At 59.9% G+C, this 451814-nt stretch carries 434 protein-coding genes, 6 tRNA genes, 2 pseudogenes and 3 riboswitches (2 of these 445 running past the window's edge); of the genes and pseudogenes, 264 read left to right on the top strand and 178 right to left on the bottom strand.

Annotated features, from left to right (window positions below; genetic code table 11):
• Positions 1–1600, top strand: the 3' portion of a protein-coding gene (locus AOZ07_RS14000; protein ID WP_060702539.1) for a sarcosine oxidase subunit alpha family protein. Its footprint begins 1298 nt before the window's first position; only the last 1600 of its 2898 coding nucleotides appear in the window; the start codon falls outside the window, past its left edge; it ends in the stop codon at positions 1598–1600.
• Positions 1593–2195: a sarcosine oxidase subunit gamma gene (locus AOZ07_RS13995; protein WP_060702538.1), complete on the top strand. Its 603-nt coding sequence runs from the start codon at positions 1593–1595 to the stop codon at positions 2193–2195. The genes AOZ07_RS14000 and AOZ07_RS13995 overlap by 8 nt, the downstream gene beginning before the upstream one ends.
• On the opposite strand, the gene AOZ07_RS13990 is transcribed toward AOZ07_RS13995, so the two are convergent.
• On the bottom strand, positions 2192–2425 hold the full coding sequence (locus AOZ07_RS13990; protein WP_060702537.1) for a hypothetical protein: 234 nt from the start codon (positions 2423–2425) through the stop codon (positions 2192–2194). The two genes, AOZ07_RS13995 and AOZ07_RS13990, sit on opposite strands and share 4 nt — an antisense overlap.
• Positions 2426–2429: 4 nt before the next feature.
• Positions 2430–3608: a S8 family serine peptidase gene (locus AOZ07_RS13985; protein ID WP_060702536.1), complete on the bottom strand. Its 1179-nt coding sequence runs from the start codon at positions 3606–3608 to the stop codon at positions 2430–2432.
• A 223-nt stretch (positions 3609–3831) separates the two neighbouring features.
• Between AOZ07_RS13985 and AOZ07_RS13980 the strand changes: the two genes are divergently transcribed.
• The gene (locus AOZ07_RS13980; RefSeq protein WP_060702535.1) at positions 3832–4434 is read left to right on the top strand and encodes a TetR/AcrR family transcriptional regulator; all 603 of its coding nucleotides are present in this window, start codon (positions 3832–3834) and stop codon (positions 4432–4434) included.
• Here AOZ07_RS13980 and AOZ07_RS13975 read toward each other — a convergent pair whose 3' ends face one another.
• The gene (locus AOZ07_RS13975) at positions 4435–5271 is read right to left on the bottom strand and encodes an alpha/beta fold hydrolase (RefSeq protein ID WP_060702534.1); all 837 of its coding nucleotides are present in this window, start codon (positions 5269–5271) and stop codon (positions 4435–4437) included.
• A complete protein-coding gene (locus AOZ07_RS13970; protein ID WP_060702533.1) occupies positions 5264–6259 on the bottom strand; it encodes an NADP-dependent oxidoreductase in 996 nt (331 codons plus the stop codon). Before AOZ07_RS13970 ends, AOZ07_RS13975 begins: the two co-directional genes overlap by 8 nt.
• A gap of 199 nt (positions 6260–6458) precedes the next feature.
• On the opposite strand from AOZ07_RS13970, the gene AOZ07_RS13965 reads away from it, so the two are divergent.
• Entirely contained in the window at positions 6459–7670 is a 1212-nt protein-coding gene (locus AOZ07_RS13965) for an NAD(P)/FAD-dependent oxidoreductase (protein ID WP_060702532.1), read from the top strand.
• 31 nt (positions 7671–7701) lie between these two features.
• A complete protein-coding gene (locus tag AOZ07_RS13960; RefSeq protein ID WP_060702531.1) occupies positions 7702–8130 on the top strand; it encodes a universal stress protein in 429 nt (142 codons plus the stop codon).
• Here AOZ07_RS13960 and AOZ07_RS13955 read toward each other — a convergent pair.
• Entirely contained in the window at positions 8127–8450 is a 324-nt protein-coding gene (locus AOZ07_RS13955; RefSeq protein WP_060702530.1) for a CHY zinc finger protein, read from the bottom strand. The two genes, AOZ07_RS13960 and AOZ07_RS13955, sit on opposite strands and share 4 nt — an antisense overlap.
• Before the next feature lie 170 nt (positions 8451–8620).
• On the opposite strand from AOZ07_RS13955, the gene AOZ07_RS13950 reads away from it, so the two are divergent.
• Positions 8621–10000, top strand: coding sequence for an MFS transporter (locus AOZ07_RS13950; protein ID WP_060702529.1), 1380 nt, complete (start codon positions 8621–8623; stop codon positions 9998–10000).
• Positions 10001–10056: 56 nt separating this feature from the next.
• On the opposite strand, the gene AOZ07_RS13945 is transcribed toward AOZ07_RS13950, so the two are convergent.
• Positions 10057–10320: a hypothetical protein gene (locus tag AOZ07_RS13945; RefSeq protein ID WP_060702528.1), complete on the bottom strand. Its 264-nt coding sequence runs from the start codon at positions 10318–10320 to the stop codon at positions 10057–10059.
• A gap of 200 nt (positions 10321–10520) precedes the next feature.
• Between AOZ07_RS13945 and AOZ07_RS13940 the strand changes: the two genes are divergently transcribed.
• The gene (locus AOZ07_RS13940; RefSeq protein WP_060702527.1) at positions 10521–11069 is read left to right on the top strand and encodes a P-loop NTPase family protein; all 549 of its coding nucleotides are present in this window, start codon (positions 10521–10523) and stop codon (positions 11067–11069) included.
• Here the strand turns inward: AOZ07_RS13940 and AOZ07_RS13935 are convergent.
• Positions 11035–11958, bottom strand: coding sequence for a LysR family transcriptional regulator (locus AOZ07_RS13935; RefSeq protein ID WP_060702526.1), 924 nt, complete (start codon positions 11956–11958; stop codon positions 11035–11037). The two genes, AOZ07_RS13940 and AOZ07_RS13935, sit on opposite strands and share 35 nt — an antisense overlap.
• A gap of 139 nt (positions 11959–12097) precedes the next feature.
• On the opposite strand from AOZ07_RS13935, the gene mmsB reads away from it, so the two are divergent.
• From mmsB to AOZ07_RS13910, 5 genes are all read left to right on the top strand, one after another.
• Positions 12098–13021, top strand: a complete 924-nt coding sequence (gene mmsB, locus AOZ07_RS13930; RefSeq protein WP_060702525.1) for a 3-hydroxyisobutyrate dehydrogenase — start codon at positions 12098–12100, stop codon at positions 13019–13021.
• A 1-nt stretch (position 13022) separates the two neighbouring features.
• Positions 13023–14117: an alcohol dehydrogenase catalytic domain-containing protein gene (locus AOZ07_RS13925; RefSeq protein ID WP_060702524.1), complete on the top strand. Its 1095-nt coding sequence runs from the start codon at positions 13023–13025 to the stop codon at positions 14115–14117.
• A 16-nt stretch (positions 14118–14133) separates the two neighbouring features.
• Positions 14134–15198 carry an ROK family transcriptional regulator gene (locus AOZ07_RS13920; RefSeq protein WP_060702523.1) on the top strand — a complete coding sequence of 355 codons (1065 nt, stop codon included), beginning with the start codon at positions 14134–14136 and terminating at the stop codon, positions 15196–15198.
• A gap of 68 nt (positions 15199–15266) precedes the next feature.
• Entirely contained in the window at positions 15267–16076 is an 810-nt protein-coding gene (gene ppgK, locus AOZ07_RS13915) for a polyphosphate--glucose phosphotransferase (protein ID WP_060702522.1), read from the top strand.
• 7 nt (positions 16077–16083) lie between these two features.
• Entirely contained in the window at positions 16084–16899 is an 816-nt protein-coding gene (locus AOZ07_RS13910; RefSeq protein WP_060702521.1) for an HAD family hydrolase, read from the top strand.
• Between the two features lie 22 nt (positions 16900–16921).
• On the opposite strand, the gene AOZ07_RS13905 is transcribed toward AOZ07_RS13910, so the two are convergent.
• From AOZ07_RS13905 to AOZ07_RS13895, 3 genes are all read right to left on the bottom strand, one after another.
• Entirely contained in the window at positions 16922–18088 is a 1167-nt protein-coding gene (locus AOZ07_RS13905) for an amidohydrolase (protein ID WP_060703483.1), read from the bottom strand.
• 71 nt (positions 18089–18159) lie between these two features.
• A complete protein-coding gene (locus AOZ07_RS13900) occupies positions 18160–18879 on the bottom strand; it encodes a hypothetical protein (RefSeq protein WP_060702520.1) in 720 nt (239 codons plus the stop codon).
• Positions 18880–18901: 22 nt separating this feature from the next.
• Entirely contained in the window at positions 18902–19642 is a 741-nt protein-coding gene (locus tag AOZ07_RS13895) for a DUF5058 family protein (RefSeq protein WP_060702519.1), read from the bottom strand.
• Positions 19643–19863: 221 nt separating this feature from the next.
• On the opposite strand from AOZ07_RS13895, the gene AOZ07_RS13890 reads away from it, so the two are divergent.
• The 3 genes from AOZ07_RS13890 (at position 19864) to AOZ07_RS13880 (ending at position 25501) form a co-directional block, all read left to right on the top strand.
• Positions 19864–21318, top strand: a complete 1455-nt coding sequence (locus tag AOZ07_RS13890; protein WP_060702518.1) for an amidase — start codon at positions 19864–19866, stop codon at positions 21316–21318.
• A 236-nt stretch (positions 21319–21554) separates the two neighbouring features.
• A complete protein-coding gene (locus AOZ07_RS13885) occupies positions 21555–22496 on the top strand; it encodes an Lrp/AsnC family transcriptional regulator (protein WP_060702517.1) in 942 nt (313 codons plus the stop codon).
• A gap of 263 nt (positions 22497–22759) precedes the next feature.
• Positions 22760–25501 (top strand): aminotransferase class I/II-fold pyridoxal phosphate-dependent enzyme, encoded by a 2742-nt coding sequence (locus AOZ07_RS13880; RefSeq protein WP_060702516.1) that lies wholly within the window; start codon positions 22760–22762, stop codon positions 25499–25501.
• 60 nt (positions 25502–25561) lie between these two features.
• Here AOZ07_RS13880 and AOZ07_RS13875 read toward each other — a convergent pair whose 3' ends face one another.
• The 5 genes from AOZ07_RS13875 to AOZ07_RS13855 all read right to left on the bottom strand — a co-directional run bounded on the left by AOZ07_RS13875 (position 25562) and on the right by AOZ07_RS13855 (position 32796).
• Positions 25562–26794 carry a serine hydrolase domain-containing protein gene (locus AOZ07_RS13875; protein WP_084793270.1) on the bottom strand — a complete coding sequence of 411 codons (1233 nt, stop codon included), beginning with the start codon at positions 26792–26794 and terminating at the stop codon, positions 25562–25564.
• Complete coding sequence (locus tag AOZ07_RS13870; protein WP_075972505.1) at positions 26784–28409, bottom strand: biotin carboxylase; 1626 nt, start codon at positions 28407–28409, stop codon at positions 26784–26786. The genes AOZ07_RS13875 and AOZ07_RS13870 overlap by 11 nt, the downstream gene beginning before the upstream one ends.
• A gap of 217 nt (positions 28410–28626) precedes the next feature.
• Positions 28627–30030: an NAD-dependent epimerase/dehydratase family protein gene (locus tag AOZ07_RS13865; RefSeq protein ID WP_084793269.1), complete on the bottom strand. Its 1404-nt coding sequence runs from the start codon at positions 30028–30030 to the stop codon at positions 28627–28629.
• A gap of 163 nt (positions 30031–30193) precedes the next feature.
• Positions 30194–31699 carry a sodium/proline symporter PutP gene (gene putP / locus AOZ07_RS13860; RefSeq protein WP_060702515.1) on the bottom strand — a complete coding sequence of 502 codons (1506 nt, stop codon included), beginning with the start codon at positions 31697–31699 and terminating at the stop codon, positions 30194–30196.
• 134 nt (positions 31700–31833) lie between these two features.
• Positions 31834–32796 (bottom strand): LysR family transcriptional regulator, encoded by a 963-nt coding sequence (locus AOZ07_RS13855; protein ID WP_060702514.1) that lies wholly within the window; start codon positions 32794–32796, stop codon positions 31834–31836.
• A 224-nt stretch (positions 32797–33020) separates the two neighbouring features.
• Between AOZ07_RS13855 and AOZ07_RS13850 the strand changes: the two genes are divergently transcribed.
• Positions 33021–36539 (top strand): proline dehydrogenase family protein, encoded by a 3519-nt coding sequence (locus AOZ07_RS13850; RefSeq protein WP_060702513.1) that lies wholly within the window; start codon positions 33021–33023, stop codon positions 36537–36539.
• Between the two features lie 73 nt (positions 36540–36612).
• Here AOZ07_RS13850 and AOZ07_RS13845 read toward each other — a convergent pair whose 3' ends face one another.
• The 5 genes from AOZ07_RS13845 to AOZ07_RS13825 form a co-directional block, all read right to left on the bottom strand.
• Positions 36613–37212, bottom strand: a complete 600-nt coding sequence (locus tag AOZ07_RS13845; protein WP_194943679.1) for a hypothetical protein — start codon at positions 37210–37212, stop codon at positions 36613–36615.
• A 59-nt stretch (positions 37213–37271) separates the two neighbouring features.
• Complete coding sequence (locus AOZ07_RS13840; RefSeq protein ID WP_060702511.1) at positions 37272–38444, bottom strand: ABC transporter permease; 1173 nt, start codon at positions 38442–38444, stop codon at positions 37272–37274.
• Complete coding sequence (locus AOZ07_RS13835; RefSeq protein WP_060703479.1) at positions 38441–39322, bottom strand: ABC transporter ATP-binding protein; 882 nt, start codon at positions 39320–39322, stop codon at positions 38441–38443. The genes AOZ07_RS13840 and AOZ07_RS13835 overlap by 4 nt, the downstream gene beginning before the upstream one ends.
• A 79-nt stretch (positions 39323–39401) precedes the next feature.
• On the bottom strand, positions 39402–40067 hold the full coding sequence (locus AOZ07_RS13830) for a response regulator (protein WP_060702510.1): 666 nt from the start codon (positions 40065–40067) through the stop codon (positions 39402–39404).
• Positions 40064–41434, bottom strand: a complete 1371-nt coding sequence (locus tag AOZ07_RS13825) for a sensor histidine kinase (RefSeq protein ID WP_075972504.1) — start codon at positions 41432–41434, stop codon at positions 40064–40066. The genes AOZ07_RS13830 and AOZ07_RS13825 overlap by 4 nt, the downstream gene beginning before the upstream one ends.
• Before the next feature lie 148 nt (positions 41435–41582).
• Here AOZ07_RS13825 and AOZ07_RS13820 point away from each other — a divergent pair, with 148 nt between their 5' ends.
• Positions 41583–42134 carry an acyl-CoA thioesterase gene (locus AOZ07_RS13820; protein ID WP_060702508.1) on the top strand — a complete coding sequence of 184 codons (552 nt, stop codon included), beginning with the start codon at positions 41583–41585 and terminating at the stop codon, positions 42132–42134.
• 3 nt (positions 42135–42137) lie between these two features.
• Here the strand turns inward: AOZ07_RS13820 and AOZ07_RS13815 are convergent, their stop codons facing one another.
• Together AOZ07_RS13815 and AOZ07_RS13810 are read right to left on the bottom strand one after the other, a co-directional pair.
• On the bottom strand, positions 42138–42749 hold the full coding sequence (locus AOZ07_RS13815) for a phosphoribosylanthranilate isomerase (RefSeq protein ID WP_060702507.1): 612 nt from the start codon (positions 42747–42749) through the stop codon (positions 42138–42140).
• Positions 42746–43732, bottom strand: a complete 987-nt coding sequence (locus tag AOZ07_RS13810) for an acyl-CoA thioesterase (RefSeq protein WP_060702506.1) — start codon at positions 43730–43732, stop codon at positions 42746–42748. Before AOZ07_RS13810 ends, AOZ07_RS13815 begins: the two co-directional genes overlap by 4 nt.
• Positions 43733–43821: 89 nt before the next feature.
• Here AOZ07_RS13810 and AOZ07_RS13805 point away from each other — a divergent pair, with 89 nt between their 5' ends.
• The 3 genes from AOZ07_RS13805 to AOZ07_RS13795 are packed head-to-tail and all read left to right on the top strand — an operon-like array spanning position 43822 to position 49127.
• A complete protein-coding gene (locus tag AOZ07_RS13805) occupies positions 43822–45564 on the top strand; it encodes an ABC transporter ATP-binding protein/permease (protein WP_060702505.1) in 1743 nt (580 codons plus the stop codon).
• Positions 45561–47321, top strand: a complete 1761-nt coding sequence (locus AOZ07_RS13800) for an amino acid ABC transporter ATP-binding/permease protein (RefSeq protein ID WP_060702504.1) — start codon at positions 45561–45563, stop codon at positions 47319–47321. Before AOZ07_RS13805 ends, AOZ07_RS13800 begins: the two co-directional genes overlap by 4 nt.
• Before the next feature lie 39 nt (positions 47322–47360).
• Positions 47361–49127 (top strand): FMN-binding glutamate synthase family protein, encoded by a 1767-nt coding sequence (locus AOZ07_RS13795; protein ID WP_060702503.1) that lies wholly within the window; start codon positions 47361–47363, stop codon positions 49125–49127.
• Here AOZ07_RS13795 and AOZ07_RS13790 read toward each other — a convergent pair.
• The 4 genes from AOZ07_RS13790 to AOZ07_RS13775 all read right to left on the bottom strand — a co-directional run bounded on the left by AOZ07_RS13790 (position 49124) and on the right by AOZ07_RS13775 (position 52066).
• Entirely contained in the window at positions 49124–50188 is a 1065-nt protein-coding gene (locus AOZ07_RS13790) for an enoyl-CoA hydratase/isomerase family protein (protein ID WP_060702502.1), read from the bottom strand. The genes AOZ07_RS13795 and AOZ07_RS13790 overlap by 4 nt on opposite strands.
• A 55-nt stretch (positions 50189–50243) precedes the next feature.
• Positions 50244–51149, bottom strand: a complete 906-nt coding sequence (locus AOZ07_RS13785) for a LysR family transcriptional regulator (protein WP_060702501.1) — start codon at positions 51147–51149, stop codon at positions 50244–50246.
• 46 nt (positions 51150–51195) lie between these two features.
• Complete coding sequence (locus AOZ07_RS13780) at positions 51196–51456, bottom strand: hypothetical protein (RefSeq protein WP_060702500.1); 261 nt, start codon at positions 51454–51456, stop codon at positions 51196–51198.
• Positions 51457–51592: 136 nt separating this feature from the next.
• Positions 51593–52066 (bottom strand): Lrp/AsnC family transcriptional regulator, encoded by a 474-nt coding sequence (locus AOZ07_RS13775; protein ID WP_171920380.1) that lies wholly within the window; start codon positions 52064–52066, stop codon positions 51593–51595.
• Between the two features lie 210 nt (positions 52067–52276).
• Between AOZ07_RS13775 and AOZ07_RS13770 the strand changes: the two genes are divergently transcribed.
• Positions 52277–53548, top strand: a complete 1272-nt coding sequence (locus tag AOZ07_RS13770) for an MFS transporter (protein WP_236995196.1) — start codon at positions 52277–52279, stop codon at positions 53546–53548.
• Positions 53549–53599: 51 nt separating this feature from the next.
• On the opposite strand, the gene AOZ07_RS13765 is transcribed toward AOZ07_RS13770, so the two are convergent.
• The 3 genes from AOZ07_RS13765 to AOZ07_RS13755 all read right to left on the bottom strand — a co-directional run bounded on the left by AOZ07_RS13765 (position 53600) and on the right by AOZ07_RS13755 (position 56731).
• Complete coding sequence (locus AOZ07_RS13765; protein WP_098945515.1) at positions 53600–54592, bottom strand: LLM class flavin-dependent oxidoreductase; 993 nt, start codon at positions 54590–54592, stop codon at positions 53600–53602.
• Positions 54593–54712: 120 nt separating this feature from the next.
• Positions 54713–54916, bottom strand: coding sequence for a cold-shock protein (locus tag AOZ07_RS13760; RefSeq protein WP_028268826.1), 204 nt, complete (start codon positions 54914–54916; stop codon positions 54713–54715).
• Between the two features lie 297 nt (positions 54917–55213).
• Positions 55214–56731: an MFS transporter gene (locus AOZ07_RS13755; RefSeq protein ID WP_060702499.1), complete on the bottom strand. Its 1518-nt coding sequence runs from the start codon at positions 56729–56731 to the stop codon at positions 55214–55216.
• Between the two features lie 130 nt (positions 56732–56861).
• On the opposite strand from AOZ07_RS13755, the gene AOZ07_RS13750 reads away from it, so the two are divergent.
• A complete protein-coding gene (locus AOZ07_RS13750; RefSeq protein ID WP_060702498.1) occupies positions 56862–57419 on the top strand; it encodes a TetR/AcrR family transcriptional regulator in 558 nt (185 codons plus the stop codon).
• A gap of 14 nt (positions 57420–57433) precedes the next feature.
• Entirely contained in the window at positions 57434–58690 is a 1257-nt protein-coding gene (locus tag AOZ07_RS13745) for an MFS transporter (protein WP_060702497.1), read from the top strand.
• Positions 58691–58717: 27 nt separating this feature from the next.
• Here AOZ07_RS13745 and AOZ07_RS13740 read toward each other — a convergent pair whose 3' ends face one another.
• Both AOZ07_RS13740 and AOZ07_RS13735 read right to left on the bottom strand, forming a co-directional pair.
• Complete coding sequence (locus AOZ07_RS13740; RefSeq protein WP_060702496.1) at positions 58718–59374, bottom strand: trimeric intracellular cation channel family protein; 657 nt, start codon at positions 59372–59374, stop codon at positions 58718–58720.
• 63 nt (positions 59375–59437) lie between these two features.
• On the bottom strand, positions 59438–59977 hold the full coding sequence (locus AOZ07_RS13735) for a DUF1697 domain-containing protein (RefSeq protein ID WP_060702495.1): 540 nt from the start codon (positions 59975–59977) through the stop codon (positions 59438–59440).
• An 81-nt stretch (positions 59978–60058) separates the two neighbouring features.
• Here AOZ07_RS13735 and AOZ07_RS13730 point away from each other — a divergent pair, with 81 nt between their 5' ends.
• Positions 60059–62002: a S9 family peptidase gene (locus tag AOZ07_RS13730; protein ID WP_236995195.1), complete on the top strand. Its 1944-nt coding sequence runs from the start codon at positions 60059–60061 to the stop codon at positions 62000–62002.
• 19 nt (positions 62003–62021) lie between these two features.
• On the opposite strand, the gene AOZ07_RS13725 is transcribed toward AOZ07_RS13730, so the two are convergent.
• Both AOZ07_RS13725 and AOZ07_RS13720 read right to left on the bottom strand, forming a co-directional pair.
• Positions 62022–62423 carry an RNA-binding S4 domain-containing protein gene (locus AOZ07_RS13725; protein WP_060702493.1) on the bottom strand — a complete coding sequence of 134 codons (402 nt, stop codon included), beginning with the start codon at positions 62421–62423 and terminating at the stop codon, positions 62022–62024.
• A gap of 40 nt (positions 62424–62463) precedes the next feature.
• A complete protein-coding gene (locus AOZ07_RS13720; RefSeq protein ID WP_060702492.1) occupies positions 62464–62820 on the bottom strand; it encodes a hypothetical protein in 357 nt (118 codons plus the stop codon).
• 93 nt (positions 62821–62913) lie between these two features.
• Between AOZ07_RS13720 and AOZ07_RS13715 the strand changes: the two genes are divergently transcribed.
• The 3 genes from AOZ07_RS13715 to AOZ07_RS13705 all read left to right on the top strand — a co-directional run bounded on the left by AOZ07_RS13715 (position 62914) and on the right by AOZ07_RS13705 (position 66788).
• The gene (locus AOZ07_RS13715; RefSeq protein ID WP_060702491.1) at positions 62914–65331 is read left to right on the top strand and encodes a Tex family protein; all 2418 of its coding nucleotides are present in this window, start codon (positions 62914–62916) and stop codon (positions 65329–65331) included.
• Between the two features lie 144 nt (positions 65332–65475).
• On the top strand, positions 65476–65976 hold the full coding sequence (locus tag AOZ07_RS13710) for a ferritin (RefSeq protein WP_060702490.1): 501 nt from the start codon (positions 65476–65478) through the stop codon (positions 65974–65976).
• A gap of 122 nt (positions 65977–66098) precedes the next feature.
• The gene (locus tag AOZ07_RS13705) at positions 66099–66788 is read left to right on the top strand and encodes an SH3 domain-containing protein (RefSeq protein ID WP_194943678.1); all 690 of its coding nucleotides are present in this window, start codon (positions 66099–66101) and stop codon (positions 66786–66788) included.
• Here the strand turns inward: AOZ07_RS13705 and AOZ07_RS13700 are convergent.
• The gene (locus AOZ07_RS13700) at positions 66785–67450 is read right to left on the bottom strand and encodes a response regulator transcription factor (protein WP_060702488.1); all 666 of its coding nucleotides are present in this window, start codon (positions 67448–67450) and stop codon (positions 66785–66787) included. The genes AOZ07_RS13705 and AOZ07_RS13700 overlap by 4 nt on opposite strands.
• Positions 67451–67853: 403 nt before the next feature.
• On the opposite strand from AOZ07_RS13700, the gene AOZ07_RS13695 reads away from it, so the two are divergent.
• The 5 genes from AOZ07_RS13695 (at position 67854) to AOZ07_RS13680 (ending at position 74600) form a co-directional block, all read left to right on the top strand.
• A complete protein-coding gene (locus AOZ07_RS13695) occupies positions 67854–69923 on the top strand; it encodes a choice-of-anchor G family protein (protein ID WP_335334222.1) in 2070 nt (689 codons plus the stop codon).
• 7 nt (positions 69924–69930) lie between these two features.
• Positions 69931–70617: a hypothetical protein gene (locus AOZ07_RS13690; RefSeq protein WP_060702486.1), complete on the top strand. Its 687-nt coding sequence runs from the start codon at positions 69931–69933 to the stop codon at positions 70615–70617.
• Between the two features lie 67 nt (positions 70618–70684).
• Positions 70685–72634 carry a hypothetical protein gene (locus AOZ07_RS18870; protein ID WP_194943676.1) on the top strand — a complete coding sequence of 650 codons (1950 nt, stop codon included), beginning with the start codon at positions 70685–70687 and terminating at the stop codon, positions 72632–72634.
• Between the two features lie 146 nt (positions 72635–72780).
• The gene (locus AOZ07_RS18865) at positions 72781–73536 is read left to right on the top strand and encodes a DUF5819 family protein (protein ID WP_146276095.1); all 756 of its coding nucleotides are present in this window, start codon (positions 72781–72783) and stop codon (positions 73534–73536) included.
• Positions 73527–74600 (top strand): HTTM domain-containing protein, encoded by a 1074-nt coding sequence (locus tag AOZ07_RS13680; protein ID WP_084793265.1) that lies wholly within the window; start codon positions 73527–73529, stop codon positions 74598–74600. Before AOZ07_RS18865 ends, AOZ07_RS13680 begins: the two co-directional genes overlap by 10 nt.
• A gap of 81 nt (positions 74601–74681) precedes the next feature.
• Here the strand turns inward: AOZ07_RS13680 and AOZ07_RS13675 are convergent, their stop codons facing one another.
• From AOZ07_RS13675 to AOZ07_RS18860, 3 genes are all read right to left on the bottom strand, one after another.
• Positions 74682–76064: an NAD-dependent succinate-semialdehyde dehydrogenase gene (locus AOZ07_RS13675; protein WP_060702483.1), complete on the bottom strand. Its 1383-nt coding sequence runs from the start codon at positions 76062–76064 to the stop codon at positions 74682–74684.
• A 271-nt stretch (positions 76065–76335) separates the two neighbouring features.
• Positions 76336–77382 carry an L-glyceraldehyde 3-phosphate reductase gene (gene mgrA, locus AOZ07_RS13670; RefSeq protein WP_060702482.1) on the bottom strand — a complete coding sequence of 349 codons (1047 nt, stop codon included), beginning with the start codon at positions 77380–77382 and terminating at the stop codon, positions 76336–76338.
• A gap of 332 nt (positions 77383–77714) precedes the next feature.
• Positions 77715–77852, bottom strand: a complete 138-nt coding sequence (locus AOZ07_RS18860; RefSeq protein ID WP_171919718.1) for a hypothetical protein — start codon at positions 77850–77852, stop codon at positions 77715–77717.
• Positions 77853–78010: 158 nt separating this feature from the next.
• On the opposite strand from AOZ07_RS18860, the gene AOZ07_RS13665 reads away from it, so the two are divergent.
• Both AOZ07_RS13665 and hrpB read left to right on the top strand, forming a co-directional pair.
• Entirely contained in the window at positions 78011–78796 is a 786-nt protein-coding gene (locus AOZ07_RS13665) for an alpha/beta fold hydrolase (RefSeq protein WP_060703475.1), read from the top strand.
• Complete coding sequence (hrpB, locus tag AOZ07_RS13660) at positions 78793–81363, top strand: ATP-dependent helicase HrpB (protein ID WP_075972502.1); 2571 nt, start codon at positions 78793–78795, stop codon at positions 81361–81363. Before AOZ07_RS13665 ends, hrpB begins: the two co-directional genes overlap by 4 nt.
• Before the next feature lie 67 nt (positions 81364–81430).
• Here the strand turns inward: hrpB and AOZ07_RS13655 are convergent, their stop codons facing one another.
• Together AOZ07_RS13655 and AOZ07_RS13650 are read right to left on the bottom strand one after the other, a co-directional pair.
• Positions 81431–82663 carry an acyl-CoA dehydrogenase family protein gene (locus AOZ07_RS13655; RefSeq protein ID WP_060702480.1) on the bottom strand — a complete coding sequence of 411 codons (1233 nt, stop codon included), beginning with the start codon at positions 82661–82663 and terminating at the stop codon, positions 81431–81433.
• A gap of 98 nt (positions 82664–82761) precedes the next feature.
• Positions 82762–83451 (bottom strand): TetR family transcriptional regulator, encoded by a 690-nt coding sequence (locus tag AOZ07_RS13650; RefSeq protein ID WP_060702479.1) that lies wholly within the window; start codon positions 83449–83451, stop codon positions 82762–82764.
• Positions 83452–83610: 159 nt separating this feature from the next.
• Between AOZ07_RS13650 and AOZ07_RS13645 the strand changes: the two genes are divergently transcribed.
• Together AOZ07_RS13645 and AOZ07_RS13640 are read left to right on the top strand one after the other, a co-directional pair.
• The gene (locus tag AOZ07_RS13645) at positions 83611–84042 is read left to right on the top strand and encodes a hypothetical protein (protein ID WP_084793264.1); all 432 of its coding nucleotides are present in this window, start codon (positions 83611–83613) and stop codon (positions 84040–84042) included.
• Positions 84043–84146: 104 nt separating this feature from the next.
• Entirely contained in the window at positions 84147–84329 is a 183-nt protein-coding gene (locus AOZ07_RS13640; protein ID WP_060702478.1) for a hypothetical protein, read from the top strand.
• 88 nt (positions 84330–84417) lie between these two features.
• Here the strand turns inward: AOZ07_RS13640 and AOZ07_RS13635 are convergent, their stop codons facing one another.
• Entirely contained in the window at positions 84418–85863 is a 1446-nt protein-coding gene (locus AOZ07_RS13635; RefSeq protein ID WP_060702477.1) for a DHA2 family efflux MFS transporter permease subunit, read from the bottom strand.
• A gap of 61 nt (positions 85864–85924) precedes the next feature.
• Positions 85925–86923, bottom strand: a complete 999-nt coding sequence (locus AOZ07_RS13630) for a PhzF family phenazine biosynthesis protein (protein ID WP_236995194.1) — start codon at positions 86921–86923, stop codon at positions 85925–85927.
• Positions 86924–87151: 228 nt separating this feature from the next.
• On the opposite strand from AOZ07_RS13630, the gene AOZ07_RS13625 reads away from it, so the two are divergent.
• Positions 87152–88246 carry a mechanosensitive ion channel family protein gene (locus AOZ07_RS13625; protein WP_060702475.1) on the top strand — a complete coding sequence of 365 codons (1095 nt, stop codon included), beginning with the start codon at positions 87152–87154 and terminating at the stop codon, positions 88244–88246.
• Positions 88247–88331: 85 nt separating this feature from the next.
• On the opposite strand, the gene AOZ07_RS13620 is transcribed toward AOZ07_RS13625, so the two are convergent.
• A complete protein-coding gene (locus AOZ07_RS13620; protein ID WP_236995193.1) occupies positions 88332–88976 on the bottom strand; it encodes a YqaJ viral recombinase family protein in 645 nt (214 codons plus the stop codon).
• 64 nt (positions 88977–89040) lie between these two features.
• Entirely contained in the window at positions 89041–89301 is a 261-nt protein-coding gene (locus AOZ07_RS13615) for a glutaredoxin family protein (RefSeq protein ID WP_060702473.1), read from the bottom strand.
• 129 nt (positions 89302–89430) lie between these two features.
• On the opposite strand from AOZ07_RS13615, the gene AOZ07_RS13610 reads away from it, so the two are divergent.
• The 3 genes from AOZ07_RS13610 to AOZ07_RS13600 all read left to right on the top strand — a co-directional run bounded on the left by AOZ07_RS13610 (position 89431) and on the right by AOZ07_RS13600 (position 92744).
• Positions 89431–90171 (top strand): ABC transporter ATP-binding protein, encoded by a 741-nt coding sequence (locus tag AOZ07_RS13610; RefSeq protein WP_060702472.1) that lies wholly within the window; start codon positions 89431–89433, stop codon positions 90169–90171.
• Positions 90168–91493 carry an FtsX-like permease family protein gene (locus tag AOZ07_RS13605; RefSeq protein WP_060702471.1) on the top strand — a complete coding sequence of 442 codons (1326 nt, stop codon included), beginning with the start codon at positions 90168–90170 and terminating at the stop codon, positions 91491–91493. Before AOZ07_RS13610 ends, AOZ07_RS13605 begins: the two co-directional genes overlap by 4 nt.
• Positions 91494–91685: 192 nt before the next feature.
• On the top strand, positions 91686–92744 hold the full coding sequence (locus tag AOZ07_RS13600) for an ABC transporter substrate-binding protein (RefSeq protein WP_060702470.1): 1059 nt from the start codon (positions 91686–91688) through the stop codon (positions 92742–92744).
• Between the two features lie 3 nt (positions 92745–92747).
• Here the strand turns inward: AOZ07_RS13600 and AOZ07_RS13595 are convergent, their stop codons facing one another.
• Positions 92748–93542: an MBL fold metallo-hydrolase gene (locus AOZ07_RS13595; protein ID WP_060702469.1), complete on the bottom strand. Its 795-nt coding sequence runs from the start codon at positions 93540–93542 to the stop codon at positions 92748–92750.
• Between the two features lie 20 nt (positions 93543–93562).
• Here AOZ07_RS13595 and AOZ07_RS13590 point away from each other — a divergent pair, with 20 nt between their 5' ends.
• From AOZ07_RS13590 to AOZ07_RS13580, 3 genes are read left to right on the top strand one after another with little or no spacing between them, the layout of a single operon-like run.
• Entirely contained in the window at positions 93563–94612 is a 1050-nt protein-coding gene (locus AOZ07_RS13590) for a FecCD family ABC transporter permease (protein WP_060702468.1), read from the top strand.
• 26 nt (positions 94613–94638) lie between these two features.
• Positions 94639–95697 carry a FecCD family ABC transporter permease gene (locus AOZ07_RS13585; RefSeq protein WP_236995192.1) on the top strand — a complete coding sequence of 353 codons (1059 nt, stop codon included), beginning with the start codon at positions 94639–94641 and terminating at the stop codon, positions 95695–95697.
• Between the two features lie 3 nt (positions 95698–95700).
• Entirely contained in the window at positions 95701–97605 is a 1905-nt protein-coding gene (locus tag AOZ07_RS13580; protein WP_060702467.1) for an SIP domain-containing protein, read from the top strand.
• A gap of 81 nt (positions 97606–97686) precedes the next feature.
• On the opposite strand, the gene AOZ07_RS13575 is transcribed toward AOZ07_RS13580, so the two are convergent.
• Positions 97687–98163, bottom strand: coding sequence for a MarR family winged helix-turn-helix transcriptional regulator (locus AOZ07_RS13575; protein ID WP_060702466.1), 477 nt, complete (start codon positions 98161–98163; stop codon positions 97687–97689).
• Positions 98164–98266: 103 nt separating this feature from the next.
• On the opposite strand from AOZ07_RS13575, the gene AOZ07_RS13570 reads away from it, so the two are divergent.
• A complete protein-coding gene (locus AOZ07_RS13570; protein WP_060702465.1) occupies positions 98267–100111 on the top strand; it encodes an ABC transporter ATP-binding protein in 1845 nt (614 codons plus the stop codon).
• Here the strand turns inward: AOZ07_RS13570 and AOZ07_RS13565 are convergent.
• Positions 100108–100593: a MarR family winged helix-turn-helix transcriptional regulator gene (locus AOZ07_RS13565; RefSeq protein WP_060702464.1), complete on the bottom strand. Its 486-nt coding sequence runs from the start codon at positions 100591–100593 to the stop codon at positions 100108–100110. The genes AOZ07_RS13570 and AOZ07_RS13565 overlap by 4 nt on opposite strands.
• 204 nt (positions 100594–100797) lie before the next feature.
• On the opposite strand from AOZ07_RS13565, the gene AOZ07_RS13560 reads away from it, so the two are divergent.
• Positions 100798–101919: a glutathione S-transferase C-terminal domain-containing protein gene (locus AOZ07_RS13560; protein ID WP_060702463.1), complete on the top strand. Its 1122-nt coding sequence runs from the start codon at positions 100798–100800 to the stop codon at positions 101917–101919.
• On the opposite strand, the gene AOZ07_RS13555 is transcribed toward AOZ07_RS13560, so the two are convergent.
• A complete protein-coding gene (locus AOZ07_RS13555) occupies positions 101916–102221 on the bottom strand; it encodes a hypothetical protein (RefSeq protein ID WP_171919142.1) in 306 nt (101 codons plus the stop codon). The genes AOZ07_RS13560 and AOZ07_RS13555 overlap by 4 nt on opposite strands.
• A 117-nt stretch (positions 102222–102338) precedes the next feature.
• Here AOZ07_RS13555 and AOZ07_RS13550 point away from each other — a divergent pair, with 117 nt between their 5' ends.
• Positions 102339–103262 (top strand): RNase H family protein, encoded by a 924-nt coding sequence (locus tag AOZ07_RS13550; protein WP_060702461.1) that lies wholly within the window; start codon positions 102339–102341, stop codon positions 103260–103262.
• Positions 103263–103339: 77 nt separating this feature from the next.
• On the opposite strand, the gene AOZ07_RS13545 is transcribed toward AOZ07_RS13550, so the two are convergent.
• Positions 103340–104791, bottom strand: coding sequence for an APC family permease (locus AOZ07_RS13545; RefSeq protein ID WP_060702460.1), 1452 nt, complete (start codon positions 104789–104791; stop codon positions 103340–103342).
• A gap of 263 nt (positions 104792–105054) precedes the next feature.
• On the opposite strand from AOZ07_RS13545, the gene AOZ07_RS13540 reads away from it, so the two are divergent.
• The 10 genes from AOZ07_RS13540 (at position 105055) to AOZ07_RS13495 (ending at position 118972) form a co-directional block, all read left to right on the top strand.
• Positions 105055–106215, top strand: coding sequence for a serine hydrolase domain-containing protein (locus AOZ07_RS13540; RefSeq protein WP_060702459.1), 1161 nt, complete (start codon positions 105055–105057; stop codon positions 106213–106215).
• A 48-nt stretch (positions 106216–106263) separates the two neighbouring features.
• Positions 106264–107052, top strand: a complete 789-nt coding sequence (locus AOZ07_RS13535; RefSeq protein WP_335334221.1) for an SGNH/GDSL hydrolase family protein — start codon at positions 106264–106266, stop codon at positions 107050–107052.
• Positions 107053–107153: 101 nt separating this feature from the next.
• Positions 107154–107251: riboswitch (glycine riboswitch) on the top strand.
• A 165-nt stretch (positions 107252–107416) separates the two neighbouring features.
• Positions 107417–110263 carry an aminomethyl-transferring glycine dehydrogenase gene (gcvP, locus tag AOZ07_RS13530; RefSeq protein ID WP_194943675.1) on the top strand — a complete coding sequence of 949 codons (2847 nt, stop codon included), beginning with the start codon at positions 107417–107419 and terminating at the stop codon, positions 110261–110263.
• A 12-nt stretch (positions 110264–110275) separates the two neighbouring features.
• On the top strand, positions 110276–111403 hold the full coding sequence (gene gcvT, locus AOZ07_RS13525) for a glycine cleavage system aminomethyltransferase GcvT (RefSeq protein ID WP_060702457.1): 1128 nt from the start codon (positions 110276–110278) through the stop codon (positions 111401–111403).
• A 60-nt stretch (positions 111404–111463) separates the two neighbouring features.
• Positions 111464–111844 (top strand): glycine cleavage system protein GcvH, encoded by a 381-nt coding sequence (gene gcvH, locus AOZ07_RS13520; RefSeq protein WP_060702456.1) that lies wholly within the window; start codon positions 111464–111466, stop codon positions 111842–111844.
• The gene (gene glyA / locus AOZ07_RS13515; protein ID WP_060702455.1) at positions 111844–113166 is read left to right on the top strand and encodes a serine hydroxymethyltransferase; all 1323 of its coding nucleotides are present in this window, start codon (positions 111844–111846) and stop codon (positions 113164–113166) included. The genes gcvH and glyA overlap by 1 nt, the downstream gene beginning before the upstream one ends.
• A 186-nt stretch (positions 113167–113352) precedes the next feature.
• Positions 113353–114762: an L-serine ammonia-lyase gene (locus tag AOZ07_RS13510; RefSeq protein WP_060702454.1), complete on the top strand. Its 1410-nt coding sequence runs from the start codon at positions 113353–113355 to the stop codon at positions 114760–114762.
• A 411-nt stretch (positions 114763–115173) separates the two neighbouring features.
• Entirely contained in the window at positions 115174–116532 is a 1359-nt protein-coding gene (gene mgtE / locus AOZ07_RS13505) for a magnesium transporter (RefSeq protein ID WP_060702453.1), read from the top strand.
• A gap of 59 nt (positions 116533–116591) precedes the next feature.
• Complete coding sequence (locus AOZ07_RS13500; protein WP_060702452.1) at positions 116592–117701, top strand: NADH:flavin oxidoreductase/NADH oxidase; 1110 nt, start codon at positions 116592–116594, stop codon at positions 117699–117701.
• Between the two features lie 215 nt (positions 117702–117916).
• A complete protein-coding gene (locus AOZ07_RS13495; protein WP_060702451.1) occupies positions 117917–118972 on the top strand; it encodes a baeRF2 domain-containing protein in 1056 nt (351 codons plus the stop codon).
• A gap of 103 nt (positions 118973–119075) precedes the next feature.
• Here the strand turns inward: AOZ07_RS13495 and AOZ07_RS13490 are convergent, their stop codons facing one another.
• The gene (locus AOZ07_RS13490) at positions 119076–120248 is read right to left on the bottom strand and encodes a CPBP family intramembrane glutamic endopeptidase (RefSeq protein ID WP_084793263.1); all 1173 of its coding nucleotides are present in this window, start codon (positions 120246–120248) and stop codon (positions 119076–119078) included.
• Between the two features lie 135 nt (positions 120249–120383).
• Here AOZ07_RS13490 and AOZ07_RS13485 point away from each other — a divergent pair, with 135 nt between their 5' ends.
• The 3 genes from AOZ07_RS13485 (at position 120384) to AOZ07_RS13475 (ending at position 123859) form a co-directional block, all read left to right on the top strand.
• Positions 120384–121637: a YibE/F family protein gene (locus AOZ07_RS13485; protein ID WP_060702449.1), complete on the top strand. Its 1254-nt coding sequence runs from the start codon at positions 120384–120386 to the stop codon at positions 121635–121637.
• A 69-nt stretch (positions 121638–121706) separates the two neighbouring features.
• Positions 121707–122720, top strand: a complete 1014-nt coding sequence (locus AOZ07_RS13480) for a metal ABC transporter solute-binding protein, Zn/Mn family (protein ID WP_060702448.1) — start codon at positions 121707–121709, stop codon at positions 122718–122720.
• 20 nt (positions 122721–122740) lie between these two features.
• Positions 122741–123859 (top strand): CDP-glycerol glycerophosphotransferase family protein, encoded by a 1119-nt coding sequence (locus AOZ07_RS13475; RefSeq protein WP_194943674.1) that lies wholly within the window; start codon positions 122741–122743, stop codon positions 123857–123859.
• Between the two features lie 8 nt (positions 123860–123867).
• Here the strand turns inward: AOZ07_RS13475 and AOZ07_RS13470 are convergent, their stop codons facing one another.
• The 5 genes from AOZ07_RS13470 to AOZ07_RS13450 all read right to left on the bottom strand — a co-directional run bounded on the left by AOZ07_RS13470 (position 123868) and on the right by AOZ07_RS13450 (position 129726).
• Positions 123868–125358: a gamma-aminobutyraldehyde dehydrogenase gene (locus AOZ07_RS13470; protein ID WP_060702446.1), complete on the bottom strand. Its 1491-nt coding sequence runs from the start codon at positions 125356–125358 to the stop codon at positions 123868–123870.
• A gap of 20 nt (positions 125359–125378) precedes the next feature.
• Complete coding sequence (locus AOZ07_RS13465) at positions 125379–125747, bottom strand: cupin domain-containing protein (protein ID WP_060702445.1); 369 nt, start codon at positions 125745–125747, stop codon at positions 125379–125381.
• Positions 125747–127192 (bottom strand): NAD(P)/FAD-dependent oxidoreductase, encoded by a 1446-nt coding sequence (locus tag AOZ07_RS13460; protein ID WP_084793262.1) that lies wholly within the window; start codon positions 127190–127192, stop codon positions 125747–125749. The genes AOZ07_RS13465 and AOZ07_RS13460 overlap by 1 nt, the downstream gene beginning before the upstream one ends.
• A 184-nt stretch (positions 127193–127376) precedes the next feature.
• Complete coding sequence (locus AOZ07_RS13455) at positions 127377–127829, bottom strand: hypothetical protein (RefSeq protein WP_060702444.1); 453 nt, start codon at positions 127827–127829, stop codon at positions 127377–127379.
• Complete coding sequence (locus tag AOZ07_RS13450) at positions 127804–129726, bottom strand: primary-amine oxidase (RefSeq protein WP_060702443.1); 1923 nt, start codon at positions 129724–129726, stop codon at positions 127804–127806. Before AOZ07_RS13450 ends, AOZ07_RS13455 begins: the two co-directional genes overlap by 26 nt.
• A gap of 123 nt (positions 129727–129849) precedes the next feature.
• Here AOZ07_RS13450 and AOZ07_RS13445 point away from each other — a divergent pair, with 123 nt between their 5' ends.
• The 4 genes from AOZ07_RS13445 to AOZ07_RS13430 all read left to right on the top strand — a co-directional run bounded on the left by AOZ07_RS13445 (position 129850) and on the right by AOZ07_RS13430 (position 134453).
• On the top strand, positions 129850–130437 hold the full coding sequence (locus tag AOZ07_RS13445; RefSeq protein WP_060702442.1) for a TetR/AcrR family transcriptional regulator: 588 nt from the start codon (positions 129850–129852) through the stop codon (positions 130435–130437).
• Positions 130438–130548: 111 nt separating this feature from the next.
• Positions 130549–131472, top strand: coding sequence for an AraC-like ligand-binding domain-containing protein (locus tag AOZ07_RS13440; RefSeq protein ID WP_060702441.1), 924 nt, complete (start codon positions 130549–130551; stop codon positions 131470–131472).
• Positions 131473–131586: 114 nt separating this feature from the next.
• Entirely contained in the window at positions 131587–133017 is a 1431-nt protein-coding gene (locus AOZ07_RS13435; protein ID WP_060702440.1) for an APC family permease, read from the top strand.
• Positions 133018–133040: 23 nt separating this feature from the next.
• Entirely contained in the window at positions 133041–134453 is a 1413-nt protein-coding gene (locus AOZ07_RS13430; protein WP_060702439.1) for an aldehyde dehydrogenase family protein, read from the top strand.
• An 82-nt stretch (positions 134454–134535) separates the two neighbouring features.
• Here the strand turns inward: AOZ07_RS13430 and arr are convergent, their stop codons facing one another.
• A complete protein-coding gene (arr, locus tag AOZ07_RS13425; RefSeq protein ID WP_417935220.1) occupies positions 134536–134958 on the bottom strand; it encodes an NAD(+)--rifampin ADP-ribosyltransferase in 423 nt (140 codons plus the stop codon).
• A gap of 127 nt (positions 134959–135085) precedes the next feature.
• Between arr and AOZ07_RS13420 the strand changes: the two genes are divergently transcribed.
• Entirely contained in the window at positions 135086–135898 is an 813-nt protein-coding gene (locus AOZ07_RS13420) for a shikimate 5-dehydrogenase (protein WP_060702438.1), read from the top strand.
• 99 nt (positions 135899–135997) lie between these two features.
• Here AOZ07_RS13420 and AOZ07_RS18855 read toward each other — a convergent pair whose 3' ends face one another.
• The 5 genes from AOZ07_RS18855 to AOZ07_RS13400 form a co-directional block, all read right to left on the bottom strand.
• Positions 135998–136162, bottom strand: a complete 165-nt coding sequence (locus AOZ07_RS18855; RefSeq protein WP_194943673.1) for a hypothetical protein — start codon at positions 136160–136162, stop codon at positions 135998–136000.
• A 56-nt stretch (positions 136163–136218) separates the two neighbouring features.
• Positions 136219–136695, bottom strand: a complete 477-nt coding sequence (locus AOZ07_RS13415) for an HtaA domain-containing protein (protein ID WP_060702437.1) — start codon at positions 136693–136695, stop codon at positions 136219–136221.
• A 350-nt stretch (positions 136696–137045) separates the two neighbouring features.
• Positions 137046–138407, bottom strand: coding sequence for an FAD-binding oxidoreductase (locus AOZ07_RS13410; RefSeq protein WP_236995191.1), 1362 nt, complete (start codon positions 138405–138407; stop codon positions 137046–137048).
• Between the two features lie 59 nt (positions 138408–138466).
• Positions 138467–139840, bottom strand: coding sequence for an aspartate aminotransferase family protein (locus AOZ07_RS13405; protein ID WP_060702436.1), 1374 nt, complete (start codon positions 139838–139840; stop codon positions 138467–138469).
• 7 nt (positions 139841–139847) lie between these two features.
• Positions 139848–141350 (bottom strand): CoA-acylating methylmalonate-semialdehyde dehydrogenase, encoded by a 1503-nt coding sequence (locus AOZ07_RS13400; RefSeq protein ID WP_060702435.1) that lies wholly within the window; start codon positions 141348–141350, stop codon positions 139848–139850.
• A gap of 118 nt (positions 141351–141468) precedes the next feature.
• Between AOZ07_RS13400 and AOZ07_RS13395 the strand changes: the two genes are divergently transcribed.
• Both AOZ07_RS13395 and AOZ07_RS13390 read left to right on the top strand, forming a co-directional pair.
• Positions 141469–142995 carry a PucR family transcriptional regulator gene (locus AOZ07_RS13395; protein WP_060702434.1) on the top strand — a complete coding sequence of 509 codons (1527 nt, stop codon included), beginning with the start codon at positions 141469–141471 and terminating at the stop codon, positions 142993–142995.
• Between the two features lie 92 nt (positions 142996–143087).
• Complete coding sequence (locus AOZ07_RS13390) at positions 143088–144833, top strand: HNH endonuclease (protein ID WP_060702433.1); 1746 nt, start codon at positions 143088–143090, stop codon at positions 144831–144833.
• 9 nt (positions 144834–144842) lie between these two features.
• On the opposite strand, the gene AOZ07_RS13385 is transcribed toward AOZ07_RS13390, so the two are convergent.
• The 3 genes from AOZ07_RS13385 to AOZ07_RS13375 all read right to left on the bottom strand — a co-directional run bounded on the left by AOZ07_RS13385 (position 144843) and on the right by AOZ07_RS13375 (position 147912).
• The gene (locus AOZ07_RS13385) at positions 144843–145901 is read right to left on the bottom strand and encodes an ImmA/IrrE family metallo-endopeptidase (RefSeq protein ID WP_060702432.1); all 1059 of its coding nucleotides are present in this window, start codon (positions 145899–145901) and stop codon (positions 144843–144845) included.
• Between the two features lie 167 nt (positions 145902–146068).
• Positions 146069–147448, bottom strand: coding sequence for an aspartate aminotransferase family protein (locus AOZ07_RS13380; protein ID WP_060702431.1), 1380 nt, complete (start codon positions 147446–147448; stop codon positions 146069–146071).
• Positions 147445–147912, bottom strand: a complete 468-nt coding sequence (locus tag AOZ07_RS13375) for an Lrp/AsnC family transcriptional regulator (protein ID WP_060702430.1) — start codon at positions 147910–147912, stop codon at positions 147445–147447. The genes AOZ07_RS13380 and AOZ07_RS13375 overlap by 4 nt, the downstream gene beginning before the upstream one ends.
• 215 nt (positions 147913–148127) lie before the next feature.
• Between AOZ07_RS13375 and AOZ07_RS13370 the strand changes: the two genes are divergently transcribed.
• From AOZ07_RS13370 to rpsN, 8 genes are all read left to right on the top strand, one after another.
• Positions 148128–149354, top strand: coding sequence for an ABC transporter substrate-binding protein (locus tag AOZ07_RS13370; protein WP_060702429.1), 1227 nt, complete (start codon positions 148128–148130; stop codon positions 149352–149354).
• Between the two features lie 43 nt (positions 149355–149397).
• A complete protein-coding gene (locus AOZ07_RS13365; RefSeq protein WP_060702428.1) occupies positions 149398–150534 on the top strand; it encodes an ABC transporter ATP-binding protein in 1137 nt (378 codons plus the stop codon).
• On the top strand, positions 150531–151433 hold the full coding sequence (locus tag AOZ07_RS13360; protein WP_060702427.1) for an ABC transporter permease: 903 nt from the start codon (positions 150531–150533) through the stop codon (positions 151431–151433). The genes AOZ07_RS13365 and AOZ07_RS13360 overlap by 4 nt, the downstream gene beginning before the upstream one ends.
• 1 nt (position 151434) lies before the next feature.
• Positions 151435–152232, top strand: coding sequence for an ABC transporter permease (locus AOZ07_RS13355; RefSeq protein ID WP_060702426.1), 798 nt, complete (start codon positions 151435–151437; stop codon positions 152230–152232).
• A gap of 148 nt (positions 152233–152380) precedes the next feature.
• Positions 152381–152881, top strand: coding sequence for a MarR family winged helix-turn-helix transcriptional regulator (locus AOZ07_RS13350; RefSeq protein WP_060702425.1), 501 nt, complete (start codon positions 152381–152383; stop codon positions 152879–152881).
• Positions 152882–153209: 328 nt separating this feature from the next.
• Positions 153210–153446 (top strand): 50S ribosomal protein L28, encoded by a 237-nt coding sequence (gene rpmB, locus AOZ07_RS13345; RefSeq protein WP_060702424.1) that lies wholly within the window; start codon positions 153210–153212, stop codon positions 153444–153446.
• A gap of 1 nt (position 153447) precedes the next feature.
• Positions 153448–153618 carry a 50S ribosomal protein L33 gene (gene rpmG, locus AOZ07_RS13340; protein WP_022874359.1) on the top strand — a complete coding sequence of 57 codons (171 nt, stop codon included), beginning with the start codon at positions 153448–153450 and terminating at the stop codon, positions 153616–153618.
• 3 nt (positions 153619–153621) lie between these two features.
• A complete protein-coding gene (rpsN, locus tag AOZ07_RS13335; protein WP_060702423.1) occupies positions 153622–153927 on the top strand; it encodes a 30S ribosomal protein S14 in 306 nt (101 codons plus the stop codon).
• A 68-nt stretch (positions 153928–153995) separates the two neighbouring features.
• Here rpsN and AOZ07_RS13330 read toward each other — a convergent pair whose 3' ends face one another.
• Positions 153996–154589: a DnaJ family domain-containing protein gene (locus tag AOZ07_RS13330; RefSeq protein ID WP_060702422.1), complete on the bottom strand. Its 594-nt coding sequence runs from the start codon at positions 154587–154589 to the stop codon at positions 153996–153998.
• A gap of 149 nt (positions 154590–154738) precedes the next feature.
• On the opposite strand from AOZ07_RS13330, the gene AOZ07_RS13325 reads away from it, so the two are divergent.
• From AOZ07_RS13325 to AOZ07_RS13275, 11 genes are all read left to right on the top strand, one after another.
• Positions 154739–155707: an SDR family NAD(P)-dependent oxidoreductase gene (locus tag AOZ07_RS13325; protein WP_060702421.1), complete on the top strand. Its 969-nt coding sequence runs from the start codon at positions 154739–154741 to the stop codon at positions 155705–155707.
• Positions 155708–155881: 174 nt separating this feature from the next.
• Positions 155882–156166, top strand: coding sequence for an HU family DNA-binding protein (locus tag AOZ07_RS13320; protein ID WP_028268375.1), 285 nt, complete (start codon positions 155882–155884; stop codon positions 156164–156166).
• Between the two features lie 272 nt (positions 156167–156438).
• A complete protein-coding gene (locus tag AOZ07_RS13315; protein ID WP_013349906.1) occupies positions 156439–156723 on the top strand; it encodes an HU family DNA-binding protein in 285 nt (94 codons plus the stop codon).
• A gap of 152 nt (positions 156724–156875) precedes the next feature.
• Complete coding sequence (locus tag AOZ07_RS13310) at positions 156876–157484, top strand: hypothetical protein (protein ID WP_194943672.1); 609 nt, start codon at positions 156876–156878, stop codon at positions 157482–157484.
• 55 nt (positions 157485–157539) lie between these two features.
• Complete coding sequence (locus AOZ07_RS13305; protein ID WP_194943671.1) at positions 157540–158121, top strand: copper resistance CopC family protein; 582 nt, start codon at positions 157540–157542, stop codon at positions 158119–158121.
• 88 nt (positions 158122–158209) lie between these two features.
• Complete coding sequence (locus AOZ07_RS13300) at positions 158210–158740, top strand: copper chaperone PCu(A)C (RefSeq protein WP_084793260.1); 531 nt, start codon at positions 158210–158212, stop codon at positions 158738–158740.
• Positions 158721–159896, top strand: coding sequence for a Dyp-type peroxidase (locus tag AOZ07_RS13295; protein WP_060702418.1), 1176 nt, complete (start codon positions 158721–158723; stop codon positions 159894–159896). Before AOZ07_RS13300 ends, AOZ07_RS13295 begins: the two co-directional genes overlap by 20 nt.
• Before the next feature lie 102 nt (positions 159897–159998).
• On the top strand, positions 159999–162053 hold the full coding sequence (locus AOZ07_RS13290; protein ID WP_060702417.1) for a bifunctional copper resistance protein CopD/cytochrome c oxidase assembly protein: 2055 nt from the start codon (positions 159999–160001) through the stop codon (positions 162051–162053).
• Positions 162046–162789: a hypothetical protein gene (locus tag AOZ07_RS13285; RefSeq protein ID WP_060702416.1), complete on the top strand. Its 744-nt coding sequence runs from the start codon at positions 162046–162048 to the stop codon at positions 162787–162789. Before AOZ07_RS13290 ends, AOZ07_RS13285 begins: the two co-directional genes overlap by 8 nt.
• A 125-nt stretch (positions 162790–162914) precedes the next feature.
• Complete coding sequence (locus tag AOZ07_RS13280; RefSeq protein WP_060703467.1) at positions 162915–164819, top strand: NHL domain-containing thioredoxin family protein; 1905 nt, start codon at positions 162915–162917, stop codon at positions 164817–164819.
• Positions 164820–164939: 120 nt separating this feature from the next.
• Positions 164940–166190 (top strand): MFS transporter, encoded by a 1251-nt coding sequence (locus AOZ07_RS13275; RefSeq protein WP_236995190.1) that lies wholly within the window; start codon positions 164940–164942, stop codon positions 166188–166190.
• 19 nt (positions 166191–166209) lie between these two features.
• Here AOZ07_RS13275 and AOZ07_RS13270 read toward each other — a convergent pair whose 3' ends face one another.
• From AOZ07_RS13270 to AOZ07_RS13235, 8 genes are all read right to left on the bottom strand, one after another.
• Positions 166210–167232, bottom strand: a complete 1023-nt coding sequence (locus AOZ07_RS13270; protein ID WP_060702414.1) for a hypothetical protein — start codon at positions 167230–167232, stop codon at positions 166210–166212.
• 66 nt (positions 167233–167298) lie between these two features.
• Positions 167299–168840, bottom strand: coding sequence for a helicase HerA-like domain-containing protein (locus AOZ07_RS13265; protein ID WP_060702413.1), 1542 nt, complete (start codon positions 168838–168840; stop codon positions 167299–167301).
• 18 nt (positions 168841–168858) lie between these two features.
• Complete coding sequence (locus tag AOZ07_RS13260; protein WP_060702412.1) at positions 168859–169626, bottom strand: amino acid ABC transporter ATP-binding protein; 768 nt, start codon at positions 169624–169626, stop codon at positions 168859–168861.
• A complete protein-coding gene (locus tag AOZ07_RS13255) occupies positions 169613–170278 on the bottom strand; it encodes an amino acid ABC transporter permease (RefSeq protein WP_060702411.1) in 666 nt (221 codons plus the stop codon). The genes AOZ07_RS13260 and AOZ07_RS13255 overlap by 14 nt, the downstream gene beginning before the upstream one ends.
• An 83-nt stretch (positions 170279–170361) precedes the next feature.
• Positions 170362–171171 carry an amino acid ABC transporter substrate-binding protein gene (locus tag AOZ07_RS13250; protein ID WP_060702410.1) on the bottom strand — a complete coding sequence of 270 codons (810 nt, stop codon included), beginning with the start codon at positions 171169–171171 and terminating at the stop codon, positions 170362–170364.
• A gap of 87 nt (positions 171172–171258) precedes the next feature.
• Positions 171259–172188: an AEC family transporter gene (locus AOZ07_RS13245; protein WP_060702409.1), complete on the bottom strand. Its 930-nt coding sequence runs from the start codon at positions 172186–172188 to the stop codon at positions 171259–171261.
• 71 nt (positions 172189–172259) lie between these two features.
• Positions 172260–172330 (bottom strand) — tRNA-Gly (locus AOZ07_RS13240).
• A gap of 96 nt (positions 172331–172426) precedes the next feature.
• Positions 172427–172918, bottom strand: coding sequence for an SseB family protein (locus AOZ07_RS13235; RefSeq protein WP_060702408.1), 492 nt, complete (start codon positions 172916–172918; stop codon positions 172427–172429).
• 111 nt (positions 172919–173029) lie between these two features.
• On the opposite strand from AOZ07_RS13235, the gene AOZ07_RS13230 reads away from it, so the two are divergent.
• Positions 173030–174736, top strand: a complete 1707-nt coding sequence (locus AOZ07_RS13230) for a fumarate hydratase (RefSeq protein WP_060702407.1) — start codon at positions 173030–173032, stop codon at positions 174734–174736.
• 181 nt (positions 174737–174917) lie between these two features.
• Positions 174918–175259: a hypothetical protein gene (locus tag AOZ07_RS13225; RefSeq protein WP_194943669.1), complete on the top strand. Its 342-nt coding sequence runs from the start codon at positions 174918–174920 to the stop codon at positions 175257–175259.
• A 6-nt stretch (positions 175260–175265) separates the two neighbouring features.
• Here AOZ07_RS13225 and AOZ07_RS13220 read toward each other — a convergent pair whose 3' ends face one another.
• Positions 175266–176120 carry a M15 family metallopeptidase gene (locus AOZ07_RS13220; RefSeq protein ID WP_060702405.1) on the bottom strand — a complete coding sequence of 285 codons (855 nt, stop codon included), beginning with the start codon at positions 176118–176120 and terminating at the stop codon, positions 175266–175268.
• Positions 176121–176336: 216 nt separating this feature from the next.
• Between AOZ07_RS13220 and dcd the strand changes: the two genes are divergently transcribed.
• Positions 176337–176918 carry a dCTP deaminase gene (gene dcd, locus AOZ07_RS13215; protein WP_060702404.1) on the top strand — a complete coding sequence of 194 codons (582 nt, stop codon included), beginning with the start codon at positions 176337–176339 and terminating at the stop codon, positions 176916–176918.
• A gap of 67 nt (positions 176919–176985) precedes the next feature.
• Here dcd and AOZ07_RS13210 read toward each other — a convergent pair whose 3' ends face one another.
• Positions 176986–178308: an MFS transporter gene (locus AOZ07_RS13210; protein ID WP_060702403.1), complete on the bottom strand. Its 1323-nt coding sequence runs from the start codon at positions 178306–178308 to the stop codon at positions 176986–176988.
• A gap of 226 nt (positions 178309–178534) precedes the next feature.
• Here AOZ07_RS13210 and AOZ07_RS13205 point away from each other — a divergent pair, with 226 nt between their 5' ends.
• From AOZ07_RS13205 to mnhG, 6 genes are read left to right on the top strand one after another with little or no spacing between them, the layout of a single operon-like run.
• On the top strand, positions 178535–181504 hold the full coding sequence (locus tag AOZ07_RS13205; protein ID WP_060702402.1) for a Na+/H+ antiporter subunit A: 2970 nt from the start codon (positions 178535–178537) through the stop codon (positions 181502–181504).
• Positions 181501–181950: a Na(+)/H(+) antiporter subunit C gene (locus tag AOZ07_RS13200; protein ID WP_022874324.1), complete on the top strand. Its 450-nt coding sequence runs from the start codon at positions 181501–181503 to the stop codon at positions 181948–181950. The genes AOZ07_RS13205 and AOZ07_RS13200 overlap by 4 nt, the downstream gene beginning before the upstream one ends.
• Entirely contained in the window at positions 181947–183548 is a 1602-nt protein-coding gene (locus AOZ07_RS13195) for a Na+/H+ antiporter subunit D (RefSeq protein ID WP_060702401.1), read from the top strand. Before AOZ07_RS13200 ends, AOZ07_RS13195 begins: the two co-directional genes overlap by 4 nt.
• An 11-nt stretch (positions 183549–183559) precedes the next feature.
• Positions 183560–184192, top strand: a complete 633-nt coding sequence (locus AOZ07_RS13190; RefSeq protein ID WP_335334220.1) for a Na+/H+ antiporter subunit E — start codon at positions 183560–183562, stop codon at positions 184190–184192.
• Positions 184189–184455: an MrpF/PhaF family protein gene (locus AOZ07_RS13185; protein ID WP_060702400.1), complete on the top strand. Its 267-nt coding sequence runs from the start codon at positions 184189–184191 to the stop codon at positions 184453–184455. Before AOZ07_RS13190 ends, AOZ07_RS13185 begins: the two co-directional genes overlap by 4 nt.
• Complete coding sequence (gene mnhG, locus AOZ07_RS13180) at positions 184455–184859, top strand: monovalent cation/H(+) antiporter subunit G (protein WP_060702399.1); 405 nt, start codon at positions 184455–184457, stop codon at positions 184857–184859. Before AOZ07_RS13185 ends, mnhG begins: the two co-directional genes overlap by 1 nt.
• 52 nt (positions 184860–184911) lie before the next feature.
• Here mnhG and AOZ07_RS13175 read toward each other — a convergent pair whose 3' ends face one another.
• Positions 184912–185163, bottom strand: a complete 252-nt coding sequence (locus tag AOZ07_RS13175; RefSeq protein ID WP_060702398.1) for a DUF4235 domain-containing protein — start codon at positions 185161–185163, stop codon at positions 184912–184914.
• A gap of 73 nt (positions 185164–185236) precedes the next feature.
• A riboswitch (TPP riboswitch) is annotated at positions 185237–185360 on the top strand.
• A 63-nt stretch (positions 185361–185423) separates the two neighbouring features.
• On the opposite strand from AOZ07_RS13175, the gene AOZ07_RS13170 reads away from it, so the two are divergent.
• Together AOZ07_RS13170 and AOZ07_RS13165 are read left to right on the top strand one after the other, a co-directional pair.
• Positions 185424–186044 (top strand): ECF transporter S component, encoded by a 621-nt coding sequence (locus tag AOZ07_RS13170; protein WP_060702397.1) that lies wholly within the window; start codon positions 185424–185426, stop codon positions 186042–186044.
• Positions 186041–188368, top strand: coding sequence for an ATP-binding cassette domain-containing protein (locus AOZ07_RS13165; protein WP_060702396.1), 2328 nt, complete (start codon positions 186041–186043; stop codon positions 188366–188368). The genes AOZ07_RS13170 and AOZ07_RS13165 overlap by 4 nt, the downstream gene beginning before the upstream one ends.
• Here AOZ07_RS13165 and AOZ07_RS13160 read toward each other — a convergent pair.
• A complete protein-coding gene (locus tag AOZ07_RS13160; protein WP_060702395.1) occupies positions 188365–189240 on the bottom strand; it encodes an aminodeoxychorismate lyase in 876 nt (291 codons plus the stop codon). The two genes, AOZ07_RS13165 and AOZ07_RS13160, sit on opposite strands and share 4 nt — an antisense overlap.
• A 169-nt stretch (positions 189241–189409) precedes the next feature.
• Between AOZ07_RS13160 and cls the strand changes: the two genes are divergently transcribed.
• Positions 189410–190903, top strand: a complete 1494-nt coding sequence (gene cls, locus AOZ07_RS13155; protein ID WP_253917643.1) for a cardiolipin synthase — start codon at positions 189410–189412, stop codon at positions 190901–190903.
• Here the strand turns inward: cls and AOZ07_RS13150 are convergent.
• The 4 genes from AOZ07_RS13150 to AOZ07_RS13135 form a co-directional block, all read right to left on the bottom strand.
• Entirely contained in the window at positions 190890–192905 is a 2016-nt protein-coding gene (locus tag AOZ07_RS13150) for a chorismate-binding protein (RefSeq protein WP_060702394.1), read from the bottom strand. The two genes, cls and AOZ07_RS13150, sit on opposite strands and share 14 nt — an antisense overlap.
• Entirely contained in the window at positions 192892–193401 is a 510-nt protein-coding gene (locus AOZ07_RS13145; RefSeq protein WP_060702393.1) for a low molecular weight protein-tyrosine-phosphatase, read from the bottom strand. The genes AOZ07_RS13150 and AOZ07_RS13145 overlap by 14 nt, the downstream gene beginning before the upstream one ends.
• Positions 193402–193491: 90 nt before the next feature.
• A complete protein-coding gene (locus AOZ07_RS13140; protein ID WP_060702392.1) occupies positions 193492–194115 on the bottom strand; it encodes a LysE family transporter in 624 nt (207 codons plus the stop codon).
• Entirely contained in the window at positions 194112–194624 is a 513-nt protein-coding gene (locus AOZ07_RS13135; RefSeq protein WP_022874311.1) for a MarR family winged helix-turn-helix transcriptional regulator, read from the bottom strand. The genes AOZ07_RS13140 and AOZ07_RS13135 overlap by 4 nt, the downstream gene beginning before the upstream one ends.
• A gap of 217 nt (positions 194625–194841) precedes the next feature.
• Here AOZ07_RS13135 and AOZ07_RS13130 point away from each other — a divergent pair, with 217 nt between their 5' ends.
• The 4 genes and pseudogenes from AOZ07_RS13130 (at position 194842) to pulA (ending at position 203103) form a co-directional block, all read left to right on the top strand.
• Positions 194842–196893 carry an MMPL family transporter gene (locus AOZ07_RS13130; protein ID WP_236995189.1) on the top strand — a complete coding sequence of 684 codons (2052 nt, stop codon included), beginning with the start codon at positions 194842–194844 and terminating at the stop codon, positions 196891–196893.
• A gap of 288 nt (positions 196894–197181) precedes the next feature.
• Complete coding sequence (locus AOZ07_RS13125; protein ID WP_060702391.1) at positions 197182–198738, top strand: DEAD/DEAH box helicase; 1557 nt, start codon at positions 197182–197184, stop codon at positions 198736–198738.
• A 135-nt stretch (positions 198739–198873) separates the two neighbouring features.
• Positions 198874–199659, top strand: a pseudogene (locus AOZ07_RS18275) (amidohydrolase family protein).
• A 399-nt stretch (positions 199660–200058) separates the two neighbouring features.
• Entirely contained in the window at positions 200059–203103 is a 3045-nt protein-coding gene (pulA, locus tag AOZ07_RS13110) for a pullulanase-type alpha-1,6-glucosidase (RefSeq protein ID WP_060702388.1), read from the top strand.
• A gap of 75 nt (positions 203104–203178) precedes the next feature.
• Here the strand turns inward: pulA and AOZ07_RS13105 are convergent, their stop codons facing one another.
• Positions 203179–203496 carry a PLD nuclease N-terminal domain-containing protein gene (locus AOZ07_RS13105; RefSeq protein WP_084793252.1) on the bottom strand — a complete coding sequence of 106 codons (318 nt, stop codon included), beginning with the start codon at positions 203494–203496 and terminating at the stop codon, positions 203179–203181.
• A 164-nt stretch (positions 203497–203660) separates the two neighbouring features.
• On the opposite strand from AOZ07_RS13105, the gene dnaK reads away from it, so the two are divergent.
• The 6 genes from dnaK (at position 203661) to AOZ07_RS13075 (ending at position 209567) form a co-directional block, all read left to right on the top strand.
• On the top strand, positions 203661–205514 hold the full coding sequence (dnaK, locus tag AOZ07_RS13100) for a molecular chaperone DnaK (RefSeq protein WP_060702387.1): 1854 nt from the start codon (positions 203661–203663) through the stop codon (positions 205512–205514).
• A 13-nt stretch (positions 205515–205527) separates the two neighbouring features.
• Entirely contained in the window at positions 205528–206109 is a 582-nt protein-coding gene (locus AOZ07_RS13095; RefSeq protein ID WP_060702386.1) for a nucleotide exchange factor GrpE, read from the top strand.
• An 85-nt stretch (positions 206110–206194) separates the two neighbouring features.
• Positions 206195–207166 (top strand): DnaJ C-terminal domain-containing protein, encoded by a 972-nt coding sequence (locus tag AOZ07_RS13090; protein ID WP_060702385.1) that lies wholly within the window; start codon positions 206195–206197, stop codon positions 207164–207166.
• Between the two features lie 118 nt (positions 207167–207284).
• Positions 207285–207713: a heat shock protein transcriptional repressor HspR gene (locus tag AOZ07_RS13085; protein ID WP_075972499.1), complete on the top strand. Its 429-nt coding sequence runs from the start codon at positions 207285–207287 to the stop codon at positions 207711–207713.
• A gap of 1 nt (position 207714) precedes the next feature.
• On the top strand, positions 207715–208551 hold the full coding sequence (locus AOZ07_RS13080; protein WP_075972498.1) for an AraC family transcriptional regulator: 837 nt from the start codon (positions 207715–207717) through the stop codon (positions 208549–208551).
• A 26-nt stretch (positions 208552–208577) separates the two neighbouring features.
• Positions 208578–209567 (top strand): proline dehydrogenase family protein, encoded by a 990-nt coding sequence (locus tag AOZ07_RS13075; RefSeq protein WP_060702384.1) that lies wholly within the window; start codon positions 208578–208580, stop codon positions 209565–209567.
• Here the strand turns inward: AOZ07_RS13075 and AOZ07_RS13070 are convergent.
• Together AOZ07_RS13070 and trmB are read right to left on the bottom strand one after the other, a co-directional pair.
• The gene (locus tag AOZ07_RS13070) at positions 209564–210190 is read right to left on the bottom strand and encodes a GNAT family N-acetyltransferase (protein ID WP_060703460.1); all 627 of its coding nucleotides are present in this window, start codon (positions 210188–210190) and stop codon (positions 209564–209566) included. The genes AOZ07_RS13075 and AOZ07_RS13070 overlap by 4 nt on opposite strands.
• A gap of 51 nt (positions 210191–210241) precedes the next feature.
• Entirely contained in the window at positions 210242–211099 is an 858-nt protein-coding gene (trmB, locus tag AOZ07_RS13065; RefSeq protein WP_060702383.1) for a tRNA (guanosine(46)-N7)-methyltransferase TrmB, read from the bottom strand.
• A gap of 125 nt (positions 211100–211224) precedes the next feature.
• Here trmB and AOZ07_RS13060 point away from each other — a divergent pair, with 125 nt between their 5' ends.
• Complete coding sequence (locus tag AOZ07_RS13060) at positions 211225–211635, top strand: YccF domain-containing protein (RefSeq protein ID WP_060702382.1); 411 nt, start codon at positions 211225–211227, stop codon at positions 211633–211635.
• A 74-nt stretch (positions 211636–211709) separates the two neighbouring features.
• Here AOZ07_RS13060 and AOZ07_RS13055 read toward each other — a convergent pair whose 3' ends face one another.
• The 3 genes from AOZ07_RS13055 to AOZ07_RS13045 all read right to left on the bottom strand — a co-directional run bounded on the left by AOZ07_RS13055 (position 211710) and on the right by AOZ07_RS13045 (position 214158).
• Positions 211710–212894: a TerC family protein gene (locus tag AOZ07_RS13055; protein ID WP_060702381.1), complete on the bottom strand. Its 1185-nt coding sequence runs from the start codon at positions 212892–212894 to the stop codon at positions 211710–211712.
• Positions 212895–213166: 272 nt separating this feature from the next.
• A complete protein-coding gene (locus tag AOZ07_RS13050; protein ID WP_236995188.1) occupies positions 213167–213586 on the bottom strand; it encodes a GNAT family N-acetyltransferase in 420 nt (139 codons plus the stop codon).
• 74 nt (positions 213587–213660) lie between these two features.
• Complete coding sequence (locus tag AOZ07_RS13045; RefSeq protein ID WP_060702379.1) at positions 213661–214158, bottom strand: DinB family protein; 498 nt, start codon at positions 214156–214158, stop codon at positions 213661–213663.
• Positions 214159–214326: 168 nt separating this feature from the next.
• Here AOZ07_RS13045 and clpB point away from each other — a divergent pair, with 168 nt between their 5' ends.
• Positions 214327–216915 carry an ATP-dependent chaperone ClpB gene (gene clpB, locus AOZ07_RS13040; RefSeq protein ID WP_060703459.1) on the top strand — a complete coding sequence of 863 codons (2589 nt, stop codon included), beginning with the start codon at positions 214327–214329 and terminating at the stop codon, positions 216913–216915.
• Between the two features lie 66 nt (positions 216916–216981).
• Here the strand turns inward: clpB and AOZ07_RS13035 are convergent, their stop codons facing one another.
• A complete protein-coding gene (locus AOZ07_RS13035; RefSeq protein WP_060702378.1) occupies positions 216982–217650 on the bottom strand; it encodes a septum formation family protein in 669 nt (222 codons plus the stop codon).
• 222 nt (positions 217651–217872) lie between these two features.
• On the opposite strand from AOZ07_RS13035, the gene AOZ07_RS13030 reads away from it, so the two are divergent.
• Together AOZ07_RS13030 and AOZ07_RS13025 are read left to right on the top strand one after the other, a co-directional pair.
• Positions 217873–218091, top strand: a complete 219-nt coding sequence (locus AOZ07_RS13030; protein WP_060703458.1) for a DUF3073 domain-containing protein — start codon at positions 217873–217875, stop codon at positions 218089–218091.
• A 191-nt stretch (positions 218092–218282) separates the two neighbouring features.
• Positions 218283–219173 (top strand): Sir2 family NAD-dependent protein deacetylase, encoded by an 891-nt coding sequence (locus AOZ07_RS13025; RefSeq protein ID WP_060703457.1) that lies wholly within the window; start codon positions 218283–218285, stop codon positions 219171–219173.
• Here the strand turns inward: AOZ07_RS13025 and AOZ07_RS13020 are convergent.
• The 9 genes from AOZ07_RS13020 to AOZ07_RS12980 all read right to left on the bottom strand — a co-directional run bounded on the left by AOZ07_RS13020 (position 219170) and on the right by AOZ07_RS12980 (position 226807).
• Complete coding sequence (locus AOZ07_RS13020) at positions 219170–220270, bottom strand: sensor histidine kinase (RefSeq protein ID WP_060702377.1); 1101 nt, start codon at positions 220268–220270, stop codon at positions 219170–219172. The genes AOZ07_RS13025 and AOZ07_RS13020 overlap by 4 nt on opposite strands.
• On the bottom strand, positions 220267–220941 hold the full coding sequence (locus AOZ07_RS13015; protein ID WP_060702376.1) for a response regulator transcription factor: 675 nt from the start codon (positions 220939–220941) through the stop codon (positions 220267–220269). The genes AOZ07_RS13020 and AOZ07_RS13015 overlap by 4 nt, the downstream gene beginning before the upstream one ends.
• Positions 220942–220979: 38 nt before the next feature.
• Positions 220980–221555 (bottom strand): M15 family metallopeptidase, encoded by a 576-nt coding sequence (locus AOZ07_RS13010; RefSeq protein ID WP_075972497.1) that lies wholly within the window; start codon positions 221553–221555, stop codon positions 220980–220982.
• 62 nt (positions 221556–221617) lie between these two features.
• Positions 221618–222124, bottom strand: a complete 507-nt coding sequence (locus AOZ07_RS13005; RefSeq protein ID WP_060702374.1) for a VanZ family protein — start codon at positions 222122–222124, stop codon at positions 221618–221620.
• A gap of 77 nt (positions 222125–222201) precedes the next feature.
• Positions 222202–223341: a phosphoribosylformylglycinamidine cyclo-ligase gene (gene purM, locus AOZ07_RS13000; RefSeq protein ID WP_060702373.1), complete on the bottom strand. Its 1140-nt coding sequence runs from the start codon at positions 223339–223341 to the stop codon at positions 222202–222204.
• Between the two features lie 81 nt (positions 223342–223422).
• The gene (gene purF / locus AOZ07_RS12995) at positions 223423–224946 is read right to left on the bottom strand and encodes an amidophosphoribosyltransferase (RefSeq protein WP_060702372.1); all 1524 of its coding nucleotides are present in this window, start codon (positions 224944–224946) and stop codon (positions 223423–223425) included.
• A 105-nt stretch (positions 224947–225051) separates the two neighbouring features.
• Entirely contained in the window at positions 225052–225330 is a 279-nt protein-coding gene (locus AOZ07_RS12990; RefSeq protein ID WP_060702371.1) for a hypothetical protein, read from the bottom strand.
• Between the two features lie 52 nt (positions 225331–225382).
• Positions 225383–225763, bottom strand: a complete 381-nt coding sequence (locus AOZ07_RS12985; RefSeq protein WP_060702370.1) for a sterol carrier family protein — start codon at positions 225761–225763, stop codon at positions 225383–225385.
• 81 nt (positions 225764–225844) lie between these two features.
• A complete protein-coding gene (locus tag AOZ07_RS12980) occupies positions 225845–226807 on the bottom strand; it encodes an asparaginase (protein WP_060702369.1) in 963 nt (320 codons plus the stop codon).
• A 147-nt stretch (positions 226808–226954) separates the two neighbouring features.
• On the opposite strand from AOZ07_RS12980, the gene purD reads away from it, so the two are divergent.
• Together purD and AOZ07_RS12970 are read left to right on the top strand one after the other, a co-directional pair.
• A complete protein-coding gene (purD, locus tag AOZ07_RS12975) occupies positions 226955–228241 on the top strand; it encodes a phosphoribosylamine--glycine ligase (protein ID WP_060702368.1) in 1287 nt (428 codons plus the stop codon).
• Between the two features lie 14 nt (positions 228242–228255).
• A complete protein-coding gene (locus AOZ07_RS12970; protein ID WP_060702367.1) occupies positions 228256–229161 on the top strand; it encodes a phosphoribosylaminoimidazolesuccinocarboxamide synthase in 906 nt (301 codons plus the stop codon).
• A gap of 82 nt (positions 229162–229243) precedes the next feature.
• Here the strand turns inward: AOZ07_RS12970 and AOZ07_RS12965 are convergent, their stop codons facing one another.
• From AOZ07_RS12965 to AOZ07_RS12950, 4 genes are all read right to left on the bottom strand, one after another.
• The gene (locus AOZ07_RS12965; RefSeq protein WP_060702366.1) at positions 229244–231052 is read right to left on the bottom strand and encodes an ABC transporter ATP-binding protein; all 1809 of its coding nucleotides are present in this window, start codon (positions 231050–231052) and stop codon (positions 229244–229246) included.
• On the bottom strand, positions 231049–232884 hold the full coding sequence (locus tag AOZ07_RS12960) for an ABC transporter ATP-binding protein (protein WP_084793251.1): 1836 nt from the start codon (positions 232882–232884) through the stop codon (positions 231049–231051). Before AOZ07_RS12960 ends, AOZ07_RS12965 begins: the two co-directional genes overlap by 4 nt.
• A 161-nt stretch (positions 232885–233045) precedes the next feature.
• Entirely contained in the window at positions 233046–233999 is a 954-nt protein-coding gene (locus AOZ07_RS12955; RefSeq protein WP_060702364.1) for a metallophosphoesterase, read from the bottom strand.
• Positions 234000–234118: 119 nt separating this feature from the next.
• Entirely contained in the window at positions 234119–236455 is a 2337-nt protein-coding gene (locus tag AOZ07_RS12950; protein WP_060702363.1) for a transglycosylase domain-containing protein, read from the bottom strand.
• 37 nt (positions 236456–236492) lie between these two features.
• Between AOZ07_RS12950 and AOZ07_RS19285 the strand changes: the two genes are divergently transcribed.
• From AOZ07_RS19285 to AOZ07_RS12940, 3 genes are all read left to right on the top strand, one after another.
• The gene (locus AOZ07_RS19285) at positions 236493–236648 is read left to right on the top strand and encodes a DUF4177 domain-containing protein (protein ID WP_098945512.1); all 156 of its coding nucleotides are present in this window, start codon (positions 236493–236495) and stop codon (positions 236646–236648) included.
• A gap of 32 nt (positions 236649–236680) precedes the next feature.
• Positions 236681–237157: a RidA family protein gene (locus AOZ07_RS12945; RefSeq protein ID WP_060702362.1), complete on the top strand. Its 477-nt coding sequence runs from the start codon at positions 236681–236683 to the stop codon at positions 237155–237157.
• 61 nt (positions 237158–237218) lie between these two features.
• Positions 237219–238136 (top strand): NUDIX hydrolase, encoded by a 918-nt coding sequence (locus AOZ07_RS12940; protein ID WP_060702361.1) that lies wholly within the window; start codon positions 237219–237221, stop codon positions 238134–238136.
• A 75-nt stretch (positions 238137–238211) separates the two neighbouring features.
• Here the strand turns inward: AOZ07_RS12940 and AOZ07_RS12935 are convergent, their stop codons facing one another.
• Positions 238212–238889, bottom strand: a complete 678-nt coding sequence (locus tag AOZ07_RS12935) for a Crp/Fnr family transcriptional regulator (RefSeq protein WP_022874282.1) — start codon at positions 238887–238889, stop codon at positions 238212–238214.
• Positions 238890–239093: 204 nt separating this feature from the next.
• Here AOZ07_RS12935 and AOZ07_RS12930 point away from each other — a divergent pair, with 204 nt between their 5' ends.
• A complete protein-coding gene (locus AOZ07_RS12930) occupies positions 239094–240284 on the top strand; it encodes a MarP family serine protease (RefSeq protein WP_075972612.1) in 1191 nt (396 codons plus the stop codon).
• A 13-nt stretch (positions 240285–240297) separates the two neighbouring features.
• Here the strand turns inward: AOZ07_RS12930 and aroQ are convergent, their stop codons facing one another.
• Entirely contained in the window at positions 240298–240750 is a 453-nt protein-coding gene (gene aroQ / locus AOZ07_RS12925) for a type II 3-dehydroquinate dehydratase (RefSeq protein ID WP_060702359.1), read from the bottom strand.
• A 129-nt stretch (positions 240751–240879) separates the two neighbouring features.
• The gene (gene acs, locus AOZ07_RS12920; RefSeq protein WP_060702358.1) at positions 240880–242883 is read right to left on the bottom strand and encodes an acetate--CoA ligase; all 2004 of its coding nucleotides are present in this window, start codon (positions 242881–242883) and stop codon (positions 240880–240882) included.
• A 193-nt stretch (positions 242884–243076) separates the two neighbouring features.
• On the opposite strand from acs, the gene nth reads away from it, so the two are divergent.
• Together nth and AOZ07_RS12910 are read left to right on the top strand one after the other, a co-directional pair.
• The gene (gene nth / locus AOZ07_RS12915; RefSeq protein WP_060702357.1) at positions 243077–243853 is read left to right on the top strand and encodes an endonuclease III; all 777 of its coding nucleotides are present in this window, start codon (positions 243077–243079) and stop codon (positions 243851–243853) included.
• Positions 243850–244527 (top strand): NUDIX hydrolase, encoded by a 678-nt coding sequence (locus tag AOZ07_RS12910; RefSeq protein WP_060702356.1) that lies wholly within the window; start codon positions 243850–243852, stop codon positions 244525–244527. Before nth ends, AOZ07_RS12910 begins: the two co-directional genes overlap by 4 nt.
• 11 nt (positions 244528–244538) lie before the next feature.
• Here the strand turns inward: AOZ07_RS12910 and AOZ07_RS12905 are convergent, their stop codons facing one another.
• A complete protein-coding gene (locus tag AOZ07_RS12905) occupies positions 244539–246188 on the bottom strand; it encodes a bifunctional 3'-5' exonuclease/DNA polymerase (RefSeq protein ID WP_060702355.1) in 1650 nt (549 codons plus the stop codon).
• An 87-nt stretch (positions 246189–246275) separates the two neighbouring features.
• Here AOZ07_RS12905 and AOZ07_RS12900 point away from each other — a divergent pair, with 87 nt between their 5' ends.
• From AOZ07_RS12900 to AOZ07_RS12870, 7 genes are all read left to right on the top strand, one after another.
• Positions 246276–247397, top strand: a complete 1122-nt coding sequence (locus AOZ07_RS12900; protein ID WP_060702354.1) for a CpaE-like family protein — start codon at positions 246276–246278, stop codon at positions 247395–247397.
• Positions 247394–248644 (top strand): TadA family conjugal transfer-associated ATPase, encoded by a 1251-nt coding sequence (locus tag AOZ07_RS12895; RefSeq protein WP_060702353.1) that lies wholly within the window; start codon positions 247394–247396, stop codon positions 248642–248644. Before AOZ07_RS12900 ends, AOZ07_RS12895 begins: the two co-directional genes overlap by 4 nt.
• Positions 248638–249318, top strand: a complete 681-nt coding sequence (locus AOZ07_RS12890) for a type II secretion system F family protein (protein ID WP_060702352.1) — start codon at positions 248638–248640, stop codon at positions 249316–249318. Before AOZ07_RS12895 ends, AOZ07_RS12890 begins: the two co-directional genes overlap by 7 nt.
• Positions 249315–249851, top strand: a complete 537-nt coding sequence (locus AOZ07_RS12885; RefSeq protein WP_060702351.1) for a type II secretion system F family protein — start codon at positions 249315–249317, stop codon at positions 249849–249851. The genes AOZ07_RS12890 and AOZ07_RS12885 overlap by 4 nt, the downstream gene beginning before the upstream one ends.
• Before the next feature lie 141 nt (positions 249852–249992).
• Positions 249993–250175: a DUF4244 domain-containing protein gene (locus AOZ07_RS12880; RefSeq protein ID WP_060702350.1), complete on the top strand. Its 183-nt coding sequence runs from the start codon at positions 249993–249995 to the stop codon at positions 250173–250175.
• Between the two features lie 3 nt (positions 250176–250178).
• A complete protein-coding gene (locus AOZ07_RS12875; RefSeq protein WP_060702349.1) occupies positions 250179–250514 on the top strand; it encodes a TadE family type IV pilus minor pilin in 336 nt (111 codons plus the stop codon).
• Positions 250511–250906, top strand: a complete 396-nt coding sequence (locus tag AOZ07_RS12870; RefSeq protein WP_075972494.1) for an Rv3654c family TadE-like protein — start codon at positions 250511–250513, stop codon at positions 250904–250906. The genes AOZ07_RS12875 and AOZ07_RS12870 overlap by 4 nt, the downstream gene beginning before the upstream one ends.
• A gap of 14 nt (positions 250907–250920) precedes the next feature.
• On the opposite strand, the gene AOZ07_RS12865 is transcribed toward AOZ07_RS12870, so the two are convergent.
• Both AOZ07_RS12865 and AOZ07_RS12860 read right to left on the bottom strand, forming a co-directional pair.
• Entirely contained in the window at positions 250921–253251 is a 2331-nt protein-coding gene (locus AOZ07_RS12865; protein WP_060703456.1) for a DEAD/DEAH box helicase, read from the bottom strand.
• A 100-nt stretch (positions 253252–253351) separates the two neighbouring features.
• A complete protein-coding gene (locus AOZ07_RS12860; protein ID WP_060702347.1) occupies positions 253352–254008 on the bottom strand; it encodes a GNAT family N-acetyltransferase in 657 nt (218 codons plus the stop codon).
• Positions 254009–254164: 156 nt separating this feature from the next.
• Between AOZ07_RS12860 and trhO the strand changes: the two genes are divergently transcribed.
• Complete coding sequence (gene trhO / locus AOZ07_RS12855) at positions 254165–255064, top strand: oxygen-dependent tRNA uridine(34) hydroxylase TrhO (protein WP_075972611.1); 900 nt, start codon at positions 254165–254167, stop codon at positions 255062–255064.
• Between the two features lie 71 nt (positions 255065–255135).
• Here trhO and AOZ07_RS12850 read toward each other — a convergent pair whose 3' ends face one another.
• The gene (locus tag AOZ07_RS12850; protein WP_060702345.1) at positions 255136–255714 is read right to left on the bottom strand and encodes a GNAT family N-acetyltransferase; all 579 of its coding nucleotides are present in this window, start codon (positions 255712–255714) and stop codon (positions 255136–255138) included.
• A 73-nt stretch (positions 255715–255787) separates the two neighbouring features.
• Between AOZ07_RS12850 and AOZ07_RS12845 the strand changes: the two genes are divergently transcribed.
• The 6 genes from AOZ07_RS12845 to proC all read left to right on the top strand — a co-directional run bounded on the left by AOZ07_RS12845 (position 255788) and on the right by proC (position 263772).
• Positions 255788–257377, top strand: coding sequence for a DUF7059 domain-containing protein (locus tag AOZ07_RS12845; RefSeq protein ID WP_060702344.1), 1590 nt, complete (start codon positions 255788–255790; stop codon positions 257375–257377).
• Positions 257378–257400: 23 nt separating this feature from the next.
• Positions 257401–258051, top strand: coding sequence for an ArsR/SmtB family transcription factor (locus AOZ07_RS12840; RefSeq protein ID WP_060703455.1), 651 nt, complete (start codon positions 257401–257403; stop codon positions 258049–258051).
• Positions 258052–258199: 148 nt separating this feature from the next.
• The gene (topA, locus tag AOZ07_RS12835) at positions 258200–260989 is read left to right on the top strand and encodes a type I DNA topoisomerase (protein ID WP_060702343.1); all 2790 of its coding nucleotides are present in this window, start codon (positions 258200–258202) and stop codon (positions 260987–260989) included.
• Between the two features lie 32 nt (positions 260990–261021).
• On the top strand, positions 261022–262041 hold the full coding sequence (locus AOZ07_RS12830) for a Ppx/GppA family phosphatase (RefSeq protein ID WP_060702342.1): 1020 nt from the start codon (positions 261022–261024) through the stop codon (positions 262039–262041).
• Positions 262042–262100: 59 nt separating this feature from the next.
• Positions 262101–262925: a sugar phosphate isomerase/epimerase family protein gene (locus AOZ07_RS12825; RefSeq protein WP_060702341.1), complete on the top strand. Its 825-nt coding sequence runs from the start codon at positions 262101–262103 to the stop codon at positions 262923–262925.
• 4 nt (positions 262926–262929) lie between these two features.
• Positions 262930–263772, top strand: coding sequence for a pyrroline-5-carboxylate reductase (gene proC / locus AOZ07_RS12820; protein ID WP_060702340.1), 843 nt, complete (start codon positions 262930–262932; stop codon positions 263770–263772).
• 83 nt (positions 263773–263855) lie between these two features.
• On the opposite strand, the gene AOZ07_RS12815 is transcribed toward proC, so the two are convergent.
• On the bottom strand, positions 263856–264512 hold the full coding sequence (locus AOZ07_RS12815) for a potassium channel family protein (RefSeq protein ID WP_060703454.1): 657 nt from the start codon (positions 264510–264512) through the stop codon (positions 263856–263858).
• 7 nt (positions 264513–264519) lie between these two features.
• The gene (locus tag AOZ07_RS12810; protein ID WP_060702339.1) at positions 264520–265953 is read right to left on the bottom strand and encodes a TrkH family potassium uptake protein; all 1434 of its coding nucleotides are present in this window, start codon (positions 265951–265953) and stop codon (positions 264520–264522) included.
• Positions 265954–266160: 207 nt separating this feature from the next.
• Here AOZ07_RS12810 and AOZ07_RS12805 point away from each other — a divergent pair, with 207 nt between their 5' ends.
• The 5 genes from AOZ07_RS12805 to AOZ07_RS18270 all read left to right on the top strand — a co-directional run bounded on the left by AOZ07_RS12805 (position 266161) and on the right by AOZ07_RS18270 (position 270110).
• Positions 266161–267330 carry an acetoin utilization protein AcuC gene (locus tag AOZ07_RS12805; protein WP_060702338.1) on the top strand — a complete coding sequence of 390 codons (1170 nt, stop codon included), beginning with the start codon at positions 266161–266163 and terminating at the stop codon, positions 267328–267330.
• A gap of 99 nt (positions 267331–267429) precedes the next feature.
• Positions 267430–267861 (top strand): ArsR/SmtB family transcription factor, encoded by a 432-nt coding sequence (locus tag AOZ07_RS12800; RefSeq protein ID WP_075972610.1) that lies wholly within the window; start codon positions 267430–267432, stop codon positions 267859–267861.
• A 188-nt stretch (positions 267862–268049) separates the two neighbouring features.
• On the top strand, positions 268050–269393 hold the full coding sequence (gene gdhA / locus AOZ07_RS12795; protein ID WP_060703453.1) for an NADP-specific glutamate dehydrogenase: 1344 nt from the start codon (positions 268050–268052) through the stop codon (positions 269391–269393).
• Positions 269394–269647: 254 nt separating this feature from the next.
• Positions 269648–269872 carry a helix-turn-helix domain-containing protein gene (locus AOZ07_RS12790; RefSeq protein ID WP_022874253.1) on the top strand — a complete coding sequence of 75 codons (225 nt, stop codon included), beginning with the start codon at positions 269648–269650 and terminating at the stop codon, positions 269870–269872.
• A 139-nt stretch (positions 269873–270011) separates the two neighbouring features.
• Positions 270012–270110, top strand: a complete 99-nt coding sequence (locus tag AOZ07_RS18270; RefSeq protein ID WP_005504750.1) for a 30S ribosomal protein bS22 — start codon at positions 270012–270014, stop codon at positions 270108–270110.
• Positions 270111–270210: 100 nt separating this feature from the next.
• On the opposite strand, the gene AOZ07_RS12785 is transcribed toward AOZ07_RS18270, so the two are convergent.
• Positions 270211–271017, bottom strand: a complete 807-nt coding sequence (locus AOZ07_RS12785; protein WP_060702336.1) for an HAD family hydrolase — start codon at positions 271015–271017, stop codon at positions 270211–270213.
• 62 nt (positions 271018–271079) lie between these two features.
• On the opposite strand from AOZ07_RS12785, the gene AOZ07_RS12780 reads away from it, so the two are divergent.
• Together AOZ07_RS12780 and AOZ07_RS12775 are read left to right on the top strand one after the other, a co-directional pair.
• On the top strand, positions 271080–271325 hold the full coding sequence (locus tag AOZ07_RS12780; protein ID WP_075972493.1) for a glutaredoxin family protein: 246 nt from the start codon (positions 271080–271082) through the stop codon (positions 271323–271325).
• 66 nt (positions 271326–271391) lie between these two features.
• Complete coding sequence (locus tag AOZ07_RS12775; protein WP_060702335.1) at positions 271392–272027, top strand: redox-sensing transcriptional repressor Rex; 636 nt, start codon at positions 271392–271394, stop codon at positions 272025–272027.
• A 91-nt stretch (positions 272028–272118) separates the two neighbouring features.
• On the opposite strand, the gene AOZ07_RS12770 is transcribed toward AOZ07_RS12775, so the two are convergent.
• A complete protein-coding gene (locus AOZ07_RS12770; RefSeq protein ID WP_060702334.1) occupies positions 272119–272877 on the bottom strand; it encodes a hypothetical protein in 759 nt (252 codons plus the stop codon).
• A gap of 176 nt (positions 272878–273053) precedes the next feature.
• On the opposite strand from AOZ07_RS12770, the gene AOZ07_RS12765 reads away from it, so the two are divergent.
• The 5 genes from AOZ07_RS12765 to ccsB are packed head-to-tail and all read left to right on the top strand — an operon-like array spanning position 273054 to position 277793.
• Complete coding sequence (locus tag AOZ07_RS12765; protein ID WP_060702333.1) at positions 273054–273716, top strand: histidine phosphatase family protein; 663 nt, start codon at positions 273054–273056, stop codon at positions 273714–273716.
• A 4-nt stretch (positions 273717–273720) separates the two neighbouring features.
• Positions 273721–274344 (top strand): TlpA family protein disulfide reductase, encoded by a 624-nt coding sequence (locus AOZ07_RS12760; RefSeq protein ID WP_060702332.1) that lies wholly within the window; start codon positions 273721–273723, stop codon positions 274342–274344.
• 8 nt (positions 274345–274352) lie between these two features.
• Positions 274353–275108, top strand: a complete 756-nt coding sequence (locus AOZ07_RS12755) for a cytochrome c biogenesis CcdA family protein (protein ID WP_060703451.1) — start codon at positions 274353–274355, stop codon at positions 275106–275108.
• Complete coding sequence (gene resB / locus AOZ07_RS12750) at positions 275108–276736, top strand: cytochrome c biogenesis protein ResB (RefSeq protein WP_060702331.1); 1629 nt, start codon at positions 275108–275110, stop codon at positions 276734–276736. The genes AOZ07_RS12755 and resB overlap by 1 nt, the downstream gene beginning before the upstream one ends.
• A complete protein-coding gene (gene ccsB / locus AOZ07_RS12745; protein ID WP_060702330.1) occupies positions 276729–277793 on the top strand; it encodes a c-type cytochrome biogenesis protein CcsB in 1065 nt (354 codons plus the stop codon). The genes resB and ccsB overlap by 8 nt, the downstream gene beginning before the upstream one ends.
• A gap of 270 nt (positions 277794–278063) precedes the next feature.
• Here ccsB and AOZ07_RS12740 read toward each other — a convergent pair whose 3' ends face one another.
• Positions 278064–278507 carry a PLDc N-terminal domain-containing protein gene (locus AOZ07_RS12740; RefSeq protein WP_060702329.1) on the bottom strand — a complete coding sequence of 148 codons (444 nt, stop codon included), beginning with the start codon at positions 278505–278507 and terminating at the stop codon, positions 278064–278066.
• 53 nt (positions 278508–278560) lie between these two features.
• On the opposite strand from AOZ07_RS12740, the gene AOZ07_RS12735 reads away from it, so the two are divergent.
• A complete protein-coding gene (locus AOZ07_RS12735) occupies positions 278561–278851 on the top strand; it encodes a DUF4229 domain-containing protein (protein ID WP_060702328.1) in 291 nt (96 codons plus the stop codon).
• 108 nt (positions 278852–278959) lie between these two features.
• On the opposite strand, the gene AOZ07_RS12730 is transcribed toward AOZ07_RS12735, so the two are convergent.
• The 3 genes from AOZ07_RS12730 to AOZ07_RS12720 all read right to left on the bottom strand — a co-directional run bounded on the left by AOZ07_RS12730 (position 278960) and on the right by AOZ07_RS12720 (position 282039).
• Positions 278960–279844 carry a 1,4-dihydroxy-2-naphthoate polyprenyltransferase gene (locus AOZ07_RS12730; protein WP_060702327.1) on the bottom strand — a complete coding sequence of 295 codons (885 nt, stop codon included), beginning with the start codon at positions 279842–279844 and terminating at the stop codon, positions 278960–278962.
• A gap of 76 nt (positions 279845–279920) precedes the next feature.
• Positions 279921–281048 (bottom strand): AMP-binding protein, encoded by a 1128-nt coding sequence (locus AOZ07_RS12725; protein ID WP_060702326.1) that lies wholly within the window; start codon positions 281046–281048, stop codon positions 279921–279923.
• Between the two features lie 28 nt (positions 281049–281076).
• Positions 281077–282039 (bottom strand): 1,4-dihydroxy-2-naphthoyl-CoA synthase, encoded by a 963-nt coding sequence (locus AOZ07_RS12720; protein ID WP_060702325.1) that lies wholly within the window; start codon positions 282037–282039, stop codon positions 281077–281079.
• A 137-nt stretch (positions 282040–282176) separates the two neighbouring features.
• On the opposite strand from AOZ07_RS12720, the gene AOZ07_RS12715 reads away from it, so the two are divergent.
• The 3 genes from AOZ07_RS12715 to AOZ07_RS12705 are packed head-to-tail and all read left to right on the top strand — an operon-like array spanning position 282177 to position 285072.
• Positions 282177–283400, top strand: coding sequence for a thiolase family protein (locus AOZ07_RS12715; RefSeq protein WP_060702324.1), 1224 nt, complete (start codon positions 282177–282179; stop codon positions 283398–283400).
• 2 nt (positions 283401–283402) lie between these two features.
• Complete coding sequence (locus AOZ07_RS12710) at positions 283403–284197, top strand: enoyl-CoA hydratase/isomerase family protein (RefSeq protein ID WP_060702323.1); 795 nt, start codon at positions 283403–283405, stop codon at positions 284195–284197.
• Between the two features lie 2 nt (positions 284198–284199).
• The gene (locus tag AOZ07_RS12705; RefSeq protein WP_060702322.1) at positions 284200–285072 is read left to right on the top strand and encodes a 3-hydroxyacyl-CoA dehydrogenase family protein; all 873 of its coding nucleotides are present in this window, start codon (positions 284200–284202) and stop codon (positions 285070–285072) included.
• A gap of 79 nt (positions 285073–285151) precedes the next feature.
• Here the strand turns inward: AOZ07_RS12705 and AOZ07_RS12700 are convergent, their stop codons facing one another.
• Positions 285152–286054, bottom strand: a complete 903-nt coding sequence (locus AOZ07_RS12700; protein ID WP_060702321.1) for a serine protein kinase RIO — start codon at positions 286052–286054, stop codon at positions 285152–285154.
• 140 nt (positions 286055–286194) lie between these two features.
• On the opposite strand from AOZ07_RS12700, the gene AOZ07_RS12695 reads away from it, so the two are divergent.
• The 3 genes from AOZ07_RS12695 (at position 286195) to AOZ07_RS12685 (ending at position 291296) form a co-directional block, all read left to right on the top strand.
• A complete protein-coding gene (locus AOZ07_RS12695; protein WP_060702320.1) occupies positions 286195–286917 on the top strand; it encodes a tyrosine-protein phosphatase in 723 nt (240 codons plus the stop codon).
• Between the two features lie 143 nt (positions 286918–287060).
• Positions 287061–289184: a phenylacetic acid degradation bifunctional protein PaaZ gene (paaZ, locus tag AOZ07_RS12690; RefSeq protein WP_060702319.1), complete on the top strand. Its 2124-nt coding sequence runs from the start codon at positions 287061–287063 to the stop codon at positions 289182–289184.
• Between the two features lie 327 nt (positions 289185–289511).
• On the top strand, positions 289512–291296 hold the full coding sequence (locus AOZ07_RS12685) for a carbohydrate-binding module family 20 domain-containing protein (RefSeq protein WP_236995186.1): 1785 nt from the start codon (positions 289512–289514) through the stop codon (positions 291294–291296).
• A gap of 52 nt (positions 291297–291348) precedes the next feature.
• Here the strand turns inward: AOZ07_RS12685 and AOZ07_RS12680 are convergent, their stop codons facing one another.
• The 6 genes from AOZ07_RS12680 to AOZ07_RS12655 all read right to left on the bottom strand — a co-directional run bounded on the left by AOZ07_RS12680 (position 291349) and on the right by AOZ07_RS12655 (position 298040).
• Positions 291349–292089, bottom strand: a complete 741-nt coding sequence (locus AOZ07_RS12680; protein ID WP_171919354.1) for a nicotinamide mononucleotide transporter — start codon at positions 292087–292089, stop codon at positions 291349–291351.
• A gap of 192 nt (positions 292090–292281) precedes the next feature.
• A complete protein-coding gene (locus tag AOZ07_RS12675) occupies positions 292282–292899 on the bottom strand; it encodes a TetR/AcrR family transcriptional regulator (RefSeq protein ID WP_060702317.1) in 618 nt (205 codons plus the stop codon).
• A 32-nt stretch (positions 292900–292931) separates the two neighbouring features.
• Positions 292932–294251 (bottom strand): phenylacetate--CoA ligase family protein, encoded by a 1320-nt coding sequence (locus AOZ07_RS12670; protein ID WP_060702316.1) that lies wholly within the window; start codon positions 294249–294251, stop codon positions 292932–292934.
• 38 nt (positions 294252–294289) lie between these two features.
• Positions 294290–294730, bottom strand: a complete 441-nt coding sequence (locus AOZ07_RS12665; protein ID WP_060703449.1) for a hotdog fold thioesterase — start codon at positions 294728–294730, stop codon at positions 294290–294292.
• A gap of 114 nt (positions 294731–294844) precedes the next feature.
• Positions 294845–295858, bottom strand: a complete 1014-nt coding sequence (locus AOZ07_RS18450; RefSeq protein ID WP_060702315.1) for a GNAT family N-acetyltransferase — start codon at positions 295856–295858, stop codon at positions 294845–294847.
• 28 nt (positions 295859–295886) lie between these two features.
• Positions 295887–298040, bottom strand: coding sequence for a S9 family peptidase (locus AOZ07_RS12655; RefSeq protein WP_060702314.1), 2154 nt, complete (start codon positions 298038–298040; stop codon positions 295887–295889).
• 201 nt (positions 298041–298241) lie between these two features.
• Between AOZ07_RS12655 and AOZ07_RS12650 the strand changes: the two genes are divergently transcribed.
• The 9 genes from AOZ07_RS12650 to AOZ07_RS12610 all read left to right on the top strand — a co-directional run bounded on the left by AOZ07_RS12650 (position 298242) and on the right by AOZ07_RS12610 (position 305877).
• Positions 298242–299708, top strand: coding sequence for an amino acid ABC transporter substrate-binding protein/permease (locus AOZ07_RS12650; RefSeq protein WP_084793249.1), 1467 nt, complete (start codon positions 298242–298244; stop codon positions 299706–299708).
• Positions 299705–300460 (top strand): amino acid ABC transporter ATP-binding protein, encoded by a 756-nt coding sequence (locus tag AOZ07_RS12645; RefSeq protein WP_060702313.1) that lies wholly within the window; start codon positions 299705–299707, stop codon positions 300458–300460. Before AOZ07_RS12650 ends, AOZ07_RS12645 begins: the two co-directional genes overlap by 4 nt.
• A gap of 201 nt (positions 300461–300661) precedes the next feature.
• Entirely contained in the window at positions 300662–301111 is a 450-nt protein-coding gene (locus tag AOZ07_RS12640; RefSeq protein ID WP_060702312.1) for a DoxX family protein, read from the top strand.
• Positions 301112–301252: 141 nt separating this feature from the next.
• Positions 301253–302239 (top strand): 1,2-phenylacetyl-CoA epoxidase subunit PaaA, encoded by a 987-nt coding sequence (paaA, locus tag AOZ07_RS12635; protein ID WP_060702311.1) that lies wholly within the window; start codon positions 301253–301255, stop codon positions 302237–302239.
• The gene (paaB, locus tag AOZ07_RS12630) at positions 302205–302531 is read left to right on the top strand and encodes a 1,2-phenylacetyl-CoA epoxidase subunit PaaB (protein WP_084793248.1); all 327 of its coding nucleotides are present in this window, start codon (positions 302205–302207) and stop codon (positions 302529–302531) included. Before paaA ends, paaB begins: the two co-directional genes overlap by 35 nt.
• Positions 302528–303388 carry a 1,2-phenylacetyl-CoA epoxidase subunit PaaC gene (gene paaC / locus AOZ07_RS12625; protein WP_060702309.1) on the top strand — a complete coding sequence of 287 codons (861 nt, stop codon included), beginning with the start codon at positions 302528–302530 and terminating at the stop codon, positions 303386–303388. Before paaB ends, paaC begins: the two co-directional genes overlap by 4 nt.
• Positions 303389–303419: 31 nt before the next feature.
• The gene (gene paaD / locus AOZ07_RS12620) at positions 303420–303917 is read left to right on the top strand and encodes a 1,2-phenylacetyl-CoA epoxidase subunit PaaD (RefSeq protein ID WP_060702308.1); all 498 of its coding nucleotides are present in this window, start codon (positions 303420–303422) and stop codon (positions 303915–303917) included.
• Positions 303914–305074, top strand: coding sequence for a 1,2-phenylacetyl-CoA epoxidase subunit PaaE (gene paaE / locus AOZ07_RS12615; RefSeq protein WP_060702307.1), 1161 nt, complete (start codon positions 303914–303916; stop codon positions 305072–305074). The genes paaD and paaE overlap by 4 nt, the downstream gene beginning before the upstream one ends.
• A gap of 17 nt (positions 305075–305091) precedes the next feature.
• Complete coding sequence (locus AOZ07_RS12610) at positions 305092–305877, top strand: enoyl-CoA hydratase/isomerase family protein (RefSeq protein ID WP_060702306.1); 786 nt, start codon at positions 305092–305094, stop codon at positions 305875–305877.
• Between the two features lie 130 nt (positions 305878–306007).
• Here AOZ07_RS12610 and AOZ07_RS12605 read toward each other — a convergent pair whose 3' ends face one another.
• A complete protein-coding gene (locus AOZ07_RS12605; RefSeq protein ID WP_084793247.1) occupies positions 306008–306460 on the bottom strand; it encodes an Lrp/AsnC family transcriptional regulator in 453 nt (150 codons plus the stop codon).
• Between the two features lie 225 nt (positions 306461–306685).
• Here AOZ07_RS12605 and pdhA point away from each other — a divergent pair, with 225 nt between their 5' ends.
• From pdhA to AOZ07_RS12585, 4 genes are all read left to right on the top strand, one after another.
• A complete protein-coding gene (pdhA, locus tag AOZ07_RS12600; RefSeq protein ID WP_060702304.1) occupies positions 306686–307849 on the top strand; it encodes a pyruvate dehydrogenase (acetyl-transferring) E1 component subunit alpha in 1164 nt (387 codons plus the stop codon).
• 1 nt (position 307850) lies between these two features.
• Positions 307851–308933, top strand: coding sequence for an alpha-ketoacid dehydrogenase subunit beta (locus AOZ07_RS12595; protein WP_060702303.1), 1083 nt, complete (start codon positions 307851–307853; stop codon positions 308931–308933).
• Positions 308934–310370, top strand: coding sequence for a dihydrolipoamide acetyltransferase family protein (locus AOZ07_RS12590; RefSeq protein ID WP_060702302.1), 1437 nt, complete (start codon positions 308934–308936; stop codon positions 310368–310370).
• 239 nt (positions 310371–310609) lie between these two features.
• Positions 310610–311626: a DUF3093 family protein gene (locus AOZ07_RS12585; protein WP_171919761.1), complete on the top strand. Its 1017-nt coding sequence runs from the start codon at positions 310610–310612 to the stop codon at positions 311624–311626.
• A 17-nt stretch (positions 311627–311643) separates the two neighbouring features.
• Here the strand turns inward: AOZ07_RS12585 and AOZ07_RS12580 are convergent, their stop codons facing one another.
• Entirely contained in the window at positions 311644–312519 is an 876-nt protein-coding gene (locus tag AOZ07_RS12580; RefSeq protein WP_060702300.1) for a phosphatase PAP2 family protein, read from the bottom strand.
• Between the two features lie 80 nt (positions 312520–312599).
• Between AOZ07_RS12580 and AOZ07_RS12575 the strand changes: the two genes are divergently transcribed.
• The 3 genes from AOZ07_RS12575 to menD all read left to right on the top strand — a co-directional run bounded on the left by AOZ07_RS12575 (position 312600) and on the right by menD (position 317681).
• The gene (locus AOZ07_RS12575) at positions 312600–313595 is read left to right on the top strand and encodes an o-succinylbenzoate synthase (protein WP_060702299.1); all 996 of its coding nucleotides are present in this window, start codon (positions 312600–312602) and stop codon (positions 313593–313595) included.
• A 123-nt stretch (positions 313596–313718) separates the two neighbouring features.
• The gene (locus tag AOZ07_RS12570; RefSeq protein WP_060702298.1) at positions 313719–315830 is read left to right on the top strand and encodes a PhoX family protein; all 2112 of its coding nucleotides are present in this window, start codon (positions 313719–313721) and stop codon (positions 315828–315830) included.
• A gap of 147 nt (positions 315831–315977) precedes the next feature.
• On the top strand, positions 315978–317681 hold the full coding sequence (menD, locus tag AOZ07_RS12565; RefSeq protein ID WP_098945510.1) for a 2-succinyl-5-enolpyruvyl-6-hydroxy-3-cyclohexene-1-carboxylic-acid synthase: 1704 nt from the start codon (positions 315978–315980) through the stop codon (positions 317679–317681).
• Positions 317682–317768: 87 nt separating this feature from the next.
• Here the strand turns inward: menD and AOZ07_RS12560 are convergent, their stop codons facing one another.
• From AOZ07_RS12560 to AOZ07_RS12545, 4 genes are all read right to left on the bottom strand, one after another.
• Positions 317769–318551 carry an amino acid ABC transporter ATP-binding protein gene (locus AOZ07_RS12560; protein WP_060702297.1) on the bottom strand — a complete coding sequence of 261 codons (783 nt, stop codon included), beginning with the start codon at positions 318549–318551 and terminating at the stop codon, positions 317769–317771.
• Between the two features lie 14 nt (positions 318552–318565).
• Positions 318566–319357, bottom strand: coding sequence for an amino acid ABC transporter permease (locus tag AOZ07_RS12555; RefSeq protein ID WP_060702296.1), 792 nt, complete (start codon positions 319355–319357; stop codon positions 318566–318568).
• Positions 319358–319469: 112 nt separating this feature from the next.
• On the bottom strand, positions 319470–320258 hold the full coding sequence (locus AOZ07_RS12550) for an ABC transporter substrate-binding protein (protein ID WP_060702295.1): 789 nt from the start codon (positions 320256–320258) through the stop codon (positions 319470–319472).
• A 172-nt stretch (positions 320259–320430) separates the two neighbouring features.
• Positions 320431–321768 carry an isochorismate synthase gene (locus AOZ07_RS12545; RefSeq protein ID WP_060702294.1) on the bottom strand — a complete coding sequence of 446 codons (1338 nt, stop codon included), beginning with the start codon at positions 321766–321768 and terminating at the stop codon, positions 320431–320433.
• Positions 321769–322057: 289 nt separating this feature from the next.
• Between AOZ07_RS12545 and AOZ07_RS12540 the strand changes: the two genes are divergently transcribed.
• Positions 322058–323155: a polyprenyl synthetase family protein gene (locus tag AOZ07_RS12540; protein ID WP_060702293.1), complete on the top strand. Its 1098-nt coding sequence runs from the start codon at positions 322058–322060 to the stop codon at positions 323153–323155.
• A gap of 86 nt (positions 323156–323241) precedes the next feature.
• Here AOZ07_RS12540 and AOZ07_RS12535 read toward each other — a convergent pair whose 3' ends face one another.
• Genes AOZ07_RS12535 through AOZ07_RS12525 form a run of 3 tightly spaced genes read right to left on the bottom strand, consistent with a single transcriptional unit; the run spans position 323242 to position 325611 of the window.
• The gene (locus AOZ07_RS12535; protein ID WP_060702292.1) at positions 323242–323754 is read right to left on the bottom strand and encodes an HIT family protein; all 513 of its coding nucleotides are present in this window, start codon (positions 323752–323754) and stop codon (positions 323242–323244) included.
• Positions 323754–324188, bottom strand: coding sequence for a hypothetical protein (locus AOZ07_RS12530; protein WP_060702291.1), 435 nt, complete (start codon positions 324186–324188; stop codon positions 323754–323756). Before AOZ07_RS12530 ends, AOZ07_RS12535 begins: the two co-directional genes overlap by 1 nt.
• 19 nt (positions 324189–324207) lie before the next feature.
• Entirely contained in the window at positions 324208–325611 is a 1404-nt protein-coding gene (locus AOZ07_RS12525) for a PucR family transcriptional regulator (protein ID WP_060702290.1), read from the bottom strand.
• 114 nt (positions 325612–325725) lie between these two features.
• Here AOZ07_RS12525 and AOZ07_RS12520 point away from each other — a divergent pair, with 114 nt between their 5' ends.
• The 3 genes from AOZ07_RS12520 (at position 325726) to gabT (ending at position 329029) form a co-directional block, all read left to right on the top strand.
• The gene (locus tag AOZ07_RS12520) at positions 325726–327333 is read left to right on the top strand and encodes a sodium-dependent transporter (RefSeq protein ID WP_060702289.1); all 1608 of its coding nucleotides are present in this window, start codon (positions 325726–325728) and stop codon (positions 327331–327333) included.
• A gap of 2 nt (positions 327334–327335) precedes the next feature.
• On the top strand, positions 327336–327488 hold the full coding sequence (locus AOZ07_RS18255; RefSeq protein ID WP_075972492.1) for a methionine/alanine import family NSS transporter small subunit: 153 nt from the start codon (positions 327336–327338) through the stop codon (positions 327486–327488).
• A gap of 197 nt (positions 327489–327685) precedes the next feature.
• Positions 327686–329029, top strand: a complete 1344-nt coding sequence (gene gabT, locus AOZ07_RS12515; protein WP_060702288.1) for a 4-aminobutyrate--2-oxoglutarate transaminase — start codon at positions 327686–327688, stop codon at positions 329027–329029.
• A 99-nt stretch (positions 329030–329128) separates the two neighbouring features.
• On the opposite strand, the gene rarD is transcribed toward gabT, so the two are convergent.
• Entirely contained in the window at positions 329129–330067 is a 939-nt protein-coding gene (rarD, locus tag AOZ07_RS12510) for an EamA family transporter RarD (protein WP_060702287.1), read from the bottom strand.
• A gap of 261 nt (positions 330068–330328) precedes the next feature.
• Here rarD and htpX point away from each other — a divergent pair, with 261 nt between their 5' ends.
• Positions 330329–331207, top strand: coding sequence for a zinc metalloprotease HtpX (gene htpX / locus AOZ07_RS12505; protein WP_060702286.1), 879 nt, complete (start codon positions 330329–330331; stop codon positions 331205–331207).
• Positions 331208–331739: 532 nt separating this feature from the next.
• Here htpX and AOZ07_RS19280 read toward each other — a convergent pair.
• The 14 genes from AOZ07_RS19280 to AOZ07_RS12440 all read right to left on the bottom strand — a co-directional run bounded on the left by AOZ07_RS19280 (position 331740) and on the right by AOZ07_RS12440 (position 338612).
• The gene (locus AOZ07_RS19280) at positions 331740–332108 is read right to left on the bottom strand and encodes a phage terminase small subunit (RefSeq protein ID WP_470303231.1); all 369 of its coding nucleotides are present in this window, start codon (positions 332106–332108) and stop codon (positions 331740–331742) included.
• Between the two features lie 296 nt (positions 332109–332404).
• Complete coding sequence (locus AOZ07_RS12490; RefSeq protein WP_060702284.1) at positions 332405–333256, bottom strand: hypothetical protein; 852 nt, start codon at positions 333254–333256, stop codon at positions 332405–332407.
• 17 nt (positions 333257–333273) lie between these two features.
• Positions 333274–333471 carry a hypothetical protein gene (locus AOZ07_RS12485; RefSeq protein ID WP_060702283.1) on the bottom strand — a complete coding sequence of 66 codons (198 nt, stop codon included), beginning with the start codon at positions 333469–333471 and terminating at the stop codon, positions 333274–333276.
• Entirely contained in the window at positions 333468–333593 is a 126-nt protein-coding gene (locus AOZ07_RS19160; protein WP_257720408.1) for a hypothetical protein, read from the bottom strand. The genes AOZ07_RS12485 and AOZ07_RS19160 overlap by 4 nt, the downstream gene beginning before the upstream one ends.
• Before the next feature lie 8 nt (positions 333594–333601).
• Positions 333602–333919: a hypothetical protein gene (locus AOZ07_RS12480; RefSeq protein WP_060702282.1), complete on the bottom strand. Its 318-nt coding sequence runs from the start codon at positions 333917–333919 to the stop codon at positions 333602–333604.
• Between the two features lie 8 nt (positions 333920–333927).
• Positions 333928–334674 carry a hypothetical protein gene (locus AOZ07_RS12475; protein ID WP_194943667.1) on the bottom strand — a complete coding sequence of 249 codons (747 nt, stop codon included), beginning with the start codon at positions 334672–334674 and terminating at the stop codon, positions 333928–333930.
• 209 nt (positions 334675–334883) lie between these two features.
• Positions 334884–335207: a hypothetical protein gene (locus AOZ07_RS18850; RefSeq protein ID WP_194943666.1), complete on the bottom strand. Its 324-nt coding sequence runs from the start codon at positions 335205–335207 to the stop codon at positions 334884–334886.
• On the bottom strand, positions 335207–335404 hold the full coding sequence (locus tag AOZ07_RS12470) for a hypothetical protein (protein ID WP_060702280.1): 198 nt from the start codon (positions 335402–335404) through the stop codon (positions 335207–335209). The genes AOZ07_RS18850 and AOZ07_RS12470 overlap by 1 nt, the downstream gene beginning before the upstream one ends.
• 215 nt (positions 335405–335619) lie before the next feature.
• A complete protein-coding gene (locus AOZ07_RS12465) occupies positions 335620–336954 on the bottom strand; it encodes a YfjI family protein (protein WP_060702279.1) in 1335 nt (444 codons plus the stop codon).
• A 132-nt stretch (positions 336955–337086) separates the two neighbouring features.
• The gene (locus AOZ07_RS12460; protein WP_194943665.1) at positions 337087–337311 is read right to left on the bottom strand and encodes a hypothetical protein; all 225 of its coding nucleotides are present in this window, start codon (positions 337309–337311) and stop codon (positions 337087–337089) included.
• Positions 337295–337498 carry a hypothetical protein gene (locus AOZ07_RS12455; protein ID WP_060702277.1) on the bottom strand — a complete coding sequence of 68 codons (204 nt, stop codon included), beginning with the start codon at positions 337496–337498 and terminating at the stop codon, positions 337295–337297. The genes AOZ07_RS12460 and AOZ07_RS12455 overlap by 17 nt, the downstream gene beginning before the upstream one ends.
• 98 nt (positions 337499–337596) lie before the next feature.
• Positions 337597–338067, bottom strand: a complete 471-nt coding sequence (locus AOZ07_RS12450) for a hypothetical protein (protein ID WP_060702276.1) — start codon at positions 338065–338067, stop codon at positions 337597–337599.
• 27 nt (positions 338068–338094) lie between these two features.
• Positions 338095–338364 carry a hypothetical protein gene (locus tag AOZ07_RS12445; protein WP_060702275.1) on the bottom strand — a complete coding sequence of 90 codons (270 nt, stop codon included), beginning with the start codon at positions 338362–338364 and terminating at the stop codon, positions 338095–338097.
• Positions 338365–338420: 56 nt separating this feature from the next.
• Positions 338421–338612: a helix-turn-helix transcriptional regulator gene (locus AOZ07_RS12440; protein WP_060702274.1), complete on the bottom strand. Its 192-nt coding sequence runs from the start codon at positions 338610–338612 to the stop codon at positions 338421–338423.
• 97 nt (positions 338613–338709) lie between these two features.
• Here AOZ07_RS12440 and AOZ07_RS12435 point away from each other — a divergent pair, with 97 nt between their 5' ends.
• Entirely contained in the window at positions 338710–339342 is a 633-nt protein-coding gene (locus tag AOZ07_RS12435) for a helix-turn-helix domain-containing protein (protein WP_194943664.1), read from the top strand.
• Positions 339329–340441, top strand: a complete 1113-nt coding sequence (locus AOZ07_RS12430; RefSeq protein WP_060702272.1) for a tyrosine-type recombinase/integrase — start codon at positions 339329–339331, stop codon at positions 340439–340441. Before AOZ07_RS12435 ends, AOZ07_RS12430 begins: the two co-directional genes overlap by 14 nt.
• A 27-nt stretch (positions 340442–340468) precedes the next feature.
• On the opposite strand, the gene AOZ07_RS12425 is transcribed toward AOZ07_RS12430, so the two are convergent.
• Positions 340469–340957, bottom strand: coding sequence for a YajQ family cyclic di-GMP-binding protein (locus AOZ07_RS12425; protein WP_060702271.1), 489 nt, complete (start codon positions 340955–340957; stop codon positions 340469–340471).
• A 181-nt stretch (positions 340958–341138) separates the two neighbouring features.
• Here AOZ07_RS12425 and AOZ07_RS12420 point away from each other — a divergent pair.
• Positions 341139–341220, top strand: a tRNA-Tyr gene (locus AOZ07_RS12420).
• A 136-nt stretch (positions 341221–341356) separates the two neighbouring features.
• The gene (gene trxA / locus AOZ07_RS12415) at positions 341357–341731 is read left to right on the top strand and encodes a thioredoxin (protein ID WP_060702270.1); all 375 of its coding nucleotides are present in this window, start codon (positions 341357–341359) and stop codon (positions 341729–341731) included.
• Between the two features lie 22 nt (positions 341732–341753).
• On the opposite strand, the gene AOZ07_RS12410 is transcribed toward trxA, so the two are convergent.
• Positions 341754–342716 carry a DNA-3-methyladenine glycosylase family protein gene (locus tag AOZ07_RS12410; RefSeq protein ID WP_060702269.1) on the bottom strand — a complete coding sequence of 321 codons (963 nt, stop codon included), beginning with the start codon at positions 342714–342716 and terminating at the stop codon, positions 341754–341756.
• A gap of 138 nt (positions 342717–342854) precedes the next feature.
• Here AOZ07_RS12410 and AOZ07_RS12405 point away from each other — a divergent pair, with 138 nt between their 5' ends.
• Positions 342855–344219 (top strand): cystathionine beta-synthase, encoded by a 1365-nt coding sequence (locus AOZ07_RS12405; RefSeq protein ID WP_060703445.1) that lies wholly within the window; start codon positions 342855–342857, stop codon positions 344217–344219.
• A 25-nt stretch (positions 344220–344244) separates the two neighbouring features.
• Entirely contained in the window at positions 344245–345402 is a 1158-nt protein-coding gene (locus AOZ07_RS12400; RefSeq protein ID WP_060702268.1) for a cystathionine gamma-synthase, read from the top strand.
• Positions 345403–345483: 81 nt separating this feature from the next.
• Here the strand turns inward: AOZ07_RS12400 and AOZ07_RS12395 are convergent, their stop codons facing one another.
• The gene (locus AOZ07_RS12395; protein ID WP_146275769.1) at positions 345484–345900 is read right to left on the bottom strand and encodes a hypothetical protein; all 417 of its coding nucleotides are present in this window, start codon (positions 345898–345900) and stop codon (positions 345484–345486) included.
• A gap of 307 nt (positions 345901–346207) precedes the next feature.
• Here AOZ07_RS12395 and AOZ07_RS12390 point away from each other — a divergent pair, with 307 nt between their 5' ends.
• Positions 346208–348121, top strand: a complete 1914-nt coding sequence (locus tag AOZ07_RS12390; RefSeq protein WP_060702266.1) for a DEAD/DEAH box helicase — start codon at positions 346208–346210, stop codon at positions 348119–348121.
• A 115-nt stretch (positions 348122–348236) separates the two neighbouring features.
• Here AOZ07_RS12390 and thiC read toward each other — a convergent pair whose 3' ends face one another.
• Both thiC and AOZ07_RS12380 read right to left on the bottom strand, forming a co-directional pair.
• On the bottom strand, positions 348237–349979 hold the full coding sequence (thiC, locus tag AOZ07_RS12385; RefSeq protein ID WP_060702265.1) for a phosphomethylpyrimidine synthase ThiC: 1743 nt from the start codon (positions 349977–349979) through the stop codon (positions 348237–348239).
• Positions 349975–350084: riboswitch (TPP riboswitch) on the bottom strand. Its footprint overlaps the gene before it by 5 nt.
• 175 nt (positions 350085–350259) lie before the next feature.
• Positions 350260–350331 (bottom strand) — tRNA-Thr (locus AOZ07_RS12380).
• 522 nt (positions 350332–350853) lie between these two features.
• Here AOZ07_RS12380 and AOZ07_RS12375 point away from each other — a divergent pair.
• Positions 350854–350925: transfer RNA gene (locus AOZ07_RS12375), tRNA-Thr, on the top strand.
• A 47-nt stretch (positions 350926–350972) separates the two neighbouring features.
• Positions 350973–351046, top strand: a tRNA-Met gene (locus AOZ07_RS12370).
• 124 nt (positions 351047–351170) lie between these two features.
• Here AOZ07_RS12370 and AOZ07_RS12365 read toward each other — a convergent pair.
• Positions 351171–351902, bottom strand: a complete 732-nt coding sequence (locus tag AOZ07_RS12365; RefSeq protein ID WP_084793245.1) for a GTP pyrophosphokinase — start codon at positions 351900–351902, stop codon at positions 351171–351173.
• Positions 351903–352396: 494 nt separating this feature from the next.
• Between AOZ07_RS12365 and AOZ07_RS12360 the strand changes: the two genes are divergently transcribed.
• The 12 genes from AOZ07_RS12360 (at position 352397) to AOZ07_RS12305 (ending at position 362402) form a co-directional block, all read left to right on the top strand.
• Entirely contained in the window at positions 352397–352906 is a 510-nt protein-coding gene (locus tag AOZ07_RS12360; protein ID WP_207758453.1) for a helix-turn-helix transcriptional regulator, read from the top strand.
• A 194-nt stretch (positions 352907–353100) separates the two neighbouring features.
• Positions 353101–354150, top strand: coding sequence for an iron-siderophore ABC transporter substrate-binding protein (locus AOZ07_RS12355; RefSeq protein ID WP_060702262.1), 1050 nt, complete (start codon positions 353101–353103; stop codon positions 354148–354150).
• A 57-nt stretch (positions 354151–354207) separates the two neighbouring features.
• Positions 354208–355251, top strand: coding sequence for a FecCD family ABC transporter permease (locus AOZ07_RS12350; protein ID WP_060702261.1), 1044 nt, complete (start codon positions 354208–354210; stop codon positions 355249–355251).
• Entirely contained in the window at positions 355248–356348 is a 1101-nt protein-coding gene (locus AOZ07_RS12345) for a FecCD family ABC transporter permease (RefSeq protein ID WP_308219398.1), read from the top strand. Before AOZ07_RS12350 ends, AOZ07_RS12345 begins: the two co-directional genes overlap by 4 nt.
• Positions 356348–357160 carry an ABC transporter ATP-binding protein gene (locus AOZ07_RS12340; RefSeq protein WP_060702260.1) on the top strand — a complete coding sequence of 271 codons (813 nt, stop codon included), beginning with the start codon at positions 356348–356350 and terminating at the stop codon, positions 357158–357160. Before AOZ07_RS12345 ends, AOZ07_RS12340 begins: the two co-directional genes overlap by 1 nt.
• Positions 357161–357212: 52 nt before the next feature.
• Positions 357213–358154, top strand: a complete 942-nt coding sequence (locus AOZ07_RS12335; protein WP_060702259.1) for a DUF2797 domain-containing protein — start codon at positions 357213–357215, stop codon at positions 358152–358154.
• Positions 358155–358243: 89 nt separating this feature from the next.
• The gene (locus AOZ07_RS12330; protein ID WP_060702258.1) at positions 358244–358519 is read left to right on the top strand and encodes a hypothetical protein; all 276 of its coding nucleotides are present in this window, start codon (positions 358244–358246) and stop codon (positions 358517–358519) included.
• A gap of 97 nt (positions 358520–358616) precedes the next feature.
• On the top strand, positions 358617–359063 hold the full coding sequence (locus tag AOZ07_RS12325; protein WP_060702257.1) for a MaoC family dehydratase N-terminal domain-containing protein: 447 nt from the start codon (positions 358617–358619) through the stop codon (positions 359061–359063).
• 2 nt (positions 359064–359065) lie between these two features.
• Entirely contained in the window at positions 359066–359506 is a 441-nt protein-coding gene (locus tag AOZ07_RS12320; protein WP_060702256.1) for a MaoC family dehydratase, read from the top strand.
• Positions 359482–360711: an MFS transporter gene (locus AOZ07_RS12315; RefSeq protein WP_309245022.1), complete on the top strand. Its 1230-nt coding sequence runs from the start codon at positions 359482–359484 to the stop codon at positions 360709–360711. The genes AOZ07_RS12320 and AOZ07_RS12315 overlap by 25 nt, the downstream gene beginning before the upstream one ends.
• Before the next feature lie 53 nt (positions 360712–360764).
• The gene (locus tag AOZ07_RS12310) at positions 360765–361826 is read left to right on the top strand and encodes a UDP-N-acetylmuramate dehydrogenase (protein WP_084793244.1); all 1062 of its coding nucleotides are present in this window, start codon (positions 360765–360767) and stop codon (positions 361824–361826) included.
• A gap of 45 nt (positions 361827–361871) precedes the next feature.
• Positions 361872–362402 carry a GNAT family N-acetyltransferase gene (locus AOZ07_RS12305; protein WP_060702253.1) on the top strand — a complete coding sequence of 177 codons (531 nt, stop codon included), beginning with the start codon at positions 361872–361874 and terminating at the stop codon, positions 362400–362402.
• A gap of 85 nt (positions 362403–362487) precedes the next feature.
• Here the strand turns inward: AOZ07_RS12305 and asd are convergent, their stop codons facing one another.
• The 9 genes from asd to AOZ07_RS12260 all read right to left on the bottom strand — a co-directional run bounded on the left by asd (position 362488) and on the right by AOZ07_RS12260 (position 370906).
• Positions 362488–363606 carry an aspartate-semialdehyde dehydrogenase gene (asd, locus tag AOZ07_RS12300; protein WP_060702252.1) on the bottom strand — a complete coding sequence of 373 codons (1119 nt, stop codon included), beginning with the start codon at positions 363604–363606 and terminating at the stop codon, positions 362488–362490.
• Between the two features lie 112 nt (positions 363607–363718).
• The gene (locus tag AOZ07_RS12295) at positions 363719–363946 is read right to left on the bottom strand and encodes an NF038396 family protein (protein ID WP_060702251.1); all 228 of its coding nucleotides are present in this window, start codon (positions 363944–363946) and stop codon (positions 363719–363721) included.
• A gap of 7 nt (positions 363947–363953) precedes the next feature.
• On the bottom strand, positions 363954–364529 hold the full coding sequence (locus tag AOZ07_RS12290) for a dihydrofolate reductase (protein ID WP_060702250.1): 576 nt from the start codon (positions 364527–364529) through the stop codon (positions 363954–363956).
• Positions 364526–365329: a thymidylate synthase gene (locus AOZ07_RS12285; RefSeq protein ID WP_060702249.1), complete on the bottom strand. Its 804-nt coding sequence runs from the start codon at positions 365327–365329 to the stop codon at positions 364526–364528. Before AOZ07_RS12285 ends, AOZ07_RS12290 begins: the two co-directional genes overlap by 4 nt.
• 73 nt (positions 365330–365402) lie before the next feature.
• Positions 365403–365735, bottom strand: a complete 333-nt coding sequence (locus AOZ07_RS12280; RefSeq protein ID WP_060702248.1) for a GNAT family N-acetyltransferase — start codon at positions 365733–365735, stop codon at positions 365403–365405.
• A gap of 134 nt (positions 365736–365869) precedes the next feature.
• The gene (locus tag AOZ07_RS12275) at positions 365870–366874 is read right to left on the bottom strand and encodes an NUDIX hydrolase (protein WP_391549255.1); all 1005 of its coding nucleotides are present in this window, start codon (positions 366872–366874) and stop codon (positions 365870–365872) included.
• A gap of 2 nt (positions 366875–366876) precedes the next feature.
• Positions 366877–369093, bottom strand: a complete 2217-nt coding sequence (locus AOZ07_RS12270) for an RNA degradosome polyphosphate kinase (protein ID WP_060702247.1) — start codon at positions 369091–369093, stop codon at positions 366877–366879.
• An 84-nt stretch (positions 369094–369177) separates the two neighbouring features.
• Entirely contained in the window at positions 369178–370134 is a 957-nt protein-coding gene (gene mshD / locus AOZ07_RS12265) for a mycothiol synthase (RefSeq protein WP_060702246.1), read from the bottom strand.
• A 52-nt stretch (positions 370135–370186) separates the two neighbouring features.
• A complete protein-coding gene (locus AOZ07_RS12260) occupies positions 370187–370906 on the bottom strand; it encodes a winged helix-turn-helix domain-containing protein (protein ID WP_335334219.1) in 720 nt (239 codons plus the stop codon).
• Between the two features lie 75 nt (positions 370907–370981).
• Here AOZ07_RS12260 and AOZ07_RS12255 point away from each other — a divergent pair, with 75 nt between their 5' ends.
• The 3 genes from AOZ07_RS12255 (at position 370982) to ygfZ (ending at position 373676) form a co-directional block, all read left to right on the top strand.
• Entirely contained in the window at positions 370982–371722 is a 741-nt protein-coding gene (locus tag AOZ07_RS12255) for a hypothetical protein (protein ID WP_146275742.1), read from the top strand.
• 254 nt (positions 371723–371976) lie between these two features.
• Positions 371977–372591, top strand: coding sequence for a heme-binding beta-barrel domain-containing protein (locus tag AOZ07_RS12250; protein WP_060702243.1), 615 nt, complete (start codon positions 371977–371979; stop codon positions 372589–372591).
• A 2-nt stretch (positions 372592–372593) separates the two neighbouring features.
• Positions 372594–373676, top strand: a complete 1083-nt coding sequence (gene ygfZ, locus AOZ07_RS12245; RefSeq protein ID WP_084793242.1) for a CAF17-like 4Fe-4S cluster assembly/insertion protein YgfZ — start codon at positions 372594–372596, stop codon at positions 373674–373676.
• Between the two features lie 104 nt (positions 373677–373780).
• Here the strand turns inward: ygfZ and AOZ07_RS12240 are convergent, their stop codons facing one another.
• The 4 genes from AOZ07_RS12240 to AOZ07_RS12225 all read right to left on the bottom strand — a co-directional run bounded on the left by AOZ07_RS12240 (position 373781) and on the right by AOZ07_RS12225 (position 376931).
• The gene (locus AOZ07_RS12240) at positions 373781–374809 is read right to left on the bottom strand and encodes a 6-phosphofructokinase (RefSeq protein WP_060702242.1); all 1029 of its coding nucleotides are present in this window, start codon (positions 374807–374809) and stop codon (positions 373781–373783) included.
• Between the two features lie 256 nt (positions 374810–375065).
• The gene (locus tag AOZ07_RS12235) at positions 375066–375308 is read right to left on the bottom strand and encodes a PspC domain-containing protein (protein WP_060702241.1); all 243 of its coding nucleotides are present in this window, start codon (positions 375306–375308) and stop codon (positions 375066–375068) included.
• A 35-nt stretch (positions 375309–375343) separates the two neighbouring features.
• Positions 375344–375592 carry a LapA family protein gene (locus AOZ07_RS12230; RefSeq protein WP_060702240.1) on the bottom strand — a complete coding sequence of 83 codons (249 nt, stop codon included), beginning with the start codon at positions 375590–375592 and terminating at the stop codon, positions 375344–375346.
• Between the two features lie 13 nt (positions 375593–375605).
• Positions 375606–376931, bottom strand: a complete 1326-nt coding sequence (locus tag AOZ07_RS12225) for a PspC domain-containing protein (protein ID WP_060702239.1) — start codon at positions 376929–376931, stop codon at positions 375606–375608.
• A 126-nt stretch (positions 376932–377057) separates the two neighbouring features.
• Between AOZ07_RS12225 and AOZ07_RS12220 the strand changes: the two genes are divergently transcribed.
• Complete coding sequence (locus AOZ07_RS12220) at positions 377058–378323, top strand: ATP-binding protein (protein WP_075972491.1); 1266 nt, start codon at positions 377058–377060, stop codon at positions 378321–378323.
• Positions 378320–378988 carry a LuxR C-terminal-related transcriptional regulator gene (locus tag AOZ07_RS12215; RefSeq protein WP_060702237.1) on the top strand — a complete coding sequence of 223 codons (669 nt, stop codon included), beginning with the start codon at positions 378320–378322 and terminating at the stop codon, positions 378986–378988. Before AOZ07_RS12220 ends, AOZ07_RS12215 begins: the two co-directional genes overlap by 4 nt.
• Before the next feature lie 74 nt (positions 378989–379062).
• Here AOZ07_RS12215 and AOZ07_RS12210 read toward each other — a convergent pair whose 3' ends face one another.
• Entirely contained in the window at positions 379063–380262 is a 1200-nt protein-coding gene (locus AOZ07_RS12210; protein WP_060702236.1) for a pyridoxal phosphate-dependent aminotransferase, read from the bottom strand.
• A gap of 77 nt (positions 380263–380339) precedes the next feature.
• Between AOZ07_RS12210 and AOZ07_RS18845 the strand changes: the two genes are divergently transcribed.
• From AOZ07_RS18845 to AOZ07_RS12170, 9 genes are all read left to right on the top strand, one after another.
• Complete coding sequence (locus AOZ07_RS18845) at positions 380340–380483, top strand: hypothetical protein (protein ID WP_171918772.1); 144 nt, start codon at positions 380340–380342, stop codon at positions 380481–380483.
• A gap of 47 nt (positions 380484–380530) precedes the next feature.
• Positions 380531–380603, top strand: a tRNA-Trp gene (locus tag AOZ07_RS12205).
• Between the two features lie 117 nt (positions 380604–380720).
• Positions 380721–380969: a preprotein translocase subunit SecE gene (secE, locus tag AOZ07_RS12200; protein ID WP_060702235.1), complete on the top strand. Its 249-nt coding sequence runs from the start codon at positions 380721–380723 to the stop codon at positions 380967–380969.
• Between the two features lie 75 nt (positions 380970–381044).
• Positions 381045–381893 (top strand): transcription termination/antitermination protein NusG, encoded by an 849-nt coding sequence (nusG, locus tag AOZ07_RS12195; RefSeq protein ID WP_060702234.1) that lies wholly within the window; start codon positions 381045–381047, stop codon positions 381891–381893.
• 130 nt (positions 381894–382023) lie between these two features.
• The gene (gene rplK, locus AOZ07_RS12190) at positions 382024–382455 is read left to right on the top strand and encodes a 50S ribosomal protein L11 (protein ID WP_060702233.1); all 432 of its coding nucleotides are present in this window, start codon (positions 382024–382026) and stop codon (positions 382453–382455) included.
• A gap of 135 nt (positions 382456–382590) precedes the next feature.
• Entirely contained in the window at positions 382591–383295 is a 705-nt protein-coding gene (rplA, locus tag AOZ07_RS12185) for a 50S ribosomal protein L1 (protein ID WP_060702232.1), read from the top strand.
• Positions 383296–383840: 545 nt separating this feature from the next.
• Positions 383841–384365, top strand: a complete 525-nt coding sequence (rplJ, locus tag AOZ07_RS12180; protein WP_060702231.1) for a 50S ribosomal protein L10 — start codon at positions 383841–383843, stop codon at positions 384363–384365.
• A 72-nt stretch (positions 384366–384437) separates the two neighbouring features.
• Positions 384438–384812 (top strand): 50S ribosomal protein L7/L12, encoded by a 375-nt coding sequence (rplL, locus tag AOZ07_RS12175; RefSeq protein WP_060702230.1) that lies wholly within the window; start codon positions 384438–384440, stop codon positions 384810–384812.
• 202 nt (positions 384813–385014) lie between these two features.
• The gene (locus tag AOZ07_RS12170) at positions 385015–386130 is read left to right on the top strand and encodes an acyltransferase family protein (RefSeq protein ID WP_236995185.1); all 1116 of its coding nucleotides are present in this window, start codon (positions 385015–385017) and stop codon (positions 386128–386130) included.
• On the opposite strand, the gene AOZ07_RS12165 is transcribed toward AOZ07_RS12170, so the two are convergent.
• Positions 386084–386581 (bottom strand): aminoacyl-tRNA deacylase, encoded by a 498-nt coding sequence (locus tag AOZ07_RS12165; RefSeq protein ID WP_060702228.1) that lies wholly within the window; start codon positions 386579–386581, stop codon positions 386084–386086. The two genes, AOZ07_RS12170 and AOZ07_RS12165, sit on opposite strands and share 47 nt — an antisense overlap.
• Positions 386582–387208: 627 nt before the next feature.
• On the opposite strand from AOZ07_RS12165, the gene rpoB reads away from it, so the two are divergent.
• The 19 genes from rpoB to AOZ07_RS12070 all read left to right on the top strand — a co-directional run bounded on the left by rpoB (position 387209) and on the right by AOZ07_RS12070 (position 409903).
• Positions 387209–390715: a DNA-directed RNA polymerase subunit beta gene (gene rpoB, locus AOZ07_RS12160; RefSeq protein WP_060703441.1), complete on the top strand. Its 3507-nt coding sequence runs from the start codon at positions 387209–387211 to the stop codon at positions 390713–390715.
• A gap of 98 nt (positions 390716–390813) precedes the next feature.
• Entirely contained in the window at positions 390814–394704 is a 3891-nt protein-coding gene (locus AOZ07_RS12155) for a DNA-directed RNA polymerase subunit beta' (RefSeq protein ID WP_060702227.1), read from the top strand.
• A 602-nt stretch (positions 394705–395306) separates the two neighbouring features.
• The gene (gene rpsL / locus AOZ07_RS12150) at positions 395307–395681 is read left to right on the top strand and encodes a 30S ribosomal protein S12 (protein WP_013349694.1); all 375 of its coding nucleotides are present in this window, start codon (positions 395307–395309) and stop codon (positions 395679–395681) included.
• Entirely contained in the window at positions 395681–396151 is a 471-nt protein-coding gene (gene rpsG, locus AOZ07_RS12145) for a 30S ribosomal protein S7 (protein ID WP_022874142.1), read from the top strand. Before rpsL ends, rpsG begins: the two co-directional genes overlap by 1 nt.
• Positions 396152–396220: 69 nt before the next feature.
• Positions 396221–398335: an elongation factor G gene (fusA, locus tag AOZ07_RS12140; protein WP_060702226.1), complete on the top strand. Its 2115-nt coding sequence runs from the start codon at positions 396221–396223 to the stop codon at positions 398333–398335.
• Between the two features lie 241 nt (positions 398336–398576).
• The gene (tuf, locus tag AOZ07_RS12135) at positions 398577–399767 is read left to right on the top strand and encodes an elongation factor Tu (RefSeq protein ID WP_060702225.1); all 1191 of its coding nucleotides are present in this window, start codon (positions 398577–398579) and stop codon (positions 399765–399767) included.
• Positions 399768–399930: 163 nt separating this feature from the next.
• Entirely contained in the window at positions 399931–403740 is a 3810-nt protein-coding gene (locus AOZ07_RS12130) for a hypothetical protein (protein WP_060702224.1), read from the top strand.
• A gap of 418 nt (positions 403741–404158) precedes the next feature.
• On the top strand, positions 404159–404467 hold the full coding sequence (gene rpsJ, locus AOZ07_RS12125; RefSeq protein WP_013349689.1) for a 30S ribosomal protein S10: 309 nt from the start codon (positions 404159–404161) through the stop codon (positions 404465–404467).
• Between the two features lie 20 nt (positions 404468–404487).
• Positions 404488–405138: a 50S ribosomal protein L3 gene (gene rplC / locus AOZ07_RS12120; protein ID WP_060702223.1), complete on the top strand. Its 651-nt coding sequence runs from the start codon at positions 404488–404490 to the stop codon at positions 405136–405138.
• A 4-nt stretch (positions 405139–405142) separates the two neighbouring features.
• Positions 405143–405745, top strand: coding sequence for a 50S ribosomal protein L4 (gene rplD, locus AOZ07_RS12115; protein WP_060702222.1), 603 nt, complete (start codon positions 405143–405145; stop codon positions 405743–405745).
• Positions 405742–406044 (top strand): 50S ribosomal protein L23, encoded by a 303-nt coding sequence (rplW, locus tag AOZ07_RS12110; protein WP_060702221.1) that lies wholly within the window; start codon positions 405742–405744, stop codon positions 406042–406044. The genes rplD and rplW overlap by 4 nt, the downstream gene beginning before the upstream one ends.
• A 31-nt stretch (positions 406045–406075) precedes the next feature.
• Positions 406076–406915: a 50S ribosomal protein L2 gene (gene rplB / locus AOZ07_RS12105; RefSeq protein ID WP_060702220.1), complete on the top strand. Its 840-nt coding sequence runs from the start codon at positions 406076–406078 to the stop codon at positions 406913–406915.
• A 12-nt stretch (positions 406916–406927) separates the two neighbouring features.
• The gene (gene rpsS, locus AOZ07_RS12100) at positions 406928–407209 is read left to right on the top strand and encodes a 30S ribosomal protein S19 (protein WP_022874134.1); all 282 of its coding nucleotides are present in this window, start codon (positions 406928–406930) and stop codon (positions 407207–407209) included.
• 59 nt (positions 407210–407268) lie between these two features.
• Positions 407269–407631, top strand: coding sequence for a 50S ribosomal protein L22 (gene rplV, locus AOZ07_RS12095; RefSeq protein WP_022874133.1), 363 nt, complete (start codon positions 407269–407271; stop codon positions 407629–407631).
• Positions 407632–408414 carry a 30S ribosomal protein S3 gene (rpsC, locus tag AOZ07_RS12090; protein ID WP_060702219.1) on the top strand — a complete coding sequence of 261 codons (783 nt, stop codon included), beginning with the start codon at positions 407632–407634 and terminating at the stop codon, positions 408412–408414. It abuts the gene before it with no gap.
• Positions 408415–408831 carry a 50S ribosomal protein L16 gene (gene rplP / locus AOZ07_RS12085; protein WP_022874131.1) on the top strand — a complete coding sequence of 139 codons (417 nt, stop codon included), beginning with the start codon at positions 408415–408417 and terminating at the stop codon, positions 408829–408831.
• A 2-nt stretch (positions 408832–408833) separates the two neighbouring features.
• On the top strand, positions 408834–409097 hold the full coding sequence (gene rpmC / locus AOZ07_RS12080) for a 50S ribosomal protein L29 (RefSeq protein WP_022874130.1): 264 nt from the start codon (positions 408834–408836) through the stop codon (positions 409095–409097).
• Positions 409097–409384 carry a 30S ribosomal protein S17 gene (rpsQ, locus tag AOZ07_RS12075; protein WP_013349679.1) on the top strand — a complete coding sequence of 96 codons (288 nt, stop codon included), beginning with the start codon at positions 409097–409099 and terminating at the stop codon, positions 409382–409384. The genes rpmC and rpsQ overlap by 1 nt, the downstream gene beginning before the upstream one ends.
• 114 nt (positions 409385–409498) lie before the next feature.
• Positions 409499–409903, top strand: coding sequence for a RidA family protein (locus AOZ07_RS12070; protein WP_060702218.1), 405 nt, complete (start codon positions 409499–409501; stop codon positions 409901–409903).
• 36 nt (positions 409904–409939) lie between these two features.
• Here AOZ07_RS12070 and AOZ07_RS12065 read toward each other — a convergent pair whose 3' ends face one another.
• Positions 409940–410734, bottom strand: a complete 795-nt coding sequence (locus tag AOZ07_RS12065; protein WP_060702217.1) for an AraC family transcriptional regulator — start codon at positions 410732–410734, stop codon at positions 409940–409942.
• 68 nt (positions 410735–410802) lie between these two features.
• On the opposite strand from AOZ07_RS12065, the gene AOZ07_RS12060 reads away from it, so the two are divergent.
• Both AOZ07_RS12060 and AOZ07_RS12055 read left to right on the top strand, forming a co-directional pair.
• Positions 410803–411324: a VOC family protein gene (locus AOZ07_RS12060; protein WP_060702216.1), complete on the top strand. Its 522-nt coding sequence runs from the start codon at positions 410803–410805 to the stop codon at positions 411322–411324.
• 35 nt (positions 411325–411359) lie between these two features.
• Complete coding sequence (locus AOZ07_RS12055; protein WP_194943662.1) at positions 411360–412316, top strand: endonuclease/exonuclease/phosphatase family protein; 957 nt, start codon at positions 411360–411362, stop codon at positions 412314–412316.
• Between the two features lie 83 nt (positions 412317–412399).
• On the opposite strand, the gene AOZ07_RS12050 is transcribed toward AOZ07_RS12055, so the two are convergent.
• Complete coding sequence (locus AOZ07_RS12050; RefSeq protein ID WP_084793241.1) at positions 412400–412969, bottom strand: OmpA family protein; 570 nt, start codon at positions 412967–412969, stop codon at positions 412400–412402.
• On the bottom strand, positions 412966–413553 hold the full coding sequence (locus tag AOZ07_RS12045) for a hypothetical protein (protein WP_194943661.1): 588 nt from the start codon (positions 413551–413553) through the stop codon (positions 412966–412968). The genes AOZ07_RS12050 and AOZ07_RS12045 overlap by 4 nt, the downstream gene beginning before the upstream one ends.
• Before the next feature lie 681 nt (positions 413554–414234).
• Between AOZ07_RS12045 and rplN the strand changes: the two genes are divergently transcribed.
• The 18 genes and pseudogenes from rplN to rplQ form a co-directional block, all read left to right on the top strand.
• A complete protein-coding gene (gene rplN / locus AOZ07_RS12040) occupies positions 414235–414606 on the top strand; it encodes a 50S ribosomal protein L14 (RefSeq protein ID WP_022874126.1) in 372 nt (123 codons plus the stop codon).
• A gap of 2 nt (positions 414607–414608) precedes the next feature.
• Positions 414609–414953 carry a 50S ribosomal protein L24 gene (gene rplX / locus AOZ07_RS12035; RefSeq protein ID WP_060702212.1) on the top strand — a complete coding sequence of 115 codons (345 nt, stop codon included), beginning with the start codon at positions 414609–414611 and terminating at the stop codon, positions 414951–414953.
• Positions 414953–415522 (top strand): 50S ribosomal protein L5, encoded by a 570-nt coding sequence (gene rplE / locus AOZ07_RS12030; RefSeq protein ID WP_060702211.1) that lies wholly within the window; start codon positions 414953–414955, stop codon positions 415520–415522. Before rplX ends, rplE begins: the two co-directional genes overlap by 1 nt.
• 57 nt (positions 415523–415579) lie before the next feature.
• Positions 415580–415978, top strand: a complete 399-nt coding sequence (rpsH, locus tag AOZ07_RS12025) for a 30S ribosomal protein S8 (RefSeq protein WP_013349671.1) — start codon at positions 415580–415582, stop codon at positions 415976–415978.
• Between the two features lie 20 nt (positions 415979–415998).
• Complete coding sequence (rplF, locus tag AOZ07_RS12020; protein ID WP_060702210.1) at positions 415999–416535, top strand: 50S ribosomal protein L6; 537 nt, start codon at positions 415999–416001, stop codon at positions 416533–416535.
• 2 nt (positions 416536–416537) lie between these two features.
• A complete protein-coding gene (rplR, locus tag AOZ07_RS12015) occupies positions 416538–416909 on the top strand; it encodes a 50S ribosomal protein L18 (RefSeq protein WP_060702209.1) in 372 nt (123 codons plus the stop codon).
• Positions 416910–416938: 29 nt separating this feature from the next.
• Complete coding sequence (gene rpsE, locus AOZ07_RS12010; protein WP_171918424.1) at positions 416939–417616, top strand: 30S ribosomal protein S5; 678 nt, start codon at positions 416939–416941, stop codon at positions 417614–417616.
• 3 nt (positions 417617–417619) lie between these two features.
• Positions 417620–417826, top strand: coding sequence for a 50S ribosomal protein L30 (gene rpmD, locus AOZ07_RS12005; RefSeq protein ID WP_022874120.1), 207 nt, complete (start codon positions 417620–417622; stop codon positions 417824–417826).
• Between the two features lie 2 nt (positions 417827–417828).
• Positions 417829–418281 (top strand): 50S ribosomal protein L15, encoded by a 453-nt coding sequence (gene rplO, locus AOZ07_RS12000; protein WP_058254881.1) that lies wholly within the window; start codon positions 417829–417831, stop codon positions 418279–418281.
• 255 nt (positions 418282–418536) lie between these two features.
• Positions 418537–419841, top strand: coding sequence for a preprotein translocase subunit SecY (gene secY, locus AOZ07_RS11995; protein ID WP_060702207.1), 1305 nt, complete (start codon positions 418537–418539; stop codon positions 419839–419841).
• The gene (locus AOZ07_RS11990) at positions 419838–420410 is read left to right on the top strand and encodes an adenylate kinase (RefSeq protein WP_060702206.1); all 573 of its coding nucleotides are present in this window, start codon (positions 419838–419840) and stop codon (positions 420408–420410) included. The genes secY and AOZ07_RS11990 overlap by 4 nt, the downstream gene beginning before the upstream one ends.
• 121 nt (positions 420411–420531) lie before the next feature.
• Entirely contained in the window at positions 420532–421365 is an 834-nt protein-coding gene (gene map / locus AOZ07_RS11985; protein WP_060702205.1) for a type I methionyl aminopeptidase, read from the top strand.
• 228 nt (positions 421366–421593) lie between these two features.
• Positions 421594–421815 carry a translation initiation factor IF-1 gene (infA, locus tag AOZ07_RS11980; protein ID WP_013349662.1) on the top strand — a complete coding sequence of 74 codons (222 nt, stop codon included), beginning with the start codon at positions 421594–421596 and terminating at the stop codon, positions 421813–421815.
• A 127-nt stretch (positions 421816–421942) separates the two neighbouring features.
• On the top strand, positions 421943–422056 hold the full coding sequence (gene rpmJ / locus AOZ07_RS18250; RefSeq protein WP_071894985.1) for a 50S ribosomal protein L36: 114 nt from the start codon (positions 421943–421945) through the stop codon (positions 422054–422056).
• Positions 422057–422204: 148 nt separating this feature from the next.
• A complete protein-coding gene (gene rpsM / locus AOZ07_RS11975) occupies positions 422205–422579 on the top strand; it encodes a 30S ribosomal protein S13 (protein ID WP_022874115.1) in 375 nt (124 codons plus the stop codon).
• A gap of 43 nt (positions 422580–422622) precedes the next feature.
• Positions 422623–423024, top strand: a complete 402-nt coding sequence (gene rpsK / locus AOZ07_RS11970) for a 30S ribosomal protein S11 (RefSeq protein WP_022874114.1) — start codon at positions 422623–422625, stop codon at positions 423022–423024.
• A gap of 167 nt (positions 423025–423191) precedes the next feature.
• Positions 423192–424193, top strand: a complete 1002-nt coding sequence (locus AOZ07_RS11965) for a DNA-directed RNA polymerase subunit alpha (RefSeq protein WP_060702204.1) — start codon at positions 423192–423194, stop codon at positions 424191–424193.
• A gap of 83 nt (positions 424194–424276) precedes the next feature.
• Positions 424277–424738: pseudogene (gene rplQ / locus AOZ07_RS11960) on the top strand (50S ribosomal protein L17); the annotation flags it as partial.
• Positions 424739–424867: 129 nt separating this feature from the next.
• On the opposite strand, the gene AOZ07_RS11955 reads toward rplQ, so the two are convergent.
• Positions 424868–425308 carry a hypothetical protein gene (locus AOZ07_RS11955; RefSeq protein WP_060702202.1) on the bottom strand — a complete coding sequence of 147 codons (441 nt, stop codon included), beginning with the start codon at positions 425306–425308 and terminating at the stop codon, positions 424868–424870.
• Between the two features lie 347 nt (positions 425309–425655).
• Positions 425656–426096: a hypothetical protein gene (locus AOZ07_RS11950; protein WP_060702201.1), complete on the bottom strand. Its 441-nt coding sequence runs from the start codon at positions 426094–426096 to the stop codon at positions 425656–425658.
• Between the two features lie 285 nt (positions 426097–426381).
• On the opposite strand from AOZ07_RS11950, the gene truA reads away from it, so the two are divergent.
• The 5 genes from truA to AOZ07_RS11925 all read left to right on the top strand — a co-directional run bounded on the left by truA (position 426382) and on the right by AOZ07_RS11925 (position 431661).
• Positions 426382–427317 (top strand): tRNA pseudouridine(38-40) synthase TruA, encoded by a 936-nt coding sequence (gene truA / locus AOZ07_RS11945; protein WP_084793240.1) that lies wholly within the window; start codon positions 426382–426384, stop codon positions 427315–427317.
• A gap of 325 nt (positions 427318–427642) precedes the next feature.
• Positions 427643–428086, top strand: a complete 444-nt coding sequence (gene rplM, locus AOZ07_RS11940; protein ID WP_022874108.1) for a 50S ribosomal protein L13 — start codon at positions 427643–427645, stop codon at positions 428084–428086.
• Between the two features lie 38 nt (positions 428087–428124).
• Positions 428125–428625: a 30S ribosomal protein S9 gene (gene rpsI / locus AOZ07_RS11935; RefSeq protein ID WP_060702200.1), complete on the top strand. Its 501-nt coding sequence runs from the start codon at positions 428125–428127 to the stop codon at positions 428623–428625.
• A 171-nt stretch (positions 428626–428796) separates the two neighbouring features.
• The gene (gene glmM / locus AOZ07_RS11930; protein WP_060702199.1) at positions 428797–430143 is read left to right on the top strand and encodes a phosphoglucosamine mutase; all 1347 of its coding nucleotides are present in this window, start codon (positions 428797–428799) and stop codon (positions 430141–430143) included.
• 147 nt (positions 430144–430290) lie between these two features.
• Positions 430291–431661 carry a UDP-glucose dehydrogenase family protein gene (locus AOZ07_RS11925; protein ID WP_060702198.1) on the top strand — a complete coding sequence of 457 codons (1371 nt, stop codon included), beginning with the start codon at positions 430291–430293 and terminating at the stop codon, positions 431659–431661.
• 68 nt (positions 431662–431729) lie between these two features.
• On the opposite strand, the gene AOZ07_RS11920 is transcribed toward AOZ07_RS11925, so the two are convergent.
• The 5 genes from AOZ07_RS11920 to AOZ07_RS11900 form a co-directional block, all read right to left on the bottom strand.
• The gene (locus AOZ07_RS11920) at positions 431730–433256 is read right to left on the bottom strand and encodes an NAD(P)H-hydrate dehydratase (protein WP_060702197.1); all 1527 of its coding nucleotides are present in this window, start codon (positions 433254–433256) and stop codon (positions 431730–431732) included.
• A gap of 79 nt (positions 433257–433335) precedes the next feature.
• Complete coding sequence (locus AOZ07_RS11915) at positions 433336–433686, bottom strand: holo-ACP synthase (protein WP_060702196.1); 351 nt, start codon at positions 433684–433686, stop codon at positions 433336–433338.
• A 123-nt stretch (positions 433687–433809) separates the two neighbouring features.
• Entirely contained in the window at positions 433810–434949 is a 1140-nt protein-coding gene (locus AOZ07_RS11910) for a mannitol-1-phosphate 5-dehydrogenase (protein ID WP_060702195.1), read from the bottom strand.
• Positions 434946–436907: a PTS mannitol transporter subunit IICBA gene (locus AOZ07_RS11905; RefSeq protein WP_060702194.1), complete on the bottom strand. Its 1962-nt coding sequence runs from the start codon at positions 436905–436907 to the stop codon at positions 434946–434948. Before AOZ07_RS11905 ends, AOZ07_RS11910 begins: the two co-directional genes overlap by 4 nt.
• Positions 436908–436979: 72 nt before the next feature.
• Positions 436980–437702, bottom strand: coding sequence for a TetR/AcrR family transcriptional regulator (locus AOZ07_RS11900; protein ID WP_060702193.1), 723 nt, complete (start codon positions 437700–437702; stop codon positions 436980–436982).
• Positions 437703–437843: 141 nt separating this feature from the next.
• Here AOZ07_RS11900 and ptsP point away from each other — a divergent pair, with 141 nt between their 5' ends.
• On the top strand, positions 437844–439523 hold the full coding sequence (gene ptsP, locus AOZ07_RS11895; RefSeq protein WP_060702192.1) for a phosphoenolpyruvate--protein phosphotransferase: 1680 nt from the start codon (positions 437844–437846) through the stop codon (positions 439521–439523).
• Positions 439524–439569: 46 nt separating this feature from the next.
• Entirely contained in the window at positions 439570–439848 is a 279-nt protein-coding gene (locus tag AOZ07_RS11890; RefSeq protein ID WP_060702191.1) for an HPr family phosphocarrier protein, read from the top strand.
• An 85-nt stretch (positions 439849–439933) separates the two neighbouring features.
• Here the strand turns inward: AOZ07_RS11890 and glmS are convergent, their stop codons facing one another.
• The gene (gene glmS, locus AOZ07_RS11885) at positions 439934–441805 is read right to left on the bottom strand and encodes a glutamine--fructose-6-phosphate transaminase (isomerizing) (RefSeq protein ID WP_060702190.1); all 1872 of its coding nucleotides are present in this window, start codon (positions 441803–441805) and stop codon (positions 439934–439936) included.
• A 168-nt stretch (positions 441806–441973) separates the two neighbouring features.
• Between glmS and coaA the strand changes: the two genes are divergently transcribed.
• The 10 genes from coaA to AOZ07_RS11835 form a co-directional block, all read left to right on the top strand.
• The gene (gene coaA, locus AOZ07_RS11880) at positions 441974–442933 is read left to right on the top strand and encodes a type I pantothenate kinase (protein ID WP_060703439.1); all 960 of its coding nucleotides are present in this window, start codon (positions 441974–441976) and stop codon (positions 442931–442933) included.
• Positions 442934–443082: 149 nt separating this feature from the next.
• Positions 443083–443454, top strand: a complete 372-nt coding sequence (gene mscL / locus AOZ07_RS11875) for a large conductance mechanosensitive channel protein MscL (protein WP_236995184.1) — start codon at positions 443083–443085, stop codon at positions 443452–443454.
• 145 nt (positions 443455–443599) lie between these two features.
• Positions 443600–444799 carry an alanine racemase gene (alr, locus tag AOZ07_RS11870; protein WP_060702188.1) on the top strand — a complete coding sequence of 400 codons (1200 nt, stop codon included), beginning with the start codon at positions 443600–443602 and terminating at the stop codon, positions 444797–444799.
• Positions 444792–445370: a tRNA (adenosine(37)-N6)-threonylcarbamoyltransferase complex ATPase subunit type 1 TsaE gene (gene tsaE / locus AOZ07_RS11865; protein WP_060703438.1), complete on the top strand. Its 579-nt coding sequence runs from the start codon at positions 444792–444794 to the stop codon at positions 445368–445370. Before alr ends, tsaE begins: the two co-directional genes overlap by 8 nt.
• Positions 445363–446040, top strand: a complete 678-nt coding sequence (tsaB, locus tag AOZ07_RS11860) for a tRNA (adenosine(37)-N6)-threonylcarbamoyltransferase complex dimerization subunit type 1 TsaB (RefSeq protein WP_060702187.1) — start codon at positions 445363–445365, stop codon at positions 446038–446040. Before tsaE ends, tsaB begins: the two co-directional genes overlap by 8 nt.
• On the top strand, positions 446037–446516 hold the full coding sequence (rimI, locus tag AOZ07_RS11855; RefSeq protein ID WP_060702186.1) for a ribosomal protein S18-alanine N-acetyltransferase: 480 nt from the start codon (positions 446037–446039) through the stop codon (positions 446514–446516). The genes tsaB and rimI overlap by 4 nt, the downstream gene beginning before the upstream one ends.
• Complete coding sequence (gene tsaD, locus AOZ07_RS11850) at positions 446513–447583, top strand: tRNA (adenosine(37)-N6)-threonylcarbamoyltransferase complex transferase subunit TsaD (protein WP_060702185.1); 1071 nt, start codon at positions 446513–446515, stop codon at positions 447581–447583. Before rimI ends, tsaD begins: the two co-directional genes overlap by 4 nt.
• 432 nt (positions 447584–448015) lie before the next feature.
• Positions 448016–449491, top strand: a complete 1476-nt coding sequence (locus AOZ07_RS11845; RefSeq protein ID WP_060702184.1) for a glycoside hydrolase family 32 protein — start codon at positions 448016–448018, stop codon at positions 449489–449491.
• A gap of 58 nt (positions 449492–449549) precedes the next feature.
• Entirely contained in the window at positions 449550–450884 is a 1335-nt protein-coding gene (locus AOZ07_RS11840; protein WP_060702183.1) for an ABC transporter substrate-binding protein, read from the top strand.
• A gap of 70 nt (positions 450885–450954) precedes the next feature.
• Positions 450955–451814 carry the 5' portion of a carbohydrate ABC transporter permease gene (locus AOZ07_RS11835; RefSeq protein ID WP_060702182.1) on the top strand. The gene runs 22 nt beyond the window's last position, so only the first 860 of its 882 coding nucleotides appear in the window; the start codon lies at positions 450955–450957; its stop codon lies off the right edge, out of view.

Genomic DNA, 451814 nt, shown 5'->3' with positions numbered 1-451814 from the left:
CGCCACCGGAGCGGCGGCAGCCACCGCCGCCGGCTACAGCACCATCGCCCGCACCCCCGAGGCGCTGCCGGTTCCCGCCGGCGAAACCAGCCCGGTCTGGCTGGTGCCTTCGCGCTTCGGCGATGATGCCGCGAACTACAAGTTCCACTTCGTCGACCTGCAGCGCGACCAGACCGTGGCCGACGTGCTGCGCGCCACCGGGGCCGGCATGCAGTCGGTGGAGCACATCAAGCGGTACACCTCGATCTCCACCGCCAACGACCAGGGCAAGACCTCCGGCGTGGCAGCGATCGGCGTGATCGCCGCGGTGCTGGGCATCGAGAACCCGGCACAGGTGGGCACCACCACCTTCCGCGCTCCCTACACCCCGGTGGCCTTCGCGGCTCTGGCAGGGCGCAACCGCGGGGACCAGCTGGACCCGGCGCGCATCACCGCCATGCACTCCTGGCACCTGTCCCACGGGGCGCAATTCGAGGACGTCGGGCAGTGGAAGCGCGCGTGGTACTACCCGCAGGCCGGGGAGGACATGGAAACCGCGGTCTACCGCGAAGCCAAGGCCGTGCGCGACTCGGTCGGCATGCTCGATGCGACCACGCTGGGCAAGATCGAGATCCGCGGGGCGGATGCGGCCGAGTTCCTGAACCGCATCTACACCAACGGCTACACCAAGCTGAAGGTCGGCATGGGCCGCTACGGCGTGATGTGCAAGGCCGATGGCATGATCTTCGATGACGGCGTGACCCTGCGCCTGGCCGAGGACCGCTTCCTGATGCACACCACCACCGGCAATGCGGCCACCGTGCTGGATTGGCTGGAGGAGTGGCTGCAGACCGAATGGCCCGAGCTCGATGTCACCTGCACCTCGGTGACCGAACAGCTGGCCACCGTGGCCGTGGTGGGACCGCGCTCGCGCGAAGTGATCGCCAAGGTCGCCTCCTCGGTGGACGTGTCCAACGAGGCCTTCAAGTTCATGGCCTTCCAGGACGTGGTGCTGGATTCCGGGATCGAAGCGCGCATCTCGCGCATTTCCTTCTCCGGCGAGCTGGCCTTCGAAATCGCGATCCCGGCCTGGCACGGGCTGAAGGTCTGGGAGGATGTTTTTGCCGCCGGGCAGGAATTCAACATCACCCCGTACGGCACCGAAACCATGCACGTGCTGCGTGCCGAGAAGGGCTTCATCATCGTCGGCCAGGACACCGACGGCACGGTGACCCCGCAGGATGCCGGCATGGACTGGGTCGTCTCCAAGGTCAAGGATTTTGTGGGCTCCCGCTCCTACTCCCGTGTCGACAACCAGCGCGAAGACCGCAAGCACCTGGTCTCGGTCTTGCCGGTGGACAAGACTTTGCATCTGCCAGAGGGCGCCGCGCTGGTGTCGGTGGAAGAACTTGGCGCCGAGGGCATCACCCCGATGGAAGGCTGGGTGACCAGCTCGTACAACTCGCCGGCCCTGGGCCGGACCTTCGGGCTGGCGCTGATCAAGAATGGGCGCAACCGCATTGGTGAAACCCTGCGCACCCCGATCAACGGCCAGCTGGCCGAGGTCACCATCGCAGAAACCGTCCTCTTTGACCCGGAAGGAAGCCGTCGAGATGGCTAGCAACACCTTGATTGAAGCCCGCCGTTCGCCCGCCGCGCACCTGCAGCAGCTGATGGCCGAGGCCAGTGTCGCCGGGGGATTGAACCTGGGCGAAGTCGCCTTCACCACCCAGGTTTCGGTGCGCTGCGCGCCAGGCAGCGCCGGCTACGGCGCGCTGGCCGAGGCCACCGGCGTGGGCCTGCCGGAAAAGGCGGGCCAGGTCGCCGGCGAAGCAGGCGGCGTGGGGGTGCTGTGGCTGGGCCCGGATGAGTTCCTGGTGACCGCGCCGGAAGATGCCGCCCTGGCCTCCAGGCTGGAGGCGGCCCTGGGCCAGGAGCCGGGGCAGGTCGTTGACCTCTCGGCCAACCGCAGCGTGCTCGAGCTCTGCGGGGCCAACGCCCCGCTGGTGCTGCGCAAGAGCTGCCCGGCAGACCTGCACCCGCGCAGCTTCGCGGTGAACCAGGCGATCACCACCTCGCTGGCCGGCATTCCGGTGCTGCTGTGGCGCACCGGCGAGGAAAGCTGGCGGATCATGCCGCGCGCCTCCTTCACCGAGCACACCGTGCACTGGATGATCGACGCGATGCTGGAGTTCGCCTCCGACCCGGTGGACTAGGACGGATCGCCCAGCGCCCGATAGGTGCGCTGGGCATCCACCGAGACCACCGCGTCCAGGCCGCGCAGCTGCGCGGCAACCTGCTCGCTGCCCTCGCCAATGATTTGGCCCAGGGCAGCGAGCACTTGCTTAACCCGCAAGCCGTGGGCGGCCAGCTCATCGACGATGTCCTCGGGCTGGACATCGGCCACCAGGGTGATGACGTAGATGTGCACTTGGGCGCTGGACATGGCGCTAGCCTTCCGCGCCGGCCGGGGCTTGGGCCAGCCCGGCTCCTGCGTCCGCGGCGGGCAGCTGCACGTCGCGGGAATCGGCCACCAGCTTGTCCCACAGCTCCTGGGCGCGCAGCCCGGTGGATTCTGCCAGCAGGGCGGCTACGCCGGCCACATGCGGGGTGGCCATGGACGTGCCGCTGATGGTGTTGTAGCGCTGGGCGCCGGGCCACGAGGAGTAGACATCAACTCCGGGGCCGGCGATATCCACCTCGCCGCCCTCGGTGGCCAGCGCCTGCGCCGAGAAGTCGGCCACGGCCAGCTTCGAATCCAGCGCCGCCACAGCCATGATGTACGGGCTGTTGGCCGGGGCACCCACGAAGCCGGGGTTCCCGGCCGAACGCTGCGCATTATTGCCGGCCGCAGCAATGATCAGCGACCCCAGTTCCAGGCTGCGCCGCCCGGCGGTGACATAGGGCGGGTGTACGGTTTTCACGTCCGCGCCCAGGGACATCGAGATGATCTCGCACTTGTTTTCCAGCGCCCAGTTGATGCCGGCCAGGATCGTCGAGTCGGATCCCGAGCCATCGGTGCCCAGGACCTTGCCGGCGAAGATATTGGCTTGGCTGGCGACCCCGTAGCCCGGTCCTTGTTCCGGGGTGCGCGGTCCGCAGGCACTGCCGATGCAGTGCGTTCCATGGCCGTGGCCGTCGCTGGCATCTTCGCCCTCGACAAAGGACTTGGCAGTGATGGTCCGCCCGGCGAAGTCGGGGTGGGCGGCATCAAAGCCGGTGTCCAGCACCGCCACATTGATGCCCTGGCCGGTGAAGGAGCTCAAATCCGCGCCCACCGCCTGCAGACCCCAGGTGAACTGCTCGGTGTCCGCGTAGGAATCCTTGGCGCCGGCTTCGGGCAGGATCCGGTAGACCAGTTCCGGCACGACCGCCGGTGGCAAATGGTGCCCGGCACAGCGCTGGCGGAAGTCCTCGAGTTGATCGGCCTTGCTGGTGACTACCGCGATGCCCAGGGCCGGGTAGTACTCGCTGATCGAATAGCCCTGTTCGCGCAACAGCTGCGGAACTTCCTGCTCGCGCGCCTGGGCGGCGATGCCGGCAGTGGCGGCATCGGGGGCATCGAAGATGAGCACAAAACGGTCGGGAACTTCGGTGGCTGCCGTGCCGGGTGAGTGGGTGCTGAACATGGCTGGCTCCTTGCTGGTTCGGGGACGCGGCCCTTGCGGGTACTTCGCACTGTACAAGGGGCCCGGGACAATTAACCATGATCGGGCACAAACTCCAGCAAGCTTTTACCTGGCGCCGCCCAGCGGCTTGCCGGAGCGTCGCGCCAGGGGAATTCCCAACCCGCCAAATGGTGACTACAATCAGAAGTGAGTGTAGTCATCGTTTATTGCTGGAGGAACATCAATGCCTGTGGTGCCCCAACCCGCCGGGCGGCGCGAGCGCAACAAGCTAGAAAAGCTCGAGCGCATTACCGAAGCCGCCAGCGAGCTTTTTGCCCGGTACGGTGTCGATGAGGTCACCACGCAGCAAATAGCCGAAGCCGCCGATATCGGAACCGGCACGCTGTTCCTCTATGCCAAGACCAAGGGCGAACTGCTGCTGCTGGTGCAGAACATCCACTACGCGCAAGCATTGGAGCGCGGAGTGCAGGCCGCGGCCGCCACCACGAAGACCCTGGACGGGCTGATGGCGCTGCTGGAGCCGATCGTGGAGTGCAATCGGGTCCACACCGAGAATGGCCGCACCTACCTGCGGGAAATGGTGTTCGGCGACCCCAGCGAGCCGCGCCATGGAGAAGCGCTGGAGATTGTTGCGCAAACACAGCAGGCCATGACCGGCCTGCTGTGCGAACGCGAAAAGCTGGATGAGCGCGCGGCGGCCACCTTGGCCCAGGTCGTCTCGTCGATCATGTTCCTTTCCATGGCCGCATCCGCTAATGCTCCAGCTGCGGTTGGGGAGATTCTGCAGGGCATCCGGGCGCAGGTCGAAGCGATCCTGCCCGGCTAATCAGCCCGCGAGGAATTCCACGGCCCGAGGGGCGAACTTTTCCCAGTACTGGAAAACTCCGCCATGCCCCGAATCCGGGTAGATGACCAGCTCGGAGCCCTTGATCCGCTGGTGCAGATCCACCGAGAGGATCGAGGGGACCATCCGGTCCCGGTCCCCATTGGCGATCAGCGCGGTTCCGGTGAACACCGAAAGATCCGAGGGGGCGGAGCGGCCATAGCGCTCGATGGCCTTCAGCTGCGTGCGAAGGGCTTTGAGTCCGACCTTGGCATCGCGATGTGAGGTGCGCTCATTAATGCGCTGGATGAAGTCCTTTGCCGCCCGCTTTCCGGCCTGGTTGCGCTCAAAAAACAGGAATTCCTTCGGGTCCGCGCGGGCCATGGCTGAGCGGAGAATATCCAGCCAGGTCACTGCCGCAACCCTGTCGATATTGCGGCCGCCGCGAGGCCCTGTGCCCGTGAGCACCAGCTTGCGCACCAGTTTCGGGTGCTTGACGATCAGATCCTGGACGATGAACCCGCCCATGGAAAAGGCGAAAGCGTCAATCTGCCCGTATCCCAGTGCCCGGATGAACTCATAGGCATCATCGGCCGCGGCCTCGATGGTCCCGGCGACGCGGCCCGAAGAGGCCCCGATGCCACGCTGGTCGAAGGCAATCACATGGCGGTGCTGGGCGATGGCCTCAATGATTCGCGGATCCCAATTGTCCAGATTGGCGGCCAGATGGACAAAGAACACCACCGGAATCCCGCCCCGGGGCCCGAGCTCGCGGTAGGCGAAGCGCACGCCATTGGCCGAAACAAAGCTGGTTGGGGCTTCGGCGTAGCAGCTAGGCACCGGTGATCACCGCTTTTCCACGGAAGCCGCCCTGGGCCAGCGCGCTGAGGGCCTGTGGCGCTTGGCTGAAGCCAAAGGTCTTGCCCACGATCGGACGCAGCACCTCGGAATCAACGAGCGCGGCGATCTCGCGCAGCTGTTCTCCGCTGGCATCCATGAAGAGGAATTCGTAGCCCACGCCGAGCTTCTTGGCCTGCTTGCGGATCGTGGCGCTCATCGCGGCAATGGCCAATCGGGTGAGGGGATTCATCCCCGCTTTGCGGGCAAATGCCGGATCCGGCGGGCCGGTGATGCCCACGGCCTTCCCGCCCGGTGCCAGGATGCGCAGCGACTTTTCCAGGTTCTCGCCGCCGAGGCTGTCGAGGACCAGGTCAAATCCCGACAGTTCCTTTTCGAAGTCTTCGCTGCGGTAGTCGATCACCTGGTCGGCGCCCAGCTCTTGCAGGAATTCGGCATTTTTTGCCGAAGCGGTGGTGGCCACGTGGGCCCCGAGGTGCTTGGCAAGCTGGATGGCGATGGTCCCCACTCCGCCGGCCCCGGCATGGACCAGGACCTTCTGGCCCGGCTGGACCTTGCCGCGCACCACGAGCGCCTGCCACGCGGTCAGGGCGACCAGGGGCAGCGAGGCGGCCTCGGTGGCGCTGATGGTGGCCGGCGCCAAGGCGACATCATCCTGGTGGATCGCAATGCGCTCGGCGAAGGTGCCGATGCGGTGATCGCGCGGGCGGGCGTAGACCAGGTCGCCGGCCTTGAATCCATTGACCTTGGAGCCGACCTCCAGCACCGTCCCGGCGGCATCGTGGCCCAGGATGAAGGAGGGCTTGTAGGGCAAGATGGCCTTGAACTCGCCGTCGCGGATCTTCTCGTCGAGCTGGTTCACTCCGGCGGCCAGAACCTTCACAAGGACATCGTTCTCGCCCACGCCAGGCTCGGCGACCTCCGCCAGCTGCAGTGGTTCCTTGTACTTCCGGACAACAAAAGCTTTCATCGGCTGATCTCCTGCGAAAATTGGTGACTCAAGTCAATTATGAGTATGCTCAGATATTTAAGTCAAGCGTGGTTCCGGCCACGTTCCTCCATGGACGGTGAACGGCGCAAAAGCTGCTTGCCAAAGGTGGCCCGGGGGTGTGAGTATCAAAGGACAGGTACTGCCCATTGGCCGTGGACCAAAGCAAAGGGGTGTTCTCTTGGCTGAAGAATCGATCGTTGTCCTGGGTGCCGGGCTGGCCGGCGCCACGACCGTCACCGAGCTGCGCGACCAGGGATTTGCCGGGCCGATTACGCTGATCGGCGACGAAACCGAGCTGCCCTATGAGCGCCCGCCGCTATCCAAGGGGTTCCTGCAAGGCAACGAGGAGCCGGCAGGCTTCACGGTGCATGATGCCGCCTGGTACCAGGAGCACAACATCACCCTGAAGCTGGGGGTGGCAGCCATCAGCGTCGAGGCCGCCCGGCGCCAGGTGCTGCTCGCCGATGGCAGCTTCGTGGATTACGACCGGCTGGTTCTGGCTACCGGATCGCGGGCAAATCTCGGCGGCGATGCGCCCCTTGCCGGCTACGACCTGCCCGGGGTGCACACCCTGCGCAAGCTGTCCGATGCCAAGTCGCTGCGCGCGCACATCACCGACGGGGCACGGGTCTCCGTTGTGGGTTCGGGGTGGATCGGCATGGAAGTTGCCGCCAGCGCCCGCCAGCTCGGGGCGCGGGTGACCGTCTATTCCTCCTCCAAGGTGCCGCTGGCTTCGGTGTTCGGCGAGCGCTTCGGCCACCACCTGCTGGAGCTGCATCAGCGCCACGGGGTTGATGTGCGCACCGCCAAGGTCCAGGGCATCGAGCAGGTGGACGGGCACCTGCAGGTGCTCTCCGATGCCGGTTCCTCGCGGGCCGATGTGGTCCTGCTGGCCATCGGCGCCGTGCCCAATGTGCAGCTGGCTGAAACGGCGGGGCTCGACGTGGACCAGGCGGTGCTGGTAGATGCCGCGCTGCGCAGCAGCGACCCGCGGATCCTGGCCATCGGGGATATCGCGCAGGCCGCCCATTCGGTGTTGGGCCGGCGGGTGCGGGTGGAGCATTGGGACAATGCCATTCGCCAGGGCAAGCTGGCGGCCGCCACCTTGCTGGGCCAGGAGAAGTCCTATGACTGGCTGCCCTACTTCTTCACAGACCAGTTCGATCTGGGCATGGAATATGTGGGGTACAGCGATCCCGGGGACGAGACGGTGGTCCGCGGGGATGTCGAGAGCGGCCAGTTCGTGGTGTTCTGGCAGAACGGGCAGAAGATCACCGCGGCCGCCAATGTGAATATCTGGGATGTCAATGATGGCCTGCGGGAATTGGTGGGGCGGGAAATCCCGGCCGAGCGCCTGGCCGACCCGCAGATCGAGCTCGCTGACCTGTAATGCCGGCGAAGAGAAGGGGGAGGTGCGGCTGATGAGCACCGTTGTGGTGGGTGTTGAATTGGGAATGCCGTCGGGGGTGCTGGTCGCCGCCGCGGAGTTGGCCCGTGATCTGAAGGCCCGGTTGATCTGCGTTCACGCGCAAAGCGGCCGCTATGTGACCGAGAAGCTCGCCGAAGGGGATCTGCTGGACTCCGCCGATCCGGTCGGCGAGGACTTGGCGTGGGAGCTGTCGCTGTCGATTACCGGCACCAGCTTCGAAAGCTATGCCGTGGCTGGGGACCCCGCCAAGGTCCTGGCCGCGGTGGCCGAACAGCAGGAGGCGCGGATGATCGTGGTGGGCACCCGGCGCTCGGGATTGCGCCAGAAGGTCGCAGAACTGCTCGATGGCTCCATTGCGCTGGCCCTGGCCCAGAAGCAGCAGCGTCCGGTGCTAGTGGTTCCGCTGCGCGGTTCGCACTAGATCTCGAAGTACAGGTGCGCGTGGGCGGCGCAGCCCGGGTTGAACAGCGCCTGGCAGTGCGGGCAACAGGAGGCGCTGCGATACTCGTTGACGGTCAGCTCGCTGCGGCAGACGCCGCACAGCACCGCGGGCTGGTCAAATAATTGCGCTGGCCACGGCTGGGCCCGGTGGCCGGCCAATTCGGCATGGCACAGGTGGCACGGGTAGTAGGTGCCGCAGCAGAAGTGCTTGAGCGCAATCACGTCGCGCAGCTGGTGGTAGTGCGCGCAACGGGTTTGCCCGTCCATCTGCACCCCGCGCAATTTCACGCCTGTTTCCATGGAGCCTCCTGCCGAATTTGTTGCGCTTGTGCAAAAAAGCACGCCGAATGTGCACAATCTGTGTCCCACTATGCACCGTTTTGGGTATCTTTGGCGATGTGATCCGCGCCATACTCGCTGTTGAAGGCTAGTTCCACCGGGGCAACTAGCAAGGGCGGAAGGAACCCACTGTGGTCAGTGAAACCTCATCAAAGTCTGAGCGCAAAGGATTGCGCAGGGTCGTTGCGGCCTCCATGGCCGGCACCGTCGTCGAGTGGTACGAGTTCTTCCTCTATGCCACCGCTGCCACCCTGGTGTTCAACAAGATCTTCTTCCCGGATAACGGCAACGACCTGGATAACATCATCAAGGCTTTCCTGACCTACGCGGTGGGCTTCATCGCCCGGCCGATCGGCGGCATCGTCTTTGGCCACTTCGGCGACAAGTACGGGCGCAAGCACCTGCTGCAGGTGGCCATCGTGCTGGTCGGCGCCACCACCTTCCTCATGGGCTGCCTGCCCACCTTCAACTCCATCGGCTACGCGGCACCGGTCATGCTGATCGTCCTGCGCTTCGCCCAGGGTTTTGCCGTGGGCGGCGAATGGGGCGGCGCGGTGCTGCTGGTGGCCGAGCATGCGCCGAACAAGGAACGCGGCTTCTGGGCCTCATGGCCGCAGGCCGCGGTGCCGGTGGGCAACCTGCTGGCCACGATCGTCCTGCTGGTGCTCTCCTCGGCACTGAGCGACCAGGCCTTCCTGGCCTGGGGCTGGCGCGTGGGCTTCTGGCTCTCGGTAGTGATCGTGGTCGTTGGCTACTACATCCGCACCCGCGTGTCCGATGCCCCGATCTTCCAGGAGGCCAAGGCGGAGCTGGAACAGAATGCCGCCGCCGGATATGGCGTCAAGGAAGTCTTCAAGCGCTACCCGCGCGGCGTCTTCACCGCGATGGGCCTGCGCTTTGGCGAGAACATCATGTACTACATGGTGGTGACCTTCTCCATCACCTACATGGCCACGCAGCTGAAGATGGATACCTCCACGATTCTCGGGCTGATGCTGATCGCCCACGTGATCCACGCGATCCTGGTCCCGCTGGTGGGCCGGTTTACCGATACCCGCGGACGCCGCCCGGTCTATGGCACGGGCGTGATCCTCATGATGATCTGGGGCGTGGCGGCCTTCCCGCTGTTCAACACCGCCAACCACGCGATCATCCTGTCCACCATCGTGCTCGGCCTGGCGGTGCACGCCCTGATGTATGCCGGCCAGCCGGCGATCATGGCAGAGATGTTCCCGACCCGGATGCGCTACTCGGGCGTATCGCTGGGCTACCAGGTCACCTCGATCGTGGCCGGTTCCATGGCGCCGATCATCGCCACCTGGCTTCTGAAGGTCTACGGCTCGTGGGTTCCGGTGGCTGGATACATTGTCTTCGCGGCACTGGTCACCCTGGTAGCCGTGTACTTCATGAAGGAAACCAGGGGCGCCGATTTGGGTGCGATCGATGAAGCGGACCGCTTGGCCACCGGAGGCGATGGCGCAGCGGCACAGCAGATGAATGCGAAGAAATAGCTTCCCGCTTGCCGCAGAACAATGGCCAGTCCCTTGCGGGGCTGGCCATTATCGCGCTAATTGGCTCGCAGCAGTGCCCGCTCGGAGATGACGCCGCACAGCAGAAGAGTCTGGCAGGCCAGCATGCCTGGAATATATCGGGCGAAGCCTTCCGAGCTTTCTAGCAGACAGCTTGTTGCGAAATACATGATGTTGGTCAGCGTCAAGGATATGGCGATGGAAAGGAGTCGTTGTCGTTTCGTTACTCCCTGCCACAGCGGGATCTGACCTGTCTCAGAGTCGTCTTCGCTTTTGACCAGCCCAAAATACTTCAGCATCATGCTCCTGCCTGTGATCATTCAAAAGACTACTTAGTCATTCAGTTGTCTTATTTAGAGCTTAGCGAGGTGTCATAAGAAAATGAATCCTACTTTTGGAGGAGGGGCAATGTGCGCAGTTCCCTGCGTCGTACGCTCCTCCGTCTGCGATGGAGGAGCCGTAGAATCGTCGCCTGGGGCCACAACCCAAATAAGGAGTACCCATGCAACCGTGCAGACTGTATATTTTGGGTGGCAGCGGGAGCGGAACCACCACACTGGGCCGTTCCATCGCCGATGCCTGGTCTGTTCCCCATGCGGATTCGGACGACTACTTCTGGGTACCTACCGACCCGCCCTACACGCAGCAGCGAAACCCTGCCAGAAGGGTGGAATTGATGCTGGAGATTTTTGCGCGGCGTTCGGCCTGGGTGCTTTCCGGCGCGATGAGCGGCTGGGGAGAGAAGATCCTGCAACGATGCGATGCCGTGGTGTTCTTGACGCTCGGTACACCAGAACGCCTGCGGCGTATTAAGCAGCGAGAAATCATCCGACGAGCCGGCGAGGAGATCAATACCGGGGCTTTTGGCGAATTCCTGGCCTGGGCCAGCAATTATGACGATCCAGAATTCAGCGGGCGCAGCCGCGCACGGCACGAAGCTTGGCTGAAAACCTTGGATCGACCGGTGCTGCGCCTGGAAAGCTCGAGCAGCGTGCACGAGCTGCGTGACGCGGTGCTTAGCTGGGAACCTGGTTGCCGAAGGGGAGTATGAACCAATCCCCATGGGCGGCCGCATCATTCAGCGCCCGCACGGTTGCCTGGACCGCCTTGCTGCGCAGCGCCTCCTCGCGGCCCACGAGCCAATATTCGGAGAGGTAGCTGAACTGGTCATGCAAGACCGGAATCAGATTCGGATAGTGCTTGGAGAGGAAGACCGGAAGCAGCCCAAGCCCCGCATGGTTCATGGTTGCCGCGTACTGGACCGCAATGCTGGTCGAAGAAATCGCACGATGCATTGGCGGCAGGTGGCTGGTTGCCTCGTCCAGCTTGTCCACGGTCAACGCCGTATCAATGTAGTAATTCAAGCTGTGGCCTGCCAGTTCCGACAGCTGGTGCGGGGTTCCGTGGGCCTGAAGATATTCGGCCGTGGCGTACAGCCGCAATTCATAATCCATGAGCTTGGTGGAAGCTGCCTTGCGCACGCTGGGCTGCCCGATGACAATCTCCAGATCCATGCCGGTGCGCGTCTGCCGGGCGCGGGTGGTTTCCGAGACTATTTCGAACACCAGTTGCGGGTGCTTGGCCTGCAGCTTCGCCAAGGCGGGCGCCGCCAGATGCGCGCTGAAGGCATCGGGTGCTGCCAGCCGCACATGCCCGGTCAGCGTGGGGGAATCCTCTTCGGTGCTGATGGCGGCCACTGCCTGCTCGATGGCTTCGGCACTGGCCATGGCCCGGCGGCCCAAATCCGTCAGCTCCCAGCCATTAGGGGTATGCGCCAGGAGGTGGCCGCCCATGGCCTTTTGCAATGCGTCGATGCGCCGGGAGATCGTCGAGTGGTTCACCCCGAGAACCGCTGCCGCCGCGGTGTACCGGCCCAAGCGGGCCACGGTGAGCAAGGCAATCAGGGATTCAAGGTGGCGGTAATCGATCTGGCGGTCCATGGCACCAGTCTGCCATGCACGGTGTGCGCTGGCGCACACCGTGCATGCGCAATTGGCATGCTTCGGACCATTGAGCGCCCGGCATCCAGGAACCTACGCTGGCCTGAGAAGACAAAACTCGATGGCGAGGGGAAAACCAATGAGCAGCTACGCATGGATCGGACTGGGCAATATGGGCGGGCCAATGACCGCCAACCTGGTGTCGGCCGGGCACACAGTGAAAGGCTTCGACCTCAACGAACAAGCCTGCGCCGCGGCAGCGCAGGGCGGGGTTCAGATCGCCGGATCCATCGCCGAGGCCATGGAGGGCGTCGATGCGGTCTTCACCATGCTGCCCAAGGGCCAGCATGTGCGCGCGGTCTATGAGGGCGAAGCAGGGATCTGGGCCCACGCCACGGACCAGATGCTGCTGATCGATTCCTCCACCGTGGACATCGAAACCTCCCGGTACATCCACGAAGGCTCGGCGCAGCGTGGGCTGAACTTTGTGGATGCACCGGTGTCCGGCGGAATTTCCGGCGCGGCGGCAGGAACCCTGGCGTTCATGCTCGGCGGGGAGGCACAGCTCATGGAGCGAGCCACTGGCTATATCGCCCCGATGAGCGGGCGGACCATTGTCGCCGGGGCCGCCAGCATGGGCATTGCCGCCAAGATCTGCAACAACATGATGCTCTTCATTGACCTGATGGCCAGTGCCGAGGGATCGCAACTGGCCGAAAAGCTCGGATTGGATCCCAAGGTGTTCTGGGAGATCGCCTCGGTCTCCTCGGGACGGTCCTGGGCCCAGCAGACCTGGTACCCGGTCCCGGATGTCATCGATACCGCCGCGGCCAACAACAACTTCGAGGCCACCTTCCGCACCGATCTGGCGCGCAAGGATGTGGGCCTGGCGCTGGACGCGGGCGAAAGCACCGGGGTGCGCCTGCCCGCGGCAACCCTGGCCAGGGATCACTTTGATGAGCTGATCGCCCAGGGGCTGGGGGATAGGGACTGTTCGCTGATCGTCAAGAACCTGTTGCCCGATGAATTGGTTCGTGGGTGGGACCCCGAGAAGGCCAGCTAGCATGCGGATCCAGGCTTCCGTCCTTGAACAGCAGGAGAATCAGCGACCCTATGCCAAGCACCGGCCGCTAACGCTGCGCGAAGTGCAGCTTCAGGAACCGGGTCCCGGCGAAGTTCTGGTGCGGATCACCGCGGCGGGGCTGTGCCATTCGGACCTGTCGGTGATTGATGGCAACCGGTCTCGCCCGGTGCCCATGGTGCTCGGCCACGAGTCGGCGGGCATTATTGAACAGGCCGGGCCCGGGGTGGAACTCGCTCTGGGGCAGCAGGTGATTTCGGTATTCCTGCCGCGTTGCGAAAACTGCGCTGCCTGTGCCACCGGAGGCAAACTGCCCTGCACCGCCGGCACCGAAGCCAATACGGCAGGAACACTGCTCACCGGCGCTCGCCGACTGGTGATGGACGGACAGCCGGTCCACCACCATCTGGGGGTTTCGGCCTTCGCCAACTATGCGGTGATGGATGCGCGCAGCCTGGTGGCCGTCGGCAACGACGTACCGCCGGAAGTTGCTGCTGTGCTGGGGTGCGCGGTGCTCACCGGTGGCGGTGCCCTGCGCAATGCCGCCGGTGCCAGCGGGTCCGAAGATGTGGCCATCGTCGGGCTCGGCGGAGTGGGCATGGCCGCGTTATTAGTGGCCGTGGGGCAGCGCACCACCGGCAAGATCCTGGCCATTGACGCCAATGAGGACAAGCTGGCCGTGGCCCTGGAACTGGGCGCCGACGCGGCCTGCACACCGCAAGAGGTGGCTGGCCGCAGCGCAGAAATTGCCATAGAGGCCGCCGGGCACCCACGGGCCTTTGAAACCGCACTGGCTGCCACGGCCGTGGGCGGAACGCTGGTGACCGTCGGGCTGCCGGCGCCCGGGGCAATGAGCGCTATCGAGCCGCTGTCCCTGACCGCAGGGGCGCGAACCATCATCGGCAGCTATATGGGTTCGGCCCTGCCGGCCAACGACATTCCCTACTATGAGGGCCTCTGGCGGGCGGGCAGGCTCCCGGTGCAGAAGCTGGTGCGCACCCGGCCGATGGAACAGATCAACGAGGCGCTGGACGAACTGGCCGAAGGACGCTCGGTGCGCCAGGTGCTGCTGCCGTGACTAGTAGAATCGAGGGGTGACTGATTCGACCGCCGGCCCACGGGCACTGGCAACTCTGACCGATATCCGGGTGTTCGACTACCTGTGTGCCGCTCCTGCTACACGCACCCAGATTTCCGCGGACCTGGGAATTTCCAAGCCCACGGCATCCCAGGCGATCTCCCGCCTGCAGGAGAACGGGCTGGCGATCGCCATTGACCGTCCGGCGGAGACCAAGCGCGGTCGAACCCCTGAGCGGTACGCGCTGCGCAGCGAGTACGGGCATGTGCTGGCCTTGTGCCTGCAAGCAGAATCCCTGCAGGTTCGGGCCACCGATCTATCGGGAACGATCCTGGTTGATCGCCTCTACCCGTTGACCCCGCACATCAGTGCCGGGGAAGTGGAGAAGATGGCGGCCACCGAAATTGCCAGGGTGCACAAGCAGCTGCGCTCGCCGTTGCTGGCCGCCGCGGTCAGCCAGGCCGCACCGGTGTTGCGCGAGGATGCAGAACGCGTGGTTCCCACCGTGATTTTCCCTGCCTCTGGTGCCAACTTGGCCGGGCTGTTTGATGCCAGCGTTCCGGTGGTATTGGATAACGACGTGAACTGGATGGCCGTTGCCGAGGCCGAAAGCACCGATGGGTCGTTGATGATGCTGTACATCGGAGCTGGCTTGGGGGCCGGGCTGGTCATCGACGGAAAACTTCACCGCGGACGCCATGGCACGGCCGGCGAGCTGGAGAACCAGTTGCTCGGCGAGAAGAACCTGCGCGAGGTTCTGGACGAGCTGGGAATGTTCCAGACCCGGATTCTCTGGGAGAAACTGGCCGACCAGCGAACGTGGCCGGTCTTCTTGCGGCCGCTGGGCCAGGTCGTGGCCAATCTGGTCGGCTTCGTGGACCCGCAGCAACTGGTTGTCACCGGCCCGGCAGTGACCGAAGAACTATGCGCGGCGCTGGCTGAAGAGGTCAATGGCAGATTGCTGGTGCCAGTGACCGTGCGCCCCTCGTCCCTTGGCGTGCAGTCGGCCGCCCATGGTGCGGTGGCCGGAGCCCGGGACATCGCCTTGGAAAATCTTTGGGAAAACTACCGAGAACGTTGACCAAACGCCGGAAGCTATATATCGTAAAGAGTCCTTAAAATTTCTTTGCAACGTTGGGGAGAATCCTGATGGCATCATCTGCCGCACCGGCATCCAAGTCGCAGTTCGCTGCCATCGGCCTTGACATGGGCGGATCATCGATCAAGTACGCCTTGGTCGGAACGGACGGAAAACTTGTCGAAAGCACGCTGAACAAGGCGATCACCCCAGAGGGCGCGCATCCAGAGGCCGTCGCCGAAGTCATGGCGCAGATTGTCCGCGACCTGCAAGAGGCCACTGGCGAGGATCTGGCGGGCATCCCCGCTGGGGTAGCCGTGCCTGGCATCGTCATCGACGGAGTAGTGCATTCGGCCGCGAATATCGACAAGGCCTGGATCGGATTGGATGCCACCGCCATGTTCAGCAAGGTGCTGGACCGCGATGTCTACCTGCTTAATGACGCTGACGCCGCCGGCATGGCAGAGGTGTACGCAGGCGCCGGCTCCAAGGACGGTGCGCCGCTGAAGGGCAGCACCCTGCTGCTGACCCTGGGCACCGGAATCGGTTCGGCCTTCTTCCGCGATGGAGTGCTCTTCCCCAATGTGGAATTCGGGCACCTGGAAATCGACGGATTCGATGCAGAAAGCAAAGCCGCCGCACGCGTCATGCGCGAAGAAAACCTGAGCTGGGACGAGTACATTGCGCGCCTGCAACGCTACCTGTCCCATGTGGAATTCCTCTGCAGCCCTGACTTGATTGTCATCGGCGGCGCAATCTCCGAGGACCACGAGCACTTCTTGCCTAAGCTGGATGTGAGGGCAAAACTCATTCCCGCAGAATTCAACAACGCCGCCGGGGTGTTGGGCGCCGCGCAACGCGCCATGCATCCGGGCTCTTAGGAAGCACATGCATACCATTGACCCGAACGCCCAGATCAAGCTCGTTGCCGTCGACATGGACGGCACCTTTTTGGACGGTGACGGTCAAATCCCGGATCAAGCCTGGGGCGTGATCGACCAGCTGGCGCAGCGCGGCATCAAGTTCGTGCCCGCTTCTGGAAGGCAGTTCGCTACCTTGCGCGAGCAATTCGCCCAGCTCGGAGAGATCGCCATCATCGCCGAAAACGGCACAGTGGTCATGGATGGGGAGAATGAGATCTACTCCAACATCATTGATCGCGCTTTGGTGAACTCGGTGATCGAGACCGTGCGGCAGCAGGGCGCCCTGGATGCCGGACTTGTATTGTGCGGCCGCCGCACAGCCTATGTGGAGCGCCCGGACCAGAAGTTCGCCGATGCCGTCGCCCCGTACTACCGCGCGGTGCAGGTGGTGGAGAACCTCAACGACGTTGAGGACGAAATCATCAAGATGGCCGTGAACGTGGGCACCAGCAAGGTCCAGGAAATGGCGGACGCCCTCGATGTGCCGCTGCAGGTGGTGATCTCCGGAAGCCACTGGGTGGATGCCATGAACCACGGGGTGCACAAGGGACTGGCGCTGGGTGCCCTGCAAAAGGAGTTGGGCATCAGCGATGACGAAACGGTGGTGTTTGGCGACTACCCCAATGATCTGGAAATGATCAAGACAGCCACCTACTCCTTCGCCATGGCCAATGCCCATCCCGAGGTGGCAGCAGCAGCAAACTTCACTGCGCCAGCGAACACCGAACACGGTGTCCTGCAGGTTCTGCGCGCCTACCTCGAAGGGCGCACGCAGCTTTAGCAGGCAGCGGCTTTCCGGCTGGCTACCGAGCCAGGTAGTGCCCCAGCCCGGCCAAGGCGGCGCGCACCCCGGTGGCCAGGGAAAGCTCGTAGTCAGGCAGGAAGAAGGGCGAGTGGTTGACCGGCGGAGCGTCTTCCCGCGGGAGAAACCCGCCAAAGAACCAGTACACGTAGGGAACCGAGATCTCGTCGCCTAGCGCGCCGAAATCCTCCGAACCCATCGCCGCGGGCAAATCCGCGACCTGCTCGCCGCCCAGTTCGCCGATGAGAGCCTGCTTGACACGCTGCGTGTGCTCGGGGTTGTTGTGCAGCTTGGGGAAGGAATTCAGGGCTTCGATCTGAGGTGCCGGGGCATCCGAAGCGGCCGCTTCTGCCTGCACGATGCGAGTGACTCCGTCCAGCACCTGGGTGCGGGTTTCCTCGTCGAACGTCCTGATATTCAAGGTGAATTCCGCGCGGTCCGGAATGATGTTCTCTTTCAGCCCGGCGTGGAATGACCCGCAGGTGAGCACCGCGGGAGACTGCGGGTGCAGTTCACGCGAGACCAGGGACTGCAGGCGGGTGATGGTGTAAGCACCTTGGACAATGGGGTCGATCGAGTCCTGGGGCTGTGAGCCGTGGGACTGCTTGCCGTGCAGGGTCACTTTGAGCGAGTCGGCCATGGCCATGGCAGGGCCGCTGGTCAACCCGATGGTGCCGGCGGGGAAGGGGAAAACATGTTGCCCGAGGATGACCGATGGCTTGGGGGCCTTGTCCCATAGTCCGTCATCGAGCATTGCCCTGGCCCCGGCGCTGGTTTCCTCGCCCGGCTGGAAGATCCAGACGATGGTTCCGCCCCATGCCGCAGTCTGCTCGGCCAGCCGGGCGGCCGCGGTGAGGGCCGCAGCGACGTGGGTGTCATGGCCGCAGCCATGCATCACAGGTACATCGGTGCCGTCGGCCAGCTGGCCGCGAGCCGTCGAGGCGTAGTCGGCCCCTGTATCCTCGGCAATGGGCAGGCCGTCGGTATCGGCTCGGAAAGCGACGACCGGGCCTTCGCCATTGCGCTGGATGCCGACCACTCCGGTTCCTCCGCAGAGGAAGTTTTCGATGCCCAGGGCATCGAGCTGCTGGCCGATATAGGCGGCCGTCTGGTGTTCCTGCATGGACAATTCCGGGTGGGCATGCAGATGCCGGTACATCTGATGCATGTGCGCAGCCTGCTCGGCGGTCAGAGCGGTCTGCAAGGCAGTGGGGGATTCGGTATTCACGATGACTCCTCTTAGTCGGCAGCGGGGGTGTGGATTGCTTTGCGGTCCCGCACGATCCAGGAAACGATGATCGAAAAAAGCACCACGAGTGCTGTTCCGAACAGGGCCAGGGATGGAAGAAGCGGGATTACCACGAAGTACATGATCAGCGAGAGCGCAATGGCCACGATGGTGGGGCGAACCTGCTTCATGGCGACAATCGCCTGGACCAGCACCGCGCCCATGAGCGAGGGCAGGATATAGACGCGGGCAACCTCGATCATTTCTGTGGGGATGACCGATACGAGCCACGATCCGAAGATTCCGACGAACACCAAGAGGCTGGTCAGGTGGACGGTAGCAGCTCCGCCGATGGCCATCACAGCAGCCAGGTCGCCGCGGCGGGTGCCGGGCTTGGCATCGATCGCGGACTGGGCCACGATGGCTGCCGGGAGCAGCTTATTGGAAATATTGCCGATCATGAAGGCCTGGTACATCGCCGCTGATCCGAGAATCGGGAAATACGTCAGCGGCTCGACAATCCAGAAGACTCCGAAGGTGGCCGCGACCGCAGCCAGGGCAACCAAGAGCATCGAAGGACTGATCTGGAGCCCTGAGAAGAAGACGAGGTAGATGGGGCCGAGCAGGGAGAGGATCAATCCCGCGGTCATGGTCAGCGATCCGTAGCGCGTAGTCTGGCTCTCGAAACGGGCCATCGAGGCGTCGGCGTTGGTCAATGTTGGTGTGCTCATGAGTTCTGTCCTTTCATGCCGGCTATGCGGTGTGCATCAGATATCCGGCGGTTATGGAGATCAGGATCGCGAATCCCAAGGCCCATTCCTTGAGCCATTTGGCATGGAGCACTTTGGCAAGGAAAAGGAAGAAGGCCATTGAAGCTGCCGAGATCAGTACCAGCATCATGTGGATGCTGGACTTGGGGATTTCAGCGATGGTCAGCATGCTGAAGGCTCCAAGCAGAGCCGCCGTGGGGATCAAGGCCATTGCCGCCGGATTGCGCTTGGCCAAGGATTTGCCGCCGCGCTTCAACACCGGAGTCAGCAGCAGGGTGCACAGCATCCACATGGCGCCCGAAAGGCTCATGGCCATGAAGGCCACCGCAAAAACCTGCTGGGTGTAGTTCTCCCCGCCGAGAATGGCTCCCATGGATTGGGCCGCGAGATTAGCGCTGGCCGTTTCCGTGGAAGCCGAACCGATCAGCCCGATGCGAACGAGGACCGCTGGGGTACCGAAAAGCGCCAGCAAGGCGATAGCCACCAGGACCACTGAGAGGGAAGGCCCGATCGATGCGACGGCACCGGCGCGAAAGGCTTCCTTGACTTCGCGCACCGGCATATCCACATGTGGTGCCGCGGCCTTGGCGGCTCGGACATAGAGGATGGTCTGGATGAAGATCACCGCAAAAACGCCCAGGGCGCAGAACCACAGGAAAGGGTTGTTGGCGATAGCCAGGATGTCGGTTGATCCTGGATCTCCGGCTGAAAGCGGGAAATGCATCGGAACTCCTTAGGTTTTAGTTGCTTGACGTGACGCGCATCTCATTTCAATCAAGGTTCCCTGTGGGGTGATCCTTTGGCAAGGAATGTGTGAATCGGCCACATTTTTGGCCAAATACCCCAATCTGGAAAGTTTTCGCGAGATCTATTCCGTTTACGGTCAGCATAAGTGGATGATTGTGGCACAAATCGCAATATCGAAACAGCTAGGTGGAAACGGCCATGAACGAGATTCAACATTTGAGCGCGACTGAATTGACGGGGAAGATCCGCAGTCGCGAACTTTCGGCCCGTGAAGCCCTGGAGAGCCATATCCAGGCGATTGGGGAAGTTAATGCCCAGATCAACGCCGTGGTCATCACGGATTTTGATCGTGCGCGAACACTTGCGGCGGCCGCGGATGAGGCCACTGCCAGAAATGAGCCGACGGGGGTGCTGCATGGTTTGCCCATGACGCACAAGGACACGTTCAATACTGCTGGCCTGCTCTCTACGCAGGGTTCGCTCGCATTGAAGGACAACGTCCCGGAGCACGACGATCTGCAAATCGCCCGACTTGCCGCCGCAGGTGCGATCAGGACCGGGAAGAGCAATGTCCCGGAATTCGGTGCAGGATCGCATACCTTCAACGAGGTCTACGGCACCACCACAAATCCCTATGCCGTGGATCGATCTGCGGGCGGTTCCTCAGGGGGCGTTGCCGCCGCGGTCGCTGCCCGGATCCAGCCGCTCGGTGACGGTTCGGACATGGGTGGTTCGCTGCGCATTCCCGCGAGTTTCTGCAACGTCATCGGCTTCCGCCCTTCATACGGGGTGATCCCCTTGGAAGCGCCATCCAATGCATACTCGTGGCTAGCGCGCTCTGGCCCCATTGCGCGCACCGTGGAGGACATCGCGCTATTCATGCGAGCCAGCACCGGTGACCACGCAATAGCGACCCCGAACAACCTAACTCCAGGTGATTTCAAGACGCCGATCCCGGATTTGCGCGGGGCTCGAATTGGCTACAGCTTCGACTTCGGAATCGGTGTCCCGGTGGAGCGCGAAGTCATCGAGGTCCTGCAGCGCCAGCTGTCGTTGTTCGAGCTGGCTGGTGCCATTGTCGAGGAGGCATGCATGGATTTTTCGGATGCAGATGAAGTCTTCGGCAACGTCCGCGCCTTCGACTTCGCAACCAATCTCGGCGGCCTGGTCCGCAGCCATGAATCCCTGATCAAGCCAGAAGTCCTCTGGAACGTGAAGAAGGGGCTGGAGCTTGACGCTGCGGCCATGATTTCAACCATGGCGGCCCGCACCCGGCTGGAGCATGCAGTGCAGAACTATTTCTCGCGCTACGACCTGTTTCTCTCCCCGGCTGCCCAGGTCCTGCCCTTTGACGCCACCCAGCGCTGGCCCGAGCGGATCGCTGGCACCCCGGCCGAGACTTACCTGGACTGGATGCGCTCGGCCTGCCTGCTCTCCGCCACGGGCTTGCCGGTCATATCCATGCCCGGCGGTTTCACCGAATCCGGGATTCCGGTGGGATGGCAGATGGCTGCGAATCACTACCACGATGTCCAGCTGCTCGATTGGGCCGCCGGATACGAAGAGCAGACCCGCTTTGCAGATCAGCTGCCACGCCTGGTGGCCGATCCGGCGTCGGTAGCGGCCAGCGAAATCAAGACGGCAACTCTCTGAAGAAGAATTGGCGAAAGGCAGGCCGTACAGGCAGTGCGCATCCCCGTCACGTGCCACTGCTGCCGGCGGGTTCCGCAAGCGCGAAATGTGCACTGGTCAGCCACAACCAGGTCCAGACGTGCAAGGATTGAGCAGGTGGGGGTTTCACAAGGGCATTCTGCGAGCGCTGTTTCCAGCGGACCCCGTGGGCAATCCGCAGGCAAAGATGCCGCTAGATGGTGGAGGGAGCTGGAGCGATGATTGAGCTCAGCACGGTTCAGCGCAGAATCATTGCTGCGCTCCAGGTGGACGGGCGGGCCACGTGGAGGAAGGTTGCTTCGGCCCTGGATTTGCCCGAACGCTCGGTATCCCGCCATGGTGCATGGCTGCTCGAAAACGGGCTGGTCACGGTGGCAGGCATCCGCCACCGAGAGCACTCGCTGCTCATCGCTTGTGCCTGCGCTCCGGGTGCAGGACGGATTGCGAGCGCATCGCTGTCGTCACGACCGGATACGAGCTTCGCGTATCAGGTCACTGGCAGGGAAGACCTCATAGTGGAAATGCACTACTCCGGAGATGTGACGGAGGTATTGACCCTGGAACTTCCTGCCACGCCCGGCGTTTCATCGATCGTCGTGTACCCGATATTGAAGTACTTCAAGACCATTCGAGGATGGCGCCTGGGCTCGTTGAAGCCCGCAGAAGAAGCGGCGCTTCAGACGGGCCCGGATGTGACGAGCTGGCAGATCCAGCCGAACCTGAACCCGAAGGACGAACAGATCATCGCCGCCTTGCAAGAAGACGGCAGGGCGAGTTTTGAATCAATTGCCCGGCGAGTAGCCATGAGCGAGACCTCGGTGGCGCGGCGAATCGACTGGCTGCTGACCACGGGACAAATTTCTATTCGTGCCCTCGTGGAGCCATCCGTGGTTGGCCTTGCCGTTGAAGCAATGCTATGGGTTTCTACAACATCTTCAGACGTCGAGAGGCTGGGCCAGCATCTGGCCACGCGCCCCGAAGTGCGCTATGCGGCGGCCGTGGCGGGCGACTGCCAGCTGGTGGTTGACGTGACAGTTGCCAACCATGCTGAACTCTACGAATTCATATCCGGCATTGGATGGGCCGGGGCGATGATCCAGATCAAGACGTCTTTGGTCGTGGACGCGCGAAAACGTGGCGGGCGCCTGATCAGCAAGTGACCGGAAGCCGGAACGGAACCCCGGAGGCGGTTCGGAGTTAACCTGGATTCCAACTGCCGGTGAGTCATATTTCGCTGTTGGTCGGCACCTGCGTAAATGCCAGATGAACTTTCGGGACGGCTACGGGCAATCTGCGTAATATGCCAATTTTCGTCTTGCTACCGTCGGGTAGTGACATACTCTCGCTCTATTGAGTGCTCTGAAAACCACTCAGAAGGTTAACAACCAGTTAACCAAGCAGGGTGAAAGGAATACCGGCAACCGTGAGCAAGAGGTTGACCTTCGGGAAGAACCAAGCCGTCGCGACTCCAGAAAGTGCATGGCGAAAACGCAAAGACGCGTGGGAACACCTCGGCTACGTGCTGAGCGAGATTTCCTCTGAACACCAGGATGGCCCCGGCCGCAAAGAACATGAACTAGAAGCCGGCAGGTTGCTGGGGCTGTTGGCCTCCATTGAACCTTATTGGGCAAACCCCGGCCTGGACTATTTCAACGAAGTATCCGGACTAATGTCCAGCGGCCACTACGCCGACGCCATGCGCTTGGTCTATCAAGCCAACCAGTCGTTCAGGACCATTACGCAGTACGTGGATCTTGAAGGGCACGAAGGCATCCAGGCAGAAACCGACGAACCGGGCACCAGCACCCCGGGCGGGACGAAACCCTACGTGCCGATGGTCGAGATCCTGCTGCTGGATAATGGGCCAGCCGATGAGATTGCGCGGTTCACCGAGGAACTGGCCGCACAACGCCAGCGCACCGATCCATTCCACTACAACTTCATCGTGGTGCCCAGCGTCGAAGACGCCCTCGCCGCCGTCTTGATCAATCCAAGCATTCAAGGAGTGGTGCTCACAGCCCGCTTTGAACTGGCCACGCGGCGCAGGCTCTCGTCAACACTGCATAAGTTCATTGTGAACCGCACCGCCGGCTACTTCGAGTCGACTCGTCAGATCCAGCGGCTGCTGGATCTGGAAGAGATCCTGGATAAGCTGCATCCGCAGATCCCGGTCTACCTGATGGCCGGTGTGGCGCTGGAATCCATTGCCCATGAGATCACCGGGCGGTTCCGCCGCATCTTCTCGCGCAACGACGGCATGGACTTGCACCTGTCGATCATTGCCGAAGTGATCGAGCGCTATCACACGCCGTTTTTCAACGCCTTGCAGAAGCACGCCAAACGGCCCGGCGGCGTATTCCACGCCATGCCCATCTCGCGTGCCGGGTCAGTGCAAAATTCACCGTGGGCACGGGACCTGGTGGATTTTTATGGCAAGAACCTGTTGCTGGCCGAAACCTCGGCAACCTCCGGAGGGCTGGACTCCCTGCTGGATCCGCAGAGCTCAATCAAGAAGGCCCACGAGCTGGCCGCTCGCGCTTTCGGAAGCCACCGCACCTACTTTGTCACCAACGGAACTTCGACAGCCAACAAGATCGTGCACCAATCGATCCTGGCACCGGGTGATATCGTCCTGGTGGATCGCAACTGCCACAAGTCCCACCACTATTCGCTAGTGCTCGCCGGTGCCCACGTGAGCTACCTTGAGGCCTACCCGCTGAACGAGCACTCCATGTACGGGGCTGTTCCACTGCGGGACATCAAGGCCCGGTTGCTGCAATTGCGGCGCGAAGGGTTGCTGCACAAGGTCAAAATGGTGACCCTGACCAACTGCACCTTCGACGGCATCATCTACGACCCGCGCAGGGTCATGGAAGAGTGCCTGGCCATCAAACCGGATCTGGTCTTCCTGTGGGATGAAGCGTGGTTTGCCTTCGCCAGCTTCCACCCGGTGTACCGGCAGCGCACCGCGATGAGCGTTGCCAAGGTGCTGGAAGAAGAGATGGAAACGCAGGAATACCAGCAGCGCCATGCCCGGCAAGCCAAGGACCTGCCAGCGCCTGGAACCAGCGACCGGCCTGAGAATGATGACGCATGGCTGAACACGCGGTTGATTCCAGATCCGGAACAGGTTCGCTTGCGTGTGTACTCCACCCAATCCACGCACAAGACGCTGACCTCGCTGCGCCAGGGATCCATGATCCACGTCTTTGACCAGGACTTCGCGATGCGCAATCTCAACGCCTTCCGCGAGGCCTACATGACCCACACCTCGACTTCGCCGAACTACCAGATCTTGGCGTCGCTGGATATCGGCCGGCGCCAGGCGGAGCTGGAAGGCTATGCCCTGGTGCAGCGCCAAGTGGATTTGGCGCAGTCCATTTGCCGGGCCATGGGCCGAAACACTTTGCTGGGCAAGTACTTCCGGATCTTGGATTCCAAGGACCTGATTCCCGCCGACTACCGGTGCTCTACCAGCGCGACGCCGGTCCGCGACGGATTGGCCGCCTGGGATGAGGCCTGGCAAAACGACGAGTTCGTGGTGGACCCCTCGAGATTGACCTTGGACATCAGCAGGACCGGGGTGGACGGGGATACCTTCAAGCACCAGTACCTGATGGACGGGCATTCCATCCAGGTCAACAAGACCAGCCGCACCTCGGTGCTGCTGATGACCAATATCGGAACCACCCGTTCCGCCGTGGCGCACCTGATTGAAGTCCTGGTGAAAATCGCCGAGGAGCTGGAACGGAAAAAGCGCCTTGACGGGCGAGTGCTGGCCATGGGCAAGACGACCGATCAGCATCAGGTCTGCCTTCCGGACTTCAGTTTCTTCGCGCCGGAATTCGATACCGGGGGCGGCAGCGGCGATCTGCGCAAAGCCTACTACCTGACCTATCAGGATCCGGCGACGCACTTCCTGTCTTCGGCACAGATCCGCGCAAGGATTATCGCTGGGGAGCAGATCGTTTCGGCCGTGTTTGTCACTCCCTATCCGCCAGGATTCCCGGTGCTGGTGCCAGGCCAGGTGGTCACCTTGAACATCCTGGATTACATGGACCGGCTGGATACCCGCGAGATCCATGGCTATCACCAGGATCTCGGGTACCAGGTGTTCACCCATGAATCCCTGGAAGAGCTGAAACCAGCCAGCTCAACGGCGTAGGCTCCAAAACCTGAATGGCACCCGCGAAAGCGGGTGCCATTCAGGTTAAGGATCGAGCCGTTATTGCTGGGCGGCCAAATAGTTTGAGACTGCTTCAAAAGCCCTGATGGTGGGGAAGAGCTTGGAAGCATCCTGCGGCAAGGGCCAGCTCGATAGCTTCACAGCCACCAACTTCGTTGCCGGATCCATGTAGATCATCTGGCCATGGATTCCCAACGCCACCGCGGCATTGGTGGCAGGGTTGGGAAACCAGATCTGGTTGCGATATCGGCCGCCAGGCATCATGTTGTCGGTGGGGGATTGGGCGAAAGCCTGCATCTGCATCGGGTCCGCGGTGAAGGTGTCGGCAAGCCAGTCTTCGGAAACGACCTGTTTTCCGGTCAAGGCCCTGCCGCCGTTGACGTACATATGCCCAAAGCGAGCGAGGTCGCGAAGCGTGGCATTAAAACCGCCATCGAACATTCCGGTTCCGAATTGGTCCACGCCCATGACCAGGTCTTGCTGTGCACCAATTTTTGACCAGATGCGCTCCGAAAGCAGTTCTTGCATCGGCGCGCCACCAGCAGATTCGAGCACCCAGCCCAGAACATCGGTTTCGCAAGAGCGATACTCGAAAGCGCCACCGTGAGCCGACTTGGCCTGCAAGGTCCGCAAGAATTCGTACATGCCGATGGGACCGACAGTTCCGTGGGCGGGTGCCCAGCCGATGGCCTCTTCGAGCAATCGTACTTCCGCGCCCGGGTCCAGGTACTCTTCCGAGAATTTGATGCCCGAGCGCATATCCAAAATATCGCGCACCCGTGCTCCGGCGTAGCCACTGGTGGCCAGCGCTGGAACATAGGTGGTGACTTCCTGTTCGGGATCCAGCAGCCCTGCATCAATCAGTGCACCTGCCAAGGTGCCGACCAGGGTTTTGCTCACGGACATCAGCAAATGGTCGGTCAGCGAGGTCATGGTGTTGTAGTACTTTTCCCAGAGAATCCTGCCGTTGTGCATGATGAGCACCGCATCGGTATTGGTCGCATGCATCACCCCGCGCACGGTCAGCGCCGGGTCGGTAATGCTGGCCTTGGCTACTTCCAGCTTTCCCATTTTTTCTTCGGCCAAATGAAGCTTCACAATCGGACCGTTGCCGCGGGAGACCTTTACGGTGGGGTGGATGCGGGCGATGTTCTGGAAAGAGCGCTTGATGTTCTGCGGGTACTGCCAGGTGGCAATGTTCAGCGCAGTGCTGGAGTTGCCAGAGGTGTTGGCCGACTGCGGCGCGGCGGCATCGGTGGCCTCAGTTGCCATGCTCTGCCGTTGGAACGTCAATGCCCTTGTATTGGGAGCGGATCGAGGCAATGAAGTGCTTGGCATCAATGCTGAGCTTGGTTTTCTTCTTGCCTTCGTACTGAAGTTTGGCCTTGGTGACCAGGACCCCAAGGTCGGCCCCTTTCCAGCGGTAGTCTTCTACGCCGTAAATGCGCAGGAAGAATGCTTCTTTATGCGATTGCAGTTGATGCCAGTCCAGTGCGGAACGAGAGAACTGCAGCTTGCCCCGTGAATCAAGGAAGTACTTTCCCGTGCGCGGTGCGTGGGTAATGTACTGGAGAATGTCATCGGTTTCCTTGATGATCATGTGGCTCCAGACATCTGCTCCACTCATCTCTTCCCAGCGGGCGTTGATCTCATCAACATCCAAGTCGAATTCGACATCCAAGAATTCAAGGAGGTGGAAGAGGAACAGCGGGATGTCCGCGTAGGCGCCGGCAGTGACGTTGGTAATGGCACTGGCACCGGAGATTCGCGGGTTCAGCTCACCGAGGTATACCTCGTCCGTATCGGTGTCAACGAGGACATCAACCTCGAAGAATCCGCGGTAGCCCGCGCTTTGCAAGCCGTTGCCCACCTTGCGGACCAGATCGATGGTGCGCGAGCGCTGCGAATCGGTGAGCACGTCGGGGTGCATCTCGTTGCCGCACCAGCCACCCTTGTACGGCGTCAATTCCTTGTAGCCGGCGAGTTCGGTCAGGATCGGTCCCACCACGGTGCCGCAGCCGGTGAGCACTGCTTCCACGGCAACCGGCTGGTTGTTAATCCGCTTCATGACCTTCAGCTCTTCGCCGATGATGTTCTTGGAGTGCTGCTTCCACTGCTGCTTGGCATCAATGAAGAACGTGGTCTTGCCCGAGTCGCCATATGGGGTTTGAACTACCAGGTCATCGCCGAGTCCGGCTTCATCGGCCAACTCCATGAGCTCTTCGTAGCTGGATGCCGTGCCCAGCACGTTGGGAACCGAAGGAGCACCTGCGGCGTTGCCAAGCTTGGTGGTGACAATCTTTGAATCCAGTTCCTCGCGCAGGGCAGCAGAAGGCAGTATCAGGTCGTAGCCGAGTTCTTCGCAGATCGCTTCGGTGTCTTCGTCGAAGAACACCATGGCGATCTTGGGGCGTGGCCCGCCGGGGGTGCACTGGGAGTCGATGTATTCGCGGACTTCGGGGTTTTCCAGCAGCCAGTTGTTGATTTCCTCAGCGCTTTGGAATTCGATGTAGGGCTTCTCAGCTGGCGTGAAGACCCGGGGATGGTGGCCATCCCAACCGTCGTAGTAGGTGATGTAGCTGAACTTGCGGACCCACCGGTCCAGTCCCAGCAGATTGACCGGGGTAGCACCGAGGAAAAAAATCGGAGTCTTGTTGGTGCGGAAGAAATGGCGCACTTCGCTCATGTTCTTCAGCTTGCGTTCAAAGGGCAGGACCCTGGAGGAGATCTCCTCAGGCAATTCCTGATTGTAGGCGGCATCAACAGCGACGTTGGCGCTCAGATGATCTGTAGCGGTGCGCGCCTTATGGCGCAGTTTGTCCAAATCGCTTGGCTTGGGCATGCGGGGGCGAGAAGCCGGGGCGTGGGCTTCAAGGATATTTGCCATGATGTGTTGCTGTCCTTTGAAACTGTCTGAAGGAGGGGCGATGGCACGAGAGAATGCGTGACAGTTTCATGCTCAAGTCCCATCGTGAGCAACAGTGGCTTTTGCGGTGAACGCGCGGTGAACATTGGCCCCGGATCTTCGTCTTTGACCTATGACTAGGAAAAAGATAAAAACACGGGGCCAATAAGCAGGCAACGTTACTGACTATTTCGATAGTTCAGCCGGCGATGGTGGCAGTGAAATTCGTTTCCTGGAATTCAAATCCCGCCTTGTCCAGAACCTCGCTGGTGACCTTTCGCCCGGTCAATGCGACGCGCGCATTGGAACCCATGACGGCCGCGCCGATCTTGGGCAGTACCGAGCCGGTGGGCAGCCCCGGCAGGCCGGCGACTGAACGCAGTGCAGCCATGACCTGCGCATTGCGCAAGGGCACGGGGCTGGTTCCATGAACCAAGCCGGCGGGAATCTGAGGCGATTCAAATCCGAGCATGCAACGAATCAGGCGCAGCCAATCCTGCAAGCCGATCCAGCTGAACCACTGCTGGCCATTGCCCATGGGGCCGCCCAGACCGGTATTGACCAGCATGTTCAGCGGACCGAGCAAGGGGGCATCCGGGTGCATTACCAGGGAGGTGCGCAGGATGTAGCGTCGGGCGGCGTTCACCTCGGCCTCGTTGAAGGCTTGCTCCCAGGCCGAGGCGACGCCGGTCATTTCCGGCAGCGCACGGTGGTCGGTAGGAATCGGGCTGGACTCGGTCAGCTCGGCTTCACCGGCATCGCCAAAGATCGCAGTGGTGCTCGACTGGATCCAGGTGGCCAGCGTTGGCGCTGCCGCTGCGGCCTGCGCCAAGGTCTGTGTGGAGGTCACGCGTGAATCGGTGAGGGCCGCAATATTCTGCGGGGTATTGCGCTTGTCCACACGCTCGCCAGCCAAGTTGATCAGATGAACCGGGTGATCGCTGTGCAGCACGCCGGTCCACGGTCCTTGATGCACGCCATCCCAGATGAATTGCTCGGCCGGGAAGTCGGTCTCGGCTTTGCGGGTGAGGACTGCTACCGACATTCCCCGGCAGACAAGGTCGGCGGCGAGGTTGCGGCCAAGGAATCCGCGGCCACCGGAAATGACAATCTGGGCATCGCGCTTGCGATGCGCGGTCGGAGCCACGATCTTGTACAGGCGTGCTGCGGCAACAGCGAAGTCCTTGCACAGGGCATTGGCCACGGTGAATTTAAAGGCTGCGGTGCCCGGACCGGAGAGGCGAACGGTGAAGTGCACCAGGCAGCCGTTTTCATGCTCGTCGACTTGCCAGCGCAAGGACATTTCGCCTGCCGGTTGCGGCTGGGTGAACTCGACCATTCGGGTTTGATGGTTGCGCCGGGTGATGCTTCCGGACGGTGCGGTGCTCCGGTGCAGGGGGCCAAACAGCTTGCCAGGTGGCAGGAGATCTACCTTGGTGCCAACTCCGCGCTGGTCGTCATGGACGACGAAGCCCTCGAAGCTTTTCATCCACAGGCCGGTTTGGGACAGGTTGCCGACGATGGAGTAGACGGCTTTGGGATCTGCGGCCAGGAACTGGGTTTCGGTGCGCTGCCAGTGGGTGAATTTATTCTGGGTGCTCATCGTGAAAGTTCCTTCCAGCTCGGGACATCGGGCATAGCTCAAGGCTACTGCGCCCGGGACGGTTATGCAGGTGCGACATCAAGGCCTGCGGGGTATGAAAAAAGCTTCCCGCAGCTGCTCACCATTATGGTTTGCTGCTGCGGGAAGCTTGATCAGTGGATTCCTAGGCGGTGACCTTCGAACCGACTTCCTTTTCCATCTCGGTGAATTCCGCATCGATGGTCGGGTTTGGCCGGAAGGTGGCCCGGGAGACCAGCCAGGCGACCAGCAGGGCAACGATGAAACCAGGAACGATTTCATACATGGCCGAGGACAGCGGCTTGATATTTCCCCAAATGAAGACCACTACGGCACCGGAAACCATGCCGGCGAATCCGCCAACAGCAGTCAGCTTGCGCCAGTACAGCGACAACAGGACGATCGGGCCGAAGGCGGCACCGAAGCCTGCCCAGGCGAAGGACACGAGCTCCAGGATCGAGGAGTTCGGGTTCAGCGCCAGCACTGCGGCAATGATGGCCACGAGCAGCACGCCGGAGCGACCAAGGTTGACCAGTGCTTTCGGCGAAGCCTTGCGGCCGGTGATGTTGTACAGGTCTTCTACCAGTGCCGAAGAGCAAACGATCAGCTGCGATGACATGGTGGACATGATCGCTGCCAAAACTGCGGCGAGCACCAGGCCGGCAATCAGCGGGTGGAAGAAGGTCTGGCTCAACAGCAAGAAGACGGTTTCGCTGCTGGACTTGTCCAGCGGCTTCTCGGCGAAGTACGCGACGCCAATGAATGCAGTAAGGATGGCACCCAAGGTAGTCAGGAGCATCCAGCCAATGCCGATGCGGCGGGCAGTTTTTGCCTCGCCTGGGGTGCGCAAGGCCATGAAGCGCACGATGATGTGCGGCTGGCCGAAGTAGCCCAGGCCCCACGCGGCGGTGGAGAAGATGGCAACCGCCGCCAGAATTGCGCTGTTGTCGTTGAACGACGAGAACAGGTTGAATGCATCCGGATTCAAGGAGGTGATCTTGGTGCTGATCTCCCCGATGTTGCCCATGTTGATCACGGCAACAATTGGCACAGAGATCAGAGCAATGAACATCAGGACGCCCTGGACCATGTCGGTCAGCGATGCGCCGAGGAAGCCGCCAAAGAGGGTGTAGAGCAAGGTAATGAAGGCGACGAAGAACATGCCCGAGAGGTAGGGCCAGCCGAAGGATGCGTCGAAGAACTTGCCGGCTGCCACCATGCCCGAAGAGACATAGAACGTGAAGAACACCAGAATGATCACGGCAGAACCGATGCGCAGCAGGTGCGCATTGTCCTTCAGCCGCTTCTCGAAGAAGCTGGGAATGGTGATCGCGTTCTCGGAGATGGCGGTGTAGGAACGTAGTCGCGGAGCGACATACTTCCAGTTCAGCCAGGCACCGATGAGCAGGCCGATGGCGATCCATGCCTCGTGCAGGCCGCCTAGGTAGATCGCTCCGGGAAGGCCCATGAGCAGCCAGCCGGACATGTCGGAGGCGCCGGCAGAGAGCGCGGCAACCCAGGGTTTCAGGCCGCGGTCGGCCAGCATGTAGTCGTCGATGTTGTTGGTTCGGCGATACGCCACATAGCCGATGCCAAGCATGGCGGCCATGTAGATCGCAATCGCAATCATCTGGAAAGTCTGGTCGGACATAGTTCCTCATTACCGTTGCTGTCCCGGATCGCTGGGGTGATCCGGGACGCGGATTCAAGTGGTGCGAGTCACCACTATGACACGAATTGCGCAGTTTGTCGCAAGTGCCGAAAATTTCAGGATGGTTTGTTTTCCTAATCGACCGTATCGAAGTCTTTGGGTGTAGCCAAAATTACGGAGTCGTCTGCGTCACTCATTCCCGGCTGTGCGTGCAGCATGTTGCGCACCGCTTGAATCCCCGGTGACTTGGTCGAAGAATGCCGCATTGCGGTGAAGATGGTGCGCGCCGGGGCGCCGGGCAAATCGACAGTGCGCAAGGCGCTGTGGTTCGAGCGCAGCACCAGATCCGGGAGCATCGCCACGGCATTTCCGGTCTGGACCAGTTCCACGTGGGCCTGGAGATCGGCGGTTTCGTAGCGCAGGTCCGGTTCGAAGCCTGCCAGCCGGCAGGCCTGCAGGGCCCAATGCCGGCTGGCGGCCCCATCTGGTTCCACCACCCAGGGCAAGGTGGCGGCATGTTCCAGCAGTGTGACCCGGTCGAAATCCTCATTGCCTGCCGCTCCACGCACCGGTAGGGCCAGGCGGATGGGATCGTGGGTGAGCATGCGGCGGTCAAGGCTGGCGTAGTGCGGGGCCGAATGGCCGGAGTATTGTTCGGCAACCACCAGGTCAAAGCTGCGGCTGCTCGTTTCCTGCAGTGCGTCGGCCGGTTCCTGCTGGCTCATTTCCACCCGGAGTTCCGGGTATTTTTCGCGCAATTCCCGCAAGACCGGCGGCATCAGGGCGAGCATTGCGGTCTGGAAGACGGCCAGCCTCACGGTGCCGGCAACCGTGGACATGGTGCCAGCCAAATCCGCTTCGGCCTGTTCCATGGCTTCGAGCAGGGTTTCGGTGTGGGCGACCAGCAGCTGGGCCTGGGCGGTGAGCTTCAGGGTGCGCCCGGTGCGGCGCAGCAAGGGCACCCCGGCTTCTGCCTCCAGCTGGCTCAGCTGCTGGGAAACCGAGGAGGGTGAGTACCTCAGCGAGTCGGCAACTTCGGCAATGGTTCCGCGGATGCTGAGCTCTCGGAGCAGCCGCAATCGTCGCAATTCAAGCACCGGTTTTCCGCCGTTCCTGTGGGTTGGATGTGATGCGTCTCAATACATTAGCAAACCCGAACAAATATCTTCGGTTTTGTTCGCTTTTGCTTAACGCAAGTTGGGGTCATACTCGAATTTGCACACAGCTTTTTCCGCGGGGATCACCGCGCAGAAAGCCACAACGACATTAGCGTTCGGTGCCGAACCCAGACTGAACAACTTTGCATCGAAGGGACCAATAAGTGTCTTCAATCTCCACCCAGCACACCGTGCCGGCAGCAGTTGATGCTGCGGGCAACCCGCTTACCTCTCCGGCAGATGTCGCCGAAGATGTCATCGCGTTGGTGCGCCGCTGGCTCACCGAGGCGTCCAGCTATCCTGTTGATGCCGCGGCAGCCCGACTGGCCGGTGTGCTCAAGGATCCCAACGGCTTGGACTTCACCGTGGGATTTGTTGACGGAGTCATCCGTCCCGAAGACCTGCGCGTTGCCGCCGCCAACCTCAAGCAGCTGGCCCCGAAGGTTCCAAGCTTCCTTCCGTGGTACATGCGCAAGGCCGTGGGCCTCGGCGGCGTCATGGCACCGGTTCTGCCACAGGTTGTTGTCCCGATCGCGCGCAAGGTCTTGCGCGAGATGGTGGGCCACCTGATCATCGATGCCTCCGAAGCGAAGCTCGGCGGCGCGATCACGAAGATCAAGCGCGAAGGCGTCAACCTGAACGTCAACCTCCTGGGCGAGGCCATCCTCGGCGAGGGCGAAGCCGCCCGCCGCCTGGAAGGCACCACCACGCTGCTGGCCCGCGACGACGTGGACTACGTCTCCATCAAGGTGTCCTCTACCGTGGCCCCGCACAACCACTGGGCTTTCGATGAGGCCGTGGAGCACATTGTCGAGAAGCTCAGCCCGCTCTACGAGCTGGCCGCACGCAGCCCCAAGAAGAAGTTCATCAACCTGGACATGGAAGAGTACAAGGACCTGGAGCTGACCATTGCGGTCTTCACCCAGATTCTCTCCAAGCCCGAGTTCAAGGATCTGCCGGCCGGCATCGTGCTGCAGGCCTACCTTCCTGACGCGCTGTCCGCCATGATCGAATTGCAGGAATTCACCGCAGCCCGCGTAGCCGACGGCGGCGCGCCGATCAAGGTCCGCGTAGTCAAGGGCGCAAACCTGCCAATGGAGACCATGGAAGCCGACATCCACGGCTGGCCGCTGGCTACCTGGCACACTAAGCAGGACTCGGACACCAGCTACAAGTCCGTGCTGGAATATGCCCTGCGCCCCGAGCATGTGAAGAACGTGCGCATCGGCGTCGCCGGACACAACCTCTTCGACGTGGCGCTGGCCTGGCTGCTGGCCAAGGCCCGCAACGTCACCGGCGGCATCGAATTCGAAATGCTCCTGGGCATGGCCACCGGCCAGGCCGAAGCAGTGCGCCGCGAAGTCGGCTCGCTATTGCTGTACACCCCAGTGGTGCACCCGCAGGAATTCGATGTGGCGATTGCCTACCTGATCCGCCGCCTGGAAGAAGGCGCCAGCCAGGACAACTTCATGTCCGCTGTCTTCGAGCTGTCCAAGAACGAGCAGCTCTTCGAACGCGAGAAGAACCGCTTCCTCGCTTCCCTCGAAGCACTGACCAACAAGGTCCCTGCCCCGCACCGCATCCAGAACCGCCAGGTCCAGGATCCAGAGCTCGCGGCCCGCATTGAGGGATTCGCCGATGGCTCCACGGAATTCTTCAACACCCCGGACACCGACCCGGACCTGATGCAGAACCGCACCTGGGGACGCGAGATCCTGGCCAAGATGGAAGCATCGCCACTGGGCAAGGACCTGGTGAAGGCCAACACCATCAACGCCGCCGGTGAACTGGATGAAGCCATCGCCATGGGCGTGGATGCCTCCCAGGCATGGCAGGCAATGGGCTCGGCGCAGCGCGCCGAGATCCTGCACCGTGCCGGACTGCTCTTTGAAGAACGCCGTGCCACCCTCCTGGAAGTCCTGGGTTCCGAATGCGGAAAGACCATCGACCAGGGCGACGTGGAAATTTCAGAAGCCATCGACTTCGCCCACTACTACTCGAAGCTGGGCCGCGAGCTCGATGAGGTCGACGGCGCAAAGTACGTGCCATCGAAGCTGACCGTGGTCACCCCGCCATGGAACTTCCCGATGGCCATCCCGGCCGGTTCCACCCTCTCGGCTTTGGCCGCAGGCTCGGCCGTGATCATCAAGCCGGCCACCCAGGCTGCTCGCGTCGGATCGGTCATGGTGCAGTGCCTCTGGGATGCAGGCGTTCCCAAGGATGTTCTGCAGCTGGTCTTCGTGGGCGATCGCACCCTGGGCCAGCAGCTGGTCTCCGATGAGCGTGTTGACCGGTTGATCCTCACCGGTGGCTACGAAACCGCTGAGCTCTTCCGCTCCTTCCGCAAGGACCTGCCGCTGCTGGCCGAGACGTCGGGCAAGAACGCCATCATCGTCACCCCGCACGCCGACCTTGATCTGGCAGCCCGCGACGTGGTGCAGTCAGCCTTCGGCCACGCCGGCCAGAAGTGCTCGGCCGCCTCGCTGGTCGTCCTGGTGGGCACCGTGGCCGACTCGCGCCGCTTCAACAACCAGCTGATCGATGCGGTGAAGTCGCTGAAGGTCGGCTACCCATGGAATCCCGAATCCCAGATGGGCCCATTGATTGGCGAGCCAGGCGAAAAGCTCAAGCGCGGCTTGACCACCCTGGGCGAGGGCGAGCGCTGGGCCATCGAGCCGAAGCAGCTCGACGATTCGGGCAAGCTCTACTCGCCAGGCGTGCGCTACGGCGTGCAGCGTGGCAGCGAGTACCACAAGACCGAATACTTCGGTCCGATCCTGGGCGTGATGACAGCTGCGACGCTGGAAGAAGCAGTAGAGATCGTCAACGAGGTGGACTACGGATTGACCTCGGGCCTGCACTCGCTGGACCGTGGCGAAATGGCCTACTGGCTGGATAACATCCAGGCTGGCAACATCTACGTCAACCGCGGCATCACCGGCGCGATCGTTCAGCGCCAGCCATTTGGCGGCTGGAAGAAGTCGGCCATTGGCGCTGGCACCAAGGCCGGCGGCCCGAACTACCTGATTGGCATGGGCAGCTGGGTTGATGCACCGGTCAAGGACACCGCAGCCCTGTCTCGTTTCGACGAGCGGTTGCTGGGTGCAGCGCAGCTTGATGAATCGCAGGCGCAGTGGCTGACCTCGGCCCTGGGCAGCGACAAGTTCTGGTGGAACACCGAGTTCAACCAGGCCAAGGACCGTTCGGGACTGATCTCGGAGCGCAACGTCTTCCGCTACTGCTCGGTGGATGTCACTGTCCGCTTCGAGCAGGAGACCAGTGGCCATGGCTTGGCTGAGGCCTTGCGCGTGGTGGCTGCCGGTGTGACCGCTGGTTCGCGTGTCCGCTTGTCCCTGGATGCTGAACTTCCACGTGACCTTCGCACCTTGCTGGCCGAGAACTCGGTTACCGTGGTCCGCGAAAGCGCCGACCAGTTCGCAGCCCACGCAGCCAAGCTGGCTGCCAAGACCGGCCCGGACTCGGCCGCTCGCATCCGCTTGATTGGCGGATCGGTGAAGGCCGTCGCCGAAGCCACCGATGGCAAGCCGGATGTTGCCATCTACGCTTCGCCGGTGACCGCTGCCGGTCGTGTGGAGTTGCTGCCGTTCCTGCACGAGCAGGCAGTGTCCATCACCGCCCACCGCTTTGGTACTCCTAACCACCTGAGCGACGGACTGGTCTAGTCTCCATCCAAAGCTGATGCAGCCAGCATTCCTTATATAAGGAATGCTGGCTGCATTTGTGTTCTCAGGGGAACTAGTTCTTGGATTTCTTGTATTTGCGGATCAGGAAGTCTGCCATAGCGGATAAAAGCGCAGGAATAACGTAGCGGCCCAATGTTGCCAGGACAAAGGCAGGCAGCGAACCGTGCTCCGAGGCAATGGCGGCCTGAGCAACAAAACCCATGCCGATGGCCGAAACAAGGCCGGTGATCCACCCGGCGAGTGAACGCGAACGCAACATAAGCCAGCCGGCCAAGGACATGACCGGCAGCAACAGGCCCCAGACGATGAAGTAGCCGGAGTACTGGCCGGTGAAGTCCAGTGCCGACACCATGAACCAGTCGCCATATTCGACGGAATCAATCACCGGCAGTTTCAGCACGACGTCCAGGATCTGCGCGAGCAGCACCAAAGCCATGGCAAAGATCTTGGTGTCCCTGCTTCCGGGCAGGAACCACAGGCTGGCGATAGCGAGGCAGCGGGTGGCCCACAGCGCCACGATGATCAGCAGGCTTCCGCCGGTGATGTAATGGGCGGTTGCCAACATGGTCGAGCCTGCGATGCAGACGATCAAAAGCAGCCATACGCCGATCAACCGGGCGGGCAATTGCAAGAGGGGTTTTTCTTCGCTCACTGGGCCAAGTCTAGTAATGCTCGCTGTGCGCGGGCTTGGTCGAGCGTTCGCCCACGGACCTAGACTTCAAGCTTCAGGGCCTTGCGCAAGGTCAAGGAGCCGCCGGTATGCATGACTGCGCGGCGGTAGACCTTCTCCGCGAAGAGCAGCACGATCCAGCAGGTGGCCAAGAGGACGGCCAATGAAAGAATCGGCTCCCACAGCGCAACCTCGCCAGATAGCAGCCGGATTGGCATGGCCACGGATGAGGCGATGGGAACGTACGAGGCCGCAACCAGGAAGCCGTCCTTGGCATAGAGCCCGATAAACAGCACCGCGATGAGCACTGTCACCACCGGACCGCTGGATTGTTGCAGGTCTTCGGTTCTCGTTGCCAACGAGCCAAGCGCTGCCCAGGCCCCGGCCAAGACCAGGAAGCCGCCAAAGAAGAAGACAACAAACCATCCGGCAACCTGGGAAACAACGCCAAGGAACGGGATCTCGAGTGGGGAGAGGTAGGCAGCGAGCAGCCCAACACCCAGGAAGACCAGGAGCTGGATCATGGCGAGAATGACGTTGCCAATGATCTTGCCGGTGAGCAATTGGCGCAGTCGAATGGTGCTGGCGAGAATTTCCACCACGCGGTTCTGCTTCTCTTCGATGACCGAGTTGGCAATCGGCATGCCAAAGAGCAGCGCAGCCATGTAGAACAAGAAGGAGAAGAGGAAGCCCATGGCCTTGACCATTGAATTCCGGTCCGCGTCTCCCTGAAGCTGGGAGACGGCCAGCGCATCGGCAGCGGGCAAGCTCGTGGCGTCTAGGCCGGCTGAAGAGAGCACCCGATCCGTGAGCACGGTGTCGACTCCGTCAGCAACCAGTTGGCTCAGCTGCTCGTCAACTCCGTCATAGCCGGTGAGCGAATACTCTTGGGAGCCGTTGCTGCTGGAAAGCATCGCATCCAATTCGCCATCGGCGAGCTGCTGCCGCGCTTCTGGTTCAGTGGCCTTGGCAATGCTCAAGCGCATGTCGCCAGGCTTGTCCTTCTGGACCTGGTCCAGCACCTCATAGCTGGACTCATCGGTAGCGGCCACGGCAAATTCCGCAGTGCGGCTGCCAAGAATGCTGGAGACAACTATCGACCCAATGATCACCAGCAACGTGCCAATCGTGCTGATGATGAAGGCTTTGTCGCGTAGTTTCGTTTCAACTTCTCGCAGGGCGACGATCAGCCATGCAGGGGTCGTGGTTTTCATCGGATGATCTCCCTGTAGATGTCGGCCAAGGAAGGGCGATAGATGGAGAACTCGTTCACCGTGCCGCGCTCCATGGCCTGGGACAGCACCCGTTGCGCCGTCGTTTCGGAATCGAAATTGACCAGCGCGTCCGGCCCGGAAATATCGATGACCGTGACACCTGGTTCATTGCGCAGCCAACCGGCATCCGATCCCAAGGACAACCGATGGCGCGAAACCTGGGAGGCCCGCAGGTCATCGGCTGACGAGCTAGCGAGAATCCTGCCTTTCTGGATGATCACCAAGTGGTCAACCAGCACGTCAAGCAGATCCAGCTGGTGCGATGAGAAGAGCACGGGAACTCCTCGTGTAGCGTAATCCCGCAAGATCGAGCTCATCGCATCCACGGCGATGGGATCGAGCCCGCTAAAAGGCTCGTCAAGGATCAGGACATCGGGTTCGTGCAACAGCGAAGCGGCAACCTGCACCCGTTGCTGGTTGCCCAGCGAGAGCGACTCCAGCTTGGCTTTGGAACGCGACTCCAATCCGAATCGGGATAACAAGTCCATCGCCCGTGAACGAGCAGTGGATCGCGCCAAGCCGTGCAGCTGTCCCAGGTAGACCAGCTGGTCAATGACTGGCTGCTTGGGGTACAGGCCTCGTTCCTCGGGCATATATCCGAAATTCGGCCGGGTATCCGATGACAGCTCGACGCCATTGAGACTGACGGTTCCTGAATTCGCGGCCAGCAACCCCATGATGATGCGCATGGTGGTGGTCTTGCCGGCACCATTGGCACCGACAAATCCGGTCAAAGCGCCCCCGGGCACCGTGAAGCTGACATCGTCGAGTACCTGGTGCTCCGAGAATGAGCGTGAGACGTTCTGCAACTCAAGCAAGTTTTCCTCCACCGAATAAAATTTATACTCATCAGCCTAGGAAATGAGACCGGCTAAGTGATCAATCTGAAGGCTCAAACTATTGGATGAGTCCGGCACGATGGGCAAACAACACTCCCTGGACCCGATCGCGCAGGTGGAGCTTGGCCAGCAGATTGGAGAGATGGGTTTTGACTGTTGCTTCGGACAAAGCCAGTGAAGCGGCAATTTCCTGGTTGTTCTTGCCTTTGGCCAACTCGTGCAGCACCTGGAATTCCCGCTCCGTCAGGGTCTTGAGCTGCTCGGATTCCAGGGTTTCCTGCATGCCGGCGTGATCCAGGGCCTTGGACGTACGACGCTTGATGAGCTTCAAGGTGACTTCGGGGGAGAGCAACCCGTTGCCGGCGGCCACTTGGTGAACCGCGGTGATCAACGTTTCTGGTTCGCTGTTTTTCAACAGGAATCCACTGGCTCCGGCATCCATCGCGTCAAAGAGATAGTCGTCCCGGTTGAAAGTGGTCAGCACGATCACCTTGGTAGCGGTGTCGGCCACGATCTTTGCCGTGGCTTCGATGCCATCCATCTGAGGCATTTGGATGTCCATCAGTGCCAGCGTCGGGTTCAGCTTCTGGACCATTTCAATACCGGCAGAACCGTTATCGGCGGTGCCGACGACCTCAATGTGCTCATCTGTCTCCAGGATGAGTTTGAGAGAGGAAACGATCAGGGACTGATCATCGCAAATCACTACGGATATCTTGCTCATGGGACCGGATTCGTTTCGGGATGCGTGAGAACACGTAGCCTGGCGCGCGTGCGCCAACCGCACGGAATACGGGGACCAATTTCCACCAGTCCATGATGCAAATTGGCCCGTTCGCGAATGCCTCGCAATCCGAATCCCGTGCCAGAGGAATCAGGGCGTGGACGCCCGTCATCGGTGACCTCGACTTCTACCCATGCACCTTGTTCATCCAATCCTGAACGCAACGACAGTGTTGCGCGATGGGCGGTGGAATGTCGGCGGACATTGGCCAGGGCCTCACCGCTGATCCGGTAGAGAGCCAGTGATAGCCCTGCAGGCAAGCCATCGATGAAACCTGGCTGGTGCTCATCGCGCGAAAGATTCACCGTCAGCCCGTGGAGTTTGCTGGCGGTAATCAGTTCGCCGAGGCGTGCCATCGAAGGTTCCGGGTTTCGTGTCCCGTCAGCGGATTCCGGATGCAGCTCGGTGGTGTTGTTCTCGCGCAGCACCCCGAGCAGTGCGCGAGTTTCCTGCACGGCGCTGCGTGCCGAAGTCTCGATGCCGCGCATCAACTCCAAGGATTTATCCGGGTCCCGGTCATGAACCAGGCGGGCGGCCGACGCCTGCACGCCCACCGAGGCGATGTGATGGGCGATGACATCGTGGAGTTCGCGGGCTATGCGCAAGCGTTCCTCGTTGACGGCTCGATCTGCCAGCTGCTGTGCCTGGTCAGCGATTCGCTGGGCTTGTTCCTTGACGATCTCGCTGGAGTAGGCATTGGACCAGCTGACCAGTCCAAGGAAGATTGCGCCACCGAAATACATCAGGTTTACGAGGAAGCTATAGAGGGAATAGGCGACCTCCACCGGCAACAGCCCGGCAGGATCCTCCACCATTTTCATGCCGGTCGCCGCATACAGATCCGAGGTGAATAATGAGACGACAATCCATACGGCCATGGCCAGAAGCACTACGGTCAGGGACGTCCACAGTGCCCGGCGATTCCTGGCCCAGGTCACTGCGGTATAAAGACCAAGGAAGTAGGCAAGCTGGGCGCAGAGCTGCATGGTCACCGTATAGGTTTCAGAGCCGCCGCTGGCCACGAAAGCGACGGAACCGATAAGCATCATTGGAATTGGCCAACGCCGCCGGAACATCAACGGCAGGATCAACGCGGCAAGGATCAAGAACGCGAGCGGACGCTGAACCGTATCCTCTTTTTCGGTCAGCGAAAGGACTAGTTCTTGCATCAGCAATGCCAAAAGCAGAAAAGCCAGTGCGAGGATTACGTCCCTGCGCAGTCCTTTTGGCTCAGGTGCAGGGCGCTCCCACTCTGCCGGCGGCAAGGAAGGTAGGCGCCGGTGAAGTACATCGGGGAGTCTGCGCATCAAGATCCTAGACGGAGTAAAACGGAGGCTAGCACTTTGACCATACCGCTTTGCCGCAGGGCAGGCATGGTCCGCAAGGCCTACGTCAAAGGTTTAGGCAGTGGCATGAGGGTTAGGCAGAAAAGTTACTGAGCGGTAATGTGATGGTATGCACATGATCTTCCGAATCCTCATGGTTTTCTTGAACAGCAAAAAATCCACCAGGCTCTCCATGTTTGATACCAGCTCGGTGAGCATGCGAGCGACCTTGACCGACATCGACTTCGCCGGCCATATTAATAACGGCATGTACTTTTCGATCTTCGATTTGGGCCGGTTTGATTTGATGTTCCGCTCCGGCGTCTGGGAGATCATGCGCAAAAACAAATGGACTCCGGTGGTCCAGACCGAGACCATCACCTTCCGCAAGTCAGTGCGCCTGGGAACCAGATTCTCGCAGGAAACTCGACTGCTGGGCCTGGATGACAAGTGCATCTACTTTGAACAGCGGATTGTGGTCGAGGGCGAAATCTACGCTCGGGCGTATATCGCCACCCGCATGACCTCCAAGCAGGGCGCGGTCTCCAACGAGGAAATCCTGGCCGCGGTGGGACTGCAAGTTCCTGAAGATCGCGTCGTGCCGGAATGGATTCACCAGTGGCGCGAGCAGGGCGCCCTGCCGGGCTCCCGCAAGCCTGCCCCGCACAACTGGATCCGCTAGAACCTAGGCGCCTTTGGCAGCATCAACGAACTGCGCAATCAGCGCAGGATCCTTGACACCCCGTGAGGATTCAACGCCCGAGGAGACATCGGCGCCCGTAGCCTCGGACAGGGTCAAGGCTTCGACGACGTTCTGCGGGGTCAGCCCGCCGGCTACCAGCCAGCGGCGACCGGCTGCCAATTCACGAACCGCGGCATAGTCCCAGCTCTTGCCGCTGCCGGGAACAGAAGCATCAATGAGCAAGAGGTCCTCGCCCCAATCGGCAAATTCCTCTGCGTTTGCATCGCGGCGGACTGCGCGGATGACCTTGAAGCCCGCAGCGTGGGCAAGATTCACATCTTCGGCAGAACGCTGGCCATGCAGCTGGACCCACCCGACTCCAGCCTGCGTGGCGCGTTCGAGCACGGTCGGCAGATCCTCGGCATGGAACACGGCCACGGAGGCAGCGCCTTCCGGAATCAAGGCCACCAGCTGCGCGGCGTGCTGCGGGGAAACCTCACGGGCACTGGCCGTCAGCACAAAGCCGATCGCATCGGCGCCGTGCGCCACGGCTACTTGCACATCCTCCGCGGTAGACAGCCCGCAGACTTTCACGAAAGGCGCGCGATGGCTCATGAAGCGCTCGATCCGCCGAGGTGGACCGGGGTGTAGCCGCCAGGGGCATTGGCCCTGATGGCCACCAATTCACGAGCGTGATCCCACAGCCGCTGGTCCTCGGCACTGACCGGCACCCAAGGCTTAACAGGCACCGCGGTACCCGTCTCATCACGGGTCACCATCACTGTCAGGCAGTAGGTGGTCAGGTTCATTTCGCGAGTCTTCGGGTCGCCCGAGCGCACATGCACCGCAATGTGCATGCCTTTGTTGCCGGTGTAGACCAGCCGCGCTTCGACTTCCACCAGATGGCCGATGAGCAGCGGCCGGTAGAAACGAATGCCACCGGAGAAGACCGCAACGGTCTCCTGCTGGCAGTATCGCGCCGCGCACAGCTCCGCGGCCTCGTCGATCCACTTCATCACCATGCCACCGTGCACCTTGCCGCCCCAGTTCACATCGGTCGGCGAAGCCATGAAACGCAGGGTCACGCGTTCAGCGGTGCCTTCATCGGTGTACTGCTGGTCCTTCATCGAGGCAACAATTTGTTCACGGATATCGATGCGCGCCAAAGCGTTCTCGCGCAGTTCGATTTCCCGCGGCGTGCCAGGCATGAAGCCGGGAACCGGAGTTGGCTTGCCATCGTCGCCGACGGCAACAAAAATCACCAGGCAGTTGCTGGATGCCACCGGGCGCAATTCACGAGGGTCTTGGAAGGACACCTCGGTATGGATATGCATGGAGCTGCTGCCGGTATAAACCACCGATGCGGTGACTTCCACCAGATCGCCCGAATGGATGGGGTCTGCAAAATGGATGTTGCCCACGTACGCGGTGACGCAATAGCTCGAAGACCAGCCGACGGCGGCCGCATAAGCAGCCTTGTCAACCCATTCAAGGACGGTGCCTGCAGGAACGATCCCGGTGACATCTACGTCGGTCGGGGCTGCGAGGAATCGCAGGGTGACGGAATGGGGACGCTGTTTCAGCTCCGAAGTGCTCATGCATTCCAGTTTCGCCTACTTGGCTCGCCACCGGCAATGTGTGACAAGCACCCTGCAGGGCGCGACCGGATCTGTCCTAGGATAGTGGTGTGCGTAGGGTCTTTGGAATTTTTTCGGCAGCAACCGCAATTGTCGTGGCGCTCAGCCTCATTGCCGCCGCTGGAACCGCGGGACTCGTGGTCCTGCTGGGCCAGGGATTTGACCGGCTGCACACCGGCTCATCATTGGACGCCCAGTGGTATATCGGCGTGGCCGGTGAACTGCTGGCTTTGCTCGTCGCAACCTTTTTGATCCCCGTCGTGATCTCCCGCGACAGCCAGGCCCTGACCAGCTATCACCGGTCCAAATTGCTCAAGCACTACCTCTCCATTGGGCCCTTGGCCGTACGCCGTGCCGGCGAAGGGGAGCTGGTGCACGCGGCCATGGATTCGGTGGAACGATCGGTGAAGTATCGTTCGAGTTTCATCGGGCCAGCCAGTGCCGCCGTGGCCACCCCGGTGTTGATCCTGATGTTCATCGCGTTTTTTGTCGACCCGCTCAGCGCGATACTCCTCGTGATTCCCACAGCCCTGGTTCCGGTGATCGTACTTGGTTTTCAACGTCGCTTCGGTTCAGCCAACGGACAATACCGCAGGGCCCAAGGCATCCTCTCAGCCACCTTCCTGGATGCGCTGCGCTCCTTGAACATGCTCAAACTCAACGGTGGCAGTTCCTGGATGGGCAAGGCCATTAATACGGCCACCGAGCAGGTGCGCCAGCAGGTTATGAAATTGCTGGCCCGAAACCAGCTGATCCTCCTGGTCATTGATTCCAGTTTTGCCGTGCTGTTATTGGCCAGCGCCTCGCTGCTGGCGTGGTGGCGTGCGGGCAGCGGGGCGATACCGCCGGGATCTGCCATAGCACTCGTCATCCTGAGCTACCTGATGCTGGCTCCAGTGAACTATGTTGGCAGCTTCTTCTACATCGGGATGACCGGGAAAGCGGCGGAGAAAAAGCTGGCCGAAATTGAAGACATTTCGATGCATCCGTCCATGGCCAACCCGCTGCGGGTGAACCTCGCTGGCAACGGATTATTCATTGAACACCTGTGCGCCAGCTATAGCGGCAGCGATCTTGCCTTGGACGACATCAATCTGCAATTCCCCGCAGGTTCCCGCACAGCTGTCATTGGGGCGTCGGGCAGCGGCAAGAGCACTTTGATCCGCGTGCTCCAAGGGCAACTCGAATCCACCTCGGGGATAATCCATGATGGGCGCCAGCCCATGGGACCAGCCACTCTCAAGGCCAACAGCGCCGTCGTTGAACAACAGGCCACGCTCTTTGGCGTGACCCTGCGCGAAAACCTGCAACTGGCAGCCCCGGCCGCCACGGACAGCCAGCTGCTCGCTGCCATCAAGCAGGTGGGAATGGAAACCTGGCTCGCAGCACAACCGCAGGGCCTCGACCAGCAGCTTGGCGAGGGTGGCGCCCGGCTCTCTGGAGGGCAAGCCCAGCGCCTGTCCCTGGCCCGCGCATTGCTGGCCGACCGGCCGATTCTGCTGCTTGATGAACCCACCAGCGCACTGGACGTGCACAGCGAAGCCGGCATCATCCAGACCCTGCGTGAACTGGACCCATCCACCACGATCATCACCGTCACCCATCGTTTGGGATTGCTGGCCGATTATGACCACGTGGTGGTCATGGACCACGGACGAGTGCTTCAAGCAGGCCCGCGCCATGAGCTCGTTGGGCAAGAAGGCTACCTCAAGGACGCCATGCAGAATCTGAACCAGCGCACCGCGCGGCTGCAATCCAGCGGCCTGAATCCACTCGAGGAGGGGCAAGCATGAACAGCGAAAAGAAGCACACGGCTGCCACCATCTTCTGGCTGATTGGAACCACCAAAGATCTGCTGGCGCCACTCGCGCTGGCCAGCATCCTCTCCTGCCTGACACGGCTGATTTCCTTGGGCATCTATGTGCTGGCTGGCGCTGGGCTGGTCAAAGTCCTCGACTTGCAGGGCATCGCGGCGCTGCAGTCCCTGGGCTGGGGCCAGATGGCTGGACTCATCATTCTTCTGGGTCTGGCCAAAGGCGTACTGCGCTATCTGGAACAATATGTCGGCCACCGGGTTGCATTCCTCTCCCTGGCACGTCTGCGCCGCCGAATATACGCGGCCTTCGAACACCAAGCCCCGTTTAGCGCGGCCACCAAGAATTCTGGAAGCCTCCTGGCCCGAGCCACGAGCGATATCGACAAAGTCGAAGTATTCTTTGCCCACACCCTGCCGCCCGCAGTGTCAGCGGTAGCGGTCAGCGTCTTGGCCACGTGGGCAACATGGACCCAATTCGGAGATCAGCCAGCGCTGATTGTGCTTGGCGCATACCTGCTCATTGGCGTCATTATCCCCGCATTGGGCGTGCGCGCCTTGCGCTCTGACGCAACTATCATCGCCGCGTCGCGCAGCGCGCAAAACCAGCTACTCGCCGAAGCCATGGCTGGTGTAGAAGTTCTCCACGGCTTCCACGCCGGCAACAAGACCATGCAGCGGCTACGCGACAGTACCAGTGAAGCGGGCACCGCTGCGCTGAGCACGGGGAAGATCACGGCACTGCGAGCTGCCCTGACTCAAATGATCATGTGGGGCACCCTGCTGGCGCTGTTCATTGTCCTTGGCACCCAGGGGCAATTGGGTGCGCTGGTCATTTTGTCTTGTGCCCTGGTCCCTTCATTCGAAGCAGTCCGAGCCGTAGATGGATTCATCCTCGGGTTGCAGGATTCACTGGCGGGCGCTCGCCGGCTGCACGACACAGCTACCCGCGAGCCAGCGGTCACCGGTCCTGCATGCCCCGAGGCGTTGCCGGAAACCGGAGAGCTATTGATCCAGGGGCTCGGGATCAGCTATGGGTCGAGCAGCGTGGTGCAGGGCGTAGATCTGGCTTTGCACCCCGGAGAAGCCGTGGCTCTGGTTGGCGGCAGCGGTTCAGGAAAATCGTCAGTCGCCTCAGCGATGGTACGCGCGCTTGAATACACCGGCACCATCAGTCTTGGCGGTGTCGACATCACCGCGGCAAGCCTCGAAGACCTGCGCCGCAAGGTCATCCTCGTCTCCCAGGAGGCCCTGACCGTGCGCGGCACGGTGCGCGATAATTTGTTGCTGGGCATGGAAGGCATCAGCGATGGCCAACTGGTCGCCGTGCTTGAAGAGCTGGGCCTGGCGACGTGGCTAGCCCAGCAAAAGTCGGGTCTCGACACTCGTCTCGGTGACCGAGGCGCACGGGTATCGGGCGGGCAACGCCAGCGCTTGGCGCTAGCCCGCGCGCTGATTCGCGAACCAGCCGTCCTGATCCTGGACGAATCGACCAGCGCGCTGGATGCAGCCACCGAGCAATGCGTGCTGGAGGCGGTTGAACGCCGCCGCCAACAGGGAATGGCCGTGCTGATGATCAGCCACCGCCTCGCCACCGTCGGGCAGGCGCAGATGATCGTGGTCCTGGATGAAGGCGTTGTTGCCGAACGCGGCAATGCGTCCGAACTGTTGGCCCAAGCAGATTCGCTCTTCTCCCAAATGGCCATGCGCGAGGTGGATCGGATCCTGCCGGGCTAGATGCCTGACAAGTGCGCTGTTAGCTACTAGGCTCGCACCATGATGAGAATTGTGGTTCTGCTGTTCCTTGGCGTCCTCGCTACAGGGTTTGTCGTCACCGCGATCCTGGCCGGTGCTTCCGGCGGCTGGGTCTGGTGGATCCTGGTGGCCCTGACCGGCCTGCTGGTTCTGCTGGGGATTCATGACCTCGTGCAGAAAAAGCATGCAATCCTGCGCAACTTCCCGATTATCGGGCATGCACGGTATCTCTTTGAATTCATCCGCCCGGAAATCCAGCAGTACTTCATCGAGCGGAATACCGACGGCAAGCCTTTTGACCGCGACACCCGCTCCCTGGTGTATGCGCGCGCCAAAGGCGCCGACAGCCACAAGGCCTTTGGCACCGAGCGCAATGTGAATGCAGTAGGCCACGAGTACCTGTTGCATTCGGTTGCACCGGTGGCAGCGCCCTCCAACCAATTCCGGGTCAAGGTCGGCTCCAGCCAGTGCACTCACCCTTATGAGATTTCGCTGATGAATATCTCCTCGATGAGCTTTGGCGCCTTGTCGGCCAACGCAGTTTTGGCGATGAACAAGGGCGCAGAAATGGGAGAGTTCGTTCACGAAACGGGTGAAGGCGGACTCACCAAATATCATCTGGAATACGGGGCAGACCTTTTCTGGGAAATCGGCTCGGGCTACTTCGGCTGCCGTACACCAGAGGGCCGATTCAACCCGGAGACCTTCGCCGCCAAGGCCAAGCACAAAAACGTCAAAGGCATCACCATCAAGCTTTCCCAGGGGGCCAAGCCGGGATTGGGCGGCGTGTTGCCAGCTGCCAAGGTCACCGCGGAAATTTCCGAGGCCCGGGATGTTCCCATGGGCGTGGACTGCATCTCGCCAGCCAGCCATGCGGAATTCTCCACCCCGCGCGAACTGATGCACTTTGTTGCACGGCTGCGCGAGCTCAGCGGCGGAAAACCAGTGGGAATCAAATTCTGCGTTGGTTCCCGAACCGACGTGATGGCCATCTGCAAAGGCATGCTGGAGACCGGGATTCTTGTTGACTTCATTACCGTAGACGGTGCTGAAGGCGGTACCGGAGCGGCGCCGCTGGAGTATGAAGACCATGTGGGTGCACCGCTGACCGAGGGATTGATGCTGGTGCACAATACCTTGGTGGGTGCCGGATTGCGCGATGAAATCCGGGTGGCCGCAGCCGGCAAGGTTGCCAATGGTTCCGACATCATCAAAAGGCTCATCCAGGGCGCGGATTTCACGTTCTCGGCACGGTCCATGATGATGGCCACCGGATGCATTCAAGCGCAGCAATGCCACACGAACCATTGCCCGGTAGGCGTGGCGACTCAGAACAAGCGCCTGATGCGTGCCTTGGATGTTGAGGACAAGGGGCACCGCGTCTATAACTACCACCGCTTGACGGTGACCGAATGCGCGCAAATCATGGCGTCCATGGGACTGAGCAGCCCCACCCAGCTGAATACGAGAATGCTCCGTCGACGCGTGAACCTGCAGTCCACCCGCTCCTACGCCACGCTCTTCCACTGGCTGCGCCCCGGTGAACTACTGGAGGACGCCCCAGGATCGTGGAAGGAGGATTGGGAGGAAGCCGATGCCGACCACTTCGGCGAGCACGCGCCACTGCACTTTGAAGTGCCCCAGGGTGTCGGCATCGAACCGGCCACGGTGCGCGAGCCCCAAGATGCGGTCAGCGCACCACGCATCGAGCCCAAGGATTCTGCCAAGGTCCGCCCGGTGCATGCTGATGTCACCCGTCCCGAAGGCAAGCCCGGCGCCGATAGCTAGGCCTGCGGGCCTTCGGCCAGCAACCGTAATCCGTGGTGATCGACTTCGCTCATGAGGGCAGGCGACCAGCGCGGGTTGCGGTCCTTGTCGATCACCTGGGCACGGATGCCCTCGGCAAGATCGGGCTGATGCATCAGATGGCGGGCCATGCGCAATTCCCTCTCCAGCGCCGAGCGGAGGTCTTGCCCGGCGCGCGCCTGGCGCACCGTGTAGAACGCCGAGCTCACGCTGGAGGGCGAGTTGGCCAAGAGCAATTGGGCTGCCTGCCGTGCTGCCGGGTGCACCATCTGCTCCAGCCGTTCGAGCACCTCTTGCGGGCTATCGGCGCTGAAGGCGTGATCCACCCAGCCCTGGCTCAGCTCCAAGGCATGGGATTCCGGGGCGCCATGCAGCACCTCGATGGCCGAGATGATTTCTGCGGCGGACAGCCCCACCAGCTCGTCGAGCTCGTCCAGGATATTTTCCGCGAAGGAATCCGTGACCACGACATCGGCAAAACCCAGGTAGACCGCGTCGGCGCCGGTAAAGGAGGCTGCGCTCATGGCAAGGTATTCGCCAAAATGCCCGGGAGCGTTGGCCAGCAAATGGGTTCCACCCACATCGGGGGTATAACCGATTTTCGCTTCTGGCATGCCCATGGTGGCACTGGAGGTCGCCAAGCGCACCGGTGCATGGGAAGCCAGTCCCACACCGCCGCCCATGGTGATGCCGTGAGCCAAGCTGATCAGTGGTTTGGGATAGCTGGAGATCAGGTAATCCAGATCGAATTCCATGGCCAGCAGGTCGATGAATTCCTGATGGCGTCCGGTGGTGATGGCGCGATGGAAATCGGCAATATCCCCTCCTGCGCAGAAGGCCCGTTCCCCGCGACCGGTCAGCAGGACCAGGGAAATCGAGGAATCCTCGGCCCATGCAGCCAGCACGCGGGTCAATTCGGTGAGCATCTGCAAAGTCAGCGCGTTCAGCTTGGCCGGCCGATCCAGCTCGATGTGGCCGATGGGGCCATAGACGCGGGAAACAACATTCGTTGCCGTGTCGGTGGGCGCGCGAAGAGATTCCACGGTTGACTCCTCTTACATAATCGGGCACCTGTGGCGCCGGCGGAATGGGCGAGAACTACTGGGCCAGGATTTGGGCTAGTCGGTCCAGGACCAGTGCGACTTTCGGCTTCTTCGAATTTTCTGGCTTCAACGCAAAGATGGAACGCGCGAGGCGGATTTCCGGGGCGTCGACAATGCGGATGCCCTGGGGGGCATTGGCCATGGCCAGGTCTGGGACCAGTGCCGCACCGAGTCCCGAGGAGACCAGGCTCAGCGAGGCGTTGAAGTCGTCGCAGTAGGCTGCCACCTGGGGATGGATGTTGTACGAGGAGAACAGCCGGGAAATCAATGTCGCATCCGAGGTGCCCGGGTGATGGAAGATCCATGGCCACTCTGCCAGCTGGTCCACGGTGAGCTGGGAGTCGTCGGCAATGGGCCATGACGCGGGGATCACCACGCGGAACTGGTCATCACCCAGCCAGGTGCGCTCCAGCGAGGCCGGCCAGGACAGCCCGCCGGGTCCTACCTGGAAGATCAGGGCCAGATCGAGATCGCCACCGGTGCCCAGGCCGGCGACGGTCTGCTGCGGTTCGCCGATCCACAAGCGCAGATTGACGCCCAGGGAGGCCCAATCGGGGGCTTTGAGAATTTGCGGCAGCGCATAGGTTGCCAGCGAAGGGAAGATGCCCAGCTTGATTTCTTCAAGATCCGTGGCATCGGTAGAGATCGTGGCGACGTCGGCCATGAGCGCGTCAAGGTCGGTCAGCACGCGCTTTGCGTGGCGGACCATGCGCATGGCTCCCGGGGTGGGGGTGATCGAACGGGCGCCGCGGACGAACAAGGTAGTCCCGGTGCTGCGTTCCAGCGCTGTCATCTGCTGGGATACAGCACTGGCCGTGTAGCCGAGGCGTGTCGCGGCCGTGGCAAAGGAACGATGCGCGACTACTTCAAGCAGGGTGCGCAGGTGAACTGGATTAATCACTTCTAAAGTCTATGGCCTTTAGCCCAAGATTTGCTTAGCCGCGACGCTAGTCTTCGTCCTCTGGTTCAAACCGCTCGTCTTCACCGTCTTCCGAATCATCGCTGGGGAATTCATTATCCAGATCTTCTTCGGTTTCAAGATCGTCATCATAGAGGTATTGGCGCTGGGCCAGCGGGTCATGATTTCTCATGGTCTCCGGCATGTCGCTGGAGCCCTCGTAGGCCTGTGAATCACGGCCATCATCTGGCTCATAGATGTCGTTGCCGAATTCCGGCGCGAACTCTGCCGGTTCAAATTCCCTGCTCATGACGTACTCCTTCGCTCTTACGAGGGATCCGCCAGGAAGCCGGGGGATTCTCCTCGTGACTTCTCGTAGCACCAGCGTAGGACCGTAAAACCCGAAACGAAAGTCTTGTTTTATCGGTCAGGGAGTGAATGACTTATTAATGGTCGTGTTCGGAATAGTGCTCCAGCAGCGGAGAGGCACGATAGGCCAAATGCGTGTGCAACGCGAAGGTGGTTTCCGAGCGGGTGACGCCCTTGATGCGCAAAATTTGACGCAGTGCGGACTGCAACTGGTGCGTGTCGGTGGCGATCAGCCGGACCCAGGCATCGCCGCGCCCGGAGGTCTCGTGGATTTCCAGGACATTGGGGATCTGCCGCAACGCGGTGATCACGGTATCGAGGTCCCGGTGATTAACTTCCAGGGTGACGAAGGCGAGCACGTCGTAGCCCAGCTTGGCGAGGTCGATGTCCCGTCCGCCATCACGCAGAATTTCCGAACGCTGCAGGCGGCGCAACCTTGACTGTGCCGTGTTGCGGGCAATGCCAACCTCATCAGCTAGTTCAGAGATCTGGATGCGCGGATCCTTGATGAGGGCAAGCAGTACTTTGAGGTCTACGTCGTCTAATCGCACTATATGCTCACTCCAGGCGCTCTCGAAGGCCACTATTTTGACCAAACTGCTCAAATCCTAGCAAGAATTCATTCGGCTTGCTTTGAAAGCAGGGATATTAGTGAAAGAACGATCTGTTGCAGTAGACAAACTCAAGCAGAACGCTCAAATCACCGGTGGGGCAGCGAGCGGCTCCACCGGTAAAAATTTTTCAGGACGATCCTGGACGCCATGGCCTCAGCTAATTTGATACCGGGAGTGAACGTGTCAGTCATCAGCGAACTGCGCATGCAACCCATGCGACACCGCACCCTATCCTGGAATCCCGGATTAACCACACGGCTGGTTATCACGGTAGCGGTCAGTTTCCTGCTGTTGGTTGGCGCCAACCTGGCCACCCCGCTGTATCCGGCACTGCAGGCAGAACTGCACCTTGGGGCAATGGGAACGACCGTCGCCTTCGCCAGCTACGTCTGCTCGCTGATGTTCTTCTTGTGCACCGTGGGCCACTGGTCCGATCACATCGGCCGCCGTGCCGCCCTGGTGGTCGCAGTGCTCGTATCCCTGGCCGGAACCTTCGTCTTCGGTTCGGCTTCCAGTCTCCTCGAGCTGTGCGTCGGTCGTGGACTGCAAGGAGCCGGTGTCGCCCTGGCAACTGGTGCCAGTGCCGCCGCGCTGCGCGAGCTGCTGCCATCCAAGCCTGAGTGGGCATCGCGCTTCACCCTGCTGGCTTCTTCCGGTGGCGTGGCCTTCGGCCCGGTTCTGGGCGGCTTGCTGGCTGACCTTCCTGGTGGACGCAGCACCGTGTTCATGCTCCAGGCGGTGCTCCTGGTGCTGGTGATGATTCCGCTGAGCACGCTCCAAGCCCGACCGGCAATCGCCATGGCTGAACGCGGCCAGCGCGGCAAGGCGCTGGCCCCGCGGCGCTTGGGCATTCCCAGCACCGCGCGTTCCCAATTCTGGCTGGCCGCTATGGTGGGCTTCTTGAGCTTCGCAATCTTCGGATTTGTGCTCTCGCTCGCTCCGGGATACTTTGCGCAAGCCTTTGACCTGGAGGGGCTGTGGATCATCGGGCTGATTGCCGGGCTGCCTTTGGGCGTCTCGGCGCTCTCGCAGGTGGTGGTGCGTGGCGGCGCAAAACTCTTGCCCGCAGGTTTGGGCCTGATGGCAGTATCAACCGTCTTGCTGGCGGTAGCCGCTGAACACAAACTGTTGTTCCTCGCATTGCTGGCCTTGGTGATTCTTGGCTTGGGCCAGGGAATGAGTTTCCGAACGGCCTTTGGCCGGGCAGTCGATGCCGTTAGCGACCGGCAGCATGCCCAGACGGTGTCGACCATTTACCTGGTGACCTACCTTGGCAGCGCAGTACCGGTGATTGCCCTGGGCTGGGCTGTGGGAGTCTTCGGCCAAGAAGCCAGCATTCTGGTTTTCGCCATCTGCTGCTCGGTGCTGGCTGCCGGCTTGGGATTGTGGGCTATCGTCTCGCAGCGCTCCAAAAACTAGCCTTAAAAAACTATGTCCCGGCCAATTGCCGGGACATAGTGCTTTAACGACTTACTTGGCTGCGGCCAGCTCGCTGGCTTTGGCCGTGATCATGACCGAGTCCAGCCGATCTTGCTCTGCAGTGGGGTAATGGATGGTAATCAGCTCATCTGCCTGAGCGGCTGTGGCGAAATGCTGAAGGTAGTCTGCCACCTGCTCGCCGGTGCCCACCGCCGTGTATCGCATCATGTCGAGGATTTGCTCCGCCTGGGGAGTGTCCATGAGCATATCTACTTCTGCTTCAGTGAAGTCTTTCTTGGCATTGCGGCCCAGGAAGCTGGCCACGCGGTGACGCTTGGCAACGTTGAGCACTTCATGGGCCTTCTCGGCGGTTTCTGCTGCGGCTACGCCGACCCCGGCGATGACGTAAGGCTCGGCCAGCTGGGCCGATGGGGTGAACTCCTCGCGGTAGACGCGGATCGCTTCATGCAGGGCCGCAGGAGCGAAGTGGGAGGCGAAGGAGTAGGGCAGGCCCAGCTGGGCGGCGAGCTTTGCGCCAAATAGCGAGGATCCCAGGATGTACAGGGGGACGTTGGTCCCGGCGCCCGGGGTTGCCTGCACCGTGGGAATGCGCGACTCGCCAGCCAGGTAGGCCTGGAGCTCCAGAACATCATGGGGGAAGGAATCGGCGGCCGAAGGCTCGCGGCGCAATGCGCGCAACGTGGTCATGTCGGTGCCCGGCGCACGCCCCAGGCCCAAATCAATGCGATCCCCGTAGATGGAGGCCAAGGTGCCGAACTGTTCAGCAATCACCAAAGGTGAGTGGTTGGGCAGCATGACGCCACCTGAACCCAGCCGAATGGTTTCAGTGTGATGGGCTACGTGGCTGATGACCAGCGAGGTGGCGCTGGAGGCGATGGTCGGCATGTTGTGGTGCTCGGCATACCAGACGCGTTCGTAGCCATGGCGTTCAGCGGTTTGCGCCAGTCGGACGGAGGACTTGAAAGAGTCGGAAATACTTTGCCCGGGTGCGACCGGGGCAAGATCCAGAATTGAAAGCTTCACCTTTAATGTAACCAGCGTGTGCAATAAAGTATTCCGGGAAGTGACCGCCTCAATATAAAAAGATGGCCACCCAGTGGGTGGCCATCTTTTGAAAAGTCAGGCGTTAGCCAAAGACCTTCTTTAGAGAGCGCGGATGTCTGCAGCCTGCAGACCCTTTGGACCCTCTACAACTTCGAACTCGACCTTCTGGCCTTCGTCCAGGGTGCGGAAGCCCTGGGTCTGGATGGCGGTGAAGTGAGCGAAGACATCTGGGTCTCCGCTGTCTGGAGCGATGAAGCCGAAGCCCTTTTCAGCGTTGAACCACTTTACGATTCCGGTTGCCATATTACTTTTTGGTCCTTTCAGACGTTCCTCGCCAGTTTTTTTGTTGGCGAGCTTGGTTGTAATCTACGCAAGTGCTGCAACCCGTGGAGGACAGCTATTCTTGCGAAGCAGCCAAGTCATTCACTTCACGTCTAGAAGGGGGCTCGCGTCAACCGAGGTGGTTCGACATTCACATACTTCTAACGGGTACTTCGCGAATTACTTTGGAACTACTCTGCCTAGCCTACGTGTTTGCCGTCGACAATTGAATAACTTTGAACCAATTAATCAAAAATTTGGTTAAGTGGTTCGTTGAGTTCACCGAATTGCCGGTTTGATGACGCGCAATACGAGAACTGCAGCCACCAATGACAACAGGCTGGCGATACTCGAGGTGAGTAATACACCGTGGTCGAAGGCCTGCGCGGCAGACTCAATGAGCGCTTGCGCGTCGCTGCCATTCAGGGACGACGCCACCTGGTGCGACCCGCCCAGTGTTTCGCTGGCCAGTTCGGTTTGCTCCGGGCTCAGCGAACCAGGCACAAGCAGCTTCGAGGAATATACGGAATTCAAGATGGTGCCCAGCACTGCCACGCCCAAGACCGAACCAATCTCATACGCCGTCTCCGAAATTGCTGATGCGGCCCCGGCCTTGGGAGCGGGAACAGCCGCCAAGGTCATGTCGTTGGACAGGGTCTCGGTCATGCCGATGCCGGTTCCCAGCAGCGCGAACGCCACCATGAGCAGGACAGCATTGGACCCCTCGCCAGCCACCATGACCAGCACATAGGCAATGGCCGAGAAAAGCAGGCCCACGGCCATGATGTTCGGCGATCCGAAGCGGCGGGAGAGGGCGACGGCCACCAGCCCGAAGAGCATGGTGAGCACCAGCCCCGGAGTCATCCACAGCCCGGCTTCAATCGGGCTCAGGCCGGCGATCAGCTGCAGGTGCTGGGAGACAAAGTAGATGAAACCGACCAGCGAGAACACGCCGATGAGGTTAACCATCAAGGCTCCGGAAAACGGGGCGTTCTTGAACAGGCGCACGTCGAGCATCGGGGATTCTTGCTTCAGCTGGCGGCGCACAAAGGCCACACCGCAAATTACAGCCACGGCCACCGCAGCAACCAGGACAAACCATGGCGCGGTGGTGAAGGACTTAATAGCGTAGGTGAAGGGCAACAACGCGAAAATGATCAGCACAATTGACAGCGGATCAACGCGACCCGGATTCGGGTCCTTGGATTCAGGCACCAGAATCAGGCCACCGATCAGCAACGGCAAGAGCATTGGCACGGCCATCAGGAAGACTGATCCCCACCAGAAGTGCTCCAGCAGCAGGCCGCCGACAATCGGGCCCAGGACCGCGCCACCGGAGAATGCCGCCGCCCACACCGCGACGGCTGCACGGCGTTCGGTGGCGTCCGGGAAGATGGTGCGGATCAGCGACAGGGTTGCCGGCATGAGCATGGCGCCAAAGATGCCAAGCAGTGCACGGGCTGCCACCAGCTGTTCGGCATTGGTGGCAAAGGCCGCGACGGCCGAGACCAGAGCGAATCCTGTGGCACCAATCAATAGCAGCCGGCGCCGGCCGATGCGGTCTCCAAACGAACCCATTGGAACCAAGAGGCCTGCCAGGACCAGAGGATAAATATCGATGATCCACAGCAGCTGGTTGCCGCTGGGGGAGAGCGCGGCGGTAATGGCAGGTACTGCGAATGACAGGACGGTGTTGTCCACGGAAATGAGCAGGACCGGGAAGATGAGAACAGCTAACGCCGCCCAGCGGCGCGGCTTGCTGAGAACCGTGGCGCGTTCGGAGATGTTTGAGCTCATGGCTTTCACCCTTTGGGGTTTCGTGATTGGACGGTGGAGATGACCACTCCCGTTAACTATACCGTCCAGACGGTACAGTTACAATTGGCGATAAGGTTAAATCGCTCACCACCCAATAGAACGGAGAACCATGGCCCGCCCACCAGCTGCCCGCGGCAAAGTGCTGGACGCCTATATTGCGCTGCTATGCGAAGAAGGGGAGCGCGCGGCGACGCTGGATGCCACCGCGGCTCGTGCCGGAGTTTCCAAAGGGGGACTGCTCTACCATTTCGCTTCCAAAGATGCACTGGCAGAAGCCGTTATCGAAGAGGCTGAAGTTCACATAGCTCGAGACGTGGAAGCCATGAGCGGCGCGGAGGAAGGCGGGGCCGCCTACTTCATCCGCACGAGCGCCGAAGTGGACACGGAACTAGACCGTCATCTGGTCGCCCTGCACCGATTGGCTCAGGCAGGAGTCGTGAATGCCACCGAGAAAATTGAAAGCACCAACGAACGCTGGTACCGGAGCATTCTCGATGACGTTGGCAGCAAGGACCTGGCTCATTTGGTCATGCTCACCGGTGAAGGGCTCTATGCCGAGCTCTCGCTTCCGGGCACGTGGTACCAGCGTAATTTTGATGGTGAGCTCGATCGGTTACTACAGTTGGTCTCAACAATAAAAAAGTTGGGAAATCTCAACGAACACTGAGCAGAAAGACTTCAATGGCGAAAGACAGCGTTGCTACCTCCATCCGCTCACGGATAGGAGCTCTACTTGGCATCCTGCTGCTGGCCCTATCGCTGCGCGCCGCTGTTGTCTCGGTGTCACCGCTGCTGGCCCGCATTGAAGCCGACATTCCCTTCACCGAATTCACCACGGGATTGCTGGCCATGCTGGCACCGATCGCTTTTGCGATTTTCGGCTTGCTCACCCCAAGGCTGATCAAATCCTTCGGCTTGGAAAAAACGCTGATCATTTCGCTGGCGCTGGCTGTGGTGGGCCAGCTGGCCCGTGTCTTCATGCCCGAGGTGTACTCATTCCTGGCGCTGTCGATTGTCACCCTTGCCGGCTATGGCATGGGCAACGTGGTTCTGCCGCCGCTGGTGAAGAAATACTTCCCTGAACGAATCGGGCTGGTCACCAGCGGCTATGTCACGATGCTTGCCATCGGAACCTGGATGGCGCCGCAGTTCTCAGTCCCGATGGCCAACCTGAGCAACTGGAAAATCTCCATCGGTTCCTGGGCGCTGCTCTCCAGCCTCGTGCTGATCCCGTGGATGGTGCAGCTCTTTGCTGATCGTGGCGTCACGCGTCCGGAACACCCGGTCAATGCGAGCGGGGCTGCGCACCCCATTGCCAAAATCAATCCATGGAAGTCCAAAGTCGCCTGGGGCCTTGCCATCTACCTTGCCGGCAACTCGGCTCAAACCTACGTGTACTTCACCTGGCTGCCGCCATACCTGCAAAATCGTGGCCTCGACGAATTGACCGCAGGAAATATGCTGGCCCTGTTTGCCATCCTCGGCCTGCCAGTAAGCCTGCTGGTTCCACTGTGGGTTCCCCGGCTGAAAAACCCGATTGTCGCAGTGCTGATTTTCACTGCCTGCTGGATCATCGGACACCTGGGCATCTTCCTGTCGCCAACACATAACACCGCGCTGTGGGTTTGCGCCGCCGGACTGGGCCAGGGAACGTTTGCCATTGCCTTGCTGATGATGAATCTGCGTTCGCGCACCACCTACGGTTCGGGCGTGCTCTCGGGATTTGCCCAGGGCCTGGGCTACGCCGGGGCGGCCATTGTGCCGATGCTCTTTGGCCTGGTGCAAAAGGCCACAGATTCATGGGGCGCAGCATTCTCAATGCTCGCTGGCTGTGTGGTTGTGATGCTCATCGGCGCGGTGATCATCAACCCTCCACGCACTATCGAGGACGATTCCCCGAGCACCGAAGATCTGGGAAAGCTCGAGCGCATCGACTGAGAAGCCAGAAGCATCCGCAGCTGCCACCTAGAAGTGCCGCTGGGGTCCATCCGGTGCCGGAGGATTCTGATGGGCACGGTGCCAGTGGCCGGCAGCCAACGGAACCGACCAGCCAAAACGCAGTGACGCCACACGAATGAGGAAGGCCAACGCCGCGATCGCTGCACCCACCGGAACGCTCATGAATCCCAGATGCCACGCGATGGCGGTGAGCCCAGATCCCACCATGGCAGCCAGCGCGTAGATATCGCGCGGGTTGAAGAGGTCTGGAGTCACATTGGAAATGACGTCTCGCAGCAGTCCACCGCCAACGCTGGTGATCACGCCCAGCAACACTGCCGTCACCGGATTGAACTGATGCTCCAGGGCCTTCAACGTCCCGGTCACGCAAAACAGTCCCAGCCCGGCAGCGTCAAAAAGCTGAACCAGGCGGTGCAGCTTCTGAACGGCGGGCGTGAACGCATAGACGCACAGCGCGGCCAAGACCGGAGGTACAAAATAGATCGGGTGTTCAAAGGTTGCCGGCGACTGATTGAGAATCACGTCGCGGACCAGCCCTCCGCCCAAGCCGCACACTCCGCCGAGGAAGGCCGATCCCAAAATATCGAATCCCCTGCGGGCGGCCATCAAGGATCCTGCCACGGCAAAGAAGAAAATACCGACGAGTTCAATCAGGATGTACATTCCAGTGCCTCAAACGGGGTCGGCGACGTGTGGTCAATGACCAATTATTACCCGAAGTGCCGATCAGCAAAGAATCTTAGCGATCCTGACCAGGGTGTTGTGGTTCCGGGTAGTCAGAACCCGTAGCTTGGCCTGGGCCTGAACCAGCTTCGCTACTGGATCGGTAGTACTGGTTCCCTTGGACGCGATCCACTGCACTGCACGACCCGTGACCAAGAAGCCGCGCGGATCATCCAGGGCCTGGATGGCCTGCCCCAGCTCCTGGGCATCCTGCGCGCTATGGCACAAGGTGAGATAACCATGATGCTGCTCCACGGGTTCGGGCAACGGCAGCCCGAATGGCCCAGCCAAGTCCTCGATCTCCTTTTGGGTGAAAACCAGGGTTGGGATTTCTCGTTGATAGTACGTGCGCAAAAGATCATTGCACCGGCCTTGGATTATCAACGGATCCGGGATGTCGGAGGCGAGCACCACGTTGCCGCTCGCCAGCAGCGTCTTGACGTCGCTGAACCCACCGTCCTGAAGCAGGAGCGCGAGGTCCTTCATCAGCACCTTGACGCCGCCAACATTCACGCCCCGGAGGAACACGGCATATTTGCTCATCGTTTTATCCCAGCTCGTCGGAATCATACTTTCGGAGGGTCGTCCTGCAACCCAAAGATCGCTAGGATCAAGAATATGCCTATGCACTTGCCTTTCGGATCCTGGCCCTCATCAATCACGGCTCAAGACGTTGCAGCGGGGACTAAACCATTAGGCGGCGCCTGCTTCTTCAAAGACCGCGTCATAGTCCAGGAAGGGCGCCCCGCAGAAGGCGGCCGGATCACGCTGGTGGAATACGGCACCTATGGACAACACGGCAAAGAACTGGTCAATGCACCGTATAACGTCCGCTCACGGGTTCACGAATATGGCGGCTCCAGCTGGATGCTGGACGAATCGGGAGCCGGCAAGATCATCTTCTCCAATTTTGCCGACCAACGCGTGTACACGGTAGGCATTGGCGAGCATCAACCGGCGCCGTTGACCCCGGCCAGCACGGTCGAGGGCGACCCGCAACTGCGCTTTGCAGAATTCACCCGCGGCCCCGAGGGCAGCATCCTTGCCATCATGGAAGACCTTCGCGGCGAGCCCGTGCGCCAAATCGTGCAAATCCCGCTCGATGGCAGTGCAGCTCAAGAGCTCTCCAATATCAGGATCCTGAGCGAACCTGCGCGATTTGTGGCTGCCCCGCGGCTCAGCCCCAATGGCCAGAAGCTGTCCTGGATCAGCTGGGAGCATCCGAACATGCCTTGGGATTCCACCTATTTGCACCTGGCTGGATTCTCCGAAACCGGAGTGCTGGAGAGCGAAGTGATTGCCGGCGGAGCAGAAGAATCCGTCATGCAGCCCGAATGGCTGGACGATGACCGGCTGGCATTCATCTCCGATGCCAGCGGCTGGTGGAACCCCTATGTGTACCAGAACGGTTCTTCGCGTACCACTCGCCTTGTTGACCGCCCGGCAGAATTCGCCGGACCCTTATGGCAGGTCGGGACCAGCTGGTACCTGGTCGAAAATCAACACACCCTGTTGTGCTCCTACGGAACAGGAACCACATCCCTGGCCCGCGTGCATTCGGACACCGGGGGATTAGACGATTTTGAATTGCCCTTCACCCGTGTCCGGCCTTTTGCCGTCAACGATGACTGGCTGTTGGCCGGAACCTCATCGATGACCCATGGCGAAGAGATCACCCTGATCAACCTCGAATCCTTGGAACACCACGCGGTGACCCGGTCCATGGAGAACTTGCCAGAAGCAGGGATGCTGCCATCTGTTGAAGAATTCCAATGCAAGAACCTTGCCGGACAGTCGGTGCACGCATTGCTCTATCGTCCAGCCCAAGACGGCATGGCCGGGATGGACGGTGAACTGCCACCCTTCGTCACCTTTGTCCACGGCGGACCAACCAGCCAGGCCTCGGCGACGTTGAGCGCGGCGGTGGCCTATTACACCTCGCGCGGCATTGGCGTGGTAGACGTGAACTACGGTGGCTCGACGGGATATGGCCGCGAATACCGCAACCGATTGCGTGGAGCCTGGGGTGTTGTTGACGTTTCCGATACGGTCGCCGTAATCCACGCCTTGGTCGGACAAAAGATTGCTGACCCGGCACGCATTGGCATCGAAGGCGGAAGTGCCGGAGGATGGACCGTACTGTGCGCATTGACCTTCTCGGATGTTTTTACCGCTGGCATCAGCCGGTATGGCGTCTCCGATTTGGTAGGTCTGGTTCAAGACACCCACGACTTCGAATCCCAGTACATGTTCTCACTGGTCGGCCCATATCCGCAGGCCGCGGATCTCTACGAGAAGCGTGCACCGATCAACCACGTTTCAAAGATCTCCTGCCCGGTTTTGCTCCTGCAGGGTGATGAAGACAAAGTGGTTCCGCCAGCTCAGTCGCAGGTGGTCGCTGACGCGCTCGCCGAACGAGGCATCGCTCATGCGTACATCCTTTTTGAAGGCGAACAGCATGGCTTCAGAAAGTCTGAAAATATTGTGCGGGCGCTGGAAAGCTCGTTGGCGTTCTACTCGCAAATCTTTGATTTCGAGGCTGACGTTCCAGCCATCGAATTATCCTAGACGCGGGCGCTGTGGGGAACTACAGCTCGGTGTCGGGCTCCTGCCAGGAAGTGCGCAAGCGATCCATTTCGCGGCGATCCTTCTTGGTGGGGCGCCCTGCGCCGCGTTCGCGCACCGGAACCTGCGGTATGACGACACGTTCTCGGGGCGGCGTATGGTCCAAGTAGCACTTGGTGGCCACGGGAGCTGAAACGCGCTTGGAAAGCAGGCCCGTGATTTCAAGGTCACGGTCAAATCCATCTTTGCGCACACGGACGCGGTCACCTGTAACGACAGTCTGCGAAGCCTTGACCGGGTCGCCGTTTAAACGCACGTGACCTGCGCGGCACGCAGCCGTCGCTGCGGATCGTGTTTTGTAAATTCGCACGGACCACAACCAGGCATCGAGTCTGACTTTGCCGCTGGTGGGAATCTCAACCATGAGAAAAGTCTAGAACACCGGCATAGTGGCCAGGGCGCAGTCAGTTGCTTTCAGCTGCAGCGTTGTCGCAAGCTTCCTTGAGCCGGTCCTGCAAAGCGACAGGAGCCTGATCGCCGGCATCAGCGAGGTCGTTAAGTACCTGGACCATCTCTTCGGGCAGTCCGCCGCCATCCACTGATTTCACGATGGAAGACAAGACACGCAGCTCGCTGGAGTCAATGGTGCCATCCTGTATTGGAGCGCAGGCCTGGCGAACAATCTCCTTGCTAGCGGCATCCGTGAGCTGATTGGCTGCGCTCGACGCAGTGTCCTGGACAACGGAGCATCCGGCGCTGAGAACCACCACCGATGTGATGGCAAACAGTGTTGCTGCCTTACGAACTTTAACTTTCCCCATGGAACTAAATCCTAACCATTAATGTTGAATTTCTGCTGAATGCCAACCGAGTCGATCATCTGAACTTTGCAGCCAGTGAGGCACAATGGATCGGTGAGCAGCGAGCAGAAGAACACCAGCAATGACCGTGCCATCCAAGAGCGAATTGTCGCCCAGCTGGCTCAGGAGCTATCCATTGAATCCACGGTCGCCGTCTGGCAGATCAAGGCAGCCGTAGAACTACTCGATTCGGGATCAACGGTTCCGTTCATTGCCCGCTATCGCAAAGAAGCAACTGGCATGCTCAGCGACAGCCAATTGCGTTTGCTCGAAGAACGTCTGCGCTACCTGCGTGAATTGGAAGATCGCCGCGCCACAATCCTCGACGCGATCAATGAGTCCGGCAAGCTGACCGAGCAGTTGTCCGCCACGATTGCCGCGGCCACCACTAAAGCTGAACTTGAAGATATTTACCTGCCGTTCAAGTCCAAGCGTCGCACCAAGGCACAGATTGCCCGCGAAGCAGGCTTGGAACCGTTGGCGGATTTGTTGCTTTCCACCCCGGACACCGATCCGCTGCAGGCTGCTGCCGGATACCTCAACGCAGAGGCAGGATTCGCTACCGAAGCTGATGTTCTTTCCGGTGCACGTTCCATCGTGACCGAACGAGTCTCCCAAGATGTGGTGCTCGCAAGCGAACTTCGTGAACGCCTTTGGAACAAGGGCAAGATCAGTGCCAGTGTTTCCAGCACTGCCACCGCAGAAGGCCAGGGGAAATACTCCGACTACTTGGACTATGTTGCGAACCTGGACCGACTGCCTTCGCACCGGGTCTTGGCGCTCTTGCGCGGTGAACGCGAGGGAGTCCTGAACCTCCAGCTGGCTGAAGCAGATCCGCGTGACGAGGATGCTCTGGCCCAGGCACGCCAGGGTTTCGAAAATGCCATAATCGCATCATTGGGCCTGAACGTACCAGCGGGTGCGGCGACGGCGTCCTGGATTTCCCAAACTGTTCGCTTGGCTTGGAAGGCCCGTTTGCTCACACGCTTCGAGTCAGACTTGCGTTCGCGGCTGTTTGAAGCAGCGGAAGACGAATCGGTTAAGATCTTTGCGGCGAATCTCCGCGACGTCCTGTTGGCAGCACCCGCGGGAAACAAGGCCGTTCTGGGATTGGATCCGGGCCTGCGCACCGGTGTGAAGGTTGCGGTAGTCGACCTCACTGGAAAGTCTGTTGAGACAGCCACGATCTACCCGCATGCTCCTGCCAAGAAGTGGGATGAGTCGGTGGCCACCTTGGCCCAGCTGGCGAAGAAGCACGGCACAACCCTGATCGCGGTAGGCAACGGAACAGCAGGGCGTGAAACCGATCGATTGGCAGCTGAAGTCATCAAGGTGCTTGGCGGCTCCGGGATCAGCAAGGTGATCGTTTCCGAGGCTGGAGCATCTGTCTACTCCGCCTCCGAGCTGGCCAGCCAGGAGCTGCCCGGAATGGATGTTTCCCTGCGCGGAGCGGTGTCGATTGCACGCCGCCTCCAAGATCCGCTGGCGGAGCTGGTCAAGATTGATCCGAAGTCCATTGGCGTCGGCCAGTACCAGCATGACGTCACGGCATCGAAGCTGGATCGTGCTTTGGATGCTGTGGTTGAGGACTGTGTGAACGCGGTGGGCGTTGACGTGAATACGGCATCGCCGGCATTGCTGTCGCGGGTTGCCGGAGTCGGACCGCTGTTGAGCCGGAATATTGTTGACCACCGAAATGCCAATGGTCCCTTTGCCACGCGCAAAGACCTGCTCAAGGTGCCACGTTTGGGCGCGAAGGCATTTGAACAGTGCGCCGGCTTCTTGCGGATCACCGGAGGCAAGGAAATGCTGGATGCATCTTCGGTGCACCCGGAAGCCTATGCATTGGCCAAGACGCTGCAGAAAACCGCCCAGGAGCAGGGCCGCAGGCTGGAAGAGCTGAAGCCCCAGGACTTTGTGACCGAGCAATTCGGAGAGCCCACCATTCGAGATGTGATTTCTGAATTGCGTCGTCCAGCTCGAGATCCTCGTGGCGAGTTTGTCACGGCCTCGCTGAAGGAAGGCGTCGAAACCATCAGCGACGTCAAGCCGGGAATGATCCTGGAAGGCACCGTATCCAACGTCGCTGCCTTTGGCGCCTTTGTTGATTTAGGTGTTCATCAGGACGGACTCATTCACGTCTCGGCGATGAGCACCAAGTTCATTTCTGATCCACGCGAAGTGGTCAGTTCCGGGCAGATCGTCAAGGTAAAGGTTCTGGAAGTCGATACGTCACGGAAGCGCATTTCACTAACCTTGCGTCTGGATGATGAATTGCCGGTGGCCGGTGAAGCGGCCAAGGGTGCTGCTCCGCGAGAGCGTCGGCACGCAGGCACAGGCGCTTCCGGCGCTCGCAATGGGCAGAATCGCAGCGGCCAAAACCGCAGGCAGGGGAATCAAGAACCTAAATCTTCGGCATCGGGTAATACTGCTATGGCAGAAGCGCTGCGTCGTGCTGGGCTGAACCGGTAATTAAGGTGGCTTCGGTTTACCTAACCTTTTTTAGCATCGGCTAGGTTAACCTGCTGTCAACGTGGGGCGATTCCCTAATTCAAGTTGGACTAAGTGTGTCCAAACTTCGGTGACAAGTTGGCGAAAGAGACCTAGTCTAAAGACATGGACCTTACAGGAAAACTGGCAGAAGCCTTCAGCACCCAGGTAACTCTCGAACTAACCGCAGCGACGGTATACCGTCAGCTGGCAGTTGAAATGGACGTCATGAGCCTTCCCGGCATTGCTGGATGGTTCCGTGCGCAAGCTGGCGAGGAAATCGTCCACGCGGAAAAGTTCATCACGCACATGACCGACCGTTCAGCTCACCCGAAGATTGGCGAGCAGCCAGCGCCAGAAGTGAATGTCAAGAACGTCGCTGACGCTTTTGCCGCTTCGCTGGCTCATGAGCAGAAAGTCTCCGAAGCCATTCGCGAACTGTACCGACTGGCTCAGACCGAAGGTGACATCGACTCTTTGCCATTGCTGCACTGGTTTATCGACGAGCAGATTGAGGAAGAAGCAACCGTCTCTGAAATTCTGGATCGCGTGAAGCTAATCGGCAATGATGGAAGTGGCCTCCTGCGTTTGGATGCAGAGCTCGGTTCGCGTTCTTCAGGCGACTAGCGGACTAAGAAGCACGCATCTTCTAAAAATGGAATAAACTTAGGGAAGCAACCGGTGGTTGCTTCCCTAAGTTTTCATTTGAGGTGGTCGTGAACCAAGTGGGCTTACCACAAAAATCGGCTTTGACGTCGTCAGTAGCACTTACGCATCGGACGACTGCCTCGCTCAAACTGCGCAAAGGCGCAGGTCGGCACTATGTTGTCCAGAGCAACCTTGCCCACGGCACCGAACTTGCCCTCATCGAAGTCAAAGGCTCATGGGCTCATGTCTTTGTTCACGCAACCTACGGTTGGCTGCCGGAGATCTACCTGGAGCCAATTCCTGAGGTTTTTGATGAACCGGCCATTGCCGACGAAGACGACGAGTATGCAGAACCTGTGCTGTCGCGTTATTCGCTGATTGAGGCCACTCATGTCACTACGGCCACTCTGAACTTGCGCAAGGGCAGCGGGACCGGTTATCCGGTTCTCAAGGTCATTGACCAGGGAAGCAAGGTTCGTTCCATGCTTCAGCAAGGCCTATGGTCTCAGGTCCAGGCAGGCAAGCTATTAGGCTGGGTTCCCAGCATGTATCTGCAGGAGATCCCTTCGCGACCAGCCAAGGGCGGCTTGATCGCAGTACCCAATCAGCGGGCGCTAACCACAATTCGTCTTAATGCCCGTCGCGGACCGGGCGACCATTACTCGCTCGTGCGCATTCTTCCTGCGGACACTGCAGTCGTTATCGTGGCGCGTCAGGGTGCTTGGCGCCGGATTGATCGCGATGGCGAAGAAATGTGGATCCCCGCCAGCCAGCTGCGTACGGTTTACTAAGCGATTTTGAGATCAGCCGAGGTAACTAGGCCTGCTTCGGCCGCAATGACTGCCAACTGAACGCGATTTGAAACGCTGAGCTCGTCCATGACACGGGCAAGGTGAAGCTTGACCGATCCCTCGGAGATATGCGCAAGACGCGAAATCTGAGCATTGGTCAGGCCCGCCGCAACGTGGCGAACTAATCCGCGGTCCCGGTCTCCTAGTTCGCGGAACGCTTCTTGATGAATTGAGCGGCGAACGACGCGTGAAGCGGGCTCCCAACCGTCGGTTGGCGCCGCGAAGAGCTGGTATCCCGCGACAAGCATTCGCAGTGCGCAAGGCAATTCTGAGCTGATTGAGCTCTTGGAAATGAGCGCAGCGCTACCGGCATCGTAAGCCTGCGCGAGTTCACTGCGCTTGTAGCGCGAAGCCATCACGACCACTTTGGTTTGCGGTGTTGCTTCAGAGATCTCGCGAATGGCGCTGTATAGGTTCTGGCCGTCCAGCGTCGACTCAATCAAGATAATGTCTGGCTTCTGTTCAAGGGCTCCAGCGATGGCATCTGCCATTGAGTCCGTGATGTTTTCTAGATCGAAGTCCTCAGTGTTGGAGAGAACCGTGGAGATGCCTGCACGCGAAAAATAATCGCTATCGGCTAGATGAACGCGAATACGCGACATTCAAGAAACCTCGTCCTAAAAAGCTACAAACCCGGTCGGAAACCCCAACCGTACCCCTGCTTAGCTAGTCGTCTGCAGGTACGCCCAGTTTATAACCAGTTAGCCAACTTGTTTTGCTTGATGAGTAACAATCTGACAACAATCGGAACTGTTTTAAGAGGAACCTCTAGTAAATCCTTAGGTCAAGTCACATATCAACTTTGATTCTTACAAAAAGTAGATAATAAATTACTGAACGGTATGACCTGAAAGCTAACGAAAATGGCCGTATGGTCAAAAAAATTGACCTGAGTATGCCAAGAAATAGCTGAAAGAACCCTGTGAGTGCAAGCCGTGCTTCCGTAGAGTCAAGTAGGGACTTTAACAAGGGTTCAAGATCACAACTAACTTTTGGAGGACATTGGTGCAAGCGATTAATTTGCCACCATCGAAAGGAACCGGTCGCCGTACGGCGAGGCGCGTACTTTCTGGGGCGGTAGTGGCCAGCCTATTCGTGGCGCCGACCGTAACAGCCGCGTATGCGGCACCAGCCGATGGCTCCGAGGCTCTTGGACGAGTCCTCGATCTAAATCTTCTAGACATTCCTGTTGCCGATGCGGGGTTCGCATACGCGGGCAACCCGAGCTCGCCAGATGCAAAGCATAACCCTCTGAACGTTGAGGCGCTGGGAGCTTTGAACCTGAACCTGGGTTCAGGACTAAGTGCACTTCCACTAATAAATTCCGACGGGTCAGGACTTCTGACTCTGGGCGAAGCCGGATTGCTCAGCTCGTATGCTGAGGCGCCTAGCTCCACGAGCGCAAAATCAGCAGCTGGTGCAGTTAGCTCGGACGGAACGATTGCCGTCGATTCGGCAAATTCTGGCGCGATGACTGCAAATGTTGATTTGACTAGGCTTTTGGATCAGCTTCAAGTCAGCGGGCTAACTGACCAGCTTGTAGATGAAGCATCATTGGAAATCGGCGCCCTCGGGTCCAAGGCCGACAAGACTGACGGAACCCTGTCGACTGACTACTTGGTTGCTGGTGCCACTGCAACCGTTAGCAGCCCTGCTGTTGGCGGTCTGACCAGCTCGTTGGGAACTGTCGTTGATGGTCTGGGCACTACGCTCAACACGGCTCTGTCTTCCGATGGTGTGCTCGGCACCATCACTTCGGGTCTTGACGCGATCGATATTGATTTGCGCCCGCTGGCCCGCATTGGTGTCACTGATTCCACGGTTGCGCTCAATGGCGTCGACGCTGCACTGCAGCAAGTCAAGGATGACATCCTCACTGGCGTTATTACTTCGGATACCGGCTTGGTGAGCATCGACCTCGGTACGGGTGACATCAGCGTCGATCTGTCCAAGATCACCACCGGTGGGCTCAACGGCAAGCCGGCCAACTATGAAGTGCTAAGCGCGACCGCTGTTCAAGAAATCGCAGACGAGATTACTCTTGCGCTGTCCAATTTGGTCACTGATCTTCGCGATAGCCTTGTTGCTTCACTTGATCAGATTGACATTGTGGTCAACCTCGGTCTGGAAGCTAGCTTGCTCGTTCCACTCGCCGACGGTACGGCAACGGTGGAAGGCAGCGTTGCCAGCTTCCTGGGGTTGGTACCAGAAGAACCAACTACCAACGTTGACTTGACACTGGCCGGCTTGAATCTAGGCTCGCTGATCACCCCACTGACTGCAGGTGTTGTAAGCGTAGTTGGCGACGCATTGGGTACCGTTGTTAACCCAGTTATCGACGGATTGCCAGGAGTTATTACCGGAGTAGTTGATGGCGTTACTGATCCTCTGGAACCCGTTATCGAAGGTGTGCTTAACGAAATCGTTGAGATTACCGTCAACGAGCAGGGAACCACGGTAATTGACGATCCAAATAGCGATCCTGACTCCACTGAGGAGGGTGACTTTGTCACTGCTTTGTCAGTAGAGCTATTGCCAGCAATGGGCGAAGCTGCGAACAAGGTATCTTTCGCCCGTTCGGAAGTCCGCGCAGCGGACGAAGCGCCAACTGAAGCCCCCGTGGTCATTGAAACACCAACTGATGGACAGGAATTTACCGAGGGTGATCCTGTCGATGTCTCCGGTACGGCAGAGCCAGGTAAGACCATTACTGTGACTCTCGACGGCGACGATGCAGCGGCTCAGGAAGTCATTGTTGGCGACGACGGCAAGTGGACGGCTACGTTTGAGGGCCTGACCGAAGGTCCTCATACTGCCGTTGCCACCGATGGCGACGACGACGAAGAGTCTACAGACGAAGTTTCATTCACGGTCGTTGTTTCGAACACCGATGTGAACACAGCGGACAACACCGACGTGAACACTGCGGAGAACACCGACGTGAACACTGCGGAGAACACCGACGTGAACACTGCGGAGAACACCGACGTGAACACTGCGGAGAACACCGATGTGAACACTGCGGAGAACACCGATGTGAACACTGCGGAGAACACCGACGTGAACACGATGTGAACACGATGTGAACACTGCGGAGAACACCGACGTGAACACCGATGTGAACACCGATGTGAACACTGCGGAGAACACCGACGTGAACACCGATGTGAACACTGCGGAGAATACCGACGTGAACACTGCGGAGAACACCGATGTGAACACTGCGGAGAACACCGATGTGAACACTGCGGAGAACACCGACGTGAACACTGCGGAGAACACCGACGTGAACACTGCGGAGAATACCGACGTGAACACCGACGTGAACACTGCGGAGAAAACCGACGTGAACACCGACGTGAACACTGCGGAGAACACCGACGTGAACACCGACGTGAACACTGCGGAGAACACCGACGTGAACACTGCGGAGAATACCGACGTGAACACTGCGGAGAATACCGACGTGAACACTGCGGAGAATACCGACGTGAACACTGCGGAGAATACCGACGTGAACACTGCGGAGAATACCGACGTGAACACTGCGGAGAACACCGATGTGAACACTGCGGAGAACACCGATGTGAACACTGCGGAGAACACCGATGTGAACACTGCGGAGAACACCGATGTGAACACTGCGGAGAACACCGATGTGAACACTGCGGAGAACACCGATGTGAACACTGCGGAGAACACCGACGTGAACACTGCGGAGAATACCGACGTGAACACCGACGTGAACACTGCGGAGAACACGACGTGAACACCGACGTGAACACTGCGGAGAACACCGACGTGAACACCGAGTGAACACTGCGGAGAATACCGACGTGAACACTGCGGAGAATACCGACGTGAACACTGCGGAGAATACCGACGTGAACACTGCGGAGAATACCGACGTGAACACTGCGGAGAACACCGACGTGAACACTGCGGAGAACACCGATGTGAACACTGCGGAGAACACCGATGTGAACACTGCGGAGAACACCGATGTGAACACTGCGGAGAACACCGATGTGAACACTGCGGAGAACACCGATGTGAACACTGCGGAGAACACCGACGTGAACACCGATGTGAACACTGCGGAGAACACCGATGTGAACACTGCGGAGAACACCGATGTGAACACTGCGGAGAATACCGACGTGAACACCGATGTGAACACTGCGGAGAACACTGATGTGAACACGGATGTGAACACTGCGGAGAACACTGCGGAGAATACGGATGTGAACACTGCGGAGAACACCGATGTGAACACTGCGGAGAACACCGATGTGAACACCGCGGAGAACACTTCAGATAACACTGATGACAACACGGCGGATAACACGGAACATCCGATCGTGAACGTGCTGCCTGACAGCGTTACTGAAGGGGACGAGATTACCGTAATTGGTGACAAGTTCACTCCAGACGGTAACGTCAAGATCACTATTCGCAACTCGAACGGCGACGAGGCTCCTATTCACCAGGATGACGTCATCGTTGACGAGAACGGTCACTTTGATTACAAGTTTGATACCGATGGTTTGCCAGAAGGTATCTACATGGTCGAAGTTCAGGACGAAGAAACTGGAAAGACTTACACTGAGTACTTCCAGGTAAATCCTGAGGACGCTGTTGAGAACGAAGTTCACATCGATATCACTCCGAACCGCATTATCAAGGGTGAAATCGGAACCGTGACCGGCAAGGAATTCACCTCGAACGGCGAAGTCAAGATCGAGCAGAGCCCACTAGGCGCGACGACCTTGGCCCAGGCTAAGGCTTTCGCTGCTTCTCTTCCTGAAGGCGTGACCGCTGACGACAAGGGAGATATTAGTTTCGAGGTTGATTCATCTGATCTTGAACTCGGAAATTACCTGATCGTTGCGACTGATGTGAAGACGAACGCGTATGCGTTTACTACGTTCACCGTTGTCGCCGATGATTCGACTGACGCGAACACTGCTGACAACACTGACGCAAACACGGATGCGAACACTGACGCAAACACGGATGCGAACACTGACGCAAACACGGATGCGAACACTGACGCAAACACGGATGCGAACACTGACGCAAACACGGATGCGAACACTGACGCAAACACGGATGCGAACACTGACGCAAACACGGATGCGACACTGACGCAAACACGGATGCGAACACTGACGCAAACACGGATGCGAACACTGACGCAAACACGGATGCGAACACTGACGCAAACACGGATGCGAACACTGACGCAAACACGGATGCGAACACTGACGCAAACACGGATGCGAACACTGACGCAAACACGGATGCGAACACTGACGCAAACACGGATGCGAACACTGACGCAAACACGGATGCGAACACTGACGCAAACACGGATGCGAACACTGACGCAAACACGGATGCGAACACTGACGCAAACACTGACGCAAACACGGATGCGAACACTGACGCAAACACGGATGCGAACACTGACGCAAACACGGATGCGAACACTGACGCAAACACGGATGCGAACACTGACGCAAACACGGATGCGAACACTGACGCAAACACGGATGCGAACACTGACGCAAACACGGATGCGAACACTGACGCAAACACGGATGCGAACACTGATGCGAACGGTAGCGCCAATGCCGCGGACAACTCGGATGCAAATTCCGATGACTCTAAGGAACCACAAAAGGACAATTCCAAGAATGGTGGCCTTGCGGACACCGGTTCTAACGGAGCGCTCTGGATTGGTGCGGGTGCACTCGCACTTGTCCTCATCGGAGCTGGTGTGACTGTGATCGCTCGAAAGCGTTCAGCTTAGTCAATAGCAAGTGGTAGTTAGAAGTAGGAGGGGCATCAATTGATGCCCCTCCCATTTCGCGTTCAAGTCGTGATTGCAATTATTCACGGGCATTGAGGGATCGGAGACAATAGCCTGATGAGGCAACATAAAACTAGGCCCAAACTGTTCACGGTGTTGGTGCTTTTAATTGCAGGTGCGGCAGCATTGGGGCATATTGGTGCGACATTGGCCTTCACTGGACCTTCCACGCCAATTAAGTCGTCATTGCAACCTGGATTGAATCGTTATTTTCTTGGGCCGCTAGATCAAGGGTGGAGCCTTTTTGCTCCCGGTCCGTATTCGCAAGATGAGTACTTTACGATGCGTGCTTGCCTATCGAGTCCGGAAATTTGCGCACAAGGAAGCAAGAAAGGCGCGAAATTCACGGAATGGCGCGACGTCACCGCTGAGGAGATGAAAAGCCGCGCCGGTAACATGTTCGCTAACCGTGAGTCCAAACAGTCAAAGTCGATACATGGAAGGCTTTGGAGTGCCGCATCGGATTTGAGTACAAGCGCACGTGAACAAATCGCAAAACCGTTTATTCAAGGGACTCCAGTATTCGGAGTGGATCTCAGTTCGTCACAGGCGAGGAAAGAATACTCAGCTACAGAATTGAGTAATCTTCGAGCTTACAAGCGAATGGAGGACACGGCCGTCGGCTTCGCATCTCTTTATGCGATTGAGCAGTGGGGTGGAGCGTCAATGGTTGAAATTAAACTCAGGCGTGAACCAATCGTTCCTTTCGCTCAACGAAACAACGATGAAGCTAAAACGAAATCTCGTGAAACGTATATCGGATGGCGAGATACCAAAGAATTCAGTAAAGCGGCGGTGTCGGCATGGAGCTAAATCAGGAGACGGTCAATGCTCCGTCTATCCGAAACTGGATGGTAAAAAATAGAGATTTTGGTTCGAAATTTCTCGCCGCGCTCTACAGCTGGTTTACCGAAAACCGCCATGCGGCATATGGTTTGGCCGTTATGCGCATGGCATCAGGCCTTTTTATCTTGGGCTGGTTAGTAGTAAATGTTCCCGTCGCCTCCAAGATTTGGGGTCCAGGGTCGGAATATCTAGAACCATACCGCTCGGTACTTGGATACAAGTGGCCGTTAGATATTCTGCGTGATGCTGGACTTGGCTTCTTCGTCTTTTGGTATGTGGTTGCCGTAGTTTTAGCGATCGCCTTTGTAATCGGATGGAAGACGCGTTTTGTCACTCCACTCTTTTTCATTTTCTACACGGCCATAAATGCTCAAAACACACCTGTTTCTGACGGTGGAAACTACTTCATCCGAATCATGCTGATTTATCTGATCTTTGCAGATCTATCGAAGCATTGGTCGGTCGATTCTTGGATGCGTAAGCGCGCTGCAAAAAGTAAAAAAGAATTCGAAGCCGTTACGGTGCTTCATAATCTAGCGTTGTGCCTAGTAGTGGCTCAGCTTTGTATGGTCTATTTAGAAGCCGGTCTATACAAAGTTCAGGGTAGTTTGTGGCAGAACGGCACCGCCATGTATTACCCGGTCAATTCTGAAGCTTATGGTGTCTTTCCTTGGCTCAGCGACCTCATCACTGCGAACTCTTGGGTAGTTGCGCTGATTACCTACGTAACTGTGGTGGCACAAATTGCGTTCCCATTCATGCTGTTCCATAAGATCAGCAGGAGGATTGCGCTGATCGTGATTCTTGGGATGCATATCGGTATCGCCGTCGTTATGGGGCTCCCGTTCTTCTCGGGCATCATGGCATCTGCGGACGCCGTCCTTGTCTCCAGCGGCACTTGGTTAACTATTCAGGGATGGCTAGCCACACAATGGAGTGAAAAGTTCCTTCGTAGGAATCCATCTGAAGGTACCTCAGAACCAGAAGATGAATTTACCGACAGGCCGGAAAAGGCATCTTCGACCGCTTAAACGAATAAGTCGGGGCGAACCATGCAAGCTCATGGTTCGCCCCGAGTTTCATGGGCACATTGGCGGCTGCCAATGCATGAATTACTCGCCCACGTAGAACAGGCGCTTGTTTACGAACTCATCCATGCCCAGTGGGCCGAGCTCGCGTCCGAAGCCAGATCGCTTCACACCACCGAACGGCATTTCAGCACCTTCAGCTGCGGCGATGTTGACATTGCTCATGCCAACCTGCAGCTTCTGGGCGACTTTGGCAGCGCGTTCTGCATCGGTGGAGTGCACTGAACCGCCCAGGCCGTAGATGGTGTCGTTAGCGAGGTCCGCAGCTTCCTCGTCGCTGGCTACCTTGTAGACCACGGCTACTGGGCCGAAGAGCTCTTCGTAGAAGGCCCGCATCTCCTTGGTGACACCGGTCAGCACGGCAGGGGAGTAGTAGGCCGCAGGACCATCGTGCAGCACGCCACCGGCGTGCAGGGTCGCTCCCTTGGAGACTGCATCCTGCACCTGGGCGTGGAGGTCCTCGGCTGCCTTGCGCGACGACATCGGCGCGAAGGTCCCTTCCAGCTCTGCCATTGGATCCCCGGCCTCCAGGCCTTCTGCGCGCTTGGTCAGCTCGGCGACGAAGTCGTCATAGATGTCTTCCATGACGATCATGCGCTTGTTCGAGTTACAGGCCTGGCCCGTGTTATCGATGCGGAATCCCCACGCGGTGTCAACGATGCCAGGCACGTCATCCGAATCCAGGACAACGAATGGATCCGAGCCGCCAAGTTCCAGCACGGCCTTCTTCAGGTTCCGGCCCGCTTGCTCGCCGATGATGGCGCCTGCGCGCTCCGAACCGGTCAAGGAAACGCCCTGGATGCGGGAATCAGCGATGATGGTGGAGATCTGGTCGTGCGTTGCGAAGACGTTGTTGTAGACGCCTGCCGGGACGCCGGCCTCGTCCATGATTTCCTGAATGGCCAATGCCGAACGCGGGCAGGACTCGGCGTGTTTCAGGATGATGGTATTGCCCAGCATCAGGTTTGGCGCCGCGAAGCGCGCTACCTGGTAGAGAGGGAAATTCCACGGCATGATGCCTAGAAGGGCGCCAACCGGAAGCTTCTGTACGACGGCCTTGCCGCCGGAGAACGACTTGATTTCCTGGTCCGCAGCCAAGGAAGGTCCCTCGGTGGCAAAGTACTCGAAGATGTCCTTGCAGTATTCTGCCTCGCCGACTGCCTCGGAGAGCGGCTTGCCCATTTCAGTGGTCATGATTTTGCCAAGCTCTTCAGCGCGCTCGGCGAAGAGGGCTGCAACCTTGGAAACGATCTTCGCGCGCTCGGTGATGTCAACATTCTGCCATGACTCGTAGGCAGACTGGGCCGAGCTCAGGGCCTGCTCGACTTGCTCGTCGGTGGCGGCGGCGAATTCTTCAATAACTTCACCGGTGGCCGGGTTCAAGACCTTGTAGGTTGGGGCGCTCATCAATGCTCCTGTCGTTTGTGCAGATTGGTCAGCGTAAGCCTGTTCCTTGACGCTATCGAACTTAACACAATAAATGAATGTAATTCACTTCATTGCGCGTCTACGTCGAGCTTATCCCCAGAATTGCGTTTGAGCCAGTATGCAGAAGCAATATTCATCGGCGGAAAACAGGCCACGCATCCAAGCAAAAGCAAAGCCATGGTCTCCCCAAGTGAACACGGGGAAACCACGGCTTTTGAGATGAACTCACAAGGGAGCTCTCCGGGTGTCGCTAGCTGATGGCTGAGGCGCGCCACCAATCGATTCCGGCATCTCCTTGCGCGATATCGGCAATCTTCGATAGCTCTGTCTCGCTGAATTCCAGGTTGTTCAAAGCACCCAAATTTTCGTCCAGCTGCTTGGTGGAAGAAGCGCCAATGAGCACCGAAGTTGCCGCGCCCTCACGAAGCAGCCATGCCAAAGCCATCTGTGCCAAGGATTGGCCGCGCTGCTGGGCCACCTCGTTCAGGCTTCGGACCTTGGTCATATTCTCTTCTGTCAGTTGGCTTTCAAGTGAGCGGCGACCTCCTTGGCGCTCAACATCAGTGGTCGACAGGTACTTGTCGGTCAGCAAGCCCTGGGCCAATGGAGTGAACGCAATGGTCCCCATGCGTTCTTTCTCCAAAGTTTGCAGCAAGCCATGTTCAACCCAAGGGTTGAGGATGTTGTAGGAAGGTTGGTGAATGACCAGCGGAGTCCCCAGATCATTGGCGATGGCCTTGGCCTCGGCGGTGCGTTCTGCAGAGTAGGAAGAAATGCCAACATAGGTGGCCTTGCCTTGGCGCACCAGGGTATCCAGAGCGCCTATGGTCTCCTCCAGTGGCGTCTTGGGATCAAAGCGATGCGAGTAGAAGATATCCACATAATCCAAGCCCATTTTTTCTAGCGACGCATCGCACGATGCAAGCAAATACTTGCGAGAACCGAAGGTTCCGTACGGGCCCGGCCACATGTCGTAGCCGGCCTTGGAAGAAATCACCAATTCATTTCGGTAAGGCTTGAAGTCCTTGCGCATCATGCGCCCAAAGTTCTCTTCGGCAGAACCCGCAGGTGGACCGTAATTGTTGGCCAGGTCGAAGTGGTTGATGCCGTTGTCAAACGCATGGCGGAGAATTTCTCGCTGGCTGTCGAAGGGCCGGTTGTCTCCGAAGTTCCACCATAATCCCAAGGACAACGGGGGCAGCCGCAAGCCTGAATCGCCAACGCGGCGGTAGCCGTAGTGTTCGTAGCGATCCGCCGCTGCAGTGTAGGGGCGGTGCAATTCCTTGATGGATGACATTCGTTCGTATTCCACGAGACACCTTTCTACCAGCAGCAATGCTGGCTGGGTGGAGGGCAAAGGGCTTCCACCTCAGAATATGCCAGACGGCGACTCGTCCAACATGTTGCCGGGACAAATCTGCTATGTGCGTAACGTTGCGGCAACGGCGTGGATGGGAATCTGATCAGAAGAAATTAAATGAAGAACCGATCCGTCAGGCCAAGGAGGTAACGCCTGCGCGGATCGGTTCTTCTAGATCACTCGCACCTTGAGAAGGTATTAACCACACTAGGAGCCGAGTCTTGAAACAAGCTGAGTGCGACGTGTGTGGTCACCTAGGAAGTTGATGCCTAGTAATTCGACGGTGGGTCAGAAGCAGGGAAGGATTCATCTTCCCACTCTTCGACAAGCTCTTCGTCATGCTGGTCATGAAGCTTTTTCTCTTCGTCGGGATCTACCGGCTGCCCGTTGGCTGATTGTGCATTCATGATCTTCCCCCTTTTGATTTTGGTCCAGACCACTTTTGTTGGCGGTGGCCTTTTCGCGTACATTCAGTCTTCACCTATTAATTGGCGTTGTCGATAGGTTTGGGGCAACTCAGATTTCCCCTTCCCCATGGATAGGGGATTTAATCGAAAGCATGCCGATGATCAATAATCCTGTCGATGGTTCCAACATCTTTTTTGACGATGACGGAGCAGACGGGGAACCAATTCTCTTCCTGCACGGCTCAGCTTTATCCCGCTCCATTTGGCGCGGTCTGGGCTACACCAAGGAACTTGGCGAGGACCATCGGACCATCCGCATGGATTTACGCGGTCACGGCAAATCAGCCAAGTCGCATGACGTCGCCGACTACACCATGGACAAGGTCGTCAGCGACATCCAAGCAGTCTTGCGCCATCTGGGCCTTGAACGGGTGCATATTGTTGGGTACTCGTTTGGTGCGCGTACCGGTCTGCACTTGGCCATGAATCATCCGGAGCAAGTGATCTCATTGATCATGCTCGGCGGCACGTTTGAAATCACGCCTGGCGAAATCGGCAAACTCTTCTTTCCCGGATATCTGGAAGTGTTGCGCCGTGGAGATATCGAAGGGTTCGTCAGTGGCCAGGAGACCGGCGGAAAATTGGATCCTGCAACCAGGCTGGCTTTCAAAGCAAATGATCCGCTAGCCTTGGCCGCGTACTACGAGGCCGCCGAGACGCTCCAGAATATTGCTCTTGCAGACTTGGCCAAAATCGGGATCCCAACCTTGCTGCTGATCGGCACGCGTGATCAGCCTCGATTTGACCAGAACAAGATTATGGTTCGCACGTTGCCCAACGCTCGAATGGTGGCCTTGCCGGGACGAACGCATGGCAGCACCCTGTACCCAATCGAGCCAGTCATCACCGCCATCCGCTCCTTCTGGTCCGGGCGCCAGGCATGAGCGGCAGTTCTTTTGATCTAGAGCGGGTCGCCCGCGGGCTTGCGTTCGGGCCCATTCGAGATGACCTGCACAGCGCGCTCCTTTCGGATCCTTCTGGCCCCCTGATAATTCAAGCGCCGCCGGGATCGGGCAAAACCACCGTTGTCCCGCCGACGGTGAGCAATGCACTGCGGGAAGCCGGGCTGACTGGAAAAATAATCGTTACCCAGCCACGCCGCGTGGCAGCCCGCGCCGCTGCCCGAAGGCTTGCCCACTTGGATGGGTCAGTGCTCGGCGAGCACGTCGGTTTTGCGGTTCGCGGAGAACGCAAGAGTTCCGCAACTACCCAGGTGGAATTTGTCACCGCGGGTTTGATGCTGCGCCGTTTGCTGGCCGATCCGGATTTGTCTGGGGTCAGCGCCGTCGTCATTGATGAAGTTCACGAACGGTCCATCGACACCGATCTGCTGCTGGCAATGGTCAAGCAAGTCAATGAACTTCGAGATGATCTCTGCCTTGTCCTGATGAGCGCGACGCTGCACGCCCAGGAACTTGCCGATTTCCTTTCGACTGAAAAACCAGCGAGGGTGTTCAGCGCCCAAACCGCGCAGTTCGATGTCGAGGAGATTTTCGAGAGCTACTCATCAACCAGAGTCACTGAATTCGGTATCAAAGATGACTACTTGCGGCATGTCGCGGCCGTTAGCGTACAGCATTCGGCGAGAGCCAATGGTGCCAGCAAGCATCCGGTGGACACCTTGGTGTTTGTGCCGGGCGTGCGTGAAGTCGAGCGCGTCTGCGCCCAGATTTCAGCCAATGGTGTCACCGCATTGGCACTGCATTCGCAAATCTCGTCGGCCGAGCAAGACGCGATTTTGAATGAACCTGAGGCAGGCAGCTCGCCGCGAATTATTGTTTCAACTTCCATTGCCGAATCCTCGCTGACAGTACCTCGGGTCCACCTCGTGGTCGACGCTGGCTACGCCAGGGAACCGCGTCGGGATACGTCCCGCGGAATGTCCGGGCTTGTCACCGTCGTAGCAAGTCGGGCCACAGCCACCCAGCGTGCTGGCCGTGCTGGCCGATTGGGACCCGGCCAAGTCGTGCGCACCCTTGACCCCAAGTCATTTGCCGCGGCACCAGCCTATTCCACCCCGGAAATCCGCACCGGTGATCTGGTTTCGGCTGGTCTTGCCCTGGCAGCGTGGGGAACGCCCCGCGGAGAGGGCCTGGAGCTGTGGGAGGTTCCCCCTGCCGCGGCCATGGGCAGCGACGAGCTGGTGCTCAAAAGCCTTGGCGCTGTTGACAATTCGGGACGCATTACCTCGATGGGCGAGCAAATGGTCAAGATCCCCACCGATCCCAGGGCAGCGCGAGCCTTGCTGGAGGGCGCGCCCTTGTTCGGCTCGCTGCCGGCGGCCGAAGCAGTGGCATTGCTGGCCAGCTCCGAGCGCATCGCCAGCGCAGATCTGCAAGAACTGCTGGTCTCGATTCGAAGGGCATCCCATTCGGGCCACAGAGCCTGGAAACATGAAGCAGCGCGCATGCAACGGCTGGCAGAGGTGAAGGCTCGCGGCAAGCAAGGACAACCTGCGCCAGCCACTGCTTCGTCGGCCGAGGCATTATCAGCCATCAGCGCACTGGCCTACCCGCAATGGGTTGCCCGCAAAGTTGGGCACGATGAGTACCTGCTCGCTTCTGGAACAAGGGCTGTTCTTCCTCGGGGGAGCCACTTGGCACATGAGGAGTATTTGGCCGTGGTCGAAGTGGCGCGGACCGGGACCAGGGCAACGATCAGGCGAGCGACGGGTATCGAGCTGTCTACGGTCCTTGAATTGCTTCCGCAAATGCGCGAGAGCAAGGAAACAGCCGAATTCATCGACGGCAAAATCAGTGCTCGCAAGGTAGAACGATTCCGCGCCATTGAACTTTCCGCGCGTCCCATCAAAGCAACCGAGGAATTGGGAATGCAGGCGGTCCAGTTCGCTGTGCAAGAGCAGGGGCTGGCGTTTTTCGGTGAGCAGGAGGGTTTTGATGCCCTGCGCCGCCGCATGGCAGTGGCCTACCGGTTGCTTGGCGAACCGTTCTGCGCGGTTGATGATGAGTCCCTGATAGCGCGGGCCGATGAATGGCTGCAACCTATCCTGCGCCAGATAGCTCATGGCAAGAACGCTGCCAAAGCCGATGTGCATTCGGCCTTGCGTACCCTGCTTCCGTGGGAGCATGCGCACGATTTTGATTCGTTGGTGCCGCAACGCCTGGAAGTGCCCTCAGGGTCCAAGATCCGCATCTCCTATCCACCTGTGGGCGAGAGCGGTCCGGCTGTGGTGGCCGTCAAGCTTCAAGAGTGTTTTGGCCTGGACCAATCTCCGCGGCTGGTGCACGAGAAGCTGCCGGTGCAGTTCCACCTGCTGTCCCCAGGGGGCCACCCGCTGGCAGTTACCGAAGACATTGCCAGCTTCTTCAATGGCCCTTACGCTCAAGTTCGTTCTGAAATGCGTGGACGCTATCCGAAGCATCCCTGGCCGGAAAATCCTTGGGGACATGTTGCCACGGCGAAAACGAAGAATCGGCTCAACGGGCAATAGCCGCACAAAGATGTCGGGCTGCTGACACGGTCAGCACCCCGACATCTTGCCAGCGACCCTGGATTGCTTAGGCGAAGGCGGAGAACCCCGTGATGTCGCGTCCCATGATCAGGGCCTGGACCGTCTCGGTTCCTTCATAGGTGTGAATAGCTTCCACGTCAGCAAAGTGGCGGGCGACGCGGTTGCTGGTGAGAATCCCGTTGCCTCCCAGCAGGTCGCGGGCATTGGAAGCAATGGCTCGTGCCGTGCGAGTGGCCGTGTACTTGGCCAGCGAGGCCTGTGGCCCGGTGAGCTCACCGTCGGTCTCGCGCTTGGTCGCTTGCATTACCAATACCTGAATGGTTGCAAGTTCGGACTGCATGCGTGCCAAGCGCTCCTGGACAATCTGGCTGGCAGCCAACGGACGGCCGAACTGCACTCGCTGCTTTGCGTAGTTCACCGCTGACTCGTAGCAAGCGGTGGCATGGCCTACAGCTGACCACGCGACACCGAGACGCGTAGCGAACAGCACTCGGGAGGTGTCCTTGAAGCTGGTGGCATCCGGCAGCACGTCTTCGTCGGGGACGAAAATATTCTCCATGCGGATATGCGCCTGCCAGATAGCACGCAGCGACAGCTTGTTTTGGATGGTGGTGGCGTTGTACCCCTCGGCGTCCTGATGGACGGCAAAACCGCGAACCTTGCCCTCATCGTCACGAGCCCAAACGATGGAGATGCCGCCGATGGAGCCGTTGCCAATCCATTTCTTTTCACCGCTGATCCGGTAGCCGCCCTCGACTTTTGTCGCACGAGTTTCCAATGACACCGAGTCAGACCCGTGGGTTGGCTCGGTCAGCGCAAAGGCGCCCGGCAGGTCGCCGGACAGCATCGGCATGGCGTACTTTTGGATCTGTTCCTCATTGCCGCAGAAGAGCACCGAGCGCAGCGCCAACCCGCCCTGCACGCCAACGATGGTGGCCACGGAACCATCGCCGCGTGCCATTTCCATGTTGACCAGTCCGGCTGCCAGTGGACTCATTTTTTCGTGGGAGTCCAGATTCATTCCGTCACGCAGCAGGTCCGCTTCGCCGAGCTTCTTGATCAGATGCAGGGGGTAGTCGGCCTTGTCCCAATATTCGTGAATGTCCTTTTTGACTTCTTCTACGACGAACTTGCGTGCCTTGGCGCGCCAGGCGAGGTCTGCAGCATTAATATCGGCAAAGATTCCGGTGGGGTCAATATTGACGTCTTCTGCCCACAGATCGTACTCCGGTTCAACAACTCCGGCGGGAAATTCCAAACCGGTCGACTTCTCTGTCATCTCAGGCGCTCCAAATTGGCTAGAGTGAAAACTTTTAACTCCAGCCTAATGGAACGCAGTGTCATGTCAAGAAACTACGTCTCAAGTTCTGTGGTTTATTATTTGCTGTGTTCTTTCAGCGCCGCCGAAACTGCCTGCAGAATGGATTGCTCGTCGGAACCTGGATCAATCACTGAAACAATGACTGTAGGCGTTGGGGAAGCGGCAGTGGTGCCCGTATTTTCGCCACCCAGCAGGTCTGCAAAGCGTTCAAGGAATAACCGAACATCATGTGCCAGCTTGCTTCGGTCGGTGCTGGCTGGATCCTTGATCCAGGTGCGCAGGTGATCATTGTGGATGGCCACCAGGCCGGCGCTAACTCCGAGGCACAAGGATTTTTCCGATGCGGTGTTGGCCAATTCGCGACGGACCAGAAAATCGTAGAATGCGCGCTCGTACCGATGAGTTGAAACGAGCTCTCGTTCTCGTAGCGATGGGACCGAGGAAAGCAGCCTGTGCCGAAGCCGAGCACCCTCGGGGTTGACAGTGTACTGATCAAAGACGACATGAGCCGCGTCAATCAAAGTAGAGATCGCGTCGACAGATGATGCCGCCAGCGTCGTCTGAACGTGGGTGATGATCATTTCTTGATCGGCAAAGACCATGTTCTCTTTTGAGCCGAATCGGCGGAAGAACGTGGAACGCGAGATCCCCGCAGCTGCTGCCAGCTCATCGACGCTGGTGGTGTCGAAGCCTTGAGAAATGAGCAGATCAAGTGCGGCCGGTGGTACAGCGGAAGAAGCGATCATGATTCACGAATTTAGCACGATTCTCAATCCCTGATTCTTGAAGGCTGCCAAGCGCGCCGCTGAAATGATTGTGAACTCCCACAGCCATGACTACGCTGAACAGCAAGGGCGTTCTTTTCCAGAACGCGTATTTACTATTGGAAAGAAAAGTGAGGGCCCATGGGAATCTCGATCGCAAACGCCGCACTCCGATTAGTCAGCGGCGCATTCATTCTCAACAGCGGCATTAACAAGCTGCGCATTGATGAAGCCAGCGCGGCCGGGTTGCAGCAAATGGCGTCCAACGGTGTACCGCAGATGGCAGAACTGGAACCTGCAGTCTTCGGCAAGATCCTATCCGTTTCGGAAATTTCGCTGGGCAGTGCACTGCTTTTGCCATTGGTTCCTTCGCGCTTGGCAGGAATCGGTCTGGGTGCCTTCTCCGCAGTGCTGTTGTCGTCTTATCTGCGCACTCCGGGAATGACCGAATCTGATGGCGTACGTCCAACTGCTGATGGCACCGCCTTGGCCAAGGATGTGTGGCTAGCCGGTATCGCCGTGGCTTTGATTTTTGGCCGTCGGGCAGCAAAGAAGATCAAAAAAGAAAAGTAATTTTTGCGCCGTTGCCCAGTCCGGTGCACAGGCGGAAGTAGATTGTTTCTGAAGACTGAGGTTTTCAGGGTTCAAATTTGGATGACAAGCTAAGAGGAGAACCAATGGGTTTCTTAGATGATGCAAAGAAGAAGCTGGGCGAAGCAGTCGAGAACGCCAAGGAGTTCGCCGGCGACGCCACCGAAAACATCAAGGACTTTGCCGCTGATGCGCAGGAGAAAATCGGCGAGAAGGTCGATGAGTTCAAGAATGGCGACAGCAACGATGGTCCTTCAGACCAAGCATAAATAACTGGCAAGAGAACCCCGGATCGACAATGGAATTCCACTGGCAATCCGGGGTTCTCTTGTATCCAGAACAGCAACGAAAGCGTTGTCAGGACTTCTTGCCGGGGCTCAAGAAAGCCACCACAATCACGGCAGCTACGGCAGCGAACCCGGGCAGCAGCAGTGCTTGGCCCAAACCTACCGAGGTTGCTTCCATCAGTGTTGCAGGATCCTTGGAAGAAGCCTTTTCGATCTGTGCTTGCACGCGCGAATCCATCATCACGGCGATCAGCGCCGAACCGAGCACGGAGCCGATCTGGCGAGTGGTGTTATAGATACCGGAGCCGGCCCCGGCATCACGCGGAGTCAGGTCGCGGGTAGCGGCCAGCGAAAGCGAAGGCCAGATCATGGCCGAGCCAACGCCCTGCACGGCTGATGGAATCAGCAGGGTCCACAGGGCGATGTCTGCGTGCATCATGTAGGCGTAAACCACGGTTGCTCCGCCAAAGAGCAGGAAGCCTGGTACTGCCAGAATTCTCGGACTGAGCTTGTTGACCATCTTGCCCAGGCGAGGTGCGATGAAAATGCCCACCACTGCCATCGGCGAAATCATCAGCGCCGATTCCGTAGGAGTTAATCCGCGGACGTTCTGCAAGAAGAACACCATCGGCAGGCTGATCGTTGCGATGGTCAGGCCCATGAACGCGATGGCCACATTGGAAAGCGAAAAATTGCGTACCAGGAACAAGCGCAACGGAACCAGCGGTTCAGACTTCGTCTTGCCCTGCCACCAAACGAACACGGCCAGCAGCAGTACGCCGGCGATGATCAAGTGCCACGAAGAAACCGGGCCAATGAATGGTTCCCAACCGGTCGAGTCGCCTTCCTGGATGCCAAAGACCAGGCAGAACATCGCTACTGCTGACAGGGCAACTCCGATCCAGTCGAAGGAGTGCGCCTGAGGTTCCAAGCGCGGAACAAATTTGAAAACCATCACCAAGCTGAGAACTGCGATGGGCAGATTGATGAAGAAGATCCATTCCCAGCCCACCGAGTCCACCAGCAGGCCGCCGGCAATCGGGCCAATCAGTGAAGCGATCCCGGCTACTGCACCCCACAACCCCATGGCTGCGCCTCGGTGCTGGTACGGGAACAAGCGGGTAATCATGGTCATCGCCTGGGGCGAGATCATCGAGGCGCCCAGTCCCTGGACTGCGCGGGCGGCAATCAGCGATCCAAGGGAATCCGAGAGGCCGCACCAGAGCGAGGCGAGGGAGAAGATGGCCATGCCGATGAGGTAGATGTTGCGCGGGCCAAACCGGTCGCCCAAGCGGCCGGTGACCAGCAGCGGTACGGCGAAGGTGAGCAGATAGGCGCTATTGACCCAGAGGATGCCAGAGATATCTGCATCAAGCGAGGCCATGATGGATGGCATGGCCGTGGACACAATGGTGGTGTCCAGGAGGATCATGAAGAACCCGATGACTAGTGCCCAGAGGGCGCGCCAAGCGGCTTTCTTATCAAAGTCAGTGGTGGGATTCGCAGTTTCAGGCACTGGACAAGGCTAGTACCTGATTGGCGGAAGTGGAATGGATAGTGAGCCTATGAACGGATAATCAGTCGAAACTCACATTGCCGGAAATGCGGGTTTCAACATCTCCGCTGACCCAGACACCTTTTTCCGTGGCTTCGATATGCAAGATGGCGCTGCGGCCAACGCGGGTTCCCTGGCGCACGGTATAGCGTTGCGGGGCGTACCCGGATTGGGTCAGCCAGATTCCAAAAGCCGCATTGAGCGAGCCGGTAGCAGGGTCCTCTGACACCGCTTCGCCAGCGACGAAGGCTCGCACCTCGAAGTCGGCTGGCGGTTGCATCACCACGGAACCGAAGCGCTCTTCGGAACGCTCCAGGTCCGAGGAATCCAAGGGGCGCAATTCTTCCCGCGTTCCCGAGACACGGGGCAAAACCGAACCTCGCGGCTGCCACACGCCATGGGCCACGCTGGAAGCCGTATAGGGGCCGATGACGCCAACCTCCAGTCCCTGAAGCGCCTCGTAGTCTGGTTCGATGCCCAGAACAACGTCTGCGTCACGCAGGACCAAGCCAGCAGGATGCGGGCCGTTGACCAGCCATTGGTGGTCAACCACGTCATCTTCGTGGATGCCGAGTCCGCTGATAGCCCACTGGAGGACATCTGGCTCCAGTGGACCGGTGCGCGTCAGCGGGGGAGCGAGGAACGCCAGCCGGCGGGAATGGCTGTCGGTGCATTCGCGTTCGATCCGAACCGGAATGAGCCCTGCCCCGCATTCCTGGATCAAATGTCCGGCAGGTCCCGGCGCCCCACCGGATTCCAGCCATGCATGGGCGGCACCAAGCGTCGGGTGGCCGGCAAAGGACAGCTCCGTGCTCGGAGTGAAAATGCGGATGGCATAGTCGGCCTCTTCATGGGATGGCTCGACGAAGAATACGGTCTCGGACAAATTCATCCACTGGGCGAAGTGCTGCATCTGATCATCAGTCAGGCTGTCAGCGTTGAATACGACTCCGAGCCCATTGCCGTTGAACGCAGTGGGCGCAAAAACATCAACCTGCTGATAAGCAAATGTTCGGCTCATACTTAGCATGGTGGCACATTAACCATCAGGTTGATCGGGTGTTACGTGAAGGGACACATAAAACGTCATTAACCTCTCCCGCGCGTGCTGGCCAGCGAGTGTGCCATCCTTTTTGCAATCACCGTAGCTATTCGGCTGTGATCAAGACAGCTCGGATGCGCTGGGTTCCGTAGGCCGCGGCAAGGGCATGCACAGCATTTATTTAGCGCCATATGACATCCTTTAAACATGTCACCTACCCCCGTTGAACCTCTGGACGAGACCGTCGAGGAAGTCATTAGCGCTTCAAGCGTCCTCCCCGCATCGTTGCAATTCTGGGCTGTTCTCCTGGCCGGCGCAGTGGTCGCCGCTATCTTGGCTTTTGCTTTCAGCGCGATTGCCCGCCGCATCCTCAAGCGCATTGGCGTGGATGAAGCTGATGTGAAGGCCACCCGTCTCCCATTTTTCGGCCTGATTACTTCTATCGTTGCCAAGTCCGCCTTTGCGCTCTTCTATCGAGATCGTGACTGGTACAACCCGTGGCAATTCGTGATTCTGATCATCCTGGTGACGTTCCTGACCTGGTTCATCATCAAGCTGGTTCTCGTCATTGAGGCAGGGATGATGTCCCGCTTCGAATCGAAATTCGGACCCGGACGCCGACTGGCCAAGGTGCAAACCCAGGTGGGCTTGATGCGCCGCGTGCTCATCGCGGTGCTCTGCATCTTGGCCGTGGCCGCCGTCTTGCTGACTATTGAACAAGTGCGAGCGCTAGGCGCCGGACTGCTGGCCTCGGCAGGACTGGCCTCGGTCGTGGTCGGTTTGGCCGTTCAATCCACCCTCGCGAACGTCTTCGCAGGTTTGCAGGTTGCTTTCACCGATTCCATCCGGGTGGATGACACCGTGGTGGTTGAAGGCGAGCGCGGCACTGTCGAAGAGATCACCTTGTCCTATGTGGTGGTCCTGTTGCTCGATGGCCGCCGAATGATCTTGCCTTCCACGTACTTCACCACGACGCCATTTGAGAACTGGTCACGGCGCAGCACCGAGATTTCGGGCAATGTGGCACTGCAGCTGAAGCTCAACGCGCCAATCGAATACCTGCGCCAGCGCAGCACGGAACTGCTTGAGTCCTCGGACCTGTGGGACGGGCGCGACAATGAGCTGCTGGTGACCGACGCGCAAAACGGTCTGCAAACCGTAACCGTCTACCTCTCAGCGCGCAATGCTGGAGACCTGTGGGGCCTGCGCAATATGATTCGCGAAAAACTGTTGGCGGAGTTGCTTGATAGCTATCCCGAATGCCTGCCTGATCCGAGAATCGTTCCAACAACCCCGGCCTAAGCCTCGAATAATGGCCAAGAAACCAGTAGATCCTTGGAAGCCGCCAGTGAACTGGCTCCCAAGGATCTACTGCGTTGTGCAGCAATTACAGGCGCAGGGCCGCCGGGCCGTAGTCGTTGTAGCGTTCCTGCCGGGCTGTCGCCTCGCGCAATGCTGAAATCAAGGCTTCAGCCTTATCGATCAGGTCTTGAATCAGGTCATCATCCCGTTCGACCCACAGGTACTCGGGCACCGCGCGCACCGGTACGAAGTCCTGGTGCTCTTCCCAGACGAACAGGGTTCGCTCGGCACCGATGACGTGCTGTTGCCAGAGGATTTGGCGCAAGTAGTTCTTGGGGATCTTCTTGAACGGCTTGTTCGTGGTCTTGATTTCCGCCAAGACCGGAGCGCCTGACGCATCGAAGCCCAGGCCGTCCGGGGTAGCCAAATGGAGCTTGGAGTTCTGGGCGTGGAACAACTGGGATGAAGGGAAGATATTAAAATTCTCCTGCACCCAGGCCGCGATGACTGGTTCGCGTTTGCGCCCGTGATCGGTATAGGTGTTGCCGGAGAATCCATTGCCGTAGAGCTTGTCCCAGGCCGCGTTCTTGATGGACTTCTCGGTGGATAGCTTGGCGACGTCGGTTGCCGTGATGCCTTGAGCGCGTGCCCTGAGCCATTCAATGCGGTTGGCTGAATCAGCTAAGACACGCTGGAAACACTCATGTTCAACGCCAGGCACAGTAATCACTTGGTCTATTCTTCCCCATCATTGCCGCAGAAGCGTGCATCTCGGGGTTCCAAGTCACGTGAGACTAGTCGCTGGCGCGCGCAATCGCAGCCAAAAGCTGAGGCAGCGTGGGTGTATCGCTGGCTCTGAATTTCTCCGTGCTGCCTTGCACCAGCCTGATTACCGGTGTGCTGGTGATGCCCAATTCCTCGCCGCGCTGGACCTGCTCCACAACATTGATTTCTTCCACCTGCAATTCCGGCAGCAGTGCCTGGGCGCGTGCCACAGTTTGCCTCGTGCGGATGCACGGTGCGCAGAACGGCTGCGTATACAGTTCCAATTTCATGGGCAGTTCAAGAACTCCTGGGGTACTGGTTCGTGGCGCCGGCGCTCCTACCGGAGGATGAGCCTGACAAGGCGCGACTTCGCCCTGCGCGCCGATGCGCGCAGAACTCAATATTGAAAACATGGAATCATGCTTGAAAATTCCATTGGCCATCCACCCGTACTCCTTGCCCAGAACCTTTGCCGGAGCTTTGGCTCAACCACCGCGCTGAACCGCGTTAATCTCGAAATCTCCCTTGGAGAATCATTGGCGATCATGGGTCCGTCCGGATCCGGAAAATCAACGTTGCTGCATGCCTTGGCCGGCATTGAGCTGCCCGACTCGGGAAGCCTGATGCTCAACCTGCCCGGGCAACAGCCGGTGGACATCCAGGAGCTCGGAGATAAGGCGCGAACCAAGCTGCGCCGGCAGTCCTTCGGATTCGTTTTCCAATCAGGCCTGCTGATCCCGGAACTCACGGCTGAAGAAAACGTGGCCATGGCCCTGATGATCAATGGCACCCCCAGGGCTGCCGCCATCGCCCAGGCAGGCCAGGCGCTTGTTGCCCTGGGGCTGGCCGGCATGGAGCAACGGCGAATCGGGCAGCTCTCTGGCGGACAGATGCAACGTGTAGCTATCGCCCGCGCACAGGTCACCGGGGCCATGGTCGTATTCGCCGACGAGCCCACCGGCGCCTTGGATTCCGCAACGGGTACCGAGGTGCTTGAGACCTTGCTGGAGTGCACCGTAGGCCAGGGCAAGTCCCTGGTTATGGTCACCCATGATCCTTCTGTTGCTGCACAGTGCGATCGCGTCGTAAAACTGCACGACGGGCAATTGATCAGCGACAGCCGGCGCGGCACCAGCGCGATGGGCGGGGATGTTCGATGAACATTCTGCACCTTGCCTGGTTGCTCGGGCGTCCGGCTAAAACCCGTCTGGCACCGCAAATCCTAACCGTTAGCGCCTACGCCTTGGTCAGTGCGATTTTGCTGATCGTCTTGGGCGGCGCTTATTCCTTTACCAGTTTTGAGCTTGAGGCACAGGGTGCCTATCTGCCTTTGGCCGGGCTTGCCGTGGTGCTGCTGGTAGTGCCGCTGATGGTCCTCGGCTCCGCGGCGGCCAGGCTTTCGGCACGAGCCAATGACCGGGCGCTGTCCTCGCTGCGCCTGCTTGGTGCCACCGGCTCGCAGATCAGCCTCGTAGCCATTGTGCAGGCCGCCGGTACTGCCCTGGCGGGAGCGCTCGCCGGGGTCGTGCTGTATCTGGCCTGCGCGCCGGTGGCATCGCTGATTCAGTTCCAGGGCGCACCCATCGGGACGGCCATCTACCTGCCCGCAGGGGCATTGGCGATTGCAGTATTCGCAGTCGTCGTGCTCTCGGCGGTGAGCGCGGCAGCCGGTTTGCGCAAGCTGATGATCACTCCACTGGCTGTGGCCACGCGTCGCAGCGTGCCGGTCCCCAGCTGGATTCGGGCGTTGATCACCGTGGGCGGCATCCTGCTGTTGTGCCTGCTCTTCTCCAACCTGGGGCAGGTGGCGCAGAGCATCGCAGTGATCTTGACGGTAATTGTTGGAGGCTTTGGCTTTGGCCTGCTGGTGTTGAATCTCGTTGGGCCCTATCTGGTGTCCAAGGTAGGGCAGAGCAAGCTGAAGAAAGCCGATACCCCGCAACAGCTGTTGGCCGCCAGGATGATCCTGGAGAACCCTGCCGAATCCTGGCGACAGGTTTCCGGCGTTGCCATGGCATCATTTGTTGCCGTGGTGGGTGGAAGCGGCGCGGCGATGATGCAGGCTTCCCCAGCCGAGGAAGCCAGCAACAGCTGGTACGACTATTTGCCCGGAGACATCCTGACTGGCGTTCTGCTGACGCTGGCGATTACCTTCATCTGCGTGGCGGCATCCTCGGCCATTACGCAGAGCGCCGGCACCTTGGACCGCGCGGAACTCTATTCAGGGTTGCATCGCCTGGGCATGCCATGGAGCACGATGAATGCGGCACGGACCAAGTCCTTGATGATCCCGGCGCTGGCGGCCTCCGTCGCTTTTGCCATTGCTTCCACCGTGCTGGTATTTCCGCTGGCTGGGATGGCAGTGATCTTCAGCCCGTTGACGGTGATCACGGTCATTGTCGCAGTGTTACTCGGATTGGTGCTGGTGCGAGCATCAATTTCGGTAGCTGATCCGGGCCGATTGCTAGCGGCTCGAGAATAAATTCCGTGGTCAACAGCTGCTGGCCTGCCTCCATGTGTGGCTAGCTTCACTTATGGGTCGGTGATTAGAGATGTTTCGTGTTGCGTATTGATGGGCCTAGCGCGTAATGTGGCATACGGTTCGGATAGGTAAACCTAACCTATCTACACCAACATGTTTACAGAACCTCGCATAGTCTGGAATCACCGACCCATGAATATTTCACGTCGCGCCGGGATCTTCGCCGCGTCCACCGCAATCCTCGCCCTGAGCCTGACCGCATGCGGTTCGGCAAGCAACTCCGCAGATTCCTCGGCGGATGCTTCAGGCACCTCTGCAGGCGACTTCACTCCGGTCACCATCAAGAACATTTATGGCGAGACCAAGATCGACAAGGCTCCGCAGCGCATCGCCACGATTTCTTGGGTCAACGCCGACACCCTGCTGGCCCTGGATACCGTTCCAGTGGGCATGGACACCGACGCCTACGGCCAGAACGAGAACAACTCCACCGAGTGGAAGGACGAGGCGCTCGCAAAGCTGGACGCCTCCATCGGCTCCGAGAAGGCTCCGGTGCAGTTCGCTACCGGTGACGATCCGGACTACACGGCTATCGCCAAGACCAAGCCGGACGTCATCTTCGCCCCGTATTCGGGCTTGAAGAAAGAGCAGTACGAAAAGCTGCAGGAAATCGCTCCGGTTGTTGGCCCGATTGAGCCGAACTACCTGACCAGCTGGCAGGACGCGACCGAAGCCGCCGGCCAGATGCTGGGCAAGGAAGAAGAAGCCGACGCGCTGATCGAGAAGGTCGAAGGAGACCTGGCCAAGGTCGGCGAAGAGAATCCGGTACTGAAGGACACCACCTTCATTGCTGCCGACCTCTCTGCTCCGGATACCGCCTATGTCTACTCGCAGGGCGACACCCGCCCGCGCTTCCTCGAGGCCCTGGGCATGAAGCAGGCCGACTATGTCCAGAAGAACGCCGCCAAGGACACCTTCTTCTTCACCGTTTCACCTGAAAAGGTCAACGAGTGGGATTCGGATATCGTCTTCGCTTCGGCAGTAGCCGGAAACACCACCAAGGACATTGTGAAGTCCCAGGCGTTGTATGGCCAGATTCCGGCCGTGAAGAACGATGCCCTGGCCCTGCCGGGCACCGATGAAGCAACTTTGGCCATTTCAGCCGCTTCGCCGCTGTCCCTTGAATGGTCCTTGGACAAGGTGGTTCCAAAAATCGTGAAGGCTGCTGAAAACGCAGCAGCCGCAAAGTAGCAGCTAGCGATTCGACGCTAGATAGTGCAACTGCGCTTCCAACGATCGGCTAGCCGCGCCCGCCAGGCGCGGATCCAGGTCGGGGTAGACGAGCTCCAGCAATTCGGCTGGGGTGGCGTCCGCCCCGGCCTTGCCGAGTTTCTGCAGGGCGGCGCGCACTTGGCCCAGCCGGGATTCCCGGTGCTCAAGGTAGGCACGCAGCAGCTGATGCGAGGTTCCATGCTGCTGCCCGTGCGCCGGATGCAAGGGCATGTCCGGCAAATCCAGCAGCCTGTTCAGCGAAGCGAGATAATCGGACAGCGTTCCATCTGGATGCTCCAGGATGGTGGTGCCCCGGCCCAGAACGGTATCGCCGGTGAACAGGTGCGAGTCCTGCACCGTGAAGCACACCGAATCCGAGGTGTGTCCAGGGGTGGAAAGCACCTGGATGTCCACCCCGGCCACGCTGATCGCTTCATGGTCTTCCAGCACGGGGGCGTCGCGGCAGAATTCTGCCAGCTTCGCGCGGACCGGCGCTGCGGCCAGCTGGCGCAAGCGATCGATCCCGCCGGTATGGTCCGCATGGCGATGGGTGACCAGCACCAGCTGGATATCGAATTGGGCCAGCGACTGCAAATGCGCTTCAAGCTCGGGACCCGGGTCGATGAGCACCACCGGGGTGCCCGGCGCCAAGGCCGGGGACCCCGGGTCGAAGAGCAAATAGGAATTAGTCCCATCCAGCGTCATCTCCGAGGGATTATCGGCCGTAAGCAGGCCGATGCCGGGAGCAATAACGGTGGGCGAGGAAAGATGTGCCATAGCAATGAGTGTAGGAACCAATGACCGCGACTGAAAGCACGACGCGCCAAGCGCAGGAGCGCACCGGGCCCCGATTGCCCCGGAAAGTCGGTGCCTTCCTGATCCTCGGGGCGCTGCTGGCAGTGGCCATCGCCGCTTCGCTGCTCTTCGGCGCCCGCTCGGTGTCGCTGGGCACCGCCAGCGATGCCCTATGGCATTTTGACCCGAACAACGGGGACCAAGGCGTGGTGGCCTCGCGCTTTGCCCGCACCGTCGGGGCAATTGTTGTCGGGGCGGCGCTGGGCCTGGCCGGGGCTGGACTCCAGGGGCTGACCCGCAACCCGCTGGCCGACACCGGGATCCTCGGGCTGAATGCGGGTTCTTCCATGAGCGTGGTCGTGGCCATCGCCTTCTTGGGCGTCAGCTCATTGGCCGGCATCATGCTGGCAGCCTTTATTGGCGCGGCCGTGGTGATGACCCTGGTGTACCTGGTGGCCAGTGTCGGCCGCGAGGGAGCCACTCCGATCAAGCTCGCCCTGGGCGGCGCGGCCCTGGCAGTGGGCGTTGGGGCCATGACCAACGCGATCCTGATGGTCTCTGATTCCACCTTGGACCGCTTCCGCAAATGGCAAATCGGATCCTTGTCCAGCACCCCGATCGACACCTTCCTCGGGGCGATACCGATGGTGGCCCTCGGCGCGCTGATCCTGCTGTCCACCGCGCGGGTTTCCAATGCGGTCGCCATGGGGGATGACACCGCCACCGCCCTGGGCTTCAACCTGGGCCGCGCCCGCCTGCTCGGATCGATCGGCGTGGTCATCCTGGCGGGCACCGCTACCGCGGTGGCCGGGCCGATCGCCTTCGTCGGGCTGATGATCCCGCATGCGGTCCGCCTGCTGGTGGGCTCCGATTACCGCTGGCTGATGCCCGGCAGCCTGCTGGCCGGTCCGGTGCTGCTTCTGGCCGCTGATACCGTGGGACGGGTGATCGCGCCGCCGAGCGAAATCCAGGTGGGCGTGATGTGCGCGATGATCGGCGGTCCGCTGTTCATCCTGATGATGCGCAGCGGCATGAAGTCGGTGAGCCTGTGAGCACGAAGGAAATGACAAGAGCAGCTATGAGCCAGCCCGCCGCAGACGAATCCGGGCCGGCGCCGCAAGGCGCGCCGGCCAAGGCCGCGGTGAGAAGGAACCTGGCACGCCGGACCGCCGTGTGGATGGCCCTGGCCATAGTGCTCACCATCATCGCCTACCTGTTCTGGGGCAGGGATCGATTGCCTGCGGCAGAAGTCCTGCAGGTGCTGGGCGGGCAGAAAGTCCCCGGCACCAGCTTCATCATCATGTCCGACAGGCTTCCGCGCGTTGCGGTCGGCGCCTTGGCGGGAGCCGGGCTGGGCATCTCCGGCGCCCTCTTCCAGCGCTGGCTGGGCAACCCGCTGGCCAGCCCGGACGTCATCGGCGTCGGCTATGGCGCATCGGCTGCCGCGGTCCTGGCCATGATCACCCTGGGCTACAACGACTGGAGGCTCAATGCCTTCGCGCTGGCCGGCGGCCTGGTTGTTGCCGCGCTGATCTATTGGCTTTCGGCCTCGGGCAAGCGCACCGGGCCTCGGCTGATCCTGGCCGGCCTGGCCATCGGCGCGATGCTTCAGGCCCTGATCCAATACCTGCTGACCCAGGCGCAGGTGAATACCGCCAGCGATGTGATGCACTGGCTGACCGGCTCGCTCTCTTCCAGCAACTGGCACAGCGCCCTGGTCCTCCTGATCAGCCTCGGGGCGATCGGAGTGGTCCTGCTGCCCTTCGTCGTGCGCCAGCTGAAGATGCTGGAGCTGGGCGAAGACTCGGCGGCCGCCTTGGGCGTGAACGTGAGCCGGGCCCGGATGCTGCTCGTGGTTGTTGCCGTGGCCATGGGTGCCTTGCCCATTGCGATGACCGGCCCGTTGGCCTTTGTGGCCTTCCTGGCCGGGCCGATCAGCGCGGCGCTGAGCCGCGGGCCGATCCACATCCCGCTGGCGGGATTGACCGGGGCTGCCCTGGTCGTCGTTGCCAACTTTTTTGCCGCGAACTTGTTCGCGGGTCTTGCACTGCCGGTAGGTGTCATCACCGGCGCATTCGGCGCACCCTTCCTGATTTGGATTCTGGTGCGCGCCAACTCAACCGGAAGCGGGGCATAACCCATGGCCACTTTGCAGGCTAGCGATCTGACCTTGGCCTATGACAAGGTCACCATCGTCGACGAGCTGTCCTTGGATATTCCCACCGGGCAGGTGAGCATCGTGGTGGGCGCCAATGGCTGCGGCAAGTCCACGCTGCTGCGTGCCCTGTCCCGGCTGCTCAAGCCATCGGGCGGCCAGGTGCTGCTGGACGGGGCAGATATCCACTCCAAGCCGGCCAAGGATGTCGCCAAGACCCTGGGATTGCTGCCGCAGTCGCCGACCGCGCCGGATGGGATTACCGCCCGCGAGCTGATCAGCCGTGGACGCTACCCGCACCAGGGGCTTTTCAAGCGCTTCTCCGCAGAGGATGAAGCGGCGGTGAATCGCGCGATGGAGCTGACCGGCACCATCGAGCTGGCCGATCGAGCGGTGGATGAGCTCTCCGGCGGACAGCGCCAGCGCGTCTGGATCGCCATGGCCCTGGCCCAGGAAACCGATCTGCTGCTGCTGGATGAGCCCACGACCTTCCTGGACGTGGCCCACCAGCTGGAAGTGCTGGACGTGGTCAGCGAATTGAACCGCAGCCGCGGCATCACCGTGGTCATCGTGCTGCACGATTTGAACCTGGCCGCCCGCTACGCCGACTACCTGGTGGCCCTGCGCCATGGCAAGATCTACGCTGCGGGCCACCCCAATGAAGTGGTCACCGAAAAGACCGTCAAGGATGTCTTCGGCATGCCCAGCCGGGTGATCCCGGACCCGGTAGGCGGAACCCCGCTGGTCTTGCCCATTGGACGGCACCGGGTGCTGCGCACCGAACAGGTGCTGGCCTCCAAGGGCATTTTCCGCAGCGAGCCGCAGGCGCTGGAGCCTGAAGCCGCACCGGCCGCCGCCCGGAGTGTCAACGAGGATGCCGCCGAAGCCACGGCGCTGGATTGCCGTCCGGCCTATGAGCATGTCCCGACCCTGGCCTTTGACACCACGGTGGTCAACCGGCAAGAGCTCTCGCCTTCCTTCCGCCGGCTGACCGTCAGCGGCAAGGACCTGGACTATTTCGGGACCAACAGCCACCCCCTGGATATGCGCATCAAGCTGCTGCTGCCTCCGGCTGGCGGAACGGCCCTGACCGATGAAATCGCTTCGATGCGCCCGCAGGCCATGACCAGCCCAGCGGAACAAGAAGGCTGGTACAAGCGCTGGCTGTCCATTGATCCCGATACCCGCGGCTACATGCGAACCTATACGGTTCGCGCCTTCCGCGAGGCCGGCCACCGCGACAACCAGGGGCTGACCGCGGAACTGGATATCGACTTCGTGATGCACGGGCACCTGGTGGATGGAAAGCTGCAAGGCGGACCGGCCACCGAATTCGGCGACCGCGCGCAGGTCGGAGACCAGCTGCTGTTGCTGGGCCCGAACAAGTTCCTGAACGACGCGAGCTACGGCGGCATCGAATTCCGCCCGGGCGAAGCGCGGCGAATCGTGCTGGCTGGCGACGAAACCGCGGCCCCGGCGATCTGCGCCATTCTCGAATCGCTGCCGTCGAATGTCACCGGGCATGCGCTCATCGAGGTTCCCGAGACCACCGACATCCTGGGTGCTTCGACCCGTTCGGGTGTTTCGGTGCAGTGGCTGACTCGTGGCAGCCACGCCCATGGCGAGCTGTTGCGCAATGCCTTGAGCCAGGTGGTGGCGATTCCTGCAGCAGGAGTGGTGCATACCAATGCCGAGCCGGAGGACATCGATGTGGACTCGCAGATCTTGTGGGAGACCGGGCAGGCCAATAATGCGCCGTTCTATGCATGGATCGCCGGCGAAGCGGGAACGGTGAAGGAAATGCGCCGCTACCTCGTCCGCGAAGCTGGCATCGACCGCAAGCAGGTGGCGTTCATGGGCTACTGGCGCCACGGCAAGACCGAGAACTAATTCTGCCTCAGTGCAGAACGAGGGCCACGGCCCGGATAACCACGCAGCGGTTGTCCGGGCCGTGGCCCTTTAAAGCGGAATTCAGTGTGCGGGCCCTGGCTCCTTGCACGCCGAGCGTGCCGGCCGCGGATTGTCCCGGTCGAGGATTTCCAGCAGCCTCGCGAGTTCTTCGCGGTCCGGCGGCGAAAGCTTTTCGAAGTACCCTTCCATGCTTTCCCTGCGAAGCCGGGACATCTCGCCCAGCTGTGCACGGCCACTGGGACTTAATGCGATCAGCGTTGCGCGGCGGTCTGCAGGATCCGGGGTGCGGATCACCAGCTGCTTGGCCTCCAGCTGGTCGACTACCTCGGTGGTGGAGCGCGCTGCGATATGCAGCCGCTCGGCAAGCTGGGAATTGCGCAAGCCCTCGGACTCGGCATGCCCCAGCAGGGTCAGCACCCGTGACTGGTGCGGGGTGATTCCCAAGGGGATCAACCCTTCCCTCCAGCGGCCCCGGATAACGCGTGAAGCGCGGAGGAAAAGATCTGCCAAGTCAGGCTTGGACTCTTCGTTCAGCATGGTTTCAAGAATAGTGTGTTCTTCAGAACAATTTCAAGATGGAACCACATAGTGAGGTTACCTCTGTTATTCTTTGGGGGAAGAGAATGATGGAGGAGGGCCGATGAGCGTGAATTCAATGCCTGGACATCCCGGTGGGCCGGCCGGCGGAGGCCGAATGAAAAATGCCGTCCAGGACAGGCAATGGCTGGCCGAGCATCCGGTGTCGCTTCAGCGCGTAGCGGCACTGTTCCGCCCGCACTTGGGATCTGTCCTTGCTGTGGTGCTGCTGATTGCAGCCTCGTCCATCATCGGCTTGGCACAGCCCTTCATTGTCCGTGAGCTGATAGATGTCGCGATTCCCCAGTCCAATATCCGTTTCTTGGTGCTTGGTGCCGGGGGACTGGTCGCGATTGCCCTGGCCACCGCGGTGCTGGAGGTTTTGCAGACCTGGCGAGCCACCCTGATGGGGCAGCGCGTGATGCACCGGTTGCGAACCGGGCTCTTCACGCACCTGCAAAAGCAATCGCTGGGATTTTTCACCAACTCGCGATCCGGCGACGTGCAATCCCGGCTGATCAATGACGTCGGGCAGATGCAGTCGGTGATCACCAACTCGGCAACGAGCATCGCCTCGAACTTGACCAGCGTGGTGGCTACGGCCGTGGCCATGGTGGCAATTTCCTGGAAGCTGAGCCTGATTTCGCTGGTTGTCTTCCCGCCGGCCATCTTGCTGGCCAAGCAAACCGCGAAATTGCGTCGAGCGGTCACCGGCAAGCGCCAGCGCGAGATGTCGAACCTGGCATCACTCATTGAAGAGCGCCTGAGCATTTCCGGCGTTCGCCTCTCCAAGATCATGGGCACCGGTCCCGCGGATGCCCAGGCATTCGCAGGTTCCAGCCACAGGCTCATTGATCTTGAAATGAAAAGCGCACTAGCTGGTCGCTGGCGCATGGCCACCATGAGCATCATCTTCGCAGCCATTCCGGCGGCGCTCTATTTGGCTGCTGGCCTGCCGGTGACCGGTGATGGCATGAGCATCGGAACGCTGGTGGCCTTCACGGGGCTGCAGGCCGGGATCTTCCGCCCGGTCATGGGGCTCATGCAGCTCTCGGTGCAGTGGGTATCCGCGATGGCGCTGTTCAGCCGCGTCTTCGAATACCTGGATGCGGATCAAGAACTCCCGGTGGCCGCTGAGCCAAAGACGGTGGAGCTCCAGCGGATGAGCGGCGAGATCCAGCTGCGTGATGTGAGTTTCCGCTACCCCCAGGCGCATAAGCCAACCCTGGACCAGTTGAATCTGACACTCAAGGCTGGCACCATGACGGCAGTGGTGGGAGCTACTGGCTCGGGAAAGTCGACGCTCGGCTCCCTCTTGCCTCGCCTGCTTGATCCAACCTCTGGGCAGGTGCTGCTTGACGGGGTGGACCTGAGGGAATACGACCCGCAGGGCATCGCCAGTGCGGTTTCCGTTGTTGTCCAGGAAAGCTACTTGTTGCACGATACGGTCCGGGCCAACCTGTTGTGGGCTGCGCCGGAGGCGACCGAGGAGCAGTTGTGGCATGCCCTGGAATCGGCGCAGATTGCCGAGCTGATTCGCAGCTTGCCCCTGGGCATTGAGACCGAAGTGGGGCAGCGGGGCCACCGGTTCTCCGGCGGCGAGCAGCAGCGCCTGGCCATTGCCCGCACCATGCTGCGAGAACCCAAGGTCCTGGTGCTCGATGAAGCCACCAGCGCGTTGGATACGGTCACCGAGGCTTTGGTCCAGCAGGCATTGGATGAGCTGGCCGCGGGTCGAACCACGTTGCTGATTGCCCACCGGTTGAGCACGGTGATGCGTGCGGATCATATTGTGGTGCTTGATGGCGGGAAGATCGCAGAGGCCGGAACCTTTGACGAGCTGGTGTCCCTTGGTGGGCGTTTCGCCCGCTTGGTCCAGAACAGCGAGCTGGCCTCGCGGGCAAGCTAGCAGCTGGAGTCCTTGAGCCCCTGCTGCTCGATCGATTCAAGAATCTTGGGCAATGCGGTCTCCAGAGCGCGGCGTTCGGCGGCGTCCAGTGAATCAAAGAGGGTTTCGCGCACAAAGGTCACGTGGCTTGGTGCCGCGTTTTCGATGGTTGCCTGGCCCTGCTCGGTCAGCGCAATTTGATGGCCGCGGCGGTCGGTCTCATCGGAGCAGCGGCTGATCAGGCCCTTGGCTTCCATGCGGCGCAAGAGGTGGGAGAGGCGTGAGCGATCCCAGCGCAGTGCCTCGGCGACGTCCGCGGGACGTAAACTGGGTTCGGCTGCTTCGGAAAGCACGGCCAGGACCGAGTACTCCCCGGACTGCATTTGGGAATCGCGCATCAGCTGGCGATCCATGGCGCTGGGGAATAGCCAGAGGAATTCGCGGATGGTTCTCCAGAGGTCCTGCTCGCTCTCGGACAGCCAGCGGGTCTCATCGCTCGTCATTTTTCTTCACCCTTTTGAAATCTTGCAGATCAGCAAATTTTGTTGACGCATCAATCATCTCGTGTAAAGTTTAATTTTGCAATATATGGTGACGCGTCAATCAGATATCTGATCTCGCTGCCATGTTCAATTGCTGCCGCTTGCCATAGTGTCGATAGGGGAGCGCGCAATCTTGATTGGCACGACGGACTGTGGAGGGAAAAGATGAGCGAGGAATATTCAACCAAGGGTGCCTATGTCACCGGCGGGGAATTCACCCGGGATACCAATTACATCCAAGACCGGATCGTGGCCGATGCGAACCCGGCAAATTACGGCAGCGAGCACAACAACAGCAAGATCGGCCACCCGTACGCCGGCGTCAGCGAAGGCGCCCAGCTCTGGCCGGTGGAAGCCGGACGCTACCGGCTAGTCGCGGCTCGCGCCTGCCCATGGGCCAACCGCACGCTGATTGTTCGCCGAATACTTGGCCTGGAAGACGCGCTGTCTGTCGGACTGCCCGGCCCCACGCACGATGCCCGCAGCTGGACCTTTGACCTGGACCCCAGCGGGAAAGACCCGGTCCTTGGCACCGAGCGCATTCAAGAGAACTACTTCAAGCGCTTTGCCGACTACCCGCGGGGCATCACCGTGCCGGCTATCGTGGACATTCCCACCGGGGCGGTCGTCACCAATGACTACCCGCAAATCACCTGGGACCTGTCCACCCAATGGAAAGAATTCCATCGCGAAGGCGCGCCCAACCTGATACCGCAGGACCAGCTGGAGGAGATGCTCCCGCTGATCAAGCGCATCTTCACCGAGGTCAATAACGGCGTCTACCGCGCCGGCTTCGCGGGCAGCCAAAGCGCCTACAACGATGCCTATGACCGGCTGTTTGCCACCTTGGATTTCCTTGAAGAGCGCCTTTCCACCCGCCGCTTCCTCATGGGCGACCACATTACCGAGGCAGATGTCCGGCTCTTCACCACCCTGGTTCGATTCGATCCGGTGTACCACGGGCACTTCAAAACCAACCGGAACAAGCTCATCGAAATGCCGAACCTCTGGGGCTATGCACGGGATTTGTTCCAGACTCCCGGCTTTGGCGACACCATCGACTTCGAGCAGATCAAGGCCCACTACTATGTGGTCCACGAAGATATCAACCCCACCCAGATCATCCCCAAGGGGCCGGTCCTGGAGAACTGGCTGGAAGCGCCAGAACGCGAGCGCTTGGCCGACCAGGGCCCGTGGCTAGAAGGCACGGCCCCGGCGCCGGTGCGCCCGCAAGAGCGCGTCCAGTCCGGGCACAATCCGCTGTACCCTGCCGAACTGGCAGGCTAGTAGTCAAACCCCTGGGCTTCACAGGCCTTCTTGAATCCTTCAAGATCCGTGATCTCAGGGGTTTGCGGCTCCCGGAGATCAACCGCCTCGCGCAATTGCACGGTTGCGGATTGCGCGCCATGGGCTGCGGCCTTTTGCATATTGGTTTCTCCAACCCCCTGGGGCGCGTCAAGCCCGCCGCCAAAATGGATGCAGGCCGCATAGCCTTCTGGGTCCTGCTCCCTGAACTGATCAGTCGAAGACGCCGAGCACGCGGCCAATAGCAGGGTGGTGGCCGCCAAGAGGGGCAAGATTTTCTTCACGCCACCCATGGTAGCCAGTGCACGGCAAGATGAAGTGCGAACAACGCCATAGATCTCGCGGCGACATGGCCCAATCCAAGAGCCGGAGCCAGGCCCGGCGCGTGGCAGGATTAAACCATGACGATCATTGCTGCTGCAGATGGATCCGCCCTCGGCAACCCCGGGCCGGCCGGTTGGGCCTGGTACGTGGACGAAGCGAACTGGGCCGCTGGCGGCTGGGACCATGGAACCAACAACATGGGCGAGCTCCAAGCTGTCCTCGAGCTCTTCCGTTCCACCGCGCACCTGCCGGATGAAGAGCTGAAGATCCTCTGCGATTCGCAGTATGCCATCAACTGCATCAGCAAATGGATGCCCGGATGGAAAAAGCGCGGCTGGAAAAAAGCCGATGGCAAACAAGTCCTCAACCAGGACATCCTCAAGGAACTTGATGCCGCGATCCAAGGGCGGAAGTACACCTTTGAATGGGTCAAGGGGCACGCCGGCCATGAGCTGAACGAAGCCGCCGATGACCGCGCCCGGGCGGCAGCGACGGCGCATCAGCAGGGCACCGCTGTGGATGCTGGACCCGGCTACGCCGGTGGTGCACGCCCGGCAGCAGCCGCAGGCGGCACCGCCGCTGCGCCACCGGTTCCGGCGGAACCGGAAGTTCCGATCGCCGCCCAGGTGCACGCGGAGCCGGGCGCCGACTTCGCGGCCACGGTCTACGAACTTGAACTCGGCTTCCTCGACCCGCAGATCCGGTCCAGTTTCACCGAGCTCAAGGATTTCCTGCACCCCAGCTACCAAGAAGTGACCCGGCATGGCGGCCTGCTTGATGTCGCGACGATCGGATCGCTCTTGAGCGCCGGATCTTCCCTCCCGGGCACCGGCCAGATGCAGGTCCTGGCCACCCGCCAGATCAGCGGGGAAATGGTGCTGCTGGCCTACCGGATGAAGCCAGCCGACACCGGGACGCTCATTGTCTCTTCGTGGTGGCAGCTAGGTGCCAGCGGCTGGAAGCTTCGCTTCCGGCAGGAAACCATCGAGCAGCCAGCCTAGGTCCTGCCGCCGGGCATAGGGCAAAAAACATGGTCTATCGGGAAATTCCCGATAGACCATGTTTTTGCCCAGACTATTTATTTGTAGTCGCCAGGGCGGGTCTCGATGATGCCCTTCTTGTAATTGACGCGGTTGATCAGCCAGGTCAGGGCCCATAGAGCCACGCCGATGACCAGCAGCAGGCCCGCGATCTCATACTGCACCCAGTCAGCACGCGAACGCGCCCAAGGGCCAGCGAGGAACAAGCAGAAGGCCACGCCAAGAATCGGGATGATGGTCGGTGCGCGGAACGCATCGTCCGGTGCCTTCTCGCGGCGCAGCACCAGCAGCGAAATGTTCACTACCGCGAAGACGCACAGCAACAGCAGCGCAGTGGTGCCGCCCAGGGAACCGACAATGCCGTTCTCGCTGTCCAGGTTCACATAAGCCACCAAGGCGATGGCCAGGGCGGTGCTGAACAGGATGGCTACCCAAGGGGAGCGGCGGGTGGAGTGCACCTTGCCCAGGAACTGCGGCAGCACGCCCTGGCGCGCCATGCCGTAGAGCAGGCGGCTTGCCATGAGCATGTTCATCAGCGCCGTATTGACCACCGCAAAGACCGTCACGAACGGGAAGATGGTATCGATGGGAATGTTCGGTGCGCCGATGCGCACCACGTCCAGCAGAATGCCGGCATCCGGGTTCTTCGGGTTCAGCAGGTCGCCGGTGGGGATCACCATGATGACGGTGATGGCCACAAGCATGTAGATCACGGCGCACAAGCCCAGGCTGATGAGCATGATCTTCGGGAAGATCTTGTTCGGGTTTTTCGTCTCTTCCACCAGGTTGACCGAGTCCTCGAAGCCCACCATGGCGAAGAACGCGATGGCCGTGCCCATGGTCACTGCGGCGAAGAGGCTGCGATCCGAAGGGGTCTCGAAGACCACCAGGCGGCTCACGTCGCCCTGGCCCGAAGCGATAACTGCGAAGCCAATGCCGATAATCACTGCCATGATGGCCAGCGAAACGATGGTCAGCACCAGATTGAACTTCACGCTCTCGCCCACACCGCGCAGGTTGATCAGCGCAAGGAGAACGATGATGACAATGGCCGCCCACATGCCCGCCTGCGGGGTCGTGGGCACACCGTCAATGAATTGGCCGAAACCGATCAGCAGGTTTTGCCCCACCAGGGTTGCCGACGTGGCAGCACTGGTAATGCCAGAGCAAGCCACGGTGAAGGCCACGATAAAGGTGACAAAATGGATGCCGAAGGCCTTGTGCACATACAGCGCGGCGCCGGCGGCGTGCGGGTATTTGGTCACCAGCTCCAGGTAGCTGAAAGCGGTGAGGGTTGCGATGGCGAAGGCGACCAGGAATGGCAGCCACGCTGCGCCGCCGACCTGTCCGGCAACCTTGCCGGTGATGGCAAAAATTCCAGCGCCGATGATATCGCCCATGATCAGGAATAGCAGCAGCTTGGGGCCGATCACCCGCTTGAGTTCTGCATCCTGGCTCTGGGGTATTGGCGTGTCACTATCCACAGTCATGCGATCGAGATCATCTCCTTCAAATATTGGTGGCAAGCATGACAAATTTAGTGGCTGCACCCAAAGCGGGCAACCTGTCTTCAGGGCTGGCTCACAGTTTCCCAAGTTCAGCGGTATGAATCGCGGGATAAGCGGTAAATGGCCGGCAAACCTGTGACTTGACGTACGGATATGCTGGTAGATATGCCCAGGGGCGCCAATCGTGAATTGCGCGGAATCCGACTAGGGTTAGTTGAAAAGCGAGAAGCAGTTTAAGGATGTAAATGGACTCGGTGATCAGCGAAGATTTCGCACCGTTGGCTCAGGCTCTTGAAGCGCGAGCTGCCGAAGAAGAGGACTATTCGGCGCAGCTGGCCGTATATCACCGAGGCGAGCTGGTGCTCAGCCACAGCGTGGGAGAGCACCTTTCCGGGGATGCGCTGACTTGTGTTTTCTCCTGCACCAAGGGTCTGGGCGCGCTGGTCGTTGCCCTGCTGGTCCAGGATGGCCTGATCGACCCCGCAGCGCCGATGGCCAGCTACTGGCCGGAATTCGGCGCTGGCGGAAAAAATGCCCTGAGCGTCGGCGAAGTGCTCAGCCATCAGGCCGGCGTCCTCGGCGTTCCCGGGGGAGTGCCCAGCCAGGTGCTGCTGAACTCGGCAGAATACGCCAAGATCCTGGCCTCCATGCCAAGCATCTGGCCGCTGGGCCAGAACATCGTGGGCTACCATGCCATCACCATGGGGGTGCTCATGGAAGAACTGATTCGCAGGGTCACCGGCAAGGAACTCAAGGAGATCTTTGAAGAGCGCATCCGCAAGCCGCTGGGAGTCGATGCCTATATCGGGCAGGATCCCGCGCTGGAATCCCGCTACCGCGACGTCTTGCCGGCCGCCGAAGCTCCCGCCGAATTTTTCGACCCCTTCTCACCGGTGGGCCTCGCCGTGAACTCCTCCTCCGGGTTCGCGCTGGACAGCGGCCCGGTGTACAACTGGCACGAGCTGGCCAATGCGGCGCAGGTTCGCGAACTTGGCCCGGCTTCCATGGGCGGCGTAGCCAGCGCCCAGGGCCTGGCCGCCATCTACGCGGCGTCCTTCGGTGCGGTTCCTTCCCTCGGCGCTTCGCGCGGATTGCTCAGCGAAGACACCTGGTCGCAAGTGTCCACCGAGCTGGTCTACGGCCATGACCGCACCAATGGATTGCTGCAAGCCTTCGCACTGGGATTCATGAAAGCCACCGCGCGCAACAACTACGGCTCGATTTTTGCCTACGGGCACGATGGGGCGAACTCCTCCCTGGCCTTCGCGGACCCGGCCTACCAGTTGGGCTTCGGGTTTATCCCCTCGCGCACCGAGGGCGCCAGGGAAACCTCCACCGGGGTGCAATTGAGCCAGCTGTGCCGCCAGCTCATCTTGGCCAAGGGCGCCAAGGCGAAATCCAGCTAGCCGCAACGGCGCAACGCAAAATCATCAGCAAGACGAAGTGGGATTGAAGTGAAGAAGTTTCTGGCATTGGGTGATTCATTCACCGAAGGCGTCGGCGATGTTGATGCACAACGTCCAAACCAGGTGCGCGGATGGGCCGATCGAGTTGCCGAAGTGCTCAGCGCCCAGGGGGATTGGGAATATGCCAACCTTGCGGTGCGCGGCAAGAAAATTGGCCAGGTGATCAACCAGCAGCTGGACCAGGGGCTGTCCATGGCCCCGGACCTGGTGAGCATCTACGCCGGCGGCAATGACATTTTGCGGCCCACCGCGGATTTGGACGCGCTGATGCGCGGCTATGAGGGAATGGTCCGCCGCTTTTCCGAGGCCGGTTGCACCGTGATGCTCTTCACCGGCTTTGATACCGTCGAGTCCCCGCTGTTTTCCAGGACTCGCCCGCGCACGGCCATCTATAACGAGAAGGTCCGCGAGATCGCCGACAAGCACGGCGCGATCATCGCCGACTACTGGCGCTGGCGGGAATTCTCGGACCTGCGGTACTGGGCGGCCGACCGCCTGCATATGAATGAGCTTGGCCATGCGCTGATGGCTTCCAAGGTGCTCAACCTCCTGGGCGAAGAACAGGTGGCCGAGGGCAACTGGGCCGAACAGATCCAGGCACCGGTGCTGCCCGAGCTGGCGATGAACTCGCGCGGCGAGAAGCTCAAGGAAGAATTGGGCTGGGCCACCGAGCATTTGGTGCCGTGGATCAAGCGCCGCCTGACCGGAACGTCCTCCGGGGACTCCTTGTCAGCCAAGTATCCAGAGTACGTTCGGCTGGCCCTCCCGGCGAGCTAGAAGTTTTGTGACGGTTTTTCTGCCGAGGCGTCTTTGATGTTCCGCGCGCGGCAGGTAACATGGTGGTGTGCTGCGGGTCTGTGACCAGCAGCGTGCGCCATAGACGGATGGCGGGAGAGTCCCGTTCACACCATGGACGGGCGCCGTAGGAGCAATTCCTCCCCAGGAAACTCTCAGGCCCCCGTACCGCCATCACGAGGCAACTCTGGAAAGTAGCCGGCCAGTACCGGTTCACCGAAGGTGCAAGCGCCCGGCTTAGTTGGCCGGACGCGTAAAACTCTCAGGTAGTGCAACAGGGATGGGGAGGCAAAGCGTCCTTCCTTTGGCATGCGCCAAGACAGATCCCCGTGGAGACTCCAGCACCATGACCATCACGCAGATTTCGGCTTCTACGAATAGCGAATTCGTTGCCCGCCATATCGGCCCGCGTCCTTCCGACGTAGACACCATGCTTCAGACTCTGGGCTACAACAGCCTCGAAGACCTGATCGACACCGCCGTTCCGGCAGACATCCGCCAAGACGCCGTGCTGGATATCCCAGCCGCCCTGAGCGAAACCCAAGCACTGGCCCACCTGCGTGACCTGGCCTCCAAGAACGTCATGAAGACCCAGATGATCGGCCAGGGCTTCTACGACACCATCACCCCCGCGGTGATCCGCCGCAACATCGTGGAAAACCCGGCCTGGTACACCGCCTACACCCCGTACCAGCCAGAAATCTCCCAGGGCCGCCTCGAAGCCCTGCTGAACTTCCAGACCATGGTCATGGACCTGACCGGACTGCCGATCGCCAACGCCTCGCTGCTGGACGAATCCTCAGCCGCCGCCGAAGCGGTGCTGATGATGCGCCGTGCCAACAAGAAGAAGGCCAAGGGCAAGACCGTCCTGGACTCCAACATCTTCCCGCAGACCATCAAGGTCGTGCAGGGCCGCGCCGACGCGCTGGGCTTCGAAGTCGAGGTCGCTGACCTCTCCGCAGGCCTGCCAGAAGGCGACATCTCCGGCATCGTGCTGCAGCAGCCAGGCAGCAACGGCTCCATCTCTGAGCACGCCGGCATCATCGCCGCCGCCAAGGAAGCCGGCGCCATGGTTACCGTGATCGCCGATCTGCTGGCACTGACCATGATCACCCCTCCGGGCGAGCAGGGCGCCGACATCGCCGTGGGCAACACCCAGCGCTTCGGCGTGCCGCTGTTCTTTGGCGGACCGCACGCAGCCTACATGGCAGTGGCCGATGGCCTGACCCGCTCCATGCCAGGACGCCTGGTCGGCGTTTCGGTGGATGACGCAGGAGTTCCTGCCTACCGCCTGGCCCTGCAGACCCGCGAGCAGCACATCCGCCGCGAGAAGGCCACCTCCAACATCTGCACCGCCCAGGCATTGCTGGCCATCTGCGCCTCCATGTACGCCGTCTACCACGGCCCAGCAGGCCTGAAGCAGATTGCATCGCGCGCCAACAACCACGCCCGCGTGATCGCCAGCTCGCTGGTTGCCGGCGGATTCACCCTGGCCTCGCAGACCTTCTTCGACACCGTCGTGGTGAACGTGGAGAACGCCGGGGAAACCATCGCCAAGGCCATCGAAGCGGGCATCAACCTGCGCAAGGTCAGCGACACCCAGGTCGGCATCTCCACCGATGAGACCACCACCTCGGGCATTGTGAAGTCCCTGCTGGAGGTCTTCGGCGTGCAGCTCTCGGCTCCTGAAGGTTTCGAGATCCCTGCAGGCCAGGTGCGCACCAGCGACTTCATGACCCACCCGATCTTCAACACCATCTCCTCCGAGACCCAGATGATGCGCTACCTGCGCCGCCTCTCGGACCGCGACCTGGCGCTGGACCGCACCATGATCCCGCTGGGCTCTTGCACCATGAAGCTGAACTCCGCAGCCGAGATGGAATCCATCACCTGGCCAGAGTTCGCTTCCATCCACCCTTACGCACCAGCCGAGCAGACCGAGGGCTGGCGCGAGCTGATCACCGACCTGGAAGGCCGCCTGACCGCGATCACCGGCTACGCTGGCGTCTCCATCCAGCCAAACGCCGGCTCGCAGGGCGAATACGCGGGCCTGCTGGCCATCTCGGACTACCACGCATCGCGTGGCGAGGGACAGCGCAATGTCTGCCTCATCCCGGCTTCCGCCCACGGCACCAACGCCGCCTCGGCAGTGCTGGCCGGCATGAAGGTCGTGGTCGTGAAGACCGCAGCCGACGGCACCATCGACGCCAATGACCTGGATGCCAAGATCGAGGCCAACAAGGACGTCCTCTCGGCCATCATGATCACCTACCCATCCACCCACGGGGTCTACGACGCCGATGTGCGCGAGGTCTGCGACAAGATCCACGCTGCCGGCGGACAGGTGTACATCGACGGCGCCAACATGAACGCCATGGTGGGCCTGGCCCAGCCGGGCAAGTTCGGCGGAGACGTCTCCCACCTGAACCTGCACAAGACCTTCTGCATCCCGCACGGCGGCGGCGGCCCGGGCGTTGGCCCGATCGGCGTGGGCGAGCACCTGCTGCCATTCCTTCCAGGCGATGCCTCGGGCACCTACACCGAGCGCGACGGCGTGCCGGTAGTGGCTACCGCCTTCGGCTCGGCCGGCGTCCTGCCGATCTCCTGGGCCTACATCGCGATGATGGGCGGGGAAGGGTTGACCGAGGCCACCAAGCACGCCATCTTGAATGCCAACTACATTGCCAAGCGCCTGAACGAGCACTTCCCCGTGCTGTTCACCGGCAACAAGGGCCTGGTTGCCCACGAGTGCATCCTGGACCTGCGCGAGCTGACCGCGAAGACCGGTGTGACCGCAGAAGATGTGGCCAAGCGCCTGATCGACTTCGGCTTCCACGCACCGACCCTGTCCTTCCCGGTGGCCGGCACCCTGATGGTGGAGCCTACCGAATCCGAGGACCTGGGCGAGATCGAGCGCTTCATCGAAGCCATGATCACCATCCGCCAGGAAATGGAAGAGGTGCTCTCCGGGGTCTACACCATCGAGCAGTCCCCGCTGCGCAACGCTCCGCACACGGTCTCCGCTGTGGTCAATAGCGGCTGGGACCGCAAGTACTCGGTAGAGCAGGCCGCCTTCCCGGTAGCCAGCCTGAAGTCCGACAAGTACTTCCCGGCCGTCGGACGCATCGACGGCGCCGGTGGCGACCGAAACCTGATCTGCTCCTGCCCGGCTCCTGAAGCCTTCGAAGACTAGGAAGACGTTGAGATGACTGAGACTACCCAAGAACTCAAGCACACCGCCCTGCATGCCCAGCACGCAGAGCTCGGCGCCAACTTCACCGACTTCGGCGGCTGGGATATGCCGCTGAAGTACGGTTCGGAACTGGCCGAGCACAAGGCCGTGCGCTCCACCGCTGGCCTGTTCGACCTGTCCCACATGGGCGAGGTATACCTTTCCGGTCCGCAGGCCGGCACCGCGCTCAACACCGCGCTGGCTGGCAACTTCACCATCATGAAGGTGGGCAAGGCGAAGTACTCGCTGATCCTCGATGCCGAAGGCAAGATCATCGATGACCTGATCGTGTACCGCCTGGCAGAAGAAGAATTCCTCGTGGTGCCCAATGCCGGCAACGCCGAGGTTGTGGCCGCGGCCCTTCAAGAGCGCGCTGCAGGATTCGACGTGCAGGTGGATAACGCCTCGGCCCGCCAGAGCCTGATCGCAGTCCAGGGACCCAACGCGCAGGCGATTGTCGCGAAACTGGCAGCGGATGCCGAAACCGCCCAGAGCGTCACAGAACTGAAATATTACGCTGCGGCCAAGCTGGTGCTCGGCGGTATCGACGTGCTGCTGGCGCGCACAGGATACACCGGCGAAGACGGCTTCGAATTGATCATCGACAATGAACAAGCCGTCGAACTGTGGGCCAAGATCATCGCGGTTGGCGCGGACCACGAATTGGTTCCGTGCGGCCTGGCCGCTCGCGACTCGCTTCGCCTGGAAGCGGGCATGCCGCTGTACGGCAACGAGCTGAGCCTGGATCGCACCCCATTTGATGCGGGATTTGGCCCAGTGGTCTCCTTCAAGAAGGAAGAGGACTTCGTAGGCCGCAAGGCACTGGAGTCCCTGCGCGAGCAGACCCCGGCACGCAAGCTGGTTGGCCTGAAGGGCCTGGGAAAGCGCGCGGGACGCGGCGGCTACGCCATCGTGAAGGATGGGGCCACTGTTGGTGAAATCACCTCCGGACAGCCTTCTCCGACCCTCGGCTACCCGGTGGCCCTGGGGTATGTGGATGCGGAATTCAGCGAAGTCGGCACCGAGCTGGAAGTAGATCTGCGCGGTAAGACTTTGCCATTTGTCGTCGTCGAACTGCCGTTCTACACGCGAGCCAAGTAACGTTAAACATCAGTAGGGCCAAGCCATACGCCCGCTTATTCCCTTGGGAGAGGAAATACCGTGAGTAAAGTTCTTTCGTCATTGCGCTACTCGGCCGAGCACGAGTGGATCGATGCATCGTCCCCAGCCAAGGTCGGCATCACCCAGATCGCTGCAGACGCCCTGGGCGACGTGGTCTACGTGGACCTGCCAGAGGTTGGCGATTCCGTCAGCGCCGGTGAAACCTGCGGCGAGGTGGAATCCACCAAGTCGGTATCCGACCTGTACTCGCCAGTGACCGGCACGGTAGTTGCCATCAACGACGAGGCTGTTGACAACCCCGCAATCCTGAACGAAGATCCCTACGGTGCCGGCTGGCTGTTCACCGTAGAAGTGACCGAAGAGGGTCCGCTGCTGTCGGCAGCAGACTACGCAAGCACCAACGGTGGAGACGTCCAGTAATGAGCAACCCGACTTTTGAATCCCTAGCACCAGCATCGCTGACCCAGTCGCTGGCTGCCCTTGACCCAGAGGTAGCGCAGCGCATCGACGCTGAACTGGCCCGCCAGCAGCGCGGCCTGGAAATGATCGCCTCGGAGAACCACACCGCCCAGGCCGTCATGCAGGCCCAGGGCTCGGTGCTGACCAACAAGTACGCCGAAGGCTACCCTGGCCGCCGCTACTACGGCGGCTGCGAAGAAGTCGACGTCATCGAGACCCTGGCCATCGAGCGCATCAAGGAACTGTTCGGCGCGAACTTCGCCAACGTCCAGCCGCACTCCGGCGCCCAGGCCAACGCCTCGGTCTACCACGCGCTGGTCCGCCCGGGCGACACCGTGCTGGGGTTGAACCTGGCCCACGGCGGGCACCTGACCCACGGCATGAAGCTGAACTTCTCCGGCCGCTTGTTCAACATCGTGCCTTACGGCGTGAATGAAGAGACCAACGTGGTGGACATGGACGAGGTCGAGCGCCTTGCCATCGAGCACCAGCCGAAGATGATCGTGGCCGGCTGGTCGGCGTACCCGCGCCAGCTGGACTTCAAGCGCTTCCGCGAGATCGCTGACAAGGTCGGCGCCTACCTGTTTGTGGACATGGCGCACTTTGCTGGCCTGGTCGCTGCCGGCTTGCATCCGTCTCCTGTGCCTTACGCCCACGTGGTCACCTCGACCACCCACAAGACTTTGGCTGGTCCTCGTGGCGGCATCATCTTGTCGAATGATGCCGAGATCGCGAAGAAGCTGAACTCTGCGGTGTTCCCTGGCCAGCAGGGCGGCCCGCTGGAGCACGTGATTGCTGGCAAGGCGGTGGCGTTCAAGATCGCTGCGTCCGAGGAGTTCAAGGAGCGCCAGCAGCGCACCTTGGCTGGTGCGAAGATCCTTGCTGAGCGCCTGGCCCAGGAGGATGTGGCGGCCAAGGGCATCAGCGTGCTGACTGGTGGCACTGATGTGCACCTGGTTCTGGTTGACCTGCGCAATTCCGAGTTGGATGGCCAGCAGGCCGAGGATTTGCTGGCGCAGGTGGAGATCACGGTGAACCGCAATGCGGTGCCGTTTGATCCTCGTCCGCCGATGGTGACCTCGGGGTTGCGCATCGGTACTCCGGCGCTGGCAACCCGCGGCTTCTCCGAGGCGGCTTTCGCCGAGGTTGCAGAGATCATCGCGCAGGCGTTGATCGCTGGTGCTGAGGGCAATACCTCGGTGTTGCCGGAGCTGAAGGACCGGGTTCTGAAGCTGGCTGAAGCCCATCCGCTGTATCCGGACCTGGCCAAGGTTTCCGAGTAGCACCATCTTGTGAGGTGGGGGCCCGGAAGGCGGAAACATTCGCTTTTCGGGCCCGCAGTCTTTCATCCGCAGAAGTTCACCCCACGCTGTGCGGAAGTTCCGATGCAAGGATGTCCTCTTGCACACCACACCATCTTTCCGGAGTGAGCACTCCGGATTGCCGACGTTCTAAGGATGTGACCCGCCATGGCGGTAAGCGTATTCGATCTTTTCTCGGTTGGCATTGGACCCTCGTCCAGCCACACCGTGGGGCCAATGCGTGCGGCGCACGCATTCATCGCCCAAGTAATCCGTGAAGAGAAGATGGATGCCCTGGATAATATCCGGGTCGATGTCTACGGCTCACTGGCCGCGACCGGACGCGGACACGGAACTTTCACTGCCATCATGCTGGGGCTTGAAGGATTTGAACCCGAAACGGTGCTGCCTTCGCAGGTTGATGAACGCCTGGAGCAGATGGATGCCACTGGAATCTTGCAGTTGGGAGCGCAGCTAGGTCAGCGCAAAGACCTGAACTACTCCGTCAATGACATGGTCCAACACCCGTTGACCGTACTGCCGCGCCACACCAACGGAGTGAAGTTCGTGGCCCTCGATTCACAGGGCAATGAACTGGTCAACGAAACCTTCTTCTCGGTCGGCGGCGGCTTCATCGTGCGTGAAGGTGATGAAGAGCGCATCGAGAAGAATCTGGAAGAAAAGCTGCAACAGCAGCCATACCCATTCACGACTGCTGCCCAGCTTTTGGAGCATGTGAAGGCCACGGGCAAGTCCATAGCCGACATCATGATGTCCAATGAATTGGCCTACCGCAGCCAGGATGAAATCCGATCAGGACTGGTCCACATCTATCAGGTGATGGAGGACTGCAAGGACTCGGCCTTGGAACGTACCGGTGTGCTGCCCGGTGGGCTCAAGGTGCGCCGCCGCGCGCCGGAATGGCATGAGCGCCTGCGCAAGGAAGACAAGGACCGCGACCCTGTCTACTGGCAGGAATGGATCAACCTTGTCGCTTTGGCAGTGAATGAGGAAAATGCTTCCGGCGGCCGTGTGGTGACTGCGCCGACTAATGGCGCGGCCGGCATCATCCCAGCGGTCCTGTTCTACGCCACTCACTATGCCCCAGGTGCCAAGTACTGGAATGAAGAGGAAAGAAACGACGCCGTAGTGCGCTTCCTTCTCACTGCCGGCGCAGTGGGAGTGCTCTACAAGGAACAGGCCTCGATCTCCGGCGCTGAAGTTGGCTGCCAGGGCGAAGTCGGCTCGGCCTCGTCGATGGCCGCTGGCGGCCTCGCCGAAATTCTCGGTGGCACCCCGGCACAGGTGGAAAACGCCGCGGAAATCGCCATGGAGCACAACCTCGGGTTGACCTGTGACCCCATTGGCGGTCTGGTCCAGATTCCATGCATCGAGCGCAATGCGATTGCTGCATCCAAGGCAGTGAATGCTGCCAAGATGGCGCTGATGGGCGACGGCGAGCACCATGTCACCTTGGATGAAGTCATCATCACAATGCGCGAAACTGGCAAGGACATGAGCGATAAGTACAAGGAAACGGCCATGGGCGGTTTGGCCGTCAACGTGGTCGAATGCTAATCGCTAGCTGAGCTTTATTTTCGGGAGGCCGGTTGATCCGGCCTCCCGAAGCCATTTAATGTGAGATGCATCGTTGTTGTTGGCTATCAGCCTCGGATTTCTGATAGAACTGGCAATACACGCAGCATGAATCCATGCTTCGGAATTTCAGGAGGTGAGCTTCATGGACGGCAGTTCTAGTCGATCTATATACCTGCGAGCTCACCAGTTCCTTTCTTCATGCGCCAGCTGATTTTCCTGATCTAGGACAGCTCTGCGTCCGGCGAGTTCGCAGCCTAACCACCCTTGGCATGCGCAAATTTGCGCACGCAAATACTGACTGATTTATCACCCAATTTATCGGGTGGGGAGCAGTGAGTAGTTGCTTGTGAGCCTTGAAATTGCGCCAAACGAACCGTTGGGACGACCATTATGTTCACCTTCGAATACGTAGACTTTTCAACTACTTCTCAGGAAATCCGCACCTGCCTCGCAGCTGATGCATACCAGCGCCTAGCCGCGTTGCTCAGGGAACTGAAGCTGGGGCAGCTCATCGAGCAATTTGAGGCCTTGAAGACAACCGACGCTGCGATCCTTTACCGCATGCTGGACAAAGAGCGGTCGTTGGAAGTCTTCCAAGAACTCGATGCACCAGTACAGGCAGAACTCATCGAGACGCTCCAGGAAGAGTCGGTCGTTGAAGCATTCGCCGCGTTGGAACCCGCAGACCGGGTTGCGCTGCTTGACGAGCTGCCGGCCACCGTTGCCACGCAGTTGCTTGCTGGCCTGGACGCCCGGCAGCGTCAAGCGACCGGGGTACTGCTGGGCTACCGGGATTCAAGCGCCGGGCGGGTCATGTCGGCCCACTTCCTCTCCACGCATCCGGAGCTCACCGCCGGGCAGACCCTGGATCGCATTATCCCTCAGCTGGGCACGATGGAACACTGCCACATCATCATGGTGGTTGATCGCACCCGCCGGTTCATCGGAGCGGTGCGGCTGGCCGATCTGCTCGGACAGCCTCGGGAGCAGCTCATCTCTGACTTCAGCGTGGAAGTACCTGCCGCACAGGCCTCCGAGCCTGGCATCGAGGCAGCGCGCAGGGCTGTCGAACGCCATCTGGACTTGATGCCGGTGCTTGATAATGATGGACGATTGATTGGCGTGCTTCCGCTGGGCGAGGCCATCGACCTGCTCGAAGACGCCGAAGAATCACGCACCGCACGCAGCGCTGGATCCGAGCCTTTGTATCGCCCATACCTTGGCACTCCGCTGCGCAAGCTGGTGCGAGCCCGTGTGGTTTGGCTGCTGGTCTTGGCCATCGGCGCCACGCTTACTGTGCAAGTGCTCGCCACTTTCGAACAGACCTTGGAGTCCATGGTCGTGCTCAGCTTGTTCATCCCGCTGATCGTTGGCATTGGCGGAAATACAGGCAACCAAGCGGCCACCACTGTCACAAGGGCCCTGGCCATGGGAGATGTGCGCGTGAGCGACTTGGGCCGCGTCATTTTCCGGGAAGTGCGCATCGGGGCAATGCTGGGAGTGTGCTTGGGCGCTATTGCCTTCCTCATTGCCGGCGTCGTTTTTGAACTGAAGGTCGGCCTGATCATCGGGATAACGCTCGTGGCACTTTGCAGTGTGGCGGCGGCCGTTGGGGGAGCGATGCCGATTATCGGTAAGTTCTTCAAAGCCGACCCGGCGGTCTTCTCAAACCCATTCATCTCCACCTTCGTGGACGCTGCTGGGCTGATCGTGTACCTCACCGTGGCAGTACTCGTCCTGGGCCGGTGACCTTTGCGCTCGATGGTGCTGGGCGGAATAAATCAGGCGACCTCAACGTCACACTAGGTATGCCACAAAGCAAGTTATTCAGCCCAGTCACCATCCCCGCCAAGAACGGAACAGGACTCCAGCTGCGCAATCGCGTGGTTCTGCCACCGATGTGCCAATATTCCATCATCGAGCGCAACGGAGTGCCAACCACATGGCACCTCGCGCATCTGGGATCCATGGCCCACGGCGGTTTTTCCCTTGTCATCGCCGAGGCAACGGCAGTCGCTGCCGAGGGGCGGATCTCTGACCGGGACGCCGGATTATGGAACGACGAGCAGGTCGAAGCCTGGAAGCCCATCACCGAATACATCCGCTCCCATGGTGCTGCCGCCGGGGTGCAGCTGGCCCACGCCGGCGCGAAGGCCTCCACCTACGGATGGCTCAAAGAGCTGGAGGAAGCTGGACTCTCGGGCAGCATCAGTGTCGAAGACGGCGGTTGGGAAACCTTCACGTCCGCGCCGAGCGGGCTGTTCGACCTGAAGCCGGCTACAGCCATGAGCCGGGAGCAGATCGCCGAGTCCGTCCAGGATTGGGCCGCAGCGGCACAACGTGCTGATGCGGCCGGATTTGATCTCATCCAGATCCACGCAGCGCACGGTTATCTGATCCACCAGTTCCTGTCTCCACTGACCAATCAGCGCACCGATGAATATGGCGGAAGCTACGAGAACCGCACCCGATACTTGCGTGAAATCATCCAGGCGATCTCGGCCGTTTGGTCGGCAGATAAGCCGCTGGGCATTCGTTTTTCAGGCGAAGACTGGGTGGAAGACGGATGGGGCATTGCCGACACGGTGAAACTCGCCGGGGAACTGTATGAGCTCGGAGTGCGTGCATTTGACCTCTCAAGCGCGGGCATCGGGCCCTTCCGTGGGCCAACGGGGCCGGGGTACCAGGTGCCCCTGGCGCAGGCAGTCAAGCAGGCACTGCCGGACGATGCATTTGTCACCGCCGTAGGCGCTATCACCGATGCCATCCAAGCTGAGCATATTGTGGTCTCAGGGCAGGCCGACGGCGTGAGCATTGGACGCGCTGCCTTGGGCAATCCGCAGTGGCCAAACCATGCTGCCCAGCAGCTTGGCGCCGAGAAATCGCACCCTCCGCAGTACTGGCGCGGCCGCTGGTAAATTGTTGCCGCCATGCTGATTTCTTTCCAATCACAAGTTAGTTTCTGGTTACCTCTTCCAGCCACTGAATAGTGATGTTAGGTTAGTCCCACGGATCTAGTCGCAAGGCGGCCAAGGGTCGCGTGCGGAAGGGAGTCAGCATGGCACTACGCGCGGATTCTAATGGAATCGACGCTTCGCTCTATCGAAGGAATGGATCATGGAGCACGGCTCTCGTGGATGCTTCACTGGGTACGACGGGTGCTCAAGAAGCAGCTGATCGGCTTCCAGGGGATGTCGCCAAATTGCTCAAGTCCCAGCAGGCCCAGGCTGATGATATCCAAGCATTGATTGGTGCGTTGGAACCTGCCGAAGGACTGCGAGCACCGGTTGCAAGATTTGTCGCTGTCCATGACGGCGAAGTTGTACTCAATGAAATCATTCCCGGGCTCAAGGTCCAGGCTCCAACGGTGGATGTCGGACCTTTCCCGAATTTCACGGCATTGGCACGTGCTCGCGGTGGTTCCTTCTCTTACCTGGTCGCCGAAGTGGGCAAGGACGGTGGCGAAGTGCATCTTTATAACACGGCATCGCCTGAGCGCATCGCTAGCCAAGGCATCGTTGGACTGCCCGAGGAAATTCACCACGCTCGAAAGGTGCCCGGTGAATACGACCAGCCCAAGGCCCAGGCGGCTGCCGACGAAATGGTGCGCAGGAACGCAGATGAAGTCGCCGAGCTGATTACAAAGATGTCTGCGGAAAATTACGTTCGATTGATCGTGATCTCCGGGGATATCAAGGCTCGCGAAGCGGTCATTGCCCAATTGCCGGTGGCCTTGCGGGATTACGTGGAAGTCATCGATTCGCACACGAGAACTGGTGGTGCTGATTCAAAACAGGTTGATGCCCGGGTCGCCAAGCTTATCGAGGACGTGAAGTCCAAGGCACTGGCTGATCTGGAAGCGAAAGTCGCGGCGCAGTCAGGCAACGGCCGTTCGCTCTTGGCCGTGGGCCTGGAGGAAGTGGTGACAGCGTTACAGTCGGCACAGGCTGAAACTGTGCTTGTCGGGCAATACCAGGACGAGCACACCTTGCGTGCCCTGAGTGCCGAGCCCTGGATTGCCCATCAAGAAGGGGATGACCACGCAGAATTGGTTGCCGGTGAGTGGCCGGCACCGGAAGTGCTCTTGCGGGCCACCGCTTTGACGGATGCGACTATTCGATATGTCCCGGATTCGGTCATACCTGACGGGGCAGGAATTGCTGCACTGCTGCGTTGGGCGAAGCCCTGACCCCTCAATAATATGAAATTGGGCTCTTGCCACGAGGAAAATCGTGTCAAGAGCCCATTGCCATGCCAGAACCTGCCCCAGCTTTCAGCCGGAGAACAGTGGCTTAGCGATCATGATTCTCGGGAGCGCCATGAGCTGGATCAGCGGGAGGCGTCGACGGGTACCCGGGAGACGGAGGATAGTCCTGCGGGTAAGGCGATTGGGCCTGCGGTGCGGACGGATCCATCGGTGGCGCCCAATAAGCCTGGCGCGGGTGAGGCACCGGCTGGGCCATCGGCCAGGGCTGCAGTAGCGGCGGCCGAGTCATGGGCGGGATTGGCCCTGCGGTGCGGGCGACGTCGTTCTTGCTGGACAGCTTGACCAGGGCAAATGTCAGCAGCGCCGTGAAGAGGACCGAGAAGAGCAAGGACATCGGACCGGATGACGTTGCATTCAAATCCACCTGGCCCATTGCTCCGAGCAAGAACAAGAAGGTGTTGTTGATAATGTGCATGGCCATTGCAGCTTCCAAGCCGCCGGTGCGCCAGGTGAGGTAACCGGCAGCGATGGCAAACGCCGTCACATCCAGCAGGCCATAAACGTCGTAGAGATGGCCAAAGGTGAACAAGGGCACCGGCAGGAGAATGGCAAAAAGGGGGTGCTTCAGCCAGCTGCCGATGATCTGCATCAATGCTCCACGGAACACCAATTCCTCGGCAGCACATTGAAATGGTGTCAGCAAAATGACCAGGAGAGCGAAAAAGAGCGGATCAGCCGGACCCTGGACCGCAGCCATGTCAGGTTGCCCTCCCACCCCGGCGGCCGTCAGGCCGAAGCTCAGGGCGAAGTAGGCAGCAAATAAGAGGGAACTGGTGCCGAGGGCCATTGCGAACCAACGCCAGCGCAATCTTCCAGCGACGGAAATCAACTGGCCGACAGGCTTGGAGCCGAGCAATAGATAGGCCAGATATACCGCGGGGATCATGATGATCAATGACGCCATCGTGATGGTGAAATCGATGGGCGAGGTCATGTCCAGGTCTGCCTCGGTGAGGAGGGAGTCTGGCGCGCCATTTGGATCAGCCGCCCAATTGGCGGGGTTCACCAGGGCCACTACGAAGATAATCAGCATGACGACGATGAACAGTGCTACAAAAAAACCCAGCCCGGTTCCGGCAAAAGCCAGCGGGCGCCACCAGCGGTAATCATGGTTTCGACGCATTAGCCGGTGGAAGGGAAAACTTTGTTCCCCGGCAGCTATGGGCGCAGGGGGCTGCAGAAAGTGTGGCGAGCTCATAGGTCAATTCTCCCGCTGATCACCCATTGCGACATGAACCTTGCGGAGGATTTATCGGTCATCCCAAGGTAGCCACCGTGGTGCTCATAGACTTGTTGCAGACGATTCGCCTTTATTGATTTGGAGAAAGACCCAGTGGGCCACCATCACCATGACGAACCGATATTGCAGGATCCCAAACGACGGCGCCGTGCCTCGATCATCTTGTGGGCATTGCTCGCGCCTATCGGCGTGCTGGCAATGGTCATGGTCATCGTCCTATGGCCCCAAGGAACGTACAACAAGTTTGCCCTCGATGGCTCCATGGATACCGCTGGTGGTGCCACGATGGCGACCGGCACCGTAACCCGGAGCGGTGTTGAGACCTGTCCTTCGTCCCAAGGGCTGGAAGACGTGGGCGGCAAGACCTTGGAATGCACGGTCACCTACGTCATGCCAGCGTCAGGCGGGGCGGAAATCCAGATGGAAATTCCGCCTGAAATGCTGCAATCCCGGGACGCCCGGCCCGGCGATGCCTTGCGCTATTTGGACCTGTCCAAGGTAGATACCACCAGCGGCAGTCCCTACGTCTTTGTCGACTTCGTACGTACCTTGCCCATGACCCTGCTGGCTATTGCCTACGGGATAGTCGTCGTGCTGGTGGCTGGGTGGCGTGGTGCGCGAGCGGTCATCGGCTTGGTTGGCGGCATCGCGTTCATGATCTTCTTCATGGTCCCGGCGCTGATCGAGGGCGGGAATCCCGTGGTGGTCGGCCTGACCGGTGCCACGGCCATCATGTTCGTGGCGCTGTATTTTGCCCATGGCTTGAATGCCAAGACATCAACGGCGCTGCTGGGGACGCTCTTTGGCTTGGGAGTGACCGCGGCATTGGCGCTGTGGCTGACGGACGCGGCGGCGCTGACCGGCGCTAATGACGAGTCGGCAATGACCTTGTCTACTGTGGCGCCGCAAATTTCCCTGCCTGGCCTGCTGATCTGCGGCGTGCTGGTCGGCGGAATGGGTGTGCTCAACGATGTCACCATCACCCAGTCCGCCACGGTATGGGAGCTGGCCGAAACTTCGCCCAGGGCTTCGGCCAAGGAACTGTTCTTCCGCGGCATGCGCATTGGCCGGGACCACATTGCCTCAACGGTTTACACCATTGCCTTCGCATACGCCGGGGCCGCGCTGCCAATCCTGGCCATTGCGGCGATGAGCAACCAGGGATTCGGTGTGACGCTGGGCTCAGGGGAGATGGCTGAGGAAGTTATCCGGATACTTATTGGTTCTATTGGCTTGGTACTGGCTATTCCTGTCACCACGGCCATAGCGGTCATGGTGGTGAAGGCCACCGGTACTGGCGGAGCACACGGCAAGCGATCCTTGTTTGCCGCCAACGCAGACGCCTAGGTGCGAACGGTTCTCAAAAGTAATGTAGAATTGTTCTCAATAGCAAACGTGTTTGGATGGAGAACTCATATGAAGAAGTATCGCTCATTGCTTGCAGCCGCCGTCGCTGTGCCCGCAGCGGGAATGATACTCGTCGGGTGCGCCGGGACTGGCAGCGAAGCCAGCGATGCGGATACCTCTGCAGTCAAAGTGGTGGCAACGACCAATGTCTATGGCCAGGTTGCCCGTGCTGTGGGAGGCGACACCGTCAGCGTCAGCGAGATTATCACCTCGGCTGCCCAGGACCCTCACTCATATGAGCCAACCACCCGCGACAAGCTCACCGTTTCTGAAGCGAATATCGTTGTTGCCAACGGCGGGGGATACGACCAGTTCATGGATTCACTGGTCCAGTCCCTGCCCAGCGACCAGGCTTCGGGCGTTCAGCTGATTCACGCGGTGGATTCTTCGCCTATTGCCAAGGAGCATGAGGAAGAAGAAGCGCATGAAGGCGAAAGCGCCGAGGAGCATGCCGAGCATGCTGAAGAGGAAGCGCATGAGGAGCATGAAGGCCACGATCATGCCGGCTACAACGAGCACATCTGGTACGACCTGGACTCCATGTCGGCCTTGGCCGATGAGCTGGCCACAACCTTCGGCAAAACCGATGCCGCCAACGCGCAGCAATACACGAAAAACGCCGAAGAGTTCAATGCCGGCATCAAGAAGCTGCAGACTCAGCTGCGCGATGCCAAGCTCGAGGACAAGAAGTTCATCATGACTGAACCAGTGCCGTACCACCTTCTGGATGATGCAGGCATGGAGGACATCACGCCTGAAGGGCTGAGCGAGGCCATCGAAGAAGGGGAAGGCATTGCGCCAATGACCCTCAAGAAGGCCCAGGACCTGTTGGAAGGCGGCAATACCGACGTCCTCGCTTACAACGTGCAGACCGAGGGCAACGAGACCAAGGCGCTGAAAAAGGATGCTGAATCCGGCAAGGTGCCAGTCGTCGATTTCGCAGAAACCATCCAGGATGATTCAAGCTACCTGGATTGGATGAAATCCAACATTTCCAACTTGGCTTCCGCGATCAACGGCTAGCGGGTACGTAGACTACATGTATGGCATTGATTCCTTCCCAAATTACTCAGGCGACAGGTAAAGCACGAGCCTTGATCGCCGAGCGATCGGTGCGAGCTGAAATAGCGCAAGGCCAAAGGGAAATACAACAAGCCGACCATGTCATCTTCTTTGCCGAAGGCCCCGGCCAGTTCTACCAACTAGGTGTTTGGCTGGGGACCTTTGAGCGACTTGCCGCCCAAGGCCTGGGCATCGGCCTGGTATTGATGGATTCACTCAGCGCGCGGCAGGCACTGAGCTCCAGCACACTGCCCCTGCTGTTCACGCGTTCCATGGAGCAAATCGAGTCCAGGCTGCGCGAGTGGAACACCAAGTCGATCAGCTACGTGAACAATGCCCAGCGGAACTTCACCATGCTGCGCTTCAACGGTCCAGCGCATATTCATCTGAACCATGGCGAGAGCGAAAAGGCCTCGATGGTTTCCAACCAGCTCAAGGCCTATGACTATGCCTGTGTTGCCGGACCCGCAGCGGTGGATCGCATCTGTGAAAACATCTCTCGATTCGATTCTTCGCACCTCGTGCAGATCGGGCGGCCGCAACTTGATGCCTTGGAATTGGAAGGGCCCTCAGAGAAGATCCGGGTCCTCTACGCGCCAACATGGGAAGGCGATTCTTCGGCGATGGCCTATTCCTCGGTAATGAGGCTGGGCGAACGGATCCTTGCGCAGCTGGTCAACGATGACCGGTTCGACGTGCGTTTCCGCCCCCATCCGAAAACCGGCGATATCCTGGCCGAAGCCAAGAAGACCGTGGCTGCTTTGCAGTCGAGGTTCGAGTCGACCATGGATCCCGTTCCCGACGCTTCGCAATCCCTGGTCTGGGCCGACGTGGCCATTTGCGATACTTCAGCCATGGCCTACGACGCCGTGGCATTGAACATTCCGCTGCTGCTCGCCGCCGATCGCCCGAGCAAGCTGCGTGACGGGCTGCCGATGGAACAGCACCTTGGCAACGCCAACGGATTGGCGGACCGGGTAGCAAAACTGGCTGCCAGCGGAGTGGCCGGCAAGCAAAAACAACTGGCCCAGTACTTCTTCGCCACCACCGAACCCGGGATGGCCACGAAGAAGCTGAACCAGCTGTTCTCCGGTCTGTAGCAGGCCTTTTAGCGCTGTTTGAAAACGGTGTCCTGCCACTGGCGGTGAGGCGCAGGATCGTGGGAGAGCATCACGTGCTTCACATTGGTGTATTCGTCAAAGGAGTACTGGCTCATATCTTTGCCCATGCCTGAAGCCTTGTAGCCGCCATGGGGCATGTCCGAAACGATGAGGATATGCTCATTGATCCACACGCAGCCAGCCTGGATCTGCGCACTGGCCTTCATTGCACGGTCGACATTCTTCGTCCACGCGCTGGCAGCCAAACCGTAGGGCGTGTCATTAGCCAGATCCATGGCTTGCTCGTCATCGTCGAACGGCAGGGCCACCAGGACCGGTCCGAAAACTTCGTGCTGGACGATTTCTGAATCCTGGGCGGCACCGATGACCAGTGTTGGGCGATAGTAGAACCCGGGGCGTTCCTCGCGCCGTCCACCGGCCAGTATTTGCGCGCCGTCCTGCTTGGCGCGATCGACCATCGCCGAAACCTTTTCCAGATGCGCTTCGCTGATCAGCGAACCCATATCGGTGTCGGGATCTGAGGGACTGCCAACCACCATCGCATCCATCAGCTGCGCCACCCGCGCGGTGAACTTGTCAAAAACAGAAGAGTGCACATAGGCGCGGGTCGCCGCCGTGCAATCCTGGCCGGAATTGATCGTGGAACCTGCCACCGCGCCGTGAGCCGCTGCCTCGATATCGGCATCGTCAAAGACGACGAATGGCGCCTTGCCGCCCAACTCCAAATGCACGCGGTTTGCGCGTTCAGCGGCCATCGACATGATCTTCAGCCCTACCGCGGTGGAACCGGTGAACGAGGTCATCTTCACCAGAGGGTGGCGTACCAGTGTTGCCCCGACGGAAGGGCCATCGCCGACCACCACATTGAGAACACCGTCTGGCAGGCCCGAATCGCTTGCGGCCTTGGCGAAAAGCATGGACGTGCCGGGAGTGAGCTCACTGGGCTTGAGCACGATGGTATTTCCCGCGGCGATGGCCGGGAGCACCTTCCAGGCAGCCATCTGCAATGGATAGTTCCAGGGGCTGATCGATCCGATGACGCCAATAGCCTCGCGGCGGATCATCGAGGTGGTGTTCCCTGCATAGTCGCCAGCAGCCAAGCCCTGGAGGTTTCTGGCGGCGCCGGCAAAGAAGTTCACATTGTCGATCGTTCCGGGGACGTCAAACTCCGTGGACATCCGAATGGATTTGCCGGTCTGCGCCGTTTCCACCTGGGCCAGCTCGCCGGCATGCGCCTGGAGCTCGCGGGCGAAGGCCAGCAGATGGTCAGAGCGTTCTGCCGGTGTCAGCGCGGACCAGGTCTTAAACGCCCGTGCCGCGGCTTGTACCGCTTGGTCCACCTGTTCCGTGCTCGCCGTATCAACGTCGAGCAATTTATCACCGGTCGCGGGGGAGACCCGCGGCAGGACAGGTCCCTGGCCGAGTACCTGCTCTCCGTTGATGAACTGATGTCCCAGAGTTGGGTTGTAGTAATCCATGGCGATGCTCCTGTGGATGCTCAGAGGGTGAAGTAGATCTTGCGAAGTGTTTCGGTCACGTCCCACCGGGTATGCATGCCGGCCTTCAAGCGCACAGCGGTGCCGTTGGCCAGCTCTATTTCCTGCGCGCTGAAACCGCCGCTGCCAAGAATTTGCAGCTTGCCGCGGCCGGAGAGCACGACAAAATACTCGTCGGCTTCGATGTCTTGCATGGAGCCGGGCGACATTTCCCAAACTCCGATTTCAGCATCGCCAAGGGTGCTGACTTGCTGGAATCCTGTGGTTGCAGGAATCCGTCCCTCGATGCGCTGCCCTGTTTCTATCGGTTGGAGGGCAATGGGGAGCTCAAGCAGCTTTTCGCTCTCAGGGTTCGGAAGGAAATCTGTCATCAGGAATCGAACCCCATCCCGATCTTGTCCATGAATTTCAAGAATACGGAGCGCTTGCCTTCGTGGTGATCCGCCTTGACCAGGTGGTTTGTCATGATTTTGACTCCCAGCCATGCGGCCGGTTCTGGTGGAAAGGGAATGGGTTTGGTGCGGACCAATTCCAGGTCTGTCAATTCGGTTTTCTCCCCGGAAAGCAAGTCCAGCATGACCTTGGCGCCGAACCGGGTCGCGCCGACTCCCAGCCCGGTGAACCCGGCGCAGTAGGCGACTTTGCCGCCATGGGTGAGGTCGAAAAAGGAGAAGAAGCGCGAGCAGGTGTCGATGGCCCCGCCCCAGGCGTGGGAGAACTTCACGCCGGATAGCTGCGGGAAGCTGCCAAAGAAGTGCGCCGCCAACTTGTTGAAGGTCGCTTGATTGCTGTCGTAGCTTGAACGCACTTTTCTGCCGAAATGGTACACGGCATCGTACCCGCCGTAGAGGATCCGGAAGTTCCCATGGGCATCGATTGTTGGCCGCGAGTAGTGGAAGCGATTATTCATGTCGGCTAATCCAACCATTTGGTCCCAGCCGATGGCCGCGCGCTGCTCTTCGGTCAGGGACTCGGTCATCAGGGCGTAGTCGTACACCGGGACGATACGGGCCCGGTGGCGCTTGAGCAGGGATGGGAAAACATTGGTTGCCAGGGCGACTCGCTCTGCCATGATGCTTCCGCCAGCGGTCAAGACTTGGACTGTGTCGCCGGCATCGGAGATTTCCAGAGCATGGGTATGCTCGTAGAATTCCACACCCAGCTCACGGCAAACCCGGGCAAGCTCCCATGCCAACTTGGCTGGATGCACCAGCGCCGTGGATTGGTGGTCTAATGCGCCAGCCAAGAAATCCGGCGAATTGATGACGGTTTTGACTTGCTGCTGGTCGAGGAAATCTACCCCGGATGATTCGGCTTCTTCTCTGGCCCAGGCAATCTGGTGGGCCTCGGTAGCCACGCTCAGTGCACCCTGGCGGACAAAGTCGACGTCCATGGCGTACTTCTGAACGGCAGCCTCGAACTCATCAAGGTTTTGCGCTCCAAGCTCGGCAAGCAGCGCATTTTCCTTGGGGAGATGATTCGCTCCGTTGGCTTCTCCATGCACGAGCGACGCTTCGCAGAATCCTCCGTTGCGTCCGGACGCGGCCCAGCCGATGCGTTGGCCTTCGATGAGAACCACCTGCCGTTTCGGGTCCCGCTCCTTGGCCTGCAACGCGGTCCACAGGCCTGTGTATCCACCACCGACGATTAGCAATTCTGCGGTGATTGAACCGTGCAGCGAAGCACTGGGTTCTGGACGATGTTCGTTGTCCAGCCAATAACTGGTGTGCTTGGCTGATGCCAGTGATTCGGCAATGAGAGATGAAGGGACTTCTGCTTCATGCCGGTCGAAAGTAATTTGATGCTGGGTGCTCATGGGTTCTTTCCTGGATTAATAGCGGAGTTGTGAGAATGCTATTGATCCAGGGGAACAACCATGGGGCCCTGGGGTTTTGCGGTTTGCTGGGCACGCAGGATGCCAGTTGAGAGCCAGTCGGCGATCAAGGCTTATCCCTCTTCTCGGCAGAAGATCCGCAAATTGAATGTGATTCATTACTTATCTAAACTTGAGCTTTTCCACCTGTCAATAGATTGCCTGAAAGCGACAACCGGCTTCGCTGAATATGACACAGAATTGCCGCCCAGAACATCACGGCGAATTCTGGCAATGCCAGCAGCAGCATGAGATTTCCGTGCGCGGATGAATGCGCCGTCGCTGAATGATGATGTTCGCCCATCCAGGGCAGGCCCAGAGCCATCGCCATGTGGAGCATCCCCATCAGGGCGCTCATCACCAGCAGCTTTTGCGCCGGCGCGCCCCGCCAAACACCCCAGGCGCATTTGGTGCACCAGAGGGTCATGACCAGCAGAATGGACATCCACCACAGCGAATGCGGCAGAACAGCAATGCTGGCCAGATGCGCGAGGCCCAACCCCAAGGCGGCTGACCCGAGCACGCGATGTGCAGGGATCAGCCGCCGGGAAGGGCTAGGCGCTATCGCCGCAGCAACCATCGGTTTCCTTGGTGGAGCAGCATCCGTGCTGGACGGGGGCTGGTACATCGAGCACCGGGGAGCGGTCGAAGAAGCCCTCGGGGCGGATGGTGAAGCCCACGGTGTCAACCGGCATGATTGGCCAGTCCTCAGTGCGTGGGAAGTGGGTTAAGGCGAAGGTGTGCCACATGCTGATTTGCTCGCCATCGATATTCTTGTCGTCTTCAATCCACGAACCGATGCCATCGACCCCAGGGTTCTGGTTGACGAAATCACCGGTGGGGTAGCGGTGCGAAGCATCGCGTTTGGTTACCCAAAGCGCCTTTGAAGCGAATTCGGCCCGTCGATGAATCGAGGATTCGTCGGCGGCCAGCAGGGTTGGCAGTCCCTGGGACATGAGCTTGTAGCCTACCGGCTTGCCAAGGTAGTTCTTCGATTCAGGGTTGGTCACCACCCAGGTGCGGCCGGCAGTTGGGTTGTTATCGCGCACCGCTTGCTGCTCGGTGCCCAGCACCGTGTGGCTGCGGGTGAAGGCGTTGCCGCGAGGATTTTCCTTGCTGATGGGAAGGCGTACCGCTTCCTCCTCAATGACCCGGCTCGGGCCGCCGTCCAAGGCGAAGTCCAGGCGGGCGCCGAAGATGTGCTGGTGGAACGGTGCGCCGAGCCCTGGCGCCATCTCGGATGCGAAGCGCTCGTCGAGCATGGCCGAGGTGAAGACAACGCCGGTGGCCTTGGCCTCGAATTCGATGGTGCCGTCCAGGTAGAGGTACCAGTAGAAGCCGTAATCGTAGTTGCCCACGGTGGTGAAGAAGCTGATCACCAATCGGCGGTTGCGACGCGTGTACTTCACGCCGGACCAGTCATCTGCGTGCTTGGAGAGGATCGAGGCGTCTTCCTCGTGCATGCAAATGCCGTTGGTGATCGTCTGGGCGTTGCCATCGCCGTCAGTGACCACGGGGGAAATGTAGTGGATTTCGCCCAGGCAATCGCAGCCGAGCTCCAGCGAATTGGCCAGCCGGCCGATCAGGTATTCTCCGGTGTCGAAGTAGTTCTGCCAGCTGCGCACCGGTGATGGGTCTCCATAGGGGACCACCATTTCGGCGATGGAGGCGCGGTCCAGGATGCGGCGATCGACCCCCTTGTCGTTGAAGCCGATGTTGTAGAGCACCAGGCCCTCGCGCATGTCGAATCCGATATCAAGAGACCACTTTTCCCATTCCACGTGGTTGCCGTTGGCGACGGTGAAGCTGGCGCCCTCTGGCTGGGTGATTTCAATGGGCTTCTGCGTGGTGCGCGTCGGGCCGGTCAGCTCGGGATCGGTGTAGTTGCCATGGGTCTCGGGTACCGGGACGATTTGGAGATCCAGCAGGCGGTCAACTTTTTGGGCGATGGTGTCGATGTAAACCACGAGTCCATCCACCGGGTGGGCCCAGGCTGAATCCTCGGCGAAGTCCTGGCGGAAAGCGAGCCCGCGCAGGATGCGGCGACCGGATTCCTCTGGATACTCGTCATCGTAGACACCGGCGGAAAGCGGGGCAACGCGTACTTGAGCTGTGGTGAGGTCGCGTTTGGCTAGGGCGGCCACCCACTGGGGGTCAGCATTGAGAATGGATTCGACCATTTCGAACTCTTCAAGCAGCACCGGCATCTGGCCCACTTTGGACGGGTCGAGATCGATGATCGACACCACGCTGCGGTTGCCCAGATCCAGCACGATGTCTCGTGGCGAGTTGGTGAGCTTGTCCAGGAGCATGACTCGGACATGCCGGCCGGGCCGGGAGTGCTGTGGGTCTTCCAAGCCCAGGTAGGCGATACGGGTGTTGTCGCCGAACAGTTGGTTGTCAACCAGAAGCTCTTTGGCCAGAGAGATTTCCGCTTCACTGAGCAAAGTGAAATCTGTCGTTGCGGTGATGGTCACGAGCTAGGCTCCTTTGAATGTGATGTAGATCAATTATTATTCTATGAATGTAGAGAATACGGAGCGGCACTGCGGGGCGCAACCCTTTGGGAACAAAAATTTAAAAATGGCTAGGCTTGAGCTATGCCAAAAATCGTTGATCATGACCAGCGCCGCCGAGAGATCGTGGAGGTCACTTGGAAGTTCATCGCCCGCGAAGGTATCGAGAAGCTGAATCTGCGTGACTTGGCCGCTGCCGCTGGTTACGCCAACGGAGCGCTGAAGCCGTACTTCCCGACGCGCGATGCGCTGCTTGTGGCGACCTTCAACTTCGTCGCGGACGCAACGAACCAGCGCATAAAGCAGAACGCGGCAGGCATGCAGGGCTTGGAAGCCATTGCAGCGTTCGCCCGGGAAGTGCTGCCGCTCGATGAACTGCGGCGGAACGAGGCGCGCATTGCCGTGCATTTCTGGCATCTGGCGCTAGGCGATCCCAAGCTGGCCGTCGTGAACGCATCGACGATGGACCAATGGCGAACCATGCTCGATGGCTGGCTGGAGCAAATTTTCCCCGCAGCAGACGCGCGCACCCTGATGGCCCGCGATTCGCTGATCAACTTCCTCTTGGGTGCCCAGGCCAGCAGCGTGTTGGATGCAGAAGTCAATACCGCTGTCCTGTTGGAAGAACAGCTGAAGTACCAGCTGGACCTGCTCGACTCCTTCGCCCGATAGAATTCCCAGCGATATTCTCGGGTTGAAGAAAATAGTGACAATCTTCGCGGCCGAGCGTACCCTCAAATGTGATGCCCCGCACCTTGGAAGCGTCATTGGGGGAGGGAACGCATGTATCAGATCCAGCACGTCGACTCATTTACCGCGTGGTCGAGACTCATTTCTGATGCCTTCGTGCAATTGCGCAGCGAACAAGTGACCGGTGGCCACTTCACCGCGTCCCTCGGGGTGAACATGCTCGGCGACATCGGCCTGATGCGCATCCACGCCAGGCCCCATGCGGTGCAGCGCACCGTGGATCTGACCAACAGCGGGGATGGGGAGTTCTACAAAGTCTCCTACCAGCTCGACGGCTATGGCCTGCTGGTTCAGGACGGGCGTGAAACGGTGCTCGCCCCGGGAGACCTGGCCATCTATGACACCCAGCGTCCCTATACGCTGGCCTTCGAAAAGCCTGCCACCGTCGTTGTCGCACTGATTCCGCACGGCCAATTCAAGCTTTCAACCCAGCAGGTCGGGCAGGTGACCGCGCTGGCCCTCAAGAACAACCATCCGCTCTCCGGGACCGTCGCCCCGCTCATGAACCACCTTGGCGCCAATCTTGCGCAATGGGACGAATACGGGGGATACCCCTTGGCCCGCAATACCGTGGATCTGCTTGCCACGGCACTCGGCGGGGTGCTGGGAATCGATACCGTTGCGGACACCAAGGCCCAGCAGCGCGAGAAGATCACCAGCTACATTGATGAGCATCTCAACGACGCCGACTTGGGGCCGGCGCAAATCGCGGCGGCGCACTTCATCTCGATCCGCAGCTTGCACGCCTTGTTCGAGCATCAACCCCATAGCGTCGCTGCGCTCATCCGCCACCGCCGCCTCACCGAAGCTTCGCGTTTGCTGCGCGACCCGCTGCTGTTGGCGCAATCAGTCCAGGCAATTGGCGCGCGGGTGGGCATCGCCGATGCGGCCGGATTCAGCCGGATGTTTTCCAGGGAATTCGGCTGCACTCCGGGCAAATACCGCACCGGGCAATGAGACGTGGCGCACAGCCCTGCGCGGGGAAGCAATGAGGCTGCACCGAATGACAATGCGAATCCTCCCGCGCCGTAGATCCTGAAGGGAGCACAATCAACACTTTTGGGGGATCTTATGGCACTGGAACAACGCACTCTTACGGTGCCAGCGCTGGTGGTCATGATCATTGCGGCCAGCGCGCCGTTGACGGCAGTGGCCGGTGGCGTCACCACAAACTACGCGGTGACCGGAATGAGCTCTGTACCGCTGTCCTTCCTGCTCATCGGGGCGGTGCTCCTGGTCTTCAGCATTGGCTACACCGCCATGAGCCGGCACATCCCCAACGCGGGGGCCTTCTACGCCTATGTGGCCGAAGGGCTGGGGCGGATCGTAGGAGTCGGGGCCGCAATGGTGGCGCTCGTTAGCTACAACCTGATGCAAATCGGCATCTATGGAATGTTCGGATTCGCGGCGGCTTCCTTCGCGAATGCCACGTTCAACACGGCAATTCCGTGGTGGGGCATGGCCCTCGTGGCCTGGGCAGCCGTCGGGTTCCTCGGCATGAACCGCGTGGATTTCTCCGTGAAGGTCCTGGGGATCATCGTGGCCGCCGAATTCCTGGTCGTTGTCGTTTACAACATCATGGCTTTTGCGCTGGCACCACAGGCGCCGCAACCAGAAACCGCCTTCAACTTCTCCGACGCGCTGGCCCCGGGCATGGGTGCAGTCGTGGCGTTCACCATTGCGGCGTTCATGGGCTTCGAATCGGGAACCATCTACAACGAAGAGGTCAAGGACCCGCAGCGAACGGCACGGCGCGCCACCATGATCGCCATCGTCATCATCGCCTGCTTCTACGCCTTCTCCGCCTTCGCGGTAGCGGTAGGCGAGGGGGCAGACAACGTCATCGCCGCCTCGGCCGAGAATGGCCCGGATCTGCTGTTCGTCTTTTTCGCAGCCCATGCCCCAACGTGGTTCGTGGATCTTGCGAACATCCTGTTTATCACGAGCCTGTTCGCCGCATTGCTGGCCTTCCACAATGTTATTGCCCGGTATTTCTACTCCATGGGCCGTGGTGGCGCCCTGCCGAAGTTCTTGGCGGTCACCTCGCGAACCACTCACGCGCCGATTGCAGGATCGATGGCCCAGTCCGTGCTCGGGCTGATCGTGATCATTGCCTTCGCCATCGCATCGCGCGGCCAAGAACCCATGTACATCGTGTTCACCATGTTCACCTGGATGACCAATTCCGCGGCCTTTGGCCTGGTGCTGCTGATGGCGCTGACATCCTTCGCTGTCATCGGATATTTTGCGCGGCGCAAAACCGACGACTCGCTGGTCACCCGGGTGATCGCGCCATCGATTTCAGGCATCGCGCTGTTCTACGTCTTCGCCCAGATCATCATCAACTTCGATATCCTGCTTGGCGTTGAAGACCCGGGCCTTCTGGGATACGCGCTCCAAGGCATCGTCATCATCCCCGGGGTACTGGCTTCATTGGCCGCGGCAATCATCAGGCTAACCGGCAAGGGATCCCAGCCGGCAACAGAACTATCCGTCTTGTAAAAGCACAACAAAGGAGTTGCACCATGGCATACGCCAACGCCCAAGAACTATTGGACGCAATCCAGCCCGCCACCGGCGGAACCGAAATTTTCGATCCGGCCACCGGGGAACTCGTGGGACGGGTCGAGCAGCAGACCGCCGAAGACCTGGATGCCGCGGTCGCTTCGGCCAAGGCTGCCCAGCCTGCCTGGGACAAGCTCGGACACGCTGAACGCAAGCGCTTGCTGAATGCCGCTGCGGACAATATCGAGGCTAACGCTGAAGCCTTGGCCGAACTGCTCTCCCGCGAGCAGGGCAAGCCGCTCAATGGCCCTAATGCCCGATTCGAAGTGGGAGGGGCAGCAGCATGGCTGCGCGCAGCAACCGCCTATGAGGTAGAGCCAGAAGTGATCGTGGATGACGGCGAAACCTATGCCGCAAAGCATTATCGCGCGCTGGGTGTGGTCGGGGCCATCGGTCCGTGGAACTGGCCAGTGATGATCTCCATCTGGCAGCTGGCACCGTCGCTGCGCATGGGCAACACGGTGGTGATGAAGCCCAGCGAGTACACGCCGCTATCGGTCCTGGCACTGGTGCACATCCTGAATGAAGTGCTTCCAGCCGACGTCCTGCAAATAGTCGCCGGTGGGCGCGAAGTGGGAGAAAAGCTCTCCGGCCATCCAGACATCGCCAAGATCATGTTCACCGGGTCCACCCGCACCGGAAAAGCGATCATCCGTTCTTCGGCAGACACGGTCAAGCGACTGACCATGGAACTGGGCGGAAATGATGCCGGCATCGTGCTGGAAGACGCTGATCCAAAAGCCATCGCCCAGGACCTGTTCTGGGGTGCCTTCATCAACACCGGCCAGACCTGCGCTGCCTTGAAGCGGCTCTACGTTCCCGAATCCATCTACGACGAGGTGTGCGCCGAGCTCACCGCGGTAGCCAAGGCCATGCCGATGGGCGTTGGCTTGGACGAGAACAATGTCCTGGGTCCCCTGCAAAACAAGGCGCAGTACGACATCGTCGCAGGACTCGTCGCGGACGCTGTGAATTCGGGAGCCACCGTATTGCTCGGTGCGAACCCGGATGAGCAGGCCAAGGGCTACTTCTACCCCACAACGCTCATCGCCGACATCGACCCGGACAACCGGCTGGTGACCGAAGAACAATTCGGCCCGGCCCTGCCGATCATCAAGGTCAAAAACAGTGCTGAAGCAGTTGCCCACGCCAACTCCCTGGAAGTCGGCCTCGGCGCTTCGGTCTGGAGCAGCGACCGCGACAAGGCCCTGGAAGTAGCAGCCCAGATTGAGTCGGGGACCGTGTGGATCAACTCCCACGGCACCATCGATCCGCGCATTCCATTTGGTGGTGCCAAGCAATCAGGTTACGGCCTGGAATTCGGCATTGACGGGCTGAAGTCCTTGGCACAGCCGCAGATCATCAAGGGCTGACAAGCTCAAGGGAAAACGAGAAGTGGCGGTGTTCGCGGGACCGGGCCGGGACCTGTGAACACCGCCACTTCCCCATATAGGGCTAGTTGATGATGTCGCCTTTGGGGCTGTCTGCAATCGCTGCGATGCGTTCGCGCCAGGCTTGCAGCTGATCAGGAGACAGCCGCGTCCAATCATGGATTTCGCGGACAACTTTCAATGGACTGGAACTGCGGTAGGAGCGGGTCGGGTTTCCCGGGAACTTCTTGTCGGTGACATTAGGATCATCTTCGAATTCTCCGGTCGGCTCCACCTCATACACATGCGGAGTTCCGTCAAGTGCCGCAATCTGCGCAGCCAAGCCAGCCCCGTCGGGCAACGCCGTGAAATAGATGTGATTCATGAGGATCTCGGGTCGATAGTTCGAGGGAAAACCAGCGGACAATAAATCGCCGGGGCCCAATGCCGCCTTGGTGCCGTGGTAGAACGGTCCTGCTTCCGAATCCTTGGTCATGGACCCGAGCATAGCGAATTGGCTACGGCGGTAAAAGAGGCGCTGGCCGAGCAGCCACAGGGCGGGCAATTGAAGAGTTTCAAGTACCCGGACACGTATATTGGGTGGTGAACCGCGAACAAGCTTTGGAGAATTACTCGTGCCCATCTTGAATAAAGACATGTCCCTGTGCATCTCGTTGTCGGGGCGACCATCAAACCTCGGGACCCGATTCCACAACTACCTTTATGAAGAATTGGGGCTGAACTTCATCTACAAGGCTTTCTCCACCGATGATTTGGCAGGCGCCATTGCTGGAGTCCGTGCTTTGGGAATTCGTGGATGCTCGGTCTCCATGCCTTTTAAGGAAGACGTGATGAAGCTGGTCGATGAGATCGAGACTTCTGCCGCGGCTATCGATTCGGTCAACACCATCGTGAACACCGAGGGCCGCCTGGTGGCCTCGAATACTGATTTTGAAGCAATTGCGACCCTGATCAAACGCCACGAGCTGGATGCGAGCCACAGCGTCCTGGTCCGCGGATCCGGAGGAATGGCCAAGGCTGTTGTCGCAGCGTTCCGCGATGCTGGCTTTGAGAATCTCACCGTGCTGGCCCGGAACGAAAAAGCCGGCCAAGAGCTGGCTCAGAAGTACAACTACAAGTTTGCTGCTGCTGATCCAGCACCTGGAAGCCAGATCTTGGTCAACGTGACTCCGCTAGGCATGGATGGGGCGCAAGCCGACGTCCAATCATTTTCCGATGAGCACATTGCCGCTGCTGAAGCCATCTTTGATGTTGTCGCTTTCCCAAGCCAGACTCCGCTGATCCTGGCCGCCCAGAAGGCAGGAAAGCCGGTGATCACCGGCGCGGAAGTCATCGCACTGCAGGCTGCCGCCCAGTTCGAGAAGTACACCGGGCACTCGCTGAGCGATGAGCAGATTGCGCGGGCCTCGGAGTTCTCGCGCCAGTAGCCGCCTATTGATCCTTGCGGGTCAATGTACTGCAACGCCAAATAGCCGATGCCAGCACCAAGACCTTGGTGCTGGCATGAGCTATGTCAGGCGTTGCGGCTATTCGCCTCTTGAATCCGTCTCATCATCAGCAACGAATTCCACGGTTGTCGACTTGCGGCCCCGGGCCACGAGGACGATGACAACGACCAGTGCGATGACAAAGAGCACCGGAACGATATAGAACACGATGAGCTCGTAGGCATTAGGCACTAATGGGTTCACGCTTGAGTCACCATTATCTAGTTGATCCATGTTTTTTGGCACTTGGCTTGGGCGGATCAGCCGCGGAGCACTATCTCCAGATCTTCGAGCTGCTGGCCTGCAGGATACTGCCCGTTGAAAAGCTTCGAGCCATCCTCGGTGAGGACAGCAGAGAAACGGGTCTTGACCAAGCCGAAAGCGCGCGAGACAGCAGTTTCAGTGAGTTCAGCGATCGCAACGCGACCATTAGCCGTACCAATGGTGAGCGTGATGGCTTCATCCTGGTTTTCCACGCGAGGCTCTATCAGGTCCAGCTTCATCATGCCTCCGTGTCCGGAGAAGGACACGTGGCCGTTGAACCACACCTCATTATCCGGGACATCAGTTGCCGGGGATGCGGGGAAGACCAAGGAGTTGCCGGCTTGCCAGACACCATTGCTTGCTTCGATGCGTCCGTCAGCAAGGGAAGAAATATAACCCACGAACGAGGCTTTCAGGCCCCATTCCAGATGCGGCTGGAACGGATCGCCAGCTGGCGCACCATTTCCCATCATTATTGTCGTCCTTCCACAAGTTAACGGCACTAAATACTCTGCTGATCAGTATTTCATAACTCCGATAGCTGTTGGTGCCCAGATTCACTGCTAGCTGATCATTACGCGGTGCGTCGTTGAGGATGAGGTGGTTGCCGCAACCGACGGCAGTGCAGCCGGCAACAGCTCCACGCTCAATTGCCCGGACGGCCAATTGAGCGTGCAGCGACGATCGCGCGCAAGAATTTGCCTCGGCGCAGGGGAGCCAAGGAGGCGTTAGCACCCATCGGAACAACGATGGCCGTGCCAAAATCTATCCAAGGGTATTGGTCCCTGGCCGGGCTGTGCCCAGTCAGGCGGCGTAAGCCAGGCTAGATCGCCTTGCCAGGATTCAGGATTCCCTGCGGATCGAAGACGGCACGCAGCCGGCGCTGCAGCTGCAACGAAGTTTCTCCCAGTTCTTCGGCAAGCCAGTCCTGCTTGAGCAAGCCGATGCCGTGTTCGCCGGTCAATGTCCCGCCCAGATCCTTGGCCAGATGGAACATGTCCGCCAAGGCTGCCTTGGGGGCACCTGAAGTAATCGACTGCCCGCGGGGAACGATGATGATCGGATGGAGGTTTCCATCGGCCGCGTGGGCAATGATGAAAATCGATACAGCGCGTTCGGCTTCGATCCGCTGCAGCCCGTGGATCGCCTCGGCTAGCCGATTGCGTGGGACTCCGATATCGCAGATCGACACCGTACCCAGTTTTTCCACGCTGGGGATGGCCTGGCGCCGGGCTTCGAGCAGAGCATCGGCATGCTGCGGGTCTACAGCCAATTCGCTGTGTCCGGCTAATGGCCCGATGGCCTCCTGCAACGCCTGCACTTCCAAGTGCGCACCGTAGCCATCGGTTTGGGCGAGCAGCAGCGCACCACCGCGGTTGTGGTGATCGGTTCCCAAAGCGGCATCCACCGCGCCGAGTGTTTTGCCGTCCATGAGTTCCAGCACCGATGGTGTCAGCCCGGCGGCTGCCACCGCTGAAGCCGCCAAGGCCGCCGACGACTCATCGGGGAAGTAGGCGACCAGGGTGGCAGTGTGCTTCGGCTTCGGGCGCAACCGCAGCATCGCCTCGACCACAATGCCCAAGGTTCCCTCCGAGCCAATCATCAGCGCATTCATGTCATAGCCGGCCACGCCCTTGATGGTGCGCCGCCCGGTGCGCAGCAGCTGCCCATCGGGCAGCACCACCAGCAAGCTGAGCACCGATTCACGGGTCACCCCGTACTTGGCGCACCACATGCCCCCGGCATTCGTCGCAATGTTGCCGCCGATGGAACAAATAGCGGTGCTGGCCGGGTCCGGGGCATAGAACAATCCGTGCTCCAAGGCTGCCTGGTTCACTGCCGCGTTAATAACTCCGGGCTGGACCACCGCGATCCCTTGCACGGGATCCAGCGAAAGGATCTGGTTCATCGCCGACAGGTCCAGCACCACCTCGCCAGCCTGGGCGCAGGAACCTGCCGCAAGGCCCGTGCCTGCCCCGCGCGGGACGATTTTCACGCCGTGTTCCTGGGCCAGCTTCATGGTGAGCACAACGTCATCCACGTCCTGGGCGAAAATCACCCCGTCGGCGAAGCTTTGCGGGATGAACCCCGAGCGATCCACGCTGGCCCGTGCCCGGTCATCCGGATCAACCGAAGCCCTGGGATGGGCGTCCAAGAGCTGCTGGTTGCTTTCTGAAATCATCATGGTCCTCCCGCAAAAAGAAAACTGGCAGGAAGGCTCATGCCTTCCTGCCAGCCAGGTGCTTATTCGACGAAGCTGTCAGCGACGATCAGCGCTTGCTCCAGGCGATCCAGCGCTTCGATGAGCACCTCGTCCTGGATGTTCATCGCCGGAACCACATGGAGCCGGTTGAAGTTGGCGAACGGCAGCAAGCCGGCCTTCTTCGCGGCGCCAATCACCTGGTTCATCTCCGGGCTGCTGCCGCCATAGGCTGCCAGCGGCTCACGGGTCTCGCGGTTCTTCACCAGCTCGATGGCCCAGAACACCCCGGTGCCGCGCACCTCGCCCACCGACGGGTGATCGGCGGCGAACTGTGCCAGGCGGGGCCCGATGATTTCCTCGCCCAAGCGCTTGGCGTTCTCCACCATGCCCTCGTCCTCCATCGCGGTGATGGTGGCTGCGGCCGCGGCGCAAGCCAGCGGGTGGCCCGAATAGGTCAGCCCGCCAGGGTAGGCCCTCTCCCGGAAGGTCTCGAAGATCTGCGGGCTGATGGCCACCCCGCCCAGCGGCACGTAGCCGGAGTTCACGCCCTTGGCGAAGGTCAGCAGGTCCGGGACCACGCCGAAGTGGTTCACCGCGAACCATTCGCCGCTGCGGCCGAAGCCGGCCATGACCTCGTCGGCGATATACACGATGCCGTGCTTCTTGGTCAGCTCGCGCACGCCCTGGAGGTATCCGGGAGGCGGCAGGTAGATGCCGGCGGTACCCGGAATCGACTCAAGGATGAGCGCGGCAATGGTGCCCGGTCCCTCCAGGAGAATCGTGTCCTCCAGGTGCTTGAGCGCCCGCTGCGTTTCCTCTTCCAAGGTGGCCGAGTTGAAGTAGGAGCGGTAGGGGTAGGCAGGGAAGAAGCGCACCACCCCGTCGCTGGCATGATCCGAGGCGAAGCGCCGCGGATCCCCGGTGATATTCACCGCCAGGTGGGTGCCGCCATGGTAGGAGCGGTAGGACGAGAGCACCTTGTGCTTGCCGGTGTGCAGCCGGGCCATGCGCACCGCATGCTCCACCGCATCCGCCCCGCCATTGGTGAAGAAGATCTTGTCCAGCTCGCCCGGGGTGTGCTTGGCGATCAGCCGGGCCGCCTCGGAACGCGCGTCATTGACATGCTGCGGCGCGATGGTCGCCAGCTTGCCTGCCTGCTCGACGATAGCCGCGATGACCTTGGGGTGCTGGTGGCCGATATTGGTATTGACCAGCTGGCTGGACAGGTCGATCAGCTTGTTGCCCTCGCCGTCCCACACATAGGACCCCTCGGTCTTCAAGATGGTCATCGGGTCGAAGGGGCCCTGCGCCTGCCAGGAGTGGAACACATGCTCGCGGTCCAGCTCGTACGCGCGGCGCCCGGCGGCGATCTGCTCTTCGGTGATCTGGACCTGTGCGATTGCTTGCTCGCTCATGATGCTCCTAGTCGTTCTGCGGGAAGCCGAGGTTGATGCCACCGTGGCTGGGATCCAGCCAGCGCTTGGTGACCACCTTGTTGCGGGTGAAGAATTTGAAGCCCTCCGGGCCGTAGGCGTGCTGGTCGCCGAACAGCGAGGCCTTCCAGCCGCCAAAGGAGTGGTAGCCCACCGGGACGGGGATCGGCACGTTCACCCCGACCATGCCCACCTGGATCTCGTCCTCGAAGCGGCGGGCCGCTCCACCGTCGTTGGTGAAGATCGCGGTGCCATTGCCATAGGGCGAGGAGTTGATCAGGTCGATCCCGTCGTTGAAGGACTCGACGCGGACCACCGAGAGCACCGGGCCGAAGATCTCATCGGTGTAGATGGACATGCCGGTGCCGACCTTGTCGAAGAGGGTCGGGTGCAGGAAGAAGCCCTCGCCGTCGGCATCCACGGTGCCGGTGCGGCCATCGATCACCAGCTCTGCCCCGGCCTCGATTCCGGCGTCGATGTAGCCGGCCACCTTGGCCTTGTGCTCGCCGGTGATCAGCGGGCCCATATCGCAGCCGCGGGTTCCCTCGCCCACGCGCAGCGTCTTGGCGCGCTGGGCGATCTTGGCCACCAGTTCATCGGCGATGGATTCCAGCGCCACCACCACGGAGATCGCCATGCAGCGCTCGCCGGCCGCCCCGAAGCCCGCGTTCACGGCCATGTCGGCGGCCAGGTCCAGGTCGGCGTCGGGCAGCACCAGCATGTGGTTCTTCGCTCCGCCGAAGGCCTGGACGCGCTTGCCGTGGGCGGTGCCGGTGGAGTAGACATACTGGGCGATCGGGGTGGAGCCGACGAAGGATACCGAGTTGACCCGCGGGTCGGTCAGCAGGGTGTCCACCGATTCCTTGTCGCCGTGCACCACATTCAGCACGCCCTCGGGCAGGCCGGCCTCCGCGAAGAGCTGGGCCAGCCAGATCGATGCGGTCGGGTCCTTCTCCGATGGCTTGAGCACCACGGCGTTGCCGGCGGCGATGGCCACCGGGAAGAACCACAGCGGGACCATGGCCGGGAAGTTGAAGGGGGAGATGATGGCCGAGACGCCGACCGGCTGGCGCAGCGACTGCACGTCAACACCGGTCGAGGCGTTCTGCGAGTATTCGCCCTTGAGCAGGTACGGGGCGTTGCAGGCCAGCTCCACCACTTCCAGGCCGCGGGCTACCTCGCCCAGCGCGTCGTCGAGCACCTTGCCGTGCTCCGCGGTGATGATGGCGGCCAGCTCGCCCTTGCGCTCGGCCAGCAGCTGGCGGAAGTTGAACATGATCGCGGTGCGGCGGGCCAGCGAGGTGTCGCGCCACTTCGGGAAGGCCTCGGCGGCCGCGGCAATGGCCACCTCGGTGGTGGCCTTGGAGGCCAGCTGCACGGTGCGGGTGATCTCGCCGGTGGCCGGGTTGTAGATGTTGCCGGTGCGCTCGTTGGCGGAGTAGGCGGCGTTGTTGATCCAGTGCTGCAGGGTGTCGGTCAGCGTGGTGCTCATCGCGGGTGTTCCTTTCACGGTCCTTCATCGGGCTTTCCTTCATCATGGGTCATTGCGGTGACCGGGAACACCGTTACTGTGTCATGATTTATGTAAGAACGATTACGGAGTGTAAAAAATGCTGACGGTCAACGAGGTCCTGCAACTGCCGGTGGTCCAAGCCGCCGACCCCCGGATCCTCTGCGCCGACGGGCTGGACTCCGAACTGCGCTGGGTGCACGTGACCGAATCCAGCGAGAACACCGAGCTGCTCCTGGGGCGCGAACTGGTGCTCACCACCCTGCGCAACGTCAGCGACGTCCGGGGCTTCATCACCGCCCTGCGCGCCGCCGGCGCGGCCGCGGTCATCATCGAGGACACCACCGGCAGCGACATTTCCGCAGCGGACCTGGGCCTGCCGGTCATCGTGCTGCGCCGCCGCACCCGCTTCGTGGCGATCACCGAAGTCATCCACCAGCTGCTCGTGGCCCAGCAGCTCGAAGCCGTGCAATTCTCCCGCACCGTGCACGAAATCTACACCGGGCTTTCCCTGTCCGAGGCCGACGAGGCCGACATCGTCGCGCGCACCGCCGAGCTGCTGCGCGCCCCGGTGGTGCTCGAAGATGTCCGCCACCGGGTGCTTGCCCACGCCGACGCCCACCTGGAGGACTGGATCAACCGCTCCAAGTTCGTCGGCTACCTCCAGCACACCGGACGGGCGACCGGAGCGGAGAACTGGCTGCAAACCCCGGTGGGCGCGGCCCGCCGGCGCTGGGGCCGGCTGATCGTCCCGGCCCAATTGCAGGACGACGACCGGGCCGCCCTGGTCCTGGAACGCGCCGGCCAGGCCCTGACCATCGCCCGGCTTTCCGGACGCGACGAGCGCGAATTGCTCTACCAGACCCGCACCGCCACCTTGCACGAACTGGCCGCCGGGCACAGCTACAGCGAAAAGGAGCTGTCCATCCGCACCCAGGCCCTGGGCCTGGCCCCGGCCGCCTACTATGTCCCGGTGGTCATTTCCACCTCCGCCGCGGCCAGCGCCACCGAAACCCAGCTGGCCGACCGCGCCTTGCTCGAGGAGCTCGACCAGCTCGCCGATTCCATGCACCTGGGCATCCTCGCCGGCCTGCGCAAGCCCGGCTACCTCTCGATCCTGCTGCCGGTGCGCGCCCGCGAACTGATCGACTCCACCCTGCAGGGCTTCACCCGCCGGCTGGCCGAGCAGCGGGCCGAGCCGGTGGCCATCGGCGTGGGGCCCGAAGGCACCCTGGGCGCGGCGATTACCGGGCTGGAACAAGCCGCGCAGGTGGCGGAAATCGTGCCGCACCTGCCTACCCGCGCCCAGCCCTACTACCGCTTTGCCGACCTGCGCCTGCGCGGGGTGCTCTCGGCCATGGGCAGCGACCCCCGGATGCGCACCTTCGCCCACGCCGAGCTGGCCTCCTTGCTCAACCCCGTCGACGAACCTGCCCTGGACCTGCTCGAGCTCTACCTCGCGCACAGCGGAAACAAGTCCGCCCTGGCCAAGGCCGGCTACCTCTCGCGCCCCACGCTCTACTCCCGGCTGGCCAAGCTCGAAGCAAAGCTCGGCGTGGTGCTGGACTCCGCCGAATCCCGCGCCAGCCTGCAGGTCGCACTGCTCTGGTACCGCATGCACGGCTGAGCCCCGCCGGCCGGGGCTGTCCCCGCCGAAGTTCTCCACAGTTCGATCCCGGCGCAGCTCCGCCGCCCGCGCACCCGTGCACGCTGGGGGACATGAGCACAGCAACAACCCAGGCGCTGGCCGATCTGGCCACCGCGGCCCGGCTGATCACTTCAGCCACCGCTGCGCTCAGCGATCCCGGAATCGCTGCCGGCCACGCCGCCTGCTTCGGGATCCTGGCCGAGCAGCTGGGCGCAGCCCAATCCCGCGCGCAGATCCACGTCGCCCACGCCGTGCGGCGCAGCGGCGCCCACAAGCTCGACCAGCCCTCCCTGCAAGCCGTGGCCCAGGCCGGCGCCGATCCCAGCTTGTCCAACCTCGCCGCCGCCGAAGGCCAAACCACCGCCGGGCGCACCGCCTTCCGCTCGGCCCGTTCCTTCCTGCAGGACTGGTTGGATATTCCGCGCAGTGCCGCCCACGACCGGCTCATCCAAGCCGACTGCCTGATCGGCGGCGTGGACGAGGCCGGGCAGCCCCTCGCACCGTGGCTCGAAGAGCTGGCCGCGGACTTCGCCGAACCCGCCATCGATGCGCGCCTGGTGGCCGCCACCGCGCTGAAGCTGCACTCCACCCGCAAGGACCTGCCCGATGGCGCGGCCGGGGCCGAGCAAAAACAGCGCCTGCAGTCCGACGCCCGGGCGCTGATCCACAGCGAGCCCAAATCCGCGCGCAAGCACATCGCCGACATGGTCGCCCAGGTCAAAGCCGGCAAGCGCCCGCTCAAAGCGCTGCTGGACGAGGTCGGCCTCTTCCGCCGGGGCACCCGCCGCGGCTTGATCGAATACATCCTGCGCGTTCTGCCCTCCCAGGCCGCGGTGATCGAAGCGCACTTCGCCCGCACCGGCAACCCCGCCACGCAGGCCGGGGACCGCCAGGGATTGCAGGAAGCCGAAGCCGCATTCACCGGCGATCCGGGCGAGGGCTGGGACGATGAAGCCACCAAGCCCGACTGGGCCCGCGAAGGCAACACCGGCCCGCCCGGCCCGGATTCCGGCGCCGGCCCGGATTCCGAACCTGCACCGGATTCCGAACCTGCACTGGGCGCCAACGCGGAGCCCGACACCGAACCAGAAGTCGAAGCCAGGCCCGTTGAGCCCGCACCTGCATGGGAGGATCTGAAACCCGAACGGCGCCGGCTGATCGGCCTCATGGCGCTATTGCTCAAAGACCATCGAGCCAGTGAGGACCATCAAGCCAATGACGGGACAAGCGCCAGGCGTGCTGGCCTGGCCACCGCGCAAGTCAGCATTATTCTGGACTACGAGAAAATGCTCAGCGGAGCACCGCGCTATGCCGTGAGCTCCTCGGGGCTGGCGTTCTCGCCCGGTGAACTGCGCGCCGCCATGTGCAACGCCGGAATCTTTCCGGTCATCCTCAACGGCCAATCTCTGCCACTTGACCTGGGCCGAACCCAGCGCCTGTTCACCAAGGCGCAGGGCCGGGCGATCCGCGCCGCCTACCGCGGGTGCGCCTACCCGGGCTGCGCGATGCCCGTCGAACGCTGCGAACTGGACCATCTGGACGCTTGGGAGAACGGCGGATGCACCGACATCCATTCGGCGTCCCTGTGCTGCCCGGTTCATCACGTGGAACGGCACTGCGGGCTGTTCCACGCGGTGAAGATCCCCGGCTGCCGCCCCATGGTCCTGCTATCGCCGGATCTGGACCCGGAACAGCAATTGCGGATCAACACCTACTTCATGACTCCCGATGAGGCCTTGGCCGCCGAGGAGCTGGCGCAGCGCATGACCGCGCAATGGCGTGCAGGCCAGCTCGAAATGGAAATCGTCGACCCCTGAGGACACGGGCTAGAGTGCGCGCAGGTGCCCGCGATGGATCTCGCCGGGCTCTTGCTCGTTCTGGCCAGCCAGCACGACAAAGGCCTGCCCGAACGTCAGCTCGTGGATGTGCTGTTCGCGCAGTCCCAGCTCGCGGGCGATCACCGAGGTGCTGGCTCGATGCTCCAGCTGCAGCGAAGGGAAGACGATCGAGAAGACGCGGGAGGTCACTGGCTGCACCGGTGCCGGCGCTTCGAGCGCGATCTCCTGGGATAGCCAGCAGTAGGCCTTTTCGCCGAGCAACCCGCTGGCCCGGCTATGGGCCAGGATCACCGTGGCCGGCACGCCGAAATGTGCTTCGAGGGTCAGCAGCTGCGGGATCTGCAGGGAATCGGAAATCCGCATTTGCAGGGACAAGGCCGGCAGCAGGAGCTGAGCGGCGAACTGATCGGCTTCCAATTCCGCAGCCGCTACCTGTTCGCTGCCTGCGCCCAAGGACGAATGCAGCAGCAGGTGCCCCAGTTCGTGGGCGAGGGCAAAACGCCTGGCCTTCGCGGACCCGGAGGCCAGGAAGATGTAGGCCTGGGAGTCCTCCCAGAAGCTGAAGGTCTTCACCGCTTCGAGTTCCGGGGGCAGGCTCAGCACCCTGACCCCGTGGGATTCGAGCAGGTGCAGCACATCGGGCAGCGCGCCGCAGCCAAGCTGCCAGTCCAGGCGCAGTTGCACGGCCGCATCGGCCGGCGAATATCCGGTCAGGTCCGGGACTTCGGTGGCTGGCAGGGCGAAATTCTGGGTGATCAGGCGATAGAGCTCCACGCCGGTTCGGCCGGCGGCGGCAGCGGCCCGCTTCTGCGCGGTGCTGGTTCGCCGGGGGCTGCGGAAGAAGATGCGTTCGGTATCGATGCCGCTGGCGGCAGGCAGGTGGAAGAAGCGCGGGGTGCATCCGAGCGCGGCGGCCAATTCATCGCCCAGCCGCTCCGGTGCCTGGGCCAGCTCCTGCTCGCAGATGCCCAGTGACGCGGCCAGGGCAGACCGGCTCAAAGCTGCACGTTCGCGTGCGAGCCTGATTCTGGTCGGTTCCAAAGTCATGAGCTTCCTGCCATCTTCCAAAGGCGATCTTCATCGTCCTAGACCACAGACTAGTGGCCTATGACACAAAGCACCAATTGAGCGGCAAAGCGTGAAGACTTGGTGCTTCATATGACGCTGACATGCAGATTTATGGCCCACAGGTTGCACCTGCGGGCCATAAAACACTAGATCTTGTTGGCGGCTTCCTTCAGCACCGTGCGAAGGATGGATTCGATCTGGTCGAATTCCGGCTGCCCGATGGTGATCGGCGGCGCCAGCTGGATGACCGGGTCCCCGCGATCGTCGGCTCGGCAATATAGTCCGGCCTCCCACAGGGCGGGGGAGAGGTATTGGCGCAGCAGCCGCTCGGACTCTTCGTCGCTGAAGGTTTCCTTGGTGGCTTTGTCCTTGACCAGCTCGATCCCGTAGAAGTAGCCGGCCCCGCGCACGTCGCCCACAATGTCCAGATCCTTGAGCTTGGACAGCGTGGATTTGAAGGCGTCGGCGTTGTTCTTGACGTTCTCGTTGAGCCCTTCGCGCTCGAAGATATCCAGGTTCGCCATCGCCACCGCGGCCGCCACCGGGTGCCCGCCGAAGGTATAGCCGTGGTAGAAAGTGGTGTCGCCCTTGGTGAAGGGCTCGAAGAGCTTGTCGGAAACGACCATCACGCCCAGCGGGACGTAGCCGCTGGTCAGGGCCTTGGCCGAGGTGATGATGTCGGGCACGTAGCCGAAGTCGTTGCAGGCGAACATCGAGCCGATGCGCCCGAAGGCGCAGATGGTTTCGTCGGAAACCAGCAGCACGTCGTATTCGTCGCAGATTTCGCGGACCCGGTCGAAGTAGCCCGGCGGCGGCGGGAAGCAGCCGCCGGAGTTCTGCACCGGCTCCAGGAAGACGGCGGCCACGGTATCCGGGCCCTCGAATTCGATGGCCTCGCGGATGCGCTCGGCGGCCCACAGCCCGAAGTCCTTCTCGTTCTCCGCATACATTTCCGGTGCGCGGTAGAAGTTGGTGTTCGGCACGCGGAAGGTGCCAGGCACCAGCGGCTCGAAGGGGGTCTTCATATCGGGCAGCGAGGTGATGGCCAAGGCGCCCTGCGGGGTGCCGTGGTAAGCCAGCGCCCGGGAGATGACCTTGGTCTTGCCGGGCTTGCCCTTCATCTTGAAGTGCTGCTTGGCCAGCTTGAAGGCCGATTCCACCGCTTCGCCTCCACCGGTGGTGAAGAAGACGCGGTTCAGGTCGCCCGGCGCGTAGCTGGCCAGGCGCTCCGCCAGGTCAATTGCTGGTTCATGGGCGTAGGACCACAGCGGCATGAAGGCCAGCTTCTCTGCCTGCTTCGCCATCGCTTCGGCCAGCTCGGCGCGTCCGTGGCCGGCGTTGACCACAAACAGCCCGGCCAGTCCGTCGAAGTACTCGCGTCCGGAATCGTCGTAGATCTTGTGCCCCTCGCCGCGCGCAATGATCGGAACCTGCGCGCCTTGCGAGATCCCGGAATGCCGGGCCATGTGCATCCAAAGGTGATCGCGAGCGGCCTGCTGTCGATCGGTACCACGTGGTGTGTTCATCGTGTTCCCCAGTTGTATTCCTGTTTTTTCAGTGAAAGGTAGGTGAAGGTATTGGTGCTGACCACGCCTTGGATTCCGCGGATGGTTCCGATCACCCGAAGCAGGTCCTCGTCGTTCGAGCAGATGACCTCGGCAAGGATGTCGGAACTTCCGGTGGTGACTACGCAGTAGTCCACCTCGGGAAGCTCGGCAATGCGGTCGGCGGTGCCGCTGATGTCATCGTTGGCAACGACGCCGATCATCGCCTGGCGGGTGAATCCCAGCTCCAATGGGTTGGTGACTGCGACGATTTGCATAACGCGACTCTCGACCAGCTTCTGCACGCGTTGGCGCACTGCGGCTTCGCTCAAGCCGACTGCTTTGCCGATGGCGGCATAGGAACGGCGCCCGTCTTCCTGCAGCTGCTCGATGATTTCCTTGGAAATTTCATCGATGGCCTGTGCTGAGTGCGAGGGTAACGTCATATCGACCTCCTTGGGTCATTGGGCTTGGAACCGACCCTACATCCACTGATTCAGTTGCGAAAGGGTTATTTTTGTAAGTTTCTCGTTTCAGATTCGTTAAATATCTGAGGAATCTTTTGTTTAGGTCTTGTTTGGCTTTTGCATAGCTGACAGGATAAACGTCATCACATTCAGTATGTGCCAGATCACATTTCGCAGATGTTAGGACGGATGCCATGTCGCACTCGCAACGACGACTACCGCAAGATCCACAAATTCGCGCGCTGGTCCAAGCCATGGGCCAGCGAAGCTTCTCCCGCCGGTCTGTGCTGTCCACCGCCGGGGCGCTGGGCTTGACCGGATTGCTGGCAGCCTGCGGCACCGGCGGCTCCAGCGGAACGAAATCCGAGGTGTCGGTGACTGATATTTCCGAGTCCGATCCCTCCGTGAACTGGGCCAACTGGACCTTGTACCTGGATTATGACGACAAGAAGAAGACCTACCCGACCCTCGACGCCTTCACCAAGAAGACAGGCATCAAGGTCAACTACGCCGAAGACATCGATGGCAACGACTCCTACTACGGCAAGGTGCAGGGCCAGCTGAAGTCCGGCCAGGACATCGGCCAGGACATCATCACGCTCACCGACTGGATGGCCGGGCGCCTGATCCGCCAGGGCTACACCCAGGAACTGAACCTCGACAACATCCCGAACTCGGCGAATCTGCTGCCAACCTTGCAGAATGTCGACTTCGATCCAGGCCGCAAGCACTCGCTGACCTGGCAAACCGGCTATGCGGGCATCGCTTGGAACAAGAAGGCGTTCCCGAAGGGCCTGAAGAGCGTGGAAGACCTCTGGGATCCAGCGCTGAAAGGCCGTGTGACGGTGCTCGACGAGATGCGCGACACCATGGGCCTGCTGATGCTGCAAAACGGCGTGGACATCGCGGGCCAGTGGGGCGAGACCGAATTCGGCGCTGCCGCCGACGTGCTGCGCCAGAACATCGACAACGGCCAGATCCGCCAGGTCAAGGGCAACTCCTATAAGCAGGACTTCATCTCCGGGGACGCGATCGCCGGCATCGTCTGGTCCGGGGACCTGGTCCAGATGAACTTCGAGAACGATGACCAGTGGGAGTTCGTGATTCCGGAGGCCGGCGGCACCCTGTGGAGCGACAACCTGATGGTTCCGGTCGCGTCGCCGCGCAAGGCCAACGCCGAAAAGCTCATGGACTTCTACTACGATCCTGCGGTGGCCGCCGAGGTCGCCGCCTACGTGAACTACATCTGCCCGGTGCTCGGCGCCAAAGAAGAGATGGAGAAAATCGATCCGGAACTGGTGGGGAACCCGCTGATCTTCCCGACCGACGAGGATCTGGCCAATGCCCACGTCTTCCGCTCGCTGGACGGCGAGGAAGAGTCCACGCTGGGCTCGCAATTCCAAGAAGCCATCGGCGCCTGAGCCAGGCTTGGCCCAGAGCAATTGACCAGGAAGTGATAGGGGTATGACTACATTGGCAGAACGAACCGAAAGCACCGAGACCTCGGCGGGGGCCGATCTGAACCTGTCGGGCATTTCGAAGCGCTTCGCCAGCTTCACCGCCGTCGAGGAATTGGATCTGCTGGTTCCCTCCGGAACATTCTTTGCGCTGCTCGGCCCCTCGGGCTGCGGCAAATCCACCACCCTGCGCATGATCGCCGGGCTCGAAGCGCCCAGCGAAGGCAGCATTTCGATCGGCGGGCAGGATGTGACTGCGCTGCCCAGCCACCGGCGCCCGGTGAATACGGTCTTCCAGTCCTACGCGCTCTTCCCGCACATGTCGGTGCTGGAAAATGTGGCCTTTGGCCTGAAGCGCAAAAAGGACCCGCAGGCGATGCAGAAGGCCAAGGCCGGGCTGGAGCTGGTGGAGCTCTCGCACCTGGCCAACCGCAAGCCGGCCCAGCTCTCCGGCGGCCAGCAGCAGCGTGTGGCTCTGGCCCGCGCACTGGTCAACCGCCCGCAGGTGCTGCTGCTGGACGAGCCGCTGGGCGCGCTGGATATGAAGCTGCGCCGGCAAATGCAGCTGGAGCTGAAGAAGATCCAGACCGAGGTGGGTTTGACCTTCATCCACGTCACCCACGACCAGGAGGAGGCCATGACCATGGCCGACGTGGTCGCGGTGATGAACGGCGGGCGGATCGAGCAGATGGGCGCCCCGCGCGACCTCTATGAACTGCCGCGCACCGCCTTTGTGGCCAACTTCCTGGGCAAATCGAACCTGATGCGGGGCATGGTCACCGGCCAGGAGAACGGCATGCTCAGCGTGGATGTTTCCGGGCGCACGATCCTGCTTCCGGCTCAGCGGGCGGTGCAAACTGCCGGCGAGGTGGTGATCGGGGTCCGCCCTGAGAAGATCACCATCGACCGGGTGGCGGTGGCCGGGGACAACCAGCTTTCTGGCACCGTGATCGACGTGTCCTTCACCGGGACCACGACCGAGTACCTGGTCGAGGTGGAGCAGATCGGCCTGATCGGCACCTTCTCGCAGAACCGCGGACAGCAGCCGGCCCAGGAAGGGGATACCGTGTTCCTGGCCTGGGACGCCGAGCACTCCTTCGGGCTGGCCGGGGACGAAAGCGTGAATGCCGGAGTCGAATCATGAGCGTCGATCTGCGCAGCAAGGACGAGGTGCGAGCGGAAAAGCGCAAGAACCGCACCGGAATCTACCTGGTTTCCCCCGGATTGCTGGTGCTGGCGCTGTTCTTCGCCCTGCCCGTGGTCATCCTGCTGGCCATGAGCTTGTACGTGAAGCCGCCGGGAGCGGAGATCGGCGAATTTGTTCCCGGTTTCGAGCTGGGCAATTACGCCACGGTGCTCTCGGCCTACTGGCCAGAACTGCTGCGCTCCTTCTGGTTTGCGCTGATCGCCACGGTGCTGGCGCTGCTGATCGGCTTCCCGATGGCGTACCTGGTGGCCGTGCGGCTGCGTGAGCGCACGCTATTGCAGGGCATCCTGCTGGTGCTGCTGATCGCCCCGTTCTTCTCCAGCTTCATCCTGCGCACCCAGGCCTGGAAGCAGATCCTGGCCGATGAAGGATTTGTCGCCCAGTCGCTGAAGTTCATCGCGATCCTGCCAGCTGACGGGCACCTGACCGCCACGCCCATCGCGGTGGTGGCCGGCCTGACCTATAACTTCCTGCCCTTCATGGTGCTGCCGATCTACGCGAACCTCGGCCGGCTTGATACCCGCCTGCTCGAAGCGTCCGGGGACCTGTATGCCAGCCCGATCAGCTCCTTCGCCAAGGTCACGCTCCCGATGAGCGCGCCGGGCATTTTTGCCGGCACGCTGCTGACCTTCATCCCGGCGGCCGGCGACTACGTGAACTCGGCGCTGCTGGGCAACAACCGCGATACGACGATGATCGGGCAGGTGATCGATTCGCGATTCTTCAAGGTCATCGACTACCCCGGCGCCTCGGCGCTGAGCTTCGTCTTGATGATTTCGATCCTGATCCTGGTCACGATCTATATCCGCCGCTTTGGCACCGAGGAGTTGATGTAGCGTGAAGCAGAAAATTGGACGCTGGCTGATCCCCGTGATCGGCGGTGCGGCATTCATCTACCTGCTGGTGCCGATCGCCTACATATTTGTCTTCTCCTTTAATGATGGCGGCCGGGCCAACCTTCAATGGCAGGGGTTCACCCTCGATAACTGGCTCAACCCCTGCGGGGCGCCTGCGGTCTGCGAGTCGCTGGCGCATTCGCTGCAGATCGGCAGCGTTGCCACGGTGATTGCCACCGCCTTGGGCACGGGGATCGCCATCGGCCTGGTGCGCTACAAGTTCCGCTTCCGCAAGCTCACCGATGTGCTGATCATTTTGCCGCTGGCCACCCCCGAGGTGGTGCTCGGCGCCTCGCTGCTGGCGCAGTTCCTGAATCTGGGATGGGAATTGGGCTTCACCACCATCGTGATTTCCCACGTGGTCTTCTGCCTGTCCTTCGTGATCGTGACGGTGCGGGCCAGGGTCTCCTCGCTGGATTCGCGGCTGGAAGAGGCGGCGGCCGATCTTTATGCCTCCCCGCGGGCGGCGTTCTGGAAGGTCACCTTCCCGCTGCTGCTTCCCGGGATTGTGGCGGCCGCGCTCTTGTCCTTCGCGATGAGTTTCGACGACTTCATCATCACCAACTTCAACTCCGGCTCCTTCCAGACCTTCCCGAAGTTCATCTACGTTTCGGCCACCCGCGGCATCCCGCCGCAGGCCAACGTGATTGGTTCGGCGATGTTCATAGTTGCCTTGCTGGTAGTGGTCATCGGACAGGTGATCAGCTACCGGAAGAAGAAGCAGCTGGAAAATTCCTGAGCTGGACAGGGCCTGCACGCGAGTGCGGGCCCTGTCTTTGCGTGCGCTATTGCAGGCTTTCGGCGGATACCTAGCTTTAGAATGTAGTCTCTACGAGATTGGTACCTCGACGCCCTGTTCCGGCAGGCCTTGAACGATTGGAAACTTCATGAGCGATAAGCCTGTGTGGCTCACGCAGTCCGAACGCGACGCCTGGCTGGGATTGCAAACCGTCATGACCCTGCTCCCGGCCACCTTGGATTCCGATCTGCAAGGCCTGGAAGGCATCACGCTCTTCGACTACCACATGCTGGCAATGCTCTCCGAGGCCGAGGACCGGAAATTGTCGATGACCGCCTTGGCATCGCATACCAGCGCGTCGCTCTCGCGCCTGTCGCATGTGGTGAAGAAGCTGGAAAGCCGGGGATGGGTGGTTCGCGAGCAATCCGATGAAGATGCCCGTGTGAAAATCGCCTCATTAACGGATGCCGGGTGGGACGCAGTGGTGAATATGGCGCCTCATCATGTGGGCTCGGTTCGGGCCCTCTTGTTCGATCCCCTTGATGACAAGGACGTTAAGAACCTGAACGCGATTATGCGCAAGGTGACTGCCTCGCTGGACCAGGATCATTGGATCCTGAAGCCGGGCGCCACCGATTTGGAACACTGAAGATTTCTCGATAAGCTAATCAGGCGTTAATCGCGTGTGTTGTTATGCCGTCTAGCGGTGGAACAACGACGCGTTGCCCGTAATACCGAATATCGTGACCACCTGAGTACGGGGACATTGCTCGACCGGTTGCGAAGTTCACCGACTTACATACTTTAAGGCTCTTCGGTTGGTTCTCACCCAGCCTGGTTACCTTCCTAGTGTGCAGTATTAACGGTGTTTCACTGGTTGGCGGGACTCATAACGCACTAAGCGGTGCCGATATTTGCTTATGGGCACTGTGCGCGAGTACCGCCGAATTTTACTACTAACTAACTGAGGAGTGATCATGGCAGCTGTTTGCCAGGTAACCGGTACTACTCCGGCCTTCGGACATAGCATCTCCCACTCGCACCGTCGCAACAAGCGTCGTTTCGATCCGAATATCCAGAAGAAGACCTACTACGTGCCTTCGCTGCGCCGCAAGGTGACCCTGACCCTCTCGGTCAAGGGCATCAAGCTCATCGATGCTCGTGGAATCGACGCTGTTGTTGGCGACCTGATTGCGAAGGGTGTGAAGCTCTAAGATGGCAAAGAAGGATAAGGACGTACGTCCGATCATCAAGCTGAAGTCCACCGCTGGTACCGGTTTCACTTACGTAACCCGTAAGAACCGTCGTAACGACCCAGACCGCATGGTTCTGAAGAAGTACGATCCAGTAGTCCGCAAGCACGTCGAATTCCGAGAGGAGCGCTAAGACATGGCCAAGAAGTCCAAGATCGCAAAGAACGAACAGCGCAAGGTCATTGTCGAGCGTTACGCTGAGAAGCGCCTCGAGCTGAAGAAGACCCTTGTAGATCCAAACGCAACTGACGAGGCTCGTGAAGCAGCCCGCGTAGGCCTGCAGAAGCTGCCACGCGACGCTTCCCCGATCCGCGTTCGCAACCGCGACTCGATCGACGGCCGCCCACGCGGTACCTTCCAGAAGTTCGGTATCTCCCGTGTTCGCTTCCGCGACATGGCACACCGTGGTGAGCTTCCGGGCATCACCAAGTCTTCCTGGTAAGACCTGCAAGCCATTTGGCTTAGCAAAAGCCGCCTTCCTTTCCGGAAGGCGGCTTTTGCCGTTAAGCACTAGATTTTGCGCTGCCACCAGCGGCGTCTTGCCGGCTGGGCAGGAACGGCCCCGGCAACGCTGGCGCGGCGCTGCCGCCAGGCGAGCACCTCTGCGGTGGCATCACGCAGGGCCGTGATCACCGGAGGTCCGCCCAGCAGCTGGCGCCGCGCCTCGATAATCCGCTGATTGAAATCCTCGATATGCTCGCGCACTGACTTCTCGGTAGGCAAGCGATCCAGGGTCTGCTCCATCTGCTCGTCCTCCACCCGCAAGGTCAGCGCCGGGGGACCCAGGCCGGTGATCTGCTCGCGGCGCATCATCGACTTCAGCCACCAGTCCGGATCGTCATTGCTGGTGATGTGGTCGATCTTCTGCCCGGCCAAGGCCAGATGATCGAAGTCGCCGCGCGCAAAGGCCTCATCGAGCACCGAATTGGCCACCTCCCACGCTTCGTCCTCGGCATGCAGCTGCAGCGGTGTCTTCTGCTTGGCCACCGGTGCCATGCCTGTGGCCTGCGCATACTCGTCCACCGGCAACGGCTCCTCGCTGGCCTTCTCCATCTGATAGCGCGCGGCGTTCAGCGCGGCGTCGTTCTTCTTCGGGCCCTTCATGCTTCCATGATCCCACTTGGCACGCGGCCCGGACAATGATCGCCGGCTCGCAGCGCACCTTGGCCCTGGCAAATCCGCGGCTGGGAGTATGCAGGGGAGGGCCTGTCACTGCGCCGGGGCGCCCCGGACGCTGTAGTAGCGTGGAGGCCATGACTCCAGCACCCACCTACCAGCCGCCTGCAACGGACATCTATGCAAACCGTGGGCGCTGGGCTGGCCACGGGGAGGGAAAGACCGTGGTGGTGACCGGCGCCAACGCGGGGCTCGGATTCTTCGCCAGCCTGGCTCTGGCCGATGCCGGGGCAAGGGTCATCCTCGCCTGCCGCAGCCAAGCGCGGGCTGGGCACGCCATGGAACAGATTTCTGCTCGCGTGCCCCACGCCGATCTGGCCTTCATGCAATTCGACTCTTCCAGCATCGACTCAGCGATAAGCCTGGCCGCAGAACTGCGAACCCGGCCGCTGCACGCACTGATCGCCAACGCTGGGATCATTCGCACCCCCAAGGACCGCCAGCCGGGACTTCTTGGCTACGAGCAGGCCATGAGCACTAATTTCATCGGCCACGCTCGGCTGGTCGGGGAGCTGGCCGAGCACTTCGGCAGCCCGCTGCGCTTTATCGGACTGGGCTCCCTGTCCACCAGGCTGCTGGCCACGGACCATGAGAACCTCGACCTGCACAGGGACTACCACCCCTACCGGGCCTATGCGCAGTCCAAGGCCGCCGTCCAGGCCTTCACCCTGGCCTTGGACCACCGGTTGCGGCAACTGGAATTGCCCGCTCGCTCCTTGGCGATCCACCCCGGCTACTCGATATCCGGATTGACGCCGCAGGTGCCGCAGATCAACGAGCCTGGCTATAGCAAGCGGCTTGCCGGTCAATTGCAGGCCAGTTTCGCGCAGGGCAAACACGAAGGCGCGGTGGCCCTGGTGGAAGCCGCGCTGGCCCCGGGGCTCGAGTCGGCGCCACGCGGCACCTACCTTGGCCCGCGCTACCTCTCCAAAGGCCCAATATCACTGGCCAGACCGGTGAAATCGACTCGGGGCAAAGCCCTGCAAAGCAAAGTGTGGGAGTTGTTTGTGCAAGCGAATGGGGGACTCGATCCGTTTGCGCTGTAGCTCCCGGGTGAGCTTTCACACCTCAAATCTCTAGAGGAATTCGGCAAAATCCGCGGGACGATGCTCTTTTTGTCGCCCACAACTGGTAAGTTCATCACTGATAAGTCCGTGCGACCGTGCGGCATTCGAAGCCTGGAAACAGGTTTTGGATCACTAGTCCAGGAGGACCATACATTGGCTATGAACCGTAGCGAACTTGTTGCAGCCGTTGCAGCGAAGACCGAAAACTCCCAGGTTGCCGTCAACGGTGTTCTGGATGCTGTGTTCGAAGTTTTCGTCGACCAGATTTCCCAGGGCGAGAAGGTCACCATCCCAGGCTGGTTGGCTGTAGAGCGCACCGATCGTGCAGCTCGCACCGGCCGCAACCCACAGACCGGTGAAGCAATCCAGATTCCTGCTGGCCACTCGGTCAAGCTGACAGCTGGTTCGAAGCTGAAGGCTGCTGTTGCCAAGAAGTAAGCTTCTTCAGGCTTGAGCAAGGCCCATCTTCCCTCGACGGGGAGATGGGCCTTGCTGCATTAATGGGCGTATCAGAACTGGTCGTTGAGCTCAAAAATGATGCCGTTAGGCCCAGAAATCTGTAAGAAGATGAAAAAATCCCGGTATTTCGCCTGTTTTCGGGCATTTCGCGGCCCAAGGTTTGATATGTTCTCACTGATAAGTCCGTGCGACCGTGCGGCGTACGAGGCCCGGAACCGGGCTTTGGATCACTAGTCCAGGAGGACCATACATTGGCTATGAACCGTAGCGAACTTGTTGCTGCTGTTGCAGCGAAGACCGAAAACTCCCAGGTTGCCGTCAACGGTGTTCTGGATGCTGTGTTCGAGGTTTTCGTCGACCAGATTTCCAAGGGTGAGAAGGTGTCGATCCCAGGCTGGTTGGCTGTAGAGCGCACCGATCGTGCAGCTCGCACCGGCCGCAACCCACAGACCGGTGAAGCAATCCAGATTCCTGCTGGCCACTCGGTCAAGCTGACCGCTGGTTCGAAGCTGAAGGCTGCTGTTGCCAAGAAGTAAGCTTCTTCAGGCTTGAGCAAGGCCCGATTCTCCGCTGGAACCCTCCGGCGGATGAATCGGGCCTTCCGCTTTTCTGCACGTTTGAGCCGATCTTCTACTTCGCGTAGAATCAGGCGTGCTTGATGATCCACCAGAAGAATAGGCTGAACCCGGTGCCACAGAATCCCGCAACCCGCGTACTGCGCGGCTGGTTGGCGGCGAGCGTGTGCACCTGGACGGCCTTTGCGGCTCACGCCCACAGCGCCCCGACAAGAATGTCGCTGGTTGCAATGGGCCTGATCACCTGCATTTCAGCGGTGATCGCGCTGCTGCTGGTAGGGAAGAAATACAGCTTGTGGGCGACCAGCCTGGTGGTGATCGCCAGCCAGGGCCTATTCCACTTGAGCCTGTCGGTGATGAGCCACGGCGGTTCCGGGGTCTCCGGCATGGAGCACGTGCAGCATACTGGGCGCAGCCTCGAACTGGCACACAACATCAGCGCCCACTACGCCGAGGTGCACACCGAGTCGATGCTCTACGCGCACGTGCTTGCTGCAGTGGTCAGCATTCTCGTGCTCAACCGCGGCGAGCGCCTGCTGGCCCTCTTGGGCTCATACCTCACGCTGTCCTCGGCACGGCGAATTTTTTCGCTCATCCGTGGGCAGGTTCCTGAAACACCGGTGCTTCCGGCCTACTTCCCGCTGCGTTTTCAACTCAAGCTTGCGCAATTGGGACGGCTGCCCGGGCGCCGGGGTCCTCCTTCCTTCGTTCTTGCCGCCTAAGACAATAACGACGTGCCCCCTGAGAGGGGGGATTGGAAGGAAAACAATGAAGAACATGACGCTGCCCAAAATGACCCTGACCCGTCTGGCCGCTGTGATCGCGCTATCGATCTTGGCCCTGTTCACCTCGATGACCGCCGCCTCGGCCCACGACGAGCTGGTCAGCTCCACTCCCAAAGACGGTGCGAGCCTGAAACAAGCGCCCAAAGAGCTGACCCTCGAGTTCTCCGGCGAGCTGCAAACCATGTCCGGCGTGGATTCCACGAAGGTGGTGCTGAAGCAGGACGGCGAGGCCGTCGACGCGTCAGCCGAAACCAAGGGCAAGACCGTGACCGTGACCCCGGCGAAGCCCTTGGAAAGCGGCCAGTACGAGCTGGCCTTCCGCGTGGTCTCCGAGGACGGGCACCCGGTGGAGAACAAGCTGGAGTTCACCGTGAATGCCTCGGCAAAGCCGACCCCATCGATGATAAGCGCACCAAGCGAATCGGCCGCTCCAAGCGAATCGGCACAGCCTAGCGAGAACCCGCTGCAGGATGCGGGCAGCTCGATGAGCCCGGTCATCTGGGTCATTATCGGCGTCGTGGTCCTTGGCGGCGTCATTGGCGTTCTGGCCAAGTTCATGCGCAACACCAAGTAAGCAGCCACTTTATTCCGGTGCGCCCAAGGCCACCGCGGCCTTTGGCGTGCCCGCACATTCTGTGCCCACACCACGAAAGCTTGAGACGATGAAGACTAGAACCATGACCGCATTGCTGCTGAGCTTCGGACTGCTGCTCACCGGTTGCGCGCAAAACGCACCAGCTGCCAGCCAGAGCTCCAAGGCATCGCAGTCCGCTGAGCAAAACAGCACGCAAGCACAGGGGCTTGTGGCCAGCGACACCTGGGCCAAGGCGGCCGAATCAGGGATGAGTGCGGCGTTCGGAACCCTGCACAATTCCGCGGACTTCCCGCTGGAATTGCGCAAGGTGAGCAACGCGCAGGGCGATGAGATCCAGCTGCACGAAATGACCGGCAGCGGGCAGAACATGAGCATGAAACAGCTTGAGGGCGACCTGGTGATCGCTCCCGGAGCCGACGCGGTGCTGGCTCCCGGCGGAAATCACCTGATGTTCATGGATCTGAAAAAGCCGCTGGTCGCCGCCCAAACCACGACGCTGACCCTGCAGTTCTCCGACGGCTCGAGCACCGACATTGATTTCGCGATCCGCAACTTTGATGGCGCCAAGGAAAACTACGATGAGCATGCCGGACATTAATGTTCCCCGCCGCCTGCTGCTGGGCAGCACCGCTGCCGCCGCGGCCGGCGGGCTGCTCACCGGATTTGGCGCTGGCGGCCTGCGCTCCGCCGAAGCGGCAGCTCCAGCGCAAGAGGCTCCTGGCGGCCCGGGGTTCAGGTCGTTCTACGGCCAGTACCAGTCCGGGATTATCGATGCGCAGCAGGAACATGCGGTGTTTGCCGGATGGGATGTGCTCTGGCGCGATGGCTCGCGCAAGCAGCAGCTGCAGGCCCTGCTGCAGATGCTCACCGATGATGCGGCCCGGCTGATGGGCGGGCGGGGAGTGCTGGCCGATACCGAACCGGAGATGGCGCAGCCGCCCAGCGAACTGACGCTGACCGTGGGGCTGGGCCAAAGCCTGCTCGATGTGGCCGGGCGCGGGCGCATCGCGCAGCTGCCGGCCTTTGCCGGCGATGAGCTTGAAGAGCAGTATCAGCAAAGCGACCTGCTGATCCAGTTCTGTTCGCAGGACCCCACGGTGCTGCACCATGCGGTGCGAGCGGTGGCCAAGAACCTCCGCGGGCTGGCCAGGCAGCGCTTTGCGCAGGCTGGCTTCATGCGCCCGATGCCCGGACGGGAAACCTTCAGGAATCTGTTCGGGCAAGTGGACGGGGTCAATAATCCGAAAGACCAGTTGCGCGAGCAGGCGGTATTCGGCGATGGGCAGGACAGCTGGATCGCCAACGGCACCACGCTGGCGCTGCGCCGTTTCGAAATGGACCTGGACCGCTGGGACGAAGTGGATGCCACGGGCCGGGACTTCGCCCTGGGCCGCAGGCAGGCCGATGGCTCGCCGCTCTCGGGCACCAGCGTGGATGATCCGGTGGATCTGGCGGCAGTAAATGACCTGGGCCTGCCGAGCATCGCCGCCAACGCGCACGTGGCCCTGGCCAAGCCGAGCCACGCAGCCGAGAGCATCCATCGCCGGGGCTACAACTTCGATGACGGGCAGCACGCCGGCTTGCTGTTTGCCAGCTACCAGCGCGACTCGGCGACAAGTTTCATTCCGGTGCAGCAACGGCTGGCCGCCGCGGATGCGCTGAACACCTGGCTGAAGCCGGTGGGTTCGGCCCTCTATGCGATCCTTCCGGGGATCGCCGAGGGCGGGTATTTGGGCGAGCAGCTCTTCAGCTAGCCCCGGCCGCTGCCCCGCCATGGTGTGAGATGCACCGTAGCGGGGCAGCGCTGGCACTTCCAGCCTGACGGGGCCGGGCAAAAATGAGATGATAAGAAGGATATGGATACAGCACAGCGCACGGTTTCAGCCACCCGCTTCATCCTGCCCGGACTGCTCGCTTCGGCGGCAGTTTTCCTGGCCGCGGTGATGTTCACCGGCATTGCCCGCCCGGCCGAATTGGCCGACCCGGGAGCCTTTATCCGCTGGAGCCTGCCGATCGCCCGTGCAATCCACCATTCTTCCATGTCAGTGGCCATTTCGGCGCTGATCTTTGCCGCCGCGATCCTGCCGCGCAGCAAAAAAGTCACCCGCGATGTGCAGGGCGCCGATCATCCGGCCTTCAGCCGCGCGATGAACATTGCCGCCTCAGCGGCGGTGCTGTGGACGCTGTCGGCGGCCAGCGTGATGGTGCTGACCTTCTGGGACCTGGCCGGCCTGCCGATCAACTTGGACGCGCAGTATTCAGCGGCGATCCTCGACTACATCCTGTCGATCACCACCGGCCGGGCCTGGGCCTGGATGGTGGTGATCGCCGCGGTGGTCAGCTCGCTGGCCTTGGCGGTGCGATCCAAGACCGGGGTGGGAGCCACCGCGTTCTTCTCGCTGTTCGGCATCCTGCCGCTGGCCTTCATCGGCCATGCCGCCGGGGGAGATGACCACTTTGCCGCGGTGAACTCCATCGGCCTGCACCTGCTGGCCGTGGTCCTGTGGTTTGGCGGCATTATCGTGCTGGCGCTGCTGGCTCCGACACTGGCCGGCGAAGCACCCGGACGCAAGCGCGGCCAGGCGCTCGCCGGAGTGGTGCTGCAACGCTATTCGGCGCTGGCCGCCTTTGTGGTGTTCTTGATGATCGGCTCCGGGCTGGCCTCGGCGGTCATCCGCATCACCAGCTGGGAACAGTGGCTGACCCCCTACGGCACCCTGGTGATCGCCAAGCTGCTGATCACCCTGGCCCTGGGCGCGCTGGGCCTGTGCCACCGGCGCTTTGTGATCCCCAAGCTCCTGGCGGGGCAGTACGGAGCGCTGCGCGCGGCCTGGCAGATCGTGCTCGGGGAGGTCATCCTGATGGGCTCGGTCATGTCGCTGGCCACCGTGCTGGCCCGCACGGCGCCGCCGACCTCCGATGAAGCCCCGGCGCAGACCACACCGGCGCGCTTGCTGACCGGCTACGACCTGCCGCCGGCCCCGGATACCGCCAGCTGGTTCACCACCTGGCGGATGGACTGGATCTGGGTGGCCGTGTGCCTGTTCGGGCTGGCCGCCTACCTCTGGGCGTTCATCACCCTGGCCCGCCGCGGGGACAAGCCCAGCGTGTTGCGCCTGGCCAGCTGGCTTGTCGGCCTGATCGCGCTGTTCTACGTGACCAGCGGCGGCGTGGCGGTGTACGGGAAGATCCAGTTCTCCACCCACATGGTCGACCACATGTCGCTGACCATGATCGTGCCGATCTTCCTGGTGCTCGGCACCCCGATCACCCTGCTGCTGCAGGTGCTGCCGGCGCGCACCGACGACACCCGCGGCCCGCGCGAATGGATCCTCTTCCTGGTGCATTCGCGCTATTCCAAGGTCATCACGCACCCGATTTTCGCGGCCGTGAACTTTGCCGGGTCGATCGTGGTCTTCTACTTCACCCCGATCCTGGAACCGGCCATGCTCTACCACGCGGGCCACGAGCTGATGAACCTGCACTTCCTGCTCACCGGCTACCTCTTTGCGCTCTCGCTGGTGGACGCCGATCCGGTGCCCAAGCGCTACCCCTACCCGATGCGCCTGGTGGTCTTGCTGGCCACCGTCGCCTTCCACGCCTTCTTCGGGGTGGCGCTGATGAGCACCGAAACCCTGCTGGCCCCGGACTACTTCGGCAATATGGGCCGCACCTGGGGCGGCAGCGCGCTGGAAGACCAGGTGGTGGGGGCCGGGGCGATGTGGGCCATCGGCGAGGTGCCCACCCTGGTGCTGGCCATTTTTGTGGTCCTCTCCTGGCTCAAGCAGGACAAAAAAGACACCAAGCGCTATGACCGGCAGGCAGATCGCGACAACGACGCCGAGCTGGAAGCCTACAACGCGATGTTCGCCCGCTACCAGCAGGCCGATAAGAGGAACCCGAATGCCTAAGAAAATGACTGTGGCCCTGGCCCTGTGCGCTGCGCTGGCCCTGAGCGGCTGCTCGTCCACCCAGGCGCAAATGCCGCAGGACCAGACCCACAAGAAGGCCGCCGAGGCCACCGCCAGCCCGAGCCCCAGCGAATCCGCACGCCAGTTGACCACCGCCGAGGTGGCCACCACCGCCGGCGCGGTGCTCGCCACCGAGCTGGGCTTCCCGAACAGCGCCAAGATCCAGGGCAAGGACCTTGAAGCGCTGGCCACGCCGCCCACCGATACGCTCAAGGACATTGTGGTGCTGCCGGCGCAGTGCTCGGCCCCGATCAACGACCTGAACTGGTCGCCGGTGCAATTGGGCACCGAAGCGGCGCGCACCGATTTCACCAATGAGAACCAGTCCATCACCGGTTCGGTGGAAGTGGCGAAGCTGGGTGCAAATGGCGCAGCCGCGGTTGACTCGCACAACAAGAATGTGCGCACCATCGTGGAGCAGTGCAAGTCCGCGAAGCTCAACGGCATGGACTACACCGAAACCCTGAAGTTCTCCGATCCGCAGGTGGACTCCGTGGATTCGGCCCTGTACTACAGCCGCGATGGGCAGTACGCACAGAATTCGCTGGTGCTGATCAAGAAGACCAAGCAGTATGCGGTGATGGTCTCCTTTGTGGCCGGCAGCTCGCTGGCCGACGAAAAGTTCAACAAGGTGGCCACCAGCGTGATGGATGCGGCCATCGCCCAGCTGCCCTAGCGGAATAGAAGCCGGGTGGCACCTGTTGCACCTCAATGTTCCTTAACACCGTTTAGTACTGCCCCGGACCGTGGCCGATAATGAAGTTCTAACTGCCGAGCCACGGCAATTGCGAAAGGATGACCATGAGCGCAACAGAATCGGTCCGCGCCAACTACAAGGTGCGCGCCAGCGAACTGCTGGGCCGCAACTGGCTGAATACCGGCGGCAAGCAGCTGGACCTTGAAGCACTGCGCGGCAAGATCGTGCTCCTGGACTTCTGGACCTTCTGCTGCATCAACTGCCTGCACGTGCTGGACGAGCTGCGCCCGCTCGAGGAGCAGTACTCGGATGTGCTGGTCACCGTGGGCGTGCACTCGCCAAAATTCGAGCACGAAGCGGACCCGGATGCGCTGGCCGCGGCCGTGGAACGCTATGAAATCCATCACCCGGTGCTCGATGACCCGGAGCTGGTCACCTGGCAGGCCTACGGCGCCCGCGCCTGGCCGACCCTGGTGGTTTTGGATCCCGAAGGCTACATCGTCGCGCACCTGTCCGGCGAGGGCCACGCCCAGGGCCTGGGCTCGCTGGTGGATGAACTGATCGCCGAACACGAAGCCAAGGGCACCTTGCATCGCGGCAATGGACCGTACGTCGCCCCGGAAGCCCGCGAGGGCGACCTGCGCTTCCCGGGCAAGGCCATCGCCCTGGACAACGGCAACTTCCTGGTGGGCGACTCTGGCCACCACCGCCTGGTGGAGCTGGACGCGGACTTCTCGGTGGTGCGCACCATCGGCTCGGGCGCCAAGGGCTACGCCGATGGCGACGCCGGCACCGCCCAGTTCAACGAGCTGCAGGGCCTGGCCGCGCTGCCTGCGGAACTGGCCGCGGAGGTGGGCTACGACGTGATCGTCGCCGACACCGTCAACCACCGGCTGCGCTCGGTCAACCTGGCCACCGGCCAGGTGGGCACCGTGGCCGGCAACGGCGTGCAGCGCCTGCTGGATTCGGACAACGCGCGCCAGGAAACCCAGCCCACCGATTTGGGCACCGATGCGCTGAATATTTCGCTGTCCTCCCCATGGGATGTGCTCTACCACCCATCGGGCAAGGTCATCATCGCGATGGCCGGAACCCACCAGATCTTCGCCTTCGACCCGCGCACTACCGCGGTCTCGGTCTTCGCCGGCACCGGCCTGGAGGGCCTGAACGACGGCACGCCGGATGAGGCCTGGTTCGCCCAGTCCTCGGGCCTGGCGCTCTCCGGCGAGAACGTGTGGATCGCCGACTCGGAAACCAGCGCGCTGCGCTGGATCGAGGTCCAGGACGGCGAGGCGAAGAGCGTGAACACCGCGATCGGCACCGGGCTGTTCGACTTCGGCTTCCGCGATGGAGCCGCCGAGCAGGCCCGCCTGCAGCACCCGCTGGGCGTGGCGGTGTTGCCTGATGGCTCGATCGCGATTGCCGACTCCTACAACGGGGCGGTGCGCCGTTTCGACCCGGCCACCAAGACGGTGTCCACCCTGGCCAAGGGCCTGAAGGAGCCAGCCGATGTGCTGGTGGATACCTCCGTGGACGGGGACCCAGTGCTGCTGGTCGTGGAGACCAACACCCATCAGCTGGTGCGCATCCCGATCCCTGCCGAGGCATTGGTCGTCGATGAGGGCGCCAGCCAGACCCAGCGCCCGAAGACCCGCGTGCAGGCCGGCAACCACGAGATCCTGGTGCGCTTTGCCGCTCCGAAGGGGCAGAAGCTCGATGACCGCTGGGGCGACCCGACCCAGTTGAAGATCTCGGCCAGCCCCGAAGAGCTGATCCTGGAAGGCGGGGGCACCTCGGTGGGCCTGACCCGCACCCTGGTGCTCAACCCCGAGGTTTCCGAGGGCGTGCTGCACATTACCGCTCGTGCCGCGGCCTGCGATGGCGAGCCGGGCGGCGAGATCCCGGATCACGCGGCCTGCCACCTGTACCAGCAGGACTGGGGCATTCCGGTGCTGCTCGATGCCCAGGGCGAGAACGAGCTGCTGCTCGACCTTCGCGGCGTGAACTAGCCGCGGAGGCCAGGGAAGCGCGCAACCCGCAGCGGGGAATGCAGAGGAAACCTCAGCATTCCCCGCTGTGCCGCACTAGACTGTAGTGCGGGAGGCACCGGAGGGATCCGGCGAGAGCTTATGGCAGTGAAAATGTTCCGGGCATTGGAAATACCCAACTACCGGTTGTGGATCATCGGCGCCCTGGTCTCGAATATCGGCACCTGGATGCAGCGCGTAGCCCAGGACTGGCTGGTGCTGACCGAACTGACCAACCATGACGCGGTAGCCACCGGAATCACCACGGGCCTGCAATTCCTGCCCGTCCTGCTCCTGGCACCCTATGCCGGGCTGATCGCCGACAGGTTCAACAAGCGCCGGCTGCTGATGGCGACCCAGAGCTTCATGGGGCTGTGCGCACTGCTCCTGGGGCTGCTGGTCGTCACGGATTCGGCAGAACTCTGGCACGTCTACGTGCTGGCCGGGCTGCTGGGCATCGGCGTCTCCTTTGACGCCCCGGCCCGCCAGGCCTTCGTCTCCGAGGTGGTTCCCGGAAGCCACCTGGCCAACGCGGTGGCGCTGAACAGCGCCAACTTCAACCTGGCCCGCCTGGCCGGCCCCGGCATTGCCGGCGTGGTGATCGCACTGGTGGGCACCGGCCCGGCGTTTTTGCTCAACGGCGCCTCATTCCTGGCGGTGATCAGCTCGCTAGTATTCATGCGCAAGGACGCCCTGCATCCCACCACTCCGGTGGCCCGGGCCAAGGGGCAGGTGCGTGAGGGGTTCAGCTATGTCAGAAGCCGCAAGGACCTGGTGCTGATCTTCTTCCTGGCCTTCATCATCGGCACCTTCGGGCTGAATTTCCAGCTGACCAATGCGCTGATGGCCACCGAGGTCTATGGGGTGGGCGCAGGGGAGTACGGCATCCTGGGCAGCATCATGGCGGTGGGAACCTTTGCCGGGGCGCTGCTGGCGGCGCGGCGTTCGGCCCCGCGCTGGCGTTTCCTGATCGGCGGCGGGGTGTTCTTCGGCTGCGCGGCCCTGGCCAGCGCCTGGATGCCGAACTACCTGCTTTTCGCCCTCATGCTCATCCCGGTGGGACTGGGAGCGCTGACCTTCTTGAACAGCTGCAACACCATGGTGCAGATGTCGGTGCCCGGGCAATACCGGGCCCGGGTGCTGGCGTTGTACCTGATGGTGGTGCAGGGCGGGACGCCGATCGGCTCGCCCCTGGTGGGCTGGTTCGCCGAGCTCTTCGGCACGCAGATCGCCGTGTCCATTGGCGCGGTGCTGTCCCTGGTGGCGAGCTTGCTGGCGCTGTTCTTGTGGCAGAGGTTCAAGACCAATGCGGTGCCGCTGCGCAGCCAGTTCCGCGAACTGCTCGGCCGATAAGCTCCCGGCCGCAAGAACTCTACTGTGCGGGCTGTTCGCCGCCGGCCACCGGAACCACGGAGACTTCGGTGGTGCTGGTGGTCAGCTCCGCGGTGAAGGAATAGGTGTCCTTGATGGTCTTCTTTTCCTTCACCCCGGTGCGCAGATCCTGCTCGGTCAGCGTCAGATTGGCGGTGGTTGTCAGCGGGGAGAGCACCCACGCGCCGTTGTAGTAGCTGACATCGATCTTCGGGTATTTGGCGATGTCCCACTTGATGGTGGAGGAATCAACGCGCGCCGAGGTGTTGTAGGCGAAGGGGCAGCCCGAAGGCATCAAGACCTGCTGGCTGGCGCATCCGTCCAGGTATTTCTTGACCTTGGAGTTGATCGCGGAGACAAAGGCCTTGGTCGGCTGCGTCTTCAACGCGATCTCCACTGGCTCCTTGGCAGGCTGGGTGACCACGACACCGCGGGTATCGGCGGCAAAATTCTTGGTGCTGAAGCTTGCATCCAGCACCGAGGGATAGAAGACCGGCAGGGAACTGACACCGGCCTCCAACGGGATCTTCTGCTCGTTGACGGCCACCTCATTGACCGTGTTGGCCTTGATCTTCACGCTGGGCAGGGTGGAGGGTTCGAACTCCCACTCATCGAAGAAGAACCAGGACTTGCCGGCATGGCGCAGCGTGTAGGTGGACTGCTGGTCCACGCCCGTGGCCTTGTAATGCGCGGTCACGGTGCGCAGCTCGCTGTCTCCGTCCACCGGCTGCGGCTTGTCGGTGCTGAAGTCCGTGATGCCTGACTGGGTGCGCTTGAGCACCTCGCCGTCCAGCGCTACCGCATCGCCCTTCGGCACCCTGGCCTGCATCAGCCCCAGGGCCTTGGCGCCCTGGCCGTCGGCGAGGTAGCTCTGCAGGACCTTGACCTCGTGCGCAGGGGAGAACAGGGTGCGATTAGCGATTATCACGCCGGCAACAGCCAGAACGAGCACTGCCACCGCGGCAAGGGCCCAGCGAAGGGCCAGGCGGGTGGCGGCGATCGGCGTGGAGTTAGGAGTCTTCATCAGTAGCTAGGCTATCTGGTTTCGGGCTCCAGACTGTAACCGGCAGGTCAAAAACGGCGGGTCTTCTCAACGGCGGCGGCGCTTTCGGTTGCCGAACATTCCGCGCAGCAACTCGCGCCCAATCATCGATGCGGCATCCAAGGCCATGTCCATCATCGGGTTCGGCTGTGCCGGGGCCTGCCGCTCGCGAGGCGCTTCGGCCCGCTGCGCGCCAGCCGGTGCCTCAGCCGGTTGCTGCGGCGTCGCCGTAGCAGCGGGGGCGGCCTTGGCTTCCAGCAATTCCCGGGCTGATTCGCGGTCCACGGCGGTGGCGTACCGCGAAGCCAGCGGGGAGGCCGACAGATTCTCTTCCAGCACCTGCGGCGATGCCGGGCCGATGGTGGATCCTGGCGAGGACATCCTGGTCCATGCCACCGGGGTGGGTGCGCCCTTGTCGCCGAGCACGGTAATCACCGCTTCGCCCACGCCAGCCTGGGTCAGCGCCTCTTGCAGGTCCACGCCGTTGACCGGGAAGGTCTTGATGATCTCCTTGAGCGCGCTCTGGTCCTTGGCGGTGAAAACGCGCACCGCATGCTGGATGCGGTTGCCCAGCTGGCCCAGCACCTCATCGGGCAGATCGGTGGGGGACTGGGTGATGAAGAACAGGCCCACTCCCTTGGAACGGATCAGGCGCACGGTGTTGATGATCGCGTCGGTGAACGCCTTGGTGGCGTCCTTGAACAAGAGGTGTGCTTCGTCAAGGAAGAACACCAGCTTCGGCTTGTCCAGGTCGCCGGCTTCGGGCAGGTCCTCGAACAGGTCCGCGAGCAGCCACATCAGGAAGGTGGAGAACAGCATCGGCTGCTGGTTCACCGAAGGCAGTTCCAGCACGTTGATCACGCCGCCGGTTTCGCGCACTTGCAAGAAATCGGCGGTGTCGAATTCCGGCTGCCCGAAGAACTGGTCCAGTCCCTGGGATTGCATGATCGTGATGCCACGCAGGATGACCGATGCGGTCGCCGCGCTCACCCCGCCCAGGCCCTTCAGCGCTTCGGCGCCCTGGTCGCTGACCAGGAAGCTGATGACCGATTTGACGTCGTTGAGGTCATCGAGCGGAAGCTTGTTGGTGTCGGCATAGTGGAAAATCAGCTGCAGGCATTCTTCCTGGGTTTCGTTCAGCTCCAGGACGCGGGCCAGCAGGATCGGGCCAAAGGCATCGACGCTGGCGCGCACCGGGGTGCCGTGGGCCCCTTCGCCCAGCGAGAGGAACTCCACCGGGTTGGCGCGGGGAGAAAATTCCTTGCCGAGTTCGGCCAAGCGGGCGGTGAGCTTTTCCGAGCCTTCGGCGCTTTGGGCCAGTCCGGAGAGATCACCCTTGATGTCGGCGAGGAATACCGGAACACCGGCCTTGCTCAGCTGCTCTGCCATCAGCTGCAAAGTGACCGTCTTGCCGGTGCCGGTAGCACCGGCGACTAAGCCGTGGCGGTTGAGCATTTTCAGCGGCAAGCGGATCGGCGCGGTGGGCTCCGGCTTGCCGTCAATCAGGGCTGCGCCCAGATCGAGGCTCTCTCCTTGGAAGTTGTAGCCTTCGATGAGGCCTGCCAGCAATGCATTTGTATCCTGGGTCATAGCGCTACTCTATGCTTTCTAGAACGGGTGCAAAAGACGTTGGACGAAGGCTTGTGTGCGGGGATTTGCCGGCGTGGACAGAACCTGGGCAGCGTTTCCGGTCTCCACGACCACTCCGCCATCCATGAAGACGACGGTATCGGCCACATCCCGGGCGAAGGCCAGCTCGTGGGTCACCAGCACCATGGACCATCCCTCCTGGGCCAGTTCCTTGATGACGCTGAGCACTTCGCCAACAAGTTCGGGATCCAGCGCACTGGTCGGCTCGTCGAAGAGCAGCAGGTCGGGTTGCTGCATCAGCGCGCGGACAATGCCTACGCGCTGCTGCTGTCCGCCGGAGAGCGAGTTCGGGTAGGCCTCGGCCTTGGAGCCCAGCCCCACGCGATCCAGGAGCTTGCGCGCTTCTGGCAGCACCTGGTCGCGCGGGCGCTTTTGGACTTCGATCGGCCCAATGCTGACATTTTGCAGCACCGTCAGGTGCGGGAAGAGATGGTGCCCTTGGAAAACCATGGCTGAACGATCGCGCAGCACCTGCGCTGATTTTGGCTTGGTTGTGGCATCGAAGCTCACCGCCGGGCCGCCTTCAAAGCCGACGGTTCCCGCATCCGCGATCTCCAGCCCATTCAGGCAGCGCAGTGCGGTGGTCTTTCCAGAACCGGAGGGGCCGATCAAGGCCACGACTTCGCCGGAGTGCACGGAAAAATCGATGCCCTTCAGCACCTGGTTCTCGCCGAAAGCCTTGTGCAGGCCGGTGACGCTGAGCAAGGTTGTGCTACTTGGCGACATACTTTTCCAGCTTTCCTTCAACAGAGTTCTGCAGCGCAGAGAGCAACAGGCAAATGATCCAGTAGATCGCGGCCGCTTCGCAGTACAGGAGCATGAACTCGTAGGTCGAGGCCGTGATCTCCTGGGCCTTGCGGAACATTTCGGTGACCAGAATGGTCGAGGCCAACGAGGTGTCCTTCACCAATGAGATGAAGGAATTGGACAGAGGAGGAATCGCCACGCGGGTGGCCTGCGGAAGGATCAACCGGTACAGGCTGCGCGTGCGCGACATGCCCAGGGTGTATCCGGCTTCCCACTGTCCGGCCGGGACCGAGAGGATCGCGGCGCGGATAATTTCGGCGGCATAGCCGCCGATGTTCAGGCTGAAGGCAATGATCGCACTGGGCCAGGGATCAATGGTGATTCCCAGGCTGGGCATGCCGTAGAAGATGACAAACAACTGCACGAGCAGGGGAGTGCCGCGAACAATCGAAATGTAGACCCGGGCGATGCCCGAGAGCGCCGGGTTTTTGCTGATGCGCATCAGCGCCATCAGCAAGGCGATCGCCAGTCCGAGGGCAAAGCTGATCAGCGCCAGCGGAATGGTTGCCGTGATTGCGCCTTTGGCCAGGGGCCAGAGCGAATCGATGAATAACTGCCAATTCGAATCCATAAGCTACCTTTGAGACAAACGAGACTGGCCCCACGCTGGAGACGTGTGGAGCCAGTCTACTGTTTCACCAGGGATGGTACCGGTTATTTGCTGATGTCCTCGCCGAAGTACTTTTCAGAGATCGATGCCAGTTCGCCATCGGCACGCAGCTCGTCCAGGGCGCCATCGATCGCTTCTTGCAGATCCTCCGAGCCCTTGCGCAGGGTGACTGCCGATTCGCTCTTGTCCTCGGATTCGGCGGCGATCTTGATGCTGTCATCCGGATTGGTCTTCTGTGCATCCAGGAAGGTCAGCTTGTCATTGACGGTGGCATCCACTCGACCCTGCTTGAGCAGGGTGACCGACTGGGCCCACCCCTCCACCGGCTCGATGGTGGCTCCAGCGGCCTTGGCTGCCTCATAGAAGCTGCTGGTCAGCGACTGCGCGGTCTTCTTGCCCTTGAGCGAGTCGAAGGAGGTGATGTCGGTGTTGTCGCTCTTGGTGACAACGACGCCCTCGGAAACGGTGTATGGCTTGGAGAAAAGGTACTTCTCTTCGCGTTCCGGGGTAATGGCCACCTGGTTGGCGATCACGTCAAAGCGTCCGGCATCCAAGCCGGCAAAAATCGCGTCCCACTGGGTTTCCTGGAACTTGACCTCAACACCCATCTTTTCGCCGACGGCCTTGATGACCTCAACGTCGTAGCCGGTCAGCTCGCTGCCTTCATGGAAGGAAAAGGGGCGGTAGGTTCCCTCGGTGCCGACGGTCAGCACGCCGGCGTCCTTGACCTTTTGCAGGGCTGAATCGCTCTGCTCGGACGAGGAGGAGCCAGCGGTGCCGCTAGATGAACCGCAGGCGCTCAAAGATAGGGCAAGAATTGCGGCGGTAGCCAGCAGTGGAACGGTGCGCTTCATGGTGACCTCATTCAAAAGGGGGTGATTATGCTCTAGTCCTAACAACAGTCTAGAGACATCCGCTTATTCCGAAGCTCAAAAGTTACACTAAATTCCCAGCATGACGGCCAGCAACATCATCAGCGGTATCGCGCAGATGGTCGTGATGAGCACCGTATCCTTGGCCACGGTCACCCCGTGGTTGTAGCGCGAGGCGGTCACGAAGATATTTTGCGCGGTCGGCAGGCCGGCCATGATCACTGAAGCGACCAGCATTTCTCCGCGCAGCCCGAAGGCCAGATAGGCCAGCACCCAGGCCAGCGCCGGGTGGATGACCAGTTTTGCAGCCGTTCCGATGAGCACATCGGCGCGTCGGCCGGACTTCTTCTCCAGCGGCCTGGACCCCACCAGCGAGATGCCGAAGGCCATCAGCATGCATGGAATCGAGGCGCCGGCAATCAGATCGATTGGTTCAAGCACGATCGAGGGCAGGCTGAAGCCGGTCAGCGCAACGACGAGGCCAAGCATGGAGCCGATGATCATCGGGTTTTTCGCGGTGGCCACCAGCAGTGCCAGCGGCGTGGTGCGGTGGCGCGAGGTGGTGGCATCCAGCATCGCCAAATTGATCGGCTGGTACAGCGCCAGCTGGAACAAGATGATGGGTGCGGCAAAAGACGCATCGCCAAGGACATAGAGGGCGATCGGCAGCCCGAGGTTGGCCGAGTTCACCGTGGACGCGGACATCGCGGCAATGATCCGCTCCGAAGCCGAGCGCTTCAGCCAGCGCGCCGTCGCCAGGTAGTAGACCAGGGCAGTGAGCGCAGCGGAGATGGCGGCCACCCACAACAGCGGGCCCAGCACGGCGACGGGATCGGACTCGGCCAAGGTGGTGAACAACAGGGCCGGGCTGGCAATGAAGAAGGTGACCCGGCTCAGGACATTGCGCCCCTGTTCGCCCAGCACCCCGGTGCGCCCAACCAGATATCCAACGGCGATCACCACCCAGATGATGGAGAAGCCTTCGAGGACTCCGGTCATCATGCTCCTTGGGCGTTGGCCTGGTAAAACGAAAACGTCGGGGCACCTGGTGGTACCCCGACGTCAGTGCGAGCGGGCGACGGGAATCGAACCCGCGTATCGAGCTTGGGAAGCTAGCGCTCTACCATTGAGCTACGCCCGCAGGTGCACCGAGCGGCCTAATGACGGCTCGGGCAACAATCAGCATATCCCACGAATTCGACCGACCGGTAAACGGCGCGGATAATCGTGCGGAAAGTTACGCCTGGCCTTCGGATTTCTGCTTCAGCAGCTGCTGCTGCAAGATGGCCACGCCATCTGCGGGTACCTCGAAGCTCAGCTCATCGCCCGGGTTCACTACGAATCCGGTGTTCTCCAGTGCGCGCACCACGGTGGCTCCTTGGACCTTGACGCCAAATGGCGCCTGGTCGATGTAGCTGGACGGAATGCGTTCCAGGGTGGTGAACAGTGCCACCACGGCCTCGCCGGTCGGGTTGGTCAGCAGCATCGGCTGGGCGTTCTTGTTCTCTTCGGTGACCTCTTCGCGGGAGAGGAAGTACACCTCGGCGCTCATGAAGGCGCCAATGACGGAACCGGACAACTCAGGCTTGTTTAGACCGGCCTGCAGCATCATTTCGAAGTGCGTTTTAGGCTTGGCACGGTGCTGGTCCATGGGCGTCTCGATGATCGCATCCGGGATTTGTGTCGGATTCTGGCCATCGTGCGCAGCTGGGGTGTTCTCGGTGCTCATGTACTCCAGCATGTCGCGATAAAGCCTCAGGTGCAAACGGCGAATGCGGGAAAATCGGGGTAAAGGCCTAAAATGGCAGATGAGCATCCACGATTGAATCAAGGACAGAGCATGCCTGAATTCCGTTATGAGGATCTTCTGCCTATTGGCGAAGATACAACCCCATACCGCAAGATTTCCTCCGAAGGCGTCGAGGTCGTCGCCGGCCCGGATGGGAAGAACTTCCTCAAGGTCGCACCAGATGCCTTGGAGCAGCTGGCCGAAACCGCACTGCACGACATCTCGCACTACCTGCGCCCAGCCCACCTGCAGCAGCTGCGCAACATCCTCGACGATGAGGAAGCCAGCCCGAACGACAAGTTCGTTGCACTGGATCTGCTGAAGAACGCCAACATCGCAGCCGGCGGCATCCTGCCGATGTGCCAGGACACCGGCACCGCGATCGTGATGGGCAAGCGCGGCCAGCGCGTCCTGTCCGAAGAGCAGGATGAAATCTCGCTCTCGCGCGGCATCTACAACGCCTACACCAAGCTGAACCTGCGCTACTCGCAGCTGGCACCGATCACCACCTGGGAAGAGAAGGCCACCGGCAACAACCTCCCGGCGCAGATCGACCTGTACGCGAACACCAAGGACGGCGCTGACACCAGCTACAAGTTCCTGTTCATGGCCAAGGGCGGCGGATCGGCCAACAAGTCCTTCCTGTACCAGGAGACCAAGGCCATCCTCAACGAGAACTCGATGCTGAAGTTCCTCGACGAGAAGCTGCGCTCGCTGGGCACCGCGGCCTGCCCTCCGTACCACCTGTCCATCGTCATCGGCGGCACCAGTGCCGAAATGGCGCTGAAGACCGCAAAGTACGGTTCAGCCAAATACCTGGACTCGCTGCCTACCGAAGGGGCGATGACCGGCCGCGGTTTCCGCGACACCGAGCTGGAAGAAAAGGTCCTCGAATTGACCCGCCACTTCGGCATCGGCGCGCAATTCGGCGGCAAGTACTTCTGCCACGACGTGCGCGTGGTGCGCTTGCCTCGCCACGGTGCTTCGATGCCAGTGGCCATCGCAGTATCCTGCTCGGCTGACCGCCAGATGCTGGCGAAGATCACCGAAGAGGGCCTGTTCGTGGAGCAGCTGGAAACCGATCCGGCCCGTTTCATGCCAGAAGAAAACCACCCGGCCTTGGCCGCCCACGACGATGAAACCGACGGCGTCACCGGCACCGGTGGCAGCTCCGTGGTGAAGATCGACCTGAACAAGCCAATGGATGAGATCCTGGCCGAACTGACCAAGTTCCCGGTCAAGACCCGCCTGTCGCTAACCGGCCCATTGGTGGTTGCCCGCGATATCGCTCACGCCAAGATCAAGGAACGCCTGGACGCCGGCGAAGAGATGCCGCAGTACCTCAAGGACCACCCGGTCTACTACGCAGGTCCGGCGAAGACCCCGGAAGGCATGCCTTCGGGCTCCTTCGGCCCGACCACGGCAGGGCGCATGGATTCCTATGTGGACCAGTTCCAGGCAGCCGGAGGCTCGATGGTCATGCTGGCCAAGGGCAACCGTTCCAAGCAGGTCACCGATGCGTGCAACACCCACGGCGGCTTCTACCTTGGTTCCATTGGCGGCCCAGCCGCACGCCTGGCCCAGGATTGCATCAAGAAGGTCGAAATCCTCGAATACGAGGAATTGGGCATGGAAGCCATTTGGAAGATCGAAGTCGAGGACTTCCCGGCCTTCATCGTCGTTGACGACAAGGGCGAGGACTTCTTTGCCGAGACCTTGAAGCCGACCTTCACCGGCATCCCGGTACGCGCAAAGTAGATTTCGGCGTTCTGGACGGGGGCTGCCAGCGGTTATCGCAACCGCTGGCAGCCCCTGTGCAATTCCTAGCCGATGCACAGGCTGCGGCGGGGGATAAAAGCCTGAATACCGGGGGCTGCTTCGGTAGAATTCATGGTGCTTCGCATGCGCTGGATGCATTACCGGGATGAAGGGCAGGACTGTGAGACGGCTACTGGTCGTGAATGTGCTGCTGGGCATCCCCGGAATTATCTACTATTGGATGCTGAGCCTCATGGTGCTTGCCGACCCGCTGACCACATGGGGGAGGGCAGCCCGGGACCTCTATGAGGCCCACTCGTTCTTGCCTGTCCAGGTAGTGCTCGGCCCGCCACTGGCCATCGGAACCATGATCTGGGTGCTGTCCAACGTGAACCTGATCTACCGCAGGAAGCGCGCAGGCGCCTGCCAGAAAACCAGCGGCAAGTACTTGCACTGGGGCATTGCGCTGGCGGCCTCGTTGATTCCGACCGCAGTGTTTCTGGGTATTGCAGCGTTCTTCTAGGCTGCCTTATTTTTCTGTGAAGCCGAAGCCCCAGTCACGGTAGGGCGGCAGGAAGCGCAGGACCAGAAGGTCGTCTTCCTTCATCACGCCGTGGCCAGCCTTCTGGGCGTCCTTATCGGATTCCTTGTCGGCTTCCTTGTCGGCTTTTTTCGAGCCGGCTTCTTCCTTCGGTGCTTCCAGCGACTTTCTGAGCATCTGGAAGTAGTCTTCATAGGTCTCTGCGCCAGATTCAGCCAAGGCCTTGGCATGATCCTTGCCGATGTAGCGCACATGCCATGGCTCGTATTTGTAGCCGGTGATCTCTTCTTTGCCCTGCGGGTAGCGGATGATCAGGCCGTAATCCCCGGCATGCTCGGCAATCCAGATGCCTGCGGGAGTTTGGCCGAATTCTTCCTTCAGCTCAGCCCGGCTGTTGGTGTATCCCAGGTCTGCTGCCAGCCCGAGCTGGTGCTCGCTGGTTCCGGGGCGTGCCGAAATGCGTTCAGCATAAGCCGTCCCGTACTTCGCTTGATATTGGCTGAACAGGGCCGCTTGGCGTTGATATGAGCGGTAGGCACTAAGCAGCTTGATGGAGTGCCCGGCAGCGCGGGCATCAGCGATGAGGTCCTCGACGGCTTCTGCGGCTTCGGGGCGCAAGGTCAGCCCGGTGCCGCCAACACCCACCAGGTTGGCCGGGGTGTAATCCTCAGGCGACAGCTTGGTGGTTGGATTGATAAGGGCCAGCATGCTCGACGCATCTGAAAGCTGGGAGCTTTCAACGGCAGGCAGGTCTTTGGCTGGCGCGGCCAGCGCAGCCGGAACTGCACAGAGCAGCAGTGCCGCGGAAAGAACGGAGCTGGTCAGCGCGGAGGCTAGACGCATGATGTGATGAACCCTTGTGTTGCGAAGTGATGATGAAGGGGGCAAACCCCAATCCCACGATAGCTGGAATTGCTGGGGAAGTAATGGGAATTGCGTCACGGCCGTGGTGAACAAATGATGACTTTCCGTGGATTGACTGTCCATTTCAAACAAGAAAACCTACATATTTCTTCGAAGAGTTCAACGATTGGGCATTCTCACGATAAATTTGAAGGCGTGTTGTATTCAGATGGTGACATTCGTCGAGAAATAGCGTCCGGGGAGATTGGGCTTGAGCCCTTTGAACCGAATATGGTCCAGCCCGCATCAGTGGACGTTCGTATTGACCGGTTCTTCCGGCTCTTCGACAACCACAAATATGCGCACATCGATCCATCGGTGGAACAAGATGAGCTCACCCGATTGGTCGAGGTTGACCCGGACGAGCCTTTCATTCTGCACCCCGGCGAATTTGTGCTCGGCTCGACCTACGAAGTTGTGACCCTCGGGCACTCCATCGCAGCGCGGTTGGAAGGCAAGAGCTCGCTCGGCCGTCTCGGATTGCTGACCCACTCCACAGCAGGCTTCATCGATCCTGGCTTCTCGGGCCACGTGACCTTGGAACTTTCCAACATGGCCACCTTGCCAATCAAGCTCTGGCCGGGATCGAAGATCGGCCAGCTGTGCTTCTTCAAGCTGACCTCAGCCACCGAGCACCCTTATGGTTCTGGCCCCTATGGAAACCGGTACCAGGGCCAGCGTGGCCCCACGGCGTCGCGCAGCCACCTGAACTTCCATCGCACGAACATCGAAAGCTGAACACAATAATGGGTCGGCCCCCGCGGGGGCCGACCCATTGTGCTATCTGCTTCAAAGCAGCAATTGCCTAGGCATCTGGATTCCGCGGCGATCGAATCGGCAACAACAGAAGCAAGCCGAGAGCCAGCACCACGAGGATGCCCAGGATGCCAAAACGCTGGGCGCTCCCCGAAGCGACAAACGGGGTGGCCAAGGCAATGGACAACCCGAAAAGCCCGGGTGCCAAGAACGACACCGCTCGCCCGGTCGTAGCGTAGAGGCCGAAGAGCTCACCTTCGCGCCCGGCGGGGACCAGCCGGGAAAGGTAGGACCGCGAAGCGGACTGGGCGGGACCGACGAACAGGCACAACAGCAATCCGAAGATCCAGAAGCCGCTGGCCCCCGGAGAGAGGAAGACCCCGGCGCCGGCAACCAGCAGTCCCGCCAGCGAACCACAGATGACCTTTTTCGGTCCCAGCGTGTCGTCGAGCCGGCCACCCAATACTGCGCCGAGGGCCGCGACCAGATTGCCGGCAATGGCGAAGATGATGACTTCCGAGGGGGCGAAGCCGAACGTTCCTGCAGCGATGACGCCGCCAAAGGTGAAGATCGCGGCGAGGCCATCGCGGAAGACTGCGGATGAGCAGAGGAAGAAGAGCAGGTTGCGGTCGCTGCTCCACAAGTTCCTGATGGTCGCAAACAGCACCTTGTAGGAATCCTTGAGCGGGATTTTGACTGCACTGGCCGGTGGGGATTCGGGGATGATGAAAAACAGCGGCAGGGCAAAGACCAGGCACCAGCCCGCCGAGAAGAGAGCGATCAATCGCAGATTCAGCGAGTTCTCGCTGGAAGCCCCCGGCCACTGGACGATCGGTTCAACGAATCCGAAGAGCACGAGTGCCAAGGCGAGAATTCCGCCAACGTAGCCCATGCCCCAGCCGAATCCTGACACCTTGCCGACGGTGGCCTTGGTGGAGATCTGGTTGAGCACGGCGTTGTAGTTCACCCCGGCAAACTCGCTGACCACCGACATCAACGCGATAAGAATGGCCCCGAACCACAAGAACGCCGGATTCGGGTAGACAAAGAAACAGGCGGCGCAAATTGCAACGAGGATCAGCGTATTGACCACAATCCATAGTTTGCGCCGGCCAGCAGCATCAGCGCGCAACCCGGTGACGGGCACCAAAAAGGCGATGGCCAGGCCGCCGACGGTCAGTGCTTGGGAGAGCACCAGGGAGGCATGGTCCTTGTCGCCAAAAAGATCGCTGGTCAGGTACACCGTGAATACAAAGGTGATCATGACCGCGTTGATGGCGGCCTGGCCCCAGTCCCAGCTTGCCCATGCCAAGGTGTACTTGTTGAGCCATTTTTCGCTCACTGGCCTCGACATCGGCTGATTGATTGACATGGTCGAATCGTACCCGTTGCATGAGAACCATTGGTGAACCCCACACAGAAATTAGGCGTTCCTGTGTAAAAGCCCAAAATCAGCTGATCGCGGAAACAGCAGAAAATATGCCGCCAGCGTCACATCCCACGGAATCAGGCAGCGGCCGGCTGATAAAATTACAGGTGCAGACTATTTTTTCGTGGTCATCGCACTCTGCCCATCCGCCAGACGACAGAGGAGACACGTGCTAGTAATTCTCGCTGCGTTGTTTGTGACCGCTTTTTTGTGCCCGATGCTCTTCCGGGCGCTGAAACGAAACGCCTTTTATGTGGTGGCGGTCGTCCCGGCAGCGGGATTCGCCTGGCTCTTGACTCAGCTTCCGGGGGTGCTCGCCGCCGATGAATCCTTGGCCAACGGCGCGCCGAACGCACCACCATCCATTGGCATTCAGTGGATTCCCGGACTGAATATCGGATTGAACTTCCGGCTGGATTCGCTAGCGGCCACGATCCTGCTGCTGATTCTCGGCGTTGGCGCGCTGGTGCTGTTCTACTGCGCCCGCTATTTCAAGAACGATGACCCGCAAATCGGTGGATTTGCCGCCAAGATGGTCGCCTTCGCCGGAGCAATGACCGGCCTGGTCACCGCGGACGACGTGATCATCATGTTCATCTTCTGGGAAATCACCAGTGTCCTGTCGTACCTGCTGATTGGTTTTAACCAGGCCCTGATCACGGCCCGCCGTTCGGCGATGAATGCGCTGATTGTGACGACCCTGGGCGGGCTGGTGATGCTCGCCGGCATCTTGATGATCGGTGCCAAGGCCGGAAGCTACCAGCTTTCCGAGATCATCGCTTCTTCAGATCAGCTGGTCGCCTTGGGCGGCTACACCGACGTGGCAGTGGCCCTGATCATTGTGGGCGCCATTTCCAAGTCGGCGCTGGTGCCCTTCCACTTCTGGCTGCCCGGCGCCATGGCCGCGCCAACCCCGGTCTCCGCCTATCTGCACGCTGCCGCGATGGTCAAGGCCGGCGTCTACCTCATCGCCCGGCTGGCACCGGGCTTCGCCGACACCAACCTGTGGGCGCCGATGACGGTGGGCATCGGCATTGCGACCATGCTGATCGGCGGCTTCCGTGCGCTCAAGCAGTACGACCTCAAACTGATCCTGGCCTTTGGCACCGTCTCGCAGCTCGGATTCATCATCGCGATATTCGGCTTCGGCACCCCGGAAGCTGCCTTCGCCGCGCTGGCCATGACCTTGGCGCACGGGCTGTTCAAGGCGACGCTGTTCCTCAGCGTGGGCATCATCGACCACAACACCGGCACCCGTGATATTCGAAAGCTCAGCGGGCTGCGCCGTGCCATGCCAATCCTCACAGCCACCGCCGGGATCGCGGCCGCTTCGATGGCCGGAATCCCGCTGCTCTTCGGGTTCGTCGCCAAGGAAGCAGTCTACGAGTCAGCGTTGCACCTTGACACCCCGTGGGGCATGATCGCGCTGATCGGTCTGGTGCTGGGCGCCGGATTGACCATGGGCTATTCGCTGCGTTTCTTCTTCGGGGCTTTCGGGGTGAAGAAGCATTCGGTGCCTGCGCTGATCTGCAAGGCGCCCACCCTCATTTTCCTGGCACCGCTGCTGGTGCTTTCGGCGCTGACGCTCCTCCTTGGCGTCTACCCGCAGCTGGTGGAACCGCTGATGCTGCAGTGGTCTGAGGCCCAGGGCGGACCAGGCAAGATGCACCTGCTGCCGTTTGCCGGTTTTAATGCGGCCCTCGGGCTGAGCGCGCTGTCGGCGAGCTTGGGCCTGGCCTTCTACTGGATCCGCCGGCGAACCGATACCGGGGCACCACTGCGCCGGATGACGGTCTCGGCCGAAGAAATCTACCGCATGTCGGTGAACGCCTTGGACATGGCGGCGATTTGGATCACCGGTCGCACCCAGCGTGGTTCGCTGTCCTTCTACCTGGGAGTGATCCTGGGCGTAGTGCTGGTGCTTCCGCTGGGCATCGCCCTGACCGTGTCTACGCCATGGCCACAGAACTGGATTGTTGCCGATCATCCTGCCCAGCTGCTGATCGGCGCGATTATTATCGCCGGCGCCGTGGTGGCAATCATCGCCCCGAAGCGCTTCATGGCGGTGCTGATGGTCTCGGTTACCGGCTATGGCATGGTGGCAATTTTTGCGCTGCAGGGGGCACCGGATCTGGCGCTGACCCAGCTGCTGGTCGAAACCATCGTGCTGGTTTCCTTCGTGCTCGCCCTGCGCGCCCTGCCCAAGCGCTTGTGGGGCGGGGTGGTCCGTATCAAGTGGGGCCGCGCCCTGATGGCGATTGCCTTGGCAGTGATGGTCATTTACATTGCCATCGCCATGATGGGCGCCCGCCAAGAAGCCAGCATCTCGCTGGCCTGGCCGGAATTGGCCTACAACCAGGGCTACGGCAAGAACATTGTGAACGTTGCCCTGGTGGATATGCGTGTGTGGGACACCTTCGGTGAAATCACCGTGCTGGCGGCAGCTGCCACCGGCGTGGCGTCGCTGATCTTCGCAGGACGCAGCTTCGGCAACCGGGTGCGTGCCCACGAGGTGGCCCCGGGAAGCATCGATTCGGGCTCCGAAGCCATGGGCGGCAAGGACTCCAAGGAAGTGGAACTGCGCATTGCCAGGCGTTTCGCCTCCAGCGGCAACCAGGACTGGCTGATGGCAGGAAGCACCCTGGTCGCCGAACGGCGCTCCATCATTTTTGAAGTGGTCACCCGCCTGATGTTCCACTCGGTGCTGATCCTCTCGGTCTACACGTTGCTCACCGGGCACAATACGCCAGGTGGCGGTTTTGCCGGCGGGCTGATCGCAGGGCTGGCATTAACCATCCGCTACCTGGCCGGAGGACGCATCGAGCTCTCCGAGTCCATGCGGATCGCCCCGGGCATGCTGATCGGTGGCGGGATTGCGCTGGCCGGGCTGTCCGGAATTGTGCCGCTGCTGATGGGCGATGAAATATTCACGACCTATGCCATGGAATTCTGGTTCTTCGGCGACCACAAGTTTGTCACCTCCACCGTCTTCGATATCGGCGTCTACCTGGTGGTGCTGGGCCTGGTGCAGGATGTCTTGCGTTCGCTGGGCAGCGAGATCGATTCGCTCTCCGAAGGACGCAGCCCGGTGGATCGCCACGACTTTGTTGAAGCATCACGGACAGGAGTTGGACGATGAGCGTGAACATCACCTTCCTCGTGATTACCGGGGTGCTGCTGGCGGCCGGATTCTATCTGGTCCTTGAACGCACGCTGACCCGCGTGCTGCTGGGCATCATGCTGCTGGGCAACGGCATCAACCTGCTGATCCTCACCAGCGGCGGCCGGCGCGGAGTGGCACCGCTGTTCCAATCCGGATTGGCTGCCGAGGAATATTCGGATCCGTTGCCGCAAGCCCTGATCCTCACGGCCATCGTGATCACCTTCGCAGTCACCGCCTTCCTGCTGGCCATGATCTACCGTTCCTGGACGTTGACCAGCGCCGATGAACTGGCCGATGACACCGAAGATATCAAGGTCTCGCAGAAGACCGCATACGACGAAGAGGAAGACTCGCCGGTGGCAGAGGATACGACCGAATTCGTTGACGAAGAGGGCCGCCCAGTGCGCGAGGGGGAAGAGTGAATTTTCTGGATCTAGCACCCCTGGCCGTGGTCTTGCCGATTATCGGTGCCGGGGCGGCGTTCTTGGCACGGCGGCAGGTGCGCACCCAGCGCCTGATCACCATCGGGATCCTCTGCTTGACCCTCGTGCTGGAAGCGGGCATGCTCGCCGCGGTATGGGGAGGCGAAAGCTACGCCATCCACATCGGCGGCTGGGAGTCGCCCTTTGGCATCGCGCTGATGGTCGATGGCTTCAGCTCCTTCATGCTGCTGATTTCCACCCTGGTCTCGCTGGCAGTGCTCTTCTTCGCCACCAGCCAGGGCCTGGCCGACGGCGATGAGCCCGGCCCGGTGTCGGTCTTCCATCCGGCCTACCTGATCCTGCTCGCCGGTGTGTCCAACGCCTTCCTGGCCGCCGACCTGTTCAACCTGTACGTCGGGTTCGAAATCCTGCTGACCGCCAGCTACGTGCTGCTGACCCTGGGCGGAACTGCCGAACGCATCCGCGCCGGTACCACCTACGTGGTGGTTTCGGTGGTGTCCTCGGTGATCTTCCTGATGGCCATCGCCATGACCTATGCGGCGACCGGCACGGTGAATATGGCCGACCTGGCCGTGAAGCTGCCCGAACTGGACCAGGGCCCGCAATTGATTTTGCATGTGCTGCTGCTGATTGCCTTCGGCATTAAAGCGGCAGTGTTCCCGCTGTCCCTGTGGCTTCCGGACTCCTACCCGACGGCACCGGCACCGGTGACCGCGGTGTTCGCCGGCTTGCTGACCAAGGTGGGCGTCTACGCAATCGTGCGCACCGAAACACTGATTTTCCCGGGTGGCGCCGTGAACGCCGGGCTGCTGGTGGTGGCGGCGCTGACCATGGTGATCGGTATTCTTGGTGCGCTGGCGCAGACGGACTTCAAGCGCATGCTCTCCTTCACCCTCACCAGCCACATCGGATACCTGATTTTCGGCGTGGCTGTCGGGGGACCGCTGGCCATTGCGGCGACCATCTACTACGTGGGCCACCACATCATCGTCCAGACCTCGCTGTTCATGGTCGCTGGCCTGATAGAACGCCGTGCCGGAAGCTCCAATGTCACCAAGCTGGGCTCATTGGCCAAGCTTTCCCCGGCCCTGTCCCTGCTCTTCTTCATTCCGGCGATCAACCTCGGCGGCATTCCTCCGTTCTCCGGTTTCCTGGGCAAGTTCGGGCTGCTCCATGCCGCCGTGCAGGATGCCGACCCGCTGACCTGGGTGGTGGTGGGCGCCGGCCTGCTGACCAGCCTGCTGACGTTGCTGGCGATCATTCGTGTCTGGGCCCGCATCTTCTGGCGTCGCGCTGCCGATGCCGAGGTGCCGAACCAGGAGCTGGTGGATGAAGCAGCCCAGGTGGCGTCCGAAACCGCGGCTGGTGGAGCGCAGAACCCCGGCCTGGGCCTGAAGCTGGCCCGGGAATTGGAAGCTGCGTCCCTGCCCTGGGGCATGCGCTATGCCACCGGTTCGCTGGTGGCAGCGGGTATTGCCCTGACTATTTTTGCCGGGCCGATTTTTGAATTCTGTGAACGGGTCGCCGCGGAGCTCATTGCCCGCGACGCATACATCAACGCGATCTTGCCATTCTGATTGGAGGGATGATGCCGACTAAAAAATTGAAACCCGGTGACCAGCGTATTGATGATGCGCTGGATACCTCAGGCGTGCGCCACCGGGCGACGCTCAAGCAGGAATGGCCGCTGCTGGCCCTGCTGATTTTTGTGTGGTGCGCACTGTGGCAGGATTTCTCTCCGGCGAACCTGATCTTCGGTGTGATTATCGCGCTGGTCATCGTCACGCTCTTTCCGCTGCCTCCGGTGGTGCTTTCGGGACGCATGAACGTTTGGTACTGCCTGCAGCTATTCATCTGGTTTATCGGCCAGGTGTTTGTGGCCAGCTTCGAAGTGGCCCGACTGGCCATCTTCCGGGGAAAGAAGACCCGCAGCGGGGTCATTGCGGTTCCTTTGCGCACCGACTCGGATCTGATCGTGACAACGGTTGGCCATGTGCTGACCCTGATCCCGGGATCCTTCGTCATTGACGTGGACCGCAGTTCCTCAACGCTGTACTTGCACTACATCAATATCGAATCAAGGCAGGATATGGACCGCGCCCGCGAAGCCGTGCGCGACATTGAACGCCGGATGATCATGGCCATCGGCAGCCGGGATGAATTCGACGCGATCAAGCACGAATGCGGACCGAACCTGATGCGAATGAAGGGCAAAAAATGATGGAAATCGTGATGTGGATTTGCGGCATCATGCTGGGCTTGGCCACCGTTGCCTGTGTAATCCGCGTGGCCAAGGGCCCCTCGATTCTCGACCGCGTCCTCGCACTGGACGTGATGCTGCTGATCATCTCCGTGGCCCTGTGCCTGGAGATGGTCTACAACCGGCACTCCGACTACCTGCTCTTCGTCATTGCCGCTTGCACTTTGGGCTTCATCGGCTCGGTCACCGTCTCGCGCTACGTTTCTGACCAGAGGAATGCCTGATGGAGATGTTCGTGGATATTCTCGTGGCAGTACTGCTGATTGCCGGTTGCCTCATGTCGCTGATTGCCGGTATTGGCCTGCTGACCTTTCCCGACATGCTCACCCGCATGCATGCCGCAACCAAGCCCCAGGTCCTCGGGTTCTTGCTGATCTTCACCGGGCTGGCGATTCATCTGCGCAGCTGGGCTGTGGTTCCCGTGCTCTTCCTGGCATGGGGGATGCAGTTGTTGACCGCGCCGGTTTCGGCCCATATGATCGGGCGCTCCGGCTACCGCACCAAGCACGCTGCCAAGGATTCGCTCTATGCCGATGAGCTCAAGCAGATTGTAGACAAGACCAGCAGTGCCCCGCCCACCGGAACCTTCGATGCAACCTCGGGTGCATCGGGAAAATCTGAAGACTAGGACAACACAGCACGGGCATCCCGCCGACGGCGGGATGCCCGTGCTGTGTGCACTACTTGCTAAAGCGTGCGACTACCTTGTTGCTACCGCGGTCTGCCAGCACCTGAATGGTGGCTGCCACGATGGCCGAGAAGATCGCAAATCCGAGAGCCTGGCGCAGCGAAGCCTCGGCGGCTTCTTCACTTCCCTTGCGGGGTGCCTTGTTTCCGGTGAAACCCTTCCACAGCTGGTCAACCAGCTTGCTGCCGACAAAACCGGCGCCAATGGAAATTCCCGTGGTGGCAAGTTTCTGCACTGTATTCATTTTGCCCTCGCTTCAACGTCGTGACTTATCGTTCCTCTGCCCAGCATACCTGCGGTATGGTAGGTGGGCAGTAATTTTCCGACAGGGGAGCGTCAGACTTCGAAACTGGAGTCGCAAGACGCTGAGAGTGCGATAGATCGCAGACCCTCGAACCTGCTCCGGCTAGTACCGGCGAAGGAAGTCGAGCATCTCGGATGCGGACCGGGAGCATTGTGCCCTGGATCCGTACATCTCCCCTCCTTGATATAGGAGGACCACCAATGAACCAATCAGCAGCAAACCAGCGTTCTGGCTGGCGCGTCGTAGACATCGTCACCGCATCGGTCATCGCAGTCGCCTCGGGCGTCATCTTCTGGGCCTGGAGCGCAGGCTACGGGCTGTTCTCGCTGGCCTTTGCGGCCTTCCCGCCCGCGGCAGCGCTGCTCACCGGCGTTTGGCTCTTCCCCGCAGTGCTTGGCGCGCTGATTATCCGCAAGCCCGGCGCGGCCCTGTATTGCGAGCTGCTGGCAGCGGTGGTCGAAGCGCTGCTCGGTTCGCATTATGGCCTGACCGTGCTGCTGTCCGGCCTGGTCCAGGGCCTGGGTGCTGAAGTGGTCTTTGCCGCGTTCCGCTACCGCAAGTGGAACTTGGGCGTGGCATTGCTTGCAGGGCTCTTCTCTGGACTTTTCGCCGGTATTTCCGAGGCCTACATCATGGCCTACTACGTTGAATACACCCCGGCGCTGAAGCTGTTCCACGTGATCGCTACCGGTGTCTCCGGGCTGATTGTTGCAGGCCTGCTGTCCTGGCTGGCAACCCGCGGCCTGGCCAAGACCGGCGCGTTGAGCGCTTTGGCCAGCCGCCGGGCACACCTTGAATCCGGAAAACTGGCCGCAAAATGAGTTCGGTGGCTAACACCGGTGCCACGGCACAAACTCGGCGAGGCATCGAGATCATTGCTCGAGGTTTTTGCTGGCAACACCCGGAACGCTCGCAACCTGCCATCTCGGCATTTGACGTGCAGATCAACTCCGGCGAAAAGGTGCTGCTGATCGGCCCGTCCGGGGCAGGCAAGTCAACCTTGCTCCATGCCCTGGCCGGACTGCTGGAAGTCGATGGGGCCGAGCAGATCGCCGGTCAATTGCTCATCGACGGGTCGGACGCCTTCGCCCGGGAACACCCGGTGGGACTGATGCAGCAGGACCCGGAGACCCAGGTGGTGCAAAGCCGGGTCGCCGACGATGTGGCCTTTGGCGCCGAAAACCTGGCGGTGGATCCGGCCATCATCCGCCAGAGAATTCCCGAGGCCCTGGACGCGGTGGGGCTGGGCATGCTGCCCATGGACCACCGCACCCAGGAACTGTCCGGCGGGCAAAAGCAGCGCCTGGCCCTGGCCGGAATCCTGGCCATGCAGCCGGGGCTGATGCTGCTTGATGAACCCACCGCCAACGTCGACCCGGAAGGCATCGGGCCATTGCGCGATGCGGTGCTCAACGCCGCCCAGCTTAGTGGCGCCACGCTGATCGTGGTCGAGCACCGGCTGGATGCGTGGGCAGAACATATGGATCGAGTGATCGTCCTCGAACCAGGCGGAGGTGTCGCCCACGACCTGGACCCGCAACGGCTCATTGACGATGAAAGCCTGCGTGCAGAGCTTTCGGAGGCCGGGGTGTGGGTGCCAGGCTATTCGCCACAGGTCCAACCGGCCAGCCCCCGGCCCGGGGCGCTGCTTCTGGAAGCCGCCGAGCTGGTCAGCGCCCGCAGCGGGCAAGCGCCCCGGACCCAAGCGGTGGATCTGGCGGTGAGCGCCGGAACGGCGACGGTTATCCGCGGGGAGAATGGCGCCGGGAAATCCACCTTGGCACTGACCTTGGGCGGTTTGCTGGAACCGGCACAGGGAGCCCTGCAGGCTTCCGACGCGCTAGCCAACGGCCTGGGGAAATCACCGTTCAGCTGGCGGGCAGGAGCCCTGATCGGCCGGATAGGGTCGGTGTTCCAGGAACCCGAACACCAATTTGTCACCCAGAGCGTGCGCGAAGAATTGGCATTTGCGCCGCTGCGGGCGAAGGCAAGCGGCGGCCATGAGCTGAAGTATGAACCGCAGCAGGTTGATGCCCTGGTCGAGTCGCTGCTGCAGCGTTTGGGCTTGCAGCATCTGGCCGAAGCCAATCCCTTCACCCTTTCGGGAGGGGAGAAGCGCCGGTTGTCGGTGGGCACGGTGTTGGCCGCGGCCCCGGACGTGCTGATCCTGGACGAGCCAACCTTCGGGCAGGACGCCAGGACGTGGCGGGAGCTTGCCGGGTTGCTCGTGGAGCAATTGGAGCAGGACACTGCGATTATCGCAGTGACTCACGATGAGCATTTGGCCAGCGTTCTGGGGGCCCAGGAGATTCACCTGGCCGCTGTCGCGAAGCAACAGCCCGCGATAGCCAGGGGCCCGGTCCTGGACGCTCCGGTGGGCCACAGCTGGCTGGCGAAGATCAATCCCCTGGCCAAGCTGGGCGCGGTGGCAGCAGCCACCTTGCCCCTGATTACCACCTTGGATTGGGTTTCGGCGCTGGTGGTCGTGGCTGCGACCATCCTGGCCTTCCCCTTGGCGGGCTTGAGCCCGGCAAGATTCTTCAAGCGGGCCTGGCCCCTGCTGATCGCCGGGGTGGTGGCCGCTTGGGGCATTGCCCTGGTGGGGCAGGACAGCGGCGCCGTGTATGCGCAGCTGGGGATCTTCAGCATCACCGAGGGCTCGGTCCACGGCGGTATCGCCACCGGCTTGAGGGCCTTCGCCTTGGCGCTTCCATGCATTTTGCTGCTGGCAACCACCAATCCCAGCGACTTGGGCGGGGCACTGTCGCAGCAGTTGCGAGTTCCGCACCGTTTTGTGCTCGGAGCGCTGGCTGGCATGCGCCTGCTAGGGCTGATGGTCGAAGAATTCGCCACTCTCGGGCTGGCTCGGCGGGCGCGCGGGGTGGGCAGCTTCGGCACCGTTGCCCAGCGCATCTCCGCGAAGCTGGGCCAGTGCCTGGCCCTGCTGGTCCAAGCACTTCGCCGGGCCGGGCGGCTGGCGGTCACCATGGAAGCCAAGGGCTTCGGCATCGGGCAACGCACCTGGATTCGCACAGCCACCTTCACCAGCAAGGATGCCGCGGTGCTGTTGGCGGGCATCGTGCTGGGCACCGTGGCTGTAGGCGCGGCCGTGCTGGCCGGCACCTACAACCTGGTCTGGGGCTAGCGGATCGCCTCGCTGAGGGCGCTGAGCTCTTCATGGAGCTCGGCGTCCAAGCGCAGCGGCTTGGCGTCGATGGTGCGCACCGGGGTGAGCAGGCGGATGGAAGAAACCAGCCATACGCCGTCTGCCTGGTAGAGGTCCTCGGGACGCAATGGGCCGTAGCCCAGTTCCCAGCCATCCTGGGCTGCCGCATCAAAAATGGCGCTCTGCGTGGTTCCCGGCAAGATGCCGGTTTCCAGCATCGGGGTCAGCAGGCGCTTGGTCTCGCCATCGCGCTGGGCCACCAGCACGGTAGAGGTTGGCGCTTCGAGCACGATGCCGTCGGCCGAGGTGAAAATGACGTCGTGGGCTCCGTGCTTGCGGGCGTAGCGCAGGGCCGCCATGTTCACTGAGTAGGACAGGGTTTTGGCGCCCATCATCAGCCACGGTGCGCGTTCGGAGAGTTTCGAGTCGTAGCCGCGATCCAGCAGCAACACGTCGACACCGGTCTCGCGCTGTTCCTTGCCCAAGGCCGGGGCCGGGGTGACCGTGACCCAGCAGATGGCCGGATCCTCATCGTGCTGGCCGCGGGCTGCAACTAGCTTGACCACTGCTTCTTCGGCGCCGCCGGTGGCATCAAAGTCGGCGACTGCGGTATCCACCGCCGCGTACCAGCTGCGCGCATCGGGGATGACCAGATCGGCCACCTCGGCCGAGGTGGCCAGGCGGGCCAAGTGGGCCTCGATTTTTCGGACAGCCTGGTTGGTGTAGAGCATCGATTCGAAAACACCGTCACCGCGGGTGACTCCCTGCGCGGTGACCAGAAGCTGGGGTGCTGAAATATCGGCCAAGTAGCCTGCCGGATAGGCCGGATCCAAGAATACTAGTGAGCTCATACCTACAGATTATCGAACCCATGCCACTTCCGTGGCCTTTCTTCTGAATGGTGTTCAGACAAGGCGAAGAATCTTAGATAAGCTGGGCGGAGGCATTTGAGCTGCCTGACGCAGATCAGAGCCGAAAATTGCGTCGATCATCGTGCATTGCCAAGGGGGTGCCTTAGTGTTGCCAAGCAATGAAGTGCTGGTGCAAATCGGTGGCGTGCTGTGGAGCATCCTGGTCGCTATCGAACTCGCGGTTCGCTACTTCATGATCGGCATCGTCCCCGGCAATCGGCGCCCGACAACGGCCATGGCCTGGTTGCTGGCGATCTTCTTCCTCCCCGTGGTCGGGCTGCTGGCCTACTGGCTGTTTGCCAATCCGCGCCTTTCTCGCCGCCGCTTGGAAAAGCAGCAACGCGCCCATGCGCAGATCATGGATGCCACCAGGCACATGCAGATGCCGGAGGAGTTCCATTCACAAGAAGAGTGGGTTGAATCCGCGGTGATGCTCAACCGCAACCTCGGCGCGATGCCGCTGGAAGGCGGCAACAGTGTCGAGGTGATTTCCGAGTATCGTTCCTCCATGGAGTCGATGCGCGAAGAAATCGACAAGGCCACCCGCTATGTCCACATCCAGTTCTACATCATGGGTGATGACGAAGAATATGTTGGACCGGTGCTCGACGCGCTGGAGCGGGCAGTCCAGCGCGGGGTGCACGTGCGCTTGCTCTTCGACCACCTGGGCACCTTGCGGGTCAAGGGCTATGGCGAGCTGAAAAAACGGCTCAAGAAGTCGGGCATCAATTGGCGTCCGATGCTGCCCATCGACCTGATTGGCCGGCGCTGGCGCCGCCCGGATTTGCGCAACCACCGCAAGATCTTGGTGATCGACGGGGAAGTCGGCTTCACCGGAAGCCAGAACTTGATTGAGCCCGGCTACAAGCGCAAGTCCTCGCACAAGGTCGGGCGTGAATGGGTTGAAATGATGCTTCGCGTTGAAGGCCCATTGGTGCGCAGCCTGGACGTGACCTTTGCCATCGACTGGTGGCAAGAGGATGACGACCAAGAAGTGCTGATGGACATGAACGAGGCACGGCATCCGCTGGCTTATGAAGAGCGCCCGGGCTCTACTCTGGCCCAGCTGCTTCCCAGCGGTCCGGGCTTTGGCACGGAGAATAACCTGCGCCTGTTCAACACGCTGATCTACTCGGCGTCCGAACGCCTGGAAATTACCAGCCCCTACTTTGTCCCCGACGATTCGCTGCTTTATGCGATCACCACGGCCGCGCAGCGCGGGGTGGAAGTGGAACTGTTCGTCTGTGAAGAAGGAGACCAGTTCCTGGTCCATCACGCGCAGCAGTCCTACTACCAGCAACTGCTGGAAGCAGGCGTGCGCATCCACTGCTATCCCGCTCCGATGGTCCTGCATACCAAGTGCTTCACCGTGGACGATGACGTCGCCGTGGTGGGCTCCTCGAATATGGACATGCGCTCATTCAGCTTGAACATGGAAATTTCGGTCATGCTCCTGGGCAAGGACATGGTCGATGCCGTGAATGCGGTGCAGAACCACTATCGGGAGATTTCTTCGGAAATTACCTTGTCGCAGTGGCGCCGCCGTCCGCGCATGCAGCGCTGGATCGACAATGTGGCCCGCTTGACCGCTACCTTGCAGTAGCGGCTGGGAAGCTGGCTCCCAGCGCCTGGAGCACGCCACGGGACTTGGTGATGACTTCGTCCCATTCATCCTGAGGCACCGAATCCGCGGTGATGGCGCCGCCGAGTCCCAGCGACAAGCGCCACGACTGGTCGGGGAGCCTGTCGCAGACCAGGGTGCGGATGACTACCGAGAAATCCGCGGCTCCATCGGCCCCGAGATAGCCCACGGCGCCGGAATACAAGCCGCGCGCCCGATGCTCTTCGAGTTCGTCCAAGATGTTCATGGTCGATAGCTTGGGGGCGCCGGTCATCGATCCGGGCGGGAAGGCTTCGCGCAAAGCATCGGCTGCAAGTTCTGGGGACTGCAAGGCTGCATCAATGGTGGAGACCATTTGGTGCACCGTGGCATAGCTTTCCACCGAGCACAGCCGGGTCACGCGCACCGACCCCGGCACCGCATGATGGGAGAGATCGTTGCGCAACAGGTCGACGATCATGATGTTCTCGGCACGATCCTTGGGATGCGTGGCCAAATCATGCTTGAGCGCCAGATCGGTTTCCTCGTCGATGCCTCGCGGCCGGGTTCCCTTGATCGGCTCGGCGCGCAGCCGGCCGTTCTTGGACAGCGCAAGGAAGCGCTCGGGGGAGATGCTGGCGACTTCAAGATCGGTGAGCCGAAGATAGTGCGCAAACGGCGCCGGGCTGGACTGGCGCATCCGGCAGTAGGCTTCGAAGGGGTTGAAGTCCTCTGCATGGGCTGTCAGCTCGGTGGTCAGGCAAACCTCGTAGGTGTTGCCCTCGTAGATTTCATGCTGGGCACGGCGTATCTTCTCCTGGTATCCGGAGGCCGTGTCGGCGCAGCTGAATTGCGGAACGGGGAGTGCTGCACTGGCGCGATGCGATGGCGGATTGCCTAGCAGGATGGTGATGGCGGCATCCGGTTTGCCGGTGCTGTGCAGGTGCATCCGCGAAAGCTGGTGGTCGATGACCACGATGGTATCGGGGGCGAAGAATTGCGCGTCGGGACGGCAGGATCCCTCAGCGATGTGCGCGTGGAGATTCGCGGCACCCACTTCGCGCTTGAGCTCGTAGCCCAGGTAGCCGACCCACAACGGCAAGGGGTACTCGGTGTCCAGCGGAGCGGTTGGCGGCCACAGCCCTGCGAGCGAATCAAAAAAGCCGTGGCCCAGTTGCACGCGTGCACCGGGAAGGCGGAGCGTGGTTCCGCTGGCATCGGCGGTGAGCAGCGGGGGTTGCTGGGCGGTGGAGAATGCGAGCAGGGAATACCGGTTGCGTCCTAGCGGATCCTCCAGATGCTGGCTGGTGGATTCCAGCAGGGCTGCATGCGGCAGCCGCTCGGTGAGCGCTTCGAAGAGCGCGGCCGCGTCGGCTGGTGCTTGATAGCTTTGGCGCAGCGTGGGCACGCTGTTGGCCTGGGACCCGATCAGGCCCAATGGCTTGCTCCCTGCCGGCAGAAACCGCGAAGCCTCGACCAGGGCGGAGAGCGGATCGGCGAGTGTTGCGGTGTTGATGACCAAGTCAGCATGGTGCTCCGGCGAATTTGCGGCCAGATAGCCGTTTTCCTGATCAGCCCAGGTGCTCCAGAATGGCGTGTAGGTCTGGCCGTCGCGGGCGAGGGCGCGCTCGCGCCGAAGGTCCTCTGGCGCGTCAAGCCAGATGCCCACATCGATGAAGCTCGCCGCCTGGTCATTGAGCGCGCCGACACCTTCGATGATCACGATCCTGCCCGGGGAGAAGATTTGCTGTTCCCCCAGGCAGCCAGCGGCCCAATCCCAGGTGGGGTAGGCGACTTGTTCCCCGCGGGCCAGTGCAGGAAGCAACTGGTTGTACAGCTCGCAGGCATGGCCCAGTCCGTGCCAGCCTTGATAGAGGTCTTCCAGGCGCAGCACAGCCACCGGCGAAGTGGCTGAGAGGCGTTGCGCTAGGTCTGATGAGAAGGTGCTTTTGCCTGAACCGGAGCGTCCATCAATGGCAATGAAAGTTGGTCTAGCGGTTTCCACGAGAAGCGATATTACTCCGCACGTAATCTACAAGGGCGGGCAGGGAAGCAGAAATAAGTTTCCAGGTTTCACGGAAGTCGCCGGCATCGCCATACCAGGGGTCGTAAACGCCCTGGCGGTCATGCGGCGAGCTGGCGGCCTGCGGATCAAAGGAGCGGAACATGCGCAGCTGAGGTCGTTGCGACGGGTCGAGCTCCGCCAACTCTGGTACCAGTTCTTCGAAGTGGTCGGTGTCCATGGCCAGGACGAGATCCATATCGGCCAATTCATCGGCGTCGATTTGGGCAGCGACATGTTCTGAGGCGTCCAGTCCATGGCTGTGCAGGATGCTGGCGGCGCGCTCGTCGATGGGGTTGCCGACTTCGCCGTCGGTGATGGCCCGCGAGAGTACTTGAACTTCGTTGACGTCGGCATTAACCAAGGCGTCTTTGAGCATGTACTCGGCCATAGGCGAACGGCAGATATTCCCCGTGCACACGATCATTATCCGGAACATGGCATCAGTCTATGGGCACAAGCGCTCTGGTGCGATAGCTACGCGCCCGAAAGTCGGGCATAAATCGGTAACGTTTCAGGGTTGATGCCGCTAGTGCAGGAACAGCAGCAGAAGAGCGACAAGGATGAACAGGACCCCGAAGAGGATGTTCAGCATCTTTGCGCCGCGGTAGGTGGCGGTGAAGCGCTGGAAAGTGCGTGCGGTTCCGGCAAAGAAGAAGTACATCACCAGGATGTCCACGGCGATGACCGTTCCGATGTACAACGCGTATTGACCCAGCAGCGGCTGATCCGCGTTGATGAATTGCGGGGTGAAAGCCAAAAAGAACACGATGGCCTTGGGATTGAGCAAGTTGACCAGGATCCCGCGGTTGAGCATCGCGCGTCGGGTCAGCTGCCGCCCCGAGGTGGTTCCATCGGAGGCCACTTCCGGCTTGGACAGCAGCATTCGGATTCCCAGATACACCAGGTAGGCCGCTCCGGCATATCGGATGATGGCAAAGAGCGCTGGGCTATTGGCTACCAGGATTCCAACGCCGGCGGCGACAATCACTACATGGATGAGCAAGGCGATTTGCTGTCCGAGGATGCCCCAGATGGAGGCGCGCCAGCCTTGGCGCATCGAATTGTTCATGGTGTTGATGGCGCCAGCACCGGGAGTGAAGCTGATGATGATGCAGGCGCTGAGCAGGGAAAACCACAGTGAAAGAGTCACCGGTTAATGCTAGTGCCCGCTGGCGGGTTCGAGGGATTCGCGGGACTTTGCGTTACGGCTTCTTGACGGGCAGCGTCGACCCCGGCGATGGCATCGTTCATGAAGCGGGTAACGATCTGGAGTTCTTGGTCGTTGTAGGTGCCGATGACTTCCATCATTTTCATGCCCAGCGGCATGAACATTTGGCGTCCCTTGAGCCGGGCCTTGTCGGTTGGAGAGATCCGGATGACTCGTCGATCCTGGTCGGAGCGCAGCCGTTCAATCATGCCCAGGCGTGCGAGGCGGTCCAGCATCGCAGTGGTGGCGGGGGAACTCAATTGCAGTTCATGGCTCAGGTCCTTGGGGGACGGCAGTGCTCCGCGTTGCTGGTACTTCATGATGATGGACAGGGCGTTCATGTCCGTTCGGTGGGTGCCGAATTGCGCTCCCGTGGATTCAACATAGCGGTCGGTTGCCTGGCTGAATTCCTGTAGGAGCACCACCAGCTGCTGGTAGTCGCTTGCAGTCATAGCCGCAATCCTAAACCGTTTTGGCCGGTGTCCAGAAAAAATAGTTCGATGGTGGAACTATCTAGGGTAATGTTGGATTCACATCGAGGATCGATGCGCAGAGCGCGACTATGAATGAGGAAACGCGAAAGTGCCACAACAAACCCAGCTAGCAAACGGCTCGTCCACTACCAGAAAAAGAAAAAGCATAGGTATAAGAGCTGGAATCTACGCTGTCTTGATTCTGCTGTGGCTCGGCGTGGCTGGACTTGGCGGACCCACTTTCGGGAAGCTTTCCGAAGTCCAGACCAATGACCAGACCTCTTTCCTTCCGGCCAGCGCAGAAGCCACCCGGGCCCTTGAATGGCAGAACAAATTCCAAACTTCTGAAGCGATCCCCGCCGTCGTGGTCCTAACCGGCACGGGGCAACTAGAGACTTCTGCCGTCACTGCGCTCGCCGAAAAGCTTGCCGGCTTCACATACCTCGAAGGGGATGTGGTTGGCCCGTTTATTTCCAAGGACGGGCAAGCTGCTGAACTGCTCGTACCAATCTCCGGCGAGACCGAAGCCAAAGAAGGCGTGGAGGAACTGCGCTCCCTGATCGCCGAGGAAAAGCCCGAAGACACCACTGCCTACGTGACCGGTCCGGCAGGGTTCAGCGCGGACCTGGCTGAAGCCTTCGGCGGCATCGACGGTGTTCTGCTGGGCGTGGCACTGGCAGCGGTGCTGGTTATCCTGCTGCTGGTCTATCGCTCGTTGTTGCTGCCCATCACGGTGCTGATGACCTCGATGGTTGCCCTCTGCGCCGCGATTCTGAGCGTCTATTTCATGGCCTCGGAAGGCTGGATCCGGTTGGATGGCCAGGCCCAAGGCATCCTTTCCATTTTGGTGATAGGCGCGGCCACGGATTACTCGTTGCTCTTTGTCGCACGGCACAAGGAAGCCTTGGTCGCCGGCGCTGACAAGTGGCAGGCAGTGTCCACGGCGTTCAGGAGCTCGCTGGAGCCGATTATCGCTTCGGGTGGCACCGTTACCGTGGGCCTGCTTTGCCTGCTCTTCTCGGATTTGAACTCCAACAAGGCTCTGGGGCCCATCGGCGCTTCGGGCATCATCTTCTCGATTATTGCTGCACTGAGCTTCTTGCCAGCAGCATTGGGGCTCTTGGGCAGGGCCGCCTACTGGCCATTTGCTCCCAAGCCTCAAAGCGGTCAACAGGACCAGGGGATCCCGGCGGGCCTGTGGGGCAGGATCGCTGGATTTGTCGCCCGGCATCCACGGCCGATCTGGATGATCACAGTTGTCGTCCTGGCCGCGGGAGTTCTGGGTGTCACCGGGCTCAAGGCCCACGGAGTGCCTCAAAGCGAACTGGTGGTTGGCGGTTCCGAAGCCCGGGATGGCCAGGTAGCGCTGGGCGAGCATTTCCCGGGAGGAACCGGCTCCCCGGCAACGGTGATTGTTGATCAAGCAGATGCCCAGGCAACCCTGGACGAGGCTCTTGATGTGACGGGCGTTGACTCAGCGTACCTGCAGGCCGAAAATGGCGGCCCTGCGGTTGCCGAGCGCGGAATTGAGCCGTATGAGGTCCAGGGGCGGAACCTCATTTCTGTGACCCTGGCCGATGCCGCCGACTCCGATGAGGCCAAGCAAACTATCGTTGCGCTGCGCGATGCAGTGCACCAGGTCAATTCGCAAGCGCTGGTTGGCGGCACCACCGCCACGCAGCTCGATACCAATGCAACGGCGCAGGCGGACCTCTACAAGATCATCCCCACAACTCTGGGCGCGATCCTGGTGATTCTGATGCTGCTCTTGCGCTCGGTGCTCGCACCATTGCTCTTGATGATCACCACGGTGCTCTCCTATGGAACGGCCATGGGCGTTAGCGCATTGGTCTTCAATAATGTCTTCAACTATGTTGGCGCGGATCCTTCGGTGCCGTTGTTCGGCTTTGTATTCCTGGTAGCGCTGGGCGTGGATTACAACATTTTCCTCATGACAAGAGTGCGCGAGGAGTCCTTGAAAATCGGCACCTATGAAGGCATGCGCCGCGGGCTGCAGGTCACCGGCGGCGTGATTACTTCTGCAGGTGTTGTTCTTGCGGCAACCTTCGCCGCACTAGGGGTTGTACCCATCATGTTCCTGGGACAGCTGGGGTTCATTGTTGCCTTCGGCGTGCTTCTTGACACTTTTATTGTCCGCAGTCTGCTCGTGCCAGCACTGGTGGAGGAGATTGGGCCAAAGGTCTGGTGGCCCTCCAAATTGGCACGCAAAACTGGCGCCAGCAAGTAGCGGGAACGTGGTGAAAGTCTCCGGCATATCAAGGGCAAAGCGGGGATGGTCACAGGCCAATCGGGTTCAAGCACTGTAGAGTGGATACTTGTGCACCTCCGGATTTGACCGGATGCATGCGTCGACAGTTTAGATTTCCCCTCCAGCTGATTCCCCGGAATGATTCCGTGCGGATTCACCGGTGGTTGCAGGCCAGAACGATGGCCCTGCGCGGTGCGGACTTCCTCCTGGCTCGGCGAGACCCAGCGCCACGGCTCGTGGCGTGCGAATCAGAGAGAAAGCTTGAATATGTCCGTAACTTTTAGCGCCCTGGGCGTGCCTGGAAACCTTGCCAAAGTCCTTTCCGAGAGCGGAATCGAAACCCCCTTCCCGATCCAGGAAGCCACTTTGCCATCCACTTTGGCTGGCGGCGATGTCCTTGGCCGCGGACAGACCGGTTCCGGCAAGACCTTGGCTTTTTCGTTGCCACTGGTCGCTCGCTTGGCACAGCGTCCACAGCGCCGCAAGGCCCGCTTCCCCCGCGCATTGATCATGGCGCCAACCCGTGAATTGGCAACCCAGATCGCCAAGACTGTCGATCCCCTGGCGAAGGCTAGCGGCCTGCGCACCACCGTCATCTACGGCGGCGTGGCCCAGAGCCGCCAGGAAAAGGCCATGAATGACGGTGTTGACATTGTCATTGCCTGCCCTGGCCGACTTGATGATCTGATCAAGCAGAAGATCGTTGACCTGTCCCAGCTGGAGATCTCGGTGCTGGACGAGGCCGACCACATGGCTGATATGGGCTTCCTGCCGGTAGTTCGCCGCATCATGGATCGCATGCCAACCGGCATCCAGCACATGCTGTTCTCTGCCACTTTGGATAACGGAGTGGACAAGGTGGTCAAGCGCTACCTGAGCAACCCGACCATTCACTCGGTGGATGCGCCGGAAGCCGCTGTGAACACCATGGAGCACCACGTATTCGTGGTTCCCAGCGATGACAAGAAGGAACTCATTCGGGTTCTGGCCCAGGGCACGGCCCGCCGCATCATGTTCATGCGCACCAAGCACCACGCCAAGAAGATGGCCGTCACCCTGTCCAAGGCTGGCGTTCCCGCAGTAGACCTGCACGGCAATCTCTCGCAGAATGCCCGTGACCGCAACCTGGCTGCTTTTGCATCCGGCGAAGCAAAGGTTCTTGTCGCCACCGACGTTGCCGCCCGTGGCGTGCATGTTGATGGCGTGGAGCTGGTCGTTCACATCGATCCACCAGCAGAGCACAAGGCATACACCCACCGCTCGGGCCGTACCGCGCGTGCAGGTTCGGATGGAACCGTGGTCACCATCTGCACCCCTGATCAGCAGGGCGACGTTGCTACCTTGCTGAGGCAGGCCGGACTGAAGGTGCCTTTCGAAAAGGTCAACCTGGAATCGCCAGTTGTGGCCAAGGTTGTTGGCGAAGTTGCCGAGCACGTTCCTTACGTTGCTCCAGTGCAGCAGAAGCGAAACCCGGCGAAGAACAAGCCTGCTGGCGAATCTTCCAACGCTCGTGGTGGCCGTGGTGGCGGACGCAACGCACGCGGTGGCAAGCCTGCTGGTGAAAGCCAGGGCCGTGGTGGCGAGCGCCGCCGTCCGGAGCGCGACGGCGCCATGGGCCAGGGCGAGCGTTCAGCCCGCGCATCGCGTGGTGCCAACGCCGACCGACCGGCCCGCGGAGCCCGTGGCGCCAACACCGAGCGTCCATCCGGCAGCGGCCGCGGTACACGCACTGCCGGCCAGGGCGGCCAGTCCGCCCGTCCAGCCACCGGCAGCGGCCGCGGACCGCGCCGGGCGAGCAGCCCTGCAACGCACAGCGGCCGCTAAAGCCTCGATCTAGCAAACCAGCCCGGGGACCAGTTCAGCATTGTGAACTGGTCCCCGGGCTGTTTTATTTTCCGGCCGGATCCGCGGCTACAGGACGATGAAGGCCAGCCAGGCCAGGACCGGGCGGCTACGATCATGCACATGCCCCACGCCCATATTTTTGAACCGGGGCTTCCCGTAGCCGCTGACGCCCGTTATGTACCGGACTATGCCGCGACGCTCGGCGACTATCTGGGAGTGCTCGATGCCCATGGCATGAGCCACGGTGTGCTGGTGCAGCCAAGTTTCCTGGGCACCGACAACAGCTATTTGCTCGAAGCCCTGGCTCGGCACCCGGAGAGGTTGCGGGGTGTCATCGTGGTGGATGATTACAAGCTGGAGCGCGAGTTGTCGGAAGAGCGCGTGCGGCATCTGGACGCTGCCGGCGTGCGAGGGGTGCGCCTGAACCTGCTCGGCAAGCCGCTGCCGCAGATATCGGGAGCGAGCTGGCAGCTGGTCGGACGGATTATGCAGCGCCACGGATGGCATTTGGAAATCCAGGCCAGTGCGCAGCAATGGGTAACCCTGGGGCCGGCGCTGGTTCAGTGGCCGGCACTGCTGGTGATCGATCATCTGGGATTGCCGGATGCCGCCGTGCCCGAAGGCCGAGCCGCGGTGCTGCAGCTCGCCGTGCGCGACAGCGCCTAGGTGAAGGTGTCCGGGTGCTACCGCAGCACGCTGGAGGGGGCCTCGTCCATGGTGGCGGAGCTGCTGGCTGCCGGGGCGGGGGAGCGCATGGTCTTCGGCAGCGATTGGCCTTTCACTCGCCATGAGGACAATTACTTTGGGCAGCTCAAGGCATGGGATCGCGAGGCTGTCGGCGCTGACCATTTCCAGCAGCTGTTCTCGGACAATGCGTCTCGGCTCTTTGCACTCTCCTGACAGTGTTGCCGCCGTAAAGCGCCGCCCGGGGTTCCGTGCAGTTCCATCTTGCGGCCTCGCCTTCAGGCTTGGGGGTGGCTTGCTTCCTGTGCGCTGCGCGGAAAAGATGAGCGTAACGGCACTGTGCTGTCGTTTTGGAAACGCTTACCTCAAAAAAGACCGATAAAAATTGTAAAATTTTCACTTCATCGCGTTCAAAAATGTAAATATTGGAAACGCTTGCACTCGAAGGTTTCCGTTAAGTAGTGTGGTTTGGATCACCGACATGCTGCTTCTTGCGGCCTGTCGTTCGCCCCTTCGATTCCAATGGAGCATTTCGTGAACAGCAAAAGCGCTGCCTTAGCTGCGTGCAAAGAATATCCGCCACACCAAGGGCCGCAGCACCTATGGCGCCGCCGATTGACCGCTCTGACGGCCACGCCCCTGCTGGTCCTGGTGTCCATGGTTCCACTAGCCGTGTCCCCTGCCTCTGCCGAGGAAGCCACCGTGACATTGGCAGGTAGTTTCCAAGACGAGTTGGGTTGCGCTGCAGACTGGGATCCAAGCTGCGTGGCCACCTTGATGGACGATTCTGACGGGGACGGAATCTATGAGTTTACGACAGGCCAAATTCCAGATGGGACCTACGATTTCAAGGCAACGCACAACTTCGGCTGGGACGAAAACTATGGTGTAGACGGGGCTGCTGGAGGTGCGAACTACACTCTCTCGGTAAAGTCGGGGGACCAGGTGAGCTTCAAATACGATTCTGAAACTCACATTGTCCAGATCGGCGGAACCAGTGAATCAGTGGCCGGCGTAGGACAGTCCAAGGCTCAATGGATTTCAACCGATACGATTGCCATCCCCCGGGATCTGGGTAGTGGGCAGAGGTTTGCCCTCTATGCTTCTAAGGACGCCAGCCTGAGATTGGACGGGGAAGTGATCTCGGGAGCCAAGCCCATAGAACTAGCTACGGTTATAGGCGGGCTCACTAACGCTCAGCGGAAGAAATTCCCGCATCTGGTCAACTACCGTGCCGTACATGTAGACATGGCACACGAAGAAACTGCCACCGCCTTGCGCTCCCAGTTGGCATTGGCACGTTTTGAGACGCAGGGAGAGGACTCTAAGCTGACAGCCTTCACCGGCGTGCAGACTGCTGGAGCGATTGATGAGCTCTACGCCCAGGGGCTTGAGAATGTCGAATTAGGCGTCAGCTTCACAGGAAAGAAGCCCACATTCCGGCTCTGGGCTCCGAGTGCGCATCGGGCGACTCTTCTCATTACTGATAAAAACGAGAAGACTTCGCGGCATGATGCCACCTTCGACAAAAACAGCGGAGCATGGACCGTCAAGGGCAAGCCTCAATTCACTGAAGCCAAATACCTCTGGGAAGTTCAGGTCTTTGTTCCAGAGACCGGCAAGATTGAAACGAATATTGTCACCGACCCGTATTCGGTCGCGTTGACCATGAACTCCACCCAGTCGGTGGCCGTGAACCTGGAAGATCCCAAGCATCAGCCCAAGCAGTGGCGCAAAGCCAAAGCAGCCGGCGTGGAAAAAGACGTGGATCGAAGCATTTATGAGCTGCAGATCCGCGACTTCTCGGTCTCCGACTTTTCGGTGCCGGAAGAGCAGCGAGGTCGCTACGGAGCCTTCGGAACCAACGGTGCTGGTAGCAAGCAGCTCAAGCAGCTCGCCGAAGCCGGGCTGACTACAGTTCACCTGTTGCCAAGTTTCGATATTGCGAGCATCGAAGAAGATGAAAACCAGCGCATCGAAACCAGCTGCGATTTGGAATCGCTGCCCGCCGCCTCACCCAAGCAGCAAGAATGCGTGAGCGCGCACGCTGCCGACGATGGATTCAACTGGGGTTATGACCCATTCCATTTCATGGCCCCTGAGGGATCCTATGCGAGCAATCCCGATGGCGCCGAGCGCGTAGAGGAATTCCGCGGCATGGTTGGGTCTCTGCATGAGATGGGGCTGGAAGTCGTCTTGGATCAGGTCTTCAACCACACGGCGGCTTCGGGGCAGGCGGATCAAAGCGTGCTGGACAAGATCGTGCCCGGCTACTTCCACCGGCTGGATGCCGCCGGCCAGGTCGAGACCTCTACCTGCTGCCAGAATCTGGCAACCGAGCACGCCGCAGCGCAGAAGCTGATGATCGATTCACTGGTGGTCTGGGCGAAGGACTACAAGGTTGATGGTTTCCGCTTTGATCTCATGGGACACCACTCGCGGGAAACCATGGAAGCAGCACGCAGTGCGCTGGATGAGCTGGAGCCAGGGCGCGATGGCGTGGATGGCGAGTCCATCTACCTGTATGGCGAGGGATGGAACTTCGGGGAAGTCGCCGACAATGCCCGTTTCTATCAGGCGACCCAGGGGCAGCTGAACGGCACCGGAATTGGTACATTCAATGATCGATTGCGCGATGCGATCCACGGTGGAAGTCCGGTCGATTCGTCTTCGACTTTCCAGCAGGGCTTTGGAACCGGTTTGGGAACCGACCCCAACGGGCATGCGGTCAACGGTACTGCCGAAGAAGCGCTAAAGGATCTGGGCCACGAAACCGACCTCGTGCGGTTGGGTCTAGTTGGCAACCTTGCCGGGTATGAGTTTCTGACGTCTGAGGGCCAGATGCAGCGCGGTGATGAACTGGACTACCGCGGAGCGGCAGCCGGCTATGCCTCGCAGCCCGGGGAAGTGATCAACTATGTTGATGCCCATGACAATGAGACGCTCTACGATCTGACCGTGCTCAAGCTGCCTCGTGGCACATCCATGGAGGACCGGGTGCGCATGAATACTTTGTCGCAGGCGGCAGTGATGTACTCGCAAGCAGTTCCGTTCTGGCATGCCGGAACTGAGCTGCTGCGCTCCAAATCACTGGACCGCAATAGCTATAACTCGGGGGACTGGTTCAATCGCATTGACTTCTCCGGGCAGGAGAATACCTTCGGTTCCGGCCTGCCGCCGGAGGCCGATAATAATGAGAAATGGGACCTGATGGCTCCATTGCTGGAAGATCCAGAGCTTAAGCCGGATGCGCAAGCGATGTCTCGGGCTGAAGGTGCGGCACTTGATCTGCTGCGCACCCGTCGAGACGTCGGCTTGCTGCGATTGGGCTCTGCTGAGCTGATCGAGCAGAAGGTGAGTTTCCCGCTCAGTGGTCCAAAAGCGGAACCAGGAATCATCGTGATGCGTATCGATGACAGGGCGGGCGAGGACGCCGATAGCGAGCATGACGGAGCCCTAGTGGTCTTCAATGCTTCGCCGCAGGATCACACGCAAGTCGTCGAGGAATTGGCAGGACATGAATACGACTTGGCTGAAGCGCTCGAACAGGGAAGCGATAAGCGCGTGAAATCCACATCGTTTGACAGCTCGTCGGGCAAGCTGATGATTCCTGCAAGGACCGCTGCGGTGCTGGTGGAAGCTGAAGGGGGCGCCCGGTAGCTCTGGGCACTGCGAAAATCGCGGGTCGGTAAACCTGATGACAGGTTTGCCGGCCCGCTGGTTTAAGCCTTGGGCTCAGCGCTTGTTGTGGGTGCGGCCAAAGGTGAAGTAACTGAGCGGACCGATAAAGCTGATGAAGTTCACCGCAGCCCAGACTGGCTTATTTCCGCGGACCTGGGAGCTGTCGCGCCGACTCAGATCGATCTGCGCGGCGATCAGCAAGGTGATTTGCGCGGTGGCAGCTGTGATCAGCGAAACTTTGCTGGCAAGGGATAGCTCGGAGAACTTATTCTTCTTTGCTGCTGCCATGATGTGCTCCTTGATCTGGGAGTTTTCGACAACTGCCACCGCTGGTGGCGGGGTGCCGAAAATTTTCTGGTTTACGGGAATCATTTTCGCACTTCGCCCGTTGAATAAGACAGAACGCAAAGTTGAGTGAGGTTGGCTCAAGTTGATTTGACAGTCGAAAACGGCTGAGTAAACTTGAGTCCAGAACGCTCAATGAGGGTAAGGGCCCTCGGCGTTAGTACTTTCAACCAAGGCAAAGGAGAGCCATTATGTCGCGTGCCGTAGGTATCGACCTAGGAACCACCAACTCCGTAGTTTCCGTGCTCGAAGGTGGTGAGCCAACCGTTATCGCAAACGCGGAAGGCAACCGTACTACCCCGTCGATCGTTGCTTTCTCGAAGAGCGGCGAAGTTCTGGTTGGCGACATCGCCAAGCGCCAGGCCGTGAACAACATCGACCGCACCATCGCTTCGGTCAAGCGCCACATGGGCACCGACTGGACCATCGACGTTGACGACAAGAAGTACACCGCGCAGGAAATCTCCGCACGTACCTTGATGAAGCTGAAGAACGACGCCGAGGCCTACCTGGGCGAAAAGGTCACCGACGCAGTGATCACCGTTCCTGCCTACTTCAACGACGCTGAGCGCCAGGCCACCAAGGAAGCCGGCGAGATCGCTGGCATGAACGTGCTGCGCATCGTCAACGAGCCAACCGCTGCCGCACTGGCCTACGGCCTGGAAAAGGGCAACGAAGACGAGCTCATCCTGGTCTTCGACCTCGGTGGCGGTACCTTCGACGTCTCCCTGCTCGAAGTTGGCAAGGACGACGACGGCTTCTCCACCATCCAGGTTCGCTCCACCGCTGGCGACAACCGCCTGGGCGGCGACGACTGGGATCAGCGCATCGTGGATTGGCTGCTGGCCCAGGCCAAGGCCAAGGGCGCAGACCTGTCCAAGGACAAGATCGCCCTGCAGCGCCTGAAGGAAGCTGCTGAGCAGGCCAAGAAGGAACTGTCCTCGGCTACCAGCACCAACATCTCCCTGCAGTACCTGTCGGTCACCCCAGAAGGCCCAGTGCACCTGGACGAGCACCTCTCGCGTGCCAAGTTCCAGGACCTGACCAAGGACCTGCTGGAGCGCACACGCAAGCCATTCAACGACGTTATCGCTGAAGCAGGCGTCAAGGTTTCGGACATCGCCCACGTGATCCTCGTTGGCGGTTCCACCCGCATGCCAGCCGTTGCTGACCTGGTCAAGGACCTGGCCGGCAAGGAAGCAAACAAGGGCGTGAACCCTGATGAGGTTGTCGCCGTTGGCGCAGCCCTGCAGGCAGGCGTGCTGAAGGGCGAGCGCAAGGACGTTCTGCTCATCGACGTTACCCCATTGTCCCTGGGCATCGAGACCAAGGGTGGTGTGATGACCAAGCTGATCGAGCGCAACACCGCGATCCCGACCAAGCGTTCGGAAACCTTCACCACCGCTGAGGACAACCAGCCTTCGGTTTCCATCCAGGTCTTCCAGGGCGAGCGCGAGTTCACCCGCGACAACAAGGCGCTGGGCACCTTCGAGCTGACCGGCATCGCACCGGCTCCTCGCGGCATCCCGCAGGTTGAGGTCACCTTCGACATCGACGCCAACGGCATCGTGCACGTATCTGCCAAGGACAAGGGCACCGGCACCGAGCAGTCGATGACCATCACCGGTGGTTCCTCGCTGTCCAAGGAAGACATCGAGCGCATGGTCCAGGAAGCTGAAGCACACGCCGAAGAGGACAAGGCACGCCGCGAAGCTGCTGAGACCCGCAACGCCGCTGAGCAGGCCGCCTACTCGGTGGACAAGCTGATCAAGGACAACGAAGACAAGCTGCCAGAAGAGGTCAAGACCGAGGTCCAGGCCGACGTTGACGCCCTGAAGGCTGCCCTTGAGAAGCAGGACAACGACGACGAGGTCAAGGCCGCGTTCGAGAAGCTGCAGGCATCGCAGACCAAGCTGGGCGAGGCAATCTACGCCAACGCACAGGCCGAGGGTGCTGCCGCTCCTGAGGGCGAGCAGGCTCCAAACGCTGATGAAGACATCGTCGACGCCGAGGTCATCGACGAAGACGAAGCCGACAAGAAGTAGGGAGCCAGGGAACATGTCCGAGGCAAAAGACCAGAACGAGAACTTCGACGCCGAGTCGGAGAACCAGCCAGAGGCTGCCAGCGAGCAGCCAACCGCTGACGCCCTGGGCCAGGCCGAGGCGATCCTGAACGAAGCTGCCGCTGGTGTCGACGAGTCCTCAGAGCAGCAGGAAGAAGCTGGCGCCGGCGAAGCCGAGCTGCGCAACGACCTGCTGCGCCTGCAGGCCGAATACGTCAACTACCGCAAGCGCGTTGAGCGTGACCGGGCTGTGGCGCGGGAAAACGCCGTCCAGTCGGTTCTGACCACCTTGCTCCCAGTGCTCGATGATATCGATGCAGCCCGGGCGCACGGGGATCTGACCGACGGGCCGTTCGCTTCGATCGCCAACAAGCTGGATACCATTCTGGTCCAGCATGGCCTGGAGCGAATCAACGAGGCCGGCGTGGAATTCGATCCGAACATCCACGAAGCACTGCTTCGCCAGGCTGTTCCGGAAGTTCCTGCCGACCACGTGGGGCAGGTGCTGCGCAGCGGCTACCGCAAGGGAGCCACCATCCTGCGCGCAGCCCAGGTGCTGGTAGCTACCGGCGAATAGCCACGAATAACACATTTGAAACTGCCCACTGCCGAGAAATCGTCAGTGGGCAGTTTCGAATTGGCATTGAAAGGACGGTGCCCTGATGGCAAGTCAGGACTGGATCGAAAAAGACTTCTACGCCATTTTGGGCGTCGCCAAGGACGCCAGCGAGGCGGACATCAAAAAGGCATACCGCAAGCTTGCACGCAAGTACCACCCGGATACCAACCAGGGCGATGCAGCAGCGGAACAAAAATTCAAGGACATTTCCGAAGCCCACTCGGTGCTCGCGGATAAGGAACAACGCGAGCAATACGACGCGATCCGGGCCATGGGCGGGGGAGCGCGATTCTCAGCCGGAGGACCTGGCGGGGCTCCGGGAGGCCAAGCCGGCTTCGAGGACATCTTCTCCAATCTCTTTGGCGGCGGCGGCTCGTCGCGAAGCCGCGGCGGACAGCCGGACTTCTCCGACCTGTTCGGCGGTGGCGGAGGATTTGGCGGTGGCGGTTTCGGCCAGAGCGCACCGCCACGCAAGGGAGCGGACCGCACCGCGAATACCACGATCTCCTTCTCAGGATCCATCAAGGGAACCACCATCGGGCTGCGCGAGCAGAATGGCGAAGTCATCGACGTGCGCATCCCTGCAGGCATCAAGGACGGGCAGTCCGTGCGCGTGCGCGGCAAGGGACAACCAGGGGCGGCCGGCAACGGCGATCTGCTGGTCAAGGTCAAGGTCACCGAGCATCCCTTCTTCAAGCGCGAAGAGAACAATATCCGCATCCATGTTCCGGTCACCTTTGACGAAGCAGTGCTGGGCGCCAAGATCCACGTCCCGACATTGGATGGTGAAACGGTCGCGATGAAGGTCCCGGCCGGCTCGAATTCCGGTCGCACACTGCGCCTGAAAGGGCGTGGCGTGAAGACCTCGAAGGCCACCGGAGATCTGTTGATCATCCTGGATGTGGTGATTCCGCAGAATCTTTCGGATGCCGCGAAAAAGGCGGTGGAGGACTTTGCCGCTGCCACCGAAGGCGAAGATCCACGTGTCGACTTGGCTGCCAAGGCCAAGCTCTAGGAGAGACTGCGTCTTGCCTTTCCGGTCGTGCCCTCGAAGTAGCCCGGCCGGGGAGGCTAGACTCAATGAACAGAGGCTGCAGAGCCATTTAGCCATGTAGAAAGGTGGTCGAAGCAACGTGAACGGGGAGTACCTGCGACCTGTCTTCGTCATTTCCGTCGCCGCTCAACTGGCAGATATGCACCCGCAGACGCTACGCCAATATGACCGGATTGGCTTGGTGTCGCCGAGCCGCCAGTCGGGCAAGCAACGCCGCTATTCGCAGCGCGATGTTTCACTGCTCCGCCAAGTCCAGGCGTTGAGCAAGGACGGCGTGTCCCTTGAAGGCATCAAGCGAATCCTGGACCTGCAGGACCAGGTCGCGTACCTGCAAACCGAAGTGAACGACCTGCGCAATGAACTCAGCGCGGTACGCCAAGGCCAAACCCGCATCTTTGCAGCAGGAACCTCCGGCGGAGACGTGGTGTCCTTGGCCCGCGGCATGCGTCCGGAACGCCGTGAACCGACTGTCACGCTATTTACCGCCCGCCGGGCCATCGGCCGCTAGATTGGCAGCCAATCTGCCAATCCCGGACGACTCCGAATTCTGGCATGACCCGGAATTCCCGGAATTAGAGTCGCGGCGTTCGTGCCAAGAAATTTCCTGCTACCGGCCACATGCCCATCAACGTTTTTCAATGGGGATCATCGACGAAGGCGAAACCAAATTCACCGGGCATGACGGGCAGCAGGCAACGCTGGTCCCTGGCGACGTGATCGTCATTCCGCGCGATCACCTCCATGCCTGTAATCCGAAAAATGGCTACTGGCGATACCAGATGATTCATGCAGACCAATCGTGGATTTCCCGGCTTGCGCCAATCCCAGCTCAGGATCTGTTCTGGGGCATACGGATATTCAGGGTGCCGGAGCTCTACGAGTTGATGAACGACTTTAACCAGCAGCTCTTCGCCGGCATGGAAAGGCGATCCGTTGAGCAGTCGCTGGGGTCCATGCTTTCCGTCGTGCAGGGTCTGGCTCCAGTCTTCGAGGCGCTCCCGCCGGGGATAGGGCCCGGCGATGCGCGATTGCTTCCGGTCCTGCAGCGATTGGGCAACGATGCTGTGGCCCCGCAGCTGGGCGAGCTGGCACTGCTCGCCGGCTTGAGCAAGTACCAGCTGATCAGGCTCATGCACAGCAGTACCGGCTTCACCCCGATCGCGTGGCGGCATAACCAGCTGGTGAACCGCTCGCGCGAACTCTTGCGCTCGGGAGCCTCGATAGCGCAGACCGCGGCAGAGCTGGGCTTCTCAGACCAGAGCCACTTCCACAGGGTCTTTCGCTCGCACGTTGCAGCGGCCCCCGGAAAGTACCGAGCGCCGCTGCAATATCGTTCAAGACCTTAGCATCAGGCATGCGAAATGATCATCCCATGCTCATTTCACCTGAAGAATTTGAATTGGCCGCAGATAATCTGCGTGCATTGGCGTTGGACGAACGGCTCAAGGCGCAAGTCATGGCTACGCCGGCCTTGGCCAGGATTGCGCAACGGATCTCGCAACGATACCTGGCCGGGGACTCCATCGACTCTGCCTTCGCCCAGGTTGCCCAGATCACGGCGCGAGGGCATCGCAGCAGCATTGAATGCGTGGGCGAATCGATTCGGGATCGCCACGTCGCTGAGGCGGAAACCGGAATATTCCTGCGCCTCGCCGAACGCTTGAAGCGCTCGAAAACCGATACGACCTTGAGCTTCGATCTCTCGCATCTCGGTTCCGCCATTGATCCCGAGCTGGGATTGCGCAATGCGTTGCGCGTCGCCCGAGCCGCGCGCGAAGCGGGAACCTACCTGATGATTTCGGCCGAAGGATCGGATCGCACCGACCTGGTGCTTGAGCTCTGGGAGAAGCTGATCTGCGATTTTCCGGAAACGGGTATCACCTTGCAGGCTCGCCTATCACGAACATCGCAGGATCTCGTGCGCGTTCTAGAGCTTCAGGCAGGCCCTGTCCGGCTGGTCAAGGGAGCCTTCCAGGAGCCGCTGGAAACGGCCATGGCGCGCAACGATCCAGGCCTGGCCGACAGGTACGCGCAGCTGGCCGGAGCGCTGATCTCCTCAGGCAGGCAGACAAATATTGCCACCCACGACGCGCGGCTGATCCGCAGGCTTAAAGAGGAGCACGGAGCGGCGTTGCTATCGCCGCAGGTGGAATTCGAGATGCTCCAGGGCCTCGGGACGCAGCAGCTGGACGCGTTGCGCGAGGAGGGGTTCACCACCCGGGAATACGCGGTTTTCGGGCCAGAATACTGGCTGTACGTGCTGAATCGGCTGGCTGAGGAGCCACAGCGAATTATGCTGGCAGTGGCAGATCTCCAGCGAACGCACAATGCCGCCCAGGGATCCGGGATGAACGCGAACTAGCAGCGGCCATGGCGTGCGAGCCGCGCCAGCAAATTGGTGCGCACGGCCGGCCACTCGTGCGGAAGAATCGAGAAAATCACGGTGTCGCGCAGCGTGCCAGTTGCCGGATCATACTTGTGATTGCGCAGCACGCCATCCTGCTTGGCGCCTAGGCGGGCAATGGCTGCCCGAGAAGCGGCATTGTGCCAGTGCGTGCAGAACGCCACCGAATAGCAATCCAGCTCGTCAAAAGCCCGCTGCAGCAACATGAACTTTGCTGCAGGGTTGATTCCTGTGCCGTGGACTGATGGGGACAGGTAGGTTGAGCCGATTTCGACGCGTTTGTTCGGTTCATCAATGTTCAAATACGTTGTGGCGCCCACGGCCTTGCCCGTGGACAAATCGATGATCGCAAAGGGCGCCATCGCTCCAGCTTCCTGCAGGGCCAAGCGCTTGTTGATATCGCCGGCCATTTCCTGCGCCGATGGAATAGACGTGTACCAGATTCCATCAAGCTGGCCTGCGGTGACCGCCTCGGACAAGTCTTCTGCGTGGCCAAGGGAGAGCTGTTCTAAACGCACCCCGGCATATTCCATCGTGGGCGCCTGCGCGTAGCTATTGATCTCGGATGAAGTAAGGGCCATGGAATCCATCCTATGGATTCCATGGCCCTTCAATGGCTTTCGTCGCCGATATTAACCGACGCGGGTGTAGGCCAAATCAAAAACCAGGCGACCGGCTTTCAGCGCCTTGCCTTCGAAGCTGGTGAGAATGCGACGCTCAAAGCGTGGCGCCCAGCCGCCTTGCCCGTCGGTGAATTCAGGCTCCGGATCAAAGCCTTCCATGCCGCCACGGCGCACCTTGGTCAGGTTGCTGTCTTCACCGGCCAGGTTGCCCGGATGCTGGTTCTCAAAATCCGCATGTGCTTCAAGAACTTCACGCATCTGTTCGGCGTAGTTGGACCAGTCGGTCGCCAAGCGCAGGGTTCCACCTGGCTTGAGCACGCGTGAGGCCTTGTCGAGGAACGACTTCTTGATCAGGCGGCGCTTGTGGTGGCGAGGCTTGTGCCACGGATCGGAGAAGAAGATCCAGATTTCATCCGCGCTGTTCTCCTCGAGCATCACGTCCAGGACTTCTGGCGCATTGGCCTGGATGGCGCGGACGTTGCTGATGCCGAAGGACTCGACCTTCAGCATCAGCTGTGCCAGCCCTGGGCGGTAAACCTCGACGGCCAGGTAATTGCGCTCGGGATCATCCTTGGCTGCGTTGGCGATGCACTCGCCCAGACCCGTGCCGATCTCGACCACCAGTGGGGCGGTGCGGCCAAAAGCTTCGGCAGGATCTAGCCGGAAGTCGTCGGCCACCGAAGTGTCGGCAATTTTGCGCGGTGGCTCGATGACGTACTGCTCGGCATTGCGTTCCCACGCGCTGGCGCGCCGGCCTTGCAGGCGGTTGCCGCGGCGTACGAACGACACTGGCTCTGCGCGGAAAAGATTCGGGTCTCTGGGGGCAGTGCCGTGGGCTGGGCGCTGCTGATCGCTCGATTCGCTCATGATGATTAATCCTAGCTGAGCCAAGGGCTCCACTGCTCGCCAGGGACTAGGGGATTGGACACCCTAGGGGATGATCCGGGGGATCACCTATGGCGTGAAGCCGGGCGGGGCTGAAGAATGAAATCATGACTGATTTAGTGCGAGGTATTCTCAACGTTATCTGGTTGGTGTTCGGCGGGCTCTGGCTGGCCTTGGGGTACGTTTTGGCCGGCATCATCTGTTGCTTGCTGATAGTGACCATTCCCTTTGGCATCGCTTCCTTCCGCATTGCCGGATATGCGCTGTGGCCATTTGGCCGCACCGTAGTTGACCGGGGGCCAGTCGGGGCATTCTCCACTTTGGGCAATGTCATCTGGGTGGTCTTCGCAGGCATCTGGATTGCCATTGGACACGTGGTGACCGCTATTCCGATGTTCGTATCGATCATCGGCATCCCGCTGGGAATCGCAAACTTGAAGATGATCCCGATTTCCCTGATGCCGCTGGGCAAAGTTATCGTCCCTTCGGACTACTACATTGCCGGCATGAAGCGCTAGCTGCCCAGACACGGCAACGGCCGCCGTCCCTTGATCGGGATGGCGGCCGTTGCCAATTAATGCCGAGCGGACGGCTAGCTCTTGAGGTACTCATCGTGCTGTCGATGGGCTTCTTTGACCTCTTCGCGGATCTTATCCACGTCCTTGGCCTTGTCTCGGTATTTCTTTTCCATGGTCTTCAAGTAGGCTTCTTCTTCCACTAGCGCACGATAGATGCGCTCGCGCTCGTTTGCATCAGCGGTGTAGGTCAAATCCGTGTAGCTGTTTGCGTGGCGCCGCAGGTTGCCAATGGCAGTTTGCGCTTTGCCGGCCTTGCTGAACAAGGAAGCCAAGACCGTCACCACCAGCACACCGATGATTACGCTCAGGGACAGGCCCGTGCTGATTTCGATCACGTGGACTGGCTCTCCGCCGTTGACAAATGGCAGATTGTTTTCGTGCAGCGCGTGCAGGATCAGCTTGACGCCGATGAACGCGAGGATGGCTGCCAAACCGTAGGAAAGGTAGATCAAGCGGTCAAGCAGCCCATCAAGCAGGAAGTATAGCTGGCGCAGGCCCATCAGCGAGAAGGCGGTTGCCGTGAAGACGATGTACACGTTCTGGGTCAGCCCGAAGATGGCGGGAATCGAATCCAGTGCAAAGAGGATATCTGTTCCGCCGATGGCCACCATGACCAGCAGCATTGGGGTCAGGACCTTCTTGCCATCAATCTTGGTGAACAGCTTGTCGCCGTCGTAGCTGTCGGTGGTGTGGAAGAGCTTCTTGGCGATGCGGATGATGAAGTTGTTCGCTTCGTCCGATTCATCATCCTTCTTCAGCAGGTTGCCCGCGGTGAGCAGCAGGATCAGGCCAAAGAGATAGAACACCCAGGCAAACTGGTTGATCAACGCGGCACCGACAAAGATGAAGGCCGTTCGGGCGATGAGGGAGAAGACGATGCCGAAGAGCAGGACCTTCTGCTGGTCTTCGCGCGGAACCCGGAAACTTGCGATGATGATCAGGAAGACAAAGAGGTTGTCAACGGACAACGCTTTCTCCGTGATGTACCCCGCGAAGTACTCGGCGCCCATATCGATGCCGCCGAAAACCAGCACGACCACACCGAAAATCAAGGCGAGGCCGACATAAATGCTCGACCAGATTGCAGCTTCCCGAAGGCTGGGTACGTGCGCCTTGCGAATATGGAAAAAGTAGTCGAAGGCGAGAAGCGCCAGGATGACGGCCACTGTAATGGCCCAGATTAAAGGAGAAACTTCCATAGGGTTTCCTACTTTCGTAAGGCGCGCAAGCACGCTGTCGAGTAAGTCTCTTCGCCTGCCCGGAGGCTGGCCGCAAAACCCGGTGGATCTACGAAGATCTACGTATTGACGGGTCAAGCGCTTAGGAATACTCCCTTACGTGCTTCCAGCCTAACCTGATCTGATGTTCTGAGGAAAGTTCTTGTCTTCTAAATGTCGTTGTGAACTGTAATGTACTTCGTTGCCTTGCGCTTGGATAGGTGCTGAGGGCAATTCGAAGATTCGGATGTGCACTAAAGCGTTTTTCGCATTTTGATGCTGGTGGTCTCGTAGCCCAATGATTCATAGAGTCCGCGGGCGGCAGTGTTGAACCCGAATACATTCAGCCCTAGAGTTTCTGCGCCTTGGGATCGGGCATAACCTTCAGCCAGGATCATGGCCTGGCGGCCAAAGCCGTTGCCGCGGTGCTTCGCGTCGACGACGATGTCCCATACCCACCACGAGGCAAGATCCCCTGAGGCGTCGCATCCGACCCATATGTATCCAACATTGCCAAGTGCGGAGCTCTCCAGGGTGAATACCGCATTTGTTGCGCTGGGCAGTCCATCTGGGAAGGCGCGCGCCATGGTGCCGTACGCGTCTGCCTGCGCTTTGCTTTCCGTGACCCCGGCGGCGAGAAGGTCTGCGATGTATTCTGCAGCGCTCCTCTTCATCCATGACGAAAATTGTTCTGCAGCAAGTGGAAGAAGTGTAAGCGGCATATTCGGAGTCTAGCTGGCTGTCCGGGTTACTGCTTTCGCGAAGCCAGGATTTGTTCTCGCAGAATATCTGCGTGGCCACAGTGTTGTGCCAATTCGCGCAGCATATGCAACAGCACCCATCGGACGGGTAGTGGTCCGCGGCGGTTGCCGGGGAAAATGTCGTCACCCGATTTGCCGCTGAGCGCCTGGCGGGATTCTTCCAGGGCCCGGGTGTAGTCGCGCTGCACCGTTTCGATGGTGTCTGAGGTTTTCAGCGCGAATGACTCGTCCGGTGTGGCGGCGATTCCCAGTTCTGACCGGCTCTTACCGGTGGCGGCCTCGCCGAACCACACGCGTTCAACAAAGGTTGCGTGCTTGACCAGCCCAAGCAATGTGGTTTTGGACCTGACCAAGCTGGCCCGGGCTTCGCCTTCGGTGAGTCCGTCGAGGCACGTCATGAGCATGAGGCGGTGCTGATCAATGAATACCTGCACCATGTCGTCGTAGCCGAGCTGGTAGATGTCATGCGAATCCGGGTTTGGCATGCCTCATCCTAACCGGAGGAGTTGCCCGTGGCGCGGATTTTCGAGTTGCAGGCAAAGCGATAAAAATTTTTCGAGAATCTAGTTCTAGGCGGAATAAGAAGGCAGCGAGTAGAGTTGAGTTAAGTACACTCAAGTTTATGGGTTCACCCAACAAGGGAAAGGATGCGCGTGGACACCAAACTCACCACCAAGAGCCAAGAGGCTCTCTCAGCTTCCGGCATGAACGCTTCAACGGCAGGAAATCCGCAGATTGAACCTGCGCACCTGCTCAAGGCATTGCTGGACCAGCGCGACTCGGTCGCCGTTGCCTTGCTGAAAACGGCCGGGCTTGATGTCGACGCGCTCTCCGTTAAGGCCAGTGCCACAATCAGCGCGTTGCCTACAAGCTCAGGAAGTTCTGTAGCCCAGGCCCAGTTCTCCCGCCAACTACTGCAGGTAGTCGGCAACGCCCAGGAAACCGCCACCGAAATGGGCGATACCTATGTTTCCACCGAACACCTGCTGATCGCCCTCGCCGCCGACCAGTCGAAGGCCGGCGAAGCGATGCGGGAGTTCGGGGCAACGCGCGAGCTGCTGGTTGGAACCTTGCCGACCATTCGCGGTGACCGCAAGGTAGATAATCCCAACCCCGAGGCCACCTTCCAGTCCCTGGAAAAGTTTGGCACCGACATGACAGCGCTGGCGCGCTCGGGCAAGCTGGATCCGGTCATTGGAAGGGACCGCGAAATCCGGCGCCTGGTGCAGGTATTGTCGCGCCGCACCAAGAACAATCCGGTGCTCATCGGTGAGCCGGGCGTGGGCAAGACAGCTGTAGTCGAAGGGCTGGCCCAGCGGATGATCGCTGGGGATGTGCCAGAGTCCTTGCGCGGCAAGACGCTGATCTCCTTGGATTTGGGCGCGATGGTCGCGGGTGCAAAATACCGTGGCGAATTCGAAGAGCGCCTGAAGTCAGTGCTGGAAGAGATCAAATCTTCCGATGGCCAGATCGTGACCTTCATCGACGAGATCCACACCGTGGTTGGTGCTGGAGCCTCGGAAGGCGCCATGGACGCAGGCAACATGCTCAAGCCGATGCTGGCCCGCGGCGAGCTGCGCCTGATCGGTGCAACCACCTTGGACGAGTACCGGGAGAACATCGAGAAGGATCCGGCTCTGGAACGCCGCTTTGCCCAGGTGTACGTCGGGGAGCCAAGCGTGGATGACACCATCGCTATCCTTCGAGGACTCAAGGAGCGCTACGAAGCCCATCACAAGGTGTCCATCGCCGACTCTGCGCTGGTCGCTGCGGCATCGTTGTCCAACCGCTACATCTCGGGACGGCAGCTACCGGATAAAGCCATCGACCTTGTTGATGAAGCCGCCAGCCGGCTGCGCATGGAGATTGACTCCGCTCCGGAGGAAATCGACGAGCTGCGCCGCGAGGTTGACCGGTTGACCATGGAAGAGCTCGCTTTGTCGGATGAGAAAGATCCAGCTTCGGTGGAGCGCCTCGAAGCCCTGCGCAAGGACATGGCAGACAAGAAGGAAAAGCTCGATGCGATGAACTCGCAATGGGAATCCGAGAAAGCCGGCTTGAACCGCGTCGGTGATCTCAAGGTCAAGCTCGATGAACTGCGCGGGCAGGCGGACAAGGCGCAGCGCGAAGGCGATTTGGAAAAGGCGTCCCGGCTGCTATACGGGGAGATCCCTGCGCTGCAAAAGGAACTCGACGCAGCAGCCCTGGCTGAAGCAGACCGTTCTGCGCAGCCGAGCATGGTCGCCGAGGAAGTCACCGCGGATGACATCGCCGAGGTGATTTCGGCCTGGACCGGCATCCCTGCCGGGCGCATGCTGCAGGGCGAGAGCCAAAAGCTGTTGGACATGGAAGAGATCATCGGCCAGCGCCTGATGGGGCAGAAGCAGGCAGTGTCTGCCGTATCGGATGCGGTCCGCCGCACCAGGGCCGGCATTGCCGACCCGAACCGGCCTACCGGATCCTTCCTGTTCCTTGGCCCAACCGGCGTGGGCAAGACCGAGCTTGCCAAGTCCCTGGCGGACTTCCTGTTTGATGACCCGCGTGCCATGGTGCGCATCGACATGTCGGAATACTCCGAGAAGCACGCTGTTTCCCGGCTGGTCGGTGCTCCGCCGGGATATGTCGGCTACGAGGAAGGCGGACAGCTCACCGAGGCGGTGCGCCGTCGCCCATACTCGGTGATCTTGCTCGACGAGGTCGAAAAGGCCCATCCAGAAGTCTTCGACATATTGTTGCAGGTGCTCGATGACGGCCGGTTGACCGACGGCCAGGGGCGCACGGTGGACTTCAGGAATACCATCTTGATCCTCACCTCCAACTTGGGTTCGCAGTTCCTGGTGGATCCCGCATTGGAGGACGAAGCCAAGAAGAGCGCCGTGATGAACGTCGTCAACGCGTCATTCAAGCCGGAATTCCTGAACCGACTGGATGAGGTGATCCTCTTTGATCCGCTGAGCATCGAGGAACTGGGCAATATCGTCAAGCTTCAGATCGATTTGCTCTCGGAGCGCCTGGCCGAACGCCGTTTGACCTTGGAGGTAGACCAGGGGGCGAGCGAATGGCTGGCCCTGACAGGCTACGATCCCGCCTATGGAGCTCGCCCGCTGCGTCGACTTGTCCAGCGCGAGATCGGGGACCGGCTGGCCAAGGAGATCCTTGCCGGCACCGTGCAAGACGGGGACATCGTTCAGGTGTCGCTGGATGAGCCCGGTGACCAGCTGAAGGTGCAGAAAAAGAGCTAGCTCAATATGGCCGAGGGCGTGAACAGGATCCTGTTCACGCCCTCGGCTTGCACTGCTTGAATTCAGCTAGCTCTCGGTGGTCTCTTCAGCCTTTTGGCTCTCATCGTCGGAGTTCCCATTGTCGGGTTCCGAAGAATCTTCATCGGTTGCGTTGTCCGTTGCCTCTGGTGGCAACAGCGAGGTGCGCACGTTCCCTTCAGCCAAGCTCAAGAAGCAGGACACGGCGCGGTCGCCCTGTTCCCAGGTGCTCTGGGAGGGACGGGAGAAGTGATAGGTCCAAGTGGAGTCGAGGCCAGCGCTCGGATCCAGCGAGACCGACTTGCACAGGTCCTCTGACTGGGTGAGCAATTCGCTGGCGCCAGGGTAATCGGTTCCGGAGACCTCAAAAGAACCGATCATCTGGGCATTATGCGCTGAATCGCAGGTGACCACGGTTTGGGCATCCAGCGGTGAGTCAAACCCGCGCAAGCAATCACCCAGCTGCAACTGTGCAGGGGGCATTTCGGTAGCGATGACCCCATCAAGCCCCGGATTTTCATTGCGTTCCACGTTGTTCGCAACGGGCGAAGCGGGGGGATCTATGATGCGCAACACCAAGAAAACCAGAGCAGCGGCCAGCGCCAAAACGGCAATGACCAGGAGGGCCCACTGGCCACCATGCCGTTTGGGCTTTTCCGGTTCGGGCTGCAATGGCGGTAAAGCCGCCTGCGGCTCGGGCAGATTTTCTTCCACCACCTGCTGAGCTCCTTCATGGTCGGGGGCGTTCAGTTATTCGTCAGCTCAATACATAGTCGTTGGACTAATCGACAGTCTAGCTGTATCGACGGGTGTTGCGTTCAGCGCTCGCCGGTGAATCATGTTAACCTTTAATTACGAAAGAACTGATCACATATTCGGGGGCCTTCATCTAATTAGATGGACCACCTCCCGACTCTACTGAAAAGAGGGGGTCACGCCATGGGGCGCGGCCGTCAAAAGGCTAAAGCACAGCGTCAGGCGCGAGATATCAAGTACTACTCGCCGTCCACTGACCTTTCGGCACTTGAACGCGAGTTGGGCGTTCAGTCCGATCATCATGCTCAGAACACCGAGCGTAATGATTCATCGTATGACGAAGAATATTCGGATTACGACGAGCTGACTAAGAAGTACTCGCGAGACGACGACGAGGATTAGGTTCCTTTTCTGAGACCGGGAGTTCTTGGCTCGGAGTGCCACAGCTAGAGCACGCAGTGGTACAGCTCTTCAGTACATTTTGCGACATGCCGCAGCGACTAAGCTAGATTAGCTTTAAGTCGTTGCGGCCTTTGTCGTGTCCAACAAGCATGAGGTGGAACGTGAGCACCAAAGAAGAGCTAGCCATCCAGATGGCGCATCACTCGGCGATCCGCTCGATGCAGCGCATAGTGGAGCAACAAGCGCCAGCGTCACCAGAGGATGAAGCCCGCGCCGGGGTGCAGCAGATGCTGAACTCAGGCAGCGTCCTGGTGGTCACCGGCGCCGGTGTCTCCACCGATTCGGGCATCCCGGATTACCGCGGGCCGAACGGCTCGCTGCAGCGCCACCGTCCGATGACGTACCAGGAGTTCCGCTACCGCCCGGAAGCGCGCCAGCGCTATTGGGCCCGAGGCTATGTCGGCTGGCGCCATATGGACAAGGCCGAGCCGAACCAGATCCACCGGCGGCTGGTGCAGTGGGAACAAGAAGGAAAAATTACCGGCATCATCACGCAAAACGTGGATGGCCTGCACCAGCAGGCTGGATCAAAGCGGGTCATCCCGGTGCATGGGGATTTGTCTACCGTTCGATGCCTGAACTGCGGCTTCAGCGAGGACCGCCGAGACTTCGACGTCCGTCTTGAGGCAGCGAACGAAGGATACCTCGAAGCGGTAGAGATCGACCCTTCCGCAGTGAATCCCGATGGCGACGTGGAGCTGCCTCAATACCTGATCGACCAGTTTGCCATGGTCCGCTGCTTGAACTGTGATTCCTATGCCTTGAAGCCAGATGTGGTGTACTTCGGGGAGAGCGTTCCGCCTGAGCGCAAGGAACTCATGGCGGCGCTGGAAGCAGAATCCAGCGCGCTGTTGGTCCTCGGGTCATCACTGGCCGTGATGAGCGGCTACAAGGTGCTGCTGAACTTCGTCAAAAGGGAACTGCCAGTAGCCCTGATTACCAACGGGCACGTGCGTGGGGAACAGAAGGCTACCTGGCGCTGGCGAGTTCCGCTGGAAACCGCGCTGTCCCAGCTGACCTAGAAGCTCGGGGCCCAGGGTTTCAGGGCCGGCAGTCGTATCACAGCGGACAGGCCACCGGCAGGCCGGGGAGCAAGCCGGAAGGCTCCTCCATGGGCCTGGACCACGGCGGCAACAATAGGCAGCCCCAGGCCGCTTCCCGAGGATTTGATGCTTCCGATGCGTTCCAGGCGGTGAAAAGGCTCCAGGATCAGCTGGGCCTGTTCCGCGGTGAGCACTTCGCCATCATTTTCAACGGTAATCTCGACCATGCTCCCATCAGATCCGGAGCAGAGCCAAGCCTTCGAATTCGAGTAGGACAGCGCATTGCGAACCAAGTTGGCTACTGCATGTTCCAACAGGTCGGCATCGGCTTCCACCGCGGGAAGATCGCCGAGCTGAATGTCGAATTCGAGGCCGCGGGTGATCGCCTCGGGAAGGTATTGCTCCACCAAATCCTCAAGCAGCAGCGAGAGGTCTATGGGCATCTTGGCCAGGCCATTGGACTGGGCGCGCGAGAGCGTGAGCAATGAATCCACGGAACGCTCGGCCTTGGCCGTGATGTGCTGCAGGCGTTGGATGAACTGCGGCCCGGGGAGCTGCTGGCTGGGACCCACCTCCAAGGTGGTGCGCAGCGCGGCCAAAGGGGTGCGCAGTTCATGGGATGCATTCGCCGCGAATCGCTGCTGCTGAGTGATCTGGTTTTCGAGCCGGTCAAGCATGGAATCCATGGCGTCGGCCACGTCGGAGAATTCAGTGCGTGGACCATGAAGATGGACACGACGGTTCAGATCCCCTGAGCTGACCGAATTCGCGGTCCGCTGCATGCGTGCCAGCGGGCGCAGCAGATGTCCTGCCAAGAACCAGGAGCCGATGCCGCTGCCTGCTACGAGGAAGCCCAGCGCCCAAAGCGCCCGCGGAATAAAAGCCCTGGCCAGGTCCTTGCGGCTCGGAGCGAATTCGCCGAACTTCGTGTTCAGCACCCCATCGGGGATATAGCGAAGCAGGAAGAGGTAGACCAGGGCGAAGAGCACTGCACCTGTGCCAACGACGAGCAGGCACATGGTGATGCTCAGCTTGAGCCTGGCGCTGAGGCCACGGGGCCGATCGACATTGTTCATGCAGAAAATTCCGGGTCAACAAGCCGGTAGCCGACACCGGTCACTGTTTCAATGGGTGTTGGCTCTCCGAGCCTCTTGCGCAGCGAGGACATGGTTACGCGGACTACCGCGGTGAATGGGTCTGCGTTCACATCCCAGGCCTTCTCCAGCAGTTCTTCGGAGCTGACTACGCCGCCATCTGCTTCCATCAGAATCTGCAAGATGGCAAACTGCTTCTTTGAGAGGTCGATTCCAACGCCGTTGCGCTGCACAGTGCGCTTAAAGGGATTCAGCGTGATGCCGCGCAGCTCCATGACTGGAGGGGCGCTCACCGCCGGGCGCCGGGAGAGCGCATGAAGCCGCAGGATGACTTCCTTGAGCGCAAACGGTTTGGTCAGGTAGTCATCGGCGCCAGCCTCGAAACCCGAGATCTTGTCATCGAGCCGAGTCGCCGCGGTGAGCATGAGCACCCGGGTGCCCAAGCGCTTCTCGTGCAGCCATGCAACAACCTCATCGCCCGACGGGCCCGGAATATCGCGATCGACCACCGCCACGTCATAGTCGTTGAGCGACAGCAGCTCGATGGCACGGTGGCCGTCCATGGCCACATCCGCCGCAATGCCTGCCTGCTGCAGCCCCTGTTGAACTGCCTCGGCAATATACGGTTCGTCTTCGATGAGCAATACTCTCATGGTCTTATCCTAGGACGGTTCCGAGTACTCGGCAGCAGCTAGGAAGCGGCGCTGGGGCGCATCGCCGGGCACTGCCCCTGGGGGTCTGCCGCCAGCTCATAGTGCCAGAGCTCGTTGGCGTATCTCTGGCACAGCCCGAACCGCTGGCCCTTGCGCGAGAGCCAGTCCGCGGCAACTGTCGGGCCGACATCAACGGCATTGCCGGTGACATGCGAGGAATCGTCCGGGGATGCCACCCACTTTGAGGCTTCGGCTTCACTGCCATATTTGGCTATCGCCTGATCCAGCAATTCCTGCTGGTAGCCGCGTGAACGCCAACCGGAGGTAACCCAGAAATCCTTGATGCCCTGCTCCTTGGCAGCAGCGGCCGCTTCCTGAAGTGCCTCGCGCAGCTGGGGATCCAGGTTGCTGATTGCGCGATGGCTGTCATCGAAGGGGCTCACCTGGCTCTCGCGCAGCTCGTCGTCCTCCGAGGCCGTGAAGATCGTCTTCACTGCCTTGGCCCCGAGATCGGCGGTAGCACTCGTGCTGGTGGTCAATGCAGCGCAGGAGCCCAGGAACAGGGCCGCGATCGCGATAAGCACCGTGGAAATCATGACTCGTGTTTTTCTCATGAGCCAAGAACATCAAATCAGGTGTTAAGCCAGTGTAAAGAGTGTTGCGAAGAACTTCTCCGCTATCCGGCGGCAGCGAATCTTATGGGGGAGGCGATGAAAGCCAAGGCCAGCACCGTCATTGCAATTCCAATCCATGCACAGATGCGCCGCAGCGGTTCCAGCCGGCCAGCAGCGGCGAAGCCCAGCAGGCACCCTGCTACATTGGTGGCCAGGTCCGAGGTGTCGGAGCTTCCCACCGCCAGCGTGTACTGCAGGATTTCAAGCAGCAAGGACAGGCCGAGCCCGGCTGCGGCCGCCTGCACCCAACGCAGCCGGGGCCACAAAAGCCGGAGGTTCAAGCCGATTGGGATGAACAGCAGCAGATTGACGAGGCTTTCCTTCAAGCCGCTGGCAGCAAAGCGCGCATCGGCAATGAAAGGCAGCAGCTTGATTGAACGCAGTTCGCCGCTGCCCAGATGCGGCAGGGCCAGCTTGAAGAGGATGATCCACGCGAGGAAAAACAGGTACAGCCCGGCGAAGATGAAGCTCCGGCGGCGAAGCTGGGAGGCTTCTGCTGGTTCGGCCATGGCGGAATTACTCCGTGGATAAGCGAACACCGGCAGACCAGAAAACTGGTCCGCCGGTGGATTCGAAGCTCTGGGTGCTACTTGGCGTAGGCCCCGGTCAGCAGCACGGCGCCACCGTCAACACCCTTGGCGCCCTGGACGAAGTCCAGGCCAGCCTCGGCAGCCGATGGATCCAGGTTCTCAACCTGGCCCATAACCCATGCGCCCATGCCAGCAGCGTTCAGCAGCTGCACAGCGCGGTCGGCCACGGCCTGGTCAACGATCGCCACCATGCCAACGCCCAGGTTCAAGGTGCGCTCCAAGTCAGGCTGCGGCACGTTGCCCAGGGAAGCAATGGTGGAGAACACTGCCGGCAGTGCCCAGGTCGAACGGTCCACGCGGGCCATCAGGCCCTGTGGCAGCACGCGGGCCAGGTTGGCGGCCAGGCCGCCACCGGTGACGTGGCTGAAGCCGTGCACGCCGAAGTTCTCGCCGTCGTTCAACTCGCCAATCAAATCCAGGCAAGCGCTGGTGTAGATGCGGGTTGGCACCAGCAGCTCCTCGCCCAGGGTCTTGCCGAACTCGGCCACCTCGCGGTCCAGCTCCCACTTGGCGTGGGCGATGACCCGGCGCACCAGCGAGTAGCCGTTGGAGTGGATGCCCGAGGAAGCCATGCCGATGACCACGTCGCCGGCACGCACGCGTTCCGGGCCCAGCAGCTGGTCAGCCTCGATAACACCGGTGGCGGCACCGGCCACATCGTACTCGTCCTCGGCCAGCAGGCCAGGGTGCTCAGCGGTTTCGCCGCCGACCAGCGCGGTGCCGGCGAGCTTGCAGCCCTCGGCGATGCCGCGCACGATGTCGGCAATGCGCTCCGGAACCACCTTGCCGGTGGCAATGTAGTCGGTCATGAACAGCGGCTTGGCGCCCACCACGACGATGTCATCAACGACCATGCCGACCAGGTCCTGGCCGATGGTGTCGTGGATGTCCAGCTTCTGGGCAATCGCCACCTTGGTGCCCACGCCGTCGGTGGAGGTCGCCAGGTAGGGCTTCTTGTAGCCGGTCAGGAAGGAGACATCAAAAAGCCCGGCGAAACCGCCAACCCCTCCGACGACGCCGGAAGTGTGCGTGGCCTTGATCGCACCCTTCATCAACTCAACGGCGCGGTCACCGGCCTCGACGTCAACGCCGGCACCGGCATAGGTGATGGAAGTTGGCTGATCATTGCCGCTCATGGCAGAGGGTTCCTTTTCTGTCGTGAGCACCGGTTCTCCGGTGCCGCTTGCAACGAGGTATATGGGGGAGGACGGTCGGGTCTAGCTGGCGTTTTCGAATTCGGAATCCGGGCCGGGCTCGCAACCTGGCTGGTTGCTGCGCTCCAGCAGGTTCTTTCCGCGGCGCTCCTCATGCGGCAGCGCGATCGGGTAGTCGCCGGTGAAGCACGCGGTGCACAGGCGCTCGCGTGGCTGCCGGGTGGCTTCGATCATGCCGTCTTCGGAAATGTAGGCCAGCGAGTCGGCGCCGATGGAGGTGGCGATCTCGTCCACAGCAGCGCCATTGGCGATCAATTCGGCGCGCGAGGCGAAGTCGATGCCGTAGAAGCAAGGCCACTTCACCGGAGGCGAGGAGATCTTGACATGGACCTCGGAAGCACCGGCTTCGCGCAGCATGCGCACCACGGCGCGCTGGGTGTTGCCGCGCACGATCGAGTCATCGACCACTACGACGCGCTTGCCGCGCAGCACGGTTTCCAGGGCGTTGAGCTTGAGCTTGATGCCCAGCTGGCGCAAGGTCTGGGAAGGTTGGATGAAGGTGCGGCCCACGTAGGCGTTCTTCACGAATCCGTGGGTGAAGGGAATGCCTGATTCCTCGGCGTAGCCGATGGCTGCCGGGGTGCCGGATTCCGGAACCGGAATGACAATATCGGCTTCCGCATGGTTTTCGCGGGCCAGCTGGCGGCCCATTTCCACGCGGGACTCGTACACCGAGCGGCCGGCAATGGCAGCATCCGGGCGAGCCAGGTACACGTACTCGAAAACGCAGCCCTTGGGGGTGGCCTCGGCGAAGCGGGTGGAGCGCACGCCGTTTTCATCGATGGCGATCATTTCGCCTGGCTCGATTTCGCGGATGAACGATGCGCCCACGGTAGCCAGGGCAGGCTGCTCGGATGCGACGACCCAGCCGCGGTTCAAGCGGCCCAGAACCAATGGGCGAACGCCGTGCGGGTCACGCGCAGCGTACAGGGTGTCTTCGTTCATGAACACGAAGCAGAAGGCGCCTTCGATTTTTGGCAGCAGTTCCAGCGCGGTTTCTTCCAGCGACTGGCCCTCGATGCCGCCGAGCAGGGCGGTGACCAGGGCGGTGTCGGTGGTGTTGCCCTGGGCGATTTCGCCGCGGACCTTGCCGCCGTCGGCCTGCTGCTTGGCAGCGACCATGTCGGCCAGATCGGCGGAGTTGGTCAGGTTGCCGTTGTGCGCCAGGGCCACGGTGCCGGTCTGGGTTGGGCCCAGGGTCGGCTGCGCATTGGCCCAGTGGCTGGCGCCGGTGGTGGAGTAGCGGCAGTGGCCGACGGCCAGCTGGCCGCTCATGGAATTCAGCGTATTCTCGTCGAAGACCTGGGAAACCAGGCCCATGTCCTTGTAGACGTTGATGCGGGCGCCATCGCTGGTCGCAATGCCCGCCGATTCCTGCCCGCGGTGCTGGAGGGCGTACAGACCGTAATAGGTCAGTTTCGCAACCTCTTCGCCAGGAGCCCAGACGCCGAAAACGCCGCATTCATCCTGCGGCCCCTTCTCGCCTGGAAGCAGGTCGTGATTTAAGAATCCATCGCCACGCGCCATGTCAGTTATTCTCTCATGTTCTGGTTTGGTCGACACCGACCGTTTGTGTGGTGGGTGGCGGCCAGGTGCGCGGCCGCCCGCTTTTCAGTGGAAGGGAAAAGCTGCCTAGCCTGGTTGTCCGCTGGAGTCAGTGTCCTCGGCCAGAGGAACTGCCAGATGCTTGGTGGATTTACGCGAGGTGAAGCGATCTATGATCACGAACACCAGCCCGCCGATACCCACACCCAGTCCAGCACCGAACATTGCAAAGAATCCGGAAGCTGATGCACGGGTGTACTCCTGCGATGGCTCGCCGAGCAAGCCAATGACCAGGCCAATCAGCGCACCAAGTACGACGAAGGTCAAAATGAATGGCCAGAATTTGGGCGCCGAGTGAATTTGCACTTCGACACTTTGATCTGCAGATGTCGGGGTAGCGGGGTGTTGCTCCATACCCTTAAGGGTACTCAATAAGTGGTAGGTGCGCGGACAAGTCTGCCCTAAGTCCGGAGGCGTGCAATTGCCCAGTTTGCAATGCATCGGCCCATGAGGTTAGGCCGGTAGCCAGTGAAAGCCAGAGTTCAGCAGGCATTTCGACCACATTCGGCGGGGTTCCGCGGGTATGCCGGGGTCCGGCTATGCACTGAGTCACACCAAAGGGCGGGATGCGCACCTCTACGGAATTGCCCTCGGCACGAGAGGCTAATTCCTCCAGCAGGTAGCGAACTGCCATGGCCAGCACCGGACGGGCTATTTTTCCTTGTCCCTGCCCGGCACCAGCCCACTCGCGCACCGCTGCGCGCCCAGCAATTTCGTCAACGCGTCGCTTGATTGCCATGGGGTGATGCATCTCTTTCTCTCGATGACGTAAAACCGTCACATTTGCCTGGACTTGATGTGGGGTGCGGAACTCTGTAAATCAGAAATCGGCCCCAGCCAACTGTAGTCCAGCAGCCCGTGCGCCGGCAGTGCCTCCAACCGGTTGCAGCTGCTGGCGCAAATCGCGATAAGCCGCTTCCTCGATGGCCGAGAATTCGTGCAGCAGCGATAGGGCCAAAAGGTCGGTGCCCCGCGAAGAGCCATCGAGCATTTTGATGGCCACAGTCAGCGAATTGGGTGCCGCCATGGCCAGCACGCCTTCGGCACCCAGCTTGGCTATGGCCCCGGTCTGTTCGATGACTTCGGAATTGGGATGGCCCTTGCCCCGAACGGCCCACGGGTGATTGCGCATCGCGGCGACAACGCGCTGGGCTTCTTTCTGCTCGGAAACAACGAGCTGCTGGAAGCCGTGGGCCAGGCTCTTCAACGACATCTGGACGGCCGGTGCCCCGCAGCCATCAATCCCGGTGAATGGCAGCGGGCCGCAAAATTCTTCAAGGACCGAGCGCGCCATCCGCTGCACGGGGTGATCCGGATCAAGATAGCCAGCAGTGCCAGAACCTGAGGCCTTCGCCGCGAGCAGGAACCCGGCATGCTTTCCGGAGCAGTTGAATGCCACTGCGGACTTTGGCAGGTGCTCAAGGGTCATCTGCGTCCTGGTTGCCGAATCCACGGGCCAGGATTGCGGGCATTGCAGATCCGATTCATTCAGCCCCGCCGATGCGAGCATTCGCCGGGCAACGTCCTGATGGGCGAAGGTGCCGATATGGCTGGCACAGGCCAGGGCCAGCTGCTCGTCGTCGAGCTCGGCGCCACAGCGCAATGAAGCGATGGCTTGGAATGGCTTCACCGCGGACCTGGGGAAGATCAGCGCCTCGGGGTTGCCCAGGGCCATGAGAGTTGTGCCGTCTGGCCCCAGCACCACTGCGGCGCCATAGTGGCGGGATTCAGTGACGCCGTTGCGGCTCACCTGTACCAGCTGCGCGCAATCGGAAATATCCATTGGTCGGTCCATTCCCCTAGTTTATTCGCGTGGGAGGGCCGTGCCGCGTGGCGGGCTGCGAGCCAGTAGCCGATGCGGGTAAAAGCACAGGCTCAGCGGATGTCATAGACAGCATCCACCGCCGGTTTCTCCGGTAAACTCGGGCGAGTGAAGGTACTGGTTATTGGCCCAGGCGGCCGTGAGCATGCAATTGTCCGAGCACTGAGTGCAGACCCCTACGTCAAAGAAGTCCATTGCGCCCCCGGCAACGCCGGCATCGCGCAGGATGTCACCACCCACAACATCGACGCGCAGGATCCTGCCGCGGTTCTCGCCCTGGCTCGCGAACTGGCCAGCGACCTGGTGGTTGTCGGCCCGGAAGCGCCACTGGCTGCCGGTGTATCCGATGCATTGATCGAGGCTGGCATCCCCGTCTTCGGTCCTACCAAAGCTGCAGCGCAGCTTGAGGCATCGAAGGCTTTTGCCAAGAACGTCATGGCTGCCGCTGAAGTGCCCACCGCCATGGCCCACGTGGCCACTAACCGCGAGGAAGCAGCCAGCGCGCTGGATGACTTCGGCGCACCGTATGTGGTCAAAGACGATGGCCTGGCCGCTGGCAAGGGCGTTGTGGTCACCTCGGACCGCGATGAAGCACTGGAGCACGCCGAAGCCTGCTTCGCAGCCGGCGGCACCGTGGTCATCGAGGAATTCCTCGATGGACCGGAAGTTTCGCTCTTTGTCATTTGCGACGGCAAGCATGCCGTTCCGCTCTCTCCTGCACAGGACTTCAAGCGCATCTTCGACAATGACGAAGGCCCGAATACCGGCGGCATGGGTGCCTACTCGCCGCTTGAGTGGCTTCCAGAGAACTTTGTTGACGAGGTCATGGACCGCGTCGCCTACCCAACCCTGCGCGAAATGGAAAAGCGCGGCACGCCATTCACCGGCGTGCTGTATTGCGGCCTGGCCGTCACCAAGCGCGGCATCCGCGTTATCGAATTCAATGCCCGCTTTGGCGATCCGGAAACCCAGGCCGTGCTGGCCCGGTTGAAGACCCCGCTGGGCGGTGTCTTGCTGGCCGCTGCCAAGGGCCAGCTGGATGACGCAGAGCAGCTGAACTGGTCGCCGCTCACCGCCGTGGATGTTGTTATCGCCGCCGAGAACTACCCGGATACCCCGGTCAAGGGCGCAGTGATTTCCGGTTTGGATGCAGCCAACGCGCTGGAGAATGTGCACGTGATGCACGCTGGCACGTCTGCTGACGCCGAGGGCAACATCATCGTTTCCGGGGGACGTGTCCTGGCAGTAGTCGGCCTGGGCGATGACCTCGCAGCCGCTCGTGCCACCGCCTACGCCGGTGTCGCCCAGATCAGCTGGGACGGTGCCCAGTCGCGCACCGACATCGCGCTGAAGGCCGAACGCGGCGAAATCGTCGTTGCAAAGCAAAGCAAGTAGAGGACCAGATAGCTATGGCAGGATTCCAGACCGAAGTTCTCGACCTTGAGGGTTGGGACCATTTCTACTCGGGCAAAGTGCGCGACCTCTACGTGCCAGCTGGTGCGAGCTTCGAAGAAACCGACCGCGTACTGGTCGTCGCTTCGGACCGCATCAGCGCCTACGATTTTGTGCTCACCAGCGAAATCCCGGACAAGGGCAAGGTGCTGACGCAGCTGAGCCTATGGTGGTTTGAACAGCTGGGCGACTTCGCCAACCATGTGATCTCCACCGATGTACCAGAGGCTGTAGCCGGCCGCGCCATGGTCTGCAAGAAGCTGGAAATGTACCCCATCGAGTGCATCGCCCGCGGATACCTCACCGGTTCGGGCCTGGCCGAGTACAAGGTCTCCAAGACCGTGTGCAGCCTGCCATTGCCTGATGGCCTGGTGGATGGCTCCCGGCTGGAGCCTGTATTGTTCACCCCATCGGCCAAGGCCGAGGTCGGGGAGCACGATGAGAACATCACCTACGAGCAGACCGCCGAGCGTGTTGGCAACGATGTGGCCGAAGCATTGCGCGAGAAGACTGTTGCGCTCTACGAGCAGGCCGAGAAGATTGCCCGCGCGCGCGGCATCATCCTGGCGGACACCAAGGTAGAGTTCGGCGCGGATCCTGCGACCGGCGAGATCACCTTGGGCGATGAGGTGCTGACCCCGGACTCCTCGCGTTTCTGGGACGCCGCGGCCTACCAGCCAGGCCAGGCCCAGCCGAGCTTCGACAAGCAGTTTGTGCGCGACTGGCTGACCAGCAGCGCATCGGGCTGGGATAAGAACTCCGGCGAGCAGCCTCCTCAGCTGCCGGCTGAGATTGTCGAGAAGACCCGTGCCCGGTACATCGAAGCCTACGAGCGCCTGACCGGACAGAGCTTCACCGCCTAGCACCGGCAGCCGGCGCAAAAAGCAGCCCCTGTCGACTCGGAAGTATTCCGAGTCGACAGGGGCTGCTTCAGTCTGGACTTGATCAGACCAGCGAGTCCTTCCACGCCTTGTGCAAGGCGGCGAAACGGCCCTCATCGGCAATCAGCTGCTGCGGGGTGCCGTCTTCGGAGATCTGCCCATCGTGGACCACCAGGACACGGTCGGCGATCTGAACCGTAGAGAGCCGGTGGGCGATGATCAGAGCCGTGCGGTTGCCCAGCAAAGTCTGCAGGCCGCGCTGAACTGCCCGCTCCGACGGGATATCCAGCGAACTGGTCGCCTCGTCCAGGATCAATACCGCCGGATCCGCCAAGAAGGCGCGGGCAAAGGAGATCAGCTGGCGCTGCCCCGCGGAGACTCGGCCGCCACGCTTATTCACATCGGTGTCGTAGCCTTCAGGCAGGTCCAGGATGAATTCGTGGGCGCCTACGGCTCGTGCAGCCGACTGGATGTCCTCAAGGGATGCTCCAGGCCTGCCCAGGGCAATGTTCTCGGCAACCGAGCCCGAGAACAGGAACGCTTCCTGGGTCACCATCACCACATGCCGCCGCAATTCCCTGTTGGACAGCTCGTTGATCGGCACCGAGTCCAGTTTCAGCGTGCCTGAGCGCAGATCATAGAAACGGGCGATGAGCTTGGCGAGGGTCGACTTGCCTGCGCCGGTTTGCCCGACGACGGCGACTGTTTGGCCTGCTGGAATGCGCAGATCGAATTTGTCCATGATGATCGGGCCGTCGCCATAGCCGAAGACCGCGTCCTTGAATTCGAGCTCGCCGGCCACTTTGCCGATGCTCTTTGGCTGTTCCGGCTCGCGCACGGTCGGCTCTTCTTCGAGAAGTCCCGAGACCTTTTCCAAGGCCGCTGTGGCGGACTGCAAGGAAGAGTAGAACATGGCAATGTGCTCAACCGGCTGGAAGAGCCGCTTGGATGCCAAGAGGATGGCCACCATGGCACCGACTTCCATGGAGCCGTTGATGATGCGGAAGCCTCCGTAGGCCAGAAGTGCCGCGACCGTCAGGTTGCCAATCAAAACCAGCCCCGGCTGCAAGATGCCGAAGAGGTTGAAGGAGCGCACCGAGTTGTCCCGGTATTTCTCCGCGATCTGCTGGTAGTTCTGGTCGTTGGCGCGTTCCCGGCGGAAAGCCTTCACCGCGCGAATGCCGGTCATGGTTTCCACAAAGGTGGAAATGACCTTCGCGGAAACAACACGGGATTCCCGGTACAAGACTTCGGAACGGCGCTGGTACCAGTAGAACAGGATGGCTACCGGCACGGCCGCGATGCACACCACGAACCCGCTTTGCCAGTCCAGCAGGAAAATTGAAAACAGCGTGAAAATGATAAATACGCAGGAGGACGCCAGCTCGGAGACTCCCTGGTCCAGCAGCTCGCGCAAGGTCTCCAGATCCGAGGTCTGGCGGGAAATGATGCGGCCGGACGTGTAGTTCTCGTGGAATTCGAGGCTGAGCCGCTGGGTATGCCGGAAGACCTGCTGGCGAAGATCCAGCAGCATGGCCTGCGAAATTCTTGCCGCGGAGTTGATGTACCAGGCCAGCAGGACCCCGCTGAGGATTGCGCAGACGATGTATCCGGCGCCGGTGAGCCCCAGGGCGCCCCAATTGCCCTCGCGGACCTGGGGCAAGGTCCAGTCGATGGCAAAGGCGATGATCACCGGCAGCATCACGCGGGCGGCATTGGAGACCAGGACCAGCGCGACCGTGAGAATGAAGAGCTTTTTCTGCGGCAAGGCGAGGGTGGCCAGCAATCGGAAGGAGCGCTGGCGCACCACCTTGCGCTCAGCGGCCGAGAGCTTGATGGAGTCCTCGTTGGTGACGCCCAATGGCTTGCTCATCGTGAGGCCTCCTCGGCGATTGGCAGTTCTTCGTCATCCAGGCTTGCGATGACAAATCGATAGTGCTCGTTGGTGCTCAACAGGTGGGTGTGGCTTCCGACCGCATCGATGCGTCCGTCGCGCAGCAGGGCAACCCGATCTGCCAGCATCACGGTGGATGGGCGGTGAGCCACAATCAATGTGGTGGTTCCGGCCAGTACTTCCCGCAACTTCTCGGTGACCAGTTCCTCGGTGCGCACATCGAGGGCTGAAAGCGGATCATCGAGCACCAGTACGCTCGGACGAGCCGCAATGGCGCGGGCCAGGGCAATGCGCTGGCGCTGGCCGCCGGAAAGCGACAGGCCCTCTTCGCCGATGAGCGTATCCACGCCTTGCGGCAGCGAGTAGGTGAAGTGCGCTTGGGCTACATCCAGTGCTTCGGTGAGCAGTGCTTCGCGCTCGTGCTCGTCCAGGGACGCGGGTGCGCCCAGCAGGACGTTGTCCCGTAAGGTGCTGGAGAACAAGGTGGTGTCCTCGAAAGCCACGGCAATTTCGGTGCGCAGCTGGTCGAGCTCCCAATCCTTGACGTTTTGCCCATGGATCAGGACCTCTCCGGCGGTGGCTTCATGGAGCCGGGGGATGAGGTTCAACAGGGTTGATTTTCCGGAACCGGTGATCCCGACCAGGGCCATGGTTTCACCGGGGCGGATTTCCAGGTCGATGTCGGCCAGGATCGGCCGGTGGGTTCCGGCCGTGTCAGGGTAGGCGAAGCGCACGTGGCGCAGCTGCACGCTGCCATCACGCTCTCCGGGGATGCGGGGCTGTTCTGGAGAGACGATGTCGTTGGCCGAATCCATGACCTCGAAATGGCGGTCTAGTGCGGTTTTGGTGCTCAGCGTCATGCCCAGGAGCATGCCCATGCCTTCGACCGGTCCGGCGATGACTGCGGCAATGGCGAAGTAGGCCACCAGGGCGCCAACGCTCAAGGTTCCGTTGGCAACTTGGGCAATGCCGATGAACAGGCCAATGCCCAAAATGGTTTCTGGAACGGCGACAACGGTGAGCAGGAAACTTGCCAGGGTTTTGGCCTTTGCGATTTCGGTTTCCTGCAACGACTTCGCCTGGGTATTAAAGCCTTCGTAGATGTGCGGGCCGCGGCCGAAGGCCTTGATGACGCGAATGCCGTGCACTGATTCCTCTACGGCGGTGGCGAGGTCACCAGCCTGGTCCTGGCTAAGTCGGCTGGCGGCGCGGTACTCGTTGCGGAAGCGGTAGGCCTTGATGGCAATGGGGATGGATCCCAACAGGTAGAGCAGGCCCAAAATCCATGAATGGGTGAACATGAGAATCAAGCCGGTGATGACGGTGACGGTCTCCACCACCAGCATCATGGCGCCGAAGGCCAGCCATCGGCGCAGAAGCGAGAGATCCGACATGGAACGCGAGAGGAGCTGGCCGGAGCCCCAGCGCTCGTGGAAGGCGACGGGAAGGCGCTGAAGATGCTTGTAGAACCGAATGCGCATCTTCGTTTCCAGCCCGGCGGCTGGGTTCAGCACGAATTGGCGGCGCAGGAAGATCAGCAGGGCCTCGACGAATCCCAGGGCTGCCACGATGGCAACGGAGATCCAGACCTCGGATGAGTCCCCGTCCCGGTGCAAAACCGAGTTCACCAGCCAGGCCAAAACCTGGGGGATCACCAGGGCGATGATGCCGGCTCCGAGCGCGCAGAGGAAGCCGCAGAAAAGCCGCGGGAGGATTGGCTTCACGAACGGGTAAAGCCGCTTCAACGTTGCTGAGAGGGGAACCGGATCTCTAGAATCGGCCTTTTGTGCTTGCGCCACGGTACCCCGCATTCATCCAGAAGTTAGACAGAGCTTCAGCTTACCGCCAGTGGTTGAGAGAATTCAATCGATTTTCTCATTTGGGAAAGAAATGCTTCAGATGAGGTTAAAGGGAATCCCGGCGCCGCACGATATTCCGTGCAGCACCGGGATCCAGAAGATGGATTTCGCGGCTACTTTCGCCCGGTGAGTGTCACCAGGATGGCTTCCGGCGGGCAGGCAAAGCGGATTGGCGCGAAGCGGGAGGTGCCCAGGCCCGCCGAGACGTTCAGGGGAACACTGTTGCCGGCGTACTCCCAATCGCTCAGGCCACGGGCGCGCCACGTCGGCAAATCGCAATTCGAGACCAACGCGCCATAGCCAGGAATGCAGACCTGGCCGCCGTGGGTGTGGCCAGCAAAAATCACGTCGGCTTGCGCCTGGGCGAACTGGTCCAAGACTCGCTGGTAGGGCGCGTGAGTCAGCGCAATGCGGACGTGGGGAGCCTGGCTGCTGGTCGAGGACCCTCGTGGCCAGCCTGCGAAGTGATCCCGGTCGATGTGCGGATCATCAACTCCGGTCAAATCCAGGCGCAGTCCATTCAGGACCATTGAATGCGAACGATTGGACATGTTGACCCACCCGGCAGAGCCGAAAGCGCGGTGCATCTCTTCAAACGGAAGCTGATCCCGGGATGACGGGTTGGGGATGCCGTCGTTGCGAGCGAAGTACTTGAACGGGTTTTTCAGCTTGGGCGCGTAGTAGCAGTTGGATCCCGGGACGAAGGCTCCAGGGAAAGCCATCAGCGGTTCCAACGCCTTGACCAGTGAAGGGACACCCTTGCGGTGGCTGAGGTTGTCTCCGGTGTTGATGATGAAGTCGGGGTTGAGGTCTGCAAGCTCGCGCAGCCATTGGATCTTGGTTTCCTGGCCCGGAACCATGTGGATATCCGAGAGGTGCAAGACCTTGATGTCCGAGGCGCCGCGGGGCAGCACGTTCAGGGTTTCGCGGCGCAACCCGAATTTCTGGGTCTCGAGCATGCCATAGCCAACTAGTGCACCACCTAGCGCCAGGGCTCCACCGGCAGCCAGCGCTGTGGTACCGGCCGCATGACGTAGTGCTGCAGCAAATGTTTTGTGTTCAACCATGACCTGTCTGCCATCGTCCTTTCATGCCCGGGGGCAACTTCTGGTGAAGTCCGCTATTGCCAATCTAGACCGAAGGCCGCGTTCAACCAAAGTTGAACGCGGCCTTCAACGGCGCTTAGCTAGTCGTCGGATTTCTTTCCGTTGCCCTTGCCATTGCCATTGCCATTGCCGTTGCCGTTGCCGTTGCCATTGCCATTATCCGATTCATTATTTCCGGAATCAGACTTCGACTCATTGGATTCGGACTGGTCTGCTTTGGATTCCTTGTCCTTGTCCTCGGAGTCGGACTTGGAATCCTCCTTGGAAGAATCCTCTTCCTTCGGTTCAGGCTTGGGGGCAGGCTTGCTGCGAGGCGCACCGAAGCCGCTGCGATCGTACTCCTGGACTGCTTCCTCCATGAAGTCCACCCACAGCGGAGCTGCGTAGGTCGAGGAGTCGAGCGTGCTTGGGGCGCGCTCATCATTGATCATCGATCCCTGCAGGGTGTTCGCTTCTTCAGCGGCAGTGGCATTAACTCGGCCAACCCAGGCAGCGGTGGAAATGCCGGTGGTGTAGCCGACGAACCACGTGGAGGTGGACCAGTTGTTGGTACCGGTCTTGCCGGCGATTGGTCCGGCGACTCTGCCCTTGGACACGCGATCCGTGGCGATCTTCTTCAGCGTGCCGTTCAGATCAGCGATGTAGGTCGGATCAATTTGCTGCGAGCAGGATTCCTTCTTGACCTTGTACTGGTTGCCGTCCTTGTCTGTGACGCTGGTCAGCGCACGTGGCTCGCAATATTCGCCCTTGTTGGCGAAGGTGGCGAAGGCGGCAGCCTGTGCCAGCGGAGCGACCTTGGGCGTACCGATGACAAACGATGGATGCTCTGGCGAAAGCTCTTGAGGCTGGCCGCTGTCCAAATCGCGAAGCCCAACGCTATTGGCAAAATCGGTGATGTTGCAGAGGTCGAGCTTGGATGCTTCCTGGATGGTTGCGGAGTTGATGGACCACTTCAAGCCGTAGTCGACAGTCATGGGACGGTAGAAGCCACGCGACGCGTTCAGGGGCTGCCAAGCTTCTCCACCACCGGTGACAGTCTGGCCGCCAGGCAGGCACGAGGCACGCCACTTGTGGCTAGGAGCGAAGTAGGGCCGCTTGGCATTGATGGTGTCGTACATGTGATGGCCCTCTTTGAGCCAAGCCAGCGTGGTGTACGGTTTCATCGTCGAACCGGCCTGGAAGCCGCCAGCGCCACCCATGGACTTCTCCACAGCAAAGTTCAGCATGGTCTTTGCGGTGTTGCCCTTTTCAGCACCATAGGTGGTGTTCTGGGCCATGGTCAGGATATTTCCAGTGCCAGGCTCCACCGAGACGATCGAGGAGAACACATCCTTATTGGACTTGGCGTTCGGGTCGATGGACTTGCGAGCGTCGTTGGCAGCCTTCTTGTTCAGCTCGCTATTCAAGGTGGTCTTGATCGTCAGGCCGCCGCGGTACAGCAGGCCCTCGCGGTCTTCCTTGGTCTTGCCGAACGTGTCGTCGCCCAGAATCAGGTTGGTGACGTAATCACAGAAGTATGCGTTGTCTTTGGCCGCTGAGCAGCCCGATGGGGAAGTGCTGGGCTTGAGCTCAAGTCCGGACTTCACCGCGTCGTCATACTCTTTTTTATTGATCGCGCCGGTGCGGTACATGTTGCCCAGCACCTTATTGCGGCGGTCAAGGGAACGCTCTGGGTTGTTGATCGGGTTGTAGACGTTCGGCAGCTGGACCATGCCAGCAAGCATGGCCGACTGCTGGACGTTCAAGTCCTTGGCATCCACAGAGTAGAAGCGCTGTGCGGCAGCCTGTACGCCGTATTCGCGACCGGAGAACAGCACGAGGTTCAAGTAGCCTTCGAGGATTTCGTCCTTGGACATTTCCTTTTCGATGGCTACCGCGTACTTGAGCTCGCGGATCTTTTCCGAGTAGTCCTTGTTGCCGGACACGGTGGTTTCCTCGGAACCGGTGAGCTCCTGGTTGTTCACCAGGAGGTTGTTCACATACTGCTGAGTCAGGGTAGACGCACCAGAGCGCGAAGTGGAGGTCAGGTTGCCGACGATGGCTCGGGCGATGCCCTTGGGGTCGACACCGTTGTGCTCGTAGAAGCGTTCATCTTCCACCGAGACGATGGCCTTGCGCATATACGGCGAGATGTCATCAAGTGACACAGGTTCGCGATTCTGCTGGTAGAAATTCGCGATGGTCTTGCCGTTGGCGTCGACGATCGTTGACGGCTCCGAAATCGGAAGCTTCTCAAAGGAGCTCGGGAGTGCGCTGACGATGTTGTTACCGGTGGTCAAACCGGTTTTTGCGATCGCCGCTACGGGCACGAGCATACCTGCTGCGAGCACACCACACAGGGCGCTGATTCCAAAGAATGCAACGACTTTCCCAAGGGTGGTGGCGGTATCAAAAAAGGGGGACTTCTTGGCTGCCATACCCACTAGTTTACAAGGACGCGATAACGTATCCAGTATGACTAAATGGGAATACGCCACTTTGCCACTTTTGATTCACGCAACAAAGCAGATTTTGGACCAATGGGGGGATGATGGTTGGGAGCTGGTTACTGTAGTTCCTGGCCCCAACGGCTCATCGCCGGTGGCCTACATGAAGCGTCCAAAAGAGTAGCCAAAACATACTTCCTTAAGGAGAAAAAGCCCATGCAAGAAGCGACTTCCTCGCGTGTCGAAACGCGCCTGGCTGAACTGGGTTATGCCCTGCCAGGCGTTGCCAAGCCCGTCGCTGCCTACCTGCCAGCAGTCACCACCGGCAACTACGTTTACACCTCCGGCCAGCTTCCGCTGATTAATGGTGAACTCTCAGTTGTGGGAAAGGTCGGCGCAGAGGTTTCAGCAGAAGAAGCCAAGGCCCAGGCACAGGTTGCCGCGCTGAACGCACTGGCAGCCATCAAGGCCGAAATTGGTGACCTAGATCGCATTAAGCGCATCGTGAAGGTTGTCGGTTTCGTGTCGTCGGCACCGGAGTTCACCGGGCAGCCAGGAGTCATCAACGGAGCTTCCGAATTCTTCGGCGAGGTTCTTGGCGACGCAGGCCTGCATTCGCGTTCGGCCGTTGGCGTTGCCGTGCTTCCGCTGGATGCACCCGTCGAGGTTGAGGTCATCGCCGAATTTGAGTAGTTCACCTCAGTTGCCTGTTGCGCGGCCTGCCAAGGCTTTCCCTTGCGGGCCGCGCAGCGGCATGGTGCGCAGAGTCTTTGATCTGCCGCCACACCAGATCCCTACGGCCGAAAACTGGTTCACCTTCGGCTCCCGCACCCCCCGCTCACCGCGCCGCGCGTCGTCCGTGTGCCTGGTGCGGGACTGTTCCAAGGGCGTCGAGACCTACCTGACCTTTCGGCCTGGAGGCTCCCCGATGGGCAACGTGGCCTTCCCCGGCGGCAGCCACGAGGCCAGCGACCGGGCAACCTATCAATGGTTCGGACCGAGCCTTTCGCAGTGGTCCAAGCGCATGGACGTATTGGACCAGCAGCTGGTCCAAGCGCATATCGTTTGCGCCATTCGCGAGCTCTTTGAAGAAACCGGAATCCTGCTGGCGGGTACCGACGAGCAATCCATCATCGAAATGACCGACCCCGAAGAGTGGATGGGCGCCCGCGAGGCGATTGCCGGCCAGGATCTTCCATTCGATGAGTTTCTTCGCCGTCGCGGCCTGGGGCTTCGCACCGATTTATTGCGGCCGGTCTCGCACTGGCTGAATCCCAACTTTGCCCTGCGCAGATTTGATACCTGGTACTTCGCAGCCACCGTGCCCAACCGCCAAGAGGCGACGCTGCTTCGAGGCAAGGGCAAATGGGGCGGGTGGCAGGTGGCCAGCGGCGTGTTGGCCCAGCGAAACACCAGCGAGCTCGGCGACCTGGTGGGGCAGCCCAATACCGTGGGCCTGAACTTCTCGCGGATCAGCTACCCGGCCGTGGAAATGATGCTCGAGGCAATGTCCGAGGCCAACGGGGTGGTGGCGTATTTGTCGCGGGCGCGGTCCCTGGATTTGAAGCACCCCGACTTGCTGGTGCGCGACGGCATTTACTATCTGGAGGTTCTGGGCTCGATGAGTGCCGAATCCTCGCGCCCCTGGCAGGCCGCCGCGGGCCGCCAATGAATTAGCTAGAACAACATAAAAATAGTGTGGGCCGAAGATCCAAAAGGATCTTCGGCCCACACTATTTTGACTGGCTTAGCGTGAACGCTGGCGCAGACGCTGGATGTCCAGAATCACGACGGCGCGTGCTTCCAGGCGCAGCCAGCCGCGCTGTACAAATTCAGCCAAAGCCTTGTTTACGGTTTCACGCGATGCGCCAACCAGCTGGGCCAGCTCTTCCTGAGTCAGCTCGTGAGCGACCAGGATGCCGTCGGTTGCTGGACGGCCGAAGCGGTCAGCAAGATCAAGCAGAGCCTTGGCAACACGGCCAGGAACATCGGAGAAGACCAAGTCCGCAAGGGACTCGTTGGTGCGGCGCAGACGTGCAGCCAGAGCCTGCAGCAGCTGGATCGAGACCTCAGGGGAGTTCAGGATCGCCTTGCGCATGTTCTCGTGGCTCAAGCCAGCCAGTCGGGTTTCCGACACGGCGGTTGCAGTCGCGTTGCGTGGGTGTGGATCGAATAGGGCCATCTCGCCAAACAGTTCGCCTGGGCCAAGAACAGCAATCAGGTTTTCGCGACCATCCGAAGAGGTGCGGCCCAGCTTGATCTTGCCCGAAACGATGAAGTACAGGCGGTCGCCCTGATCGCCTTCACGGAACACCGACGCACCGCGGGACAGATCAACCTCGGTCAATTCTTCGGTGAGCGCGGCGAATACTTCATCACCAAGCGACGCAAACAGTGGCGCGCGACGCAGTACCTCGATATCCATTAAATCTCCTGTCAACAGTAGTAGGCGCTTACTTCATTGTGCCGTATTCAGTAACAATGTGACAGTTTCCACACGTGGTTTCACCGAGAAAATGTTGAACGTCACGCTCATTCGGCCAAAACTCGCGAATATGCTCGCAGAAATCCATCAGCTTCTAAGGGTACCTTGGGTTAATACAAAGTATTTGAATGCATTGGAGTCTTGGTGCTCGGAATTTTCAGCTGGCTCGACGTAGTCATCTGCGCTGTTTTGCTGACCTTTTTCATTATCGGACTTCGCCGCGGTTTTCTCTTGACCGTTGGCGACATGGTGGGCCTCGTTCTGGGAGGTGTTGCCGCGTTCTTTGCCATCCCGCTGGTTTCCACTTTCGCCAACAACCCCTGGTGGCGTGTTGCGCTGATGGCCGCCACGGCTGCCGTGCTGATCATCCTGGGCCAGGCGCTGGGCCGGGTCATTGCCACCCGCATCCGGCACTGGATGAACGTCGATTTCCTGCGCTCTGCAGACCGCATTGCCGGTGGCGTGCTCTCGGTGCTGATTACCGCCACGATCATTGGCGCGCTGGCGTTTTCCACCTCCAGCATGGGCATTCCGCGCCTGTCCCTGGAAATTGGAAAGTCCACCATGATCCAGGCCATTCGCGGCGCGACGCCGCCCTTTGTGAACTCGGCCATTTCCTCGGCCCGCTCCAAGGTGATCGCCGAAACCCTGCCAGCATTCCTGGAGCCCTTTGCGCCGCCGGTGGCCCAGCCCATGGACACCGACTGGGTGGCCACCGATCTCCAGCGGACCGCAGCGGAATCCGCCGCCAAGGTCTCGGGCACGGCAGTGCAATGCGGTGTCAACCTGACCGGTTCGGGCTTTGTGGTGGCTCCAGAAATGGTGATGACCAACGCCCACGTGGTGGCCGGTCTTGGGGCAGCCACCGTGGAGACCGGTCGTGACGGAGTTCACCGCGGAAAGGTGGTCTACTTCGATCCCGAGACCGATATCGCGCTGCTGTACGTGCAGGGCTTGGAGGCCCCGGCCATTGACCTGGCCGATGAGGATCTCACCCGTGGCGACGCCGCGGCGTTTATCGGCTACCCGGCTGGTGGCCCCCAGCAGATTCGCAGCGCCATGATCGCCTCGCGGGCCAACGTCTCGATCTCCAATATCTACGGCACCGACCCGTCGCGAATTTCCGTCTACCAGATCACCGCCGAAGTGGCCCAGGGCAATTCCGGTGGCCCGCTGGTGGATGAAAGCGGCGAGGCCGTTGGCTTGATCTTCGCGAAGTCCCGCAGCGACGAGCAGGTTGGATTCGCCCTGAGCCTAGAGGAGATGGAGCGCGCCATGGAGCTCGGCGGATCGCAGCGCACCTCGGTCAAGACCGGGGACTGCATCGCCAACTAGCCAAAGGGGCAAATTATTTGCCCAGCAGGTACGCCAGCTGTTCCACGGCCAGCTTGTAGCCGTTGACGCCAGCGCCGACGATGATGGAACTGGCCACCGGCGAAATGTAGGAATGGTGGCGGAATGCCTCGCGCTGGTGCACGTTGGAGATGTGGACTTCAATCGTGGGCAGCTGGACACCACTGATGGCATCTGCCAAGGCGACCGAGGTGTGGGTGAAGGCTCCCGGGTTCATCACGATGCCCACGGCACTGGTACGAGCTTCATGAATGGCATCGATGAGCACCCCTTCATGATTGCACTGCAGGGCGCGCAGCTCAAATCCGTGCGCGGCGGCAGCATCACGGGCCAGCTGTTCAACATCGGCCAAGGTGTCATGTCCGTAAATCTGCGGCTCGCGGGTGCCCAGGAGGTTCAGATTTGGCCCGTTGAGCAGCAGGATCGTGCGTGGTGCGGTGTCAGTCATGGACTCAAATCTAATGCAAAGCGTCGTGAACCACGGCAATTGTTTATTGATGAATGAGAAAAAACGCTGCCGCCGTGCAGAACGCGAACAGCGTTCTGCCCGGCGGCAGCGCGGGCGGTCCGGTGCGGACTACTTGCCCATGGATTGAGCGATCTGGCTCATCACGGTCGAGTCCGAGAGCGTGGTGGCGTCACCCACTTCTCGTCCCTCGGCCACGTCCTTGAGCAAGCGGCGCATGATCTTGCCGGAGCGGGTCTTTGGCAATTCGGGGACCACCAGCACGTGCTTCGGCTTGGCGATCGGGCCGATGTCCTTGCCCACATGGTTGCGCAGCGTGGCAACGACGTCCTCGCCTTCGGCAGGCTCGGTCTGCAAGATGACGAAGGCGACGACGGCCTCGCCGGTGGTTTCATCCTTGGCGCCCACCACTGCAGCCTCAGCCACATAGGGGTGCGCGACCAGAGAGGACTCGATCTCGGTGGTGGACAGGCGGTGGCCGGACACGTTCATCACGTCATCCACGCGGCCCAGCAGCCACAGGTCCCCGTCGTCGTCCTTCTTGGCTCCGTCGCCGGCGAAGTACATGTTCTCGAAACGGGACCAGTAGGTTTCCTTGTAGCGTTCCATGTCGCCCCAGATGCCGCGCAGCATCGAAGGCCAAGGCTCGCGGATCACCAGGAATCCGCCTTCGCCGTTGCCCACCGACTCGCCGGCTTCGTCCACCACATCGATGCTGATGCCCGGGACCGCGACCTGCGCTGAGCCTGGCTTGGTGTGGGTGACACCGGGCAACGGAGCGATCATGTGCGCGCCGGTTTCGGTCTGCCACCAGGTATCGACGATCGGGGTCGGGTGCTCCTTGCGCTCGCCATTCTTGCCGTTGTTGGTGCCGATGACATCGCGGTACCACATCCAGGCCTCGGGGTTGATCGGCTCGCCGACCGAACCCAGCACGCGCAGGGAGGAGAGGTCATAGCCATCGGGAATCTGGCGGCCCCACTTCATGAAGGTGCGGATGGCCGTAGGCGCGGTGTACAAAATGGAGACGCCGTACTTTTCCACCAACTCCCACCAGCGGCCCTGGTGCGGGGTGTCCGGCGTGCCCTCGTACATCAGCTGGGTCGCGCCATTGATCAATGGGGCATAGGTGACGTAGGAATGGCCGGTGATCCAGCCGATATCGGCGGTGCACCAGTACACGTCGGTTTCCGGGTGCAAGTCGAAGGTGTCGCGATGGGTGACCGCGCCCTGGGTGAGGAAGCCGCCGGTGGTGTGGACGATGCCCTTGGGCTTGCCGGTGGTTCCCGAGGTGTAGAGCACGAATAGCGGGTGCTCGGAATCGTGGGCTACCGCGGTGTGCTCGGTGGAGGCTGCGTCCACCACCTCGTGCCACCACTTGTCCAGGTGGCCGAATTCCACTGGCTCGGCGTTGCGCTTGACCACCAGGACATTTTCCACGGTGTGTCCTGGAGCGGCCAGCGCGCCGTCCACTGCGGCCTTCAAGGCCGATGGCTTGCCGCGGCGCCAGGTGCCGTCGGCGGTGACCACCAGCTTGGCGTCGGCGTCGTCGATGCGGCTGCGCAAAGCGTCGGCGGAGAAGCCTCCGAAGACCACCGAGTGGATGGCGCCGATGCGGGCGCAGGCCAGCATGGTGATCACGGCTTCGGGAATCATCGGCAGGTACACGGCCACGCGATCGCCCTTGGCCACGCCCAGGGACTCGAAGGCATTGGCGGCCTTCTTGACCTCCTCGGTCAGCTGGGCGTAGGTGTAGGTGCGGGTATCGCCTGGCTCGCCCTCGAAGTAGATCGCAACCCGGTCGCCCAGGCCGTTTTCCACGTGCCGGTCCAGCGCGTTGTAGGCCGCGTTGAGCTTGCCTCCGACAAACCACTTGGAAACCGGCGCTTGCGACCAGTCCAGGGTTTGCGTGAAATCAGTATCCCAAGTCAGCACCTTGCGGGCTTGGTCCGCCCAGTAGCCCAGGCGATCAGCCTCGGCTGCCTCATAGCTGTCCGAACTGGCCACCGCATGGTCGCTGAACTCTTTGCTGGGGGCAAAGGCACGGGTTTCATTCGACAGGTTATCCAAGGTCTTCGAATCGCTCACGGGCTTCGCATCCTTCCGCGTAGTCATAGATATTCTCTGTGATCAAAGTTACATGCTTTGGGGTCGGCGGCAGTGGTTTGTGTCACCAGCAAGGGGAATTGCGGGTGAATTCTGCGCCGAGTGGTCATCGTGCCGCGACGAACTGCATCGGATTGCGGTGTCCGAGGGTGAAAAGTGCAGGTACTCATGGCACGATCTAAGCGTGGCGAATAAAGCAAAAATGGAAACCGAATTGGGGCTCAAGCGGCGGGCTCGCAAGATCAACAGGGTGCTGGCCGAAACCTACCCCTATGCGGTCCCGGAGCTGGATTTCGAGAACCCCTTCGAGCTGCTGGTCGCCACGGTGCTCTCGGCCCAGACCACCGACGTGAGGGTCAACGCCATCACCCCGGCGCTCTTTGCCAGGTTCCCGGACGCGCTAGCCATGAGCCAAGCCGAACGCAGCGAAGTCGAGGAGCTGATTCGGCCCACCGGATTCTTCCGCGCCAAGACCGACTCGCTCCTGGGCCTTTCGGCCGCGCTGGTGGAACGCCACGATGGGCAGGTCCCGCCGGAGCTTGCGGAATTGGTCAAGCTGCCCGGGGTCGGGCGCAAAACCGCAAACGTGGTGCTGGGCAACACCTTTGGCGTTCCGGGGATCACCGTCGACACCCACTTCGGACGCCTGGCCAACCGCTTTGGATGGACCGATGAAACCGACCCGGTGAAGGTCGAGCATGCGGTAGGGGAGCTGTTCGACAAGCGCGACTGGACCATGCTCAGCCACCGCGTAGTCTTTCACGGCCGGAGGATCTGCCACGCCCGCAAACCCGCCTGCGGGGTGTGCCCGGTAGCCAAGCTGTGCCCCTCGTTCGGCATTGGCGAGGAAATACCCGCCAAGGCAAAACAGTTGCTCAAGTATGAGCTCGCTCCCGGGCGCGAGGATCTTCTGGCAAAAATGCAGGCAGGTGCGACCCGGAGGCAGCTGAGAGCCGAAGGATATGGATTAGACGCATGAGCGCACGCAGCGAGTTGAAGCAGGTCGTCGCAAAACATCGAGCCACCGCTGGAGCACCCCAAAAGCTGCCCAACCAGTGGATCAACATGGATTTGGACAGCAACCCGGCCCGCCGGGCCGCGGTGCTGATCCTCTTTGGCGCTGCCGGCAACGCACCGCTTGCCGACCAGGCCCGCGCCCAGGACCTGGACCTGCTTTTTGTCGAGCGGGCCGCCACGCTGCGCAAGCACGCCGGGCAGATCGCTTTTCCCGGCGGCGGCATAGACCAGGGCGATTCGAGCGCCGCAGACGCTGCACTGCGCGAGGCCTGGGAGGAAACCGGGGTGGATACCAGCGGCGTCGAGGTGCTCGGCAATTTGAGCGAAACCGAACTGCCGGTCACCAACTTCCTGGTCACCCCGGTGCTGGGCTGGTGGCATACCGAATCCCCGGTCCATGCCGTTGACCCCGCCGAAAGCGCCGGAGTTTTCAGGGCACCGGTGGCGCAGCTTCTCGATCCCAGGAACCGGCTGACCGGGGTAGTGCAGCGAAACCAGCAGAAGTTCACCTCGCCGGCCTTCGAATTTGGCGACCGGATCATTTGGGGGTTCACCGCGATCGTGCTTGACCGGCTCTTCACGGAACTGGGGTGGACGCGCGCCTGGAACCGGCACCGGGAAATGCGCATGGCCTGAAGTCCCAGCGCCTATTTGGCCTCTGCATAGTTCGAGCAGATGGCTACGCTCACCGGGAAGCGCGGGGACGCGGCTCCAAAAAGGGTGCGTCCGGCCAGCATCGCCGCATGCTGTATCAGCTGCTTGAGCTGGTCGGCACGTTCCACAGGGCATTCGAAGACGATTTCGTCATGCACAAAAAATACCTGCTGGCACAGCTCGCCCCAGCCAGCTTGATGAATCAGATGGCGGGCATGGCCCATCCACACCAAGGCCCACTCGGCCGCGGTGGACTGGACCACAAAATTCCTGGTGAAACGGCCGCGGGCCCGGGCCGCAGCATCTGCAGCGCGCTGGGAACCTTCATCCGCGGTATCCCTTTGCGCCCGCATCCACTGCTCATCGGCCGGTGGACAGCCGCGTCCCAAAAAGCTCCGGACGCCAGCTCCTTGCTGCCCGGCCTGCGCCGCTTGCTCGACGAAGCGCATCGCCGCGGGAAAACTCCTGGTGAGCGCGGCTCCAACCGCCCCGCTGGCGCCTCCGCCACCGCCATAAATGACCGACAGCATTCCCAGCTTGGCCTCTTGGCGGGTGGACACCAACTTTGAATCCAGGAGCCATTGATACAGGTCATCTTGCTGGCCGGCCTGCTGCAATTGCTGATCGCCGGAGATTGCGGCCAGAATTCGCGGTTCGAGCTGGCGTCCATCTGCCACGACAAAGGTCCGTCCGGGCTGGGTGCGGACTACCTGGCGGATGGCGTGAGGCAATTGCAATGCCCCGCCGCCAGAAGCTGCCCACCGTCCGGAGACCACGGTGCCCAAGACGTAGTGGGGATGGAAACGGCCATTTTTCACCCATTGGTCCAGCCAGGTATCCCCGTGCGCACTGGCCAACCGGGAGAGCTTCTTGTAATCCAGAACTTGCTGGATCACCGGATGGCTGATCTGCTCCAGCTCCCAGGCACGGGCCGAACGCACCGCAAAACCGGCCTTATGCAAAGCCTTGAGCAATTCTTGCGGTGAATCGGGGTTCAATCCGGGGCTCTGCAGCGCGATCGCCAGCTCTTGGGCCTTGGCAGCCAGCTTTGGAGGGCGCGCATAGTCGGAGACCTTCTGGCCCAGCTGCTCGCGCAGCAAGGCACGATGGCCGGACTCATCCCATGAAAGCCCCGCATGCTCCATCTCGCAGGCGATCAGCGCGCCCACCGATTCAGCGTGAACCAGCAGCTCGAGGCGCTTGCGGGCCACCGCGTCTTGCGGCAGCGCACCGCGCTGCTGGGCATATAGCTGGATCAGGTCCGCCAGCGATTCGCCAAAGGCCGGCGTATCAAAGAGGGCATCCTGGTCAATGCGTCCAGCAACGGCCACTGGATGTTCAAGGTCAAAATCGGCGAGCTGCCCACTGGCCATGGGCGAGCGGTGCATGATGCGCTGGGCCAAGGACAATACGTGGGCCTTGGCAAGATAAACGCCAGCGGAAATCAGCGGCTGCATCCATGGGGTCGTGCGAAGCATTGCCCAGCGGGGCCCGAGCTCGGCTTCGGTCTGGGCCACAACCTGTGCAAAATCCTCTCGCGAGACCGGAAAAACTGCTCTCAAAGGCTGAGCTGAATCGCTGTCGCGGATGTCTATGAGGGCGTAGCCATCAGGATCAGGCGCGAGGAAGGCAATGGCACTCATATGTACATTGTGCCGTGCCGGGAGCAGATATCCCCATTTGGCTTGCACACGGGGACCAGCACTGTGCGCAAATGCCACGATCGATAAATGAAATGGCTAACTGGCTCCCCATCCGCGCTCCAAGAGCAGCACAACAACCGCTTCGTGATGACGCAGCTTGATGACCTGAGGACCGTCTTGTCGGCGGATCATGCGCCTGGAAGCGGGCCTGGAGCTGCTGATGAACCGGTCTGCACCATCGTCAGCAGCGATCCGCAGATCGTGGAATTGTGCGCAGCCGTTGCGGTTGGCGCCGCGGTGCGCATTGTTCAATGCACTGATCCGCAGGCCTTGAACCGGGCTGCTACCGGGCCAGTGCTCTGGGGCAGCGACATGGCTGGGCTGGCAGGCGATGCCGGGCACAGGGTCGATGTCCTGGCAGGGCTCGAAACCGCGGCCAGCGAGTTGTGGTCGCTGGCCAGCAGGTTCCCCAAAGCGCGGGTGGCGCTCCTGCCTTCGGCAGGACAGTGGCTCGGAGAATATCTGGGACTGTGGGCCATGCGTGCCGGTCACGGCCATACCCTTTCCTTGGGGGCGACCGCCGGTGGACTGGGAACCAGCACCCTTGCGTTGCTGCTGGCCCATGCCGGAACACTCAGCGGGCTGCGCAGCATAGTCGTTGACCTGGATCCGCATTCCCAGGGTTTGTGGCCGCGGGCCACTGCACGGCCGCCAACAGGTATCGGGTGGGAAGAGCTGCAGCATTCCGGAGGCAGGCTTGCGGCACATCAACTAGCCGAGACCTTGCCGCAGTTGCGCACTACGTCCGTGCTGACCTGGTCCCAGGCAACCGAGCACGAAGCAGTGGAAGAACAACTCATGATCCGCCTGCTGGCTGCCGCGCGCCAAGGCTTCGACTTCGTGGTGCTGGATGCCGGGCGCTACCCTCATCCGCAGCAGGGCGTTATCAACCAATTCATCAACCGGCAGGTGTACACCGCGCATGGCTCAAGCCTTCCTGCACAAGGCGAGGTGGTGCTCTGCGGAAAACAGCAACCGCGGTACGAGCCAGCCTCCAGCGCAGAAATACTTGGCACCTTTCCAACTTCTTCACGCATCATCAAAGCCGAAAGCCGTGGCGAATTGTTCGATAGCTTCAAATCCCGGGGCCTGCGCCAGTCGCTGGCAAACTTGCGCCTGCTCCCGCAACTTCAAGGCCAGAAACCATGAACTCCGGGCGACACAGCAAAGACAGCGGGATGATCTTTTCCGGTCACGCACTGAACGCCAAAATTTTGGAATCGGTGCGGGAAAGGGCCTTGCAATCCGGAGGGCAATTGGACGCGATCGCGCTGGCGGGGGCGGTCCACGATTCCGGGGCAGCGCTGGGATCGCAAGGCGCCGCTCAGTCCCTGGAGAGATTGCAGCACGAGGTCGCAGGGTTATCGGTCCTGGAACCTTTCGCCAGGATCCCCGATGTCACCGATGTGCTCGTTGACGGACAAGGCCAGGTCTGGACCGATTCGCCTCGCGGACTAGAGCTGACGGATTTCAAGTTTCCTTCGGCGGAACGAGTCCGAGAATTGGCCGTGCACCTGGCGACCTTGGCAGGGAAACGACTTGATTCGGCTAGCCCGTTCATGGACATGAGCCTGAAGAACTACCGTGTACACGCCGTGCTTCCACCAATTGCCACGCAAGGACCGCTGATCTCGATACGCGTCAAGCATGCAGCCCGCCTCGGCCTTGAAGAAGTATTGCAATCTTCCCTGCCATTTTGGGTTCCACTTTTGAAAGCAGTCATTGAGAAGCAACTGAATTTCTTGGTGACCGGGGGAACCGGCAGCGGCAAAACCACGCTGCTCCAGGCCATGCTTGCCCAAGCCGATGAACAACAGCGGTTGGTGATCGTGGAGGATTCCCAGGAATTGCAAATCAATCACCCGCACGCGGTTTCATTGCAAACCAGGTCAGCAAATGTGGAATCAGCTGGGCTGGTACAGCTCAAGGACCTCGTCGTCCAGGCCCTGCGCATGCGCCCAGACCGCCTGATAATCGGGGAATGCCGTGGTGAAGAGATCAGGGACTTCTTGGCAGCGATGAACACCGGCCATCAAGGTGCTGCCGGTACATTGCATGCCAATAATCCGGCGTCGGTTCCCGCCCGGCTTGCTGCGCTCGGCGCCTTGGCAGGCTGGAGCGTCCAAGCCACCTCACTGCAAGCGTCGAGTGCGCTGGACCTGGTCATCCACATGAGCCGCGGTGAGCACGGACGGCGCGGGCCGGTTGGACTGGGATGCCTTGAAACAGATGAGGCGGGGCGCATGCGCATGAGCACCCTGATTGACTTGCACAGCAATCGGCCTCTGACCGCGGATGGCCGGAAGATGGTGAAACAGAAGTTCGGAAATGCTCTCGCAGAGGATCTGGAAAACGAACTAGCCGCGGTGGGCAGTGCAGGGGAATCACCATGCTGATCTTGGTCCTGAGCGCCGCAGCCCTGTGGCTCTGGTTGCCCGCCATGAGCGGCGAGGCAAGCTTGTCAACGAAAAAATGGATGATGTGGCGCGGCCTCAGATGGCACAACCATGAACCGATGCACACGCTGAACGACGACGCCCGAATAATTCGAGAACTCTCCGCCTTGCTTCGCAGCGGCCTCGGATTCTACCCAGCGCTGGACGCATTATTGGAAGTTGAAAATGGCACGGGCAATATTGTCCAGGCATTGAAAGACCTGCGGGCAGTCCATCGATTGAACAACCAGAACAGCTACGACGCCAAGGGAGATAACCTTCCAGAGCATGCCGCCGTCCAGCGGCTGCACTGGTGCCTGCAGATCTCGCAGCGCAGCGGAGCAACCTTGGCAGAAGTTCTCGAGCGCCTAGCCGAGGACTTGGAATCAGCCTCGGTCGCCCAGCAGTCATTCGATGCCGCCATGGCCGGGCCCAGGGCTACGACGAAGCTGCTCACCTGGCTGCCACTAGTGGGGTTCGGCTTTGGCCTGCTGGTAGGCATCGACGTTCTCGGGACACTTCTCTCCTCATGGGCTGCGCAACTAAGCGTCGGCATCGGCGCGGTACTCTGGACGGCCAATAGGGTGTGGTGCCAGCGGCTGATGCATTCGACCTCGGCCCAGGCACTGTCATGAATCTCCTGATTCTGCTTTGCGCGGCCCTTTCCGCAGCTTTCATGCTGGGCACGGGCGCATCAGAGCGGGCGTCGAACCGCGGTAGCCCCGCAAAGGCAAAAGACCAGGGCCAGACTCAACATCACCCCATCGAATTGGTGCTGGACCTCAGCGCCAGCCTGCTGGAATCAGGGATGCCCATTACAGACATCCTCGACTTATTGGGAAGCAGCATCGACCAGTGCAAGGTCCTGCGCAGTGTCGCCCGGTGCCTGGAAATGAATCTGCCGTGGGACAAAGCGTGGGAAGCGGCACCAAGCTGGTTGGCTCCTCTGCGAAAATCATTGCATTTCGCCCATGCCACGGGTGCGCCAGCCGCAACCTTGCTGCGCAACACTGCGGCGCTGCAGCGTCGAGAACACACGCAGAAAGTGGCTCGTCTTGGCGCGCAATTCGGTACAAGGCTGGTCCTGCCCCTAGGCGCTTGCGCCTTGCCGGCATTCATCGCCCTAGGTGTTGTTCCGCTGATCATTGCGTTGTTCCCCAGCATGTAGCGGACCTGCAGCTTTTGATCGATGAGTTATACCCAGATCGCCGCGAACCGGAGCCCGGCCAGCGGCAAATGGCTGACAGTGAAATCACACCGTCAACGGCACCGAGGCCGTCGACAAAAGATATTGAGAAAGGTCAAAACAATGAACCGACAATTCCGCGAGATCATGGACCAGCTGAAGGACGAGCAAGGTTCCACTACCGCCGAATTCGCCATGGTCACCCTGGCTGCCGTGGCATTCGCCGGGCTGCTGATCAGCATCCTTTCCAGCGGCGATGTGCGTGGAATGCTGATGGGCCTGATCACCAAAGCCTTGTCGTTGTAGGTCATGAAGCTCAGTGATGACAAGGGGAGCAGCACCGCAGAATTTGCGGTGCTGCTCCCCGCGGTCGCGTTGATGCTGTCGTTGCTGTTGTGCTTTGGCGCCCTGGGCATCCAACAGATACAGGTACAACAAGCCGCGGGAGCGATGGCCAGGGAATTGGCCCGCGGTGAAGACCGGGCAACCGCGCAAGCCAGTGGGGTTCGGCTAGCGGGAAACAAGGCGAGTTTTGCTATTTCCACCGGAGGCGGATTTTCAAAAGTCACCGTCCGCAAATCGGTTCAGGTGCCCCTCGTGGGCAGTGTTCAAATACGCGGCGAGGCGAGTGTGGCTGTCGAATGAATCAACGAATTTCACATCTGGCTTCTGAGCGAGGCAGCGGTACCGTGGTCACCACCGCCTTGGTGATCATGGCTTTGCTGTTGGCCGGGGTGCTTCTTGCGTGGGTCGCTGCCGTGCATGCCGCAATGAACGCGGCGGCAGCTGCGGATCTGGCAGCCCTAGCTGGCGCGGATACGGCACGCGGACTGCGCCCGGGAGACCCCTGCGGCGTCGCGCGATCCCTTGCCCAGGCAAATAGCGCATTGCTGGAGTCCTGCATCGTCGAGCCCGATGGCCAGACGGTGGCAGTTTCGGCAAAAGTCCCAGTGTCGTTCCATGCCCTGGGAATCGAATTATATGCCGCTAGGGCCAAAGCCCGGGCAGGAGCGCCACCACTAGACCAAACCGAATAGCAGCCAGAACTGAACTAGCGGTGGTGGCGCGGCTCGACATCGTCCAAGACGGCGCTCAGCAAGAGGATCGCTCCGGCCTTATCCAGTGGATTATTCCGATTGCCGCATTTCGGAGACTGGACGCAGCTAGGGCACCCATATTGGCATTCACACGATTCGATAGCATCCCTGGTTGCACGCACCCAGTCGGTGAACCGTTCGAACCCGCGCTCGGCGAACCCTGCTCCACCGGGCTGTGCATCGTAGACAAAGATGGTCGGATGCCCGGTATCCATATGCAACGCGGTAGAGACACCGCCGATATCCCATCGGTCGCTGGTTGCCACCAACGGCAACAAGCCGATCATCGCGTGCTCGGCGGCATGCAGCGCCCCTGGGAACTGATCCACGGTGAGTCCGGCCCGTAGCAGCCTTTGCTCCGTCATCGTGAACCATACCGATTTGGTGTTCAGATCGCGTGCTTCAAGCTCCAACGGTTCCTCAGAGAGCACCTCATTGGATGCGACGGATTTTCGCTGGAACGAGACGACTTGAGTCGTGACGGTCACTTCGCCGAAATGGATATTCAGCTCCTGGTGGCTGCTATTCCGCTCTTCCGAATCTACTGCCACAGTGGTTAGATCCCGGGCAGTGGTGTAGTAGTCAGGATTCACCCGGGTCACGACCACTACGTGGTTTTGCTCGTCCAATTCTTCGACGTGGTAGCTCGCTCCCTGATGGACGTAAATGGCTCCGGGATGTGCCTGATAATGAGTTTGCGGGGAATCCATGGTTCCCAACAGGGCACCGGTTTCAGCATCAATAATGTCAACGGGGCCGCCGCCGTCGGCACGGATGGAAAACATCGCAGCAGCGTGTTGCGGGTGGGTCCAGAACCAGCCAGCTGGCCGCCGGCGCAGATAGCCTCGTTGAACCAGGGACTCCAGCAGATCTTCGGTGTGCGGGCCAAAGAGCCCAAGTTCCTCGGGGCGCAGCGGAGATTCCTGGGCGGCGGCGCAAAGGTGCCCGCTGAGCACGTACTTATTATGCGGATCAAAAACCGTGGCTTCCACACCCAAATCGAAAATAGCCTCGGGGTGGTGGGCCAGATAGGTATCCAAGGGATCTTCCGCAGCCACAAAGATGGCCAAGGCATCTTGGCCGGAGCGCCCCGCGCGACCGATCTGCTGGAAGAACGAAGCACGCGTCCCGGGCCACCCGGCAACGACTACGGCATCCAGCCCAGCGATATCGATACCCAATTCCAGGGCAGAGGTCGAGGTGACTCCAAGGAGTTCGCCGCTGCGCAGCTGCCTTTCCACTTCCCTGCGTTCAGTCGGCAGGTAGCCGGAGCGGTAGGCGGCTAATCGTACAGAGAGTTCGGGGGCGAATCGTTCTAGATGCTTCCGGGTGAGTGCTGCGATGGTTTCCGCGCCACGACGAGACTTGATGAAAACAATGGTTCGAGTGTGATCCGCCATGAGATCGGTAAGAATTGACGCGCTTTCAGCGATAGCCGTGCGGCGTACCGGCGCTCCATTCTCTCCTCGATGTTCCGTCAAAGGAGGCTCCCACAAGCCAATGACAAGCTCACCACTGGCAGAGAAGTCATGGGTTACGGCCTTGGCCGGCGCGCCAATGAGCCGGCCAAATGATTCTTCCGGGTCGGAGCTCGTCGCGGAAGCTCCAATAAAAATGGGGGAGGCGCCATAGTGGGCGCATATCCGTCGCAAGCGTCGCATCAGGTTCGCCACGTGTGCCCCGAAAACGCCCCGGTACGAGTGGGCTTCATCGATGATGATGTAGCGCAGCCGCTTGAAGAACCGAGACCAGGCAGGATGATTCGGCATGATCCCGCGGTGCAGCATGTCCGGGTTGGTGAAGACAAAATTTGCGTGCTGGCGAACCCAGGTTCTCGTGGCCTGGTCGGTGTCGCCATCGTAGGCAGATGCGCGCACGCCGGGGACATCGAGGGCCTGCACCGCGGAGAGCTGATCTGCAGCCAATGCCTTGGTCGGGCATATGTAGAGGACAGACGCGGCGGCATCCGCGTCATTAAATCCGCTATCGCGGGAGTTGTAGAGGGCGTCCAAGCCAGGCATCAGATAGGCCATCGACTTGCCGGACGCCGTGCCAGTGGACACGATCGTGTGCTGGCCTTCGTGGATGAGATTCGCTGCTTGGGCCTGGTGCAACCACGGGCGCTGGATGCCCAAGCCCTGGAAGATTTCAACCAGTTCATGGCTCAGCCATTGCGGCCAATCGCTCGTGATTTCATCCTTGGCTGGCCGAGAACGCCGATGCAATACGGCCTCGGGGTCATTGCTGCGGTCATTCGGATCCAACAAGGAACGCACTGACTTCACGTAAACGCCTTTCGGAACCATGAATTGCTGAAGTTAAAGACTATCGCCGTACCCAACACTTTGATGTGTCGGGTACGGCGAGAGGGAAATTCTGAATGGCTTAGGCCTTGAACATCACAACTTTGCCTAGTGAAGTCCACCCCAAGGATGCGTACAACTGCTGTCCGTCAACCGACGCGATCAGCAGGCCTTCCTCAACGTCATGTTCCTGAGCCAGGGACGCCAATGCGCGCATGATCAGTGTGCCCAGGCCGCGGCGACGGAAATCTGCGCCGGTGATGATGCGGTCGAAAATGGCGAAGCCATTAACGGCAGATACATGGCCGGACGCGGCGACAACTTGCTGGTCGTCCTCGGGGTGCAATGACACGTATGCGTGGGTGCCATCGCGCTCAATCTGGAAGATAAAACCGTCAGCAGGAAGTGGGACCTCAACGTCATGCACGGCAAGTTCGGTAACCATAAGTGCTTCGTCGTCGGCCGTGACCTGGAGGCCAACTTCATTGGCGATTGCGACCAGGCTTTCGGCCGAATCGTCGAAGGCAGTGAGTCGACGGTTAGGGTGCTTTTTCAGGGTCTCGGCAACCGCGGCCAGTTCCTCTTTGGACGGGCCGTAAATTACGTATTCCCAGTCCTCAGTGGTGTCGTGACGCAGGGCAGCGTGGACTCGTCCCTCGTTGCGAGTTTCATAGCCACGGGCTCCTGCCCAGCCGGTTACCCAGGTGCCGATCAGTTCATCGCTTGCGTTTGATGCCATAATTTGACCCTACCTTGTCTTTCCTAGGAATTCGCTGACATTGAACTAATCGTTGCCTACTTGAAACTCTTGGACTGCCCGAGAAATCACGACTAATCATTGTGACGTTGCTCTTTCACTCGGCGTTTCGCGGCCAAAAGCTACTAATATTGTATGGTGGCCATTCATCGCATTGTTCTGTATTACGCATTTACTCCGCTTCCTGACCCCGAAGCTATCCGCTTGTGGCAGCGTTCATTATTGGAGCGCTGGGGATTGCGCGGACGCATCATCATCTCCAAAGACGGCATCAACGGTACCGTCGGTGGCGAAATCTCGGCCGTCAAGGCCTACGTCAAAGCTACCCGCGAACTACCTGCCTTCAAGAAGATGGACATCAAATGGTCCGAAGGCTCGGCCGAAGACTTCCCTCGCATCTCGGTCAAGGTCCGCGACGAGATCGTCACCTTCGGCGCACCGGGTGAGCTGGAAGTCGATGAGAACGGTGTTGTTGGCGGCGGCACTCACCTGCGTCCCGAAGAGCTGCACGAGCTGGTGGACACCAAGAAGAAGTCCGGCGAAAAGGTGCACTTCTTCGACGGGCGCAACGCCTTCGAGGCGCAGATCGGCAAGTTCAAGGACGCCATTGTTCCTGAAGTGGACACCACCCGCGATTTCGTCGCTGAACTCGATTCGGGTAAATACGACCACCTGAAGGATCAGCCTGTCGTTACCTATTGCACCGGCGGTATCCGATGCGAAGTGCTGTCGGCCCTGATGGTCAAGCGCGGCTTCCAAGAGGTTTACCAGATGCAGGGCGGCATCGTCCGCTATGGAGAGAAGTACGCCGACGAAGGCCTGTGGGAAGGTTCCCTGTACGTCTTCGACAAGCGCATGCACACCGAGTTCTCCGAGAACGCGACAACTATCGGCAAATGCGTTGGCTGCGAAGGCCCTACGAACAAGTTCGAGAACTGCTCGAACCCAACCTGCCGCAACCTGCGACTGTTCTGCGAAGACTGCGCACAAGATGAGCAACTGCGACGTTGCCCGGATTGCAGCAGCGTCGACGCCTGATTGCGCAGACGGACCTTTGACTCGGCACCAGCCTTCATATGAAGGCTGGTGCCGAGTTTTTCGCTGCTGGACTAGTCAGCTGCGCTAGGCCACAAACCCAGCGAGGCATCGCGTATCTGTGATTCTTCGTCTTCGGTGCGATAGATTTTCAGGCCCCTGGCCTGATAATTCGGCAGGGCCGCTGGCCCGTCCAAGGAACAAGTATGCAGCCAAACGCGGGCGACTTCTGGCAACTCGGGCCAGCGCGAGGCCAGATCCCAGGCCCGGCTGAGCGCTTCTGTAAGCAGAACGCCGCCCAATCCGCGTCCGGTGGCTTCAGGGAAGAGCCCGAAGTAGAAGATTTCTACCTCGCTGCCGGAATTGCTGAGAGTGGTGGCGAGCTCGAAATACCCCTTGGGAGAACCGTCCAGATACAGGACCCAGGTTTCTGAACCGGGGCGCTGCAGGACTTCGTTCCACTGGGCGCGAGTCGAATCCAACCGGTCTGCCCAATGCAATTCGCTGCCGACGCCTTGGTAGAGGAATCGCGAGAATTCGGGGGTGATGTCCTGAGCCTGCTCGATGCGCGCGTTCTTCGGCAATGATTTGCTGGAAGGGATGACTTCGCTGGCGCTCAGTTGCTGGAGAAAGGTAACCGTCACTTGAGTCATGCCACTATCCTAGTGTCGATAGCATGCCAGGCCGTTTCCATTGGCGGCGGCGTGACTAGGTAGACTTGAACGCGTGAATGCCGCCGAATTTTCTGCCCTAGACGATACTCCTCAAAGTGCCGACCAGCACTTGCTTGACATGCTTGCCAAGGATTTGAGCCATGTCGGCTACGGCTACGAGAAGGTAGCCGACCTGCTTGGCGAGGAAGCGGCCGCTGCTTTTGACCGGGATCAGATTCATCCTGCTTTGCGGGTCCTTGAGCGCCAGAAGCCGCAATCGCCTCTGGTCACCGTGGTGCGCCTTTTCCAATTGGGGCAGTCCGAAGCGGAATCTGCCATCAATCGGGCCTTCGGCAATTTGAAGACCGAAGGCCTGCTCAAGCTGGGATTGATTGAAGCGTGGGCCAACGGATTCCGCGCCACGCTCGCCTTGTCGCTGCATTCCTCGGACGCAGACGGTGAACTGTGGGTCGCCCATGACCTGGGCGCGCATCAGCGCCCAGGAGTTCTGCGCACCGATCACGTATTGGGAATTGGGCAGGCCTCGCTCACATTGGCCCAGCTGACCATCCGTTCCACGGTTGATCGAGCCCTTGATCTTGGCACCGGCTGCGGCATCCAGCTTTTCCATTTGCTCTCCCACGCGCAGCACGTCACCGCAACGGACCTGTCCAAGCGGGCCTTGGGCTTTGCTCGCTTCAACCTGCTGCTGAACCACCGCACGCTCGGGCTCGATCCGCAAAACCTTGAGTCCCGAGTCACGCTGCTTCAGGGCAGCTTGTTTGAACCGGTCGAAGGGCAGCGCTTTGACCTGATCGCCAGCAACCCACCGTTCGTGATTACGCCACGCAGTTCCACCGAGCGGGCCAAGGACCGCTTCACCTATCGTGACGGCGGGATGGCAGGGGACCGATTGGTCAGTACCCTCATAGAACAGGCGCCCGAGTTCTTGAACCCCGGCGGCTCGATGCAGATGCTCTCCAACTGGGAGATTCCTCGCCTGGACGATGATTCAAATGCTCCATGGGATGCCCGTGTGCGCCAGTGGTTTGGCGATCAGCTGGATGTCTGGGTGATCGAACGCGAACAGGCCACGCCAAGCGGCTATGCCGAAACCTGGCTGCGTGACTCCTCGCAGACTGAAGACCAGGCATCCTATATCGCCGCCTACAATGCCTACCTCGACGATTTCGAATCCAGGAATGTTGCGGCCGTCGGCTTTGGGCTCGTGTACTTCCGGCGCCCCGATGGCCAGCGTCCGGTAATCCAAAGCTACGAGCAGATTAATCATCCGGTGGAGCAGCCTCTGGCTCCGACACTGCAACGGGATATTGCCATGGCAGATGAATTGGGGCGCGCCGGAGAAGGCTTCAAGGAATGGCATCTGCTCGTTGCCGACGATGTGACCGAAGAACGCCATCAGCGCCCCGGGGCGGAACATCCTGGGGTGATTCTGCTGCGGCAGGGAGCCGGTCTTCGCAGGACTGAGTTGCTCGACACTGCTCAGGCTGGTTTCGTTTCGGCGTGCGACGGTGATTTATCAGTATTTCAGCTAGTCAACGCCTTGGACTCGTTGATCGGCGAGGGGCAGGAAGACTTCGCTGATCGGCTTTATGAAGCAGTGAAGCGCCTCTTGCTACATGGCATGCTTCGTAAAATGTGAAACAAGCGCTAAAGTTTTTGCCTATGACACGCAACACAATTGAGGAACAGGCGGAGGTTGCCTCGTCGGTGGAGAGCGGTATTCCCAAGCTCGTCTCCATCACAGACCCGCAAGCCATTCGAGCGTTGGCCCATGACGCTCGACTCATCGTCTTGGATGAACTCTTCGCCTCCCAGACGACCCGTACCGCAACCGAGTTGGCTTCGCTGTGCGCGCTGACGCCCAGCGCCATGAGCTACCACCTGCGGGCTCTGGAGAAGTATGGGTATGTGATTCGCGCCGCGAGCGAGGGTGATGCTCGCGAACGTCGCTGGCGCGCTGCCGGCGAACGCTTGGAGCTGAATACCCAGATCGACTCGACCAACGCAAAGACCGCATATCTGAACGTGCAATTGAACGCATTTAGAACGCGATTGAATGCCGAAGTGCAGCGACGCGAGGCGGAAGCGAAGGCTGGGATCACCCCCGATCCGGATCGGCCACCCATGCTCACCAGCGGCTTGGTCTTCCTTTCAGAAGAAAAGCAGCGTGAGTTCAACCGCAGAATGTTGGACCTCGTCTACGAGTACGAGGCCAAAGCTACTGCAGAGGAACGCAGTATTGACTCGCGTCGTATGTTCTACTTAATCTCGTTGCTTCCTGAATATCAGACATCAGTGGAGGCAACAATATAAATTGCCTCGCTCAAAGCACAGCAATTCTTCGGTGTAAGATCATCGGGAAATGTGGCTATAGAGTAGGCACAAAGAACGAAGCTGTGATGGCGGATTTAAAATGGACCACATAATGGTCCTGAGAATCCGTACTGTATAAAGGAGTGCTGTGCCCCCCAAGGCCAAGGAAAAGACTGGTAAGAAACTCGTAATCGTAGAGTCTCCTGCCAAGGTGAAGTCAATCGCCAAGTATTTGGGCGAGGGCTTCGACGTTGATGCATCGGTGGGGCACATTCGCGATCTTCCACAGCCATCGGAGCTTCCAACCGAGCTTAAAAAGACCTCGGTGGGCAAGTTCGCAGTCGACTTGGATAATGACTTCGAGCCGTACTACATGGTCTACCCGGACAAGAAAAAGCGTGTTTCGGAGTTGAAGGCCAAGCTCAAAGAGGCCGACGAACTCTACCTCGCAACCGATGCGGACCGCGAAGGCGAAGCCATCGCGTGGCACCTGCTGCAGGTGCTCAAGCCCAAGGTTCCGGTTCGCCGCCTGGCCTTCACCGAGATCACCAAGGAAGGCATTGCCCGCGCACTGGATAACATGCGCGAGCTGGACACCGACCTGGTTGATGCCCAGGAAACCCGCCGCGTCCTCGACCGGCTGTACGGGTACGAGATCTCTCCTGTGCTGTGGCGCAAGGTAGCCCGTGGCCTTTCCGCAGGCCGTGTGCAGTCCGTGGCTACCCGCCTGGTCGTAGAGCGCGAACGCGAACGCATGGCCTTCATCCCCGCCGGATACTGGGACGTCAAGGGCGAGTTCGCCACCGCCGGCGGCGAAAGCTTCTCAGCCAAGCTCTCCGCCGTGGACGGCGCCCGTGTTGCCTCGGGCCGCGACTTCGACGACCGCGGACAGCTCAAGGCCTCGCGCAACAAGCTGGCGCACCTGGACCAGGACTCGGCCCAGTCGCTGGTTGCGAATCTTTCCGATGCCGACTTTGCCGTCACCTCGGTCGAAGACAAGCCCTACACCCGCCGCCCAGCAGCGCCATTCACCACCTCCACGCTGCAGCAGGAAGCTTCCCGCAAGTTGCGCTGGAGCTCCAAGATCACCATGCAGATCGCTCAGCGTCTGTATGAAAACGGGTACATCACCTATATGCGTACCGACTCGGTGTTCCTCTCCCAGGAAGCCACCACCGCGGCACGCAAGCAGGCCACCGAGCTGTACGGCGCCGACTCTGTGCCTGCCAAGCCACGCGTATACAAGGCGAAGTCCGATGCCGCCCAGGAAGCCCACGAAGCGATCCGCCCCGCCGGTGACATGTTCCGTCGCCCGAAGGACGTGCGCTCGTCGCTGTCCAAGGATGAATACGCGCTCTACGAGCTGATTTGGAAGCGCACCGTGGCTTCGCAGATGGCCGATGCCAAGGGGTTCACCGCAACCATCAAGCTGCAGGGCACTGCGGGCGATAGCCGTGTTGCCGAGTTCTCCGCATCGGGTACCGTGATCACCTTCCGCGGCTTCCTTGCCGCCTACGAAGAGGGCAAGGACGAACAGGCCCTTGAAGCTGCCGCACAGGAGGCGGAAGCCCGCCTGCCGCAGCTGTCCGTGGGACAGCACCTGGCGGGCGACGAGCTGCTGGCGCTGGGCCACGAGACCACCCCGCCAGCACGCTACACCGAAGCGTCGATCGTCGCTGAGCTGGAAAAGCGCGAAATCGGTCGCCCATCGACCTATGCTCCGACTATTTCCACCATCATGGATCGCGGTTACGTGACCAAGCGCGGTGGGGCATTGGTGCCAAGCTGGATTGCCTTCTCGGTGATTCGCCTGCTTGAAGAGCACTTCGCCAAGTACGTCGACTACGACTTCACTGCCCGGTTGGAAGACGACCTGGATGAAATCGCCAAGGGCCACCGTGCACGCACCGACTGGCTGAACCTGTTCTATTTCGGCAAGGGCGCAGAGTCCGAGACCGAGGGCTTGAAGCATGTGGTCGATAACCTCGGCGATATTGATGCCCGTGCCATCAACTCGATTCGAGTCACCGATGACATCACCTTGCGCGTAGGCAAGTTCGGGCCATACCTGGAACGCGCCATCCCGGAAGGCGCTGAAGAGGGCACCGAACCGCAGCGCGCCAACGTGCCAGAAGATCTTGCCCCTGATGAGCTGACCGCAGCGAAAGCTGAAGAGCTCTTTGCCACCGCCCAGGTTGCTGAAAAGGATTTGGGCAACGATCCGGAAACCGGTCGCAAGATCGTGGCCAAGGATGGACGCTACGGCGCCTATGTCACCGAGATCATTCCAGAACCAACGGCCGAGGATTTGGCTGCGCTGCCCGTTGAGTACTACAAGAACGGCAAGCCAAAGCCGCCGAAGAAGCCTGTCAAGATCAAGCCGCGTACCGCCTCGCTGTTCAAATCGATGAGCGTGGAATCGGTGACCTTGGATGACGCGCTGAAGCTGATGAGCCTGCCACGTGTGCTGGGCGCCGACGCTGAAGGTGAAGAGATTACCGTGCAGAACGGCCGTTTCGGGCCCTACCTGAAGAAGGGCAGCGATTCGCGATCCATTGAAAGCGAAGACCAGATCTTCACCATCACTTTGGACGAAGCCTTGGAGATCTATTCCCAGCCAAAGCAGCGCGGCCGCCGTGCCGCCGTGCCGCCATTGGCGGAATTCGGTGTGGACCCGACCAGCGAGAAGAACATCGTGGTCAAGGATGGCCGTTTCGGTCCGTACATCACTGACGGGATCACCAACATCACCGTTCCTCGCGGAACGTCGCTGGAAGAACTGACTCGTGAAAAGGCCATCGAACTGTTGGCCGATAAGCGAGCCCGCGGTCCGGTCAAGCGCACGGCTACGAAGGCCCCGGCCAAGAAGAGCACCGCTAAAAAGGCACCCGCGAAGAAGACCACAGCCAAGAAGACCACCGCAAAAAAGACTGACTAACAGTCCTTGCACGGCCAAACGAGGAGCGCACCATGAGACTAGGTGTACTGGATATCGGTTCGAATACCGTTCACCTTTTGCTCGTCGATGCCTACCCGGGAGCCCGACCGGTTCCCTATGCATCGCACAAGCGTCCGCTGTCCTTGGTGCGCTACCTCAACGAATACGGTGCCATCACCGAAGAGGGCCAGCAGGAACTGATTTCTTTCATCAATGAAGCGGTCAAGTTCGCCGGCAGCCATCAGGTAGAAGACTTCATGGCGTTCTGCACCTCGGCGATCCGCGAATCTTCCAATGGCTCCAGCGTCTTGGACCGGGTGAAAACCGAGACCGGCGTGAGCCTGCTGGAACTAACCGGTGAAGAAGAAGCCGGCATGACTTTTTACTCGGTGCGCCGCTGGTTCGGCTGGTCTTCGGAGTCCATCCTCAACCTCGATATGGGTGGCGGTTCCCTGGAACTGGCATGGGGCACCGACGAGTTTCCGCAGACCGCCTATTCGGTCCCGCTGGGTGCTGGCCGCCTGACGCGTGAGTGGCTGCCCAACGATCTGCCTTCCATCAAGGAAGTGAAGGAATTGCGCACCTACGTCCGCGACGTGCTCAGCGACCCGGCGACAGAACTTCGCCAATACGGCAAACCGACCTTGGCCACGGCCACATCCAAGACGTTCCGTTCGCTGGCCCGCATCACCGGTGCGGCACCGAGCGATGAAGGACCCTACGTCAAGCGAGTCTTGAACCGGGAAGCGCTCAAGCTGTGGACCAATCGCCTGACGGCCATGAGCTGGGCCGAACGTGCAGAATTGCCGGGCGTCTCCGAGATTCGTGCCCCGCAGCTGCTGGCTGGTGCAATTGTCGCCCACGAGGCGATGAGCGCGCTGAAATTGAAATCTGTACGGATCTGTCCATGGGCAATTCGTGAAGGTTTGATGTTGCGACGTTTTGATCACGTGATGTTTGACTCCGCGACACCGCTCAGTAGTAGCGTTGGTGTAGGAGAAGTAGCGCTGGCTCATGAAAAACATCAATTTCTCGCTGAGCCGAGCAACTAAACTTTCTCGGTGATACAGGTGTTCCTCTGCACGAGGGCCACGGTAACAGGAGGCAGGGCATGGAAGACCAGAAGAGTTCTTATAAGGTGCCAGTCACCTTGTCCAGCGCGTCAGTTTATCCGCTGAGCGTTCATGATGCCTTCGCAATGGCCAAAGACGTCGGATACGACGGCATCGAAGTATTGGTTACCGGAAATGCCGCTAGCCAGTCGGCCAGCGCACTAAAAGAACTAATGGACAAGTACCAGTTGCCCATCTTGGCCATCCACGCCCCGACATTGCTGCTCACGCAGCAGGTGTGGGGCTCAGCATGGGCAAAAATTGAGCGCTCGGTGATCCTGGCCCAGGCTGTGGGAGCGAGCGTAGTTGTCGCTCATCCGCCATTCAGATGGCAAGGCGCCTATGCCGAAAATTTCGGCGAGGGAGTGCAGCGGCTCATTGACACCACCGGCATGAAAATTGCCGTTGAAAATATGTATCCCTGGCGGGCACGCGGTCGCGAGGCCAAAATGTACCTTCCGCATTGGAACCCCGTACCGCAGCACTATCAGCACGTCACCTGGGACTTCTCCCACGCCGCCATCGCCAATATGGATTCGCGGCAAGCAGTGGTAGATCTTGGACAACGGCTGGCGCACGTACACCTTTGCGATGGGCTGGACAACGGAAAAGATGAGCACCTGGTCCCTGGCCTTGGCACCCAGAGGGTGGCGGAATCCCTGCAATATTTGCGAGATGTCGCGTGGGAAGGAACCTTGGCTGTGGAAGTGTCCACACGCAAGGCCAAGAATGCTGGCCAAAAAGAAGAATGGCTGGGAAAGACCCTTGAGTTTGCCCGCGAGCACTTATCTGCGAGCAATGACCGCAACCCAATGAAACAATGAACTTATGAGTGAAGCAACAAAGAACCTGACCCTGTCCTTCCTCGGCGCTGGCTCGATGAACGGTGCCATCCTTCGAGGCATCATCGCTTCGGGCCACGACCCCAAGCTGATTACCGCCACTGTGCGCAGCGACCAGCGCGCGGCAGAACTTCGCGCACTTGGAATCAACGTCATAGTCAGCGAACAAGACCCGGAGGCCAATGCCAAGGCCGCCGCCGAAACGGATGTCATCTTCCTTGGCGTGAAGCCAGTGGGCATCACCGATCTGTGCGAAGAGATCTCGGGAGCATTGACCCCAGACAAGGTTGTCGTTTCCGTCGCCGCCGCAATCACGCTGGAAAGCATGCAGGCGCACCTTCCAGCTAATCAGCCGGTCATCCGCTCCATGCCCAACACGCCGTTGATGGTCGGTGCCGGCGTTGTCGGCTTGAGCCCGGCACTGAGCGTCAGCGATGAGCAGACCCGACTGGTGAGCGAGCTGCTGTCCGGATCCGGCGACGTGCATGTCATTGATGAAGCGCAGCAGAACGCCTTGTCGGCGATCTCCGGTTCGGGCCCAGCCTATGCCTTCTACCTGGCCGAGGCCATGGCCAATGCCGGAGTGGCTATGGGACTGGACGAAAAGCTCTCCATCGACCTGGCGCGTGCCACCGTCGCAGGCGCCGGAAAGATGCTTTCTGACCCGCAGGCCATCCCGGGAGAGCTGCGCAAGGCCGTTACCAGCCCCAAGGGCACCACAGAGCAGGCCATCAAGACCTTTGACGAGCAGGGCATTCCGAAGATCATCGCCGCAGGTACGCAGGCCGCAGCGGCCCGCGCAGCACAGCTCAGCGAAGAACTCGGCTAGACGCCAGCAGCAACACCAATTAAAAATCGTGGTCGGCACCCATCAAAGATGGGTGCCGACCACGATCGTTTTCAGTGCAGAAACTATGGCCGGGCGGCGAAGCGTTCAAGAAGATCCACATGGCCCGAGACGATCAGCACGTCTCTGCGCGTCACGATGGTATCGGGGACTGCATAAGTGAAGTCCTCACCTGGTGATTTCACGCCAACGATGGTCACGCCATACTTTGAGCGCACCTGAGACTGGGCAAGGGTGAAGCCCTGGGTTTCCTTGGGCGGATACATTTTGACGATGGCAAAGCCATCATCAAATTCGATGAAGTCCAGCATCCGTCCGCCCACCAGGTGCGCGGCACGGACCCCGGCGTCAGCCTCCGGGTAGATTACGTGGTTGGCTCCAATACGGGTCAGGATCTTGCCGTGTGAAGGAGTAATTGCCTTGACCCACAAGTGTTCAATGCCGAGGTCTACCAAATTCACCGTGATCAGCACGGAGGATTCGATGGACGTGCCAACGCCAACGACGGCAGAAGAGAATTCCTGGGCGCCGAGTTGGCGCAAAGCGTCAATGTTCGTGGCGTCGGCGGCCACCACGTGCGTCAAAGTGCTGGCCCACTGCTGAACCAATTCGGGACTTCGTTCGATCGCCAAGACTTCTCGGCCCTGCTTGACCAGTGTCTCGGCAACGGACGCACCAAAACGGCCCAGGCCAATCACGAGGACTGGGGCATTGTGGTCCATATTCTTGTCAGCCAATGAGCGGCCTTTCTTCCGGAAGCTTGAATAGTGAATTGCGGTGGCGCATGGTCAGCGCGCTGGCCAGGGTGATGCTGCCAATGCGTCCGGCAAACATCAAAACACTGAGGACGTATTTTCCTGCTGGCGGCATTTCTTGGGAAACACCGGTACTCAAACCGACAGTAGCGAACGCTGAAATCGATTCAAAAAGGGCCCGGGAAAAACCAACTGACTCGTCGATGGTGACCAGGGCACCAGTTGCCACCATCACCAGAGAACCACCCATGGCAACTACGGAGATTGCCACGCGCATGGTGCCCTGCGGGATCTGGCGGCCAAAGGCCCTCACCTCGGTATCGCCCCGTACCTCGGCCATAATTGCCAAGAACATCACGGCGATGGTTGTGACCTTGATGCCACCTGCCGTGGAAGCGGAACCGCCACCGGCAAACATCAAGGCATCGGTCAATAGCACCGTGACTTGATGGATGTCGTTCTGATCAACCAGGTTGAATCCGCCCGAACGTGTCATGGTCGAAGCAAATAAGGCATGTATGACCTTGTCGCTCACGGACATGTCGCCAAGTGTCCGAGGGTTGGACCACTCAAAGATGAGCCAGAGGAACGCACCAGCGAAGAGCAGGATTGTGGTGACCAACAAGGTCAGCTTGGTATGCAGATTCCACTTTTTGACATTGAATTTGTGGGCCAGCAGGACCATGATCACAGGGAAGCCCAGGGATCCAGCAAAAACTCCGCCCATCAGCGGGGTCAAGATCCACAGGTCGGTCTCGTAGGGAACCAGTCCATCGGAGTGCGGGGTGAAGCCAGCGTTGTTAAAGGCTGAAACCGCATAGAAGATGCCATGCCAAATCGACGAAAGGACGCTTTCGCCCAAAATGTAGAAACGCGGAATCAAGAACAGCGCGATTAATCCCTGCAGGCTGATGGCGGTCAAGATGACAATGCGCAGCAGCGAGCTGACCTCGCCTAGGGCCGAGGCGCCGGAGCTGTCCATGGATTTTTGAGCCATGAGTTTTGCCCTGACGCCTAGCTTGCGCGACACCGCGAGGGACATGATTGATGCCAACGTCAGGATGCCCAAGCCGCCCATAAAGGCGGCTATGAGCATGATCAGCTGGCCCAGGAAAGACCAATGCACGGCGGTGGAGACCGTCGTCAGGCCGGTGACGCAGACTGCTGAAACAGCGGTAAACAGCGCATCATGCAGCGGTGTGGCCTCTCCAGTTGAAGAGGAAAAAGGCGCAGCCAGCAGCGAGGTGAAGACGGTGATGGCCAGGACGAAGACGCCGAGGGTCAAGCGTGCGGGGGAGCGCACGGTGAAGTCGGCAACCGACATGCGGAACATTAGCCATCTTTTGCGATGCTGTTCGCGCAGTTCAGCTGCCCGGGACCGAGGGCCCAGATCACTGGCAGTGCTCATCTGTAACTCGCTGTTTCTTCGGGACAGGTGGATAACGAGAGTGGAAGTTGAAGTCCTTCTAGTAATTTACGCGTTTCCTGCGCTAAACGCTTGCCTTGCGGGCCAAAAGAATGGCGGGGTCGCCCAAAGCGCCATATATTCATGAGTTGGATCACCATCGGGTAGCCTGAAAAAGTGTTAGATCCGCAACAGGCCCCTCGGCCAACAATGGTCATGTGGGATGAACAGTACCTGAAGTACAAATTCAGCGACTGGCATCCCATGCACCCGCTCAGGCTCGAACTGACCTATCGGCTCAGTGAAGCGCTTCAGGTGCTGGACGCAGACAACGTTAAGATTCATGCGCCCGAGATTGCCGGCGATGCGGTGATCCGCACGGTTCACGACCAGGGCTACATTGATCAGGTCCGGCGCGTTAGCGACGACCCGTCGCTGATAGCCGAAGAATTCGGGCTAGGCACCGAAGACGATCCAGTCTTCTCCGGAATGCACGACGCCGCTGCGCGCATCGTCGGCGGATCCGTTATCGCGGCCCAAGCGATCATGGACCAGGACACGGTGCGCGCGGTGAATTTCGCCGGAGGCATGCACCATGCCTCGAAGAACAAGGCGAGCGGATTCTGCATTTACAACGACGCGGCAGCCGCGATCCAGAGGATGCTTGATCAGGGTGCGCAGCGAGTGGCCTACATCGATGTCGATGCCCACCACGGAGACGGCACAGAATCCATCTTTTGGGATGATGATCGGGTGCTGACAATTTCATTGCACGAGTCTGGGTTGTCCCTATTCCCGGGCACTGGGTTCGCCAATGAAATTGGTGGCGAGCAGGCCCAAGGCGGCGCCGTGAATGTGGCTTTGCCTGCAATGACCGGGGACTCGGGTTGGATGAGGGCCTTCCACGCAATCGTTCCGCAGCTGATACACGCCTTCAAGCCAGAAATCATTGTGTCCCAGCATGGGTGTGACGCCCATCGAGATGATGACATGACCAACTTGAAGCTTTCGGTTGACGCGCAGCGCCAAGCGGCATTGGATATTGCCCAGCTTGCAGACGATGTCTGCGAGGGGCGCTGGCTGGCGACCGGCGGCGGTGGATATAACATCACTGCGGTGGTGCCAAGAACCTGGACCCATTTGACCGCCATCGTGGCTGGCAAGCCTGTTCCGCTGCGCACGTATGTGCCTGAGACATTCCGCAGGCACGTTCTTGAACGCTATGGGCGCGCGGTGCCTTATCTCATGGGTGACGACGCGCAGTTGTGGTGGAGAAACTGGGAAGTCGGATACGACCCCGCCGACCCCGTGGACCGCACAATTATTGCGACGCGCAAGGAAATCTTCCCGCTCTATGGTCTCGATCCGTGGTTTGACTAGCCAGGGTGGCTTGGCCGCAAGCATTCGATCCTGGAATTTCGTGCGGAATAGATCGCCAAATCAATGACCATTTGATCATATGCCGTTAGGGTTATGTATGTGGCAATTGATGAAGTTTTTTCGGCGTTGGCAGAGCCAACCCGTCGCAAGATTATTGAAGCGCTCAAGAATGAGCCAAAAGCCGTGGGTGCGCTGGTCACCGAGCTGGAGATTTCCCAGCCTACGGTGTCCAAGCACCTGAAGGTATTGCGCGAGGCGCAGCTGGTGAGCATGGCCGCTGCCGGCCAACGTCGTATCTACAGCATTGATACTTCTGCGCTGGAGGACTTGGTGCACTGGTGCGCCGACTTGGTGCCCGTTCCGGAAGCTGAAGAGCAGCAGGCCGGCCATCAAGCGAATTCGCAGCTTGCGACTGCAGCGAATCCAACGGCTCAGCAAATTGGCCGCAGCGTCGGGCGCGGATTGGAACAAGTCACCGGGCGGGCCCAAGAATTCCTGGAACGGCTCCCTCGTTTTGGGCGCCGTCGCTAGCTGGTCCTTCCAACTGTGCTGGCGCTGCTGGCAGCGTGGCCAGTGATTCACGTTACGGCCATGTTTCCGATTTATAACCGAGGATTTTTCTTCACGGTGCTCAGCGTGGGATTCTCGTGAACGGGGCAGTGACGCCATGTGTGAGGTTCCTCAGGCGCTTGTTCCTGTCCCATGATGAGGAGAAAAACTTGGACAAGCACTTAGCTTCGATTCGCGACGAAGTCTTCCGACGCAATCCCGGTGAAGCAGAATTCCACCAGGCCGTCACGGAAGTATTTGAAAGCCTTGAAGCGGTTTCGCTCAAGCACCCTGAATACGCCGAGGCCGCCATTCTGCAGCGCTTGTGCGAACCCGAGCGACAGATCATTTTCCGTGTGCCTTGGGTTGATGACCAGAACCGGGTTCAGATCAATCGCGGCTTCCGAGTTGAATTCAACTCCGCGCTGGGTCCATACAAGGGCGGTCTGCGTTTCCACCCTTCGGTCTACCTGGGCATCGTCAAGTTCCTTGGCTTTGAGCAAATTTTCAAGAATTCCCTGACCGGCATGCCAATCGGCGGCGGCAAGGGCGGTTCAGACTTCGACCCACGCGGCAAGTCCGATGGCGAAGTCATGCGCTTCTGCCAGTCCTTCATGACTGAGCTCTACCGCCACATCGGCGAATACACCGACGTCCCTGCCGGCGACATTGGCGTGGGCGGCCGCGAGATCGGCTACCTCTTCGGCCAGTACAAGCGCATCACCAACCGCTACGAATCAGGGGTCTTGACCGGCAAGGGGCTGAGCTGGGGCGGATCATTGGTTCGTCCAGAAGCCACTGGCTATGGAGCTGTAATCTTCACCGAAGAGATGCTCAAGACTCGCGGGCAGTCCTTCGACGGACAGCGCGTGGTCGTTTCGGGCTCGGGCAATGTTGCCATCCATGCCATCGAGAAGGCCCAGGACCTCGGCGCCACAGTTGTCACCGCATCAGACTCTGCCGGCTTCATCGTGGATGAAGGCGGCATTGATCTTGAACTGCTGCGCCAGATCAAGGAAGTCGAGCGAGGACGTATTTCTGAATACGCGCAGCGTCGTGGCACCAGCAATGTCACGTACGTTTCTGGAGGCAGCGTATGGGACGTAGCGGGCACCGTGGCGTTGCCATGCGCCACCCAGAACGAGCTCGGCGAAGAAGCAGCCAAGAAGATGGTCGCCGCTGGCACCATCGCTGTTGCAGAAGGCGCCAACATGCCGACCACGGCCGAAGCCACCGCCATCTTCCAGGGTGCCGGCGTGCTCTTTGGCCCAGGCAAAGCCGCCAACGCCGGTGGCGTGGCCACCTCCGCGTTGGAGATGCAGCAGAATGCCAGCCGTGATTCGTGGAGCTTCGAGCACACCGAACGGCGACTCAGCGAAATCATGGTCGGTATTCACGACAGCTGTGCCGCCACCGCCGACGAGTACGGCATTCCCGGCAATTACGTCGCTGGCGCAAACATCGCCGGATTCGTGAAGGTTGCCGATGCCATGCTTGCGCAGGGCGTGATCTAAGAAAACAGTTTGTTGCGATCCGCACGGTATCCCTCGTTGAGCTGGGACTTGCCGTGCGGATTGTCTCGTTTAGGCAACAAAATTTTGATTCTGAAGAGTCCTGAAGTGTTTCGTGATGCAAAAGTTACTAAAGTGCGATTAGACTAGGACAAAGCGAACGTGAACCAGATCGCCGATGTTGATCCAAAGTCGTGTAAGTTCACCTTCGCTAGTAACGCGACGAAATAGAGATCAGCGTCAGGAGAATATCCCGCATGACGGATAAACAGAATTTTGCAGGAGCCCGTTTCATGACGGTGGCCGAAGTGGCTGACATGATGCGCGTTTCCAAAATGACGGTTTATCGGCTGATTCACGCAGGCGATCTGCCTGCCGTTCAGTTCGGCCGCTCCTATCGCGTTCCAGAGAACGCTGTGGAATCCTACCTCAGTGCTGCGGCCATTGATCCGCAGCACGGTACCGGTTCTTACGGTCGATAGTCCGCGCGATGGTCAGAGCATGGCCGAAAAGCGGGTAATCTATTAAGGAACGTTTAACGTCCGGTCAACCTTGTCTTTTTGCTTGCTTGCAAGCAGATGCTTTAGGTTGACGCATTTAATTAGTTTGTGAGGAACCACTATGGGCTCTGTTATCAAGAAGCGCCGCAAGCGTATGTCCAAGAAGAAGCACCGTAAATTGCTTCGTAAGACTCGCCACCAGCGTCGCAATAAGAAGTAAATCTACTTCGAGCATTTTGCCGCTAGGCAATCATCGCCACCGATTCGCAGGTCACCTGCAAACGGTGGCGATTGCTTTATCCAAAAGGCTCCAGGGCCCGCTACGAGCCGGAACGACGCAGAATTGAGCGCCTGGCAGCCCACAAGGCGCCGAGTACGCCAGCGGCGCGCAGACCGAATTTTGCGGCCCGCTGACCGGTGCGGAAGTCATAGACCTGCCAGCCGCGACGCTTGGCATAGGCTCGCAACCGGGCATCGGGATTGATGCAGACGGGATGCCCTACAGCTTCCAGCAGTGGCACGTCGTTGTAGGAATCCGAGTACGCCCAAGAACGCGACAGCGAGATGCCACGCGCCTTGGCCAAGGACCTGACAGCCTGCGCCTTTTCGGCCGCATGCAAGATCGGGCTGGCCAGAGCTCCGGTATACAAACCATCGCGGCTCTCCACGACGGTGCCCAATGCACCTGAAAGTTCGAGGCGATCTGCAATGACATTCGCCACTTCCAGGGGAGTAGCGGTGACCAGCCAAACTTCACGGCCGACGCGCAAGTGCTGGCGGGCAATCGCCACCGTGCCCGACCACAACTTCGGCTCGATGTATTCGTCATAAATCTCGTTGCCGATTTGTTCAATCTCGGCTACGGGGATGCCGCGAACCATCATCAGCGCCCGGTCACGAATCTGGTGGATGTCTCCCAGATGCTCGCCGCGTGCGGCGAAGCGTAATTGCTTCAACGCGAACCAGAGGATTTCACGAAGCTGGAAGAAGCGATGCTCACGGAGCTTGCGGGCCAGCAAATACAGCGAGGCACCACGAACCAAGGTGTTATCCACATCAAAAAATGCGGCAACAGTTCCAGGGGCTTGGGCTTCGGTGCCAGCGGAGGCGTTATCGGTGGAAGGCATTTGATCCAGTTTATTTCATCGTAAAGTTCAAGCGCGGTTACGGCTCGTGAGATTATAGTCAGGTGAGTACATTGCATCAGATTCAGCTGTTGGTTCGTAAAGACTGCCATCTTTGCCACGCGGCACGAGCAACAGTTGCTGAGGTAACGAGCCGCTTGAACATGGAATTTTCTGAACTTGACATTGACGAGCACCCAGAACTTCTGTCCAAGCACCATGAGGAAGTACCGGTGCTATTTATCGATGGGCAGGTCAAAGACTTCTGGACTATCGACCCGCAACGGCTAGAGCGTCTGCTCAGCAACTAGCCGCGGTGGCAAAGCTGACTACGCATTGTGCTCGATTAGCCCATTGGAAAGTGCAGGAGTACAAAGATGTCTGAGCTTGAAGCTCGTGTCCTGCCTGAAGCCACCCTGGCGCGACTCACACAGTATTTGCGGGCACTGAATGCGCTGGAAGCCCAAGGGCTGGAACGAACCAGCTCCGGGGTGCTGGCCAAGGAAGCGGGCGTGAACCCTTCGATCCTGCGCAAAGACCTTTCCTGGCTTGGATCCTACGGTACTCGTGGCGTCGGCTACGTCGTACGCGAGCTGGCAGAGCATATCAGCAGGACCCTTGGGCTGAACCAGGACTGGAAAGTCGCCATTGTCGGCGCCGGTAACCTTGGCCGGGCCTTGAGCGGGTATGCAGGATTCACTTCGCGAGGTTTCAACGTCAAGGCCATTTTTGATGTTGATCCTGCACTCATTGGCGAGCCAGTCGGTGAGCTGCGGGTGGAATCCATTAGCGACCTTGCCCCAGTCATCGACCGTGAAGAAATCAACATCGTCGTTCTCGCAGTGCCCGGCGATGCTGCCCAAGACCTGGTCTATGCGCTTTCTGAGTTATCTGTGCGCTCGGTGCTTTCATTTGCGCCGAAGCCATTGAAAGTTCCAGCCGGCATGAACCTGCGCCGGGTCGACCTTTCTACGGAACTCCAGATTTTGGCCTACTTGGCGGTCCAAGGCTAGGACCGCGGCGGTACGCAAAAAGCGGTGCCATTTCGTCAAAGCTGACGAAATGGCACCGCTTGCTGCTTAAAGATTCGGGCTGAGCTTCCGTTTACCGGTAGCCTGCTCGACGCGCCATGCGGCGCTGCGCGATGTATTCCGATGAAGGACGCAACCACGCGAAGACCACGCCAGCGATGCCGAGGAGGATGCCGATAATATAGACGGCGTTCAAGGCCCCGGCCTGGCTATCGGCAAACATGCTGATCATTGGCACGGACGTGAACAGGCCCAACAAGGACAAGGCTGCCAGTATGGTGGCGATGATGCGCATGGCGCCAACACCACGGCCAACAAAGAATCCGACGAGGAAGTACAAAATCACCGAAATGACCGCACCCACCAGGGCAAAGCTGGTCATCATGGTGTTGGCCTGGGAAATGAACGCTTCTGGGCTGCTCATCATCTGCTGCAACGTGGGATCCTGGGCCATCTCAGGAGTCGACTGCATCTGGGTCTGCAATTCTTGCTCAACCATCGACCACTGGGAAGAAACCATGTTGCCAAACATGTTGGAGGTGGAAATCATCCAGCTGGAAATTGCCCCGACGATGCCTGAGAGCAGAATCAGCAGGAATGAAATCTGCAGGGTCTTCGGCCGCTCAGCTGGTGGCTGCACGGCGGCATAGCCACCCTGGTCCGGGTATTGGTTGAAACCAGGTGCCACGGGGGACTGGCCATAGCGGTTCTGCCCGTACTGCGGCTGCGGCTGCGTGTAGGGGTTTTCGCCATACGGGTTCGGATTCGGGTTCTGAGCCCCAGATTCCGGGTTGTAGGGTTGGCCGGGTTGATTTGGATCGTAGTTGCTCATGGTTCATCGTCCTTTGGTTCGTCTTGCCTTTATACCCAAGCCTAGTGGGACAACTTTGTGAGCGAGCCCTCCGAAAGGATGGTTTTTCCATATGGGAATCCCATGCATGCGCTGTGAATAGTTGACGGTGGACACAATATGTCTATTTCGCACTGAATTTTTGAGACACTGGAAGCATGCCTTTATCGACCGTCCATTTGTTGCGCCACGGGGAAGTTTACAACCCTGACCGTATTCTCTACGGACGGATCCCAGGTTTCGGGCTTTCGGACCTCGGTTTCAAGATGGCTGATGCTGCTGGCGAATTCTTCGCGCAGCGCCAAGCCGACGGGGCCAATCTGGTCCGGCTTGTAGCCTCTCCGCTGATCCGTGCACAGCAGACCGCTGCACCTACAAGCCGCGCCCTGGACCTTCCGATTCACACTGAAGATCGTGTCATCGAAGCGGGCAATAAGCTCCAGGGCCTGTCCAAGGTCGCAGACCACCTCCGCCAGCCGAAGTACTGGCCCCTGCTGGTCAACCCGCTGAAGCCTTCATGGGGCGAGCCTTATGCGGAGCAGGTGCAGCGCATGCGCGAAGCCATGGATGGCCACCGTCGGGCTGCTGTTGCCGAACACGGCGAAGGTGCCGAAGTCATTATCGTCAGCCACCAGTTGCCTATCTGGGTAACCCGCCGCGCAGCTGAGAAGAAGCCCCTATGGCATGACCCTCGCCAGCGGGAGTGCACCCTGGCATCCATCACCAGCTTTGATTTTGAAGGGGACGAATTAGTCTCCGTGCGATACACCGAACCATGCCCCGAGCTGTTGGCCGGTGCCGCAAATATTCCGGGAGCCTAAGGAAATGACTGATCCTGTGCCTAATCCTCGCAATCTGAGCCGTCGCACGATGTTGCGTTCGCTGATGGTGGCTGCCGCCATTGTTCCCTTGGCGGCTTGCAGCGGCAAGGAGGATTCCTTGACCGCCCAAGCCAATAGCGGTGACGGGAAAAACTACATCGCCGGCGACGGAGCCGTACAGGAATACGAAGTTTCCCAACGCAGCGAACCCGTGGAAATCAAGTCAGAGACCTACCACGGGACCGCCGTTGATTTCAGCCAGTGGCAGGGCAAGCCAGTGGTGATGAACTTCTGGTACGCCGCCTGCGCACCATGCCGCATCGAGGCACCGGACCTGAAAAAGCTCGCCGATAACTTTGGCGACAAGGTCGAATTCATTGGTGTTAACGTTCGCGACGAAGCAGAAGCCGCGAAGGCGTTCGAGCGTACCTTTGACCTGCCGTACGAATCCATTCAGGACACCAATGGCGACGTGCAGCTGGCGATGACCAAGTATGTGCCGCTTCAGGCCGTGCCTTCGACTCTGGTGCTCGATCGCAAGGGACGTGTCCGCGCCCGAGTTATCGGCGCCGTCGACCCGAGCACCTTGAAGTCGCTGATCGACACCGCCTTGACCGAAGAGCTGTGATCCAGGCGGTGACCTCAAACCCATTTGCTGACATCGTCTTGGACGGGTCTTTACTGCTTGCCGCACCCGTGGCCATGTTGGCGGGATTGGTTTCCTTCCTCTCTCCCTGTGTTCTGCCGTTGGTTCCCGGTTACCTTGGGTACGTCACCGGCTTGACCGGCGCAGATCTGAAAGATCATCGCCGTGGACGAGTGATTCTGGGCATCTTGCTCTTTGTCCTGGGGTTCTCCATTGTCTTCATAGCCGCCGGGGTTCTCTTCAGCCAGGCAACCGCGTGGCTGAAGTTCAACGGTTCATGGGTCACCCAGGCTTTGGGAATTGTCGTTGTTTTCATGGGCATCGTCTTCATGGGCGGATTTTCCTGGATGCAGCGTGATCGAAAGATCCACAAGAAGCCACCTGCCGGTTTATGGGGCGCCCCTGTCCTTGGCCTGACCTTTGGCCTGGGTTGGGCGCCGTGCATCGGGCCAACCCTGAGCGCCGTGTTGATCATGTCCACCGGTTCCGATGCCAACGTCGCCCGGGGAACTTTGCTCACTGTGTTTTATTGCCTCGGGCTGGGCTTGCCCTTCATCCTGATTGCGCTGGGACTGCAGCGCGGAATGCAGGCCTTGGCGTTTTTCCGGAAGCATCAGGTTTTCATTATGCGTTTTGGCGGCGCTCTGCTCATTGCCCTGGGCCTGGTCATGGTGACCGGGCTGTGGGGAACATGGGTTTCAGAACTGCAAAACTGGTTTGCCAATGAAGTGAGGTTGCCAATTTAATGGCGAAACAACAACGGAAACTCAAAGGGTCCCAGGACGCTCCGGCGCTGGGATTTGTAGGGTTCATGCGCTGGATCTGGACTCAGCTGACGTCCATGTCGACGGCACTTTTCTTGCTGTTGCTGCTGGCCGTCGCCGCAGTGCCAGGCTCGATTTTCCCGCAGCGCGCTTCAAATCCAGAGACGGTTGTGCAGTATCTGGACCAGCATCCAGTTGCCGGTCCATGGCTTGACCGCTTCCAGATGTTCGAGGTGTATTCCTCCGTCTGGTTCTCTGCCATCTACATCCTGTTGTTTGTTTCCCTGGTTGGCTGCATCGTTCCGCGTGTGAAGAAGCATGCCCAGGCATTGCGCACGCCTCCACCGCGCACCCCGGCCCGGCTAGATCGCCTGCCGCAGTATGCGTCGCATGAAATTCTGGAAGGCGAAGCGGACACCCCAGATGAGGATCAGGTCATTGATGACTCGTTCAAGATTCTGAAGAAACGCGGTTACCGCGTGGAACGGCGTAATGATGCCGGCGTCCGCTCGGTCTCGGCAGAACGCGGATACACTCGCGAAATTGGCAACCTGCTCTTCCACATCTCCTTGATCGGAGTCCTTGTATCTGCGGCAATTGGCGGGGCCTTCGGCTACACCGGACAGCGTGTGCTGGTCGAGGGGGAGACCTTCGTCAACTCGCTGGTCGCCTATGATTCCTTCACTCCGGGCACGACTTTCAACGCGGATAAACTGCCTGGATATTCTGTCAAGCTCGACAAGTTCGACATTATTTTTGACCGTGAATCCGAGTCGCACTTCGGGCAGCCGCTGGACTTCACCGCACACGTCCAGGTGCGCAAGGATGCCCAGTCGGATCCGGTCAAGCAGGATCTGAAGGTGAACCACCCACTGCGCATCAATGGCGCCGACGTCTATCTGGTTGGCAACGGCTACGCCCCGGTGATCACTGTGCGCGATGGCAAGGGCAACGTCGCCTACTCGGGCCCGGCAGTATCGGTCCCGCAGGACTCGGTCTACACCTCGATGTTCGTTCTGAAGGTTCCTGACGCGGTCCCGGATCAGCTGGGTTTCCAGGGATTCTTGCTTCCTACCGCATTGGTTGATGAAAATGGATTTGGCATTTCAGGTGACCCCAATGCCATCAACCCGCAGCTGCACTTGAATTCCTTCTACGGGAATTTGGGGCTGGATAACGGTAATCCGCAGAACGTTTTTGTTCTGGACACCGAGAAGATGAAGGCGCTCAATAGCCGCGAGCTTGACGCCGGCGGCATCATCCTCGAAGCCGGACAGACCTACCAGCTGCCCGACGGCAAGGGAAGCATCAGCTTTGATGACCTCAAGCGCTATGTTGCACTGGACGTGAACTACGATCCGGGAAAGCTTCCCATCGGCATCTTCGCGGCCTTGGCACTGCTCGGCTTGGGAGTTTCATTGTTCACTCCTCGTCGCCGAGTCTGGATCAAGCTGAAGCATCAGGATGGCAAGCGTAGTATCGAATACGCATTGTTGGCTCGTGGCGAAGATCCGCGACTGGAACGCGAAGCGGCAGAACTACAGAAGATCTTTGACAAGGCTTGGCCACTGGCAAGCCAGGAGCAAAACCAAGGAGCAGTAAATGGGTAACGCTGGGGCATTAGCACCAATTAATGAATCGCTCGGTGAATACAGCCAGTTGTTCATGCTGCTGGCAGCCATGGTCTATGGGGTGGTCTTCATCATCTTCGCCCTCGACTTGGCGAAGACCAACAAGTCCATTACGGAAATGGATTCCGCGGCCCTCAAGCGCGATGCAGAGATGCTGGTTGGCGCCAACGGCGCTGTCGCCGGAACCGGACGTAAGCGCCGCGGCGCGAGCGAGCGTGCGGACAACATCAGCGACGATATTGTCACCGACAAGATGAACTACACCGAGTTCTCGTCCAAGCGCCCAATGGCCCGCATGGCTGTGGTGCTGATGTGGCTGGCAGTTGCTCTGCACGGCTTCGCCGTGGTCTCCCGCGCACTAGCTGCCCACCGCGTGCCGTGGGGCAACATGTATGAGTTCCTGACCACCGGCGCTTTCGTTGTGGCCCTGGTGTACCTGGTAGTGCTGTTCATCAAGGATCTGCGCTTCATGGGTTCATTCATCTCTGGCTTGGTCACCCTGATGCTGTGCGCAGCTACCATTGGATTCCCGACTCCGGTTGGCCACCTGGTTCCAGCGCTGCAGTCGCCATGGATCGTCATTCACGTGTCAATCGCCGTCTTGGCTTCCTCGCTCTTCGCCATCAGCTTTGCCATGAATGTGCTTCAGCTTTTGCAGCACTCCCGCATGAACCGCTTGGCAACCGGCCAGAGCGACAAGCTGCCATTCATGCGCGTTGTCCCGGGTGCAGGCGCCTTGGAAAACTTCGCCTACCGCATCAACACCATTGCATTCGTGATGTGGACCTTCACCGTGATGGCCGGCGCTATCTGGGCTGAAGCTGCATGGGGACGCTACTGGGGGTGGGATCCAAAGGAAGTTTGGTCCTTCGTGATCTGGGTTGTGTATGCAGGCTACCTGCACGCGCGTGCTACCGGTGGTTGGACTGGTCCACGTTCGGCATGGTTGTCCATTGTCGGATTCCTGTGCGTGGTCTTCAACTTCACTATTGTGAATATCTTCTTCAATGGTCTGCACTCCTACGCTGGTGTCTAAGGCCTAGAAAACTTCGACAAGCAGGAAGCGATACCCCTGATGGGGTATCGCTTCCTGCGTTTAAGCGGATGGCTTGGACGCGCGCTAGTGCACTATCGGAATTCCTGCAGCGCGTGGCCACTAGGCGCAAAGCGGCTGTGCCACGGCCGTCAAGCATCCATGGCTCGTGGGTACATGAAAGCCCCGGCGTTCCCCCTCACAAGATCGGTGAGCGGGGGATCGGCACGGGGCTTTTGCCTGGTTGTGCTGGGAAGCGGCTGGAGCCAGCTTCTAGGCCTTGGAATCAGGAGCGTCGCTGTCGGTGTCCTCGGGCTTGTGCTCGGGCTTCTCGGGAGCTGCTGAGCCTGTGTCCTCTGGCTTCGATGGCGAATCGGACCTCTTCGGATCCTTGGCCTGGGATTTGAGCTCTTGCTCACGGGTCTTGGACTCTTCTTCTCGCTGCTGCTGTCGTCGCCAGACTTCGAGTTGGCGCAAGAAATCCTCATCGTCATCCGGTGCCGTCTGGTGTGCCGATGGCTGGTTGCCGGTGTTCACGGGACGCCCCAAAACGAACCACAAAATGGCACCGACCAGTGGAAGGATGATGATCACCACGAACCAAGCTGTCTTCGGCAAAGACCGCACGAGATGCTTCTGCGCACGGCTGCATTCAATCAACGTGTAAATCATCAAGGCGACCGAAACTACTGCTGCGAATATAAGGAGGCGGACCATGATTCCATTCTAGTGATAATCCGGCTCACAGCTTCATCGGTAGACTTGAAGTTATGCAGTTTCTGAAATATACAGTTCTTCGTCTGGGCATATTCTGCGCAGTGTTCCTGGGCTTGTGGCTTGGCCTGAGCTGGCCAATCTTCATCGCCGGAATTATTGGCCTGATTTTCGCCTTTGCCATTGCCTATCTTTTCTTCAACAATCTTCGGCTCAAAGCCAACGAAGATGTGCGCAATGCTTTTAATAAGACCTCTGCGAACAAGACCAGCAAGCAGCTGGCGGAAGAAGCCATCGAGGACGAATTCGATGAGTCCCGGCGCAAGACGCAGCCACCTGCCGAGTAAAATCACCGAGTGCTACTGCCTGCAACGAAAAAGCCTTGGCTTGCCAGTGCCAATTCAATGGACTGACAAGCCAAGGCTTTTTCTATGATCTATGGCCTTCTGTGTTGCTTAGAACCAAACGCCAAGAATGATCGCCAGGGCAAACAACACGGCATACACCATGTTCAGCATGCCCGTCTGCTTCAGGACCTGAACCAGTTTGGGAAGCTCGTGTTCGCGCAGCATGAGCATGGAAGGTGCAATCGCCGGAATGAAGGTGATCAGCACCAGCCACAGCCACGGGAACGTTCCGGTTGACAAAAGCGGCAACAAGATCGCTATGGCCAACATCAGGACGTAGCTCAGCCGTGCATTGCTTTCGCCCAGCCGTACCGCAAGAGTAATTTTCCCGACCTCTTTATCGGTGGGAATATCACGGACGTTATTGGCCATGAGAAGCGCGCAGCCAATCAATCCCGTGCCAATTGCACCCCATAACGAGGTCAGGGTCAGTTCGTTGATCTGTGTGAAGGTCGTACCCAAGGTCGCGACCAAGCCGAAGAAGATGAAGACGTAAACATCTCCCAGTCCACGGTAGCCGTAGGGATTTTTGCCACCGGTGTAGCCCCACGCGGCAAAGATCGCGGCGACACCGACAAGCAGCAACGGCCATGAAGACGAGACGACGACAAGAATCAATCCGCAGATTGCTGCCAGGCCAAAGCAGCCGAAGGCAACATTGCGCACATTCTTCGGATCGGTGAGCTTGGAACCGGTGAGGCGCAACGGTCCAACCCGGTCATCATCAGTGCCTCGGATGCCGTCGGAATAGTCGTTGGAGTAGTTCACGCCAACTTGCAGCAACAAGCCAACCAGCAACGCCAGGACAAAACGGAACCAATGAATGGTTCCGGTTTCGCCCAGTGCAGCCGCAGTGCCGATGACTACCGGGGCAATGACGATAGGCAAGGTGCGCAGACGTGCACCGGAAACCCATTGGGAAAGTGTGGCCACTTTCAGTCCTTTCAGGGCAAGAGAAAAACTCGTACCCTCTAGTTTCCCGCGATTATGCGGGCATGGCGAATCGGGGCTAGTCCCGAACCGCCAATTCATCAATGATCAAGCGACGGTTGAACTTGCCGTTGGGCAGCAACGGCAGGCCCTGCGGGTAGTGGCGCACATGCTTTGGAACTGCTTCCTTGCCTAGCGTACGGCGTACCGCGTCAAAGGCTTCGTCGGTCTTGGTGGGGCCAGAATAGGCCAGGCCAACGCTTTGGCCCCACTGCGAATCCGGCACCGAAACAACCAACGTCTGGGTGAAGAACTCTTCGAGCAGGCCCTCGATTTTTGATGCTGAGAGCTTGATTCCCCCGGTGTTGATCACGTCGTCAACGCGGCCGACAATGCTCAGCCGTTGCCCCTGGACGCTGCCCAAATCATCGGTAACGTACCAGCGGCGGCCATCGCGCTCGACGAAGTGTTCTGCCGTGGCCTCAGGAGCATTGGCATAGCCATCGGCCAGCATCGGGCCAGAAACCCAGATGCGGGAATCATGCTCGGCCAGCTGAACTCCTGGAAGGGCTGTGCCGTTATAGACCAGTCCGCCCGAGGTTTCCGAGGAACCATAGGTTTGGAAGATCTTCAGCCCGTGGTGGCGGGAACGCACCAGCAAGTCCTTGCTGGCTCGCGCCCCGCCCAGCAAGATGGCATCAAAACGCTTGAGCGCCTGCAAGGTGGCAGGGTCCGGATTATCAAGCAATCGCGCCAGCTGGGTAGGCACCAGGGAGGTGAGCCGATGGGTTTCCACCATCTGGCCGGCGGCCTGCGTGAACGCCGTAGCCGAAAAGCTGCCATCCAAGTCCATGATCACCGGTTTGGTGCCAGCGAAGAGGGACCTGGTCAGCACGCTGAGCCCGGCGACGTAGTGCACCGGAAGGGCCAACAGCCATTGGCCTTCGAAACCGAGATATTCGGCGGTCGCTTGGGCGCTGGAAGCCAGGGCTTCGACGCTTAGTACCGTGCGCTTGGCCCGCCCGGTTGATCCAGAAGTGCGCACCACGGCCATGGGCTGCTCGAATCCTGGCAGATCTTCTGCCCCGAGGTACTCGATGCGCCAGCCAGCGCTGCTGGTGTCATCGGCGATGACCTCGACCGCTGGACCATTGTCATTGGCAGCGCCAGCCAAGGCCGTGAGCAGTTCCTGATGCAGTGCGTCCATGTAGTAGTCCTTTTGCAGGTGCCGCCGCTTAGAAGTAGTAGGGGTAATCGGACCAGTCAGGGTCGCGCTTGCCCAAGAACGCGTCGCGTCCTTCCACTGCTTCATCGGTCATGTAGGCCATGCGGGTGGCTTCGCCGGCGAAGACCTGCTGGCCGGCCAGGCCATCATCGGCCAGGTTGAAAGCGAACTTGAGCATGCGAATGGCCTGCGGGGACTGCTTGGCAATGTCTGCCGCGTATTCCAGGGCCACTTCTTCCAGGCGCTCATGTTCTACGGATTCGTTGACCGCACCCATGCGAACCATGTCGTCTGCGGAGTATTCGCGGGCGAGGAAGAAAATTTCGCGTGCGGTCTTCTGGCCAACCTGGCGGGCGAGCAAGGCCGAGCCATACCCGGCATCGAAGGAACCAACGGTGGCATCAGTCTGCTTGAACTTGCCGTTTTCCTTCGACGCGATGGTCAGGTCCGACACGACGTGCAGCGAGTGTCCGCCGCCGGCAGCCCAGCCGTTGACAACGCAGAGGACGACCTTTGGCATGGTGCGCATCAACCGCTGCACCTCAAGAATGTGCAGTCGTCCGGCGCGGGCGGGGTCGATGGATTCGCGGGTCTCGCCCTCTGCATAGCGGTAGCCGTCGCGGCCGCGGATGCGCTGGTCTCCGCCGGAGCAGAACGCATGGCCGCCGTCCTTGGGCGAAGGGCCGTTGCCGGTGAGCAGGACCGTGGCGACATTGCTGGTCATGCGTGCGTGATCCATGGCGCGGTAGAGCTCGTCCACGGTGTGCGGCCGGAAGGCGTTGCGCACCTCGGGGCGGTCAAAGGCGATGCGCACCGTTGGCAGATCGCGCACGATGTTGCCCAGTTCATCGCGTTCCACCTGGCGGTGGTAGGTGATGTCGGTGAAGTCGAATCCCTCAATCACTCGCCAACGCGTGGGATCGAATACGTCGGAAACCTTCTGGGGCAATGCGGATTTATTCTGGCTACTCACCCTATGAATGCTAGTCGGTTTCCTTCCGATCTCTAAGAATCTGGAAATTGCTGGGGCCGATGACTTTATTATTGAACGAATGGTCGGTAAGTTTAGGTGTTGAGGATCACTGAACAGTTTTGGCGCAAGGAGTACAAATGACTGAAGCATTTCTCGTCGGCGGGGCACGTACCCCGGTGGGCCGTTATGGGGGAGCGCTCAGCGCTGTGCGCCCCGATGATCTGGCTGCCCTGGCGATTCGCAGCCTCATCCATGACTCTGGGATCGACCCGGCCGCGGTTGATGAAGTGATCCTCGGAAACGCCAACGGCGCTGGTGAAGAAAATCGCAATGTGGCCCGCATGGCGGCACTGCTGGCGGGGCTGCCAGTGAGCGTGCCCGGTATTACCGTTAACCGCTTGTGCGCTTCGGGCATGAGCGCCATCACCATGGCCAGCCACATGGTCAAAGCCGGCGCCGCAGATGTTGTCATTGCCGGCGGCGTCGAGTCCATGTCCCGAGCCCCATGGGTGATGGAAAAGCCGGATAAGCCATTTGCCAAGCCCGGAGCCATCTTCGACACCTCCATCGGATGGCGCTTCACCAACCCGCAATTCCTCTCCGGCGAGCTATCCCGGGATGGCAAAACGACCTTCTCCATGCCGGAGACCGCAGAAGAAGTAGCCCGCGTCTACGGCATCTCCCGCGAGGATTGCGACCAATTTGCCGTCGACTCCCATGCCAAAGCCATGGCAGCCATCGAAGAGGGGCGCTTCCGCGACGAAATTGTGCCCGTGGCGGTCAAGCATCGCAAGGGCGAAACCATCGTGGATACCGATGAGGGCCCGCGCCCGGGAACCAGCATGGACGTTCTCTCCGGATTGCGCCCGGTGGTTGCAGGCGGCCACGTTGTCACCGCCGGAAACGCCTCGTCGCTCAACGATGGCGCCTCTGCCATTTTGGTGGTTTCCGAACGGGCCCTGGAGAAGTACGCGCTGACTGCGCGGGCCCGCATCATCGATGGCCAATCCGCAGGACTGGAACCGGAGATCATGGGCATGGGGCCGGTGCCAGCCACCCGCAAGGTGCTCGACCGTGCCGGACTTTCGATCGGCGAGATCGGAGCCATGGAAATCAACGAGGCCTTCGCCAGCCAGTCCTTGGCCAGCATGCGCGAACTCGGGGTAGACCCGCAGATCGTCAACCGCGATGGTGGAGCCATCGCGCTGGGCCATCCGCTGGGATCAAGCGGTTCGCGCATCGTGATCACGCTGCTGGGCCGCATGGAGCGCGAGCTGGCAACAGCTGGGCGCAAGCTCGGGGTGGCCACCATGTGCGTCGGCGTTGGCCAAGGCTCGGCAATTCTCCTGGAAGGCGCGTAATCATGGATAGCACCGCTGAACACTTTGACACCCTGCAGGTGGTGGAGAGCGACGACCGGCTCTGGGTGCGCCTGAACCGCCCCGAAGTGCGCAATGCCATCGATCAGAAAATGGTGGACGAGCTGCATGCCGTATGCGCCTATCTGGAGAGGAACCCGAAGATCCTGATCCTGGCCGGAACCGCCAGCCAGGCGCCGAGCCAAGAGCATCCCAAGGGCAGCAAGGGGATTTTCGCCTCGGGAGCCGATATCTCGCAATTGCGCGAACGCCGGCGCGATGACGCGCTCGCCGGGATCAACTCCGGGATTTTCGATCGCATCTCCAAGCTGCCCATGCCCGTGATCGCAGCCCTGGACGGATTTGCCCTGGGCGGTGGCGCCGAGCTGGCCTACGCAGCTGACTTCCGCATCGGCACCCCCGAGCTGCGCATGGGGAACCCCGAAACCAATCTGGGCATCATGGCTGCCGCCGGCGCAACCTGGAGGCTCAAGGAACTGGTCGGCGAGCCGCTGGCCAAGGAAATCCTGATGGCCGGCAAGGTGCTCACCGGCGAGCAATGCCTGGCCGCTGGGCTGGTGACCGAACTGCATCCGGCCACGGAACTTGAGCCCGCGGCCAACGCGCTGGCCGATCGCATTGCGGCCCAAGACCCGCTGGCCGTGCGCATCACCAAATCCGTGTTCCATGCCCCGCGCGAAGTGCACCCGGTCATTGACACCCTGGCTCAGGGAATGCTCTTTGAATCCCAAGCCAAGTTTGATCGCATGCAAGCCTTCCTTGATCGAAAGAAGAACTAACTATGAGTGCAACTAGCAATAGCGCCACCGGCCACCTGCCGCAGCGCTGCGGAGTGCTTGGCGGCGGGCGCATGGGCGCTGGCATTGCCCACGCCCTGCTCATGGGCGGCAGCACCGTGGTCGTGGTTGAGCGCGATGAGGCTTCGGCGCAGGCAGCCTTTGAGCGGGTCGCAGAATCAGTGGATCGCTCCATCGCCCGCGGGTTGGCGAGCGAAGCCAGGGGCGAAATCCTGCAGCGCTTCTCGGTCAGCACCGACTACCAGCAGTTCGCCACGGCGCAATTGGTGATCGAGGCGGTGCCGGAAATCTGGGAGCTGAAGGTATCTTCATTGCAAGCGGTGGAGCGGGTGCTGGACGCGGAGGCTGTGCTGGCCTCCAACACCTCCTCGTTGTCGGTGAGCGGGCTGGCCAAGGAGCTGGCACGACCAGCCAAGTTCCTCGGGCTGCATTTCTTCAACCCCGTTCCGGCCTCAACGCTGATCGAAGTGGTGATTGGGCAGGAAACCGGCAAGGATCTGGTCGAGGCATCCCGCGGTTGGGTGCAAGCCCTGGGCAAGACCCCCGTCGTCGTCAATGACGCTCCAGGTTTTGCTTCATCGCGCCTGGGCGTGGCCATCGCGTTGGAGGCCATGCGCATGGTTGAAGAAGGCGTGGCGAGCGCCGAGGACATCGATAACGCCATGGTGCTGGGCTACAAGCATCCGACTGGCCCGTTGAAGACCACGGACATTGTCGGACTGGATGTGCGCCTGGGAATTGCTGAATACCTGCACGAAACGCTGGGCGAGCGCTTTGCGCCACCGCAGATCCTCAAGGACATGGTGGCCCAGGGCAAGCTGGGTCGAAAGAGCGGCCAGGGATTCTATTCCTGGTAGGCGTCGCCAAGCCGAGCCGCTGAACGCCGCAGTCCCCGCCGGTCACGCAACCGTCGGGGACTGCGGCGTTTCAGGGCTGCTAGAACAGGTGGCCCAGCAGCGAGGCAAAAAGCTCATCGGGATCGCGGGGCAGTCCCTTGGAAGAGAACCACTCGCAAAGATTGACGCAGTCGCGATGCAAGAAGTCCATTCCCTGCGGGTTGCCGGCCAGATCCACGCACTGCGGAACATCGATGACCACCAGGCGCTCGCCGGAAACCAGGAGGTTGTAGGCCGACAAGTCGCCGTGGGCCACTCCCAGGCCAGCGAATTTTTCCAGGGCCTCGCTGAGCTGCTCCCACAGCGAGGGCAGGCGCGGGTCAAAGCGCGTGAGTTGCTGGAGGCGAGGTGCGGCTGCCAAAGGATTATCCGGGTCCGCAATGAATTCCATCAGGATTTCAGTGCCGTCAATCTGGACTGGATACGGGACGGGAATGCCCGCCTCATAGCAGCGCAGCAGGTAGGTCCATTCTGCGTTGGCCCACTGCAAGGCGGCAATGTCGCGGCCGTACGCGGAGTTGTTGCGGATGGCTCGATTGTCACGGGAACGACGGGCTGATCGGCCATCGCTGTAGGCCTGCGACCGGCTGAATTGCAGGCGATCCCGCGAACGGTAGCGTTTTGCGGCCAGCAGGCTTGTGCGCCCGCCGATAGCGCGTTCGAGCAGGAAGACATCGCCTTCCTTGCCCGTTTTGAGAATGCCCAGTTCGGTGTCCATGGCACCGGCATCCTCGATCAGCCACAGGGGATACGGCTGCGGACCGCGAAAGCCCTTCTCGACAAAGGGCCACGTGGAATAGCGCTGGCCGGCAGGCGGCTCGTCAATGGCCGACTCTTTCCAGGCGGGCTTGTGCCTGTGGAATTTGAGTTGCGTGTCAGGATCTGCGGATTCGGGAGTAATCAGCCGCGAGCTGGTGGATGGGTCTCCAGCAGGAAAATGCATTGGGAAAAGTCCTTAGAAAAAGGGAAAAATGACCGGGAACGGCGGTAGGCAATCATCGTTACCCCTCCTTCAATAGACTGGTTGGCATTTGCCAATGACTAGAACTCTACAACAGTGAATCAATATGTTGCAATGGGGGAATGAACCAGAGCCTGAACTACCAAAAGCAAACCGGGGATTTGCCGTGGGCAGGAGCCGTGAACGCGCGGCATATTTGTGGCGCCTTCTACCGCATGGGGCGCCATGAGTGGCTGAGCGCGGAAGGGTGGCGCCAAATGCAGGGTGATGGCATCACCAAGGTCGTTGACCTGCGCAATCCAAGCGAGATTCATCGGCGCGAACACGATCCGGCGGTTCCGGATGCCAGCCTTGCCGGCATTGAACTTGTGAACTTGCCGCTGGAAACACCGGGCAATCAGCGGTTTGAATCGATGGCCGTGCCATATATGAATCACACGGGCCTGTATCAGCTGGTCTGCGAGGAATTCGGCAGCCAGCTGCGTGCAATATTCGAGGACTTGGCCAACTCGCAAGGCGCAACAGTCATCCATTGCTCGGCAGGCCGTGACCGCTCGGGGCTGATCGCCACGCTGCTGCTGGACCTGGCCGGACTGGAGGATCGCATTCTCGTGCACGACGAGCTGGCGGTGCGGGGCATTAATGAATGGCATCGGGTCTCTGGGCGAAAGCATTCCTACGAGAGCTATCGCACCGAGGAAGAACTGCGGGGGATCATCAGCGAGCGCGCTGAGGCACTGGAGGATTTTTGCGCCTGGATCGGTTCAGCGCGCACTTATCTGTTGGCCCAAGGCATGGAAGATTGCGATCTCGAGCGCCTGCGTTCACTGGCAGCACAGCGCTGATTCAGTGCAGGCCTTGCCCTCATTGCGCCGTCGGATCTTGGGCTCATGATCTCAAAATCGCCAATTGCGGGTGTCCTTGGTCACGCTCTTCCTGATATGGTTAATATTAATACTGACCGACCGTTCAGGAAGGAATTGTGTCAATGCCGACAAAACAGATCAGCGTAGTGCCCAGCTTCATCGCGGGAAAATGGTGGACTCCCGAATCCGGAGGCGGAACGGAGGTTCGGGACGCCAACACGGGGGAACTGCTTGCCTCGGTTACCAATGACAAATTGGATGTCGCAGCAGCGGTCGCCTATGGACGAGGTACCGGGCAACAGGAGCTGGCCAAGCTGACATTGCATGAGCGCGCGCTGAAGCTCAAGGAGCTGGCGTTGTATCTGAATGAACGGCGCAAGGATCTTTACGAGATTTCGTTCAAAACCGGCGCCACGAAGATCGATTCCATGGTGGACATCGATGGCGGCATTGGGGTGCTCTTCACCTTTTCCTCCAAGGGCCGCCGCGAATTGCCTAACAGCAACGTCATCCTCGACGGTTCCACGGAACCGCTAAGCAAAGACGGCTCCTTTATCGGCACGCATATCTACACTGCGATGAGTGGTGTGGTGGTGCAGGTCAACGCGTTCAACTTCCCTGTTTGGGGCATGCTTGAAAAGTTTGCGCCGGCCTTTATCGCAGGGGTTCCCACCATTGTTAAACCTGCAACTCCCACTGGCTACCTCGCTGAGGCCGCCGTCCGCATGATGCTGGAATCCGGCATCCTTCCCGAAGGCTCCCTGCAGCTGCTTTCGGGGTCGGCCAGGGACATCATGGATCATCTCGACTACCGCGACATGTTCGCCTTCACCGGCTCGGCGGCCACCGCAAGCAAGTTGAAATCCCATCCCAATGTCATCGACGGGGGAGTGCGATTTGCGGCAGAAACCGACTCGCTCAACGCGGCTATTCTTGGGCCTGACGCGCAGGAGGGAAGCCCGGAATTCGAAGCATTTATCAAGGCAGTCGTCACCGAGATGACCTCCAAAGCTGGCCAGAAATGCACCGCCATCCGCCGAAATATTGTTCCCTCCCACCTCGTTGATCCCGTTATCGCAGGCATTGGCAAGCGAATCGACGAGCGAGTTGTTATTGGCGATCCGCGCGTCGATGGCGTGACCATGGGCGCACTCGCGTCATTGGAGCAGCTGGCTGATGTGCGCTCAGCGGTTCAAGACATGATCGACGCCGGTGGCGAGCTGGCCTATGGGCGCTTGGAAGCCCCGGCGGTGCGCGTGGCTCCGGAGCGAGACGCCGTGGCGGACGCCGGTGCGTTCATGTCGCCGGTGATTCTTCGCTGGGACGACGCCCGCAACCCATTGGTCCACTCCCGAGAAGCTTTTGGGCCGGTCAGCTCCGTAATTGGCTACGAAAATCTTGAGGAAGCGGTCCAGCTGGCCGCGATGGGCTCCGGCTCGCTGGTGGCCACAGTGTGCAGCAATGATGCCAATACCGTGCGTTCGCTGGCTCTGGGCATCGCTGCCCACCATGGCCGCGTGCATATCCTGAACCGGGAAACCGCACGCTCAACCACCGGCCATGGCTCACCAGTGCCTCACCTTGTGCATGGCGGCCCGGGCCGTGCCGGCGGCGGGGAAGAGCTCGGCGGAATCCGGTCGGTCAAGCACCATATGCAGCGCACGGCGGTGCAGGGATCGCCGAATATGCTTACTGCCTTGAGCGGGGTGTGGCATGCCGGCGCTGAGCAGAGCCTGGCGGGATGCGAAAAATTTGGTGGCGATGCCAAGAACACCCACCCATTCCGCAAGTCGCTGGCTGAGCTGCGCATAGGAGACGGGTTCGCCTCGGACCTTCGTGTTGTGAATTTGGAGGACATCAGCGACTTCGCACAGAAGACCGGCGATACGTTCTATGCGCACACCGATGCGAAGGCCGCCGAATTGAATCCGTTCTTCCCGGGCATCGTTGCCCACGGGTACCTCCTGGTCTCTTGGGCTGCTGGACTATTCGTTGAGCCGGCTCCGGGGCCGGTGCTGGCCAACTACGGTTTGGAGTCATTGCGCTTCATTACGCCGGTGGCTGCGGGAGACTCCATCCGCGTGACGCTCACGGCCAAGAAGATCACTCCTCGCGTCACCGACGAATACGGTGAAGTCGCCTGGGACGCTGTCTTGCATAACCAGAACGATGAAATTGTTGCGACCTACGATGTCTTGACCTTGGTGGAGAAAGAAAACCTCACCTACGCCAACTTCGGAGTCTAATAACCGATCCGTTCAAGGGTGGATGCCGCGAATGCGGCGTCCACCCTTTTTCGTGCCTCAATGCGAGCACAGGGTCTTTTAAACAGCTGTGTAAGCGTTTCCATTATGGACAAGATTTTGATTGTGGCCGGAAAATTTTATGGCAATTTATCCGTTTGGTTTCGCGGATTTAATATGTTTACAAAAATTTACTTGTTGGTAAGGCATGAGAAAGCGCTTACAGTTATGTCGCAGGTCACACGTTGATGGGGAGCGTGTGGTTGAGCGATCCCGGCGCAGCGGCGTCGATGGATCGCAGCCCATTCATCACATCAAAGGAGCTTTTCTGTGGGACTTTTGCCATCACGTGCCAAATCAACAAAACGCCGGATCGGCGCCGGAAGGGCCAAACCAGTCGCGGCCCTAGGCGCTTCACTGGCCCTGCTCGCCGCGCCGTTGTTCTCCGCGCCAGCCCAGGCCGCCACCCCATCTAACGACGGGAAAGACGTCATCCTCAACCTCTTCCAATGGAACTGGAATTCAGTGGCTCAGGAATGCCAGTCCAGCATCGGCCCGGCAGGTTTCGGCTATGTCCAGGTTTCCCCTCCGGCAGAGCACCTGCGTGGCACGGCATGGTGGACCTCCTACCAGCCGGTGAGCTACAAAGTGGACTCCAAGCTCGGCAACCGTGAGGAATTCTCCGCCATGGTGAACAGCTGCAACGACGCTGGCGTCAAAGTCATCGCCGACGCGGTGGTCAACCACATGGCTGGCGCCGGCCAATCCGGCACCGGCACCGCTGGCTCGCCCTTCTCCGAGGATCATTTCCCCGAGTACTCGGCCCAGGACTTTAATGATTGCCGCACCAACATCACCAACTACGCTGACCGCTGGCAAGTACAGCATTGCCGCCTGGTAGGCCTCCAGGATCTGAAGACCTCCAGCAGCTACGTCCAGCAGAACATCGCCGACTACCTGGATGATCTCGTTTCGCTCGGCGTCTCCGGCTTCCGCATCGATGCCTCGAAGCACATCCCGGCAACAGACCTGGAAGCCATCAAATCAAAGATGAAGAACTCCGGTGCCTACTGGGTGCACGAAGTCATCGGCGCCTCGGGAGAGCCAATCCAGGAAAGCGAATACCTGGGCAGCGGCGACTCCCACGAATTCGACTATTCCCGCCAGCTCAAGCACGACTTCGACGCGCAGATCGCCAACTTGCGCTTCATCGGCGATGGCAAGCTCGCTAGCGACCGCGCCGGAGTTTTCGTCACCAACCACGACACCGAGCGCAATGGCGAATCCATGAACTACAAGTGGGGCGCGAAGTACCTGCTGGCCAACGTCTTCATGCTCTCCTGGCCGTATGGGTCGCCCACGGTCTACTCGGGCTTCACCTTCACTGACAAGGAAGCTGGCGCTCCCGGAGCGGGCGATTCCTCGGTGCCAAATGCGAACTGCGATTCTTCGTCCTGGACTTGTGAGCAGCGGCAAGATGAAATCACCGGCATGGTCGGCTTCAACAACGCTGTGGGCGACGCAGCGGTGAGCAACTGGTGGGATGACGGAAGCAACCAGATAGCCTACGGGCGGGGGAACAAGGGCTATGTAGCTATCAACAACACCGGGGCAGCCACCACCCGCGAATACACCAGCACCCTGGCGGCTGGAACCTACTGCGATGTGGTGGGTGCAGGAGACTGCTCGAAGACCATCACGGTGGGAGCGGACGGTAAATTCATGGCCACCCTGCCTGCCTACGGCGCCGTGGCACTGCATATCGGAGCCCTTGCTGATGGTTCCGGCGGCGGATCACAAACGCCGGATCCAGTGGAAGACACCGCCGATGTCAGCGTGGCCGTGACCGCAGAGACCACGATGGGACAGAACATCCGCATAGTTGGCAACCAGCCAGAACTAGGCAGCTGGGATCCTGCCAAGGCTGTGCAGTTATCGCCGGCGAACTACCCCAGCTGGACTGGAACGGCAGATCTTCCTGCCGGGACCCAGTTTGAATACAAGTACATCAAGTACGACCAGAGTGGCAATGCCGTATGGGAATCGGGGAGCAACCGCACCGCCACCGTGCAAGCCGACGGATCCTTGAACCTGGCTGACAACTGGCGCAACTAGCAACAAAAAAGTGTTCCCGCTCCAAGATGGTGCGGGAACACGTTGCCTTCAGTTATTTTTCGGTTTCAGCGTTCATCTTGTCCAAGGTCGCCTGCTTCGCTTTTTGCAAGGCAAGCTCTTCTTCACCCAGCTCCATCTGCACGGGCTCAGACCCTGCCGCAGGCAAACTGCGCCACAGGAAGAAGCCGTAGGCGGCGGCCAAGGCAATGAAAACGTAGAGGCCAAGCATGCCAAGCATTGGCGAAATCACGAAGTAGATCACCAGATCGGCAATGGCTGCAAGGGCCAGCAGCAGCCACCCTTCACGCACGCCGCGGGCGATCATGACGAAGGAAGCGAAAATAGCGGCGTCAGCGAAGTACATGACCCAGACTTCTGGCGTAGCGGACAGGAAGCCGGAGTTGAACAGGAAAGGGCCAAAGCGCAGGGCCACAAGCAAGATCAAGCCCGCGATCATGCCGACGGCTGACCAGCTGGTGATGGACGTCGTGGTGACCTCGCGACTGAACTTGCCATTGAGCTTGAATTGCGAAAAGCGCCAAAGGCCAAAAATCGGCAGCACCAGCAGAGGGATTGCGTAGATCAGCCCCAAGAGATCAAACTGCAACGCGGAAATCATCGGGCCGACAAAAACCGAGAGGATCAGGGTCCACCAGCCCAAATCATTGCGATGCGCAAGCAGGATTGCGGAGACGAAAACTAGCAGCATGCTAGCGGCAGACAGCAGGATCTGAACGTAGGAACTACCGCTGTCAGCAGTAGCCATGAACAGGGTTTCTAAGATGGAATCCACGGTGCTCTTCACTCGATCGATTGGCAACGACTGGTGCACAAGGCACCCCTTCGATGCTAACGGTGAATCCTGTGAGCCAAAGAATTCTAGAAGGTTGGATGCGCCACAAGACCTGAGCTCATGATGCCAGCAATGCCCGATGAGGCTCCCTGCCGAAAGCAGGGAGCCTCATTCGAGGGATACGATATTGGCCTACTTCACTTCCGTGTGCAAACCGTGGAAGAGCAGCGAGACGGCCTGTTCTTCCAGCGCCGAAGCTTCGAGCGGTCCATCAACGCGGTACCAGTCCACGATCGAATTAATTGTTCCGAACAGGAGGCGGGCGGTGGAACGCGGCTCAAGATCATCTCGAAGCTTGCCGTCGCTTTGCGCGGCCGTGACCAGCTCGGCAAGCTGGCGGTCCATCGCACGGCGGCGTTCCAAAGCCTGGCGTTCGAGCTCGGTATTGCCCCGCAAGCGCAAGAGCAGGGTTACATAGGGGCGCTTTTCGATCAAAATGCGGATCGTCGAGCGCAGGAAAAATTCCAGGCGCTCATCGGCACTGCCCGCGTGCGCGCGCACCTCGGTATTGACCGCTTCCAGGGGGATGAGTGCCGCGTCCAACGCCAGCCGCAGCAAGTCCTCCTTTGACGGAACATGATGATAAATCGCGGACTTGCTGATGCCCAAGCGGTCGGCAAGCTTGCCCATCGAGGTCGCGTCATAGCCATATTCGTTAAAAGCCTCGACGGCAATTCTCAATACGGCGTCTTGGTCGTACCCGGGGCGCCCGCGTTTCACCGGGCGGCTGGCAGTGTCGGTAGTGTCCATGATGAATCGATTATTCCATGTCCCTGCGCGTATTACTGATTGCGCAGGTCATAGATCCTCTTGAGCTTGCCCATGGATCGCTCTAGCGATTCGGGCTCAACAACATCGATGGCGCAGGATGAACCAATATGGATCTTGATGAGTTTCGCCAGTTCCGTCCCGGCATGTTGCGCCTGCTCGGCTGACGCATCCGTGCGGCGCTCCACCTTCACCGCCAACTGGTCCATCCGGCCTGGGCGTGAGAGGACAAGCTGGAAATGCGGGGAGAGGCCTGGAACCTTGAGGATCAGCTCTTCGATCTGGCTCGGGAAGAGGTTGACCCCGCGAAGAATAATCATGTCATCGCTGCGTCCGGTGATGCGTCCCATGCGGCGGTGGCCAGGTCGGGCACTGCCTGGCATGAGGCGAGTCAGGTCATGGGTGCGGTAGCGAATAATTGGCAGAGCCTGCTTGGTCAACGAGGTGAATACCAGCTCGCCATGTTCGCCGTCGCCCAGAACCTTGCTGGAGTCGAAGGCATCAATGATTTCTGGACGGAAGTGGTCCTCCCAGATGTGGCTGCCGTCTTTGCGCTCATTTGATTCGCCGGCCACGCCGGGCCCCATCACTTCGGAGAGCCCATAGATGTCGCAGGCATCGATGTTGAACATCTCTTCGAGCTCATGGCGCATCTCCTCGGTCCATGGCTCTGCGCCGAGGACTGCGACCTTCAGCGAGGTGCTGCGCGGGTCCAGGCCCATGCGCTGCATGGCATCGCCGATAGTCAGCAGGTAGGTGGGAGTGCAAAGGATCGCGTCCGGGGCAAAATCCTGGATCAGCGAAATCTGCTTATCGGTTTGACCGCCAGACATCGGGATGACCGTGGCACCCAGGCGTTCGGCAGCGGCGTGGGCGCCTAGACCGCCAGTGAACAGGCCGTAGCCATAGGCGTTGTGGACCTTCCAGCCAGGCTTGACTCCCGAAAGCCGAAGGCATCGCGCACCGAGCTTCGCCCAGTCCGCCAGGTCCTGCTGGGTGTAGCCGACAACGGTCGGTTTTCCAGTGGTTCCGGAGGAGGCGTGGATTCTGGAGACCTCGTGCTGGGGCACGGCAAACATGCCAAAGGGGTAGGTCTTGCGCAGGTCCTCTTTGTCCGTGAATGGGAAGAGCGCAAGGTCGCCAAGCTCCTTGAGATCCTCCGGATGGACCCCGGCAGCGTCGTATTTTTCCTTGTAGTGCGGAACATTCGCATAGGCGTGGTGCAGCGTTTCCTTGAGCCGCTCAAGCTGGATGGCTTCGATCTGGTCGCGGCTCATGGTCTCTTCGGGATCGAGAGGATTCGGAAGTGCATCGCGGCTGGGTGTCTGAGACATGCTGAAACTTTCGTGAGAAGTGAATGGGGGAGAGGCCTTTAGCTGGGCTTCGGGACGGTGCGGGAACGTCCACGGAATTCGGCAACCACTTCCAAGGCGCCGTCACTTGATTCTTGGGTCACCGTAATGTCATAGACCCCGCTACGCCCTTGTTGCGAGACCAATTTGCCGGTGGCGGTGAGTGTTCGTCCCGGAATTGCAGGCCGCAGGAAGTTGATATCTGCTCCTGAGGCTACGGTGATGCTCTGATCGGAGCCTTCTGCTGGATTGCAGCTCAGTGCGAAGGCCGTGTCGGCCAAGGCGAAGATCATTCCGCCGTGCCCGATGCCGAATCCGTTGAGCATTTCAGGGCGCAGTTCCATGCTGATGACAGCGTGCCCTTCGCGAACTTCGATGACGTTGATGCCCATCCATTGGGTCGCATAGTCATTGCGGAGTATGGCGTGGGGTACCGGTTCTTCTACCTGTGTGTTGGTCATCATTGTCCTTCGCCCATTTATTTACCGAACGATCATTAGGTAATAACATAATGTGAGCTAAGTCAAGTTTTCGGGCGTCAAGTGGCGAACTATTGCGGAGTGCAGATGCCGGGATTAAGGGTCGAAGAGCTTTCGATGCAATTCGAGGATGAAGGGTTCCTTGATGCGGTTGTAATCCATGACCAGCGCATCCTCTCCCTGCTCGGCCAGCAACTGCGCCGCTGCCTGTCGCTTGATCTGCGCATAAGCCCGGCGGTCAGCAGCATCCAGTTTCAGGTGCTCGCGGAACAGCATCATGCGCAAATACTCAGGGCTGCCTGCGGGGAAAACATGGACGTTGGCGTCCATGCGCCCACTGGCGGCAGGCGGCTTGAACATGCGGTGCGCGTACCAACCGGGTTCGCGATGCCAAAACACCAAGCCTGCTTGCTCCAGCGCTGGAGCGTAGCTCGATTCATCGTTGGCATCGGGGACCAGCAATGCGATATCAATGATGGGCTTGGCGGGAAGCCCCGGGACCGAAGTGGAACCGGTGTGCTCAATGGCCAGCGCTTGAGGCCCCAGGGCCATGCTGATTTGCTCGCAGAGTTCCTGGAAGTGATGTGGCCAGCTCGGCGAGGGTTCCTCGATGCGAATATTTCCCCGGGTCAGCTGCCCGTTGACGGGCTCATATTCCGGATCTTCCTTGGGCTGGCTGGACAGCAGCGGCAAATAGGGCAAGGTGCACAAGTATCGCTCAACGCCGGGCCAGCGCGGATCTCCTGCCGAATTGGAGATCACGCAGCCCAGGGCGCGGTAAAAATCGATGGCGTCATCATCCGTGGTGGCCCACAGATTCTTGCCATGCAGGGCGCGAAGTTCTTCGAGCAGCGCTCGTCCCAAACCGCGATGCTGGAATTCAGGGAGAACGGCAAGATATTCCAGGCACAGCGAATACTGATCACTGTGCCGATACGCTGCCAGCGCTGCAACGTCGCCCTCCTTGGTGAAGTGAGCGAGTACCTGGAGGTTCTCGCATTCATCCAGGAGGTCTTGCAGCCCTTGTTCTCCGACAGGATCGGCGGCCAGCACCAGCAACCGGCGCACCGACGAATCGCCGCGGTAGTCCTTGATGTCGATATGGCGCATGGCCGCCCTTCCCGGTCAGTGGCAGAATTCAGATGAGCTTCGTGCAGCCCAGGGAGTCCAAGGCAAAGGCATAATCCCAAGCCCGCGACTTCCAGGATTCATAGCGGCCCGAGGCGCCACCGTGGCCACCGTCCATCTCGGTTTTGAGCACGATCGGAGCATTTCCGGTGCCCAGCTCCCTGAGCTTGGCAACCCACTTGGCCGGCTCGACGTACAGCACGCGGGTGTCGTTGAGCGAAGTCACCGCCGCGATCTTGGGATAGGCCTGGGCGGTGACATTCTCGTAAGGCGAGTATGACTTCATGTAGTCATAGACTTCCTTGCTTTCGATGGGATTGCCCCATTCTTCCCATTCCAACGCGGAGAGCGGAAGATCGGGGTCCAAGATCGAGGTCAGCGCATCCACGAATGGAACCTGGGCAATGACCGCCGTGTACAGCTGCGGAGCCATATTCGCGATGGCGCCCATCAGCAGCCCGCCGGCAGAACCGCCCAGGGCAACGATGCGCTTCGGATCCGCCAGGCCCGAATCGACCAGGTGCCGGGTGGAATCGATGAAATCGGTGAACGTGTTCTTCTTATGCAGCTTCTTTCCCTGCAGGTACCAGTCGCGGCCCAGTTCGCCACCGCCGCGCACATGCGCAATGACGAATACGACGCCGCGATCCAGCACGCTCAGGCGCGGGATGCCGAAGCCCGGATCCATGGACGCTTCGTAGGAACCGTAGCCGTAGATCAGCACCGGCTGGGGCACGGAGGTATCCAGGTCCGAACGGCGCATGATGGTCAGCGGAATCCTGGTTCCGTCCGCTGCCGTGGCCCATTCGCGAGTGGAGAGGTACTTGGAGGCGTCGTAGCCATTGACCGGAGTCTGCTTGCGCAGCACCAGCAGCTGGTCTTGAAGCCACAGGTCGTAGACGCGCGCCGGCGTGAAATCGGATGTGTAGCTGATGCGGATCAGCGGGGCATCGAGTTCGGCGAAGGTTGGAGAGGCGGTGAACAGCTCATCTTCAAACTGCGGTTCGAGCGCGGGGGCCTGTTCTACAGTGCCCAAGCCTTCTAGCGGGATCAGCTGGACTCGTTCGCAGGTATCGCGGCGCACAGAAAGAATCACGTGCGAGCCGGTCAAGGCGGTGCCTTCGATCTTCGTCGTATTTTCATGAGCCACCACGGTCTGCCACTGCTCTGGCTTGGCATCCTGGCCCAGCTGGTCCAAGGCCGCCAACGAGACCATGTTGTTTGGCGCCTGGTAGTCATGGGTAATCAAGGCCTGCCCGGTGCCTGGCATCAAGTCGATTCCGTGCAGCACCCGCAGGCCGCGGGGAACCAGCAAGGCCACCTCCGCCTGATCACGGGTCAGATCCAGCATGCTGGTTTCCGAGTACTCGGAGTTGCCGCTGGAAATCATAAGGGTCTTGCGATCGGGGCTCAGATCGAATCCGAGCCACATTCCGGGATCATTTTCCTCAAAGACCAGCTGGTCCTGCGCAGCATCGGTGCCAAGGCGGTGGGCAAGAATCCGGTTCGGACGCCAGGTCTCGTCAACGACGGTGTAGAACACAGTGGAGGAGTCGGGGGAGAAAGCCAGGCCGTAGAACACGCCGTCAATGACATCTGGCAATAACTGCCCGGTGCGCAAGTCCTTGATGTACAGGGTGAAGCGCTCGTCGCCGGCATTATCTACGCAGTAGGCCAGCAGGTTGCCTTCTTCGTTCAATGCCATGCCGCCGAGCGAGAAGAACGGCTTGCCCTCGGCCAACGCATTGCCATCCAGCAAGACTTCTTCGTCGGGCAGCGGCTGCTTGGGATCGATCACCGGCGGGGTCCAATCGGCGACCGGGTCCGAGGAATCTGCGGCTTTGACCCGGCACTGCACGGTGTAGGGCTTTCCTTCGGCGGAACGCGTGAAATACCACCATCCGCGCCGGCGGACCGGGACCGACAAATCGGTCTCCACGGTGCGGGATTTGATCTCGTTGAAGAGGTCATCGCGCAGTGGCTGCTGGTCGGCCGTGACTGCATCGGTGTAGTCGTTTTCGGCTTTGAGGTGCTCGATGACCTCGGAGCTGGACTTCTCGCGAAGCCACTCGTAGTTGTCGATGAAATCATCGCCATGGAAGCTGCGGGTGGTCGGACGCTGCGCGGCGTGCGGGGGATTGGCGGTCAACGATGGATCAGTCATATCCCTATTCAATCCCACTGCGGGGACTGATGGGCGCAAGCTATGCTCAGCGCGGACAGAACCGCCAAGTCCAATGCGAAAAACCCGTGGTGCCAACGGGCCAAGGGTTCCGGCTAGACTTTATTGCGCTTAGGCTTGCTGGAATAGGAACCTATCGGCAGCTTGGGCCACTCGCCCTTCAGCACGAGAAAGCGATCATCAGTGGAAAAGATTCAAAGAGTTGCCCGCACCGGGCGCCTGAGGCGTTGGGTTGCGGCCGCGGCCATCGGCCTGATGGCCTTGGTCGTCGGCGCACCGTCGGCCATGGCCCAAGGCAGCGAGAGCGTCGAAGGCCAGACCTACGTAATTGGTACAGATACCACCTTCGCCCCCTTCGAATTCCGCAAGGATGGGGAACTGACCGGTATCGACATGGATATCCTGCAGGCAATTGCCGAAGACCAGGGATTCAAGGTTGAAGTCCGTTCCCTCGGCTTCAGCGCCGCCCTGGCTGCTTTGTCGGCCAACCAGGTGGATGGCGTGATCGCTGGCATGTCGATCACCGACGAGCGCAAGGAAATCTACGATTTCTCCGAGCCTTACTTCGAGTCCGGCGTTCAGATGGCCGTGTCCAAGAACGATGAGGACATCAAGGGCTATGACGACCTGGACGGAAAGACGGTTGTAGCCAAGACCGGCTCCGAAGGCGAGTCCTACGCCAAGTCCATTTCCAAGGAATATGGATTCAAGGTCAAGTCGCTGGACCAGTCGGCAACAATGTACGAGTCGGTGAAGTCCGGTTCGGCTGTTGCGGTGTTTGATGACTATCCCGTGCTGGCCTACGGCATTGCCCAGGGCAATGGCCTGAAGACCGTCACCGACAAGGTGCCCGGCGGCTCCTACGGCTTCGCCGTGAACAAGGGCGAAAATACTGCCCTGCTGGCCGCGTTTAATGACGGCCTGGCCGAATTGAAGGCAAATGGCGAGTACCAGAAGATTCTCGACGAGTATCTTGCTGATCCCAGCGCCGCGGTACCAAGCAACTTCTTCGACCTGGTAGCCAAGTCCCTCCCTGCGCTGATGACCGGCCTGTGGCACACCTTGCTGGTGACGGCGATTTCCTTCGCAATTGCCATGGTGCTTGGCCTGGTCTTCGGCTTCCTGAAGATCTCGCACAACATTGTCTTGCGCGGCATTGCCACGACGTTCGTGAATATTTTCCGTGGCACCCCGCTGCTGCTCTGGGCGTTCATGTTCTACTTCGGCCTGCCGCAGCTGACCGGTTGGGAAATTTCGGTGTGGACCGCCGGTATCTTGACACTGTCGCTCAACGCCGGCGCATACGTTGCGGAAATCGTTCGCGGTGGCATCCAGTCGGTGGATCCGGGACAGCTTGAAGCGTCGCGCTCCCTGGGCCTGGGCTATGGCAAGTCCATGCAGAAGGTCGTGGTTCCCCAGGCTTTCAAGATGATGACCCCATCATTGATCAACCAGCTGATCATCAGCCTGAAGGACTCCTCGTTGCTGTTGGCCATCGGCTTTGGCGAATTGCTCTACCAAGGCCAGCAGATTTACGCAGCGAACTTCCGCGTGACCGAAACCCTGCTCATCGTAGGTGTCATTTACTTCATTGCCATCATGGCCCTGACCAAGTTGGCTAACTACGCCGATCGGAGGTTCAACAAGTGAGCGCGGAAACTGTAAAGAGCTCCCAGGTGAAGATCGAGGTCAAGGACCTGCATAAATCCTTTGGCTCCAATAATGTCCTGAAGGGCATTGACATCGACATCCGCGAGGGCGAAGTAGTATGCGTGATCGGTCCATCGGGTTCGGGCAAGTCCACGCTGTTGCGTTGCCTGAACAAGCTGGAGGATATTACCTCGGGCAAGGTCGTCGTTGACGGCTTTGACGTCACTGATCCCAAGGTGGACATCAATGAAGTCCGCCGCCATGTGGGCATGGTGTTCCAGCACTTTAATCTCTTCCCGCATATGTCGGTTGCCGAGAACATCATGCTCGCGCCAGTTGAGCTGAAGAAGATGAACAAGGCGCAGGGCCGTGAACGCGCGCTGGAGCTGCTGGAGCGAGTCGGGCTCAAGGACAAGGCCGATGCTCGTCCGTCGTCCCTGTCCGGCGGCCAGAAGCAGCGCGTTGCCATTGCCCGTGCCTTGGCCATGGCTCCTGGAATCATGCTCTTTGACGAGGCAACCAGCGCGCTTGACCCCGAAATGGTAGGCGAGGTGCTGCAGGTGATCAAGGAACTGGCAGAATCCGGCATGACCATGGTCTTAGTGACCCACGAAATGGGCTTTGCCCGCGAAGTGGGCGACCGGGTGATCTTCATGGCTGACGGCGTGGTCTGCGAGCAGGGCGAACCTGAACAGCTCTTCGGCAACCCGCAGCAAGAGCGCACCCGCGACTTCCTGTCGAAGGTCCTCTAGGCCTTCGAGCCAAGGCTAGTTCCTGAGCCGTGCTGCCCGTTCCAGCTTTTGCTGGCCTCGGGCGGCACGGCTTTTTGCGTGATCAAGCTTACTGACGTTTAACGTCAAGGTGCTTGAAGCTTCAACTTGTGCCACATAGTGTGGAGTAGGAAATCAAGCAGGAATATCCCTGAACGGACGTCCTTACCTAGGAGCTAGATAATGACCACACTGGAAAACAATCCCCGCTTGCTTGCTTCCGCGCAGCTCGTGCTGCGCCTGGCAATCGGTTTTCTCTTCGCAGCCCATGGCTGGCAGAAGTTTTCGCAATTCACCATTGAGGGCACCACTGCCAGCTTCACCCAGATGGGGGTTCCCGCGGCCAGCCTTGTAGCCCCGGTCGTAGCAACCCTGGAGCTTGTTGGCGGCGTGGCGCTCATCCTGGGCCTGGCCACTCGAATCGTCGGCGTTCTCTTGGCCTTGGATATGGTCGGTGCCATCGCCATGGTTCATGCCCAAAGCGGCGTGTTCGTGGCCAATGGCGGCTTTGAGCTGGTTCTCGCCCTTGGCGCCGGTGCCGCGGCCCTTGCGTTGATGGGACCGGGAAGCTGGGCCCTGGACCGCTTGTTTGTTGGCCGAAAGGCCGCTCGGCGCGGGTTGATCAACGCCTAGCTGGCAGCATTTGCGGCAAACCCCAAGGAATAGTCCTTGGGGTTTTGCTGTATCTGCAGATCTCGTGTTGACGTGACGGAGCGCACTCTGACATACTGAACGAACGGTCAGTATGTAATTTGTAATCGATGAGGTGAACCCATGGCTTCGACCACACCGCAGGAACCGGGACTAAGCGCCGTTCCGAGCTACGAAGAAGAGCAGTCGCAAGCGCGCTTTGATGCCTTGATTAATCAGGACTCGCGTGTTGAGCCACGCGACTGGATGCCTGAGCCCTACCGCAAGACCCTGACTCGCCAGGTCTCCCAGCACGCTCACTCGGAAATCATCGGCATGCAGCCTGAAGCCAACTGGATCAGCCGCGCCCCATCGTTGAAGCGCAAGTCCATTCTGATGGCCAAGGTGCAGGACGAGGCGGGTCATGGCCTCTACCTGTACTCCGCGGCGGAAACCCTGGGAACCAGCCGCGACGAGCTCAACGACCAACTGCTGACTGGTCGGGCAAAGTACTCCTCGATTTTTAATTACCCCGCCCGTTCATGGGCCGATATGGGCGCCATCGGCTGGCTGGTCGACGGAGCTGCTATCGCTAACCAGGTCCCGCTGTGCCGGGCATCCTACGGACCATACGGCCGTGCCATGGTGCGCATCTGCAAGGAAGAATCCTTCCACCAGCGCCAAGGCTTTGAAATCCTGCTTGCGCTTTCGAGGGGAACTGCAGCACAGAAGAAAATGGCACAAGATGCCATCAACCGTTTTTACGAGCCGTCGCTGATGATGTTCGGCCCGCCTGATGACCAGTCGCCAAACTCCCAGCAGTCGATGGCATGGAAGATCAAGAGATTCTCCAACGACGAACTGCGCCAGCGCTTTGTCGGGATGATCTCCGAACAGGTCAAGGTATTGGGCATGACCCTGCCTGACCCGGAGCTGCGCTTTGACGAAGAAAAGAAGCAGTGGATCCACAAGGATTTGAACTGGGATGAATTCATGGAAGTGATCAAGGGCAACGGCCCGGTCAACTCCCAGCGCCTGGAACGCCGCCGCGAAGCGCACCGAGAGGGCGCATGGGTCCGAGAAGCCGCATCGGCATATGCCGCAAAACAAGCACAGAGCGAGGTCGCCTAATATGAGCCAGCAGAACAATTGGCCCCTGTGGGAAGTATTTGTCCGTTCTTCCCGAGGCCTCTCGCACGTGCACGCCGGGTCCCTGCATGCACCCGATGCCCAAATGGCCGTGCGCAATGCCCGCGACCTCTACACCCGCCGCAACGAGGGCGTTTCCCTCTGGGTTGTGAAGTCCACCGACATCATCAGCTCTGACCCCGACGAGAAGGATTCCTTCTTTGAATCGCCCCAGGGCAAAGACTACCGACATGCCACGTACTACAAGGCCAGCGAAGGGGTGAAGCACCTGTGAAGCACGACGAATTGGATGCTGCGCTGGACAGCTTCGGCGACGCGCTGGCCTCGGCCACCCGAGTCACCCCCGGCAACGCGCTTCGCCCAGAAGACATCGCCGTGGACGGCATCGCACCTGGCGAGGACGTCGCGCAGTATGCGCTCACGCTCGGTGATGACGCGCTGATCCTGGCCCAGCGCGTGGCAAACTGGATTTCGCGCGCCCCCGAGCTGGAAGAGGACGTTGCCCTGGGCAATATTGCCTTGGACGTCCTCGGGCATGCCCGGTCCTTCTTGACCTATGCGGGATTGGCATGGGACAAGACCGAAGATGATTTGGCCTACTGGCGCGAGGAGGAGGAATTCACCTCGCTGTGGATCGTTGAACAGCCCAACGGGCATTTCGGTGTCACCATTGTCCGGCAGCTGATCGTCTCGATTTTCCAGCACCTGCTCTACCAGAAGCTGGCCACCTCCCAAGACGAAACCTTGGCAGCCATCGCCGCCAAGGCGGTCAAGGAAGTGGATTACCACCGTGACCACGCCATCCAGTGGACCATTCGCCTGGGGCAGGGAACCAAGGAATCAGCCGAGAAGATGCGCCATGCCCTGGAAATCCTCTGGCCCTATGTTGATGAGATGTTCCGCGACGAAGCAGTCCATCAGAATCTGGAATCAATCGCCGTACTTCCTTCTACCTTGCGCGAAGCTTGGCAGGAAGAGATCTCCGCAGTACTAGCCGAAGCAGGTTTGGAGATTCCGGCCACCGGACAAGCCATGGCCTACGGCCGCCGGGGCGAGCACTCCGAGCATCTTGGCTATCTGCTAGCTGAAATGCAAGTACTGGCCCGCAAGCATCCCGGCGCCAGCTGGTAACCACACATTAAGCCCGTTAGGGGGAGCAGTCTTGAGCAAACTGATCGCTGACGCCAAAGAGCTGTTCGCCATCGCAGCGAAGGTCAATGACCCGGAAATTCCCGTGCTGTCCATTGCCGACCTCGGGATTCTGCGCGAGGTGAATCTCGACGACGATGGCGCGGTGCAGATTGTCATCACGCCAACGTACTCCGGATGCCCGGCGATGGACGTCATCAGCGAAGATCTGTACCAGGCGTTCAAGCAAGCCGGCTATGGGAAGGTCGATATCAAGCTGGTGCTGGCGCCAGCCTGGTCCACCGACTGGATGAGCGATGAAGGCAAGAAAAAGCTCGAGGAGTACGGCATCGCACCGCCTACCGGACGAGGCCATGCCGGTCGCATCACGCTGGGAATGAGCGTGAAATGCCCCCGCTGCCACTCGCTGAATACCCGTGAACTGGCGCGTTTCGCCTCCACTTCCTGCAAAGCGCTCTACACCTGCAAAGACTGCTTGGAACCTTTCGACTACTTCAAGGTGCTCTCATGACCGAACCACAAACTTCCACCCGCCGCAGGGCTTCGTTCCATCGGCTCACCGTCTCCAACGTGCGTCGGCTGACCAAGGATTCCATCGAGGTCACCTTCGCCATTCCCGAGGCGCTCAGCGAAGAATACGATTATGTAGCAGGCCAGTACGTGGCCCTGCGCAAGGAGCTGCCCAATGCAGAGGGCGAGCTCGTCGAGCTGCGCCGTTCCTATTCGATCTGCGCGGCCCCGACCGGCGATGAGATCAAGGTTGCCATTAAGCGGGACCTTGGCGGATTATTCTCCACCTGGGCCAATGAAGAACTGGCCGCCGGCGATCAAATCGACGTGATGAGCCCGGCCGGCGCCTTCATTTCCAAGCACAAGCTCACCGAAATCAACGATCCGTCGAAGATCAATACGACCAGCCAAGATCGTTTTGTCGCGGTTGCAGCTGGCTCGGGGATCACCCCGGTCCTGGCCATTGCCCGCACGATTCTTGAAGCCAACGACCATAGCCGCTTTGACTTGATCTATGCCAACAAAGCCGCCATGGACGTCATGTTCCTCGAAGAGCTGGCGGACCTCAAGGACCGCTATCCAGCACGATTGGCCCTGCACCATGTGCTGAGCCGGGAACAGCGGATTTCACCACTGCTCTCGGGGCGCATTGATGCGCAGAAGCTGACAGCGCTGCTGACCAATGTTGTCCAGGCCCCAACGGTCGATGAATGGTTCCTCTGCGGCCCCTTCGAACTGGTCCAGCTGGTCCGGGACCAGCTCACCGCCCTTGAGGTCCCCGCCGACAGGGTCCGCTTCGAGCTGTTCAGCACGGGCGAACCGAATAAGCCGCAAGGCCACATCGGGCGTCCGGTGATCGTGGACGAAAACGAGGAAAGCTATGAGATCAGCTTCAACCTCGACGGCCTCAAGGGCGAGGTCAAATCCCCGGCCCGTGCCAACGAAACGGTCCTGAACGCCGCATTGCGGGTCCGCCCGGATGTGCCATTCGCCTGTGCCGGCGGTGTCTGCGGCACTTGTCGAGCAAAGGTGACCTGCGGTTCGGTGACGATGGCGGAAAATTATGCACTGGAACCAGAAGAAGTTGAAGCAGGCTACGTGCTGACCTGCCAGTCGCACCCGACCAGCGACAAGCTGACCGTCGATTTCGACGCATAGGAAAACAGGGAGCAACCATGATCGAACTGACGATTGCCGATTCGGTAGCGCGCGTTGTGCTCAATGCGCCGCAGAAGATGAACTCCTTGGATGAGCAGGCCTTGGCCGAGTTGTCGCAGGCTTATGACACTGCGGCTGCTGGTGTCGCCGATGGCACGGTCCGTGCGTTGGTGCTGACCGGCCAGGGAAGGGGATTCTGTGCGGGGCGGGATATCTCCAAGGTGGATCCGGCCGATGATGATGTCATCGGCTACCTCGAAGGCAAGGTGCAGCCTTTGCTGGAAAAGATGTCCAATTTCCCGGCACCAACCTTCGCCCTGGTCCAGGGAGCGTGTCTGGGAGTTGGGCTGGGCCTGGCGATCGCTACCGACGTGGTCTATGTTGCGGAGAACGCCAAGATCGGTTCACCCTTTGCCAATCTTGGCGCGACGCTGGATTCCGGTGGGCATTGGTTGTTCACTGAACGCCTAGGGGCCCACCGCACCTTGGACATGATCTACACGGCCGAATTGATTTCGGGGGCCGAGGCCGTGCGCTCGGGATTGTTCTCCCGCGCGTTTCCTGCCGAAGAATTGGCGAGCCGCAGCGAGGCCTTGATTGAAAGAGTTGCCCAAGGCGCCACCCAGGCATTTGTCGCGTCCAAGCAATTAGTGCAAGAAATCCGGGACCAGCGAGCAGGACTCTGGGCTTCAATGAACAATGAAAATCGTGCCCAAGCCGCTTTGTGCGATACGCCTGATTATGCCGAAGGATTCAAATCCTTCCAGGAGAAACGGCCGCCGGTATTCTTCGGCAAGAAGTAATGCCTGGCGGGCTTATTCCTGCTTGAAACAAGTAGCTGCTCCCTGGCCGCTGGTTCTCTTCGAACCGGTGGCTCCAGGGAGCAGCTTCTTGTCTTCTGTGCACTTTGGCCCGATGGCCGGGTCCCAGGCCTTAGCGGGTGTCGGTGTCCTCGAAGATCAGATGGGTCTGGGTATCGAGCACCGTGGGCAACGCCTGCAGTTCCTCGAAAACCACACGGCGCAAATCCAGGTTGTCCTTGGCGCGCACCAGAAGAATCACATCAAAGTTTCCTCCGACCAGGCCAATGTGCTGAACTTCGGGAATGGCTGCAAGATGATCTCGCAGTTCCCTCCATGAATGCTGGCGAAGTTTCAGGGTGACATAGGCGCTGGCCTTGAGCCCTGCCTTGACCGGGTCAATGACTGCTGTATAACGCGTGATCACGCCGGCTTCTTGCAGCTTGGCGATGCGTGAATAGGCATGGGCGCGCGACACATGGACCTTCTGGGCAACCGTTGTTACCGACTGGCGTCCGTCCTTGGTCAGTTCCGCCAGAATGGCACGGTCAACCTCATCAAGTTTCAGCTCCGCTTCCGCGGCCATGACTCTCCTTTTCAATGTGTCTGACATCTCCACGCCAAACACATTTTATTGAAACATTTCGTCTACAAGTATACGTATCTGAATCACAACTTTCCACGATTCTTGGCTTGAGTGGATACAGAATGCAATCGCTACGCATAATTGATTGCAAATGATGTTTAGGTGAACTGAGTCACAAGGGCGTGCGCCCATGGACTGAGCCCAAAGTACGGAAGGCGGGAGAACATGAGCGCAGAAGCTACCTCGGATCGCATGTCTGAAGTCAGCAAGAAGTTCGGCATTAGCCCTGAAGATTACATGCTGCCAGCACGGCACATGATCAACCTCTTGAACCCGGATGGATCGCTTCGCCCGGAGAGCGAGCAAGGCACCGAACCGGGGCACGAGTATCCACTGCCAAGTCCTGCACGGCTCATGGAAGCCTACGCTGCGCTGGTTACCGGCCGCCGTGTGAATGACCAGAACTCCGCGCTGGTTCGTCAGGGACGCATGGCCGTGTACCCATCAAGCCATGGCCAGGAGGCCTGCCAGATCGCCGCGGCGCTCTGCCTGGAAGAAAACGACTGGCTCTTCCCGACCTATCGCGACACCGTAGCCGTGCTCACCAAGGGCGTAGCCCCGATGGAAGTCATGACCAGCTTCCGCGGCGAATGGCACTGCGGCTATGACCCCAAGGCCTACAAATGCGCTCCGATGTCCACGCCGCTGACCACCCAGCTGCTGCATGCCGTTGGCGTTGCCCACGCGGCCAAGCTGCGCGGTGAAAACACCGTGGTGGTCGCCATGTGCGGCGACGGCGCCACCAGCGAAGGCGATTTCCACGAAGCGCTCAACTTCGCTGCAGTATTCAATCTGCCGGTGATCTTCTTCGTGCAGAACAACAAGTACGCCATCTCCGTTCCGCTTTCGCACCAGAGCGCCGCCCCGTCGCTGGCTCACAAGGCAGTGGGCTATGGCATGGCCGGCGAGCGCGTGGATGGAAATGACCTGATGGCCCTGATGGCCATCATGACCCGTGCGGTGCGCATGGCCCGCGAAGGCAATGGGCCGCTGCTGATTGAAGCCCATACCTACCGCATGCAGGCGCACACCAACGCCGATGATGACAAGCGCTACCGCGAGGACTCCGAGGTGCAGGCCTGGATCGCAAAGGACCCGGTCACGCGAATGAAGGCGTATCTCGACGACGCCGGGCTGCTGACCGATCAGGTGGTTGCCAAGATCGCCGAGGATGCTGAAGCCGTGGCCAAGACCCTGCGCGATGGCATGAACCAGGACGCCAACACGGATCCGCGCGAACTCTTTGAACATGTTTATTCCACCAAGAGCACCCAGCTCGCCGAGCAGCAGGCAATGCTTGCTGACGAACTAGACCGCGAGGAGGCCTAAGATGACCGCCACGACATCGCGCGTCAACCCCAATGTGAGTGCCGCTACCGCACGTGCTGCTGCCAAAGCCGCCAGCGAAAACCAGCCCGTGACCTTCGGCAAGGCCCTGAACACCGCGCTCGCCGACGGGCTTGTTGCTGATGAATCCGTCGTTATTTTTGGCGAGGACGTGGGAACCCTCGGTGGCGTCTTCCGCATCACCGATGGCCTGACCGCCCGCTTCGGAGCCGAGCGCTGTTTTGACACCCCGTTGGCTGAATCAGGCATCGTCGGCATGGCGGTTGGCATGGCCATCAACGGCATGCGCCCAGTCATCGAAATGCAGTTTGATGCTTTTGCCTATCCTGCCTTTGAACAGGTCGCTTCGCATGTGGCCAAGATGCGCAACCGCACCCAGGGCAAGCTGTCGCTGCCGATGGTGATTCGCATTCCCTACGCCGGCGGCGTAGGCGGCGTCGAGCACCACTGCGATTCCTCGGAAGGCTACTACGCCCACACACCTGGCCTGAAAGTATTCACGCCCTCTTGCGTGGAAGACGCCTACCTGATGCTGCGTGAAGCCATTGACTCGGATGATCCGGTGGTCTTCTTCGAGCCAAAGAAGCTGTACTGGTCCAAGGAGCAGGTGGACCTAGAGCAGCTGGCTCAAGAGTACGAGGCAAAAAAGAGCGCACCGACTGAAGGCCGCGCACGAATCGCTCGCGCCGGCAGCGACGCCACGTTGATCACCTACGGGCCGAGCGTCTCAACCGCAATGGAGGCGGCCAAGATGGCCGCCGAAGAAGGCATCAACCTGGAAGTGATCGACGTGCGCAGCATCGTTCCCTTTGATGACGAGGCGGTGTGCGCTTCGGTGCGCAAAACCGGTCGGGCCATCGTGGTGGCCGAAGCCCAGGGATTTGCTTCGGTAGCCAGCGAAATCGTTGCCCGTGTGCAGGAGCGTTGTTTCCATTCACTGGCAGCGCCGGTATTGCGGGTGACCGGCTTTGATATTCCATATCCAGCGCCAACCCTGGAAAAGTTCCATCTGCCCAGCGCCGAACGCATCCTCGATGCCGTCGATCAACTTCAGTGGGAGGCATAAATGACTGTCAAGACCTTCTTATTGCCAGACCTTGGCGAAGGACTGACTGAGGCGGAACTCGTGCGCTGGATGGTTGCCGCCGGCGATATTGTCGCGGTGGATCAGCCGATTGCGGAAGTGGAAACGGCTAAGTCCCTCGTGGAGATCCCGTGTCCCTACGAAGGCGTCGTCTCGACCTTGCATGGTGAAGCGGGCCAGATGATGCTGGTGGACGAGCCGTTCATCTCCGTGAATACCGGTGGGGAAGAGGCAGCTGCTGCGCCGGAGTCCAACGGCGAGCGCGCGCAGTCCTACCGGGAAGAAGAGCTGGCTGGAACCCAGGTGCCGGCGGGCCATGCCGCACAGGATTCTGAAGAGGACGAGGGCAGCGGCAATGTCCTGATTGGCTACGGCACCGGTTCGGCCCAGCGCAAGACCAGCCGCCGGCGCAAGCCGCGGGCCATGGGCGCTGGAGATTCGGTCGCAGTCCAGGAAGCGCGAGAAGCGGTTCGCGTGATCAATCCGCTGGTGCGCAAGCTGGCGCGCGAGAATTCACTTGATATCTCCTCGGTGAAGGGCAGCGGCCCGCAGGGGCTGATCCTGCGCTCCGATGTTGAAGCCGCACTGGCTCGTCCAGTTCAAGAACCGTCTGCCAGCGGTTCGTTGGCCCTTGGCTCGCCGCAAGCCTCGGCGGCGACGGCAGCTATACCCGGGCAGGCGGCTGACGTTGGGGACAAGGATTCGCGCACGGGCTTGCCTGTGGCTTCCTCAGAGCTGCTGGCTGGTGTTCGAAAGACCATTGCGCACGCCATGAGCACTTCGCGTCGAGAGATCCCAGAGGCCACCGTGTGGGTCGACGTGGATGTCACGAAGTTGTTGAAGCTGCGCTCCAAGATCAAGGAAGCCGAGGGCCAAGCACCGAGCGTCATGGCGTTGATTTCGCGCTTTGCCGTGGCTGGGCTGCAACGCTTCCCTGAACTCAATAGCCGCATCGAGGTCGAATCTGACGGCTCCCTGCGGCATACCCTCTTCGAGGGAGTCAATCTTGGCTTTGCTGCGCAGACCGAGCGCGGCCTGGTGGTGCCGAATGTGCGAGGGGCCCATAAGCTCAATGCCCAGGAGCTTTCGGCCGAGTTCGCGCGCCTGGCATCGGTGGCCCGAGATGGCAAAGCGGGTGTGGCTGACCTTTCGGGCAGTACCTTCACGATCAATAACTATGGTGTCTTCAATGTCGACGGTTCGGCCGCGATCATCAATTATCCTGAGGCCGCCATTCTTGGCCTGGGGCGCATCATCGACAAACCATGGGTTGTCAACGGGCGGCTCAAGGTCCGTTCCATCTGCGAATTGACGCTGAGCTTTGATCATCGGGTCTGTGACGGCGGCACTGCTGCAGGGTTCCTGCGCTACGTTGCCGATGCGATGACCGACCCGAAGCGGGCCCTGGCGACGTTGTAGCCGCTACGGCATGGAGCTGCTTGCCGTAGCGGTGCTAATGATGCCCGTCGAACCCTTGAGGTTTGGCGGGCATCATCCTTTTTGCTGATATTTCAGTATTGATTGATCATTTATTCGCATGTCAAGTTAGTGTTGATAGGACAGGATGGGCATTAGCTTGCATGGTGGGAACAGATCCGCGGGGCCAGTGGCTCCGCCGGAGTGGGCATCGATCAACTGGGATAAGGGATGGGACGAGGATGGTTATCCAGACAGTGAAGAACCGGCCGTGGTTATATGTTCTTTTGATCCTTCCTGTGATCATCGTCCTGGGCATCTACCTCCCATTGGCCAATCGATTGCCAGGCATGACCGCTACGCACTGGTCATCCACCTACCCAGACGGATTTACCCGCACTGGAGTACTTGTTCCCGTGTCCATTGGTCTGAGTATCGCAGGAGCCATCATCGGGTTGAGCTCATTGGCTCAACGCAGCAAACCGGCCTTGTTGCTGGCCCTGCTCTTTATTGGTTCCCTTCTTTCGTGGACCACCGCAGGGGTCTTCATCGGCTCGGTGGTTCCAACCGCGCTTGCAGAAACTCCTCAGACTGCCGTCATCGGCATCTGGATGCTCCCCATGGCGGCCTGCACGCTGGTGTCCCTTGTTCCCCTATGGATTTGCGGCGTGTACCAGTCCTATTCGAAGCAAGTGCAAGAAGAGCGACAGGCGCGAATCAACCGGGGCCAAGGACTCGCGTCGCCCGCGCCTCGAAGCACCCAGGGTGCGGACGGCACTGAATTCAGTGAAACCATGAAGGCCCCTTGGTGGCTGTGGGCGCTCGGGATTGTCGTTGCAGGGACAGGAGCATTCCTGCTCCTTGAAATCTCCATGCGTCCAGGGGCGATGGATTGGACCGCAGCCATGATCGGCCTGGCAACTTGCCTGGTTATTACCCCGCTGACCTTTGGACTGTGCTTGATCCGGGTGACCATCACTGAACAGCGCATTCGGGTGGCTTCTGCCATCTTTGGCTTTCCTTTGCGCACCATCAAGCCCGGGGAAATCCAATCGGTGACCAGCACCGAAATTGACCCCATGGCGTGGGGCGGATGGGGCTGGCGCTTCTTTCCTGGCGGATCGGCCGTGGTGCTGCGGCGTCATGAGGGCTTGGCCTTCGAGCTGAAGAATTCATCGAGATTTGCCGTGACCGTTCCGAATTCCCAGCGTGGCGCAGAGCAGCTGAACGCGCGCATGCAGCAGAACGGATCCTGCTAGTTTCCTTTGCCGGCGGCCTAAGAGGCTTTTTGCTTCTGGAAGGTTCGCATCGGCCCGATCACCACGGAGCGCAAGGCCAGCGACGAGATCAGCGAGGCCGCAATGACGTGGAAGATTCCAAGGCACGCGTAAACCAGTTGCAAATCATCGGGGATCTTCTGGATATGCGGGTGCGGCAGGAAAAATGACAGGCCAATGATGATGGCCCAGACGATGATGCTGGCTGCTCCGACGCTCCTGGACCAGCTGGTCTTGCGCACCTCGTGGCTCAGCGGCTGGATGCGTTGCAAGACCGCGCTGGCCAGCACCATCCAAAAGGCCGACACCAGGAAGCCGGCAGCGATGTCGCTGGGCCGATGCCAACCGCACACCAAAGTGGCCACACCGGTGATCGTGGCAAAGAGCCATGCGATTGGCTGGACCACAGGTCGCAGCCTGGGCGGAGAAATGACATACATCAATCCCATTGCCGCTGCCGCCGCGGTGGTGTGCCCGGAGGGAAATGAATTGCCCGTCGTTCCAAAATTGAAATCCGGCCTGACAAGGACCTCATGCTTGAGCAACTGCGTAGTGGCCAATGCCGCGGCGCAGGCCAGAATCGCCACCGTCGCACGAAGGAACCGGCGATCCCTGATCACCCGGTAGAGCAGGAAAATCGCGGCAATCGCGCCGCAAATTACCGGAAGCAGATCAAGGAATTCACGAACCGGATCCAATAATTCGGTCCGCGGCCACCATTGGGACCAAGCCATGAACCCAGCCTGATCGGCCCACTGTCCCGCGCGAAGGTGGACAAAGAAAAAATACTCGATGCAGAAGAAGGAGACCAGCAGCAGCAAGGCCAGCCACCACCGAATGTGGTGTGGGCGCGTGGCTGCTGAATGTCGAGGCATATCTCTAGCCTTGCACAATTTCTCCGTCAAACGTCAGCCGATGACACTGTAACCATGGCCACGCTCGCTAGGCTTGGAACATGAGCTTTGAACTTCCACCGCTGGCTGACTTGCTGGCACATAGCTACGTGGTCCGCCTCCCGATGCGCGTTAAATTCAGGGGAATCACCCAGCGAGAAGCACTGCTCATCGAAGGCCCCGAAGGGTGGGGCGAATTCTCGGCCTTTGTCGAATACGCCCCAGCCGAGGCGTCGCGCTGGCTGTCCGCTGGCATTGAAGCTGCGTACCAGCCTTTTCCCGAACCGCTGCGCACCACCATTCCAGTCAACGCAACCTTGCCCGCGGTAGTGGCGAGCGAGGTAGGGGCCGTGCTGGAAAAGTACGATGCTCCGCACACCATCAAGATCAAGGTCGCCGAACAAGGCCAGGGGCTCGAGCAGGACTTGGCCCGGGTCGCAGAAGCCCGTCGCCTCTATCCGCAGGCGGCGCTGCGGGTTGATGCCAATATGGGCTGGGATATCGGCCAGGCGGTCCATGCGCTCAAGGCCCTGAGCGAATTCGATCTGCAATACGCTGAACAGCCGGTGCCCGGCATCACCGGCTTGGCCGAGGTGCGAGAACAATTGCGCACGGCAGGCATCGACCTGAAAATTGCTGCCGACGAAGCGGTGCGCAAGCATACCGACCCGCTGGAAGTCTCCCGGCTGGGTGCCGCAGACCTCATGGTGATTAAAGCCCAGCCACTGGGCGGAATCCGAGCCGTCCTGGACATTGCCCAACAGGCGGAGCTCGACGTCGTAGTGTCCAGCGCCTTGGACACCTCCGTGGGCCTATCCCAGGCCGCTGCGTTGGCTAGCGCACTGCCCGAGCTGCCTTATGCCTGCGGGCTCTCCACCGGAACCCTTTTTGCCGATGATGTCTGCGCCGAACCGCTGCTGGCCACCGCAGGTTATCTTCCGGTGCGGCGCATCGACGCCGATCCCCGAAAACTGAAGCAGCTGCGCCCCGAGCAGCAGCGGGTTGACTGGTGGTTACGAAGAGTCGAGCAGTGCTACGAACAACTAGTCAAAGCCTAGTTTCCAACAACCATCTATTTCCCCGCAGTTAACTTGGGCGTTGCATTTTGCACACTTCAGGGTGAAAACCTCATATCGCGTCGTTCCCCTGACAGCGAGCCCCAACCGAGGAAGTGATGGATCATGAATCCAACCCGTACCCTTTTGCCAATGCTAGGCCATACCCGCGGCGGACGGTCCGCAGCAACCTGCCACTTCAAATGTGGAGATGCCTGCGTAAAGCCGGATTGCAATACCTCGACCAACAGCTACTTCAAAGACATCGCCGACAAGTCGCTCTCCCGCCGCAGCATGCTGGGCCTTGGCGCAATCGGTGCGTCGGCCTTGGTTGTCGGGCCACAGCTCTTTGGCGCGCAAGAAGCCAGCGCGGCGCCTTTGGTTCCGCTGAAGAACGGCAACAACGCCGGCGGCCACTTGTCCTTCGACGCCATTGAGCCGGTGTCCCGATCGGTAGACAACGTCAGCGTTCCTGAAGGATATGACTGGAATGCCATCATCCGCTGGGGTGATCCGCTATTCAAGAACACCGCGCAATTCGACGCCACCAAGCAGAGCGCCCGCAAGCAGGCCGAACAATTCGGCTACAACTGCGATTACCTCGACATCATCGTTGACAAGTACTCGGGCCGCACCGGCGTGCTGGTAGCCAACCACGAATACACCAACGAAGACATGATGTTTGACGCTGCCTGGTTCGAAGCGAACAAGGATGAAGCCCGCCGCATCGCCATGAACGCGCACGGCTTCAGCGTCGTCGAGGTCAAGCGCAAGAAGAAGGACAAGAAGTGGAGCTACGTCCAGGGCGGCGAGCGCAACCGCCGCATTACCGCGCAGACTGAATTCACCGTGGACGGTCCGGCAGCCGGAAGCGACCTGCTCAAGACCGTTGCCGACCCGACCGGAACCAAGGTCCTGGGCACCTTGAACAATTGCTCCGGCGGCACCACCCCATGGGGCACCATTCTCTCCGGCGAAGAAAACGTTGACCAGTACTTCAGCGGCAAGGGCACCGCCGAGGAAGCGCGCTACGGTATCGGCACCGGCGCCACCGAGCGCGGCTGGGAAGACACCGATCCGCGCTTTGGCCTGGGCAACGAAGGCTACGAAAACGAGGCAAACCGCTTCGGCTGGGTCATCGAGATCGATCCGCAGGATCCCAAGTCCACCCCGGTCAAGCACACCAGCCTGGGCCGCTTCAAGCACGAGGGCGCCAATGTGCGCATCGCCAAGAACGGCAAGGCCGTGGCCTACTCGGGTGATGACTCGCGCTTCGAGTACCTGTACAAGTTTGTCTCCAAGGGCACCTATTCCAAGCACGACCGCCAGCAGAACATGAAGCTGCTCTCCGAGGGCGACCTGTACGTCGCGCAGTTCAACGGCAACTCGCCAGCAAGCGAAATCGACGGCAGCGGCCAAGTTCCATCCGACGGCGCCTTCGATGGCGCCGGCACCTGGCTGCCACTGGTCAAGGGCGGTGCCTCCATGGTCGAGGGCATGAGCGTGGAAGAGGTTCTGGTCTACACCCGACTGGCCGCTGACAAGGTGGGCGCAACCAAGATGGACCGCCCGGAAGACGTCGAGCCAAGCCCGATCTCCGGCAAGCTCTACGTGGCCCTGACCAACAACTCGGACCGCGGCAAGGCTGGCAAGGAAGGCGCCACCGAGCCGAACCCGCGCATCTCCAACCGCGATGGCCACATTATTGAACTGTCCGAAGCCGGCAACGACGCAACCAGTACCAAGTTCACCTGGAACATCCTGCTGGTCGCCGGCGATCCCAAGGTCAACGGTTCCACCTACTTCTCCGGTTACCCCACCGACAAGGTCTCGCCAATTTCCTGCCCGGATAACCTGGCTTTCGACTCGAAAGGCAACCTGTGGATCTCCACTGACGGCGCTCCAAGCACCATCGGCTACTCGGATGCCCTGCACAAGGTCACCCTGACCGGCAAGGACCGTGGCCGAGTCGAGCAGTTCCTCGCCGTGCCAACCGGCGCGGAGACCTGCGGCCCGCTGATCCACGACAAGGACGACTCGGTATTTGTCGCGGTCCAGCACCCGGGTGAAGGCGGAACCTACGCTGCACCAACGTCGTTGTTCCCGGACTACCTGGCCAACTCGGCGGCGGCTTCGGCGGGCCAGTTCTATGGTCCGCGGCCAAGCGTGGTGCAGGTCTTCAAGGAAGACTCGCACCCGGGCAACGGGCATGGCAAGGGCAAGGGCAAGAACAAGTAGCCTGCAGCTTCTTTGGCCCTGAGGCGCCAGGACGATCGGAACACCGATCGCCCTGGCGCCTTTGCGCATCGTCGTACCACGTGAACCGGTGCCAAGGCATAGACTGGGAGAACTGCCGCAGCATAGGAATCGAAGGAGCCACACCGCGTGGGATTGCAGCAACCAGATCAGCAATTGGCCATCACCACGGCTCGTGCGGTGCTCGGCACTCTGATTCAAGCGGGTATCCGGGACCTGGTCATTTCTCCCGGCTCGCGCAGTGCGCCACTGGCCTATGCCGCGGCGGAAGCTGAATTTGCTGGGCTGCTCAGGGTCCATGTGCGAATCGATGAACGTTCGGCGGCTTTTATGGCCCTGGGCCTGGCGCAAAGCACCGCAACGCCGGTAGCCCTTGCAGCCACCAGCGGCACGGCCATCGGCCAGATGCTTCCGGCGGTGATGGAAGCCAACCACACTTCCACGCCACTGCTCGTTCTTTCGGCAGACCGCCCGGATGAATTGCATGGGACCGGGGCCAGCCAGAGCACAAAGCAAAAGGCGCTTTTCGGCGACCACGTGCGCGTGGCGATCAACGTGCCTGCCGGTCACCAGGCCGGTGCCTGCGTTGAACAAGCGCTGGAAGCATTACAGGGCACCGGGCTGTTCCCCGCTGGCCCGGTCCAACTGAATCTGCAATTCCGGGATCCGCTCATTCCGGCAGAAAATGAGAGCATCGGGCACCAGTACTGGACCCGGATCCAGCCTGGCCTCTGGCCTGCTGCCGGCGATGCGCTATCCGCGGCTGCGCCGGCGCTGGCCGCAGGCCTGCCCCTCCGGCGAACCGTCGTGGTGGCTGGACACGGGGCGGGGGCGCAGGCGCAGGCGTTCGCCCAGGGATTGGGCCTGCCGCTGTTCGCCGAGCCGTCCTCCAATGCCCGGTTCTCGGCTCATGCCATCACCCACTACCGTCCGCTGATCGCTGCCGGCGCGCAACGCATTGAACGGGTTGTGCTCTTCGGCCGCCCAACCCTCAGCCGCCCTGTTGCAAAGCTCTTGGCCGATCCGAAAATCCAATCCGCCATCTGGCAGCCTGCGCCTGTGGCGTGGTACGAGCCTGGCCGCCGCCGCGAAACCCCGATCAGCCAGTGGAATGAGCTTCAGGAATTCGCAGGAACCGCACCAAGCGGCTGGCTGGGGGCTTGGCAAGAACTTGATGCCCGGGCCCAGGGCCTTCGCGGCGATTTGAAGCGCGACGGCGCTATCAACGGACTTGACGTTGCCGAAGCGATCTGGGAGGGCCAACCCCACGTGCTCCTGCTGGGCTCCTCGAATATCGTTCGCGATTTCGACCTGGCTGCCCGCCCGGGTGCCGCTGATCAGGCCACCGTGTACGCCAATCGCGGTTTGGCCGGCATCGACGGAACAATCTCCACCGCGCTGGGACTGGCCGTTGGAAGCGGGCGGCGGACCGTGGCAGTGATGGGCGACATTACCTTCGCCCATGACGCCAGCGCGCTGTCGTGGACTCCGGGAGAGCCGCAGCCGCAACTGGACGTGGTGGTGTACAACGACGCCGGCGGCGCCATCTTCTCCACATTGGAGCACGGAGCAGTTGATGGTTCCGGGCGTTATGCCGACGCCGTGGAGCGACTATTCGCCACACCGCAGCAGTTTGATATTCAGTGCCTGGCCAAGGCCTATGGGTGGCAGTATGAACGCGCCACGACAAAAGCTGAGCTGAAAAACCTGCTGGAGCAAACCGGGGGAGCCAGGCTGCGCTTGATCGAGGTACCCGCGTCGAGAGATCACCTGCGGGCAGATAGCCAGGAGCTCAATCACAGGATCGGGCAGCTGTCCTGGCCTGGATCGTAACTCTTTGATTGACTGCAGAAACAACTCATCCCTTGCAGCGAGGACCTGACGGAACCCGGTGCAAGGGATGAATCGTATTAACTTTGCCTAGATATCGACGTGGGTCGGATCCAAGACTCGGCGCAGGAAGTCCTGGGTCCTTGGCTGCTGCGGATTGCCAATGACATCCGCTGCCTTGCCTTCTTCCACCACGACGCCGCCGTCCATGAAGAACACCCTGTCCGCCACTTCCTTGGCGAATGCCATCTCGTGGGTTACCACCAGCATGGTCATGCCGGCATTGGCCAGATTCTTCATGATAGCCAGTACCTCGCCGACGGTTTCAGGATCCAACGCGCTGGTGGGCTCGTCGAAGAGCATCAGGGTTGGTTCCATGGACAGGGCGCGGGCGATGGCCACACGCTGCTGCTGGCCGCCGGAAAGCTGATCAGGGTAGCGATCTCCGAAATCGCCTAGTCCCACTCGCGCCAAGTGTCCCAGCGCGACTTTCTCCGCGTCGGCCTTTTTGCGCTTGAGCACCTTGATCGGGGAAACCGTGCAGTTCTCCAGCACCGTCAGGTGCGGGAAGAGGTTGAACTGCTGGAAGACCATGCCCACTTGCTGGCGCATCTTATCCAGATTCACCTCTGGGTCGGTGACCGCAAAGCCGCCGACCGTGATGGTTCCCCCATTGGGCTTTTCCAGCAGATTCACACAGCGCAACAGGGTGGACTTGCCTGAGCCCGAGGGACCGATGAGGCAAACTACCTCGCCGGGCTTGACGTTCAGATCGATGCCCTTGAGCACCTCGTTATCGCCGTAGGATTTGCGCAGGCCGGTGATCTCCACGCCTGCGGCGTGCGCCGAAAGTTCACTAGATTCAGTTGACATTTTCCACTACCTTCCTAGCGCTTTGTCTTCGCCGTGCGAGATTCGAATTTGCGGGCTACCAAGCTCAGCGGAATGGTGATCACCAGGTAGAACAGGCCAGCCACGACCAGCGGGGTGATGCCTGCGTCCAGCTGTGTAATGCCGTCGCGGCCGAATTTGGTCATTTCGTACTGGGTAATCGTTGCACCGAGGATAAAGGCCAAGGAAGTGTCCTTGGTCAGCAAGATGATTTCATTGGTCATCGGAGGCAGGACGATCTTGAACGCCTGCGGGATGACAATGGTGACCATGGCCCGCCATGCTGGCATGCCCAGGGAACGAGCAGCTTCCGTTTGCCCCTTGGGAACGGCCTGCAAACCGGCGCGCAGGGTTTCAGCGATGTAGGCTGCCGAGACTAGACCCAGAGCGCACATGACGTTTACCGACTGTGGCCATTGCGTGCCGAATGCCTGTGGCAAACCCAGGCCAAAGGCCAAAAGGACCAGTATGGCTGGGATGCCGCGGAAGAACTCAATGAAAGCGGTGGCGAACCACCGGTACGGCGCGAAGGACGCCATCTTCATGAGGGCCAAGATTAGACCCAGGGCTAGGCCGAAAGCGAAGGAAATGATGGTGTAGAAGATCGTATTCTTCAGGCCGACCAGAATCATGTCGGGGAACATCGGTCCGAGCTTGTCGAAGGAGAAGAAAGCGTAGGATGCTTTTTTCCAGTCAACAAGCGCAGCAAGAGCGATGATGATGACAAAGAAGAGCACAATTTGAATGGTTTTGCTCATCCGGGCGCGCTGACTAGTAGTCATTGCCATTGGTTTTGTACCTCTCGTAAAGGTAGCGGGGATTCGGGCGGCAACTATGCCCAGCGGCATTCATTGCGTCGCGAACCCCCGCCCGGTAGATCAATCCGTGTTCAGCGGAAAATTACTTTTCGCCGAACCACTTCACGGTCAGTTCTTCCATGGTTCCTTCATCGGTCAAGCGCTTGAGCGTTCCATTGACCAATTCCAGGGTGTCTGCATTGTCCTTCGGAACGGCAACACCGAGTTGTTCGCCGGTCTTGAAGTTGGCGACAGCCTTGTAATCTGGCTTGTCCTTTACCGCGTAGCCAAGAACCGATTGGTTGCCCAATACGGCTTCAACCTGGTTTGCCAGCAGTGCCTGGGTCTGCAATCCGGCATCTTCGAAGCCGACCAAGTTCTTGAGGCCCTGTTCCTTGCCGTACTTTTCACCGGTGGTAGCCTGCTGGACGCCAACCTTCTTGTCCTTGGCAGTTTCCAGGTCGGTGATGCCCGAGCCGTTCTTGGCGATCAGGACCAGGTCGTCATCCATGTAAGGGGTGGAGAAGTCCATCTTCTCCTTGCGAGCGTCGGTGATGGAGATCGAGGAAATGGCGATGTCGCACTGGGTGCTGAACAGACCGGATTCGATGGAGTCGAAGCTGGCGTCGATGACATTGAGTTCCAGCTTGGCGTCCTTGGCGATTTCCGCCGCGACATCCATGTCGAAGCCGACGTTTTTGCCGTCCTTGACGAATTCAAATGGCTCGTAGGGGATATCCGAGCAAATGGTCAGCTTGCCCTCGTTGATCGGGAAGGATGCGCCTTCGGACTCCGAGCTGGAGCCGCTATCGGAACCGCAGGCGGTCATGGCTAGAAGTGCTACGGAGCTGAGCGCGACGGCGGCTGCGAATTTTTTCTTGGGGCTACGCATAGGATCAAAACCTACTTTCGGGTCATTGCGAGTGGATCACTGCGATGCCCCAATCATAACCGCGACAGCACCAGCACGAGACGCACTTCACACAACTGCTATCGAGAGTAAGGAGAACTTATGCTTTGGAAAATCAGGCAGATCATCCACTCTGGCCACGTTGGCAGGTGGGCTATTCGGCGCCCAGAGCCTGGCGCATAGGGCGCATTTTTGCCCACGACTCGGCCAACTCATCTTCCGGAACCGAGCCGGGAACGATGCCGCAGCCGGCGTACAAGCGCATGAGCTTCTCGTCCTCCAGGATTCCACCGCGCAAGGCGATGCCGAATTCCCCATCGCCACGGCTGTCAACCCAGCCCACGGGACCGGCGTAGGGTCCGCGGTCCATGCCTTCCAATTCACGCAGGAGCACCCCGGCCTTTTTCGTCGGGGTTCCGCACACCGCCGCAGTTGGATGGAAGATTTCGGCAACATCCAAGGCCGACGGCAACGCGCCGGTCGTATCCGCGCGCAATTGGGCCCGCACGTCACTGGCCAAATGCCACACATTGGGCAACTGCAAAATGAATGGCTCTTCCGGTGCGCTCATGCCGTGCGAAATAGGATTCAGCGAATGGGTCAACGAGTCAATGGCCAGCTGGTGCTCATTGCGCTGCTTCGGGTCCTCGAAAAGGCGGTGCTGTGCAAAGCCCGGATCATCGGCCCCGGCCGCTGCGCGGTCCAGGGTTCCGGCCAACACGCGCGCCTCGGCCAAGCCATCGGTGACCCGCACCAGCATCTCGGGAGTTGCGCCGACCAAGCCGTCAACGCTGTAGGTCCAGCAATTGCCGTAGCGCTCGGTCAAGGCAAGGACGACCTTGGACAAATCGATCGGCGTGCTGCTGTGGGCCAGCACGTCCCGGGCCAGCACCAGCTTCGAAATGCCTCGCTCGTCAAAATGCCGCAGGGCCTTTTTAACGGCCTCGACATAGGAGCCGGCGGTCAACTGCCCGCTGGTCAGCTTGATGCTGCCGGCAGCTGCCTCGGGAATGGCGGCATCGGCCATCAAGGCCGACGCGCGAGCCAAGGCCTGTTCGTAGGTGACGCCATCGAGTTCCTCGGCGGTGCCGGTGAGGGTGATCCATGCGGTCTGCTCATCGCGGCCAATGACCAGCTGGGGAATGATCATGCGGGATTCGAAAACGCTGGTGAAGGAGAACGCGAAGGAGCCGAAGCTGACCAGGCCGGTGCCCGGGCGATTCAGCGGGTCGATGATCCGGGCGTTCTCGATGATCTGCGCAAACCATGCGCGGGCCCGTGCGAAGCGTTCCTCGCCATGGGTATGCAAGCGGGCAGCGGTGCCAAAACCGACCAGGCCATGCCCATTGCGGGTCCAAACCAGGCTTCGGTGACGCAATGAGTCGCCAAGCAGCGTTTGCGGAGCATCGACATATTCAAAGGTGATGCTGGTGAGACTAGGGGCCGACAGCTGATGGGCGCTGGCGCTGAGAACGGGCGAATCTGCAGACATGATAAGGCTAAGCCTACCGCGCGATGCCGGGGAAAACGCCGAGCAGGTGTCCCCAGTCACGACTGTGAGTTATGGCGGGTCTGGTGATAACTGCTGGCCTGAGCCGGTAAACTCTAGAACGAACTGCTAGGTCGCTGGCCAGCCTGCACGTGCGCGTTGCACCGTGCCAGCATCCAGTGGTGGACAGCATCGGCTAGAGTGAAGAGATGTTTGTCTGCATATTGCAGGCGCCAAAGTCTTCGCATACCGCGATGGCCACCCCGATGAAAGATAAGTAAGCCGTAGAACAGTGACTGATTCGAAGAGCAACTGGACCGCAGCCGGACATGAAGTGTCGGACTCGATTGAGCTGAATCCTGAAACCGCTGCATTAGCTGCGGCTATTAATCTTCCCTCGGGCTTTGCGATGCTTGCCGAGGACCCGGACTTCGGGCCGGCGATTTCCATCGGCATGGCCAAGGTCGAGAAGCTGCTGCGCGATGCGCTGGCCAATTCCGACCCGTTGATCGATGCCTCCAGCCGGCACCTGGTCGAAGCCGGCGGCAAGCGGGTGCGCCCGCTCTTGGTGCTGCTCACCTCCCTGCTCGGCCACGGCGTGACCGATGAAGTGATCAAGGCCGCAGCCGTCGTGGAACTGACCCACCTGGCAACCCTGTACCACGACGACGTGATGGACTCCGCTCCGCTGCGCCGCGGTGCTCCCACTGCCCACGAGGTCTGGGGCAACTCCGTTGCCATTCTGGCGGGGGACCTCATCTTCGCCCGGGCCTCGGTCTTCGGCGCCGACCTTGGTCCTGAAGCAGTGATGTGGCAGTCGCGCACCTTCGAGCGCCTGTGCCTGGGCCAGCTGCACGAATCCATCGGGCCGCGTGAAGGCGACGACGAGATCGAGCACCACCTGCAGGTCATCAGCGACAAGACCGCCTCCCTGCTTTCCACCTCCGGAGCCTTTGGCGCGCGCTTTGGCGGAGCGCCGGAGTTCATCGAGGTACTGCGCGAGTACGGTGAAAAGGTGGGCGTCGCCTTCCAGGTAGCTGACGACGTCATTGACCTGGCCTCCGAGAAGGCCGACTCGGGCAAGACCCCGGGCACTGATTTGCGTGAAGGCGTCCCGACCTTGCCGATCCTGCTGTTGCGCCAGGCCGCCGCAGCCGGTGATGAGCAAGCCGCGCAGGCCGTGGCCCTGGTGGATGCCGACCTTTCCACGGATGAGGCACTGGCCAAGGCCGTTGAAGCCGTTCGCGCGCACTCGGTACTGCACGATGCGTGGAAGGCCGCACGACAGTGGGCCGATGACGCGATCCAATCGCTGGCGCCGTTGCCGGAAGGCACCGTGAAGCAGGCGTTGATCTCCTTCGCCGACGCCGTGGTGACCCGCGACGCCTGAGCAGGATTCGAAAGACTGAAAACACCGCAGCGCATGAAGATCACGGTCTTCATGCGCTGCGGTGTTTAACCAGCCGAATCATCTCGTCAACGGATTACTTCCGAAGCTTGCAGCGGTTCAGGGTGCTCCGGGGAAAAGAGCGCCTGGCGCAGCTGCTGCGCCTTCAATGCCCGTTCCTCTATCGAGACCCGATGGCGCAGCTGCTGATACAGCTGGTCATCGTGATAGCGGGGAAATACGTGCTGGTGGTAATGCCAGACATGCTGGTTTCCCGCGGGCTCATTGTGCTGCCGGGTGCTGGTGCCTTCCGGATCCCACGCCAGCTTCATGGCCAATGCCACGCGCTTGGTTTCCTTCATGATGGCCGCGCCGGTGGCATCATCCAGGTCGTAGAGCGCTTCCAGATGCCGGGTGGGAATGATCATGGCATGCCCGCCATAGTTTCCGAACCCATCACAGGCCATGATCGCCGCCACCAAGCCGGTCTGATAGATCAGATCGGTAGGCGCGCAAAGATTGTCCTGGCTGAACGGCAGATCCTGCACCAGTTCGCAGAAAGGGCACTGGTACTCGGCCGGCTGATGGGAACGGTGGAGCACTAATCCTCCAGTTCGGCTGCCAATTCGTCAAAGACCCATGCGAACATGTCCAGCGTGAATTCGCTGAACGTGCCTTCTTCGCTGGTCCATGTGCCCTTGGCGTTGTTGCGGCGGTAAACGATGGGATCGGGAACATCCAGCTGCGAGGCCTTGAAGGCCCAGACGAACTTTTCTTCTTCGTCTTCCAGGAACAACAGGTGGCCGTCTTCGATTTCCAATTCCTCGGGGTCGAAGAAGTAGTGGTAGGCCTCCATGAAATCTTCATTGTTGCCCAGCGCCAGGTAGAACTCCTCGAGCACAAAGGGAATGGATACCTTGGACTGGGCTAGGGCGTCACGCAGTTCTTCGCCGTTGAGCCCGTCGGCTTCATTCCACTGGTCATCCAAATATTTGGGGACCAAGGAACGGAACTTCTCTAGAAACATGTCAGCCATGTGTTAATCCTATTCGAGATTAGCCAAGCTCAAGTGCGCTCAACGCGATCCACAGCTGGACTCGGTCGCTTGTCACATTCGGGTCGTAGCCCGAGAGCTCCGAAATCTGCTGCATGCGGTAGCGCACGGTATTGCGGTGCAGGCCCAGCGCTTCGGCTACGGCGCCTACCGAGCCATCGCGGTTCAGGTACTCGCGCAGCGTCAGCAGGAGATCTGAATCATGGGTGGAATCAAAGTCCTGCAGCGGCCCGAGTGCTTCTGCGGCCAGGTCCTGCAGCGGCACATCCCTGGCGGCCAGGAGCAGGGAGGTGAGCGAGAGCTTGGTGGGGACGTTGATGCGCTCGCCGTGGCGCAGGGATTCGAGCGCCTCGAAATAGCTCCAGCGGATACCGGTGGTATTCGAGTAGCGGCCGCCATATCCGACCCGGGCCGAGATCCCGGCGGCCTGAAGATACTCATCGAGATGCTTGATGGACAGCTGGACCTTGCTGTGCGCAACGATCACCGCCAAGCGGCCTTCCATCATCGCTGAAACCTGGGAGGAAAGATCCGCGGGCAGGGGCAAGGTCTGCAAGCGCTCGGCCTGGGTGGAGGCCTGCACCAGGATGACCGAGTGCTCGCGCTGCGGATTTAGGCCCAAGGCGCCAAGGCGCCCGGCGGCGTCGGCCCCGACCAGGGTGCCGGCAGCCAAGTCGGCGAGCACCTGGCCATTGGCCTGGCGCTGCGAGGCGCGCAGCCGCGACTTGTTGGCCATCTCCAGGCCGATCAGGGACTGGGCATAATCCACGACCGGATCATGCACATAGGGTTCTGCCAGATGCAGGATGCATTTATCACGCAAGCCCGTGGCCACCGGCAGTTCGTGCCAGTTGCGTTCGGGGTCATGATCGCCGCTGATCACCTCGCCGTGAAGACTTAACGCCACGTCCGTCCCGAGCATGCGGGCCAGTTCATCGAGCATGCTATCGAGGTCGGAGGAGAGCAGGGAACGAGCCAGCTTCTGGTGCGATTTGAGCAAGTTCTCCACGCGCTTGAGATGCTCGGCATTCATGGCTTCAGCGATGAGCCGGGTAATGGCGGCGAAGGGAACCTGGTAGGGGACCTCGAAGACAGGCAGCCCGACTTCGCGGGCCGCGACGATGGTGGCTTCAGGCACGGAGGCATGTTCCAGTCCGGTGCCGAATCCCAGGGCCACCGCATCATTGGCGGCAAGCACGCGCACAAATTCCCGTTGCGCGGCCTTGGTTTTCTGGCGCACCCCGGTGGTCAAGACGATTTCGCGGCCGGTGAGGAACTTGGACGGGTCCAGCAGCTCGGTGATGGCTGACCAGGTGATGACCATGTCGTCGCGATGGGTATGTTCGGTCATCGGGCGGAGATCGAGCTCGTCATGCTCCAGCAGTCCGCGTAAACTAATTGCCATGGAGCCATTCTAGTTGGCCTGCGGATGGTTCCCATTTCAGCAATTTGCTCAAATAATGGACACGCGTTACCGAAAATTGACCAGAATGTGAACTTTTTGCAGTAGCTTAGACACATGAGCTCTCCATCTTCAAAACAGGGCGCTCCACTCGCATCCGAAAAGCGTGAGACTTTCAGTTCACGAAAGCTCTTCATTCTTTCTGCGGTTGGTTCGGCCGTTGGACTGGGAAATATTTGGCGTTTCCCGTACGTCGCCTACGAGAACGGCGGCGGTGCATTCCTGATCCCATACCTCGTAGCTATCCTCTGCGCAGGTATTCCACTGCTGTTCCTCGACTACTCGATCGGCCACCGCTACCGCGGCTCGGCTCCGCTGGCCTACCGGCGGGCCAACCGGAAAACCGAAATGCTCGGCTGGTGGCAGGTGCTGATCTGCTTCATTATCGCCATCTACTACGCAGCCATCATCGCCTGGGCCGCCATGTATTGCTGGTTCTCCATCACCAAGGCCTGGGAGAAAAATGCAGAGGGAGCTTCCGGCTTCTTCATGCAGGACTTCCTGAAAGTCTCGGACGACGTCAATGTCTCCTTTGACTTCGTCGGCAATATTTTCACCCCGATGCTGATCGTGTGGCTTGTCGCCATCGTGATCATGGTGGCCGGCGTTAACAAGGGCATCTCCCGTGCCAATGGCATTTTCATGCCATTGCTGATCGTGATGTTCTTGATCCTTGTTGTCCAGTCCGTGTTCCTGCCGGGCGCAATTGACGGCCTGAACTCCTTCTTCACCCCGGACTTCGAAGCGCTGCAGAATCCTGCAGTCTGGGCTGCCGCCTTCGGCCATATCTTCTTCTCGCTGTCCGTGGCCTTCGGCATCATGGTGACTTATTCGTCATACATGAAGCGCAAGAGCGATTTGACCGGTTCGGGCTACGTCGTAGCGTTCGCCAACTCCAGTTTTGAACTGCTAGCCGGTATCGGCGTCTTCGCTGCCCTGGGCTTCATGGCGCACAACGCCGGCTCCAGCGTTGATGAGGTGGCCACCAGCGGCATCGGCCTGGCCTTCATTGCCTTCCCGACCATCGTCTCGCAGGCGCCGCTGGGCGGGCTGATTGGCGTGCTGTTCTTCGGCTCGCTGGTCTTCGCTGGCCTGACCTCGCTGATCTCGATTCTCGAAGTGATCGTGGCGGCCTTCCAGGACAAGCTGGGTTGGAAGCGCACCCCGGCCACCTTGGTCGTTGTTGTCCCGGTGGCAATCATTTCGCTGATCTTGTTCCCAACCACCACAGGCCTGTACCTGCTGGATACCATGGACGCCTTCGTGAACCAGTTCGGCATCCTGGCCTGTGCACTGGTGCTGGTCATCGTCTTCGGGGCAGGCCTTGGCATGCTGCCAAAGCTGGCCAAGCACATGAACCGCCACAGCTCCATCAAGCTGGGCACCGCTTGGAAGGTCCTGGTTGGCGGCATCGGCCCAGCGGCCCTTGGCTACATGCTGATCAACGAAGTGCAGTCCAAGATCAGTGAGTCGTACTCCGGATACCCGCTGTGGTTCAACGGAATCTTCGGCTGGGGCATGGCCGGACTGCTGATCGTCGGCGCCCTGGTGCTCTCCTTGATTCCATGGAGCAAGAACTCGAAGGCCAACGACCCGGAGTTCAAAGTGCATCAGCAGAACGTTGAAGCCGAAGAACTCCCCGAACCAGCCGGAAAGGAATACTAGCCATGACCGGCATAGCCATTGTCTTCATGATCGTTTCCATGCTGACCATCTGGGGCGGCCTCGCCGTCGCATTGATGAACCTTTCGCGTCATCCTGAAAAGGACAATGACGACGTCATTGAGACTGCTGGAACTGCGGGCAATAACAGCCTGTAGGGACATCAAGCAGCAACCGATACCTCCTTGCGCCGAGCCCCGCTTGGCGCGAGGAGGTATTTTTCTGTGCAGATGCACTACTGATCCCAAAGGCATTTGTGCCAAGTCTGGTAGTGGCAACGGGCCGCGAAGAATATTCTTCTTGTAAGAACACGTCGAGCCACGCGCTCGTAAAACCATAGTGAAAGGACAAGCAGGTGGACGTCAGCTACCGCATTGAACAGAAGCGCAAGATCAACGGGCCATTCCCCGGCCCCAAGTCGGAAGAACTCGCCGCACGCCGCGCCAAGGCAGTTGCTGCCGGTGTAGCTTCCAGCCTGCCAGTCTACGCAGCAGATGTTGACGGCGGCATCATCGTCGATGTCGACGGCAACCAGCTGATCGACCTTGGCTCGGGCATTGCTGTGACCACCGTGGGCGCTTCCAACCCAGCCGTGGCCAAGGCTGTTGCCGAGCAGGCGCAGCACTTCACCCACACCTGCTTCATGGTTGCCCCGTACGAGAACTACGTCGCCCTGGCTGAGAAGCTGGCCGCGATCACCCCCGGTGATTTCGAGAAGCGCGCGGTCTTCTTCAACTCCGGTTCCGAAGCGGTGGAGAACGCCATCAAGGTAGCTCGCATCGCCACCGGCCGCCAGGCAGTTGTCGCCTTCGACCACGCCTACCACGGCCGCACCAACCTCACCATGGGCCTGACTGCCAAGGCAGCACCATACAAGCGCGGCTTCGGCCCACTGGCACCGGAGATCTACCGCATGCCAATGAGCTACCCATTCCGCGAGGAGAACCCGAACATCTCCGGCAAGGAAGCTGCTGAGCGCGCCATCCTGGCCATGGAGAAGCAGATCGGCGGCGACCAGATCGCTGCGATCATCATCGAGCCAATCCAGGGCGAGGGCGGCTTCATTGTCCCTGCCACCGGCTTCCTGCCACGCGTTGCCGAGTGGGCCAAGGAAAACGGCATCGTCTTCATCGCCGATGAAGTCCAGGCCGGCTTCGCCCGTTCGGGTGCATGGTTCGCTTCGGACATCGAGCAGATCGAACCGGATATCATCACCGTTGCCAAGGGCATTGCCGGCGGCATGCCGCTGTCGGGCATCGTTGGCCGTGCCGACCTGCTGGACTCGGTCCACGGCGGAGGCCTGGGCGGCACCTACGGTGGCAACCCGGTTGCCGTAGCCGCAGCTCTTGAGACCATCAAGTTCATGGAAGAGCAGGACCTGCCAGCTCGTGCCCGCGAAATCGAAGAGAAGTTCTTCGCCCGCTTCACCGCGTTGCAGTCCGCGTTCCCAGCCATCGGTGAAGTTCGTGGCCGCGGTGCCATGATCGCCCTTGAATTCGTCAAGGCTGGCGGCAAGGAGCCAGACGCCGATCTGACCAAGGCAATTGCTGCCGAGTGCCTGGCACAGGGTGTTGTCATCCTGACCTGCGGCACCTACGGCAACGTCGTTCGCCTGCTGCCACCGCTGGTCATCGGCGATGAGCTGCTCAACGATGCCCTTGACGTGCTGGAGTCGGCAATCCGCAAGCTGGCTTCCTAGTCCCTAGGTTCAGGGCACAATAAATAATGCTCCGGTTTCTCCCGCACCTGCGGGAGAAACCGGAGCATTATTTGTTAACCGCCCCAGTGCTTGCGGCAGCTAGCCGATCTTCTTGGGTTCTGGCAGGCGCCCTGCCTTGGGGGCACGAAGCATATCGACCAGGACGAAGATCACCGCAATCCACACCAGGACGAAGCCCATCCAGCGTTCGAAGGGCATGTGTTCTCCGAAGACCAGGACACCAAGAATGAACTGGAGCAGGGGAGCGATGAACTGCAGGGAACCGACCGTGCTCAACGGCAGGCGGCGGGCAGCACCGCCAAAAAGCAAGAGCGGGACAGCAGTGATGATTCCGCTTGAGGCCAGCAGCAGGATTCCGGCCCAGTTGCTGTTCAGCAGGGTCGATCCGGAAGTCTGGGACAGCCAGATCACGTAGATGATGGCCAACGGGGTCAGCCACAGGGTTTCGATGGTCAGCGCGCCAAGGGCGCTGCCCTTGGATCCCACCTTGTTTTTGACCAGTCCATAGAAGCCGAAGGAGAACGCCAGACCCAGGGAAATCCATGGTACCCGTCCCAAGCCCACCGTCAGGACAATCACGGCGACGGTGGCCAGGGCAACCGCGGCCCACTGCAGCGGGCGCAGCTTCTCCTTGAGCACCAGCACGCCAAGCAGGATCGCGACAATCGGGTTGATGAAGTAGCCCAGTGATGCTTCAAGGACGTGTCCGGTCAATACCGCGAACGCGTAGAGCACCCAGTTGGCGGCGATCAAGATGCTGGCCAAGGCCAGCTGGCCCATGGTTTTGGTATCGCGGAACATCGCTGCAAACTGGCGGATCTGCGACGTGGCCGCGAGCAGTATGATGCAGAAGATCAATGAAAAGAGAACTCGTACTGCGACGAACTCAACGGCAGAGATTTGCGGAAGCAACAGGAAGTAGACCGGCAGCAAGCCCCAAATTAGATAGGCAGATGTGCCTTGGATCAGACCATAGCTGTGTTCAGAGCGGACGGGAGCGGTGGTGCTTGATGACATTCAGGATGTACGCTTTCGAGCTAATGTGATTCAGGAGCAGTCGGAGTGCGGCGACAAAAAATTGCACCTTGCAACTAATAATCTACAACGCCGCAGGCACAGCAATATTCCCCGCTGAGCGAAACCCGGGTTTCGAAGCTGGTGCGGTGCCTCACACTCCTGGGCGGAAGCTGCAATTGCTGGAACTGACCGTGCCATCCATCCGTTGACTAGACTAGGAAGTACCATCTTGGTCTTTGTCATTTAGGGGAGTGCGTCAAGTTGCATGGACATAACAACGGACTGAAAACAGCATTGCTGCTTGGCGGAATGTTCGCCCTGCTCTTGGCTATCGGTTCGCTCATTTCTGCCGGAACCGGCCGGTCGATGTTCATTTGGGTTTTCGCGCTGATCGGCCTGGGAACCACCGCTTATGGCTACTGGAATAGCGACAAGCTCGCTTTGCGCTCCATGCACGCCTATCCGGTGAGCGAAGCCGAGAACCCGATGATGTACCGCATTGTGCGGGAGCTGTCGATGAATGCACAGCAGCCAATGCCGCGCTTGTACATTTCGCCGACTTCCTCGCCCAACGCCTTTGCCACCGGTCGCAATCCGCAAAACGCCGCGGTGTGCTGCACCGAGGGAATTTTGCAATTGCTCAACGAACGCGAATTGCGCGGGGTGCTGGGCCATGAGCTGATGCACGTGTATAACCGCGATATCCTCACCTCTTCGGTAGCTGCCGCCGTCGCGGGTGTCATCACCTCCATCGCCCAGTTCCTGATGTTCTTCGGCGGTGGCGGAAGCAACGAGAACCGCAACGTCAATCCGATTGCGCTGATCGCCTTGTCCCTGCTGGCTCCATTGGCCGCTTCCATCATCCAGATGGCCGTGAGCCGCACCCGTGAGTACGACGCAGACGAGGATGGCGCCAAGCTGACCAATGATCCGCTGGCCCTGGCCAGCGCGTTGCGCAAGCTCGAATCGGGCATTTCCCAGGCGCCATTGGCTGCCGGCGACCAGAAGCTGGTTAACAGCTCCCACCTGATGATCGCCAATCCCTTCGGTTCGCGCCTGAAGCAGATGTTCTCCACGCACCCGCCAATGGATCAGCGCATTGCCCGTCTCGAGGCCATGGCTGGTGGACGCGGGTACTAGGAGCCCTTAAAACAACATTGGAGGCGGCTTCCCACTTCGGTGGGAAGCCGCCTCCAATGTTGTTGGCACACAGGGTGCCGGTGCTGTTCCTAGCGGAAGTTCACGTTTGGTTGAGGGGTAGTTGAGGGTATATGGCAGGCTATGAAAACCTCTAGATTACGGGGTTTTTATGGTTGGTAGCTATTGGGTGAAACTGGGTGTGAACGAACTTTCTGCGGACTTTCTGCGGACTAAACAAGAAAAGCGGCGACACCCCGTAAAGGATGCCGCCGCTAACTGTCACTCAATGATGCCCAGCATTTCCAAGACCTGCTCAAACCTGCCATGCGTAGATAACGGGCCGAAAAAGTTCTGCCCAGTCTCACGAAAAGGCGGGTGCTCAGTCCTGATCCGCTGAATCTTTCCTCCCTGCCAACGCAGCACAACATGCCCTAAACGGGGATGCTCGATAGCCTGGAAAGAGCTCCGCGAAGGGTCCTGATCCTGCGGACGCTCAAACGACGGATTACGCCGCGCCCTGGCAAGCCGCCGGCTACTCATCCGTGATCACAATCCAACCTAGAGCCAACATTCCCGAAGGCGTGAGCCCAAGCTGATGCCCAAGGTGCCGCATTTCCTGAGCCTGCCACGCCGAAGCCGTACCCTCGTAAACAGCCGTCGCATGGCAGATATACGCGGCAACCGACGGCATGAAACTGTCATCCCACTGCGTAGCCTGCGGAGATCCCCACAAGTTACGCCAAAGCTTCCGTTCCTCACTGCTCCATTTACGGCCCGCTGGCAGCTTCGGAACTGGTAGCGTGCAACCCTCAGCCGGTAGCTCAATAAGGCCCGTAGAACGCGTATTGCCGCGATGCCTACGGCTATTAGGTTTCAAAGGATTTGCCGATGGTCCAGGCATAAATTCCTACTTTCAAAGTGTTGTCGTTGAGGCTATCTGCACACCAAAGTTGGCGCTGACCTCTCCGGCGGTTCCGAGGCCGAGGTGCGGAGGTGACCCCCGGTGGGGTGTTTCGCCTTGTCAACACGGCTTTTGCTCGTTGTCATGCTGGTGTTGGCTTGCGTGCTGTTCGCGCCCTGTTTGTTGCGGGTTTGATGGTGTTTCGCTGGGGTTTGGTCTGCTTGTGCTGGTGTTTGGTGCATGGTTTGGCGGGGGTTCCGTTATGGTTCCCCCGCCGTTTGTGTGCGATCTGACTGCTAGATTGCGACCATGCTGTTAGTGGTGTCGTGCTTGTCAGTGGTCCTCTTGAAGGCGTTCTGCGCGTTGGCTCGTCGTGCGTTCAGTTCGGTTGGGTTGGCGAAGCTGATGCTTGCTCCGTCGTAGTGTCCTGCTGCGATGCGTGCGAGGGTGTCGTCCGTGTTGAGGGCGAGGTCGTTGGCGATGCGTCGGATGGTGTGGGTGCCGGTGAGCTGTGTGCTGTTGGATGGTACTGGTGCGAGGTCGTTGAGTCCTGGCTTGATGCGTTCGATGGTTGCCTTGGGCAGTTCAACTATTGGAAGGACAGCGTGCACTGCGGTTGGGACTCCATCTGTTGGTGTGCCTTGTGGGTAGATGGCGGCGTAGGTGCCGAGTACTGCGAGGGTGTCGCGGGCGGTTTTGTATTCGGTGCCGGTGCCGGCTTCGATGTTGGCGGCCATGTCGAGCGGATTGCCGGCTGGTAGTTTCTTGGCGGCGGTGGCGAGTGCCTTGGTTTGCTTGGCGATCTGTGGTGCCAGTTCTTCGGCTGCGGTGGCGCGGTAGTGGTGCGCTTTGCTGTCGAGTGCTGACTGGATGTTTTGGGCGAAGGCGTTCTTGAGTACGTCGGCGGCCTGTGCTCGCTGGATACGGGTGAGCGCTTCTTCATAGAACTCTGTAGCGTCGTCGGCTTCGAGGGCTTCGCGGGCGATGCTGGCGGCTTCCTGTTGCACGGTGGGGGCGTTGGCGATGGTGCGCTTGAGTTCTTCCACATAGGTTGGCGGGGTTAGTCCTGCCAGGGTGTATGCGTCGTTGATGCGTGCGAACTGGTTGAGCTGGTGGGTTGCTGGGCGGTTGAAGTAGGTGGTGCTCATGTTGTTTCCCCTTTGGGTTAGTTGATGCCGAAGAATCGGTTGAAGTCGTCGCTGTTGTTGGCGGTGTTGGTCATGGGCTGCTCGGGTTCTTCGAGGTTGTCGATTTTGTCTTTGAGCCATGCCGCGCCGGTGGTGGTGGTGTCTTGTCCGCGCTGTCGTAGCTGGGCGGCGTATTGTTCGCCGGCTTCTTTGAATGCGTCTTCGAGGCTTGTCATCGGTCCTTCTTCCATTCGTTTTTGGCGAGCCATTCGGCCCGTTTGAGATCTTCGAGCCGTCGTTTTTCGGCTTTGTTCTTGAGTCGTTTCTGGTGGCCGATGTCGTGCTTTTGCTTGCCCATGTTGTTCCTTAGTCTGCTGGGGTTGCCGGTAGTGGCTGTTCGGGGTCGCCTGATGCGTCTGTGAGCGTCTGCGATGTGTAGAGCGTGGATAGTCCGCAGGGTGTCTGTTGTCGCGCTGGCGGGGCTGTGGTGGTTGCTGGTGGAGCGTCCAGCCGGTCGGCCATATCGTGCAGGGTGTCTGCCAGGGTTCGGGCTTCGTCGGCGGTTAGGTGGGCGGCTAGTCCCATTGCGCCACGTAGCTGGATGCCGTTGATGCGCTGTTTGTCTTTGGTGATCCAGTCTTGAATGCGTACCTGGCCGATGTAGGGCGGGCGGTCAAAGCTCATTTTTGTTCCTATGCGATTCGGTGTAGTCGGCCAGCGCTGTCGATGCCTACGGGGGTTAGCTCTGACGCTGGTTTGGTTGGCAGGCTGTTTATATTGACGTTGCTGGTGTTGAGCTTCACTGTTGGTGCTTGCAGTTCAACTGCTGTGGTGTTGTTGAGCAGTGCACCGAACTGGCCAGCTGATAGTGAGCCTCCGGTGAAGTTGATCTGGCCGCCGTTGGCCGGTTCGATTTCCAGGTTCCCGGCTTTGATCTTTCCGCCAGTAGTCACGTTCAGGTCGTTCTTGAGCGTTGTTACACCTTCGACCGAGAGCGTCCCCTTTGTTGACATTGCCCCGGTAACGTCGAGCTTGCCGGAGATCGTGGTTGGCCCGTCCACTGACAGCGTCCCGGTGATTGTGGTGTCTCCACCAATGTCGAGTACCCCGTCCAGTGTGGTCGGGCCGGTCACATTCAACTCACCCAGGATGTTCGTGTTTCCGGTGATGTTTGTTGTTCCGGAGATCTCCATTGGCCCCGTGACTGAGGTCTGACCCTTCAGGTTCGTCGTTCCCGTAACATCCAGCGTGCCGGAAATGGTCGCCGTACCAATGACCTGCAAGCCACCATTGAGAATGCGGATCCAGCCGCCGTCGTAGACTTCAAGGCCTTCACGGCCGATGGCCGAGTGAGCCAACGGTGACTGACGCTCCAACCGGTACAAACGACGAAGAATATCTTTCAGGTTTCCGTCATTCTGATTACGCTGCAAACTCATGGTTTAGTCTTCCTGTTCTAGGTGGTCACTGAGCTGGTGAAGCTCAGTGTGTAGTTGGTTATTCGTGATGCCTTGGGCGATGTGGTCGGCGCTGCGGCGCAGTAGCTTGATGACCTGCTCACGGTTATAGGGGTCGATCATTGGAAACTTTCGGGTACGGCAAAGGCGGCCACCGTGTTTAGTGACCGCCTTGTGTGGAAGGTGGGGCGTTAGCTGGAGAGCTTGCCTGGATACTTGCTGTGCCAGCCAGCCGGGATCTCGATGTAGTAGCCGGGATTAGGCTTGTCATCTTGTCCGCAGTGGCTCACGCGATGCCCGCCGTCATCCCCAGACCCAAGCCAACCGTGAGTATGAGTCTTGGGACAGTGTGGGCATTGCACTTCGATGATGTAGCAACCTGGATAACTACGGTTCTTCCAAACGTCGATTGCCGGGGCCTTTGGGATTGGCTTTGCGGCGCGTGGCTTGATTTCTGATGCCGGCGTGAGCACGTACCTCTTACCGTTTTTGGTTTCGCCGTAGATTGGTGCCATTAGGTTTCGTCCTGTTCGAGTTGGTCTGCGTAGTCGTGGAGTTTGTCGGCTATTGCTCGGGCTTCGGCGGGTGTCATGTGGGCTAGTACCTTGTGCCGGTGCATGAGCGCGATGCCGGGTGTACTGGTGCCGTCCTTGAATAGCCAGGGCCTTTTGTGCAGCTTGGCTTGTGGCCTGAATCCTTTGTTTGAATCCATGGTTATGCTGTCCTTTGAATGTCTATGTGTACGAAAGATACGTAAGAACGAAAGAAGGGCTTGCATCCCTTTATTTACGGGGTTTCTTTGTTCGTGGGACGCCACGAACTTGGCTACGAAGTTAGTCGTAGGTGGGATTCTTCGTAGCCAACTTCGTAAGCGATTACGCAATAATGAACCGCGTGATCATGCGGATCTACGGGCATAATTCGTAATTACGTATTCTTCGTTCGCTGCGAGTGTTCCCGTGCGAAGAAAACAATCTTCTTTCGGCCGTCGGTCGGCATCTCCACTTGCACTACTGATCCCTGTTCGATGAGTGCTGCGAGGTCGGCGCTAATCAGTGCGGACTTCCGATTTCTCTTATAAAGATCGATGGAAATCTCTGCGCGGCTTTTCCCCTGGACACCTCCGGACCGGATGAACTCTGCCAGCCGTCCGTGCTCGTTCGATCCTTTGTCTACATGCGTTTCGAAGATGTACCTGGCGCTGTCCACTGAATACTGTTCGAGCGCTTCGGCTGCGCGAAGATCGTCTGGTTCGATTACGGTTCGCTGGTCGAAAAGGCAGTAGACCATGGCAAGCCTGAGCACCGAGGGAGCACGTCGGCCAGTAGCTTTGGTTAGCACCGTGTCTGGCCTGTCGGCAGTAAGTCGCGCATACGACTTTCGCCAGTGCACTCTTGCCTCTGCGCTCATGTCGATGCGTCCAGCACGACGCGCTATGTCTACCGCTTCACTCATTGCCTGTGCCGATACGTTGATGACGTCCTGTGGAGCGTTACCGCCGTCCGGGAGCCGTTTCGAACGCCGTGAACAGACATAGATGAAGCGGTTCATCGTCCCACCGTCCACGTCGCCTGAACGCACAACGCCTTGCAGCTCACCGGGGCTGATATGCCCAACGATGACGATATGCGGTGCCGTTGCTGTGATGGCTTTTCGGTTCATCACTGACAGGTCACGTCCGTCGTAGGCGAGGCGTAGGGTTGGACCCAAAGTTGAGCCTTCACGGTTGGAGCGTTTGAAGACCTGGGCTATTTCGTCTTCCATCACGAATAGCCTTTTATCCAATACGCCGGGTTCGTAGTTCTTTGCCTCGGGGTCATCCCCAGATTCATCCCGAACGGCTTCGATAAGTCCTTCACCGGAGGATAGGCCTGTCTTGTGCATTGGTGGGTTCAGTACCGTTTCCAGGTACTTGGCTACGATGCGCCATACTGCGCCGTGGCTGGTGCCCTTAGCACCGGATGAAGTGGTTCCAACGATGATGGGCCAGATCCGTGCGTGGTGCTTCGAGTTGGCGACAAGCATGTGGGCAGATTGTTCTTCAGCTCCGATTAGCCATCCGAAGGTTGCTAGGAGGTCTGCAAGCATCGCTGCGGGGTCCGCTTCGGTGGTTGGAGCTAGTCCGTTGATGATCTCCCCTGCGATGCCGTGGAATGCCTCTGGGCGTAGGGTGGGCCATTCCTTGTCTACGTGGACAGGGGTTTCTTCGGCTTCATGCGACAAGACTTGTTCACGTTCCCATTGCTCTGGGGAAACAGTCATTCAATGGCTCCTCTGATGGTCAATGAGCACTCGGGGCTCATAAGGATGAAGTGTTGGAGATCGGGTACAGCGAAGGCCCCCAGCGTGGTGCTGGGAGCCTTCAAGTGAGTTCGAATGGGTTAGGTGGTAGATTCAGCTGGCGATGAGCCTCATTCTTGCGTCGTGCAGTTCTATGCCCTGTGCTGCGGATCTGGCTGCTTGCCGGGTGAATGCTTCTTGGGCTTGCTGGTCGGCTTCGTCGCATTCTCTGATGCCGTCTTGTATGCCGTGTTTATATCCCTGCTTGTAGCCGTGGAGCATCCCTTGGTGGAATGCTTCAGGGTTCAGGGCTTGCCAGTATTCAGTCATCTGGTTCACCTGCTGGGACTAGTTTGCAGAGGATCAGCTTTGCGGATTGTCCGCGTTCGGTGGCGCGGTCTACTGCTCGTTGTGCGCTGGGCAAGTTGAAGTAGGTGCGCCGCTTGTAGTGCAGGCTGTCGGGTTTATCGACTTCCACAACTACTACGTGCACGCCTTCGATGAGCGCCTTCGGCTCAATATGCAATGGGTGCTCCTACCGCTTGTGCGATGGCCTGGGGAACGGTAACCATGATGATGAAGACTGTGCTGTAGAAGACGCTGCGCACGATGTTCTGGGTGGCCTTATGCATGGTGACCGCCCTTGGTGAGTTCCTGGTAGGCGGCGAACGCTGCACTAGCGGTAACACCGTTATCTACAGCGAAGTCGCAGAGCTTATTTACTGTGGTGGTTGCGCGAAGCATCTCTGGCCGGCTCTTCATGAGATCTACTGCTATCTCTTGGTCGATCTTCTGTTCGATGCTGTCGATGAGTGCTGGCAGTTCTGCCAGCTGCTCACGGGTCCACAGTTCACCGTCAGTCTTTTGCAGAATGAAGAAGATGCCTTTTTCTGGTGTCCACTGCGAGGTGACGCCGCCGAAAGTTTCTCCTGAGACGTTTGGGCCGAGGTAGCTGATCTCGCGATCGCAAGCGCATGAGCCGTAGGGCTGGCACTCTGCTGGGATTTCGCCGCATTCGTCTGCGCAATCGAGGTAGACAGCTTTGGGGAATCCTGCTGGTGGAGTTACTGGGGTGATGCGGGTAGTCTTGTTCATGTGGATCAATCCCTTTCAGGGTGTTGGTTAGGCGGCTTCGATGCGGATCTCTTGGCGGGGATGCATCGGGGCCGTATTCTTTTTGGCTTCACGCTTTTTCTTGCGTTCAGCTTCTTCCATGTTCCGCACAGCTTCACGTGCTGTTGGATCCGAAGTGAGTCCGCGTATCCGAAGATTCTCGAACCCGACGTTCTTTTCGAGGTAAATCATTTTCTTGGCTACTGCCTTCGCCTGCCCTGCTGAGTAGTGGGGATTCTTGGCTAGCAGCTCTCGTTGCAGTTCCCGTTGTGTGGGCATAACAAAGTTGGTCCTGTCTACGTCTCCGGTATAGAGAGCGGTTGTCCTGCGTGGCGCTACTTTGCTTCTTCGAACTGTTCGTTGATCCAGGCGAGCACGTCCTGTTCCCGGTACATGATGCGCGATCCGATCAGAGCTGATCGCGGCCCTTTATTTCCCAAGTGCCGGTAGTACCGAAGTGTGTTTACCGGGATGCCGGTCATCTCTGATACCTCAGTCATGGTCAAGAGAACTGCTATGGCATTCATCTTTCCTCCTTTGTGAATATCGCAAGTGTTTGTGAATCCGAACAACTCGAGACTACACGGGTTGATAATTGTTGTCCAGCACAAGAGAATGGGATTTATGCAAATTGATCAGACTAAGAGTATTGAGAAGCAGATCGGCGCTGAAATTTCGCGTGTTAGAAAGATTCGAAAGCTGACGCAGAGACAATTCGCGGATGCACTAAGCCTCGCTGGTATGAATGTTGACGCCACGGCAGTATCTCGACTGGAGAAGGGGGAACGATCCCTTCGCATTGCCGAGTGCGTGATAATCGCCGATGTCCTGAGGATGGGGATTGAATCTCTATTGCGCGGTGTTCAAACGCCAGCGCAAAGGATGCGGGAAACTATTCGTGAAGCGGATCTTGCCATCGCTTCAGCCCAGCAGAATTTATGGACGTGGCTAGCTCATCACTATGACGCGAAACTAACCCTGGAGCGGTTGCCGGAGCTACTTAAGGCTTTCACTCCAGAGCTCCAGTCACCTGAAGATTATCTTCCGATGGTTGCTGGCCAACTGGCTGCATATGGTTTCAGCGATGTGGCCAAGGTTTCGGAGGGCCAGTTGGGTGTCCGTGATGAAGGCGATAAATCTCAACTCATGGATTGTGTGATCGCGTATTTCGACCACTTGATTTCAATCAATCCGAATTTTCCGTTTGAGTCAGCGGAAGACTTGCTGAAATGGAAAAAGCAAAATGGCGTCGATTAAACAGCGTCCTGATGGTGTTTGGCGTGCCCGTTATCGTGACGCTGCGGGTAAAGAGCATTCCAGGCATTTCAAGCGCAAAGTAGATGGTCAGCGGTGGCTTGATGAAGTTACTGCGTCGGTCATTACCGGGCGCTATGTTGATCCGAAGGCGGGGAAGATCGCTTTCTCTGTTTGGTATGAGCATTGGATGACTCGGCAGGTTTGGGCTGCAGGTACGCATGAAAGCGCGTCGATGATCCTGCGCTCAATCCCGTTTGCGGAGAAGCATTTGAATCAGATCATGTTTTCGGACGTGCAACTTTGGATCAAAGAAATGAGTTCAGGCGCTAAGCCGTTGTCACCTAAGACGGTCCGCAACCGTTACAACTTTGCACGCATGGCTTTTCAGGCTGCGATCAAGGACAAGCTGATTGCCGAAGATCCTACTGATGATGTGAAGCTGCCTAGGGTGCGCCGTGTTGAAGCGTCTATGGCGATTCCTACGCCTGAGCAGGTGGGGGAGTTCCTGGGTGAGGCGCCACTGTTTTTCAGGGCTTACGTGGCAGTGTGCGCGTTCGCTGGTCTGCGTCTTGGAGAAGCGTCTGGACTCCAGTTGTCGGACATTGATTTCCTGCGTAAGACAATCACGGTATCCAGGCAGGTTCAGGGTCAGACGAAAGCTAAGACTGAGGTTGTTTCGCCTAAGAATGGATCTGAGCGCGTCGTTTATGTTGCCGAACCACTAATCAACATTCTTGCTTACCACGTTAAGGAAGTTGGGGTGTGGGGTGATGAGCAATGGCTGTTCGGCACAGGCGGTCATCTGTGGCACAGAATGATGGCCGGCTACCACTGGCGTGCACTACGCGAGAAGGTAGGCGCTGATGAGTTCACGTTGCACGATTTGAGGCACTTCTACGCGTCTGGGCTGATAGCTACAGGCTGCGATGTTGTGACGGTGCAGAGGGCGCTTGGTCATGCGTTGCCGTCGATCACGCTGAACACGTATTCCCACTTGTGGCCTACTGCTGAGGATAAGACAAGAGCCGCCGCCAACGAGATGATGACAACGGCTCTTGAAAGTTCTGCGGACTCCCTGCGGACTATCGCACTGGGATAAGCATCTGACTAGGCAACCTGTGAGATATTAGCGGAAGTTCACGAACTGCAAGTCTGCTTCTTCGAAGTCGCGCAGCAGGGCCATGGTGGCCTGCAGGTCATCGCGGGACTTGGAGGAGACGCGCAATTCATCGCCCTGGATGGTGGACTTGACGCCCTTGGGAGCTTCATCGCGGATCAACTTGTTGATCTTCTTGGCGACATCCTGTGCGATGCCTTCCTTGATGCTGGCCTCGATGCGGTATTCCTTGCCGGAAGCGTAAGGCTCTCCAGCGTCCAAGGACTTCAGCGAGATGCCGCGCTTGACCAGCTTGGTCTGGAAAACGTCGAGGACCGCATTGACGCGCTCTTCCGAGTTGGCCTTCATCAAGATCTTCTCGCCGCTGAAATCAACCTCGGCGCCGACGCCCTTGAAGTCGTAGCGCTGGGCAATTTCCTTCTGGGCCTGGTTCATCGCGTTAGCGACTTCCTGGCTGTCTACCTTGCTGACGACGTCGAATGTTGAATCACTAGCCATGTGAATGCTCCTAGCTGTAACGGGTCTTATTCGCTACATAGCCTACCGGTTTTATGCCTTGAAATCGGGCTGTGATCAGGCTTACAGGGAAAATGGCCCCCTCGATTTCACTTCGCCGAAAATCTCCTGTAGAGTTATTTCTCGTTCCGACAAGAACAAATGTTCTTGAAAGAGCAATCTCGGCAGATTACCCGAGTGGCCAAAGGGGGCTGACTGTAAATCAGCTGGCAACGCCTTCACTGGTTCGAATCCAGTATCTGCCACAAATAACTCCCGGATCCTTGATCCGGGAGTTTTTTGCTTCCCCGATAAAGTTTCATTGTGATCCGGATCTATTCCCGCTCTCAATGAAGATCACCTTTCTACGTATTTCATCTGAAATTCGGCTACCGTATAGGCATGGCAACTAGAAATGTAAGCGAAGATGACTTCGCGAAGTTGATTGAAGACAACGACATCGTCCTCGTGGACTTCTGGGCTGATTGGTGTGGACCGTGCAAGCAGTTCGCACCGGTTTATGATCAGACCTCGGAAAAGTTCACCGATGTTGTTTTTGCCAAGGTGGATACCGAAGCCGAGCAGGGACTGGCACGTGCAGCCAACGTGACCTCGATTCCTACCATCATGGCGTTCCGCGAGCAGGTTCTCGTTTTCTCGCAGGCCGGTGCGTTGAACCAGCCGCAGCTTGAAGATTTGGTGACCGCGGTCAAGGGCATTGATATGAGTGAAGTACACAAGCAGATCGCTGAGGAAGCCGCCCAGGCCAACTCCTAAGACTGTTTGTCGGCTTCGGGCCCTACCTCTGCCGGTGATCCAGCGGAGCGTAGCGGGGCCCGAAGCTTTGTTTTCTCTCGCCGGAAAGCCCCAAAAGCCGGACGACCCGCTGCCGGTGCGGGGCAAAGGGAGCCATGAGCTCCAGCATCTGCTGATCATTGATTCGACGTCCGGTCAGGACTTGTCCCACGAAATCGGCCAAATGGAAATCTCCCACGGATATGTGGTCGGTTGAGCCATGGGAACGCTGCAGCGTTTCGGCAATCGTCCACGGCCCAATTCCAGGCACTGATCCTAGAGCCGATTCAAGTGTTCCCGGCGCCTTCGCCGTCGGCTTTGGCTGATCCAAGGGCTTGTCGGCCCACCAATTCAGGGCACCGGATGCCTGAACAAAATTCCGGATGGCCTCAGCACGCTTGCCTTCAACACGGGCAACCTGCCAATCCCAGCGGCGAAGCGGAGCAAGCTCCTGTGCCGAGGGAAAAATTCTCAAGCCGACCGGGACCGGGCCAGGCGCTGGTTGCCCATGATGCCTGATAAGCCAACGCCACGCGTAGTTCGCTTCAATTCCGGTGACTCGCTGTTCCAGAATGGCTCCGATGGCATGCTCGAAGATCCTGCCGGTCGCGGGCAGCACAAGATCCGGGTGCTCGGCTCGCGAGCGGACGACAATTTCTGGAAAAAGTCCCCTGTGGAGCAGGTCGTCAAACTCGCTCCAGTCGTCCCCGGCGCCGAGCAGGTTTGGCGCACTATGAACTGCCCATTCGCCACCGGGCCCCCAAGCGCGGAACTCGGCTGGCCCCAGGCGCAGTGGCTTGGAAATGTGCAGGGTCGCTGGGCCTTCGGGCGTGGAAAATGCCAGCCAGGCTTCGGTTTCAGAAATCCGGATCGTTGGGTCGCCTTGGCCGCGACGCAGTATTCCCAGGGACTTGACCAGGGACACCGGCCGTCCGGGGGAGAAGCTGGCGCTCCAAGATTTCTGCATATTTCGCATCATATAGCGTGACCCAGACAGGAAAACAACCATGGGCCGATAGCACTGATGAAAAGATCGCGTCCACTGCATGACGTTTCGCTACGTTTCGGAACGACATGTATGACAGGCGCCGGTAAAGTTCTTGACATGAAGTATGCGTCCACAGTTTTAGATCTGATCGGCAATACCCCGCTGGTGAAGCTCAACCGCGTTACCGATGGCGTCAAAGCCACGGTATTGGTCAAACTTGAATACTTGAACCCAGGCGGTTCCATCAAAGACCGCATTGCGTTGAAGATGGTTGAACGCGCTGAAGAGCGCGGCCAGCTCAAGCCAGGTGGAACCATTGTGGAACCAACCAGTGGCAACACCGGTGTTGGCTTGGCCATGGTGGGCCAGCTCAAGGGCTACAAGACAATCTTTGTCACCCCGGACAAAGTTGGCGAAGAAAAGCGCGACGTGCTGCGCGCCTACGGAGCCCAAGTTGTGGTCACCCCGACCGCCGTAGCACCAGATTCACCAGAGTCCTACTACGGTGTCTCTGACCGGCTGGTGACCGAAATCGAGGGCGCATACAAGCCAGACCAGTTCTCCAACCCCGGTGCACCAGACAGCCATTTTGAAACCACTGGTCCAGAAATTTGGAATGACACCGATGGAAAAGTCACCCACGCGGTGATCAGCGCCGGAACCGGCGGCACCATTACCGGCACCGGGCGCTACCTGAAGCAGATTTCGGCCGACCGCGCTTCAGGCCCAGTCAAGATCATCGCAGCCGACCCGGACGGCTCGGTCTATTCAGGCGGAACCGGACGCCCCTACTTTGTCGAGGGCGTTGGCGAAGACATGTGGCCGGGGAACTACGACCCATCGGTGCCCGACGAAGTCGAGGCAGTCACCGATGCTGAAGCCTTCGAGATGACTCGTCGATTGGCGAAAGAAGAAGGGCTGCTGCTTGGCGGGTCTTCGGGCATGGCAGTCGTCGCCGCCCTGCGCGCAGCCCGTCATCTGGGCGAAGATGATGTTGTTGTCGTGATCGCACCGGATGGTGGACGCGGCTACCTCGCCAAGATCTTCAACGACAGCTGGATGCTGCAGCAGGGCTTCACCACCGATGACTACTCCGCCTTGGACTTCATCGGCTCGGCACTATCCAAGCAGGGCCCAGAGACTATTAGCGAAGATGCCACGCTGCTTGAAGCTGCCATGGCCTTGCGCGAACAGGGCGCCGACGCGCTGGTCGTCTCGGCCGTTGCCTTGCCTGCCCGTATCGGCGAGGTACGCGGAGTCATCGGTGCTGGCACCCTGACCGAAGCATTGCTTTCGGGGGCCGAGGGCACGAGCACCATCAAGGAACTGGGCAGCCTGCCCATGCCGCTGATCGGTGTGGCCGACACCCTCGACAATGCCCAGGAACTGCTCAAGGCCCACCCGGCCGTACTGGTGACCAAGGCCGGCGAAGTTATTGCCGCCGCCACCGCAGCGGACCTGCTGGCCTACTCGACCCGCTAAAGAATTCACTAAAGGACTGATATCGATGACCGAAAACATTCAGGGCTCCAACACTCGCTTTGTCCACGCCGGACAGGAATTCGAGCCGCGCACCGGTGCCGTCGTACCGCCACTGCATTTCTCTTCGACCTACGCACAGGACGGCATTGGCAACCTGCGCAGCGGCTACGAATACGGCCGTGGCGGCAACCCGACCCGTGACGCCTTGCAGGCACAGCTGGCTGGCGCCGAGTTTGGCACGCATGCCTTCTCCTTCAGCTCGGGACTGGCCGCGGAAGACTCTCTGATCCGTGCCATCTTGCGCCCGGGTGACCACATCGTTCTTGGCAACGATGCCTACGGCGGAACCTTCCGGCTCATCGACCGCGTGCTCGGTGACTGGGGCATCGGCAATACGCCGGTGAATATGGCCGATGAAGCGGCTTTGGCTGCTGCCATTGAAAAGAACAAGGCCAAGCTGGTGTGGGTAGAGACCCCATCAAACCCGATGATGACCATCACTGACATCGCCAAGGTCGCCGAAGTGGCCCATGCTGCCGGTGCCTTGCTGGTCGTTGATAACACCTTCGCCAGCCCCTTCCTGCAACAGCCGCTGACCTTGGGTGCGGACATCGTGGTGCATTCAACCACCAAGTACATCGGCGGGCACTCCGATGTTGTCGGCGGTGCAGTCATCGTCAAGGATGCCGCACTGGCAGAAAAGATCGGATTCATCCAGTTCGCCGTCGGCGCCGTCTCCGGACCCATGGATGCTTTCCTGACCACACGCGGCCTGAAGACCCTGGGTGTGCGCATGCGCGCCCACTCGGAGAACGCCGCACAGGTTGCCCAGTGGCTGCGCGAGCGCAGCGAAGTTGAGCGCGTCCTGTACCCGGGCTTCGAGGACCACCCGGGCCACGAGATTGCCAAGAAGCAGATGAGCGGCTTTGGCGGCATGGTGTCGGTTCAGTTCAAGGGCGGCGAAGCAGCGGCCCGCAAGATTGCCGAAAGCACCAGGTTGTTCACCCTGGCTGAGTCCTTGGGCGGCATCGAGTCGCTGATGAACTACCCATCGGAAATGACGCACGCTTCGGTCAAGGGCACCGAGCTGGCAGTACCAGTGAACCTGCTGCGCCTGTCGGTGGGCATCGAGGATCCAGCGGATCTCATCGAAGACCTGGATAAGGCCTTCACCAACCTCTAGGCTGCACAAATCAAGGACGCGGGGTTCAGTTCAGAACTGATCCCCGCGTCCTTGATCGTTTCCGCGGTGAGGTGGCTGGCGCTACCGTCGGGTTTTCGCCGGCTTGGGCGAGACAATCTTGAAGTAGCGATTGCTGCTGGGCGTCCACATCAAGGCCACGCTGAACATGATGATGGCAGCGAGCAGGGAATAGCGTCCGAAACGCAGAAGCAGCGGCAGGGCCGTGATCACGCCGAGCCAGGTCAAATTGGCGCGGGCAGAGCGCTCGCCGATGAATAGCCGGTATCCGAGCACTGCGCAGGCACAGCCTGCCACGGCAAAAAACAAGGCCAAGGCAACGGCGCCAAAGTTCAGCGATGCCGTGTCGCTGTGCTCATAAATCAGGAAGCCTCCAAAGCCAAGGAACAGCACTCCGGCAAGGAACCAGAGCACCTGGGCGATGAGCAGGCCACCGGGGACGGGCTCGTCCGGGCGTCGCGCCAATAGAGGATTTTTCACACCTATAACACTACGTGCTTTGTCGCGGTGCCCGATCTCACACGGGCTGAGCACTGACAATTACAGGGGTTACACGTTAGTGTTAAGTGTTCGCGAACATCAGGGTATCCCTCTCGCATCCAGCCCAATTTTTGAGGCCGGAGCCTTCTCGTGTTGTATTTTCCGCAAAGTGTGTGCGGGTCTTTATGTCATAGGGGAGCGCTTGGTGAGCGTGACTTGTATCTGACTGTGCAGCCTATACGTCGTTTCTTTGGGGACGGCCAAGGCCCATCCCCAACGAATGAGGTAATTCTTCGTGTCTTCTGACATGCCCGTAAACACTGACGACAACCAGACCCCAGAAGAGCCAACCGTGCTCTTCTCCGAACTTGGTCTGGATGCCCGCGTGCTTGCCTCGCTTGCCGACCTTGGCTACGAAAAGCCATCGCCAATTCAGGCAGCAACCATTCCACTGCTTCTCGAAGGCCGCGACGTAGTCGGCCTGGCTCAGACCGGTACCGGTAAGACCGCTGCTTTCGCACTTCCTGCCCTGTCCCGCATGGCAGAACTGGCTGACACCAATGGTCCAGCCAAGACCCCGCAGATCCTGGTTCTGGCTCCAACCCGCGAGCTGGCCCTCCAGGTCGCCGAAGCCTTCACTTCCTACGCCAAGTACCTGCCGAACTTCACCGTTCTGCCAGTGTACGGTGGCTCGCCATACGGCCCGCAGCTCAACGGCCTGCGCCGTGGAGCACAGGTAGTCGTCGGTACCCCGGGTCGCGTTATCGACCACATCAACAAGGGTTCCCTGGACCTGTCGAACCTGCAGTATGTCGTACTGGATGAGGCCGACGAAATGCTGCGCATGGGCTTCGCCGAAGAGGTCGACAAGATCTTGGAAGCCACCCCTGAGGACAAGCAGGTTGCCCTGTTCTCGGCAACCATGCCACGCACCATCCGCCGCATCGCTTCGGAATACCTGCGCAACCCGCAGGAAGTTGCCGTGAAGTCCAAGCAGTCCACCGGCACCAACATCACCCAGCGTTACCTGCAGGTCATGGGTGCCCACAAGCTGGACGCCATGACCCGCATCCTCGAATCCGAGGAATTCGACGGTGTCATCACCTTCGTTCGCACCAAGATGGCTACCGAGGACTTGGCTGACAAGCTGAAGGCCCGCGGCTTCACCGCTGCAGCCATCAACGGCGACATCCCTCAGCAGCAGCGTGAGCGCACCGTTGAGAACCTGCGCTCGGGCAAGATCGACATCCTGGTTGCTACCGACGTTGCAGCTCGTGGTTTGGACGTGGAGCGCATCTCCCACGTCATCAACTTCGACATCCCGCATGACACCGAGTCCTACGTGCACCGCATTGGCCGTACCGGCCGTGCCGGCCGCTCAGGCGACGCGATCCTGTTCATGACCCCGCGCGAGAAGTACTTGCTGCGTGCCATCGAAAAGGCTACCCGCCAGCCGGTGACCCAGATGCAGCTGCCTTCCCTGGACTCGGTCAACGACCGCCGCATCCAGAAGTTCACCGATCGCATTGACAAGACCATCAGCGGCCAGGATCTGACCACCTTCCGCGAAATCGTCGAGAAGTTCGCTGCTGATCACGAAGATCTCGATCAGCTGGAAATCGCTGCCGCTTTGGCCTTGATGGCCCAGGGTGGACGCCCGCTGTTGATGACCGAACCAGTGATTCCTGCTTCGAAGAAGGCCCGCATGGATCGCGATCGCCCAGAGCGAGGCGACCGTGGCGATCGCGGAGACCGCGGCCCACGTGCCCGCAAGACCGCTGCCGAAGGCAACGCCATGTACCGTTTGGCCATCGGCCGCCGCAACCGCGTGCAGCCAGGCTCGATCGTTGGCGCTTTGGCTAACGAAGGCGGCTTCAACTCCTCCGAAATCGGTGGCATTGAGATCCGTTCGGACCACACTTTGGTTGAGCTGCCAGCAGAGCTGAGCAAGGACCAGTGGCGTGCACTGTCCAAGACCCGCATTGGCGGCGAGCTGATCAGCATGGAGCTGGATTCCGGCCGCAAGCCACGTGGCGATGACGAAGGCGACCGCGGTGGATTCCGTGGTGGACGCGGCGGTGGCGACCGTGGTGGATTCCGCGGTGGACGCGGCGGCGGCTTCAATGACCGTCGTGGTGGCGGCGAAAAGCGCTTCGGTGGCCGTGGCGGCAAGGATCGCTTCAGCGATTCGGGTCGCAGCGGTGGACGTCGCGACTACTAAGCCAGCACTCGCTGCAGCTTATTAGCTAGCACAGCATAATGCCCCTGGATCAAGCCGAAAGGCTTGATCCAGGGGCATCATCGTTTCCAGAACAACAGGGGCCGCAGCACCAGCTCTACGGGGCGGTACTGCCTACCGGAATCTCATCGCCGAGATAGACTTTTCCGCCGCTTTCTACGAACTCCCGGCTCTTCTGCGCCATGCCCGCCAACGCAGCTTGCGCTTCCGCTGAGCCGTACTCGTCGCGAATGTCCTGGGAGATGCGCATGGAGCAGAACTTCGGGCCGCACATCGAGCAGAAGTGGGCTGTCTTGGCAGGTTCCGCAGGCAACGTCTCATCATGGAATTCCTGCGCCGTGACCGGGTCCAAGCTCAGGGAGAACTGGTCGTTCCAGCGGAACTCGAAGCGCGCCTTGCTCAGTGCATCATCGCGGGCGGTGGCCCCAGGATGCCCCTTGGCCAGATCTGCGGCATGCGCTGCAATCTTGTAGGTAATCACACCGGTTTTCACGTCATCGCGATTAGGCAATCCCAGATGTTCCTTGGGTGTGACATAGCAGAGCATGGCGGTGCCATAACGGGCGATTTCAGTGGCGCCAATAGCGCTGGTGATGTGATCGTAGCCGGGTGCGACATCTGTGACCAACGGGCCTAGCGTATAGAAGGGCGCGCCGTCGCACAGTTCCTGTTGGCGTTCCACGTTCTCGCGGACCATGTGGAACGGGATGTGCCCCGGTCCTTCCACCATTACCTGAACATCGTACTTCCACGCACGCTTGGTCAATTCGGCAAGGGTATCAAGTTCAGCGAATTGGGCCGCATCATTGGCGTCGGCAATGGATCCCGGGCGCAGCCCGTCGCCCAATGAGAAGGCCACGTCGTACTGAGCAAAGATTTCGCACAACTCGTCAAAGTGCGTGTAGAGGAAATTCTCCTGGTGATGAGCCAAGCACCATCCGGCCATGATGGATCCGCCGCGCGAAACGATCCCGGTGACGCGGTTGGCTGTCAGCGGGACATAGCGCAAGAGCACGCCGGCATGGATGGTCATATAGTCCACGCCCTGCTCGCATTGCTCAATAACGGTGTCCCGGAAAATCTCCCAGGTCAGTGCGTTCGCTTCGCCATTGACCTTTTCCAGGGCCTGGTAGATCGGCACAGTGCCGATGGGGACCGGCGAATTTCGAATGATCCATTCACGGGTGGTGTGGATGTCATCGCCGGTCGACAGGTCCATGACCGTGTCTGCGCCCCATTTGGTGGCCCACTGCAATTTGGAGACTTCTTCAGCGATAGAGCTGGTCACTGCCGAATTGCCGATATTCGCATTGATCTTTACGAGAAACGCTTTGCCGATGATCATCGGTTCGGATTCAGGATGGTTGATATTCGAGGGGATGATCGCTCGTCCGGCGGCAAGCTCGCTGCGCACCAGCTCTACATCGCATTCTTCGCGCAATGCTACATAGCGCATTTCCGGGGTGATGACTCCAGCACGAGCGTAGTGCATTTGAGTCACTGCTGCCCCGTCTACGGCCTTGAGCGGCGGAGCGGAACGTCCAGCCCACTCATCGCTGGCAGTACCGCGGCGGACCGCTGAACGCCCATCGTCATGCAGGTTCCGCTCGCGTCCCGCATAGCGCTGCACGTCTCCACGCTCAAGAATCCAGGATTCCCGAAACGGCTTCAGTCCCTGCGTTGGTTCACTTCCCGGACCGCTGGTGCGATACACAACCACCGGCTCGTTGGGCTGGCCATTGGGGGAGTCCGCAAGCTGGATCTGCGTAACCGGAACTGAAATCCCATCGGCTTCGCGGAACGCGAGAGAGTGGGCGGAATGCTGTTCAAATTGTTCCATTGAGAAACTCACTTCCTTCGCCGGCATTACCCGGACAGGTTCAACGGTCGCGGACAGCTGCAGTCCGATCTCAGCCCTTGCCATGGGGCTCCCGTGTGGTCGCAGATGACACTAGCACGAAAATTTCTATCGGAGGCAAATAGGCCACACGGTGACGATCGGCCAGCGAAATGTTTTGTGCGAAGCGAGGATGAAATCCTGGCCATATTCGGTCCAGAATAAAAGTTCTGGGTAAACGAAAAGAGAGACAATCTGCAATCAGATTGTCTCTCTTATTTCGAGCCCCCTGCCGGAATCGATCCGGCGACCTCGTTCTTACCAAGAACGCGCTCTACCACTGAGCTAAGGGGGCAACGAGTAAATACTCTACACAGGTTTCTGACGTTTGCAAAATCCTGAATGAATTTGTAGCTGAGGTCACAAGCGTACTACTCAAGTCCGGAATGCGGGCGGCGGGTCACTGCCTGCAGAAGTTTTCCAGGCGCCAGTATCCGATCAGGGAAAAAGTCTATTGGCGCCACATGGAGCATCGATGAAATCTGGTTCTTCTGGCCGCATTTGGGGAGTTCTTGGGGCTCGCCTATTCGTATCCGGAGCCCTTGCAACATTCCTGCTGCGTTCGACGGGTACTGGGCTTGCTTGCCATGAAAATTAGAAGTGTCGCAAAGGTGCGCATAATTGCAGGCTGATCACCAAATTCCCCTCAGTGAGCATCGTCACCAAAGCACTTTTGTGCCACTGGTTGTGCCGCGCAAGTGCCAAAATTGCCAATAATCAATTCTGACTAGTAGTTATTCGCCTGAGCGGTATCGAATTAGAGGGTTGAGCGCCGATTTTTGTTTGTGCGGGAATCCGTGTAGAGTATTTACTCGTTGCCCCCTTAGCTCAGTGGTAGAGCGCGTTCTTGGTAAGAACGAGGTCGCCGGATCGATTCCGGCAGGGGGCTCTGAGTGAGAAGCTTTCTTGGCTTCTACTGGATTGCTTCTCACTTGTGGCGGCGTAGCTCAGCTGGTTAGAGCGCACGACTCATAATCGTGAGGTCCCGGGATCGAGTCCCGGCGCCGCTACAGATTTTGCCCCGAAATCCCCGGATTTCGGGGCTTTTTCGTTTCTGAAAATATCGGTAGCGAACAAGGCCTCCGAGCGCAACAATCTTTCGCTCGGAGGCCTTGCTCTATTTTTGGACTAGCGCTACTGGGTAGCGCCCTTGTCGCGGTGCTCCTTGCCCGTTGAAGCTTCCTTGGCAAGCATGAGCAGTCCTTGTATTACCTCCGCGTCTACTTCTTGCCCGTTAGCGTTTTCGTCGTTGGCATCGTGGCCATGAACCTCGGTATGCAGTCGCTGCATCTGCATATCAAGCTTGGTGGCTACGGCTGCGGCTTCGGCAAGTTCTGAAGCCAGATAGGCAGGGACTTCGCCTTCGTACTTGTAAAAGATCTTGTGTTCCAGGCTGGCCCAGAAGTCTTGGGCAATAGTGCGGATCTGCAGCTCAACAATGACATTCACCGGTCCGTCCGAGAGGAAGACCGGGATTTCAACGATGGCATGCACGCTCTTGTAACCGCTTGGCTTTGGATTCTTGATGTAATCCTTGATCTGGATGACTCGAATGTCATTTTGCGCGGTCAAGGTATTGAGCACCTTGTAGATGTCCTTCACAAAGCTGCAGGTGATGCGGACACCGGCGATGTCGCTGATGTTCTCCCTGATGGCTGAGAGGGAAGGATGGATATTCCTCTGGCTCACCTTGCGCATGATGCTTTCCGGAGTTTTTACCCGGGAAGTAATGTGCTCGATGGGATTGTACTTGTGCAGGTAGAGGAACTCTTCACGAAGAATCGAGACTTTGGTCAGAACTTCGTCGACGGCAAACTGGTATTCCATCATGAATCGCTGGAACTGTAGCCGGAATGCCTGGGTCATTTCTTGTAGTTCGCCTGAACTCAGGTTTGCCGTAGAAGGCAGCGGGATAACGCCGCCGTTGTCTTCTGGGTTTGGAGTGGAAATCCTAAATCACCTCTGCAGGTTGGGGCGATGTCAACAGACACGAACGCTCTATAGTTTTAGCGTAGGTCATCCATCTAAGAATTGGGCCAGAAGAAGTCGTGAATCTATCGGGTGGACGTGGAGCGTTAGGCAACTGAGGTGCGGTCATGATTGAAGAACGGAAGCTTCCGGCCTACGCCGCAGGCGCTATCGACGTTCCGTTCGTTATCGGGTTTTTTCAAGAGCGCGTTGACGTCGACACTTGCTGGCCGTCGCATTCCCACCCAACACACGAGCTGCTATGGAATCAGCGTGGCGCTTCCACAGTGAGCGTCGGCCCGCGAATGTGGACCATTACGCCAGTGCTAGGTGTCTGGCTGCCAGCCGGGGCCTTGCATGAAGGCCGGGCTTGCGCCGGGAGCGTGTGCAATATGAGCCATTTCGGGATCGACAGTGTTGATCCAATTGCCCTGGAACCTGTTCCGGTCGTCATAACACCTCTGTTGAGGCTGCTCTTGGAGCGCCTGGCGGATCCGGGCTTGAATCCAACATCGCGTGCCATCACAGAAGCTGCAGCGATGGATAATTTGGAACCCGCACCAGGACATCTGTCCATTCACATGCCACAGGCGGATCTGCTGCAGCCAATAGTCAGTGGCATGGTTGATGAGCCCCAGCCCGCGCTAGGCCTTCAGCAATGGTCTGATCGGTTGGGGGTCAGCGGGCGAACGATCTCCAGGGCGTTTCAGGCTGAAACGGGCAGCGGCTATTCACGGTGGGTCGCCTCATTGCATGCACAGCAAGCCATGGAAATGGTGGCTCGAGGCGATGACCTCCAGGATATTGCCCAACTGCTTGGCTTCAGCTCCCAGAGCTCACTGGGTGCAGCATTTCGCCGGAATACGGGATTTACGCTCTCAACTTTTCGCGATTCAAAATAGCCGTGTCAGTTTTGCGCGAATATTGTCAATTTCGCGTGATTGCGAACATTCCATGCGATCAATACGATAGAGAGGAAAGGCTCACCTAAGTGGATTGCTAAACGAGACTTGCACCTATTACGGGCAATGGTTCTCTGACTAATAAGCACCCCCCCTGTTGGGCACACTCGCTGACACCTCGTGGAGAATCACCCATGCTCGCATCACGCCGCAACTTCTGGAAACCTGCCGCCCTCATCGCCGCAGGTGCATTAGCGCTGACAGGATGTTCATCAGCCGCAACAGGTTCTGACGAACAGGCCACCGCCGCATCCGGAGAAAATCAAGGCTTCCCAAAGAGCATCAAACATGCCCTGGGCACGGCAGAGATCTCCAAGAAGCCCGAACGCATTGCCACCGTGAACTGGTCCAACCAAGAAGTTCCACTCGCGCTCGGCGTCGTCCCAGTGGGAATGGCCGCAGCGAACTTTGGTGATGATGACGGCGACGGAATCCTGCCATGGGTCGAGGAAAAGCTCACCGAGCTCGGTGGAGACACCCCGGTGCTTTTCGACGAAACCGATGGCGTGGACTTTGAAGCCGTAGCAGATTCCAAGCCGGACCTGATCTTGGCTGGATACTCGGGACTCACCGAGGAAGACTACGACACCCTGAGCCAAATCGCTCCTGTGGTCGCCTACCCTCAAGCAGCATGGTCCACCAGCTGGCGCGAGAATATTGAACTCAGCTCCGAAGCCATGGGCCAAGAAGCCGAAGGCAAGGAAATGATCGCGGGCATTGAACAGGACATTGCTGAAGGTCTCGAAAAGCACCCCAATATCACCGGAAAATCGGTGATGTTCGTGACTCACGTAGACCCAGCGGACCTGTCCACGGTCAACTACTACACCACGCACGACACCCGTACCGCATTCTTTGACGACCTGGGGATGACCACTCCCAAGGCAGTGGCAGAAGCCTCCAGCGGCGAAGTGAAATTCTCCGGTGAAATCTCAGCCGAAAACGTTGACGAGCTCTCAGACGTCGATGTGATTGTCACCTACGGCGACGACACCCTCATTGACACGCTCGAAGCAGATCCGCTGCTGTCGCAGATGCCGGCAGTCAAGAACGAAGCAATCGTGGCCCTTGATGGAAGCGGACCGCTGGGCACCGCGGCAAACCCCACCCCGCTGGCAATTTCATGGGTGCTCGATGACTACCTTGACCTGCTAGATGAAGCAGCATCCAAAGCAGGCAAGTAGCCGCCAATTGGCTTCGACGCACGCACCGAAAGTTGAAGGTCGGGGAATTACCTCACTATGAATGCAGTTGCTACCCGTCGCGGCGTGGCTGGCGCACCCCTTCGCCAGCCACGCCGTCGGCGTCTGTTCTGGCTGGTTATGGCCATCCTGATAGTGCTCATACTGGCCGTTGGATCAGTTTCCATCGGCGCCCGGCACGTGGCTCCATCAGACATTTGGGCAGGATTTCTAGGACACAGCGGCAACGTGCCGCAAGCGGCCGTCGTCAAACGTGTGCCGCGAACAGTGCTGGCACTGGTCATCGGAGCAGCGCTGGGACTCTCCGGGGCGATCATGCAAGCAGTCACCAGAAATCCCCTGGCTGATCCGAGCATCCTCGGCGTCAACATGGGGGCCTCGCTCGCAGTGGTTATGGGCATCACCTGGTTTGGCATCAGCACCGCGCACGGGTATATCTGGGCCGCCATCCTGGGAGCAGCCATTGCCGCGGTATTCGTCTACGTGGTCGGCTCCATGGGACGCGGGGGAGCCACGCCTCTGAAATTGGCGCTGGCAGGGGCGGCAACATCTGCCGCGCTGGCATCATTGGTCACCGCGATCTCGCTGCCGCGCGCAGACCTGGCCGACATCATCCGCTCGTGGCAAATAGGAGGCGTTGGAGGGGCCACCTTCGCCAACGTTGCGCCCATGCTGCCCTTCCTGGCCGTGGGGCTGGCAATTGCCATTGGCAGCGCCAATTCGCTGAATTCGCTGGCCCTGGGCGACGAACTGGCTGCCGGCCTCGGCGAGAAGGTCATGGTCGTTCGAGCCGTTTCAGCCTTGGCGGCCGTGATCTTATGCGGCGCTGCCACCGCCATGGCGGGTCCCATCGGTTTTGTCGGGCTGGTTGTCCCGCACATGTGCCGCCTGCTGGTCGGCGTTGACCAGCGCTGGCTCCTGCCTTTTTCGGCCCTGGCCGGAGCCGGGCTGCTGGTGCTCTCGGATATCATCGGGCGGGTTGTCGCCCGGCCCGGAGAACTGGATGTCGGCATCCTGACCGCACTGATTGGCGCCCCGGTATTCATCATCATCGTGCGCCGTTCTAAGGTGCGAGAACTGTGAACACTTCCATTTCCGGCACCGCAACCCAGCCCGGTGTCCAGGCAGCGACCATCGTGCGCCAGGAGCGCGCAGCCCTGATCCAGCGATTGCGCGGGGCGCGCAACCAGCGCTCAAAGCAGCGGCGAATCATCATTGCAGTGCTCAGCCTGCTGGTGCTGGCCATGATCGTGCTGAGCCTGTGCCTGGGGCAAACCAACTATTCGCCAGCCCAGGTGTGGCAAGTGATCCAAGGGCACAAGGTGCCCGGTGCCAGCTTCACCGTGGGTACGCTGCGCCTGCCGCGAACCGCCATCGCCCTGATCGCCGGCCTGAGTTTCGGACTAGCCGGGGCCAGCTTCCAAACCCTCTTGCGCAATCCATTGGCCAGCCCCGACGTCATTGGCATCAGCACCGGTGCCTCCGCAGCCGCAGCCTTCGCGATTGTCATCCTGTCGCTGTCAGGGACCGTGGTCTCGGTCTTCGCCATCGTGGCAGGACTGCTGATCGCGACGCTGATCTATTTGCTCGCCTACAAGGGCGGTGCGGCAGGGACACGGCTGATCCTGGTTGGCATCGGCGTGGCAGCCATGCTGGAATCGCTGATCAGCTGGGTGCTGACCCAGGCTGGGCAGTGGGACCTGCAGGAAGCCACCCGCTGGCTGACTGGAAGCCTGAACGGCAGCAGCTGGGGCGAAACCATGCCAGCGTTGATCGCGCTCTGCGTGCTCGGCCCCGTGCTATTGAGCCAGACAAGGCACCTGGACAGCCTGCAGATGGGCGATGACACCGCTGCTGCGCTGGGCACGCGGGTAGAGCGCACTCGAATCCTCGTGATCATGGCGGCCGTCGGCTTGATTTCCTTCGCCACCGCCGCCACCGGCCCCATCGCCTTTGTCGCGTTCTTGTCGGGTCCCATTGCCAGCCGCATCATCGGGGCCCGCGGCTCCAAGCTCATCCCGGCAGCCCTCATCGGCGCGCTGCTGGTGCTTGTTGCAGACTTTGCTGGCCAATACCTGCTGGGCACCAGATTCCCGGTGGGAGTTATCACCGGGGTGCTCGGAGCACCGTATCTGGTCTACCTCATCATTCGAACCAATCGGGCTGGAGGCTCGCTCTAATGCCACCTCGTGAACTGACCGTTGCCGGCCTTCGGGTCGGATACGGCGAACGCACCATCATCGACGGCCTGGAACTTCGCATTCCGCCGGGCGCGATCACCTGCATCGTCGGCCCCAACGCCTGCGGAAAATCCACCCTGTTGCGCTCGATGTCCCGGCTGCTGCACCCCAAGGCAGGCCAGGTGCTGCTCGATGGCAAGGACATCCACCGAATGCAGCCCAAGGCCCTGGCCAAGATCCTTGGCTTGCTGCCGCAAAACCCGATCGCTCCAGAAGGCATCACGGTCGCGGACCTCGTGGGCCGGGGACGCCAACCACATCAGGGCCTGTTTGCCCGCTGGAGCAAAGACGACGATGCCGCGGTGGCCGAGGCCCTGGAAGTCACCAACACCGTGGAATTAGCCGACCGCCCGGTAGATGAGCTCTCCGGCGGGCAGCGGCAGCGTGTTTGGATTGCGATGGCGCTTGCCCAGGGCACCGAGACGCTCCTGCTTGATGAACCCACCACCTTTCTGGACGTCAGCCACCAGCTGGATGTGCTCGATCTGCTCACCGACTTGAACCGGCAACGCGGGACCACCGTGGTGATGGTGCTCCATGACCTCAATCTGGCCGCCCGCTACTCGGACCACCTCATTGCCCTGCGCGATGGTTCCATCCGCGCGCAGGGCAAGCCGGAAGACATCCTCACCGCACAGGTGGTCCACGAGGTCTTCGGGCTTCAGTGCCAGGTGATTGCCGACCCGAGCACCCTCAAGCCATTGATCCTGCCGGCAGGACGGCACCACATGCTGGAGCATGCCGGAGCGTAGCCGGCAATGCGGCGTGCCCTAAGGTTGTAGGGATAGCTTCAGGAAGGTATTGATGGAACTCGCTAGCGTTTCCCGGCAACTTTGCCACGGCATCGGATTCTCCCAGCATGAGCAGGCGCCCATGCTCCGGCTGCGCACCGGGGAGAACTGGAAAACCGAATACCTGGAGCTGAACCGCTCGCTGAGCCTGGTCGTCGGGGACCTGAAATTCTGCCTCGGCTACATCACTATGAATCGCGACGGCTCACGCAATGTCCTGCCATGCCCCAAAACCAAGGCCTTGCGCACCGGCACCCAGTGCGAGAGCTGCCGCAGGCTGGACCATTCCAAATTTATGCACCACTTCCACAAGACGGGGGAAGCCCCCGAAGGCATGCGCAAATACCTGGAGCAGCCGCATTTCCTGTATATCGCCAGCTTCGCCCACGGTGCCACCAAGGTGGGAACCACCTCGACCCAGAGCCAATGGACCCGCCTGGCGCAGCAGGGAGCAGTGATTGCCCGCTACATTGCCCGCGCCAACGATGGCACAGCAATCCGGGTACTTGAAGACCTGGTCACCGAGCACGTGGGATTGAGCCAGCAGGTGCGGCAAAAATCCAAGATCAAGGGGCTGGTCGGCTGGGAGGTTGACTACGAGCAGCTGGATGCCATCAATGGCCAGGCAGCCAACCAGGCCCGCGACTTCTTGGCTGCCCAACGGGGACTGGAAACCTACGGGGTCCAGCTGCGTGATGATCTCTGGGAGCAACCGGGCTTCGCCCGCCCGGTCATCGATGCGTGGAGCACCCGCGCCCTGCACGCCTGGTCCTCCCCGGTGCCCGGTGCGCGGCACAAGCTGCGTATCCGAGGGGTGCTGGGCCAAAGCATCATGGCCGATAGCGGGGATGGCACCACCTTGCGCCTGCTTGATGCGGCCGAGCTGAAAACCCGCCAGGTGGATCTGGCTGAGGAACGCGGGGAATTCAGGGAAGAGCAGTCGGCGTTGTTCTAGATTCATCGTCCAGACCCTGTCGGTGGAGTCACGAGGAAATGCCGTTGCGCCAATGAGCCCTGACGCCAGAGCTGAACTAGACTTGATCCATGACCAACACTCCTTGGGAAGCTGCCTCACCACGCTATAAGAAGCTCGTCTTCACGGCCATGGCCATCATGGGAATCGGCATCATCCTGGCGATCATCGGCGCCAACATTCCATCCTTGCCCACGGTGTACACCGCCATCGGCATCATGCTCGTCGGCATGCTCTGCCACATCGCCGGCATGATGGTCCGGGCCAAGGACGCCCGCCAGTGGCGCATCGAGAACGGCCTGGCCGCCCCACGGGCTTCCAAGCGCTCAGCCGACGACGCACAGTAAGTTTTAGATCGAACCACACCGCAGATGTCGGGCCAGAGCAGGAACACTTTTTGCTCCAGCACGTCATTTTCAGCTACATCAACGTTCAGGAGAATCCATGGGCATCAATCCCGAACTAGTGGGGCGCGTATTCCCCGCTGGAGAGTCCTACCAGGTAGGACGCGAAAAAATCCGCGAATTCGCTCAGGCAACCAAGGCCACTTCGCCAGCCCACTTCGACGTGCAGGCAGCCCAGGAGCTGGGCTACGCCGACGTGGTCGCGCCCCCAACTTTCGCCATCATCGTGGCACAGCGCGCCGACGCGCAGCTGATTGCCGACCCGGCCTCGGGCATCGACTTCTCCCGGGTGGTCCACGCAGACCAGCGCTTCACCCACCACCGTCCAATTGTCGCCGGCGACGAACTGGTTGCAGAACTGCACGTTGACCAGGTCCGCGAAATGGGCGCCGGCGCGATGATCACCACGCGCGCGGAAATCACCACCGTGGCCGGCGAATCGGTCGCCACCACCATCTCATCGCTACTGGTACGAGCTGAGGACTAAGCATGATCGACTTCGAAAGCCTTGAAAAGGGAACGGTCATCGGTTCCCGCACCGTGCAGGTCAACCGCGCGGACCTCGTACGCTACGCAGGCGCCTCGGGGGACTTCAACCCGATCCACTGGAATGAGCGCTTCGCCAAGGAAGTAGAGCTTCCCTCGGTCATCGCCCACGGCATGTTCACCATGGGCTCGGTCATCGACCTGGTATCGCAGTGGGTGGGAAACCCCGGAGCCATCATCGACTACCAGACCCGCTTCACCAAGCCGGTGGTGGTCGAAGATCCCGAGGGCAGCAACCCGGGAGACTTTGAAGGCACCATCATCCAGGTGGAAGGCAAGGTCGGCGCGCTCGATAGCGAGCAGCGCACCGCCCGCATCGATCTGGCCGTCACCGCCAGCGACAGCAAGGTGCTGCTCAAGTGCCAAGCAGTGGTGCAGCTCTAGAGATGCACCCAAACGGCAATGCGCACCAGCTGGCAACCCGCTGGCGCAACGCGTTGATGGCAGCCTACCTGGCCAGCGGACTATTGATCTCCGCCCTGGTCTCGCGGCTGCCAGCAGTGCGCGACGCACTTGACCTCGACCACGCCAACGTGGGCCTGCTCCTGTTGTGCATGAGCGCAGGCTCCTTCCTGTCCGTCTCGGTCTCAGGCCAATTGGTGCTGCGCCTGGGCGCAGCCAACGTCATGCGCATTGCCGCAACCATCGGCGGCGGCTCCCTGCTCCTGTTCGGATTCAGCACCGGAGTCCTGGGCAGCACCCTGGCCTGCGGCATTTTCCTGTTCACCCAGGGGCTGGGGACCGCTTCGTGGAATGTGGCCTCGAACGTCCAGGGCGCTGCCATGGAACGGGCCCTGGGCAAGAGCATCATGCCGGCCCTGCACGGATTCTTTTCCATCGGAACCGTCATCGGCGCCGGGATCGGCGCACTGGCCGCCGCCATCGGCCTGCCGCTTCAATACCACTATGGGCTGATCGGCCTGCTCATCATCGGCACGGTGCTCTACAGCTCGCAGTTCTTCGGTGAAGACTTCAGCCGCACCCCGCGCACATCCAATGGCCCATCGCTGCGGCGCGCGTGGAGCGAACCGCAGACCGTGCTGCTCGGCGTGCTGGTTTTGGGCATGGCGCTCGCCGAAGGCGCTGCGGGGGACTGGGTGGCATTGGCCCTGGCCGACGGGTATCAGACCACGGAAGCAACCGGAGCGATCGGCTATGGCATTTTTGTCACGGCCATGACCTTGACCAGATTGCTGTCCGGCGACCTGATCTTGCGGCTAGGCCGGGTCACCATGATCCGTGCCAGCGCCATGAGCGCATTGATCGGCGTATTGCTCTTCGCCTTTGGCAATAGCCTGCCGCTGGCCTTTGCCGCCCTGGCCATTTGGGGCATGGGCGTGGCCTTGACCTTCCCGCTGGCAATGAGCGCCGCCTCCGATGATCCGCTGCATGCCGCCACGCGTGTCGCAGTGGTCTCCACCATCGGCTATGGCGCATTCCTCGGCGGCCCGCCACTGCTGGGCCTGCTGGCCCAGGCCATTGGCCTGCTGCCAGCGCTGGGCTCGATCTCCCTGCTGATCGTTGTCGCATTCATCCTCTCTTCGAATGCCGCAGGATATCCGCAACACGACGAAGCAACCGAAAACTAGATTGTTGACCTGGCTGCACGCTATGGCCTCGACACTGAAAGCACATGGAATCAATGCTGAAAAACCTGACGACAACCCGCGTTGGCGGGCCCGCGCATCAGCTGGTCACCGCCACGAGCGAGGCCGAACTTGCCCAAGCTGTCGCAGCTGCGGATAGCGCGGGCCAGAAAGTCCTGCTGATCGGGGGTGGGTCGAACCTGGTCATCAACGACGAAGGATTCCCGGGCGTGGCCATCCAGATCGCCACCCGCGGCCTGCACCTCGACGAACAGCCATCGGGCAAAGTCCTGCTCCGAGCTGCCGCCGGTGAAAGCTGGGACGCCACTGTTGAATACAGCCTCGTCCAGGGGCTCAGCGGCCTTGAAGCGCTCTCCGGAATTCCTGGATGCACCGGAGCCACGCCAGTGCAGAACGTCGGCGCCTACGGGGCAGACGTCTCCCAGGCGCTGGCTTGGGCCAGGGTCTACGACCGCCAAACCAGCCAGGTGCTCAAGCTGGATAACTCCCAGCTGGAATTTGCCTATCGCGATTCGGTCATCAAGCGAACCAGCAATGACGGATCGCCACGCTACGTGGTCCTGGAAGTTGCCTTCCTGCTTGAGCGCGAGAGCCTGTCGGCGCCGATCCGCTACGCCGAGCTGGCCCGGCGCTTGGATGTGGAGGCCGGCGATCGTGCCGACGCGCTCCTGGTGCGCCAGACGGTTCTTGAACTGCGCCGTTCCAAGGGAATGGTTTTCGACCCGAAGGATCCCGACTCGCACTCCACCGGCTCCTTCTTCACCAACCCGATCGTCGATGCCGGGGTCCTTGAGCGGCTTCCGGAAAATGCCCCGAACTACCCGGTGCCGCAAGAAGGCATGGTGAAACTGTCCGCGGCCTGGCTGATTGACCAGGCGGGCTTCGGCAAGGGCTACGGGCTTGAAGGCACCGCCGGCTTCAGCGTGGCAGATGGCCGTGCCTCGCTGTCCACCAAGCACACCCTGGCCATCACCAACCGAGGCGGGGCAAAGGCCGCGGACATTGTGGCCATAGCCCGCGCTGTGCGTGCCGGGGTGCAAGAACGCTTTGGGATTATGCTGGTCAACGAGCCATTGCTCATCGGCCTGGAGCTTTAATAGCCTGGGGCCAAGGGCTGTACCTATCCAGAAAGTGCCACGCTGATGCCAGAACTGACCTTTCGCAAGCTCTCCAGCGGCGATATCGATTTAATCGAGGAAAACTTCCAGTCGCTCGAAGGAGCCGGCGAATCCCAATGGTTTGGATTCTGGGATACCCAGAAGCTGCGCACCCGGCTGAGCCACGACCAATTTATCGGCGGCAATGATGGAGCCCTGGCTATCTGCCTGGGGGAGCAGACCATCGGCAAAGTTGATTGGTTCACCGTCACCAGTTGGGGACGGGCCAATACCTCGGCCTGCTGGGAGATCGCGATCGGCATCTTCGCGGAGCACCGGGGCCAGGGCCATGGAACCCAAGCCCAGCGGCTGCTGGCCGACTACCTTTTTGCCCATTACCCGCGCCATCGCATCCAAGCGACCACGGCAGCTGGGAATATTGCCGAACAGCGCAGCCTGGAAAAAGCGGGATTCAGCCGTGAAGGGGTTATCCGGCAGTCCCAGTGGCGTCATGGCCGCTGGCATGACCAGCACATTTATTCATTGCTTCGCCACGAATTTTCGCGGTCGATGTAAGCTGCCGACCGGCAAGGCAAACGGCTCGGGCCGGAACAGATTCCTGTTCCGGCCCGAGCCGTAATTATTGGATGACCCAGGGAGCTTAGAGGCGGCCCTGGGCGATGGCCAGCATGCGGCGCAGCGGCTCAGCGGCGCCCCAGAGCAGCTGGTCGCCCACGGTGAAGGCCGAGATGTATTCGGGGCCCATTTCCAGCTTGCGGATTCGGCCCACAGGGATGTCCAAGGTGCCGGAGGCAGCCACCGGGGTCAGCTGGTTCATGGTCGCTTCCTTTTCGTTGGGAATGACCTTGGCCCACTCGTTGTCGGCCGCCAGAATGGACTCGATCTCGGAAACCGGCAGGTCTTCCTTCAGCTTCAAGGTCAGCGCCTGAGAGTGGGAGCGCATGGCGCCGATGCGCACGCACAGGCCGTCCATGATGATGTGGTCCTCGCCCGAGGTCTGCAGGATCTTGTTGGTTTCCATGCCGGCCTTCCACTCTTCGCGGGACTGGCCATTACCCAGATCGGCGTCGATCCACGGGATCAGCGAGCCGCCGAGCGGGACGCCGAATTGCGCAGCATCCAAAGCGCCGCGCTGGGTTTCGAGCACCTTGCGGTCAATGTCCAGGATCGCGCTGGCCGGGTCGGCCAATTCGGCACCTACCGAGGCGTTGATGTCGCCGAACTGGGTGAGCAGCTCGCGCATATGGCGGGCGCCGCCACCGGAAGCGGCCTGGTAGGTCATCGCGGTGCCCCACTCGACCAGGTTGTTCTTGAACAGCCCGCCCAAGCCCATCAGCATGCACGAGACGGTGCAGTTGCCGCCGACAAAGTCCTTCACGCCAGATTCAAGGGACTGGTCGATGACGCTGCGGTTCACGGGATCCAGGACGATGACCGAGTCGTCATTCATGCGCAGCGTGGACGCGGCATCGATCCACAGGCCATCCCAGCCCGTTTTGCGCAGTTCTGCATGGACCTTGGTTGTGTAGTCCCCGCCCTGCGCGGTGACGATAATCGGCAGCTTGGACAGCGTCTGGATGTCATACGCATCCTCTAGCGCACCGGTGCCTTCTGCGAAGGAAGGTGCCTTGCCGCCGGCATTCGACGTGGAGAAAAATACCGGATCGATCTGCGCAAAGTCGCCCTCGTCGAGCATGCGCTGCATCAGCACGGAGCCAACCATGCCACGGTAACCTACAAAACCAACAGATGAAGTCATGTCTCCATGGTAGGGGCGATCAGGCTATGGAGCCCGGTTCGTTACAGCAGTTAAAGCAGAATCACACCCAAGCCCCAGCTGGGTTCAGGTGTGATTCGGTACAGCAAAAGTTTTACTTTTCCTCAAGCAGGCGCTTGCGGTTATTAATGGCCCAGACGGCCGAGAAGATGAAGATCTGCGCTGGGACCAGCAAGAGGACCAAGCCGAAGATCTTGTGCCCGCCCAGCACCATGAAGAAGCCGAGGGCCGCGACAACCAGTGCCAGCAGCGGGAAAAGCATGTAGCCGAGAACGAATAGTGCTTCCGGGTGCTGCTTGAGCTCTCCGAGGTATTTTTTCATGGTTGTCCTAGTCCTTTTGGCGCAGCCAGGTTTCAAAGCGGTAGCGGATACCGGTGGAGGAGGCATGCCAGTTGGCTTCATCCGGATCTTGTGCAGGTTCGGTGGCTCCGATAGCGAAGTCGCCGGAAAGCTGCGGGGCAGAAGTATCACCAGCTGGCTCCAGATCCAGCTTGGTAATCACCGCCACGTCCAAGAGCGGTAGCGCCTGGGCATAAACTTTTCCGCCACCAATGATCCACACCTCTTCGCTGCCTTCAGCCTTGCGGGCCAAAGCCAAGGCCTCATCCAAGGTCGATGCCGGAACGGCCCCGTCCTTGCGCAGCTGCTCATGCAGCTCGGCTTGGCCGGTCAGCACAATGTTGGTGCGTCCGGGAAGCGGGCGGAACTTTGCGGGGAATGAATTCCACGTCGTGCGCCCCATGACCACCGGGTGTCCAGCAGTGATGCGCTTGAAGTGCGCCAGATCTTCTGGCACATGCCACGGCATGGTGCCCTGAGCGCCAATAATCCCGTTGTTGGCCTGGGCCCAAATAGCTCCGAGCAGTGGTTCTAATCTCTCAGCGTGGCGTGGTGCTTCGGTCATACTGCGACAGTTCCCTTGATCGTCGGGTGGTGCTGGTAATCGTTGATCGTGAAGTCTTCCAGCGTGTAGTCAAAAATTGAGGAAGGCTTGGAAGTGAAGCTCAAGGTCGGGTACGGGTAGGGATCCCGGCGCAGCTGTTCCTTGACCTGTTCCAGGTGGTTTGTGTAGATGTGCACGTCGCCACCGGTCCAAATGAATTCCCCGGGCTCAAGATCCAGCTGCTGTGCCAGCATCATGGTCAGCAAGGCGTAGGAAGCGATGTTGAATGGCACGCCGAGGAACATGTCTGCACTGCGCTGGTAGAGCTGGCAGGAGAGCTTGCCGTCGGCAACGTAGAACTGGAAGAAGACGTGGCATGGCGGCAACGCCATGTTCTGGATCTCGGAGACGTTCCATGCCGAGACGATATGGCGACGAGAGTCGGGATTGTTGCGCAATGAGTCGACCAGCTGGGAAATCTGGTCGATGTGGCCGCCATCGGGCGTTGGCCAGCTGCGCCACTGGACTCCGTACACCGGTCCGAGCTCGCCGTCTTCGTCGGCCCATTCGTTCCAGATGCGCACACCTTGGTCCTGCAGCCACTTCACGTTGGATTCGCCGCGCAAGAACCACAACAGTTCAGCCGCGACCGACTTGAAGTGCACTCTTTTCGTGGTGATCAGCGGAAATGAGTCTTGAAGATCAAAGCGGATTTGGCGGCCAAAGACGGAAATGGTTCCGGTCCCGGTGCGGTCTTCTTTAGAGGTGCCGTTCGCCAGCACATCTTCGAGCAGGTCTTCATAGGGTGTCGGGATGTTCACCCACCCAAGTTTAGTTCACGGCAACCGCACCGTGAACTACTGGGCTTGATGACACATCTCGCAGTGGCGGAAACTAGCTCTTCTTGACAACCATGCTGTTGTATTCCGGATAGCGGCGCAGGTAATCCTGGACGTAGCTGCACTCGGGGATGATCTTCAAGCCTTCATTCTTGAAGCGATCCAGCACCAGCGTCACCAAGGCGCGGGCATATCCGCGACGGCCGAATTCTTCATTGACGATGGTGTGCTGGAGGGTAACGACGTCGCCTTCCCGGTAATAGCCAAGGAAGCCCACGAAGGTGGAACCATGCCACAGCGAAAAGCGTCCGCGGCTTTCGTCGTGGTCAAGGCGCAGTCCATGGTGAACAACTTTTTCCACTGGTTGCCGCGGCTGTTGAGCAGTCATGACCGTACCTCGATTTCGGGTTAAAAACGTTTGCTGATTACAGTCTTATCCCTAATCGGAGCCGAATGCAACGGCTTTGAACAGTTATGGAGAATATGGCAAGGCCCCGCCGAGAGGCAGGGCCGAGCAGGAAATCAGTCGTGGAACGGGTTGTGGATCTCGAAGGAGACGATCCGCTGCTTTGCTCCTTGCACCTGCTGGGCGACAATCAGCGATCCGGGCTCAAGATAGGGGTCATCCTTTGGCAGGGACTTCACCAATTCAGCCGACGAGTTATCAGCCAGGACTTCCAAAACGAACGGCAGGACCGGCCGGTGCGTGCAGATAGCCTGGGAGCGATATTTATCGAAAAGCTTCTGGACGGCGCGGCGCGCGCGTTCCGGGTGCCGTGTTGCGGCATGTTCGGTGAGCGACCGAAGGTTCTTCATCTTCATCGCGTGCAAGGTGGCGTAGGGGGCGAAGGTCTGGACACAGCGCAGCCACGGGGAAGACGCGATATTGGCTGGTTGCCACGCTTCGAGCATGCGGGAAACCGCTTGTGCCTGGCGCCGGCCGGTGGCTGCCAAAGGGCGTTCGTCCTCGGCCCGGGTCCAGTTTCCACGGGGCTTGGCCTTGGCATGCCGGACTATCAAGACGGGAAGGGCGTCAAGCGTCCCTTCCTTGTGGGCCTTGACCAGATCCACCAGCGGTTGCGCGTCGGTGGGATTGGTCAGCAGCTGCGCAGCCTTTTTGGCGCTGACCCACCGAGTGTCGTCGCATTCGGCGCCATCGGGATCAATGGATGTTTGCGGATCGGTCTTGGCCGCCCAGTAGTACACCACCTTGGATTTCTGCTTCACCGAATAAGCCGTAGCCGAGAGCGGGAGACCGAGTGTAATCCGCAGTCCGATTTCTTCACGCACTTCGCGCACGGCGCATTCGGCGATGGACTCGCCCGGATCCAATTTGCCCTTGGGCCACGACCAGTCGTCATACTTTGGGCGGTGAATCAGCAGCACTTGCACTTTGCCATCGACGATCCGCCAGGGGATCGCGCCGGCGGCGACGATGTCAAAGTCTCCGAGAGTGATTTCCTCGGCATCCACCGAGCGGATGATCTCACGAACCCGCGAAGCGGCTTCGTGCAGTTGAGGCTCGATCACTAGCTGTTACGTCCACTATTGCGTCGGCGGGCATGGTCTTCGATAAGCCAAAACTGGATATCGGTCAACGGGTTGCCTTCTTCATCCTGGGAATGGCGGATCCATTCCCCGTCGGAATTCAGGTGCCACGAGGCCGTGGAGTCGGCCATGTAGAGCTCCAGCTGATTGGTCAGGTCCTCAACGTCTTCTGGGTTGCGCAGGGAGACCAAAGCCTCGACCCGGCGGTCCAAGTTGCGGTGCATCATGTCGGCGGAGCCGATGTAGACCAGCGGGTCTCCGGCGTTGGCAAACATGAAGACGCGGCTGTGTTCCAAGAAGCGGCCCAGGATGGAACGCACTTCGATGTTTTCGCTCAAACCCGGGACTCCTGGGCGCAGGGCGCAGATGCCGCGAACAATCACTTCAACTTTGACACCTGCCTGGCTGGCCCGGTACAGCGAATCGATAATCGCTTCGTCAACGATGGAGTTCACCTTGATGACCACCTTGGCCTCAAGGCCCGACTTTGCGTTGGCGATTTCCTTTTCGATGTGTGCCAGCAAGCCGGTGCGCACCGAACGCGGGGCCACGAGCAAACGGCTGTAGGTGGAGCGCGGAGCGTACCCGGAAAGCTGGTTGAAGAGCTTGGACACGTCTTCGCCGACCGCGTCGTCACAAGTGAGCAGTCCGAAGTCTTCGTAGTAGCGAGCGGTGCGCGGGTGGTAGTTGCCGGTGCCGATGTGGCAGTAGCGCCGCAGCTTGTCGCCTTCGCGGCGCACCACCAGCGACAACTTGGAGTGGGTCTTGAGACCCACGATGCCGTATACGACGTGGACGCCGGCCTGTTCCAGCTTCCTCGCCCAGGAAATATTCGCCTGCTCGTCAAAGCGGGCCTTGATTTCCACCAGCGCCAAAACCTGCTTGCCAGCTTCGGCAGCGTCAATCAAAGCATCGACGATGGGTGAATCGCCACTGGTGCGGTACAAGGTCTGCTTGATCGCCATGACCTTCGGATCGGCAGCAGCCTGCTCCAAGAACGCCTGAACGCTGGTGGAGAAGGAATCATACGGGTGGTGCAACAAGATGTCTCGCCGGCGGACGGCAGCAAATACGTTGGCTGCCTTGGCCGTTTCCGACTCGTTCAAGTGCCGCGAAGTGTGGCCCATGTGCTTCGTGTAATGCAATTCGGCACGGTCAAGCGAAGCGATGACGCCGAGTCCACGCAGATCCAGCGGGGCTGGCAGCTTGAAGACTTCGTCCTCTTCGACCGCCAATTCCCGGGTTAGCAACTCCATGATTTCCGGGTTGATGTCATCGGCAACCTCAAGGCGCACCGGTGGGCCGAAGCGGCGGCGCAACAGCTCCTTCTCCAGAGCCTGGAGCAGGTTTTCCGCGTCGTCTTCTTCGACTTCCAGATCCTCGTTGCGGGTGACGCGGAAGAAATGGTGTTCAACGATTTCCATGCCCGGGAAGAGCAGCTCAAGGTGCACGGCGATGAGCGCCTCAAGGGGAATGAAACGCGCGGTGCGATGCGATGAATGGGCGGCACGGGTGCCGTCAATGCTGATCAGGCGCGCGATGGTGTCCGGAACCTTCAGGCGGGCAAAGAGCTGCTTGCCGGTCAGCGGGTTGCGGACGACCACGGCAAGATTCAGCGACAAGCCTGAGATGTAGGGGAAAGGGTGTGCCGGGTCAACGGCCAGCGGGGTGAGCACCGGGAAGACCTGGGAGACGAACCACTTGGAGAGCACGTCTCGTTCGCTTGCCGAGAGATCTTCCCAGGTAGTGATGCGGATTCCCTGCTCAGCCAAATCCGGAGTGACCGAATCGGAGAATACTTTTGCGTGCCGCGTTTGCAGCGCGTGGGCGGAGGACAGCAGCAGCTCCAGCTGGTCAACCGGATTCATGCCATTGGCTGCGGGCACTGCGAGCCCTGCGGCAATGCGGCGCTTGAGGCCGGCGACGCGAACCATGAAGAATTCATCGAGGTTCGAGGCAAAGATGGACAAGAAGTTCACGCGCTCCAGGAGCGGCAGTGTCGTGTCCTCGGCCAGTTCCAGCACGCGGGCATTAAAGTGCAGCCAGCTCAGTTCGCGATCGAGAAAACGCTCGTTGTGGAATTCGCCCGCGGGGTGCAGGTCCGGAAGTGATTCAGCTGGCTCAATTCTGTCTTCGTTGACTTTCGAAGAGGGAACGTCGCGTAAGTGAGAAGTAGTTTCCTGGGGGGAGCTAGTCATCTGCTGAACTCATTTCTTCCTGCGAGTAGATGTCAAAACACCTCGTGAGAGCGGTCCTGCTGGTACACGAAACCGCTGGTACTACTAGTCTATCGGTTGCGGACCGTACATAATGTCGGCGTCCCAAAGTGTGAAGCCCAGCGACCGGTACAGCTTGACGGCGGGTTCGTTGTCGGCATCAACGTAGAGGATGACAGCATCGACTCCGAGCTCCAGCAGGTAGTTGATGCCGGCAATGGTCAAAGACCGGCCCAATCCCATGCCCTGCGCCTCGGGGACAACGCCGACGACATAAACTTCGCCGGTAGGGCGAATGGCATCGCCGGAGGCAGGGTGGAGCTTGGTCCAGTGGTAGGCCAAGAGGTTCTGCTCAGCATCGAAGGCAAGGAAGAAGCCGGAAGGATCAAACCAATCCTCGGCCATGCGGGCGTCAAGATCTAAAAGGGTCAGCGAACCCTGCTCGGGATGATGGGCGAAGGCCTTTGAGTTTGCCTCGAGCCAGGCGGGCTCGTCTTCACCGACACGGAAGGTGCGAACGGTAAAGCGGCGATCAGCCGGTGGCTCTTCAACAAAATCGGTGCCTTCGCGGCGCATGCGGTAGAGCTCGCGCACTCGGCTCAGGCCAATCTTTGCTGCCAGCTTTTTGGCTGCTTCATGGTCTCCGTGAGCCCACGCCTGAACCGTGGTCAGGTCCACCAGCTCGTTGAGCTTGGTCAGCAAAGCGCGGCCAATACCTGACTGGCGGTGTTCGGGATGCACCACAAGTTCCATCACCCATGGCTGACCTTGTGCTTCACGCACCAGAACGGCAACGCCTGCGAGAACTGCCTCCGCGCCCTCTCCGACTTCGGCGAGCAACGTGGTGATGTTGTCGCCGGATTCATCCGCTGCCAGGGCAACCAGCGTCTGGTCGCTCAGCGGGGGATTGCCATCGACGTCCTGGGCGTCTGAAGCCAGTTGGCGCACATCGCTCAGGGTGCGTTCGTCTAGCTCAGCGGTCACGTGTTGAACGGATACTGTGGTCTGCGGCAGTTCACTCATGCCATTCACGATAGTGGGTGAAGGTTTGAACTCGCCACAAAATGGCTGAAAGTTATGTTTCGGTGTGGAAACGGTAGCCTACGTTACGCACAGTTCCAATGAGTTGTTCGTGATCAGTGCCCAGTTTTGCGCGCAGGCGACGGACGTGAACATCCACAGTTCGAGTGCCACCGTAGTAGTCGTAACCCCAAACTTCATGCAGCAATTGTTCGCGAGTGAACACCCGTCCCGGGAACTGAGCGAGGTACTTCAGGAGCTCGAATTCCTTGTACGTCAGATCCAGCATGCGGTTATCGATGCGAGCGGTATAGCTCAGCTCATCGATGCGCAGGCCCGAGGTGTTCTCGGCTGGTTCCGGAGCTGGGGCAGTGTTGGGATTGGTTGCGAGCATCAAGCGGATGCGGGCATCCAATTCAGCCGGGATGGCCGACGGCAGCAGGAAGTCGGCTGCATGCCATTCAGAATTCAAGATGCCCAAGGCGCCCTCGCTGACCACCAGCAGGAGCGGCAAATTCAGATTCGCGTGAAGGATCTGTGCCAGCGATCGCGCTGGAATCAGATCCGTGCGTGCATCCAAGATGACGGCATCACATTCTGGAACTTGGCTCAGTGATTCGGTGCTTGCAGGGAGAAAAGAAATTTCATGCAGTAGTAATTCGAGTGCCGGAAGAACTTCGGCCGCATTTTCGGCATGATTGCTAAGTAGCAGTAGGTGGGCCAATAGGTCGTCCTCCTGCCAATTGGTTGCGAATAAATCATCTTTACGTGTCACAGTATAAGGAATGAATCCGTTGAATCATGCATGTGAACACGCAGATGCAGACACATTACCGTCAGGAAACATAGATTGAGAATCAAAGTTTTATTGTGTGGGCTCATCGCTGTTGCCCTATTGACCTTGGCATCCAGCCTGTCTTCCCTGACGTGGCCCATGGGCGCGGTCACCGCAATATTACAGCTGGTTTTTGCCTACACCTGGCCGCGCATGGTCCGCTCCGATGCGCCGTGGCCCATCACCATAATTCTTGCGTTGTGCTCGCTTGCTGCCACCGCCGCAACAATTTTCATGCCCGGTGCCTCGGTGATGTCACATAGCGTGGAAGCCATCGCGGTTGGCGTGCTGTTGGTGTTCATCAGCCAGGTGTTGCGTGGAGCAGAAGCCGAAGGCCGCCTCGCAGGCGTCGTGTCTGGTGTCACTGGCATGGTGCTGGCCGTCCTGGGCTCAGCGTGGGCTGCCAGCGCGCTGGTTGGCTATGGATTTGGGCTCACCGTCGTCACCGTCATTTCGCTGCTTGGGGCTGGCGCAGTCGTCGTCACCCGCTTGCCGAATCGGATCACGATGCTGCTGGCGCCATTGGTAGCGGTGGCTCTGGGTGCTGCCGCCAGTGCGCTTCCCATAGATATCCTGTGGTTCCAAGGTGCCGTGATGGGCCTTCTGGCAGGCCTGCTCGTCGGTTCATTGCGAGCACTCGCCTTGGCGAGCAAAAGCGTGCGCAATGTCAGCGGGATCCTTGGCCTGTCGTGCGGAATCATCCTGCTCAGCGGTGCTGCCAGCTGGTACGCCATGGAGGTTCTGGCGTTCATATAGCGCAACATCGTGCGGGGTATGTCACGCGTGTCGAAGTTATGGTTCTTGTCGCGCTAAGATGAAGCCATGAATGAAAATTATCTTGCACTCGAAATTTTCTTCCAGGCACTTGTCGTGATCGCCGGTCTAGGCATGGCGGGCTTCGCAGGCTTGGTAGTAAAGCGCCTCTTCCAAGGTCAGAAGTAAAAGCAGCGCACACAATAACGTGTGCGCTGCTTTTCATTTCACCACTGACGAATAGGAGCGAGTAGTCCATGGCATTTGATCTCCCTACGGACCTCACCCCGGAACTAGTACCTTTCGCATGGCTCATTGGCACTTGGGAAGGTGCTGGACGGCTTGGCGAAGGCGAAGCCGAGGATGGGTACTTTTGGCAGCAAGTCACTTTCCGTGACGTTGGCGGCCCATATCTTGAATATCGCAGCGAATCGTGGCTCACCGAAGCCGACGGAACCAAGCTGCGGATTCTTGCCGTTGAAAACGGCTTCTGGTCCCTGGATCGCCAGCAGCAAGATGCCGACGCTGGCCCAGGAATGACCCCAGGCGACATCTTCCCGGTACTGCGTTCAGCCGATGACGTGCAGAAGCTGCACACCGACGAAGGCTTCAAGATCCAGGCGCACATCGTGCATCCTGGAGGTCTTTCCGAGCTCTACTACGGGCTGATTGATGGCCCGCGCATCCAGCTGGCCACCGAAGGCCTTCTGCGCAGCAAGAACGCCAAGCCCTATGCATCATCAACTCGCATCTACGGGCTGGTGAACGGCGAGCTGTTCTGGCGTTGGGATGTATCCCAGGGCAACCTGGATCTGCAGGCCCACGCTTCTGCGGCCCTCAAGCGCGTAGCCGCCGAAGATTCGGTGAACTAGCCATGGGCACTGGATACCAGTCCGTTCTCCTGCAGCGCGACGGCGCCGTAGAAGCAGGTGGCGTCGATGCCGGAGTGGCAGCACATTATGGCGCTCCCACGCGTGAAGCTCGCAAGCTGGCCGAAGGCAAGGCTATCGCTGATCTGAGCCATTTTGATGTGCTTGAGATCCGAGGCGAAGACCGTCGAAGCTGGCTCGATACCCTGAGCAGCCAGCGTATTAATAACCTGGAACCGGGGCAGAGCACCCAGACGCTGCTGCTCTCGATCCAGGGCCGGGTTGAGCACGAGATGAAGGTGCTGGCGGACCAGGACCGGTTGATTCTCATAGTTGAACCTGGCGCGGGTGCCGCGCTGGAGCAGTTCTTGAATTCCATGCGTTTCATGCTGCGTGTTGAGGTCAATAACCTTTCCCTTACCCATGGCGTCCTGGCGGCTACCCGGCCGATTCCGGGCACCGAGGCGCCGGTGTGGACTGACCCGTGGCCGGGTGTCGCTCCGGGAGGGTGGGCCTACTCTCGCGAGGACCATCCGGGCAAGGAACGGCCTTGGCTGTTGCATGTGGTGGCTATCGATGAGCTGGCGTCAGCAGCAGCTGACGAGGATCTGGCCGGTATGATGGCGGTCGAGGCTCTGCGCATTGCCGCTTGGGAGCCGCGCTTCGGCGCGGAAATCGACGACAAGACCATCCCGCATGAGCTGGACTGGCTGCGCACCGCGGTGCATCTGGAAAAGGGCTGTTACAAGGGCCAGGAAACGATTGCCCGGGTGCACAACATCGGGCATCCGCCGCGCCGTGTCGTGTTCTTGGACCTTGACGGTTCGATGCACACCCTGCCGTCCACCGGGGCAGAGATCAAGGTGGGGGAGCGCACCGTCGGACGCGTCACCTCGGCCGCGTTGCACTACGAGGCAGGGCCGATTGCCCTGGCCGTGATCAAGCGCAACGTGGATCCAGAAACAGTTCTGTCTGTGGTCGACGGCGAAACCAGCTACCCGGCGTCGCAGGATGTCATCGTGACTCCTGACGCTGGACAGGTGGCAGGGCGCTTTACCGGATTCCTCCGCACCCCGCCACAGGGCTAGGAATCGCATTAAACTGCAGAAGGCTGGAATAAGCTGCACATACGAAGATGGCCGGGAATGCTAAGCATTCCCGGCCATCTTCATTTGCCTGCCAGACCTCGGTATTAACCGAAGAGGACTGCGGCTTCCTCGTAGCGGTCCATTGGAACGCGCTTGAGGTTATTCAAAGCGGCCCGCAACGGCACGCGCAGGACCTTGGTGCCGTGCAGGGCAACCATGGTGCCCCAAGCGGTTTCGTTCACGGAGTCCACGGCGGCCATGCCCAACCGCGTAGCCAATACACGGTCGAATGCGGTTGGCACGCCGCCGCGCTGGATATGTCCAAGAACCGTGGCGCGAGTTTCGATGCCGGTGCGCTCTTCGATGACCGGGGCGAGCATTTCGCCAATGCCGCCCAAGCGTGCACGGCCAAAGGTATCCACGCCGCGGACCGAGAAGGCTTCTTCCATGCCCTCGGGAACAAAACCTTCGGCAACCACTACCAACGGTGCACGACCGCGCTCATGCGCTTCGGTAACCCACTGGCAGATCTGTTCCATCGGCGTGGACACTTCAGGAATCAGCACTGCGTGAGCGCCCGAGGCCATGCCAGCGTGCAAGGCAATCCAGCCAACGTGGCGGCCCATCACTTCGGCAACCATGCAGCGGTGGTGCGAGTCGCCGGTGGTGCGCAGGCGGTCTATTGCTTCAACCGCAATCTGGTTGGCCGTGTCGAAACCGAAGGTGTAGTCGGTAGCGTCCAGGTCGTTGTCGATGGTCTTGGGGACACCGACAATAGGCAGTCCTTCGGCGCACAGGCGCTGTGCCCCGGCCAAAGTGCCTTCGCCGCCAATGGCGATCAGCGCGTCAATGTTGTTGTCCTTGAGCACGCGGGCGATATTCTCTGCGCCGCCTAGCTCGCCTTCAAAGGCGTTGGTGCGCGAGGTTCCCAAGATGGTGCCACCCTGCTTGGCGATGCCTCGGACAGCGGTGCGAGGCAGGTCAAAGAAGTCGCCTTCTTTGACACCGCGCCAGCCGTCGCGGAAGCCAACGAACTCGTAGTCGTAGCTTTTGATGCCGTTCAGGACGGCTCCTCGGATGACGGCATTCAAGCCCGGGCAGTCTCCGCCCGAGGTCATGATTCCAACGCGCATTGGGCCTCGCTTCGTAAACTTGGAAAGCCTTGTGCAACTGGTTGGACGCTATTGCATGGCAACGGCGCTAGAGCAACAAGGAATTCCGTTCGGATGTCAATTAATATCCGCGCGTCATTGAGCATCAATTCTGCATGACAGTCTACGTGCTTAAAGCCACAAGGGCGAGTTGCAAGTCACCGAAGTGACCGCATCTCGCCCTGCGGCTCAAGCTGCCGTCATGAATTCCGCGAAACACTGCGGAAATCTAGAGGTCCTAAAACTTTCGCAGCCAGTTCTGCAAAATGATGCTGTTGTCCTGAGCCGGGATCAGGAGCCAGGCGACGATGTAGGCACCGATGCCGAAGACCGGCAGCAAGAAGGAAAGCAGCAGTGCGATGCGCACGATGGTGACGTCCCAACCGAACTTGTCGGCGATGCCGCCGGCGACACCGCCAGCAAGGCGTGAAGGCCCGCGGCGAAGCGGCATTGAACGAAGGGAATTGAAGAATTTGTCCATGGTGAATCTCCTTTGAATTGGATGAGTTTGAAAAGCTAGAGGCTAGGGTCGCTTGGTGCGGGAATTTCCGTTTCGCGTTGACGGCGTTTGCCGGCCGCGGACAGTCCCGAAATGACCATTGCCACGCCAGCAAAGGCGACAACGATGATCAGGAACAATGGCATGTCAAAGCTCCAGTGGAAGAATGTCCGGCTCAGTGTTGCCACCGAGACCACAATCAGGATCAGTCCGAAGACCAAGGTTCCGGTGGGAAACTTTTTAGGTTGCAGGGAATCGTTGCCCATGGTTGCTCAGTCCTTAGAATTCCGGGTTGATGACGGTGGGTGTAGCCGTGGTGGCCACCTCGGTACTGACGGACGAGAACAACCCGTCGACTTCGATGGTCAGCAGCGGTGCGTCCTCATCCAATTGGCGTTGATCCTGTGGCAGTTCAAGACCCATCTGGGAGTTGAAGACGCCATCCGAAGTCACTTTCACCGGTACGTTCGGCGGGAGCTTCAAATCCAATCGGGAGAACACCGAATCAACTTCCACGGTAGTTGGCGTGCTGATCGAGTCAAGGTAGGTCAGATCAATGGTGGAGCGGCTGAAAACTGCGCTGTAATCATTGCCGCCGGGTTCCGAGCGAACCGCCTGGCGGTCCTCGGTGCCGAACGCGGAACCGGAAAAGACCAGAGTCAGCACCAGCAAGGGAATGCCCAAGCCCAGAAGCCCGCCGCTGGTGCGCCGCACCAGGGCTGCGAAGACGACGAAGAGTCCGGTGATCAGCAAACCGGCGGCTAGGGCTACGCCCCAACCGGCACCGGGTAAATCGATGATGTGAAGGTAGTCAGCGCAGAGCACCGCGGCGATCGCCAGGATGCTCAAGCCTGCTGCAGTCGTGGACAGCCATCCTGGGATCGGTTCAGCAGCTTGCGCTTTGCGAGCTGCCTTGCCCTTGAATGAATCCTGGTTGTAAGGCCGGGTGTATTTGGGATCAGGAGTATACGCATAGTCGTAACCACTGGTCTGTTGCTGTGGATCCGGGTTGCCGTTAGCCACGGTTTCCTCCTGATCGATATGGTTCGCGCTGGTCGGCTGCGTGCTGGACGGGGCGCTGCTGCTAAAGGTGAATGCATCCTTGCGCCAAGGCTTTTCCATCGCGGTGGTGTGAGGCGAAGCAGCAGGTGGAGCTTGCTCCTTGGCCGGCTTAGCCGGCCGTTGCCTCTCGAACTTTGTATTCTTCCGGCTGAAAATGATGAAAAGAACGGCGGCAACGATTGCCACCGGCCACAAGACAGGAGCTACTGAATCCAGAATCCACTGTGCAGGAAAGATTCCCAAGGCCACCAGAACCACAGCACCGGTCATGCCGCTGGTCCAGTCCTTGTCGATCGCTCGTTCCAGGTGGATGCGGCCTTGCTGGTCAGGCAACAAAGCCCAGGCCAAGCCGTAGAGAATGAGCCCTAGGCCACCGAGGAAGCCGAGCACGACGACGATGCCGCGCGCCAGAATCACATCGATCTTGAAATAATCTGCTATTCCTGTGGCGACACCACCGAGCCACCGCGACTCTTTGCGGATAATTGGTGATTTGCCCAGCTGGCTGAAAAAGCCCCGACGCCCAGACCCCGAATTGTTCATAGCTCCATGATCTCGTGTTCTTGCCGGGCACCGCTATGAGGGGATACCCTGAACTTCCCCTAGGGGTGCCCCTAGATGTGGTGATCAAACACCAAAAATCGGTCATAACGTGCTTGACTTAGAACTATGGAAAGCCCTGAACGAAGCCTTTTGGTGCGCAGCGAGCATCGCATGATCGCTGGCGTCAGTGGCGGACTGGCAGCCCATCTGGGAATTCCACTGAATTACGTCCGGCTGGGGTTTATCGCCTTGACCGCCTGTGGCGGTATCGGAATCCTGCTCTACGCGTGGCTTTGGGTCTTTGTCCCAAGCGCGGAAGAAGCACAGGCCGATGAAATCAGGTCCTGGGGAACCAGAAGGCGAAGCCTTGCCGAGGAGATGAACAGGGTCCAGCAGGGCTTGTTCCGCTCCAGGGAAGGATGGGAGAAGAATTCCTCCTGGCGTGAACTTCTGATCGGCTGCGGGCTGCTGGTGCTGGCCGTGCTGGCTTTGGCCCAGTGGTCAGGATGGAATATCCGCTGGGATCTGATCTGGCCTTCGCTGGGAATCATTGCCGGAATACTCTTGGCATGGCTGCAATTGGATGAACAGGTCACCAGGCCGGGCAGGAAGAAATCGGCGCCGCTTCTGATTCGGCTTGGCCTGGGGTTGTTGCTGGTCATCGGTGGCTTGCTTACCATCCTCAGCGGTTCCGTCGGCGTGGCGGATCTGCTGGGCGGGATGTGGGCCGCGATAGCCATTATCGTCGGTGCAGTGGTCGTCTTGCTGCCATGGGGGACTAGGCTTTGGCGCGATTTCCTGGCCGAAAGAAGTTCCAGGCAGGCATCCGCACAACGCGCGGAGTTCGCAGCCCACTTGCACGATTCGGTCTTGCAGACCTTGGCCGTCATCCAAAAGCGCAGTGATGACCCTGCCGCGGTGCGGACCTTGGCCCGCATCCAGGAACGCGAGTTGCGCCAGTGGCTCTACGGCAACCAGGACCTGGACGATGAAGACGTTGTGGTCGAGGTGCAACACGAAGCCAGCGACATCGAACAATTGCTGCTGCGCGATGTTGAAGTCATCGCCGTGGGAAACGCCCAAGGCTTCGAAGGGCAGCAGGCGCTGGTCGCGGCTACCAGGGAAGCCATGATGAATGCGGCCAAGCACGCGCCGGGCAAGATCTCCGTCTACATCGAGTGCTCGGAGACTGCTGTTGAAGTCTTTGTCCGCGACCGCGGGGAGGGTTTTGACTTTGGCGGGATTCCCGAGGACCGACATGGAGTGCGGGAGTCGATTATTGGACGCATGCAGCGTGCTGGTGGCAAGGCCACGATACGCAGCAGCGAAACCGGAACCGAGATCCGGCTGAGCATGCCTAGGAACACTACGCAGGAAGAACCACATTCATGAGTATCGAAAACAGCACCCAAAGCTATCGTGTAGTCCTTGTCGACGATCACGCGATTTTTCGCTCCGGCTTGAAAGCGGACCTCGCCAATGACATGCAAATAGTTGGGGAGGCAGGAAGCGTTGAGGAAGCCATCGCGGTGATTACCGAGCAAAAGCCTGATGTGGTGTTGCTTGATGTCCACCTGCCTGGCGGACGGGCTGGGGGAGGCGCCGAAGTCCTGAAGAATTGCACCCAGCTGCTGGGGACAACGAAGTTCCTGGCGCTGAGTGTTTCTGATGCAGCGCAAGATGTGGTCACGGTGATCCGCGCCGGTGCGCGCGGCTATGTCACCAAGAGCATTTCGGGTGAGGAAATCTCTGATGCGGTGCGTCGTGTGGCCGCTGGCGACGCGGTCTTTTCGCCGCGCCTGGCCGGTTTTGTGCTTGATGCATTTGGCAGCAGCACCGCAGTATCGGCCGTCGATGAGGAACTGGATCTGCTCTCGGACCGCGAATTGCAGGTCATGCGCTTGATCGCCCGCGGCTACAGCTACAAGGAAGTGGCTACGGAATTGTTCATCTCGGTGAAAACCGTGGAGTCCCACGTATCGAATGTCCTGCGCAAGCTTCAGCTGTCCAATCGGCATGAACTCACCCGCTGGGCCGTGGACCGGAAGATCCTTTAATCGCAGCGGGGCAAAAAACTGCCGGTGGCCCAAGGAGTTCCTTGGCCCACCGGCAGTCTGCGTTGAGGCTGTGCCTACTTGGCTTCGCCGAGCAATTTGGCGATGCGTGCTACGCCTTCAGCGAGATCGGCATCCCCCAGCGCGTAGGACATGCGGATGTAGCCCGATGGACCAAAGGCTTCGCCTGGGACAACGGCGACCTCGGCCTGCTCCAGGATGAAGGCGGCCAATTCGGCGCTGGTGTTGTTGACGACGCCGCGGATTTCACGGCCGAGCAGTCCTCGAACGTCCGAGTATGCGTAGAACGCGCCTTCCGGAGTTGGGCAGTGCAGGCCGTCAATGGCGTTCAGGCCCTCGACGATGGCCAGGCGGCGGCGGTTGAAAGCGGTCTTCATTTCATTGACAGCATCCAATGGGCCGGAGACGGCAGCCAGCGCGGCACGCTGGGAAACGTTGGCAACGTTCGAGGTGGCGTGCGACTGCAGGTTGGTGGCGGCCTTGATGACGTCGGCTGGGCCGGCCATCCATCCAACGCGCCAACCGGTCATGGCGTAGGTCTTGGCGACGCCGTTGAGGATGACGACGCGGTCTTCCAGCTCCGGAGCCAGGGTGGCGATGGAGCTGAAGCTGGCATCTCCGTAGGTCAGGTGCTCGTAGATTTCGTCGGTGACAACCCACAGGCCCTTGGAAGCTGCCCACTGGCCGATCTCGCGAACCTGCTCTGGCGAGTACACCGCGCCCGTAGGGTTCGACGGCGAAACGAATAGCAGCACCTTGGTGCGATCGGTCAGCACGGACTCGAGCTGCTCCACAGTGACCTTGTAGCCCTGTTCCGGGCCTGCGAAGATCGAGACCGCCTTGCCGCCGGCCAGCTGAATAGCTTCAGGGTAGGTGGTCCAGTATGGAGCTGGAACGATGACCTCGTCGCCTGGATCGAGCAAGGTGGCGAAGGTGTTGTACACGGCCTGCTTGCCGCCGTTGGTCACCAGGACCTGGGATGCGGAGATCTCATAGCCGGAGTCGCGCAGGGTCTTTTCCGCAATGGCTTCGCGCAGCTCTGGAAGGCCAGCAGCAGGGGAGTAGCGGTGGTTCTTCGGATCTGTTGCAGCTTTGAGCGCAGCTTCAACAATGTAGCCAGGCGTTGGGAAGTCAGGTTCACCGGCACCGAACCCGATGACTGGGCGTCCAGCGGCTTTCAGGGCCTTGGCCTTGGCGTCGACGGCGAGGGTCGCGGATTCGGAGATTGCGCCGATGCGGCGAGAAATTCGAGACATGTGAGAATTCGTCCTGAAGTCTATGGGGACAGCTGTTGTTTCCCAGTTTAGTTCCCTGCACCCCAGATCAATCGACCATGAGTGAAAATGACATCAACGCGGATCAATGGGCGCTGATCTATGCGTTCTGCGCCACACCATGGGTTGTCAGTTCGACATTTGCGATTTCGTTGCGTAAAGTTATTTCTCGTTGCCGAGACATCGCAACGGAACAAGCTTGATGCTTTTATCCGCTAAGATGATCTAGGTGGAGCGAGAAAAGCTCCGAAGGGTAGTGGCGCAATTGGTAGCGCAGCGGTCTCCAAAACCGCAGGTTGCAGGTTCGAGTCCTGTCTGCCCTGCGCAGTAGCGATTTTGTCGCTCAGCGAATTACTCACGTCACGGTGTGTTGTGGTCGGTCAGGCTACGACGCACCGTGATTGTTTCAACTGGCCAAAAAAATTGAAACGAGGAAGAACGTGACCGAATCTGCTCTCAACTCTGGAAAGAGTAAGCAGAAGAAGGGCTTTTTTGCCCAAATCATGCTGTTTTTCCGTCAGGTAATCGCGGAACTTAAAAAGGTAGTCACCCCGACCCGTAGCGAATTGCTCAATTACTTCTTGGTAGTTGTCGGATTTGTTGTCGTGGTGATGCTGATCGTGACAGCCCTGGATTTCGTCTTTGGGCAAGGTTCGATCCTCCTGTTCACTAAACAGGTAGAACAGTAAGTTTAGTTGCCTCGGAGGTATAATCGCCCCCGAGGCAATTTCAGTGTCATTCAGTCAAAGAAAGCAGGAGCTGCAGTGTCCGACAAGGAACTCGAACCGCAGATTAATGACGAGGTCGAAAACGAGTTCGTTGAAGCCGACAGCGATCAGGTAGATGCAGCCGCTGAGGTTGATATCGACTCGACCGAAGCCCCAGCCGCAGATGCTGAAGATGCCCAGGTTGCTGAAGTTGAATCTGACGAAGATGCTCAGGTTGCTGAATCTGACGTAGAGGTTGAAGAAGCCGACGCCGAGGAATCCGGCGAAGACAAGGTTGCTCGCCTCAAGGAAGAATTCCGTTCGAAGCTGCGCCGCCTGCCTGGTGACTGGTTTGTCATCCACACCTACGCCGGCTACGAAAACCGCGTCAAGGTGAACCTGGAAACCCGTATCCAGACCCAGGACATGGAAGAGTTCATCTACGACATCCAGGTGCCGATGGAAGAAGTCGTTGAGGTCAAGAACACCCAGCGCAAGATCGTCCGCCGCGTGCGCATCCCGGGCTACGTCCTGGTTCGCATGGAGCTCACCGACGCTTCGTGGGGTGTTGTTCGACACACTCCAGGCGTCACCGGTTTCGTTGGAAACGCCCACGATCCCAACCCGCTGAACCTCGACGAAGTGTTCTCCATGCTTGAGCACACCGTGGTCGACCCAGTAGAGCAGCCATCGGCTTCCAAGCCTGGTCGTGCTCCAATCACTGAGGTCACTGTGGACTTCGAGGTTGGCGAATCGGTTATCGTCAACGATGGTCCATTCGAAACGATGCCGGCCACGATCTCGGAAATCAAGCTGGATGCAGCTCAGCTGGTGGTACTGGTTTCGATCTTCGAACGCGAAACCCCAGTGACCCTGAACTTCAACCAGGTCACCAAGATCCAGTAGTATTAAGTCTTCGTGCCCCATATCGGTCGCTTATCGATGTGAGGGCGCGTTTGGCTGTCGCGCCACGATAGCCAGATCCCCGTGCCACGCTCCTGTGCCGCGGGAAACGCAAGAGTAAGAAGGACCCGACATGGCCCCAAAGAAAAAGGTCACCGGACTCATCAAGCTGCAGATCCAGGCAGGTGCTGCTAACCCAGCTCCGCCAATTGGTCCAGCCCTTGGTCAGCACGGCGTCAACATCATGGAATTCTGCAAGGCTTACAACGCAGCGACCGAGTCGCAGCGCGGTAACGTGATTCCAGTTGAAATCACCGTCTACGAAGACCGTTCGTTCACTTTCATCACCAAGACTCCTCCTGCAGCAGAGCTGATCAAGAAGGCTGCTGGCATTGCAAAGGGTTCGGGCACTCCTCAGTCCCTGAAGGTTGCAAACCTGACCCAGGCACAGGTTGAGGAAATCGCCACCTCCAAGATGGCTGACCTGAACGCAAACGATCTGGCTGCCGCAGCCAAGATCATCGCCGGTACCGCTCGCTCCATGGGTGTGACCGTAGAAGGCTAATTCCGCCTTCCGCTGTTCACCTGGTGAAGAGCAACAAAGAATTTAATCTAAGGCGAAACGATCAGCTGATCGATTCGCCCGTGGCAGGACCGCGCGCGGTCCATATGACCACGACTGCATAAGGAGAAAACGCAGATGGCAAAGCGCAGCAAAGCATACGTAGCCGCCGCGGCTAAGATCGATGCCGACAACAACGTCTACGCTCCGGCCCAGGCAATTGCCCTGGCCAAGGAGACCGCAGGCGAGAAGACCAACTCGACCGTTGAGGTTGCTTTCCGCTTGGGTGTTGACCCACGCAAGGCTGACCAGATGGTCCGCGGTACCGTCAACCTTCCACACGGCACCGGCAAGACCGCCCGCGTGGTTGTTTTCGCTAACGGCGACAAGGCAGAAGCAGCTCGCGAAGCTGGCGCCGACTTCGTTGGCTCGGACGACCTGATCGAAAAGATCCAGGGCGGCTGGGTTGACTTCGACGCAGCAGTTGCTACCCCTGACCTGATGGGCAAGGTTGGCCGCTTGGGTAAGGTACTGGGTCCTCGTAACCTGATGCCAAACCCTAAGACCGGTACCGTAACCATGGATGTTGCCAAGGCAGTTACCGACATCAAGGGCGGCAAGATCGACTTCCGCGTCGACAAGCACTCGAACCTGCACTTCATCATTGGCAAGGTTTCGTTCGACCAGAAGCAGCTGACCGAGAACTACGCAGCAGCTCTTGAAGAGGTATTGCGCCTGAAGCCTTCGGCTTCGAAGGGCCGCTACATCTCGAAGGCCACCCTCGCAACCACCTTCGGTCCAGGCATCCCTGTTGACCCGAACGTGACCCGCGTCGAGGCCTAAGCCTAGTAGCTTAATCAATTGAGGGAGCATGCCGATTGCCGGCATGCTCCCTCAGTGTTTAACCGGCGATTCCAGCCTGTTCCGCGAAGCCCGTGTGCAGATAGGAAACCATAATTGCCGGTGATAGGCTTGGACTGCCGAGTAATTCGGACATCTGTGTATGGATCCCCCAAGGCTATACACCGATGAGGCTTAGAAGTTCCCCAAGCTTCTAGGCCCGACGGGACTTATTGCCCGTGTTCCCCAAGCGCAGGTAAATAAGTCCCGTCACCCCAAACCACTTCTAAGTGATCAGTATCATGATCCTGGGTCCAGCTTCGATTTGCTGTGCCCCGATGATCTGGCTTAGACTGGAACTACCGAAGACCGTCGGTTGAACAATTGGATTCCCAATGTTCCTAAAGGTCCGCAAGGACAACCAACGCAGGTTACATAGATTTGCTTTAACTTGAATGAGTTGAACTGCCCTGTGCTCCTGCGCGGGGCTATTTTTATGGCCTCGCCGGTTTTGAAACGGTACCGAACAAATCCCCGGAAGGAGTGTTATGGCAACCCCGAGCAAGACTGCAGCGATTGAAGAAATCACTGCGGACTTTAACGAAGCAACCGCGGCTGTCTTGACCGAATACCGTGGGCTTACCGTTGCACAGCTCAAGGATCTGCGCCGCTCGCTTGGTCAGGAGACCAAGTACGCAGTTGTGAAGAACACCTTGACCGCAATCGCAGCTAAGAACGCTGGCATCGATGCATTCGATGAGCAGCTTTCCGGCCCAACTGCTATCGCCTTCGTAAAGGGCGACGCTGTTGCTGCTGCTAAGAGCCTCACGGAATTCGCCAAGACCAACGACAAGCTGGTTATCAAGACCGGCTGGTTCGAAGGCAAGGCGCTGGACCAGAGCGGCATCGCTGCACTGGCCGCACTGGAATCCCGCGAAACCCAGCTCGCTCGCGTTGCTGCAGTACTGCAGGCTCCGGCCTCCGCTGCTGCTCGCGTCGTCGATGCACTGCGTGCAAAGCTCGAAGAGGACAACGGCGGCGCTGCTGCCGAGGAAGCTCCGGCAGAAGCCTAAGCTTTCGCGATCTCTCGCAACGTAATCCCAAATTCATTAGGCCCCCGGGCCAAAACCGAAAGGACGCCGACCATGGCGAAGCTCAGCAACGAAGAGCTGCTTTCCGCATTCAAGGAAATGACCATCATCGAGCTTTCCGAGTTCGTTAAGGAATTCGAAGAGACCTTCGACGTAACCGCTGCTGCTGTTGCAGTTGCCGGTCCTGCTGCTGGCGGCGAAGCTGCTGCAGAAGAGAAGACCGAATTCGACGTTGTTCTGGAATCGGCTGGCGACAAGAAGATCGCAGTGATCAAGGAAGTTCGCGCAATCACTTCCCTGGGCCTGAAGGAAGCCAAGGAGCTCGTTGACAGCGCTCCAAAGGCTCTGCTTGAGGGTGTTGCAAAGGACGCTGCCGAGAAGGCTAAGGAAGCTCTGGAAGCTGCCGGCGCTACCGTCACCGTTAAGTAAGTTCTGCGGTCACTCGCAACTTATTGCCAAGGGGTTCACAGGCGAAAGCCTGTGGGCCCCTTGGCCGTTAACTGGTACTTTCATCTGAATTGTTTTATAACGTTTCTATTAACAGCGTTTATTCAAGTTCAATGTATATGCTAAATAGGTGTCGAATTCTCTAGCTCCCCGGACCCATGCAACTGCGCCGAGACTTGGTCTATTGGACGCACTGCGTATCACCGCTGCTCTGATAGTGGTGTTCTACCACTACACGGCTTGGGGACATGACCACTGGGGGACCAAGGCTCCAGAATTCTGGCCGGTGCTCTCGGAATTCACCCGGTATGGCCAATTGGGAGTGCAGCTTTTCTTCTTGATTTCAGGCTTCGTGATCCTGATGTCCTTGCAGGGCAAAAACGTCATCGGATTCATCGGATCACGTGTCGGAAGGCTCTATCCAGCCTATTGGCTGGCCGTCATTGCCGCAGCAGTGCTGTCATTGAAAATCTGGCCAGCGGGCAACGACGGGCGAACCGCCAGCGATATCCTGCCAAACCTGACGATGATGCAGTCGGCCTTCAACATCCAGGACCTCGATGGCGTCTATTGGACGCTGTGGGTTGAGCTGCGCTTTTATATCCTGCTCGGCCTGCTGCTGGCCCTCGGGCTGGTCAAGAACAAGCACATTATGTGGTTGTGCGCGTTGTGGCCGGCCATTGGCCTCTATCTTCACTTCACCCAGCTGGATAAGGTTCAGGACTGGTTCGCCGGCCAATATGCCGCCCTCTTCGCCGCCGGCATGATGATGTACTTGATCTACCAAAACGGCCACACGCTCCTGCGCTGGCTGCTGCTGATTCTTGATACCGCAATCGCCGCATTCTTCACCGGAATCAAGGGCCGCTTCGATGCTGGCTATCTTTCCGGACTCGACGTTCCAGCGTGGCACTTCCAAGTGCTCGCGGTGGTTTGCGTAGCCATTTTGGCGGTATGCACGCTGACGCCGCTCAAGCACATCCAGACACGATGGATGGCCGTTGCTGGTTCGCTGACTTTCCCGCTATACCTTTTCCACCAGCTGTGGGGCTGGTGGATCATCGAAGAACTTCATGGCGTCATGAACAAGTACGTGCTGCTCTTCGGATTGGTTGTGTTCATGCTGGGTTGGGCGTACCTGGTAGCCCGATTTGTCGAGCGGCCAGTTGGCTTGCCATTGCGCAACGCCACGATCACGACGCTGAACGTCACCTCCGAATGGGTCAAGAAGGCGATGAGCCGTCCGCCGCTATCTATTCCGGAGCCGAAATATCAGCAATCGTGGCATCAAACCCGGTAACCAGATCCTGCGGGTGAACCAGCAGCCCGTGGCCACGATCGCCGCTGCCGAGCCCGATATGCTCAGGTACCGGCTCCTCGAAAACGCTGGCATCGATGTACACCGGAAGTACCGAATGCGAGCCGAAGGGGGTAATGGTTCCGCTTTCGTAGCGCGTGACATCCCAGGCAACGCCGGAATCCGGCAGCGAGAGCTTGTTGACGCCCAGCTGGCTGCGCAATTTTGCCCAGTCCAGCTTGCGGCCTCCGGGAATCAACGCGAAAACGAAGGTGTCATCAGATTTCTTGATCACCAGGGTCTTCAACAGGTTGGCGGGCTGGATTCCCAAGGCCTCGGCCGCCTCCTCCAAGGACTTCACCTTGTCGCGCGGTACCAGCTCAATGGGGATGTTTCGGCGCGAAGCGTCGAGCGTTACTCGGGTCAATGCTTCGTCGGACTGCAACTTGTTCATTGGTTCTCCTGAGCGTCGATGTTTGCCCCAGCATAGTCATAAGGGAGTGAAGATTCCATGAGGCACGGGTGCATGTCCCGACGGGGTTCAGCCATCTGCCCACCGGACAGGGCGCGGGAACGGAACTGCTGCAAGGACTGGTCCGAAGGGGAATGAAAAATTTCGATTGCGGATGATCCGCGGGGCGCCGAAGGGTTGTCAGATGCGGCAAATTCGGTGATGTGACAAAACGCATATGGCTTCGGGCAAACAGTCATTTCGCGTGGCTGATGTGCGCGTCAAGCGTTCCACGGCAGTAGCGTATCTGCCAAGAATCTGCGGGATCAGTAGGCTAAACGCGATCAGGGGAGTAGGGCGGCGAAGCCGGGGGAGCCAGCGGTTTCTCGGGGAATTGGCATCGCTGGGGCCGGGCATAATCCAGGGGCGAAAACTATAGCACGGATTTGTGCACCGAGTATCGACAACCGGAAATTACTCCGGTAGAGTAGAAATTTGCGCCTTACTGTTTGCGCGCGCGACCTTCATATAGCGGTGGGTTCGTGCGGTCCCAAAAGAGGAACTGTCCTATGGCAGGTACCTTAGCACGGTAAGCGTTCGGAAACCTGACGGTCTTTGGAAGGATCCATCTTGGTCGCCTCGAGCAACCCTAACAACCAAACCGCTAGTTCGGCTCGCGATGCTGCATACGCTGGCCGACTTTCTTTTGCAAAGATTCACGAACCACTTGAAGTGCCTAACCTGCTGGCATTGCAGACCGAGAGCTTTGACCGCCTCGTCGGCAACCAGAACTGGGTAGAGCGTCTGGCCAAGGCAGAAGCCGCTGGCGACTTCAGCGTGCCCAACACCTCGGGCCTGGCTGAAATCTTCGAGGAAATCTCCCCGATCGAGGACTTCCAGGACACCATGTCCTTGAGCTTCTCGGAGCCGGAGTTCGCTGATCCCAAGTACTCGATTGCCGAGTGCAAGGACCGCGACGCCACTTACTCGGCACCGCTGTATGTCAAGGCCGAATTCATGAACAATGAAACCGGCGAAATCAAGCAGCAGACCGTGTTCATGGGCGATTTCCCGCTGATGAGCGAAAAGGGCACCTTCATTATCAACGGCACCGAGCGTGTCGTTGTGTCCCAGCTGGTTCGCTCCCCAGGTGCTTACTTCGAGTCCGCACCGGACAAGACCAGTGACAAGACGATTTACTCGGCACGTATCATCCCATCGCGTGGTGCATGGTTCGAGCTGGAAATCGATAAGCGCGACCAGATCGGCGTGCGCCTCGACCGCAAGCGCAAGCAGTCGGTCACCGTGCTGCTCAAGGCCCTGGGCTGGAGCGAAGAGCAGATCCTGTCCGAGTTCGGCCAGTACGATTCGATGCGCGCCACCTTGGAAAAGGACAGCATCAAGGACCAGGACGAAGCGCTGCTTGATATCTACCGCAAGCTGCGTCCAGGCGAGCCCCCAACGGTCGAGGCCGCTCAGGCACTGTTGAAGAACATGTACTTCGAGCCTAAGCGCTACGACCTGGCCAAGGTTGGCCGCTACAAGATCAACCGCAAGCTAGGTGTCGAGACCCCGGTTAACGCCGAGAATGCATCGGTGCTGGCACTTGACGATCTCGTTGCCATGATCCGCTACCTCGTTGCGCTGCACGCCGGCGAGAAGACCGTTCAGGGCACCCGCAAGGGCGAGATCGTTGACATCCCGGTCAACGTGGATGACATCGACCACTTCGGCAACCGTCGCATCCGCGCCGTGGGCGAACTGATCGAGAACCAGGTCCGCACCGGCCTGTCCCGCATGGAGCGTGTTGTGCGCGAGCGCATGACCACCCAGGACGTCGAGGCGATCACCCCGCAGACCCTGATCAACATCCGCCCTGTTGTGGCTGCCATCAAGGAGTTCTTCGGAACCTCGCAGCTCTCGCAGTTCATGGACCAGAACAACCCGCTGGCCGGCCTGACCCACAAGCGCCGCTTGTCGGCTCTGGGCCCAGGCGGCCTGTCCCGTGACCGCGCAGGCATGGAAGTTCGAGACGTTCACCCGTCGCACTACGGCCGCATGTGTCCTATTGAAACTCCCGAAGGCCCGAACATCGGTCTGATCGGTTCGTTGGCAACCTACGGCCGCATCAACGCCTTCGGTTTCATCGAAACCCCATACCGCCGCGTGTCCAACGGTGTCGTCTCCAATGAGGTCGACTACCTGACCGCAGACGACGAGCTGCAGCACTACATCGCACAGGCCAATGCGCCTCTGGATGAGAACGGCCGCTTCTTGGAAGAGACCGTTCTGGTTCGTGAAAAGGGCGGTGGCGGCGAGCCTGTTATCGTCGACGCGGCTGAAGTGACCTTCATGGACGTTTCGCCTCGCCAGATGGTGTCGGTAGCTACCGCGCTGATTCCATTCCTCGAGCACGACGATGCCAACCGAGCACTGATGGGCGCCAACATGCAGCGCCAGGCTGTGCCGCTGCTGAAGTCGGAGCGCCCGCTGGTTGGTACCGGCATGGAGAAGTTCGCGGCAGTTGACGCCGGCGACTCCGTGGTGGCTTCCAAGCCAGGTGTGGTCACCGAGGTCTCGGCTGACCTTGTGGTTGTCATGAACGATGACGGCACCGAGTCGATGTACCCGATCATGAAGTTCGCACGCTCGAACCAGGGCAACGCCTACAACCAGCGCGTCCGCGTGTCCGAAGGCGATCGCCTGGAGTTCCAGTCGATCATCGCCGACGGCCCGTCCACCGACTCCGGTGAGCTGTCCCTGGGCAAGAACCTGCTCGTGGCATTCATGTCCTGGGAAGGCTACAACTACGAGGATGCGATCATCCTCTCCCAGCGCATGATCTTCGACGACGTGCTCACCTCGATCCACATCGAAGAGCACGAAGTTGACGCCCGCGACACCAAGCTCGGTGCCGAGGAAATCACCCGCGACATCCCGAATGTCTCGGAAGACATCCTCTCCCAGCTAGATGACCGCGGCATCGTCTACATCGGTGCCGAGGTTGAAGCCGGCGACGTGCTGGTTGGCCGTGTCACCCCTAAGGGCGAGACCGAGCTGACCCCGGAAGAGCGTCTGCTGCGTGCCATCTTCGGCGAGAAGTCCCGCGAAGTCCGCGATACTTCGCTGAAGGTTCCGCACGGCGAGTCCGGCACCGTCATTGGTGTCCGCATCTTCGACCGCGACAACGACGATGACCTTTCCCCTGGTGTCAACCAGCTGGTCCGCGTCTACGTTGCCCAGAAGCGCAAGATCTCCATCGGTGACAAGCTCGCTGGCCGCCACGGTAACAAGGGTGTTATTTCCCGCATCCTGCCACTGGAGGATATGCCATTCCTCGAGGACGGCACTCCGCTGGATATCATCCTGAACCCGCTGGGTGTGCCAGGCCGTATGAACGTCGGCCAGGTTATGGAAATCCACCTGGGCTGGGCTGCCAAGCAGGGCTGGAAGATCGAGGGCGAGCCTGAGTGGGTTCGCGATCTGCCGAACCTGCCACGCGAGTCCGAGTCCACCACCGTGGCAACTCCAGTGTTCGACGGCGCTTCGGAAGAAGAAATCCGCGGCATCCTGGATTCGACCAACAAGACCCGCGACGGGGTGCGCCTGATTGGCAACTCCGGCAAGGCGAAGCTGTTTGACGGCCGCTCCGGCGATCCGTTGCCAGATCCGATTTCCGTTGGCTACATGTACATCTTGAAGCTCCACCACCTGGTGGACGACAAGATCCACGCCCGTTCCACCGGTCCATACTCCATGATCACCCAGCAGCCATTGGGTGGTAAGGCCCAGTTCGGTGGCCAGCGCTTCGGTGAAATGGAAGTTTGGGCACTGGAGGCTTACGGTGCCGCTTACACGCTGCAGGAAATCCTGACCATCAAGTCGGATGATATCCACGGTCGCGTTAAGGTCTACGAAGCTATCGTCAAGGGCGAGAACGTTCCAGAGCCTGGTGTTCCAGAATCGTTCAAGGTGCTCATCAAGGAAATGCAGTCGCTGTGCTTGAACGTCGAGGTACTTGGTACCGACGGCAACACTATCGAAATGCGTGAGTCGGACGAGGAATCGTTCCGCGCCGCTGAAGAGCTGGGCATCGACCTTTCACGGTCGGAGCCGAACTCCGTAGAGGAAGTTTAATTTGACGCCCTGCCTGCAGTGAAGCTGCAGGCAGCGGCCGAGAATTCAACCCTCATTCGTATCGACTTCAGACACCACAGAAGAGAGAAAAGGACCATATGTCCAGCGATTCCTCATTCGGCCTCATGCGAATCAACCTTGCCACCGCGGAAGAAATCCGTGGATGGAGCTACGGCGAGGTCAAGAAGCCGGAAACCATTAACTACCGCACCCTGAAGCCGGAGAAGGACGGTCTTTTCTGCGAAAAGATCTTCGGCCCTTCCCGCGACTGGGAATGCTACTGCGGCAAGTACAAGCGCGTGCGCTTCAAGGGCATCATCTGCGAGCGTTGTGGCGTTGAGGTGACCCGTGCGAACGTTCGTCGTGAGCGCATGGGCCACATCGAGCTTGCAGCTCCAGTGACCCACATCTGGTACTTCAAGGGCGTTCCATCGCGCTTGGGCTACCTGCTTGATCTGGCTCCGAAGGACCTCGAAAAGGTCATCTACTTCGCTGCCTACATGATCACCGGTGTTGACGAGGCACGTCGCCACGCCGAAATGCCTAACCTGCAGGCCCAGCACGACCTGGAACTGCGCAACCTGGCGAACAACGCAGAAGCTGACAAGAAGGCTGTTGCAGCCGACCTGGAAGCCGAGCTGGAGCGCCTGGAAGCAGATGGCGCCAAGAACGCCGAACTGAACAAGGCCCGTACCCTGGCCGAGAAGACCGTTCTGCAGATCGACAAGCGCGCCAAGGCCGAGGCCGAGCGCCTGCGTGCGGTCTGGGAGCGCTTCAAGGGCCTGAAGGTCGCCGACCTCGAAGGCGACGAAGGCCTGTACCGCACCATGCGCGAGAAGTACGGACTGTACTTCGAGGGCTCCATGGGTGCAGAAGCGATCCAGAAGCGCCTTGAGAACTTCGATCTGGCCGGCGAAGCTGAAGAGCTGAAGACCATCATCGAGAACGGCAAGGGCCAGAAGAAGGCCCGCGCCCTCAAGCGCCTTAAGGTTGTCAATGCCTTCCTGGTCAATGGCAACTCGCCTAAGGGCATGGTGCTTGACGCCGTTCCAGTGATCCCGCCAGAACTGCGCCCAATGGTCCAGCTCGACGGTGGCCGTTTCGCCACCTCGGACCTGAACGACCTGTACCGCCGCGTGATCAACCGCAACAACCGCCTCAAGCGCCTGCTTGATCTCGGTGCGCCAGAGATCATCGTGAACAACGAAAAGCGCATGATGCAGGAAGCTGTTGACTCGCTGTTCGACAACGGCCGCCGTGGCCGTCCGGTCACCGGTCCAGGTAACCGCCCGCTGAAGTCCCTGAGCGACATGCTCAAGGGCAAGCAGGGTCGTTTCCGCCAGAACCTGCTCGGCAAGCGCGTTGACTACTCGGGCCGTTCGGTCATCGTGGTTGGCCCGCAGCTGAAGCTGCACCAGTGCGGCCTGCCTAAGCAGATGGCCCTGGAGCTCTTCAAGCCGTTCGTGATGAAGCGCCTGGTTGACCTCAACCACGCACAGAACATCAAGTCGGCCAAGCGCATGGTCGAGCGCTACCGCCCGCAGGTCTGGGACGTTCTCGAAGAGATCATCACCGAGCACCCGGTATTGCTCAACCGTGCGCCAACCCTGCACCGCTTGGGCATCCAGGCCTTCGAGCCACAGCTGGTTGAAGGCAAGGCCCTTCAGCTGCACCCATTGGTTTGCGGCGCCTTCAACGCCGACTTCGACGGTGACCAGATGGCAGTCCACCTGCCGCTGAGCCCAGAAGCCCAGGCTGAAGCCCGCATCCTGATGCTGTCCTCGCACAACATCTTGAAGCCTTCCGATGGCCGCCCAGTGGCATTGCCTTCGCAGGATATGATCATCGGCTTGCACCACTTGACCACCAAGCGTGCTCATGAGATCGGCGCCGGCCGCGTGTTCTCCACGATCTCCGAGGCCATCATGGCCAAGGACCGTGGCGAGCTGCACCTGAACGCACCGATCAAGGTCCGCGTGCCGAACTTCGTTCCTTCCGAGGAGCAGCCTGCTCCTGAAGGCTGGGAGCCAGGCACCGACGCATTGCTGGAGACCTCGCTGGGCCAGGTGCTGTTCAACGACACCCTGCCAGCGGACTACCCATGGGTTGCCCGCGTCGCCGGCAAGGATGCACTCTCGGAGATCGTCAACGATCTGGCAGAGCGCTACCCGAAGATCGTCGCCGCAGCTACCCTGGACAACCTGAAGGATGCCGGTTTCTACTGGGCCACCCGCTCGGGCGTCACCGTGGCAATCTCGGACATCACCTCGAACATGGACAAGGCAGCCATCCTTGCGCCATACGAGGAACGCGCCGCCAAGGTGCAGGCTTCCTACGACAAGGGCCTGATTGCGGATACCGAACGCCGCCAGGACCTGATCGACATCTGGACCAAGGCTACCGACGAGGTTGCCGAGGCCATGAAGAACGGCATGGAAGAGTTGAACACCATTAACCGAATGGTGACTTCCAAGGCTCGTGGTAACTACCTGCAATTGCGCCAGATTGCCGGTATTCGTGGTCTGGTGTCCAACCCTAAGGGTGAAATTATTCCTCGCCCGATCAAGTCTTCCTACCGTGAAGGCCTGTCGGTTCTGGAGTACTTCATCGCGACCCACGGTGCGCGTAAGGGCCTGGCCGATACCGCACTGAAGACCGCAAACTCGGGTTACCTGACCCGTCGCCTGGTCGACGTGTCGCAGGATGTCATCGTTCGCGAAGAGGACTGCGGCACCAAGCGCGGCTTGACCGTTGCCATTGCGGATAACTCCGCGGGCATTCGCGTCAAGCACGAAACCGTTGAGAACTCGGCTTACACCCGTACCCTGGCCGCCGACGTCAAGGACGCCGAAGGCACCGTACTGGCAACCGCCGGTTCCGATGTGGGCGACGTGCTGATCGAGTCGCTGTACAACGCAGGCGTGGATGAAATCCGCGTTCGCTCCGTGCTGACCTGCGACTCGGCTGTTGGAACCTGTGCACTGTGCTACGGCCGTTCGCTGGCCAGCGGCAAGACCGTGGACATCGGCGAGGCTGTTGGCATTATCGCCGCACAGTCCATCGGCGAGCCTGGTACCCAGCTGACCATGCGTACCTTCCACACCGGTGGTGTGGCATCGGCTGACGATATCACCCAGGGTCTGCCTCGTATCCAGGAACTGTTCGAAGCCCGTACCCCTAAGGGTGTGGCTCCGATGTCCGAGGTCACCGGTCGCGTGTCGATCGAGGACGACGAGAAGCAGCTGCGTGTTGTGGTCACCCCGGACAACGGCGACGAGAAGCAGGCCTACCCGGTTCTGCGTCGTGCTCGCCTGTTGGTCGAGGAAGGCCAGAACATTGTTGCCGGTACCCAGCTCACCAGCGGTACCTTGGATCCGAAGCAGGTTCTTCGAGTCCTCGGCCCACGTGAAGCACAGAAGTTCCTGGTCCGCGAAGTCCAGGATGTGTACCAGTCCCAGGGTGTAGGCATCCACGATAAGCACGTGGAAGTCATCGTCCGCCAGATGCTGCGTCGCGTCACCGTGATCGAGTCCGGCGAGACCGAGTTGCTGCCAGGCGAGTTGGCCGACCGTTCGCGCTTCACCGCTGCGAACCGCAAGGCTGTCACCGAAGGCAAGCGTCCAGCTGCCGGTCGTGACGAGATGATGGGTATTACCAAGGCATCGCTGGCTACGGACTCGTGGCTGTCGGCTGCTTCCTTCCAGGAAACCACTCGCGTCCTGACCCAGGCCGCGATGGAAGGCAAGGAAGATCCGCTGCGCGGCCTGAAGGAGAACGTGATCATCGGTAAGCTGATCCCGGCCGGCACCGGTCTGGATCGCTACACCCAGGTCAACGTCGAGCCAACCGATGAGGCAAAGGCAACTTTGTTCACCGGCACCTCGGCCTTCTCCTCGGGTCTGTACGACGATGCGCTGGAAGGCGGGCTGTCGCCTGAATTCCGTGCCATCTCGATGGACGACTACGACCACGGTTCGGACTTCCGCTAAATTCGGAAAGAACACCGCTAGGTAGTTGACCCAGCGCCTGCCCGCACGAAAGTGCGGGCAGGCGCTGGGCGTTTAACCGCTGCCCGCCAGGCTCGGGCAGGGAAACTCGCAGTGCGGTGGGCAGCAAAGCGCGACCGACCCTCTAAATGGTCGAATAATCATCTGGGAGATAAGACAACTAGAGATTAAGTCGCATTCGTTTGCGCCGGGGGAGAGGTGCTGCCCAGCGGGTTCATCTGCCCTTCGCCTGGGCGTCGGCAACTGTTCGGCAGGGCGCGATAGCCTGAAGATGCGGGATTGCCGAGCCGGCGCAGGGCACGGCAGCCCGGGGCAGCCACGGTGATCTCGGTTACTGGAGATGGTTGGCCAGCGGATTAATGCTAGACTGAAATCAATTGTTTTATGTGTGGCAAAATGGACTCAGTCCGGGTTGCGGGTAGGTTGCGCAACGAATGCCACACTTTCGCACGCCTAGGGACTTTTAGATCCTGGTTGAGCGGTAAAGCAAGCAGCTAGCTCCACGAAGGAAGCACCGAAACTCTACTAGGCAACAGTGCTTATGACGTGGTGCCGACAAACTTAGACAATGGAAGGACACGAAAGTGCCTACTATTCAGCAGCTGGTCCGCAAGGGCCGCTCGCCTAAGGTCGTCAAGACCAAGGCCCCTGCCCTGAAGGGCAACCCAATGCGCCGTGGCGTATGCACCCGTGTGTACACCACCACCCCGAAGAAGCCAAACTCGGCTCTGCGTAAGGTCGCACGTGTGCGCCTTGCCGGTGGCGTCGAAGTGACCGCTTACATTCCAGGTGTCGGACACAACCTGCAGGAACACTCCATCGTGCTCGTTCGCGGTGGTCGTGTAAAGGACCTTCCAGGTGTTCGCTACAAGATTGTACGTGGTGCTCTGGATACCCAGGGTGTGAAGGATCGTAAGCAGGCTCGTTCCCGCTACGGTGCAAAGAAGGATGGTAAGTAATGCCTCGTAAGGGTCCGGCGCCAAAGCGCCCACTAGTTTCTGATCCAGTCTTCGAATCCCCATTGGTCACCCAGCTGATCAACAAGGTTCTCGTAGACGGCAAGAAGTCCACTGCAGAGCGCATTGTTTACGGTGCACTCGAAGGTGCCGCTGCAAAGTCCGGTACCGACGCTGTTTCGACCCTCAAGAAGGCCATGGACAACATCCGTCCAGCCCTTGAGGTTCGTTCCCGCCGTGTCGGTGGCGCGACCTACCAGGTTCCTGTTGAGGTCAAGCCAGGCCGTGCAACCGCACTGGCATTGCGCTGGTTGGTTGGCTACTCGAAGGCTCGCCGCGAGAAGACCATGATCGAACGTTTGATGAACGAGATCCTGGATGCATCGAACGGTCTGGGTGCCGCTGTGAAGCGTCGCGAAGACACTCACAAGATGGCCGAGTCCAACAAGGCCTTCGCACACTACCGCTGGTAAGAAATGCTTGAACATGCTGGGCATCAACCGATGCCCAGCAGTTCCGGCCTCACCTTTTAGGGAGACAACGTGGCACAGGACGTGCTTACTGACCTGAACAAGGTCCGCAATATCGGCATCATGGCCCACATCGATGCCGGTAAGACCACTACTACTGAGCGCATCCTTTTCTACACGGGTGTGAACCACAAGCTCGGTGAGACCCACGACGGTGCGTCGACCACCGACTGGATGGAGCAGGAAAAGGAACGCGGTATCACCATTACCTCCGCGGCCGTGACTTGCTTCTGGAACAAGAACCAGATCAACATCATCGATACCCCAGGCCACGTTGACTTCACCGTTGAGGTGGAGCGTTCGCTGCGCGTGCTCGATGGCGCCGTTGCCGTATTCGATGGCAAGGAAGGCGTTGAGCCTCAGTCTGAGACCGTTTGGCGTCAGGCTGACAAGTACAACGTTCCTCGTATCTGCTTCGTCAACAAGATGGACAAGCTGGGCGCTGACTTCTACTTCACCGTAGATACCATCATCCAGCGCCTTGGTGCCAAGCCGCTGGTCATGCAGCTGCCAATCGGCTCCGAGTCCGAGTTCACCGGTGTCGTTGACCTGCTGTCCATGAAGGCATTCGTTTGGGAAGGCGACGCCAAGGGCGACGTCACCATGGGTGCTGCTTACGAAACCCGCGAAATCCCAGCCGACTTGGTTGAGCGTGCTGAAGAGTACCGCGCCAAGCTGGTTGAAGATGTCGCTGAGGCATCCGAAGAGCTCATGGAGAAGTACCTCGAAGGTGAAGAAATCTCCGTTGAGGAACTGAAGGCTGGCATCCGCAAGCTGACCGTGAACTCGGAAGCCTACCCAGTATTCTGTGGTTCGGCCTTCAAGAACCGCGGCGTTCAGCCAATGCTGGATGCAGTTATCGACTTCCTGCCAAACCCACTGGACGTTGGCGCCACCATCGGTCACGATCCGAAGGATGAAGAAGTTGAGCTGACTCGCGAGCCTTCGGAGGACGCACCGTTCTCGGCACTTGCGTTCAAGATCGCCGCTCACCCGTTCTTCGGCCAGTTGAACTTCATCCGCGTTTACTCCGGCAAGGCAGAGTCCGGCGCACAGCTGCTGAACTCCACCAAGGGCAAGAAGGAGCGCGTAGGCAAGCTCTTCCAGATGCACTCCAACAAGGAGAATCCGGTAGAGGAGATCCACGCAGGTCACATCTACGCTGTGATCGGCCTGAAGGCCACCACCACCGGTGACACCCTGTGTGATCCAGCCCACCCAATCGTTCTCGAATCGATGACCTTCCCGGATCCAGTGATCTCCGTGGCCATCGAACCAAAGACCAAGGGTGACCAGGAAAAGCTGTCGACCGCTATCCAGAAGCTGTCGGCAGAAGATCCAACCTTCACCGTGTCCCTGAACGAAGACACCGGCCAGACCGTCATTGGCGGCATGGGCGAGCTTCACCTGGATATTCTGGTTGACCGCATGAAGCGCGAATTCCGCGTGGAAGCAAACGTTGGTAAGCCACAGGTTGCATACCGCGAAACCATCAAGAAGGCTGTGGAGAAGGTTGACTTCACCCACAAGAAGCAGACCGGTGGTTCGGGTCAGTTTGCAAAGGTCCAGGTCTCGTTCGAGCCTCTGGAAGTTGTTGACGGCGTAACCTACGAGTTCAAGAACGCCGTGACCGGTGGTCGTGTTCCTCGTGAGTACATCCCATCCGTTGACGCTGGTATCCAGGACGCAATGCAGTACGGTATCCTCGCAGGCTACCCACTGGTTGGTGTCAAGGCTACCCTCATCGATGGTGCTTACCACGATGTTGACTCCTCGGAAATGGCCTTCAAGATCGCTGGTTCGCAGGTATTCAAGGAAGGCGCACGTCGCGCTAACCCTGTTCTGCTTGAACCACTGATGGCTGTTGAAGTTCGTACCCCGGAAGAGTACATGGGCGACGTTATCGGCGACCTGAACTCCCGTCGTGGTTCGATCACCGAGATGTCCGACGCTGCGGGTGTCAAGGTCATTCGTGCAGGCGTGCCGCTGTCTGAGATGTTCGGTTACATTGGTGACCTGCGTTCGAAGACCCAGGGCCGTGCTGTTTATTCGATGACTTTCGACAGCTACTCCGAGGTCCCGAAGGCAGTTGCCGACGAGATCATCCAGAAGTCCCGCGGCGAATAATCGCTTCGGAACCAAAACTTGGCCGTGACCCCCATTGTGGGGAAGTGGCCGATCGCGGAGCCGGCTTCAACGCCATTGAGGCCGGCCCCGCAAACGGCCAACGAGGGATTTGCATCACATGCAGGGCCCGCAGAGGACCGAAATTTCCAAAATTATCCACGCCCCCAGTAGACTAATTGAAGTTCGTTTGCGAACCGCGCAGACGAAAAAAGTCTTCTGTAAATGTTTCTAGGAGGAACTTGTGGCAAAGGCAAAGTTCGAGCGCAACAAGCCGCACGTCAACATTGGTACCATCGGTCACGTTGACCACGGTAAGACCACTCTGACCGCAGCTATCTCCAAGGTTCTGGCTGAAAAGTACCCAGACCTGAACGAAAAGCGCGACTTCGCTAACATCGACTCGGCTCCAGAAGAGCGCCAGCGCGGTATTACCATCAATATCTCGCACATCGAGTACCAGACCGAGAAGCGTCACTACGCACACGTTGACGCTCCAGGTCACGCTGACTATGTCAAGAACATGATCACCGGTGCTGCTCAGATGGACGGCGCAATCCTCGTGGTTGCTGCTACCGATGGTCCAATGGCTCAGACCCGCGAGCACGTTCTGCTGGCCCGCCAGGTTGGTGTTCCAACCCTGATGGTCGCACTGAACAAGTCCGACATGGTCGACGACGAAGAGCTGCTCGAGCTCGTGGAGATGGAAGTTCGCGAACTTCTGTCCTCCCAGGGCTTCGATGGCGACGACGCACCAGTTGTTCGCGTTTCCGGCCTGAAGGCTCTGGAAGGCGACGAGAAGTGGGTTGCAGCTGTTGAGGAACTGATGGAAGCTGTTGACACCTTCATTCCGGACCCAGTACGTGACCGTGACAAGCCATTCCTGATGCCTATCGAGGATGTCTTCACCATCACCGGTCGCGGTACCGTTGTAACCGGTCGCGCCGAGCGTGGCACCCTTGCCATCAACTCGGAAGTTGAGATTGTTGGCATCCGCCCAATCCAGAAGACCACCGTTACCGGTATCGAGATGTTCCACAAGCAGCTCGACGAAGCATGGGCAGGCGAGAACTGTGGTCTGCTGCTTCGCGGTCTGAAGCGCGACGATGTTGAGCGTGGCCAGGTTGTCGTAGCCCCAGGCTCGATCACCCCACACACCAACTTCGATGCAAACGTCTACATCCTGTCGAAGGACGAAGGCGGACGTCACAACCCGTTCTACTCGAACTACCGTCCGCAGTTCTACTTCCGCACCACCGACGTAACCGGCGTTATCACCCTCCCAGAGGGCACCGAAATGGTTATGCCTGGCGACAACACCGAAATGTCGGTTGAGCTGATCCAGCCAATCGCTATGGAAGAGGGCCTCGGCTTCGCAATTCGCGAAGGCGGCCGCACCGTTGGTTCGGGCAAGGTCACCGCAATCACCAAGTAGTCATTACTTGATGATCTAGATCCATAGAGATCTGAGAATTCCCCCAGCGCTATTACAGTGTTGGGGGAATTTTCGCGTTAACAAGCAATTCGAACTAGTGAATATTTCTATAAGGTGGTCCAATTGGAGGGCGCACTGAAAATTCACTAGGGGAGTGGCATCGATGACCGGTTGGATCCTGCTTACTATCGTGCTGGCCGTTGCCGCGTTCTTCTTCGGACAGGCGAGGGGGCGCAAGCAATCCCAAAAACAGCTTCCCGGCACGTCAGCGGAGCAGCTGCGCGAGGCATGGCAACAAGGATATGAAGCGGCCAGCGAGTTTCTGCGACGCTCCGGGACCCAGCCTCAAGCTCCACTGTCCGAGCAGGCGCCGGCCAGGAAGCAAGCCCCAACCGCGGGACAGCCCTACAGCCCGCAGCCCTGGCCAGGCCAACCGGTGGCGACTGGATCAACAAGCCCCACCCACCCGGCAACGGACCAGACCTTCGGGCAGCAGAACCCGGTCAATATCCCGCAGCCAAGCCAAGTGGTCTCCAGGCCCGCCACGCCACCCAAGCCGGTCAAGGTGCTGACCAAGCGCGAGCGGGAATTGCGCAATATCAACATCACCTTGTATGTGGCCGCCTTGATGATTGTTGCCGCCGGCTCACTGTTCCTCAGCTTCGCGCTCCCGCCGGTAGCCAAGCTCGTGGCATTCTTCTTCCTGGCCGCCGCGTTTTACGCCGGGGGCTTGACCACCTACGCGCTAAAGCCTTCGCTGCGTCCTGCCGGCGCAGCCTTCGCCGGAACTGGCCTGGCGCTGCTTCCATTGTGCGCCATCGCCACCTACAACACCCTTGATATCACCGGGGCTGCAACCTGGCTGATCTTCTCGGCCATCGGCACGCTGGCCGTTGGCTATGCCACGCTCAAGCTGAAGTCGCGCGTGCTTTCTTGGGTAGCCGTGCTGATCTTGGTCAGCACCGGCATGGCCGGGGCTGCAACACTGCAGCGCGGAATCCTGAATTACATGCTGGTACTGCTGCTGCTTTCCCTCGTGCTGCTGTTCCTGGCCGTGCGCAGCCAGCGGGTGCGCCGTTCGATTTTCTTCCAAGCTGTTATGGGCACCGCACAGTTGCTGCCTGCCTTCGTCATCGTCCTGTCAGCGATTCTCTTTGAGTCCCTCCGAAGCCGCGACTTCTTCTGGATTTTCGCGTTGCTCACCGCGCAACTGCTGCTCAGCATGCGGCTGCTGGACAATTTGCGAATGGCGCGGTTCTACGCAGCCCGCGTTACCTTTATGCTGATGCTGGTTGCCGGCAGCAATTATGTTGGATTCTCCGCGACGACCACGGCGATGATCCTCGCGTTCAGCCTTGCCCTGCAAGCCCTCGCGGTGCTGATGTATTCCTCGGCGTACCAGCAACGCATGGGCTTGGAACCCCGGCATCTGCACTTCGAGCGAAGCGCGCTTTGGGGCCTGAGCGTGATCTCGGGTATCGGCGCCTACGCCTCCTCGAACGACGAAACCTCGCTGGTGCTCAGCGTCCTGGTCGTTCCAGTGCTTGCACTGCTCGCCCTGCCCGGCTTGCTACGCGGAGCCAAGGCCGAGGTTGCGGTGGTCTCGGCGCTTCCGCTGGTGGCACTGCTGGATATGCAGCACCATAGCTGGCGACCGCTCCTGCTGTTTGCAGTGGCCATTATCGGACTGAGCATCGCGCGGCATCGATCAACTGGCCTCCTCCTGCAGGTTTGCCAGCACGCTCGTTGGGCACTGCTGCTGGTCGGCGCAGGGGTGCTGGGAGCGGCCATCCACGAATCCCTGGACGGTTCCGCCGGAAGATCCGAGGAAGTAGCAAAGCTCGTCACCGTTCTGGCGATGGCGCTGATCCTCTGGGCTATCGACCTGGCAAGCCGGCGCCTTGACGAGAAGGGCATGCCGCAGAACCACCTTTTGGGCCGGATCGCGGCTTCTGCGGCGATTGCCATAGCCTCCTTGTGCTACCTTCGAGTGCTGGCCGCCGAAGGGATGTACCCAGATGAGCTTGTGGAGTTCATCGGGCTCGGCGGATTCACATGGTTCATGATCACCACGGTGGCGGCCACCGGCTTGGTGATGGCCAGCGGGTGGCGTTTGCGTGCCGTTGCTGCGGAGCGCAAGGAGCTGGAGCAGCCCATCAAGTCAGCGGCGGCGGCTCTGCTCCTGGTGCTGTATGCGATGAGCTTTGCTGAAGGCACCTGGGGATTTGCGCTGCTCATCGGTGCAGCTGCGCTGGCCGACTACCTGGTGAACCTGAGCCGCAGCACCAGCACGCAATGGAAGATCATCTATGCGAGCCTTGCCCAGCTGCTCTTCAGCTCGATGGTTTGGTGGTTCGCCCGCGCAATGGACTTTGATCTCCACGGCCGATTCGCATTGCTGCTCGTATCGCTGAGCATTCCGCAGGTGGCCCGATTGCTGCTCAGCATTCGCCGGGGTGCACCGCTTCGCCAGGAATTGCGCTGGGTGGCCATCGGACTGCTCACTGGCATGCCGGCGGCCACGCTGGGGTACGGATGGTTCGCGGGCGGCTTTGACCGCGGAGTGATCCTCCTGGCTGCCCTGTGCATCGGGATCCATGGAGCCATGGCATTCAAGGCCGACGAAGCGATCCCTGAAATCCCGCGGCAGTTCTACCTGTTTGCCCCCATTGTGTCGCTGATCGTTGTGATCGGGGTCCAGGCAAGCACGATGCCAGATGACACCGGCTGGATTCGAGCGCAATGGTGGAGCACCGACGTTGCCAGCGCCATGCTGCTGTTCATGTCGCTGTTGGCCGTGCTGGCCGAATGGCGCTGGCGGGGCAACAAGAAGTACTCCGTCGCCATCGCGCTGGCAATCTTCTTGCCAGCGGCGCTCGCTGCATGGTGGCAGGCTGGAACCTGGTGGGCCGTTGGCGCCCATGCGCTGATGGCCGTCGCGCTGATGCTGCTGGTGCACTCGCGCAGGAGCGCCTGGTATGCGATCGGCGGCGCGCTGATGCTCACGGTGGCGATCCTGCGGACCGTGATGGAAATGCGGAATATCGGGGGAACTCGATGGCTGTCATCGATGGATGTCTCATGGTCCTTGATCGGCACGGGAATAGCGCTCTATCTCCTGGCCATGGCCCATGGGCGGATGAAAGATCCGGCGCCTGGCTATCCGGAATCCGGTTACCGCCATGCAGACCCGGTTGGCTCGGCGTCACGGATCTATTTCGCGTCCATGCTGCTGGCCCTGTTGGCGGCCGGCTGCCTTGCCCACGTCGACAGCTCGCAGACCTGGAGCATTATCGGGGCCGCGGCGCTCATCTTCGGCGTGGCCGTGGTGGTTCGCTTCTTCGAGCTGCCGGCCAGTGCTGTTCCCTACGCGGTGGACGGGTTGATCGTGCTTGCTGCGGTTCTTGTCCTGACCTCCTATTCGCGAATTATCGCAGTTCCGCAATTCAGCAGCATCATGGCCTACTTCTGCGTGATCGCAGTCGTGCTGGTGGTCTGGCGCAATATCAAGGCCCACCGGCTTCTTGAACAGGCCTATCTCATCGCTGCCTCCGTGGCTGGCAGCATGGCGCTGTTTGCCTCCTTGGCCGAATCCAATACGCTCGCCCAAGTCATGGGCTTGGTGTTCTTTGGCTGTCTGATCGCCTGGGGCTTGAAGCTGGGGGAGCGGTTGTTCATCTGGTGGGGTGCCATTGCGATCACCCTGTCCGTCATCTGGTTCCTGCGTGAACTCGTCTTCTTGTGGCTGGTCATTATCGGGCTGGGGCTGATCGCCGCCGCGGTTTACAAGCTGGTGAAGGTGGACAAGATCGACAAGGCTGGCCAGCCATCAGCCGAGCCGCCGGCCTATCAAGCGCCGGTAGTTCAGCAGGGACCGCCGCGGCTGCCGTGGCAGCAGCCCACGCAACCGCCAGCGCTGCAGCAGGAGCAGCGGCCGCCAGCTTCGCCGCAGGAGCCAGGCGAACGGGAGTAGTGCTAGCGGCAGGTCGGTGAGGTCAAGATCACGGGGCTCGAAGCCCATAAAAGATTTGCGCGATCGTTGCCGACCTGTCAGACTAGATAAGTTGCTTGAGTGCAACTCGATCCCCGTTATTGGGGTAATCGAATCTGATTTGAACAACCGGGATCGGCTCTCACGCAGGATAATGCCTGTGGTTCGGGATCGATACAACAGTTTCAAATTATAAGGCCTTCGATAAAGTGAAAACTTTGCGGTCTTGTCGCGACTGAAAATTTCGCGACACGCCCGAGTTCGGGGGTCGGAGCCTCCTGCGGGTGAGGAACCCGGATCTGATCCGGATTCAGCCGCAGCGCAAGGCGTGCCGGTTCGCAAGAACCCGTATATAGGCACAGCAATCTTAGATAGTGCTAACAGAAAGAGGCATGACGCCATGGCGGGACAGAAAATCCGCATCCGGCTGAAGTCGTATGACCACGAGGTCATTGACGTTTCGGCCCGGAAGATCGTTGAGACGGTCACGCGCGCAGGCGCAACCGTAGTCGGCCCAGTGCCGCTGCCAACGGAGAAGAACGTGTACTGCGTTATCCGTTCGCCACACAAGTACAAGGACAGCCGTGAGCACTTCGAAATGCGCACGCACAAGCGTCTGATCGACATCGTTGATCCGACCCCGAAGGCTGTTGATTCGCTGATGCGTCTCGACCTGCCAGCGGATGTCAACATCGAAATCAAGCTTTAAGGGGAGGTGGCGAGAAAACTATGACCGCAACCCGTAATTTCAAGGGCCTGTTGGGCACGAAGCTCGGCATGACCCAGGTTTGGGATTCGAACAACAACCTGATCCCTGTCACCGTAGTGCAGGCTGACAGCAACGTTGTCACCAAGCTCATCAACGCTGAGCGCGATGGCTACACCGCAGTTCAGATCGGCTACGGCCAGATCGATCCTCGCAAGGTCACCAAGCCACTGGCTGGTCACTTCGAGGCTGCAGGCGTCACCCCACGTCGCCACTTGGTAGAACTGCGCACCGCAGACGCTGCCGAGTACACCCCGGGCCAGGAACTTTCCGTGGAGCTCTTCGAAGCCGGCCAGAAGGTCGACGTCGTTGGCACCTCCAAGGGTAAGGGCTTCGCCGGTGTGATGAAGCGCCACAACTTCCATGGTGTTGGCGCATCGCACGGTGCTCATAAGAACCACCGCAAGCCAGGTTCCATCGGCGGCGCATCGACCCCAGGTCGCGTTTTCCGTGGACAGAAGATGGCCGGTCGCATGGGTGCTGAGCGTGTTACCACTCAGAACCTGACCATTCACGCTATCGACGCTGAGAAGAACCTCCTGCTGATCAAGGGTGCCGTTCCAGGCGCCCGCGGCCGCGTCGTTCTCGTACGCAACGCCGTGAAGGGAGCATAAGTAAATGACTAAGGCACTTAACGTCGAACTGCCTGCAGAGATCTTCGACGTACAGACCAACGTCCCGCTGCTGCACCAGGTTGTCGTTGCACAGCTTGCTGCTGCCCGCCAGGGTACCCACAAGACCAAGGACCGCTCCGAGGTATCGGGTGCAGGTCGCAAGCCGTTCAAGCAGAAGGGCACCGGCCGCGCCCGTCAGGGTTCGATCCGTGCACCTCACATGACCGGCGGTGGCATTGTCCACGGTCCAACCCCACGTGACTACTCGCAGCGTACCCCGAAGAAGATGAAGGCTGCTGCACTGCGCGGCGCTTTGTCTGATCGCGCACGCTTCGGCCGCGTCCACGTGGTTGAGAACTTGGTTGCAGGGGAAACCCCATCGACCAAGGAAGCTCTGGCTACCTTGCGTTCGCTCACCGAGCGCAAGAACCTGCTTGTCGTCATCGATCGCGCCAACGATGTTGCAGCCCTTTCGGTTCGCAACCTCGACCTTGTGCACGTTCTGTACGTCGACCAGCTGAACACCTACGATGTTCTGGTTTCGGATGACGTAGTCTTCACCAAGGCTGCCTTCGACGCCCTGGTCCAGAAGGAGGAAGCCAAGTGAGCATCAACTCCAAGGCTCCACACGACGTGGTCATCGCACCAGTCGTATCGGAAAAGAGCTACGGTCTGATCGATCAAGGTCAGTACACCTTCGAGGTGGCACCAAGCTCCAACAAGACGGAAATCAAGTACGCCGTTGAAGCTATCTTCAACGTCAAGGTTGACTCCGTAAACACCATCAACCGAGCCGGTAAGCGCAAGCGCACCCGCTTCGGGTGGGGATCGCGCAAGAGCACCAAGCGCGCCATCATCACCCTGAAGGAAGGCTCGATTGACATCTTCGGCGGTCCGCTTTCCTAAGCGGAGACCACTTTAACGAGGAATAATATAAATGGGAATTCGTAAGTACAAGCCGACTACCCCGGGCCTTCGCGGCTCGTCGGTAGCCGACTTCGCAGAAATCACCCGATCGACTCCGGAAAAGTCGCTGGTTCGTCCACTCACCAAGACTGGCGGCCGCAACAACTCCGGTAAGATCACCACCCGACACAAGGGTGGCGGACACAAGCGCGCTTACCGTGTTATCGACTTCCGTCGTCACGATAAGGACGGCGTTCCGGCAAAGGTCGCTCACATTGAGTACGACCCGAACCGTACCGCTCGTATCGCACTGCTCCACTACGTGGACGGCACCAAGCGCTACATCATCGCACCGAACAACCTCAAACAGGGTGACCAGATTGAGGCCGGCGTCAACGCCGACATCAAGCCAGGTAACAACCTGCCACTGCGTAACATCCCGGTTGGTACCGTGATCCACGCTGTGGAGCTTCGCCCAGGTGGCGGCGCCAAGATGGCTCGTTCCGCAGGTGCCTCGATCCAGCTGGTAGCCCGTGAGGGCCGCTTCGCTCAGCTGCGTTTGCCTTCGGGCGAAATCCGCAACGTTGATGTGCGCTGCCGCGCAACCATCGGCGAGGTCGGCAACGCTGAGCAGATCAACATCAACTGGGGTAAGGCCGGCCGCATGCGCTGGAAGGGCGTACGCCCAACCGTTCGTGGTGTAGTCATGAACCCTGTTGATCACCCACACGGTGGTGGTGAAGGTAAGACCTCCGGTGGTCGTCACCCGGTCAACCCTAACGGTAAGCGTGAAGGACGCACCCGTCGTCCGAACAAGGAAAGCGACAAGCTCATTGTGCGTCGTCGCAAGACCGGCAAGAACAAGCGATAGGAGCCTGGAAACATGCCACGCAGCCTGAAGAAAGGCCCCTTCGTCGATCAGCACCTGTTCCTGAAGGTCGTTGCTGAAAACGAAAAGGGCACCAAGAACGTCATCAAGACGTGGTCCCGCCGTTCGATGATCATCCCGGACATGCTGGGACACACCATCGCCGTACACGACGGTCGCAAGCACATTCCTGTGTTCGTCACCGAATCGATGGTTGGACACAAGCTCGGAGAGTTTGCCCCAACCCGTACGTTCCGTGGCCACGTAAAGGACGACAAGAAGGGCAAGCGCCGCTAGGCCCCGCAAGGGAACTAGTATCGCTTAGCACTTCTTCGATAGACGAGAGAAGGATAGCAATGGAAGCCAAGGCAATTGCGCGTCACATCCGCGTAACGCCTATGAAGGCCCGGCGCGTCGTCAACCTTGTTCGTGGTCTGCAGACCAACGAAGCACTGGCCATCTTGAAGTTTGCCCCACAGGCAGCTTCGGAGCCGGTATACAAGGTTGTCGCATCGGCAGTGGCTAACGCCCGTGCCGCCGCGGACCGCGCAGGTGAAGCATTCAATGAGGACGAGCTGATTATCAGCGAAGCGTTTGTTGACGAAGGTCCGACCATGAAGCGGTTCCAGCCGCGTGCACAGGGTCGCGCATTCCAGATCAAGAAGCGCACCAGCCACGTGACTGTGGTTGTTTCAACCCAGAAGGGTGGGGAGAACTAAATGGGACAGAAGGTAAATCCGAACGGTTTCCGTCTCGGCATCACCACTGACCACATCTCGCACTGGTTTGCTGATTCCAGCAAGCCAGGCCAGCGTTACGCGGACTACGTAAAAGAAGACGTACAGATCCGTGCACTGCTGTCCAAGGGAATGGATCGCGCAGGCATCGCCCGCGTAGAGATCGAGCGTACCCGTGACCGCGTCCGTGTGGATATCCACACTGCACGTCCAGGTATCGTTATCGGCCGCCGTGGTGCAGAAGCCGACCGTATTCGCGGCGAGCTGGAAAAGCTCACCAAGAAGCAGGTTCAGCTGAACATCCTCGAGGTCAAGAACCCTGACATGGAGGCCCAGCTGGTCGCCCAGGGCATCGCCGAGCAGCTTGCTTCCCGCGTGGCTTTCCGCCGTGCGATGAAGAAGGCAATGCAGTCGGCAATGCGCGCTGGTGCCAAGGGCATCCGCGTTCAGTGCTCCGGTCGTCTTGGCGGTGCAGAAATGTCCCGCAAGGAGTTCTACCGCGAAGGCCGTGTGCCGCTGCACACCCTGCGTGCGAACATCGACTTCGGCAAGTTCGAAGCCAAGACCACCTTCGGCCGCATCGGCGTGAAGGTTTGGATCTACAAGGGTGACGTAACCGCCAAGGAACTGGCTGCACAGCAGGCTGCTGCTGCTCCAGCTCGCGGTGGTCGCGGTGGCAACGATCGTCCACGTGGCGGCGAACGCCGTCGTCGTAACGACCGTAAGGGCGCTGCAGCTCCTGCTGCGGAAGGAGGAGAGGCTTAAATGCTTATCCCACGTCGAGTCAAGTTCCGTAAGCAGCACCACCCAAAGCGTTCGGGTGCTGCCAAGGGCGGAACCACCGTTGCTTTCGGTGAGTTCGGTATCCAGGCGTTGACCCCGGCTTACGTGACTAACCGTCAGATCGAAGCCGCTCGTATCGCTATGACCCGCTACATCAAGCGTGGCGGTAAGGTGTGGATTAACATCTACCCAGACCGTCCGCTGACCAAGAAGCCTGCTGAAACCCGTATGGGTTCCGGTAAGGGTTCCCCAGAGTGGTGGGTCGCCAACGTCAAGCCAGGACGAGTCATGTTTGAACTCGGTGGCGTCAGTGAAGAGGTAGCTAAAGAGGCATTGCGTCTTGCAATCCACAAGCTGCCAATGAAGGCACGCATCGTGCGTCGTGAAGGTGGTGAATAGGGATGTCTATCGGTTCTAAGGACCTTAGCATTGAGTCCCTGGACGGCTTCGATACCGCTCGTTTGAACGAGGAATTGAAGAAGGCCAAGGCAGAACTGTTCAACCTGCGCTTCCAGTCGGCTACCGGCCAGCTGGAGAGCAACGCGAACCTGAAGGCTATCAAGCGCGATATCGCCCGCATTTACACCGTGCTGCGCGAGCGCGAGCTGGGCATTCGTCAGGATGTCGTCGTTCCGGTTGAAGAAACCAAGAAGGAATCCAAGTAATGAGCGAGAAGGAGAACGGTGTGGATAACGCTACCGAGCGTAACGACCGCAAGACCCTCCGTGGTTACGTGGTTTCCGACAAGATGCAGAAGACCATCGTCGTTGACGTTGAGGACCGTGTGAAGCACGCCCTTTACGGCAAGGTTATGCGTCGCAACAAGAACGTCAAGGCTCACGATGAGAACAACGAAGCCGGCATCGGCGACTTGGTTGTCATCGCTGAGACCCGCCCGCTGTCTGCTGACAAGCGCTGGCGTCTCGTTGAGATCGTAGAGAAGGCTAAGTAAGCTTTCGATTCGATTTCACGGATCTCGTGATTGAAGAATGCCCCGAACACTTCGCAAGAAGAGTTCGGGGCATTTCTGCATTGACCCTGTAGTTAGCGGAGACGACACTGGATTATGCAATCAATCCAGAAACTGCGCCCAGAAGGCCTTGTCCGGTCGCCAGCCTTCAGCCACGTAGCCATCGTTCCGCCGGGAGCCAGCACCGTCTACCTTGGCGGACAGAATGCGGTTGACGAGCATGGCACACTGATCGGCGAAGGCGATGCCGCGGAACAAGCAAGACATGCGTTGCGCAATGCAAAGACAGCGTTGGCAGCAACCAGAGCGACGTTTGACGATGTAGTCCAATGGAACGTCCTTTTGGTGGACGGCGTAGATATCAATAGCGTCTATGCGGCTATCGGCCCCGAACTGGCTTCTGATGAACCACCGCTGGTGTGCGCGGCCATTGTCTCCCAGCTGGGCATCCCTGGCGGTCTGGTTGAAATCAGCGCAGTTGCGGCGTTGGCCATTGATTAGGACACGGATTGCCAAAACACGAGCCAGCGTTTCCCGCTAGCTGCTTCGATAGTCGCTAGGGGAGTAGCCGAGTACCTTTCGGAAGTCTGTCGACAGGTGGGCCTGATCGGCATAGCCGAGGTCCACGGCCAGCGAAGCAAGTGAAGTTTGCGGATGCTCACGCAAATGCAGGGCAGCTTCTTGCAAGCGATAGCGCCGAATGACTGCCAACGGTGAAAGTCCCAAGTATTTCAGGGACAAGCGCTGCAGGCTGCGTACGGTGAGATTCAAATCTTTTGCGACGTGGTCAACACGCAAGGCTGCGCTGTTAGTCGATACATGATCCAAAAAATTATTGGCCAGTTCGCCTGACTCGCTAATTGGCGGCAGACGCTGTTCCAGCCATAAAGATAATTGATGAGCACAGCCTGCATTCGAGTTTGCGTCGTCGCCCAGCTGATGTTCGTCCAACAGGGCCTGGTGAAGCGCACCTGCATCAATAGTTGCTTCTTGGTCCAGCAGCTGCTGCGGCGTGCTCTCGACCAGGGAAGCCAAATAGGGAGCTGCAGCGGGGCGGAGCAAGGCGGCTACCGCCCAGCTGGTCCCGCGCAGATCCCTATGAGATGCACCGCGGCTTGGACCAGCGACTGTCACACCCTCAGGCTGCACTACAAGATTCATCAGCGGGAACGGCAGGATCTGCTGGCGGGAAATTCGGCCGGCAGCAATATCCCAGCGCGAGATCCAATACCAGCTGACGTACTGCTGCAAATGTTCGGGAGGCAAGATGCGCTGGAATTCCGGCAGCCGGGCCGGATACAAAACCCCTCGACCATCATGAATATCGACCATGCAGCAGCACCTCAAATTTGTCGCAAATTTACAAGCCCCAGCATTCCATAACTTCATAGTCTTGAGACATGCAAAATCACAACGAAATGGTGCATGGTGTCACCGGAACTCACACCACCGCTGGTGTTCCACACGGAGTAACGTCACTAACTCCATTCCTCGCCGTGCCAAATACGGCGAAGGCATTGGAGTTCTACAAGGACGTGTTTGGAGCACGGATCATTGATGTCACCAACATGGGCGGGGTCGTTGTCCATGCCGAGATTGATTTTGGCCAAGGACACCTGCAAATTGGCGAGCCCAGTCCCGCGTACGGCTTGGTGCCGCCACCGGCTGCCCCGAATGCTTGCTATTCGCTCGGGTTGTATTGCGAAGACGTGGATTCAGTGCTGGCAAGAGCTACAGAAGCAGGCGCTACGGTGAGGGAACCGGTGACCAATTTTGTTTCCGGTGACAGATTCGCCTCCATAATTGATCCTTACGGAGTGAGGTGGTCCATCATGAGCAGAGTTGAAGATCTGAGCGAAGAGGAAAGCGCTCGACGGGTGGCAGCCTGGGCTGCGCAGCAGTCGGAAGCGGCCTCGAATTGAGCAATCCTTGCCAGGCGCTGAACTAAGCTGAAGCCATGACATTGAATCGCCCGCGACCACGTTCACCGTGGCTGTGGGCGATTCTCATGCTCCCTTGCCTGGGCATTGGAATCCTGCCCTATATAACGTGGACAGCTGCCGGCTGGGTTCCGCGGCTCCAAGCATTCCAACCATGGATGCTGCTGGGCATTGCCGTGGCCGTATTGCTGGCCTCATTCAAGCGCCGGTGGCTGGTTTCGGCAGTCGTGTTGGTCTTGCTGGCCATCGGTGCGGTCCCGAACTTGGCTATGACAACCGGGGAATCGTTGCCATCGGATGCAACCCCGGAGTTAACAGTTTTTTCCTTCAATGCGCTCAAGGCTGGCGCTGATGCTGGGCAATTATCGCAGAGCATCAAAATCGCCGACCCTGATGTCCTGGTGCTCGTGGAGACAAGCGAACCTCTTCAGCAGAGATTGGCTTTCCAAGGAGCATTGGATAACTTGCCATACCGAAGCGCACCGGTGCCAGCCGGGGGAGAAGTCGATACGGTGATCTATTCGCGTTATCCGGCGAGAGAACGATCAGGTTCGCTTGGCCCGGATGCGACCAATTGGTACGGATTGCCCATCGTCGACATTGCGTCTCCTCGCGGGCCAGTCACGGTCGTTGGGGTTCACATTTATCCCCCGTTGCAGGATGCGCGGCAGTGGCAGGGTGGGCTGCTGGCTCTGCAGCAGTGGGTTGCCGAGCAGGAAGACGAACCAATGGTCCTGGCAGGGGACTTCAACTCCACACGAGCCCATCCACAGTTTCGAGAACTTGCCTCCAGCATGGGGCTTGAACGATCGCTGTTTCCCATATCGACATGGCCAACTGGGGGAGGGCTGCCGCCGATGATTGGGATAGACCACGTTTTAGCCCGCGGCTTTGTTCCGCTCAAGCAAGAGACAGCGAAGATCGATGGGTCCGATCACCTGGCACTCATCGTGAAACTCGGTGTGCCACATTAGCCGGCCCCGCGCAGAGGCATTGCCCCGCAGGCATGGCCCATCGAGCGGTGAATATCTGCACGAAATATGGAAACACAAAATTGCTAGCCGGCGTAAATGATTTCCACTCGACGATTAGCGGCATAGGTCGACAGATCTTTCGGGTCTTCGCGAACCGCTGGTTGGGTATCGGCAAACCCCTTGACCTTTGCATTCAGGTCGGGACGTGCTTTCTTGAGCACCGCGGCGACAGCCTTGGCCCTGTCCGTGGAGAGAGCCTTGTTATCCTTCGCGCCATGAACGGAGTCAGTATGGCCATTAACTTGGACGTCTGCGCCCTTGGGTATCTTGGAAACCAATGACTCCACCTTGGCAGAAGCTGTGGCTGGAAGCTTCGAACTATCTGGAGTGAAAAGGATGTCGGTTGCCAGGGTAATGGTAGTTTCCCCGTCCTTCTCCTGAACCTGTTCTACAGCCTTCACGGATCCGGTGAGATTCCAGGCGAGAACACTTGTACCCGGGTCCCAAACGCGCACGGACTTCGCAATAAGCTCGCTTGAAGGTTCGGGCAATTCCTGCGCATTCGTTGCGGTTGCCTGCGCAGCTGGCAACTGGCATCCGAGGGCGGCCAGCAAAACCCCGGCTCCTATGAGCCGAACTGGTAGTGCTTTCATCGTGTCACCGGTACGTCAGTGAACTCCGCCATCGAATCGATTACACGGATATCAAAGCTTTCATTGCCGTCTTCGGGAGCGGCATAAACTCCCCACCAAATGACGGGCTCATGATTTGCGGTTGAAGTTCGGACGGAATCTGCCGCCCAAGTTCGTCCCACATCCGAAATGACACTATATTCCTTGAGGTTTTCGCGATCAACGAGAGTCGTGCGTGGCGAGGAATTCCCGAACATGTCGTAGATCGAGATGGCTGCGGAGTCACTGGCAGAGGCAAAATCAGGGGTGAGCACGTACTGGAGGGTCATGGTCTTCCCCTCAACTTTCAGAGACTGGATGCCCACCGTGACTTTGTCGTCTTTATGTCCAGGGACGGTGAATTCCTTGGAGGCAATGACGTTCGAGGTATCAACAGCTGCAGTGGGCGTTTCCGATTCCGCGGACGGCGCCTGCGTCGTTGCAGAGGCCGAGGTTCCTTCGGTGGAAGGAGCGTTGGATGGGGCCTCATCGGCGGACGAGGTGCAACCAGTTAGTGCGGAGAGCGCAAGAATGCCTGCAGTGCAGAGGGCCAATGATCGTTTCATCGTGAACTCCGATAGTCGTGGATTTGATGTCCAGCGATCAAGGGGCTGAGGCATCGAGGGGTGGATGAGTGCTTATCTTTCCCTAAAATCCAACAAATTACTATATTGATTCCGGCACTTGACTCGGTGGAATTGCATAGCCCGGTCTTGCTTGCCGATTGCCGATTGCCGATTAGCGACGCTGTGTATTCGAGGGCAGCGAGTGCCAGCAAATACATGCCGGCTGCCCACGGCATTGACGGAAGAAAAAACATCCAGGAACTTCGAGTCCGCGGTGACCCCGTGGCCCAAAGCCAGCCCGGTCAATTTGGCGCTACGCGAATCCTCGTGATCCGTGGTGCCGGAGCCCCGTAAAGCCGGGGAAGTGCGCGTTGGTTCATGTGACGAACGACGCCTTCTTTCCGCATACCACACCATTTCGGTTTTGTGCCACTCTGCGCTAGACTTAAGAATCTGTGCGCATTGTGTTCGGGGACTATCCACCTCCGAAACGATGCGGTGCGGTCTAAGTCAGTTTAGACGCACAAGTGCAGCCTCGATATTTTACGCCTCGGCCCTGCCGCCAATTGGGATCAGCATTCGGTGCGCCCGCGTCGGTGGGGGTAAGCGATACGTATCGTGGAGACCATATCCGTTCCGCAAGGCTCGTTCAGAGAACCAGCGAGACGACAGGAGTAAGAAGTGATTCAGCAGGAGTCGCGACTTAAGGTTGCCGATAACACCGGTGCTAAGGAAATCCTTACCATTCGTGTTCTTGGTGGCTCGAAGCGTCGCTACGCAAGCATTGGCGACACCATTGTCGCTACCGTCAAGGATGCAATTCCTGGCGGCAACGTGAAGAAGGGTGACGTCGTCAAGGCAGTCATCGTTCGCACTAAGAAGGAAATCCGTCGCGCAGACGGTTCCTACATCAAGTTCGACGAGAACGCTGCAGTTATCCTCAAGGGTGACGCTGCAGATCCTCGTGGTACTCGTATTTTCGGCCCAGTGGGCCGCGAGCTTCGTGACAAGAAGTTCATGAAGATCGTTTCCCTGGCTCCGGAGGTGCTGTAACCATGGGCGCAAAGATCAAGAAGGGTGACCTGGTTCAGGTCATCTCAGGCAAGGAACGTGGCAAGCAGGGCAAGGTCCTGAAGGTCATCACCGAGTCCTCCCGCGTGCTGGTTGAAGGCGTAAACCGCGTCACCAAGCACACCAAGGCTGGTCAGACCGAATCCGGTTCGACCACTGGCGGCATCGAGGTTGTCGAGGCTCCACTGCACGTATCGAACGTTGCTGTGGTTGACCCAGAAACCAAGAAGCCAACCCGCGTCGGCTTCCGCGAGGAAACCGTAGAAAAGAACGGCGTGTCCAAGACTGTACGCGTTCGTTTCGCCAAGGCTTCCGGAAAGGATCTGTAATGACTGAAGCAGCCACCAAGATCCAGCCACGTCTGAAGGCAAAGTACAACGCAGAGATCCGCCCTGCTATGCAGGAGCAGTTCAACTACGCAAACCCAATGCAGGTACCATCCCTGACCAAGGTTGTAGTTAACATGGGTGTCGGCGAAGCTGCCAAGGACTCGAAGCTTATCGAAGGCGCAGTTCGCGACCTGACCGCTATTACCGGTCAGAAGCCAGTGATCACCCGTGCCCGCAAGTCCATCGCACAGTTCAAGCTGCGCGAAGGCATGCCAATCGGTACTCACACCACCCTGCGTAACGACCGCATGTGGGAATTCGTTGATCGCTTGATCACCCTGGCACTGCCTCGTATCCGCGACTTCCGCGGCCTGAGCGACCGCCAGTTCGATGGCAATGGCAACTACACTTTCGGTCTGACCGAACAGTCGATGTTCCATGAAATCGATCAGGACAAGATCGATCGCGTGCGCGGTATGGACATCACTGTGGTGACCACCGCCAAGACTGATGACGAAGGCCGTGCCTTGCTTAAGGCTCTGGGCTTCCCATTCAAGACCAATAACTAATCTCACTACGTTACAGGTCCGCTAAGGAAACCGTAACGAGGAAGGGCTGAAGCCCACATGTCTATGACAGATCCAGTCGCAGATATGCTGACTCGTCTGCGTAACGCTAACTCGGCATACCACGACACTGTGTCGATGCCGTCGAGCAAGCTCAAGGTACGCATTGCAAACATCCTGAAGGAACAGGGCTACATTGCCTCGTTCGAGGAAGTTGCAGCAGAAGTCGGCAAGACTCTGACTATCACTTTGAAGTACGGCCCATCGCGCGAGCGTTCAATCGCTGGCGTGCGCCGCATCTCCAAGCCAGGTCTTCGCGTTTACGCAAAGTCCACCAACCTGCCTCACGTGCTCGGTGGTCTTGGCATCGCGATCCTGTCCACCTCCTCCGGTCTGCTTACTGACCGTCAGGCTGCAAAGAAGGGCGTGGGTGGGGAAGTCCTCGCCTACGTCTGGTAACGGGAAGGGAGAAACATACAATGTCACGTATTGGACGTCTTCCGATCACCGTTCCTGCCAACGTTGAATTGAACATCGACGGCCAGCAGGTCGCCGTTAAGGGCCCGAAGGGTGAACTTTCGATCACCGTTTCGGCTCCAATCACCGTTTCCAAGGACGAGAACACTGTTACCGTTGTTCGCCCGAACGATTCCCGCGAGTCTCGTTCGCTGCACGGTCTGACCCGTACCCTGATCAACAACATGATCATCGGTGTGACCGAGGGTTACGAGAAGAAGCTCGAAATCCACGGAACCGGTTACCGCGTACAGGCCAAGGGCGCTGACCTGGAGCTTGCTCTGGGTTACTCGCACCCAGTGAAGGTTGCTGCCGTTGACGGCATCACCTTCTCGGTCGAGGGCAACAACAAGATCATCGTTGCTGGTATTGATAAGCAGCACGTCGGTGAAGTTGCCGCCAACATCCGCAAGCTGCGTAAGACCGAGCCTTACAAGGGCAAGGGTATCCGTTACGCTGGCGAGATCATCCGCCGCAAGGTCGGAAAGGCTGGTAAGTAATCATGGCTATCGGAATCAAGGGCAAGAGCAAGTCCGCTCAGCGCGGTCGTCGTCACCAGCGTTTGCGCAAGCACATCGTTGGTACCACCGTTCGTCCACGCCTGGTTGTCAACCGCTCGGCTCGTCACATCTTCGTACAGATCGTAGACGACTCGCAGGGCATCACCCTGGCCAGCGCTTCGACCATGGAAGCCGAGCTTCGTGCAAGCGAGGCCGACAAGACCGCCAAGGCTAAGCAGATTGGCGAGCTCGTTGCAGAGCGCGCCAAGGCAGCTGGCATCGAAGCAGTAGTCTTCGACCGCGGTGGCAACAAGTACCACGGTCGCGTGGCTGCTGTTGCTGACGGCGCACGTGAAGGTGGGCTGGCACTGTGAGCGAAGCTACTAACAAGAAGGAAACTCAGGTGTCTGAAGCTACTGAAGCAGTCGAGACTGCATCGGCTCCCGCTACCGAGAACGCTGGATCCCGTCGCGGCGAAGGCCGCGGTCGTGGTGAAGGTCGTGGACGTGGCGAAGGCCGCGGCCGTGGCCGTGACCAGAAGGATAACCGCAACGAAGACAAGGACAAGTTCCTTGAGCGCGTTGTAGCTATCAACCGCGTCTCCAAGGTCGTCAAGGGTGGTCGTCGCTTCAGCTTCACCGCACTTGTCGTTGTTGGTGACGGCAACGGTCTGGTAGGCGTTGGCTACGGTAAGGCCAAGGAAGTTCCTGCAGCTATCGCCAAGGGCGTTGAAGAGGCCAAGAAGTCCTTCTTCCGCGTTCCACGCGTTGGCACCACCATTCCACACCTGGTCAAGGGTGAGGCCGCCGCTGGCGTCGTCATGCTTCGTCCAGCTGCTCCTGGTACCGGTGTTATCGCCGGTGGTCCAGTGCGCGCCGTGTTGGAGTGCGCAGGCATCCACGACATCCTGTCGAAGTCGATGGGTTCTAGCAACCAGATCAACATCGTTCAGGGCACCATTGCTGCACTGAAGGCTCTTGAAGAGCCAGCAGCTGTTGCAGCTCGCCGCGGTCTTCCGCTGGACGAGGTTGCACCAGCAGCAATGCTGCGTCACATCCAGAGCCAGAAGGCAGGTGCTTAATCAATGGCTAAGAACATTGTTCCAAGCGACGCCAAGCTGGAAATCACCCAGATCAAGTCCATCATCGGTGGTAACCAGTCCCAGCGCGACGTTGTTCGCTCGTTGGGCCTGAAGCGCATCGGACAGACCGTTGTCCGCTCCGCTGACCCTGTGACTGTTGGTATGGTCAACAAGGTCCCACACCTGTTGAAGGTTGAGGAGGCGAAGTAGAGATGGCTGAAGAAAAAGCACTGAAGATTCACCACCTGCGCCCAGCTGAGGGTGCAAAGACCGCCAAGACCCGCGTTGGTCGCGGTGAAGGTTCCAAGGGTAAGACCGCAGGTCGCGGTACCAAGGGTACCAAGGCTCGTTACCAGGTGAAGGCAGGCTTCGCAGGTGGTCAGCTTCCGCTGCACATGCGTCTGCCAAAGCTGCGCGGCTTCAAGAACCCATTCCGTGTCGAGTTCCAGGTTGTAAACCTGGACAAGATCTCGGAATTGTTCCCAGAAGGCGGCGAAGTCACCGTTGAGGCACTGGTTGCCAAGGGCGCTGTTCGCAAGAACCAGCCTGTCAAGGTACTGGGCACCGGCGAGATCACGGTCAAGGTTGACGTGAAGGTTGACGCCTTCTCGACTTCCGCATCCGAGAAGATCGCTGCTGCTGGCGGCTCGGCAAACACCCTCTAAACCAGGGTTTAGCCTTTGAATGGTCCCGGTTCGCGTCGAGTAATCGACGTGAACCGGGACCATTCTGCTATCGGCGAGAAATTTTCCAAGAACACCATCAATGCTTGGTTGATCAGGCCATAAACATTTCTGTCCATAAACATTTGCGTCTAATTCGTGTGGCGTATTTGGCAGGATAGCACTGTGGACGGCTAGAATCGTTAGGTCATGGGAAGTATCTCTTCCTGGGCTCAAGCACATACTTCAGGAGGACGCTTGTTCAGCGCCATAGCCCGAGTTTTTCGGACGCCTGATCTGCGCAACAAGTTGCTGTTCACGCTTGGGATCATTGCGATCTATCGTGTCGGTGTATTCATCCCCGCTCCGGGCATTGACTACAGCAACGTTCAGCAGTGTCTGGCAATGGGTGAAACCACCGGTGGACTTTATTCGTTCGTGAACCTCTTCAGCGGCGGCGCCCTGTTGCAGGTCTCCATCTTTGCAATGGGAATCATGCCGTACATTACGGCGTCCATCATTACCCAGCTGCTGCGTGTGGTGATCCCGCACTTCGAGACCTTGCACAAGGAAGGCCAAGCCGGGCAAGCCAAGCTGACGCAGTACACGCGTTACCTCACTATCGCCCTCGCGCTGCTGCAGGGCACCACGCTGGTGACCCTGGCCCGCACCGGGAGCCTCTTCCCGAGCTGCTCCCTCCCGCTGGTCCCGGATGACTCGCTGATCGTGATCCTGCTGATGGTCATCACGCTCACCGCAGGCACCGGCCTGATCATGTGGATGGGCGAGCTGATCACCGAACGCGGTATCGGCAACGGCATGTCCATTCTGATCTTCATCTCCATTGCTTCGGGCTTCCCGTCGGCAATGGGCTCGATCCTGCAGGCCCAGGGCGTCATGACCTTCATCGGCGTGCTGCTGATCGGCCTGCTGATCGTTGGGCTTGTGGTCTTCGTGGAACAGTCCCAGCGGCGCATCCCGGTCCAGTACGCAAAGCGCACCGTGGGCCGCCGCACCGTGGGCGGCACCTCCACCTACATCCCGCTGAAGCTGAATATGGCCAACGTGATCCCGGTGATCTTCGCCAGCTCCATCTTGGCCCTGCCGCAGATGCTGGTGCAGTTCAACCAGAATGACGATGGCACCTTGCCGGCGTGGGCCATGTGGTTGCAGGAGCACTCCTCGACCTCTTCGCCTTGGTACATGCTGGCCTACACGCTGATGATCATCGGCTTTGCCTACTTCTATGTTGCGATCACCTTCAACCCGGTTGAGGTTGCCGACAACATGAAGAAGTACGGCGGATTCATCCCAGGCATTCGCGCTGGACGTCCAACCGCCGAATACCTCCAGTACGTGATTTCTCGAATCACTTTCCCGGGCGCGCTGTACCTCGCGTTCGTTGCGTTGATCCCACTGATTGCCTTCGTGCTGTTCAACGCCGATCAGAGCTTCCCATTTGGCGGAACATCGATCCTCATCATGGTTGGTGTGGGATTGGAAACCGTCAAGCAAATCAATGCTCAAATGCAGCAACGAAACTACGAAGGGCTACTGCGATGAGTCGACTGCTAATTATCGGACCTCCAGGTGCCGGCAAGGGCACCCAGGCCGTAAAGATCTCCGAGCGCTTGGACATTGTCGCCATCTCCACCGGCGACATCTTCCGTGCCAACGTCAAGGGCGGCACCCCGCTGGGAATCGAAGCCAGCAAGTACATTGACAATGGCGACTTTGTCCCCGATTCGGTCACCAACAACATGGTCGAGGATCGCCTGAACCAGGACGACGTGGCCCAGGGCTTCCTGCTCGACGGCTACCCGCGCACCAGCGCACAGGTCGACGCGCTGGACGCCATGCTGGCCGGCAAGGGCATCGCACTGGACGCCGTGCTGCAGCTGACCGCCGACGACGATGAGCTGGTTGCCCGGTTGCTCAAGCGCGCAGAGATCGAAGGCCGCGCAGATGACACCGAAGAGGTCATCCGCCATCGCCTGGGCCTGTACAACGAAGAGACCCGGGTCGTCGTGGAACGCTATGAGGAACGCGGGATCGTGCGCAAGGTCGACGGCCTTGGCGCGATTGACGAAGTAACCGAGCGCGTGCTGGCAGCGTTGAACGTCAACGCCTAGGCACCTCGAAGAACATCGCGCAGGGATCGTGCAGCAACAATGAAAGTTGCAGCGCGGTCCCTGCGCACTTTTGCACGGATCACTGCTTGCACCGATCCACCACTGAGCTAGGGGAATCACATTGGCTTTTGGACAGCCGAAAATCGAGTACAAATCCAACTCCGAAATCCTGAAGATGCGCCAGGCCGGCCTAGTGCTGGCTGAAGCATTGGATGAAGCCGTTGCGATGGCTCGCCCCGGCGTGACCACCGAAGCGATCAACAAGGTCTTCGGGAAGGTGCTCGAACGCCACAACGCGACCAGCAACTTCCTGGGCTACCACGGTTTCCCGGCGAATATCTGCGCCTCGGTCAACCACGAAGTGGTCCACGGCTTCCCATCGGGCTACGAGCTGAAGGACGGCGACGTGCTGAAGATCGATGGCGGCGCCATCATCGACGGCTGGCACTCCGACTCGGCACGCACCGTGCTGGTGGGCAAGAACATCGACCCGGCCGACCAGCGCCTGAGCGAGATCACCGAGCAGGCCATGTGGGCAGGCATCGCTGCGGCCGCCAACGCGCGTTTCATCGGCCAGATCGGCGAAGCCATCGACGACTATGTCACCAGCCAGCCAGGCGCTGAGCTGGGCATCCTGGAAGACTACTGCGGCCACGGCATCGGCTCGGCCATGCACATGGCGCCGGATGTCCTGAATTACAACTCCGGGCACCGCGGTCCGCGCATCAAGCCGGGCATGGCGCTGGCCATCGAGCCGATGCTGGTGCGCGGCGGCATCGAGACCTCCGTGCTGGAAGATGACTGGACCGTAGTCACCAACGACAAGTCCAACGCCTCGCAGTGGGAGCACACCGTGGCCTTCCACATGGGTGGCATCTGGGTGCTCTCCGCCCACGATGGGGGAGAGGCCGGGCTGGCTCCATTCGGAGTAGCCCCATCGCCGATCAAGGCGTGAGAATTAGCTGTATTTTCTAGATCCAGCACGCTGACAACCTGTTGCGTGCTGGATCTAACATTTTTAGATCAGTGAACGATTGGCACTGAACGCTTCAATGGCGTATCGTTGACTGTTGGTTCGTGAATTAAGCGTGCCCAAAATTCTAAGTTTGGACATTACCGGTTCATGAGCCAGAACCAATTACTTGTTGGCGAAAATTGCCAACAAAAAAAGTTAGCGGGGAAAATGGGCAAGAAGGAAGGCGTCATCCAGGTAGAGGGCACCGTCTCAGAGGCACTGCCGAACGCGATGTTCCGCGTGGAGCTGCCGAATGGACACGTAGTGCTCGCCACTATCTCGGGTAAGATGCGTCAGCACTACATTCGAATCCTCCCAGAGGACCGCGTGCAGGTTGAAATGAGCCCATACGATCTCAACCGAGGTCGTATCGTTTACCGCTACAAGTAAATCTGCAGACTGAAAACTTTCTCAGCGACCGCGGTCACCGCAAGGTGATCTCGATCGCTGAATGATTGTTCTTGGACAAGCTTTTTACTGCTCCACATTTAACTGCAACCGCAAGAGGAGTAAACCCTTGAAGGTTAACCCTAGCGTGAAGCCGATCTGCGACAAGTGCAAGGTAATCCGCCGCAATGGTCGCGTCATGGTGATCTGCGAAAACCCACGCCACAAGCAGCGTCAGGGCTAATTCCGTTTCTACGGGATTCCCACGCGTAGTCAATTAGGCAGTATCAGCCAGGATTCTTGTCCTGGTGTACCCCCGGATTCGGAGGCCGGGGCCGTGAGAGATCACGGATGGTACTGCTCCAGACCTCCGTTCGTTGAAAGGTAGCCACTTGGCTCGTTTAGCAGGCGTGGATATTCCACGCGAGAAGCGCGTAATCATCGCGCTGACTTACATCTACGGCGTGGGCAAGACCCGTGCAGAAGAGACCATCGCAGCGACCGGTATCAACCCGGACACTCGCGTCAAGGATCTCACCGATGACCAGCTCGTGCAGCTGCGCGACTTCGTCGAAGGCACTTACAAGGTAGAAGGTGACCTGCGCCGTGAGGTTCAGGCTGACATCCGCCGTAAGGTAGAAATCGGATCCTACGAAGGTATTCGTCACCGTAAGGGCCTGCCGGTCCGCGGTCAGCGCACCAAGACCAACGCACGTACCCGCAAGGGCCCGAAGCGTACCGTCGCAGGTAAGAAGAAGACTCGCTAAATCTTAGCGATCTAACTCAAATACTTTTTTCGTAGGAGAAGAAATGCCCCCAAAGACTCGTGGAGCGGTACGTAAGCCGCGTCGCAAGGACAAAAAGAATATTGCGCAGGGACAGGCGCATATCAAGAGCACCTTCAACAACACCATCGTATCGATCACCGATCCGACTGGCGCTGTGATCTCGTGGGCTTCGGCCGGCGAGGTAGGCATGAAGGGCTCGCGCAAGTCGACCCCATACGCTGCCCAGATGGCTGCTGAAGCTGCTGCAAAGCGCGCTCAGGAGCACGGCATGCGCAAGGTTGACGTTTTCGTCAAGGGCCCGGGCTCGGGACGCGAAACCGCGATCCGTTCGCTGCAGGCTGCTGGCCTTGAGGTTGGATCCATCCAGGATGTTTCCCCAAGCGCTCACAACGGTTGCCGCCCATCAAAGCGTCGCCGCGTCTAATTGATTCGCTAGGCTAGGCCTAAGAAGTCACCGAAGCATTCAGCAGAATGCTCCGGTGGCTATCTTGGACTCATTCGCCTGCAAAAGACGAACGGCCACCTAAGGCTACCGTCGTTTCCACCCCCGTGAAGCGTCATATAGCGGACGCTCGCTGAAAGGAAATGTAAGTGCTCATTACGCAGCGCCCAACCCTGACCGAAGAAGTAGTTGCCGAAAACCGCTCCCGGTTCGTCATTGAACCGCTGGAGCCAGGCTTTGGTTACACCCTGGGTAACTCGCTTCGCCGTACCCTGCTCTCCTCGATCCCTGGTGCCTCTGTCACCAGTGTTCGAATTGACGGAGTACTGCACGAGTTCACCACCGTAGCCGGTGTCAAGGAAGATGTCACCGAACTGGTCTTGAACATCAAGAACCTGTCGGTTTCTTCCGAGCACGACGAGCCAGTCGTTGCCTACCTGCGCAAGCAGGGCCCGGGCATCGTTACTGCAGCGGACATCACCCCGCCAGCCGGTGTGGAGTTCCACAACCCTGATCTGCACATTGCAACCTTGAACGCCAACGGCAAGTTCGATATGGAACTGACCATTGAGCGTGGCCGTGGCTATGTGTCTGCCGCTCAGAACAAGAACATCGATGGCGAGATCGGCCGCATCCCTGTGGATTCGATCTACTCCCCAGTTCTGAAGGTGACTTTCCGCGTGGAAGCCACCCGTGTTGAGCAGCGCACCGACTTCGATCGCCTGATCGTTGACGTGGAGACCAAGGAATCGATCGCCCCGCGCGATGCCGTGGCATCCGCAGGTACCACCCTGGTTGAGCTGTTCGGCTTGTTCCGCGAACTGAACACCGCAGCTGAAGGTATCGAAATCGGTCCATCGCCAACGGACGCAGCCATGGCTGCAGACATGGCACTGCCGATCGAGGATCTGGAACTGACCGTTCGTTCGTACAACTGCTTGAAGCGTGAGGGCATCCACTCCGTGGGTGAACTCGTTACCCGCTCCGAGGCTGACTTGATGGACATCCGCAACTTCGGTGCAAAGTCCATTGACGAAGTCAAGGCCAAGCTGGTTGAACTGGGTCTGGCCCTGAAGGATTCCCCTCCAGGCTTTGATCTGGCCGCTCGTAGCGCCCTCGAAGATGGCGACGAATACGACGAAGGTCTGTAAACACCCGCGTCTAGCGACACACTACTTCATCCGCCGGCACGAGAAGATCGTGCCGGACGGGTTATTCATCTAGGAGAACCACAATGCCTACCCCTACCAAGGGTCCGCGTCTCGGCGGCAGTGCAGCACATGAGCGACTGATTTTCGCTAACATGTCGGCACAGCTCTTCGAGAACAAGAAGATCACCACCACCCTGACCCGCGCCAAGCGTCTGCGTCCACACGCAGAGCGCCTGATCACCTTCGCTAAGCGCGGAGACCTGGCATCGCGTCGTCGCGTTCAGGCTGTCATCGCTTCGCGTTCGCGCACCAACAAGTCGATCGTTCACGAGCTGTTCGAGAACATCGCACCAGCAATGGCAAACCGCGAGGGTGGCTACACCCGCATCACCAAGATCGGCAACCGCAAGGGCGACAACGCTCCTATGGCTGTTATCGAGCTCGTGATGGAGCCAGTTTCGCCAAAGCAGGCCGTCGTCAAGGAAGCCACCAAGGCTGCCGAGAAGGCTGCTGAAGCACCTGAGGCAGAGGCCACCGAAGAGGCATAAGCCCCCTTCGAGCTGAAGCTCGCACCCCCAGGGGTGATAAAAAGATTCCCGTTGGATCCGAAAGGAAACAACGGGAATCTTTTTTGCTTTAATCAGCAGGAACCGGGGGAGCAGAACGCTGGAGGCTTAGCTGAAGCTCTCCATATCCGGGCAGGCCTCATCCAGATAGGCCGTGGCTTCTGCCGCGTCGTCGGTATCCAGCGCCGAGATCTTTTCAGAGATCTCGGTGACGTTCTCGCTGGTGCCCTGTGCCATGAGCTTGGAGATTTCCTGACTCTGCTGCGAGGCAGCGGTCAAGGCATCAACGAGTTTCTTGTCCTTGGTCTTGGACGCCGCGTCCACCAGGATCGCATCGAATTCGTCCATGATCTTCGCGTAGTCCTTGGTCTCACCGGCGATGAGCTGCTCGCTGAGATCGTCCGCCTTGTGCAGCAAGTCTTTTTCAGCAACCTGGTCACTGACGTAAGAACAGGTCTCTTCGGTGTTCAGCTTTCCCGAGGAGCAACCGGTGATAGCCGTGGCGGCCAGCGTCAGCACTGCGGCGCTAGCAGCAACCTTCTTGAGCATGTAATTCCTTGCCTTGGGATGATCGAGTGACAGCGGGCATTGAAAGCCTTGTCAACATTGTTTTAAGCCTACACAAGCGACGTCGCTATGTTGGTCCGGCGACAAGCCAACACGCAGGGTCAAGCATCCGTTGGCGCGAATGAATAGCAACCGATTCGGCCACAGCAGAGCTTCATAAGCGAAGCGCTTTCGCCGCCGGCTTGGTGCAGGCCGATCCAGGCGATAAGGCGGTGCCCGGGGGAAAGGCATAGGCAACCGGGATATAGAAGGGACTCTTCACGAATTGAACCAATTCAGCGTGAAGCCACTGAATTGTTGGGGCCGTGCTTCTTCATGCAGCGTAGTCGCTATTGGCCCAATTCCGCCAGGCTTGGACACGCCGTATTCACATAGTCCATAGCCTTGGAATCTTCTGCGGTGCGGAGGCCTTGAACTTTTGACGACTTTTCCATCAATGTCAGATCATTGTCGGTCATGAGCTCAATCATCTGGTTGTTCTGATCGATAGAGGCTTGCAGAGCCTCTGCCAATTTCTCATCTTCGGTTTTGTCTGATGCCTCTTGCAAGAAGGCAGTAATCTCAGCCATCTTTGCCTTGAAACTGTCGCCGTCGCCAGTGAGCATATCTTGTACGGCACTATCAGTTGTCTCTGCGAGGCTCAATTCTTTGGCCTTGTCGGTGAGCCAGGTGCAGGTTTCTTCAGTGGAGAGTTTTCCTGAAGAGCAACCGGTCAGGGTTGAGAGTCCAAGTGCAATAACCGCTGTCGTCACGCCAATTTTCTTGAGCATGTGTTCCTCATGTAGTGATGAAGGGGCACCAATGGATGTGATCCAAGTTGGCAATTGATCTTTACTCTACATGCGGAAATTATCGTTCTCGTAGGCGTTACAGCATGAAGCTCGTTGAACAACGAAGCCAATCGATCGCAAATCACGCACGTAGAGCATGATCCATGGAGGAGTCCAGAAACGCTGGAAGCCATGTGATGAGCGAGTACCGCTGCAGGATGTTGGGCGCCAAGCGAATCGGTGCCAATTGGATCTAGATGCATGAGAACACGCATAATTGAGGGTATGAGCACGCAGCCTGACAGCCTCGATCCAATGGGAACTTCCGCAGCAGGAAGCACCGAAACCCCCGCATGGATCCGCATGCAGATGGTGCTCAGCTACGACGGTGCCGCCTACAACGGCTGGGCGCGCCAGCCCAATGTCATCGGCGTGCAGCAGCTTGTGGAAGAAGCACTGGAAATGCTGGTGCGCCGCCGGGTGCGAGTTGTTGTCGCTGGCCGCACCGATGCCGGTGTGCACGCGCGCCGACAGGTAGTGCACTTCGATTTGACGCAGGATGAATATGACAGACTGCCGCGCAAGGCCCCGCAGGAACCTGGCCCAGCTTTGGTGCGCCGAATCAATGGCATCCTTGGCCGCCAGGACGGAGCCGTCTGGGTCCACGAAGCTCTGCGCGCTCCCGAAGGCTTTGATGCCCGCTTCTCGGCGTTGGCCCGCCGGTACTCCTACCGCATTGCCGATGGCCAGCACCGCTGGGATCCGCTCACCCGGCATCTAACTACATGGCACCGTGAAGAGCTGGACGTTGAAGCCATGAACCGCGAAGCGCAGAGTGTGCTGGGACGCCACGACTTCTTGACCTACTGCAAGCCACGTCCTCATGCGACAACCATTCGTACATTGCAGGAGTTCAGCTTCACCCGTGGTGCTGATGGGCTGATCCTCGCTCATTTGAAAGCCGATGCTTTCTGCCACAATATGGTCCGCGCTCTCATCGGGGCGGCCATGATGGTGGGGGATGGGCGCGAGAAGCCTGGATTCCTGGCAGCTAGGCTGGAACAGATGGTGCGCGATTCCAAGACCAAGCTCTCGCATCCGCGGGCGCTCGTTCTCGAAGAGGTCTACTATCCAGAAGCCGGCGAGCTTGCCGCCCGGGCTTTGCAGACGCGCGCTCGGCGCAGCCAAGATGAAGCTGGAGAAGCATCGGCCAAGGCCTGAGCAGCCGATAATCCCCGGGATCTTAAGGGTGTTGTTGCTCACGACGCAGATGCTTTTTTGGCCGGAAACACTTTAATCCGCTAAACTTTTATGAGTTGTGTATGTCCACGTTCGACACTACACGCCCAAGCGTGACGGCTTAGTTGCATAGTCGCTGGTCTGCTGGGTGTGCGAACAACATATGGACGGCCGGTTATCATCAGTCCTCACCTGACGTACTGGTCTAAACACAAGAACAACACGACAGTGCCTGTCACTGGGGGATCTCACCGCCTTCAGCCAAGCGACTGTTTGACCAGAAACGAATCAACGTAAGGCAATTACTGTGCGTACGTACACCCCAAAGCCGGCTGACCAGACTCGTCAGTGGTATGTCATTGACGCCACCGATGTAGTACTCGGCCGTCTCGCCGTCCAGGCCGCAACCCTGCTGCGCGGCAAGCACAAGCCAACCTTCGCTGCACACATGGACATGGGCGACCATGTCATCATCATCAACGCAGAAAAGGTTGCACTGACCGGTAAGAAGCTTGAGAACAAGCGCGCTTACCGCCACTCCGGTTTCCCAGGTGGCCTGAAGAGCATCAACTATGCAGACCTGCTGGAGAAGAACCCAGTTCTGGCTGTTGAGAAGGCTATCAAGGGCATGCTGCCAAAGAACAAGCTGTCTGCTGCTCAGCTCTCGAAGCTGAAGGTATACCGCGGCGCCGAGCACCCACACGCTGCTCAGTCGCCAAAGGCACTGGAAATCACCCAGGTCGCTCAGTAGTCCTGGCCCCGAGAAGAAATACTTAATAGGAGATTATCGTGGCTCAGAACGCTGAAGAAACCACTGAATTCGAAGGCGAGACCCCTTCGACTTACACCACCGAGACCTCTGCTTCGGCCGTAGTTGCCGAAACCGAGCGCGCTCCGCTGACCGTTCCAGGTGCAGCAGTTGGCCGTCGCAAGCAGGCTATCGCCCGCGTTCGCCTGGTACCAGGTACCGGCAAGTGGACCGTTAACGGTCGCACCCTGGAGAACTTCTTCCCTAACAAGCTGCACCAGCAGGACGTCAACGAGCCTTTCAAGATCCTTGGTCTTGAGGGTGCTTACGATGTTATCGCTCGTATCAACGGTGGCGGCATTTCCGGCCAGGCCGGTGCACTGCGTTTGGGTATCGCTCGCTCGCTGAACGAGATCGATCGCGATGCAAACCGCGCAACCCTGAAGAAGGCTGGCTACTTGACTCGTGACGCACGCGTCATCGAGCGCAAGAAGGCTGGTCTGAAGAAGGCACGTAAGGCTTCGCAGTTCTCGAAGCGCTAAACCTTACTTCAAGGTCTTTTCCGGAGGCTCCAACATCCCGCAAGGGAAGTTGGAGCCTTTGGTCCATTAACGGTGGCATTCTCGGGGTTGATAATAATCTTCTCCCATTCCACACCCGTCGCATCTCTTCAACGAAGATAAATCGAAGTAGAGGGCATATGATTGGAAACGATGGCAAGATTATTTGGGACCGATGGGGTCCGAGGAAAAGCAAACGAACTGTTAACTCCCGAGTTGGCGCTGGAGCTGGCGCAGGCGGCATCCGTGGTGCTGGGCTTGAGCCAACCTGAAGACGGGCACAAGCCTGTTGCGGTGGTGGCAAAAGATCCGCGTATCAGTGGAGACTTCCTCTCCGCAGCAATTGAGGCCGGCCTCGCCGCCTCAGGTGTGGACGTCATGGACGCAGGCACGCTGCCAACTCCCGCAGCAGCCTTCCTGGTAGGGGACTTGGACGCTGATTTCGGTGTCATGATCTCCGCGTCGCACAACGCAGCTCCGGATAACGGAATCAAGTTCTTGGCCCGCGGTGGCAAGAAGCTCGATGACGCTTTGGAAGACGCCATTGAAGCGTGCCTGAAAATGCCCAAGCCCCGCCCAACCGGTGGCGAAGTGGGCCGCGTCGCACGATTCGCCGACGCTGAAGACCGCTACGTCATGCACCTGCTGCAGGCACTGCCTAACCGCATCGACGGTTTGAAGGTCGTTCTGGATTGCGCCCACGGTGCAGCTTCGGGCTGCTCACCAGAAGTATTCAAGGCTGCAGGCGCCGAAGTCATCGTCATTGGCGCAGACCCAGATGGCATCAACATCAATGATGGCTATGGATCCACCCACTTGGCGAAGCTGCAGTCCGCCGTGCTGGAGCACCATGCTGATCTGGGCATCGCCCACGACGGCGACGCAGACCGTTGCCTTGCGGTAGACCACGAAGGCTCCATTGTCGATGGCGACCAGATCATGGCCATCATGGCGCTGGACATGAAGGACCGCGGTGAGCTGAAGGATGACACGCTTGTCGCCACCGTGATGAGCAACCTCGGCTTGAATCTGGCCATGGAAGCTGCAGGGATCACCTTGAAGCAGACCGGTGTGGGGGATCGCTACGTACTTGAAGGAATGCACGAAGGAAACTACTCGCTTGGCGGCGAGCAGTCAGGCCACGTGATCTTCTCCAAGCACGCTACCACCGGTGACGGCGTTCTAACCGGCCTGATGATCGCAGCCCGGGTGAAGGCCACCGGCAAAACCTTGAAGGAACTCGCCTCGGTGCTGACAGTCCTGCCGCAGGTGCTGATCAACGTCCGTGGCGTGGACAAGGCAGCGGCACCGGATTGCGAGCCGCTGCAGCGGGATATCGCTGCCGCGGAAGCCCGTTTGGGTTCCACCGGCCGCGTGCTCTTGCGTCCATCGGGCACCGAGCCAGTGGTTCGCGTCATGGTTGAAGCGGCTACGCATGATCAGGCCGAGGCTGAAGCCGAGACACTGAGCGCGTCGGTCAAGGAACACCTTTCCCTGTAGTTCAGCGGGCGTTCGGCAACTAGTACGGAAATATCAAGAAAACTCACACCCCCGCAGGGTGTTCTGCATAAGAACAGCCTGCGGGGGTGTGGCATGCTAACAAGTAGAAACAGACATCGGTTCGTGTTCTCGGAGAGAAGGACTTTCGTGACTCTACGCATCAGCGTGATCGGCACCGGCTACCTCGGTGCAACCCATGCCGCCTGCATGGCCGAATTGGGCTATGAAGTCATCGGCGTCGATGTGGATAAGGCCAAGCTCGATGCGCTGGCCGCTGGCGTGCTGCCCTTCCATGAACCGGGCCTGCCGGAACTGCTGCGCAAACATGTGTCCTCCGGACGCCTGCGATTCACCGACGACTATGCCGATGTAGCTGCCAACGCGGATATCCATTTCATCACCGTGGGTACGCCCCAGCGTCCTGATTCGCAGTCAGCAGACATGTCTTACGTAGACGGGGCTGTCGACTCGCTGCTTGAGCACATCACGTCGGAAGCGTTGATTGTCGGCAAGTCGACCGTGCCGGTGGGCACCGCCCGCCGGTTGAGCGAGAAAATTGCTCAAGATGCCAAGCCCGGAAGCTCCATTGCCCTGGCATGGAATCCTGAATTCCTGCGTGAAGGTTTCGCAGTGAACGATACGCTGCGGCCTGACCGTCTGGTCTATGGCCTTGAAGGCGAGCGCGGCCTTGAGCTGCTGCGCGAAGTGTACGCACCGGTGCTGGCCCAGGAGATCCCTGAAATCGTCACCGACCTTGAAACCGCGGAGCTGGTCAAGGTGGCCGCCAATGCGTTCCTGGCGACCAAGATTTCCTTCATCAATGCCTTTGCCGAGGTGACCGAAACCGTGGGCGGCGACATCAAGACCCTGGCCGACGCCATTGGCCACGATAAGCGCATTGGCCGTCGTTTCCTGAACGCCGGAGTGGGCTTTGGCGGCGGATGCCTGCCGAAGGACATTCGCGCCCTCCAAGCGCGCGTGAGCGAGCTCGGGCTGACCCAGACCATGAACTTCCTCTCCGAGGTAGACCAGATCAACCTGCGCCGACGAGACCGCGTTGTTTCGCTGGCTGAAAACATGCTGGGCAATGAGCTGGCTGGCAAGCATATTTGCGTCCTCGGCGTCACGTTCAAGCCCAACAGCGATGACGTGCGCGATTCCCCTGCATTGGACATCGCGGTACGCCTGTATAACGCTGGAGCCGAAGTCTCGGTCTATGACCCTGAGGGCAATGCCAATGCCGCAGGCCGCTTCCCGCGTTTGAACTACGTGGATTCGCATCAGGAAGCTGCCCGCAACGCAGACCTGACCTTGGTGCTGACCGAGTGGCAGGAATTCCGCGACCTGGATCCGCGACAGCTGGGCGAAGTCGTGGCATCGAAGATGCTCATCGACGGCCGCAACGTGCTGGACCGTCCTGCCTGGCGCGAGCAGGGCTGGGTCATGACCGGTCCAGGCGAGTATTTCGAGCTCAACAGCAACAACGTTGCAACCGGGCCGGTTCCGGTTCAGTCCTAGCGCTACGTGGATAGCAAAAATGCGGTTGTCGAAAGACAACCGCATTTTTTGCCTCTTGGCGTCGACGCCTAGAAGCCGAAGTGCTTCATGACCTTCGGCAGGTTATCGATCAGGCGCGAAGCGCTGACCGTGCCATCCTGCGCGGTTACTCGTCCAAGGTGGCCGTGGATGATCGCAGCACAGGCAGAGAGTTCCATGATGCGACGGTTAGGCACGGTTCGCAGGCCCTGCGTGCCGGTCAGGGATCCGTCGGACAGCAGGTAGCCGAGGATGCCAGTGAGCACGTCGCCGCTGCCGGCTGTGGCCAACTGGGGCGACGAGTGGGTTACCACGAGGCTGCTGCCATTAGGGGCGACAATGTAGCTGGTCGGACCCTTCAGAAGGACAACTGCGTTGTAGGCCAAGGCGGCCCAGCGGGTCCACCGAATCGGATCCTGGGCAATCTCGTCGGGAGTCACCTTCACTCCGGCGCGGCCCAGCAGCATTCGCAGTTCCTTGGCGTGCGGAGTCAGGACGCGTGGCTGTTCGCTAGGGCCAGTTGGAACGACTTCCAAGCCTGAAGCGTCAATGACCGCTGGCTGGCGGCTGGCGAACACTTCGGCAATGGCACCGGTTGGGGGAGTGCGTCCGTCAAGGCCAGGGCCGATGGCCCAAGCCGAGATCTTGGCACCCTTGCCATGCAGGTGGCGACGCGAGGAAGAGAGTGCTTCCTTGATCTGCTGATCATCCAGCGGGACGGATTCCGGAACCGAGGCGGCAACCAATGGGCGCACGGAGTCCGGAACATGTGTACGCAGCAGGCCGACACCGCAGTTCACGGCCGCCTTGGCTGTCAGCTGGGCAGCCCCGGGATAGAGGTCAGAGCCTGCTATGAGGCCCAAGACTCCGCGCTGGTACTTGTGGCGTCCAGCGTCGCGCCACGAACGATGCTCGTCCAGGAGTTCTTGCGCAGCAGCCTCATCGACCAGCTGGGTTTCGGGTGCCACTGCAGAAAAATCAAATCCAAGACCAGCAATGGAGATTTCCCCGGTGACCAGTGGTGCATCAACGGTCAGCAGCCCCGACTTCATGGCACCAAAGGTCACGGTGCGCTCGGCGCGCAACACGTTGTCTTCTGCGACCCCGGTATCCGGGTGCAACCCCGAAGGTACGTCGCAAGCAAGCACGCGGCTGTGTGCAGGAAGTGTCGGCAGTGGGGAACCAGCGCGGTATCCCAAGCCGTACAGCGCGTCGATGACCAGTGAAGCATTAGCCAGTTCACTTTGACCATCAGAATAATCAGTCAGTGTTCCGCCGGCGCTCTGGTAGGCTGTGGCGGCCTCGGCATGTACGTGGTCCCCGAATTGCAAGGCGAGCGTGGAGATTCCTTGCTCCTGGAGCTGAGCCAGTGCATAAAGGCCATCTCCACCGTTATTGCCGGGTCCAATCAGGGCGATAACAAAGGCAGGTTCCGTGCCTGGTTTTTCGGCCAGCATGGTGGCTGCCGTTGAAGCCAATTCGGCGGCGGCTTGCTTCATCAGGCTCGCTTCGCCGCGCTTGGAAATCTCCTGGGCCTCAACCGCACGAATCTGCGCAACACTGTAGACAGGGATCATAATTCAAACAATACTCAAGGCGGTCGTCTGAATCCTTATTTAATGCCAATCGTGTCGTTATTCTTTTGTTTTGGAAGTGTCAGCTTTCGGCAACGACCATGGCGATGGCCATGTCGCCATCGTGTGACATGGTCAGATGCCATGAAGTGATTCCCCGCTGTTCACTGGCCTTGGCAACGGAGCCGGTGTTGTGGATTTGTGGATCCCCGGCTTCATCTTTGCGGATGGTGCAGTCTTGCCAGTTCATCCCAGCTGGTCCACCAAGCGCTTTGGCGATGGCTTCCTTGGCTGCAAAGCGGGCGGCCAGCGAGCGCAGAGGCAGGTTGCGTTCTTCTTCCGTGAAGAGGCGTTCTCTCAGGCGAGGGGTCTTTTCGAGTTGTCGGCCAAAACGGGGCACGTCGACAATGTCGACTCCGATACCTGCAATCATGGATTCCATTATATCGGCCGCCATCTGGGCGAAATACCTGGATTCTCGGATAGAAAACCGCGGGGTTCCGCGTTGCCGCATGGCAACGCGGAACCCCGCGAGCTTGCACAAACCCTGCTGCTGCTAGACAGCTTCAGCGATGAGCGAGCTGACCTGAGCGAAGAGCGGATGCCCCGGCTCTAGTCCGGTGATCGAGGCGGTGGCCTCATCAGGGGACTGGCTTTCCAGGATCTGGTGCAGGGCCACGGCCTCTTCATCTCCTGGTGCGTTGAACTGCAGAGCCGCGGCAATGGCCACAGACAAGGCTGACGTTGGCATTCCGCGTTCAGCCAGGTCCGCAGCTGGGCCGATGAATCGTTCATGGCGGCTGAGCTTGCGCATTGGCGCACGGCCCACGCGGCCCACGGTGTCAGGCAGGTGCGGGTTGGTGAAGCGGGTCAGGATCTTCTGCACATAGGCTTCCTGCGCTACTGGATCCAGTCCGTGCTTGGTCACCAGCAGCGACTTGGTCTCCTGCAGGACTGCATTCACCTTCTGCGAGATCTGCTCATCAGCCATCGCATCGGAGATCTTCTCAATTCCCGCTGCGGCGCCGAAGTACGCTGCGCTGGCATGTCCCGTATTCACGGTGAACAGCTTGCGTTCAATGTAAGGCAGCAATTCATCAACGAAGGTTGCCCCGGGGATCGCTGGCTCGTCGCCATTGAACGGGGTGCGGTCGATGACCCACTCGTAGAAGGTCTCAACGGTGACATCCAGGTTCTGGCCGGGTGCCTGTGCCGGGACAATGCGATCCACCGCGGTGTTGGCGAAGATGGCGCGGGAGGCCAGTTCCTGCTCCGTGCCCTCCCATGCTCCCTGGATTTCCTGCTGCAGGATATCGGTGGCATTGATGGCGTTCTCGCAGGCCATCACATGCAATGGAGCCAGCTGGGCTGGGCGCTGGGCCAGGGCCTGTGCGATGGCCGGGGCGACGAATTTCAGGATGTGAGGGCCCACCGCGGTGGTCACCAGGTCCGCCGTGGCGATCTGCTCGATGACCTCGGCCTGCTGCGAACCGGAATTCAGGGCGCTGAAGCCGGTGACGACCTTGTCCTGTCCTTCCTGCCCAACTTCATGCACGGTGTAGCTCTCGGCAGCGGCAAGGCTGTCGATGAGCTCTGCCGCTACGTCAGCGAAGACGATCTCATAGCCGGCTTCGTGCAGCAGCAAGCCGACGAAGCCACGGCCGATGTTTCCCGCTCCAAAATGTACGGCTTTCACTTGGTGTTGACCTTTCCGAATAGATCAAGGATTTCCTCGACGGAAGTGGCCTGCTCCAGCTGGGCGACCTGGTCCTTGTTGGTGAAGATCTTGGCGATGGAGGCCAGGATCTTCAGATGTTCATTGTTCAAGCCCGCAACACCCACGACAAACTTCACGTCCTTGCCGCCCCAGTCGATGCCTTCCGGATAGCGGACCACGGCGACGGCCGAGTGGTTGATGTGCTCCTTGGCATCATTGGTGCCGTGCGGGATGGCCAGGAAGTTGCCCATATAGGTGGACACCGAGGTCTCGCGTTCGTGCATGGCCAACACGTAGTCCGCGTCAACGGAGCCACGCTGCATCAGCAACTGGCCGACTTCGTCGATGGCTGCATCGCGCTCGGTCGCGGTGCCCTGGAGCACCACGCCATCCGCCGCCAGAACCTCGTGGGCTGGCTGGGCTTCGGCATTCTCGTCCTCGGAGGCTGCGTCTGCAGCAGCGGGGGCAGCCGGGACGGTTTCGGCAGGCGCGGCATCGGCTGGGGCAGTGTTGCTCGTGCGCACCAGTTCAACGATTTCGTCATAGCGAGGGCTGTTCATGAAGTTGTCCACCGAGACGTGCGTGGCACTTCCGGTCTTCGGCTTGGCGCGATCCGCGAGGTCCTGATGCGTCACCACGATGTCGTAGGTGTCGGTCAGGTTGGCAATGGCCGAGTTGGTGACCTTGACGTCGCCAAAGCCGGCGTCCTTGATCTTGTTGCGCAGTACCGAAGCGCCCATGGCGCTCGAGCCCATGCCTGCATCGCAAGCAAAAACGACGGTGCGGATTGGACCGGAGGTAGCGGCCGCGGAAACCAAAGCAGAAGCTACCGAGCTCTTCTTGCCCTTCATGGCCTCCATCTTCGAGGTGGCTTCACCCAGCTCGTCGCCTTCGGTGTTCTTGCTCAGCTTCAGGATCAGCCCTGCAACGACAAAGGAGACGATGGTGGCAAAGAGCACCGAGAGGGTGACGCCGAGATAGCTATCCGAGGACGCCGCGGCGAATACGGCCAAGATGCTGCCAGGAGCCGCAGGCGATCGCAGGCCGGCACCGGTCACCACGAGGGTGAAGACGCCGGTCATGCCGCCGAGGATCGGAGCCAGAACGATTACTGGCTTCATCAGCACGTAAGGGAAGTAGATCTCGTGGATACCGCCGACGAACTGGATCAGCGCGGCACCGGGAGCCGAGGCGCGGGCCATGCCGCGTCCGAAGACCGTGTAGGCCAGCAGCAGGCCGAGGCCCGGGCCGGGGTTGGACTCGAGCAGGAAGAGCATCGATTTGCCGGCGTTCAATGATTCCTCGGTGCCCAGCGGGGTGAGGATGCCGTGGTTGATGGCGTTGTTCAGGAACAGGATCTTGGCCGGCTCGATCAGGATGCTGGTCAGCGGCAGCAGGCCATGCTGGACCAGGAAGTCAACTGCGGTGGCTGCGCCCTGGCTGAAGGCCTTGACGGCTGGGCCGACGAGCAGCATGCCGATGATGGCCATGATGGCGGCAACAATGCCCGCCGAGAAGTTGTTCACCAGCATCTCGAAGCCGGGCTTGATGCGGCCATCCCACAGTGCATCCAGCTTCTTCATGACCCAAGCCGCCAGCGGGCCCATGATCATCGCGCCAATGAACATCGGGATATCGGTACCCACGATCACGCCCATGGTTGCCGCGGCGCCGACAACGCCGCCGCGCAAACCATGGATGGCATGTCCGCCGGTGTAGCCGATGAGCAGCGGCAACAGGAAGGTGATCATCGGGCTCACCAGCAGTGCCAGCTGCTCGTTTGGCAGGAAGCCTTTCGGGATGAACAGGGCTGTAATCAGGCCCCAGGCGATGAATGCGCCGATATTGGGCATGATCATGCCTGAGAGGAAGGTGCCGAACTTCTGGACACCGACTCTCAAGCCGGCGCGTGGTTTTTCAACCGTTTCTGTTTCCATGACTAATCCTAAGAATTCGCCCGTGGGCGGGTAGTAGATCTGGAGATTATGGGTGGTCGTGGGACTTCGAGGCTATCCGGAGGAAGAGATCCTGTGAAGCCATTCCAAGAACAGCTTGAGTTCTGTACTGGATAGCTCGTTGGAGTTCGAAGACTGCAGTGCCGCATTCAAGGCAATGGCGGCAACGACGACGGAGGACTGATTGGTGGGTTCGGAGAACTGGGCGTGCGCTTCGTCATTGAACACGGCCTGGATCATGGAGTCGCGCGTCATCGTGGACAACTCCAGATTTCTCCGGTCCGCTGATTCGGCGATGAGCATCAGGGTGACGCCGACGTTGGCGGCCATGATGCTGCGTGCCGCTTCATGCGGTGGAACTTTCAACTGTCCGGCTATGGCCGCGCGGTTGAGCCGTTCGGCCACCAGCTGTTCAGCCTCTGCCACGATTGCCGGGCGGCTTTCGGGGCGGATGTTGCCGAACAACACCAGATAAAGGTGGGTCTTATCAAGGCCGAACTGCACATGGCCATCCCAGAGGCGGCGGATGTCCTCGATTGGATTGGAATCCAAATTGATGGCTCGTTCGCCTGCCAGGTACTCTTCGAAACCTGCGGTGACTACTGCATTAAACAGTCCTTCCTTGTCTCCGAAGTGGTGGTAAAGGGTTGGTGCGGTGACACCAGCGAGTTTGGTGATCTGCCGAGTCGACACCGGCTCGCTGCCTGCATTCGCCAGCAGTTCGGTGGCTGCTTGCAGCAGGCGAGTTTTCGGAGGCAACTGGTCATTGGAACTCATAAGCGTTACCCTATCACTTATAGCGCTGTTATATGAATTGAATCACAGCATCGCGCAAACGCCAAGAACTTATCGCGAAACCCGCACCACACCCGCACTGCAGCAGGGATGGGTGCGCCCGCGCCAAGACAAGGAACGACCATGCAAAATTTGAAGGGCGTCGGGGTCAGCCCGGGCCGCATTATCGGAACAATCCGCCACATGCCGCAACCGGTTCAAGAACCGCACGCCGAGCAGCGGCTGTCACCAGATGTCTCAGCCGAGGACGCGATTGCGCAGCTGAAAGCGGCCGCTGGACGCGTGCATGAACAGCTCAAAGACCGGGCCAGCCACGCCCAGGACGATGCCAAGGCCGTCTTGGAAGCCACCGCCCTCATGGCCAAGGACAGCATGCTGCTCAAGACCGCCGCCAAGAAGATCACCGCTGGCATCTGTGCCGAGCGGGCCATCTGGGACGCGGCCCAGACCGTGGCCACCCAGCTGGGTGCTTTAGGCGGGTACATGGCCGAACGCGCCACCGACGTGCTGGACGTGCGCCAGCGCATCGTCGCCGAGCTGCGCGGCGCCCCTGCCCCAGGCATTCCGCACAGCGACACCCCGTTCATCCTCGTAGCGCAGGACCTTGCTCCCGCCGACACGGCCACCCTGGATCCCGCGCAGGTGCTGGCCCTGCTGACCTCCGAAGGCGGCCCGCAGTCGCACACCGCGATCATCGCCCGCTCGCTGGGGCTACCAGCAGTGGTGGCCGCTGCTGGCGCCGAGCAGATCCTGGCGGATGCCGAAATCTATGTGGATGGCGCCACCGGAGAGATCCATCTGGAACCGGGGCAGCCCGAGCGCCAGGCTGCCGAACGGTGGCAGGCCTCGGCCCAGCTGCAGAGCTTCGATGGCACCGGTGCCACCGCCGATGGGCACGCGGTGCCGCTGCTGGCCAACGTCGGGGGCGCCGATAGCGCCCGCCGAGCCGCTGCCGACGGCGCCGAAGGTGTCGGATTGTTCCGCACGGAATTCTGCTTCCTGGAACGCGATAGCGAGCCCAGCGTGGAGGAACAAGCTGCCGCCTATGCCGGGGTCTTCGATGCCTTTGCCGGCAAGAAGGTCGTGGTCCGCACCCTGGATGCCGGCGCTGATAAGCCACTGCCCTTCCTGACCGACTCGACGGAGCCGAATCCGGCGCTGGGCGTGCGCGGCTACCGCACGGACTGGAGCAACCCCGGCGTGCTGCAGCGCCAGCTGCAGGCCATCGCCCAGGCCGCTGCCGGGAGCAGCGCCGAGGTCTGGGTCATGGCCCCGATGATTTCCACCGTCGAGGATTCCGAAGCCTTTGCCCGGATGTGCGCTGACGCCGGGCTGAGGACTCCCGGGGTGATGATCGAGGTGCCCTCCGCGGCGCTCAACTCCCGGCATGTGCTGCAACCGGTGCAGTTCGCCTCGCTGGGCACCAATGACCTCACCCAGTACGCGATGGCCGCAGACCGGCAGCTTGGCTCCCTGGCCGCGCTGAATACCGGATGGCAGCCTGCCGTCTTGCAGCTGGTCAAGCACGCGGTGGACGGCGCGCAGCTGGCGGGCCAGCGCCCGGTCGGCGTGTGCGGGGAGTCCGCCGGCGATCCTGCCATGGCGGTGGTCCTGGCGGGCCTGGGTGTTGCCACCCTGTCCATGAGCGCACGCTCGATTCCCGCGGTCAGCTCGGTGCTGCGCTCGATCACCCTGGCGCAGGCGCAGGAACTGGCCGAGGTGGCGCTGAACGCGCGTAACGCACAGGAAGCCCAGCAGCAGGTGCGCGCAGGCCTGCCCATTCTCGATCAGCTCGGGCTCTAGCCCAAGAAGCCTGTCACGAACCAACAACCAGAAAAGGAACAACACCATGATTGAACGTACAGCCACCATCGGCAGCAGCGTCGGCTTGCACGCACGTCCGGCTGCGATCTTCGCCGAGGCCGCCAGCGACTACGACTTTGACATCACCATTGCGCGCCAGGGCGAGCCGGCGGAAGACGCCGGCGATGCCAGCAGCATCCTGACCCTGATGGGCCTGGGCGCCGGGCACGGGGAAGTGGTGGTGCTGCGTAGCGAGGATGCCGGTGCGCAAGCCGCGTTGGATGCATTGGCGGCAGTCTTGGAAACCGACCACGACGCCAGCTAGAAGTCCTGCAGCGATTTTCTTGAGTTAACAGCAAAGAGTCCACACCAAAATGGTGTGGACTCTTTGCGTGGTGGCGACGCGTGGATTACTCCACGGTCACCGACTTGGCCAAGTTGCGCGGCTGGTCCACGTCATAGCCCTTGGCTGAAGCCAGCTCGCAAGCGAACAGCTGCAGCGGAACGGTGGTCAGCAGCGGCATCAGCAGGGTTGGGGTCTCTGGCACGTAGAAGACGAACTCTGCGTAGGCGCGGACGTCCTCATCGCCGGACTCCGCGATCACCAGGGTGTTTGCACCGCGGGCGCGAACTTCCTGGATGTTGGAGACAACCTTCGAGTGCAGGGAGTCGCGGCCGCGTGGGGACGGAACCACCACGAAGACCGGCTGGTCCTGCTCGATCAGGGCGATCGGACCGTGCTTGAGCTCGCCAGCGGCGAAGCCTTCCGCATGGATGTAGGCGATTTCCTTGAGCTTCAAGGCGCCTTCCATTGCTACCGGGTAGCCAACGTGGCGGCCCAGGAACAATACCGATGGGGTGTCAGCCATCTTGCGGGCCACCGTCTTGATCTCTTCAGCGCGGTCCAGGATGTCCTGGATCTTGGAAGGGATCTTGCCCAGGTCGGCAAGGATGTCCTTGATCTGGCCGGAGAACAGGTTGCCGCGCAGTTGCGCCAGGTACAGGCCCAGCAGGTAGGTCGCGGTGATCTGTGCCAGGAAGGCCTTGGTGGAGGCCACTGCGATTTCCGGACCTGCGTGGGTGTACAGCACCGCATCGGATTCACGCGGGATGGTGGACCCGTTGGTGTTGCAGATGGACAGGGTCTTGGCGCCCTGTTCCTTGGCGTAGCGCACAGCCATCAGGGTATCCATGGTCTCGCCTGACTGGGAGATGGACACAATCAGGGTGTTCTCGTCCACGATCGGTTCGCGGTAGCGGAACTCGTGGGAGAGCTCGACCTCAACCGGGATGCGGCACCAGGATTCGATGGCGTACTTTGCTACGGTGCCGGCGTAAGCGCTGGTGCCGCAAGCAAGGACAACAATCTTGGTGATCTTCGCCAGCTCCTCGGGAGAGATGCGAAGCTCATCGAGGGTCAAGCGGCCGTTAGCGTCCGAGCGGCCCAGCAGGGTGTCGGCGACAGCTGCAGGCTGGTCGAAGATTTCCTTCTCCATGAAGGAGGCGAAGCCGCCCTTCTCGGCGCTGGCTGCATCCCAGTCAACGGTGAATTCCTTGCCCTCTGCAGGGGTGCCGTTGAAGTCGATGATGGAGTGGCTCTGAGGGGTGATGGTGACAATCTGGTCCTGGCCCAGTTCCACAGCACGACGGGTGAAGTCGATGAAGCCGGAAACATCGGATCCCAGGAAGTTCTCGCCGTCACCCAAGCCGAGGACCAGTGGCGAGTTGCGGCGAGCCGCCACAACAACACCTGGGTGGTCCTGGTGGACGGCCAACAGGGTGAAGGCACCTTCCAGGCGCTGAACGGCCAAGCGCATGGCACGGGTCAAATCGCCTTCGGCTTCGTTGGTGTAGATCTTGCCCAGCAAGGCGGCTGCAACTTCGGTGTCGGTTTCCGAGAGGAAAGCAACGCCTTCGGCGAGCAGCTCGGCCTTGATGCCGGCGAAGTTCTCGATAATTCCGTTGTGGATCATGGCAAGCTTGCCACCATCGGCGAGGTGTGGGTGGGCGTTGCCATCACTCGGCCCACCGTGGGTTGCCCAACGGGTATGTCCAATGCCAGTCATCGACTGGGGCAGTGGAGCTTCAGCAATTTCATTCTCCAAGTTGGCCAGCTTGCCGGCCTTCTTGCGAGAGTGAATAGCGCCATCGGCGACAACTGCGACACCAGCCGAGTCGTAGCCGCGGTATTCCAACCGGCGCAAACCTTCAATCAGAACGTCGAGGGCACCGTGGTCGGTGACTCGGCTCGAGGTTCCTGCATATCCAACAATTCCGCACATGGGTAAAATCCTACCGGCTCAATGCCCAACGACGGGAACAATCGTGTTTCACCCCTCAAAAAACGATGTGCAGTGGCTCACCCCGGTGGCGTGCGGGCCACGGCAGATAACTGACGCAAGAACCTGTTAATTGGGATGTGGAGCATATTCTTGGCAGAATTTGACCTCGTGGAACCACACGGAACACTTGAAACACCCATCTCGCCTTTTGTCGACCTTGAGCGCGAGACCTGGGCGCGGCTCTCCGACCAAATGGAACAGCCGTTGAACCTCTCCGACATCGAACGGCTGCGTGGCCTCGGTGATGAACTGGACCTCCAGGAGGTCCGGGACGTTTACCTGCCGCTGAGCCGCCTGCTGTATCTCTACGTCGAAGGCGCCGGAGCGACGCATCAGGCCACCACTACTTTCCTGGGGGAGCAGACCTCTCGCACGCCGTTTGTCATCGGCGTGGCCGGCTCGGTGGCTGTCGGCAAGTCAACGACGGCCCGCGTGCTGCAGGAAATGCTGCGCCGCTGGCCGCAAACACCCGACGTCCAGCTCATCACCACCGACGGTTTCCTGTACCCCAACGCCGAGCTGGAGCGGCGTGGCATCATGCACCGCAAGGGCTTCCCGGAATCCTATGACCGCCGTGCGCTGCTGCGTTTTGTCTCCGCAGTGAAGTCCGGCGTGCCGGAAGTCAGCACCCCGGTGTACTCGCATCTGACCTACGACATCGTTCCGGGGGAGCGCAATGTGGTGCGCAGCCCGCAGGTGCTGATTGTCGAAGGGCTGAACGTTCTGCAGCCTGCACGTACCCGCCCGGACGGAACCGTGGGCCTGGCGCTGAGCGACTTCTTCGATTTCTCCGTCTACGTCGATGCGCGCACCAATGACATTGAAGAGTGGTACATCAGCCGATTCATGCGATTGCGTTCCGGGGCCTTCGCAGATCCGGCCAGCTACTTCCATCGCTATTCGCAATTGACCGATGAAGAGGCGCGCGAAACAGCTCACGGAATCTGGAAGCGGATCAATGAGCCGAATCTGAAAGAAAATGTGCTGCCGACCCGTGGGCGGGCCCAGCTGGTCCTCAGGAAATCAGCGGATCACTCGGTGCGGCGAATGCTGTTGCGGAAAATCTGATCTGAAGATCAAAAATCACCAGCTCATCGGCAGGGAAACAAAAGCTGAGAGTTTGCCTAACTTATCGATTTCATATGGGAATTTGTGCTTGATCCTGTGATTCGCCTGTGTATGCTCTAAACATGCTTAAAGGTTTCCGCGATTTTATTATGAAGGGCAACGTTGTCGATCTGGCCGTTGCTGTTGTGATCGGTGCTGCCTTCGGCGCCGTGATTACCGCCCTTGTGGACAATGTGCTGATGCCATTGATCGCCGCATTGGTAGGCTCCCCGAACTTCGACAGCTTCCTGCTGGTGAACATCAACGGGGTTGACATCAAGTTCGGCGTCTTCTTGACCGCACTGGTCAACTTCCTGCTCATCGCCGCAGCTGTCTACTTCGCCCTGGTTATGCCTATGCAGAAGCTGAACAACCACCTCGCTGCTCGCCGTGCCGCCGGCGAAGAAGAGCCAGAGGAAGAAATCGATCCCCAGCTGGAACTGCTCGCTCAGATCCGCGACGAATTGAAGAGCCTGCGCTAGACGCACAAGCCAACCGTCTCCCAAGGGGCGGGCCGAAGCATCTCATGATGCTCCGGCCCGCCCCTTCTAGCGTTAAAACGCAGATGTGCTCAACCGCGCAGGTCGCAACACAGCAACGGCAAAAGAAAAGTGGGAAGATGATTAGGTGAACTCTGAAGCACTTGAAGTAAGCAACGTGACAACCAGTACCAGCAGTGCACAGGCCAGCGGATTTGAACGGCGCGCAGTGATAGATCTGTCCGCCATCCGCAACAACGTCAAGCAGATCTCCGACTTGGTGGCCCCCGCTGCAGTCATGGCCGTCGTCAAAGCAGACGCCTACGGCCACGGTGCTATCCCTGTGGCCAAAGCGGCAGTGGAAGGCGGTGCCAGCTGGATCGGCTGCGCACATGTCACCGAAGCCCTGGCTCTTCGCGAGGCCGGGATCCAAACCCCCATGCTTGCCTGGTTGCATACCGAAGACACCCCATTCGAGGCTGCCGTTGATGCCAGCCTCGACCTTGGCGTATCCGGATGGGAGCTAGAACGGGTAGCTGCCGCGGCGCGCTCGGTGCAAACCCCGGCCCGCATTCATCTGAAAATTGATACCGGGCTGGGACGCAACGGATCCACTATGGATGACTTCCCGGATCTGCTCAACCGCGCCAGCGTCTTCCAAGAAGAGGGGCTGCTGCGAGTGGTTGGACTGTTCTCCCACCTCGCGGTGGCAGATGAGCCAGAACGGCCGGAAACCGATGAGCAGCTGGAAGTGTTCAGCAAGGCCATTGAGCTGGTGGAAGCGGCAGGCTTCGATTTGGAAGTCCGCCATATCGCCAATACCCCAGCCATCCTCTCCCGCCCTGATACGCACCATGACATGGTTCGCCTCGGCCTGGGCCTCTATGGACTGAGCCCATTCGAAAATGATTCGCCGGATAGTTTTGGGCTGCGCCCAGCCATGAAGCTGGTCACCCGAGTGGCCAACGTCAAGAAAGTGCATGCCGGGCAAGGTGTTTCCTATGGACTGAACTACAAAACCGAAGGCGAAACCTACCTGGGCTTGATTCCTATGGGCTACGCGGATGGTCTGCCACGCATTGCCACCGGAGCACCGGTGACGGTGAAAGGACGCAGCTATCCGGTGCGCGGTCGCATTGCCATGGACCAGTGCGTCATCGACCTTGGCCCAGAAATCTCCCCGGAAGACTACTTGGGCGCAGAAGCAATCATCTTTGGCGCAGGAGGCCAATCGGTGAATACCTGGGCCCATGCTGCCAACACCATCAACTACGAAGTAGTGACGAGAATTTCGCCACGAGTGCCGCGTCATTACGTGGAGGGCAGCTGGGGTGAAGCCGGTGAATGAAGCGATTAAAGAATTTGCCTGCCAGCTCACTGACCTCGCGCAGACCGAAGCCTTAGGCGAAGCGCTAGGCAAGCACCTGAAGGCTGGAGATCTTGTGATCCTCACCGGCGCATTAGGTGCCGGCAAGACAACCCTGACCCAATCGCTGGGCGCTGGGCTGAACGTCCGTGAAGGAATCATCTCGCCAACCTTCGTTCTGGCACGCCAGCACCCGTCGTTGGCTGATGGTCCTACCTTGATTCACGTAGATGCCTACCGTCTGAAAGATCAGAATGACGTAGACACTCTCGACCTTGAATCCACTTTGGCTGAATCGGTCACTGTCGTGGAGTGGGGCCTAGGCAAGGTGGAACATCTTACGGATTCGCGTCTGGAAATCACCCTGGACCGCGAGGTCAACGCCGTAGCCGTAGAGAATCCATGGGAAGAATCCGAAGAAGAATTGGATGAGCCCAGGGAGTTCGCTCTCAAAGCCATTGGACCACGCTGGGACTCGGAAAACTTCGCCCAGCTGAAAGACAACCTGCGCTCTGCTATCAATGCACAGCGCACCGGAGAGAAGCATGCCTAACTATCTGTCCATCGACACCTCGGCGCACGCCTCTGTTGCACTGGTCGATTCCACGACTGGTTCAGTTATCGCCCAGAAGACTTCGCCCAAGGGCAATGACCAAACAGAAACCTTGGCCTCCTACGTGCGTGACCTGCTGGACGAAAACAGCGAGGAAGGCCAAAATCTGGCCGGCATTTTTGTTGGCATTGGCCCAGGTCCCTTCACGGGGCTTCGCGTTGGCCTTGTTGCTTCACGTACTTTCAGCTTCGTCTGGAACATCCCGGTATATGGCGTGATGTCCCTCCACGCGCTCGCCGAACGAGTACTTGCAACGGATAGCGTTCCGGCAGAATTTATCGTTGCCTCTGACGCACGCCGCAAAGAAGTGTACTGGGCTCGCTACGACCAAACCGGTCAGATCGTTGACGGTCCGCATGTAGCGGCGGCATCAACGCTGCCAGCGCTACCTGTTTTCGGCGTTGGTGCAGGGATCTATGCCGAGCAGCTTCGAGAAGCTGGAGCGAACCCGCAAGAGCAGTCTTTTGACTGGATTGCGGACGCTGCGAATTTGGCACAGCGAGGCATGCGCGATCTGGCCGCAGGAAAAGACCTGGCCAACACAGCGCCGCAGTACCTGCGAGAGTCGGACGCCCAAGTTCCTGCCTTCATGAAGCAGGCCAAGGCATGAGCGTGACTCTTCGTGAGATGGCCGTCAGCGATATCCCTGAGGTCCATCAGCTGGAGACTGAGCTGTTCCCAGAGGATGCCTGGCCACTGGCTGCCTTCGAATCCGAACTGGCACAGAGCGAAACTCGCAATTATTGGGTGTATGAGAGCGACGGCAAGGTCATTGGCTATGCCGGTCTGTGCACTGTCTTGCCGATCAGCGATGTTCAGACAATTGCCATCAGCCCTGGATTCCAGGGGCAGGGGCTGGGCCGCAAGCTGCTGACGCTTCTTGTTGAAATGGCCAAAGAACGCAACGCGTTGGATGTCATGCTGGAAGTCCGCTTTGATAATCCAACGGCAATTGGACTGTATGAATCAATGGGATTTGTAACCATTCATCGGCGCGTGGGCTACTACAAGGGCGGCATTGACGCATTGATCATGAGACTGCAATTGGATGCCCTGCAGGGACAAGAGGGAGAACACAAAGCATGAGCACCACTGAACCTATTGTTCTAGGCATTGAATCTTCATGCGATGAAACTGGTGTGGGCATTGTGCGCGGTAACCGCCTCCTGGCCAACGCAGTTTCTAGCTCCATGGATGAGCACGTACGCTTTGGCGGAGTGATTCCCGAGATTGCTGCGCGTGCGCACCTCGAAGCATTTGTTCCCACTTTGCAGTCTGCTTTGGACACCGCTGAGTTAACTCTCGACGACATTGACGCCATTGCCGTGACCAGCGGACCCGGACTATCTGGCGCACTGATGGTGGGAGTCTCGGCCGCCAAGGCATTGGCTCTGGCAACCGGCAAGCCACTTTACGGAATCAACCACCTCGTGGCTCACGTTGGTGTTGGAGTGCTTGAAGGAACCGTGCTGCCACCGACCTTCGGCGCATTGTTGGTATCGGGTGGTCATACCGAAATCTTGAAGGTCGCCTCACTGACCAACGACGTGCAATTGCTGGGTTCCACCATTGATGATGCAGCCGGTGAAGCGTACGACAAGACTGCTCGCCTGCTAGGTCTGGGATACCCGGGTGGACCTGCCATCGATAAGGCAGCCAAGGATGGAGACCGCAAGGCTTTCCGCTTCCCACGAGGACTGACCCTGCCTAAGTTTGTGGGCAGCGAAGAGAATCCTGGCAAGCACCGCCATAACTTCTCATTCTCCGGATTGAAGACCGCAGTTGCTCGCTGCGTAGAGCATTTCGAAGCCAACGGGGAAGAAATTCCAGTGGCAGACATCGCTGCCTCCTTCCAGGAAGCCGTTGTTGACGTGATCACGTCCAAGGCTGTCCGGGCAATGCAAGAGCATGGTCTGAAGACGGTGCTTCTTGGCGGGGGAGTAGCGGCAAATACTCGACTGCGCGAGTTGCTCGCGGCTCGGTGCGCATCAGCGGGTATTGCCCTGGTGGTTCCACCTTTCAGCTTGTGCACCGACAACGGTGGAATGGTTGCGGCTCTCGGCGCGCAGTTAGTGGCTGATGGAGTTGCTCCATCGGGGCTGGACTTCGCGACAGACTCGTCTCAGCCAGTGACCAACATTGTTCTGAACTAGAATCATATTTTTCATCTACGAACTGCTCGTCGAACTAACGGATCCAGGCCTTTCGATTGCCATGAGGAAGTACGCTCTCGTGAGTCATCGGGATAATTGTTGGTGACAACACTTATGGCACGGCATCAATTGATGCCGTGCCATTGTTGCTTCTACTTCCTGCAGCGACTGCGCTGAACTCACCATTCGCTGGTTGCCGGTGACCCTTCCCTGCCGGCGATTGCTTTCGACTTACGCAAATCTCACTCGCGGCAGGTTCCGTCAGATGTGCCCACTAGGCGCTTAGCTAACAGCGTTCGTTTGTCGTCTATTCTCGATGTCCTGTGAGTCAGAAAAACTGCCGAAGAAAACTTTGCTTAACCGGTTGACCATATGTGATACATGCCACTAGGGTTGGTGCTTAACCGATTAACCTCATAGAACAGGTAAGCCATGACAGCACAAGGTTTCTACCAGCCCAACGGAGCGTGGGTAGGCGATGTCATTCCCTGGCAAGAAGAAGGTGTCTTCCATCTCTTCTACTTACATGAAGGTCGCGAGGCAGCACAGGGCGGCATGCCATGGCATCGCATCCTGACCGATGACGTAGTGAATTTCCGCGAGACAGGGGAAACCATAGCCTCCGGTGGATCATCAGCAGATGACTACAACATTTACACCGGAAGTATCGTCAAAGACTCCAACGGAACTCACCACGCGTTCTATACGGGGCAGAACCCATCAAACCTCGGCCAGGATGGCCGCGCTTTGCAACTGATCATGCATGCGACCAGCAATGATGGTATGAATTCGTGGCAACGACACCCTGAAGATACCTTCGGAGCGAGTGCCGGCTATGAGACCGGAGACTGGCGAGATCCCTACGTCTTTTGGGATGAACAAGCTGGCCTCTGGCGCATGCTTATTACAGCACGCCACAACCGTGGACCAGAACGTCGCCGCGGAGTCATCGCACAGTGCACCTCCACGGATCTCTCGCGCTGGGAACCAGTAGAACCGTTCTGGGATCCACGCCGCTACATCGCTCATGAATGTCCCGAAGTCTTCCAATGGGGAGACTGGTGGTACTTGGTCTATTCGGAATTCAGCGATGCGTTCACCACCAGATACCGGATGTCCCGAAATTTGAACGGCCCATGGATCGTCCCGGAATATGACACTTTGGACGGCCGGGCCTACTACGCATCAAAGTCCGCAGCACGCAATGGCCGCAGGTTCTTCTTCGGCTGGATTGCATCCAAAGAGGAATCATGCGATGAAGGAGCATGGCAGTGGGCTGGAACCTTATCCGTACTTGAAGCTGAGCAACGTGAAGACGGTGCCCTAGCGTTCCACCCGCCGGCAGAATTTCGTTCCACCTTCTACGAAGCCGGAGATGTCTTGGACTCGGGAACTCGTCTGGTTGCTCACGACGGCTACGCGGATATCCTCACCGCAGTAGACACCCCAGTTTCCTTCCGGCTACAAGCTAACTTCGAAATTGAAGAAGGAACCCGAGAAGTTGGCGTCCTGCTGCGTGCCAGCGAAGACGGCGATGAAGGCTACGCTCTTCGACTTGAGCCACAGCGCGGCCGACTCGTCTTGGACCGGTGGCCCCGGCGGGTAGCGGGTACCGAGCAATGGCATGTTGCAGGAGATGTGCCCTTTGCCGTTGAACTCGAACGCCCCTGCCCGATCGGGCCAGGCGCACACGAGCTCGACATCATTGTTGATAGAGATTTATGCGTCGCAACCCTGGATGACGCAACAGTACTCAGCACCCGGCTGTATGACCGATTAACAGGTCGTGCTGGCGCATTCGTCGGTGAAGGTGCCGCCACGATTTCACAATTCACCATTGCATCACGGGATCACGAGAAGACCGTTGTTTCTGTTGATGAGAATAGAGCCTTCACCCCATCGGTCTGACGAAATCAAATACTCGCCAGCCATCCACTCGCACCGCCACTTCAATGGAGAAAATCTCATGCCCAAAGCAACTCGCCAAACCAAGTTCTTGCCTATCGTCGCCGCTGTCGCCCTCGCTCTTTCAAGTTGCGGAGGAGGTGCAGGTGCAGACCCGTCCAATGTGAATCCCGAGGGCGAAGTCAAGCCGCGCGAGATTTCATGGTTGCTCTCACGGCCTGCCGATGGTGGCGTGATCAAGACGATGGAACAGATTGCTGATGAATACGCGGAAACTCATCCCGGTTTCGCCCTGAATCTTGTCACCACTCCAGACCGTCCTTCATACATCCAGAAGTACGAAACCCTGGCGGCCGCGAATAAACTGCCAGAGCTTTTTGACACCGATGCAACCCCCTTCGCTCAGAAGCTCGCTAGCCAAGGACGCATGGTTGATGTTGATCTGCTGCTCAAGGATCTTGGCCTGAATGATGAATATCGAGAGGCCGCGTTGAACTATCAGCGATTTGATGACGGCTCGCTGTACATGGTTCCTTTTGAATTCCAATTGGAATTCTTCTGGTACAACAAGGACGTTTTTAAGAAGGCAGGAACAAAAATCCCTGCCTCACTTGATGACTTCCCAGCGATGTGCAAGGCGTTGAAGGCTGAAGGTGTCACACCCATTGCCCTGGATGGCAAAGACCAATGGCCGCTAGAACGCTACATGTCGTACTACCCGTTCCGCATGTCTGGCCCCGAGTACATTCAGAAGCTCAAGACAGGAGAAGCGAAATTCTCTGATCCGGAAGGCAAAGCAGCCGCAAAATGGCTCTCTGAACTCGGAAAGTCAGGATGCTTCCAAAAGGGATTCTCCTCCGCCGGGTACTCTGATGCCCAAGGCTTGTTCACCAGTGGTAAAGCCGGTGTCTACAACATCGGTACCTGGGAGTTGAATAATCTGGCTACCGAAACCTTGGACGCCGGTGTACGGGACGACGTTGACTACTTCACGCTGCCAACCATTGATGGATCAGCCACGGAAAAAAACGAGTACGTCACCCCGTCCGGAATCGGCATGGCAGTGAACGCGCAAACCTATGATCCGCTGGTACGGGACTTCCTAGCTTTCGCTCTGGAACGTTACCCAGAGCTCTACGCATCCACCGGTGCGCTGTCGCCAACCACGAGTGCTGAGACCACCATTCCTGAAAAAGCGACCAAGGTTTTCGACAAGGCCATCAAGCAAGCTGATGAAATCGGCAGCGATATCGCAATGCCATGGGATACACAGCTGGATCCAGCAACCAATACTCGTCTCCAGCAAGAATTGACCTTGCTGGTTCAAGGTGACATCACCTCAGACGAGTTCATCACCACGATGGACGCTGCGCTCAAGGAGAACGTCGGTGAGTAGCATCCTGCAAACCGCGCAACCAACGCGACCAGTGCGCGCTCGCCGGAAGCGTAAGAAAGCGGCACCGTCCATGTTGCCCCGCCGTTCCAAATTATCTGTAGTCATCTTCTTGTTGCCGCCACTTGTCATTTACGGCGTTGCTGTTCTACTTCCCATCATCCAGTCAATGGTCCTGAGCTTCTTCAGCTGGGACGGGATCACTGGCATGGCTTTCGTAGGTTTTGATAACTACATAAAGATGCTTTCCCGAGATGATGTTTTCTGGACAGCATTTGCCAACGCGGTGGGCTACTTGGTGATCTGCTTGGTCTTGCAGCTTGGCGGAGCGCTGGTAGTTTCTAGCCTGCTCACCGCATTGCCCAAAGCCCGCGAACTAGTAAAGACCCTGTACCTGTTGCCAGCGGTGATTTCCACCGTGGCCATTGGCTTCTTGTTCTTGCGTATTTATTCACTTGAGCCAGTAGGCATGCTGAATCAGTTGCTGGAGTGGGTTGGTCTTGGCCACCTGCAAACCGCCTGGCTATCAAACGTGCAAACCGTGCTGGCTGCGGTATCCATCCCTGAAGGATGGCGTTACACAGGCTTGTACATGCTGATCATTTACGCAGCACTGATCTCGGTGCCGCGCGAACTTGAAGAGGCAGCACGCTTGGACGGTGCGTCCTGGTGGCAGATTTTCTGGAACGTCAGATTCCCACACATTCGGCCGGTCTGGACCACAACCACCATCATGGCTACCACTTTTGCCTTGCGAGGTTTTGATATTCCTTACCTATTGACCAATGGCGGTCCAGGCCAGTCCTCGGAACTGCTGACAACCTACATGTACAAGACGGCTTTTGTGCACACCGACTATGGCTACGCCAGCGCTATCTCTGTATTCATTGTGATTGAGTGCCTCGTCGCTGTCGGCCTAATCCTTCTGATGCT

This window comes from Glutamicibacter halophytocola, from assembly GCF_001302565.1.
Classification (GTDB): Bacteria; Actinomycetota; Actinomycetes; order Actinomycetales; family Micrococcaceae; genus Glutamicibacter; species Glutamicibacter halophytocola.
The sequence above is the reverse complement of the archived record's forward strand: the minus strand, read 5'-3'. Positions and strand labels throughout refer to the sequence as shown.

Excerpts from the sequence above, each read along its gene's own strand:
- AOZ07_RS12870 (WP_075972494.1), top strand. The coding sequence starts at position 250,511 with ATGAATCAACGAATTTCACATCTGGCTTCTGAGCGAGGCAGCGGTACC.
- AOZ07_RS12715 (WP_060702324.1), top strand. The coding sequence starts at position 282,177 with ATGACTGAAGCATTTCTCGTCGGCGGGGCACGTACCCCGGTGGGCCGT.
- thiC (WP_060702265.1), bottom strand. The coding sequence starts at position 349,979 with ATGGAACAATTTGAACAGCATTCCGCCCACTCTCTCGCGTTCCGCGAA.
- AOZ07_RS13935 (WP_060702526.1), bottom strand. The coding sequence starts at position 11,958 with ATGGACCGCCAGATCGATTACCGCCACCTTGAATCCCTGATTGCCTTG.
- AOZ07_RS13740 (WP_060702496.1), bottom strand. The coding sequence starts at position 59,374 with ATGTACATCCTGATTGAACTCGTCGGTATTTTCTTCTTTGCCGTGGCA.
- AOZ07_RS13060 (WP_060702382.1), top strand. The coding sequence starts at position 211,225 with ATGACTGATTTAGTGCGAGGTATTCTCAACGTTATCTGGTTGGTGTTC.
- rplA (WP_060702232.1), top strand. The coding sequence starts at position 382,591 with ATGGCAAAGCGCAGCAAAGCATACGTAGCCGCCGCGGCTAAGATCGAT.
- AOZ07_RS13270 (WP_060702414.1), bottom strand. The coding sequence starts at position 167,232 with ATGAAGACTCCTAACTCCACGCCGATCGCCGCCACCCGCCTGGCCCTT.
- AOZ07_RS13940 (WP_060702527.1), top strand. The coding sequence starts at position 10,521 with ATGCAACCGTGCAGACTGTATATTTTGGGTGGCAGCGGGAGCGGAACC.
- AOZ07_RS13990 (WP_060702537.1), bottom strand. The coding sequence starts at position 2,425 with ATGTCCAGCGCCCAAGTGCACATCTACGTCATCACCCTGGTGGCCGAT.
- AOZ07_RS12895 (WP_060702353.1), top strand. The coding sequence starts at position 247,394 with ATGAACTCCGGGCGACACAGCAAAGACAGCGGGATGATCTTTTCCGGT.
- purM (WP_060702373.1), bottom strand. The coding sequence starts at position 223,341 with ATGAGCGGCAATGATCAGCCAACTTCCATCACCTATGCCGGTGCCGGC.
- AOZ07_RS13560 (WP_060702463.1), top strand. The coding sequence starts at position 100,798 with ATGAGCGAGGAATATTCAACCAAGGGTGCCTATGTCACCGGCGGGGAA.
- AOZ07_RS12910 (WP_060702356.1), top strand. The coding sequence starts at position 243,850 with ATGAGCGCACGCAGCGAGTTGAAGCAGGTCGTCGCAAAACATCGAGCC.
- AOZ07_RS13945 (WP_060702528.1), bottom strand. The coding sequence starts at position 10,320 with ATGATGCTGAAGTATTTTGGGCTGGTCAAAAGCGAAGACGACTCTGAG.
- AOZ07_RS13720 (WP_060702492.1), bottom strand. The coding sequence starts at position 62,820 with ATGGGGAAAGTTAAAGTTCGTAAGGCAGCAACACTGTTTGCCATCACA.
- AOZ07_RS12215 (WP_060702237.1), top strand. The coding sequence starts at position 378,320 with ATGAGTATCGAAAACAGCACCCAAAGCTATCGTGTAGTCCTTGTCGAC.
- AOZ07_RS12435 (WP_194943664.1), top strand. The coding sequence starts at position 338,710 with ATGCAAATTGATCAGACTAAGAGTATTGAGAAGCAGATCGGCGCTGAA.
- AOZ07_RS12790 (WP_022874253.1), top strand. The coding sequence starts at position 269,648 with ATGACGGATAAACAGAATTTTGCAGGAGCCCGTTTCATGACGGTGGCC.
- AOZ07_RS13005 (WP_060702374.1), bottom strand. The coding sequence starts at position 222,124 with ATGGCCGAACCAGCAGAAGCCTCCCAGCTTCGCCGCCGGAGCTTCATC.
- rpmD (WP_022874120.1), top strand. The coding sequence starts at position 417,620 with ATGGCTAAGAACATTGTTCCAAGCGACGCCAAGCTGGAAATCACCCAG.
- AOZ07_RS12575 (WP_060702299.1), top strand. The coding sequence starts at position 312,600 with ATGAGCTTTGAACTTCCACCGCTGGCTGACTTGCTGGCACATAGCTAC.
- AOZ07_RS13995 (WP_060702538.1), top strand. The coding sequence starts at position 1,593 with ATGGCTAGCAACACCTTGATTGAAGCCCGCCGTTCGCCCGCCGCGCAC.
- arr (WP_417935220.1), bottom strand. The coding sequence starts at position 134,958 with ATGCTCGGGTCCATGACCAAGGATTCGGAAGCAGGACCGTTCTACCAC.
- AOZ07_RS13795 (WP_060702503.1), top strand. The coding sequence starts at position 47,361 with ATGATGAGAATTGTGGTTCTGCTGTTCCTTGGCGTCCTCGCTACAGGG.
- AOZ07_RS13645 (WP_084793264.1), top strand. The coding sequence starts at position 83,611 with ATGGGAATCTCGATCGCAAACGCCGCACTCCGATTAGTCAGCGGCGCA.
- AOZ07_RS12240 (WP_060702242.1), bottom strand. The coding sequence starts at position 374,809 with ATGCGCGTTGGAATCATGACCTCGGGCGGAGACTGCCCGGGCTTGAAT.
- AOZ07_RS12830 (WP_060702342.1), top strand. The coding sequence starts at position 261,022 with ATGAGACTAGGTGTACTGGATATCGGTTCGAATACCGTTCACCTTTTG.
- AOZ07_RS13190 (WP_335334220.1), top strand. The coding sequence starts at position 183,560 with ATGCCGACTAAAAAATTGAAACCCGGTGACCAGCGTATTGATGATGCG.
- rpsS (WP_022874134.1), top strand. The coding sequence starts at position 406,928 with ATGCCACGCAGCCTGAAGAAAGGCCCCTTCGTCGATCAGCACCTGTTC.
- AOZ07_RS13575 (WP_060702466.1), bottom strand. The coding sequence starts at position 98,163 with ATGCTGAACGAAGAGTCCAAGCCTGACTTGGCAGATCTTTTCCTCCGC.
- AOZ07_RS13160 (WP_060702395.1), bottom strand. The coding sequence starts at position 189,240 with ATGAGCTCACTAGTATTCTTGGATCCGGCCTATCCGGCAGGCTACTTG.
- AOZ07_RS12295 (WP_060702251.1), bottom strand. The coding sequence starts at position 363,946 with ATGAAAAAATACCTCGGAGAGCTCAAGCAGCACCCGGAAGCACTATTC.
- AOZ07_RS13810 (WP_060702506.1), bottom strand. The coding sequence starts at position 43,732 with ATGAGCACTTCGGAGCTGAAACAGCGTCCCCATTCCGTCACCCTGCGA.
- AOZ07_RS12440 (WP_060702274.1), bottom strand. The coding sequence starts at position 338,612 with ATGAATGCCATAGCAGTTCTCTTGACCATGACTGAGGTATCAGAGATG.
- AOZ07_RS12235 (WP_060702241.1), bottom strand. The coding sequence starts at position 375,308 with ATGGACAAATTCTTCAATTCCCTTCGTTCAATGCCGCTTCGCCGCGGG.
- AOZ07_RS13020 (WP_060702377.1), bottom strand. The coding sequence starts at position 220,270 with ATGAACAATGTCGATCGGCCCCGTGGCCTCAGCGCCAGGCTCAAGCTG.
- AOZ07_RS12545 (WP_060702294.1), bottom strand. The coding sequence starts at position 321,768 with ATGTCTGCAGATTCGCCCGTTCTCAGCGCCAGCGCCCATCAGCTGTCG.
- AOZ07_RS13550 (WP_060702461.1), top strand. The coding sequence starts at position 102,339 with ATGACGATCATTGCTGCTGCAGATGGATCCGCCCTCGGCAACCCCGGG.
- AOZ07_RS12330 (WP_060702258.1), top strand. The coding sequence starts at position 358,244 with ATGACCAACACTCCTTGGGAAGCTGCCTCACCACGCTATAAGAAGCTC.
- rpsQ (WP_013349679.1), top strand. The coding sequence starts at position 409,097 with ATGAGCGAGAAGGAGAACGGTGTGGATAACGCTACCGAGCGTAACGAC.
- AOZ07_RS12775 (WP_060702335.1), top strand. The coding sequence starts at position 271,392 with ATGTCTGAGCTTGAAGCTCGTGTCCTGCCTGAAGCCACCCTGGCGCGA.
- AOZ07_RS13905 (WP_060703483.1), bottom strand. The coding sequence starts at position 18,088 with ATGCATCAGATGTACCGGCATCTGCATGCCCACCCGGAATTGTCCATG.
- AOZ07_RS13175 (WP_060702398.1), bottom strand. The coding sequence starts at position 185,163 with ATGAATACAGTGCAGAAACTTGCCACCACGGGAATTTCCATTGGCGCC.
- AOZ07_RS13830 (WP_060702510.1), bottom strand. The coding sequence starts at position 40,067 with ATGAGCAAGATATCCGTAGTGATTTGCGATGATCAGTCCCTGATCGTT.
- AOZ07_RS13955 (WP_060702530.1), bottom strand. The coding sequence starts at position 8,450 with ATGGAAACAGGCGTGAAATTGCGCGGGGTGCAGATGGACGGGCAAACC.
- tsaD (WP_060702185.1), top strand. The coding sequence starts at position 446,513 with ATGAGCACCACTGAACCTATTGTTCTAGGCATTGAATCTTCATGCGAT.
- AOZ07_RS12655 (WP_060702314.1), bottom strand. The coding sequence starts at position 298,040 with ATGACTGATCCATCGTTGACCGCCAATCCCCCGCACGCCGCGCAGCGT.
- AOZ07_RS13235 (WP_060702408.1), bottom strand. The coding sequence starts at position 172,918 with ATGAGCACCGAGAACACCCCAGCTGCGCACGATGGCCAGAATCCGACA.
- AOZ07_RS12560 (WP_060702297.1), bottom strand. The coding sequence starts at position 318,551 with ATGTCAACTGAATCTAGTGAACTTTCGGCGCACGCCGCAGGCGTGGAG.
- AOZ07_RS13675 (WP_060702483.1), bottom strand. The coding sequence starts at position 76,064 with ATGAGCGCCCCAACCTACAAGGTCTTGAACCCGGCCACCGGTGAAGTT.
- AOZ07_RS12605 (WP_084793247.1), bottom strand. The coding sequence starts at position 306,460 with ATGGCCGCGGAAGCGGAGCTGAAACTTGATGAGGTTGACCGTGCCATT.
- mshD (WP_060702246.1), bottom strand. The coding sequence starts at position 370,134 with ATGAGTGAACTGCCGCAGACCACAGTATCCGTTCAACACGTGACCGCT.
- rplB (WP_060702220.1), top strand. The coding sequence starts at position 406,076 with ATGGGAATTCGTAAGTACAAGCCGACTACCCCGGGCCTTCGCGGCTCG.
- AOZ07_RS13430 (WP_060702439.1), top strand. The coding sequence starts at position 133,041 with ATGGCATACGCCAACGCCCAAGAACTATTGGACGCAATCCAGCCCGCC.
- AOZ07_RS13960 (WP_060702531.1), top strand. The coding sequence starts at position 7,702 with ATGAGCACCGTTGTGGTGGGTGTTGAATTGGGAATGCCGTCGGGGGTG.
- AOZ07_RS13925 (WP_060702524.1), top strand. The coding sequence starts at position 13,023 with ATGCGGATCCAGGCTTCCGTCCTTGAACAGCAGGAGAATCAGCGACCC.
- AOZ07_RS12965 (WP_060702366.1), bottom strand. The coding sequence starts at position 231,052 with ATGAGCAAGCCATTGGGCGTCACCAACGAGGACTCCATCAAGCTCTCG.
- AOZ07_RS12670 (WP_060702316.1), bottom strand. The coding sequence starts at position 294,251 with ATGTCTCAGACACCCAGCCGCGATGCACTTCCGAATCCTCTCGATCCC.
- AOZ07_RS12675 (WP_060702317.1), bottom strand. The coding sequence starts at position 292,899 with ATGGACACTACCGACACTGCCAGCCGCCCGGTGAAACGCGGGCGCCCC.
- AOZ07_RS13545 (WP_060702460.1), bottom strand. The coding sequence starts at position 104,791 with ATGACTGTGGATAGTGACACGCCAATACCCCAGAGCCAGGATGCAGAA.
- AOZ07_RS13770 (WP_236995196.1), top strand. The coding sequence starts at position 52,277 with ATGGCCTCAGCTAATTTGATACCGGGAGTGAACGTGTCAGTCATCAGC.
- rplE (WP_060702211.1), top strand. The coding sequence starts at position 414,953 with ATGACTGAAGCAGCCACCAAGATCCAGCCACGTCTGAAGGCAAAGTAC.
- AOZ07_RS12410 (WP_060702269.1), bottom strand. The coding sequence starts at position 342,716 with ATGCAGAAATCTTGGAGCGCCAGCTTCTCCCCCGGACGGCCGGTGTCC.
- AOZ07_RS13540 (WP_060702459.1), top strand. The coding sequence starts at position 105,055 with ATGGACTCGGTGATCAGCGAAGATTTCGCACCGTTGGCTCAGGCTCTT.
- AOZ07_RS12520 (WP_060702289.1), top strand. The coding sequence starts at position 325,726 with ATGAGCTCTCCATCTTCAAAACAGGGCGCTCCACTCGCATCCGAAAAG.
- AOZ07_RS12050 (WP_084793241.1), bottom strand. The coding sequence starts at position 412,969 with ATGAAAGCACTACCAGTTCGGCTCATAGGAGCCGGGGTTTTGCTGGCC.
- ccsB (WP_060702330.1), top strand. The coding sequence starts at position 276,729 with ATGGGTAACGCTGGGGCATTAGCACCAATTAATGAATCGCTCGGTGAA.
- AOZ07_RS13615 (WP_060702473.1), bottom strand. The coding sequence starts at position 89,301 with ATGAAATTGGAACTGTATACGCAGCCGTTCTGCGCACCGTGCATCCGC.
- AOZ07_RS12970 (WP_060702367.1), top strand. The coding sequence starts at position 228,256 with ATGGCAGGATTCCAGACCGAAGTTCTCGACCTTGAGGGTTGGGACCAT.
- AOZ07_RS12210 (WP_060702236.1), bottom strand. The coding sequence starts at position 380,262 with ATGTCTCGAATTTCTCGCCGCATCGGCGCAATCTCCGAATCCGCGACC.
- AOZ07_RS13470 (WP_060702446.1), bottom strand. The coding sequence starts at position 125,358 with ATGGATTACTACAACCCAACTCTGGGACATCAGTTCATCAACGGAGAG.
- rpmB (WP_060702424.1), top strand. The coding sequence starts at position 153,210 with ATGGCAGCTGTTTGCCAGGTAACCGGTACTACTCCGGCCTTCGGACAT.
- AOZ07_RS13095 (WP_060702386.1), top strand. The coding sequence starts at position 205,528 with ATGTCCGAGGCAAAAGACCAGAACGAGAACTTCGACGCCGAGTCGGAG.
- AOZ07_RS13125 (WP_060702391.1), top strand. The coding sequence starts at position 197,182 with ATGTCCGTAACTTTTAGCGCCCTGGGCGTGCCTGGAAACCTTGCCAAA.
- AOZ07_RS13815 (WP_060702507.1), bottom strand. The coding sequence starts at position 42,749 with ATGAGCCATCGCGCGCCTTTCGTGAAAGTCTGCGGGCTGTCTACCGCG.
- AOZ07_RS13370 (WP_060702429.1), top strand. The coding sequence starts at position 148,128 with ATGTCGCACTCGCAACGACGACTACCGCAAGATCCACAAATTCGCGCG.
- rplR (WP_060702209.1), top strand. The coding sequence starts at position 416,538 with ATGGCTATCGGAATCAAGGGCAAGAGCAAGTCCGCTCAGCGCGGTCGT.
- AOZ07_RS13730 (WP_236995195.1), top strand. The coding sequence starts at position 60,059 with ATGCACTTGCCTTTCGGATCCTGGCCCTCATCAATCACGGCTCAAGAC.
- AOZ07_RS13440 (WP_060702441.1), top strand. The coding sequence starts at position 130,549 with ATGTATCAGATCCAGCACGTCGACTCATTTACCGCGTGGTCGAGACTC.
- AOZ07_RS18845 (WP_171918772.1), top strand. The coding sequence starts at position 380,340 with ATGAGTGAAAATGACATCAACGCGGATCAATGGGCGCTGATCTATGCG.
- AOZ07_RS13395 (WP_060702434.1), top strand. The coding sequence starts at position 141,469 with ATGCTGACGGTCAACGAGGTCCTGCAACTGCCGGTGGTCCAAGCCGCC.
- resB (WP_060702331.1), top strand. The coding sequence starts at position 275,108 with ATGGCGAAACAACAACGGAAACTCAAAGGGTCCCAGGACGCTCCGGCG.
- AOZ07_RS13870 (WP_075972505.1), bottom strand. The coding sequence starts at position 28,409 with ATGGCAAATATCCTTGAAGCCCACGCCCCGGCTTCTCGCCCCCGCATG.
- AOZ07_RS12155 (WP_060702227.1), top strand. The coding sequence starts at position 390,814 with ATGTCCAGCGATTCCTCATTCGGCCTCATGCGAATCAACCTTGCCACC.
- AOZ07_RS13875 (WP_084793270.1), bottom strand. The coding sequence starts at position 26,794 with ATGGCAACTGAGGCCACCGATGCCGCCGCGCCGCAGTCGGCCAACACC.
- pdhA (WP_060702304.1), top strand. The coding sequence starts at position 306,686 with ATGAGCGCAGAAGCTACCTCGGATCGCATGTCTGAAGTCAGCAAGAAG.
- rpmC (WP_022874130.1), top strand. The coding sequence starts at position 408,834 with ATGTCTATCGGTTCTAAGGACCTTAGCATTGAGTCCCTGGACGGCTTC.
- AOZ07_RS13405 (WP_060702436.1), bottom strand. The coding sequence starts at position 139,840 with ATGAGCGAGCAAGCAATCGCACAGGTCCAGATCACCGAAGAGCAGATC.
- AOZ07_RS12055 (WP_194943662.1), top strand. The coding sequence starts at position 411,360 with ATGACATTGAATCGCCCGCGACCACGTTCACCGTGGCTGTGGGCGATT.
- AOZ07_RS13490 (WP_084793263.1), bottom strand. The coding sequence starts at position 120,248 with ATGAGCTCGCCACACTTTCTGCAGCCCCCTGCGCCCATAGCTGCCGGG.
- AOZ07_RS13910 (WP_060702521.1), top strand. The coding sequence starts at position 16,084 with ATGCATACCATTGACCCGAACGCCCAGATCAAGCTCGTTGCCGTCGAC.
- AOZ07_RS13745 (WP_060702497.1), top strand. The coding sequence starts at position 57,434 with ATGGCGAAAGACAGCGTTGCTACCTCCATCCGCTCACGGATAGGAGCT.
- truA (WP_084793240.1), top strand. The coding sequence starts at position 426,382 with ATGAGCACGCAGCCTGACAGCCTCGATCCAATGGGAACTTCCGCAGCA.
- AOZ07_RS13050 (WP_236995188.1), bottom strand. The coding sequence starts at position 213,586 with ATGAAGAGGAGCGCTGCAGAATACATCGCAGACCTTCTCGCCGCCGGG.
- AOZ07_RS11890 (WP_060702191.1), top strand. The coding sequence starts at position 439,570 with ATGATTGAACGTACAGCCACCATCGGCAGCAGCGTCGGCTTGCACGCA.
- AOZ07_RS13435 (WP_060702440.1), top strand. The coding sequence starts at position 131,587 with ATGGCACTGGAACAACGCACTCTTACGGTGCCAGCGCTGGTGGTCATG.
- AOZ07_RS13895 (WP_060702519.1), bottom strand. The coding sequence starts at position 19,642 with ATGCATTTCCCGCTTTCAGCCGGAGATCCAGGATCAACCGACATCCTG.
- AOZ07_RS12880 (WP_060702350.1), top strand. The coding sequence starts at position 249,993 with ATGAACCGACAATTCCGCGAGATCATGGACCAGCTGAAGGACGAGCAA.
- AOZ07_RS12590 (WP_060702302.1), top strand. The coding sequence starts at position 308,934 with ATGACTGTCAAGACCTTCTTATTGCCAGACCTTGGCGAAGGACTGACT.
- paaB (WP_084793248.1), top strand. The coding sequence starts at position 302,205 with ATGCCGCAAAACAAGCACAGAGCGAGGTCGCCTAATATGAGCCAGCAG.
- AOZ07_RS13230 (WP_060702407.1), top strand. The coding sequence starts at position 173,030 with ATGCCTGAATTCCGTTATGAGGATCTTCTGCCTATTGGCGAAGATACA.
- AOZ07_RS13295 (WP_060702418.1), top strand. The coding sequence starts at position 158,721 with ATGAGCATGCCGGACATTAATGTTCCCCGCCGCCTGCTGCTGGGCAGC.
- AOZ07_RS13700 (WP_060702488.1), bottom strand. The coding sequence starts at position 67,450 with ATGTCGCGTATTCGCGTTCATCTAGCCGATAGCGATTATTTTTCGCGT.
- AOZ07_RS12270 (WP_060702247.1), bottom strand. The coding sequence starts at position 369,093 with ATGACTAGCTCCCCCCAGGAAACTACTTCTCACTTACGCGACGTTCCC.
- paaZ (WP_060702319.1), top strand. The coding sequence starts at position 287,061 with ATGCCGACAAAACAGATCAGCGTAGTGCCCAGCTTCATCGCGGGAAAA.
- AOZ07_RS12220 (WP_075972491.1), top strand. The coding sequence starts at position 377,058 with ATGGAAAGCCCTGAACGAAGCCTTTTGGTGCGCAGCGAGCATCGCATG.
- mnhG (WP_060702399.1), top strand. The coding sequence starts at position 184,455 with ATGGAGATGTTCGTGGATATTCTCGTGGCAGTACTGCTGATTGCCGGT.
- rpmG (WP_022874359.1), top strand. The coding sequence starts at position 153,448 with ATGGCAAAGAAGGATAAGGACGTACGTCCGATCATCAAGCTGAAGTCC.
- rpsC (WP_060702219.1), top strand. The coding sequence starts at position 407,632 with ATGGGACAGAAGGTAAATCCGAACGGTTTCCGTCTCGGCATCACCACT.
- AOZ07_RS13245 (WP_060702409.1), bottom strand. The coding sequence starts at position 172,188 with ATGACCGGAGTCCTCGAAGGCTTCTCCATCATCTGGGTGGTGATCGCC.
- rimI (WP_060702186.1), top strand. The coding sequence starts at position 446,037 with ATGAGCGTGACTCTTCGTGAGATGGCCGTCAGCGATATCCCTGAGGTC.
- AOZ07_RS13135 (WP_022874311.1), bottom strand. The coding sequence starts at position 194,624 with ATGACTGCAAGCGACTACCAGCAGCTGGTGGTGCTCCTACAGGAATTC.
- AOZ07_RS12695 (WP_060702320.1), top strand. The coding sequence starts at position 286,195 with ATGAACCAGAGCCTGAACTACCAAAAGCAAACCGGGGATTTGCCGTGG.
- AOZ07_RS13590 (WP_060702468.1), top strand. The coding sequence starts at position 93,563 with ATGACCGCGACTGAAAGCACGACGCGCCAAGCGCAGGAGCGCACCGGG.
- AOZ07_RS11900 (WP_060702193.1), bottom strand. The coding sequence starts at position 437,702 with ATGAGTTCCAATGACCAGTTGCCTCCGAAAACTCGCCTGCTGCAAGCA.
- AOZ07_RS13385 (WP_060702432.1), bottom strand. The coding sequence starts at position 145,901 with ATGACTTTGGAACCGACCAGAATCAGGCTCGCACGCGAACGTGCAGCT.
- mgtE (WP_060702453.1), top strand. The coding sequence starts at position 115,174 with ATGTTCACCTTCGAATACGTAGACTTTTCAACTACTTCTCAGGAAATC.
- AOZ07_RS13170 (WP_060702397.1), top strand. The coding sequence starts at position 185,424 with ATGAACCAATCAGCAGCAAACCAGCGTTCTGGCTGGCGCGTCGTAGAC.
- mscL (WP_236995184.1), top strand. The coding sequence starts at position 443,083 with ATGAAGGGCAACGTTGTCGATCTGGCCGTTGCTGTTGTGATCGGTGCT.
- rplL (WP_060702230.1), top strand. The coding sequence starts at position 384,438 with ATGGCGAAGCTCAGCAACGAAGAGCTGCTTTCCGCATTCAAGGAAATG.
- AOZ07_RS12445 (WP_060702275.1), bottom strand. The coding sequence starts at position 338,364 with ATGCCCACACAACGGGAACTGCAACGAGAGCTGCTAGCCAAGAATCCC.
- AOZ07_RS13510 (WP_060702454.1), top strand. The coding sequence starts at position 113,353 with ATGGCGGTAAGCGTATTCGATCTTTTCTCGGTTGGCATTGGACCCTCG.
- AOZ07_RS12450 (WP_060702276.1), bottom strand. The coding sequence starts at position 338,067 with ATGAACAAGACTACCCGCATCACCCCAGTAACTCCACCAGCAGGATTC.
- AOZ07_RS12425 (WP_060702271.1), bottom strand. The coding sequence starts at position 340,957 with ATGGCTAGTGATTCAACATTCGACGTCGTCAGCAAGGTAGACAGCCAG.
- AOZ07_RS12665 (WP_060703449.1), bottom strand. The coding sequence starts at position 294,730 with ATGACCAACACACAGGTAGAAGAACCGGTACCCCACGCCATACTCCGC.
- AOZ07_RS13390 (WP_060702433.1), top strand. The coding sequence starts at position 143,088 with ATGAGCACAGCAACAACCCAGGCGCTGGCCGATCTGGCCACCGCGGCC.
- AOZ07_RS12320 (WP_060702256.1), top strand. The coding sequence starts at position 359,066 with ATGATCGACTTCGAAAGCCTTGAAAAGGGAACGGTCATCGGTTCCCGC.
- AOZ07_RS13600 (WP_060702470.1), top strand. The coding sequence starts at position 91,686 with ATGAATATTTCACGTCGCGCCGGGATCTTCGCCGCGTCCACCGCAATC.
- AOZ07_RS13570 (WP_060702465.1), top strand. The coding sequence starts at position 98,267 with ATGAGCGTGAATTCAATGCCTGGACATCCCGGTGGGCCGGCCGGCGGA.
- AOZ07_RS13480 (WP_060702448.1), top strand. The coding sequence starts at position 121,707 with ATGAAGAAGTATCGCTCATTGCTTGCAGCCGCCGTCGCTGTGCCCGCA.
- mmsB (WP_060702525.1), top strand. The coding sequence starts at position 12,098 with ATGAGCAGCTACGCATGGATCGGACTGGGCAATATGGGCGGGCCAATG.
- AOZ07_RS12430 (WP_060702272.1), top strand. The coding sequence starts at position 339,329 with ATGGCGTCGATTAAACAGCGTCCTGATGGTGTTTGGCGTGCCCGTTAT.
- AOZ07_RS12530 (WP_060702291.1), bottom strand. The coding sequence starts at position 324,188 with ATGGCTGACATGTTTCTAGAGAAGTTCCGTTCCTTGGTCCCCAAATAT.
- AOZ07_RS13290 (WP_060702417.1), top strand. The coding sequence starts at position 159,999 with ATGGATACAGCACAGCGCACGGTTTCAGCCACCCGCTTCATCCTGCCC.
- AOZ07_RS11920 (WP_060702197.1), bottom strand. The coding sequence starts at position 433,256 with ATGATCCCTGTCTACAGTGTTGCGCAGATTCGTGCGGTTGAGGCCCAG.
- gcvP (WP_194943675.1), top strand. The coding sequence starts at position 107,417 with ATGACCATCACGCAGATTTCGGCTTCTACGAATAGCGAATTCGTTGCC.
- AOZ07_RS13640 (WP_060702478.1), top strand. The coding sequence starts at position 84,147 with ATGGGTTTCTTAGATGATGCAAAGAAGAAGCTGGGCGAAGCAGTCGAG.
- paaA (WP_060702311.1), top strand. The coding sequence starts at position 301,253 with ATGGCTTCGACCACACCGCAGGAACCGGGACTAAGCGCCGTTCCGAGC.
- AOZ07_RS18850 (WP_194943666.1), bottom strand. The coding sequence starts at position 335,207 with ATGGCACCAATCTACGGCGAAACCAAAAACGGTAAGAGGTACGTGCTC.
- gcvT (WP_060702457.1), top strand. The coding sequence starts at position 110,276 with ATGACTGAGACTACCCAAGAACTCAAGCACACCGCCCTGCATGCCCAG.
- AOZ07_RS13585 (WP_236995192.1), top strand. The coding sequence starts at position 94,639 with ATGAGCCAGCCCGCCGCAGACGAATCCGGGCCGGCGCCGCAAGGCGCG.
- AOZ07_RS12735 (WP_060702328.1), top strand. The coding sequence starts at position 278,561 with ATGCAGTTTCTGAAATATACAGTTCTTCGTCTGGGCATATTCTGCGCA.
- AOZ07_RS12165 (WP_060702228.1), bottom strand. The coding sequence starts at position 386,581 with ATGAACAAGTTGCAGTCCGACGAAGCATTGACCCGAGTAACGCTCGAC.
- AOZ07_RS12950 (WP_060702363.1), bottom strand. The coding sequence starts at position 236,455 with ATGGCAGCCAAGAAGTCCCCCTTTTTTGATACCGCCACCACCCTTGGG.
- AOZ07_RS12985 (WP_060702370.1), bottom strand. The coding sequence starts at position 225,763 with ATGGCAATCAAGCGACGCGTTGACGAAATTGCTGGGCGCGCAGCGGTG.
- AOZ07_RS12550 (WP_060702295.1), bottom strand. The coding sequence starts at position 320,258 with ATGCGTAGCCCCAAGAAAAAATTCGCAGCCGCCGTCGCGCTCAGCTCC.
- AOZ07_RS12405 (WP_060703445.1), top strand. The coding sequence starts at position 342,855 with ATGAAGTATGCGTCCACAGTTTTAGATCTGATCGGCAATACCCCGCTG.
- mgrA (WP_060702482.1), bottom strand. The coding sequence starts at position 77,382 with ATGTCATCCATCAAGGAATTGCACCGCCCCTACACTGCAGCGGCGGAT.
- AOZ07_RS12485 (WP_060702283.1), bottom strand. The coding sequence starts at position 333,471 with ATGACAAGCCTCGAAGACGCATTCAAAGAAGCCGGCGAACAATACGCC.
- AOZ07_RS13840 (WP_060702511.1), bottom strand. The coding sequence starts at position 38,444 with ATGAAAACCACGACCCCTGCATGGCTGATCGTCGCCCTGCGAGAAGTT.
- AOZ07_RS13980 (WP_060702535.1), top strand. The coding sequence starts at position 3,832 with ATGCCTGTGGTGCCCCAACCCGCCGGGCGGCGCGAGCGCAACAAGCTA.
- rplJ (WP_060702231.1), top strand. The coding sequence starts at position 383,841 with ATGGCAACCCCGAGCAAGACTGCAGCGATTGAAGAAATCACTGCGGAC.
- AOZ07_RS13280 (WP_060703467.1), top strand. The coding sequence starts at position 162,915 with ATGAGCGCAACAGAATCGGTCCGCGCCAACTACAAGGTGCGCGCCAGC.
- AOZ07_RS13305 (WP_194943671.1), top strand. The coding sequence starts at position 157,540 with ATGACGCTGCCCAAAATGACCCTGACCCGTCTGGCCGCTGTGATCGCG.
- glyA (WP_060702455.1), top strand. The coding sequence starts at position 111,844 with ATGAGCAACCCGACTTTTGAATCCCTAGCACCAGCATCGCTGACCCAG.
- AOZ07_RS13725 (WP_060702493.1), bottom strand. The coding sequence starts at position 62,423 with ATGGTTGAGATTCCCACCAGCGGCAAAGTCAGACTCGATGCCTGGTTG.
- AOZ07_RS13625 (WP_060702475.1), top strand. The coding sequence starts at position 87,152 with ATGTCACCTACCCCCGTTGAACCTCTGGACGAGACCGTCGAGGAAGTC.
- rplX (WP_060702212.1), top strand. The coding sequence starts at position 414,609 with ATGGGCGCAAAGATCAAGAAGGGTGACCTGGTTCAGGTCATCTCAGGC.
- AOZ07_RS13755 (WP_060702499.1), bottom strand. The coding sequence starts at position 56,731 with ATGAGCTCAAACATCTCCGAACGCGCCACGGTTCTCAGCAAGCCGCGC.
- aroQ (WP_060702359.1), bottom strand. The coding sequence starts at position 240,750 with ATGACTGACACCGCACCACGCACGATCCTGCTGCTCAACGGGCCAAAT.
- AOZ07_RS12400 (WP_060702268.1), top strand. The coding sequence starts at position 344,245 with ATGACCGAAAACATTCAGGGCTCCAACACTCGCTTTGTCCACGCCGGA.
- ptsP (WP_060702192.1), top strand. The coding sequence starts at position 437,844 with ATGCAAAATTTGAAGGGCGTCGGGGTCAGCCCGGGCCGCATTATCGGA.
- AOZ07_RS13610 (WP_060702472.1), top strand. The coding sequence starts at position 89,431 with ATGCTTGAAAATTCCATTGGCCATCCACCCGTACTCCTTGCCCAGAAC.
- AOZ07_RS12230 (WP_060702240.1), bottom strand. The coding sequence starts at position 375,592 with ATGGGCAACGATTCCCTGCAACCTAAAAAGTTTCCCACCGGAACCTTG.
- AOZ07_RS12945 (WP_060702362.1), top strand. The coding sequence starts at position 236,681 with ATGCAAGAAGCGACTTCCTCGCGTGTCGAAACGCGCCTGGCTGAACTG.
- AOZ07_RS12250 (WP_060702243.1), top strand. The coding sequence starts at position 371,977 with ATGGCATTTGATCTCCCTACGGACCTCACCCCGGAACTAGTACCTTTC.
- AOZ07_RS13460 (WP_084793262.1), bottom strand. The coding sequence starts at position 127,192 with ATGAGCACCCAGCATCAAATTACTTTCGACCGGCATGAAGCAGAAGTC.
- AOZ07_RS12360 (WP_207758453.1), top strand. The coding sequence starts at position 352,397 with ATGAGCCATTTCGGGATCGACAGTGTTGATCCAATTGCCCTGGAACCT.
- AOZ07_RS13475 (WP_194943674.1), top strand. The coding sequence starts at position 122,741 with ATGGCATTGATTCCTTCCCAAATTACTCAGGCGACAGGTAAAGCACGA.
- AOZ07_RS13075 (WP_060702384.1), top strand. The coding sequence starts at position 208,578 with ATGCTCATTTCACCTGAAGAATTTGAATTGGCCGCAGATAATCTGCGT.
- AOZ07_RS12815 (WP_060703454.1), bottom strand. The coding sequence starts at position 264,512 with ATGGACCACAATGCCCCAGTCCTCGTGATTGGCCTGGGCCGTTTTGGT.
- tsaB (WP_060702187.1), top strand. The coding sequence starts at position 445,363 with ATGCCTAACTATCTGTCCATCGACACCTCGGCGCACGCCTCTGTTGCA.
- AOZ07_RS13885 (WP_060702517.1), top strand. The coding sequence starts at position 21,555 with ATGATTGAGCTCAGCACGGTTCAGCGCAGAATCATTGCTGCGCTCCAG.
- AOZ07_RS13045 (WP_060702379.1), bottom strand. The coding sequence starts at position 214,158 with ATGCCAAACCCGGATTCGCATGACATCTACCAGCTCGGCTACGACGAC.
- AOZ07_RS13025 (WP_060703457.1), top strand. The coding sequence starts at position 218,283 with ATGGCGCATCACTCGGCGATCCGCTCGATGCAGCGCATAGTGGAGCAA.
- AOZ07_RS12280 (WP_060702248.1), bottom strand. The coding sequence starts at position 365,735 with ATGACTGCTCAACAGCCGCGGCAACCAGTGGAAAAAGTTGTTCACCAT.
- AOZ07_RS12350 (WP_060702261.1), top strand. The coding sequence starts at position 354,208 with ATGAATGCAGTTGCTACCCGTCGCGGCGTGGCTGGCGCACCCCTTCGC.
- AOZ07_RS12065 (WP_060702217.1), bottom strand. The coding sequence starts at position 410,734 with ATGGTCGATATTCATGATGGTCGAGGGGTTTTGTATCCGGCCCGGCTG.
- rarD (WP_060702287.1), bottom strand. The coding sequence starts at position 330,067 with ATGTCATCAAGCACCACCGCTCCCGTCCGCTCTGAACACAGCTATGGT.
- AOZ07_RS13710 (WP_060702490.1), top strand. The coding sequence starts at position 65,476 with ATGGACCTTACAGGAAAACTGGCAGAAGCCTTCAGCACCCAGGTAACT.
- AOZ07_RS13500 (WP_060702452.1), top strand. The coding sequence starts at position 116,592 with ATGCCACAAAGCAAGTTATTCAGCCCAGTCACCATCCCCGCCAAGAAC.
- AOZ07_RS13760 (WP_028268826.1), bottom strand. The coding sequence starts at position 54,916 with ATGGCAACCGGAATCGTAAAGTGGTTCAACGCTGAAAAGGGCTTCGGC.
- AOZ07_RS13410 (WP_236995191.1), bottom strand. The coding sequence starts at position 138,407 with ATGATGATTTCAGAAAGCAACCAGCAGCTCTTGGACGCCCATCCCAGG.
- AOZ07_RS12850 (WP_060702345.1), bottom strand. The coding sequence starts at position 255,714 with ATGACTCAAGTGACGGTTACCTTTCTCCAGCAACTGAGCGCCAGCGAA.
- AOZ07_RS13285 (WP_060702416.1), top strand. The coding sequence starts at position 162,046 with ATGCCTAAGAAAATGACTGTGGCCCTGGCCCTGTGCGCTGCGCTGGCC.
- dnaK (WP_060702387.1), top strand. The coding sequence starts at position 203,661 with ATGTCGCGTGCCGTAGGTATCGACCTAGGAACCACCAACTCCGTAGTT.
- AOZ07_RS12490 (WP_060702284.1), bottom strand. The coding sequence starts at position 333,256 with ATGAGCACCACCTACTTCAACCGCCCAGCAACCCACCAGCTCAACCAG.
- AOZ07_RS13330 (WP_060702422.1), bottom strand. The coding sequence starts at position 154,589 with ATGAAGGGCCCGAAGAAGAACGACGCCGCGCTGAACGCCGCGCGCTAT.
- hrpB (WP_075972502.1), top strand. The coding sequence starts at position 78,793 with ATGAGCGGCAGTTCTTTTGATCTAGAGCGGGTCGCCCGCGGGCTTGCG.
- AOZ07_RS11950 (WP_060702201.1), bottom strand. The coding sequence starts at position 426,096 with ATGCTCAAGAAAATTGGCGTGACGACAGCGGTTATTGCACTTGGACTC.
- AOZ07_RS13900 (WP_060702520.1), bottom strand. The coding sequence starts at position 18,879 with ATGAGCACACCAACATTGACCAACGCCGACGCCTCGATGGCCCGTTTC.
- AOZ07_RS12610 (WP_060702306.1), top strand. The coding sequence starts at position 305,092 with ATGATCGAACTGACGATTGCCGATTCGGTAGCGCGCGTTGTGCTCAAT.
- AOZ07_RS12705 (WP_060702322.1), top strand. The coding sequence starts at position 284,200 with ATGAGTGCAACTAGCAATAGCGCCACCGGCCACCTGCCGCAGCGCTGC.
- AOZ07_RS13275 (WP_236995190.1), top strand. The coding sequence starts at position 164,940 with ATGGCAGTGAAAATGTTCCGGGCATTGGAAATACCCAACTACCGGTTG.
- AOZ07_RS12760 (WP_060702332.1), top strand. The coding sequence starts at position 273,721 with ATGACTGATCCTGTGCCTAATCCTCGCAATCTGAGCCGTCGCACGATG.
- AOZ07_RS13400 (WP_060702435.1), bottom strand. The coding sequence starts at position 141,350 with ATGAGCACCACGCTGACCGACACCCTGCAGCACTGGATCAACAACGCC.
- acs (WP_060702358.1), bottom strand. The coding sequence starts at position 242,883 with ATGACTACGCGGAAGGATGCGAAGCCCGTGAGCGATTCGAAGACCTTG.
- rplC (WP_060702223.1), top strand. The coding sequence starts at position 404,488 with ATGACCGCAACCCGTAATTTCAAGGGCCTGTTGGGCACGAAGCTCGGC.
- AOZ07_RS12365 (WP_084793245.1), bottom strand. The coding sequence starts at position 351,902 with ATGACCCAGGCATTCCGGCTACAGTTCCAGCGATTCATGATGGAATAC.
- AOZ07_RS13015 (WP_060702376.1), bottom strand. The coding sequence starts at position 220,941 with ATGAGAGTATTGCTCATCGAAGACGAACCGTATATTGCCGAGGCAGTT.
- AOZ07_RS13210 (WP_060702403.1), bottom strand. The coding sequence starts at position 178,308 with ATGTCAATCAATCAGCCGATGTCGAGGCCAGTGAGCGAAAAATGGCTC.
- AOZ07_RS12355 (WP_060702262.1), top strand. The coding sequence starts at position 353,101 with ATGCTCGCATCACGCCGCAACTTCTGGAAACCTGCCGCCCTCATCGCC.
- AOZ07_RS13145 (WP_060702393.1), bottom strand. The coding sequence starts at position 193,401 with ATGTTCCGGATAATGATCGTGTGCACGGGGAATATCTGCCGTTCGCCT.
- AOZ07_RS13265 (WP_060702413.1), bottom strand. The coding sequence starts at position 168,840 with ATGACCCAGGATACAAATGCATTGCTGGCAGGCCTCATCGAAGGCTAC.
- infA (WP_013349662.1), top strand. The coding sequence starts at position 421,594 with ATGGGCAAGAAGGAAGGCGTCATCCAGGTAGAGGGCACCGTCTCAGAG.
- AOZ07_RS12335 (WP_060702259.1), top strand. The coding sequence starts at position 357,213 with ATGGAACTCGCTAGCGTTTCCCGGCAACTTTGCCACGGCATCGGATTC.
- AOZ07_RS12935 (WP_022874282.1), bottom strand. The coding sequence starts at position 238,889 with ATGGATATCGAGGTACTGCGTCGCGCGCCACTGTTTGCGTCGCTTGGT.
- AOZ07_RS13365 (WP_060702428.1), top strand. The coding sequence starts at position 149,398 with ATGACTACATTGGCAGAACGAACCGAAAGCACCGAGACCTCGGCGGGG.
- paaE (WP_060702307.1), top strand. The coding sequence starts at position 303,914 with ATGACCGAACCACAAACTTCCACCCGCCGCAGGGCTTCGTTCCATCGG.
- AOZ07_RS13415 (WP_060702437.1), bottom strand. The coding sequence starts at position 136,695 with ATGATGGGAAATGGTGCGCCAGCTGGCGATCCGTTCCAGCCGCATCTG.
- AOZ07_RS12710 (WP_060702323.1), top strand. The coding sequence starts at position 283,403 with ATGGATAGCACCGCTGAACACTTTGACACCCTGCAGGTGGTGGAGAGC.
- AOZ07_RS12130 (WP_060702224.1), top strand. The coding sequence starts at position 399,931 with ATGACCGGTTGGATCCTGCTTACTATCGTGCTGGCCGTTGCCGCGTTC.
- rplV (WP_022874133.1), top strand. The coding sequence starts at position 407,269 with ATGGAAGCCAAGGCAATTGCGCGTCACATCCGCGTAACGCCTATGAAG.
- rplK (WP_060702233.1), top strand. The coding sequence starts at position 382,024 with ATGGCCCCAAAGAAAAAGGTCACCGGACTCATCAAGCTGCAGATCCAG.
- AOZ07_RS13970 (WP_060702533.1), bottom strand. The coding sequence starts at position 6,259 with ATGAAAGCTTTTGTTGTCCGGAAGTACAAGGAACCACTGCAGCTGGCG.
- AOZ07_RS18255 (WP_075972492.1), top strand. The coding sequence starts at position 327,336 with ATGACCGGCATAGCCATTGTCTTCATGATCGTTTCCATGCTGACCATC.
- AOZ07_RS11955 (WP_060702202.1), bottom strand. The coding sequence starts at position 425,308 with ATGCTCAAGAAGGTTGCTGCTAGCGCCGCAGTGCTGACGCTGGCCGCC.
- AOZ07_RS18450 (WP_060702315.1), bottom strand. The coding sequence starts at position 295,858 with ATGCGCCATATCGACATCAAGGACTACCGCGGCGATTCGTCGGTGCGC.
- AOZ07_RS13375 (WP_060702430.1), bottom strand. The coding sequence starts at position 147,912 with ATGACGTTACCCTCGCACTCAGCACAGGCCATCGATGAAATTTCCAAG.
- AOZ07_RS12290 (WP_060702250.1), bottom strand. The coding sequence starts at position 364,529 with ATGACCGAAGCACCACGCCACGCTGAGAGATTAGAACCACTGCTCGGA.
- rplP (WP_022874131.1), top strand. The coding sequence starts at position 408,415 with ATGCTTATCCCACGTCGAGTCAAGTTCCGTAAGCAGCACCACCCAAAG.
- AOZ07_RS12960 (WP_084793251.1), bottom strand. The coding sequence starts at position 232,884 with ATGCGGGGTACCGTGGCGCAAGCACAAAAGGCCGATTCTAGAGATCCG.
- glmM (WP_060702199.1), top strand. The coding sequence starts at position 428,797 with ATGGCAAGATTATTTGGGACCGATGGGGTCCGAGGAAAAGCAAACGAA.
- AOZ07_RS12875 (WP_060702349.1), top strand. The coding sequence starts at position 250,179 with ATGAAGCTCAGTGATGACAAGGGGAGCAGCACCGCAGAATTTGCGGTG.
- AOZ07_RS13985 (WP_060702536.1), bottom strand. The coding sequence starts at position 3,608 with ATGTTCAGCACCCACTCACCCGGCACGGCAGCCACCGAAGTTCCCGAC.
- rpsN (WP_060702423.1), top strand. The coding sequence starts at position 153,622 with ATGGCCAAGAAGTCCAAGATCGCAAAGAACGAACAGCGCAAGGTCATT.
- AOZ07_RS13680 (WP_084793265.1), top strand. The coding sequence starts at position 73,527 with ATGGAGCTAAATCAGGAGACGGTCAATGCTCCGTCTATCCGAAACTGG.
- AOZ07_RS12045 (WP_194943661.1), bottom strand. The coding sequence starts at position 413,553 with ATGAAACGATCATTGGCCCTCTGCACTGCAGGCATTCTTGCGCTCTCC.
- AOZ07_RS12885 (WP_060702351.1), top strand. The coding sequence starts at position 249,315 with ATGAATCTCCTGATTCTGCTTTGCGCGGCCCTTTCCGCAGCTTTCATG.
- putP (WP_060702515.1), bottom strand. The coding sequence starts at position 31,699 with ATGTCCGACCAGACTTTCCAGATGATTGCGATTGCGATCTACATGGCC.
- AOZ07_RS13780 (WP_060702500.1), bottom strand. The coding sequence starts at position 51,456 with ATGAGCAGGGAATTTGAACCGGCAGAGTTCGCGCCGGAATTCGGCAAC.
- AOZ07_RS18865 (WP_146276095.1), top strand. The coding sequence starts at position 72,781 with ATGAGGCAACATAAAACTAGGCCCAAACTGTTCACGGTGTTGGTGCTT.
- AOZ07_RS12890 (WP_060702352.1), top strand. The coding sequence starts at position 248,638 with ATGCTGATCTTGGTCCTGAGCGCCGCAGCCCTGTGGCTCTGGTTGCCC.
- rpsK (WP_022874114.1), top strand. The coding sequence starts at position 422,623 with ATGCCCCCAAAGACTCGTGGAGCGGTACGTAAGCCGCGTCGCAAGGAC.
- AOZ07_RS13865 (WP_084793269.1), bottom strand. The coding sequence starts at position 30,030 with ATGAGCACCCAGAATAAATTCACCCACTGGCAGCGCACCGAAACCCAG.
- AOZ07_RS13630 (WP_236995194.1), bottom strand. The coding sequence starts at position 86,923 with ATGAGCCGAACATTTGCTTATCAGCAGGTTGATGTTTTTGCGCCCACT.
- AOZ07_RS12480 (WP_060702282.1), bottom strand. The coding sequence starts at position 333,919 with ATGAGCTTTGACCGCCCGCCCTACATCGGCCAGGTACGCATTCAAGAC.
- AOZ07_RS13090 (WP_060702385.1), top strand. The coding sequence starts at position 206,195 with ATGGCAAGTCAGGACTGGATCGAAAAAGACTTCTACGCCATTTTGGGC.
- nth (WP_060702357.1), top strand. The coding sequence starts at position 243,077 with ATGGAAACCGAATTGGGGCTCAAGCGGCGGGCTCGCAAGATCAACAGG.
- AOZ07_RS13595 (WP_060702469.1), bottom strand. The coding sequence starts at position 93,542 with ATGGCACATCTTTCCTCGCCCACCGTTATTGCTCCCGGCATCGGCCTG.
- AOZ07_RS12325 (WP_060702257.1), top strand. The coding sequence starts at position 358,617 with ATGGGCATCAATCCCGAACTAGTGGGGCGCGTATTCCCCGCTGGAGAG.
- AOZ07_RS13300 (WP_084793260.1), top strand. The coding sequence starts at position 158,210 with ATGAAGACTAGAACCATGACCGCATTGCTGCTGAGCTTCGGACTGCTG.
- AOZ07_RS12225 (WP_060702239.1), bottom strand. The coding sequence starts at position 376,931 with ATGAACAATTCGGGGTCTGGGCGTCGGGGCTTTTTCAGCCAGCTGGGC.
- AOZ07_RS13030 (WP_060703458.1), top strand. The coding sequence starts at position 217,873 with ATGGGGCGCGGCCGTCAAAAGGCTAAAGCACAGCGTCAGGCGCGAGAT.
- AOZ07_RS12860 (WP_060702347.1), bottom strand. The coding sequence starts at position 254,008 with ATGGCATCAAACGCAAGCGATGAACTGATCGGCACCTGGGTAACCGGC.
- AOZ07_RS13255 (WP_060702411.1), bottom strand. The coding sequence starts at position 170,278 with ATGGATTCGAATTGGCAGTTATTCATCGATTCGCTCTGGCCCCTGGCC.
- AOZ07_RS13165 (WP_060702396.1), top strand. The coding sequence starts at position 186,041 with ATGAGTTCGGTGGCTAACACCGGTGCCACGGCACAAACTCGGCGAGGC.
- AOZ07_RS12580 (WP_060702300.1), bottom strand. The coding sequence starts at position 312,519 with ATGCCTCGACATTCAGCAGCCACGCGCCCACACCACATTCGGTGGTGG.
- AOZ07_RS12980 (WP_060702369.1), bottom strand. The coding sequence starts at position 226,807 with ATGGATATTTCCGATTGCGCGCAGCTGGTACAGGTGAGCCGCAACGGC.
- AOZ07_RS13665 (WP_060703475.1), top strand. The coding sequence starts at position 78,011 with ATGATCAATAATCCTGTCGATGGTTCCAACATCTTTTTTGACGATGAC.
- AOZ07_RS12585 (WP_171919761.1), top strand. The coding sequence starts at position 310,610 with ATGGTTATCCAGACAGTGAAGAACCGGCCGTGGTTATATGTTCTTTTG.
- AOZ07_RS19160 (WP_257720408.1), bottom strand. The coding sequence starts at position 333,593 with ATGGGCAAGCAAAAGCACGACATCGGCCACCAGAAACGACTCAAGAAC.
- AOZ07_RS13820 (WP_060702508.1), top strand. The coding sequence starts at position 41,583 with ATGCACATGATCTTCCGAATCCTCATGGTTTTCTTGAACAGCAAAAAA.
- ppgK (WP_060702522.1), top strand. The coding sequence starts at position 15,267 with ATGGCATCATCTGCCGCACCGGCATCCAAGTCGCAGTTCGCTGCCATC.
- AOZ07_RS13750 (WP_060702498.1), top strand. The coding sequence starts at position 56,862 with ATGGCCCGCCCACCAGCTGCCCGCGGCAAAGTGCTGGACGCCTATATT.
- AOZ07_RS13070 (WP_060703460.1), bottom strand. The coding sequence starts at position 210,190 with ATGGCCCTTACTTCATCCGAGATCAATAGCTACGCGCAGGCGCCCACG.
- AOZ07_RS13825 (WP_075972504.1), bottom strand. The coding sequence starts at position 41,434 with ATGCGCAGACTCCCCGATGTACTTCACCGGCGCCTACCTTCCTTGCCG.
- AOZ07_RS12070 (WP_060702218.1), top strand. The coding sequence starts at position 409,499 with ATGCAATCAATCCAGAAACTGCGCCCAGAAGGCCTTGTCCGGTCGCCA.
- AOZ07_RS12340 (WP_060702260.1), top strand. The coding sequence starts at position 356,348 with ATGCCACCTCGTGAACTGACCGTTGCCGGCCTTCGGGTCGGATACGGC.
- AOZ07_RS13055 (WP_060702381.1), bottom strand. The coding sequence starts at position 212,894 with ATGGAAGTTTCTCCTTTAATCTGGGCCATTACAGTGGCCGTCATCCTG.
- AOZ07_RS13325 (WP_060702421.1), top strand. The coding sequence starts at position 154,739 with ATGACTCCAGCACCCACCTACCAGCCGCCTGCAACGGACATCTATGCA.
- AOZ07_RS13010 (WP_075972497.1), bottom strand. The coding sequence starts at position 221,555 with ATGAGAAAAACACGAGTCATGATTTCCACGGTGCTTATCGCGATCGCG.
- AOZ07_RS11915 (WP_060702196.1), bottom strand. The coding sequence starts at position 433,686 with ATGATTGCAGGTATCGGAGTCGACATTGTCGACGTGCCCCGTTTTGGC.
- AOZ07_RS12060 (WP_060702216.1), top strand. The coding sequence starts at position 410,803 with ATGCAAAATCACAACGAAATGGTGCATGGTGTCACCGGAACTCACACC.
- AOZ07_RS19285 (WP_098945512.1), top strand. The coding sequence starts at position 236,493 with ATGACTAAATGGGAATACGCCACTTTGCCACTTTTGATTCACGCAACA.
- rplO (WP_058254881.1), top strand. The coding sequence starts at position 417,829 with ATGGCTGAAGAAAAAGCACTGAAGATTCACCACCTGCGCCCAGCTGAG.
- AOZ07_RS18270 (WP_005504750.1), top strand. The coding sequence starts at position 270,012 with ATGGGCTCTGTTATCAAGAAGCGCCGCAAGCGTATGTCCAAGAAGAAG.
- AOZ07_RS13800 (WP_060702504.1), top strand. The coding sequence starts at position 45,561 with ATGAACAGCGAAAAGAAGCACACGGCTGCCACCATCTTCTGGCTGATT.
- AOZ07_RS12470 (WP_060702280.1), bottom strand. The coding sequence starts at position 335,404 with ATGGATTCAAACAAAGGATTCAGGCCACAAGCCAAGCTGCACAAAAGG.
- AOZ07_RS13260 (WP_060702412.1), bottom strand. The coding sequence starts at position 169,626 with ATGTCGCCAAGTAGCACAACCTTGCTCAGCGTCACCGGCCTGCACAAG.
- AOZ07_RS13735 (WP_060702495.1), bottom strand. The coding sequence starts at position 59,977 with ATGAGCAAATATGCCGTGTTCCTCCGGGGCGTGAATGTTGGCGGCGTC.
- AOZ07_RS12555 (WP_060702296.1), bottom strand. The coding sequence starts at position 319,357 with ATGGCAATGACTACTAGTCAGCGCGCCCGGATGAGCAAAACCATTCAA.
- AOZ07_RS11905 (WP_060702194.1), bottom strand. The coding sequence starts at position 436,907 with ATGGAAACAGAAACGGTTGAAAAACCACGCGCCGGCTTGAGAGTCGGT.
- AOZ07_RS18860 (WP_171919718.1), bottom strand. The coding sequence starts at position 77,852 with ATGAATGCACAATCAGCCAACGGGCAGCCGGTAGATCCCGACGAAGAG.
- AOZ07_RS11845 (WP_060702184.1), top strand. The coding sequence starts at position 448,016 with ATGACAGCACAAGGTTTCTACCAGCCCAACGGAGCGTGGGTAGGCGAT.
- AOZ07_RS13605 (WP_060702471.1), top strand. The coding sequence starts at position 90,168 with ATGAACATTCTGCACCTTGCCTGGTTGCTCGGGCGTCCGGCTAAAACC.
- rpsG (WP_022874142.1), top strand. The coding sequence starts at position 395,681 with ATGCCTCGTAAGGGTCCGGCGCCAAAGCGCCCACTAGTTTCTGATCCA.
- AOZ07_RS12785 (WP_060702336.1), bottom strand. The coding sequence starts at position 271,017 with ATGCCTTCCACCGATAACGCCTCCGCTGGCACCGAAGCCCAAGCCCCT.
- AOZ07_RS19280 (WP_470303231.1), bottom strand. The coding sequence starts at position 332,108 with ATGCCTGGACCATCGGCAAATCCTTTGAAACCTAATAGCCGTAGGCAT.
- AOZ07_RS13655 (WP_060702480.1), bottom strand. The coding sequence starts at position 82,663 with ATGACAGAGAAGTCGACCGGTTTGGAATTTCCCGCCGGAGTTGTTGAA.
- rpsJ (WP_013349689.1), top strand. The coding sequence starts at position 404,159 with ATGGCGGGACAGAAAATCCGCATCCGGCTGAAGTCGTATGACCACGAG.
- AOZ07_RS12905 (WP_060702355.1), bottom strand. The coding sequence starts at position 246,188 with ATGAGTGCCATTGCCTTCCTCGCGCCTGATCCTGATGGCTACGCCCTC.
- AOZ07_RS13250 (WP_060702410.1), bottom strand. The coding sequence starts at position 171,171 with ATGAAGCGCACCGTTCCACTGCTGGCTACCGCCGCAATTCTTGCCCTA.
- AOZ07_RS12765 (WP_060702333.1), top strand. The coding sequence starts at position 273,054 with ATGCCTTTATCGACCGTCCATTTGTTGCGCCACGGGGAAGTTTACAAC.
- AOZ07_RS13360 (WP_060702427.1), top strand. The coding sequence starts at position 150,531 with ATGAGCGTCGATCTGCGCAGCAAGGACGAGGTGCGAGCGGAAAAGCGC.
- AOZ07_RS12805 (WP_060702338.1), top strand. The coding sequence starts at position 266,161 with ATGGTCATGTGGGATGAACAGTACCTGAAGTACAAATTCAGCGACTGG.
- AOZ07_RS13650 (WP_060702479.1), bottom strand. The coding sequence starts at position 83,451 with ATGATCGCTTCTTCCGCTGTACCACCGGCCGCACTTGATCTGCTCATT.
- AOZ07_RS13445 (WP_060702442.1), top strand. The coding sequence starts at position 129,850 with ATGCCAAAAATCGTTGATCATGACCAGCGCCGCCGAGAGATCGTGGAG.
- AOZ07_RS11840 (WP_060702183.1), top strand. The coding sequence starts at position 449,550 with ATGCCCAAAGCAACTCGCCAAACCAAGTTCTTGCCTATCGTCGCCGCT.
- AOZ07_RS13200 (WP_022874324.1), top strand. The coding sequence starts at position 181,501 with ATGAGCGTGAACATCACCTTCCTCGTGATTACCGGGGTGCTGCTGGCG.
- AOZ07_RS12840 (WP_060703455.1), top strand. The coding sequence starts at position 257,401 with ATGACACGCAACACAATTGAGGAACAGGCGGAGGTTGCCTCGTCGGTG.
- AOZ07_RS12825 (WP_060702341.1), top strand. The coding sequence starts at position 262,101 with ATGGAAGACCAGAAGAGTTCTTATAAGGTGCCAGTCACCTTGTCCAGC.
- purF (WP_060702372.1), bottom strand. The coding sequence starts at position 224,946 with ATGGCGCGTGGCGATGGATTCTTAAATCACGACCTGCTTCCAGGCGAG.
- AOZ07_RS13890 (WP_060702518.1), top strand. The coding sequence starts at position 19,864 with ATGAACGAGATTCAACATTTGAGCGCGACTGAATTGACGGGGAAGATC.
- AOZ07_RS12305 (WP_060702253.1), top strand. The coding sequence starts at position 361,872 with ATGCCAGAACTGACCTTTCGCAAGCTCTCCAGCGGCGATATCGATTTA.
- AOZ07_RS13455 (WP_060702444.1), bottom strand. The coding sequence starts at position 127,829 with ATGGTTGCTGCGGCGATAGCGCCTAGCCCTTCCCGGCGGCTGATCCCT.
- AOZ07_RS13580 (WP_060702467.1), top strand. The coding sequence starts at position 95,701 with ATGGCCACTTTGCAGGCTAGCGATCTGACCTTGGCCTATGACAAGGTC.
- AOZ07_RS13185 (WP_060702400.1), top strand. The coding sequence starts at position 184,189 with ATGATGGAAATCGTGATGTGGATTTGCGGCATCATGCTGGGCTTGGCC.
- ygfZ (WP_084793242.1), top strand. The coding sequence starts at position 372,594 with ATGGGCACTGGATACCAGTCCGTTCTCCTGCAGCGCGACGGCGCCGTA.
- AOZ07_RS12725 (WP_060702326.1), bottom strand. The coding sequence starts at position 281,048 with ATGGACGCACTGCATCAGGAACTGCTCACGGCCTTGGCTGGCGCTGCC.
- AOZ07_RS12525 (WP_060702290.1), bottom strand. The coding sequence starts at position 325,611 with ATGGCAATTAGTTTACGCGGACTGCTGGAGCATGACGAGCTCGATCTC.
- AOZ07_RS13105 (WP_084793252.1), bottom strand. The coding sequence starts at position 203,496 with ATGATTCCCGTAAACCAGAAAATTTTCGGCACCCCGCCACCAGCGGTG.
- AOZ07_RS12955 (WP_060702364.1), bottom strand. The coding sequence starts at position 233,999 with ATGGTTGAACACAAAACATTTGCTGCAGCACTACGTCATGCGGCCGGT.
- AOZ07_RS12810 (WP_060702339.1), bottom strand. The coding sequence starts at position 265,953 with ATGAGCACTGCCAGTGATCTGGGCCCTCGGTCCCGGGCAGCTGAACTG.
- AOZ07_RS13465 (WP_060702445.1), bottom strand. The coding sequence starts at position 125,747 with ATGACAGATTTCCTTCCGAACCCTGAGAGCGAAAAGCTGCTTGAGCTC.
- AOZ07_RS12700 (WP_060702321.1), bottom strand. The coding sequence starts at position 286,054 with ATGCATTTTCCTGCTGGAGACCCATCCACCAGCTCGCGGCTGATTACT.
- glmS (WP_060702190.1), bottom strand. The coding sequence starts at position 441,805 with ATGTGCGGAATTGTTGGATATGCAGGAACCTCGAGCCGAGTCACCGAC.
- AOZ07_RS13350 (WP_060702425.1), top strand. The coding sequence starts at position 152,381 with ATGAGCGATAAGCCTGTGTGGCTCACGCAGTCCGAACGCGACGCCTGG.
- rpsH (WP_013349671.1), top strand. The coding sequence starts at position 415,580 with ATGTCTATGACAGATCCAGTCGCAGATATGCTGACTCGTCTGCGTAAC.
- AOZ07_RS12900 (WP_060702354.1), top strand. The coding sequence starts at position 246,276 with ATGAAATGGCTAACTGGCTCCCCATCCGCGCTCCAAGAGCAGCACAAC.
- AOZ07_RS12465 (WP_060702279.1), bottom strand. The coding sequence starts at position 336,954 with ATGACTGTTTCCCCAGAGCAATGGGAACGTGAACAAGTCTTGTCGCAT.
- trmB (WP_060702383.1), bottom strand. The coding sequence starts at position 211,099 with ATGAGCGAATCGAGCGATCAGCAGCGCCCAGCCCACGGCACTGCCCCC.
- AOZ07_RS12770 (WP_060702334.1), bottom strand. The coding sequence starts at position 272,877 with ATGAGCAACTACGATCCAAATCAACCCGGCCAACCCTACAACCCGGAA.
- AOZ07_RS12640 (WP_060702312.1), top strand. The coding sequence starts at position 300,662 with ATGACCACACTGGAAAACAATCCCCGCTTGCTTGCTTCCGCGCAGCTC.
- AOZ07_RS12390 (WP_060702266.1), top strand. The coding sequence starts at position 346,208 with ATGCCCGTAAACACTGACGACAACCAGACCCCAGAAGAGCCAACCGTG.
- AOZ07_RS12595 (WP_060702303.1), top strand. The coding sequence starts at position 307,851 with ATGACCGCCACGACATCGCGCGTCAACCCCAATGTGAGTGCCGCTACC.
- AOZ07_RS12740 (WP_060702329.1), bottom strand. The coding sequence starts at position 278,507 with ATGGTCCGCCTCCTTATATTCGCAGCAGTAGTTTCGGTCGCCTTGATG.
- rplD (WP_060702222.1), top strand. The coding sequence starts at position 405,143 with ATGACTAAGGCACTTAACGTCGAACTGCCTGCAGAGATCTTCGACGTA.
- AOZ07_RS11990 (WP_060702206.1), top strand. The coding sequence starts at position 419,838 with ATGAGTCGACTGCTAATTATCGGACCTCCAGGTGCCGGCAAGGGCACC.
- AOZ07_RS12475 (WP_194943667.1), bottom strand. The coding sequence starts at position 334,674 with ATGAGTTTGCAGCGTAATCAGAATGACGGAAACCTGAAAGATATTCTT.
- AOZ07_RS12310 (WP_084793244.1), top strand. The coding sequence starts at position 360,765 with ATGCTGAAAAACCTGACGACAACCCGCGTTGGCGGGCCCGCGCATCAG.
- proC (WP_060702340.1), top strand. The coding sequence starts at position 262,930 with ATGAGTGAAGCAACAAAGAACCTGACCCTGTCCTTCCTCGGCGCTGGC.
- AOZ07_RS13380 (WP_060702431.1), bottom strand. The coding sequence starts at position 147,448 with ATGAACACACCACGTGGTACCGATCGACAGCAGGCCGCTCGCGATCAC.
- AOZ07_RS12570 (WP_060702298.1), top strand. The coding sequence starts at position 313,719 with ATGAATCCAACCCGTACCCTTTTGCCAATGCTAGGCCATACCCGCGGC.
- trxA (WP_060702270.1), top strand. The coding sequence starts at position 341,357 with ATGGCAACTAGAAATGTAAGCGAAGATGACTTCGCGAAGTTGATTGAA.
- AOZ07_RS13220 (WP_060702405.1), bottom strand. The coding sequence starts at position 176,120 with ATGCGTCTAGCCTCCGCGCTGACCAGCTCCGTTCTTTCCGCGGCACTG.
- AOZ07_RS13565 (WP_060702464.1), bottom strand. The coding sequence starts at position 100,593 with ATGACGAGCGATGAGACCCGCTGGCTGTCCGAGAGCGAGCAGGACCTC.
- rplF (WP_060702210.1), top strand. The coding sequence starts at position 415,999 with ATGTCACGTATTGGACGTCTTCCGATCACCGTTCCTGCCAACGTTGAA.
- AOZ07_RS12940 (WP_060702361.1), top strand. The coding sequence starts at position 237,219 with ATGGTGCGCAGAGTCTTTGATCTGCCGCCACACCAGATCCCTACGGCC.
- asd (WP_060702252.1), bottom strand. The coding sequence starts at position 363,606 with ATGACTTCATCTGTTGGTTTTGTAGGTTACCGTGGCATGGTTGGCTCC.